Genomic DNA, 461,373 nt, shown 5'->3' with positions numbered 1-461,373 from the left:
ATATGGATGCTTTTTATGCTTCTGTAGAACAGATGGATAATCCTGAATTAAAAGGTAAACCATTAGCTGTTGGTGGCGGAGGTAAAAGAGGCGTAGTTAGTGCTGCTAGTTATGAAGCACGAAAATTTGGTGTTCGATCTGCAATGCCTGGGTTTACGGCAAAAAAATTGTGTCCGGATTTATTGTTTGTGAGACCAAGATTTGATAGGTATCAAGAAATTTCGAAACAAATTCGAAAGATCTTCTTTGAGTATACTGATTTAGTAGAGCCACTATCTTTGGATGAAGCTTATTTGGATGTAACTACAAATAAAAAGGGTAATCCCAGTGCTTCATTAATAGCCCAAGAAATAAGACAACGAATTTTTGATGAAGTTGGTCTAACAGCATCTGCTGGAATCTCAATCAATAAATTTATTGCTAAGGTAGCTAGTGATTATAACAAACCCAATGGGCAAAAAACTGTAAATCCAGAAGAAGTTTTAGAATTTTTAGAAAACTTGGACGTAAAAAAGTTTTATGGAGTAGGTAAGGTAACTCAGGCTAAGATGTATCAAATGGGAATTTATACGGGTAAAGACTTAAAGGCTAAGTCTGAGGAATTTTTGGTGGAACATTTTGGAAAATCTGGAGGACATTATTATCGTATTGTTAGGGGAATTCATTTAAGTGAAGTAAAACCTAATAGAGAAAGAAAATCACTTGCTGCGGAGAGAACTTTTAGTGAGAACATTTCTTCTGAAATATATATGCTAGAAAGGCTAGAAAATATCGCAGAAGAACTTCAAAAAAGGTTACAAAGAAGTAAGGTAGCAGGTAGAACAGTTACTTTAAAAATTAAGTATAGCGATTTTATTTTACAAACAAGAAGCAAGACATTACCCTATTATGTAAGTGATGCAGCAATATTATTAGAAACAGCTAAAGAATTGTTGTATCAAGAAAAAATGAGAGATTCTGTAAGACTATTAGGAATTTCATTATCAAACCTGAATACATCTAGCGGTCAGAAAAAGAAAGAAAAGGAACTAAAGGAGTTTGAAGTAATACAACTGAAATTCGATTTTTAAATAAAAAAGCCAGTTGAATTACTGACTTTTTAATCTTTTTTATAGTTGAACAATAAGAGTTCTTATTCGTACATATAACTAAATGTTCCTTCAGTGATATTGAAATCAATGGGTGATGAAGGGTCAGAAGTTCCATCTGCTGTGGTAAATGAGAAAGTTCCGGTTACAATCTTCGTTGAGGTATTTACCTCTGTTATCTCAATGGTACCATTTCTTGTGGATTCATCTATTTCGTTTGTAAGGTCTAAGAAGTCAATAAAATGAGAAGGAGTGGTGTCGAAAATTTCCTGCCCCGTTTCATAAGTACCAACTACGATATCACTCTTTTTTAACCAGATTTTGATTTCTCTAGCACCAACAAGGCCTCCTTGTCGACCAATTAGTAATACAAAGTCTTCTTCTGGAAAGTAGTTAAAAATTGTTGTACTCGATGGTTCATTATTTCCGAAAGGATTATTAGCTAGGAAATCTTCTCCATTAACTTTTGCTGTCATTGCATAACTAGAGTTCTCCTCCGCATCGTCATCTGAGGAACAAGATAAGGTAGCTAACATTGCAAGGATAAGTAGTGTAAATCTAATTTTCATAAAGTCTTTTTAGTAATTGGTTATGATAAATTTATGTTCAAAAATAATTTTAAACTATACGTTAGTATCATTAGCTACTATAATGTTACTGTCAATTGGTTTTTGTTTTGAAGTTTTGATTTAGTTAGATCTTGCATAATATTTCAGCAGCAAGTTTTAATGTATCGTCTGTTTTGGCAAAACAAAAACGTAATACTTTGTCATCTTGGTGGTTAAGATTAAAAACAGACACAGGAATGGAGGCAATTTTATAGTCTTTAGTTAATCTTTCAGAAAAGATAACATCTCTTTCGTTTGTAATCGAACTATAATTTAACAATTGAAAATAAGTCCCAGAAGCTGGCGTAAATGTAAATTTTGATTCTTCGATGAGAGATAAAAACAAATCTCTTTTACTTTGGTAAAAACTAGGCAATTCTAGGTAGTTTCTTGGTGTTTTAAGATATTCTGCCAAAGCATATTGCATTGGATGATTACTACAAAAGACATTGAATTGATGAACTTTTCTAAATGCTGACATAAGATCTTTTGGAGCTAAACAGTATCCCATTTTCCAGCCAGTTGTATGAAATGTTTTTCCAAATGATGCGGTTATAAAAGAACGCATTCTTAAATCTGAAAATCTTGCGGCACTCTGATGCTCTTTGTGATCAAAAATGATATGCTCATAGACTTCATCACTTAATAGAATGATATCAGTTCCTTTTAGAAGTCCTTCTAATTGGAGCATATCTTTTTTAGACAAAATGGTTCCCGACGGATTATGAGGTGTGTTTATAATAACCATCTTTGTTCTAGAAGTAATTTTAGAAGCTACTTCTTTCCAATTAATGCTAAAATTTGGAGCTGATAATTGAATTGGCACTACCACTCCTCCAAATAATTCTATGGACGGTTCGTAAGAATCATATGCAGGTTTAAAAACAATGACTTCATCTTCAGGTTTTATAAAAGCAGCAATGATCGTAAATATTGCCTGAGTTGCACCAGAGGTAACGGTTACTTCTGTTTCTGGATGGTAAGTGCTGCCGTATAAACCATTAGTCTTTTCTGCAATAATATCTCTTAAGGATAATAGACCAGGCATCGGAGCGTATTGGTTATATCCTTTTTGCATAGCTTTAGTAACCAGGTTGGTAAGTTTATGGTCTGCTTCAAAATTCGGAAAACCTTGTGATAGATTAATGGCTTTATACTCATTTGCCATTTTACTCATAATAGTAAAAATGGTAGTAGTAACATTAGGGAGTTTAGTAGGTATGTTTTTCATCTGCAAATCAAAAGGTGAAGGTATAAAAAAATGAAAAATTTAGATAGCTAACATCAAGAGTGCAATTTGCAGAGGATTAATTTCTTTTCTTACCTCTGGTTTCGAATCTAACTTTAACAATATTCTAGAGATATATCTAATCTAATTCGTAGTTCTAATTGTGTTAAAATATACTTTTTGATTAAGACTTGATTATTATTTGTTTAAAGTTACGACTATATTTCAAACGATTTCGTAATGAATACTGAACAAAATTTCGAATCTATTTTAAATTCATTATAAATACTGCATTCCTGTATCAAAATGTTGTTAAAAAGATGTTTGAGCCTTATTTTTGCTAATCAAAAATTTTAAACATTCTTTATAATGAGTGGATTGATAAAATCTTCAATAGCTAGAAAGGTTGCGATGGCACTTTCGGGACTTTTCTTAGTATTTTTCTTATTACAACATTTTACCATCAATTTTACTTCTATTTTTAGCCCAGACACATTCAATGAGTTGTCTCATTTTATGGGTACAAATCCAGTGGTTCAGTTTGCTTTGCAACCAGTATTAATTTTTGGAGTAGTTTTCCATTTTATAATGGGATTTGTTCTTGAGCTAAAAAATAGAAATGCAAGAGCAGTTAAATATGCAAAGTATAGTGGTGGAGCTAATTCTTCTTGGATGTCTAGAAATATGATCCTTTCGGGATTAGTGATTTTAGCTTTCTTAGGGTTACATTTCTATGATTTTTGGATTCCTGAAATGGTTCATAAATATGTAGAATTTGCACCAGAAGATCCTACTCGCTATTATCATGAATTGCTAGAAAAATTCGTAAGTCCGGTTAGGACTGGATTATATGTACTTTCATTCGTGTTTTTAGCATTGCATTTGTGGCATGGATTTGCTTCTTCATTCCAATCAGTTGGATTTAACAATAGGTTTTCTGTTGGAGCAACTAAGTTTGCTAAAGTATTCGCTGTTGTAATTCCGTTAGGTTTTATCATCATTTCTTTAGTACTTCATTTTAATCATAATCATTAAAAACCACTACTATGTCAATTTTAGACTCTAAAATACCAGAAGGTCCACTGGCAGATAAGTGGACAAAACATAAAAATACAATCAACCTGGTAAATCCTGCCAATAAACGTAATATCGATGTTATTGTTGTAGGTACTGGACTAGCAGGAGGAAGTGCCGCTGCAACTTTAGCGGAACTAGGATATAATGTAAAGACATTTTGTTATCAGGATTCTCCAAGACGCGCACACTCTATTGCAGCGCAAGGTGGTATCAATGCTGCAAAAAATTATCAAGGAGATGGAGATTCTAATTATCGTCTTTTTTATGATACCATAAAAGGAGGTGATTATAGATCTCGAGAAGCAAATGTATATAGATTAGCAGAAGTTTCTGCGAATATCATAGATCAGTGTGTGGCACAAGGAGTTCCTTTTGCCAGAGAATATGGAGGTTTGTTAGATAACCGATCATTTGGTGGAGTACTTGTTTCTCGAACATTTTATGCTAAAGGACAAACGGGACAGCAACTTTTATTAGGAGCTTATTCTGCGATGAACCGCCAAATAAATAGAGGAAAAATACAAGCATTTAATCGTCATGAAATGCTTGACCTTGTTAAAATAGATGGTAAAGCAAGAGGAATTATAGCAAGGAATCTTGTAACAGGAGAGATAGAACGTCATTCTGCACATGCGGTTGTATTGGCCACAGGAGGATATGGAAATGTATTCTTTTTAAGTACAAATGCAATGGGTAGTAATGTAATGGCTGCTTGGAGAGCACATAGAAGAGGTGCTTTCTTTGCAAATCCTTGTTATACTCAAATTCACCCGACTTGTATTCCAGTTTCAGGAGATCATCAATCTAAATTAACATTGATGTCAGAATCTCTTCGTAACGATGGAAGAATTTGGGTTCCAAAGAGAAAAGAAGATGCAGAAGCGATACGAGCAGGTAAATTAAAACCAACACAATTATCTGAAGATGAAAGAGACTATTATTTAGAGCGTAGATATCCTGCTTTTGGTAATTTAGTGCCTCGTGATGTTGCTTCTAGGGCTGCCAAGGAAAGATGTGATGCTGGTTTTGGAGTAAATAAAACTGGAGAAGCTGTATACCTTGATTTTGCCTCTGCAATACAAAGATATGGTAAAGAAAAAGCATTGACTTCTGGAATTCATAATCCAACTGCTCAACAAATTTTGGAATTTGGAGAAAAGGTTATCGAGAATAAGTACGGTAACTTATTCCAGATGTATGAAAAAATCGTTGATGAGAATCCTTATAAAACTCCAATGATGATTTATCCAGCTGTACATTATACAATGGGAGGTCTTTGGGTAGATTATAATCTGCAAACTACGGTTCCTGGTTGTTATGCAGCTGGAGAAGCTAATTTTTCTGATCACGGAGCAAATAGACTAGGAGCATCTGCGTTAATGCAAGGTCTTGCAGATGGTTATTTCGTATTACCGTATACAATAGGAGACTATCTTTCTCATGATATTAGAACTGGTAAAATTCCAACGAATACACCAGAATTTGATCAAGCGGAGAAAGACGTAAAGGAAAGAATTGAAAAATTAATGTCTGGATCAGGAGAGCATTCTGTAGATTATTACCACAAAAAGTTAGGTAAAATCATGTGGAACAAATGTGGAATGTCTCGTAATGAAAGTGGACTAAAAGAAGCGATTGAGGAAATATCTGCCTTAAGAGCGGATTTCTGGAAAAATGTAAAAGTACCAGGTACGGCAGATGGTTTAAATCAGGAATTAGAAAAAGCAGGTAGAGTTGCTGATTTCTTAGAACTAGGAGAATTATTTGCTAAAGATGCTTTGGATAGAAATGAATCTTGTGGAGGACATTTTAGAGAGGAATCTGTAGAACAGTCCGGTGAACAAAAAGGAGAGGCATTAAGAGATGATAAAAACTTTAAGTACGTATCTGCTTGGGAATATAAAGGAGAACCAAAAGACGCTGTACTTCATAAGGAAGATCTTGTATTTGAAAATATTGAATTAAAAACACGTTCTTATAAATAATAAAAAAGCTATGAATCTTACATTAAAAATATGGCGTCAAAAAAACGCTCAATCTAAAGGAAAGATAGTAGAATATCCAATTTCAGGTATTGAAGGAGACATGTCTTTTTTAGAAATGCTAGACGTGTTAAATGAAGAGTTAATCAATAAAGGAGAAGAGCCTGTAGTATTTGATCACGATTGTAGAGAAGGTATTTGTGGATCTTGTTCTTTGCAGATTAATGGAGAACCACACGGACCAGATCGTTTGATTACGACTTGTCAACTGCATATGAGAAAGTTTAATGATGGTGATACGATCTTTATTGAGCCATTTAGAGCTAATGCTTTTCCAGTGATAAAGGATCTTATGGTAGATAGAAGTGCTTTTGATAGAATTCAGCATGCGGGTGGATATATCTCTGTAAATACTTCAGGAAATACGATTGATGCTAATGCTATTCCGGTTAATAAAGAAAATGCAGATGATGCGTTTGCAGCAGCTACTTGTATTGGATGTGGTGCTTGTGTAGCAGCCTGTAAAAATGCTTCTGCAATGTTGTTTACTTCGGCAAAAGTTTCTCAGTATGCATTATTACCACAAGGACAGGTTGAGGCTACTGAGCGTGTCTTGGCAATGGTAAATCAAATGGATGAAGAAGGTTTTGGTAACTGTACTAATACGGGTGCTTGTGAAATCGAATGTCCGAAAGGAATATCTTTAGAGAATATTGCACGAATGAATCGTGAATATTTAAAAGCAAGTGTGAAAGGATAAATTTCAGTCATACAAACATAAAAAAATCCCAAATCAGAAGAGATTTGGGATTTTTTTGTTTTAAGGTGTATTTTTTGTGGTAACAATTTTATCATTAATGACATTAACTAATAGTAAAGGAAAAGTTCTGGATGGTACACAAATAGTTAAATGACTATTACAAGAGCTTTTTATTAGCTATTTTTAATTAGAAATATCAAAAACAAATATGATGAGAAGAACCGTTTTATTAGCCTTAATAGCTTTAGTAACCTGTAGTGTGGGAGCGCAAAATCGTATTGATAGAAGTACACTAACACCAATTGACCTATTATTTAGACCGCTAGAGTATAAAGAAAGAGATAGACCAGGAGAAATTGAAAATGTTGATCTAGAAGGAGCAATAGGATCTCCTTATGAGGATAAAGTTTTTAGACAAGGAGAACTGGTAGACTTAAGATTTGAGAAAAAAGTAGTTGGAATGTTCGTAAGGTACAATGTGTACTCTAATGAAGTTGAGCTAGTGAAACATCCAGAGAGCAAAAACATAAATGCAATGATCAAAGCGGATAAAGTTTATGCTAAAATTGGTGCTAAAGAATATCATTACAAAGAATACCAAGATGCTAATAATGATCTTAAGAAAGGATATTTAATAAAGCTGAGATGTAATGCAAAAATCAATGTGTATAAAGAGGTTATAAAAACTTTTGTTCATCCAAAAGTAGCGCAAACATCATATCATAAAAACGAACCAGCTAAATTTATGGATACTGAGAAGTACTATATGGAAATTGATGGAAAGTTGGTGCATATTAAAATGAATAAGAGGAAAATTGTAAAATCATTCCCTGGTAAGCAAAGTGAGTTAAAAGACTATATCAGTAAAGAAGGATTAAAATTTAAAGAAGAAGTGGATTTGGTTAGATTAGTTGCATACTACGACACCTTATAAAAATTATTTTTTGTTAAACGCTAGAGAACTCCAAACTTACATTGGTTTGGAGTTTTTTAATTCCTAAATAATTGCCTCATGATAAGAATATTACTTTGTTTAATAGCACTCTTTACAGTATGTGTAGGGTGCGGCAAAAAAGATGAAATCAATCAAGATTTTATTGAAGAAGTTGCTTCCTTACGATCAGATAATGAAAGAAGAGTGTTTTTGGAAGAAATACGTATTTCTAATCAAAAGTCGAGAAATAATATAATACATATCGAGTCTGTTTATGGTTATAATAGTAAAGAGAGATCAAAAGCACTAGAGGAAAAAATCATAGCCGATAAGATTCATTTACAAAAAATAGAACTGTACTTAGAAAAGTATGGACATCCATCTGCCGAAATACATGGAGAACTAGCAGCTAAGACTCCATATATCATCTTATATCATTGTAGTAACCTAGAATCTAAACAGAAAAACTTCGAATATTTATATAAAGCATATAAGAATGGGGATTTAAGAGCTAATAGTTTTGCTATGTTTTTAAGTAGTTATTACAATGATCAATTCGACGAAAATTATTACCTTCCGTAGTGACTACAATGACACATTGCTTTTCTTTTACGGTTTATATTAGTAAACTTTAGATAAACATCAAAGATTATATTATGCAAAAAGTATTAACTTTCTTGATATTAATTTTAGCTTTTGGTAGTTGTAAAGAAAGAGGTGTCTCTTCTGAAGAAGATTTTGTAAAAAAAGTGAAAAGCTTAAATACTATTGATCTTCAAAAAGAATTTCTGGAGGAAATATATAAAACCGACCAAGAAACTAGAAATGCATTGAATGATGCTAGACTCACATATGGATATGATAGTGCTGAAAAAAAAGAGGTACAACAAATAATGGTGAATAATGATCGAAATAATTTTCAAAAGATAGAATTGTACCTACAAAAATACGGACACCCAAGTATAGCCGAACATGGAGAGAAAGCGTCTAGAGCACCTTGGATTGTAATTCATCATACCGGCGATATAACATCCAAAGAAAGAAATTTCACCTATTTATACGAAGCATACAGAAAAGGAAACCTAGAATCTGGTAGTTTTTCCTTGTATCTTGAAAGATTACATCGCACAAAATTTGGTAATCGATTTACTTTGCCCAACCCATATAGAGAGGAACAATTGATTGACTCACTGATAACGAGACTTAATTTGGTAGTTAAAGAGTACTAAGTTTAGATTTCTATTTCTTCCATAATTTTTCCTCTACAACCGTTTTTAACACTTGATCTCGGTAATTTCTACTTAACGGAATAGAGGTATTCCGAATTTGAATTTCATGGCTAATTACAGTATCAATTTTTGTAATAGCTATAATATATGATTTGTGAACTCTAATAAAATGTTGCGGATTTAATTTTTCTTCAATGTCTTTTAGGTTTAGCAATGTTATATGTTTTCCTTTGGTAGTATGAATGGCTACATAATTCTGTAGGCCTTGTATATAAAGGATGTCGTTACAATATATTTTTTCGTATTTATGTTCGCATTTTACAAAGAAGTAAGAATCTTCGGTATTCTTTTTATTAGACTTTAAAATAAATTGTTCTTTAGCCTTTTGTACAGCTTGTACAAACCGATCAAATGTGATAGGTTTTAATAGGTAATCTAAAACATTTAGACGAAATCCTTCTATAGCATAACTTGGGTATGCTGTGGTGATAATTACCATGGGTAAGTTTTTAGTAATTTTCAAAAAATCTATACCACTCATTTTAGACATCTGAATGTCTAAGAATATCAAATCGATCGTCTGTTGATCCAATATTTCCGACAATTCTAACGGATTTTCGCAAGTATCAATGATTGTTAAAAAATCAACTTCTTTTGCATAATTGGAGAGTCCTTCTCTAGCTAATGGTTCATCATCAACAATAACTGTTTTTATCATAGTGTTTTTTTTATGAAACCATATTTCTGTTTTGTACCACCTGATCGTTCATAATCAACTCTTCTAAGGTAATTCTTAAGCTAATACTAAATCGTGTTTTTTGATGATCAATTTTTAAATCATATTTTTTGGGATATAGTAAATCTAACCTTCTGGTCACATTTTCCAGTCCAATTCCACCGTAAGTTGAAGTCTTTTCAAAGTTATTTCTGTTTTCAATACTATTACCAACATAAAAATGTAGGCAATTATCATTGGCTAATTGCGCTTTTATTTCAATCCAATTAAGTATGTCTTTAGAATTAGACACGTGCTTAAAAGCATTTTCTACAAAAGTGACTAGAATAAAGGGAGCGATTCGCATTGGGATTTTATTGGCTAGATGTACAGAAAGATCAATCTTTAGGTTTTTATTTCTCCTTAACTTTTCTAAGGCTACAAAATTTTCTAAATAGCTGATTTCTTGATCAAATGGAATGAGCTGTTCATTACATTCATATAGTTGATATCGAAGTAAATCCGAAAACTTGGCTAAAGCAGTAGAAGCTTCACTAGGCGCTTTATGAATTAAAAAAAATATAGAATTGATAGTGTTGAATAAAAAATGAGGGTTGAACTGATGTTTTAGAAATTTAAGTTCTGTAGTTAATTTTTCATGCTCTAATAACTGCTGCTTTTGTTGATTTACCAATGAGTTTTTAGCAAGTTTTATACATAATCCAAGTAATAATGTTCCAGAGGTGGCGGGTAAAATTTCTGAAGTAAGTGTATGAAAATAAGTCTCTCCTTTTTCTTCATTAAAAACGCAAAAGTAATCCAAAGGTTCTCCAATGATAAAGGCACTCAAAAAATAGCAGCCAAACATAATGCAACTTATGGTTCCTATCCATACTACTAGAGATATAATATATGTTGTTAATTTTCCTTTGTAAAGGTATTTAGGTAATAATACATAAAGATTAAAATATGTAGCCAAAGTATGCACTACTACATAAAATAGGAATATGATATACCTCGGTGAGAAAAACATAGCTTTATAGGCTACGGACAAGCTTAGTTCAACGACGCCCCAAGAAAAGAAGTAAAAACTCCAAAATACGAAATGGTAGATTTTATAAGTAAAAAACCAATTTGCCTTTATTTTTTCTAGAGGTAGCATGGTTTTAAGATATAAAAAAGGAATTAATTTATACGATCATTTTATCAAATACCGCTTTTTTTTGATCAAATACAACTTCTAAGGTGTAACGGGTTGTTTTTCATATTTAATCAGCAATACATTAGTCAAAATAGCTTGGTTTAGTAGTTTGTCAAAAGCTTGCTTCCACTCATCAAAACTCTTTTGACTATAAGGTAAAATAGGGTTGCTTTACTATTCAATTAACATCTTACTAAAATGAACTTAAGTAAAGCAAAGGACAAATCATCAATTGATAAAAAGGGTTGTGTAGATATATCTAAGATGAGGCTTTATCTTATGAAAGGTCTCTATACACTTACTTTTTTGACGCTAGGTTATAGTTCTTGGTCCGAAATCCTATATCCGAGTGAACAATGGGGTCCATATGATGGAGTTACTTATAGCTTTTGGGCGTCTTATGCGATGTTGATGGGAGTAGGTATAAAATATCCATTAAAAATGCTACCCTTATTGTTATTACAACTATTCTATAAATCGGTTTTCTTTTTTGGAGTATATATTCCATTATGGTCATCGGGTAGTCTTCCAGAGACTTTTAAAGGTTTTTTAAAACCATTTGCTATAGGAATCCCGATAGATCTTTTGGTGATTCCTTGGATATATGTTTACAAAGCTTATTTCAAAAATCTATTCAAATTCAATTAGGGTATCACTTCAAAATATCAATTTCATCAATCATATTATTAAAGTTTAAAGTTATGAATACAACTTATATTAATCAAACTAATACCATAAGGTCACAAAAGATGCTACATATTAGTGCTAGAGTTTGGTTCACTATTGCAGTATTAGGACAATGGATTTTTGCATTTTATGTAACTACGTTTTATGGAACGGCGGCAATCGAAGGTAATTATCAAAAATGGAACGAAGTACTACCGCATGGTTATACAGAAGGAGCTACCATTAGTAATGTTGTAGTGGGTATTCATTTGCTGTTTGCTGTGATTATTATCATAGGTGGACCACTACAATTTATTGATAAGATTAGAATGAGAGCACGGTCTTTTCATCGGTGGAATGGAAAAATATACCTTGTTACCACATTTATTGCTGGTTTTAGTGGAATTTATATGATCTTGTCCAAAGGTTCTGTTACAGGATGGATTGGTGATATAAGTGTGAGTTTTAATGGAATTCTAATGATGATTTTTGCTGTATTTGCATGGAGAACAGCTTTACAAAAAAACTTTGTATCTCATAATCGTTGGGTATTACGTTTGTTTCTGGCTGTAAATGGAGTGTGGTTTTTTAGGATAGGGTTAATGTTGTGGTTATTTATCCATGGAAAACCAGTAGGGTTTGATCCAGAAACTTTTAGAGGACCGTTTATTACTTTTTTAGGATTTGGTCAGTATCTTATTCCATTAAGAATCCTTGAAGTATATTTGAAGGTAAAGGATAGAAAAATAGCGTTGGAGCAGTGGAGTATGACCATGGTTCTATTTATTTCTATAATAGCTACAGGTATCGGTGTTTTTGCAGCCACGGTTGGTATGTGGTTGCCAAGATTATAATATATTAAGAGTTATATAAATCATGAGTGAAATTGTATTGTAATGATTCATTTACTTTGGTAGAAGCGATTATTTTTCCTTTAGAAGAAGATTCAAAATCATAATCAGGAATTGGTAAGTTCATTTGCTTACAAATAGTACTGTAGTATTCGGACTTTTTAGGATGATCTGGATAAGACGCATTAAAAATTTGATCCCATTGATCCATTTCAATTATTTTTTGGATAACGCCAATGCAATCTTCTCTATGGATGAGGTTTACTGGAGCTAATGGATTTTGAATGTTTTTTCTTTTAGATAGCATCGTTGCAGGGTGTCTTCTACTGTCAAACAAACCTGCGAAACGAAGTATAGTAGCTTTGAAGCTAGGATGATTTCTTAATAGTTTTTCGGTTTCAATAAGTTGTTTTCCAGCATTTTTTGTAGCATTAGGAATAGTGTCGGATGTGATTTCTGGAAATCCTTCTTCATCTGTATACACAGAAGTTGAACTTATAAAGAGAACTTTTTCTACTCCTGATGTTATGATATAAGGAATTATATGTTCAATTTTAGCTACAAAATTACTTTCTGGGTTTCTTCTTAAACCAGGAGGAATATTAATAATTAAGATTTCACTGTTTTCTAAAAATAATGCTTTCTGGTTTTCTGACTTAGTTTCTTTTAATTCAACAATGTAAGGGTCGATACCAGAGTTTTTTAAAATGTCTAATTTATTAACTGAGGTAGTTGATCCTTTAATAGTATATCCATTCGCAATAAGACGCTTTGCCAACGGTAATCCTAACCATCCTGTACCTAGAATACTAATCTGCTTATTCATATAATATCTTATAATTCTGCGGCTAAGTTAGTGCGGATACTACTAGAATCCACAGTTTTTTCTACATATTCTAATCTTATTGTCTTTTTAATTGTAATAGCATCGTTTAATACAAAAGGTTTAGGGATCATGTTTTCTGATCTTTTCGGTATCGAGAACAACTCACTTTCTAGCAAATCATAGGAAGATTCGTATAACACGATCTCAGGAACGGAGTCTTTATGAAATTCCATTCTAAGTTCTAACGGCTCATTATCTCTTAGATGATACGTTAGTAGCCGGTTTCCTGTGCGTTTTGTAAAGGAATTATGAATCGTGCCATCCTTGTTTATAATATCTTTTGTGGTTACTCCATTGGCATATAAACTTTGAAACTCAAATGATTCACGCATGAAGAGATCCATCCTGTTTACATCTCGTTGAGGTCGAATACAAATGTCTAAGATTCGTTTTTCTCCTGCAATACTGTCAAAAGATGTTTCTACCTTAGAAGATTGAATATCTTTTAATGGTGCCTGATTTACATAATTGAATGCACTGCTGTATTTGCTTTCGATTGTATTTTTGTTCCAATCTTTAGCTAAGTTTTTGAGGCGATCAATGTAATTTTTGGTCCAAGAGTCCAGTGTATGATCATAGGAGGTCCAATATGCTTTCTGTTGATCTTCCTGTAAAACATAAATAAGGCTATTTGGTTTTTGTCTTTCCTTTGTGAAATCAGACTTGAAATGTGCTATCCCAATACAAGTTAATGCTGCTAAAAAACTAATAGTTCCTAAAAGACTCTTTTTAGAATAAAACCCGACGACAGGTATCACTAGTGTACATAGAAAAACGGTTAAAATAGAGGAAATAAAAGCTATTTTTAAGCCTAAGGCTACAGGAAAAGAAGCTATAAAAGGTGAAATTAAGAAAATAGACGGCAAACTTAATAGTAACATCAAAAAAGGAAAAGGTCTCTTTTGGTTAATAAGTACAAACTGACAAACTAAACAAAAGAGCACAGGAATGATAAAGTAACTTGCGCCTTGAAGATAAATACTTGCTCCAGTACAAATAAGTATCCAGAAAAATAAAGGTGCAACCAGTAAACTGGGCAATGCTTCTACCTTATCAAATATGCTATAAACTTTAAAGAAGGCTGCTGTTCCTAATAATACGGTTGCGGCAATGTAATAATATCCATTGTAAGGAAAACCATGCAAAATATCGTTATATCCAGTATATATAATTAAGGCTACTTTCCAAAGTCCAAAACCTAGAACACCTGCCAATCCTGAAGATATTAAAAATGCTAAAAACCCGCTACCAACTTCACTAAAAGAGATACGCTTTTTGGATCTTCCATAAATGATAAAACCAATAAACAAAATGATAGCAACGCCTAATAAAGGGTAGATCCAATCAAAAGGATACTTGATTATTTTAAATATAGGCGTGTTGAAATATAAATAGTCTTGTTCCGAGGTAAAGTCGTTGATATTGGATTTAGAAAAGTAAGATAGTAAAGGCATGAGATAACTGCCCTGATGTTGCAGAGTGTTTAGATCAAGATTTTGCCAAGTGTCATTGGCAGTATGATAGTCGAAATGGTCATCTATAAAAGCAAAATTGTAACCAGAAGTGTTTCCGTGTTTTCTAAAAACGGTAAGATCTGTATCGTTAGGAAGTAATTTATAAATACTATATGCTAATGAATTAGTAACGGGAAATTGAGGATCTGCTTTGATAAATTCATCAATCATTTTACCATTTTTGCTATTGGTTTCTAGAAGCATATATGAGTTTCCTCCACTTCCTCTTGCTTCAAAATTTAGAACCAAACCTGCATCTTTTGCCCATGGATGTTCCGATACAAACAAATCCGCTCCATTTAATCCTAGTTCTTCTCCATCAGTGATGCAAATCACAATATCATTTATAGGTGCTTGTTTTGTATATAAAAATGCTCGAATTCCTTCTAAAATTGTTGCTACACCACTTCCAGCATCACTGGCGCCGTAAGATGAATGTTGACTGCTGTCATAGTGTGATAATAAAACCAATGATTTTCCTGGGTTCGAACCCTTGATTTTGGCAACTATATTTTGAGGCTTACTCATGGTTCCTCTATCACCAATCGAAAAGCCTTCTTGGATTTGAGGAGATAAGCCTAATTTTTTTAATTCTTCAATAATGTAGTTTTTTGCTTGATCATGTCCTGGACTTCCTACATAATGAGGGTTTTGGGAAATGTTTTTTACATGTTCTAAAGCTCTTAATGTAGAAAATTCTTGTTCTGGTGTATCTAAATCCGAAATTGTTTGGGGCATACTGCTGTAAAAGATATACCAAATCGAAAAAAGTATAGATATGAATGTTAATACTGCAAGAATTTTTTTCATCAGTTTGTTGCTTATTTAGTTAGTTGAGTCGTAAATATTTGAAATTTAAATGTTTAAGAGTGTTTTTTTAGGGTTGTAATAATTGAAATTGCTATTATTTTTATCAAAATGATTCTTATCTTCTTCATTTCAACACTATTTTTTCAAGATTATTCTTGTTTAGTGTCTTTTTTTGAGAAAAAATCAATTTTTGTTAGAAAATTCATGTTGATAAAGGTAATAAAATAACATTTTAGAATCTTTAATGTTAAAATGATATTGAATAACTAATGTAAAATGACTATATTTAAGATTCACTAAATCACTATAATTATGGGAATTATAAGTTTTCAGGGCGCGAGAACCAAAGTTAAAAGACAAGACAATACTCCGATTAAGGTATCAGATTACATGACCAGGAATTTGATCACTTTTTCTCCTAAACAATCTGTTTTAGAGGTTATGGAAACCTTGGTAAAAAATAAAATTTCGGGAGGACCAGTAGTTAATGAACGTAATGAATTGTTAGGTATTATTTCTGAGGGTGATTGTATCAAGCAATTAAATGAGAGTCGTTATTACAATATGCCTATAGATGATGCTCAAGTGGAGCGATTCATGGCTAAAAATGTTGAAACTATTGATGGGAACATTAGTATTTTTGATGCTGCAAATAAATTTTTGGAAACAAAAAGAAGACGATTTCCTATTATCGAAGATGGTAAATTAGTAGGTCAAATTAGTCAAAAAGATGTAATGAAAGCGGCTTTAAAAATGAATAGTCAACATTGGAGAGATTTATAATACTATTTGTTTTTAGGATTTAACGCTTTTACAAGATCAGTAATTATCAGTTTTTCTTGTTGGTTTCCGGAGATATATAAACTTTTGGAAGAATATCGATCAAAGTTATGTTCAGATTCTTTCCAATTACCGATACCTAATACTGTTACTTTTTCACCTATTTCGATGATTCCTTCTTTGTATCGAAGACTTTTGTTAAACCCTAAAAATCCAGTACTTTTTCTACCATGCTTATGTAAATACTTTTCTAAAAACTCGGGAGCATCTTTCCATGTTCCTGAGGTAAATTCTGCATCTTGATTTAGATACGTCGTTTTGTGAGATTTAGGGGTTTCTGCCATCACAATAGCTTTATCTCCTTCACTTTCAATAATGAAGTTTTGAAACTTTTCTTCTTTGATTATAGTGCGCCAAGAACTGCTTTTTCCATTGCTTCTTTTTTCTTCTATATGTATTTTGTAATACAGACATTTTCTTTGGCTTAATGGTGATAAAAGAGCCTCTTCAATTGGAAAAGCATCTCCCTTAATTTTTATGTATTCACCTTCTTTACATAGTTGAATTCTTTTAAAAGAGTGCTCTTTTAATTTTCGGAGCATTCTATTTTTCTTACTGTATATCTGAGATATAAGAATGACAACGATAAAGGCTATTAAAAAAATAAAAATGAAACCACCTTTTCCAATATCTAGCTGTAAAGAATTAAGAAAATACATATTAACTGTTCCTTTTTACTAATGCGTAATATTCGTTTTCTAATGGAAGATATCCTTGATCGTAAACAAAATAATATACCGTTCCTGCTTTTGTAGTGTATATACTAGTGAAAAATTGAAAATCGAAACCTTTAGAAATTAGCTTTGATTTCGTAGTTTTTGTTTTTTCTTTAGGATTTAGTTCTTCTAGTATTCTATAGTTTTTTCTAAGACGATTATTGATGTTTCTTACCAAGTTTTTACTGTCTTTATTGAGTTTGTTGTTAAAAGCATTTCTACAATAATCACTACAGAATTTTTTGTCTGCTCTACCAATAATTTTTTCACCACATTCTGGACAGTCTTTTTGCATGTTCTTTTGTTTACCTAGCAAGATACAATAATCAGATGTAATCGTTTGTACATGTTTTTGTTATATGTAGAATTTTGTATTAAAAAAGCGGTTTATAGTAACTATAAACCGCTTTTTTAATATATTGATTATCCTCTATTATCGAATAACAATCTTCTTTGTAAATACTTCTTTTGAGTTAGAAGGTGTAACTTCTGAAAGATACATTCCTGCTGTTAGTTTCGAAATGTCATATCTGTAGCTGTCAGAAGACAAAACATCATTTTGTATAAAATCTACTTTTCTTCCATTCAAATCATATATTTTGATAGACTCTATACTTCCAGGTTTATAGTTAAAAGTTACTATTTGCGAAGCTGGATTTGGGTATATACCAAATGATATGTCAGAAACATCAGTTACGCTTAATGTAGATCCAGAACAGTTAGGTATTGGATTAGATAAAATAGGTTGTAGGTAATCCATTTTCCATTGCACCACAGTCGTCCAATCGTTATCTAAAATACCACCTGTATCTCCAGAATTAGGATTTAACGCCCAAAATGTGAAATGTAATTTTTCCTCTTTGATATAATCAATGAATTTTTGGAACCAAATTTCATCTTTTCCACCTTGACCTTTAATTCCTAATTCTCCCACCAATAAAGGAGATGTTCCATTCGTATTCAGGAAATTAAATTGCTCTTCCCAAATACCTGGCATATTGTCTGGGAAATCAGGTGCAGAAAACCATTCTTGATCAAAAACGGTTGGACCATATTCATGCGGAGAATACATTAGTTTTGCTGGATTCGAAAGTCTAACCGGAAAGTCTCTTGCTCCTTGTAAATTTCCTCCCCACCAATACGATGTTACTTCTCCATCTGGTTTTCTATACGCTTCGATCCCTTCTACCATTATTAGTACGTTAGGATTTACTTCTAAGATTGCATTTCCACACTTTTCAGCTGCTAAGCGCCAATCGAATTCATCATTCGTTCCCCATCTAGCACCTTCTGGATTGTCAATTTTACCGTTAGGTTCATTATTAATATCCATTCCGATAACTGCGTCATAATCTTTGTAACGATCCGCTATGAATACCCAATCATCGATCCATTGTTGTTCAGGAACATTATCGGTATACCATAATTTTTCTACTAAATAAGCATCAGGGTTTCTAGAATGACAGTCCAGGATTACTTTCATATCATTTTCTTGGCACCATTGAATAGCTCGATCTAGTAATTGTAGAGGAGTAGTATAACTCGCTTCTTCTTCATTCATAGGCGATACACCACTATAAGGATCAGTTCCGTATGAGTTTATGGTTATCGAAGCACCATCTCTTAGCATCATATTATGCCAAGGAATTCTGAAACAATTAAAACCTAGATCTTTGGCTTGCTGCAATACACTTTTGTGATCTCTAGACCAAATACCATGGAAACTGCTAAGTTGGGTTTCGAATCCAAACCAGTTAACACCTGCTAGGATTACTTCATTTCCATTAGAGTCTAATAATTTGTTCCCACTTACGCTTAGCCAATTACCTTGACAATTTTCTTGGGAAATAGCGATTCCAGATGACAATACCATTGCCATCAAGAACATGATGTAGTTTTTTTTCATTTTAGTTAAGCTTAGTAATGATTTGTATGACTCCTAACGTTAAGGTATTACAGTTTAGTATTTAGGAAAATCTTTTTAGGTATTCTTTTGATTTTTACTTTAAATATTCGCTTTTCTTTATGTTTTGATATCCGTTTTTGCGATTAGTGTAATTTCCTATAATAAGTTATTAGGAAAATTCCCTAAAGTTATTCGTTACGAATAAGGTAAAAATTTTAATAAATAATCAAATAGTATCAGTCAGCTGCTTTTTGAATTTAACTGGTGTTAAAAGAAGATGTCTTGTGCTAATCTAAAAGTATTGGCATGGGCATCAATGATGATTTTAATGTCGGGAGAGTATCCACCTCCCATGGAACACATTACTGGAATTTCTAAATCTTTACAGGTCTGTAAAACGAATCGATCTCTTTCTTTGCAACCATCCAAAGTGCAGCCAAGTTTGCCTAATTTATCAGAAGCTAAAATGTCTACACCGCATAAATAGTAAATAAAATCAGGTTTTTGCGTTTCAATAAGTTTAGGGAGTGTTTCTTTAAGTGCTTTTAAATATTCCTTATCTCCGGTATTGTTGGCTAACGGAATATCTAGATCGGATTGGTCCTTCTTAAATGGATAATTACTAGCTCCATGCATGGAAAAGGTAAAGACCGCTGGATCCTTCTCGAAGATTTCTGCAGTTCCATTACCTTGGTGGACGTCGAGATCAACAATCAGTACTTTTTCTACTAATTTTTTACTGAGCAATTGTCTCGCACCAATTGCCTGATCATTTAATAAACAAAAAGCTTCTCCACGATCTGTATAAGCGTGATGTGTGCCACCAGCGATATTCATAGCGATACCATTTTGTAAGGCATATCCAGATGCTTTTAATGTGCCATCGGCAATAATAATTTCACGATCTACAAGCTCTTGAGATAAAGGGAAACCAATCTTTCGAACGGCTTTTCGATCTAAGGACAAAGTAGTTAACGCTTCATAATATTCTTTGGTATGTACTGCTAAAATTGGTGTAGAATCTGGAATTTCCGGCGTAAAGAAGTTCTCTTTATAACAAGTACCTTCATGCAATAATTGCTTTGGTAGTAGCTCGTACTTAATCATCGGAAATCGATGTCCTTCGGGTAATGGATGTTTATAGATTGGATGATATGCTATTTTTAGCATTTGATCGATAAGAATGATAAGTTCAATAAAGAAAAAACGAATATACTATCTTTTTTGTAATCGCTGGATTTAAGCTTAAGCATCTGGAAAAATTTTAATGTAATACCATATCTTTATCAGGACAAACTACTCAATAAATGAAAAACGATCCATATTCCGCATTGCGATATAAAGAATTTAGTATTTTTTTAGTTTTGCGTTTTTCTTTGGTCATGGCCTGGACCATGCAATTTATTGTTATAGAGTGGCAAGTGTATAGTATTACAAAAGATCCTATTTCCTTGGGTATTATAGGTCTTATGGAGGTGATTCCTGCTGTATCATTGGCTTTATTTGCCGGCCACATTGTAGATCAAAAAGAAAAAAGAAGTTTACTTCGTATCTGTATTATAGGTTTTTTGTGTATTAGTTTGGGATTGTTTTTTCTTACTCACCCTGAAATTATAGACTCTATGCAACAATCTACTGTATTATTTGGAATATATGTGTTGGTTTTCTGTGGTGGGATTGTTAGGGCTTTTTTGGGCCCAACTATTTTTTCTCTTTTGGCATTATTAGTACCTAAAAAAATATATCCAAATGCTGCAACTTGGAGTAGTTCAACCTGGCAAGTTGGAGCAGTATTGGGACCTGCACTAGCTGGTTTTATGATTAATCTAATTGGTGTAAATTGGTCTATGCTGGTTATTGTAGGTTGGGCCACTTTTGCTTTTATATGCTTGATGAGAATTCCTGTAAAACCAATAATGAACCCAAATATCGGAGAGCCAGTATTACAAAGTTTGAAAGAAGGAATTCGATTTGTTTTTAAGACGAAAGCTATATTAGGAGCACTTACATTAGATATGATTGCTGTTCTTTTTGGTGGTGCAGTAGCGTTATTACCTGTTTTTGCTCAGGATATTCTTAAGGTAGGTCCTCAGGGATTTGGAGTTTTAAGGGCAGCTCCAGCAGTAGGAGCATTTATTATTATGTTTACTACAGCGTATTTTCCAATTAATAAAAATGCAGGAAAGAAGTTGTTACTAGCTGTTTTTGGATTTGGAATCTGTATTATTGTCTTTGGACTTTCTTCTGTTTTTTGGATATCAGTGGTTGCGCTCTTTTTTAGTGGTGTAACTGATGGCATATCAATGGTGATACGTCAAACAATATTACAACTAAAAACACCAGACCATATGAGAGGAAGGGTCTCTTCGGTAAATTCAATATTTGTGGGTTCTTCTAATGAATTAGGAGCTTTTGAAAGTGGTATTACCGCTAAATATATGGGAACTGTAACTGCAGTTGTGTTTGGAGGTAGTATGACATTAATCACTGTGATTTTAACTTCTATACTCTCTCCAGCTTTTAGAAAATTGGATCTTAGAAAGGATTTGGAGCAAGACTAAGTTAAAGTACTGATATTATATTTTATCTATTAAAGCTAAATAACTCATAAGTCTTTTTATTAGGGTCAAAGAAGCCATAATGAAGTTTATTTAGGTGTAAAAAGATATTTACCGCTTTTATATCATCACTTAATCCATCTTCAAATTCGAAAAGTATATCGTAACTATTCTTTCCGATATCCCCTTTAATGTGATTAAAATTAGAATCAAACAAACAATTAATATATGTAGATTTTGTGGTGGAGTAGGTGTTATAGTCATAAAAGGTAGGATTAAAACTTAACCAAATTCCATTATCAATGGTTCCACCAAAACCTAATCCACTACCAAAACCATTGATCCCGAAACCACTATCGGTAATTATTTCTTTGGTTCCTCCTAGAACTACATTGTACTCATCATCTACTTTATATACAGAAATACCAAGATTAGAAGAGGAGATTTTTCTAAGGTATTTTGATGTCTTTTCCATTTCGCGAACTCTGTTTTCGGAAAATGAAGGGAACATACCACCACCTTCTTGAATAATAGGAGAATTTTTAAATGTAATAGAATCTGCTTTGGTTACTTTATATTCTTTGATTATTTTTTCGGTTTCCAGATCTAATACTGTGAACTTCATTTTTTGATTGGAGCTTGCAATCTGAAAAAGTTTGTTGTCAAAAATATACGAGTTGCTTTTGGAATATCCTTCCTCTGTTTTAGAGGGTTTATCATATGATTTTACCTCAGCTGAAAATTTTTCTAAATCAATAAAACATAATTGAGTCTTTTCATGATCATAATCAAAACTAAAAATTAATTGATTATCCAGTTGATACAGTTTGTTTTCTTTTGAGGTTGTTTCAATAACATTTGGATTACTGCCTTCAATTTTTTCAACATCAATTATTGATCTTGATCTGTCTCCTGCAATAGATAGTAATAAATAGTATGCTGTTATGGTATGATTTCTATTTTTTGGATTAGGATACTCCATTTCTTTTAAGGAGACTACATGTTTTGTGGGTTTGAAGTTATGATCAAAAGTATAAATATTAAGATCTGATGTTTTTCTTGTGATTGTAATTAGGTGAATCTTATTGTTATGAACAATACTCTCTACATACTTCTCTCCTTTAATTTTAAAGTCGAGAAGGGTGTTTTCTGAGATATTTGTATCGAAGTTAAAAGTTTGAACACCAAATTTAGTATTCTGACTATTGCTAAAAAAGATAGAATATCTATTACCTATAATATTATAGCCTAATATATATCGATACTTAGAAGGCATCGTTTTAGCATTAACTTTAGACACCTCTTGATAGTCTTGATCCACCAATTGTGCATAAAACTGTTTTCCTTCTTCAAATAATAGGACTAAATTTTTATTAAGCTGATTAGGAAGAGCATAGCATTCTTTATTGGATCTTTTTTTCTCAAAAACCTCTCCTAATTCTAGTACTTTTTCTTGTGCAACTGATGAAAATACAACACACCATACACCAATTAAAATAACAACTTTTCTCATCTTTTATCTTTTAATTAGTATCAATTAGTTGCAAGAAAGGGATAAATGTTACCCCTTTTTTAAACTTGTATATTCTTAGCTTTTTATTAGCTAATTACCGCTCCTGGTTTTACGCTTTCTTCATCAGGGTTTAGAAATACTAGTTTTCCATCAGGTGTCTCCGTCATAAGAATCATACCTTTACTTTCTACACCTCTTAGTTTTCTTGGTGCAAGGTTAACAAGAACGGTCACTTTTTTTCCGATGAGATCTTGGGGTTTAAAGTGTTCTGCAATCCCAGAAACGATTGTTCTTGTATTAATCCCTGTATCTACTTTGAGCACCAATAACTTCTTAGCTTTTGGCATTTTTTCAGCTTCTACAATCGTCCCAACACGTAAGTCCATTTTGGTAAAATCTTCAAAAGTAGCTGTGTCTTTTTGTGGCTCTACAATTTTATTTTCTGCTTCGTTAGCTTTTTTGGTAGCTTCTAGTTTATCCAGTTGCTTTTGGATATCGGCATCATCTATTTTAGAAAATAATAATTCTCCTTTTTCGATTTTATGACCAGCAACCAATAAAACTTCTTTATCAGCTATTTCATTCCACTGAACTTCTAAATCATTAGATGTTAGCGCGAGCATATTTTTTAGTTTTTGCGAAGTAAATGGTAAAAACGGTTCAGATAAAGTTGCCAAAGCAGATGCGATTTGTAATCCAACATACATAATTGTTTTTACACGTTCGGGATCTGTTTTGATAAGTTTCCATGGCTCTTCGTCTGCAAGATATTTATTTCCTAATCTGGAAACATTTAATAACTCCTGACTTGCTTCTCTAAATCGATATCTTTCTATAGAACTACCTATAACATTAGGATAAGCTCTAAGCGCTGTTAAGGTTTGTAAATCCACTTCCGAAAATTCATTGGGAGTTGGTACAATGCCTTCATAATATTTATTAGTAAGCACCACAATACGATTTACAAAGTTTCCGAAATTATTTACTAATTCATTATTGTTTTTATCCTGAAAATCTTTCCAAGTAAAATCATTATCCTTAGTTTCTGGAGCGTTTGCGGTAAGTACGTAGCGTAATACGTCCTGTTTTCCTGGGAAATCCTCTAAATATTCATGAAGCCAAACTGCCCAGTTTTTGGAAGTAGATAGCTTATTTCCTTCTAAATTCAGGAATTCATTAGCAGGAACATTTTCGGGTAAGATATAGCTACCTTCCGCTTTAAGCATACTAGGAAAAATAATACAATGGAATACGATATTGTCTTTACCAATAAAATGGACAAGCTTTGTGTTTTTGTCTTTCCAATAAGGTTCCCAATCTTTACCTTCTCTTTCAGCCCATTCTTTGGTAGAAGAAATGTAACCAATAGGTGCATCAAACCATACATATAGTACTTTTCCTTCTGCACCTTCTACCGGAACTGGAATACCCCAATCTAAATCACGAGTTACAGCTCTTGGTCGTAGGCCATCATCTACCCAAGATTTTATCTGACCATATACATTTGTTTTCCAGTCTTTCTTATGACCAACTAAAACCCATTCTTTTAGGAAGTCTTCATATTGATCCAATGGTAAAAACCAGTGTTTGGTTTGTTTTAATGTTGGTTTTGCTCCAGAGATGGTTGACTTTGGGTTAATAAGATCGGTAGCATTAAGAGAGCTTCCACAGTTTTCACATTGATCTCCATAGGCTTCTTCATGTCCACATTTAGGACAAGTACCAATTACAAAACGATCCGCTAAAAATTGATCAGCTTCTGGATCATATAATTGTTCTGAAGTCTCTTCGATAAATTTACCATCATCATATAATTTCTTAAAAAACTCTGAAGCTGTTTCGTGATGAATAGGAGCAGAGGTACGGGAGTAATTGTCGAAAGTAATACCAAAATCTTCGAAAGACTTTTTGATGATTGCATGATATTTATCTATAATAACTTGTGGAGAAACTCCTTCTTTTTTAGCTCGCATTGGTATGGCAGCACCGTGTTCATCGCTACCACAAATAAAGGCTACGTCGTTTCCAGTTATTCTAAGATATCTTGAGTAAATATCTGCTGGAACGTAAACTCCTGCAAGGTGACCGATATGAATAGGCCCATTTGTATATGGTAATGCGGATGTAATTGTGTATCTCTTTGATGTGCTCATAATGCTTGTAAAAATGAGGGACAAAGGTAATAAACACCTAGATAAAATAAGAAACCTTTATATAAATAATATGGTTGTTTTACGAATAGCGAATTCTTAGATATTATGTGTGTTTTTTCATTTAAACCAAGAGTATGAGAAATAAAAAATCAGCATCTAAAAGATATAGATGCTGATTTCAAGTGTTTTGATGATCGTCTTTTATAGAATAAGGACAGGTTTGCTATAGCTTTTTTTACCTTTTGTGATTCTATAAGCATAAAAACCTTCGGATAGTGTGGTTTTTGCAGCCTGTTTTACATTTATGACGTGTTCTCCTTCTAAAAGAATTTCATTTTTTAGATTTGCAATCTTTTGTCCAGAAGAACTATATAAGTCCACATTAGTATGACCAGCTTCGGCATTTGTAATATGTATATATGATTGATTATCGGTGTAGGTAACAGTATGATTAAAGTTGTCGAACGTTGGAATCTCATCACCATCGTTACCATCTGTTCCTAAACTATTACAGCTAAACCCTAAATCAAGATTGTTAAATTGTTGACCAAGTAACACTTCATTTACCAAATTACTATCCACACATAGCCATTCTTTCATCAGGGAAGCATATACTTGTCTAAAGTCATTGGTGTTATACAGGTTTCCATTCTGATTTAAATTAGATAAGTCTGGATGTTCTCCAATAAAACCGTTACCTTCTAAACCAGTTCCGAAAAGCATCATAGGTGTAGCCGTACCGTGGTCAGTTCCTCTAGATCCATTTTCTTTAACTCTTCTCCCAAATTCGGATATTGTCATAGAAAGTACTTTATCATCCCATCCGGCATCTGCAAGATCTTTATAGAAATAGTCCATGGTTTCTGATAACTGAGTAATCAACTCTTCTTGTCTGTTTAATTGATCGTTATGAGTATCGAAACCACCAAGAGTTACAAAATATACTTTAGTTCCTAAATCACCTTTAATAAGTCTCGAAACGACACTTAATTGCTGAGAAAGACGATTGTCTGGATAATTTCCAAAATCGGATGTTCTTTCATAAGCTTCATTAATAACACCAGCATAGGTAAATGTTGTATTAGCAACACCTTTTAGGTACCCAACTTTTTCACCATGTGTACAATCGGGTAAATTATTAAGATCGTACAATGAACCATTTTGTGCTATTTCAAATAGTTTTTTAGGATCAGCAACAGAAAATGCAAAATTATTTTGAGACCCATTAAAAATAAGGTTACCACTACTTCCAATTTGAATAGCTGCGGGTTTTTCTGGCGGATTAAGTAAGTAATCGGGATAAATATTTTCAAAATATCTCGCCATCCATCCAGAAGTTTCCTGATCAGTTACATCTGATGTTGCCCAAATATCTGATCCTGTAAAATGAGACAAAGCACTTTGTTCATATCCAACGCCATGAACTATTTTCATCTGGCCATTACCCCAAAGTTGTTCGAATTTATTGGCATAATTTGGCATACCATATTCATCAGTAAGATTAAAGAGTTGATTTTCTCTAATTCTAATATTAGGTCTTGCGTTAGCGTAGGTATCATATTGATTTAAAGGAATAACGGTGTTTAAACCATCGTTTCCACCTTTAAGTCTTACAATAACAAGAACTCTATCTGTTTCGGAATCATTAAGAGCGGCAGACAGAGGTGAGGGTTTAGATACTGATAAGGCAGTATTGGCAAATGCAACAGTTCCTCCACCTACAATCCCTAAGGCTTGTAAAAATGAACGACGATTCCATTTTTTATGTTCTTTAGTATTACAACTCCCTGATTGAGGTGTAAAGTTTGTATAGTGAGTATCGCACATGATGTTTTTTATTTAAGTTGGAATTCTGGAATTTTTATTAGAAACTGTAAAAGATTGTATACTTGCTTAGGAGCAGTATCCCAATCTAGATCCCAAGTGCCATCTTCAAAATAATTTTCTGGAACTTGGTCTTTAAAAATTTCTAATCCTTGAGCGTATTCTGTATCACTAATAAGTTCTTTAGATAAAAAATTATCCATGATTGATTTAGAGACAAACTCGACATCATTAGAGTTTCCTCCTAGAATACTTTTACCAATTGTTCTAAACTGCTCTTCATTATGTCTCCAAGCTCTCCAAACATACCATCCAAGTCTATCCCATCTTAGGGTTATTGTACTAGAATCAATCCAATCTTTATCACCTTGCCAGCCTGCTACATCAACAGGCTTTAGTAGTTCTTGACCTAGCTCCTGGCAACCTCCACGTATTTTATTATTAAATTCAAAATCAGCAGGTAATTCGAACCCTAGATCTTTAAAAAAGTTAATCTGAACATCTACAGGACTTTTGATATGAACTCCATATGATTTTTCGTCAAAGAAATGTTCACTTTTAAAAAGTTGTCTTAGTACAGGAGCAATTTCAAAATTGTTATCTAAAAATGTTTGTGCAAGTTGATTCACAATACTTGTGTTTACAACTGGACTTACAAAGTAACGATAGAATTTACCACATATGAATTGTGCTATTTGCTGAGGTCTTTGTTCAAAAAGAATATTAATGACATCATTATAGTCCCAATTTCCAACTTGACCGAATATCGTTTTATCTTCATCATCAAATTTATTGGCGTCGAATGTTATTGGACCCCATCGTTGTTCTCTTTTATTCCAACCAGTAAGAGCTCTGGAAGTTTCAACAATATCGTTTTGCGTGTACCCATTATCTACACCTAATGTGAAGAGTTCATAGAGTTCTCTTCCATAGTTTTCGTTTGGTTTGTTCTTTGTGTTTTCATATCCATTAAGATAGATAAGCATTGCAGAAGAAAGTCCAATATCAGAAGTGAATTCTTTAAAATTTCCTATAGAGTGCAGTTGCAATAGGTTATAATATTGAAACAAATATGCAGGACTTTGATAATTAATATCTTCTGTTACAAAGTGATTGCTCCAAAATAAGGTAAGACGATCTCTAAGGTTATTCTGGAACATATCTGCTACCATTTGATTTTTCCAGTCTCTTCTATAACTGAATGGGTTATCTGGAGTGGCATCAAAATCATCTTTTACCCAATATCCCCATACAGGTGCTGGAGTAGGGTTTAAGTTCAAAGCTTCGTCAATGAGATTGTCAATTAAAGAAGCAGGAGTTTGGTTGAGGGCATCTTCTACCATTTGTGGAGTTGCTCCAAAACCAATTCTTCTAAATAAATGATTCACTTTTTGTCTATTCCAGGGATTAGAATTGTTGGGTGAATAGACATTTAATGAAGCAACATTACATGAAGTATTTGTTGTTGTCATAAATAGATTGAGTTAGTTAAGAATTTTGTTAGTTCGATTAAAGTGAGTGATTATTTGGAGTTGTTTTAAATTAAAATTTAAAACGCTAAAAATTACGTAATAACAGTAACTTTTTTATAGCTTATCTAGTATTCGTTTAAGTTGAGCTAGTATTTGTGAGGTTCAATAAAAAAAGGCACTTTTTGGGTAACCAAAAAGTGCCTTTTTTTATTGAATTTTAATTTGAACTCTCTATTAAGAGATCAATAATGATTTACTAAATTTTCCAGATCCTGTTTCGATTCTATATACATATTGTCCAGTACTAAGTCTGGTTTCTGAGGAAGCTTTAACATCAATCACATGCTCTCCTTCTAGAAGCATTTCATTTCGTAATGTTGCTACTTTTTGACCAATAATATTGAACAATGTAATATCCACATGAGTGGTTTCGGGATTATTGATATTAATAAAGGTCTGGCCGCCATCATAAGTTACTATGTGTGAAAGTGTTTCACCATCTCCAGGAATATTTGGGCTTACTCCACCGCAAGAGAATCCTAAATCCAGAGATTCGAATTCTGCTCCCAGTAATGCATCATTTACCGTAGTAGGGTCTATACACATCCATTCTTTCATAACGGTAGAGTATATTTGTCTAAAATCATTTGTACTTTCGGCATTGAAACCTACAGTAGGGCTATCAGGAAGTGTAGGGTGTTCTCCGATAAATCCATTTCCATTAAGACCTGTACCAAAAAACATCATTGGTGCTATAGTTCCATGATCCGTTCCTAATGAACCATTTTCTACTAATCTTCTTCCAAATTCAGAAATTGTCATGGTTAATACCTTATCGTCCCATCCAGAAGCCTGAAGGTCTGCATAAAAAGCACTAATTCCTTCAGAAAAGGAGTTTAATAACTGTTGATGCCTCTGTATTTGGTTATTATGAGTATCAAAACCACCTAGAGTTACCATATACACCTTGGTGCCTAGATTTCCTTTAATCAAACGAGCAACAATTCTCATTTGTCTAGCGAAGTTATCATCTTCTAGGTATCCTCCGAAATCTGTTGATCTATTAAACGCAGCAGAAATTGCTTCGGCATATGTATATGTAACGTTTGTACTTTCTCTAATAAAATTTAAACGGTCTCCGTAAGTACATTCTGGTGAAGGATCAAGACTATACCCTTGATTTTCGATGTAAGCTTCTAATCGTCTTGGATCAGAAATTGCAAAAGAGAAGTCGTTTTCTGGTCCTCTAAAAATTAAGTTACCAATACTACCAATTTGAATAGATGGAGGACTTTCTGGAGGATTAGTAATATAACTAGGATACAATTCCTGAAAATATCTACCCATAAAACCAGATCGCTCTTCTTCCACTAAATTTGTATTTGCCCAGATATCGGTACCTCTAAAATGCGACAAAGTTTGGTCTTCATAACCTACGCCATGTGCTACCTTCATCATTCCGTCTCCCCATAAATTCTCCAATTTATTCATTGGCTTGGGCATAGCATATTCATTTTCTTCTAAGTTGATGAATTCGCTAGGAGGTATTTTTATTAAAGGTCTTGCATTGGCATAAATATCATATTGATTTACTGGTATGATGGTGTTATAACCATCATTTCCTCCTCCAAGTCTACATATAATTAGAATATTATCTGTTTCGGCCTGACTTAAAGCTACGGATAGAGGAGAAGGTCTGGAAACAGTAAGATTTGTATTTGCTAGCATCATGGATCCTCCTCCGACAAGTCCTAGAGCTTGTAAAAAAGATCTACGGTTCCATTTTTTGTGATCATCTGTATTACAAACGCCTTCTTTAACGTTCGTTTTTATATTGTTGGGGTGGTGTGTATCGCACATAGGTTAATTATTTAAGTTGGAATTCAGGCAATTCATCAATGTGACTTAGTAGCGCATAAAATTGATCAGGAACACCTGATAAATCTAATGTCCATAAAAAGGGAGCAACAGCATCAGGTTCGTAGTAATTTTCAGGATAAAATTCCTTGAATATTGCCAATGCTTCATCGAACAAAGTCTGATCTTCTAGACCTCTTGGTAAAAAGTAATCTAAAATTGCCTTAACTACAACCGTTACTTGTTCTCCTTGCAATGTGTTATTTACAAACCCATCTGCTAGTGTTCCTATCGGAAGACCATTTAGGAAATCACCAAATTGTGTCTGATTTTGGGCATAGAAAGTATTAATAATGTTTTGTACACCTTCCCATCTTCCAATTAAGTAATCTGGGCTAATCCAATCTTCATCTCCCTGCCAACCTTCTACATCAATTGGATTAAGAACTTCTTGTCCAATAGTAGTGGTTCTTCCTAGTAATGAATTTAGTGAAGCGAGTGAAGGAGGTGATTCAAAATTTAATTGATTAAAATGGGATACAAATAGATCAATTGGACTTTTTATAATAGCACCTATCGCTTCCTGATTAAAGAAGTGTTCACTCTTGAATAGCTGACGCAATACAGGAGCAATTTGGAAATTATTAGTAATAAACGTTTGAGCCATTTCTGCAACAATCGCTTCATTACAAGTAGGACTAACGAAATAAGTATATAGCTTACCACAGATAAAATTTGCAATAAGTGTTTCTCTTTGTACAAACAGATGCGCAATAACATCATCTGGACTTCCTAAGCCATAGTATCCAAAGTTTGCTGATTGGCCAAAAATCGTTTTAGTGTCATTACTAAACTGGCCAGGATTAAAAGTAATAGGTCCCCATGGGATATCATTGGTCTCTGTCCAACCAGTAATTGCTTTTGCAGTTTCCAAGATATCATTTTCATCATATCCATTATCAACTCCTAGCGTAAATAATTCATATAATTCACGAGCATAATTTTCATTAGGTCGATCTCTGGTGTTTTCATCTCCATTTAAATATACTAACATAGCTGAAGAAATTCCTATGTCGTACACGAATTGTCGGAAATCACCAAGGGCATGAAATTGAAGAAGATTATAATATTGATATTGGTATGCAGGACTTCTATAGGTTTGGTCCTCTGTTACAAAATGATTACTCCAAAAAAGAGTCAATCGATCTCTTAAACCATTTTGTAAGAAATCATAAATCATTTGTCGTTTACCTTCTTCTTGATAAAAATTTATATCATTGTCTTCATTCAGCATTTCTGCCGCTTCAAACTGATCACGATTCCAGAAACCCCATTCAGGAGCAGCTGTAGGAACAAGTGCTAAGGCTTCATCAATTAATGAATCCACTAATGCAGAAGGATCGTTTTGATTTAAAGCGTCAATTACTTGTGTTTTAGTAGCTCCAAAGGCGACCCTGCGGTACAAATGATTAATTTTACTTACATTCCAAGGGTTTTCTGCTGTAGGAATATAAGGGTCTAACGATGCTAAGTTACAAGAAGTATCAGAGATCATAGGCAATAGGTTTAATTAGTGTTAAGGGACGATTTTCACTGTAATATAATAGTTTAGAACGAAAACATTTGTTAATTAGTATGATAAAATGAAAATTTAAGAAATGTTGAAGCCAAATTTTGTAGGAAAAGGAGATAAAATAGCAATTGTTTCTACAGCTAGAAAGATCACTAAAAGAGAGATTAAAGAAGCGATTAATATTCTAAAAGAATGGGGTTTGATACCGGTTGTAGGAGCTACAATTGATGTAGAAGATAATCAATTTGCAGGAACGGATGAACAAAGGAAGAATGATTTTCAGAAGATGTTAGATGATCCGGAAATTAAGGCTATCTGGTGTGCTCGTGGAGGTTATGGAACAGTACGAATTATAGATTTACTTGATTTTACAAATTTTCGAAAACATCCTAAATGGATCATTGGATATTCGGATATTACGGTAATTCATTCACATGTTCACAATTTAGGAGTTTCTACAATACATGCTGCAATGCCAGTGGATATTTTTAAAAGTACAGAGCAGACAAAACAATCTTTGTACAATGCACTGTTTGGAACCTACTTTAGTTATAAAATACCTTCGACACCTATTAATAAACTAGGAAATTCTCATGGACAATTGGTTGGAGGAAACTTATCTATGTTATATTCAATGTGTGGATCTACTTCTTCTTTGGATTGTACCAATAAAATACTGTGCATTGAAGATTTAGATGAATACTTATATCATATCGATAGAATGCTTCAGAATCTAAAGAGGAATGGATATTTTGATAAGTTATCTGGTTTAATTGTAGGTGGGATGACTAAGATGCATGATAACAATATTCCTTTTGGGAAAAATGTAGAGGAAATTATATTGGATATTGTGTCAGCGTATGATTTTCCTGTAGTATTTAATTTTCCTATGGGTCATATAGAAGATAACAGAGCGTTGATTTTGGGAGAAGAAGTTTCTTTAGAAGTTTCAGAAGATGGGGTAATTTTAGAATATGTATAATTCATTGGAATGGCAGAACATAATAAGCTAGGAAAAGAAGGAGAAAAATTAGCAAGTGAATTTTTAGAGAGGAAAGGGTATACTATTCTCGAAAAGAATTTTAGATATCAAAAAGCAGAAATCGATATCATTGCTAAGAAAGGCAATGTAGTCATAGCGGTAGAAGTGAAAACAAGAAGTACTCCAGAGTTTGGCGATCCTCAGAATTTTGTAAAACCAAAACAAATACAATCATTGGTAAAAGCAATTGATCACTATGTTATAGAGAATGATATGGACGTAGAAATACGTTTTGATATTATTGCAATTATAAAAAATGCTTCAGGAACCCGAATTGAACATCTCGATGATGCATTTTATCATTTTTGATGAGAAATTATTAAATAAAAATAGATATTATATACGATGAACTTTCGCAAACTTGGAAATTCGAATATGGAGATCAGTGAAATCTCTTTTGGATGTATGTCTCTTCAGGAAAACTCATCAGATGAAATAAAGTTAATTCAAACGGCTTTCGATAAGGGGATCAACTATTTTGATACTGCTGATTTATATCAAAATGGGGAAAACGAGATGCTTTTGGGAAAAGCAGTAAAGAGTTTTCGTGATCAAATTATTATTGGAACTAAAGTAGGAAATCAAATTAAAGAAAATGGTCAAGGATGGGATTGGAATCCAAGTAAAAGATATATCATTAAAGCAGTTGAAGATAGTTTAAAGAGGTTACAGGTCGATTATATAGATCTATATCAATTACATGGAGGTACGATCGACGATCCTATTGATGAAACTATTGATGCTTTTGAAACATTAATCAAACAGGGAAAAATAAGGCACTATGGAATTTCATCTATTAGGCCGAATGTTATTAGGTCTTATGTGCAAAAGTCTAATATTACAAGTGTAATGATGCAGTATAGTATTTTGGATAGAAGACCCGAAGAATCTTGTTTGGAGTTGTTACAGAAAAATAATATCGGTGTTTTGGCAAGAGGCACTTTGGCCAAAGGATTATTGGCAGGGAAACCAATAAAAGAATATTTGGATCATTCAGTTTTGGAAGTGGAACAAAATCTTAAAAAATTAAAAGATGTATCCAAAGATAATCTATCCCTAAAAGAAGCTGCGATACAATTTGTACTTACAAATACTGCTATAAGTTCATCTGTGATAGGTTTTAGAACAAAAAAGCAATTACTAGATTGTTTAGAAACATTAAAATCACCTTCATTTTCTGATGTAACGTATCAAAAATTACTAAATACGATCTCAATACATCGTTATAAGAATCATAGATAAAATTAGTTAAAAAAATGGTTAAAGTAGTATGAGTGTACCCAAACGTACTACTTGATTTTAAAATTTGGTTAGTTTTGAAATAAACGAAAAATCTCTGGTATGAATTCTTTCGGAATTATTGATTTGTTACTTTTCTTAGGAATTAGTCAAGGTGTTTTTCTAGCAATTACGCTCTCATTACTGCATAATAGAAATAAATCAGCTAACAGAATTTTATCATTGCTATTGCTTATTGCTTCTATTATGTTAATAGGAAGGATATTTTATCCAAAATTTTCTGGAGTTCTCTTCTTTAGAATAGCATGTTTTGTAGACACATTGATTTTTATTTTTGGTCCATTATTGTATGTCTACATTAGGAGATTAACTTTTTTAGAATCGCCAGTATATCGAATGTCGTTGTATCATTTTATTCCAGCATTTCTTCATCTTGCTTTTTTTGGTTGGACACTATTTTATTCTCAGGAAGAAGTATTAAAAATGATACAGAATGGAGATTTTGGAATGATTTATTTTATTGTCGAAACCCTAGGCTTAGTTAGTAATCTTATGTATACTATTTTGTCTTATGGTTTATTACAAATCTATAAGAAAGAGGAAAAAGCAAATCTTTCATATTCTCAAAAAGTCCAAAAATATATTGAGATGTTTTTGATAGGTATTTCTATTTTTATGATTTTATGGGTTATAAGTTATCTGAATAGTTTCTTTATTAGAAGAAGAGAATTGGCTTTTGTAAGTTATCATTTAATTTGGGTTTCGATACCTGTTTTTATTTATATAGTTGGTTTCTTTAGTTTAAAACAGCCAGAGGTTTTTAGAGTTCCTATACAGAAGAAAAAAAGAGAAATAAAGCAGCGATTGTCGGGAAAAGAGTTAGAGCAGCTCAAGAAATCTTTGGAGGAGTTAATGGTTGCTAAAAAAATATATCTTAATAATGAACTTACGTTAAAAGATCTTGCTAAGGAATTGGGTACTACTACCAATAATGTTTCTTGGTTGTTAAATAATATTCATCAATGTAGTTTTTACGACTATATCAACCAATATAGAGTTCAGGAATTTATTTCAAAAATTCAGAATGGAGAACATTTTAAACACACGATTTTGGCCTTATCACTAGATTCTGGTTTTAATTCTAAATCTACTTTTAATAAGGCATTTAAAATGGTTAAGAATGATACTCCAAGCAATTATATTAAAAGTTTAAAAACTAGCTAAAAGCGTTTCATAGTATACACTCGGTCGATTTGAGGAGATTTTTGATTCAATTTTGAAGTAAACCTTAAAATTAAATCAAATGAAACGAACAGTTAGTTATTTTTTTAGTCTTCGAAAATTAAGATATACTCTTATTACGTTATGGACTCTTCTTGCATTTTTATTGCTTTCTTCATGTATATCAGGAGAAGTGCCAAATATTAGTACCTCCGTAGAGACAGTAGTAGAAGGTTCCTTTTACGATGGGTTGGCGATTGATCGAAAAGGGAATTTATACGGGTCTGATTTTGTTGGAAATACCGTTTATAAAATGAATCCGGATAGAGAAGTTACCGTATTTGTAGATGGATTAGTTTCTCCTAACGGTATTGGAATTAACAAAAAGAATGAAGTATACGTTTGCGATCATTTTGGAAATACTATTTATCAATATTCTGAAGATGGAGTCCAATTAGATAGTATTCCTGCAATTTCTCCAGCAGGAATCAAAAGAATACCAGGAACAAATGATATGTTATTTGTTGAATATAATACGAATACTATCAATATTTTATCAGAAGATAATATGGTAACCAAACTATATGAAGGAACACCGATAAATGGACCTGCAGGAATAGCATTCGATAAAAGAGGAGATGCATATATAGGAAATTTTAATGATAGAAAGATCTATAAATATAAAGATGGTGATCTTATTTTTATTGCTGAGTTACCTGCAACCGCTGCGAATGCAAATTTTCTTGGATTTTTAACGTATGCACGAGGTTTTCTTTTTGCTACACAACTTGGAGAACACAAAATCTATAAAATTAATCCTAATAAAGAGAACGAATTTGAGGTGTTTGCTGGAAGTATTTTAGGAAATAACGATGGTGATATTTCTGAGGCTACTTTTAATTTTCCAAACGGAATTTTGGCTAGTAGAAATCAGAAGACTTTATATGTTTCTGATGCAGGAACAAGTAATCTTCGAATTATAGAAACTAGTATTGAATATTAATCTTAAATCAAATAATTATGTTAAAGTCAATTTTAAAATTAGATGGGGTAAAACAAATGAATAAAGAACAAAAAAGAAGCGTAAAAGCAGGTTTTGGCTCACAGATTTGTGTAGAAGGTAGTGCTTGTAGTTTCGGAAGTTTTGGACCAGTACCTTTTTTATCTTGTATGCTTGGGGTTGAAGATGAGGAGCTTCAATGTGTAAATGGAGTATGGACAAGAGTGTAGTTTTTTATTCAAAAGGATCTTTCATGAAAATTTTTTTGGCATATGAAAGATGAGAAAAAGGTATTTTTAAAATATTAATGAAATAAGGGAATTTTCCTCTTTTTTATTTTGTACCTTATACCAGAATTCAAATAATCTTAAAACAAATTATTATGTTAAAATCAATTTTAGCTCAACAGGGAGTAGAACAATTAAACAAACAACAACAACAAACAGTAAATGGAGGAAGCGGTAATTTGAATGATTTTTGTCACTCAGATCAAGAGTGCTGTTATCCACTAATCTGTGCAGGATGTTTATGTAGACCTGTAGGAGGACCAGTATAGAAAAAAGGCTAATTCAAATATTTTAAAGTCCAGAATATGAAAATATTCTGGACTTTAAGTTATAAAGATGTTTTCCAAGCGGTAAAAGACCAAAGCCCATTCTCAAAGAAGTTGATAGACATTTTATCTCTTTCTTTATCGAAGCTAAACCTAACAACAATATCTTCAAATGGGAAAAAGAAAGTATCAGAAGCTGAAGGATTAACCGTTAATTTCATACCATCTGAAAATATTATTTTGATTCCTTTACCATCTTTTTCAACCATAACTTTGCCAATAAATCCATTTTGATAGGTGCCTGTATAATTATCTAAAACAGTATCATCTAAAGGTATTTCTATTGGTTTAGACGATATATGTTTTTTGTCTTTGGCCTGAATTGATTTTAGATTGCTGAAACTGTAGGAGACATTACCCCTTGATAGAAGATCATAAATGTTTGTTTTAATTATTGTATCTGGATCATGTTTTGAAAAAAACCAAATCTCTCTGGTAGTGAGATTTTGAATATTCGAATACATGGTGGCTCCATTTTTTTGAGCGGTTTCTTTGCATATTAAGGTCATAGTGGATAAACTAGCTCCAAGTACGGATAACTTCGAAGTAGCAATAGGATATCTCCAACAAGAAGTACTTTTTTCTTTGCTACAAACATCAAAATTTGTTGATACTAAATGGTTACCATTCGTAACTAATTTGATACCAGACGCACTTATGATTGCGAAATGTCCTTGTTTATCTGCTACATGCATTTGGGCACTTGTAAATCCGTTTTGAAACCAATAGGTGTCAAAGAATTCAATTACTTGTGTTACAGTGCTAAAATTTCCTAAAATGAAAGGTAATATGGCATTGTCACCCTTTGGAAATACTTTTTTAGAAGTAGGATCGAAATTTTCGACATTTGGTATAGCATTAAAGTCAAAAGTTAGACCAGCTTCATTCATTCCTCCTTGTATTTGTCCTCCTTGACCGTATTTTGGGGATAGATAAGATAATGTATAATATCCATATTTTTCATCCTTAGATTTTGTATATACATTTATAAAATTAGCAATTCCAAAAGGGCCATCCTCATTATTTGCATTCCATACATGTCCATTTCTTGCTATTGCGCTTACTATTGTACATGGTATAGCTGAAATAGGAACGCCAAATAAAATAGTAAAGAATACTATTGTTTTTAAAATTGATATTGTTTGATTTTTCATGCTCCTAAGATTTTTCGGTTATAAATATTTTAGCAATTGCGTATACGTTTTCAAATAGATCCGCAGATGTTCCATTTTTATTAGCTAGCATGGATATAGATAAATTGTACTCTGGAAATAGCATTAGTAATGAAATAGATCCATTAGCAATGCCGCCATGATGCCATATATTAATTTGTGTACCATTTTCGAATATGTCTTTGGTGTCATTTCTCCATCCAATAGCATAATTTTGTTCATTGATTTCTGAATTGTTTAGTAGTACTGGTGTAGTAAGCAATTCTCTGGTTTTTAGGTCAAAAAGACGATGATTTATAAAAGCGTTTCCTAACTTAACCAAAGCTGTAGGAGATGCTAAGTATCCTCCACCAGCCCATTTATTGCTGTTGTTTACCGGATACACTTCTTTATAGTGTTGGTCTTGTACCTCGTAAAATTTTGCTGCATTTTTTATGGTTTCAGAAGTCTCTTCTTCAATATATTTTGCTTTTAAAGGATCAAATACAGATCCTTTCATAAATTTTGGGAATGCTTTTCCAGTAGCTCCTTCTAGCATTGCACTTACTAATGTATAATTATAACTGCTGTAGCTAAACTGTTCGCCAGGATCAAATAATAACGGATCATCATCAAATAAACTTACACTTTGTTCCACACTAGAAAAAGAGTCGTTGTTATAATATTCCCAAACAGGAAAACAAAAGCAAACTCCATAGTTTCGTATTCCTGATGTATGAGATGCAAGCTGTTTTAGCGTAAGTTCTCCAAGATGATTTTTTATGTAAGGAACTAGTTGTTTTACCTTTTGATCCAAACGAAGTTTATTTTCTTGAAGAAGCACTCCAATTCCTAATGAAGTTACAGCTTTAGATGTACTTCCTATTCTGAATTTAGTATTTAGATCTACCAATGTTTTGTTTTTAATATCTTGATATCCCATTGCGTTAGACCAAATTACCTTGTTATTCTGACCAACTGCAATCGATACAGCTGGTGCGTTTAATCTATTATAGATATTTTTTAAAATACTATCAGCTTTTTGTTGCGTAATATTTTGATGTGTATGTATCGGGTTTAATTCACTTTTGCCTGGAGAATTATTCCAACCTGATGTATATGTGAAAATAGGCTCAAAAAAGAAGTAGATTAATAGTAATAATGCAATAATTGTTATAGATATGATCGCTTTTTTCATGATAGTTTCTGATTAAAATTGAGATAGGTTTCCCAGTCATTAAGTGTTGTTCTTAATGAAGAAAAAAGAATTCTTAAGAAGTGAGAATATTATTCTAGATGAGTTTCTTCTTGTTTAGCTTTTATCATTTCAGAAATTCTGTACAACAAGATAATTTCTAAGATAATAGTTGGAGTAAGCAGGAAATATCCTAGAATCCCTAATAATACTGTTGCCATACATCCATAAGCAATGATTTCGAAGATTCCTGTTGTTTTGGCTAGCATTCCTAAAGCATTTTGTAATCTAATTACAGAAATTCCAAATAGAACACCGATAATACCAATGGATACGCTATGAGCACCTACTATGTACATGGTGTCAAATTCTCCAAGATATATGGATATGATATCATAACTATAGAAAATGATTGTCATAATTGTTAAGATAAAAGCTATAATTCTTAACAGATAGTTTTTGAAAATTTTACCGGATAATATAAATCCCCGCATAAACAAAATAAATGAAGTTAGCACCGTTAATTTAAGAATACTATAGATTGCATTAGATACAATCATTGAATTATCAAAGTATCTTGCATAATCAAAAGCAAACTCAACGAAGCCTAATATAAAATAGATGATTCCACTAATCCATGAGATGGTAAGTTGTCTATTTAAGAAAGAAGCTTCTTTACTATCGTCAATATCTAGCAGAAATAGTTTTTTAAATTCTTTGGTTACCTGAGAATCTCTTGTTTGGATGTCTTCGAGATCATAATCTAAAGCGGACAATATGGTTTTAATAGTGTAACTTCTTGGTGTTACTTCTCCTGCTTCTATGCGTTGAATGGTTCGAACACTAATGTTACATTGTTCTACGAGTTCTTCTTGAGTTAACCCTTTTGATTTTCGTAATTCGGATATTTTTATTCCTAATGCTGGCTGTTTCATGATTTTTAAGTTTTTAGATTCTGTAGAAGTAGTATTCTCTGCAGTAGAATGACTAGAACTTGTTTTCATTTGATACAGCAATATTAGGTGTATGAGATAGTATCTCAAATTTTTACGCTTGACTTTGACCCGACATTAACCTGACATTTCAGTTATAGTGCGGTGTTCGAAGATTTTGCTAGGTTTATTTAATTTTGAAATATAGGAATTATTTCGAAGTATTCCTGTTTGTCTTAAGAAGATATTTGTAGCAATTACACAAAATTAAAATGGAAGATAAGTGAACTTAATACAAAAAAAGAAATATTGTTTTTAAAAGTATAGAAAATAATTAGGCACAATTTCTCATATTATTTAGGTAGCTTTTTACCTCTATAAACATTGCCTGTTTACTATACATACTGTCTATGTTATTTGAAGAATGATATCCAAAAACATAATTCGCAGAAAATTCTTCGATATCTATCAATTCTGGATGGTTTTTATAATTTTCCAATTCTTCTGCAAATCGTTGTTTTAGATTTTTATAATTGATAGCATATAATTTGTGGGTATCTAATCCATCGATTATCTGATACACTTTGTCATTAATCTTTTTTATTTGCTTCCAAGTTCCTTTCAAAAAACTAAATTCTTCTTTCTTTTTCATAATCTAAGTTGGTTTACATTGTATTATGATGTAAAATTACCTAGAAAAGGAACTTACAAAAATTTTAAACGATTAGTTAGGCATTACTATCGACGAATTGCAATTAAGTATCGTTAAGCTGAATATTCTTTAGGATCCCTTGCGTTAGATGGAACTTTACTAAGAATTTTGTTCGGTTTTTTGTTTAAATTTTAGAGGTTGCAAAACATGTAACGCACGATCAATGGTATTAATATTGTCAAACGTAAGTAACAACCTTAATCCGTTTCTCGTATTTTTTTCTTTCATCTTACACTTAGTTGGGTTTTTTTGTACAAATTGAAGTACTTGACTAAATGCAGGGCTTTGGTAGAAACTAGATTGTTGATCACTAATAAAATATCCAATCAATTTGTTTTGTTTCATAATTACTTTCTCAATTCCGATGCTTGTAGCAATCCATTTGATACGCACTGAATTCAAAAGATCAGTGGCTTGATCTGGTAATTCTCCAAAACGATCTATAAGTCGTTTTTCATAAGCTTGTAGTCCTTTTTCATCTTTGATCTCATTAAGCTCTTTATATAAGTTAAGACGTTCTGTAATATTATTAATATAACTATCAGGAAACAACAATTCGAAGTCTGTATCGATTTGGGTATCTTTTAGATAGACTTTTTCTTTAGAGGTATCTTCATATAATTCTGCGAACTCATTTTCTTTCAGCTCTTCGATCGCTTCGTTTAAGATTTTCTGATAGGTGTCAAATCCAATTTCATTAATAAAACCACTTTGCTCTCCGCCCAATAGATCTCCAGCACCTCTAATTTCTAAATCTTTCATAGCAATGTTGAATCCACTTCCTAATTCTGAGAATTGCTCTAATGCTGTAATTCTCTTTCTGGCATCGTCGGTCATTGCAGAATAAGGAGGTGTAATAAAGTAACAAAAGGCTTTCTTGTTACTTCGCCCTACACGACCACGCATTTGGTGTAAATCAGAAAGCCCGAAATTATTGGCATTATTGATAAAAATCGTATTGGCATTGGGTACATCCAACCCGCTTTCAACAATAGTAGTAGAAATCAATACATCAAATTCTCCATTCATAAAAGAAAGCATAAGACTTTCTAGTTTTTTACCATCCATTTGCCCGTGTCCAACAGCCACCTTAGCATCAGGTACTAAACGTTGTACCATTCCGGCTACTTCTTTAATATTTTCTATTCTATTATGAATAAAATATACTTGTCCTCCTCGTTGTATTTCATAACTAACAGCATCTCGTATACTCTCCTCATTAAACCGAATAACATTGGTCTCTATTGGATAACGATTTGGTGGAGGAGTGGTTATAGTAGAAAGATCTCTCGCAGCCATTAAACTAAATTGTAATGTTCTTGGAATAGGAGTTGCCGTTAAGGTTAGAGTATCTACATTTTCTTTAATGGTTTTTAACTTATCTTTTACCGATACACCAAACTTTTGTTCTTCATCGATAACTAACAATCCAAGATCTTTAAATTTTACATTTTTATTTACTAGTTGATGCGTTCCAATAATGATATCTACTTTACCGTTGGCTAAATCTTCTAGGGTTTCTCGTTTTTGTTTAGCAGTTCTAAAACGATTCACATAATCGACAACAACTGGAAAATCTTTAAGTCGTTCTCTAAAGGTTTTTGCATGCTGAAAAGCAAGGATGGTTGTGGGTACAAGTACCGCAACTTGTTTTCCATTATCTACTGCTTTAAAAGCAGCTCTTATCGCCACTTCTGTTTTACCAAAACCAACATCGCCACATATCAGACGATCCATAGGTCTTTCGCTTTCCATATCAGCTTTTACTGCTTCTGTTGCGGTGCTTTGATCTGGAGTATCCTCATAGATAAAGGAAGCTTCTAATTCATGTTGCAAATAACTATCAGGTGCATACTGAAATCCTTTTTGTAGTTTTCTTTTGGCATATAACTGAATTAAATTAAATGCTATATGTTTTACTCTGGCTTTTGTTTTTTGTTTTAGCGTTTTCCAGGCTTTAGACCCTAATTTGTAGATCTGTGGAGCTTTGCCGTCTTTACCATTAAATTTCGAAATTTTATGAAGGGAATGAATACTAAGATATAGCACATCACGCTCTCCATAAATGAGTTTGATGGCTTCTTGTTTTTTGCCTTCAACGTCTATTTTTTGTAAACCACCAAATTTTCCAATTCCATGATCAATATGGGTTACATAATCTCCAACTTCGAGATTGGTAAGTTCTTTTAGGGTAATCGCTTGCTTTTTGGCGTACCCACTTTTAAGATTGAATTTGTGATAACGCTCAAAAATTTGATGATCTGTATAACAAATAATTTTTTGATCATGGTCTATAAAACCTTGATATGCAGAAAATACTACAGTTTCATATTGTTTAACGTCTAAATCAGCATCATCAAAAATGTCATGGAAACGTTTTGCCTGTTGTTCGCTAACACAAAAGATATAGTTTTTATAACCCGCTGAATGATTTTCATTAAGGTTTTCAATTAATAAATTGAATTGCTTATTAAATGAAGGCTGAGGTTTTGTGTTATATTTTATAGCATAATCAGCTTTGGTAAAAGGTCGATTGCCAATTTCTACTAATGTAAAATCTAAAAGTTGTTTTTTAATAACTTCTGATGAGGTAAATAATTCATCCGGAGTTGCATGTTTGATATCTTCGGATAATGTTTTAAAAGCCTCTTTAGCTTTTTCATAATTTTTGTCAATTCTTGAAGATAGTAGATCAATATCTTTGACAAAGATTACTGTTTTAGATGCTATATATTTTAAGAAACTTTCACGAGTTTCTTGTATGGCTTTATTCTCTACATTGGGAATAATAGTGATTTTCTTAATTTGATCGGTAGACAATTGTGTTTCTACATCAAAAGTTCTAATACTATCTACTTCATCACCAAAAAATTCTATACGATAAGGTTCATCATTACTAAATGAAAAAACATCTACAATTCCACCACGAACCGAAAACTCTCCGGGTTCTGTTACAAAATCGACTCTTTGGAATTGATATTCGAATAACACTTCATTTACAAAATCCAATGACAATGTATCGCCAATCGAAATTTTTAGCGTGTTCTTTTCTAGTTCTTTTCTGGTTACTACTTTTTCGAATAAAGCATCTGGGTATGTAACAATTAGAGCAGGTTTTTTTCTGGAGTTAATTCTATTTAATACTTCGGCTCTAAGCAACACATTCGCATTATCAGTTTCTTCGATCTGATAAGGACGTCGATAACTTCCGGGATAAAAAAGTACATTTTTATCTCCCAACAATTGTTCTAAATCATTAAGGTAGTAGGCAGCTTCTTCTTTATCATTAAAAATGCATAAGAAAGGTTTTTCACTTTTGTGAAAAGCATCTTCTATGGTAAAGGATAATGATGACCCAACAAGACCTTGAATATGTGTTTTACTTTCGGACTGGGCAATAGCAGTTCCCAGTTTCTGCAATTGCGGAGACTGTGCAAAAGTTTGCGAGATAGCTGTTTTACTCACGTAGCAAATATTTTAAAGCAAATATAATAGCTACATAGTTGTATCCAAAAAATATAGCTGATTTATAAGGAAAACTGAGATAACAATTTTTCAAAATCCTTTTCAGAATTATACACATTACAAGATACTCGTATGGCATTTCCTCTGTAGGAAACAAAAATTTGTTCTTTTTTTAGATTAGCTTTTATTTTTTCTAAACTCAAATGCTCCGGAAGATATATGCCAAATAAGTGATGTGCTCTATAGTCGGCCTCTTCTATAAAACAATCTAGGGTTCTAAGTTTATCAATAGTTGCTTTTGAAATGTTTTTAGTATACTCCTGAATATTTTTAGGTTGCCATTGGATCAACTGTTCGATGGCTTTCGTAAGCATTGGAGTTAATATAAAATTGCTAGATTCTCCAACGGAATATCTTGCTGCTTTTTCTTTATACTGATCTTGATAATTTGTTAATCCAGAAAAATCTTCACTATTATGTCTGTTCATCCAATTGTGCTCTATAGGTGTTCCATTGCTAAAAGCATCACTGTAATATGCCATTCCAATGGAATAAGGACCTAATAACCATTTGTATCCTCCACATATTAGTGCATCCGGTTGTATGTCTTCTACAGAAAATGGCAATGCACCAATACTTTGCGTTCCATCAATGACCATCATAGCATTTACAGCGGTTGTTTTTTCTCTAATCGCTTGGAGATCAAACAAAGTGCCATCTGCCCAATGCACATGTGGTAAAGCAATTACAGCTGTGTTTTTCGAAATAGCATCTAAAATAGATTGATTCCATTTTTTGCCACGGCTGTTAAATTCTTTTGGAGGATATACAACTTTTATAAGTGTATTATTCTTTTTAGCTACTTCTTGCCAGATATAGACATTACTAGGAAACTGTTCATCTACTAAAATGATTTCATCTCCTTTTTGTAATGGAACATTATTCGCGGCATTCGCGATTCCATAAGAAACAGAAGGTATGATAGCAGTATTATTATGGTCTGGTGCATTGATTAACGATGCGAAACGTTTTTTTAAAACTTCTCTTTGGCTAAAAAAATCTTCAGGTAAAATTTCATAAGGTTGTGCTTTTCTTTGCACAGCAGAAATACCAATATCTGTTACCGATTTTAATTGTGGAGACATATACGCTCCGTTGAGATAAGTGATTTCTTCAGAAAGGTCAAAAAGATGTTGTTGGTTTTGCATATGAAATGTTATTGATGCACTAAAATAACTTCCTTTTGGGTAATAGCATATATTTTAACTTTTTCTATAGGTTCTAAGATATGAGTGCCAGTAAACTCTCCAAAAGCAGGAAGTATTAATTGATGTTTTGTTTGATAAAAACAAGGCAAACGCAAACGCTGCTTACCTAGACCACCAAGTAGCACTCCTGGATGAATATGCCCACAAAAATTATAATAACCGTCGCGTTCTTCTGGATGATGACTTAAGAGGAAATTATCTATCAGTATTTCTGAAGCTACTTTTATACCAATTTTCTCATATTTAGATGGTGAAATAATATCATGGTTACCGACAATAAGAACAAATTCTATGGTTGATCTTTGAGAAATCCAGGATTCGAAGACATCCCATTCTTTATTCAAATAACTATGAAAAAGATCTCCCAGAAAACAAATATGTTTGGGATTAAATACGTTTATAACATGGTCTAGTTGCTCAAAGTTTTTTTGGATTGCATCCTGTGGAACGGCGCTACCATGTTTTCTAAAATGAGATACTTTACCGAGATGAAGATCTGCAATCAAAAGCATATTTCTTTCTTCCCAAAATATAACTCCAGAAGGGTGTAAAATAAAAGATTGATGTTGTATTTGTATTTTTTGCAATTTCTAAAGGAATGCTAATAAACTTATTTCTTAGACAACAAAGCTACCATCTTTTTGATACGATCTTCTAATTTTTCGCTAGACATTTTTTCACGAAGTCGATCTGTGATAATTGGAAAAGAAAGAGGAGTTGCTTTTTTACAAGATTTCCAAACGATTTTTTGCTGCTCAATTCTTTCTAATGCTTCTTGTAAACGTCCTTCTTCCAACTGATGTTCGAAGGTTTCTATAAAAGCCTGTTGGTATAGAAGGTTGTCTGATTCAAAGTCTCTAAAAACATTAAATAATAACTGAGAACTGGATTGCAGATGCTTGTTTTTGAGCATTTTTTCTGGATATCCTGTAAATACCATCCCAGAGATCACAGCAATGTCTCTAAATTTTCTTCTAGCCATTTCTGTAGCATTTAAGCTTTTCTGAAGATCGCTATGCATATATTCTTTGGTAAAAAGATCATTATCGATCACTTGCTGCATATCTATTTCCTGATCTGATAATAACTCAAAACCATAATCATTAAAAGCTATGGAGAAAGAAATGGGGGATAAGAGGCTAATACGATAGGCTAATAAACTTCCTAAGGCTTCATGTACAAATCTTCCTTCAAAAGGATAAAAAATTGCATGATATCCTTCTTTAGTTTTAAAGGTTTCTATTAAAAACTCTTCAGGACCAGGAATGATACTTTCTTCCTCTTGCTTTTTAAATATGTGAGACAAGGCGATTAATTCTGGAGACTTTTTTTCTTCATTAGTAGCTTTGTATAATTCATTACGAAGCAATTCAGACATTTGAGAAGTAAGTGTTAATCTTCCTCCCATCCAACTGGGAACCTTAGAGGTTCTTTTAGAAGATTTTCGAACCAATACTTTCATTTCTTTTATCCGAACAAGTTCAAGGTTTCTACCAGCAAAAGTAAATACATCACCTGGTTTCAATTTAGAGATAAACCACTCTTCAATACTACCGATATAACCACCTTTAAGGTACTTCACAGTTAAGACTGCATCGCTTACAATAGTTCCAATCTGAAGGCGATGACGCATGGCGATTCCTCGATTATTAACTTTAAATAATCCATCTTCCAGAATTTCTACTTTTTTGTACTCATCATATTGTTGCAAGCTTTGACTACCGATGGTAATAAAATTAAGAATCCATTTCCAATCCTCTTCAGAAATTGCTTGATAGCAAAAGGTACTTTTGATTTCTGGGAAAATGGTTGCAGGATGGAAACCATCAGAAACAGCCAGTGTGGTAAGATATTGCACGAGTACATCAAAACTATTCAAATAAGGAATACGATCTTCTACTGTATGTTGTTGAACAGCTTGTTGCAAGGCAGAAGCTTCCACTAGTTCTATAGCATGAGTTGGTAAAAAATAAATCACACTGGTTTTACCAGGTTGATGACCACTACGACCAGCACGTTGTAAAAAGCGCGCTACTCCTTTGGGTCCACCTATTTGAATAATGGTTTCCACCGGAGCAAAGTCCACGCCTAAATCCAGACTAGAAGTACAAACCACGGCTTTTAGTGATTCATTTCTAATGGCTTGTTCTACCCATAAACGTGTTTCTTTATTGATACTGCCATGATGCATGGCCATTTCTCCCGCAAACTCGGGATATTTCTGTAAAATTTTCTGGAACCATATTTCGCATTGACTCCTTGTGTTGGTAAACAACAAAGTCGTTTTACTCTTTTTAATAATGGGCACTACCTCATCCAATAAGTGAATCCCTAAATGGCCTCTCCAAGGAAAGGTTTCCATTTCTTTAGGAATAATACTCTGAACTTTAATTTTCTTTTTGATATTTGCTTTTATGAGAATCGAATTCTCTAATGCTTCTGATTGATGACCTAATAATACTTCTCTCGCTTGTTCCAGGTTTCCAATAGTAGCTGAAATTCCCCAAATACGAAGATCTTTCGCAATAGTTTTAAGTCGAGATAAAGCTAATTCAATTTGCACACCACGTTTGGTCCCTAAGAGTTCATGCCATTCATCGATAACAATGGCGGTGCAGTTTTTAAAAGTTTTATCATATCCTTTGGAAGCAATTAATAGTTGAAGACTTTCTGGAGTAGTAATTAGTAAATCCGGCATGGATCTTTTTTGGGCAGCTCTTTCTTTTTGAGAAGTATCACCGGTGCGAATTCCTACGGTGAGTTGTGTGCCTAAGTCTTCTGCAAATCGTTCCGTGGCTTGCTTGATTTCTTGTGATAAAGCTCTTAATGGAGTAATCCATATGGCTTTTAAACCTTTTTTATGTTTGTTTTTATAATCAGGGTTTTGTTTGATGTAATTGAGAACAATCGGTACCCACAACGCATAAGTTTTTCCACTACCTGTCGGAGCGTTTAACAATCCGTTTTTACCCTGTAAAAATGCTTTCCAACTTTGTTTCTGAAAAGGAAAAGATTTCCATTGCTGTTGTTGAAACCAGGATTCTGCTATATGAAAGAGTTCCTTTTGTGTCATTTTGTATTTATTATTCCTTACCCTGATAGGGGAAGGTGTCCTGTCTTGACAGGGCGGAAGGGGTGAACGCTACCCTATCCGATTCAGCATTGCTGAATCACCTTTCCCTTCAAAGGGAAAAGGAACTTTTTATTCTTTTTTAAAATTATCTTTTATTTCTTGTAAAACAGACGGTAGATAATCAAACACCATTTTGTTTTCAAAACGGATTACTGAAAAACCCAATTCACTCAGATCTTTGTCCCTTTTTGTATCTTTATCTTCTGCTGCGGGATTGTTATGGACTTCGCCATCTAATTCAACAATTAATTTCTCCTCAGCACAATAGAAATCCACTATATAATTATTTATACTATGTTGTCTCCGAAATTTTTTTCCTTCAAATTTTCTTTTTTGAAGATGTTTCCATAGAAATGCCTCCGCTGAAGTTAAGTTTTTACGAAGTTGTTTTCTATTATTTCTAAGCTCTGGTTTGTTGTGTATTTTTTTCATCATAATTAAACCTATATTCTCGATCCGATTCATCGTTGCTGAATCACCTTAATCTTAAAGGGAAAATGGAGTCTTAATATATCATTTTATGAGCAATTTCAAATCTTCTAAAGAATTGGCTTCTTCAATTTTTTTGTCTTGTCTCCATCGTAAAATACGAGGAAAACGGGTAGCAACACCACTTTTATGTCTTTTAGACAGAGCAATTCCTTCGAAAGCTATTTCGAAAACTAATTCTGGAGTTACACTTCTTACGGGTCCAAAGCGCTCTAGTGTATTTGCTTTTATAAATTTATCAACTTCTCGAAATTCTGCATCGGTTAATCCAGAGTATGCTTTTGCAAATGTTACGAGTTCCGTTTTGTCATCATTCCATAATCCAAATGTGTAATCCGTAAATAAATTAGATCGTCTCCCATGACCTCTCATGGCATAGGTAAGTACGGCATCTATCGTTAAAGGATCTACTTTCCATTTCCACCAATCTCCTTTTTTACGCCCTACCAAATAAGGAGAATCTTTTCTTTTTAACATTAACCCTTCGGATCTTACTAATCTAGATCTATCACGTTCTTTTGCTAGTGCTGACCAAGAAGAAAAAGTCATTTTTTCTGATAGATGTAAAGGGATTTTATGTTCTTCGGGTGTTTGTGTACTTAAAATATCATCGTATAAAGATTCTAATAATTCTCTTCTTTTAGAAAAAGGAAGGTTTCGAATATCTTTTCCTTTCCATTCTAAGAGATCATATGCTTTTAATATCACAGGCGTTTTTTGTAGTAAATTTTTAGAAATGGTTTTTCTACCGATTCTGGTTTGCAGATCATTAAAAGTTCCAATTTCTCCGTTAGGAAATGGTAAAATTTCACCATCCAGAACGGTTCCATCAGGAATAAAATCTAATAAGTGTTGAAATTCAGGGTATTTGTCAGTAACCAATTCTTCGCCACGACTCCAAACAAAGATTTCTCTATTTCGAATAATAATTTGTGCTCTAATTCCATCCCATTTATGTTCTGCATACCATTCTGAGACATCTCCTAAATCAGAAACTTCATTTTCTACAGCATACGCTAAATAGAAGGGATAAGGTTTAGAAAGAAAGTCAGATTCCTTTTCTTCTAAGACTAAATCCTGAAAGGAAATAGTATTTGGATCCCAATTTCCCATCAGCTTATATGCTAAAATATCTTCATCAATTTGTGTAGCTTTTGATAAAGCTCTTGTCATTAATTTTTGACTAACTCCAATTCGAAAACCACCAGTAATTAGTTTGGTAAATACAAAACGTTCATAGTAATTTAAAACCTTCCAGTTTTCATGAAGGTATGTCTTTTTTTCTTGCTCGGTTTTCTTTTTAAGAGTAATCATTTCTTCAAGAAATTGGGTCAGCGTTTTTGTAGTGCTTTTTGTGGAAGATGGAATTACCAAAGCAATGGTTTCGGCAAGATCCCCTACAATGTGATAAGATTCTTCGAACAACCAAAGAGGAATATTAGCTAATTCTGAAGCCCATGTTCTTAATAAGGTAGTATTTACAGGCCTAGGAGGTCGCCGATGCGAGAGAATGGCGATCGTCCATACTTTGTCTTTTTCTGGTGCTTGCTCAAAATAGGTGGCTAGCGCATGCACTTTTATGTTTGTTTTATTGGTACTGTCTAAAGTTTTGATGAGGTTCGCAAATAGTTTCACTCGACAACCTCACTTTCTTTTTTAGTATCTATTTCGGCAAGTTCACCTTCGTACTGTGTTTTCTCTGTTCGGGCATCATACCCTAATTCTCTTAGATACTTTGAAAATATCTCAGTGTATCCGTGTGTGGTAATAATTTTGGTTGCTCCTGTTTCTTTGATAGCTGTTAGTAATCCATCCCAATCGCAGTGATCAGAAAGTACAAAACCTTTGTCTATTGCTCTACGTCGTCGTGCTCCTCTAAAGGTCATCCATCCGCTTGCAGATGCAGTAACATAAGGAACCATTTTTCTGATCCAGGTACTACCATGAGCGCTAGGTGGAGCGATAACAATATTACCGATAAAATCTTCTTTTTTGGTTTCTCTTGTTACCAAGGTTGTCTCTGGAAAGGAAACCATAGGTCGAATAACATTTGTCATATTTTCTATGGCTCCATGGGTATAAATTTTACCAATTTCTGGATTTAAATATTTTAAGAGTCGTTGTGCTTTTCCCAGAGAATATCCAAAAAGAATGGATGTTTTACCTTCGGATTTATTTTCTGCCCACCAATTATTAATATCGTTAAAAACATCTTTTTGAGAAGCCCATTTAAACGCAGGTAATCCAAAAGTACATTCTGTGATAAAAGTATGGCATTTAATAGGTTCGAAAGGAATCGAGATTCCATCATTTTCTACTTTATAGTCTCCTGTAAAGACCCAAATTTCACCTTTATGTTCCACTCTGATTTGTGAGCTGCCAATGATATGACCTGCAGGATGAAAGCTAAACGTAACATTATTGATAGAGAACGTCTCTCCATATGCTTTTCCAGTAACATTTATATCTCCTAAGCGATGTTTGATAATAGGGATATTCGTATGGTGTGTTATATATTGTTTGTGTCCCCATCTGCTGTGATCTGCATGACCATGAGTAATGATTGCTTTATCTACAGGTTTCCAAGGATCCAAGTATACTTTTGCAACAGCACAATAGATTCCCTTTTCTGTAAATTCTAAAAGTGGTCTAGATGGCATAAGGAGTTGTAACTATATTCTTATTGTTTTTTGGAAATTACGGAATACTGGTTTTACAAAAAAGTGTTTAGTGAAATATTAGGAGTTGTTGATGCTCTTTTTTGAGTCTGATTTTGTGGAATAGTAAATATATATTTCCCTTTTTTTACACTTTTTGTTTATTTCAAAAAATATCTCAATTTTTTGATTTTTAATGTTTTAAAATGGATTTATGATATGCAATTTCAGCAATGGAAGGTTTAAAGTATTGTTATTGAGCGTTTTCCAAAATTGTAGTAAAATCTCCATAAATATATGCCACTACTGTTTTAGATTATTTAACGAAAAAATGAGTTAATATAGATCACTTCTAATATATAAATTAAAAATATATTGTTTGAAGTGTTTTGTAATTGAAACAAATAACAATTGATAACTATAATTCAAGGCTTGGGGAAGTGTTGTTAGTTGATAAATAGAAATAAAATTAGAACGCGTTTTGTCCTAATATTTTTTAAGGTATCAAACTTTACATTAAGCTTGAATAATTTGTTAATCATTTTCACATTCTCTGCTAGTTACGCAAAACCTTCCAATAGATCTACAAATGTTATCCGATCCACCTTTTATGATCAAAGAATGTTGAGAGTTTAATTTTGTTATTTTGGTTTTATTTAAATCAAGCTTATTCAGTTTTTTCTTCATCATTTTTTATTTAAAAGTAAAAAAATATTTCTACCACTCTAAATTCTTTTTCATTTATTAATAATTACAAGCAAAATTTTGGCTATATATTTAAAATTTGGATGTATTAGAAATACTAAAATTTTTAATACAAAGAGTTTGTTTAAGATAGCATTTATCTTTTTTTAGTATTTCGAGTATAGTTTTTTGTATAAATCATCCAGTATAGGAGTTACAAATATGTTTGATGAATTATTAGAATTTGTTGTTCTTTCTTTTACTTGAAGTTTTGCATAAAACAACAAAAGTTTCTCTTATTTTAAGCTTTTTTGTTTATTTCTATAGTGAGGATAAAAAAATAGCGCTCACTTCATAAAACGTTTTAAATATTTGTTTTTAAGGGTTTTACATTTGTTTTATTAAGTTCAATTCCGTGAATAGGTCGTTCTATTTGTTGTTTTTTAGTTTTTAAATGACAAATATTGCCGGATCAGTAAATGATTAATCTTTAAATAAAAAAAATATGAAAAATGATGAGGAAACCTCGTTAATTAATGGAATAAAATCAGGTGATGAAAAGGTCCTAAAATCGTTTTATTTGAAGTATTTTCCTTGGGTTAAAAATTATATTTTAAGAAGAGGAGGGGGAGCAGAAGATGCTGAAGATATTTTTCAGGAAGCTTTATTGATTTTGTATCTAAAATTACGTTCTGATCAGATATTAATTCATTCTAATGTTGGTTCTTTTTTTTTAGGAATTTGTAAAAAATTATGGTTGAATTATTATAGGAAAAACAAAAAATGGGATGTCAAAAAGATACTAACAGAGGAGTTTAGTGATGAAAACGATACTGTTGATAACAGAATATTGCAAATTGATCGAGAAAATTTATTTTGGACTTATTTTAACATATTGCCAGATTTTGTAAAACAAGTATTGAAAGAAATTTTTGAAGGGAAAGGTTATCAAGAAATAGCGTTAAATTATGGGACTACAGAGAGTTATTTGAGGAAAATTAAATGCGAAACAAAAAAAAAACTAATAGATAGTATTTCTAACGATCCTTTGTTCAAGGAATTAATATGAACTAGAGTTCATTATGAAGTTATTTAGCTAGAGTTTTTCCTTTTCAAGTTTTTTAATAAAATATGACGGATGCACTCCGGTTTTTTGATAAAAGGCTTTCGAAAAAGCTCGATCATTATTATACCCTAATTCATGAGCAATCCCTTTAATACTATACAATCTAAATTTTGGATTTATTTTAAGTTGATCAATTGCATAATTTACTCTTAACTCGTTTATGTAAACATTAAATCTTTTTTGTTTTTTAGTATTTAAGACTTTTGATAAATATTTTGAATTGGTTTTTAATTTTTTTGCTAAAATATTTACTGTCAAATTTGGAGATAGAAATTCATTTTTTTCTTCGAACTGATTTAATTGTTTTAAAATATTATTCACTATTTCTTCTGGTATGTCAGATAATACATTTGAAGATAAATTATTTGATGAATTAGTTTTAGTATAATCGGTTTTTTCTTTTTCAAGCGACATCAATGCTCTGAAACGTTTTTTATATTGATAGTTTTTATAATAGACATAGCCAAAAGTAACAATAAGAACACAGGTTAATAATACCATCATTAAAAATTTATTGGAACTTTTTTTTTGTTTAGTTTCTAAAAGAGAAATTAACTTTTCTTTTTCACTTAATAGTTTGGGAGTATCATATTTGAATACTATTTTTCTGTTTAGATTTTTATAATTAATATGCAAAGTGCTATCAATCTTTAATAACTTATTTAGAAAGAATAATTGTTTATTTTTATCATTCTTAGATTTATAATAGTTAACGAGTAATTCATATGCTTCTCTCACTTCATCAGATGTGTATTGAGTTTTGTCATAAATTTGGTCAATTTCTTGTAAAGATTTTAGAAACATACTTGTGCTATCCAATTTATTGTAGGTTTTGCTCAAATGCAAAAATCCATCTAAAGTATTTTTAATGTCTCTCCAACGCTTATTTTTTTTAATATGAGATAGTGCTTTGTTAATACTATCTAAAGCTGATGTGTATTCTTTTTTTTGATAAAGAGTTATTCCTTCATGCAATACAAAACTATAATAAATGTTAAAGCTGTCTTTCAAGGCTCTTCGGATTCCTTCTTTGTTATAAATTGAAGCTGAATCAAGTTTATTAAGCTTTCTGTAGGATCTTGCTAATAGAAATACCGTATTTAACGGACCATCCCCTTTTCTGCTAATTGAGTCTTCATGATTTTTAATCTGTTTGTATATTTCATTTGATTCTTCGTATTCTCCAATATAATCTTTGAGTCTTGCTATATTATGTTTTATATCATTTAAATAAATATTATTTGTTTTTTCAGCTAATTCTAAGGCGGTCATATTATTATCCAGTACTTTATCATAATTTTTTAATTGTTCATAAGATAGTGCTCTGTTCAAATATGCCAAAATAGGGTATTTGTTGTGATTTATAGAACCACTCACAGCTATTGAACTATCTAGATAAGCTATACTTTTTAAAGGTTTTGAATAATTGAATGATACTTGAAAATATCCTTTCGCTAAGCCTAATGTATCTTTCTCTTTTTTAGCCTTGAGTAATAGCATTTCTGCATAAAATGATGCTTTAGTAGAGTTTTTTGCATTTTTTAATACAAGGCTTTCCAATTCGTCAACTGTTTTAGTTTGTAAAGAATCAGGAATCGCAATTTTTTGAGTGTATCCTATAGTAGTAATGATAAATACAAAGATCATAAGGATGATCTTCTGTTTTTTGATATGATGAGTTTGCATGGTTCAAAAATATTGAATTTAATGAGGAATCCAATACACTTCAACTAGAATCATAGTTGAACCATTGTGCTAAAGCTCCACATGTTCAGTGAACTAAATATTTTTTGATCCTTAAAAAAGGATACATATATATTTTAAAAGGAATTAAGTTTGGTTATATTTGCGGCAAAATAAACAAAATACATAATGTCAATATCTGATTTATTTGATAGTGGATTTCAAAAGCGAAATCAAGATCATTTTGCTGCTATCGTAAGAGTAGCCATGAGTGATGGAGTTATAACAGACGAAGAGAGAGCGTTCTTAGACAGATTGGCTCGTAATCTTGATATTTCTGAAAATGATTATAAAGAAATTTCTAAGAACTATGCTTCGCATCCTATCAATCCTCCGACTAGTTATGATGCAAGATTAGAAAGGTTATTTGATTTAGCGAGAATGGTATATGCAGATAACATCAAAGGAGATGATCAGGTAGTTTTATTAGAAAAATTATGTATCGGATTAGGTTTTAAATCTGATAATGCAAAGTATGTTGTGGATAAAGCCTTAACATTAGTAGATCAAGATGTGGATGGAGATACTTTTGCCGAAGAGATTAAAAATATGAACAGATAATTTTCTTTATTTACAAAGAAAATACATCCAACCAAAAATGACAAAAGCCGCTTCTATGAAGCGGCTTTTTTAGCTATTTGTTTAACTATTTTATATAGTAAATCTTCTTGCTCAAAAGGTTTGGCGATAAAATCATCCATTCCAGATCTCAGGCATTTATCTCGTTCTGCTTCGGTAGCTCTGGCAGTAAAACCAATAATTGGCACCTCCGCTATGGCTTTATCTCCATAATTTTTGCGTATCATATGAGTTGCTTTATAGCCATCTATTTTAGATAATTCTAGATCCATAAGAACTAAGTCGTAATTTCTTCGTTCCATATAGCTAATGGCCTGTTCTCCATTCATAGCAACATCTACAAAGAAACTACCGTGACTAATAAGTATTTTCATAATTAAGAATTGCGTAGACTCTTCGTCTTCCACAACTAAAATTCTGAATTTCTTTTTTGATTCGGGTAAACTATATTTTTTCTTTTTCTTTTCTGGCTTAGCTTTCGAAATTTCAAACTTAAATGGTAGTTTAATATCAAAAGTAGTCCCTTTATCCGGTTCGCTAGTTACTTTAATTTCACCATTCAGGAGGTCTACCAAATCTTTTACAATGGCTAGTCCTAATCCTGTTCCCGAAATCTGTTTGTCTCTATTAAAACGGGTAAATCTATCAAAGATATTTTCGAGGTCTTCTTCATGTATTCCTAATCCGGTATCTTCAATTTTGAAACTAACACTTAACTTATTGGTTCGTTGAAAGTTTTTAGTCACAGAAAGACTTACTTTACCTTCTTCAGTAAATTTGAAGGCGTTATTGAGCACATTATTAATAATTTGGAATACTCTGGTTCGATCTCCAATTAAATACTCCTGAATATTAGGATCAATATACGTTTCAAATGCTAATCCTCTATCTTCAGCTAATTTCGAATAGGTTTCTTGGAAACCTTCCATGAGATTTACAAACAAAAAGCGCTCTTCTACAATTTTTATTTTACCAGATTCTATTTTAGAAATATCTACCATATCCTCTATTAAAGAGTTAAGATGTAGGCTTTGTCTTTTAATAATTCTAGCTAATTCTTCTTGTTCAAAATTTAAGTTGGTCTTTTGCAATACCTCTATAAATCCCAAAATACTGGTTAAAGGAGTTCTGATTTCATGATTGATATTAGCAATAAAACTGTTTTTAAACTTCTCTTTATCAATAAGAAATTTATTTTTGAGCTCTAATTCTTTAGCTCTAAGAACAGATTCATTTTTTTGTTGCGCTATTTTATTTAGTTCATGATACTTAGACGAATAATCGAATAAGAGAATAACTACTTCTTTTGTATTGATTTTGATAGTTACATCGCATATCTTTTCTAGTTTTCCTTCTTCTAAGTGAATGCAAGGAAAATTATAGGTGGTTTCTTCTTTTTCAAATATTTCTAAGAATCCTTTTATGATCTCAAAAAAAGGATGTGCATCATAAATAGAAGTACTGACTTTCCAGCTAAAAATATTTGCATCGGTTTCCTTAATCACACCATCATGGCCTGTAATTGTGCATTGCATTTGTTGATCAAAAAACAACTTTTCTTCTTGGTAAGTCATAGGGCTATGATGTTATTTCGATAGAAAGATCAGTAAAGAAATTCTGAACATTTTTGTTTGTTTTAGCACTCGTTAAACAATCTACAGTAATGTTTAGCTCATCAAATTTCTTTTGGATTTCTTTTTCACTTACTAAATCTAACTTATTACCAATTGTTTTGATAATCACTTTTGGGTGATTTTTGGCGAGGTATTCTAAATCTTTGGTAAGATCTTTATAGGTGTCTATTCTTGTAAGGTCAAATACGTAAATAAAAGCGTTAGAGCCAAGAAGATACGATTTTCGCGTGTCTTCTATATCGGTATGACCTTCGGTATCCCAAATGATCATAGAAAGTTCTCTGCCATCTGGCATTTCAACAACTTTCTTTTTTATCTGAACTCCTAATGTTACTTTATAATCTTCAGAAAATTCGTTGTCAACAAAACGTCTAAATAATGATGTTTTCCCAACTCCAAAGTGTCCTAAAAGCACTACTTTTTTAGACAATGTCATCTTCAAAATGTTTTTTTAATTTATTTGTAAAAAGCTCATTATTTTCTAGATCCCTTCTGGAAATATGATTCTTAGCAAATTCAATAATTTGATCTTCCAATACTTCTTTAAACATGATGTTGTAGGCACCAGAAATAACAGCTGCTATATAATAAGAATAAAAATTCTGTATATGTATAGTATATAGTTCGTATTCTATAGTTTCTAAATTTTGATTACCGCCCTGAAAAGCATCCTCAACAAACCCCTTTATTGCGGTAAGCATACCAGCCACCATATCTTTATCAATTGTACCATCAGAAAGAGGACTATAATCAGCAATAAGTAATCCTGAATCTTTTTCAACGACAAACATTTGGATTAATCTGGGTTTGGCGTAATCTGAAATTGCCAAATCACCGTCACTAATACCTTGTGCTTTTGCTTTGGTTCTTTTAAACCAATTTTTAAAAGAGAAAGCTTGTTTGGTTTTTTTGTTAATATTGTCGCTTAAGAGTTTCATTTCATGAGCGATGTAGCGCTTAATCATCTTTCCAATAATTGGAAATAAAGCTTCTACAACGGCATCCTGAGAATTCTTAATTTCTTCTTTTAGCGTTTGTGTAATCGTTGGGCCTAGTGTTTTAGGAATTTCTTCAACAAATTCTTCTAATTTGTCATCAATAATAGGATCTACTTTCTCAGAAAGCTCTTGCTTCTGATAAACTATTTTACTAAGCTCTTCAACTTTTTTAGCAATGGAATCTGCATACTCCTTCTCATCTGTAAGAAGAAGTTCTTTAAGAATTTTAAATTTGTCCTGCTCTTCCATAATCTTGGATAGGCAGATTACTTATTAATTTTCTCACCCATGGCAATCAAAAGATCACCTAACGTTTTTCTGTCGACTTTTTTATCATCTAACATTGAAACTTTGTCTGCTAAATTATCTTCTAATTCAGTGATTCTAATATTGATATCAGTACTTAAATTATCAATCGCTTGATGTAGCTCTTTTCTTGTATCCTCAATAAAATCCTCTAGTTCTTTCTTTTTAGAAGAAATGTCTTTTTTTACGGCGTCAAATTCAGAGTTATAAGCCGCAATATTTTCTCCAAAAATTAAATTTTTTATTGCTTCTATCTTTGAAGAAGGATCGTTAGCAACCTGTTCCTGGACAGCTTTAGTTTCTTTAGCCATTATCGGTCAATTTATGTTTATTCTATGAGCTAAAAGTAAATTTAATATAAAAACATTAAAAAATACAGTTAAGGAGTAATAATGTTAATCATTATTTCCTTTCAACTCCATTAAAAATATAATCCATCTAATCTATAGTCAAAGGGAAGAGTGAGGGGTAGGCCTACAGACAGATATATTTATTATGCAAGAATACTAAAAAAAAAGCAGTATCCAATTTAAATACAGATCATTGTATTATTATTACTATGTAGGATCGGAAGAATATATTATTTCGCACTCTCCTTTTGCATAAAAGATTCTACTTTCTTGACCATGTTTTTGCTTCCGCAGATAAACGGTGTTCTTTCGTGTAATTCGGTAGGTTTAATTTCTAGTATTCTTCTAAAACCATCACTAGCAAATCCACCAGCTTGTTCTGCTAAAAATGCCATAGGATTACATTCATATAACAATCGTAGTTTTCCATTAGGAGATTTGGAAGTACTAGGATACATATAAATCCCACCTTTTATCATATTTCTATGAATATCGCTTACTAATGATCCAATATATCTGGATGTATAAGGACGATCATCTTTTTCTTCTTGGCAGTATTTTATGTAATCTTTAATTCCTTGAGGGAAATGAATATAGTTTCCTTCATTTACAGAATAAATTCTACCATCCTCGGGGAATGTCATATTAGGATGCGAAAGATAATAGGTTCCCAGAGCTGGGTTTAATGTAAAACCATTTACTCCATTTCCGGTTGTGTATACCAACATTGTGGAGGTTCCGTAAATAATGTATCCTGCTGCTACCTGCAAATTTCCAGGTTGTAAAAAATCTTCAATGGTTACGGGTGTTCCTGTTGGAGTAATTCTGCGATAAATAGAAAAGATAGTTCCTACTGAGACATTAACATCGATATTAGAGCTGCCATCTAAAGGATCCATTAAAACTACATAATTATTCCTATGATCGCTTTTTTGACCTTTAATGGTAATGAAATTATCATTTTCCTCAGAGGCAATACCACAAACAATTTCTCTATTGGTTAAGGTATTGATGAACGTTTCATTAGCAAGTACATCTAATTTTTGTTGATCTTCACCTTGTATATTTGTTTCTCCAACAGCTCCAGTTATGTCTACTAAACCTGCCTTGTTTACTTCGTGATTTACCATTTTTGCAGCAAGGCGAATGGAATTGATCAGTCGTGAAAGTTCACCACTTGCATATGGAAAATCTTTTTGGTTTTCTATAATAAATTCTCCTAAGGTTTGGTTTTTTCTTGTCATGTTAGGTTGTGTTGGATTTGTGCAAAAATATTATTTTTTAGACAACTAAAACGTTTTCGTAAGGCTAATTTGTCAAACTTAAGTGAGTTTTGTAAAAACTAAAATTAGTTCTATATAAGATTATAAAATTATCTAGATTCTAACACATATTTTATAGTTTTGATAAACTTTTGACCTATGGACTATATTATACGAGAAGGAGTGGCAGGAGATATGCCACAAGCACTTCAATTAATCAAAGAATTAGCCGTTTTTGAAAAAGAACCCGATGCTGTAGAAGTTACTGTAGATGATTTAGTAAAAGAAGGGTTTGGAAATAAACCATTGTTTCATTGCTTTGTCGCTGAGACATCAGTAGGTGAAATCGTAGGTTTGGCATTAGTTTATTTTAGATTTTCTACTTGGAAAGGAAGAACGGTTCATTTAGAAGATTTGATTGTGAGAGAATCTATGAGAGGTTCAGGTATTGGAATGGCTCTTTATAAAAGAGTGATGCAATATGGAACAGAAAAAGGTGTAAAACGTGTAGAATGGAATGTTTTGGATTGGAATACACCAGCAGTAAATTTTTATCTAAAAAGTGGTGCTAAGATTTTAGAAGGTTGGCAGGTAGTACAAATGGATGAACAAGGGTTACAAGCATTTGTGTCTAAGAATTAAGCTGAATTGTAGTATCGCATATCAGGAAATTAGATAAATCAATGAAAGTTTTTAAGTTTGGAGGAGCATCGGTAAAAGATGCCGAAGGAGTTCAAAATGTAATCAAGGTATTACAAAAAGTTGGGCATGCGGATACAATTATTATTATATCTGCTATGGGTAAGATGACAAATGCACTAGAAACAGTAGTTGCGAATTATCTAAACAAAAATCCTGAATTTAATAATTCTCTAGAGTTTATTAGAACATATCATCATGGGATTTTAAAAGACCTTTTTCCGAATGCACAACATCCAGTTTTTGAAAAAGTTACCTCCTTGATTTCTGATATGGAAACTATGTTGAGAAGAAATAAATCCGTACAATATGATTATGTTTATGATCAGACGGTGAGTTATGGAGAATTAATTTCTACAACTATTGTTAGTGAGTATTTGTCTGAAAAAGGATATACGAATACATTGTTGGATGCTCGTGATGTAATAAAAACGAATGATGATTACAGAGATGCTACTGTAGATTGGAAGCTAACTCAACAATGTATTAATGATAAAGTTGCTAAAACAGGGTTAACAATTACTCAGGGTTTTATTGGTTCCGATAGTAATAACTTTACGACCACTCTAGGAAGGGAAGGTAGTGATTATACTGCGGGGATTTTTGCCTATTGTACCAATGCCGCCAATGTTACTATATGGAAAGATGTTCCTGGTGTTTTAAATGGAGACCCAAGAGTTTTTCAGAACACAGAATTACTTTCACAAATTTCTTACGAAGAAGCAATTGAATTAGCTTTTTATGGAGCGTCTGTAATTCATCCTAAAACATTACAACCTCTACAAAGAAAAGAAATACCTTTATTCGTAAAATCATTTCTTAATCCGGAAAATGAAGGAACATCTGTAAGAAAAGGACAGAGTTTAGTCCCATATATGCCTTGTTTTATTGTTAAAAAAGATCAGATATTGTTATCACTTTCGTCTTTGGATTTTTCTTTCATTGTAGAAGAAAATATCAGCGAAATATTCAGTCTCTTCCATCAATACCATCTAAAAGTAGATCTTATTCAAAACTCTGCTATAAGTTTTTCTGTTTGTTTAGATGATAAATTTCATAATTTTGACGAGCTGTTAATTCACTTAAAAGCAAAATTTCGCGTAATCTATGAAAAGCATGTTTCGTTATTCACGATTAGACATTTTACAAGCAATGCAATTGAGTTTTTAGAAGAAAACAAGGATATTTTACTAAAACAGAGTACAAAAGAAACCTATCAAATGGTTGCAAAACAATAAGATACTCTATTCAATGATTTTGTTATATTTGTAGTTAGCACAAAACTTATTTAATGGCGGTAGTCACCTCAAAAGAAGTAGCCAAAGGGCTCAAATTAGATAAACTTGGTTTTATTGGCACTTTTGTTGGCTGGATGATTTTAAAAATCACAAGGTTATCAAAAATTAATCGTCAATATGACCGAATAAGTCATTTGGGGGGCGAGGATTTTGTAAACACGGTATTGGAGATGTACGGTGTTACTTTTGAAATTCCTCCAGAAGATTTAAAAAGGTTACCCAAAAGCGGTGCATTTATTACCCTTTCTAATCATCCGCTTGGTGGGTTGGACGGAGTTTTATTGCTAAAATTAATGTTAGAACACCGTTCGGATTATAAAATTATAGCGAATTTTTTACTTCATAATTTTGTTCCTTTAAAGCAGTATATCATGCCTGTAAATCCTTTTGAAGGAAGGAAAGAAGCAAAATCAAGCCTTAAAGGAATTAAAGATGCTATTAGGCATCTTAAAGAAGGAAAACCTTTGGGGATTTTTCCTGCTGGAGAAGTTTCTACTATTAAAGAAGGTAAGCAGTATGTAGATAGACCTTGGGAGCCAGGAGCTATGCGATTGGTGAAAAAGGCAAAAGTACCTGTAATTCCGATTTATTTTCATGCCAGAAATAGCCGATTGTTTTATCAATTAGCGTCAATGAACGATACCCTTAGAACTGCTAAATTACCTAGTGAACTATTCTCACAAGAGAATAAGGTAATTAAGGTTAGAATTGGGAATCCTGTTTCTGTAAAAGATCAGGAGGAGTATGCTAATATTGAAGATTTTACCACATTTTTACGTAAAAAGACGTACATGTTGGCAAATCCTTATGAGAAGAAAACATTAAGGGAATCTATTCCACAAAATCTTAAACTTCCTAAATCTCCTAAGCAAATCGCTTTAGAAGGTAGTATCAGTGCCATAGAATTGGAATTGGAGTATTGTAGAGAAAATGATAAGCGTTTACTTGCGAGCAAAAATTATGAGGTTTTCCTGGCAAAAACGGAATGTATTCCAAACGTAGTGCATGAAATAGGAAGATTACGGGAAATTACTTTTAGAGAAATAGGTGAAGGAACAAATCAGTCTATAGATTTAGATCCATTTGATGATTACTATCACCACATGTTTTTATGGGATAAAAGTGCCAAAAAATTAGCTGGTGCCTATAGAATGGGAATGGGTACAGAGATTTATTCTAAATATGGGATAGATGGATTTTACCTGCAAGATCTTTTTAGATTTGAGCCAGAACTGCATAAAATGATGAGCCAATCTATAGAAATGGGAAGGGCTTTTATTATCAAAGAATATCAGCAAAGACCAATGCCATTGTTTTTACTTTGGAAAGGAATTGTTCATTGTACCCTTAGATTTCCTGAGCACAAATATCTAATAGGCGGCGTAAGTATCAGTAATAAGTTTAGTAGCTTCTCTAAATCGTTGATGATAGAATTTATGAAATCTCATTATTATGATCCGTATGTTGCTCAGTATGTACGACCGAAGAAAGAGTTTAAGGTAAAACTAAAAGACGCTGATAAAGATTTTGTTTTTGATGAAAGTAGGAGTGATCTGAATAAGTTTGATAAAATTATTGATGAAATAGAACCTGGAAGCCTTCGTATACCAGTTCTAATAAAGAAATATATCAAGCAGAATGCTAAAGTAGTAGCATTTAATGTGGATCCTCTTTTTAATAATGCTGTAGATGGTTTAATGTATATCAGAATTGCAGATCTTCCTGATAGTACGGTTAAACCAGTGATGGAAGAATTTCAAGCGGAACTGGAGCAGAAGTACTTTAAGAATGCCGACAAATAATGTTATTGTCGGTGGTTTTGTGTATTTGATCGTAATATTCCCTTTTTTTAATAACCTATTTCTTTCAGTTCCTGAGATATTTTCCTAATTTAAAGGTTAAAATATCTAACTGTGGTAGTACAATACATTTATTTTGCAATTGCGCTGTTGGGCGTTATACTTTTTCTATTTCTGAATAAAAAGTTTTTCAAATGGTTACAGAGCAAAATAAGTAAATTAGAAAACAATATTTTCTTCGGAAGAACAAAATTCTCTCAGTTTTTTAGATTCATTACACCTAGGAGAGAAAGGCATATATTAACTTTTATTCTTAGACTACTTAAGATTACTGTTGTTTTAATCTTTTTCGTTTTCTATCTCCCTTTCTTATTTAGTTTGGTGCCGCAAACTAAAGAATATGCAGATGTAGTACTTGGATATATAAAGAAACCATTGATATTTTTATATGAAGGTTTAATTGGATTTATACCCAATCTCTTTTTTATAATTGTAATTTTTTTAGTTACTAAATATCTAATAAGATTCTTAAAATATGTTACTACAGAATTAGAGAAGGAAGCAGTTAGATTAGATGGTTTTCATGCGGATTGGGCGAGACCTACATTTAATCTATTACGTGTTTTTATTATAGCTTTTGCATTGATTATTGTTTTTCCTTATATCCCTGGTTCGGATTCTCCAGCTTTTAAGGGGTTATCTATTTTCTTTGGAATATTATTTTCTTTAGGATCTACATCAGCTATCTCTAATATTGTTGCCGGTGTTGTCATTACCTATATGAGGCCTTTCAAAGTAGGAGATAGGGTGGAGATTGGTAATACTATCGGCGATGTCACGGAAAGAAGTTTATTGGTAACCAGAATTAGAACAATTAAGAATTTAGATGTTACCATTCCTAATTCTTCCATTCTAGGAAATCATATTATCAATTTCACAAAAAATGCATCAGAAGATGTGGGTGTTATTTTACATACTTCGGTAACCATAGGATATGATGTACCAAGTGATGATGTAATTGAAGCTCTTAAAAAAGGAGCAAAGAGTACAGATAGCATATTATCGGAACCTGTACCCTTTGTGTTGATTAAAAGTTTGGATGACTTTTATGTGCATTATGAATTAAATGTTTACACAAAAAATCCAGAAAAGTCATCTAAGATTTATTCTGTATTACACGAAAATATTAAAAATGAACTGCATCAGGCAGGAATTGAGATTTTATCTCCTCACTATCACGCTGTAAGAGATGGAAATTCTCTGACGGTACCTCCTTCTAATATTCCTGAGAATTATGCCAAACCAGGTTTCAAAATTGATCGATAGGGTATTGTTGCATATTTAGGAAGTCTGTAGCACATTTTTAGCTACAAAATCTTTACAATACTCCTTAATCTGATTTCTGGTTTTTGTAAAAGCAGTATGAATTTCTTCTTCTGTCCCTTCTACTTTTGATGGATCAAAGAAGTTATAATGCAAACGTTCAGCTTTTCCAGGAAAGAATGGACATCTTTCCTTAGCGTTGTCACAAACTGTAAGTATATAATCAAATTTAATATCTAAATATTCATCTAGGTTGTTTGATGTATGATTTGATATATCGATATTATCTTCTTTCATAATAGCAATAGCTCTTGGATTAACTCCATGAGTTTCTACTCCTGCACTATACACTGTTGCGTTATCTGTTACAAAGTGTTTTAGATACCCTTCTGCCATTTGACTTCTACAAGAGTTTCCTGTACATAAAACTAAAATATTCATTTTGTGGTGTTTTGCGGTTATATAATTTTTTTACTTCTTCTTTCTAAAATGGTATTGTCATACCAAATGTGATTTAACTTAGCTACTTTTTCTCTATACCCAATGATTCTAAAACCTGCATTGGTGTGTAGTTTGATGCTAGCATAATTTTTACTAAAGATACCAGCTTGTAATGTCCAAAACCCTTCTTTTTCACTTTCGATAATCAAATTGGTCAAAAGTAACTTTCCGATACCTAAATTTCGATGTTTTGATGTTATATAAATGCTAACTTCTGCAACACCTTTATAAACTTCTCTTTTTGATGTAGGTGCTAGTGCTGCCCAACCTACCGTTTCGGTATCTAGAACAGCTTTTAGCCTACAAGAATTAATATGTGATGTATCCCATTGTTCCCATGTTGGAACAGTAGTCTCGAAAGTTGCAATTCCAGTTTCAATACCTTCTTTATAGATTGTAGCGATAGTAGGCCAATCTTGTTTGGTAAAATAAGTTATTTCGACTTCGGTACTCATTATTTCTAGCAACACCCACTTCCAGGTGCACAAGCATTTGCGGTAGCGTTTGTTTCGGGAACGCCACAAGTTTCTTTTGCTTTGCAATCTGTTGGTTGTACTGATAATCGGATGATTAATTTTCCTTCTTGAGCACTAAAACCAGTAATGTGTAAATGAGCGGTATGAAACATAGTATTACCGTATTCAATTTTTACTACCGCATCCATATCATAAGTTGATATTTTTCCCACTTTTTGGAGAATGCCCAACGCTTTATAGGTGGTTAGATAATCTGTTTTTCCTAGTTCTAATGGACTTTCCCATAACTGTATGATAGTTTCTTTCCAAGAATCCTTTCCGGCACCACAGTCTACAGAATCAATAGTAACATGCTTAACTTCGGTAACGTGATAGTTTGCACCTACTAACATTCCTGGTGCATATTCGAAAAGTAACGACTTCTCCTGATGTTCTCCCAATAGAGAGATAAATTCTGATGTATTCATAATGTATTTTTTAGTTTAACAACAATTCTGTTTGGTGGTGTTAAAAAATGAGTTCAAATTTTGTTGTAATGCATTCCAACTGTCAATATCAATACAATAACACATGCTTTTTCCTTCGATCTCTCCTTTTAATAATCCAATACTCTTTAATTCCTTCAAATGTTGGGATATGGTAGCTTGCGCTAAACCTATTTCTTCTACCAGATCATTACATATACAAGCATTTTGTTTACTGATGTATTGTAGTATGGCAATTCTTGCTGGATGTCCAAGTATTTTAAAAAGTTGGGCCAATTCATTTTGCCTTTGATCAAATATTTGCGTTTTAGTAATACCCATATTTAAATTATAATATCGCAATATTACGATAATAAAATAAAACTAAAAAGCCAAAATTGTTTTTTTTGGCTTTTTATCCTATTTCTAGAACCAAGGTTTTCTGCCTACTTGATATGTTTGATAAAATTCGTCATCTGATTTTGTAAGATAAATGATACCTTCTATAATTCCTATAAGACCTCCAGCTCCACAAGTTACTACTGATATTACTAGTTGGATTAAGCCTTCTTTTGTATATCCTAATACGAATTTGTGAATGCCTAAAGAACCAAATAAAATCCCTAAAATACCTGCTAGAACCTTTTTATTGTCTCCAGTTACTTCATTAAAAGTTTCTTTGGCTTCTTTTGCAAACTCATTTGCCGTTTCTTTGGCATCTTCTGCAAAATCACTAATAGCATCTTTGGCATCATCTGCAAATTCACCTGCTTTTTCGGATGCCTTTTTAGCAGCATCTTTTGCACTATCAAAAGCTTCTTCAGCCCCTTTTTTTAGATCGTCACCAAGGTTTTTGTTTTCTTCGCTCATAAATAACAGTTATATAATTGATTAGTGAGTAGAAAGTTACAAAAAATATTTATCTCTTTTTGGCTTATAGAAATGCCTTGTCCACGGGTTCCCAGAGTTCAATTTTATTTCCTTCAGGATCTAGAATCCAACCAAATTTTCCATAGTCATACTCCTCAATTTCTCCTACTATTTGGACTCCTTCTTCCTTTAAGACCTTAAGAAGTTCTTCTAGGTTTTCTACCCTAAAATTCATCATAAACTGTTTTTTACTTGGTGTAAAATAGCTCGTATCTTCTTTAAAAGGACTCCATTGTGTAGAACAATCATTTCCTTCTTTATCTTTCCACCAAAAAGTACAGCCGTAGTCATCAACTGGTAATCCCAGATGTTTTCCATACCATTCTTTAGTAGCTTTTGGATCCTTTGTTTTAAAGAAAAATCCTCCTAATCCAGTTACTCTTTTCATATTTATATGTTTTTAGTAATTCCCTTGAAGAAGGGAATCTTATAAAATCGTTATTACTTACTTCTTTTTTACATTAGCTTCATATAATTCTATCCATTGTTTTGGAGTCATTTTAGAAGCAAGTTCTCCAATTAGTTGCATGGGAATTGTTTCAATTTTTTTAAATCGGACGCAACTTTTGCCCATATCTAGTTTTGTTTTTACATATTTAGGGTATTCTCCAACAAACCAATCCATTAAATTTTTATCCGCATAGATACCAGAATGATATACCGCAATAAAGTTCTTTTGAGATGCAATATTCATAAATGGTAAGGGTAATTTAGGATCACAATGATATCCGTTAGGGTATAGCTCATGAGGAACTACGTACCCTATCATTCCATAACTCATTACTTCTGAGAATCCATCTGGAAGATTCTCCAAAATCACTTTTCTAAGGGTTTGCATGACTTCTTTACGTTCTTCTGGGATGGCATTGATATACTCTTCTGGTGAGTTTGCTTTATACTGCATGATCTGGTTTTGTTTTAGTTATTGGCGGTTGATTTTCTTTGCAAAATGAGACCTGAAATTAACGAAATTATAAATCCTATGATAAGAACAGTAAATGACATTAATAAAAAATTCATGACCGGACTTGAGAACAACTCCTTTTCGGCTTCAAGTTCTGCAAGCTTTATTTTAAATTCTTCTTCAGGAAGCGTTGTTTTCATTTGCTCTACCATATGCCCATAATATTCTGCAGCAAAATCTGGATTTATATATAAAATATAGATGACATCGATAATCCCAAATGCCAATGCGGCAAATAAAGATATTAGCATTCCTATTAGGAGGGCTTTTCCAAAAGAAACAATGCCATTATTCTCATGATCTCTATAATGTTTGATCCCAAAAAAAACGAAAAGTAAAGAAACGACCATGCTTGTGTAGCCAATAACTTCTTGTGCGAAATAGGAAAGATTTCTACCTAAAGTAAGTGCTAATAGAAACAATATAGATATGGTGATAGCACCATAAATTCCATAACGAATAACTGTGTTTTTCATTTGTATATGTATTTATAAGGTTGAGTTCAAAAGTAAATTAGGTGCCCAAAAAACTACTCATACTAAAGTATGAAATCTTATTTTTAGCTAAAAGTGGTGATATTGTTTGTAGTGTACTTAGTAGTACTTTAGTGCTAAGTATTATTAAAAAGAAATGATTTTTAACTCTTTAGCAATTTGTATGGCTTGGGTTCTTCGTTTGGCGCCTAATTTAACTAGAATGTTTGATACGTGTGTTTTTATCGTACTTTCTGAAACAAAAAGTTTGTTGGCAATTTCTTTATTCGATAAACCTAAAGCTATTTCGCATAAAACTTCATACTCTCGTTTACTCAGTCCAAGCTGTGTGATTTTTTTATGATCAATTTCTTTACCAGAAGTTTTGTTTTTATGAAGTACCTTTCTGTTGATCATTACTCCAATAACAAAAAAGATAATTGCTATAGCAGCTAGAATAAATTCAATAGAGGTATTGCCTGAAACAAAACTGTATTTACTTAACTTAAATAGGGTAAGCAATGCCAGTACTAAAGCTCCAAAAATAAAAACGGTTTTCTTCACAATATAAATGTAACAAAACTAAAGTTTAATTGCCTCCAGAAATTACCTTGCTAATTTTATTTTGAAAGTATGACAATTTCCTTTTGAAGATTTTCTTTTGCTTGCCTTTCAAAATTATCAAAGAAATAATCGGTCTTAAAAATACGAGGCATTTTTAGGAAATGTTTTAGCACTTCAATTCTTCCTTTGTTGTAAATAAAATCTGGATAGTATTTGTACTCTTTTCTTACCTGTTTATAATAGGTTTCATAATTATGCCAACTACTTCCTAAAATTGAAAGATCAGCATCGGTAAAGTAATTAATATCATTGATTTCAGATATTTGATGTCCCTTTGTAGCGATGATAATTTCTGTACAGAGTTCAATTCTTTGTGGATCTATTCCTAATGATTCTAGAACTTCTTTTACCTTTAAAGCACTTTGTTCTTCATTATCTTTTTTGAGAACATTATAAATATAATCATGATAGAAAATGGAAAACAAAATCATATCCCAATCAGCTATTTTGTCTTGTACAACTAGTAATTTCTGATATACATTTTCTAGGTGTGATAAGTTATGATAATAGCGATTTTTCTTATTGTGTTTTTTCAATATTTGACTCCAAAGAGCGTCTATGACTTGAGAGTCATCAGAATAAGTAGAAACAAGTGTTGTGAAAATTTCCTTTAGCAAAATTGGGCTTTGATTTTATCTACAATTGTTTGTGCTAATTTTTCTTTAGATTCAATAGTCCACCCTGCAATATGCGGACTTAAGATAACATTATCGAATTGTAATAATTTTTTTAGAGGCTCTGGCATTTCGTTTTCTGAGGTAAATAGGTTTTCGAATGAAGATTTTTCATATTCTAACACATCCAATCCTGCACCTAAAATTTTTCCAGATTCTAAAGCATTCACTAAATCTTTAGTAACTACACTTTTTCCTCTTGCTGTATTAATGAGCCAAAATGGTTTTTTAAAGTTATCGATAAACGAAGCATTGACCATTTTATCGGTTAATGGAGTCCAAGGAGTATGTAGGCTCAACACATCTGTTTTCTCAAAGAGTTCTTCTAAGTCTACTTGTGTAGCATCACTATTTTCCACATCTTCTTTAATATCATAACAAATTACTTCTACATCAAATCCTCTTAGTTTGCGAGCAAATGCTCTTCCCATATTTCCATATCCTATGATACCAACTGTTTTTAGATCCAATTCAATTCCACGATTCTCTTCTCGATTCCAAGCTCCTTTTCTTACCTGTTGGTCTGCGGTGTTTAATTTATTAAAAAGAGACAATAACATTCCTAACGCATGTTCTCCAACAGCATTTCGATTTCCTTCAGGTGCTGAAAAAAGTTGAATCCCTTTTTTCTGAGCATACTCTATATCAATACTTTCTAAACCGGCTCCGACACGTCCTATGAATTTTAGATTTGTTGCCTTATCTATGAATGTTTTGTCAATTTTAAATCTACTTCGTATAATTACGCCATCATATCGATCTATTTTTTCTTCTATTTCAGATTTTATAGCTTGATAATCTTCATCATTTTGAAATCCTAACGCTTCTAATTGTTTAATAAGTAAGGGATGATTTTCATCTATATGTAATATTTTCATGAATAACTATTGGTTGACTTTTGATTTTGTAAAAAGACACTTCGATGCTCAAAAATACTTTTAGTCATACTCCAGCATCCACTTGGTCTACAAGATAAATTAATTCGTAAGGTATTCTTAAAAGGTCAAAAAATAGTTAATAAAAGATTAAAAGTATAACGAGTATTAATTTTGTTGTATTACTATGTAGCTGAGGGAATAAAAATCGTTTTTACCCTATCTATGATTCCTTGGAGAATACTAAAAATTGCATCCGAAGAAAATCCACCTATTAATGCTAATAAACTTTTATTAAATAGATTGATATTCTTACCATCTTCTTGGTAAAAGGAAATGATTTCTGACGAAATAATTCCAGCGATTATACCTAATATAATAAGGGCTGCATAATATATGGTGTCTTCAGGAACTAGAGTTCCGTTTTTAACTGCTGTACTTGCATTTTTTAGCAGATAAAAAAGTACTCCTAATCCTGATATGGATGTTAAAAAACCGAGGTTGAGCAATAAAGAAATACCTTGATTCTCCATGATGCCTTTGTCTAGCGAATCATTATTTACTTCAGGAGAAATTCCTGTAACAATAAATGCGACTAGAAAGATTAAAGATAACAGTACTAGGTTTCTTAGAATCGGTAATTTACTAAGGAAATTTTTCCCTTTACCTTGCTCTCTAATTTTTCTTATAAATTCAATAGATTTTGGAGTAGCAGGAGCAACATTTTTGCATAATAAATTATGAGCATTAATAAGATCGTCTATTGAACTATTTTGAATTAGTGTGTTTACCTCCGTATTAATTGTAATACCATTAAAAATGGCGTACGATAACATATTGTTTATTTCATCGCTAAGAGTTTGAATAATATTTTCGGAAATTCCAGGAATTATTTTTGTTGTATTTGTCTCATTAGATGTATTAGAATTAGGTTTTTTTTCAACTGTAGTGGTCATATTGTTTTGAATTTTGAGCGTAGGTTTTAATAGGGTTAAAACTATAAAATAAGAATGAGGGAAAATATGGTATTTATACGTGTTTTTAGCGTTATGAAGATTATGCTTTTGAATAATAAGTGGTTTATGAAAACAATAATAATAGAGAGTTTATTCAATAAGTAAAGGGTACATCAGAGATCTGAGTTCCGGAGCTTATTTTGTTAAATTAGGCATGCCAAATAGTAAAACATATAAGTTGATTAAAAACTAAAGAAAACCACATTTTTGGTAAGTATAATTTTATCGATAGCACTATTAATGAACTAATAATTCCTAGCAAACCACTTAAATTTTTAGGTGGTTTACAGGTTTTTAAGATGAATTGATGAAGAAATTACTCTATTTTAACATATTATAAAAAAACACTACCTAAGTTATGTGAAACAAGTAATTTTATTTTGTAACTTGACCAAGATTTATAAAAAATAGCGGAAATTTTAGTTTTTTTTACTATACTTATAATGTACAAACCCAAAATTACTATACTATGAGAGTACTACTACTATTATCATTTGTTTTATCCTTACTTGTTTCTTGCAAGTCGCAACAGAAAAGCGAAGGCCTTACTGAAAATGAAGGCATCGAGTCGATAACTGAGGATGAACTACTTACTGGAAAAGTTCTAGGTAAGCGCAAGAAGAAAATGCAGTATGTTGCTGTAAAATTGGTCGTCGACGAGAATACTTGTATGAAAGCCTACACTGACGAAGATGGACTGTATGATTTTTTGGTGAATCCTAGTAAGTTAAACGAGAATAGTTATTTCGAATTTGTATACAAGGGATATGTAAAAAAGCAAGTTCCTTATAGCGAAATAGCAAAAAATGGAACGGTTACATTAAGTACAAAGGGAGAGGTCGTAACCACTACAGATTATAGACTTTTTTATGAAGCCGTAAGGTCTTGTAAAGAAGAGCTATAAATTCTTTATCAATACTATCTTATTGATTTTAGGATCAGCATAATATGTGTGTTTACTTATTATGTTAAGGATATTTTATGCTTAGTTTTGGCGGATTTATAAATAGCTTCCACAATTCTAATATCTTTTATGCCTTCTTCTCCAGGAACAATCATATCAGTATTGTTTATGATAGAAAGTGAGTCATCATCCATCTGTTTGGCCTGCTGGTTAGCAATATAAGTATTCAGTTGTTTTCCATCACTTGTCGTTCCCTTTACGCCAGAATACATAGAAAATGGTTGCAATTGATACCAACCGTTGGCTGCATCAACATGAAGTCTATGCATATCATGACCTAAACTTGTTTTTCCGTATGCAATTGCGCCTGATGGAAATTCTAATGTAAAATGAGTAGTTTCATCAGTCTCTGTAAATATGTTTGGTCTAGTAGTCATTTGTTCGGCTACTACAGAAATAGGTTCTTCACCAGTAGCATATCGCGCAGCGTTTAAAGAATACACTCCTAAGTCATACATTGTTCCACCACCTAATTTTGCGTCTAATCGCCAGCTTTTTTTTGGATTTCCTACGTAATAACCTATTTCGGCATGAACGGTTTTTATTTTACCGTAAGGTTTAGTCGATGCCCATTGTATAACTTTTTGAGTATTGGGTTCATGCTGCATACGATATCCAATAGCTAGTTTCACTTTATTCTTTTGACATGCATTTATAATGGATAGACATTCTTCTTCTGTTTTCGCCATTGGTTTTTCACACCAAACGTGTTTTCCAGTATTAGCAGCTTTAATTGCATATTTTGCATGTAAACCTGTGGGTAAAACGATGTAAATAACATCTATATCTGGATTGTTCGCTATGCGGTCCATCGTTTCGTAGTTGTAAACATTTTTGTCGGGTATGCCATATTTTTGTTGCCAAATAGGAATTTTAGAAGGCGTTCCAGTAACGATTCCAGTAAGTTTGCAATGCTTGGTTAATTGCAAAGCAGGTGCTAACACAGTAGTGCTATAGTTTCCAAGCGCGACAAGACATACGCCTAACTTTTTTTCAGATGAATTAGCAAGTAAATATTGAGAAGGAATAAGACTATATCCAGCAGCTAAACCAATATTACGTATAAAAGTTCTTCTATTTAAACTCATAACTCCAATAATTTAAGATTCAAGATAGATGCTTTTTATAAATCAAAAGCGTTTTCTAAATGTCAATATATTCAGATACAGTTCGTTCGGAAATGGTTTCTCCAGTATGTTTAGTGCTTGCCTTTTCGAATAGCAATAGGTGTACTTCTTCATTATCTTTTGTCGTAGGACAATGTTCAACACCTTTTGGGACCACAATAATTTCACCAGCTTCAACCTTTACAGTTTTATCTCTAAATTTCATATAAAGAGTTCCTTTTACTACCTGAAAAAGTTCATCTTCATCATCGTGTTTATGCCATACGAAATCACCACATACTTTTGCTAGGTAAATTTGATTATCATCTACGGTAGCAATACGATGTGGATGCCATTGTTTATTAAATTGCGAAAGTTTGTCTTTTATGTTTATCGCTTCCATGTTTTCGATTGATAAATTATTGATACGAAAACAAGGTACTTATTTCTTCGGTGATTCTGGTGGGTCTTAACGTTTCTTTATGTAGCAAACACCAAGAGGTTTTGGCTGTTATAATTACCTTTTTGGTTACTTTATTTACGATTTTGGTATGTCGTTCGCTTTTTGCACCACGATGATGATCAATCCAGGTGGTTATGATCAATTTTTCATTTTCAAAAGATGGATGGTGATATTCTATGTAATGATTAAGAACAACCCAAACATAGGTGTTTCTTAATTCGTTACTCGTTTTGGCTTCCCAATGTTTTTTGGCAATATCTTGTACCCATTGAAGATAGGTTACGTTATTTACGTGATTCATATCATCAATTGCCGATGCAGGAACAGTAATATTATATTCAAATATTTCAGTATTCATATAAGAAGTAATGCATTGTTCTTCTGGAATAAGATACAATACTTAGTCGAATGTTATGGCTAAAATTCGAGGATTAATTTGGCAATATAAAAGAATAAGAAAATTCCAAAAATATCATTACTAGTGGTGATAAAAGGTCCGGTAGCAATGGCGGGATCTATTCCTCTTTTGTCTAAAATAATTGGTACGAAAGTGCCTATTAGAGCAGCTACAATAATTACGCTCATTAGCGAGATAGCAATGGTAAGACTAAAGGATATTTCGTATCCCATGATCATACCAAAAAGAATAATCAATAAAGCAAGAGCAGCACCGTTGATTAAGCTTAATCCAATTTCTTTTAATAAACGGTTCCAAAGACTTCCTTTTACGTTATCGTTGGCTAAACCTTGAACGATAATAGCAGAAGACTGAACGCCTACATTACCTGCCATAGCGGCAATAAGAGGTGTGTAAAAGAATAGGTCTCGTATTTGAGGGTTGTTCATGACATCTTCAAAATCTTGCATGATAAACACACTACCTAAACCACCAAAAAGTCCTAAAACTAACCATGGTAATCTTGCTCTTGTAAGCTCCCATACATTATCATCGGCTTCCACATCCTGAGAAATACCAGCTGCCATTTGATAATCTTTTTCAGCTTCATCTTTGATAAAATCAACCATATCATCAATGGTAATTCTACCTAATAAAACGGTCTCATTATCAACAACCGGAATTGCTTCCAAATCATATTTTTGCATAATCCTAGCAACTTCTTCTCCTTCAGTTGCTACATTTACATAATCTACTTTTGGAATATATACATCTTTAATATATGCCTTGGCAGAAGCAGTAAGTAAATCCTTTAGAGATAATCGTCCTTTAAGTCTACCTTCTTTATCAACTACATAAATAGAATGTACTCGGGTAACTTTTTCTGCTTGCCTACGCATTTCACGCACGCAACCCGCTACTGTCCAAGTTTCTTTTACCTTCACTAATTCTTTAGCCATTAATCCACCAGCAGTATCTTCTTCATATAACAGCAGTTCTTTAATATCTTCTGCATGTTTTTCATCTTCTATTTCGGCAATTACTTCTTCTGCACGATGATCAGGCAATTCGGCAATAATATCAGCGGCATCATCCGTATCCATTTCTTCTAACTCTTCCGCAATTTCTTTTACAGATAAGTTTTCTAAAATACGTTCACGAAAATCTTCTTCTAACTCCATAAGAGCCTCAGAAGTTTTTTCACTATCTAGTAGTTTTATAATGTAGGTTGCCTGATAAAGGTTGAGTTCGCCTATTATTTCTGCGATATCCGCAAAATGAATTTCTTCAAGCATTTCTTGCAAATGAACATTCCCTTCTGTTTCCACAAGGTGCTTCACTTGGTCAATAAATTTATCGGAAATCTCAAATGCCATAGGATATTCGTTTATAGGAATTCTTTACAAACGCTCACAAAGATAACCAAAGAAATGAATTGCACTTTACAATGATGTTAAATGAATTAATTCACCGTTTTTTCTATGAGTAAGGTAAGCTCTATAAATTGAGTGACATCTAATTGTTCAGGTCTTTTGGTGAACAAGTCCATTTCTTTAATATTATCGGGTAGTTGAAATGTTTTTAAACTATTTCTTAAGGTTTTTCTACGTTGACCAAAAGCCGTCTTTACCACACTAAAAAATAGTTTTTCGTTACATGGAAGTGTATAGTTTTCCTTTCTGATCAAACGCAAGACTCCACTATCCACCTTTGGTGGAGGATTAAAAACAGATGGAGGCACGGTAAATAGGTACTCAGCATCATAAAATGCTTGAGTTAATACAGATAAAATACCATATGTTTTACTTCCTGGTTTTTCACAAATACGTTGGGCAACTTCTTTTTGAAACATGCCTGTAAATTCAGGAATTATTTCTCTCTTTTCTAAGGCTTTAAAGACTATTTGTGAGGATATATTATACGGAAAATTACCAGTTATCGCAAAAGGTTCGTTATCAAATAAAGTATCGAGATCAAATCGTAAAAAATCTGCTTCAATCACTGTAAAGCTACCTTTTCCAGTCCTTATTTCTGGATGTTCCAAAGGGAAATTTGTATTGAGATAAGCAATAGATTCTGTGTCCAAATCCATAGCAACCAGATTGAGATCTTTTTGAAGAATGTATTTCGTAAGTACTCCCATTCCAGGGCCAATCTCAATAACATTAGTATAGTTATTTAGCGTTAGGGTGTCACCTATTTTTCTCGCTATATTTTCATCTTTTAAAAAATGCTGGCCCAAATGTTTTTTAGCACGTACAGCAGTTTTCTCATAATTGATTTTATCATGAGAACTATGCTTTTTATTTTTTTTAAATTTTGATGACATGCTATGATGGATTGATTTTCTCTACAAGAGTCTTTTCGATTTCTAATCGATCTTTTTTTCTAAACCAGGAAATTTCAAGATCAATCTTATTACCCTGTTTGGTTAGTAAATACGGTTCTGAACCTCCTTTTGCGCTATGAAAACTAGCTATAATTTCATAAGGAATTTCCTGACGTCCAATACGTATATACTTCTCATGAAAGCTTATTGATGGATTATTAGATCTAATAATTAAAAATGCTGCTATTAAAAATGAAGTACCAAGAATACCAACAACAATTTTTTCGAATAGTGAACTTTCTATAAAAAATGAGACGATATTAATGAATAGGCTTATAATAAATACCGCAAAGCCAGCACAAACAATGAGACCGAAAATTTTGATAGCATATAGTATGGACGCATGATATGTCTTCACAAATCTATTTTTAATTGTTTTTTAGGTATGAATTAGTGTTCACTAATAATTTCTAGTTCCGTTCTGAAAGCAACAAAGTGACCAGCAAACCTATTGGATTTGGCACGCAATTGCTCGGCATTTTCTTGATAGTATTTCTCTAAAGTTTGCTTACTATCGGTAGTATACTGCACCGAATAAGTAATACCACCCATTTCTTCATCTACCAAAACTTTAGTCATTAGTGCTTTACTAAATTTTCCTGTTGCCAACATATCTGGAATATGCTCGCTTTTCATCCATTGTAACCATTCTTCGTTTTTGGATTCTTCAATATTGATAGTTACGTTATATATGTACATGCGAATATTCTTCTTTATTATTGCTACACCAAAAATTATTGGTAGCAGGCAAAGGTACGAAGAAGCTAAGACCTACTATTACTTCTTAGTTAATATTTAAAAGTGACAAGGGATTAAAAGCGAATCTAATTTATAGCATCACCACGTAGTGCACGATATTTTTTTCTCGCATCTACAAAATAGATACTATCTGCATGATTAAAGATGAGCTTTTCATACAATTCTTTTGCTTTCTCTGGTTGGTTTAGTTGGTTTACGTAGAGCTCAGCCAACCAATAATAAGCATCATCTACTAAAATGTCATCAGGATAGAATTCTATAATTTTTAGATAATTCACCTTCGCTTTTTCAAATTCCTGTTCTTTTTCGAATAATTTAGCCTGTCTCAGAAAGGCTTCATCTTCTATTTTTTCTCCTTTATGATTGACCAAAATTTCTTCATATTTGGCAATAGCTTCTAGGTTTTTATTCTGAAAAGATAATAAGTCTCCCTTTGCAAAAATCTTAAGAGCTGTTTGTGTAGAATCTTCTAATGAATTGTCACTAATAATGAGACTCAATTCCATAGCATCATTTGCGATCAACTGAGAAGTTGATGATTTTAAAACATCCAGTTGAGTTTGCGCCCATGCAAAATCCCCTTTATAATAGCTGGTTTTTGCTACTTTAAAACGTGCATCTTGAGCAAGAAAATTATTTTTTAGGGCATTTTGTACCTGAGAATAATAAATCAATGCTTGATTAAACTTTTGGTCCAATACTAAGATATCCGCAATTTTCATTTTTGCTCTAGATGATTGAAATCTGGATAGTTTTTCTTCCTTTAGTAAGCGTTTTAAAAAATCAATTGCTTGTTGCTTTTCATCCTGATTAAAAGCTAAGAAATGAGCATAGTCTATTTGTAATCCGATAGTCTCTCGAGATTTTCCATAGGTGTTAAATACTTCGGTATACTGTTTATTAATTTCTTTATAGTCTTTTTTCTCTGCCAGATCTGTTTTTGCTTTTAGAATAATCTTATGAGCAGTAAGTTTCATGTCGTTTCCAGCGGGAGCTTTAAGGATATAATCCAAAATTTGCGTTGCTGATTTAATGTCTTTATCGCCAATGGCAATTCTAGCAAGACCGATAATACCTTGCAGACCTTCATCTTTACGTTTGTAAATTGCTTTTTCTTGTACAAAAGCTTTTTTAAAATCCTTTTGCTGCACAAAAAGCCAACTGAGCATTTCGTTATAGATAATATCTGGATTTTGTTGTAGTTTTTTAATCAATAATTTTCTGAATATAACATTAGCTTCGTTAAAAGGATCTTCAGTTATATATTGACTAAAATTTCGCTGAACAATATTTTTGTAATTAGGTTGTAAAATGAGTAATGAAAGGTAACTACTAAACATCTTTTCTAGTTTTCCTTGTTCTCCATAGATTTTAGCAAGTTGTACGTTGAAATTAGAACCTGGATTAGAGGCCATACCTCTTTCATAGATCAAAGCAGCTTGATCCAAAAGGTTATATTTTTCAAAAGTCTGTGCTAGAGAATAAGCAGCATTTACATTATTACTATTAAATATTTTAATAGCTTTATCATAATACATTTTTGCTTTTTCTGGGTTTCCCTGAACTTCATAATGATGCCCAAGTTCCACTAACAATTGCGCATTACTGGGTTTTCGCTCAATCTGCTTTTTCAGAATTTCTTCTGCTTTATCAAATTGTTCTAGCTGCTGGTAAGCTTCTACAAGACCTAATAAATAAGTAGTTCTATTTGGGTTTCTAGAATGAAGCTTTTGATAAATAGAAAGTGCTTTTTCATATTGGCCTTGCTGCACATAGTTCTTTGCCAATTGTTCGGATTGACCGAAAACAGGTGTTAAGAAAGCAAAAAATATAATGATAGCAATAAAGCGCATTCTGCAAGTTTTTTTGTAAATATAGCAAAATGCGCTTTGATATAATGTTATAGATACTGTTAAACTAGTATGCTAACAATCCAATATAGTATGTGTTAATCAATGTATTCGAATCCACAATAAGGAACCAACACATCCGGAATTTTGATTCCATTAGGTGTTTGATAGTTTTCTAAAATTCCAGCAAGTACTCTCGGTAGAGCCAAAGAACTACCATTAAGCGTATGCGCTAATTGGTTTTTACCATTACTATCTTTGTATCTAAGTTTTAAACGATTCGCTTGATAAGATTCAAAATTTGATACAGAACTAATTTCTAACCAACGATCCTGAGCGGTAGAAAAAACTTCAAAATCATAAGTTAGTGCAGAAGTAAAACCAATATCACCACCGCATAATCTCAAAATTCTGTAAGGTAATTTAAGTTCGTTCAGAATTTCTTTTACATGAGCGACCATTCCATCTAATGCTTCATAAGAGTTTTCTGGTTTTTCAATACGAACAATCTCTACTTTGTCAAATTGATGTAAACGGTTTAATCCTCTTACATGAGCTCCATAAGACCCTGCTTCTCTTCTAAAACAAGGTGTGTATCCAGTACAAGTAATCGGAAGATCATTTTCATTTACCAAATTATCTCTAAATAAATTTGTTACTGGCACTTCTGCTGTAGGTATCAGGTATAGATCATCTGCAGTTACATGATACATCTGACCTTCCTTATCTGGTAATTGACCGGTTCCATATCCAGAAGCTTCATTTACCAAGTGAGGTACTTGGTACTCTTTATAACCAGCCGCAGTGTTTTTATCTAAAAAGTAACTAATTAGTGCACGTTGTAGTCGCGCTCCTTTTCCTTTATATACTGGGAATCCAGCTCCTGTAATTTTTACTCCAAGCTCGAAATCGATAATATCATATTTCTTCGCCAATTCCCAATGTGGTAATGCACCTTCTTCTAGCACAGGAATTTCTCCTTCTCTAAAGACTTCTTCATTATCTTCATCACTTTGTCCATTAGGGACAGAATCATGAGGGATATTTGGAATCGTATACAAAAGTTCTGTAAGTTCTGTTTTTACCTCTGGAAGTCGCTGTTCCAGAGAATTCATACTTTCCTTTATTTGAGAAGCTTTTTCTTTTAAAATATTAGCCTTTTGTTGTTCTCCATTTTTAAATAAAAAACCAATTTCTTTATTTAATTTATTGGAATCAGCTTTTATGGTATCTAATTTAGATTGCGTAGCACGACGCTCTTCGTCTAGACTGATGACCTTTTCTAATATCTCAGCAGCATCAAAATTTCTTTTGGCTAGAGCTTTAACGTACTCCTCTTTATTGGCTATGATTTGTTGTGCAAGTAACATGTGTTTTGTTTTGGGCGATTCCACTCGCTTTCCTCGTGGTCAGGCTATTCGCTATATCTTTTGTTTCTTCCTTCGACAAGCTCAGAATAATAAAACAAAAGGATGTCGCTACTATCCCTTTCGCATTAAAGAAGCAAATTTAAATAAAGATAGAAAACGAGCATAGTATTATGTGGGTAAAAATTAGTATGGATCGTTGAAAAATGTAATCAAGTAAACCAGACTTTATCTTTTTATAATTTTTGATGATATTCAAGGGGTAATACTTTGATTTACGTATTCTTTTAATCGATAAAAAATGTTTTTTATCGATTAAATAATTTTTTATTTTGAAGTTTTTTCTTACATTTATACAAAGAATAATCAATACACACCCCCAACATGAAACCATTATATTTTTTATTTACCGTATTTTTTATTCACACAATCTCTGCTCAGAATCTGGATGATAAGGACGTAATTATTGCAGATTTCACCAAAGGATATAATTATCTTTCTCCATCGATGATTTTTGATCTATTAGACGAAAAGTATCAAGAGAAAATGACTATGGAAGAAATTGATCGTTTTCTAGACAGTACGAATCAGACTTTAGGAATGATAGAAGACTGTCGAATGATTTCTGAAAAAGATGGAGAAAAATCATACATTATGCAAGCAGAAAAATCCTCAATGATCATGAAGTTTGAGTTTTCTGAAGACAATAAAATCACGCATTACGAAAAAGAAGTTTTAGCAGCTTCTATTCCGACTTTCTAATATTCTTTGTCTTATAAATATTTTAATAAAGAAAAAGAGATCGTAAGTAAAAGATTACGTTCTCTTTGGTAATGCTTTTACAAGTATAAATATTTAGATTTTACTTCTTTCTTTGTCTGTGTAATACTACTTTTGAAAGGAAATTAAATTATCTAATAGTAAGTTTTTAAAAACTTACTATTAGATAACTCGTTTCATCAAATCATTTATATTAGGCTTATGAAATTCAGGAATTCTTTATTAAATATTACATGTATATTGTTGTTATTTAGTTTAGTAGTGAATTCTCAAGCAGTAGAAAAAACAACTGCTGAGGAGTATTTCAAATTAGGAGACGTGTTATTGTTGCAGAATAAGTTCAAAGAGTCTATACTTAATTTTGAACAAGCATTAGTAATACATCAGAAAAATAATCAGTGGGAAAAAGTTGTAGCATGCTATAATAAAATTTCGGAAAGTCAATGGAAGAATGTTCAGCTTAATAAGGCTTTACAAACGGCAAATAAAGCGCTTGATATTAGTTCTAAAAAGTTAGGATCGGATCATCTTCAATATGCCATTGCATTAGAGAATAAAGGTACTTGCTATCGATTGAAAGGGTCTGATTTAAAAATATCATTATCATATTATGAAAAAGCGTTAAAGCTTAAATCTAAAGTTCTACCTAATGATGATTTGGAATTTTCAAATTCCTATTTTAACCTAGGAAATATCTATGGAACTAAGGGAGATTATGAGCTAGCACTTGAATATTATGATAAAACATTGGGAATAAGGAAAAATAAACTCGGTAAGAATCATATTCAAATTGCTGATGTTTATGAAGCAATAGGTCGAATATTATATGCCGTAGGTAACTATGATAAAGCTCTTGGGTATTTTGAAAACGCTTATAAAATTGCAAGCCAAACATTTGATAAAAACAACCTCTATTTTGTAAAAATATATAACAAAATAGGGATTATTCATTACTATAAAAAAGCCTACAACAAAAGTTTAAAATATTATCAAAGAGCTTTTCAAATTAGTATTCATAATTTAGGTGATAATCATCCAGATCAGGCTAGGCTACATCATAATCTCGGGACGATCTATATAGAATTAGGACAAAGAGAAAAGGCTTTGTATCATGTAGAGAAAACAATTGAAATTGGTGTAAATACTTATGGAGAAGGTTATAAGGATTTGTTTTATCCATATTCATTTGTTGCACAAATTTATGGTGGACAAAAAGGGATTTATTATGCTAAGAAAGCTTTAGATATTTGTCTTAATAATTTTGGAGAAAACCATATAAGAACTTCCGAGGTCTATAGTACAATAGGTTTATTGTATCAGGAAGCTAATGCTTTTGATATGGCTCAAAAGTATTTGAAAAAATCATTAAAAATTCACCAGAATATTTTTGAAAGTGGAAATTCAAATATTGTTTATTCTTATAATTTACTAGTCGATTTATTTCTGTCACAAAAAAAGTATGAGGAATCACTTGTTTATTCAGAAAAAGCTATAGAAGCCAATAAAAAAGCATATAGGAATAATGATAATTCACAACTAATATTTGAAGATTTTATTTCACCAGTCAGATTATTAAATTCATTAGAAAAAAAAGCATATTCATTACAGAAAATTTATCTACAAAAAAAGGAGGATACTATTCTGAATGAAAGTATAAAAACCTATAATACGGCAAAGAAACTTATAGAAGTTTTAAGAAGAGAATATGATCCTAAAGATGTAGAGGTCTTGGCAAAAAATACTAAAAGAGTATATAGTGGAGCCATTGCTGCATATTTATTAAAATATGAAAAAAGTAATGATGAAAAATGGATTCAAAAGGCTTTTTATTTTTCAGAAAGTAGTAAATATAATATCCTTAAAGGACTTTTAAATGATGAAAAGGCTAAAACTTATGCTGGATTACCTAACAAACTTTTAGAAATTGAACATAAGATTAAAGCAGAATTATCAGCACTCAAATCTAGTTTGATAAATACGAAGAATAAGGATACGATTAACTTTTTGGAATCAAAATTCTTAACTATTTCAAGAAGGCAGGACTCTTTGATTAAGGTGCTTGAAGCAAAATATCCTAAGTATTATAACCTAAAATTCAATTATACTCCTTTGGTTGTTAATGATATTCAGAATTACCTTCCTACAAAAACCACGTTGATAGAGTACTTTATAGAAGATGATATTTTGTATGCTTTTGTCATAACTAAAAATGGGATTACAATAAATCAAGCATCAATTTCTGATCTGAATAAAAAAATAAACCAATTTAGAGGGCATATTTTGTCTAAAGATATAGAAGCTTTTAAAAAAATAAGTTTTGAATTATACCAAAAATTAATAGCTCCAATAAAAGATAATATCGAAGGCAATCAGTTAATTATTATCCCTGATGAATCTTTATGGCATCTTAATTTCGATCTTTTGCTAACTAAAAATTTAGAAACAAAAGACCCGAAAAAACAACCCTATTTGATAAAAGAATTTGCGATCAGTTATGCGAATTCTGCCAGTTTGTTATTGGATCAATCAAATCAAAAGGTGATAAATACTGATGTTCGAAAAGAATGCTTGGCATTTTCATTTTCTAATCAAGATTCCTTATTAGCTGGAGATCAAATGGAGTTAAAAGTATTAAGAAATATAGATGACGATTTGCCCGGGACAAGAAATGAGATTAAAAAAATAGCAGAACTTGTTAAAGGAAGATATTTCTTTGGTTCCAAGGCAATTGAACGTAATTTTAAAAATAACCTTTCCAATTATAATGTACTACATCTTGCGTTGCATGGAGAAGTGGATCATCAAAACCCAGATAATTCCAGAATTTATTTTACCAAAACCAAAGATTCATTAGAAGATAATATTCTTTATAGTCATGAATTGTACTCACTCGAGATTCCTGCGGAGTTAACCGTGTTAAGTGCTTGTAATACTGGAATGGGGAAGGTCGCTAAAGGAGAAGGAATTTTAAGCTTAGGGACCGCTTTTCAATATGCAGGAACAAAAAGTTTATTACTAACTAGTTGGGAAGTATCAGATAAAACTACGCCCATAATAATACAAAGCTTTTATAGTAACCTTACTAAAGGAATGAATAAAGCTATAGCCTTGCAACAAGCAAAATTAGAATATCTGGAAACTACAGATGTTTTTACAAAAGACCCTTTTTATTGGGGAGGCTTTTTTTTATTAGGGGATTATAGTACTATTACATTTGAAACACCCAGTACAAATAACTGGAAGTGGTTCTTTTTGTTAGGATTTTTAGTTATAGGTATATTTTTCTTCCTGAAAAGAAAATTAATAAGATGATTCGCTTAATTGTATCTCATGATCTTTGTGATTAGGAATTACGAGATATCTTTTAGCGGCTATAAGATCATCTTGATCTAAATAAATTAATCCCATATACCACTGCGCTTCTTTGGATAGCTTTTCTGAGGGATAATTTTTCAAAGAATCTAATATCTGCAATGCTTTTTTGGAATGTCCTGTTTTATACGTAGCAAGAGCTTTTATTAAAAGAACATCTTCATAATATCTATACGAATTATCTAAATCTTTTAATTGCTCAAGCACTGACTGATAATTTTTCTTTTTATAAGATTTAAAGGCATTAATTACTAGTTTTTTTGGATTGTCTTCAACATTGTTTCTTACTAGATAATCACTAAAACCGACATTCTTATCCCAAGCATTTTTTGCTAAAACTTTGAGATTAATTTCGGATGATGAAACCGAGAAATACCAAGATGTAACTAATATTACAATTGTAGCAGCAATAGCCGCAATTAATTTCCAGGATTGTTTTTGGTTCACTGATGGATTCTCAGAAATTAATTGTTTCCATTTTTCAGAGCGTTGTTCTTGCTCTTGGTTAGGATAATGTTCTTTAATAAGACCTATACTAAGACGATATTTCGTTACCTTAATCGCAAAGTCAGGATCATTTTGAAATCTTTGATCAAACGCCTCCATTTCTTTTTCAGAAAGGTCAAGGTCAAAATACCGAGTAATTAATGCTATATCGTTATCCTCTATCTTCTTCATCTTAACGTTGTTTATGAGCTATTAGTTGATCAAATATTTCATATACCTTTTTAATAAGTCTTTTTTTGCAATTATATTTTGCTTGCACAAGAGCTTGATAATTTCCAAATCCTAATTTTTGTTGTAAATCTTTTAATTTAATTTCAGGATTTATTTCTGACTGCATTAACATTTTACATTTGTCGGATAAGGCGTCTAAAGCTTGTGATAATGCTTTGTTTTGTAACCATTCCTGTTCGAGATCTTCTATAGAGTCATTGCTATATGTATTATTAGATTGTTCTCGGTTACTCAACAAATGTAAATCGTCTTTTAATGCAAAGGAATTCCATGGATTCCTCTTATTCATTAGCCAGTTGTTTTTACACATTTGATAAATGTATCCCAAACTATTTATTGGTAAGTTTTCTTCTTGAATAACGAAACGTTCCCAAAACTTTTGCATAGCCGAAATAAAGATCTCTTCAGTTTCTTGTGGAGATTTAGTTAGTGATAAAAGTCTTGGTTGTAATCGCTTAAAAAGATCCTTGAAAAAGTAGTCAAATGGCAGTTCATTTCCTTGCCTCGCTTGTTCAACAATCTTTTCAAGTTTATTTCTTTTCATATAAGGGTAAATTTCTTTAAAACAATTAAACGGTGATCAAATCTATTGATTAAAGACAACCTTTATGGATCATTGTTTCAAAAGGATACAAAGCTAATCAAAAAATAAAAATCAAAAAATATTGATAAAAGCTGTTATGTTTTTTAGTTCCTGCATTACTACCATAGAACCCTATCTGAAAATTCATTTTGTAGGGGATTGATAAATGAATTGACATATACCTTGAGTGTCATAAAATGTTCAAGGATTTAATCATTTTAAAATAATTACTAATGAAGAAATCATTGTTAAACTTAGGAAGAGCTTTAAACAGAAACGAACAAAAACAAATCAAAGGAGGTATTTCGTTTACCGATTCTGAAGATATCTGTGCAGGTGGAGGAGATGTATATAATGGAACAGGGCTTCCTAGAGGATGTGCTTGTACAAGTTCTTCTCAATGTGGTACTGGAAGGTGCGATATGTCTGGTTTTTACGGAGGAGTTTGCGCTTAATTTTTAAATCAAAACTTTTAGAATCATGAAAAAAACATTGTTAGAGTTTGGTAAAACAATCAGTAAATCAGAACAAAAAGAGATCCATGGAGGAAGACTTGCTTTCGTTGCTTGTGGATGTTCTTCAGATTACATTTTAGAAGGTGGAGAGTTTGTTAATGGAAGAGAATGTTCTTTCGTTGCAAATGGAACTGCTTGGGGAGATCCTTTTCCAGGAGGACGTTGTTTTGGTAGTGTTGTTAATGGACAATGCTGCGTTTAAAACCATATAATTCTTAAATAAACAAATAAACTATTAAAACCATGAAAAAGTCATTATTAGAATTTGGCAAGAAATTGAGTAAATCAGAGCAATTACAAATTAATGGAAAAGGAAACATTTACTGGTGTGCTGGCGGGAACGCACATACTACAAATCAGTGGTGTCCTGTTCGATGCTTTATGGGTAATTGTCTATTATAATTAATGTAGTAAATAAGAGCTTCGATTTATGAAGCTCTTATCTTAAAAAATTATTATAAACATCACAACAAGTTAGGTCTATGGCGACCTAAAAGATGGTTTTAGATTTGAAACCACACTTTAAATGCAGTAGAATAGTAAAATTTTAAAATAGAAAATAAAAGTTATTGAGTTCTCACTTCTTTATTTTTTAAATTATTATTTCTAAGCATTCTTAAAATTACTTCAAATACATATTCGAAACTATAATCGAATAAAAAAGGTGCCACATCTTCTTTTGGTACGATTTTCAAGGAATTTACACTTTACTTCGGGGAGTTTTACGTTTATATCATAATAATTTATCTCATTGGTTTTGTAGGATATAGCCATTTTTGAGAGTGTATTGTGAAAAAAAAGACACAGCCCTGAGTGTCGAAAAAGGGTCAGGGATTAATTAACTCACTAAATTGTTTAGGAATGAAAAAATCATTGTCCACTTTAGGTAAAGTATTGACTAGAAAAGAACAACAACAAATCGCAGGAAGTCGTCTAATCGCTATAGTTACAACTTGTATCGGAACAGGTACTGGTGGAGTGGGTTCTGTTGGGCACTCAAGTGCTTGCGTAGGTCGTGAACAGGATGAGAGTTGTACCATCAACGGACATGCCGCAGCTTGCACAGGTATCGGTGGAGGTTTTTGGTTCTATTAATAAAAAGACTAAGCATCTTTAATAAAATACCGTTTTGAAAGATGGTAATTAACAGGGATTATTATGCGAAATGTTTTAATAACAAATAAACTAGTACATTATGAAAAAATCATTATTAAGCTTCGGAATGGTGCTTACTAAAAATGCTCAAAAACAAATCAATGGAGGTTTTTCGCAAGATTGTCCAACCGTAGATTTTATTTGTGACAATGTAAGTTGTTGTTACCTTTTTAGTGATACTACACCTATTCAGTGTATTCCAGAATTTTGTTTGTATTCTTAATAAGATTCATAGTCAAATCATCAAACAACAGTAATTATATACAAATCATTAATTCATCATTTTATGAAAAAATCAATTCAAGCTTTAGGTAAAATTTTAGAGAAATCAGAACAAAAAAATATTAATGGAGGGTTACTTCCTATAGCAGTGGACAGATGCAGAGCTCCATATTTTTCTTCGGATGGAACTTGCGAGCCTGGCTATTATATCACAGGGCATTGTATATGTTGTAAATTATAGTAGGAGAATACTTTAATTTATTATTGCCGCCTGCTATATGAAGGCGGCTTTTTTATGTGAAATAGATTTGGTATTTAAGTTTATCACAAGTTGTAAATATTACAATTCGGTTAAGTCATAATTACTTTTTGATTTCAAAACTTGGGTTCTAAATTTTGAAGGTGTGATTTTTTCAAAGCGTTGAAAAGTTCTGTTAAAACTGGTCTTAGAGTTAAAACCGCATTCCAGAGCAATAGCCAATAGTGTGTATTTAGAAAATGAAGGATTCATAATTTTTTTCTTTACTTCTTCTACTCTAAATTGATTTACATAATCATAAAAACTAACATTCATATGTTGGTTCAATAAGTAGGATAGCTTTTTGTCAGAGATGTTGAGTTTTTCAGATACTGATTTTAAGGATAATTCGGGTGTTAGATAACATTTTTGTTCGCGAATAATGATTTCTAGTCGTTTGAATAAAATATCCAATTCTTCTGGATCATGTGTGATTTTGGTTTGATGAGAAATAAGTCTAGATTCTTCTGTACTCTGTTCGTGTATGACATCTTCTTTTTTTAATAAGAATTCTGGTAATAATACCTTTGTTTGTGAAATACCTTTGTATGCTAAATACACAATTAAAAAGACCACGAAAACGGCAATAATTCCGATTGCAGAAGTGATATCACCGAATAGTACTTCGTAAATAGTTATAGAAATATCAATACCTATAATAACAATTGTACCATATAAAAAAATCTGTAACCAGTCTAAATCGTTGGAGTTGATATTTGAATAATAGAACTTCACAAGTTTTTTTGTTTTTGACAAAATGATAAGTGCTAGTATACAATAAATTAGTGAGTAGATATTGCTAAGTGCCCAAAGGTTTTCGAGACCAATTCTAAGATGGGTAAAGGGTTCAGAGCTATTTATGAGACTAATTAGCTTAGGAATACTAGCAAAAAGAAGATAGAGGAAAGGAATAATGAAGTGTTTGTAATTGTTTTTAAAAACATGCTTACTAGGAAAAAAGATTGTTTTTACATATAGATATAAACAGGGGCCTACGCTTGTTGGAAGAGTATCTTGAAACAAGAACATAGCATAAAAAATAATTTTACTTTCGTTAATAAAGCCTAAAAAACTTATTTGCGTAAAAAGTATCCATAAAAAGATCATAAAAAGTACTTTGAAATGAAGTTCTTTTCTACCATTTTTCCATAAAATATAAAGAAGTAAAGAGTTCGAAAGAATTCCTAAGTGTAGTGTGAAAATCATTTAAAATTTGTTCAAAATATGAATGCGATAGGTTCGTTAATAATAACATACTTAGTTAACAAGCTATGCACTATAGACAAACTGTTTTAATCTATCGGACCATCCTTATTAACTAGACCTCTTAACCAAGGCCTACTTTTAGTTTATGCAAAAACCTAATAATATGTTACCGTAAATTTCCCCTTTTGTATTTTGGGATTTTTCTAGAAGAACAATATTGAAAGTTTACCTTTATTAAAGAGGATTAAAAACCGCTATAAAGTCATTTGTAATATAGCTCATTAAAATAGCTGTGTTTTAATATTGTATATTTATCTATAATATGATCACATCCACAACAAAAAACTTTCTGGTGTCATTATTTTCTTGGATGGGTTTTCTATATAGAAATCGTAAAACCAGAAAATATACTTTGTTGCCTCTTATAGTAATAGCTATTGGCTTTTTGATCCCTCAAAAAATGGTAATTCCTGTTCATGGTGCAACCATAAAAGATTGGGATGATAATTCTTTTTGGGCGTATCCTTGGGGAAGTTCTGTAACACACAAGGGAATCGATATATTTAAAGAGAAGGGAACCGATGTAATATCTGCTACTTACGGTTTAGTGATTTACACTTATGAAGGTGGGAAAGGAGGGAAAACGGTTATGGTGTTAGGACCTAAGTGGCGTTTTCATTATTATGCGCATTTAGATCAAGTGGAGGCTTTTCCTTTTCAGCCGTTAAAATTAGGAACCAAATTAGGAACTGTTGGTAATACTGGGAATGCTATCGGGAAACCACCACATTTACATTATTCAATTACAACACCTTTTCCTTATTGGTGGTTAAGAGATCCAAACGTTATTCAAGGAAATCGTAAGATGTTTTATCTAGATCCTGATACTTGGTTGAGACCCTAAACTATATAAAAAAAGCTATGCGAGATGCATAGCTTTGACATAATATGACGATGCGAAATTTTGGGGATCAATATGTTTAAGTATTACTGTATGTTTCTTTCTAGTGGCAACTCTTGGTTACTTATTTTATGTTTCATACAAACTGTACTATTTTTTATAACTCTGGTATAAAAGTAAGAAGCATTTATATGATTTATGTGTCCAAAAAGATGAGTGTATGATTATTATAGATCAGTCTGTGTTTTCTGTCGATCAATGGATATTTACTACTATTAACTTGAAAATGATATCTAAAGAAATCGAATTAAAGCAAAGAAGAATCCATAGTGAGATTAAGAAACGGGAATTTCGATATTGATCACTGTACCTCTATCAATAGTGGAGTCTATCATTAAACTGCCTGAAAGAAGTTTTAGTCTGTTTCTAATATTTTCAAAACCAATTCCTTCTCTGGTTTTTGAAGTGTCAAACCCAACACCATTATCTTCAAAAAGGAGTTGTAGAATCGTTTGATATCTATTCAAATATATATCTACTTGATCTGCTTGGGCGTGTTTTAATGTATTGGTGAGTAATTCCTGTATGATTTTGAATAGTTCTTCTTTTAATGGACTTTCAATTTCATTAATCTTCTCTTCGGGATAAGGATTGAATGAAATTTTTTGATTACTACCGTTTTCTATGTTGTTCACATATTCTTTAATAAGGGAAGACACACCATTATCCTGAAACTTCTTGGAAGCCAAATTATGAGAAATATCGCGCACCTGATGGTAGGTTTCATCAATTTGTTTGATGATCTTAGATTGAAAACTTTCTTGATCATCTACGCCAGAAAGTTGCAGTTTTATACTGGCTAGATTTCCTCCTATACTATCATGTAATTCTCGTGCTAATCGTTTTCGTTCATTATTCTGACCTTCCATGGTAGCATTGATAAGATTTAATTCTTGGTCAATCATTAATGCGTGAACTCTTTGAGAGTTTACTTCTTCTTGTGATTTGTTCAGCGCAATTTGTGTTTTTAGTTTTTGAAAATAAACAAATAATAGAGCAATGACTGGGAGTAAAACAATTAGAAAACCTATCAAAAAGGCTTTTTTGATAGTACGTTGTCTTTCAATTTCACTTTCTTTTAATAGTTGTTCTTCCTTAAGAGCAAGTATTTCCTTTTCTTTTTCTAGAGTCTGATACTTTACCTCCATTTCTTTTACAATAGCTTTGTTCTGATCTTTAAGAATCTGGTTGGAAACAGAAAGATATTGCGTCATCAGATTGTAAGCGTTTTCATAATCGTTGTCTGCAACTTTTAAGTTTCTAAGTACATTGATTACGTCGCGTTGTAGTTCTAGTTTATTCCATTGTACCGTATTTACATAAGCAGAGGATAGTATTATTTCTGCATCTTGTGTATAACCTTGATTATAATAAACGATACCCATTTGGATAACCGCATCGATATATAAGTCATAGAATTTGCTTTCTAAGGCGATATCTTTTACTGAAGAAAAATAGGTTAGCGCATGAGAAAGATTTTTTTCGAAAAGATCTATTCGCCCTAATTTTAATTGGGTCTGTAGTCTTATTTTATTATTCTCATAAAGTTTCAGCCCTTCTAATACTTCAAGATATATCGACTTAGCTTCAGAAAACTCATTTTTAAAAAAGAATGTATCTGCTAGTAACTTGTTGGCTAAAAGCAATAGGCTCGTATCTTTTGTGTTATTGATACAATTTTCAAAAATAGGTTGTGCTTTGTCATATTCCTTTTGATATAAATACACTGTTCCTAGACCTAGTTGATGAGAATAGTGCATTCTCTCCATATTTGAAATGGGTGAGATCTCAATACCATCGAGATGGTGTTTCATAGCATCATCAAAAAGACCTTTCTGTAGCTTTCCTTTTCCGAGGATATGATAGGATTTAGAAAGATAAATATTGAATTCTTCGAATGCGCTTTTTTCTGATAAAATATGCTCTTGCAATAAGTTACCGTAATAAATAATCGAATCCGTATTTCCGGATTGGATGTGTATCGTAGCAATCGTATCCATTATTCTAGCCTTGTCTATTGGATTTTCTGAGTTTTTTAATTTCTGATAATAATGCTTTGAAACTGTATTGGGTATTTTTCCAAAAAAAGAGTACCAATCTTTCTTCTCTTGGCTATTCGCCAGAAAAGAAAGTAGTATACATACAAGTAATATTCTTTTAGTAGAAACCCCCATTACACACTAAAATATTGCTATACAATAATAAAGAATTATTCTTTATCATATTTAATTACCCAAGGATTGGTTGTAAAGTAGTTCCAATCAACACTGGTAAGGTCCACATCTGGGTCTATGAGGACTCTAGATTTTTTGCCATTTACAGATACACGACTTTTTACATATACCGCAATATCTTTCCCCTGTTTTTTGTGTTCTTTTTTAAGGAATTGAGCAAACTGCCATATGGCATCCGGTTTGGTATTTACAATTCTACGTTGTTTTTTAGTCAAATATTGATTTTTGTCTACTCGTATTCTATTAGATTTTTCGTCTTTAAATTCTATGTAGAAGTTAGTATGTCCTGATCTTCCTCTCAACATCATTCTCCAACTTAATTTATGACCTTCTTCGGTCCATAAAACATCGCCAGGAATAAACCAATGCCGAACAGGTAAGGCAAGTTGAATAAGAAACCATATCGATAGTGCGGGTATCAAAAACTTTCTATAAGAAGGTACAATAATTTCGTTATCGATATAGAATTCTTTTTTGGGCATGAAAATTTTATGTATTCTTTCTTTGGAAAAGAAGAATACACTAAATGCGAGCGATAAATACGGAAATATGCCTATTTGAAATACGAATGAATTAAAAAGGTGAAAAAATATGCTTATACAAAAAGCAGCTAACCGTGTTCTTTTCCATAATAATAATGGGATGATTAGAAGGTCGAATAGAATGCCAAAATATGTAATACTAACGTGTGTCCAGTGTTTTTGTAAGATACTTCCAACAATTGGATAGTCTGCTCTAGAGAGCATCAAATTTCTTGCAACAGTATAATCCAGCCAATCCGGATATAATTTTGCTACAGAGGCATAAGTATATACTATCCATAATTGAATGATAATAAATAAAACACACCATCTGGGCATTGATATTTTTTTGAGTGCAGGATTCTTCTTTACATCTATGGAAAAGTAATTACCTGCTGGTAATGTGCTCATAAGGATGCAAAGTAGTAATAAGAGGTAATAGTGGTTATTGTATGACGATTTCTGCATATAGTATACACCAGCCCAAAGTACGGTGTATGCAATCATGCTCCATCGATATTTGAAACCTATCATTACAAAGATTCCAAAGATTCCCATGAGCGCAAAATAGAAATACATTCCATTACCAGGTAATGGCTGTAAAAACTCAAAACCAATGAAATTAAATGTAAATTGGGGTTCTACTAATGTACGTCGTACCCATCCAGTTAAGATTGCTCCAAACGACTCTGCAGCAATTAAAAATCCAAAAAAGACTCTAAAAATTATTAATGCACTATTGTCGATTTGTGTAAATAACCAACGATTGATCATACCATAGAATTTATATATTCTCTAGAAAAATCCTCATCTTCTTGCATCGCAATTTTTAAATCTTCCAAAGAATTAAATTTCTTTTCGTCTCTTATGCGTTTTAAAAGTTCTATCTGAATTTTCTTTTCATATAAATTAAAAGAAGCATCAAAAAAGTGCGTTTCGATGGTCTGATGTTGTCCATTAACCGTTGGGTTATTACCGATATTCATCATCCCAAAGTATGTTTTATTATTAATTTGAGATTTTACTACGTATACTCCTCGTTTAGGGATTAGTTTATATTCTTCTTTTATATAAAGATTGGCTGTTGGATATTCTAGTTTTCTGCCAAGCTCTTTTCCTTTTACAATTTTACCTGTAAGCATAAAATTATACCCTAAGTACTTATTCGCTTTGGTAATATCTCCTTCTAGCAAAGCTTCTCTAATTTTGGTAGAGCTAACAGCGACATCGTCAATATCTTGTTTTGAAATTTCTTCGACAGTAAAATTATTTTGAATTCCGAAGGATGCTAAATCAGTAATATTAGAATTTCGATTACGACCAAAACGATGGTCATATCCTATAATTACATGACGAATATTTAAAGTGCCAACAAGCATTTGTTCTACATATTCTTTAGCAGTAAGTCGAGAAAATTCTGTTGTGAATGGGTGAATTACTAAGTTATCCAAACCTGTTTTTTCCAAAATTTGAATACGTTCGTCAATTGTATTGATCAATTTTATATTAGTATCCTTTTGTAATACCATTCTAGGATGGGGAAAAAATGTAAGAATAACAGATTCTAGATTATCTCGATTTGCGGCTTCAATTAACCGATCAATTATTTTTTTATGTCCAATATGAACTCCATCAAAAGTTCCGATAGTAACAACTGAAGGAGAATGATTATCATATGTTTTTGCGTCATTATAAAGTTTCATCCGCTTTTCTTATTGATTTTTAGGGGTAAGATGGAATTTATATAGATGAGCAACAACTGTGGTATGTGTTATGTGTTTGTCTGATTTCAAGAAGATTAATTTTGATACAACCATGTGGCTATTCTAGTTTTATAACTCATAATTAGATACATAATGCTAGATAGCTATAAAATTAAGCAAATGTTGCGAGATCTACTATTTATTTTCCGTTAAAGGTGTTCATTGTATTGGCTAATCCTGCACCTGCAAAAGATTTAATAAGTGCAATGGATTTATCCAATCTTTCTGGCATGGCAGCTTCTTCTTCAGAATTCCATTCTCCTAACACATGATCTACTTGTCTGCCTTTGCTAAACTCTGCTCCAACACCAAATCTATATCTACAATATTTGGAAGTATTTAGTTGTGCTTCTATATCTTTTAAACCATTATGGCCACCGGCACTTCCTTTAGCTTTTAATCGAATTGTGCCAAATGGTAGATTGATATCATCTGTTATGACTAAAAGATTTTCGATAGCTATTTTTTCTTTGGTAAGCCAATAGCGAACTGCTTTTCCGCTGAGGTTCATATATGTATTTGGCTTTAGTAATAATAAAGTACGCCCCTTATATTTATAGGTGGTTAGATCTCCTAATTTTTCAGTTTCGAAAGTAAGATTTTCCTCTTTTGCGAGAGCGTCTAAAATTTTAAAACCAATATTATGGCGTGTATTGTGATATTTAGGTCCAATATTACCAAGACCTACAACAAGAAATTTTTTCATAAGATCTTCTTGAGTTTCTTCTTCTTTTTTTGAAAAAAGGTTTCTAAAAATAGCAAACATAGCTCTTCTTTTGCGTGAGGGATAGTAGTGAGCACCCCGCAGATTATAGATTTTGCGGTACTGCAGTGAGCTTGTCGAAGTGCTCTCGATAGATAAATAATCGAGGAGTAAAACGAATAGCCCGACCGAAGTATAGCGGAGGACACGCCCTCATAAAATCATTGCAAAAATAAAAAAAGCACTCTGAAAAAATAATCAGAGCGCTTTTGATTGTTTTCTATGAAGAAAAGATTAAGCTTCAGCTGCTGCCGCTTCTTCTTCCTCCTCATCATCAGTATCTGCAACTGCGTTACGCGAAGTTTTCACTTGACAGATTACTGTGTTATCAGGATGAAGAATTGTATAATCTTCACTAGCTACATCAGTAACATATAATTTATTACCGATTTTTAATTCTGTAATATCTCCTTCGATTAGGTCTGGTAATTTTGATGCTAAACCTTTTACCTTAATACGTCTTAAGTTAAAACGTAACACACCACCAGCTCTTACACCACGAGAATTTCCAGTGGTTTTAAATGGAATTTCCATTGTAATTGGTTTGTCATCGAAAATCTCAACAAAGTCGATGTGTAAAATTCTATCAGTTACAGGATGAAATTGAATATCCTGTAGGATAGCGTTTATGTTTTTACCATTATCCAACGCTATTACCACGGTATGAACGTCTGGAGTGTACACTAAATTTTTGAAAGCAATTTCTGGCGCTGCAAAGTGTACAATAGTGTCTCCACCATAAATAACACAAGGTACCTGTCCAGCATTACGTAAGGCTTTTGTTGCTTTCTTGCCTACGCTTTCTCTTTGAGATGCATTGATTGTTAATGACTTCATTTTAAATATATTAATAGTTATTAATTTACATTATAAATTTAGAGCTGATAGACTCATTATTATGAACTCTATTCATTACATCTGCAAATAAATTTGCACAAGTAATCACTCTAATTTTGTTACTTTCTTGTTTTAAAGGAATAGAATCTGTAACGATTAATTCCTCTAGTTTAGAATTTTGTAATCTTTCATAAGCAGTACCAGATAAAATAGGGTGAGTACAAATAGCTCTCACGCTTTTTGCTCCTCGTTCCATCATTAAATCGGCAGCTTTGGTAAGTGTTCCGGCAGTATCTACCATATCATCTACCAATACAACATTTTTTCCGGTTACATCACCAATTAATTCCATGTGAGAAATCACATTGGCTTTGGCACGTTGCTTATAACAGATTACCACATCGCTTTGCAGTGCTTTAGAATATGCATATGCTCTTTTAGAACCACCCATATCTGGAGAAGCTATGGTAAGATTGTCCAGGTTTAAGGATTGTAAGTACGGTAAAAATATAGTAGAAGCGAACAAATGATCTACGGGCTTTTCGAAGAATCCTTGGATCTGATCTGCATGTAAATCCATAGTGATAATTCTTGTGGCACCAGCAGTTTCTAGCATTTTTGCAATTAACTTTGCTGCAATCGGAACTCTCGGTTTGTCCTTTCTGTCCTGACGTGCCCAACCATAATATGGCATTACTGCTGTAATATGTCTGGCAGAAGCCCTTTTTGCAGCATCTAACATTAACAGCATCTCCATTAGATGATCAGAGCTAGGATGAGTAGATCCAATAATAAAAACTCTAGATCCTCTTACCGATTCTTCAAAAGACGGTTGAAACTCACCATCACTATACGTTGATGTAATAACATTACCTAATTTCGCCCCATACGCATGTACGATCTTCTCAGCTAATTCTGTACTTTGGGTACACGCAAAAAATTGCGCTTCTGTAATTGATTTAGGCATAGGGTAAACAGTTGTTTTGTAATGAGTTAAAACTTATTTTTTTAAAACAAGGTGCAAATTTAAAAATTTATTTCTACTCTGGTGAGTATTTTATTACTTATTTAATGGATCTGATGAATTATTTTTTTAATTTTGCCGTCCAATTCGATTAAAAATGCTCAAGTGGCGGAATTGGTAGACGCGCTGGATTCAAAATCCAGATTTGAAATTTAATGCCTCGGTGGCGGAATTGGTAGACGCGCCGGATTCAAAATCCGGTACTGCAAGGTGTGTGGGTTCGATTCCCACCCGAGGTACGAAAAAGCTTAGATGAAAATCTAGGCTTTTTTTATGCTCAGGTACAACATAGGTACAACATTTGGGGTTTTTGATGTATCTCATTTGAATTGTACACTTTTGACTATTAATACTATTGAATCGTATTATTTGGGTGTCTGGTTAATAGTTTTTAGTATACCGTAATTATTTTTAATCCCACTCAGCCCATTCCCCTGCATTTCGCGAAAAGCTACATTTCGGGAAAAGAGCTTCCCTACAAAGGTCTTGGACACAATTCCCAATTTTAACTTTCCATTCCATTAACCCTTCCCGATGCTCTGGGAAGGAACACTTCATTTATGAGCCAAAATTTTGAATTAAGTCCGCTTTTCATCGGAAAGTCATCACTTCGGTGTTCTTAACAGAATTTACGGTAAGCCCTTCTTGAGTGCTTCCTCGAAAATTCTTAAAAACCGAACCGCTGTCTTACACATTTTAAGGGGTTTATAATGGATAAAGCCTTTGTTGTTTTTCGGGGCGTCGAAAAACAGGCACGACATAACCAATTCTAATTTAACCGCAGCTGCTTATTTCGCTTAACTGTCGGTACGCTCAAACGCAACTGCGTTTAAAAGAATTGCTAATGCCCTTATGGAACTTGTCAAGACTGTACAAAGTTTTAGTGAAAAATAAGGTATCTACTTCCTTGAAATTCCAAGGAATTTACTACGTCGCAAACACACCTGATTTATTCCCTAAAAGTCTTGACAAAACCCACTCTATCCATTGTGCGGTGCACAGAAGAAAAGAACAAACACCCCTTAAAATTTAATCTGTTTTAAATCAATAGGGGAAATATAAATCACTTAAATATTTTATTATGAGTACTATTAAAAATCACGTACAGTTAATTGGAAACGTTGGACAAGAACCAACCATTACGAACCTTGAAAGCGGAAAGAAAGTAGCCCGTTTTTCATTAGCCACAAATGAGTATTACAAAGACAGTAAAGGCGAAAAGCAAACAGATACGAATTGGCATACAATTGTAGCCTGGGGTAAGACTGCCGAAATTGTAGAGAAGTATGTTGCTAAAGGGAAAGAAGTTGGAATTTCGGGAAAACTAAAAACCCGAAGCTATACAACCGATGATAATGAACAACGCTATGTTACGGAAGTGGTAGCCGATGAAATCCTTTTACTTGGAAGTAAAGGCGATAAGTAAACCTAAAATTAAAGAGGGCGTAACCGTCGAAAGATGCGCCCTCTTTTCATTATCCATATTAATAATAGAAACAATGAAGCACAAAGTTAATGAAATAAAGATTAGTTATAAGGGGGAATTGAAATCCTCAATGTGGCATAAAATAGGAAATTCGCAAGATGCAGCAGAATTGCTTTTTGAAGACTGGGATAAAGATACTATTGGTATTCAAGAAACTTTTAAAGTCGTCTTATTGAATAACAGCAATAAGGTAAAAGGTGTGTATCAACTTTCGCAGGGCGGAATAACAAGCACATTAATAGACCTAAGAATATTGTTTGCAGTAATTTTAAAATCCTTGTCCGTAGCCATCATTTTGGTGCACAATCATCCAAGTGGAAAATTACAACCAAGTGATGCGGATAAACAACTCACAAACAAGATTAAAAAAGCATCCAAACTTTTTGATATCACCATTCTTGACCATTTGATATTTGCACCCGATGGCGATTACTATAGTTTTTCTGACAATGGAATTCTGTAAAATTTATAGCTATGATATATCTCAATTTTACAGACTTGAGCGAAGAAGCTCAAAACCGACTTTTGGAAAATTCTAAAGAAGATGTGAAACGAAAATTTGGCGATAGTATTCGCAAATACGTAAAAGAAAATTATGGTTGTTTTAAAACAATGATTGAAGAAGAAGCATTTCGGAATTTGTATTCCTACACATACGTATTCAATATATAGTTTTATCAATTTTTAAACCGAACACCTCTGATTTTTTAGAGGTGTTTTTGTATGCAATGTATATCCAATTCAAGAAAAAAATGTATCTTTACATTGCTGAAATTCAGCGCACAAATTAAAGTAAGGTTATCCACTTTTCGACTTTCGCCGATACCCTTACACATCGAAAAATAACATATCGGAAAATTATTTTCCCTGTAAATGGCAATCGGCTTTTTAGCCGGATTGTATGGATTTTTGTCCCGCACGCGGGACGAAAAGGAATAGCAAGAGGGTAACACGCTACGCGATGTTTCGTATTCTTTTTCGTTTTCAAATAGCTGATTATCACCAATTTGAATATATTTTAATTTCTTTACAATCAACGATTTGCGACAAACGGGCTGGAAACGCCCATTTTTAGGGATGATTTTGCGACAAATCGGCGAAATATGGACTCATTTACTGGCATTAGATTTAAAAAAGAAACTGCAAAACGTTTCCAAACTTTCTCACGTACATACTTCAAATCGCACACCGAGGCAATGTCCACGATGCTCGATTTTTTCTTCTACAACGAGATTTCCCCTAAAGAAAAATTAGGTCCAACAGGACGCACCATCGAAGCCAAACTCTTAAAAAGAATTAATGCAGTCATTGCCATAATGCGGGACGTGGAAAAGACACAAACCAAACCCACGGTGGCAATGATTCAATCGCTTTTTGAAACAGAAGAACCGACCAAAAAACCGCTAATTGTAGAAAAGAAATATGCCGAAGAAAAGAAAGAAGTGCGCTTTCGTGAAAAGCAAAATACAAGTAATCAACTCTAATTTTTTGAATTATGTATATCACAATCACAGCTCAAAAATTGGGTGCAAATTACTCACAAAGTTCAGCGGATTTTGTGGGGTATTTAGAGAAAGAAAATCAAGGTTTGGAACAACAGGATATGGAACATTTTTTCAATCAATATGGGGATGAGATTTCTGCTGAAGAAGTAGTAAAAGAGATTGATGGAAACACCGCAAAATTGAAAAAGAAAGAACCCAAGTTTTATTCCATTACGGTCAGTCCTTCAAAATATGAATTACGCAAACTTCAGAACAATAGCCAAGATTTAAAAAACTATACTCGTGAATTGATGAAGGATTATGTTGCCAGCTTCAATCGGGAAATCAATGGGCGACCTATTACGATGAATGACATTAAGTACTTCGCAAAAATTGAACATCAACGCACCTTTAAAGGAACGGATTTTCAGATAAAAGAAAACCAACCCTTTGCCACAAAAATATTGCAGCTCAAAACAGAAATCAGAAATGTTCAAGAAGCAAGAGCTGAAGGGAATATCAAAAAAATGAGAAAAGAAATTGCCAAACTGGAACGCCAAGCACCACATCAACAAAATGGAAAACGGATAGTCCAGGGAATGCAAAAAGATGGAAACCAAAGTCACATTCATATCATCGTGAGTAGAAAAGATGCTTCCAATTCAATCAGCCTTTCCCCGGGAAGTAAGCACAAAGCTTCAGAGGTTGAAATGCACGGTAAGAACGTAAAACGTGGTTTCGATAGAGATACCTTTTTTGAGAGCGCCGAAAAGACTTTCGACAAGACTTTTGGCTATAATAGAAACTTTGCCGAGACCTATAAGGCGCGAAAGGATTTTGTGAAAAATCCCAAGCTCTACTTTGCGGCTTTGATGAAATTACCTGCTAACGAAAGAGCAATGGCTTTCAAAATGATGACGAAAACGGGATTGCCAATCGTTCCAAGTATTCCTGTTACTCAGGCGCAAATTGCACTTCGGGTTTTCAAACGGTTAAGGCGTGGTGCGGAAGTGGCCATAAAATCAAGTTCCATCGGAATATAATTAGTATGCTAATAGATAATATCATAACAACACTTTCAATTATTGGTCTGGCCAGTACCGTTTTCTATGCGATGTTTCGGGTAAGCAGATATGCCTTTCTTTTGAATATCATACTGCTTTCAACTCTCGTCTTCTATATGTCCGAAGGAAATGAATTGGTATCTATATTGCTCTATTTAGTTTGTCCTTTACTATTAATCAATACAGGATTGTATGTCTTTCTGCATAAGACTGAAAGCGCACAAAATGGAAATACTAAATACCAAGTTAGTTTTGCTACGAGCAAAGGAAACTTCAAATTAGATAATATTAAACGTGGTGCGTCTATTATTGGTTCTGCGGGAAGCGGTAAGACGGAAAGTGTGGTTTATGGTTTTCTGAAACATTTCAGGAAAGAAAGCTTTTGTGGTATCATTCACGACTACAAAGACTTTGAACTAACCGAAATGGCTTATCCACTTTTAAAAGATGGCGATATTCCGTTTAAGGTCATTTCCTTCGATAAAATCATTCATAGGGTAAATCCTATTGCACCTCGCTATTTAGAGAATGAGGAAAGCGTAAACGAAGTGTCGAGGGTGCTGATTGAAAACCTATTGGAGCAAAGAGAAAGCGGAACAACCGGCACAACAAAATTCTTTAATGATGCTGCGGAAGGATTGATTGGTGGTTTGATTTGGAAACTAAAAACCGAATATCCAGAATATTGTACGTTACCCCATTTGATAGCTGTTTATCAATTTCTTGATACAAAAAGCTTAATCCAGTTTCTGGAAACCAACACTACATCGCGTGCAATGGCAGATTCTTTTATTAGTGGCAAGGATTCCGATAGACAAACGGCTGGTGTAAAAAGCACCTTGGCCAATGCATTAAAGCGCATTAGCACGCAGCGTATTTTTATGGCACTATCTGCAGATGAAGTTCCATTGAATATAAACAGTGAAGAAAATCCTGCAATTATTTCTGTAGTAAACAACCCAAAATTTGAGACATCTTATTCGCCTGTAATTGCAACAATTATTCACACCATTACCAAACAAATGAGTGTTCGTAATTCTAAGCCTTCATTCTTGCTAATGGAAGAAGCACCAACTATCCGATTATTGAATATGCATCGTATTCCTGCAACTTTACGTAGTTATGATATTGCCACCATTTATGTAATGCAAGATAAAATTCAGAATGATATGATGTATGGCGATAAAGCAAGCAAAGCAATTTTAAGCAATCTGTCCTATCAATTTTTTGGTAAAGTTAACGACCCAGACACCGCCAAATATTACGAACGCTTTTTTGAAATTATCAAAGACCCAACGAAAAGTATAAGTCGTGGACATAATCTCGATTTTGATACACGTATTACGACTGGAGAAAAAGAAATCCCTAAGATTCGTGCTGATGTTTTCTTCAGGTTAAAACAGGGCGAATTTATAACCTATGCTGATGGAAAGGATAAGAAAGTTCAGTTCAAATTGGCTAATATTCAACGAGAATTACCGAAAGTATCAAAACCATTTTCTCAGGCTGATTTAGAGGCAAATTTTGAGAGGATTTATGAGAATGCGAGGTCTATATTCAAGTAAACCTTAAAATCAATATAGCTGATGGAACTTATAATTTAAACAAATCATATCCCACACCTATGCCCAACCAAGGTTTTCCATCGTATATCCAAGCTTCTGAAACTCTTCCCACACCCTTATCAATACCTGTAAACAAGCCAATACTAATTTTATTCCAACTTTTTACATAACCAAGTCCGAAACTAATTGTGCCAAAAGTTCCTTCCCTATCACCTTGTGGTTGAGTTAATGTGATATCAGTATTAGTCGATTTTAGTTCTACTGCAGAGGAGCCAAGAAATAAACCTATTGTGTTTTTTTTGGTATTTGTTCTATTGCCTATTTTTTTCCTGTGAGTGAATTTTGTTTTCCCCCAAGTCCAACCACCGAAAAGAGCGATGTTTACAGAAGTACTAAACTCTTCACTTTCTACACTAATTTCGGTTATATTTTCAGGGTCAGAAGAATCAAGGGCATCTCTATCTGTTTGAAAACGATATTTCAATGGTATAGTTATAGCCGTAATTGTGTATTCTGTAAAGTGAAAGGTAGCAGTATGGTCATCTGGTAATTTGTAAAACAATTCTTCTCTTGATTCATTGTCTATATTCAGTTTATTTTTAGCTGTTGCGTCAGCTAAGAGTTCTTGTGTGTTTTTGTCCTTTTTCTTTTTATCCCCTTTCTTTTTTGGCGGTATAAACGGCCAGAAATTCACATATAATCTATCGTCTTTGAATAAAAGTCCACCGTCATATGTGTTTTTCTTTGTATTTGTTTTTTCATTATCGTAGATTTTGGCTCTACGGATTACTTTAGCACTTATTAAGTCTATGACAGCCTGATTATTGACGTTCTTGCTATTTATTTCAATTGAATTACCACTACAGTCCGTAAAAACAACCTTAGATAAAAGCTTGTTTCTAACTAAATCTAGCTTTTTTTGTATAATAGCTTTCTCTTCTTTTGTTAATTTTGGGAAGGGTAAACATTCTTCTTTTGATAGAAAAATAACTTTACTTTTTTCAATGTCGGATAAACTGTTATAGTCATAGTCATCTACTTTGTCTTCTAAAAAATCTATGAAATTTTTTATGCCATATCTTTTATAGTAGGTTTCTTGTCCAAAACCACTTAGAGTGACGCAACATAACATTATTAAGTATAAGTTTCTCATTTTCTTTGTTTTATCAATGCAATATATAAATATTGAGTAATTCTAAAATACCCATTGGAGGGTATTTTTATTTATCATAAAAGTTCTGGGAATTTTATAGTTGGAGTATCTATCTCAACCCCTAAATCGCTCAACTTTTGCTTTGTGCTATCTGAAATAGGCTCTAAACAAGATATACACAAAACTTTTCTTGCTCTACTAAAAGCTACATAACCTAATCTAGGATAATCACTTGTGCCTCGGTCTGAATGTTCATCCCTAGTCTTGGTATTTGTTTCCAACCAAAGATTAAGCTCTACTTCGTTTTTGGCAATAGCAAGTATTGCATCTAATTCAAGCCCCTTAAATCTATGAATGTTAGAAACCATAATCGCGTTAGCGTTAGAGTTCGAAACAATTATTTGTCTTAGATTATCTAACTTAAAAGGAATGTTGTTTTTGATAGTAAGACCAAATTCATCTTTTACGAAAGCAGCAAATGAGTTTTCATTTGTTATGACTTCCTCTCGAATGGCTCTTATTATTTGAACAGCCATTATTCTTAAATCAAAAGGTGTAAGTCCTTGCTCGTCACAAAAACTACTTTGGTTAGTTCCTAACGATGATAGCAATGTGTCTTTAATTTCAGAAACTGCAGAAATCTTTGCAGATTTATCTGGAGCAAGAACGTTCCCATTCAAAGCGGCAATCGCTTTATTTACTACATCATTTTTTTTTGAAATGATGCCTCGCTCTTTATATGAAATATTTTCTTTTTCGCATCGAGCAAAGAACTCTGGAAGCATTGTTGTAATATCTTGAGTGGCACTTATGAATTTGACAGGTGTACCAGGTATCTCATTATGACAGTGTTGTTCAAATGTGTTGCTCTCGTAAACTCGTTTGCTAAAATGATTTAAGAAAGTTACAATAGTATTTACCGAGCGTCTATTAAACTTATTCAATATTGTCTCATACTGGTTCATTTTTGAAGCTTTAAGAATCGGTATGTTTTGAAAATTCCTAATGGAAGAATCAAAGCTTTGAATGTATTGTTCGGGGTCGCCAACGCAATATATAATTGTCTTTTTTTCCTTTCTAAGAGATTCTATTATTGAAAACATTTTATTACCAGTGTCTTGAAATTCATCAACATACAAATACTGAATTCTGTTAGCTAACATTTCTTTTATTCTCTGTTTAGCAATAGCTTTTTCGGCTAAACTTAGCGTTTGGTCATAGGTGATGTACCCATCTTTGTGCAAGGAGGTAGTTAATCGACTTTTAATGTAGTTTTTAGCCTTATAATCAGGTGTTTCGCCGTTATTCTGAAACATCCTATTTAAAACATCATCTGTTCCACATTGAATAAACAATTTTTCACCATTAACATCTTGGTTATGCAAACTTGAATATGGAATTACTATAAATCTATTTAAGAAAGAATGTATGGTTCCAATAAACAAATTTGGAGGTATGGCTATCCGCTTACCAAGACGTTTTTTTATATTTTTAGTTGCAGAGTTCGTATAGGTAACAACAATCATATAGCGATGTCGTTCCAAGTATTTAAGCGCGTGGATTATTTCATCCACCATACCGTGGGTTTTTCCTGCCCCAGGACCAGCTATAACGAGTTTTGGTTTAGCTAAATTTCCCATATCTACATTAAAGGGTCTAAAAATTTAATGCTATCTTCAATGTATTTTGGGATAACAAAACCACTATGGTCTTCTGCCAACGTTAACGAAAGTTGCAACGCAAATTCACTTTTGTAATCTTCAATTAAAGCAAAATATCCTTCAATATCAATATCATCTGTACCTAAACCATTTACATAATCTTTCCCTGCATTGGGTCGTACTAATTGAACAACTTTGGACAGAATAATTTTACCGCTTCCAGATTTATTATAATTTATTAAATCTTTTTCAAATGTAGATAGTTCGGAAATTTGTACATCTATTTCGTCTATACCATCATATTTATCTTTAAGTTCTTGAGCTCTATTTTCAGATTGTGTTCCTATATCGCTATCTGTTAATACTAGGCAGTTAGTATGAAAACCGTTTACAATTATTTGAAGAAAATTTTTGAATGCAAGTCCATTAACGTTAACCACAGCACAAGCAGATTGGTCAACCGTCTCACCTGTCTGAATTTTATAGAAAATAGGAAAGAGAAGTTTTTCGGATATTCCTTCTACCAACGCCAATCGCCTCGAATAAAACAAATTGACATTCTCACTATCCAAATACTTTTTCAGGTAATTCACCTGCCTTTTTTCTTCGGCAGTTGTTCCAAAACCTTCCAATATATAATGTGCTTGTACATTATTGTTTTTATAATGAAGGACTACAGTATTTTCAAAATCTATTTTGGTAGTAATATGGTTAGAATGTGAAGTAAGTATGAGCTGTATATCCTTTCTGTAGGTTCCATCCTCTTTTTTTATCAGTCCTTCAAGATTTGAGGCTAAATGATTTTGAAGATTCGCGTGAAGGTGCGCTTCCGGTTCTTCAAGTCCTACTATTCTGAAAAAAGTAGACTGCATTCGCTCAGGGTCTTCTATAAATGATAACATCAATGAAATAAACAAAAGGTTATTTCGTCCAGTTCCGTTACGTTCTATTTTTATGGGGTTATCGTTGTAAATTAGGCTTAATTTCTTCAGCAAGTCCGAAACATTCGGAAGAGAAAATATAAGGTCTACAATATTATTGGACGTTTCAGTACTTAATGAAATTTTATCAAGTTGCTCTGAAATTCGTGTTTTTATTCCTGAAATAGCTTTATTGCCTTCAATTGCTCTTTGAAGACCTACTAGCTGTTTCTTCAAGTCTTGATAATCGGTTTCTTCATTTGCATTCAGTACCCTAAATAGTAACCCATTATTCCTACTTGCGGAAAGTTCTGTTTTAGCATCTCTGAGAGCATCCAGCAGCTCAAACTTAAGTTGGTTTAAGTGATAGGCATTTGCCACACTCTCATTTTGGTTTCCACCGTGTATACGGTAATGATATTTTGAAATAGGAAAATTAATAAGGTTCAGAATCTCTCTTTCGGGTATTTTTTTGAATTCTTCAGACCCTATTTCTTTTTCATATTCCTGAAGGAACAGTCTTTGCTGTGTTATTTCTTCAAGCGTATCAAAGGATGCTATTGGTGCGAACGTATAAGTAAGAGTAGCCTCTGTAAAATCAGAATTACTCATCCAATCTGTTATAACTGCTTCTTGTTTTAAATCCCAGTCTTTGAGCGTTGCCTTTATAATAATTTTTGGATAGGAAATATTTTTTGGCTCAATAGTAGTGTCTAAGATTTCTTTTTTGAGTTTCAAAATTGTATCGTAGTTGAAGTCCGAAACATCTAACATACGTCTTTTGAAAAAAGATACTTCTTGGCTAAATATTAAGCCTAACGAGTCTAAAAGGTTTGATTTCCCGATATTATTTTCGCCGATTATTTGAGTAACAGGCTTTAATTTTATGGTAAAATTTTTGAAATTCCTGTAATTACTTATTTCAAGTTGCGATACATACATAGTATTGTTAGAAGGTTAGTTAAACCCATAAATTTAACAAACTTAATCCTGCATAAAAAGAAGAATTGACTTTAAAATCCAAATCCTTTAAAATCTTCTTTTCTGTATTCTTTACTGTGCGAGATAGTTGGGTTTTTAAAATAGCCTAATTCCTTTTGTACCTCTTTAGCACGTGCAATAAATTCCTCACTCATTTCTGGGATGTAGTGAGAGCAAATATCATATACATCTTGCCCATTACCATTGTTTCCAAATCCAATACCAATAACGATTTCAACACTTGGATTTTCCATTCTAGCTACAATACATCGAAGCTCTAATTCTTTCTCTTTACCTTCCCAGTTTTTGGAAGTTAAAGGCATAAAAACATAACAATGTTTAGCATCTTTTAAAGGTCTGAGCATTCTAGCACTTGTCTTTCTTTGAATTGCGTTGTCCAATATTCCGCCCAATTCTATTCTATTTATGCGAGATTCTTGATTGATGACTCTAATAGCTTCCTCTAATTCATTTCTGCGCTTATCTGTTGTTTCTTCAGAGATATGATAGTCGTGTAATTGAGCAATCATATAATCCCAAATTTTACTTTGAGGTAAAAGTTTTTGCCATTCTTCATATTCTTCAGATTCCACATAGGAATCCCACAAACCACCATCAGATACCATAGAATCAACTTTTTCATCGATATCAAGACCAGTTTGAATATAGAAAGCAAGAAAATCAGATTCTTTGGGCATTGAAAAATACTTTCCTTTTAAGAACTGAACCTTATCTGTAAGATACTTTGTAAAATCTGTAATGGTGTCAAGTTCATTTAATAGAATAGAAGTCGATTCTTCATCGAAAACGTGAATATAGCCTTGTCCAAAATCACCATACGTCAAAGGGAATGTGTTGTCGTTTCCAAAAGCAATTGCAATCCTAAAAATTATCCTTTTACTTTTTGGTGGTAGGGAAATTTTGTTCGTTCTATTTTTAGTGTAAACTTCTTCTACGGTTTTAAGATAGCGTTCGGCGCCATAGATTTGTTTTGCTGAATTTTCAATGGCTTTTTTTACCCAACGCTCATACCTGATTTTTTTATCAGAATGATTGGACATCCTAATATCTTTAACGGAAATGATTAAAATAATATTACCGCATAAAACCAAAACATCGCATAGTTCTTTGCTCTTTTTACCTATAGGATTTGGAAAATTCCAGAAAGGCAGAAACGATTTTTTACAAAGATTGCTTACATATAGTTCGGATGGCGTCATATAAAAATGCAGATACTAATTTAGTATCTGCAAGATAATAGTAATTCTTATTAACTGTTTAAACTCTAAAGAGGTCCCTTTTCCCTAGGACCTTTACTAGTAACTTTCCATTGACCATCTTCCTTTATAAGTTTAAAAACACCTGATTTGCCATCAAAGCTTGTACTGTATTTTACCCAGGCAATTTCACCTTCAATAGCTTCATCTAAAATTTCTACCTCGATTTCTTTACTTGAATCTGGAAGCATATTTTGAACCGTAATCAAACTGGCATATCCTTCTGATGTTGTGTGTTTTTTTAGAGCTGATTCATCTTTTGAGAAAAAGCTTTTTGCAACAATTTCTGCGGTTTCTGTGTGGGACATATTCTTATTTCCTGAACAGGAAATGAATAAAAGTACGAGTGAACAAATGATTAATTTTTTCATAATATTATTAATTTGGGTTATTGATATGTCTATGCGATATTTTCAGTTCAATATTTCGTTCGCCATCTTTCTCGTTCAATTCCAGAATTGCCCTACGGTCATTAGATATTGAAAATTTGGGCAACACGTAGACGAATCTTGTCTTCTTACCCTCTGAAATTTTTGACGGTAGATTGTGCTTGTAAATAGGTTCTTGATATAGATTTTGTAAAGATTTCTTTTTTCCTTTTTGTCGAGTCTCGATGGAAAGGTTCAAGAAATTCAAATCGTAATCCAACGTAGAATTATTCTCAATCTGGATGACAAAGTATAGTTCTTCTTTATCAAAAACAATATTTTCAACGGTCAAGACGATGCCCTGTGTGCGCTTCTTAATCCGACCGATACGTTGGTTTCTGTTAAGAAGATAGGTGCAGAATTTTTGATAATAGTAGGTTCTGTTATCTATATTTTTTTCAGAAGTTACAACCTGAATCGAATCGGTTACGATTGGCTTTTCATTACCAATACTATTTGATAATGGGATAAAATAATTGAGCTTTGACAGCTGTTTTTTATAGCTTACAATATACGAAAAAATTGAACCACTTCTGTTGACTACCAGCAGATTACTTTCTTCCCCAGGCTTTGCCTGAAGTAACCCAAAATACTGTTCTTTTTCACGATTGTAGGTAAAAACAAAATTATCCGAACCGGTTATACCCTGGCGAATAGGTTCTGGAAAAAATAGTGCAACATTTTTAGTGTCGTTTGCGTAAATAGTATCGAGGACTGTGTCTGTTTGTGCTCTTGTAAAAGCAGAAATCATCACAATCAATATTAGGATTATTGTTCTCATAATTTTGGTTTTAGGATTAATCTATAATTGTTCAACACGGTCACTTTTACCCTTCGATTAGAACGCCGAAATACTTGAGTAAGTCCACCCACTTGTGGAACACTAGGAATATTGATATCACCAATGACATCATCCAGCACTTCTCTCGTTGCTTCCGCTCTAAAATTGTTCTCAACATAAATGCCTTCGCTTCCATCTTGCAAATCAAATGCTTTGAGCTTTGTAGGATGATGATTGATATTTTCGATTTCAATGAGCGCACGATTTGGCTTAAAACTAATAAATCCAAAAACAGGCGTATTCTTTGGCATCAACTTACCATTGATAGTTGCCGATTTAGTAAGGCGCATTCTTAATCTAGTATTTGCCGTTACGATTTGGTCGCCATCGACGATGACGTAAATACTTTCATCTGTATTGCCAATAATCGAAAATTCATTGGGTTTAGGCGAGGCGGCAAAGAACAATTGATGTTCCAGACCCAATTCTTTCACTTCAATTTTTTGTTCTCTTTTGATATCGGCAGAATCAATTTGTTGTGTATTCTTTTGAGCTACTTTCTTTTTTCCAAAGTTTTGATATTGCTTTTCAGAATATTGAATCTTACCTGCCTCGTAAATACTATCTACAATGCGTTCTTTTTCTCGTTCCGGAAGGTCTGGGTCATAAAAGCCCAAGGAATCAATCAGTTTTTCGTTATATATGCTGGGTGCATTGGTTTCACGTACTTCTTTTAAATCATTGATAGCATCAAGCTTGGAATCATATTCTTTTTGATTTTCTTCCAAGTCTGGAACTAAGGTCTGTTCTAGGTTTTCATTTTCACTTTCATCATCGCCCATTACTAAGAGGGAATAAGAAATCAGGAAAATAAAAATCACAGCCAATACAGCCGAAAAGACGATTTTATTTTTTTCTATCTTCATAGTTCAGTTTTTTTAAGGTGTTCTCGAAATAGTTTGTAATCAACAATCCGTGTGGATTGTTTGGAAAGTTTCTGTCAACAGGGATTAGGTTTCCAATAGAAACAAGTTCGTAGGTGTCTATTATAGAACCTCTATTGATTTCAAAGTTGGTAACAGTTCTAAAAATATACGTTCCGTTTTGTTCTTCGATTTGTGAATCAATGCTCAGGACTTTCTGAACGAGCGAATATTGTAGCAATCGGTTATAGACACCATCAGCTTTTTTTTGACGATATAGATTATCCACAGAACTATTGCCCAACCAAAGAGCTTTTTCCAAATTCCGTTCATAATTGCTTGCATCGATATTATAGAAATAGTTATGGAAAAGGTCTAAATGGGCAAGAGCTTCAACCTTAAAATTTTCTTTTTGGGTAACGAGCTTCAACGGAATAATACTGCCATCAGTATTAATGGCAAAGGCACTATTAAGGGCTTCTTTATTTGTCTTAAATGCCATCCATAGTGAAAACGTGCTGGATAGCATTGCAAAAATGACAACTGCCAACACGATAAACCTGTTCAATTTTAAGACTGCATAGATATTTTTATAAGGTGTTTTCATTTTCATTGGAATTAACTGGTAAACAATCTCAGGGTAAATGATGTGGCACGCTTGTATAACTTGAACTTTAGAAAAACAATAAACCCAACCGACCCAAGTTGAACGACTGGCGCAAAAAAGCCCTGGCCAACATCAGTTCCAAAGAGGTTTGTCCAGAAGTTCGTATTGATTTCTGTATAGAGGGCATTTACAAATACGTTGACCAAAAAGAAGGCTGGCACCAACATATAAACCGCAGCGTACAGCTTGAAAAATGTGTAGGCCAGCGAACGGAATTTTTCAAAAACTGCCAGACTGATTACCAGCGGAAAAAAGGCTTGCATTATACCCAATAAAAAATAGCGTTCTGCAAGGAACAGCGGGTAGATAAACAAATCCAAAATCCAGAGGATAAGACTAATGATAAATGCAAAAATTTTGAATCCGTAAAGTGGTGTTACCAAAGCTTCATACAAGAGCGTCATTGCCGCTTGAGCTACCTCGATAATACTTACATCTTCCTCAATAGGAATATCCTGCATCTGTAACGGCAAAAGTGCTGGCGCGGTACCTCGGTACTGTCCTTCAATAGCGACCAGAATGCCATCGAAAAAACCTAAAATCTGAGTTGAAAAAATGACTATGAGCACTATGGCAAAGTTCTTGGCCAAATCCCCAGGACTCAGCCCCCAAGAATACCCATCCTTATCAGCAATACCCTCATTGTATTTTTTAAGGATATTGACCAGAAAGAACAATACAGCGAGCGTTTTCATTCCAGCAATAGTGTATTGCGAGAAGCTACTATTCTGAATAGTTTGAAAAACAGTATCGATATATTCTAGTCCGATTGACATTATCTTTCTTTAATAGGTGGTTTCTCGATTGTTCACTTTGTCCTGCATTTTTCTGAAGGAAATGATATCGCGATAGCGTTTTGTTTTTGTCTTGATATTAGAAACCATTTGCTTTGATTCTAGTTCTTTTTCCTTCAAAACTTCAGCACGTTCAGCATCGGACATTTTTAGATTATCACTAGATAAAATTTCACCCATAAATTCAACCGTGTCCAAAGAGTTTTGAACTATCGCATCAAATGATTCCGCAACTCGTGTAACTTCCTCTGGTTTGATGTAAGGCGAGTTTAAAATATCCTGCAAATCGTTTTGCATTACATTGATAAGGCTTTGATTGTTAGCTGCTATTTCTTCAACTGCCCTAAGTTGTTGGACAACACTTGACACTTTTTCAATAGCTTCCTTGGCGTCTTTCAAAAATTGTACAGATTTGATGAGTTGACTTGTCTGTTTAGCCGACTCAACAAGCGATTTTACCAAGCTGATAAAATTGGTATTGTCATAAACTGGCATCCCCTGAGCGGTAGCACCGTTAGGCGATAAAAGGGCAATCATTAAGAATAGCCCGAACAAGATTGTTTTGATTTTTGTCTTCATAATATTATGTTTTAGATGTGAATTGAATTATTGCTTTTTCCATATCGTGATGCTCATTGTAGAGCTTCATTATTTCCTCATTTTCCTGGCCATCGGTTAAGTAAGCTGCATAGACTTCTTTAGGAACTTCAAGCCGAAAGATGTTGCTTTCCTTCCCAATCTTGATAAACATTTCGGTGTACTTCCGTGGTCCGGAAAGATTATTTTTGATGGACTTTAATTGGTTCAAGTCGTGGCTTGAAAGGTTGAGCCTTTTGACCAATTCGTTATAGCCTTTTTCATTGTTTAGGCTGTAGACTACTTGCGTATTTTCTAGTATGCTGGCTGATGTGGAATTGTTTGGAAGCTGATTGATGGATTGTAGAATAATACCAATCGCACCATTTTGTTTACGGATAGCTTGATAGTAGAATTCTACACTTTCCAGTACGTTATCAAACTTCAATTGTTTCGCAAACTCATCGAAAAGGATGATACCTTTTTCAGCTCTATTTTTCCAAATAGTTCTTTGGATTGCCGACTTTATAAGCTTTAACATTACGGATAGGATTTCCTTGTTATCCTTTACTTCATCCAGTTCAAAAACAATCAATCTTTTGTCCTCGATTTTATAGGTCTGGTCTTCACTTACTTCAAAAAGGAAGCTATATAGACCATCGCCGACATATTCGGACATTACGTGCAAAAAGCTAGTAATATTGAAATAGTCGGGATGGATTTTTAAGGTGTTCAGAAGGTCTTTCTGGTTCCGTTCTATAAAGTTGTAAAAACCATCCAGCGAATGATTTTCTGAAGTGTTGTTGTAATAGTGACGTAGTATCTTTTTAACCGAAACTGATTGTGCTTTGGTAACTTTTAAATCTGAAGCGAACAGTTCAAATAGGAAAACGGACAAGTCTTCCAACCGTTCAGGTGTCAAGTCATTTACATCACTTATATAAAAGGGATTGATGCCCAGATTTTTTCCATTTTCATAACGAAGCACCGTGTATTTCTCAGGATAGAGTTTGGCGAATTTGGTATACGAGCCACCCAAATCTATAATGACCAATCGAACACCACTTTCAAAATATTGACGTAGAATATTATTAGCCAAAAAGGATTTCCCTTCGCCAGTTGGTGCGAAAATGGCAAAATTGCGAGCCTTGATGCGCTTCTTACGCTCGTCCCAAACATCTTTGAGGACTGGAACGTTATGTTCTCTGTCATTAAAGATAATTCCGGTAGCATCGGAATTGTAATTAGTGTTATTAATGAACAAGCAAAGTGCGTGTTTTAAATCCGTTACGTATAAATCGTTATTTGAAAAGTTGGAAGAAAAACAGCAGTAACTATTTAATATATAATTCTTCCGTTCCTCACCTCTTGGATAATATGGGATAATATCCAGTTCCTTAAATTCAGTTTTGATTTTAGAACCGATTCGGCTTAAATTTTCTGGGTTTTTATCCCAATAGACTATGTTTAAATGACCACGAATAATACGTGCATTATCATCAGCATTAATTTGGTCCAGAATGTGCTGAATTTTGCCAAGTACTACTTTGTTTTGCGAACCGAAGTTTGAACTTTTGTTGAGTTCTTCAACTTTCTTATCTAGAAGCTTGCGCCACTTTTGTTTATCATCCAAATACAGGATTTGATTAACAATATGATTCTCATTAAGCGTAAGCCCTAAGCCATCAATAAACCCTTGATGAAACACGAAATCGTCAGAAGTGAATTTCTCATTGGTCTTGCTACTCTGTACACTTTCGCCAAAGCACAGTTCGCTATTGATAGCCAGGGCATCAAAATGGTTTTCGCCAATATTGACGCTTTTCTTTTCTAATATGATGTCCGTATCAAAACCTTCATTGAATCCATTGAAATAACCATTTGTGAGGTGCTGAATGTCTTTCGCTTTAAGCGGGACAAAGGTCATTTTTCGGCTATTGTTTATAAAGGAAACCGAATCACTAACCGAGCCAATGAAGCTCTTAACGTTGTCATCTAATTGTTGAACAATGCCTTTTGAAACTTTGCGAAAAGGGTTGACATATTTTGAATTATTTAGCGCCTTGTTCTTAGTGAGCGTAAAGAACAAAAAGCAACGATGTTCCATATAAGCACGTCCTTTGAAATGGTCGTGTGTAGCTTTTTCTAAAAACGTTGTATTCGGAAGTTCTTCTGAAGTGTAACTCTTTTTAAGGTAGACATCCTGTTTTTGTACTACTGTGCCAATGGGTAATGATTTTAAAGCCTGAAACCAAGCGCCGTGTATGTCCTCAAAGTCCTTTTCGGATAGGGAATAAATCTCTGGCAATGTTCCTTTATAGCACAGAACGACATTGCCGTTATTGGCAAATATGATATTGTCTTGAATATCTGTAATAGGGTTATATGTCGAAAGATTAATCTTGTTCATAATCGAAGCCCGAGTTTTTTTTGTTACTTATTATTCTTGGGAAGGCTTTAGCCATTTGAAATAATTGTGGGTTATGTGTTATTCTCGTGAGGGCTACATATAAGGCAGCATTAAACACGAGAACACTAATTATTATCCCGAAACTGAAAGAAAAGATGATAATGAGCAGCGAAGCTAAAATGGAAACCATCATCAGAGCAAACAGGGAAATAGGCAGCCCAAAAATGACTGCCCTTTTTCTAATGTTTTTATAGACCTCGAATTTCTTCATACAGTTTGGTAATCAAATCCCACTTAGTGGGTTATACTACGATTCCAATTAAATATGTGAAGATTCCGACTACAGCACCAGCAATCAAAACAAATACAAGTACTCTAGTAATCCCTTTTTTTAGGTCTGCGTTTTCCCCAAAGAAATGTCCTGCATTAAACAGGAAACCAACAAGAAAAATAACACCAAGTAGAATAGGAAAGATGGTTCGTATGGTGTCGCCCACATCATTAACGGAATCTTCAATTCCCCCAATTTGTGCGAAAAGTGATGTTGAGAGCAAAGATAAAAAAGTTGCTAAGTAGACTGATTTTTTCATAATAAAACTGTTTAGATTTTTTATTCATTTTCCTTTTTTGAAATTTACATATATTTGTACATAAATAATTGAAAATCAAATATTTGTGAATAAAATATTATTTGAAATCAATTGAATTTGATTGTTATTATTTGGCATCAAATTCTATGAATTTTTGAAGGAAAGTTGTTGATAACACGAAAATTGAAAATGAAAAAAGTGCTTAAAAACGTCAGTTTTGTCTTTTTGCTTCTAAAAATGTGCATCATTTTTGGACAAGAAACGAGTACTCAAAAACGAATCGTAATTGATGTTGGCCACGGTGGAAAAGATGCTGGTGCGATAGGTGTAAATGGCATCCAAGAAAAGGATGTTGTACTCAATATTGCAAATACCATTTTGAAGCTAAATGACAAGTTGGATAAGCCTTTGGATATTTACTTAACTAGGTATACCGATACACTCATTTCTTTATCGGACAGGACTAGGCTGGCCAAAGCACTGAATGCCGATTTGTTTTTGTCTTTGCATTGTAATCATTCAGATAATCCCAATGCTAGAGGTATTGAAGTATATGTGTCAGAGAAACAATCTAAGTATCTAGATGAATCTACTTGGTTGGCTTTTCAGTTTCAAGCAGCGTTTAAAAAAGAATTGGGTTTTGAGAGTCGTGGTGTGAAGTTTGAGGACTTTCAGGTGTTGAGAGAAACTGTAGATAATTTTGCAGCTGTACTTCTGGAATTGGGGTTTTTGAGTAATGGGAATGAAGCTAAATATGTATTAAAACTAAAGAATATCAGCACCATTTCTTTCGCTATTTTATTGAACATTGCTAATTTTTTTAAACTATAGATTTTGAGTAATTTTTATGAGGAAATAATTCGGATAATAAAATTGATAGTTCTTACTGTTTTTAAACAACTAGCTAAGGTTTTTCAGAAAGAGTTATAGAAATGCAGTCGTCTTTTCAAATAAATTACCTAGGATACTATGCCGAAAAAAATTTAACAATTGAAACTTTTAAGTTACATTTGTCAGGCTGTTTTTTTTCAAAATTTTAATTGTTTCAATATGAAAATATCTAGTAAAAACATTGGAGAAATGCTAAAAGAAGCAAGGGAGCAGAAAAATCTAACTCAGGAACAGTTAGCTCAAAAGGTAGGCAAAAAACGTGCTTATATTACAAGGATTGAAACGGAACAAGGAAACAAAATAAATCTTCAAACCTTAAGAGAAATAGTAGAAAAAGGCTTAGAAGGGGAATTAAATATTGATTTAGATTTATAGAATGGAACAGTTACTCAAAAATGCTTTTAAAGTTCAAATTGAAGCGAAACAAGGCTCAAATTTTGAGGAGTTTATTGACGAATTGTTCTTATTAAAATATGGTGCAGAAAATTACATTCCTATTCGCGGTACACGGGATAAAGGAAATGATGGGACAATTTTGACTGAAAACAAGATATTGGCTTGTTATGCGCCCAAAAAATATAATAAGTCCGATTTTACTTTTAAAGTTTTAGGTAGCGATAAGAAAGAAGGAGATTTTCCTAAATATGTAAATAACTGGAAGGAGCAATTTTGTAATTGGGAAATGCTTGTAAATCATGAAGTATCACCAGACCAATTAAGTCTAATTGAGGAACTTGAGGGGAATACCTTTATTAAGGGAATAAAGCAAATTCTACACATAATAGAAAACGATTTTACAAATAATCAAAGGCGAAAATTAGCTACCTTTTTGGGTATTGGTGAATATTTCAGACAAGATTATATCTTGGATATCATTCAAGATTTGTTGGATGATTCAAATAGAGATGACACTATTCAATTCGATAAATCAGATTTGACCCCACCAAAAGAAAAAATTGAGTTAAATTTTAATGAGGAAGATTGGGACGGAGTAAATTCCGAAATGATATTAGTTATGAAAGACTTCATAACGATTTCTAACATATTATCAGGGTATGAGGATAATGAAAAAGATTTAATAAAGCGCAGGATAATTGAAGATTACAATAAGCTTGGCGGCGATTTTAAAGCTAGATTAAATAGTTTGACAGAGGGATACACAAAACAGTATAGTAATCTCGATGATGACGGCTATAGATTAAATGTTAGAACAATTTTACTCTATATGTTCGAACAATGTTTAATAGGAAGGAAAACAAATAAAGAATGATTTTACCGCATCCAGAAAGTAATTTGAGGACCAATTTAATGGTTTTAGGAGCCGAAATTATAGGGATTATGAGCAAAAGCCCTTTTAATGAGAAGTATGTTTTGGTTGATGATGTTATGAATAAGTTTTTGAAAGTAGATAAAAATAGAACACCAGACCTCTTTTTATATGCCGTTACCTTTTTACATACTGTTGGAAGTATCGAAAAGAAAGAATACAAGATAAAATTGATTAAGAATGATACCAGTAAAGAGCAATTAAATTTATTTCAATAATGCTAATCAGACTATACTCAGAAACTAATTTAATAGACGTTATTCCGTTTCATAATGGAATAAATATCATTTTGGGTAAATACTCTGAGGATAAGGAAGCAAGAGGTGTAAATGGTATAGGAAAATCATCATTGGTGCGTCTAATTGATTTTACTCTTTTAAGTGGAAAGGCTGAAAAAAGATTTTCTAAAAAGAAATATGATTTTTTAAGAGAAGAGGAACATAGTTTGACATTAGAATTTGAAATTAATAATAAGAAGTATTTTTTAAAGAGATACTTCTCTGACCTTAAAACGGTTTTTTTGGGTAATCGCCCAGATAAGTTCGAAGAATACGAAAAGTCAGAAATGCCTAAAATACTCGAAAGCATATTCTTTCCAACTGAAAACAATGAAGTATTTTTTGAGGGGAAAAGATATGGTACTTTGATGGAGTTTTTTGTAAAAGATGATTTACAAAACCAGCAAAGAATAGACCCACTAAATTTTGTATCATACAATGCCAATGTTAGAGATAAGGCATTATACAATTTTTACTTACTTAATCTGCCTACCAAAAATCTAGTAAATTTTAATGATGTATCAAAAGACTATGAAGAAAAAAATAAAACGGTAAAGGGACTTACAAATAAAATAAAAGCAGATACTGGGAAAGAAGTAAGAGAGTTTCGCACAGAAATATTAAAGATAGAGAAGCAGATATCAGTAATTGAAAAAAGTCTCAAAGATTATAATTTTCTAGAAAATCATAAAAATATTGAGGAGGAACTAACTGATGTAATTGGTAGGATTAATGAAAAATCCACCTTATATCATACAGCGAATAGGAAGTTAGACAAACTAAAGTCTTCTTATTCTGATGTCTCAAATATCGACATTGATAAGATACAAAAACTTTATAATGAAACTTTATCAACATTCGGAAACTTTGTAAAAAAGAGCTTAGATGAAGTAATAGAGTTTAAGGAGCAACTTTTAGCTAATAGAAACAAGTATCTTTTAGATGAAGAAAAGAAACTAACGAAAATTATTGATACAGCACTTAACGACCTTGAAATCCTCGAAAAAAAGCGTAGTCAATTGTTTACATTACTTAAAGAAAAAGGAGCTTTAGATAGAATTGAAACTACTTATGAAAAATTGATTGAAGAAAAAACGCTATTAACAAGAAATACAGCCATAATCAAAGAAATTGACGAAATTGAGACTATAATGGCGGATACTGATATTATAATTTCCGAATTGAAACGTGATATAGTAAATGATGTCAATCAGGTTGATAAAAAGTTAAATGAATTAAGACTTTTGTTCCAGGATGTATTAGAGAATGCAATTTATCTAGATGAAGAGTTTGATAACTCATATTTTGACGTTACCATTAACCCTACATCCAAAAGAAATCAACTTCCTTTTTCAATAAATATACAAATTCCTAAGGCTGATGCTTTGGGGCAAGAACGTCTAAAAATAGTTTCTTATGATTTAATGGCTTTTCTTAATAGTAGATTGGACCAAAGAAATTTGCCTGATTTTTTAATTCATGATGGAGTTTTTCACGCTATCTCTAAAAGAACGATATTCAACGTATTGAACTATATGTATCACAAGGCAAACAAACTGCAAAATTTTCAATACATCCTGACTTTTAATGAAGATGAAATTGATTTTACCGAAGAGCTAAGTGACAGGTATGGTAAATTAGAGTTTAATATTTCTGATTATATAATTGCTGAATTTTCAGATACAGAAAAGGAAACACTATTTAAACGCTTCTTCTAATTTAATTTTGGTTGTAATTAATCCTTTAGTTTAACTTCCATATCACTTCCGCTTATCCCCAGCACCTTTATCAAAGGCAATCAAATTAAACAGTTCTCGCATTCTGCTACGAACTCGATTGCCATAGCGTTCTTCCAATTCTTCAGCATTTAAGTTGGTGGTTGCGTGAGTTTTGATTTTGTGTTTGGTATCGAGATAAAGTTCATATCTGGATAATAGTACTTCGCCCATTACGTTCAAGTCTTTTCCATAAAACCGTCCAGCCGGTTCAACGCCCAAATCGTCAAAGCAATAGAATTTAGTATTGCCGTATTCTTCAACAGTTTTAAAGCCAAGGTGGTTAAAACCAAAAGTTACATTCCGGCAAGGAATCATTTCGTAAGGACGTTGCATTGGAACTATGTGGCGTAGTAATTTCATAAGGCTGGTTTTACCACACCCAACAGGTCCGGAAAGTAAAATACCTTTGTCAATGTCAATACCGTAGGTAGCACAGTTCTCTTTATCCTTAATGAAGTATGAACAAAGTTTAAGCAGTATGTTTTTGTCTTCTTCATAGATTCTGAATTTCTTGCCAAACAATAGTTTTCCTTTTGCATTCAGGTAAATCAAAATTTTTGGAAAGTCATAGACAACGCTTTTGCCGTCAAACTTTCCCAGCGAATATTCCACGCCACCTTCGGTAATTTTAGAGGGGTTGTCCATAATCTTTGTTTTTAGTGGTTCGCAAGTTGTCCTTGATTTGGGACGCTTGTTTTTTATTTGACGCGTTTTTCTCGTCAAATAATTCTGTTCTGTCCATCCAATTCGTGGCTAGAGCCCGCCAATCACGAATTGCCTTACCATCGCTAGTTTGCCAGTTCCTAGTTTCATAGTGCTCGTAGAATTTTTTTCCTTCATCGGCATTAAAACCTTTTTCAATAAAAAAATCAATTACGGCCTGCCAGCCCTTTGGTTGTTTAGTACAGTTTTCTTGTTTGATATTGTTTGTAGTAGATACCAATGCTTGTCCACCTATGGGACGGTGTGGGTCTACAGCCTGTCCATTTATGGGATGGTACTGTCCCACAACTGGTTCACGTATGGGATAGTACTGTTCCGCAAGCTGTTCTAATGTGGGATTGTACCGTCCCACATCTGGTTCATCACTCGTCCCAATAATGGACATCTTGATTTTACTGCCCTTGTATGGATTATTAGATGGGAAATAGGATAGATAAAGCCACGCGTCCAAATCCGTAACACAACGATGGTAAGTGGATTTTGAGCCTATTTTAGCACAACGCATCAAATCTCTACGGTTTACATAAAATTCATCCGCAAAGCGACTGCTGTTCCATTCTTGGAACAGCGCCATATACAGACTGATATGGGTAGGATTTAGGCGGTCATCAAAATAGAACTTTTCAAAAGCCGCATTAAGTAGCTTTATATAGTTCATTACTTAAGAATTTGAACCGTGCTTTACTCGGTTGGCGGTCATTATATTCTGAATTTCCTCGGCATCGTAGTAGATAATACCGCCTACTTTGGTATAGGGCAAAGTGCCATTGATACGAAGATTTTGCAAAGTGCCTGGACTGACTTGTAACAAGTCCATAACCTCTGAAGATTTGAGATATCTTTTGAGTTTTCCAGTAGCTTGTTTGGATAATAGTTTTTTGATGTCATCGAGTAATTCCATCTTGAATTCCCGAAGGTCGTCTGTTGTAATAATACTTGTCGGCATAATAGAACGGTTTTAAAGAAAGAGGCTATCGCATCGCTATCAACTAATTTGATAGCCCCTGACCTGATTTGACTTTCGTTCTACAAATTTGAACAGCTTTAATGGATTTTATTCCCCAGTACGACCGTACTACGGTCAAAATTTAACATTTTGAAATTTGATTAGTTTTAGGGTGTTTTGAGGTGCTTGCACTATTAATTGAACTTTAAATTGTACCAAAATTTATGGAAAAGAGGATGGGAATATAATTACCGTAGGTCAACCGTAGTACGGTCTTATTTTAGCAGATAAAAGGATAGGTAAATGAGAATGGTTAGCGACTATTCCTCGCTTTTATCCATTTCTGAAAGAAGGGAAGCAATCAGCTGGTCAAGGAACAATGTTCGGCTGTTTTTACGATTCTTGATGTCTTGAAAGGTTTTGTAGATGTCTTTGGGTTCAAAATCAAATATCTGTTGCAACTTTCTAGAAAGTTGCATAATACTTTTATTGTCCTGCTTCCCGAGACCTTTTGCGCATAGTGCGTAGAGCAGCTCAACCCAATCTGTATTTGTGAATGGCCAAATAATTTTTTCAGTAGGTTTTATATTCACACTAAAACCATTCAATCTATTTTTAATAGAATGTTTCTTTTGGGCCATATAATTAATAAGGGAAGTATAGGCCTTGAACTTTCCTAAAAGCATATCTCTTGGCGTACAAAAATCAGGGTCTTGAAAATAGAATTTAGAAGTAGTGATATGATACTTATCGAGATGGTCTCTTGTGTAATATGTCTTATCAAAATGGGTTGCCCCAGATTTTACGTATTGGCCAAAGTCAAGGTTATAAAGAAAAAAGCGATTTAGTTTACCAATCTTCTTTTTTATAAATTTTAGTTGGGCAGCTCTATCAGCTTTAGGAAATTGAATTTCAAAAGAATGAATCTCTGAGAAGTATATAAGTTTAATTAATGGTACTTGTTTTATTTTTTTAAAGAAATCAATTTCATCATCAATACTTTTAAAATCATTAGCCAAAATATTTCTTTTAAAAACGGTAAGCAAATTTCTACTTAACTCGATGGAACGATAGGATAGTTCCAAAATCGGAAGATTTTCGAGCCTTATCCCGTCTAATTCTACGAGAAGATTTTCGCCTAGTGATTCTAAATCCATTTATAGCCATAAATACAGTTAAGCACCAACATTATTGTGGGCGGTCTTAGTTTGGATGGGTTGTTAGTGGTTGTTAGAATTCTTTAGTTGCGAATGTGTGGGACAGGTACTTGAAAGTAGAAGTTTTTACGACAAAGGGCGGCCAAAGAACAACTGAAATGTAATAACATAATTTTGAAAGAAGGGTATTTTATTCCGTAGATATGTACGGAATAAACCGTATTTTCCTACGGTAATTGTTATAGTATCAAGAACAACGCTACTTCGCCTTTTTTCGATATCGACTAATGAATTGTCTTCTATTTTTTACACCAGTTTTTTTATAGATATTAGAAGCGTGTTTAGAGACAGTACTTTCAGCAATGAATAAATCTTTGGCTATTTGTTTGTAACTAAGATTACTCAGAATAGATAAGGTAATTTCTATTTCCCTTCGTGTCAAGTTTTCGTAGATTATTTTCGTTTCTGCCGAGTTAATTGCCTGTTCCTTGCTCATTGCAAATACTTCATACATTTTGGTCTTGTTTTCCAAAAAATACAAATGTCGGTCTATTTCAATAATGGTTATAGCATAAAAAGCAGCATTCATAACAGTAAAAGTCAACCATTGAAAATCCCCGATTAAGGTTAATATAGGTAACAATGCAATACTTGTCACACTAATCATTGATAACCTATTACGACGTAGGATGTATTCATTTGGATTGTTTGGATGGGAAATTCTTTCATAAAACATACCTAAAAACACAAAGGCAAGAACAGAAATAGGTATGGTAAAAAGTAACCTTGAAGCGTCTAAGGAATAGGTAAAAAAGTATGGAATTAAAAATAGTATAATAAAACTTCCAGAAGACAAAATCGCTAAATTTCTAATAGAAGAATTGTACTTTAATACAATGATATCATATTCTTTATAGAGGTAGTAAACTATATAAACACATAGAGCTATGGCAACGCCATAAGTTATAATGTACTGAATAATGAGAGGACCAGGAAAGTTCTTAATTGGCAAAAATCCACCTGTTAGATTATAGGTAATAAATAAAATACCCAAAGATAAAAATCGTTTATAACCACTTGAATCTTTTCGAGTTGAGTAGTAAAGTGTAAACAATACAATGACCGTATCTAATAAAAGATAGAAAAAAGTAGTCCAATGTATTGATGTTCCAAACATTTATCTTTTTCATCTCTGCTCAAATTTGTTGGTTTCTAAATTTTTTGTGACATTCTTCCAATGAAATATAGTGCCATTCATAGCCACATATACATCTGGTTTTAGAAATTGTACTGAGCATATTGCATAACCTAAATTAAAAGGGGCATCCGTGCCATAAGATGAACCTAGAACGAATGAGCCAACCAAGACTATCGTTTTATTTAGGTTAAGTTTTCCGATATATTTTGCGGTATCTTCCATAGTGAAAGTACCGTGGGTAACTATTATTTTTTTCGCGCTCGTAGCTTTGATTTTATCAACCAAAAGCCTACGGTCATCGTCTGTAATAAAGCGACTATCTTTATTGAGGACATTCTCTATTGAATAGGAAAATGAAACATTTGCCGACCTAAAAAAATCCTCAATCGAGATTTTATTTTCTTGAGTCTGATTCTTTTCTGAATCATAGTCCAGCCCCTCAATTGTACCACCTGTTGTAATTATATGTATCATAAAATAGGACTTGTTGTGACCTATAAATATAATGGTTATTATTTGCAATGTACTTTCATTCAGCACATCACGATTTACAGGTATTCTAAGAATCTTGCCATTTCATTTTCTGCAACCGTACTGCATTGAGGATTGCAAGCAACGCCACACCAACATCAGCAAAAACAGCTTCCCACATTGTGGCAAGTCCACCTGCACCCAAAATGAGAACTATAAATTTTACACCGAATGCCAAGGCAATATTTTGCCAAACAATTCTTCGGGTAGAACGACCAATTTTTATTGCTCGTGCAATCTTGCTCGGTTGGTCGGTCTGTATAATGACATCTGCAGTCTCGATAGCAACATCGCTGCCCAAACCGCCCATTGCTATACCTACATCACTTACAGCTAATACTGGCGCATCGTTAATGCCATCGCCTATGAATGCTACTTTCGAATCAGGTTGTCTTTTGAGTTCTTCGACTTCATTCAGTTTATCTTCGGGTAATAGGTCACCTTTTGCCCAATCGATTTTTAATTCTTTAGCTATCTGTTGGGTTATGGAATCCTTATCACCAGAAAGCATTATTACTTTAGAAATCCCAGAATCCCTGATTTGTTTTATCGCTTGGTGGGCATCTTCCTTCAGTTCATCGGCAATGGTAACGTAGCCCGCAAATTTTCTGTCGATGGCTACCATTACGATTGATTCCACAATATCATTGGTTGCAGACGGAACTTCGATGCCATTTGATGTCATCAACGCTTTATTACCTATCAAAACAGTTTTTTCATTGACCGTTCCTTTTAGGCCTTTTCCTGCAACCTCATAGACATTTGAGGCCTCTAAATCTGCGCCCTCGGCTTTATATTCCAATATAGCCTTGGCAATGGGATGGGTGGATTGTTCTTCCATTGCCATCAAGTATTTCATAAATTCCGCTTCCGAGAAACCAGAACTATTTACAACTTCCTTAATCTTAAAAACACCCTTGGTTACGGTTCCAGTTTTGTCCATTACCACTGTATTTACTTTAGTCATTGCATCCAAGAAGGACGCACCCTTGAATAGTATGCCATTGCGGGATGCAGCCCCCAATCCACCAAAATAACCTAGAGGAATAGAAATGACCAATGCACAGGGGCACGAAATAACCAAGAAAATTAAAGCTCGGTACAGCCAATCCCGAAACACGTAGTTATCTACAAAGAAATAGGGTAGAAACGTCAGGCCGATAGCGAGGAAAACCACAATTGGTGTATATACCCGTGCAAACTTCCTTATAAATAATTCTGTCTTCGATTTACGTGCGGTAGCATTCTGTACCATATCGAGAATACGGGAAATGGAACTGTCCTTAAACTCTTTGGTGGTCTCTATTTCTATAACACCATTGAGATTGATACTTCCTGCAAACACTTTATCACCCTTTGCGATGGTATCGGGTTTGCTTTCGCCCGTCAAAGCAGCGGTATTGAATGAACCTTTTTCTGAAAGTAAAATACCGTCTAATGGCACTTTTTCACCTACGCGTACCTGAATTTTTTCACCTATTTGAACGATTTCAGGTTTAACTGAAATAAAATTGGCATCACGATACACCAAAGCTTCATTTGGGCGTACATCTAATAAAGCTTTGATACTATCCTTAGAACTTTTTACGGCTGCGGCTTGGAACAGTTCACCTACTGCATAAAACAACATTACAGCCACACCTTCTGGATACTCACCAATGGCAAACGCACCCAAAGTGGCAATGGACATCAAGAAAAATTCCGTAAAAAAATCGCCTTTTTTGATGCTTTCCCAACCTTCCTTAATAACAGGAAAACCGACAGGAATGTAAGCAACTACATACCAAATTATTCGTGCCCAACCCTTGAAGAAGGGGAACATATCAAAGTAATCGAAAGCGATACCTGCAATCAGCATTACAAAACTGAAAATGGCAGGACGATAGGCCTTCAAATTTAAGCTGTTTTGAGAATTACCGTGATTATGACCATCATCGTGTGTATGTTCGCTTGAATGCTTTTGCATTTCAATGTCTCTTAGATTGAGTTTTTTCTTTTTCATAATTTTTGCAATTTCGCTCTATTTTCAATGCAACGGAAGTGCATTTATTGCCCGCTACACTTATCACAGATACCTTTGAGTACTAAATTTGCATTCTCTGCTACGTACCCATCGGGCAAGTTAATATGTGGTATCTTTTGCTCGGTCAGGCAAACGGTCTCATCACAATTATTGCAATGAAAATGTAGGTGTAAATCCTGTTCGAGTTCACAGTTGCAGCCCGGTTCACAAAGCGCATATTTTGAAATACCCGTGCCATCATCTATTTGATGTACGATACTTTTTTCTTCAAACTTTTTGACGGTTCTGTATAGGGTAGTCCTGTCAGCTTTCTCGAAAGCGTTTTCGATATCAGTCAATGCAGCTGCGGCATCCTTTTCTACAAGATATTTATAAATTAGGATGCGCATAGCCGTTGGGCGTAATCCTTTGTTTTTCAATGTTTGTTCTATTTCGCTCATTATTTTGTGTTTTTTATCAATGTCCTTCTTCTTCGGATTCGCCCTTTTTCATTTCCGCCATCAAATAGTATGCATTGTTATAGGCATATTTCGTATTCGATTCTTGGTCGGTAAGAAAATTAACTACAATCCATTCGCCATCTTGAATACCTTTTGTGATTTCCACAGGAACAAAGTTCCAGTTTTTATCTTCATTTTCGACCACAAAAACATAAGACCTATCACCATCTTTTGCAATAGCACTTTCTGGCAATGCGGTTGTCATATCGTTGTTTGTCAGAATACGTCCTTTTATATACATTCCAGGTATTAGATTGCCTTCCTTGTTCTCAATTTCTGCGTGAACGTGCAATGCCTTGGGGTTTTGTTCAAAGGTTTTACTGATGGAATAAATTTCAGCCGTCAGTTCCTTTCCGGGAACAGATTGCACTTTGAACAAAACTTTCTGCCCTTTTTTTACTTTGTAAACATCCTTTTCAAAAACCATTAAGTCCGCGTGCACGTGGTGGGTATTCACAATTTCAAACAGGTCAGTCTGAGGTTCTACGTACTGTCCTGTTTTAACTTCTACTTTTTGAACAAACCCTTCGATGGGACTTCGTAAAGCCACACGCTGATAAATTGTACCATTTCTCACACCAGATGCGCTAACGTTCAATTGTAGCAGTTGTGCTTCAAGTCCACTCGCCATACTTCGGGAAGCCTGATATTCCGCTTCCGCCTTTTGAAAATTGGCACCGCTGCTTACGCCAGCATCGTATAAAGTTTTTTGTCTTTCAAATTCCTTTTTAAGAAATTGACTATTAGTATATGCGTTGAGATAATCCGTTTGTTTTTGAATGATGTTGGGATGTGAGAGATAGGCAACGGTTTGGCCTTTATTGACCTTATCACCCTCGATAACCTCGATAGAAACCACATTTGCACCTACAACTGAAGTAATAGTTGCTTCATTCTGTGGTGGAACTTCCAGTTGTCCGTTTGCTTCTATATATCCGCTCATATTGCGCATTCGCAAAGTATCAACTTTCATTTGTAGCACATCAAATTGTTTGTTTGTGAGCATTACTTCTTCAGCTTCGCCTTCTGAGTGCGCTTTTTCCATTTCGGAATTTCCCTCTTTGTTATTGGCTGTCTCGGATTTAGAGTCGCCACAAGCCGTTAGACCTAAGAGCATCATAAATAGTCCGATAACTGTATATTTAGATAAATTTTTCATTTGTTATTTTTTGAAATATTGTAATTCGAAAACTGATTTTAAGTAATTGTCAAGAGCATCTAATGCATCTATTTCGGTCTGTATGGCATCACGTATGATTTGCGTGAATGCTGCATAGTCTACCGCCCCTTCCTTATAGGCAAGCAGTGCACCTTTGCGTTGTTCTTCTGCAAGTGGCAATGCCTTATCTCTATAAAAATGCCAAGATACTTTCCATTTTTGATAGGCTTGTATTGCTTGCTGATATCCAGATTGCAGTTGTCGCTGAGTAAAATCGGCATTTGCTTTTGCGATTTCGCTATCTATTTTAGCGGCTTTTGCTTGGCTACGTTCTGAACCAGAAAATAGCGGAACAGAAATCCCTGCCTGATAGCTGTAAAATCCACTATTGCCATTTACCCGTTGAAGTCCACCCTGCAAATTGAAATTGGGTAATAAATCGGCACGCGCTGAATCATAGTTAGCTTCCGCTTCGGAAATACGTTTTTGAGAAAGTACTAGTTCGGGATGGTTGCCTAAATCCGTGTCCATTCCTAATATTGAAACCTCACTTTCATTCAATGTTTCAGGAACAGAATAATAGATATCCGTTAACAACCATAGATTGAGTTTTTGCAAGGCAATGGCGTAATCGCTTTCTACCTGTTGTAATTTGTTATTAATTTGCAAGGCCTGATTTGTAGCTGATGAATATTCCAATTTTGAAATGGCTTCTACATCAAAGTTCAATTGGATAGCCTTTTCAAATTGAGAATAAATAGAATCCAGTTCACGGTAGAGTTCAAATTTCTGCCTTTGCTGATATGCTTGTGACCAAGCCCTTTTTACTTCTTGTTCTACTTGAAGTTCAGAAAGGTCGAGAGCTGTTTCGGCCAAAGCGATACGCTGTTTTTGCAAACGCTTTTTTGCACCGATACCGAATAGGTTGATATTCTGTTGCCCCAAACCAACCAAAGTGTAAATACCCTGACCATCCGATATTTCTTCACCACCCGTAAAAACCTGGGTCTTACCAAAATCGTAAGCCGTACCCTTGAGAGAATTTTGTCTTTGAATTTCCAACTGTTTCGTTTTTAATAGCGGATAGTTTTCCTTTGAAATTTCAACTGCTCTTTCTAATGAAATTTCAGGCAGTGTATCGCTCTGTTGAACTTGTTGTGCTTTTACAAAAGTGGATGTAAACAGCAAGCAGACCACCGCAGTTGCGGTCACCAATTTTGGATTAAACTTTGCTTTGTGTTCCGAACGTCTTTCTACCCATTGGTAAAAAATTGGAAGGATAAAGAGCGTCAAGAGCGTGGAAGTTATCAATCCGCCAATGACTACAGTTGCCAAAGGTCGCTGTACTTCAGCCCCTGCTGAAGCTGAAATCGCCATAGGAAGAAAACCTAAAATATCAGTAAATGCTGTGAGCATTATAGGGCGTACCCTGCGTTTTGTACCTTCAATAATTCGGTCTTTAAGATTAGTTACACCTTCCTCTTTTAACTCGTTCAGTCCGCTAATCATTACCAACCCGTTCAAAACAGCAACACCAAAAAGCACAATAAAACCAACCCCTGCGGATATGCTAAAAGGCATATCCCGAAGCCATAGGGCGAACACACCACCAATGGTTGCCATTGGGATGGCTAGATAAATCATCAAGGTCTGTGGAAAGGATTTTAAGGCGAAATAAATCAATATGAATATGAGCAGTAAGGCAATGGGAACGACCGTTTTCAATCGCTCGCTCGCTCGTTCCAGATTTTCAAATGCACCACCATATCGGATAAAATACCCTGGTGGCAAATCAAGGTTTGCGTCAAGTTTGTCTTTAATCTCGTTAACTAGGGATTCTACATCGCGCCCACGTACATTTACACCTACATAGGTTCTACGGTTGGTATTGTCTCGACTTATCTGCATCGGTCCGGGAGTATACTCAATATCTGCAAGTTCCTGAAGAGGTATCTGTGTACCACTCGGCAGATTAACATACAGATTTCTAATGTCGCTGATATCAGTTCGGTTCTGCTCGTCGAGCCTTACAACCAAATCGAAACGTTTTTCACCCTCAAAAATGACCCCTGCATAACCGCCAGCGAAAGCGGATTGTACTATGGTATTGAGTTGGTCGATACTCACCCCATATTGTGCGAGCTTGTTACGATTATATTTAATGGTCATCTGTGGCAATCCTGAGGTAGCTTCAGCCCTCATATCGCCGATACCAGGGGTACCTGCAATGATTTTAGTAATTTCTTCTGCTTTTGCGGACAACACGTCGATATCTTCACCGTAAATTTTAATCGCCACATCTTCACGGATACCTTCTAACAATTCGTTAAACCTCATTTCGATAGGTTGGGTAAACTCATAATTGACACCAGGTATAATACTTACTGCTTCCTTAATCTTATCAATAAGTTCATCCTTGCTCTCGGCGGATGTCCATTCATCTTGAGGCTTTAGAATAACAAATACATCCGCAAAGTCCATAGGCATAGGGTCAGTGGGTACTTCGGCAACACCTATACGACTTACTATTTTATCCACTTCTGGAAATTCGGCCTTTACGATACGTTCTATCTTGGTGGTGGTTTCAATGGTTTCACTTAACGAGCTTCCGGGTTTAAGAATGGCGTGAAATGCAATATCACCTTCATCTAGTTGTGGAATAAACTCACCACCCATTTTAGTAAACATAAATACGGCAAAGGCAAATATTGCAACTGCAATCCCCACTATCCATTTTCCTTGGTTCAGTGTTTTTATCAAAAGCGGTTCATACTTGTCCTGTACCCATTGCACAAAACGGTCGCCCCACGATTTTTTTTCGGTTTTGGGCGGTTTCAGTAGCAAGGCAGACATCATTGGCACATACGTAAGGCAAAGAAACATAGCGCCTATCATTGCAAAAATAAACGTGAGCGCCATTGGCCGGAACATCTTACCCTCAATCCCTTCCAATGCTAGAATGGGTAAGAATACGATAAGGATAATTAACTGTCCGAAGAAGGCTGCATTCATCATTTTTTTGGATGCATTTGCGGCAATATCATCACGCTTTTCCTTGTTCAACGTCTTCTTTTTAAGGACGTAGCTTCCCATTAAAAATACACTGGCTTCAACAATGATAACCGCCCCATCTACTATGATACCAAAATCTATAGCACCTAAACTCATAAGGTTTGCCCACACATCAAAAACGTTCATAAGAATAAATGCGAACAATAGTGAAAGCGGTATAGTAGAAGCTACAATAAATCCGCCACGCCAGTTTCCCAACAAGAAAACCAATACAAAAATTACGATGAGTGCACCTTCCATTAGATTGTTGCGCACAGTTCCTGTGGTTTCACTTATGAGCTTACTTCTGTCCAGTAATGGTTGAATAATCACACCTTCGGGCAGTGATTTCTGTATTTCGTCCATCCTATCTTTAACACGAACAATAACTTCGTTTGAGTTTGCCCCTTTAAGCATCATTACCAGACCGCCTACGACTTCACCTTCACCATCCTGTGTTAATGCCCCATAGCGAACAGCAGAACCAAAACGTACATTGGCAACATCGCTTACGGTAATAGGAATCCCGTTTTCGTTTTTAATAACAATTTTTTTAATGTCATCAAGACTACGAACCAGACCTTCGCCACGAATGAAGTTAGCCTGATGGTTCTTCTCAATGTAAGCGCCCCCAGTATTTTTATTATTCGTTTCCAATGCTACGAATACATCGGCAATTGTAAGTCCAATGGCTTTTAGTTCATTCGGGTCTACAGCAACCTCATATTGTTTTATTTTTCCACCAATAGCATTGATTTCCACAACGCCAGGTACCATTGCCATTTGCCGCTGTACAATCCAATCTTGCATTGTACGTAAATCGGCCAAGGAATATTTATCCCGAAATTCAGGATTTACTTTCAAGGTGTATTGATATACTTCCCCCAAGCCTGTCGAAATAGGTCCGATAGAAGGTTGCCCAAGCCCTTCAGGAATCTGTTCGCGTACTTCTGTTAGTTTTTCGGAAACAAGTTGACGCGGTAGGTAAGTTCCCATATCATCATCAAAAACGATGGTTACTACGGAAAGCCCAAAACGAGAAATTGAGCGAATTTCCTTGACGCTAGGCAGATTGCTCATTGCTAGCTCTATTGGGTAGGTTACGAATTGCTCAATATCTTCTGTTCCCAGATTGGGCGATTGTGTGATGACCTGTACTTGATTGTTTGTAATATCTGGTACGGCATCAATAGGAACTTGGGTCATACTATATATTCCCGCACCAATTAAGACAAGCGTGAGTAGACCGATAATAAATTTATTATTGATTGAAAAATCAATGATTCTGTTAATCATATTTAAGGGTATTAATTCAGTTGAACTACAACGGTACACTTTCGCGCAAGCGAAGTGTGCACTAATTATGTTTCCAAAAAGGGAACACATTAAAGCAGGATATAACTATCCTATACATAACTGAATTATACCTGTGGAGGCTGAAAAAGAGAATGAGAAAAGTCTTTACCTAAACTATCAAAGTGAGTAAAGTTTTCTTGTGGTATCGCTGGTTGAAGTGGCTCAAAATGAGTTATACCAAAATCTAACGTATGCACGTGGCAGCAATGACAATGACAGAAAGGCGAACATAATTCACAGTCTTGGTCGTGTTCACCATCAAAATCAAATACTGAAGTAATTTGGGAATCATCTTTAACGTTCCCTACATCGCTACAAGGCACTATATTTAGTGCCAAAAAGTAAATTGATAATATGAATGTGAAATATTTCAAGTTACAAAGATAAATTTTTTTTCGTGCAACTGAGTTGCAAAAGTGAGTTACATTATTGTACAGAATCAATCACGCTTCCACACGTTAGCATTTGTTCGCCGTAATAGGGGTTACTAATTTCCTTATCCGCACTCATCCAAAATGCCCCTTTGTTGTTATTCGCCATAGGACATTTTTGAATGTATACCTGCTGTTGTAGACCTTCTATGGTCTTAATAATCGGCACAAAATTCTGATTGAGTTCAACAAAATGAATTCGTTGGTTTTCTATATCATTATTTTCAGAAATTGACGATAGCATTTGTTTGATTTTTATGAAATGAGTTTTTTCCATTTTCCCTAACTCAGATTCTGGAACCAATTGTATTTCTTGCAACATCGCTCTTGAAAAAGTGGAAACAGCTGAAACATCGCTATCCACAAAAGCGTCTTTCATTTTTAAATAAGGCTCAAGACTTTTTATGAAAACCTCTTTGACGACTTTTTGAAATTTCATTTTCATAGTTGAAGTAACATTGCTTTTATTTTCTGTGCCATTTTGTATTCCTAAATGACCTTCGTGACCCGTCATTGTTTTTCCGCCTGATTTGTTCATCATTGATTTTTTGCCTTGTAATTGAGCAGCTGCATCTACCGTGAACGTTCCATTGGTAACTATTTCATCGCCTTCTTGTAATCCAGATACCACTGTAAAAGTGTCACCAACGCGATTACCAAGTGTTATTTCTTGCATTTCAAAAACGGGTTCATTAGGATTGGTCTTTTTGTAAACCAGTGAACGCTCGCCTGTCCACATTACTGCGCTTGCAGGAATTTGAAGACTGGCTTTGGCCTTATTTGATGCGCTCTGAACTTTACCTTTTACAAACATCCCTGGCTTAAAAATTCCTTTGTTGTTTCTTAAGTTGGCTCGTACTACTACAGTTCTTGTCTGGGTATTCAAAACGGGGTCTATGAAAGAAACCGTAGCATCAAATACCGTATTGGGATAAGCATTGGTTGTAACCTTGATTTTTTGTCCTTTCTTGAATTCTGAAATTTGATGTTCATAGGCATCAAATTCTGCCCAGACGGAATTTAGATTACTCACTTTAACGATGGGTTGCCCTTGCTTAACGTAATCGCCTTCAGAGGCTATTTTTTCTGATACCGTGCCGCTAACGGTTGCGTATATAGGAAAGTTTTCTCTAACTTTTCTTGATTCCTCAATACCATTGATTTGGCTTTCCGAAAGCTTCCAAAGTTTTAGTTTGTTCCGTACCGCTTTGTATAGTGAGGGTTGTGATTCTTTGAGCGAAGCTGCGGTAATCAATTCCTGTTGAGCTGCTACCAAATTAGGGGCATAAATGGTGGCTAATAATTGCCCTTTTCTAACTTCCTGACCTTCAAAATTGACATTAAGTCGTTCAATCCTACCATCAAAATAGCTGGCTTGAATGGCGTTTTCTTCCTCATTCATTTTGATTTTCCCTGAAAGGGAAATCATATTCTCGCTATCTGCCATTGCATTGCCTACAATAGTTGTTTGAACATTTGCCAATGCCATTGCATTTTTGGTCATTTTTATTTCGTTCATTGCTAGACCATCCGCACTTGATTCTGCTGGAATTAAATCCATTCCGCATATAGGGCAATCGCCTGGTTCTGGTTGCATAATTTGTGGATGCATAGAACACGTCCACATTTGTTCAGCACTTTCGCCTGAATGGTCGTGTGTTTCGAGTGTATCAGCCTTGTTATCGTTGGTTGAATTCCCAAATATTAGCCAGCCACCAAGCAGTCCTGCAAGAACTGCAATACCTAAGTATAAAATGTTTTTATTCATAATTTTTCGATTTTAAGTAAATATCTAATCAATTTTTTTGGAACGTAATCTCAGGGCATTGACTATCACTGATACAGAACTAAAACTCATCGCTAAGGCAGCTATCATCGGCGAAAGCAGAATTCCGAAGAACGGATAAAGTAACCCCGCTGCAACGGGTATTCCCAAGGTGTTATAAATAAGCGCAAAGAATAAGTTTTGCTTTATATTCTTCATCACAACATCACTGAGATTCCTTGCTTTGACTATACCGTGCAAATCACCTTTAACCAACGTAATAGCAGCACTTTCTATAGCTACATCAGTTCCTGTTCCCATTGCGATACCCACATCGCTTTTTGCTAAAGCAGGGGCATCATTGATACCATCGCCTGCCATTGCCACCACGTTACCATTTTTCTGTAATTTTTCGACTTCCTGCAACTTATTTTCTGGTAGCATTCCTGCTTGAAAATCTGCAAGATTCAGTTCTGTAGCAACAGCTTGTGCGGTATCGTGATTATCGCCCGTAAGCATTATTACCGCAATGCCTTTTTCCTGTAGTTCTTTGATAGCCTTCGCGCTTGTTTTCTTGATTTTATCACCTATAACAACATAACCTTCCACGCTTTCATCAATTGCCAGATACGAGACTGTTTTACCTTGTTTTTGATAGTTCTGGGCTTCATTTTCCATCATTTCAGAAAGCTTAGCATTGGCATATTCCATCATTTTGGAATTACCGAGTGCAATCTTTTTTCCATTCACATTGCCTTCAACACCTTTACCAGTAACAGCGTTGAACCCATCCGCTTTTAGAAATTCGGTTTTTTGTTCCCTGCCATATTTGACCGTGGCTTCTGCCAAGGGGTGTTCACTCTGGCTGTTCAAGGAAACGATATATTGTAATACTTCGCTTTGGCTAAAGTTTTTGTCATCAAAAGAACCCGCTTTTTCCACCGTAGGTTTTCCTTCAGTTATCGTTCCAGTCTTATCGACAATAAGCGTATCTACCTTGTCCATTTTTTCAAGAGCCTCTGCATTTTTGATAAGCACCCCATTTTGCGCGCCTTTACCAACACCCACCATAACAGACATAGGCGTGGCAAGTCCCAAAGCACAAGGACAAGCGATTATTAATACGGCAATGGCATTGACCAAAGCATAAACATAGGTTGGTTCTGGTCCCCATATCGCCCAAACACCAAAGGTTATCAAAGCGATTATTACCACAACTGGAACAAAATATCCAGATACCGTATCTGCTAGTTTTTGGATGGGTGCACGGCTACGACTGGCATCGTTGACCATTTGGATAATCTGGGAAAGCAAGGTATCCGACCCTACTTTTTCAGCTTTCATTAGGAAAGATTGATTGCCATTTATCGTTCCACTACTCACTTTGTCTTCTACGGCTTTATTAACTGGAATCGGTTCGCCTGTAATCATTGATTCATCTACCGAAGTTTCACCTTCAACGATTACCCCATCTACTGGAATTTTATCCCCAGGTTTTACACGAAGTATATCCCCAAGTTCAATTTTGTCAATAGCTACTTCAATCTCTTCACCATCAACGACCTTAATGGCTTTATTGGGTGCGAGTTTTAAAAGTTCCTTTACTGCGGAATTGGTCTTACTGTGTGCACGAGCTTCTAAAACCTGTCCGAGAAGAACCAATGTTAGAATAACCGTAGCTGCTTCAAAATAAACGTGAACAGTATCAGCCGCGGTCTTAAACTGGTCTGGAAAAACATCAGGAAATATCATCCCAAATACACTAAATAACCACGCCACACCTGCACCAATACCTATTAGCGTAAACATATTGAGGTTCCAAGTCTTAATACTTATATAGGCTCTTTCAAAAAACATCCAAGTAGCATAAAATACTACTGGAATTGATAATGCGAACTGAATCCAATTCCAATATTTCTGTTCCAATATATTGTACAATGGGTTATTGGCCAATACTTCGCTCATTGCGATTAAGAAAATTGGTAACGTAAATGCAGTTGAAATCCAAAACTTCTTTAGTAGCTTTTTATAGGTCTTTTCTTCCGCAGAAAGGTCTGGTTGCATCGGCACTAAATCCATTCCGCATATAGGACAAGCGCCAGCTTCGTCTTTCACAATCTCTGGGTGCATTGGACACGTCCATTGCTCACTTGAAGTAGATAAACTTTGTTCTTCAACCAAATCCATTCCACAAACAGGGCAGTCACCTGGCTTGTCATAGGTCTTATCGCCTTCGCAATGCATCGGGCAGTAGAACGTTCCCGTTCCTTGCCCTTTTGCTGCTTTCTCTTTTTTATCTACAACCTTATGATGTTCGCCTAGAGTCTGAATACTGTACGAACCACCATCTTGCTTCAAAGCTTCCTGAAACTTCTCGATGGGAATATGGGATTCCATTTCGATGACCGCTTCAGCTTTTTCCAAATCTACGGATACGTTAGTCACACCTTCCACATTGGAAAGTGTTTTATCGACGTGAGTTTTGCAACCGTTGCAGGTCATTCCGTGGATGTGATAGGTGTGTTTCATTTGCTATCTATTTAATAGTTTCAGAAATGCGACCACATTTTAGCATCTTATTCCCATAATAGGGATTGCGAATTTCTTCATCTTTAGATAGCCAATACCCACCTTTATTGTTAAAGGCCATTGGACAGAACTGCTTATATACTTCGCCATTTGAAATAGATTTTTCTACAACGGAAGTCATCTTTTCGGTAACATCAGAAAATAAAGTACGTTGTATCTCAATATCATTTGTTTCTGAAATTTTATAGAGTATCCCTTTTAAATCTGCGTCATCTGTATTATCCATTAGCATTTTTGCCCCAGATTGGGCTTCGTTGACATCTGAGTTTACTAATGCGGTTTTCAAGTGGATATAGTGCTGAAATTGTTTGTCAACATTATCATCATTGAAGGTTAATTTGGTTGTTTTGGCAACTTCATCTTTGGAACTTGATGTGTTGTTTTGATTTTTAGGTTCATTCTTGCAAGAAATAAAACTTACCATTGCAAGTAGAAATACTGTTGTTCTGAATTGTGTCTTCATATCTGTCATTTTTTAAATAATTAATTTATTAAGTAATTGATAATTGCCGATTGCGTATAGTACATCCGCACCGATTCTATTTGATTGGTTTGAAATTTCAATTGTAATTCTTGTATGTCAAGCACGTCATTAAAATCTATAGTGCCGGTCTCATAATTTTTTAACAGAATTTCTTCTGCATCCTTTGCCTGTTTGAGATTTCTTTCCTGTATATTGAATTTAATCCGTGCTTGATTTCGTTGGGATTTTGCTTGTGCGAAAGCGGTTTCTAACGTATTTAACCGCTCATCTTTTTGCAGTTCGATTTCCTTTTGTCTCAACTGATTCTGTTTGGAAACCGAGTTGTACTTATTATTGAAAATGGGAATAGAAAGCGTAACCATTGGCATTACAATATCCTTTCCGTTATCACTAAAGTTCATTTCTGGCCGTTCTGCAACTGGCACATAGTCTAACCCAAACCCAATATTTGGCGCACTCTCTTTTTGATTCAAAAGTTCAGACTGTTCGATGGATTCGTAGAGCTTGTCGTATTTCAGTAGTTCAGGATTGAGGGTCAATCCTTCTTTACTAAAAACAGGGTCTTCCATTGGAATTGTCATTTCTGTGACGACTTCTACACCAATACTTTCCTTACGGTTCAGTAGATTATTAAATACAGTCTGTTCTGCGAGATATCCTTCTTGCAAAACTTCTTTTTGTTGTTGTAGTTCGTTTTGGCGAATCTGCAATCGCAGAACATCCACAGCAGAGGCTTTACCAACTTCTACTGATGTCAATGCCAACCGTTCGTAGGTTTTCAGTAACTGAATATTCTCGTCCAATACATCCTGCTTAGCTTTATTAGCATACAAACTGTAATACGATTGGGCGACCGAGAGTGCTAGTTTTCGTTTCGCAATGGCGATTTCCACAAAATCAGTTTCCGCCATTGAGCTGGCGTAATTTTCTCTTGCCGTTATAGTACCGAACCACGGCAACATTTGAGATACGGAAAATCGAGCACGTTGCGCACCCGTTCTGGTTTCTGGTTCACTTAAAAAATATCCTGCACTAATTGTGGTGTTGGGCAATGTATTGACCTCATTTACCTTTTCTTGGGCAATGTTATACCGCAATTCATACGCTTGGATATCTGGATTGTTCGCCTCTGCTTCTTTAATGTAGGATTGCAGTTCTTGTGCTTTCGCGAAAGCGGAAACAAGCAAAAGGCATATTATGATTATTATATTTTTCATTTGCTAGCTCGTTTTAATTGGAATTCTTTTTTCATACTGAACAGGACAGGAACTACAAAAAGCGTAATCAATGCTATGAGCATTCCACCAAAACTTGGTATGGCCATTGGTATCATAATATCACTTCCACGACCCGTTGAAGTCAAAATTGGTAGTAATGCCAATATGGTTGTTGCTGTGGTCATTAGGCAGGGGCGGATTCGTTTTTCACCAGCTTCTACTATGGAATCACGTATTCCTTTTTTATTCTCAGGGGTGTTTCGGTCAAACGTTTGTGTAAGGTAAGTTGCCATTACAACGCCATCATCGGTAGCAATACCGAATAGCGCAATGAACCCAACCCAAACAGCCACACTCAGATTGATGGTGTGCATCTGGAACAAATCCCGCAGGTTTTCACCAAAGAAGTTGAAGTTTAAGAACCAGTCTTGACCATAGAACCATATCATTAGGAAACCACCTGCAAAGGCAACGGCAATACCCGTAAATACCATTAGCGAAGTAGCAACTGAACGGAATTGGAAATAGAGAATTAAAAATATGATAGCGAGTGCCAATGGAACAACCACAGATAAAGTTTCTTCTGCTCGTAACTGATTTTCATACGTTCCTGTAAATTGATAGTTGATACCTTTTGGTACTGTCAATTCGCCACTATCGATTTTGTTCTTTATTAATGCCTGGGCATTTTCAACCACATCTACTTCAGCAAAGCCATCAAGTTTATCAAAAAGGACATAACCCACTAAAAAAGTATCTTCACTTTTTATGACCTGCGGTCCTTGCTCATAACGTATATCTACCAATTCGCCAAGTGGTACAGGGCTTCCTTTTTCGACAGGCACATAAATATTTTTTAAATCCGTTGGATTTTCACGCAGTTCCCGGGGGTAGCGTACACGCACAGCATAGCGTTCCCGACCTTCAACGGTTTGTGTCAAAGGTATTCCGCCCACCGCTACTTGCAATATTTCCTGCACGTTCATTACTGAAATACCATACCGTGCAAGTTGTTCTCGTTTAATGTCAATGAGTAAATAAGGTTTCCCAACGATACGGTCAGCGAAAACAGCTTGCTCTTTAACACCTTCCGCTTGTTTCAAAATAGCTTCGAGCTGAAGACCGAAATCTTCGATTTCACTCAAATTCTGGCCTTTGACTTTGATGCCCATCGGTGCACGCATTCCTGTCTGCAACATCACTAATCTAGTTTCAATGGGCTGTAACTTTGGTGCCGAAGTGATACCAGGTAACTTCGTTACTCGTACAATTTCATTCCAGATATCATCTGGATTTTCAATTTCAGGTCGCCAGTTTCGATAGTACTCACCATCATCATCAGGAATCAACTCATTCCTTGTAACAGTTGTTTGTAATTGGGATGTTTTGTAGTCTGCACCTTTCTTTATTTCATTATTAGGATTGATAATTAGTTTGTCATTTTTGAGAACAAAAAGACCATCATCATTGACTTTGTAACGTTGATGTTTTCCTCTTGAGTCCATCATATACTCGGACTTGTACTGAATCACATTTTCATACATCGATAGGGGTGCAGGGTCAAGGGCAGATTCCGTTCGTCCTGACTTACCAACGACCGTTTTTATTTCAGGAATAGTGGCAACTGCCATATCCAATTGTTGTAAAATTCGTTTGTTTTCTTCCACCCCTGCGTGCGGTAGAGAAGTAGGCATCAACAAGAATGAACCTTCATTGAGCGATGGCATAAATTCTTTGCCTGTATTTCTCATAATCAAAACACCAAAAATGATGATGGCCGTAGGTACGGAAAGGAATAGAAATTTATTGCGTAGAGCCCATCTTAAGATTCGTGTATAATAACGACGGAAAACCCAAAATGTACCCAGTAGACTAAAGCAAACTATACTGACAAAAATTAGGTTCATCACTATACTTCGGTCAAACCCTAACGGACGCCAATATTCAGCCAGCAAGAAAACGATAGCTACAGATGAAATAATGATGTTTACTAGATTTGCTTTCTTTTCTGTCAGCCTACCTTGTAAACTGATTATTCCAGAAGCACCAAATGCAATCAATATTAGACCAAGCCAGTATCCATAAATCAACGCAATTATCCCTGCAACAATCAGAGAAATATTAAGGATATATCTAAACGGGTTTTTCAGGCTCTTCTTTCGAAATAGAAAAGCGGCAAATGGCGGAATTAAAAATAGGGCGACTATAATGGATGCTGTAAGTGCCATTGTTTTCGTAAAGGCTAATGGACGGAACAGCTTGCCTTCAGCACCTACCATTGTAAATACTGGGATAAAACTAATAATGGTTGTAAGTACAGCTGTAAGGATAGCACCCGAAACTTCCGTGGTCGCATTGTAAACTACTGTGTTTATCGGTAATTTATTTCCTTGGGCATCTGTACTTTCTACATCTAAGTGTCTAATGATATTTTCAGAAAGAATTACCCCTACATCTACCATTGTACCAATGGCTATTGCAATTCCTGAAAGTGCAACGATGTTTGCATCTACATTAAATAATTTCATCGCGACAAAGACCATCAATACTGCAACTGGTAATAATCCTGAAATTAAAATAGAAGCTCTAAGATTAAATACCATTATGATAATGACAAGAATGGTAATCAGAATTTCCAAGGTTAAAGCTTCATTGAGTGTTCCCAAGGTTTCCTGAATGAGTTCGGTACGGTCATAGAAAGGAACTATGGTAACTTGTGATGTGCGGCCATCTGCTAGTACTTTAGAAGGTAGTCCAGCACTTAAACCATTGATTTGGTCTTTTACGTTATTAATGACTTCCATAGGGTTTGCACCGTATCGAGCCACAACCACACCGCCGACAACTTCCGCGCCTTCTTTATCAAGAATACCACGTCGTGTAGCTGGTCCTAAATGGACTTTGCCAACGTCCTTTATTCTAATAGACGTGAATTCTTTAGAGGTAACAACTGCATTTTCGATATCGGCAATCGACTTTACATAGCCTAGACCACGAACCAGATATTCGGCTTGGTTCATTTCCAACGTCTGAGCACCGATGTCTTGATTACTGTGTTTAACAGCTTTTACAATATCAGTCAGCCCAATGTTATACTGGCGCATCAATTCAGGATTTACGTCCACTTGATATTCCTGAACATAACCACCAATAGAAGCAACTTCTGAAACACCGCTTGCCGATGAAAGCGCATATTTTACGTAATAGTCTTGAATGCTACGAAGTTCCTGTAAGTCCCATCCACCTGTAACATTGCCATCTTTATCACGACCTTCTAGTGTGTACCAGAAAATCTGACCTAACCCCGTTGCATCAGGCCCTAAAGCTGGGTTTACACCATCGGGTAATAGCCCACTTGGAAGTGAGTTGAGTTTTTCAAGAATTCGACTTCGTGACCAATAGAATTCTATATCTTCTTCAAAAATGATATAGATGCTCGAAAATCCAAACATTGAGGAGCTTCTAATGGTTTTTACCCCTGGTATTCCTAATAAGGAAGTTGTAAGCGGATAGGTAATTTGGTCTTCAATATCCTGAGGCGAACGCCCTTGCCATTTGGTAAAAACGATTTGCTGATTTTCGCCAGTATCGGGTATGGCATCTACGGCCACAGGGTTGCTTGGCAGAACGCCCGTTTCCCAACCAAAGGGTGCATTAACAATACCCCAACCCACAAATAGAGCGAGCATCAGTACTGCAACGAGTTTGTTTTCGATTAAAAATTTTATGCTTTTATTGAGCATATAGAATGATAATTAGACAGTTATACAAAAGTTGGTTATGATGTGATTCTGAAAAAAGAACACAACAAAACGAGCCCAAAAACGGAAATACCGCAGGGCGAAAAGGTTACTGTCTAAAAATCAAATTAAATATGTCTCGTACAGGGTTTGTACATCCCGTTCAATAAAAGGGGGCGAGTAATCCTTGAAAGTAACGATGTTTTCGTCAAGACCTTCAAAGAGATTTATATATGTGAAGAAGAATGAAGCAACAAAAGTTTGTTGCTCAAATGTTAGCTTATCAAAAGATATTTTTAAATCTTGGTTGCCTTCTTTTACAAGTTGTTGGTCAGTACAACAATCTTTTTCAGTCATTGAAGGATTGTCACAACTCTCAGTAGGCTGTGCTTTTTCCATACCACAGCTTTCTGCTTCCGTAAAAATAGAGAAGTCAACTAAAGAATCCCCACAATAGTGCATATCAACTGTAAAGGACATTGTAGTAAGCAAAACTACAAAAGCCATCAAAACAGATAATATCTTATGGAAAACCTTTTTCATTAATGCAAAATTACAAAAATTTAACAGTTTTTATTGGGATTAACAGAACTTTAATTTTGGAAACACAGCTTTTCCAAGCTTTATATCTAAATAATTCTATCAATATTATTCACAATTAGTTGGTCCTGTTTTGAGCCTTAGCTAAGTGACAATCTTTGAAAGCAATTCCACTTTTACAAGGACAAGGGTCATCTGGAGATATAAAAGTTTCTTTTGTAACAAAATCTGGTTCCCCTTCAAAATTACCTTCCTTTCCAGTTTCGGCAATATTGAGAATTTCTTCTAACTCAGCTTCTTTTCTTTTTATTTCCGTTGCGGAAGGTTTAAGTCTTCGGGTAAGTTCCATATTGAAAACACTATCCCAAATTCGATACGTTTCTGAATCTTTATTAGGTGGTTCATTAAATACTTCACTTTCCTTATTTAAGGCTTGAAATTTTTTGAAATCTTCTTTTAATTCTGGTAATGTGACAAAGAATGTATCGTTAGGTTCTACCGCAAAAAACAAATTTCTTAGAAATTTGTCGTTGGTACTGAATACTCTTGCAAATGGTGCATAAAACAAGTATTCCAAATCCAAAAGATTTGTCAATCGCTCACCGCATAACGAATTATTAATTCCAATATAGTATAGACAGACCACTTCATAACAATAGATTGCATAACCTGCCAAACTCTGTAAGTCTGGATGCGATTCATTTTTCCATCTGGATTCAATAGAATTTCTTAAATCAGGATTTATGTCAAAATATTCCATCACAAGATTTAAAGTATCAACTGGCTCAATTTCGATGTAGAGGCGTTCTTTCAACCTTTCCTTTAAACTTAAAAACTTTTCTTCATTTGAAGGCTTGTGGTCTCTTATTTTGATGTCTTTAAGATGGCCAAATTTTTCTTTGAATGTTTTAAGCACAGTTTCATCCTTGGATTCTGTTCGCCATACATCGGCAATAATTTCATCCATAGTGTCGAACTCACCTCTTTTCCATCGCTTTATGGATAGCTCTTCTTCTGTCTCAACGAAAGTCATCCCTTTTTTCGTAGGTGTATTTATAGATTTTTGAGCGCTTAGAAATGGTCTGTTATGGGCAGTTATAAATTCACCAGTTAAAGATTTTTCAACCAGCAATTTATATTCTATATTAACATAGGCGTTATACGGAAACATTTTTTTTGCCAAATCTGTAACTTGGTCTTTGGGTGGTTTCTTACCTTCTTTTTCTTCTTTCGCAAGGTCACCCAAAATCTCTGAAACCAACAAGGGCGTAACATTGACGATATAATATTTATGAAGTTCAATAATATCTTTATAGTTAAGCCCTTGAAAAGTTGATTTGTCGAGTACTATTGGTATTGACATAGTTTTATTTTAAAAGTTGATAACACTATCTAAAGCATCATCAGCATCTTTATGAATAAAGTTGGCTTGGTAGCTTATGGTTGTTTTAAGGTCACTATGTCGGTAGAGTTTTTGAAGCATTTTAATTGGGATTTTGTCTTCGGATAGATTTCCAAAGCTGTGACGTGCTATATGCATAGTCACTTTCTTTTTAACTTTTGCTTTCCTGGCAACTTCAACAAGGTATTTGTTGAATTTTTTTGTGGCCGTTTTGGTCTTGGCATAAACATCCTTGGCATTTTTAAGGTCAGCTTTTTTCAACTCTGGGAAAACGAAATCTTCGTCACCTCGCTTTGCATCCCTATAATAGTCTAAGATTAATAATGCCTTTTCAGGAATTTTGAGAGAAAGTAATTTTGAATTTTTATTCATTCTATAATGCAATCTTTCGTCATAAATATCAGACCATCTTATTCCGAGAACATCAGCAGCCCTAATACCGGCAAAATAAAAGCTAAACAACCAAACGTTGCGAGCGTGAGTTTCACTATCAGTTAGGTTTTTTACGGTTTCGAATGCTATTATATCTTGCTTATTAAGACCTATTTTTTCAGTTTCTGGAAACTTAATTCTAATTTTATCAGAACCAAATGGGTAGAGCTTTCTATCTACTAAGCCCATTTTTATCGCTCTATTATAAATGGTTCTTATAACGACGAAGTTATTTACAATTGACCTCTCTGAGAGATTAAACTCTTTTTTCAGATAGATTTTAAATTTTCTCAAAAACTGCTCGTCAATTTCAGGAAAGGTTAATTGTTTAGATTTATTAAAGTTTATGACGTGATTTACACGGACTTTATCCGCAGAGAGTTGGGCAAGTTTATTATTTGCTTCAAGTTCAAAAAGAAAATCATTTGCAACTTCGTAAAAATTACTTGATTTAGATTCGGAGTATAGAGACTCTTTAATCTGATTTGCTGAATAGTCCTTTTTTTCAGACTGCAAATCCACAAGTGCCTTATTGACCTCTAATAATTTCGTGCCTAACAAATTATTTAATCTTACGGAATTGGCATTGGATTTTTTTACACGAGATTTATTTTGGTCCCAATCCTTTAAATCAACGTAATGCCCTATATAGTGATATGTGGATTTCCGATTTTTAGTAATTCGTATTGCCAATGGGTATAGTCCTTCCTTATTGACTTTTTTCCTAACCACAATTTTTGCATTTGATGCCATACCCTTGATATTTAGGGTATAAATATAATCATTTTTGGTACAACATAGGTACAACAAATATTGATTTTAAACCATATCAAATGAGATTATAAAATATTAAATAACTTATAAACAGTTGATTATAATATGTATTAATTGAATTTGATATCAAATTCGCTGGATTCAAAATCCAGTTCTTTCGGGAGTGTGGGTTCGATTCCCACCTTGAGTACAAAGGCCTTTAGGATTTAATTCTGAAGGCTTTTTTTATTATTAATCTTTTTGGTTTGGCTTTTAGATTAAAAATAGTTATTCCATTTTATGAATTACCATCCTTCGGTTCCAGGTTCGCCTTTAAAAGGTCCAACCACATCTGGTGTGATCCATCCTGCATAAAATTTACTGTTTTGAGCTTTTACTAAATTCCCATCGACAAAGCATTGTAGATCTTGTGGATAGAACGCGATAAGGTCTTTTAATAAGGTAAATTCAGGAAATGGTTTAGGATATGACCAGGCTATTGATTGATGAGGATTGGTGCGTAAAGCATAGTATATTGCCTTTCCTTTCCACTCACAAAAAGAAGTTTTGGCTTGCATCAGGATCAAAGTAGATATATTCACATCCGATTTTGGAATGTAATATGTAGGAGGACTTGCGGTTTCTAATACTGCCAATGCATTTTTTGAATCCACAATTATGCTATCTTCATCTTTGACTAGTACTGGTTTATTGACTTTTTCAATAATGGGTGGTCTAGGAAAATCCCAAACAGATCTTTGTCCTTTTTTAGGTTCTATTGCGAAAGGAGGCCTTTTGTCACCTCTATTTTTCCAATGATTACGCGCATTGTCTAACCAATTCATAGTTGTTTTATGAAGTTTTTAATTCTAGATTACCGAAACATTCTATGAAGTTACAAAACTTGCAGGCATTTTTATCATTCATAATTTAGATATGGAAGTTTTATAAGATTTAGCATCACAAACGTCCATAGAACTATTTGATGAGAAATGCTTTTAACAGAATAGTTGCGGCAGAGTAATTAAATCTAAAGTAGATAAATCCTACGTTAAGGTTCCATAAAGATTAAAATTACAAATATTGAGTTTTATTGAATTTAAATCTATAGGCTCTTAAAATAAATATTTATTTGATTAAAGGATGAGGTTTAGTAAATCAGGTTTTCATTGGTTTAAACAACTCAATATTTACAGTTCCGTCAATTTTCATATGAAAATTTTGATCACGCGCATGGATTATTAAATTGGTTATGAGTTTTCTGGATTCTTTTAGTTCTGCTATTCTCTTTTTTGCATGAATTACATTCGGGTCATCTTCGTTTTTTGAACTAAGGATTTGTAAGTTGTGAAATTTGATTTTATCAGCAATAAGAGATAAAAGCACATCTGCAGAGTTGATAGGAGAATAAATTCCTTCTACCAATTTTATATTGTTATACATGGAATTCATAGGTAAATAGGTTGGTGTAACTAGTTGTTTTTGGAAGATAATAGACAATGTTGTTTTGGATTCATAACAATGAAAAAGGCACTTATTCATTTTTTAATTATTCTTTTGCAATGTATAGTGCCTTTTATGAATGTATATGTTTTAATATGAAATATCTTACTACTCTCCTTGACCTAGAGAGAAACCTCTTTTTCCATCAAATTCATAGAGGTTTTCCGTTTTTATAACATCAAACTCTTGATTGTTAAGTTTGGATAAAAGTGCGATTATTTGTTCTTGGTCAATACAATTATAAGATGGAATCGCTTTTTTTATGTCAGAATCATAGGCAACAAACCTACATCTCCAATGATCCGTACAGTAGGTTTCTTCCATACCATTTGGATATACCTTCACTCCACGATTTGTAATCATCTTAAGTTTTAACTTGTAAGCTTGAATTTCAGATAACATATCACCGATTTTTTTGGGGTCAGAACCTTGCCAATCAATGAATACATCAACTCCCACGAGTTCTTTTTTGGATTTCTTACGTTTGTAGGCAAACGTCCTGATTATTCCTGATCCTTTATTAATTTTGCTTGGAGCTAATTTTTTAGGCTTTTGTCCTAGTCGTGATATTATTTCATTTGCGAACTCTCGAGTGGATACTTTCTTATAACTTGAGTCTTGTTGATAGATGTCTGCCGTATGGTATCCTGCTTCTATAGTTGATAACAAGGCATTTTTTATTTTGTCGGCAATTTTTAATTCTCCAATATGCGCTAACATAAGAATTGCTGCATTTATAAGTCCAGAGGGATTGGCAATTTGTTGTCCCGCAATATCTGGTGCCGAACCATGTATGGCTTCAAACATGGCTATATTATCTCCAATATTAGCAGAACCTGCTAGTCCAACAGACCCGGCAATTTCTGCAGCAATATCAGAAATGATATCTCCATACAGATTAGAGGTTACAATTACATCATAGTTCTCTGGATTGGCAGCAAGTTTTGCGGATCCTATATCGATTATTTGAGTTTCAGATTGTATATCAGGATAGTCTAAAGATATTTCTTTAAACACACGATGAAACAGTCCATCGGTTAATTTCATGATGTTATCCTTAACCATACAAGTAACCTTTTTTCTGTTATATGCTTTTGCATACTCAAAGGCATATCTAATAATACGTTCACATCCAGGTTTTGTTATTAACTTAAGACATTGCACAACATCTTCAGTTTGTTGGTGCTCTATTCCAGCATATAAATCTTCTTCATTTTCTCTTATGATAACAACATCCATTTGAGGGAAATGGGTTTTTACAAATGGATAAAAAGAATTTACGGGTCGTACATTTGCATATAATCCTAATGATTTCCTAAGAGTAACATTTAGACTTTTAAACCCTTTACCTTGTGGGGTAGTTATTGGAGCTTTTAGAATAAGTTTATTTCTATTAATGATTTCCCAGGACTTGTTATCTATACCTGCAGAATTTCCAGATAAATAGACTTTTTCCCCTAATTCAATAAATTCTGGTTCAATTTTAGCTCCAGCTTTATCAAGAATATCTAGTGTAGCAGCCATTATTTCTGGTCCAATACCATCTCCTTTAGCAACCGCTACTTTGATAGTTTTATTAATATCTGTTTTCGAGATCTCTTGAGTTAATATATTGTTTTTCATATAATTAATTTTTATCCAGTACAAATATCTAGATAATTATTCATAAATTTTTATTTATATATATTATGAATTAAATAAATATAATTTATAAAAAAATGTTTTCTCATTAGTTCTTGCCTGTTTGATGGGAATTAATGAACAATAGTGGTTTTCAGGGTTGATTCAACTTATTTCTATATTTAGTTTCGTTAATTGGTAAAGTTTTAACTAACTTAACGTACGATCCCAATTGATTACTATGTATCCTTCTAGAGTATTTCTTTTATTTTTTATTTCCATTTTTTATACCGGTTTACTAGCTCAATCTTCTCATAAAGATTCTGTAGCACTTAAGAAGATAAGAGATCTTCAACAAGTCTCCCAAGCCACCTATAGAAAAGGTAATTTTGAATTGTATAAAAAATACGTAGACTCATTACAACAAATAACGGAAGATTACGGTTTTTTGGAGGATGAGATTTTGGCTATTGTAGGTCAAGGAATTTATTATAGCAATTTGGATGTATATCACGAATCTCTGAAGAAGTATCTGGTTGCTTTGGATAAGGCAAAAGAGTTACCCGAAAACTCTAAAACCAAGATCATTGTTTTAGCTAATTTGGGAAATATTTATAATAACCTTTCTCAATACGATAAGGCTTCTGAAACTTTTAAAAAAGTAATACGATTAGCAAAACAGCATGATAATCCAGAACGTGTTTTGATTGCATCATATAATGCTTTGGGGATTACAGCCATGCATCAAAAGAATTATGAAGAATCCTTAGTGTATGCTAAAAAGGTAGATAGTTTTGCGACAGCATTGGCTAGAAATGACATGAAGATTATAGCACTTAATAATATCGCAGATTGTTACACAAAGCTAAAGAAATATGAGAAAGCAAAACAAAATGCTACGGAAGCTTTAGCATTAATAACTAAAGAGGAATCTATAGAAAGTAAGGCGAATTCTTATTTACATCTTGGTGTAGCACATGTAGGATTGAAAGAATCTGAAAAAGCAATCGATAACCTTTTGCAAGTGGAAAGAATTGCAACTGAGAATAGTTTTTTAAGGTTGACAATGTATTCAAATAAGTATTTGGCAAAAGCATACGAATTACAGGAAGAATTGCAAAAAAGTATCAATGCATATAAAAAGTATGAGGAAGTTAAAGATGAGTATCTAAATAGTCTTTCTGAAGGGAAACGTATTATTGCTGAAAGAGATTTGGAAGAGCAAGAAATACAATTCGCAGAGGAAAAAGAGGTTTTGGAAAGCAGGAATAAAAGGGCACTATTTTTTGGCGCCCTAATAATCCTTTTAATAGCCTTGGGTATTTGGGTGTATTTTTATAAACGAAAGGTTGTACTAAAAAAGGAATCCGAAAGTCTAGCAAAGGATAAAGAACTTTTGGAAAATGAAAATCAAAGTCTAAGAGATAAGTTGAATGAAATTAGGATTCGAGAACAAAATCAAGAACTTGAAACAAGTGCCTCTAATACTTCCAATAAATATCAAAATTCTTCATTGAGTATTGAAGATAGAAACGTGTATGCGGAAAGAATCCTGAGATATATGGAAGAAGAAAAACCCTATCTCAATGAAGATCTAAAACAATCAGATTTTGCAACAGCTCTAGAGATGAATATACCGCAGGTTTCTGAAGTTTTAAATGCTTGCTTTCAAAAGAATTTTAATAATTTTTTGAATCTATACAGAATAAATGAGGTTAAAGAATTAATGAAAAACCCAATTTACGAGGAGTATAAAATTGTAGCCATTGGCTATGAAGCAGGTTTTAAAAGCAAGACTTCTTTTAATAGAGCATTTAAGAACCTTGTAGGAGTAACACCTTCTGAATACAGGAAAAAGAGTGCTTAAAGGACTATTTACACGTTTCAAATTATAATTTGAAACCTCTTCCCAAACATTTATAGCTAGTTTTGAAATGAACATTTTTAGAGGTGATCTTTTATGAATGCACAACTATGTTAAGGAAATCTAAAAACAGTGGTTTTCAAGGTTGATAGAAAAGTACACACCAGCTAGTTTTGTTTAAATCAACTGAAGAATTTCTATGAACACGGATTTTTTCAATGTATAAACAAGGGAAAATAGATCTTATATATGATTAAAAAAATACACCAACGTATCTTATTGTATGTATGCGGCATATTTATTAGTACAATTTTATTTAGTTTTTCTAATAGGAATCCTAGTGAGTTAGACTTGACAGCATTCGTTGGAGAGTTTACTTCTATTTGGGATACTACGCAAGAAGGTACTTCTGCAGATAATGAAATCACAATTCCTACGAATCCTGGATTTACTTATAATTATATAGTGGATTGGGGAGATGGATCTACAGATACGAATATTACGGGAGATATAACCCATACCTATGCCACGGCTGGCACCTATACTGTAAAAATAAGCGGGGATTTTCCTGCAATATATTTTAATGATGGTGGAGATAGGAGAAAAATCATTGAAATCTTGGAGTGGGGAATTATCGAGTGGCAAACTATGGAGGACGCTTTTCATGGTTGTGAAAACTTAAATTTTGATGCGATTGATGCTCCTGATTTATCTAGAGTGACAAGTTTAAAAAACATGTTTAGAGACTGTATTTCGTTTAACGGAATTGTAAACAATTGGGATGTAAGTACCATCGCAGATATGTCTGGTCTTTTTGCAGGTGCTCGTATTTTTAATAGACCGTTAGATAACTGGAATACAATTTCAGTAACAGACTTGTCTGAAACTTTTTTGGGAGCAAATTCCTTTAATGAACCTTTAGACAACTGGAATACAGCTTCGGTAACTACATTGTCTAGCACATTTGCTGCTGCTGGTAGATTCAATCAAAATATTAATAATTGGGATGTAAGTCAGGTAGCTACTATGAATAGTACATTTCAAGATGCTAATGATTTTAATCAACCTTTGAATAACTGGAATGTATCTAATGTTACCACTATGGCTCGCATGTTTGATGATGCCAGAGATTTTAATCAACCTCTGAATAATTGGAATGTGAGTAATGTAACTGATATGACAAGGATGTTTTATGGTTTTATTGGTATGGATTTCAATCAGCCTCTAGATAATTGGGATGTTGGTAATGTAACCAATATGCAGGAAATGTTTAGAGAATGTGAGTTCTTTAATCAATCTATTAATAATTGGAACGTATCTAATGTGACTAATATGAGTGGGATGTTTGAAAGAGCTGACTCATTTAATCAATCGCTTGACAATTGGAATGTGAGTGCGGTGACTGATATGAGTAACATGTTTGATAGTGCGATTGCGTTTGCACAGCCAATTGACAATTGGGATGTGAGTAATGTTACCAATATGTCCGAGATGTTCAGATCCTCTAGCTATAATCAACCAATCAATGCTTGGAATGTGAGTAGCGTTACCGATATGTCTGGAATGTTTAGTGGTGTCAGGTCAGATCTTTTACATCCATTCAATCAACCACTAGATAATTGGAATGTTTCTAATGTTACAAATATGAGTGGTATGTTTCGCTTTTGCGAATTTAATCAGCCCATAAATAATTGGACTGTTTCTTTAGTTAGTAATATGAGTAATATGTTCCAAGGAGCACCTGCTTTCAACCAACCATTAGATACATGGGATGTTGGTTTGGTTTCTAATTTTCGAGAAACATTTTCTAGTGCTTCAAGCTTTAATCAAAATTTATCGGTTTGGAATATTATGACCGCTACTAATATGACAAATATGTTGTCTAATAGTGGAATTTCTCAAGAGAATTATGATAATATTTTAATAGGTTGGGCCGCTCAGGCAGTTCAAAGTAATGTAAACTTGGGTGCTACTAATCTTGAGTATTGTGATGGAAGAGATGCTAGACAAGATTTAATAGATACTCATAATTGGAATATAACTGGCGATAGTGTGAATTGTACATTTGTACTCTGTACTCAAATCACTTCTCCAGTGGATGGGGATACCAATGTACCTGCTAATTCCGATATTCGATGGGATCCAGCACCAAATGCTACAGGATATAGAGTTAGTTTACGAAGAGAAAATGGTGGAACCACCCAAATGATTTATGACAATCAAGATTTTGGTAATGTGGTAGGATTGGATTTTACCAATGAATTCACTCCAGGAGATACGGTATATGTAACTGTAGTACCTTATAATGATGATGGACCAGCAACAGGATGCCCTGAAATTAGTTTTACCGTAGTTGAAAGTTGGGTTAATAGCCCTGATGCTTTTAAATTGACTTATGACACCAGAATTCAGGAAGCAAATCAGTCTACACCAACGAACCAATTGAGAATTCAAACTACTTCTGGATTAGCATATAATTATTCAATAGATTGGGGAGATGGACAATATGATAATAATGTAACAGGAGAAATTATACATACTTATTTAGTACCTGGAATTTATACAGTAAGTATTATTGGTACTTTTCCTTCTATTAGACATGCAGAGTTTAATAGTGATTCCATAAAATTACTTTCCATTGATCAATGGGGAACTCAAGTTTGGGAAAGTATGCAAAGTGCATTTGCAGGTTGCGAAAACATGGAATACAATGCTACAGATATTCCTGATCTTTCCAATGTTACTAGTATGAGTTCCATGTTTATTGTATGTAGAAATTTTAATGGAAATATCAATAATTGGGATGTTAGTAATGTAACCAATATGTCTGCTATGTTTGGAGTAACAGATCTATATAACCAACCTTTGGACAATTGGAATGTAAGTAATGTTACTAATATGGCTTTAATGTTTTTTAGAACAGAAATTTTTAATCAAAACATTAATAATTGGAACACATCAAATCTGCTGAACACATCAAGGATGTTTGAAGGAGCTGAAGCTTTTGATCAACCTTTAAATAACTGGGATGTTAGTAACGTAACGGACATGTCCGAAATGTTTCAGGATACAAATGCATTTAATCAACCATTAGATAACTGGGATGTAAGTAATGTTACTACCATGGAAGAAATGTTTGATAGCGCCGCTGTTTTTAATCAAAACATTGATAATTGGGATGTAAGTAGTGTAACCAATATGAATGATATGTTTGATAGCGCTACTGTATTCAATCAACCTTTAAATTCTTGGAATGTAGCAAATGTGACTTCTATGGATAGGATGTTTTATAATGCTACGGCTTTTAATCAACCACTAGATAATTGGGATGTTTCTGGAGCCGTAATTATGAGCAGTATGTTTTCACGTTCGTCCTCATTTAACCAAAATATCAATGGTTGGAATGTTACAAATGTAACTACTATGCGTGCCATGTTTAGTAATGCAGATGTGTTTAATGAACCCTTAGATAATTGGGATGTTAATTCTGTAGTGGATATGTCAAGTATGTTCCAAGGAGCAGATGTTTTTAATCAACCTTTAAATACCTGGAATGTTAGTGCTGTAGCAAATATGACTTCGATGTTTGAGGATACTTTGCTGTTCAACCAACCCTTAGATAATTGGGATGTAAGTTCTGTAACCATAATGAATTCTATGTTTGAAGGAGCTTCCGTGTTTAATCAAAATATTAATTCTTGGAATGTTGGCGTAGTTACGAATATGCAATCGATGTTTCAGGATGCTATAACTTTTAATGAACCTTTAAATTCCTGGAATACAGGAGAATTGCAGAACACACAGGAAATGTTTAGTGGAGCAGTTGCCTTTAATCAAAATATTGATGCATGGAATGTTTCTTTTGTCACTACCATGGAAGAAATGTTTCGAGATGCAATAAGTTATAACCAAGGAATGGACTCATGGAATGTTGCTTCGGTTACAACAATGGAAGGGATGTTCCGTAATGCAACGGCTTTCAATGAAAATATAAGTAGTTGGAATGTTAGAGGTGTAAATACCATGGAATCTATGTTTGACGGTGCTACTTCTTTTAATCAACTTCTGAACAATTGGAGAGTAAGTGGAGTTGAAAATATGGATTATATGTTTCGAAATGCTTCCAGTTATAATCAGGAAATGAATATGTGGATTATTGGGAACGTAAGTATGCGATCGATGTTTGAGGATGCAACGATCTTTGATCAATTCTTAGGAGATTGGAATGTGAGTAATGTGAGCAATATGCAAGAAATGCTTGATAATACAGCCTTATCTAGAGAAAATTATGATAATACTTTGATTTCTTGGTCAGAGCAATCACTAACTCCAGGGATTAATCTCGGTGCAGAGACCTTACTCTATTGTGAAAGTATAGCCCAAAGACAATCCATGATCGATAATTATGGATGGATTTTTACAGATGATATTCTTGATTGTCCCATACCAGTGTGTACACAACTTATTTCTCCAGAAAATGGTGATGTAGATGTGCCTGTAAATACTAATTTGGTATGGGAATCTGTGCTATATGCAACATCTTATGATCTTACGATTACTTTACAACCAAGTGGCACAGTTATTACTGAAACTGTAACTACTACATCTTATGAATTTGCAGCTAATGCATTAGTAGGCTCCACTAGTGTGACTGTTTTGATAGAACCCAGAAATGATGAAGGAGTTGCAACAGGTTGTGTTTCCGAATCATTTAGTTTATCTACAGATGTTGCATCCGTACCAGAATGTACTTCATTAGTAGATCCTGTAAATGGAAGTGCTGATATAGTCATTGATACTAATCTTTCGTGGGATGCTATTCCAGATGCAGATGGTTATTTGATTACAGTTGGAACAACTTCTGGAGGAAACGATATTATCAATAATCAAGATGTTGGTAATATTACCACCTATGATTTACCAACGGATTTACCAGAGGATACTGAGATTTTTGTGTCGATAACCCCTTACAATGAAGAAGGAAATGCTGCAGGATGTGTGGAAGAAAGTTTTACAACAGAATTAATTCCAGTTGTGCCTTCTTGTACAACTATTTCAGACCCATTAAACGGTGCTACAAATGTCCCCATAGACACCAATTTAAGTTGGAGTAGTGTAGATGGAGCAAATGGTTATTTAGTTTCAGTTGGGACTACTCAAGGAGGTATTGAAATTGCCAATAGCATTGATGTCGGTAATACAACTACCTATGATTTTCCTTTTGACCTTATTGAAAATAGAACGTTTTATGTTACGATTATTCCGTATAATGCTGTGGGAGATGCAGTAGCTTGTACTGAAGAAAGTTTTAGAACTGGAGACTCTACATTAAATGATCCTCCGAGTTGTACAACTCTTACAGATCCTCTTAATGGAGCTATTGATGTTTTATTAACGACAAACCTTACCTGGAATAGTAGTTCGAATACAGATGGTTATAGGTTAACTGTTGGAACTACATCGGGTGGAAGCGATATCGTAAATAATTTGGATGTTGGTAATACGACAACATACGATTTACCAGCAGATTTGCCTGAAACTACAGAAATATATGTGACTATCATTCCTTACAATGGTTTTGGTGATGCTACTGGCTGTACCGAAGAAAGTTTTACTACCGAAACTTTGGCAACCATTCCAGGTTGTACCAATTTATCTTCTCCATTAAATGGAGCTACTGATGTTTCCATTGCCACAGACCTAAGTTGGAATGTTGTTGCGGATGCAACAGGTTATAGATTAATTATTGGAACTACATCGGGAGGAAGCGATATCGTAAATAATTTGGATGTTGGTAATGTAATAACATATGATGTTCCAACTGATTTGCCCGAAAACACCCAGATATTTGTAACTATCATTCCTTATAATGCTGTAGGCGACGCTACTGGCTGTACCGAAGAGAATTTTACTACCGAAACTTTGGCAACCATTCCAGTTTGTACCAATTTATCGAGTCCATTAAATGGAGCTACTGATGTTTCCATTGCCACGGATCTAAATTGGAATACGGTTACAGATGCAACAGGTTATAGATTAATTGTTGGAACTACATCAGGTGGAAGCGATATCGTAAATAATTTGGATGTTGGTAATGTAATAACATATGATGTTCCAACTGATTTGCCCGAAAACACCCAGATATTTGTAACTATCATTCCTTATAATGTTGTAGGCGACGCTACTGGCTGTACCGAAGAGAGTTTTACTACCGAAACTTTAGAAACTATTCCAGGTTGTACCAGTTTATCTTCTCCATTAAATGGAGCTACCGATGTTTCTATTGCCACAGATCTAAGTTGGAATGCTGTTGCTAATGCGACAGGTTATAGGTTAATTGTTGGAACTACATCTGGTGGAAGCGATATCGTAAATAATTTGGATGTTGGTAATGTAATAACATATGATGTTCCAACTGATTTGCCCGAAAACACTCAGATATTTGTAACCATCATTCCTTATAATGCTTTGGGAGATGCTACTGGCTGTACCGAAGAAAGTTTTACTACCGAAACTTTAGCAATTATTCCAAGTTGCACCAGTTTATCTTCTCCATTAAATGGAACTACTGATGTTTTTATTACTACAGACTTAAGTTGGAATGCTGTTCCAGATGCTACAGGTTATAGATTAGTTGTTGGAACTACATCGAATGGAAGTGATATTGTAAATAATTTGGATGTTGGTAATGTAACAACATATGATGTTCCAACTGATTTGCCCGAAAACACCCAGATATTTGTAACTATCATTCCTTATAATGCTGTGGGAGATGCTACGGGCTGTACCGAAGAGAATTTTACTACCGAAACTTTAGCAACTATTCCAGGTTGTACCAGTTTATCTTCTCCATTAAATGGAGCTACTGATGTTTCCATTGCTACAGACCTAAGTTGGAATACCGCGACTGATGCAACAGGGTATCTTATTTCTGTTGGAACTACTTCTGGAGGAGCTGATATTATAAATAATGAAGACGTTGGTAATGCAACAACATATGAATTGCCAGAAGATTTGCCAGAGGCTACAGAAATATTCGTAACCATCATTCCTTACAATACTGTAGGTGATGCTATAGGCTGTGCCGAGCAGAGTTTTATTACTGAGACACTCGTAGTAGCTATTGAAGACGATACTAAATATGGATTTTCGCCAGACGGTGATGGTATTAATGAGTTTTGGGAAATAGACGGGATAGAAAATTATCCTGAAAATGTTGTTTCTATATACAACCGTTGGGGAGATATGGTATTTGAAATTTCAGGATATAATAATACTTCAAGGGTTTTTAGAGGGACAGCAAACAGGTTAACAAATCTTGGAGGTGGCGAACTACCAGAAGGAACATATTTTTTCAACATTCGTATTGCTAACCCTAATTCACTTAAAAAACTAAAAGGCTTTTTAGTTTTAAAACGATAGACTTTATGAGAAAATATATATACCTACTAATGGCGGTAATGCTATCGTCATACTATAATAACACGAGAGCTCAACAGACACCAGTTTTCTCCGATTATTACTACAATCAAGTTTTAATAAACCCCGCTCATTCAGGTTATTATTCAGATACAGAGGTAAGTTTGAGTAATTTTGGGTACCTGAGTGGGTTTGAGGGGAATCCTAGAACTTTTTCTGGAATTGTAAGTACCAACGCCTTTGAAAATAGTGTTGGAATTAGTGGAGGTTTTATAAGTGATCAGATAGGAGTAACCACAGCCACAACGATTTTCGCTTCATATGCCTATAAAATATTCTTTGATCATAATTATAACAGAGCTCGTTGGTGGAATTATAATCCAAATGTACTTTCCTTTGGGTTAACCACTGGTGTGCTTTTTTTTAATGAAGATTTATCAAGATTAAATATTCAAGGTGATCCGAACTTCCAAAACGATGTAAATGTGACAGTACCAACTTTTGGATTTGGAATATTATATAATCATAATAAACTGTACATTGGATTTTCTGCGCAGAATCTATTTTCTAATAGTATTGCTTCCGATCAAAATGTGAATATTCAAACACCATATTATTTATATGGTGGATATAAATTATACTTAAGTCGATTTGAAGAAATAAGAATACAACCAAGTGCATTAATAAAGTTTGAAGCAGATGCACCAGCTCAATTTGATTTGAATGTTTCGGTTAATTATAAAAATAAAATTGAAATTGGAGCTGGTTATCGCAGTAGTTCATCCTTAAATGCACTTGCAGGGCTTTACTTCTTAAAAAATTGGCGTTTCGCGTATAGTTATACTGCATTTAACAGAGATACTCCATTTAATAATACAAACGGATTTATTTTAACATACCGATCTGGAGAAGGATTTTAGTAGCACGAAGAAATCATATAAGAATTCAAAAATTATAGAACTTTTTAAGAAAGATATTTTTGAATTTAGAAATACTTATTAATATTTCATGGTGGAATTCCAATGATAAAAATAGGTTGTTTTCTGGTTTTTTAGTTTTTTAAAGGTGTTTTAAAAAATTGATTTTCAGTTGTTTGTATTTATGTATCCCTAAATGTGAATTATTAAAGTCATATGAAGTAGTAATATTACCATGGCTTAATTTTAACTCTTTAAAAAATGATTCACGCAAACGATATAGTAAGTAGATCTTTATCTATCGTCTTATGTATTCTAAGTGTTATTACACTTTGCGTGAGTTGTAGTAATGATGATTCTGCTAATGACGGAATTAGAATTCCAGCTATTCTTGGTTTTTCACCAGAATCTGGTGAACCTGGGGATGAAATAACTATAGTAGGTACAGATTTGTTAAATGCAACTGAAGTTTCTTTTAATGGGATTACGTCAACTATTAGTGATAATAAATTAAGATCACTTACAACAATAGTCCCAGAAGGAGGCACAACTGGTAAGTTGTCTATTACTACCGAAGGTGGTATAGCGATTAGCGTAGAAAGTTTTGAAGTTGTTGTTCTTGGTGCTGCTCAGGTAACAGATATTACACCAAAGTCTGCTCAGGTTGGACAAGAGATTATCTTAACAGGAACAGCGATGGCTACCGTAAATAAGGTTACTGTTGGAGGAATAGACGGAACGATTATAAATACATCAGAAACAGAGGTAGTTTTTACCCTAGGTGCATCTCCGATTGGTCTTAGTGCAATCCAATTAACTAGTGAAGGAGGTGTTTCTTCTACAGATGTTAATTCAAATGAATTCTATGTTGTCGAAGTTATGACTCCATATTTTGAAACTTTTGATGAAGCAACCGTTCTTTTTAGTTCTGGTGGCGATGCAGAGATTTCAAATCTTGGTGTTAGTGATATATTGCCATCAGATGCTACGTTGGTTCCTAACCCTATAGATAATAATTTTTATTACATCGGAGGAACTAGCGATACAGGAGATTCAGGATCCTACACAGGACAAATAGGTCATTCTAGAGAATCCTCTGGATTCTTCGCAGATTTTTTTAATGAAGATAGTAGAGAATTAACACAACTATATTTTAATATTCAAATTAATTTTCAAGGTATTCCAAATGATTATAGTGGTCCATTAGCTGGTTTTAGGTTACGATTCGATGAAGGTTACGATGCGGATGGTGATGGATCTACGACAGATGAATATGTAGAATTTAGACCAAGTTTACAAAACCTGGAAGATTTAGGTTATATACCTAATGATGATGGCTGGTATACTTTATCGATAAGTTTTGATCAGTTTGTTAATTCTGGACCATCAGGAGGAACTGGAACTTGGTCGGTATATGCAGTGGAAACCTTAACAAGATTTGCAATTGCTTCAAGAAGAGAGCATGATGGCGAATACTCACTGAGTATTGATAATATCTACATTACTAAAGGAGGTCCTTTACATGTAAGATAGGTAATAATAAACGAATAAATGTGCTGTTTTTTTCAATGAAAAAGACGCTAAAAGCATACTAAAAACAAGTAAAATGAGTTATAAAACCGTCGAGAATAATGTCTTAGACGGGAAACAAAAAACATTATTTAAGTGTTCTTTAAAATTAGACAAACTTAAATAGAAGTATTTAAAATCAGAAATAAGTATATAATTGAGACTATGGGTTTATTAGATTAGTAAGCTTAGGTTATAATTATTCCAGATCTTACGAATATTTCTGAATTAAATATGATTGCAAGTAAGTTCGATATCTAAATTCTATCTACCACCCTTCCGGAGTTTAGACATATCATTTTTTAATTATTGGATCATACCAGAAGAGTATCTGGCATGGTATAATGAATACTGTTGTATAATACAGTTAAGGTATGCGTTGTTTTAGTTCTTTCAATTTCTAAAACAAAATCATGCTTGCTGATATTTTCGAGAGTAACATCAATACCTGTCGATTTCTTTTCAAGGTAATTACGATACGCTACAAAACATTTGATACTGTTTTGTGTAACTAAGTGTATCTGATCACTTATAACTATAAATAACACAAACAATGTAATTATGAGAATGCATTACACACACAAGAAACACTTTTTAGTAAAAAGATTGCTATGGCTGGCAATATTCTTATTTGTCACAGCAGGAGCATTTGCTCAAACTATTGTCCAGAAACATGGAAGGTTAAAGGTACAAGGAAATCAAATAGTTGATAAGAATAATAATCCAGTGAGTTTAGCAGGAAATAGTCTGTTTTGGAGTAACGCTACCGACACATCAGATTTTTATGATGCAGAAACTGTTGAACATTTGGTGAGCAATTGGAACAGCTCAATAGTTAGAGCAGCTATGGGAGTAAAAGAATCTTGGGATGGAGGAACTGGTTATATAGATAGCCCTAATTTTCAGAAAAATAAGGTTCGAAAAATAATTGATGCTGCAATAGCTCAGGGAGTGTATGTAATTATTGATTGGCATACTCATGAAGCAGAACAGTATACATCTGAGGCTGCAGATTTCTTTAGAGAAATGGCATCTTTATACGGTAACCAGCCTAATGTAATTTATGAAGTTTATAATGAACCTATAAATCAATCTTGGTCACAAGTAAAAAGCTATGCAGAAACCGTTATTGCGGCTATCCGATCTGAGGATCCAGATAATTTGATTATTGTTGGGTCTCCTACTTGGTCACAAGATGTGGATATCGCATCAAATAATCCTATTAACGACTCAAATACAGCATATACACTGCATTTTTATTCAGGAACACACACGCAGTTTTTAAGAAATAAAGCACAGACTGCAATGAATAATGGAGTAGCATTATTTGTAACAGAGTGGGGAGCTGTAAATGCCAATGGAGATGGAAATGCAGATGTTCAGGAGACAGAAAGATGGATGGAATTCTTTAGAGATAACAATATTAGCCATGTAAATTGGGCGGTTAGTGATAAATCTGAAGGGTCATCTATAGTGAAGCCAGGCCAAGGAATAAATGGCTTAAAAAACAATCAACTTACTGATACAGGAGTATATATTAAAAGTCTTATAGAGAATTGGACTGAAAATTCTGATGGTGGTGGAGACGGAGATAATGGAGAACCAGGAATAATCAATTGTAATACAGTAGATTGTATTAGAAATGCGATGCAAAATGCACAACCAGGAGACGAAATTATTATAGCTTCTGGTACGTATGAAGCTCCAGACAAGATTAATATTGGAGGAAGAGCAACAAGATATGCTTCAGACAGAAATGGAACGCAGTCTAATCCAATTATCATGAGAGCCCAAAATCCATCAAACCCACCAATACTAAAAGGTGAAAATGGTAAATATGATGGTTATGTTTTACATATGCTTGGAGATTATTGGGAAATAAAGAATATCATTTTTGAAGAAGGTTCTAAAGGGATTGTATTTGACAATGCCAATCACGGTCTTTTAGAAAATGTAACAGTAAGAGAATTGGGAGAAGAAGGGATTCACCTTAGAGATGGATCTAGTTTTAACCTAGTAAAAGACTGTAGAGTATACAATGTAGGAATTAAAAAGCCAGGAATCGGCGAAGGATTGTATGTGGGATCAGACAAAGGACAGCATGACCAATATGAAAGAGAATGTAACAATAATACCATTGATGGTTGTATCGTAGGACCTAATGTAACTGCAGAAGGTGTAGATGTAAAAGAAGGTACTAAAAATACGATTATCCGTAATTGTACTTTCTCTGCACAAGGTCTTTCTGGAGAAAATAGTGCGGATGCATTCATAGATCTTAAAGGAGCATATGGTTTTGTATATAATAATACCTTCAACATCGATGGATCTAATATTCTTAATGCAGGAGTGGATTTCTTAGATAGAGGAACTGGATTTAATACAGGTTATAGAAATGCCATTTTTAATAATACATTTAATTTAGGAAGTAGAGCAAACGAAATACAAACAGCTCGAAAAAAACAAGGAGATCCTTCCGAAATTCATGTATGGAATAATACGCGTAATCCAAATTCTCCTGATTTCCCAGTGAGCGATGGAACCATAAATTTTGTAACAGAATCATGTCCTAGTTGGAATATCGTGCCTTGTAATGGAGGCGGTCCTAATCAAGCACCTAACGTATCATTTGCTTCTCCTTCAAGTAATTTTTCATTAGAAGAGGGATATACTAGCTTGGAAGTGGTTGTAAACGCTTCTGATGCTGATGGTTCCGTAAGCAATGTGAAATTATATGTGGATAATAATCTAATTCGTCAGGAGAATTCAGCACCTTATGAATGGGGACAAGGAAGTAATGCAGCCGAATTAGTAGGGTTATCTGTGGGAACACATACGTTTAAAGCTGAAGCTACTGATAATGATGGAGCCAAAAGTTCTACTACAATTACGTTAACGGTAACTAGTGGTGATACTGGTGGAGATCAAGGCCCTTCAATTTCATTTGCTTCTCCATCCTCTAATCTAACTGTTGATGAAGGATATACGAGTCTTTATGTAAAGGTAAATGCAAGTGATAGTGATGGATCAATAGACAATGTAAAATTATATATTAATAATAATTTTGTGAGACAAGAAAGATTTGATCCGTATGAATGGGGACATAGCACTTCTCCAAACCCAGCAGAAACCACTAATTTACCTGCGGGGAATCATACGTTCAAAGCAGTTGCTACAGACAATGAAGGAAACACAGCAGAAACATCGTTTGTATTAACGGTGAATGGTGGAGACGGTAATGGCGATGGAGACGGTGATGGAAGTGGAGATAGTTGTGCTTTTGGAGCTCCTTTAAATAGTGCATTGCCAGCATTTGATAATATTTCCTATACCGACGTACATATACTTGGAAATGGAGGACCATCCTTAAGTAACTTCAGAAAATTTAGTATTAATTGGAATCCACAATACAATGGATTGTATCAATTTGCAATGAATACGAATAATGGTAATCCAAATTGGTACGTGGATCTTAGACCTTTTAGTAATGCTAATTTTAATGGAAATAATCCAGAGGTTACTATTAGCAATTCTGGAATAAGCGGTTTTGATGGATCTTATTGGGTAACAAAAGATGGAGCTAATTTTGTAATGGTTTCCAAGAATGGAGGTTATACAATTTACTTTAGTAATTCAAGCTCAGCACCTAATTGTGACAATAAATCACCTATTGAAGAAGACAAGATATCTGATATCAAATTGTTCCCAAATCCTGTAAGTGATAATATCTTGAATGTAAGAGGTATTTCTCAAGAAAAATCTACTTTAGAAATAGCAGATATGCAAGGTAAAATTGTACTACAAAAACATATAGAAGGAACCGATACAGGATTAGATGTCTCGAATCTAAAATCAGGAATGTATGTCCTTATTATCAAAGGACTAAAATTCAGAAAATCTATACTATTTACTAAGCAATAAATTGTCTTAGCCAAGTTAATCATCAGGAAGTTGCGAATACTACCTGATGGTTATTCTCATGATTTTAAAATAAACGTCCCATGAAATCAATATACTATTTATTAACAGGTTTATTGATACTATTATCGAATGTTGCCATAGCTCAACAAGATTTAGTATATCAATACGATTTTGATCATTTACCTTCAGGTCAATATAATAGAGACATGATACGAGATGCTCTGGATGTCTCTTTTTGTAAAGGAGCTGATGAAGGAAGAGTTTTTATAGAAGATTTCCCAAATCAAGGAAAAGTTCTAAAAGTTAAATATCCCAAAGGAAAAGTAAAAACCAATGATAGTGGAATGCACACTAAGGTGTATTGGGAGGATACAGGAGAAAACCTAGATGAATTATACATCAGTTATATGGTGTATTTTCCTAATGATTTTGAATTTAGAGCAGGTGGAAAATTACCTGGATTATCCTATCAAACCTCAGAAAGAAATATGTCACTTCGACTCATGTGGAGATATGATGGTCTTGCAGAGTTTTATGTGCATTACAATACAGAACCTAGTTGGGATGGATGGCACGCCTCTATTAACTGGAGTTTGATAGATCCCTACGAGGAACCTAATGGAAATCCACAACCAGATCAGGTAAAATTTAAAAAAGGACAATGGAATAAGATAGAATTGTATAATAAATTAAATACTCCTGGTCAAAATAACGGTATTATGAGAGCTTGGCTTAATGGTCAATTAGCCATAGATATTACCGATAATGGTGACTATCGCCAGGCTGATGAAGGAGATATTCATTTAAATTCCATCTATTTATCTACCTTTTTTGGAGGTAGTGATGAGACTTTCCAACCAACCAAAGATATATATGCATATTTTGATGAGTTTAAAGTATCAAAAAACAGAATTGACGATTCTGGCGATAATGGTGGTGATGGGGACAATGGCGGTGATACAAATCAGAACCCTTCAATTTCTTTTAATACTCCATCAAGCAATAATCTTGAGGTTGAGGAAGGATATAGTCTATATGTAGATGTAAATGCTTCGGATAATGACGGTAGCATCAATAATGTGAAATTATATGTAGATGGTAATTTTATAAGACAAGAAAATGTAGCTCCTTACGAATGGGGGCATGCGAATTCTCCAAATCCCAATGAAATAAATAATTTACCTGTAGGGACACATATAATAAAAGCAATTGCTACTGATAATGAAGGTGCAACCGCCGAAACCACTTTTACGCTTACTGTTACCAATGAAGATGGAGACGGTGATGGTGATACTGGAGGTGATGGAAATTGCTCTTTTGGTATACCTATAAGTAATAGTATTCCTAGTATTGATAAAACATCTTTTTCTAATGTATACATTTTAGGTGATAATGGGCCCACGCTAAGTAATTTTAGAAAGATGACAATCAATTGGAATGCTGCTAATAATGGGTTATATCAATTTGCTTTTAATACGAATAATGGTGTGCCTGCTTATTATGTAGATCTAAAAAATAAACTTACCCATACATTAGGACAGTCAAACCCTTCTATAACTATAGATAATTCTGGAATATCAGGATTAGATGGTTCTTACTGGATTACAACAAATGAGGAAGATTTTGTAATGGTATCTAAAAACAGAGGATTCACTTTATATTTTAGTAATACTAACCAAAGTCCTACTTGTGATAATAAGCAAAATCCAGACTTAGAAAATATATCAGAATTCTCTTATTATCCCAATCCGGTAAAGAATTCACTTCTTTTAAAAGGTCTTGATACTGATATTCAGGAAATCGTCATATATAATATTAATGGACAAAGGATTAAAGCTCTTAAAACCAGAACTAAAGAAACCTCTATGTCTATTGATGTTACCTCACTAAACAACGGTATTTATTTTATGGAACTCAAATCTTTTAAAGGCAAATCTAAAAGATACAAGCTAGTAAAAATCTAAACACAAACTGAACTTATTAACTAACAAAAATTTTATGATTATGAAAGAAAGTATAATCTATAAACCGAATAAAAATAGAAATGTTTTTGTGATGTCATTTCTAATGATATGCTTTGCATTTCTTTTTAATAACGAACAAGCTTTTGCACAATGTAATACGATTATTGATGTTGATTTTAATAATTGGAATAACAGGAGATATTCTATTTCAGATATAAAAAGTGATTTTAATAATAAAGTAAAACCTTGGACAGCATCTACATATAGAGGTGTAGAAGGTCCTGGAGCAGCAAGTAATTTGATAGAAAACACTCCTCAAGAGACAAGAATTGTCAACGGAACACTACGAGCTCAATATCTAAAGAACGATGCATCTGGTAGATCAGGTGGGTTTTTATTTGATCCTTATTTTGATGCAGTGGATGAAGCCTATCTTGAATACAAAGTGAAATTTGATGATAATTTCTTCTGGGCTACCGGTGGTAAATTACCCGGTCTTGGAGGTTCCACAAGAGGAGTAAATAGCGAAAGCAGTGGGCGTGGTGCTATTCCATCAGGATGTAAGTATAATACAGATGGATGGTCTGCACGTTTGATGTGGCGAAGAAATAGAGCACAAACAGACCAACCTTATTTTATTTTGTATAGTTATTTCGCTGATAAAACAAATGGACAACCGCGACAAGATGGAGATTGTGGAGATGCAAAAAGAATTTATTCTAACCTGAAGGATAATAAATGGTATACCATTCGCCAGTATATTAAAATGAACACTCCAGGACAGAGAAATGGTAAAGTGATCATGTGGATCGATGGTGTAGAAACATATCGTGATAACAATGCTAAAATTCGTAACTCTGGAAAAAGCAATTTGAAAATCAATGCTCTGATTATGAATACGTATCGAGGAGGAAGTAGAAACGATGAAGTTTGGCATTCACCTAGAACCGAATATACATTTTTCGACGATTTCAAAGTATGGACAGGTTGCGGTAACCCACCTGATGGAGGAGAGAACACACCACCAAACGTTTCTTTTGCAGTTCCTTCTGGTAATACAAGTGTTCAAGAAGGATATAATGATTTCCAGGTTACTGTAAATGCTTCTGATAATGATGGTTCCATTAGTAATGTAAAATTATATGTAGATGGAGATTTAATTCGTCAAGAAAGTGTAGCTCCATATACTTGGGGACAAGGAAGTAATATTAATGAACTCCTTGGATTGTCAGTAGGACAACATACATTTAGAGCAGAAGCTACTGATAATGATGGCGCAAAAACTAGTAAAACTTTTGTGCTCACTGTTAATGGTAATAGTAACAATCAAGCACCAAATGTTTCTTTTGACTCGCCATCGGGCAACATAACAGTACAGGAAGGATATAATCTTACGGTTGTAGCGAATGCTAACGATCCTGATGGAAGCATATCTAATGTAAAATTATATATCAATAATAGTTTAGTACGTCAGGAAAATGTACCTCCTTACGAATGGGGTCATAATAATTCTCCAAATCCAAATGAAGTAAATGGACTTTCGGCAGGAACGTACACCATAAAAGCAGTTGCTACAGATAACGATGGAGAAACTGGTCAGGCTACATTTACCTTAACTGTGCAAGGAGATAATGATAATGGAGGCGGAGATGGAAATGGTAATAACAACTGTTCATTTAATACACCTGCAAACAGTGGTTTATCTGCAATGGATAAAGTAACGTATTCTGATGTTCATGTTATTGGTAATGATGGACCTAAACTTGGTAATTTTAGAAAGTTTACTATCAACTGGGTACCTCAGAATAATGGATTATATCAATTTGCTATTAATACCAATAATGGATCACCAGACTGGTATGTGGATTTTAAGAGTACAATGACTTTCCAGCTTGCAAATGCAAATCCAGAAGTAACGCTTAATAATACAGGATTTGCCGGATTAGATGGATCTTACTGGGTAACCATGGATGGAGCAAACTTTGTATTGGTATCTAAAAATAAAGACGTTACTATATACTTTAGTAATTCATCTTCAGAACCTAATTGTAATAGATCTTCAGATTTAGAAAATATTGAAGAAAAAATGATGGTATATCCTAATCCAGTAGATGGAAATATCATAAATGTTGTGGGATTATCAGCAAAAACTAAAGTACTACAGATCGTAGATCTTCAAGGAAGAGTAATCCGAGAATTAGACTCCAAAAACATATCAGAAACACTGGTACTGGATGTTTCAGCGTTGCCAAAAGGGCCTTATTTGCTGATAAGCAGAGGTAAGAACTCTAAACAATCTACTTTATTTATTAAGTAAAATAATTCAAGACATACCCGCCAAACAAATCACAAATACATAGGTTGGTTCCATAAGATGACCAACCTATGTATACTAGTATGCTGTTCCCTTATGTGAAGAGTCAATACTAGAGGAAATTTTTGTTCATGTTCTTGTTATTCAGTCAAATATCTTAAAACCAAATATCTGATTCTTTGGAATCACAATCTAATTTATTAACCTCAAAATATATTACACAATCATGATTGAACGTAGTAAAATTTCAAAAAAAATTTCATCGTTTTTTTTGTACGGCTTGTTACTCTTTTTTGCCGCAGATCCTGTGATAGGACAAGTAAGTTTAGTTGATGAGATCAAAATCTCTAATCAAGCTTTATTTTTTGATGGATCAAAAGTACCAGAGGAAGAGCGTTTAACCTACCCTAATAGATCAAAATATGACTATGCTTTTGGTAGCAGGATTACTCCACATGGAGATTGCATTTATACCTACAAGGAATACGTTTTTATGACTTGGTATAAAGGTGGAGAATCTAATAGACATGTAATGCTAACCCGGTATAATATGAATACCAAAACCCAAGTAACTATTCAATTTCCACACAAGCATACGGGATTTCAAAACAGGCCTCATATTGGCGAATCTCATAACACGATAGCAGTTGGTATCGCTCCGGTTGATGGAACAGTACATTTGTTATATGATATGCACGCATATTCCAAAAATCGACCATCAAATGGTAGTCTTAGTAATGATTACTTCAGGTATAGCTATTCAAGGGATAATGTTGCAACATTACCAGATGAAGAATTTACATTAGATAAATTTTTTCCAAAACGCTTATTTCTTAAAAATGGAGACAACTATGAAGGCCTAACTTATCCTACTTTTTTTAATAATGAAGCGGGAGAACTCTTTGTTTCTATGAGAGAAGGAGGTAATAATAATGGGAAATACATGACAGCCAAGTACAATGGTAATTCTTGGAGTAGTTTTAAAGATTTTAATGTGCTAAATGCCAAAAATAGAGGAATCAACTATAATTGGGGTTTGTATGGCGATTTTAAGTTTATCAATGGTAAAATGCATATTGGTTTTCATACAAGAAAAAATATTAGCAATGATAAGTTTTCTCTTAATAATGGATTCTATTATGCTTATGCAGAAAATTCCAATAACCTTACCAATTGGAAAGATCATAAGGGTAGAAGTGTAAGCACTCCTCTTATAGATCCTGAAAAAATATTCATATCAGAACCTGGTAATACAGTGTCTGGGTCAGCAAGAAATTCTGTTAAGATATCCAGTGGCGCGGATTGGACCATTACAGAAAATGGCAGTATTCACTTTAGAACTAGAGTAATAGGTGCATCTGAAACTAAAAACGTGCATACTTATAAAAAAGCAGGGGATGATAATTTTAGAACATCTACGAATTTTCCTGGTGGGGACTTTCATTCTATCGGAAATGATGTATACCTCATAGGATTGGAATCAGGTAGACCAGTTATTTACAAAGCTAAAGGAGGAACAAACTCATGGGACAAAATTTATAATGCTTCATCAGGAAAAAGTTTTAGACATGGTGTAGTACATATCAAAGATGGAATATTGTATTACTATCTAATGGAAAGAGGATCCGGAAGTGGACAGCCAATATATCTTCAAGTAATAAACTTAGGTTTGGACGCAGTCGCTAATACTGCTCCTAATGTTCAAATTACAGGCTTAAATAATTCGTATGATGTAGGAGAAGATGTAAGCATAACTATTAATGCAAATGATTCTGACGGTAATATAGCCAAACATGAAGTTTTTGTTAACGGAAGCCTAGTAGATACCGATGGAGCCAATTACACTCCTCATCAAATTACGAATGTACAAGCGGGAAGTTATACTGTAAGAGTAGTAGTAACTGATAATGATGGAGCAACAGATGAAGATACGGATAGTTTTACAGTATCAGGATCTTCAGGTGGAGGAGATACTTGTGATACTTATGAAGAAGAAAACGGATTAGTAGTAATCGAAACGGAAAATCTATCTGCTTCTGGAAACTGGAGTGAGAGAAGTGCTATTTCAGGATTTACTGGAGGAGGATATTTAGAATGGACAGGTCCTGATCACTTTAATGATCCTGGTAATGGTGTAATTACTACAAAAATTAAAATTAATTCTCCAGGTAGATATAAGTTTCAATGGAGATCTAAAGTTGGTGAAGGGAATAGTCCTACAGAAGCTAATGACACTTGGTTGAAGTTCCCTGATGCAAGTGATTTTTATGCACAAAAAGGAAATGAAATAGTATATCCGAAAGGATCTGGTAAAACTCCAAATCCAGAAGGTTCTGGAGGAGAAGGATACTTTAAAGTATATTCTACAGGAACTACCAATTGGACTTGGACAACCAAAGTAAGTGATAATGATCCCCATGATGTGTTTGTAGAATTTGATGCTCCTGGCACTTATACCATGTTAATTTCTGGTCGTTCTAAGCATCATATTATCGATAGAGTGACATTAAATAAATCAAGTGTCAACGCTACTGATACTTCATTACAAGAAACTACCTGTGATGGTAATGATGGAGGTGGAAGTGATGGTGATGGAAGCGTTGTTATTAGTGGAGAACGTAAAAAATGGCATAAGGTCACCTTAACTTTTGATGGGCCAAATACTTCAGAAACTGCTGGTGACAATCCATTTTTAAATTATAGACTAAATGTAACGTTCACGCATCAGAGTGGTTCTCCATCCTACGTAGTCCCTGGTTATTATGCTGCTGATGGAAATGCTGCACAAACATCAGCAAATAGTGGTAACAAATGGAGAGTACATTTTGCACCAGATAAAACAGGTCAGTGGAATTACAACGTCTCTTTTAGAAAAGGAAATAATGTGGCTGTTAATGATGGAGTGACAGCAGGAACAGTTGCAGGTTTCATGAATGGAAAAACGGGATCTTTTTCAATTGCTGCTTCTGATAAAACAGGAAGAGATTTTAGAGGAAAAGGTCGTTTGCAATATGTAGGAGAGCATTACCTAAAATTTGCAGAAACAGGAGAGTATATGATAAAGCAAGGACCTGATTCTCCAGAAAATCTATTTGCGTATGATGATTTTGATAATACTCCCAATGAGGGGAATCGCCGAAAGGATTATCAACCCCATATAAACGATTGGGATAATGGAGATCCTACCTGGAAAAATGGAAAAGGAAAAGGATTAATCGGAGCTGTAAACTATATCGCTAGTGAAGGTCTAAATTCTATGTCATTTTTAACGATGAATATCAATGGAGATGATAAAAATGTGTATCCATATATAGCAAGCAATCAGAGAACTCGCATGGATGTATCAAAATTGGCTCAATGGGCAATTGTAATTGAGCATATGCAAGAAAATGGAATTTTTGCACATTTTAAGACTCAAGAAACAGAAAATGAAACCCTTCTAGATAATGGAAATACTGGTAATCAACGTAAATTATATTATCGCGAACTTATTGCAAGATTTGGATATAATTTAGCCCTTAATTGGAATTTAGGAGAAGAAAATGGTGGAGGACCACAATCTGTTGATCAATCACCAGCGCAAGAAAGGGCGATGGCAGAGTACTTTTATAAGCATGATCCATATCGCCATCATGTGGTGATACATAAACATCCGAATGACTTTCCTGATTACTTAACTGGAAATCAATCTAGACTAACAGGTTTTTCATTACAAACGAATAAATCTGATTTTGCCAATGTTTTTAGTAAAGTAAAAGAAGGAATTGACAAATCCAGAAACTCCGGCAAAAAATGGGCAATTGCTTGTGATGAACCTGGTGATGCGCAACATGCTATACGACCAGATAATAATGCTGCAAACTCACATACAGACGGACGTAAAAATGCTCTTTGGGCAACATTACTTGCAGGTGGATGGGGTAATGAGTGGTATTTTGGATATCAAAATGCACATTCTGATCTTACACTTCAGGATTTTAGAAGCCGAGATAAGTGGTGGGATTATGGACGTCATGCGATCCGATTCTTTAATATTACTGATCTTCCGTTAACGGAAATGCGTAATAATAACGGTTTATCTTCTAACAATAATGATTACTGCTACGCAAAACAAGGAGAGGCTTATGTGGTTTATTTAAAAAATGGAGGGTCTACAAATCTTAATTTAAATGCACAAAGTGGTCAGTTTACCGTAAAATGGTACAACCCCAGAAATGGTGGTAATCTAGTCAATGGTTCGGTTACTTCAGTGAGTGGTGGAGGTAATAGATCACTTGGGAATGCTCCTAATAGTACTGGTAGTGATTGGATAATACTAATTACCAAAAATGGATCTAATCCAGGAGAAAATGAACCTCCATCTGTATCCTTTGCTACTCCATCTGGTAATACTTCTGTACAAGAAGGATATAGTAGTTTTGAAGTTATCGTGAATGCTTCAGACAGTGATGGAACTATTGATAATGTAAAGTTGTATGTGGACGGAAACTTAATTCGTCAAGAATTGTTAGCTCCTTACACTTGGGGTCAAGGGAATAATACAGATGAGCTTTTAGGACTTTCTGTTGGCCAACATATAATCAAGGCAGAAGCTACGGATGATGATGGTGCTACAACCAGTAAAACATTTACACTAACAGTTACTGGAACTGGTGGTAATCAAGGGCCAAATGTTTCCTTTGCTTCTCCTTCTAATGATATTACGGTACAAGAAGGATATGACCTTGTTGTAATTGTGAACGCATCTGATCCAGATGGAAGTGTTTCTAATATAAAATTATATATTAACGATAATTTGGTTCGCCAGGAAAATATAGCTCCATATGAGTGGGGACACGATGGATCCCCTAATCCACAAGAGGTAAATGGACTTGGAATAGGAACCCATTCCTTCAAAGCTGTTGCTACTGATAATGATGGAAACACGTCGGAAACTACTTTTATATTAACAGTACAATCTGATGACAACGGAGGTGGAGATAACAATAATAGTTGTTCATTCGATACTCCTGCCAATAGTAGTCTTGCTGCTATGGATAAAGTTACATATTCCAATGTTCATGTATTAGGAGATAACGGCCCCAAGTTTAGCAATTTCAGGAAGTTTACCATCAATTGGGCACCTCAAAACAATGGATTATACCAGTTTGCAATCAATACAAATAACGGATCACCAGATTGGTATGTAGACTTTAAGAATACAATGACTTTTCAATTACAAAATGCTCAACCTGAGGTAACGCTTAATGATACTGGTTTTGATGGGTTAGACGGTGCTTATTGGGTAGCTAGAGATGGTGAAAATCTTGCATTGGTTTCTAAGTCTGGGAACTATACGATTTATTTCAGTAATTCGGCAACTGCTCCGAATTGTAATAGATCAAACCCAGAAACAGATCTTATAAAGATTAAAGTATTTCCTAATCCAGTTTTGGATTCCTATTTATCAGTTACAGGGATGATGTCTGAAGAATTGAAAACACTTCAAATAATAAGTGTAGATGGAAGAGTTGTAAAAGAAATTACTACTAAAAATGAGACAGAAACAATAGATGTTTCTGAATTGCCATCAGGTTCTTATTTCTTGTCAATCAAAGCTGTACGATTTAAAGAATCACTCCTATTTGTAAAAAAATAAGGATCTACTATTAGTACTAGGATGTTTTGTTTAACAGAATGTCCTAGTTCTAATCGATATATAAAAACAACAACAACTAATCACAATGAAAAATTTTAAAACAAGATTTAATCAAGATTTATTTTGGTTGCGAGAATATCTCGCTACTAATAAGAAGCAATTAAATGTAAATATTAGAAGACAGAAATTGTTTTCTGATCTACTTATCAATAGGTCTGGTGTATTCCTTTGGTGTATCTTATTTGCCAATATACCCTTGCTTCAATCTCAAACTACTTCTTCTGCTACTTCCAGTTCAGGCAGTGGGTATTCTGTTATAAAAAATGATGGATTTGGCATAGAAGATCCAGATTGTAAGCACAAGAGTTTTGGACCTCATATTACCCAAAGATTTGATAATGAATTAGACAAGAATGTGTTTGTTTTTCATAGTCATATCGATGACGATGATGATCGATGTAAAAATGATGATCGTGTGCGTATAGAAATAAAAGGAGGACCAGGTGCTAGTTCCAATACTTTGCGTCACCCCAGAAATTCTACGAGCTACTACAGATGGAAGTTTCGCTTAGCGAGTAATTATAAAGCTAGTAATAGATTCTGTCACTTCTTTCAATTAAAGGCTAAAGGCGGAAGTAATGATAAGCCTCCCATATTAACGTTATCAGCACAAAAAGATAAATTTGAGTTGGTGCATAATAGAAAAAATCCGAATTCTGTTTACGTTGATTTAAAACAGGAACCACTATCTAGATTTAAAGGAGAATGGATCGAAGGCTATGTAAAAATAAAACATGGAGATAACGGTACGCTCAATGTGGTACTGAAAAAAGTATCTGATGGACAAACTGTTTTTTCATATTCTAATTCGAATATAGATTTATGGAGAAGTGGAGCAGATTACAATAGACCTAAATGGGGTATTTATAGAGGAAAAACGAGTGGATTAAATGATGAGCAGGTACGATTTGCAGATTGGTGTGTTTCGGAGTCTTCTGAGAGTCAGTGTCCCTCTTCTATTGGTAATGGAGGATCCAATCAAAAACCAAACATTTCTTTTGCTTCGCCGTCAGGAAATATTAGTTTACCAGAAGGTTACGATGAACTCGAAGTTACTGTAAACGCATCTGATAATGATGGTTCTATTAGTAATGTAAAGTTATATGTGGATGGCAATTTTATTCGTCAGGAAGTTAATGCACCTTATACTTGGGGACAAGGAAATTTTACAGATGAACTTTTAGGATTACCAGTAGGACAACATATAATCAAAGCAGAAGCCATAGATAATGATGGAGCTAAATCAAGTAAGTCGATAACAGTAACAGTGACTGGTACTTCAAATAATCAAAAACCAAATGTATCCTTTGCATTGCCAACAGGAAACATAACGGTCGAGGAAGGCTACGATCTTACTGCAATTGTGAATGCATCTGATCCAGATGGAACTGTAGCTAATGTAAAGTTGTATATAAATAATGATTTTGTACGACAAGAGGTTAATGCTCCATACGAATGGGGTCATGATACTTCTCCAAACCCTCAAGAATTAAATGGGTTGGGTACAGGTTCTTATACAATTAAAGCGGTTGCTACGGATAATGATGGAGCAACCAATCAAGCAACATTTACACTAACTGTAAGAGGGATAGATTCAGGTGGCGGAGATACATGTTCATTCGAAGCACCTATGAGTAGTGCTTTAAGTGCTATGGATAAGGTGTCATATTCCAATGTTCATGTGTTAGGAGACAATGGACCTAAATTAGGGAACTTCAGAAAGTTTACGATTAATTGGGTGCCAGATAGTAATGGTTTATATCAGTTTGCTATTAACACCAATAATGGATTTCCGGATTGGTACGTAGATTTTAAAGATTCTATGAGCTTTCAATTGCAGAATTCAAGTCCTGAAGTTACTTTAAGGAATACAGGATTTGATGGGTTAGATGGTTCGTATTGGGTAACCATGGATGGTGCTAATTTTGTACTAGTTTCCAAAACTGAAGGATATACGATATATTTCAGTAACTCAGCATCCACTCCAAATTGTAATAGATCAAATCCAGCAATGGATGTTTCACAGATTAAAGCTTTTCCTAATCCTTTGTTGGATTCTTTTTTAACCGTTTCAGGAATGTCAGAAGACTTAAAAACACTTCAAATAGTGAGTGTAGAAGGTGGAATAGTTAAGAAATTTACCACAGGAAAAGAAACAGAAACTATTGATATTTCAGAACTACCAACAGGATCCTATTTCTTAGTTGTTAAATCAGTAAGATTTAAAGAATCAATATTAGTAGTGAAAAAATAAAATTAAAGTTTATCTAGGATGCTTCGAACCAACAGAAGCATCCTAGTTTTTTAAGTTTTAAAAAGTATTTTATGAAATTTTTATTCATAAAAATACAAAGGTCTAAGGTTAGTTGATCCAAAACAATGAATCATTAAAATAGGAATTATTCTTAATCTTAATAGATAAAGCATATTGTTTTTGCGCAAATTATCTATAAAAGGTATTGAAAAAATAAGGATAAAAAAACTGTTAATCAGCCGTATGTATGTTTTTTACCCCTATTCTGTACTCATGTAAACGGGTATTTTGCTAATTTTACTTTGAATGCAAAATGATTGAAGTTCCAGACCTTCAATCAATCATTCGATATCAGATTTAAACGGTTATATCCGTTTGAATACTTTTTAATTTACCTCCCTTAGTCTTTTAATATCTAAAAGAAGATGTTGCGTTTTGCATTGGACAATATAAATTCCTTTTAGAATTTCGTGTTTAAGGAAAAAGAGATAATTAATCAAAATAGATAAAAAGCCCTATAGATGAATAACTTTTGCCCAATCCATTTCTTATTATTAAGTATTATTTTTTTATGTTCTCCTGGCATAATTTCCCATTCTCTTCTTTATAGCTTTTAAAATTGATAACACGGCTTAACTGGTATTTAGCAATAAATAATTTAAGATACTATTTAAAATTTTAATCACTCACTTTAACCAACTAATTATGAAAAAAAATTCAATGTCAACAAATGTAAAATGTAAAAATAAATTGACAAGATTACTATTTCTGATCTTTTTAATTCTGATATACTCTCAAAGTTATGGACAGATTAAGCTAGAGAAGGAAGTGAAAATCACAGATCAAGCACTTCATTTTAATGGTAAAAAAGTTAGTCGGAATTCTCCGAATAATGGACCTGCTTACGACTATTTTTTTGGGTCCCGAATTTCAGCTCACGGGGATTGTATAAAAAAATTCAAAAATTTCATTTTTACAACATGGTATAAAGGGGGGAAACATAACAGAAGAGTTATGTTATCAAGATATAATACAAAAACAGGGAAGATAAAAACTATAGAATTTCCTCATAGGCACACTGGTCTTAATGGTAATTGGTGGATAGGTGAATCGCATAACACTATTGCGGTTGGTATTAGCCCTAAAGACGGTACGATTCATATGCTATACGACATGCATTCTTACAGTAATGGTGGAGCTTTTAAAAATGATTATTTTAGATATGCGTATTCAAAGAAAAATGCAGCTACAGTTTCTGATGCTAATTTTAAGCTAAATCTTTTTGTTAAAGACGGAGCAAATGATTATACCCATGTTAGTCTTAACGGATCTCCAGACCCTCAGCAATTCCAAGATCTTACTTATCCCAAATTTTTTCTGAATGATAATGGAGATTTACTAATGCATATGAGACGTGGAGGTAATGATAATGGAGCTTATGTTTTTTCAAAATATACGGCGTCAACATCAAAATGGAGTAAATTACAACAATTCAATAAACTTAACGCTAAAAAGCATGGTCAACCATATAACTGGGGTCTTTATGGAAGTATGAAGTATGTAAATGGTAAACTACGTGTTGGTTTCCAGAGAAGAAGTGGGAATAAAAATGATAAATACGAATATCAAAACGGATTTTATTACGGTTATTCTGATGATCAAACAGGAAAAAGCAAGTGGAAAGATCATAAAGGAAAATCAGTGAATATTCCTTTTGCCAATGCAGATTTATTAAAAGTATCAGAACCTGGCAATCTTGTTTCAGCGACAGGGAAAAATGAAGTTAGTATTGTTCAAGGTTTTGACTGGACGGTTACGGCTCGTGGCGATGTTCACATAATTGGGAAAGTAAAGGACAAAAAAAATAATGTAATTAAAAATGTTCATACATATAAACCTGTTGGTAAGCCGAATTTTATTACTTCGACTGATTTTTCTGGAGCAGATCAATTATATACTTACAAGAATGACATTTATATCATAGGTCTTGAAAAGGATAGAATATATGTGGAAAAAGCTACAGGTGGTAAAAATAATTTCAAGAGAGTTTATTCGCCAAAAACTGGTAAAAAATTTAGACATGGAGTACCTTATATAGTAGATGGTAAATTATATTATTATATGATGGAAAAGAAAAGCGGTGATAAACAACCACTTTATTTACAGATTATTGATTTAGATTTACAAGAAGGGGATGAGGATAATAGACCTATTGTGTCAATTACAAATCCATCGCGAAATAATCAAGAATTTACATTAGGAAAAACTATTACTTTAAAGGCAAATGCCACCGATCCCGACAGTAATCTTGATTATGTAAATTTTAAAATAAATGGTACTTTTTTTAAGCAAGATAGAAACCGGCCATTTGCCGTAAGTTGGAAACCTTCGAAACCAGGTGTATACACTATAGGAGTAAGAGCTTTTGATAAAAAAGGATTGTATAGGGAAGTTTCGAGAAAAGTAATTATAACAGGAAGAGGTGATATAAATTCAACCTGTTCCTTTAAAATGTCTATAGACAAGGGATTAGGAGCAATGGATAAGGTAACATATTCCAATGTTCATGTGTTAGGAGACAACGGACCTAAATTAGGGAACTTCAGAAAATTTACGATCAATTGGGTACCAGATAGTAATGGTTTATATCAATTTGCTATTAATACGAATAATGGATCTCCAGATTGGTACGTAGATTTTAAAGACTCTATGGGCTTTCAATTGCAGAATTCAAATCCTGAAGTTACCTTAAGGAATACAGGTTTTGATGGGTTAGACGGTGCTTATTGGGTAGCTAGAGATGGTGAAAATCTTGCATTGGTTTCTAAGTCTGGGAACTATACGATTTATTTCAGTAATTCGGCAACTGCTCCGAATTGTGATAGATTAAACCCAGAAACAAATTTTATAAAGATTAAAGCATTTCCTAATCCAGTTTTGGATTCCTATTTATCAGTTACAGGGATGATGTCTGAAGAATTAAAAACACTTCAAATAATAAGTGTAGATGGTAGAGTTGTAAAAGAAATTACTACTAAAAATGAGGCAGAAACTATAGATGTTTCTGAATTACCATCAGGTTCTTATTTCTTAGTTGTTAAATCAGTCAGATTTAAAGAATCAATATTAGTAGTGAAAAAATAAAATTAAAGTTTATCTAGGATGCTTCGAACCAACAGAAGCATCCTAGTTTTTTAAATTTTAAAAAGTATTTTATATAATCTTTATTTATAAAAATACAAAGGTCTAAGGTTAATTGATCTAAAAGAATGAATCATTGGATAGGAATGATTCTTAATCTTACAATCAATCATTCGATATCAGATTTAAACGGTTATATTCGTTTGAATACTTTTTAATTTACCTCCCTTAGTCTTTGTAATATCCAAAATAAGATGTTGCGTTTTGCATTGGACAAAATAAATTCTTTTTAGAATTTCGTTTTTAAGTAAAAAGAGATAATTAATTAAAATAGATAAAAAGCCCAATAAATGAAAACCTACACAAATTCATTAACATTACGAATAATTGTATTATTATTTACGTTTCTATCACTCATAGAGTTTGCTCAAGCACAGGTGCATCAAGCCAAGCTAAATAGTATTAATTGTAATACACTTGATTGTATTTTAGAAGCAATGATAAATGCTGTTCCTGGAGATGAGATTATTATAGCTTCTGGAACCTATGTTGCTCCTGATAAATTTAATAATCAAGGAAAGGCTTCTAGATTTGCTTCTTCTAATGATGGTACTTCATCAAACCCAATAATATTAAGAGGAGAAAATCCTGCTAATCCACCAATCCTTAAAGGTCCTGATGGAATTTATGATGGATATGCACTTCATATATTGGGCGATTATTGGCAGGTTAAAGACATTATTTTTGAAGAAGGTTCTAAGGGAATTGTCTTTGATAATGCCAATTATGGTGTTATTGAAAACGTAACAGTGAGAGAACTAGGAGAAGAAGGAATTCATTTAAGAGATGGATCTAGTTTTAACCTAGTTAAAAATTGTAAAGTCTACAATGTCGGTATTAAAAAACCAGGTATTGGAGAGGGATTGTATGTAGGATCCGATAAAAATCAACATGCAGGACCTGGTGATGAAAATGACAATAGTAAGTACGATCCGGATTGTAATAATAATACGATCGAAGGTTGTATCGTAGGGCCGAATGTAACTGCAGAAGGTGTAGATGTAAAAGAAGGAACAAAAAACACGATCATACGAGATTGTGTGTTTTCTGCAGAAGGAATCTCTGGGGAGAATAGTGCAGATGCATTTATAGACCTTAAGGGAGCTTATGGTTTTGTGTATAATAATACGTTCAATCTAGACGGATCTACGATTGTTAATGCAGGAATTGATTTTTTAGATCGCGGTACCAATTATAACACGGGATTTAGAAATGCAATATTTAATAATACATTTAACCTAGAAAGTAGAGGAGATGAAATCCCAACAGCTAGGAAAAAGCAAGGGGACCCTTCAGAAATTCATGTATGGGATAATGTTAGAAATCCAAATACTCCAGATTTTCCAATTAGCGATGGTAGTTTAAACCATATCACACAATCTTGTCCTAGCTGGAATATAGAATCATGTGATGGAACACAGAACCAAGCTCCGGTAGTTTCATTTGTGAATCCAACCACAAATTTAACCGTTTTACTAGGCTATGATGCGCTAACTGTAGAGGTCAACGCAACGGATCCAGATGGTAGTATTTCTGATGTAAAACTTTATATAGATAATGCATTAATACGACAAATAAACCAACCTCCGTACCAATGGGGAACGGGTGAGAATGCAAACGAATTAATAGGACTTTCTTTAGGAATTTATACCATAAAAGCTGAGGCTACAGATAATGAAGGGAAAATAAGTGATGTAGAATTTACAGTAACAGTTCGAGATGAGAATACAGGAGGAGACGGAGATTGTTCGTTTGGAACACCAATAGCTACTGGCTTACCAACCTTCGATAATGCCTCTTTTGATCATGCTCACGTTTTAGGGCAAGGACCTGATGTAAGTAATATTAGTCGACTAAGAATTTCCTGGAATTTGGAAGAAAATAAATTAGACAGATTTGATATGAATACTTCAGATGGAGTACCAGAATTTTATATGAATCTTAAAGATGTTGTTAGTTATGAGTTTAATACATTGCAACCAGAACTTACCATAAGTAACTCGAATCTGCCTGGATGGGATGGTTCATATTGGGTTACAAAAGATGGAGACAATTTTGTTATGGTTTCTAAAAGTAACGGATTTACCATTTATTTTAATAATGCTGCAGAAAGTCCGGAGTGCGAATCAACTTTATCGAATCCTGATTTTTCAGAAAGAGAATTACAAGTCACGATCTACCCTAATCCAGTTAATCAAAAATACTTGCATATAGTAGCCGTTTCGAAGGAGGAAAAAACTGTTGAAGTTATAGATCTTCTTGGGAAAAGAATTATATCTCAAAAGCTCGATGCTAATGATCCCAAAGTAGATGTTTCTCACTTACATCAAGGGACCTATATTCTTTTAATCAAATCAGACAACAACAAAGAATCTCTATTTTTTGTAAAGAAATAGTAGCTCATTTTAGAAGTAACCAATCTAAAATTACAGAAACATAATTTCATTGCATAGTAATCACAAAAGATCTTAAAACCAACTAAAACTTATTATGAAAACACCGAACCTAAACAAAATTTGGAAGCATAAGATCATCATTATTTTCCTTCTAATATGCACTGGAATTAGAGCTCAAGACTGTAATAATTCACAATTAGTCGTAGATCAGGATTTTAGCCAATACAATGGAGAAAACCAATTATATACTAGAAGTATGGCTAATAATGATTTTCCAAACTTAGGAGGAAGAACTTCTGGCGGAAATGTTAGAGGGCTTAGTAATGATTTTCCACAAAGAAATCGAGTAATTAATGGTGAGTTGCGTGCAGAGTTTACTAAGGATGATGCTAGCGGCAGAACTGGAGGTTTTGTATTCGATAGTAGTTTTGATGGTGTCGAAGAGGCGGTACTACAATATCGTGTAAAATTTGCAGATGACTTTGTTTGGGCTACTGGAGGAAAACTTCCTGGTTTAGGAGGAGCTTCTACTCCGAATGGGTCTCAACCTGCCGGTTGTACACAAAATCAAAACACCATTGAGAACGCATTTTCTTGTCGACTAATGTGGCGTTCCAATACGGCGCATACACAACCACCTTATCTTATTGTGTACGATTATTTGCCTAATAGGGAAACAAGATGTGGAGGAAATACACGTCTTGGAGATTTAAAACTAGAACGAAATACCTGGTACACCGTAAAGCAATATCTAAAATTGAATACACCTGGTCAGGAAAACGGTGTTTTGAAGATGTATATCGATGGAGAATTATTAGTGGATTTAGATGACGTTATGTTTCGATTATCAGGAAAAGGAAGTGTTAAAATTAATTCAGTTGTAATGCATACCTATAGAGGTGGAAATCGTTCAGATGATTGGTGGCAATCGCCTCAGGATGATTATGTATACTTTGATGATTTTAAAGTATGGACTAACTGTTCTGATGCTACAGATAATGGAGAGAACCAGCTACCAGTGATATCTTTTAATGAACCAACTTCTCAGACAGTTACTTTAGAAGAAGGGAATAATCTTATGGTAAATGTAGCAGCGAGTGATCCCGATGGAACTATTGAGAACGTAAAGTTATATATGGATAATGTAGAAATACGAGAAGAGGTAAATCCTCCTTACGAATGGGGACATCGAGATGATCTAGATGAGCAATTAAAAAACTTAGTTGCTGGCACATACCAAATGAAAGCTGTAGCTACCGATAATCGAGGAGGTACAAGTGAAATTTCTTTTGAGCTAGTGGTAGAAGAAAATGTGTTGTCAGTAGACGAGTTTGATGCATCTGATTTAAAGATTAAAATATATCCAAATCCTGCTGATAATATAATCTTTATAGAGAATGAAGGAAATACTACACAAGCTATTCAGATTAAAATAAATGATGTAAGCGGAAGAACAATTAAAACCATTACTTCTAATAGTTCTGTAATAGAAATAAATACAAGTGCATTAAGTTCTGGAATGTTTTTGATGACGGTAAAAAGTGGAAAATTGAGTACATCCAAACTTTTGGTAAAAAAATAACTTGAGATAAGAAACTTATGGTACAGATAAAATCAAAGAGCACTTCTGAATTTTTATGTCTAAAGATCATGGTCATAAACGTTGTATTTTTACTTTCAATCAATAGTTTAAAAGCGCAGGTTTTATGGTATGGAGATCCTGACAAGAGTGTTAATTCTAGCTTTAGAAGGTTTGATTCAGGAAATGCTGGTGATGATTGCAGTAATCAATCTAATAATAATTCTTCGGCATCTACAGTAAATGATTCTGAATATGGAAAGGTCTGGAGGATACAGAAACCCACTGGTCAAAAAAGAGGTGAATTTGCCAGAACTACTGGTACTGTAAATAATTATGAACCGGAAGAAGGGGATTTTGTCTATTACGGGTGGCGATGGAAAATAGAGTCTACACCAAATATTACAAGCGGTATAGCCGTTTGGCAATGGAAAACAGATGCAGGAGACCAGAACAATACACAGAATTACCCTTTAAACATGGGATATGGAAATGGTACGTTGACTTTTAGTGCTTGGGGTCCATGTTTTCCTAGTTGGAATTCCTGTAGTGGATCGATCAGCAAACGTAAAACTACACTATGGAGCAAATCTATTCCAGAAAATACGTGGGTAAGTTTTGTAGTTGGTATAAAAATGTCTAGAAATGATGACATAGGTTACGTAGAGCTATGGTATAATGGACAAAAACAAACACTTTCAAATTCTGATTTTCAAGATTATCAAGTGGATATTTCCTCCGATGGTAAGCGAGCATTTCATAAGACATTTGATGGTAAAGTGGTATATCCAAAATGGGGATCGTATAATTCAAATGCCTGTAATTTTAACACGACTACTTATTATGATGAAATGAGAATCGCTACTACTTTAGAATCAGCAATGCCATCTGGATCGGATTCTGGAGAGAATCAATTACCAGTAGTATCATTTAGTGCACCAACTTCCCCAACAATAACCGTAGAAGAAGGTCATAATCTAATAGTAAATGTAGACGCTAGTGATCCCGATGGAACTATTGAGAACGTAAAGTTATATATGGATAATGTGGAAATACGAGAAGAAGTAAATCCACCTTACGAATGGGGACATCGAGATGATCTGGACGAGCAACTGAAAAACTTAGCTGCTGGCACATACCAAATAAAAGCAGTAGCTATCGATAATCGTGGAGGTACAAGTGAAACTACTTTTGAGTTGGTGGTAGAAGAAAATGTATTATCTACTCCTGATTTTTCAATAGAAAAACCAATGACAGTGTATCCTATTCCAGTTGTTGATCTTTTAACTATAGAAATACCAAAGGCAGAAATTTCTAATGTTATCATATATGATTTACAGGGGAAAGAGTTATTTCAATCAGTTTTAGATAAAGAATCAAAAGAAAAATTTTCTCTAGATTTTTCTAAGTTTTCTAAAGGGGTTTATTTTCTAAGAGCACAACATGAAGGTAAAAATATACAGACTATTAAAGTACTTAAAAAGTAGATTGTTCACTTCGCACTGATGGGGATTAAGAAGTGTAAAATAATCAGAGGGTTTCTTTGTAAAAGGTTTATAGATTTTTAATAAAATATCGTTCACTATGAATCACTTAAAACCAATTATTATAGTGTTTTCTGTTTTATTTATTTGTACTAATAATTTCCTAATAGCACAAGTAAGTTTAGAAAAACATGAAGAACTGAATCAAAACGCTTTGAAGTTTTGGTATGCGGATCCTGATCAACCAGCAGCGCGTTTCAACAGAAATATTTCACCTAAAGGAGATTGTTTGCAATTCGTAAATGGGTATCTGTTTTTGACCTGGTATAAAGGAGGAATGCAAAACAGAAATTTAATGTTATCCAGACTTCATTTAGAATCTAATACATGGGCTACCATACAATTTCCTGATAAGGTTAGTCTGTATAGTTCTGGTGAAGGAAATTCTCACCGAGTTGCGTCATTAGGAGTTTCTCCAATTGATGGAACGATTCATCTAATGTATGATATGCATGCTAGTGAATTAAAATATAGATTCTCAGAAAAGAATATCGCTTTTGCGCCAGATTCGGACTTTACATTAGATAAGTTTTCATCCAGAAGAAATTATTTTAAACCAGGAAATGTAATATCCAGATTTACGTATCCCAATACGGAAGTAAATCAGAATGGTGAATTAATTGTAGAGTACCGTTTAGGAACATCTAGACAAGGAGATAAGTATATTATCCTGTATGATGGAAATTCTTGGTCGGATACTCAATTAGTAATGAGAGGAAACAACGAAAATCCTGAATTTAATCAATATGGAGGATTTAGATATTTTTTTGATCAATTGTATTTAGGATGTTCTGTTCGTATAAAAGGAGACGATGTCGAGTTTAATAAAGGATTTTACTATGCGGCGATTGGAAATAATGGATTGGGAGATACTTGGGAAAATCTCAATGGTCAAAACATTTCTACACCAATTGAAGGACTTACAGAGATGAATAAATTTAAAATTGCAGACCCTTTACCAAATGGAAGCAATGGCATGACTAGTGCTCCCAATTTTGTGGTTTCTAAGAATAAAGCAATTCATTTTACAAATAGAATACCTGGACAAGGAACCGTTCACTACTATACAAAACCGAATTCTGATGAAGTGATCAAAGCTTCAGGAGGTTCTCCACCTGTTAATTTTCCTGGGGATGATGGTAGAGTATATAGCATAGAGGTAAAGACTAATGGAAAAATTCAACTAAGAAGTACCAAAGAAGGTGAAAGTAATTGGCGAACTGATTATACATGGTCCGGAAATGAAGAATTTGATCAAATGGTATATGAGTATGCAAATGGGTATTTACATATTATTGCATCTGAAGAAAGAAATAGTGATCAGTTACCACTACATTATTTAAAATTGAAACTGGAATCAGTAGATATTCCCAATGAATTACCTATACTTTCTTTTGTAACACCTACGGAAAATATCGTGTTACAAGAAGGGTATGCTAGTTTTGAAGTAACGGTTGATGCATCTGATATAGATGGAAGTATAAGTAATGTTCAATTATATATTGACAATGATTTTATAAGACAGGAAGTAAATCCACCATATACTTGGGGACAAGGAAATCTCACTGATGAATTATTAGGGTTGTCAGTAGGAGAGCATACTATAAAAGCAATTGCTACTGATAATGATGGTGGAATTTCAGAAATTTCATTCATATTCATTGTAGAACAGCAAATACTTTCTATTGATGAGTTTGAAGAAGTAGAACAGAATGTCAAGATTTATCCAAACCCTGTTAAAGAAAATAAATTAAATATTATCGGTCTTTCGCAAAAGAATATAATCTTAGAAGTGTATGATGTATTTGGAAAAAAAGTATTCACTCGATCCACCTCTGAAGAAAGTACAATATTAGATCTTTCTGAATTGAGTGCTGGTTTGTATGTCCTTCATATTTCAAGTAATGTAGAGCAAATCAATAAAGTATTTGTAAAAAAATAATGCCAAAAAATGTCTGATAGTTTCGATTATGATCGATTAACACAAACAACTAAATTATTACGTTTAATAATGATAAAAAAATCTTTAAAGTATATTGAAATTTAAATATTAAATAATTGTTTGTCAGTATTTTGTGGTTTTTTAAAGAAAGATTCAATAAAGATAATAGACAATATATTTATTAGTTTAGCTTTATACTTATTAGAAAAGTTCCAGACCTTTTCTAGAATAAAAAAGAGAGTAATTATTAAAAAAAAATTCATAGAAAAAAGAACTTTCATAGAAGGCTCAAGTTTTCTTTTTTTGATATAACTCTAAATAGATAAACGAATGTAGTTCGTTTAATATTTAAATATTTTCTTCCCTTAGATCTTTAAATATTTATTCGTTTTAGCGCATCAGTATTTGTACTGAAAATCCTGTGTATAACAAGGATTAAAAAAGATATGTCATCGATTCATTTGTAATTGAAGACATTAAAAGAATGTAAAGAAGAATACTATGAAAGTATTTCTATGATCAAAAGTAAATGTACATCATTACTCAGTTTTTTCGAGTGATGAGGTATATCTATAGGATATAAGTCTAATAATGAAGCTCTCAATTAACCGAAATACTCTTATTAAAGAACCTTTTAAAATTAACCTAACACAAACTCACAATGAAAAATCGTAAACGCACAACAAGGTATAAGCACCTGTACACCTTGTTTATAATGATGTTATTATGTATGGGAATAAGTAATGGTTTTGCTAATACACCAACGAATACTAAACCTAAGAAAGTCTCTTCTTCTTATGATTGTGTTCCACCAACAACTAGCTTAGCAACTATTAGTCCTGTACAATCAGGTTTCTGGAATCAAGGATCTACGTGGCCTAATGGTGTTGCTCCAACTTCGAATGATGATGTAGTAGTGCCTCCAGGTATAGATTTAGTTATGGTAGGAACCTGTAGAGCAAGAAACATTAATGTACAAGGGAAATTAAGTGCTGTTAATTGGCAAGCTGGAGGAGCGTGGATCGATCTAGAAGCGCGAAGCATTATGGTTGCCAATGGCGGTTATATGGAAGTTGGAACTGAAGCACAACCTTATCATGCTAGTAGAAATGCTAATGGAATTAGTTGTCAGATCACACTTACGGGTACCAAAGTAGTCAATGCAGCTGCATCTTATAAAGCCATTATGGTTATGGGTGGTGGTCGTCTAGAATTACATGGAAAGAAAAGAATGAGTTGGACAAATATTGCAACTACAGCTAATCAAGGAGCGCAGCAAATTACACTTAAAGAAGCTGTAGACTGGGAAGTAGGAGATCAAATTGCATTAACTGCTACAGGATTAGCAAGCTCTCAGTCGAAAGCTTGGAACAATGTTGACGAAGCACGGATTACTGCCATTAGCGGAAATAGAAGAACACTTACATTAGCATCCCCACTGCAATTTACCCATATCGGTGGATCTAAAACCTATACAAGAGCTCGAGACGGGAAAACTTGGAATGTAAATATTCAGGCTGAAGTTGGTCTGCTGACACATTATATCAAGATTCAAGGAAAAATGGATGCTAATAATGAGCAAACTGGATTTGGAGGTCATATTATGTTGATGAAAAATTCTATCGCTCATGCAGAAAACGTTGAATTATATAAAATGGGCCAAAAAGGAGTTTTGGGAAGATACCCGTTTCATTGGCATTTAAATGAAGATAAAGCACAAGGAAGTTATTTTAGAAATAGTAGTGTACACAAATCATTTAATAGAGCTGTAACTATTCATGGTACTGATTATGTAACTGTAGATGGGATATTTGCCTATGATCAAATAGGGCACGGAATCTTTTTAGAAGATGGTGCAGAACGTTTTAACACCATTAAGAATAATGTAGTTTTTGTAACAAGAAGACCAAAACCAGGAGAACAATTAACACCTTCAGATAATGAAGCGAACGAACCCCAAAATAGAACTCCAGCTTCTTATTGGATTACGAATCCGAATAATTACTTCGAGAATAATGTAGCTGCAGGTACAGAAGGGACAGGATTTTGGTTTGCTTTTCCAGAAAGACCGATGTTTGATTCTGGAAACTTAGCCTATTATCAGGGGTTAAATCCTTCAAAAGAACCTTTAGGAAGTTTTGATGGTTTCGTAGCGCATACTTGTATGACTGGTTGGGACGTTTTTGACAGATTAAACCCTAATCATTCTTTAAAAAAGAATTTTGGATGGGATGTAAACACTAGACAATTAATTAAAGATGGTCTGATGTACGGAAATGATCAGGCATTATACAGTGGATTGGGAGTAGGAGGTACTAATGAGAATACAGTTTTTTATAATTGTGCTTTTAGTGATAATAAAACAGTTTCTATGCTTGCTGGAGATCTAACTATAGAAAATAGTTTGTTTAATGTAGATACAGATCTTGGAGTATTCAATGGAGTACGAGAATTCTTTAGGTTTTATGATGGACCTGGTAGACATATAGATTGTCATTTTGAAGGATGGAATCGATCTAATGCAGAAATGATTAAGCAAATTACAGGAGGAGGAGCCACAGAGAATTTTAACCCTACATTCCGTGGAACTACAAAAGGATTTTCAGAACCGTTCCCATTTAGATTTTTTCCTTTACCAAATACAGATAATACTCGCGCCAGGAAAGTGGGACAGTTCTTCAAAGACTATGATGGAGGATTAACCGGAAAAGCAAATACAACACTAATTAGAGATATAGCATTTCTTAGAGATGGACACGAATACAGACATCCTTCCTGGAGAAATGCTGCGAGATCTGATTATTTCTTCGCAGGATTATGGCTTGCAGGGATTAATTCCAGTGGAACACGAATATCAGTAGTCCGTTCGAAACCTGGAACAGAAAATGTTTGTTTCTATGAATCTGGAAATGCGTCTTCAGGAACGTATAAGTTTCCTACTATTGTCAATGAAGGCTTTAGATATACATATTATCTGGATAGAGCACCATCAAATAAAAGCATTCATCTCATTTGGAATAGAGGAGATGCTGGAGATTTAGGATTTGTAGTTTTTAAAGGACTAGGAAAACTCGGTAATTTTAGAGCAAGGGGGCATAATTTTAATTTACCACGTCTAAATTCTATTGCTGCGGTAGAAAGTGCAACGGATAATGCTTATTTCATAGCAGGTAACGGTGATGTATATCTTAAACTAAGAAATTTAGGAGGAGATGATAGATCTAATATTTTCTTTAACTGGGATAATAATGGAAGTTTCCAACCGGCAGCCCTACCATGTACTACGAATGATCTAGATGGAGTAACTGCAATGGATAGCGATGGTGATGGTAGACCAGATATTGTAGAAACAGATACTTGTGGAAACCCAAATAATGCATCTGATTTAAACTTTGAGTTTAGTAATACAGATGAGAGTTTTCAACGATTTAATACAGCTGCGGCAAATACAAGTAGTGATCAATTTTGGTTAATTAGAGCAGATAACTCCAATGATCCTTATATTGTTAGGAATGGTTTGAAATTCAGTGGAAATCAGGTGCCGCAGTTAAAAATTAGAACAAAATCTGAAGCTGCGGGTACTTTCCAATTATTCTGGGCAACTACCGATCAACCTAATTTTGCCGCAGATAGATCGGTAACAGTTGCTCCGCAAACAACTAACGTATTCGAAGAACTTGTATTTGATATGAGTAATCTGAATACATGGATGGGAAAAACAATTACCAAAATTCGTTTGGATTTTCCACCAGATGCTTCTGCGCCTAGACATACTTGGATAGATTATATACATGGACCCGATGCCTCCAATGCTCCATGTAATAATACTCCAGAGATAACTTTCACGAGTCCATCAAATGACCAGTTTATAGCAGGAGATGATATTGGTGTTGTAGTTGGGGTTACCAATGGAAATATTGCTAACATCAGACTTTATCTAAATGATATTTTGGTACGACAAGAAAATGCAGCTCCGTACGAATGGGGAAGTGCGAATCCAGGTGCTAATGATACTGCCTTATTAAATTTAGTAGCTGGAACCTATGAGTTAAAAGCAGTAGCGACAGCTACAAACGGTACAAGTACTACGGAAATTAAGACGATTACTGTAATTGATCTAACATGTGATATTATACCATATGTAAATATCAATAATACGGGTTGGGAATCTGTAGATATGGCTAGTGCTAATGTAGGTGATACGGTTTGGTTTGGTCCTCAATCTGAAGAATTTGGACCCACATCAAACGGTTGGTCCTGGATAGGTCCAAATAATTTTAGTCATAATGATAGAGGATTGTTATTGTCGAATGTTCAGTTAGATCAAGCAGGTACATATATCGTAACGAATATTGATGTGAATGGTTGTACGGCCTCAAAAAGTTTCACGCTTAATGTTGAGGAAGATGTAAGTGTGATTGCTATTCCTGGAAATTTCGAAGCTGAAGCTTACACTAATATATCTGGAAGTGTAAGAATAGAAAATACACCAGGTGGAGGAGAGAATCTTGGGTTCATTCTTAATGGGAACTATACTGAATATGAGATTGATGTAGCCGATTCTGGAATGTATGAAATTACTGCTTTTGCTTCTAGCGCTACAGAAGGAGGTAGTATCCAAATTTATACTAATAATACATTGAAAGGAACAATTCAAATTCCAAGTAATGCAAATTGGCATTCATATCAAGCCTACACCAGTTCTATAGCGATGTCTAGCGGGATTCAAACATTACGATTATCATATACTGGAGGAGGCAATTACTTATTTAATGTAGATAGAGTTGAAGTTACAAAACCAACTCAGATAGAAACTACTACCACATTATCAGTAATACATGATGCTTATCTAGATAATGGTATCCGTTTTAATAATAACATGGTGAGACTAGAAAATGGAAGACGTACCGGATATTTAATGTTTGATACATCTGGAATTAATGGAGAGATAGTAAGTGCCGAATTAGAATTTGAAGTATTTGGAGATGCTGGTAATGGAGGAGTTATTATTCAGGAAGGTACACATAGTAATTGGACAGAGGCAAATCTTTCCAATCAGAATAAACCAACTAAGAAATCACAGACAATAGGATCGAGAACAGGTACTTATACCATTGGCTCTACGATCACGGTGCCACTAGAACTTTCTAAGACTAATAGTAATAGAGTAAGTCTAATACTAGAAATGAATGGAGGAAATGATTTTGCTTTTGGATCTAAAGAAAATGGAACAACTGGAGCTCCAAAATTGGTAATTACGTATTTAGATAATAAAAACCCTGAAGGAACACAACAAGGCACACCTGTGTTATATCCGAATCCAGTGAGAAACATTCTAAGTATGTCTCAAGCAAATTTTACTAAAATCGTAAAAGTATATGATATGCTTGGAGCAGAAAAAATGAATGTTTCTTTGGGGGAAAACGAGAATGAACTTGATTTAGGTCGATTATCCAAAGGAATATATATGGTACGAATTATTGATCTAAATAATCGTAGAGCAGAACCCATGTTATATAAAGTTGTTAAGTCGGATTAGTAAAAGTGAATGTAGCCTTTGGACTATAATTCTATTAAAAAACCAAATCGCATATAAAGCGGTTTGGTTTTCTATACAAGGAATGTTATATCAATACGTTTAAATAGACCAATAAAATGTGAAAGTTTATAATGTAAGATCCATTAAATATCTCTTGGACTTAAACCAACCATTATTTACTAACTTATTAGAGGTAATATTATATGATAATTGTATCTCTATTATCTTTTGTCGAATAATATCTACTAAAACAAGAAAAAATAGTTTCAAGCATAGAAGAAATTCCAGACGTTTCTTCTTTAAACATGAATTTACATTGTATCACTTTATAGAATTTATTTAATACAGATCTTATTTGCAAGTCTTTCAATTGTATTAAGATCCTGATTAATTTTCTTTATCGTGAAGAAAACAGCTCAATTGTATTTGTTTTAATGTTCCTTCTCCTCTAGGATCTTTAACACTTTATTTTAAACATTAGATGTTTTCATTTTTTCAGGCTTCAATTAGTTGTCTGCAATATGATTGCATAGGATTTAATTGTCTATGACTTATTAATGTAAACAAAATATAAAATGCAAATATGGTCTCATATGCATATATGAAGATTATCAAATAAAACAATATAATTCTTTTAACCACTAAAATTAAACTAACTAATGAAAAAGCGTAAATACATACCAAAAAAACAACGTTTTTGTACGTTTGTTATAATGATGTTTTTGTTCGTGGGAATTGGCAATCTTTTTGCTCATACTCCTAGAAAGAATACCATTAAAAAGGTGACATCTTCTTATGATTGTCTACCTCCTTTAAATTTAGCTACCATACAACCAATACAATCTGGAGCATGGAATCAAGATAGTACCTGGCAAAATGGTATACGACCAACTTCAGGTGATGATGTGGTAGTACCTGAAGGAATGACACTAACACTAATTGGAAATTGTAATGCCAGAAGTATTAGAGTAAACGGAACTTTAAGAGCTTATAACCATCAAACTCAGGGAACCTGGTTTAACTTAACGACTAAGTATATCATGGTAATGGGGCAAAATGCATTAATGGAAATTGGCACAAAGGATCAACCCTATATCAGTACAGAAGGTGGTGTTATTACCTTAACTGGAACCAATAGAAATGAATTAATTCCAGGAACTTCTGTTAACTCTAAGGCTATTATGGTAATGGGTGGTGCTACTATGAATTTACATGGTAATCCAAAAAAGTCTTGGGTAAAAATAGGTACCCAAACACCTGTTGGTTCTACGTCAATTACGCTGGCAGAAGTGGTTGATTGGGAAGTAGGTGATACAGTAGTTATCACGTCTAACAGATTAAATCCTGAGGAAGCAGAAGAAAGAACTATAACTGGGGTCTCTGCTAATGGAAGAACAATTTCATTTGCACAAGGGTTACAATACCCTAGAATGGGAGAGTTACAAATGTATTCTAATGGATCCAGAAGTTGGACAATGGATACAAGAGTTGAAGTAGGGTTGTTAAGTAGAAATATTACCATACAAGGTGGTAATGATACTACAGACGCCAATCGATATGGTGCGCATGTTATGATTATGAATGGATCTGTTGGAAACGCTGATAATGTTGAATTCTTCAGAATGGGACAAGGAGGAACCTTAGCTAGATATCCTTGGCACTGGCACTTATTAGGGGAGTCTGGTACAGGACAGTATATCAGCAACTGTAGTATTCGAAAAAGTTACAACAGAGCAATTACAGTTCATGGTACTTGGGGTACTTTAGTGGATAATAATGTTGCGTATGACCATAGAGGGCATGGAATCTTTTTGGAAGATGGCTCAGAGATTAATAATGTGTTTTCAAATAATCTGGTCTTGCTATCGAGAAAACCGCTTGCTCAGGATAAATTATTAGATTCTGATTTTGATTTTTCTCAGAACCAAAATGCTTCTCCTTCTGCTTTTTGGATTACCAATCCCGACAACACCTTTATTAATAATATCGTTGCAGGTACAGAGGGTACGGCCTATTGGTTCGCTTTTCCTGATAAACCCACAGGCTTATCTGAAAGTTTACCTTCTCTTGCAAATCTAAGACCACGTCAAACCGAATTTGGTGAATTTTCTGGAAATACTGTCCATAGTACGTTTTCAGGATTTGATATTAATGATGCACTTACAAATAATCATAGCCTAAGAACTAATGTTGGGTTCAGCATCAATAATCCATTTATTGTAAGAGATTTTACGGCCTTTAGTAATAACTTAAATATATATGCTGGTATTGGTAGTGTTTTAGAAGATATCATTTTTGAAAATGCGACCTTATCTGATGCACGATTTCATACGATGGTAGCTACCAGATTAACGGTTCAAAATTCATTACTTATATCTGATACAGGTAATGGCATCTTCTCCTCAAACCAGCAAAAATCCCTAAACCTTTTGTATGATGGTGCGATCAGAATGTATGATTCCCATTTGGTAAATTGGAATAGATCTGACAGCTCTATATTTGATAATAACGGAGCAGGATCTAAATTCTCTAATCACTTATTGCGCGGTATCACCTATAATCACCAAGGAACTGCAAACGTGAACATTGCTCATCAACATAGGCCTCCTACAACAAATTCTGCTAATTGTATGCAAACTTGGAGTAATGTTATTAGAGATTTGGACGGCTCTGTAACACGTACAGGTGTACCAAGTACATTACTTAGTCAAAACGGTTTTATGTTACTTGATGGTTCCTACCAGCCTTATAACTGGAATGGACTTCATAGTACTCCAGAATCTTTTGTGACGATGAGGGTAGGTAACGATGTAAACAGCACCATTACTAGAAAGAAGGAGGGATGTGGTATCTCTAAATCTATTCAAATGAACCCTTGTGCAGTAGGTCCTAATTCGAATTTTCACTTGACAGTTGATGATGCTCAAAACAAATACGAGCAATCTATATACTACAATAGTCTTGTTGGCAATAATATGGAAATAAAAATGTATAATGATCAGTTAGCCGGTAGAGAAGTAACCGTTCGTTTTAAAGGTTTTGGAAACCTGAATGGAATAAGAATGGATGGAATAACTCAGAGTGGTAACCTTGCTGCTGTGAGAAATTCTAACACTACAGCTTATACAAGAAATAACGGTGATTTATATATAAAGTTTGTACTAAGTAACGAACTGAGATATACTCAGTACATGGTTAGATGGAATTCAGGTAATTTACCTAATTTTAATATCTATAATTCAGAACCTGATTTGATGAATGCCTACGTTACCACATCTAATCAATCAGGTTGTAATGCAAGAGCTACTTTTCATATTGCTAACAATCCAAATCGTACGAACCTAGAAATAAGTTTAGACGGAGGAAAAACTTATTCCCAAACGATTAATGATAATGTAGGTAATAGAAGTTTTAATAACGTTCCAGTTGGTACTTTGATTTATGCAAGATGGGCTGGACAATCCTGTGGTATACCTGTTGGTATGGTAAGGAATAATAAAAATGCTGATTGTGACAGCAATATTCCGGTAGAAAACAATCCACCATCTGTAAGTTTTCAAAGTCCAAGTAGTGATCAGTTTGATGAAGGAGCGGATTTAGGCGTAGTAGTTAATGCATCAGATAATGATGGTGCTATAACTAATGTTATATTATATATCAATGACGTTTTAGTACGACAAGAAAATGGAGCTCCTTATGAGTGGGGAACTGCAAATGCAGGTAATGAAGATCCTTTATTACTCAACTTGTCTGCTGGTAATTATACCTTAAGAGCAGTAGCAACTGATAATAGTGGTGCAAGCACTACCATTACGAAAACTATTTACGTTTCAGGAGAAAATCAATCCCCAGTAGTAACTTTTACAAGTCCTGTGAATACATCATTTGACGTGGGAGAAAATCTTGGTGTAGTGATTGATGCGTCTGATAGTGATGGTTCTATTGCTAATGTTAGATTATATATCAATGATGAATTTGTGCGTCAGGAAAATGTAGTTCCTTACGAATGGGGTATAGCAAATGCAGGTAACGAAGATCCTTTATTACTGAACTTGGCGGTTGGAAGCTATACGTTAAGAGCGGTAGCTACAGATAACAGTGGAACTACAGCAACTGCTATAAAGAGCATTACCATAGTGGATTCAAATACCGATCCCGATCCTGATACAGGTTGTGTGGTATCAAGTCTTAAATTCGATTTTAACGGAACTGATGAAGGTTTTATAAGACAAAATATTGCCGCGCACAATACCTCAAATGATATGTATTGGTTATTACGATCGGATTATTCTAACGATCCATACATTATCAAAAATGGGTTAAGTTTTCAAGGAAATCAAGTACCCAAATTCCGTGTTAGAGCTAAATCAGAAGCAAGTGGTATGTTTCAATTATTTTGGACTACAACAGATCAACCTAATTTTGCACAAGCACGTTCAGTTGTAGTAGCACCACAAACTACCAATGTGTATGAGGATCTGGTTTTTGACATGAGTGGTTTCAACACATGGATGGGAAAAACAATAACAGCGATACGTTTGGATTTCCCGACTGATGTAACTGCTCCTAGACATACGTTTATTGATTATATCCATGGAACATCAAATGAACCGTGTGATGATGGTGACAACCCTATTGAAGGAAATACTAAGGTTCACATACGTAAGCGTAATGCTATCAATTTCGCCCTGGACGGCGGGAATGGTGGTGCTCCTAATAATAACGTGTTTTTATATGCTGCCAATCCAAATAATGTAAACCAGCAATGGATAGAAATTGATCGTGGGAATGGCTATTATTCATACCAAAAAGTAAATACTGACTTATGTATGGATGGAGGAAATAACGGAGCATTACGTCAAAACATAATTCTATGGAACTGTCAAAATAACAATCAGAATCAGCATTGGAGAAAGGTGAAGATCTCTGGGGATATGTATCGTTTGGAAAAACGAAACTCTAGTGGATTCTCAATAGATGGAGATTTTGGAGGAGCTAATGGAAGGGCTACCTATCTATGGGCTAACAGTAATAGTAATCAAAATCAACATTGGATTTTTGAGGTGTTAGAAGAAGATAAAACTCCAATAGAAGATGAGGAGTTGAGACTTTACCCTAATCCAGTTCAGAACACCTTATTTATCTCTGGAAATACAGCTGGGAAAGTAGTTACAGTATATGACGTATTAGGAGCTGTTAAAATTAAAAAGGAGTTAACAGAAGGAGAAAATATTATTTCTATGGAACCTTTTTCTGCTGGGCTATATTTAGTTAAAATAATGGATTTTGATAATAGTTCAAATACTAAAACTTTTAAAGTTGCTAAAAAATAGGTTGTTTTTCTTAGATAAATAATGGATGATTAGAATTATTGATCTAAAAAACTCAAATGCTACAATAAAGTGGTAAAACAGATGAATAGAACGATAACGGACCTCTTTGTAATTTGCAAAGAGGTCCGTTACTTTATAAAAGTGTACAATTAGGTTTAAAGATCAAATGCTTGTGGTAGCCAAAGACTTAATTCTGGTATATAGGTGATCAATACCAGAACAAGTATCATAATCAAAAATAAGGGCATTAAAGGTCTTATTACTTTCTGAATGCTTAATTCTGCAACACTACATCCTACAAAAAGAACAGAGCCAACAGGAGGTGTACATAACCCAATACATAGATTTAATATCATGACAATGCCAAAATGAATAGGATTCATTCCTAAATCGGTTACAATAGGTAAAAATATTGGTGTAAAAATTAGTACTGCTGGAGTCATATCCATAAATACTCCAACAAACAATAAAATAAGATTGATAAGGATTAATATAACAATCGGATTATCACTAACAGAAAGCAATGCATTACTAATTTCCTGTGGAATATTTTCATAAGACATTACCCAAGACATAGCAATGGAAGTAGCAATTAATAATAATACAATTGATGAGGTTTTAGTCGTTTCTAGTAATATCAATGGAATACTTTTAAATGTAATTTCCTTGTAAACCAATGCTAAAATAAACGTATAGATCACTGCAATTGCAGATGCTTCGGTAGCTGTAAAAATCCCAGCAACAATACCTCCAATAACTACTACTAATAATAAAAGGCTGGGTAATGCATCTAAAAATCTCTTGAAAAAAGTAGAAATACTGACTAATTTTTCAGTGGGATATTTTTTGATAATCGAATAAATTCCTGCCACTAACATTAGGGCAAAGCCAATTAGTAATCCAGGGATATATCCAGCTACAAATAAAGCAGCTATAGAAACTCCACCGCTGGCAAGTGAATATATGATTAATACATTACTTGGTGGAATTAATAAACCTGTCGTAGAACTTGTGATATTCACTGCAGCACTAAAAGATTTGTCATATCCTTCTTTTTCCATCATTGGATTCATAAACCCTCCAATAGCAGAAGCTGCTGCTACCGCAGAACCAGAAATGGCACCAAAAAGCATACATGCAAATATATTTACAAAGGCTAATCCACCAGGTAAAGGTCCTACAATCGCTTTTGCAAAATTAATAAGCCTTACCGCAATACCTCCTCTGTTCATAATTTGTCCAGCTAATATAAAGAACGGGATGGCAGAGAGAGTAAAACTATCTAACGATGTTGCCATGCGCTGTGCTAATGTAGTAACCGATGGCATAAAAGGCATTGCAACAATTAAGGTAAATAATCCAGAAAGCCCAATGGCGTAGGCTACAGGAACTCGAATCGATAGTAGTACCAGAAAACTTAGTGTTAAGATTAAAACTTCAGTATAATTCATAAACTATTTTTTAAGAGCTCTTTTTTGTAGCAAAATTTCCAAAGAATAATAACAAACCAATAAACCACTAAGTGGAATAACCAGATATATAATCCCTAAAGGAATCTCTAGGGTAGCTGATTTTTGCTCAAATACAAAAGTTAACCAACACAGTCTTGCACCACCAATTACCATTACCAGAAAACCGAAGACAAATACTGCTATTTGTATAATTCCGTCGTAGAATAGTTGCTTTTTAGCAATGATGCGAGATGGAATTAAATCTATAGCTAAGTGCAGCCGTTTCCCTGTTGCATATGCAGCTCCTAACAATCCTAACCAGATCAGTGAAAAACTAGAAATTTCATCAGTGATCGTACTTGGTGATTGTAATAAAAACCGTGAAAAAACCTGCCAGATGACACTAAATAGCATTATTAAGAATAATAAAACCAATGCTTTTTCTAAAAGAGTATCTATTATCTTTTTCATTGATTTGTGTTTTTGATATTGTGTATAAGAGATACTATTTCTGGGTGATCACTAAACATAGCTTGAATACTTTTAGTGTTTTCTTGAAACGGGACTTTATCAGGTGTAATAATTTCTACACCAGATTTAGTAATAACATCTAAAGATTCTTTCTCTGAAGCGGCCCATAATTTTCGTTGTTCTATAGTGGATTCTCTGGCAGCTTCTTTTAGCCATTTTTGTTCCTGTTCCGATAATCGTTCCCAAGTATCTAAACCAATCAATAGCACATCCGGAACAGAAGTATGTTGATCTAAGCTAAAGTATTTGCATATTTCATAATGCTTAGAAGTGTAAAAACTAGGAAGGTTATTTTCTGCTCCATCTACAACGCCTTGTTGTAATGCGGTATATAATTCTCCCCACGAAATTGGAGTTGGAGACCCGCCTAAGGAATTCACCATAGCAATTGCCATATTACTTTTCTGGACTCTTATTTTAAGCCCTTCAAGATCTGTAGGAGTGTTAATGGGTTTTTCTTTGGTATAAAAACTTCGGCTACCAGCATCGTAGAATGTGAGTCCTCTTAGTCTAAATTTATCACCTTTGGTGAGCATCTCATCACCAATAGCACCATCAAAAACATCAAAAGCATGTTTTCTATCTCTAAATAGATAAGGAATGCTGAACACTTTATATTCTGTTATAAAATTTTCTAAAACAGCAGCAGAAACCTTGGTGATGTCTAAACTACCTATTTGTAATAGTTCTAGACATTCTCTTTCAGCACCAAGTTGACCACTTGGATATAACTTAACTTGTAGGTTTCCATTGGATTTTTTTTCGAGTTTTTCTCCCAAAATAACCATTGCTCTATGTACTGGATGTTTTGTGTCCAAAGTATGAGCTAGCCTGAGAACTTTGGTCTCTTTTTCCGTAGAACATGATATTAACAAAACCAAACCAGTAAAAAATAAAATTAATTTCTTCATTTCCATAGACTTTGATTTTTTATTGATTGTATATGCTGTATCACTTGTTTGATATCACCAGTAAGTTTTGAGAAGTTTTGTTTTTTGATATCATTTTTATCAAAAAGTTGAGATCCCATTCCTACACAGCTCACTCCAGAATCAAACCATAGTTTCAAATTTTCTAATGTAGGCTGCACGCCTCCTGTAGGCATTATTTTTATTTGCGGCAAAACAGATTTTACTGCTTTTATGAAATCCGAACCTAAAACGTTACCGGGAAAAGCTTTGATGAGTTTTGCTCCATATTGATGAGCTGTATAAACTTCAGTAATGGTAGCGCATCCGGGAATGGATAATAAGTCTATTTCATTGCAAAAATCCATAACTTCTGGAATCAAAGCGGGTGAGACAATGAAATCTGTTTTAGCATCTATAAATTGTTGTGCTTGAGCTTTACTAAATATGGTTCCAATACCTAAAAGTAAATCTTCATATTTAGTTGCGTATTTCTTTAATTCAGAAAATACATCAAGAGCTTTGGTATCTCTATTCGTAAATTCGAATACCCTAATGCCAGCATCATACGAAGCGTCCAATACTTTTTTAGAAATTTCAATATCAGAATGATTAAAAACAGGAATGACGCCCACTTTTTCCATTATAGAAACCATATGTTCTTTAGTATACTTCATTTATCGTAATAATTGCCCAATGTTGTTACCATTTACTAATTGTTCAACTTCCTCTATGGAAACCAAATTAGCATCACCAGTAATCCCATGTTTTAATACCGATGATGCTAAAGCAAACTCTAAAGCTTCTCTATTTTCTTTGTATATTAACCCATAAATTAGTCCAGCCATAAACGCATCCCCACCACCAATTCTATCTACAATACTTTGGATATCATAGGTTTGAGAAGTGTATAGTGTGTTGTTGTTCCATAGCACAGCTGATAATTTATTATGAGTAGCAGAAATAATTTCTCTGTGTGTATTGGATATAGTATGAATGTTAGGATATTGTTTTTGAATTTTTTTACAAGCTTCTTCATAGTTATCCGCAGAAATGTTCAAACAGTTTTTGAAATCTGTTAAACCTCCAACAATCACATTACTTTTACTTATTAGATCTGGCATAATGTCTAAAGGGGATTTTCCATATTGCCAAAGATTTCTACGATAATTGATATCACTACTGATGGTAATTCCTAGTTCTTTCGCTGTGGTAATAGCATTTAAACATATTTGTGCAGCAGAAGCAGAAATTGCAGGAGTAATTCCTGTCCAATGAAACCAATCTGCATCTTTAAGAATTTCGTTCCAGTTAAACAGTGAAGGATCTAATTGAGAAAATGAAGAATGAAATCGATCATAAATAATTTTTGAAGATCGCTGCATGACGCCATGTTCAAGGAAGTATAAACCCATTCGACCTTCAGCGAATTTGATATGATCTGTATGAATTCCAGATTTTTTTAAATAAGCACAAGCAGTTTTTCCGATAGCATTATTAGGAAATCCAGTAATATGGTAAGTAGATATATCCCATCTGGCTAAAGATACGGCAACATTAGCTTCTGTACCACCAAAATGAATATTGTACGAGTTCGATTGTTCGAATCGTTCATGAGATGCTGTAGTAAGACGCATCAGTACTTCTCCAAATGTTACTACCTGTTTGCTCATATTAATTTATTACTATAGGATTGGATAATTTATAACTGGTTTCCTCAACCATTTTTTCGAACCCTTCAGAAGTTTTAAATTGTTTGTCAGATGCTTCCCATCCAGAAAGAAAATAGAAAGTGGTTGGTTTTTGACTGGAAACCTGCAGGACAGTATAATAGGTGTTTACAATATCCATTCCTCCATCATCGACTCTCTCCTGAGCAATAAAATCATCTTTAGAAACTAATAGCGCCATACCTAATAGGTCCTTATTTTCCGATTGCTTACCAAAGGTTTCTATAACATTGTATTTGTTGTACACTTTGGTGTTCATTTCATTAGGTTTTAGATTTACAATTCCACTTACTAGTTTCATTTGATCTGTTAGACCTTTAAAAAAGACATCACTTTGGTATCCCCACTGTCCTTTCCAAATAGTAATTCTGTGAATCACATCTATATGTTGATCTCCGATCTTTGAGTTTTGATATTTCATTTCAAAAATTGACCGGAGAGGACCTTCAGTAATCACTTGGAATTTGGCGTGATCTACTCCAGTAATTCGATATAAAGAATCCTTGTATTTGATTGCTAGTGCTCCTGCACCCAATGATTGCCCAACTTTAAGTATATCCATACCCCAATCAGCTAATTCATGGTAGTTTCCTTCTCCTAATCCAACCTTGTCTAAAACAGGTTCTGAAGTTGTTTTACCAAAAATGTCGATGCCATTTCTAGGGTCAAAGTAGAACCTAAAACCTACTTTATCATTCTCCCAAGCTGGTCCTTCCATTTGATAAAAAATACTATCATTAGTTCTGGGATCTTCCTTTCTTTCTTGAGCTAGAACTTCTTTTACATTTGATTTGTTGGTTCCTATACCGAAACGAATATTTGTATTTGGTTTAAAGGAAGGAATGTCATCTGAAGAGATAGTTGTCAATGCTAATTTTCTAGTTTGATTCGGTTTAAAATCTAAAACTAAACTCATCTCATCCCAAATACCATCGTTTTCTAAATCATCGAGTTGAAATGGGACCACTTTTCCTGTAGAATCCTTCAGTACTGGAACATGGTTTGTCGGAATACTATCTAAAACTGTAACTATTCGATCTTTAGAAATAACAATATTTTCATCTTTTCGATCAATATCAGTAGTGTTCGTAAAATTAAGATACTTTGCGGGTAATTCAGGTGTGGAATTATCTTTGCAACTTATAACGATAAAGAGCAAAGAAATAATAATAAAGAGATGTTTCATCTGTCTATTTTTATGGTTTTAATTTTTAAATGGAATGTACCTTGAAGTATAACCGTTATCGATAACCTAATAATAGGTTTCATTCCATTATTGCTCGTTTGAAGGTTTACCAATTGTGGCAAGAATTCCTCCATCTACATAGAGTATATGTCCGTTGATAAAATCACTTGCTTTTGAAGCAAGAAAAATTGCTGAACCAGCAAGATCATTTGGGTCTCCCCATTTTGCAGCTGGAGTTCTGTTTACAATAAAATCATTAAATGGATGCCCGTCGATTCGAATTGGCGCAGTTTGTTCTGTTGCGAAATATCCAGGACCAATTCCATTAACTTGTATATTGTGTTTTGCCCACTCCGTTGCCATATTCTGAGTTAACATTTTTAAACCTCCTTTAGCAGCAGCATAAGCTCCTACAGTATTACGACCTAATTCGCTCATCATGGAGCAGATATTAATGATCTTTCCAGATTTTCGTTGTATCATTCCTCTGACTACATGTTTGGAGACAATAAAAGGGCTCACTAGATCTACATTCAGTACTTCTTTAAAGTCATCAACTTCCATATTTTCCAAAGGGATCCGTTTGATAATTCCAGCGTTATTAATAAGAATATGAATAGGTCCTATTTCACTTTCAATTTTTGTAATCGAGTCTTGTACTTCGTTCTCATTAGTTACATCGAACTTATAGCCTTTAGCTTTGATGCCTAAATTGGTATAAGTTGTTACCGCATTATCAATTTTTTCTTGTGATGAGTTTCCATTTACAATGATAGTTGCACCAGCAAGTCCAAGACCTTTTGCCATGGCCATCCCCAAACCGTGAGTAGCTCCGGTTATTAAGGCATTTTTACCTTTGATGTCGAATAGTGATAATGACATAGGTTATTTATTTAAGATCGGTTATTTTACAAGTATCCATATCTCCATAATCCAAATTTTCTCCTGCCATTCCCCAAATAAATGTGTAGTTGGAAGTACCAGAACCGGAATGGATAGACCAAGGAGGAGAAATAACAGCTTGTTCATTTTGCATCCAGATATGTCGAGTTTCATTGGTTTGACCCATAAAGTGACAAATAGATTGACCTTCAGGAACTTCAAAATAAAAATACACTTCCATTCTTCGATCATGAGAATGAGCGGGCATTGTATTCCAAACGCTACCTTTTTTTAACTCAGTCATCCCCATTTGTAATTGACAGGTCTCTACAATTCCTCCAACAATAAGTTGTAGTACAGTTCTATGATTGGATGTTTCCAGAGAACCTAATTCAATTTTATTGGCTTTTTCTTTAGTCACCTTTACAGTAGGGTAGGTGTGATGAGCAGGAGCAGAGTTGATATAAAATTTAGCTGGATTAGAAGCACTCTGACTTTTAAATAGTATCTCTTTATTTCCTTTTCCTACGTATAAGGCTTCTTTATATTCTAAATCATAAGAAGTGCCATCCACTACAACCGTTCCTTTTCCTCCAACATTGATGATACCTAATTCTCTTCTCTCTAAAAAATAAGACGCTTTTAAAGGATCGATAGGCTCAAGTTTTAAAGTGTCTTTCGGTACAGCAGAACCAGCAATATATCTATCATAGTGAGAATAGGTGAGATTGATTTTTCCAAGTTGCATGATGTTTTCTATCAAAAATTCATCTCTTAACTCGGTAGTATCCATTGCTTTTACAGCCTTAGGGTGAGATGCATATCTTGATTCGTAAGCAGTAGCCATAATTCTATTATTTTATTGATGTCATAAAGATTTTCTAATTCCTAATTCCAAACCTCTCAATTCTGCAAGGCCTCTTAGTCTGCCTATTCCCGAATATCCAGGGTTTGTTTTCTTATGTTGATCGTCTAACATTTTGTGACCATGATCTGGTCTCATCGGAATGTTTATATCTGATCGGCCATTTTTTGATCTCTTATTTTGCTCTTTAATGAGCGCTTTCATTACCTCAAACATATCTACATCACCCTCCAAATGATTTGCCTCGTAGAAATTGCCTTTTTCATCTCTTTTGGTACTTCTCAAGTGAATGAAATGAATTCGATCTCCTAAGTGTTCAATCATACTTGGTAGATCATTGTCTTTGCGCACTCCAAAAGAACCTGTACAAAATGTTAATCCATTGTTTGGAGAATCTACAGCCTTATATAAATCCAGAATGTCTTGCTCAGTACTCACTACTCTTGGCAAACCTAAAATGGGATACGGAGGATCGTCCGGATGAATACACATTAGTACTTCAGACTCTTCTGCAACGGGTATAATTTCTTTGAGGAAGTTGAATAAATGTGTCTTTAATTCTTTTGGTCCAATACCGTTGTAGGTGCTTAAAATATCATTAAAATCTTCTAGTGAGTATCCTTCTTCCGCTCCAGGTAATCCAGCAATGATATTATTTATCAATAGTTTTTTTTGACCCTCAGACATTTGTTTTTCAACAGCTTTGGCATTGGCTATCTGTTCGTCTGTATATTCGTTTTTAGCTCCTGGTCTTTGTAGTAAAAGGAGATCAAATACAGCAAACTCTGTTGCGTCAAATCGTAAAGCGGTGGACCCATCTTCAACGGGATATGCTAGGTTTGTTCTAGTCCAATCCAAAACAGGCATAAAATTATAGCAGATGATATGGATACCACAGGAGCTTAAATTTTTGATCGTGGTTTTATAATTATCTATATATTCTTGGTAGTTTCCGGAGTTGGTTTTAATGTTTTCATGGATAGGTACACTCTCTACAACTGACCAACGTAGTCCAGATGCCTCGATCATATTTTTTCTTAGTAGTATTTCTTCTTTGGTCCACACTTGGCCATTGGGGATATGATGCAACGCAGAAACAATCCCTGTTGCTCCTGCTTGCTTTATATCTGATAAGGTAACTGGATCGTTAGGCCCATACCATCTCCATGTCTGTTCTAACCTCATAATTTACTTTTTATACTCCGCTAAATGCGCTAAAACCTCCATCAATGGGTATTACTACCCCAGTAACAAATTTGGAACCATTACCACATAACCATTCGGTTGTGCCTATTAGATCTTCAGGTTCGCCATATCTTCCCATTGGGGTCTGTTCTATGATTGTTTTTCCTCTTTTTGTTGGATTTCCTTCTGCATCTGTCAACAAGGCTCGGTTTTGATCCGTAAGGAAAAAACCTGGAGCTAAGGCATTTACTCTAATGCCTACTTTAGCAAAATGTACTGCCAACCATTGAGTGAAATTGGAAATGGCAGCTTTGGCTCCACTATACGCTGGTATTTTGGTTAGAGGTGTAAAGGCATTCATAGAAGATATATTAAGAATACAACAGTCCTTCTTACCAACCATGTCTTTTGCAAAAATCTGTGTTGGTAGTAGTGTGCCGATAAAGTTGAGATTAAAAACAAACTGAATTCCTTCTGAATCCAGGTCAAAGAAAGTTTTAAAATCACTTTCGTTATTCTCAAGATCTTCTAAAGTTAAATGTGTATTAGAAGTAGTTCCTTTTGGATGATTTCCACCTGCACCATTAATTAGTATATCACAACTTCCTAGGTTCCGTTGTATTTCCTTTTGAGCTTTTAATAATGACTCTTTGCTAAGAACATCAGCCGAAATCCCTATAGCAGTTCCTCCTTGTTGTTTGATTTCTTTTACTACTTTTTCGGCAGCTTCTTTTCTTAAATCTAAAATGGCAAGTTTTGCGCCTTTTTTAGCTAAAGCTATGGCTAATGTTCGGCCTAAAACCCCACCGCCTCCAGTTAATACGATTACTTTATTATTCATTGTGTAAAGAGAAAAAAGTCAACTCCTTCAAAGTTGAACTTTTTATGACAATTACTCTTTGAATTTGAAAAAAGGATCATTCATAAAGTAGGATAAAAAAGTACAATAATTTGATTTTCAATTATTTAATTGTTTCTGGAAGCAAATATCGTTGATGTTAAAAAGCTATTCCTTCTGCCTTTAACCGTTTTATTTATTGATAAAAATGACAAATTTTAAGAGTCTTTTTGCGATTAATTGAACAATTAACCCCCTTAAAGCGAACTCTTGCAATATTTAGATTTGATAGTTTTGAGATTAAATAGGTTTTAAATCTTTTTAGTCATGATTGTTAAATTACCCCTACACGGATTTCTTTTAAGTTTGATATTGTGTTGCTTTAATAATTTATTGAACGCTCAAGACGTAATAACATTATTAGAAGCAGATGGTCCTGGTGACACTTATGAATTGATCGAAAATACTTTTGGCGGTACACCGTATGAAGTACCTGATTGCGATCATACTCCAAGAATAGATCATGTCTCCGAAGTATTTGATGACGATTTAGATAAAAATGTATTTAAGTTCGATATCCATACGGATACAGATACAGATAGATGTCGGATAAATATCGACCGACAAAGAAATGAGATTAAAACATATGATCCTTCTCCAGATAAATTAAAAGCAGTAAAAGGAGAGTTTGTTGTCTATAATTGGAAATTCAAATTAGATGACGATTTTCTTCCAACAAATAGATTTACTCATATTTTTCAAATAAAGGCAAAAGGTGGAAACGATGACTCTAATCCAGTTCTAACCATTTCTCCTTTTAAATCAAGTTCTTCTTCTGCAGTTCGTAAGTTGAGAGTTCGCTATAGTCAAGGAGATAATCCTCCTTCTGGACCAGAATATGTTACGGTTAAAGAGATAGATTTAGAACCTTTTTTAGGAAACTGGGTTGATGTAATTTGTGAAGTATATGTAAATGAAGATAGTACTACAATTTCTTCCGAAGAAGAACCGGGGTCTATAAAGTTAATTATCAAAGATATTGTATCTGGAACGGAACTATTAAATTATGAAGATAGTGATATCGATATGCTTAGAGAAGGGAGTTCTGTCTTTTTAAGACCTAAATGGGGCATATATAGAAGCTTAGAATCCTCGATGCCTTTAAGAGATGAAACCGTTTATTTCGCAGATTTTTCCATAACCGAAAAAGATCAGTCATTATTAAGTAATGAAGAGTTTGATCGAAATGACTTCAGTTTTTATCCAAATCCAGTTTTAGAAAAAATATTTCTTCAAAATATAAGACCAAATGTAGATGTCGAAATATATAATCTCCAAGGTAAATTGGTTATTTCTGAACAAAAAGATCGAATTGATGTTAGCCATTTGAAGACTGGAGTATATTTTCTCAAAACATCTGATTCCAAAAATTCTTCCGTTTATAGAATTATAAAGCAGTAGTGCAATGCGTATTATATCTTTAAGTAATCAATATATTATCATATGCTTATTATTTACTTCTATGATAAGTAGAACTTGGAGTCAAGACACGTATAGTATTCAAGATTTGGCAAATAATAAAGGTCCCTTTATCCCAGATTATAGTTACGCTGGATATCATTTTGGAGAAAAGGAAATTGAAATCCCAAAGAATATTACAGTATTAGATGCTATTGATTTTGGAGTTATCTCAAATGATAAAAAAGATGATTCTAGAGCATTAAAGAAAGTGTTTAAAAAAGCACATAGTGTGGAGGGTTCTGTACTTATTCAGTTACCAAAAGGAAGAATTATTATAAGTGAAATATTTTATTTTGAAAGAAGTAATATCATACTTAACGGTTATGGAACTGGAGATCTGGGAACAGAAATTTATTGTCCAAGACCGTTAATGTATTTAGAAGATCCGGAAGATTTAAAAGAACTAAGAGAATATTTAGTTTCACTTGGTAAAATTCAAAAAGAAAAAGAAAATAATATTTCTATACCCTTTTCGCAGTATGCGTGGTCAGGTGGTATGTTTTGGACTAGAGTTCCTGGTGTAAGAGTGAAATCATATTTGCAAAAGTATAATCTTCAACCTTCTATTCTTGGAACTATTAGTAGTGCTAAAAGAGCAGATTTGATTTTTAAAACAAACAAAAATCATGAATTAAAAGTTGGAGATATTGTCGAAATACAGTGGTTTAATAGGCAAGGAGAAAATGGTAAGTTGTTAAACGAACTATACGGAAATGAAGATTTAAAAATAGGTTCTCATCATTGGAACTATCCTGAGCTTCCATTAGTAAGACAACAAGTGAAAATAGAAGAAATTAAAAAGAATATTATTACTATTAAGTCTCCATTATTGTTGAACATTTTACCAGAATATGAGGTGAGAATTATAGAATGGAAGCATTTAGAAGAAGTTGGTATTCAGAATTTTAAAATCACATTTCCATTTTCTAATTATATCGCGCATCATGTAGAGCAAGGTTATAATGGTATTTATTTAACTCGAGTATTTAATAGTTGGGTGAAAAATGTTGTTATTGATAATGCTGATAGTGGAGTTTTAACAGAGGCAATTTCTAATGTTACTATCCAGGATATCGTAACAAAAGGAAAAAAGAAAGCACATTATACAGTTCAAATGGGGGGTGTTCATAATGTTTTGGTTAAGAACTTATCTGTATATAATGACAGTGTACATCCATTAAGTTTTAATACTTTTTCTACAAAAAGTGTATACAGCAATTGTAAGATTTTTAAGAATCCGATTTTGGATCAACATTCTGGAGTAAACCATCAGAATCTCTTTGATAATATAAAAGTGGATATTCATGCTATTGGTGATGATACGTATCCGCTTTTTGCCGGAGGAGGAGCTGGATATTGGAAGCCATCACATGGATCTTACAGTACATTTTGGAATATAGAAGTAAATTTTTTGAATAATACTAAACAAAAAAAATCGATTAAACTTAATGGGATGAATGATGGGCCTAATGCAAGATTGATTGGGGTTTGGGGGAATTTAAAAATGACAATAAACTATAAACCAGTTGCTTATGTGGATTTTGGAAATAAGAAAATGGAGTTGATTCCTTCGCTATATGAGTATCAATTGGATAAAAGAATGAATATGTAGTATGATTTTCGAGTTATGGAGAGTTTGTTTTGTTGTTAACTTATTAACATTTTTTTAATATTTTAGGATTGTAGACGTTATTAGTTGAAAAAATTAGGGGAATAGATGAAATACATATACTGCGCTTTATTATCATTTTTTACTATAACTGGGGCTATTGCGCAAGATGATTTTTACAACAAGTTTTTACACCTTTTTACTTCGGATGGTTTATCGCAGAGTTCGGTAATCGCAATTCATCAGGATCGTTTAGAGCAAATGTGGATTGGTACACGTGATGGTCTTAATAAATATGATGGTAATACATTTACGGTTTACAGAAATATTCCTGGAGATTCTACATCTATAAGCAATAATGATATACTATCCATTCAGGAAGATCAGGAAGGCTATATCTGGATTGGAACCTATAACGGACTTAATAGATATGATCCAAAACTAAATGTCTTTAAATCTTACTTTCATTCTAGTAAACAAGGAAGTTTATCAGACAATACCATTTGGACAATAAATCAGTTGGATAATGGCGAGTTGTGGTTTGGTTCGTCCAACGGTTTAATGCTATATAACCGCGAATCTGATTCTTTTACCACAATAAAGAACGATGCTGCCGATGCTTCAAGTCTATCTAATAATTATATTTTGAGTATTTATCAGGATAGTAAAAAGAATATTTGGATAGGAACAGCAAATGGACTTAATAAGCTTGATAAAAGAGATAAAGGTACATTTGTTTTCAAAAGGTTTTATAGCAGTAATAAAGTAAATACTCTCAGTGATTCTTACATTCAGGCCATTGTAGAAGATGAGCAAAATAGATTATGGATTGGAACTAAATATGGAGGACTTAATTATTATAATTCAAAAACTAATTCTTTTCGTCATATTAAGCGAACTAAGAAAAATACATTAATCAATAAAGACGTAAGAAGCTTATCTATTGATCATCGTGGAGTTTTATGGATTGCAACCTATGATGGGCTCTGTATAAAAGATAAAAACGACGTTATTATTGAAATCAAACATCAACAGAATAACACAAAAAGTCTTAGCCGAAATTCCATTAAAACTGTTTTTATAGATAAAAAAGGATCTACTTGGCTTGGGACATACTATGGAGGTATCAATGTATGGGATGAATCTAATTCAAATTTTATATCGCTTCAAAAGAATAATCGTGATATAGAATATGGTGTTGTAAGTAGTATTATAGAGGATAAAAATGGGAATATATATTTTGGTACAGAAGGTAAAGGGATTAGTATTTTAAATCCTAAAAGAGATATATCTTTTGATATAAAAACAATTGCCGAAAAAAAACTTCCTAGTCTAAATATAAAATCTTTATTCTTAAACCAAAACATACTTTGGATCGGAACATATAATGCCGGAATTGCATTATATGACATTACTACCAACGAATTTGTAACAGATGTTTTAAGTAAGGAGTTGCAACTAATTCTAAAAGATGTAGGAGTTTATTCTATTAAAAAGTCAGATGAATCTATGTATTTCGGAACTTTTGGGAAAGGACTAATTCAATATAATTTAGAGACCAAAGGTTTTAGATTTTTAACGCATAACAATATTGATAAGAAGTCTCTTTCTAATAATATCATTAGAGTTATGCTTGTAGATAATAATTCGAATTTGTGGGTGGGAACACAAAATGGACTCAATTATATCGATCACACTACGCTTAAAGAAGATAAAGTTGTTATAAAGCGTTTTTTCTTTAACGAAGAACAACTTTCAGGAGATGATATTTTATGTATTTATGAAGATTCTGAAGGAATTATTTATATAGGAACCAAAGCTAATGGAGTCTATAGATATGAGAATGAAGTGTTCAAAAAAGTTGAGCTTAATGTCGTAGGAACTAAGATTAGTACAGTATTTAGTATTGTGGAATATGATAAGAATTCTATATGGATAAGTTCTAACAAAGGTATTATCGCATACAACCCTCAGAAAAACAGTTCGGTTTTATATAATCAAACAGATGGTCTTACCAGCAATGAATTTAATAATAACTCTTGTCTTAAAGCTAAGAATGGAGATTTGTACTTTGGAGGACCTTCTGGGGTATCGTTTTTAAATCCTAAACGGATCAAGAAAAATACATTTATTCCTCAAGTCATTCTAACTGATTTTAGTATTCAAGGAAAAAAAATTGATACCTATGGAGAGGAAACTGTGTTAAAGAAAGATATTTCTTATGTAGATAAAGTTACATTATCTCATAATCAAGCTTCTTTTGGTATCGGATTTGCCATTCCAAACTTTATCAACCCTTCTAATAACCAATATGCTTATAGGCTAGTAGGATTAGATAATCAATGGCAGTACACTAAGAATACAGAAATTAACTATACAATTCAGAAACCTGGAAAGTATATTTTTGAAGTTAAAGGGGCTAATAATGATAATATTTGGAATGAAAATCCTACGCAACTTCAAATATCAGTAAGGCCAGCACCATGGAAAAGCCCAATGGCATTAGCAGGGTATGCCCTAATGATTGCGTTAGCATTATTTGGATTAAACCATATCAATAAGGCACGTACAAAATTAAAACACGAACTTGATTTAGAGCATTTAGAAAATTTGAGAAAAGAGGAAATGAACCGCTCCAAATTAGAGTTTTTTACCAATATCTCACACGAATTTAGAACACCTTTAGCTTTGATTATAGCACCATTACAGCAATTGATAGAAAACTATCAAGGAAGTAATAAGATGTATAAAAAGCTGTTGGTAATAGAACGAAATGCCGATCAACTATTAAAATTAATAAATCAACTGTTAGATTTCAGAAAGTTTGAAAATAAGCATTCCAAATTGCAGGTAGCAGAGGGTAATTTGGTAAAATACCTTAAGGAGATTTATCTATCCTTTAATGAATTTGCCAAAGCAGGATCATATATCTATACTTTTGAAAGCTCTTCGGAAGATATCAAAGTATATTTTGATCGTTATAAGTTAGAACGAGTTTTTTATAATTTGATTTCTAACGCTTTTAAATATACACCCGAAGGAGGAGAAATTAATTTCCGTATTTATGAAGAAAATGCACAGGTAATTGTAGAGATTAAAGATACCGGAAAAGGCATTGAAAAGGAATTCGTAGATAAAGTTTTTGATCGTTTTTATGAAGTTGCAGGTGACAAAGATTATCAAAAGCAGTTTAATCAAGCTAGTGGTATTGGATTATCAATTGCTAAAAAAGCTATTGACTTACATAAAGGTGCTATAGAAGTTATAGATACGAATTTAGAAAAGGGTACTATTTTTAGAGTTAGTTTATTAACTGGAAAAGCACATTTAGAAGAAGCTGATATTATCAAGGATTTTAAGGTGAGTGATGATATTACTCAATACGAAAATCAGATTTCCAGGGCGAAAGAAACTAATGAATTAGATATGGAAATGGTTTTTAAAGATGATGAAAAACCATTGGTCTTAATTGCAGAGGATAATGATGAATTAAGAAATTTTATTGGTGATATGCTCAAAGATTATTACCAAGTCATTAAAGCTGAGAATGGGCAAGTGGCATTTAAAAAAGCATTGCAAAAAATGCCTGATCTAATAATTAGTGATGTAATTATGCCTAAAATGGAAGGTACAGAGTTATGTGCTAAAATAAAAAATGATATTCGAACAAGTCATATTCCATTTATTTTACTGACCTCAAGATCTTCTTTAATATATAAATTCGATGGATTAGAATCTGGTGCGGATGCTTACATAAACAAACCTTTTAATGTAAAGGAGTTTTTATTAATCATTCGTAATCTACTTTCTTCTATAGAAAAGCAAAAAGAAAAATTTTCTTCTAATGAATATACATCCGCAGATGTTACCGTCACTTCGATAGATGAAGAGTTATTGAAAAAAGCAGTAAAAATTGTGGAAGATAATATTAGCAATACTTCTTTTGATATTCCTTATTTCAGTTCAGAACTAGGGGTTAGCAGAACTATGTTATTTTCTAAAGTTAAGGGTTGGACCAATTTAACACCTAATGAGTTTATACATTCTATTCGTATGAAACGAGCTTCTCAATTACTAGAACTTGGGCAGATAAATGTTTCGGAAGTTTGTTATAAAGTTGGTTTTAGAAACCCAAAATATTTTACAAAATGTTTTAAAAAACACTTCAATCAAACCCCATCAGAATACGCTTCCAAATTTTATTCTTAAAAAAGCGTCGGTTTTAGCATAACTCCCTTTATTACAGGTTCATTTTCAGTGTTTAGTACAGAAATATACCCTTTTTAGGACTTTTAGATATAGGGTTTTGACTAGGTTTGAGTATGAATAGAAAACAAAACAGATACATCATTTTGCAGCTCTTCTTTTCGTTGTGCATCATCTTTTTTTGTCTTCTCATTATATACCTCTACTAAACACACACACTAACATAAATCAATACTCATGAATGCAAAGCAGACGTATTTAAAAATACTGAAAAAATCTATCCCAATTTTTATTTTAATGTTTGGAACTGGTTTGTTTGCACAAATCGAAATAACAGGAACGGTTACATCTGATGATGGAGTTCCAATTCCTGGAGCTAATATTAGCGTACAAAACGAAGCAATTGGAACTACCACAGATTTTGATGGTCTTTATAAGATAGAAGTTCCTGATGAAAGTTCAGTATTACTATTTTCCTATGTAGGATATACGGATCAAAAAATAATTGTAGGTTCTCAACGAAAAATTGATGTTGTCTTATCTGCTTCTGTAGAATCGTTAGATCAAATTGTAGTCGTAGGATATGGATCTAGAAGGAAAAAAGATCTAACAGGAGCAGTTGTATCGGTAGAAGCAGAGGATATCACAGCGTATCCATCGGCAACTGCGCAACAGACTTTACAAGGAAGAGCAGCGGGAGTAGCTGTACAATCTGCCAACGGAGGAGAACCAGGAGCAGATATAAGAATACGAGTTCGTGGAGCTACTTCTATAAATGCTAGTAGCGACGCTATATTTGTAGTCGATGGTTTTGTTGGAGCTGCATTACCCGCTCCAGAAGATATTGCTTCCATTCAAGTTTTGAAAGATGCTTCTGCAACTGCCATCTATGGTTCTAGAGGAGCAAATGGAGTAGTGATTGTAACAACTAAAAAAGGAAAGAAAGGAAGAATGAGAATAGATTTTAATACCTCTTATTCTACTCAAACAGTTACGAATACTTTAGATCTTTTAAATGCGGAACAGTTTGGAGATTACATTCAGGAAATAAATCCCGGATATGTGAGAGGTTCCGCAGATACAGATTGGCAAGATGTTATATTCAAAACTGGTCAGATTGCAAATCATCAGATAGCATTATCTGGAGGTGCCGAAAATGTAGATTACTACCTGTCTGGAACTTTTTTTGATCAAAATGGCGCTGTATTAGGGTCTGGATTAGAACGTTTTTCATTTACTAACAACATCAATATTAATTTTTCTGATCGTTTAAAAGTAGGGATGAATGCTTTAGGAAGAAGATCGACCAGAGAAGGAGCGAGAACACAGGAATCTACTGGTGGAACTGGAAGTGCTGGTGCTATTTCTGCAGCATTTAGATTTAGCCCTGATCAAGGAATTAGAGATGCTAATGGAGATTTTACGCTTCCGAGTGTAGGAGATGATATCGATAACCCTTTTGCAACAACCACACAAATCTTTAATGAAAGTGTAAATGATCTTTTTCAAACCAATGTATATGCAGATTTAAAGCTTTTTAAAGGACTGTCTTTTAAATCTACTTTAGGATATAACGTAAGAAATAATAGAGAAGGAACTTTTTTTCCTACCACCACAGTTAGAGGAGCTGGTGTTGGTGGAGAAGGAAGTATTCAAACAATTAAGCAAACCAATATTCTTTCTGAAAATTATTTCACGTATAAAAATGACTTAAGCTTTGCTAAGTTTTCGGCTACTGTTGGATATTCTTATCAGAAAGAAAGATCAGAAAGAGTTACTACATCGGGAGCTGGGTTTTTGGATGATGGTTTTAGTTTTTGGAATTTAGATGGTGCAGCTAATTTACTGTTTATAGAGTCGAGATTATTGGAATCGGAATTGGCATCTTATTATGGGAGAATCAATTTTGATATCCTAGATAAATACTTAATTACATTTAATGCGAGACAAGACGGTTCTTCAACGTTTAGTGCTAATAATAAATGGGGATTCTTTCCTTCTGGTGCTATAGCATGGAATATGGGCGATGAGGGCTTTTTGCAAAACTCTAAGCTAATTTCTCAATGGAAATGGCGAGTGAGTTATGGTCTTACTGGTAATAGAGCTATACAACCCTTTGGAACCTTGGCAACTTATGAAGATATTATATCGATTCAAGGAGGAGAATTGGTGAATGCAGTTGCTTTGCAACGATTAGCAAATGATAATCTAAAGTGGGAAACGACAAAGCAATTTAATGTAGGAGTAAACATAGGGTTATTTAATAATAGAATTAGTTTAACAGCGGACTATTATGATATGATCACTGAAGATTTACTATTAGATAGACCTTTACCTGAGACTTCAGGACTAAGTAATCCAGTGCAACTTCAGAATGTGGGAAGTTTAGAAAATAAAGGATTTGAAATTGAATTGTCTACCAGAAACTTAGTTGGAGCTTTTACCTGGAATTCTAATATCAATTTTTCTAGAAATAGAAATAAAGTTTTGGAACTACCTGATGGTGAGGATATCCGCGATATTGGGAATTCGAGTCCAGGACACTTACTACTTCCTGATGTTCCAATATTACGGGAAGGTCAGCCAGTAGGGGTTTATTTTGGATATGTGTATGATGGAGTATACCAAAATGGAGATACATTTTTACCAGGAGCGATTTTTGAACAACAAGCAGGAGGTGAAAGATACCGGGATCTTAATGGAGATGGAGAATTAAATAGTGATGATCAAACCATAATTGGTAATCCACATCCAGATTTTACCTTTGGGATTAATAACACCTTTGCATATAAAGGTTTTGATCTAAATGTATTTTTTCAGGGAGCAGTAGGAGGAGACATGTTTAACTTTACCCTTTTAGAATTAAATACACTAACAGGTTCTAGTAATGCCACTACCGAAGCATTAAATCGGTGGAGTTTGACCAATCCAAATACAAATGTTCCGAGTGCTGCTCAGCGAACTAGAATTATATCCTCCAGATGGGTATACGATGGTTCTTACGCTCGTTTAAAAAATATCACATTAGGATATACCTTTAATGAAAGGCTTTTAGAAAAACTAAAAATGACCAAGCTACGAGTGTATGTAAGTGGTCAAAACTTGGTAACATTTACAGATTATCCGGGATTAGACCCTGAAGTTTTATATCGATCGGACAGTAATAGCAGAAGTAATATAAATCTTGGTTTAGACTACGGAAGTTACCCAAATGTTAGATCCTATACCTTAGGACTTAATGTTTCTTTTTAAAAAGATAAACAACAATATAACAAACTTAAAATCTGACAAATGAAAAGGATAATTTTTATATTAATCATGGTAGCAACTTGGAGTGGTTGCACGGATTTGGAAGAAGAACCCATTGGAATTTTGGCTCCAGAAACTTTTTTTACCACTACTGATAACTTACAAGCAGCTGTGGATGGTGCCTACGGACATATAGCCTCAGAGGAATTTTGGGGAAGAAAATTTACGCTAAGTCTCCTTCTTCGAGGTGATATGGTAACCATTGGAGATCCAACTACTTCATCCAGAAGAATCGAAGTAGACGAGTTTCGTATGAATGGTGATAACGGAATGGTTACCAGTTTTTGGCCTAGAAGTTATGCAATTATTGGCTCTACAAATTATGCGATTGAAGGAGCTGCATCAGTAGAAGGAACCGAAGAAGAGATTAATGCTATAGTAGCTCAAGCACGTTTTGTAAGAGCATTTACGTATTATCATCTTGTACGCATTTTTGGAGAAGTACCCTATATTGATTTTGCCGTACGAGAAGCTGAAGCCTTATCAAGCATAGAAAAAACTTCTGTTGAAGAAATTTATGAAGGAATTATTGAAGATTTGGAATTTTCAAAAACTTGGTTGCCCGATCAACAACCATTTCGCTCAATGCCGTCTAAAGGTACTGCAGCTTCTTATTTGGCATCGGTATATTTAACTATTGGAAACTGGCAAGGTGCCTATGATGAAGCTACTTTTGTGATCAACAATAGTGGTAGATTTGGATATGCTTTGGAAGCAGATTTTCAGGATTTATTTGATGCAACCAAAGCAGACGGACTTGTAGAGCATATATTTTCAATTGATTTTAAAGGTTTAGATGTTATTAGTGGTGCTCCAGGAATTGATTTTCTACCACCAGTAACAGGTATGAGAGGACCAGATATCGAAGGTTGGAGTGTGGCAGTGCCAACTGTTGCGGTATTTGATTCCTTTGATGATAATGATTATAGAAAAACAGTAAGTTTTGATACCGAAGCGGTTTTCGATGGAGTAACTGTTCCTTGGCAAGATTTTGGAACGGCGAATAGAGGAGTTTCTAGACCTCATATTGCAAAATATTACCGTTTTCCAGGTACAGCAGGAAATAATAATAGAGATTCAGATCATAATTATGGAGCTATGCGATATGCAGAAGTTCTTTTAATTGCCGCAGAAGCTTCTAATGAACTTTCTGGTCCTACAGGAGAAGCTGTTGATTATATCAATCAAATTAGAGCAAGAGCTAGGAATGCTGCTGGAACGATAAATACTTTCCCCGAAGATCTTACATCTGGACTTTCTAAAGACCAATTAAGAGATGCTATTTTAGAGGAAAGGAGAATAGAATTGGCATTCGAATTTAAAAGATGGTATGATATTAAAAGACTAAATTTAGGAATGGAAGTTTTTGGACCTACATCCATGGAGCCTCAAACAAATTTTGATAGTACTAGAGACTATTTGTTCCCTCTACCAGATGACGAACTAGGAAGAAACCCAAATTTATTGCCTCAAAATCCGGGATATTAATAACACTTATGAGAAAAGAAAAAGGACACATCTTTGTTCCAATAATTATCGTTTTATTATTGATTTTTAATGGTTGTAAAGACACTTCTACAGATAAAACTGAAGAAGAGATAGATGGAGGAAATACCATTGCCAAATATTCTGATAGATTTTCATATTTGTTAGAATATCCAATAGATTCTATTGCCTTTCCTAGAAGTGCTGATGCAAATGGAGTCATAAAAAGGGTACCATCAAAAGATTGGACAAGTGGTTTTTTTCCAGGAAGTCTTTGGAATATTTATAGGTTAACAGACGATACACGATATAGAGATAGAGCAAAAGAGTGGACGGCATTTATTGAAAAAGAAAAGTATAATGATAAAACCCATGATATGGGATTTAAGGTGTTTTGCAGTTTTGGAAACGGATATAAAATACTAAATGATCCTACTTATAAGGATATCATTATTGCAAGTGCCAAAACATTATCTACACGCTATAACGATAAGATAGGGGCCATTCGATCTTGGGATTTTAATAAAGAAGAATGGCAATTTCCAGTAATCATAGATAATATGATGAATTTGGAACTACTTTTCGAAGCTTCTAAGTATTCCCAAGATCAGAGATATCATGATATTGCAGAGCAACATGCCAAGACTACTCTAAAGAATCATTTTAGAACCGATAATAGTAGTTATCATGTTGTAGATTATGATACTATTACAGGTCATATAAGATCTAAAGTAACACACCAAGGTTTTGGAAAAGAATCTTCGTGGGCTAGAGGTCAAGCTTGGGGGCTTTATGGATATACCATGGCATATCGGTATACTAAGAGTACAGAGTTTTTAGAGCAAGCGAAAAAAATCGCAACATTTTTAATACATCATAATAGACTTCCGGAAGATGGAATTCCATATTGGGATTTTGATGCACCTAAAATTCCTAAGGAACCAAGAGATGCATCGGCGGCAGCAATAATTGCTTCTGCAATGATAGAATTATATGAATACACAACAGACAAAAAGTATTTAGAATTTTCCGATAAGATCATGAGTAGTCTTTCTTCTGAAAACTATGTCATACAGGATAAAACTGAAGTGCCATTTATTTTAAATCATAGTACAGGAAATTGGCCTAAGAATGATGAGATTAATGGCCCAATTAGTTACGCTGATTATTATTTTTTAGAAGCAATATTAAGAAGAAAAGCACTTAAATAATGAAGAAAAATTGTAGATATATAACTGATTTTTCTTCTTGTAAATGCATGGGTTTTTTACTGGTTCTATTTATCTATTCTTACAGTTCGGCTCAGATATATCGATCAAAAGAAAACCTGAATTCTGATTGGCAATATTTAGAAAAAAATATAGAAACTATTGACCAACTAGCTGAGCAAAAGGATTGGATATCCATTAATTTGCCACATACCTGGAATAACCATGATACGATGGATTTGGAACCAGGATATAGACGAAGTGCTAGCTGGTATAAGAAGAAAATTCAAATCAAAAATTTTAATGAAGATATAGCTTATGAGTTATATTTTGAAGGAGCGAATATAACCACTCAGTTATATGTAAATAATAACTTGGTAGGAAATCATATTGGAGGTTATATAGGGTTTTCTTTTGATATTACGGATTATCTCAAAAACGGTAAGAATGAGATTTTGGTGAAGGTAGATAATAGTTATGATCCTGAAATTATACCTTCTCAAAAAAGTGACTTTTTTATTTATGGAGGAATTACTAGAGATGTATGGTTGATTAAAAAGCATAAAACCCATATTTCGAATTTAAAAATCACAACTCCAAAGGTTTCTAAAGAAAGTGCTTCATTACAAGTAGCTATAACTATTGAAGGAACACAAAAAGAAGAAAAATATAAAGTAGAAGCTCAGCTGTTTGATCCGAACGGAAAAAAGATGCAAACTGTTTCTAAAACTATAAAGAATAAGCAATTTAATTTGGAGTTTGAAAAGACTGCGAATCCTATCTTATGGGATATCGATGCTCCAAATTTATACCAAATAGAGTTGGTATTATTAGAATCAGGAAAACAAATCGATAAGCTATCAGATCGGTTTGGTTTTCGCTGGTTCGAGTTTAAGCATAAAGGACCTTTTTACCTCAATGGTAGGAGAGTACTATTAAGAGGAACACACAGACACGAGGAACACGCTGGTTATGGAGCCGCAATGCCTAATGAATTACATCAGAAGGACATTAAAGCTATTAAAGAGATGGGAGCTAACTTTATAAGGTTAGCTCACTATCCACAGGATCCAGAAGTCTATAAAATGTGTGATGAGTTAGGACTTTTAGTGTGGGATGAACTACCATGGTGTAGAGGTGGAATTGGTAATGAAAATTGGAAAAGCAATACCAAAACAATGTTAGAAGAAATCATCAATCAAAACTATAATCATCCAAGTATTATAATATGGTCCTTAGGTAATGAAATTTACTGGTTGCCAGATTTTGAAGATGGAGACAATCAAGAAAAGATGAATACTTTTCTTAAAGAATTAAATACGCTATCACACACTTTAGATCCTTACCGAAAAACAGCCATTAGAAAGTATTATGCTGGTTCGGATATTGTGGATGTTTTTTCACCATCTATATGGTCTGGCTGGTATTCAGGTAGTTATGTTACCTATGAAAAAGCTTTAAAGAAATATATAAAAGAGTATCCGCATTTTCTTCATGCGGAATACGGTGGCTCGAGTCATTATGGTAGGCATACAGAAACTCCGATAGATGGTTTAGGAGAAATGGATAATGATGGTTGGACCGAAGCTATTACCCAAACCGCGGTCACCAACATTGCTAAGATTGGTGATTGGAGTGAGAATTATATAGTAGACCTATTTGATTGGCATTTAAAAACTTCTGAAACTACTCCATCTTTTGTTGGAAACGTACAATGGGCATTCAAGGATTTTGGAACACCATTACGACCAGAAAATGATATTCCCTATGTAAATCAAAAAGGAATTATGGATCGAGAAGGAAATCCAAAAGACGCTTATTATGTTTTTAAAAGCTATTGGGCCAAAGATCCATTTGTTTATATAGAATCGCATTCCTGGACAGAAAGACAAGGACCAAAAGACAAATCAAGAATCGTAAATGTTTATAGTAACTGTGATGCCGTAGAGTTGTTTTTTAATGGGAAATCTTGTGGGAAGAAACAAAAGGATATCTCAGTGTTTCCTGCTTCTGGACTTACTTGGGAGGTTCTTTTTAAAGAAGGAGAAAACAAACTGAAAGCTGTGGGTTATAAAAATGGAGAGAAGGTGACAGATAGTGTGGATATTAATTATAGAAATAAGAAAAATGGAGTAGCTAATGCTCTGAATCTTTCCTATGAGAAAATGAATAACGGAAATTATTTGGTAATCGCAACAGCATTAGATAAAGAAGGGTTAAGATGTTTGGACTACGAAGAAAGAGTATATTTTCAATGTCTATCGGGTGGAGAAACTAAAAAGTTTATGGGGACACCGATGGGAAGTGAATCTATAAAAATGTCAAATGGAAAAGCAGTAATAGAAGTAATACCTCATAATGGAAAAGAAAAGATTAAAATGATGGTGTTAAACCAGAGTTTTAAAGGGACTTATTTAACCATACAGTTATGATTAAATAAAGTTCTCACATTTTGTTAGTTTTTGAATTGTTTTTAGGGGAGTTATCTTTCGGGATTTCTTCCCTAATACTTTTTAAAAAGGAAAGTATGCTTTTGCATTATAAAAACAGATATCAGCAACAATTTTACCTAACCATTTTTCATCTTTGGGAAGCATTCCATTTTTTACATCATTTCCCAATAGATTACAAAGAATACGACGAAAATAATCATGCCTTGGAAAAGATAAGAAACTTCTAGAATCTGTAAGCATACCAACAAAACAACTAAGCATCCCTAAGTTGGATACCGTATTTAGATGCTTTTCTATTCCATCCTTTTGGTCTAAAAACCACCAGGCAGCACCATATTGAACCTTTCCTTTTATGGATCCATCGTTAAAATTACCAGCCATTGTCGCAAAAACCTCATTTTGCGAAGGATTTAGATTATATAGTATTGTTTTAGCCAGTTGATCAGGTTTGTCTAAAGAGTTTAAGAACTTACTTAGGTTTTTGGCTTGCAAAAAATCACCAATAGAGTCAAAACCTGTATCAGTACCAAGCTTATCAAGAAGTCTGGAGTTGTTATTTCGTATTGCTCCTAAATGGAATTGTTGTATCCATCCTCTTTTATGATAAGAAGTGCATAAAAAATAAAGGACTTGATATGTAAAATGATGTATCTCGCCATTTTCAAGAGGTTTTTTAGATTGTATCTTTTTAAAAATACTGTCGATAGAATAGTTTTCTTCTAGCTCAAAAGACAGTGTTTCTAAACCGTGATCAGCTAACCTACAACCTAATTGATGGAAATAATCGATTCTGCTTTCCAAGGCTGTTAAAAGATCATCAAATGAATTTATCTGTATTTTTGATACATCACTAAGCTGATCTAGATATTGTAAATAAGTATTTGAATCCTGAATAGTATAGGCTTTATCTGGTCTAAAAGTAGGTAACAGCTCCATAGATTTTTTCTGAGTAGCATAACTGTTATGATACTTTAAGTCATCTATTGGATCATCAGTAGTACATACAGTGATTACATTATTCATTTCCAATAATCCCTGTGTCGAATGATTCGGTTCTTGCAGCTGTTCATTGGTTAATTCATAAATTTTATCTGCTGTAGTTGGAGATAGTATTTCAGAGATAGAAAAGTATTTCATTAGCTCCATTTGTGACCAATGAAATAATGGATTTCGAATGGTATAAGGTACTGTTTCGGACCATTTTAAGAACTTGTCCTTATCAGTGGCTTTTCCTGTAATAAAGTCTTCAGAAATTCCAAGCGTTCTCATGGCACGCCATTTATAATGATCACCATGAAGCCATGCTTCGGTGATGGTATTAAAGTTTCTATTCTGACAAATATCTTTTGGGGATAAATGATTATGATAATCTATTATCGGTAGGTTTTTTGCGTAGGTATGATATAGAATTTTAGAAAAATCATTTTGTAATAGGAAATCATCATGTATAAAAGGAGACTTAGCTTTCATGCTATCTATTCTTTAATTGTGAACGCAAGATAAATAGTAGCTGGAGTCTAATGATCTACTTTAGGGTAGTGGATTGTTCAATATTCAGAAGTATATTGTCATTTTGTTCTGGATTACAGCGCATATTCATTTCTCAGCGTACCCGACTAATTATAATTATATCAAAGATTAGCCAGACAAAAGTAATGTTGTATGATTAGTATCTTTCATATATTACATCAATGCTCTCGGTTATTACTTAGTATTTACAATCAAATAGATTTTTAGATATCTTTTTACATAACAAAATAAGACTAGTTTATATTCCTGAAAAGTTACTATAGTTAAGATCTAATTTTTTATAACACTATGCTTTAATGAGTTTTAGATACTGATTTCATGAAAAAGTTTATTCAAATGATGTGGAAGGAAATTTCATCAATCAATGAAAATAATAGGAAAAAGAAAAAAAGAGATAAAAAGTACCGTAAAATTGATAGTGTAGTAAAACCCAAAAGCTCAGAAGAGCTATTAAATAAGAAAAGACTGGATCATTATATAGAATTGCAGAAAAGCTTACCTTTTTATGATCAAAAGATTGTACATAAAGGAAGCATCGTTCGCCAGCAAAATCTGATAAGAAAAGCAAAAAAGAAAATACATAAGTCTAAATTATCTAGATAAAGTTTATAGAAAAAAAAATAGTACAGTATTTTCTTTTTTGTCATCAGTTTTTTTGGATAAGAATTAGAAAGATATTTTTTAATGGGGAGTTACTTTCTATTAGTAATATTTAGCCGATTCGAAAACTACTACTTTTATTTTTAGAGAATGAAGCAACTTTTTGATATCCACTGTTTTTTTCTGAAAAAGATCTTGAAGGAATCGTGGTCATATTATTAGCCAGTACAGAATTTAGGTAATTTTGTTGAGAACGACCTTTATTTGGTTTAGCTTCACTTTTAGATAAAGTCTTTCGTAGCCTTTTTTTCAGAATAATATACGTTAACCTTTGGATAGTAAACTTGTATTTTAATCTTTCTAAACGAACGGATCCTTTTGGAATAATGAAGAATTCACCAAAATTATTTAGACCTTGTAATTTTTTATCATATTCTTTTATATGATGTTTATATATATCTATTAATTGTTTGTAATGATCAAGTTGTTTATTGTAGGATTTTATAATTTGTTCGTGCTTACTCTTTTTAGATTTTTTCAATTTTCTTCGACACTCAATTTGAAGACTACTACATTTCATTGAATACTCTTCACAAATTCTTGTATAGAGATTGTACTTTTTTAGATATTGTCTTTCGTATTTTCTTTTATATCTATTTACTATAGCATTTTTGTATTCACCACTTTCAATTTTATTTTTTAATGCATTTATTACTAGCTCTACATCGGATATTGAAACATGTGATTTCGATAACTCTTTTAGTTGATTTTCTAGTGCTGTTCCCATGATAGGTTATTTTTTAAGAAATTTTCTATGTTATTAAAAAGTAAAAGTAACGCTATCACGAAGCTATGACTAAGGTAAGGGAATGATCGATTAAGTTAATGTAATAAGCGGTGAATTCTCGACTAACATCTTTTTAAAATCGGTTTCTATTTTATTCCTAAAAACTGAAAGAGTGATTCTTTTTTTCTTTTTGCTACAGGAATCATATCTCTATTATTCATTTCTACATAAACCCCATCTTTTTTTTGAACATTGACGATATTATCCATATTAACTAAAAACGAGTTATGTATTCTGAAAAAGTTATTGTTCACTAGTTTTTTTTGATATTCTCCAATATTCGTACTAGAAACGACTGTTTTGTTTTTAGAAGCATGAAAAGTTGTATAACGGCCTTCTGATTCTAAATATAGGATGTCGCTTATTTTTAATAGTTTGATATCATTAGAGGAAGGAATAGCCAATAAATTAAGAGGTTTTGGTATAGAAATATTATTAGGTACAATATTATGGAAATCCTTTTGTGTTAGTAGGTTTTGTTTTGCTTTCTCTATAGCATCAACAATATTTTTAGAATCAATAGGTCGGGTTATAAAGTTAATAGAGGAATCTGCTATTACCTTTAGCGTTCGTTCTTGTTCCGTAGTAATTAAAAGTAATTCTTTTTCATGGATAGCATATGGAAGTCCTTCTAAAATTTCAAATGCATAATCAATACCTGTTTGAAACCCTAAAATGATAATTTCATAAAATGTATTGTTGATCACTCTTTTGGTTTCTTTTGGATTATTACTTATACATCTAATAGAAATATCGGGGCACTGTTTTTCTATAACACACTTTAATTCTTGCGCTTCCTGAGTGTTTCGTTCTATGATGATAGCTGTAATAGTTTTCATATTGTTACTATGTTTATAGGTTTAATGAAAATCTAATTCTTTAACTCCTTTAACATCCCTTCTGCGATCCACTGCTATCCTTATTTTTTCGGTTAACGTATTGCCTTCTTCTATTCCTTTTAAAATATATAATGGATCAGTACTATCTGAAGTTGTTAAAATGATATTAGATAGTCCAAATATTCTAAGAATGAGTGGTTGTTCCAGTCTAATATCTTTTACTCTATAGAGTTCTAATTGGTTTGTTGATATAGAAAGAATTCCTCGTTTTTCGATAATTCGCTGATCCGTTATCGTTACTTTATTATATTTTGTATCTAGAAACTTCCATAAGGCAAGGATTAATCCTAACCCAAATACCACAATTAAAATAACACAGCATATGTAAAACATAAAGTTCATCCACTGTGATGGAGTACCTTTCCAGATGTTATTTTCTACTTCCATAGTTAAATCTTTTACTTAGGAATACTAATCGGTTTAGATTTTAAAAGATAGTTTTCTATTAATAAACCATGAGGATTTTCATTAGTTCTAGCCACATTATGAAGCACGAAATTTGCTCTAAACTCATTCACAGATTCTACTTTTTGATCAGTTCTGGATACTCTAAGTTTACCATAGAATTTTGCTTTATAAGGAGTTACCTTATCATTTACTTTTATAGAGTCTATATCTATTTTTTGAGTTAAGTTTTCTGTCACCAATTTGGCAAGATGACCATTAGCTTGTAATGTTTTAAATAATTGCTTACCTGATCTTCCAGACAAGTATAAGGCTCTATCAATTCGTCTTTTGTAATTAAATTGGTCTATTTCCCAGAAGGATTCATGAAACATTTTTATATGATTTATGATTTCTGGTTTTCTGAATTCATCCACTTCATTTAATGAGATTCCTTGCATCATAGCGGCCTGACCATCTTTTGTTAACACAAAAGCGGTGTTTTTTATATTGTTTGTTGTAACAAAGGCCCAGACAAGACTTCCGATAGAAATTATCATACTGATAATTAAACAGTATAATAGTGCTCTTTTTGCTAAAGCGAAACTTGCCGGAATATTCTTTAATGATTTTAAGTCCATTAGTATTAATTTGTGCTATTAGTTATTTACAAACGTTGAGGGTTATCCAGATATGAATCGATATCACTTGCGATACTTTAATGGGGAAAAAAAGCAATTCAAGAATATATGATAGAATTAGATTTGCTGGGTATTTGCTGCAAATCATTTTCTAAGCAATACTGAATAACCCTTTATATAGTTTACATGGGTTAGTATATATTAGGTGTTAAGCGTATTAGTCTTGTATTTCTATGTCTGCCGCATCTGGTAAAAAGATATTGGCTATGAGAGCTACTAGCCCAAAGATGGCTAATCCCATGATGAATCGAACAAAGTTTTTCTGAGCTTGTTCGTTTCCTTGCATATATTGAATAAATATTAGAAATCCTCCTCCGATAGAAAAAATCCCAACAGCAGCATTTAAAATAGCTCTTATAGAAGTACTCCACTCTGCTATTTGCCCTTCAACGGTATCTTGTGCAAAAACCGGAGCTATATGCAGTACTATTAAAAGAATGGTACAAATCAATTTAGGGGTTTTGATTTTGGATTTTAATGATGTAACATTCAATTTATTTAGATGTTGTTGTACTAGATTTAATTTGATTGTTTTCATTTTTTTAAAATTTGATTTAGTAATTGTATATTTAGTTAAAGAGTTTATTTGGTTTTTAAAAGAGATCTTAAGGGCTGTTCAATTCGTATACATTTGATACTGGAATTGTATTTTAATAAGGTGCTTAACTGACCTTTTTGAGGATATTTTTTTTGAATTTTTACAAATACAACTGCGATTCCGATAAATACAATCGATAGTAGAAATGAAACAAATACAGTGAATAAAAAGAGTATAGAGCATACCGCAATCACTACAATTGTTGCTAGATCAAAGCCTGCTATTACAGGTTTTTTCTCTAATACTTTGGGTGTTTTATATTCCATAATAATTGGATTATTGTTTCCTGTTGGTAATAGGGTTTATACTGTTTTTAAGATAGTAAAGGCTTGTTGCAGAACTGAATACAGATCCTAATCCTTCTCCTGCTTCACTACCGGAACTAACCAAAAAGTTGGCGTATTTAGGTACCTGAAGAATAAAAACAATCATAATAATTTGAAGGACCAGTTCAAATAAAGATTGTCCAAAAGCTTGTGTAGGTGCTTTGTGAATTAATAAAAGAATCGTCTGGAATATGCGTAACAAGGGTATCCATAAAAGCACTCCAAGAAATCCTAAAAACCATTTCTTTAAGGCTTCAAAATTACCTGGGATTAAAGCTAGAGGTAAAACTAGTACTCCCAGAATAAAATAAAGAGCCTTCATAATGATCTGACGCATCATAATGTATCCTACAACAACTAAAGCAACTATTTGTATAAAAAAATGTATTATCTCAAACAGAGGGAAGAGTTGTATTAAATCAAAAATGTTATTTATTTCTGTTTCATCTACTGTATCAAAAAAATTAGTTAGAAAATTATTACAGATATCATCAAAATTATTGATAGTTTCGGTATTGGTTGCAATTAACCCAGCTTCTTCGATAATTTTAGTAATAAACTCAGATGGTTCGAATAGCAATAATTCGACTAAAGGTTTATAGAATGTTAATGCTACTAAGATTAATATGGGTTTAACCAAAATATAAGGATCCATATTACTTGAAGGATTTGTAAAATAAGTGAATACCTTGATGCTTACAAAAATAAGCATCAGTACACCTGCGAATAAAAGACAAGGTGTAAGCATATAATCGATATAGCCATCCAGGGCCGATACTGTGCCGTTTCCTTCGTACAGAAAGGCATCAATTTGACCAATGATTTCATAAATTGTTCTAATTTCCCACATGATGTATCTTTTTTAATTATCTGGCAAAAATCCTTGTCACAGTCATTCTTGCTTTTATTTCTTTATTTATCTTAAGTATGTTGTTTTTAATAGGGGATATCCTTATCAATAGTTTTAGATATGAAGTGTATACATGTCCTGTTCCTCCACTAATGAATACACCGCTGGCTATAATGCCATTCTCATTTTTTATTTTCATTAGGTAATTCTCTTCTTTTTTTAGTTCATTTTCATATCTAGATAAACCTGAGCCGAATAGAAAAGAAGTTACTTTTAGAATTCTAATATTTGCACGTATATCTCTTATCTTTTGTTCTAGAAATTGAATTTCTTTTTGTGCCGCATAAATGATCAATGAATTAGCTCCAATATTTGAAGCAGAAAATGTTCTTTTTGAATTATAGCTTTCCTCTGTTTCTTCTAACCCTTTTAAAAGAGCAGTTTGCAGGTTTCTTTGTGATAGTTCATAACCAAGCATTGCGTTAATGGTAGCTTTTTGACCAGCAACAAAAGCATCAGCAATACTCTCTGAATGTGTTTGTGCCAGCATCCAGTAGTTAGATAGTAGTAAAACGATAACAAGTTTAATAGGTTTCATTTTCTAGTGTTAGATTGATTACATTTTCTAATGCTGTAAGTATTAGTAATACACGTTCACCTTCTGGGATAGGATTTATAGGATTAAGGTAGTCGCTAAGTTTTTGACTTTCGGATTCTAGTTTACGCTTAAATCTTAGTTGAATGACACCATTCTTAAAAGTATCATTGCCGAAGGCAGGGTTCAAAGGGTATTTTTTCTTTATATACCCGTAGCTATTATATCCAGTTACACTGCTAAAAGTAGATCCGCTGATAAAGTTTTTAAGAGATACCAATTGAATCCCAAAAGCTGAATTATAACTAGTCAACTCTGTTAATTGATCGTTTATAGGATCAGTAAATATTCTTGTACTACCAGCTCTTCCTAACTCTTGAGTATTTAATGTTCCGTTAATTAAATTAATGCGGTTATAAGAGGACTGTGATAATAAGTCTGGAGACCACCCTGGAACCGTCCAACTTATTGTTATTTGTGCATTTGCCAAATTGAACATGAGTAAAAAGGTGATACAAGTTAGTATGAGTTTCATGAGTATTCTTGATCTATTAGTTTGCATTTTTTAGTTGAAAAAATTATGAAGGAGTTTACTGCGATCAATATTGTCTTCTACAATATCCATGGATCTATGTATTTCTGTTAAAGACTTCATCGTATTTTGAAATAGATTTAGCTTTTCTCCATAAATAACATTAATACTACTTTGAGTTAGCAATGCTTTTTGCGTGTTAATAAGCATTTTCTCAATGAATTTTAGCATTTTTTGATTTTCCTTTCTCTTGGAATAGTTAAAAAAAGATAGTGACTCATTTCTGCGTTTTAAATCATAATACCTATTAAAAGAAACAAAAATTTCATCTCTTATTTTATTAGAGATCACAGCAGAAGTAACGAGATAGGTTAATCGTTTTCCGTAGTCTGCATTAAATCCTGATATCCTTCTAAGTGTATTTCTCTCCGCGGTTGTTGAACCAGAATATAGTCCTGTAGATACACCAGAGCCAGTTAATGATCCTGGATCCGTAAGAAAAGGAAAGCTTTGTGCATTTAATACAACTGAGCATAGAATGAATAAAATTGTTAACCATTTTTTAGTTTTCATTGCTAGTTGTTTTTAGAAAGAAGTATGTTCATCATAAATAGGATTTCGTCTAAAACCATTTTTATTCGTTAAGCTTATTTACTTACATTACATGGTAATTTGAATAAGTTTTAAGTATTTATACAATTCTAGAAACTCTTCATAGTTAAGAACTGAGAGTCCTGCTGCAGATAGGAAAAGCGATTGTCTAGCATCTCTTCCGTTTTTAGAAAATTCTCTGAGAAGTTTACTACGCAGACGATAAATTTCTTGTCTTTTGGAGGATTTGATTTTTGAAGTACTTACATATTGTAGCGCGAGTAAAAGAGCAAGATCCATATTTGCTTCCTTCATATATTCTCTTTTTTCTTTGGTCATATACGGGAGAGGACTATTCGCTATCTCCGAAGATCCTAGATTTAGTAATGATGTTCCTAAAGAACTAGCAATAAATTCATTCCGTTTGTCGAAAAGTGGGTTTCGTCGGTATTGTAAATTAAGTTGAGTTTGATGACTTACTAAAGCTCTTGATAATTGGCTGTTAACAGCAGTTAATGTGGTATTTCTAATCCCTAGAATAGTAATCAAGCGTGATAATTTTGCTCTGGTTTGTGCATCGTTATTATTAATATGGGTATGAAGGTGAATAAATTGACCATACCCAACCTGAATACTAAAAAGTACGAGGATACATAATTGATAGATTATTTTCATGATTAGATTTTTAAGGATTATCGAACAAAAGCCGTGTATAAAAATTATCTTTTTCTACTTGTATTTTTAGAGTTTCTAGTTCTTTTAAAATAGTGTTGGTTATATGAATGTATTTTTCTGTGATCTGCTCTTGCACACCACGATTAACCTGATTTAACGTGGGTGTGGTGGCTAGTAATAAGACCTTTTGATGTGCATTTCTTAAATAGTTATACTTGTTCTGACATTTACTTTTTTTAAAAGGATTTATATAACTGTTGCACATGGTATTGTATTCGAAGTAATTGATGTAGACCAGACTTGTGATTCCAGAATTAAATCGTACTCTCGAAGGTTTTTCTAGACCTGCTGTGGCTGCCGCTGCCGTAAAACCTAGATTAGTTCTTAAAGATTGTCGCTGTAAGTTTTGAGCATTATTAGCTTCAAAGTTTCTGGAAATAAGACCGGGAATATCGAAATATGGTATCTGTGCAGAACTAAGATTGTAAGTGCATATAACCATTAGAGATATGATTAGCTTTTTCATTATTAAATTACTTTAGGTTTTAATAGTTCTTCTCTGGAAATGTTCAGCGTTGCAGATCTTCCTCCGTTCTCTTCAAAAATGTCAACAGATAGTTTTTCCTTTTCGTTGAGCATGAATTTGTCAAATAATAAGGTTACTTTTTTTTGACCTTCGCCAATGATTTCAAAATCATCTGTACAGATATTAATTGGCTGTATGACACGTTCCTGGTATAAATAGTCTTTGGTAAATCGTTTACGTAACTTGGTTCGAAACAAAAAATTGTCGATATCAAAGTCTATAGGAGATTCATTTTTTAGTTCAAGACGTAATCCGATTTTTTCTTTGATATAAAAAATTCCTGTAACACGAATTCTGATATCACCAGACTTTCCGTTCTTAATGCGTAGTTTGTTATTGCTATGGCGATCCAGTTGTTTGCATATAGATTCGAAAACAGCAGATTCTTCTTTATCCTTGTTGGCTTCTTTTTTTACTACATCTACATAGGCTTTAGTTCTTTTTACTTTATAAGTTAGATTATTAGAAAACCTATTAAATCCTAGTACTATAGAATAGTAACCGCCATCTTCAGTAATTACCGTTAGGTTGGATATTTGACTTTTTACATCTACTAATTCTTCTCCTATATGTTTTAGCCTAATCATTTGTTGTGTGGTATCTGCCACGAAATAAGGAGATCCAACATCTAGGTATTTAATTTTTTGGTCAAACAAAAGATGGGTAGTCTTTATATCTGATACTTCTAGCGTATCTTGTTCATATAATGGGACTAAATTTTTTTGACAGTATATAGTGTTGCAAGTCAGTAAGGTCAAGCCGACTATGAAAGTGATTTGTTTTTTCATTGATGTTTGTTTTTAAAGTGTCTCTACAAATTCAGTTAATGCTAGTTCCATGTTTTTTTGCTTATGATAGGTATCAAAAATGATCTTGTTTTCATCTGCATTAGAAGAATAACAGGCATATCGCTCTGGTGATACACTCACTTTATATACATTAGAAACACTTCCAACTTTTATAAAAACTTCTCGTTTATCTGTGGAAAAGAGTTTCTCTAAATCTGATTCACTAAATGAAAGATATTGGGCAAACTTATCTTTAGTAGCCATTTTCTTTTTATGTGATAAAAGAATCATCGTATCTGTATTGTTGATCATAGCTGGTCCTGCAGGTGTATCCAGAATATCCTCTACATCCTGAGTCGCAATAGCTACTTCCCCATAAAATTTACGTACAGTTTTGTATAAATATTTGATAAACTGAGCCATTTCTCCTTTAGAAATAGGTTTCCAACATTCATCAATGAAAATGGATTTTTTTGCTTCAGGAATTTTTCTGATTTTACTCATAACTACATCAATACATAGCATAGTTACTAATGGGAATAATACAGGATGGTCCTTGATATTGTCCATTTCAAAAACAATAAATCGTTCTTGTACCAGATCTATAGGAGTTTCGGAGTTGAGTATTTTATGATATTTTCCATCGTAGAAATCGCGTAAAGAGAGTTGAAAACTTATTTTATCAAAATACTTTTCCTCATTATCCATTACTTCATTTTTATCCACAAACTCATAGAATGAAGCCATGCAAGGATAAGCATCGTCTTCATGCTTAAATGTCTCATAATACGCGTCCAGATATAAACCGATTACTTGCTTTTCTTCTCTTCTAAAAGGGTCTTCACCCTTCCACAAAAAGATGATAAGTGAGGTTAAGAATATCTTTTTGTCATTATTAACTTCATCAATATGATTAAAATGAAATGGGTTGAATTCCAAAGGTACATCTGGATCGTAAGCGTAATATTGTCCTTTTACCAAATTGCACAGTTTTTTATAAGAATTACCAATATCAATCATTACAATATGATGTCCTTGCTCATAATACTGACTAGCAATATGATTGATCAAAAATGATTTACCCGTACCAGATGGACCAAAGATTAAACGATTTCTATTTACAATTAATCCTCTTTTTACAGGTTCTATCCATAGATCTAACCGAACTGGAGCTCCATTTTTACGATCAGTGAGTAGTATTCCGTCCTTATTACCCTGATAATAACTTTCAAAATTGAGGAAGACTGGTGTTTGTTCGGAGATACCAATAAACTTGTATATCTCGGGAATTGTAGCACAGGCTCCAGGAACATTAGCCATAAAAAGATCTTTTAAAGAATGCTTTATTTGATAAGGAGTAATGGATAATTCTTTAAATGCATTCTCTAGTTGATTTTTATGGTTTTCTAACTTATCCTCTTCGGTATCCCATAAAATGATATTAAAGTGCTGGTACACAAAACGCAATTCCTTTTCAATTACATTATTCACCAATTGATCAATCTGATCATAGGTAACCTCATTTTCTTTGGATAAAATGGCTAAACTTTTAAACTGATTTAGTTTTGTTTTAAGTTTTGAAAATACCTTTTCGGAATTATCAATAAAGATTACCTGATTATAAATATGATTACATTCTAGACCAAGACAAACAGGTTGTATAAATGGAATCTGAAAATCGGTTCTCTGTGTAGAGAAATCTATATTTTTTTTGGTGGTTTCTATAGATAGGGGTAATTGATTATAGGAAGTAATAGCGTACATTTCAGCTATTTTTTCGCCCACTTGTAAGCGTTTGTCAAAAAACAAATCTTTTAATGATTGCTGTCCTTCGGCAGATAATGAAATATACTTACCAAGTATGTTTATAATCGTTTCAGAATACAGAGAATTCACTTCAAAAAATTCTTCTTTTGCCAAAAATGAAATACTGGTATTTACAACTTTCAGAAAGTCGTTAACCTCATCCATATATTTTTGATACAATTTTGTATTGCTTGTTAAGCTTATTTTATTCTTAGAATCTTTGGTAATAAATAAATAGCATTCATGACTAAGGGTAGGTTTCTCATAAAAGAATTTGTTATCACTTCTGGAAAGCATTTGATCTCCTTGGGTTACTGCTTCTTTTATTTTATCAACGAAAAAATAATCTTGTTTTTGAATAATGGTATTCTCTGGAAGAGAACGGATGATTTTGTCAAATAACTGATTGATTCGGTTAATACTCTCTTTATCTAATGAATAAATTTGTGGTAGTTGTAGTTTATAACCTACGGTGATATCCCCATTTTTTGAAATGATCAAGTCATTTTCTACTGCGTAGATAGGGAAAACCTTATGTAAAGATTCATTATTCATCTTATTTAGTGTTTATATTAAACCATAAATGATATTTCTTTGGCATAAAAACTCTTCGTTTGTCAAAGGCTTCTTTACCAGCTTCTTTAGTAGCAGAGAGTATAGCAATATCTTTGGCTTCATCTAGATTTACTCCAGAATCATTATTGCCGAAAGTAGCTGCTTGGGTTCCCTTTTGATATGCATAGTTGTATACATCTTTTGCAACTTGTCCAGGCATTTTAGGCCATGTACGATTCCCGAGATGAATTCCTTCAATCCCATCGAAGTCAAAAAGACTGAAATCCAGAATATAAAGCTGATCTCTGTCCTTATAGCTATTGATATCAATTAATAAGCGATTTGTACCAAAGGATATTCTACCATATACGATCGCACCTTTTGGAATTAAAACTGCTGGATTCGTAAGACGGACTTCTTTTTTTGTTCTGATTGCTATTGTACTTCCTTGAACAAGAATTCCTTGATCCACAGTCTCAGCAGGGATAAGTCCTAAAACTTCATCCTTGTTGTAACCTGATCCAGCACCATGGAAATAATTTTGTTGTTTGAATTTAGATTGAATTTGCCCAGCGATTTTTTCACTTACATTTGTACTTATTTCTGTTATTTTTTCGGGTGTTAGTTGATTAACAGCAAGCCCTCCAATTCCAGTTTGATTTTGTTGCGAAGCCTGAGTAATTTCGCTATAGGTTTCCATTAATTTTTGAATATCTTCTATATCTGTATAATTTCCATTAGGAGAAACCTGCTCCATGGACTGTGCCATTAACTGTTCTTGTAGCTCCATGAGTTGTTGTATTTCATCATTAACAGGTTCTGGACGAAAAGAAGGGGTAGATTGATTTCCGTAATTAGGTTGTTTCCTTCTTGTATTCTTTAAAATTTCGGGTAATTTGTCCCTAGTTTCTGTTTCATCTCCTATGATAAGAGATTCATCCATTACATTTTCTTCTTGTTCTTTCTCAACATTTCCCAATCCTTTAACCACATCGCTTCTTTCTATGTTGTCAAAAGACTCTCTTTCGTACTCTTCTATTTTTGATTTAGGTTTTATTTTTTGCTCATCTACTTTTGGGGTACTAATCGATAATTGATTTTTTCTTTTTTGAGCTTGACTAGAAGGGAAGATGATTATTTTCAATAACACTGTTAAGAGTACTATGCAACCTACTCCAACAATAGCAACAATAGTTTTCTTTTTTTTGTCCATGGTTTATAAAATGTTTTGTATGAAAGCTGATAGGTTTTATACTTTGTCTTTAGTTTGATTTTTTAGGATATATTTCCATACAGATACTGGATCAATTTTTTGATTGTTGATATGTATCTCGTAGTGTAAATGAGGTCCAGTCGTTATTCCGGTATCTCCTACAAATCCAATAACTTGCCCTTGGGATACGATATCGCCCTTTTTGGCCAGATTTATCCATAAATGAGCGTACACAGTTTTTACAGATGATAAATGATGTATGGTAATACAGTTACCATATCCTTTTTTAAAGCAAGAGTTTTCTACAATCCCAGCAACAGTAGCCAATACCGCAGTTCCTTTTGGTGCAACCAAATCAATTCCAGAATGCATTTTGGTTTCTAAGTGAATTGGATGTTTCCTGTAACCAAAAGGAGAAGATACTTTTATGAAATCTTTCTTTTTTAAAGGAAAATAGATTGGAATATTTTTGACAGGTATTTTGGTTGTTTTTTTCTGGGTTTCTTGAGCCTTGCATAAAAATCCAAAAGCAAATACCATAAGTACCGTATATATGAGTTTGATATTCATGAGAGATGATTGAAGGTTTGATTTTTAATGGTTTTTAAGAATTCATGATTTCATTAATAAGATCATTTTGATTATCGTCATTATCCTGCTCTTGTAGTGTTTCGCCAAATTTTGACAATTCTTCATCAATTAGATTGTCTATTTCGGCTACAATTCGATTAAAATTACCATCAAGTAATTTTTCAATATCATTGTCTTCTCCAATGGTTTTTGGAATTGGTTTTTTAACTTGATCTTGGCGAGTATCAACTTTTATTTTTCCTCTAAATATTTTTCGGGTAATTTCTTCACCAAAATTATCTGCTACGACTCCTACAAATTCTCCTTGTGATAATTGTGAAATAGTGGAGACTGGAATTGCGTATTCTAGATTTTCATTAATGGTATATGAAGTACTGCTCGTATCTACATTCACATTCTTTAGTTTTTGTTTCTTTTTACCAAAAATCTCCTGTAGTTTAGAAGCAGTTTCACTTCTTACAGATCCACTGAAAATGTTACCGACAATGTTGAATATCGTTGCGGCTACTTCATTCCCATAATCTCTTTTTAATTGCTCTAGATCCTGCATACCGATAGTTGTAGAAATTTTATTAGACCTCGCGGTAGCGATAAGATTATCTAATCCCATAAAATACATGGTAGGTAACTCATCAATAATAACAGAACAGGGTTGACGTTTCTGAGTATTAATCTCTTTCAGTAATTGTGTAGCAATAAGACCTAAAGCAGGTGAATTGGTAGTTTGAGTGGCAGGTGAATTTGCCAGTACCAAAATCGAAGGTTTTTCGGGGTCATTTATACTAAGAGATACATTAATTTCTGGATATATATTGTTTCCCATTACCCAAAAAAGTTCTTTTGTTGCAAGCTGTGATAGGGGAATTCTGGCAGAAGCGGTTTGACCAGACAATTGTTCATAAGCTTGTTTTTCTAATGCATCAGCAAAAGGGGTCATAAAAAACTTTAGTTCTGGATAAGAACCAAGAATTCTAAATACTTTTTCGTCTGAACAAGATGCCAAAGTTATTGCATGTGGTAATGTGCAGTATTTTCCGTTTTCATAAATCTTTAGAAAATAGATGCAGGAAGCAAAATAAGAGATTGCAGATTGTGCAAAAAAGTCTTTTTTGGTTATCCATTCCTTATTTAAGTTATAAAGTACCGTTTGGGAAGCTTCTATTGCATCCGCAGCTTTACGTATGAGATCTGGACTGATAGGATTTACAAAACAAGATTTCTCAATGTCATCAAGTGAGATTACGTTAAACGTAGGTTCAATGTTAAATTGTTTTTTGTAGTATTCATAGAAGGCATAGGTCTCTTTGGCTAGTGATGGGAATTTAAAATCATAAACCAACATAGAGAACTGCTTTTTAATATGTTGTCTTATATACTCTTCTATTACCGAATAAGACTTACCAGAACCTGGTGTACCAAGAACCATCGTGGCTCTAAAAGGATTTACTACATTAATATATCCGTTATCGGTTTTAAAATTCACCGAATATTTATTATCCATTACCCCTTTTTCCTGTTTAAAAACAAGGTTTTCATCATTAAACTCGTCTTTACTTCCGAAATAATTAAAATGTCTTCGGATCATAAATAAGGCCCAGATAAATCCAACTAGAGATACAGTAGTTACAATCAGGTGTGGAATTAAAGAAATAGGAAATTCAGCACTTAGAATAAATAGGAGAGCACCTATGATTAGTGTTATGTAATATTGCATATGCTGCGCATCTCCTTCTGGCTTTTTTTTCACATGAAACCCAAAAGAAGCAAAAGAAAAAATAGAAAGAACAATGCTTCGATTAAAAAAAGAGTGTTCGAAAATAGGAGCTTCTTTATATAGCTTATAAATAAGATTATTCAGATATTTCGATGATATTCCATGTTTGGTAAAATCATCTAGATAATACGTATATATATCAACACCCAGAATACAAATACATAGCAGCATGGTAACTAATATGATCATATCTATAGAAAGTTTACTGTCCTTCATGTGTCATAGTTTTTTTCAAATTGAACTTTTATGAATCAATGTGTTATTGCTAATCATAACTGGGGCAAACCTAGATAAAATCGCATGTGCATCTGGGATTTTAGGTGAGACAAAAGCGGGACACTTTTATTAAAAAATATGCTCTTAATGTTCACTTTACACTTAGTTAATATGCCTTTTTCCCCATTTAAGACGGGATATTGGTGTTATGTATCAGTAATATCAGGTCATTACATGATAACAAGACGTAAATCGGGATATGGAATAATAATTTTCTATAAAATCAAGGAGTTTTATTTTTTGGAATTACCATAAATAATTTTTTCGACGCTTGTATGGAATGATATTTATAGTAAAACTTATTTGTAATGTTAGTAGCCATTTAAAAATGTATATAAAGATTTTTTGTTTTTGAAAGTGATAGCTTCAAATAACTTGAGTATAACAAACAAAATAGTAACAATAATTAAGGAGTTAGTCCTCGTGGCTGTGATGGGGGACGTGGTTTAAATTTTGGAGGAGGTTTTGGGCGATGCTTACTTCCAACGCGGTACATAAATTTTTCATACATGCCATTTTTAGTCGTTGTTATTGGCATGTCATCAAAATTTGGTCCCTCTTGTCCCTGTGTGGTAGAGTTGTCTGAAGGTTGAAGTTCACCTCCAAGCCTTCTTCCTTTACCCCATTTATGTGCTGGTTTTAAGTCTGTATTTTTAATTTTTTGACTAACCCTATGGTTGTTTTCTAATGTGTCTTTTTCATTAATTAGTTCTTGGCTTCTTGTGTTTTTATTAGTTCTTTTTTCAATTAACTCTTTAACTTGTTTAGATTGTCTTTTTGCTTTACTTATTGGTATATAATGATTATTTATCCGGCGCGATATTGGACCAGCTAATAATAACATGCCTCCAACACCTCCTAATGTAGCTCCGATAGCACCTCCGACTAATGCTGCACCAACTGCTGCACTTGCACCCCCAACAAAAAGAATTGCAATTAAGGAACCTATCCCCATACCCGTATTAAGACCGAACCTGCCAACATTGGAAGAGTGTTTTTTATCGCGATCTTTTATTTTTTTATCGGCGTTGTTAACGGCTACTCTATCATCCCAAGGTTTAGGATTGTTTCTAAGCTGTTTTTTTAGTAAAACTTTTAATTGTCGATCACTTAATTCGTGTTCTGCTATTAATTCGGCTTTTTGACTTTCCTTATCCTTCATTTCATTTTCATATTTGGAACGATTATCAGGATTTTGAAGTATAGCTCGTTTTTTTTTATTTATTTCTATATCCAAAGATCTTATGGATTCACTCAAATCCTCCCTATGTCTATTAGGATCTAAAGCATCTATAGCTTCTTCATCAGTGAGCGTTCTTTTTCGTAACGAACGAAAAACTTTTCCTGCTTTTGTAGTTTCCTGAGAATAAAATAAATCTTTTAACTCATCAGTTGTTAGGCTTTGCAATACACCATCAATCCTACGTAACGTAGCTATGTTCTCGGGGATATTCTCTGCTTTACCGTTTACTATTTTCGTCGTTTCAAAGTCATGTTTATAAACCTCTTTTAATATTTGCGGATCTATTCCTTTTTCTATTAAAAGGTTATCAATTCCTAAGTTTTTTGGTAGCCACATGTATATGTTTTTTTAGGTATGAGTAATTTTTTAAAGTTTTGATTCTTGTTGTTTTAAATTCTGGGATTCTTACCGGTTTTTAGACTGTTTTGCTTCAGTTTATTTTCGTTTAATGGTTTGGGTGCTTCATTCCTTTTCCCTTTTGGTAATTGCGTAAGCTGAGACAACATATCACGGGTGTAGGTTTCTCCATTTTGTTGAAATTTATTTGACGATTTGTATACATTTTCTATAGCGTTATCTGATGCAGCCGTAAGAAATTTTGATGCTTCTTTTGATAGCGGTTGCGCCAAAAGGTTTTCCTTGATTAGTTTTTGTATCTCTTCTTTACTGAAACCTTGTTGGTGCTCTTCTATAAATTCTTTAGTGGCTTTATATGCATTTTCTAGTTTTTGGGACATCGATAGCTGATCGCTAGATGCTACAACTATTTCATTTATAAAATTTGCTTGATATGTATTTAGATGATTATTTTCTACATGATCAGTAACTATATTTTGGAGTGCCAATGGTGTAAGATCCTGATGTAATTGAGTGACTACTTTATCCTGAACAGATACTATAGTGTTAAGTAGCATAGCTGTGTATTGTTCTTGATTATGTTGCAGGGCACGTTCAATTTCTTTTTGGTATCTGTTAGCAATAGATTCCAAGATCATATCACGAATCAGGTTTAATCTTATTATGGATGTTTCTCTTTCCAGGGTATTGTTATTTTTTTGATTTTCGTGCTAATTGCAAACCATAAAAAGGTTGGAGCTCTAACTTTTTATATTACGGATGCCAATTTAACTAGAGATTTACCTTCATTAGAACATGTAATCAATAGATGGTAAGTTTAGTGTAATAGATGGTGCCACAGAACGTTTTTAATTATTAATAGTGGTTAAAGATGTATTTCGCTAACCTCGTTTATTTAGATATAATCGACATCCTCTAACATCCTATGAAGTATGAATGAAAGTTATTCGGTAGTGAGAATTGAATAATGTTTGAAGAGTTTTTTGTGTTTAATTTCTTGAAGGTGTGTAGAAGGTATATACTTGACCATTTATTACTTAAAACAGCCGGTTATTACTTAATATTCACAAGTTGCTATTTCTGGTTTTTAAATTTATCTCAAAATAATAAGGGTTTAATGTTAAATAACCTTTATTAAGAGGAAACAGAATACCAACTGATAATGAATAAAAATCATGAGAACGAATAAGGATTTTATTAAAGATTATTTTCAAAAAATAGAAAATAAATTGTTCTCGATTAGATTAAAAAATCCAATAATAAAGGATGAAGATCGAATTGCCTTGTTAGAAGAACGTTTAAAAAGGTTTAAGAAGTCTTTTAAAGCGTTAAATAGATTAAATGATGTTAATAGAGCGTTTAAAAAATTAATACACTTTTATTCTGAAGTTGATAAGATAAAAAGGAATCAAAAAGGAGAGTTAAATGGTGTAGGAATGAGATTGTATAATCAACTTCAACTTCCATTAAACGATTGTAGGGAGCTTTTAGAGACGAAAAAAATACAATTAAAGGAGCAATCACAATCCTCTTTAGAAAGTTATAATCCTAAATATAAAGGAGGAACAAATGAGAGAAACGGAAAGAAATCCGATTATGATAGGTTTATAGATACGTTAATGAAAGATGGTACTCCAGAATTTATGTACCCTACAAAAGAAGGTTATGATAAGAGTATGAAAAAAAGAGAAGCGAGGAATGGTAAAATTAGGATAAGGTCGGGAAAATAAAATCAAAAGCTTTTAGCTATAGTATTGTAATATTATAATATTTTGAAAATAAAAAAGGCTTCAGTAATGAAGCCTTTTTTTAAGTTATAAAAAGTTCTAATATACGTTAGTTTACATTATGAATATGAACGTCTCTCTGCGGATAAGGTATAGAGATACCAGCAGCATCTAATGCATTTTTAGAATCTTCTAGAGCGCTAAAATATACATCCCAATAATCATCAACATTTGCAAAAGGTCTCACAACTAAATTAACCGCATTGTCTCCTAACTCGCTTACCGCTACTGTTGGTGCAGGATCTTTTAATACTTTAGGGTTATCAGTTAGCGCTTTCATTACTACATCTTTTGCTTTTTTCATATCATCTCCGTATCCGATTCCAATATTCAGATCAACTCTTAATTTACCTTGAGAGGTGTAATTGATGATATTTCCATTAGATAAAGTTCCATTTGGAACAATAGCTTCTTTATTTTCTGGGGTGGATAATTTTGTAGTAAAAATTTCTATTTCCTTAACTACACCTAATACTCCTTGTGCCTCAATTAAATCCCCAATCTTAAAAGGTTTGAAAATCATAATAAGTACACCGCCTGCAAAATTTGCTAAAGAACCTTGCAAAGCTAATCCAACTGCTAAACCTGCAGCTGCAATAATAGCAGCAAAAGAGGTAGTTTCTACACCAACTGTTCCAAGAACAGCAAGGATTAATACAATTTTTAATATCCAACCAAGTAGATTGGCAAGGAATTTTTGCAAACTTTCGTCATAATTGCGGACGGACATTAGTTTAGTAATTCCCTTTATTAATTTTTTAATAATCCAGGAACCAATGATCCAAATAAGAATTGCACCAACAACTTTTGGTCCAAAATCTACAATAAAATCTAATCCTTTATCTATCCATTCTTGAATATCCATGAGCCAATTTTTAAATTAATTATCTGTTATGTATTAAAATTAAGGATTTATAGTTTTTGTTGGGTTTATTTTTTTCTAAGAATCCCAAATATTCGATAAAGAACAAATCGCTGCTTTAAAAGGTAAATAATCCTAATTTTTTTATAAGAGTTCCTACAATACTTCTAGATTATTCTTTTTAATCGTACATTACGCAACCTCAAAAAAAAGCGAAATTTATGTCTGAGTTTATGTATTTTTTTAAAGCTGGTTTTTTCCATGTATTGGATTGGGAAGCTTACGATCATATTCTATTTTTTATAGTACTTATAGTAGCATATAATTTCAATGATTGGAAACGAGTATTCACGCTGGTTACCTTGTTTACTCTTGGTCATACGGCCTCATTATTTTTAGCCGCCTATGATATAGTTTCGGTAAACTCAAAACTAGTAGAGTTTCTAATACCAATTACCATTTTAATTACAGCATTATTTAATGTAATTACTGCGAAAAATTCGACTAAGCAAGATAGAATAGGTGTTCTTTATGCGGTTACAGTCTTTTTTGGATTAATACATGGTTTAGGTTTTTCGAGGTATTTTGATTTAATCAGTACCATGGGAGAATATAAAGTACTTTCTATATTAGAATTTGCACTGGGTATAGAAATATCACAAATAATAGTTGTGCTAATTGTTTTAGTACTTGGTTTTGTTGTTCAAACTGTTTTTAGATTTTCTAAAAGAGATTGGATCTTAGTGATTTCATCCATAGTAATCGGAATGGTAATTCCCATGATTATATCCAATAGAATATGGTAATTATTTATTAATTAGGGTTGTATTTGACACATAGTCATAATATATTCGTAGTTTATTAGATAGTAATGCAATCCAATTTTTCTATATGCCCAAATCGAAACAATTAAAGTATGATAAAGCTTACCTAAGAATTGCCAGAGAATGGGGTAAACTGTCACATTGTGAAAGAAAAAAAGTTGGTGCGGTTATTGTAAAAGATAGAATGATCATTTCTGATGGGTTCAACGGAACACCCACAGGTTTTGAGAATCCGTGCGAAGATGAAGAAGGGTATACTAAGTGGTATGTGCTTCATGCAGAGGCGAATGCTATTTTAAAAGTTGCGTCGTCAACACAATCTTGTAAAGGAGCAACTTTATATATTACTTTATCTCCTTGTAAAGAGTGTAGTAAGTTAATTCATCAGGCAGGAATTAAAAGAATTGTATATCAGAATGGATATAAAGATAATTCAGGGCTTTTGTTTTTAGAGAAAGCTGGTGTGGAAATAGAACAGATAACTGACTTGGAAGATTAATGGGTTATTCAAAAAAATATTTGCCATTATTTATTGGTTTAGCGATGGGAGTTGGAGTTTTTTTAGGTAGTAAACTCAACTTTAGTAACCCATCTGCTAAGCTGTTTTCTTACAATGCCAAGAAGGAAAAATTAAATAGGCTTATAGATTATATCGACTATGAGTATGTGGATGAAATTAATACAGATAGCATTGTAGACGTTACTGTTAATCGAATTTTAGAAAATCTTGATCCACATTCTGTATACATTCCACCAGAAGAGCTTGAAGGTATTACAGAGAGTATGCAGGGAGATTTTATCGGAATAGGTGTAAGTTATTATCCGTATAGAGATACTATTTCAGTTATTAATACCATTAAAGGTGGCCCCAGCGAAAAATCTGGAATTTTGGCGGGTGATCGCATTCTTATGGCGGATCAAGATACCTTGTATGGTGAACGATTAAGAAGAGATCGATTAGCAGATAAACTTAAAGGAGAATTAAATAGTCAGGTACAACTAAAAGTATATCGAAGGGGAAAAGGTGTTTTTGATGTTGTGGTAAAAAGAGGAAGAGTTCCCTTGCAAAGTGTCGATGCTAGTTATATGCTCCAAGAAAAGATGGGGTATATCAAAGTGAACCGATTTGCAGAAACGACCTATACTGAGTTTAAAAGAGCATTAGATTCTTTACAGGATATGGGAGCAGAGACTTTGGTAGTTGATCTTAGAGATAATGGTGGTGGATTTATTGCGCCAGCACTAAAAATGGCAGATGAGTTCTTAAAAGATGATGAGCTTATTATGTTTACTAAAAACAAAAAAGGAGCCATCGAAAATAATTATGCAACTAAGAACGGAAGTTTCGAAAAAGGAGATATCTATGTTCTGATAAATGAGAACTCTGCTTCTGCTAGCGAAATTTTTGCTGGAGCTATACAAGATAATGATAGAGGTACGATCGTAGGAAGAAGGTCTTACGGAAAAGGACTTGTACAAAGAGAAATGGCATTGGGCGATGGTAGTGCTATTAGATTAACTATTTCAAGATATTACACGCCTACAGGAAGATCCATTCAGAAACCTTATAGTAATGGGAATAAAGAGTATTTTAATGAATATTTAGAGAGGTATAAAAATGGGGAATTACAAAATGCAGACAGCATTCAGGTGGCAGATTCCTTAAAATTTAAAACTCCTGGAGGTAAAACGGTTTACGGAGGTGGTGGAATAATACCAGATATATTTGTGAGTAAGGACACAACCAGAGTTGGTGAAACATTAGATTATATGTTGCGCTCTGGTAGAATGGGAGGATATATATTTGAAGAATTAGATAAGAAAAGAGAATACTATAACCAATTAACAAAAGACCAGTTCAAAGAAGAAATCCAAATAGACGATGAGTTCGCGGAAGGATTTTTGGCCTACACAAGAAGAAATGGGGTTGATTTAAAACTTAATAATTATAGAGAACAATTAAAAAAGTATCTAAAGGCAATTATGGCACAACAGTTATTTGGTACGAATGAGTTCGAAAAAATTATTAATCAGGATGATAAAATGATTCAAAAGGTTTTATCCCTTTCACCAGAGTAATTATTTAGACGTTCTTGTATTGGGATCAATCCTATGTCCCCAAAAATTACTAAGTCGTTAAGAAAATTGATGTTTCAAAAGGTTATACTTGTTCTTTTCTTAATATTTTTGTTAATAAGCGCTATAACTTTGGTTATATTAACATTTTAGTAGTATTTTTAATACAAAAAGCGACCCCCAAAATATGTCAGAATTATCAGAATACCTTCTTGCTATTGCGCTCTGTTCTCCCGTTTTCTTTTTTATTATTGCGGTAGGATTTAGATTGCTAGATAATAGTGCGTCTTTATTTCTTGATAATGAGATTTTAGTTGATTCCTCTTATGTTTCAGGAGATTTAATTAGGGAACACATAGAAAGTACAGAAGATACGAAACTAAAAAAGGCATTAAAAACCTCTTTGATTTTTAGAAAATTACATAATTTCTTTATGATTCTTGCTGTGGTTTCGGTACCACCAGTAATTATTGCCTGCTTTCTAATTACCTTTATTGCGTAACCCTTATTTATCTTTTTCCATATTTCTGCTGAATAGTTCTAGAAACTAATAATATAAGTAATAGAACAATGACACATGCAGAAGCAATAATACTCATTAAAGCTGTTTTGCTATCTCCTAGTAACAGGTTACTGAAATCTAAAACAGTAGCATTGTAGATAATCAAGGAAACACCAATAAGTATTAACGTATAAATAAAATATTTCATCAGAATAAACCTTTTATATTAGTAGCAAATAGTTTTACTGCTATAGCTAGCAAAATTACGCCAAATATCTTTCGAATCACATTAATTCCTTGCTTTCCTAATACTTTTTCAATTTTTCCAGAAGACTTTAACACTAGATATACAAAAATAATATTAATCACTATTGCAATCACAATATTAACGGGTTGATATACTGCTCTAAGTGATAGTATTGATGTCATAGTTCCTGCACCTGCAATCAATGGAAACGCAAGAGGAACCACTGCAGCAGTTTCAGGTTCATCATCTTTATATAGTTGAATACCAAGTATCATTTCTAAGGCAAGAAAGAAAATAATAAAAGCACCAGCAACTGCAAACGAATTTACATCGATACCAATAAGATTCAGGATTTCTTTCCCTACAAAAAGAAACAAGATCATTAAAATAGCGGCGACGATAGAGGCTTTTTCACTTTGGATGTGACCAACTTTCTTTCGTAAATCTATAATGATAGGGATGCTACCAATGATATCGATTACCGCAAATAATATCATGCTTGCTGTAAGTATTTCTTTTGGGTCAAAGTTCATTTTAATTAGTTTTTTGGTTGATGCAAAGTTATATATACTCCGTATTATAAAAGTAGCATAAAAAGATTAATAATCGGTAAATTTTATATTTCATAAAAACTATCTTCGCAATATGTTTCAGTTAGGAAAAACCATAGTTTCAGAAGACATTATAGAAAAAGATTTTGTGTGTAATCTTTCTGCCTGTAAAGGAGCCTGTTGTATCGATGGAGAAGCAGGAGCACCACTAGATGAGGCAGAAACACAGAAGCTTAAAGAAATATATCCTGTAGTAAAGCCATATTTAAGGCAAGAAGGTATTGAAGCGATTGAAAAACAAGGTACTTTTATCAAAACAGAAAATGGAGAATTAGAAACACCATTAATAGATGGTGCTGATTGTGCCTATGTAATTTTTGATAAAAAAGGTACTGCTCTATGTGCTATTGAAGAAGCTTATAATCAAGGAGAAATAGACTGGAAAAAACCAATTTCTTGTCATTTATATCCAATTCGAGTACAAGATTATACAGAGTTTTCAGCAGTGAATTATCATAAGTGGGATATATGTGATGATGCCTGTTCCTTAGGGAAAGAACTACAAGTTCCTATCTATAAATTTGTAAAACAGGCGTTGATACGCAAGTTTGGAGAGGATTGGTATATGGAGTTGGAAAAAGTAGCCGAAGGGCTAAAAAAATAGAAATTTCGATAATTTTCTGGTAACAATTGTAATACTAAAGACACTTAATTACATAACGTTAAATTTTAGTATTATGAAAAAATTGAATGTATTAGCCATAATCTTTGGTATTGGTTTATTCGTTTCCTGTTCGACATCAGATGTTGAGGAAGAAATTGGCCTGGAAGATGATGTTGAATTGAAATCTGAGAAAAGTATAAAAATACCACCAAGACCTCCATTGCCTGGGCCTTGTGGTTTAGCTTTTAATTGTCCACCAAAATAAATAAAAGATTAATATTTTCATTCCTTAAGAGCTTCATCTTAAGGATTTTTTGTTTGATATGGAAAACTTTTCTTTATTTTTAGGGTTGTTAATGTTTACCTAAAAGGGAAAAGGAATACTAACATTAAAACCAAAACAATAATTTTATGAAAACAATTCAAGTATGTATCGCTATGTTTATGCTTGCTGCAGTTCCGTTTGGCTGTAGTGATGACGATGCTATAGACGATATTAAGATTCCTGATGCTGAAGAAACAGGAATATTTTTAGAACAGGATCTTCATGTTTTATATCTTTTGAGACAAGATGATCTAATTGAGGAACAGATCATATCCGTGATGACTGATCTAGAAAATGATCCAAATAATGAGGATCTGCAGGCTCAATTAGAAGAGTTAGAAAATCAACGAGAGGTTAATACAGAACAAATTGATTTCCTGAACTCTCAGATTGAAGAAGCTCTTAGTGATGTTTCTTTGAGACCAAGAGTTCCGAGATTAGGGCCTTTTCCACCACCACCACTTCCATGTGATTGTCAAGACCCTTTAAACTTTACAGCATTAATGAAAGTATTGTTAGAAGGAAATCCTGAAGGTCTATCGGTAGTAGTCTTTTCAGAAAATCAGGAAGTTTTAGCAGAATTTGGTAATATTCAAAATTTTGAGGATACTAGTTTTATAGAAACTTCTATAGGTGAGAATATTGACTTTCAAGGAGTGGTAACTGTTCAGATTTCGAAGTTTTTCCCTCCAATTCAGGATATTACAACATATTCGATAACAGGGAATATTAACCTTTAGTAAGCTTCATAAATAATAAGTAACTTAGCTCTCAATCATTTTGGGAGCTTTTTTTATGAGATTTTTTGTTTCTTTTTTGTCTTTATTTTTTTGTTTTTCAGTGTATTCTCAATCTCCAGAAGAACAATTCGATAAAGTGCAGTCGTTGTTGGTTAAAGGGCAAAGCTTTTTGTATACGCAAAGAGATAGTGCCGATTATTTTTTGTCAAAGAGTTTTGATTTAGCTGAAAAAGAAGATTTTTTAAATGATAAACTTACCATATTGTTATTTCTAATTAGGTGTAATACATATCATTATGATTTAACCTCTTTGAAAGAAAACATAGATGTATTTGAAAATATTCTAACAGAAGATAAAAGGACTGATACGCTTTATTATTCAACATTTTTTAAAAGAAGATTATTGTTGGAAAAGGGTAACTATTTCTATGATATTAAGAATTATCCAGAATCAGAAAAAAACATAAAAGCGATTATAAATGATATAGAAAGTGACTTAGGTGATAATGAAGTAACCCCAGATGATTTATATGAGTTAAACTCAGCATATTCTTTCTTGGCTTCTATATACGAAGATTTAGATAGATTAGATCTATCTATGAAATATCATAATAAGACATTGTCCATTATAGAAAAGTACTCAGATGTTGATTGGAACAGACAGAAACTAAATACAAATACTCGATTAGCAAGGGTTTATGAGAAACAAGGAAATTTTAAAAAAGGGAATGATTTGTTAAAAGAATCTCTAGCACTTTATCTTTTAGATAAGGATAACCCAAGATCTAAAAATAGCTTATTATCCACTTATCAACGTTTGTCAAATAATTACTTATTCCAAGATAGCATTGCTAAGGCAATTATTATGCTAAAGGAAAGTGAATCGTATTATGTGGAAAATGATGCTTTTCAAAGATCTGCTGAGAAATTGTATGCAGAAATTTATAGTTCAGATAAACAGTATGAGAAGGCAGAAACCTTTTACAAATCTTATTTAGATAAGACCCTTACTTACAGGCAAAATCAGAAGCATCAGGATGTAGCAGAAGCTTATACCGGTTTAGGTAGTTTGTATATGTTAAAAGAAGATCCTTCTACAGCTTTGGAATATTATCAAGAATCTTTGATGCAATTAGCACCGGATTTTACAAATAAAGATATTAAAGTTAATCCAGATCCAAAAAAAGTACTATCCAAATTAGCGTTGGTTAAAGTGCTAAAAGAAAAGTTAAAAGCACTTCAATTACTATTCAAAAAAAATAATAATACTAAAGACCTCGAAATAGCTTTTACCACCTCTAATGATATTATCAAAACGTTAGATCTGTTAAAACCAGAATTCGAAAGCAAAATTGATAAACAATTTCTAATTACAGAAATGTATCCTGCTTTTCATAGTATGGTAGAGATCGCCTTTGATTTGTATACTGCTACAAATGAATCGAAATATATAGATGCAGCATTTTATTTTTCCGAAAAAAGTAAAAGTGTTATTCTGTTAGAAGCAACTAGAAGTACTCAAGCAAGCTCTTTTGGAGGAGTACCTGAAGAAATCATTGATAAGGAGCAACAATTCAGAGCAAATATTATTCATTTAGAAAAGAAATTCTTTAATCAAAGATCGGATATTGCTGTTTTCGATTCCTTATTTCAACTAAAAAACAGGTATTATAATTTTATCTCAGATATGGAGCAAAAGTATCCAAAATATTATGATTTAAAATATAATGCTGATGTAGTAAGTTTAGAAGAAATATCAGAGAGTTTGCTCCAAAATAAAGCATTGATCAGTTATGTTGCGACGAGTACAGACTTGTATGTGATCACTTTAGAAGATCATCGCAAATACTTTTATAAGGTGCCTTTAGAGAAGAAGGATCGAGAGATGATAACAAATTTTTATTCTTTGTTATCTAATCTAAATGTTAAAGAACTACCAGATATTTATGCCGAAGGCTACGAGGTATATAAAAGAATTTTAATGAAGCCTTTGGAAAAAATTGAATCAAAAGAATTATTGATTATCCCCGACGATATTTTGAACTACCTTCCGTTTGAAGCGTTAACGACTTCGAATAATGCTGCGGATTATCTTATTAAGGAATATCAAATTTCATATACAAATTCTGCCACCTTACTTAGAGAACAACAAAATACATCAAAAAGTGAGCGGAATAATTTAGTAGCATATGCACCTAGTTTTGAAAAAGCTGGTAATAATATTTCTCAAGATAGGCCTAATTTTGGACCGTTGTTATATAATACAGACGAAGTAACACAGATTACTAGTTTTTTTAATGGAAAAGCTATTATTGGTAATGAAGCGTCTCTGGCTTCTTTTTCAGAGAATTCGGAGACTTATAGCATGCTTCATTTCGCCACTCATGCAGCTACTAACGATGAATATCCTGACTATTCCTATTTAGCATTTGCTAATGATGATAGTGGTGAAAATGGGTTGTTATATGTGAAGGATTTGTACGGATATAATATCAATGCAGATTTAGTAGCGCTAAGTGCTTGTCAAACAGGATTAGGAAAATTGGAGAAAGGAGAAGGAATGTTAAGTTTAGCAAGAGGTTTTAGTTATGCTGGCGCTAAATCATTAGTAAATACTTTATGGAAAATTAATGATCAAACTACAGCAGATCTAATGTATGATTTCTATAAAAACCTTAATAAATCATTGCCAAAAGATCAAGCGTTAAGAGAGGCAAAGCTAACGTATCTGAAAAATGCTGAGGATGATTTATTAATGCATCCGTATTATTGGTCAGGATTTATGATATCTGGTGATACCACTCCTTTGGAAAGTAGTAGTTCTTTTTTATGGTGGTTATTACTGCTTTTTATTCCTGTTATTATAGTGATTATAAAGAAAGTAAAAAGCAGTAATACCTAAGATTATTTCATTTGATCTAATAGCTTTTGCACATCCCCTTTTTTGAAGGTCCCATTGGTAGATAAGTCTTCTAATAATTGAATAGCTTTTTCTTTTTGATTTTCTTTCAGATAAGCCAGCGATAAATACCACTTACCTCTTTCTATTAATTCATCTTTTAAAGCAATGTGTTGTTCTAATAAAGGAATGGCCTCTTTAGTTTGATCAATAGCTAATAACGCATTTGCTTGATATAATAGGAAATAAGGTTTTTGGGTGGTCTCATATAACTTTCCAAATTGTTCTGCCGATACTGCGTATTCTTTATTCTCGTATGAAGAAAAAGCAGCAATTTCTTCATTATCATCTGCTGTTCCTCGTACAATAGGGGTTACCACATTTTTATAAGGCTCAAAATTAGAAGCATAAAGGTCATTAGTGTTAACACCAAAAGGATCTAATAATGAAATAACTCCTAGAGAAATTATTAATAATATAGATGCAGCTACTAATAGATTTTTGTAATTAAATAGTGGTACTACCTTGGTGTCGTTAGCGGCAATTTTAGTTTCAAAATTAGCCATTTGTTTTCTCAAATCATCTCTGTCTTCTGCACCAGCTACACTTTTCAAATTTGATAGTAGATCCAGATCTTCTTTAAATGAGATATCATTGGTAAGCAGGTCGTCGAACTGCTCTTTTTCCGCAGGAGTCAGTTCTGAATGTAGAAATTTGTCTATTAACTCTTCTCGTTCCATTTAAGCGGGGGTTTTAATTAATTCTTTAAGGGATTTTATACAACGGGATTTCTGGCTTTTTACTACATTTTTGTTTTCGTAGCCTAAGCTTTCGGTAATCTCGTCAATCGTTAGTCCCCGATAATAGAATAAGGTTAACATTTCTTGACAACGTTTTCCTAAATTTTTAAAATGTTGTCGTAATAATCGCTGTTCAGGACTCAATTCAGGTTCCTCAAAAAAGTCTTGATCTTCAGATGTTTCTTTAAATTCCACGCTACTTTCATAGGAAATGGTTTTTTTCTGTTTCTTGAGTTGATCATAGATCATATACTTTCCGATACTAAATAAATAAGTCTTAATAGAGCTTTTAATAGCATCAAGTTTTCCATTGATTGCATGTTCTCGTAAGGCAATAAAAGCTTCTTGATATATATCTATAAGTACATCTTGATCCAGATCGTACTTTTTTGCAAACTGCAAAAAAGCACTTCTATACTCGTTATAGATTTTTTCTAATGCTTGATTACGCCCTTTTTTTAGCGTTAAGAGTTCTTCCTTCATACTTGGTCACCTGACTATAGGGTAATAGGTTCATCTTATTTTCCAAAGATAAAGTTAACCTTTTTTATAAAAAGGATACAAAGAGATAAAACCAAACAATATAATTATGAAATGAGCATAAACAAAATTAATTTTTTGCTTACTACCGAAATAATTAAATTTTTTATGCGAAAGCATAGCGGTTGATCTAAGCGAAAGATTTTTATTTAACTCATTTCTAGTAAAATAAAAATTTTTAATAGATGAAAACTACAAAGCAAATAATCGGAATAGCGGTATTGTTTATTTTAATGATAACACCGCAACATGTAGAAGCTCAGTTTTGGAAGAAAGTAGCAAAAACTGCTGAAAAAGCCGCAGAAAAGACCATATTAAAAAAGACAGAGGAAAAAGTTTCTAAAAAGACTGGTAAAACAATTGATGATACTGTCGACGGAAAACCTAAAAGCAAAAAGAAGAAGAAAAGTAAGAAAACGAAAAAAAGTAATGACGCCGTAATTTCTTCTGATACAGTAAATGAAACGGAGGAATTGGGGAATGGAAAACCTGCTTTTGCCGCGTATTCCAAATTTGACTTTGTCGCTGGAGAGAATATTTTGGCTTACGAAGATTTTAGTCAGGATGAAATTGGAGATTTGCCAGCAAGGTGGAACTCTTCTAACTCTGCAGAGGTAGTTACTTTAAATAATACCGAAGGTAGATTCATTCAAATAGGAACGGGAAAAGGGTCTTATGTTCCTGAATTTATCGAAGAGTTTCCAGATAATTTTACATTGGAATATGATATTGTATTCGATTTTGATGTGGCGCAATACGCATATCAAAGAGATTTAATGGTTGTTTTTTCTGATTTAAAAAATCCCGGATATAGTTTGCAGGATGGAACACCTGGAGATAACGGTTTCTCATTTGCTATACGAGGTGGCATCAGCGGTGGTGGAGGAATTGATATCTATAAATATAACAAAGACAGAAACCTAGATCTTCGTTCTAAAAAAGGAATTGAGCTTCTTGATAAAGATAATAGAGGAAGAGGAGAAAAAATACACGTATCTATCTGGAAACAAAAACAAAGAATGCGTATTTATATTAATGAGCAAAAAGTATTCGACATACCTAGAGCTTTTGAAAAAAACACTATTGTAAAAAATCTAAAATTCTTCTCAGAAATATCAGAAGAAAATACATTCTATTATTTAGGGAATATAAGATATGCGGTTGGAAAACCTGATATGCGAAACAAACTGATAACCGAAGGAAAACTGGTGACATATGGAATTACTTTCGACACTGGAAAAGCTAGTTTGAAATCCGAATCTTACGGTACTATCAAAAAGATAGCAGGCGTGCTTAAAGAAAATCCATCAGTTAATGTGTTAATTACTGGCCACACGGATAAAGACGGTGATAATGCTTTTAATCAAAAACTATCTGAAGAAAGAGCAGTTTCAGTTAAGAAGACTTTAGTAAGTGAGTTTGGTATTGACCCTTCTAGGCTAAAAACTGAAGGAAAAGGGGAGAGTGATCCGGTTGATAACGGTGATACTCCAGAAGCAAAAGCAAAGAATAGAAGAGTTGAATTCAAAAAAATATAAAAACAATGTTTACCTCTTTGTCTTTTATGACACTAATGAAAAAACTTGATAATAATTAAAAATGAAAACAATGAACACAAAATTTAAAAGTATAGGTACAATGATTATGATAGCGCTAGCATTAGTGTTTCAATCTTGTGGTAATGATGACGATGGTTTAGTAATTGAAAATGAAAATCAACTTGAAAATCTTCAAGGACGTTTTGAGCAATATGAAGAATCTATTGGTAATATAGAAGCTCCAGAAGCAATGGAAGGATATGCGCAAGACAATGTATATGCGTCTAACGCTGTATGGACTATCGCATCGCTACAAGTACAAGCATTAACATATTCTTCAATTTTTCTAAGCATTCCAACTGATGCCGAGCAACAAAGTGTTGTTGGTAAAAACGGAAGCATGGCAGATACTTGGGTTTGGAGTGCAGGTGGTGTTACGCTTTATTATACAGTAACATCAGATGCTGCTTTTGATTATTTTACATATGATATAGAAGAAGGAGGAGTGCGAAGAACTTTTTATGAAGGTAGAATTAGTAAAGACGGTAATTTCTATGAAGTAAGATTCAACGGTGAAGACGGAAGCTTTATTCTAATGACATATAGAAAAACGGGTAGTGTGATTACCTTCACTATAGAAGATCATAATAATGATAAAATAGAAATGATTTATAATGAAACGGATAGGTCAGGATCAATTAAGGCTTTTGAAGCTGGAGTATTGGCAGAAAGTTTTGTTTGGTCAGGTGACGGAACAGGAGTGTATACGAATCATGTTACAGGAGAAACATTCTCTTGGCCATAAGATGTAAATATAAAAATCACCCTTTGGAAAAATCATACTCGTTAATTCAGGTATGATTTTTCTTTTTATTCTATTTTTTTATTAAAAATAAAATTTTTCTTGTCACTTATTAACGTGTGGTTTTGCCGTAAAATAGGGGTTTTTTTTAGTTTTGTTTTTGAAGACAAAAAACTGTGTTAGCAACTGAAAAATAAGTGTTTTTTGAGGTTACTAACAGTGTTGTTTATATCTTTTTTTGTTAATTTAATTATTTGTAAATCAGTAGCTTAGATGGTTTTTGGTAAATTTTGATTTTTATTGCTTAATTCCCTTCGTGTTGAAAACTTTGTTGAAAACGTTTGCCAAATTTTTGTGAAACATTTGGAGCATTTTTTGATCTTTGTTAGTCCGTAGCGGAAACAAAAAAATAGATAACTAGCTTAAAGAAAAAAAGATGAATGCAGTAGAGCCAATTTTACAAGAAAACAAAGACAGATTTGTTATTTTTCCTATCAAACATCATGACATTTGGGATTGGTATAAAAAATCAGAAGCTAGTTTCTGGACGGCAGAAGAAATTGACCTACATCAGGATATTACAGATTGGAGTACAAAGTTGACAAATGATGAAAGATATTTTATCAAACATATCTTAGCGTTCTTTGCTGCTTCAGATGGAATCGTAAATGAAAATTTAGCTGAAAATTTCGTAAATGAAGTTCAATACAGTGAAGCAAAGTTCTTTTATGGATTTCAAATTATGATGGAGAATATTCACTCTGAAACCTATTCTTTGTTAATTGATACTTATGTAAAAGACGAAAAAGAAAAAGATATCTTATTTAAGGCAATTGAAAATTTTCCTGCGATTAAGAAAAAAGCGGATTGGGCATTAAAATGGATCGAATCTGATTCTTTTGCAGAAAGGTTAATTGCATTTGCAGCAGTAGAAGGGATTTTCTTCTCAGGTGCTTTCTGTTCTATTTTCTGGTTAAAGAAACGTGGTCTGATGCCAGGTCTTACATTTTCTAATGAGTTGATATCAAGAGATGAAGGTGTACATTGTGATTTTGCAGTACACTTACATAACAATCACCTGATTAATAAAGTGCCAAAGGAAAGAATTCGTGAAATAATTGTTGATGCACTTAATATTGAAAGAGAATTTATCACAGAATCTCTTCCAGTAAGTTTAATAGGAATGAATGCAAATCTAATGACACAATATCTAGAGTTTGTTACGGATAGATTGTTGTTAGAGTTGAATTGTGAAAAAGAATATGGAACTGCAAATCCATTTGATTTTATGGATATGATCTCATTACAAGGAAAAACTAATTTCTTTGAAAAGAGAGTATCGGAATATCAGAAAGCTGGAGTTCTTAATAAAGATACCGAGGATAATAAGATAAGTTTTGATGCCGATTTTTAATCTCTAAAAGTCACTTCAGAATAATAATATATTCATTCTGAGCTAATTCATATAGGAAATCTATAAAAGTAATCGATTAGCTCAGTTTGATTAAGCTTTCTAAAAGCTTGCCAAAACAAAAAAAGGCGAAAGTCAATAATTGTATTTTACTTGTATAAATTCTCTGATTTGTATAATGCAGAGGTTTCTTTCTAGTATCTGATTTCGGGGGAGATCACGCAATTAATTATGACTTTCAGTAATTAAGAGGAATATAAACACAAATTAATATCGTAGTTCTTCAAAAGAAGAATTTTATAAAAACCAAAAACGTATGTATGTAGTAAAAAGAGACGGTCACAAGGAGCCAATTATGTTCGACAAAATTACCGCAAGGGTAAGAAAGCTGTGTTATGGGTTAAATTCACTAGTTGATCCAGTAAAAGTTGCCATGAGGGTTATTGAAGGATTATACGATGGAGTAACTACAAGCGAGCTGGATAACCTTGCAGCAGAAATTGCAGCTACTATGACGATCGCACACCCTGATTATGCCAAACTTGCAGCGAGGATATCAGTCTCTAATTTACATAAAAACACTAAAAAGACCTTCTCTGAAGTAGTGAAGGATTTATATGAGTATGTAAATCCTAGAACAGAGAAGAAAGCACCATTGATCTCTGATGAGGTGTATGAGGTAATCATGGCTAATAAAGAAAAGTTAGACTCTACGATTATCTACAACAGAGATTTTGGATACGATTATTTTGGTTTTAAAACATTAGAGCGTTCATATTTACTTAAGTTAAATGGTAAAATAGCAGAGCGTCCACAGCATATGTTAATGAGAGTTTCTATAGGAATTCATCTAAATGACCTAGATGCAGCTATAGAAACGTATGAATTAATGTCGAAAAAATATTTTACACACGCGACACCTACGTTATTTAATTCTGGTACTCCAAAACCTCAAATGTCTTCTTGTTTCTTATTAGCAACCAAAGAAGATAGTATTGATGGTATTTACGATACGCTAAAACAAACAGCAAAGATTTCACAATCTGCGGGAGGAATAGGATTATCTATACACAATGTTAGAGCTACAGGATCCTATATAGCAGGTACTAATGGTACGTCTAATGGTATTGTGCCGATGTTACGTGTATTTAATGATACAGCACGTTATGTAGATCAAGGAGGAGGAAAACGAAAAGGTTCTTTTGCGATTTACGTAGAACCGTGGCATGCTGATATTTTTGACTTTTTAGATCTTAAGAAGAATCATGGAAAAGAAGAAATGCGTGCTCGTGATTTGTTCTACGCAATGTGGATTCCAGATTTATTTATGAAACGTGTACAGGAAGATGCAGAATGGACATTAATGTGTCCTAACGAATGTCCTGGTTTATTCGATATGCATAGTGAAGAGTTTGAAGAAACCTATGTGCGTTATGAAGCAGAAGGAAAAGGGCGTAGAACTATTAAAGCACGTGAGTTATGGGAGAAAATCCTAGAATCACAGATTGAAACTGGTACTCCTTATATGTTGTATAAAGATGCAGCAAATAGAAAATCAAATCAGCAGAACCTTGGTACGATTCGTTCGTCCAACTTATGTACAGAGATTTTAGAGTATACAAGTCCAGATGAAGTAGCGGTATGTAATCTAGCTTCTATAGCATTACCAATGTTTGTGAAAAATGGTGAGTTTGATCATGAAGAGCTTTTCAGAATCACAAAACGTGTTACTAAAAACTTAAATAAAGTAATTGACAGGAATTACTATCCAGTTAAAGAAGCTGAAAATTCTAATATGCGTCACCGTCCGATTGGATTAGGAGTACAAGGATTAGCAGATACTTTTATCCAGTTAAGAATGCCGTTTACTAGTGATGAAGCTAAAAAGTTAAATCAAGAGATTTTTGAAACTCTATATTTTGCAGCTGTAACTGCCTCTATGGAAGAAGCTACTGTAGATGGACCTTATCAAACATATGAAGGATCTCCGATCTCTAAAGGAGAATTCCAGCATAATTTATGGGGAATTAAAGATGAAGAATTAAGTGGTCGTTGGGACTGGGCTGCACTTCGTAAAGAAGTATTAGAGCATGGAGTTCGTAACTCGTTATTAGTGGCGCCAATGCCTACAGCATCTACTTCTCAGATTTTAGGAAATAATGAAGCTTTTGAGCCATATACAAGTAATATTTATACAAGACGTGTATTGTCTGGAGAGTTTATCGTTGTAAACAAACATCTTTTAGAAGATCTTGTAAAACTTAATTTATGGAGTGATGATCTTAAAGATGCAATCATGAGAGCTAATGGATCTATTCAGAATATAGATATCATACCTCAAGATCTTAAAGAGTTATATAAAACAGTTTGGGAGTTGAGTATGAAGGATATTATCGATATGTCTCGCCACAGAGGATACTTTATAGACCAATCTCAATCGTTAAACTTATTTATGGAAGGTGCAACAATGGCTAAGCTTACTTCTATGCATTTCTACGCTTGGAAAAGTGGATTAAAAACGGGAATGTATTATCTAAGAACTAAGTCCGCGGTTGATGCGATTAAGTTTACATTAAAAACTGAAAAGAAAGAACAGCCACAAGCAGAAAAAGTAGCAGTAGCTGCTGCACAGGTTATGGAAGCGCAATCCACTCCTAAAGCAGAACCGCAAGCGGAACAAGTACAAGTTTCTGCAGAAGGAACTTCATTAACTCCCGAAGAATTGAGAGCGTTAATAGCGCAATCTAAAGAAGCTGAAGGAGATGACTGTTTAATGTGTGGGTCTTAATTAAGACCATTTATATAGGGCAAGAAAGGGAAGTTTTTAAAGCTTCCCTTTTTTATTATCCCAAAAACAAGAAAAATTGGAATGGAAAGGGTAGCAAATAAGATGTTTTCGATACTTAGACATATAAAGGGTTTTAAAAAATTGCTTGTATTTTAAGAAAGCGCTTTTTTACTATCTTTAGAACCCCTGATCTAAAAATACCTACAGTATGGAAGAGATAACGATCCAACTACCCCACTGCTCTCAGTGTAATGAAGAAATGCTTGGTAATGCCAAATTTTGTACGTATTGCGGTTTTCCCGAAAATGGAGACGATAATGAAAAAGCAAAATTTCACGCCCAAAGAGTTCTGAAAAAAAGCCAAATCAGAGAAGATCGTAAAAAAATTAGTTCTGCAAGAAATACATTGTATTGGATGGCGGGTATCTTCTTTATTTCAGGATTGGTGTTGTTTATAAGTCTGGAAGATGTTTCGGTGCTTATAGCAAGTTCTATTTTAGCTATTATTTATTTGATACTAGCTTATTGGTCTCAGAAAAAACCGTTTGCAGCAATCTTGTCCGGTTTACTATTATATCTTATGGTGATAGCGGCAAACGTAATTGTAGAGCCTTCTAGTTTGTTTAAAGGTATACTTCTAAAGGTCATTATTCTTAGTTTTTTGATAAAAGGAATGTATTCTGCATCACAAAGTATAAAAGAACAATAATATGGATATGATTTGTAGAAATTGTGGTGCTTCTTTAGAAAACGCGGTTAATTTTTGTCCTAACTGTGGAACCTCTATTAAGAAGAAAGTTTCTGGGAAAATAAAAAGAGAACATCTTAATCTTGTCATTGCATTTTACATTGCTATGTTGGTGTTTTTAATGATGAACTATTTTTTGTTTAATGAAGAAGGTTCATTACTTCAAGAGATTGCTACAGAAACCATTTTTGCTTTGATTATTATAGGTTTTACGTTTTTTGATTTTAAGAATATCATGAAATTGTATCGATTTCCTAAAATTAAACCACTCTATCTTTTGGGATATCTTGCAATACCATTTGCCTCTGCATTCATAGTGTATTATTTAATAGAGTTTATCAATACAGAAGTATTTGAAGAGTATTACAATTACTATTTTACGTATATCAATTATCCAAACCCGATGTTTTGGGCTATTCTTTTTGTGGCTGTTTTTCCACCAATTTTTGAAGAACTTGGATTTAGAGGTTTTTTATATAATCAATTGAAGAAAATCACCAATACAAGAGTGACTATTATTCTAACAGCGTTTATTTTTGCCATCGTACATTTTTCGGTAATCTCATTGTTATGGATCTTTCCATTCGGATTATTACTTGGATATTTACGACACAGATATAATACTTTATGGATAGGAATGATAATTCATTTTATACATAACTTCATAGTGTTATATTTGGACTATTATTATTTTGATAGCACATTGCTAGAATTTTGACAGTATGATGAACTGGGAACAGCTTCTTTCTTTGAAAAGACAGGGAGATACGAATAAAAGATTACGAAAAGAACAAGACGAAACACGATTAGGGTTTGAAGTAGATTATGACAGGATTATATTTTCTTCTGCTTTTAGAAGTTTACAAGATAAAACACAGGTAATTCCTTTATCCAAAACCAGTTTTGTACATACACGTTTGACCCATAGTTTGGAAGTTTCGGTTGTAGGTCGTTCGCTAGGTCGTGCTGTAGGTAAAAAGGTTTTAGAAAAACATCCACATCTGGCTACAATTCATGGATATCAATTTAACGATTTTGGAGCTATTGTAGCTGCGGCCTCCTTATCACATGATATTGGAAATCCACCCTTTGGACACTCAGGAGAAAAAGCAATAGGAGAGTATTTTGCTACCGGAAAAGGGAAGAAGTATAAAGACTATTTAACACCCAAACAATATCAGGACCTTATTGATTTTGAAGGAAATGCGAATGGTTTTAAAATTCTAACAGAGTCGAGAAAAGGAATAGAAGGTGGTTTGCGATTATCATATGCTACTTTAGGAGCTTTTATGAAATATCCAAAAGCATCTTTGCCTAAAAAACCGACTCCTCATATAGCGCATAAGAAGTTTGGGTATTTTCAGAATGAAAGTGCATTTTTCAAAGAAGTCGCCGAAGAAGTTGGTTTACTTCCGCAACGAATTGGAGATGAAACAACCTATAGTCGTCATCCGTTAACTTTTTTAGTAGAAGCAGCAGATGATATTTGTTATACTATTATTGATTTTGAAGATGGAATTAATTTGGGACTCATACAAGAAGAGTATGCGTTGGAGTATTTGATTAAACTGGTAAAAGACTCTATAAATACAGCTAAATACAATAGTCTGTCTACTACTGCAGATCGACTAAGTTATCTTAGAGCACTTGCTATAAATACATTAATTCAAGAAGCGGCAAATACCTTTATTACATACGAAGAGGATATTTTATCCGGTAATTTTGATACAGCACTTATAGATAAGAGTAAGTACCAAGCGCAAATAGATGATATTATCAAAATCAGTGTTGCTAATATATACCAAAGCACAGAAGTGGTTGAAAAGGAAATCGCTGGATATGAAATTTTGGCAACCTTATTAGATCGGTATTGTACAGCAACCAATAATTATAATAATCAAGAAGCTTCTAATTATGACAAATTAATCTTGAAAGCTGAAGGAAGTAATTTTGATTATACGCATGAAGATCTATATACCAGATTAATTAGTATAAGCAATTATGTTGCAAGCCTTACGGATGGAAATGCTTTATTAAAATTTCAGAAAATAAGAGGTTTACAGGTATAATCAAACACTATATAAAGGATAAAAGATTAGCTAAAAAGTTAAATCTTTCTAGAGTGATATACTAAAGTAGTTTTTTAAGTCATTCTTTGAAAGTTTTGACGAATAATTCCGACAGCAGTATGCATATGGTGCATTGTATCCATACGTTTGATTTTAGCATATATACAATGGAATAGAAATCTAATGTTAACATTTAAGATTTCTTTTTTCATTATTTTAGACAGCTAATTTTAGAGATAGTCATCGATTTAAATAATTTGAAAATGAAAAAATACTACGTAGGTATTCTGTTTTTTGTGATGATTCTTCATTCCGTTAGTTCGAATGGGCAGTCTTCAAATCTTCAATTGATTAAGGATTATTTAATAGCGGAAGGAATGTCTCCGAATGATGTTCTGGGGTTACAAATACAAAGAGAATCTTTTTCTAATAGCTTAAATGCTAACAATGTATATGTTATTCAGGAATATAATGGGATTCCAATTTATAACGCGATAGGTAGTTTCGTTTTAAAAAATGGTAGAATACTATCTGGCACCCAGAAATTTCACAAAAATCTTTCACAAATCGTAAATACAACACGTCCTTCGATTTTAGCCGAAGACGCTGTGCAATATGTAGCTTCTGATGCTGGGATTAATGCTCCTACTAATTTGAAAACAGTTCAGAAGAAAGAAAATAAAACAGTAGTTTTTTACGACGAGAAAGTTTCTGAAGAGGAAATACCTGTTCAGCCTATGTACGTTTGGAAAGACGAAACATTAATACTTACTTGGGATGTTAGTATTTATACCCTAGATGGGAAGCATTGGTATAGTACTAGAGTAAATGCGTTAAACGGAGAAGTAGTTGATAAAACAGATTGGATGACAGAATGTACATTTGATCATTCTCATGTTAAAGAGAAATCATCGGCCGCAATACATAAGAATTCTTTTGAAGTTCATGCAGGGGAGTATGATTTTTTTATGGATGGAACATACAATGTTTATCCTATTCCAGCTGTAGAGAGTCCTAATCATGGAGATAGAGTCTTAGTATCTAATCCAGCGGACGCAACAGCATCACCTTTTGGTTGGCATGATACTGATGGTGTAAACGGTGCAGAATTTACTACTACTAGAGGTAATAATGTAATCGCTTCTGAAGATGTAAATGCTAATAACGGAATTGGAAATTTGGCAGACGGAGGTGCTAATTTAGTATTTGACTTTCCTTTTGATCCTAATGCCCTAGTAGAAAATTTTGAAGATGCCTCAATAACAAATCTATTTTATGGTAATAATGTTGCCCATGATGTTTGGTATCATTACGGATTTGATGAAACTGCAGGTAATTTTCAGTTTAATAATTATGGAAGAGGAGGATCTGACGGTGATGAGGTTTTCGCAGATGCTCATGATGGTTCTGGTTTTAATAATGCTAATTTCGGAACGCCACCTGATGGTTTTAACCCAAGAATGCAAATGTTCTTATGGAATCCACAGGCGGATCCATCTGTTAATACTTTTGTTGTGAACGGAGGAACGTTAGGAGGATCCTATACTACTGTTGACAATTCTTTTAATCCAGGGCATGTAGATGCTCCCGAATTTCCGAGTGGACTTACAGCCAATTTAGCTCTTGCAATTGATGATGATCCTTCATCAGATTCCAGTGATGCTTGTTCTGATATTATAAATGCTGCTGCACTTAATGGAAGAATTGCTGTGGTAAGAAGAGGTTCTTGTAATTTTGATGATAAAGTAGCCAGATGTCAGGCAGCAGGTGCATTAGCTGTCTTGGTAGTGAACAATGTTGCTGGGGATCCTATAGCAATGGGAGGAGATGACGGGAGTATTACGATCCCTGCAGTAATGATTGGCAGAGATGATGGAGAGGCATTAATTGCCGAAATAAGTTCAACAACGATTAATGTTACCTTATCAGATATTGGAAGAAACTTTTTTGCAGAAGATAGTAGTTTTGATAATGGGATTGTAATTCATGAATATGGACATGGAATTTCTACTCGATTGACCGGAGGAGCTAATAATTCTGGATGTTTAACTTCTTGTGCGGAAAGAGATGTTAATGGTAATTGTATCCAATTTACTGAACAAATGGGAGAAGGATGGTCAGATTGGTTTGCCTTGATGATGACTATAGAATCTGGAGACGATGGAGACGATAGTAGAGGAATTGGAACGTATGCCGCAGGACAACCAACAACAGGTGGAGGAATTAGACCATTTCCATATAGTACTAATATGAGTATTAATCCTGTAACCTATGCTGATACTAATAATGAAGCAAATTTTTCTGCTCCTCACGGAGTAGGATCTGTATGGGCATCAATGATCTGGGATTTGGCGTGGGCTCTTATAGAAAGAGATGGTTTTGATCCAGATTTATATAATGGTACTGGAGGAAATAATTTGGCAATGCAGTTGATCATCGATGGATTAAAGTTGCAATCTTGTAATCCTGGTTTTGTTGACGGGCGTGATGCAATACTGATGGCAGACGAAGTTGCAAATTCAGGAGCGAACGCTTGTTTGATATGGGAAGTGTTTGCAAGACGTGGACTTGGTTGGAGTGCTTCACAAGGTGATCCTCTTAGTAGAACAGATCAGACAGAAGCATTTGATATTCCGCCATCGTCAGAAGTATCTTGTTTCTTAAATGTTGAAGATTTTGATGAAAATATCTTCAGAATAGCGCCTAATCCTTCTAATGGAAATTTTGTAATTAATGTTTCCAGAGGTTTTGGAGAGAGTAATGTGAGTATTCTTGATCTAAATGGTAGAGTGGTATATAATAAAGAAATTCTACTTGATAATTCTTATAATATCAATGCCGAAAATTTAAGAGCTGGGATTTATTTACTACAGATCGAAACCAGAGAAGGAAATAGATTCACTACTAAAATTGCAATCCAGTAATAGTTGTATCGCTAAAGAAGATTAAGAATAGTTTCTTTTATTTTTTCTGCAGAAATACCACAGATGTCCTGTAATTCTTCTGTGGTTCCGTGATCAATAAAATTATCTGGGATTCCCAAGGTATATATTTTATTACCCGATTTATGTTGATTTACAAAAGAGATTATAGAATTACCAAAACCACCTTGGATAACACCATCTTCTACTGTAATGAGTATTTTGTGTTTTTGTAATATTTCCTTTATAAGTTTGATATCTAATGGTTTTATAAAACAAAAATGGTAGTGACTTATTTTTGCCGAAAGTGTATCCAAAGCATCTGAGACATTATTTCCAATCGTACCGGTAGATAGTATTGCTATATCAGAATCTGTTTGTAAAAGACATTTTCCTTTACCGATTGGAAGCTCTGTCATATCTTTTTTCCAATCTAAAATTCTACCTCTACCTCTTGGGTATCTTATGGTGATTGGATTATCTAATCTCAAAGAAGCGGTGTATAGTAAATTTCGCAGTTCAATTTCATTTAGTGGTGCCGCTACAATCATATTTGGGATACAGCTTACATAAGCAATATCAAAAACACCGTGATGAGTCGCGCCATCGGCTCCCACCAATCCAGCTCGATCAATACAAAAGACTACAGATAGATTTTGCAAAGCCACATCATGTATTAGTTGATCATAAGCACGTTGAAGAAAAGTAGAATATATGGTGCAAAATGGAATCAATCCTTGTGTTGCCATTCCTGCAGCCAAGGTAACAGCATGTTGTTCTGCAATACCCACATCAAATGCTCTGTCTGGCATTTCTTTCATCATATATTTTAAAGAGCTACCAGTAGGCATGGCAGGAGTAATTCCGATAATATCTTTATTTTTTCTCGCTAGATCTAAAATAGTATGACCAAATACATCTTGAAATTTTGGAGGCTCTTGTGTATCTTTTTTAGGAACTAATTCTCCAGTAGCAGCATCAAATTTTCCAGGAGCGTGGTATTTTACCTGATTTTCTTCTGCTTGTTTTAACCCTTTGCCTTTAGTGGTAATAATATGCAATAATTTAGGGCCTTTTTTATTTTTTAAGTTTTCTAAAGTTTTAAGTAAACCAGGTAAATCATGACCATCAACAGGACCAAAATAAGAGAAGTTAAGTGCCTCAATAATATTATCTGTTTTGGGTTTGTATCCTACTTTGGCTTTGGTTAAATATTCTTTTAAAGCACCGACGCTTGGATCAATTCCTATAGAATTATCATTAAGAATTACTAACATGTTTGCATCAGTAACACCAGCATGATTAAGACCTTCAAATGCCATTCCACTAGCGATAGAAGCATCCCCAATTACTGCGATATGTTGTTTCGAGATATTTCCTTGTAATTTAGAAGCAATAGCCATCCCTAAAACAGCAGAAATAGAAGTGGAGGAATGTCCTACTCCAAAAGTATCATAATCACTTTCGCTGCGTTTAGGGAATCCACTAATACCATGTAATTGGCGATTGGTATGAAAAAGATCTTTTCTTCCTGTAAGAATCTTATGAGGATATGCCTGATGTCCTACATCCCAAACCAGTAAATCATTTGGAGTATCAAAAATATAATGCAAAGCAATAGTTAATTCTATAACCCCTAAACTCGCTCCCAAATGGCCTTCTTTGGTGGCTACGATATTAATAACAAAATCGCGTAATTCTTGTGCTAATACTGGTAATTGATCAATAGAAAGCTTTCTGAGATCCTTTGGGTATTCAATCTTGTCAAGAAGTGTATTTGGCATTCAAAATGGTTTGAAAAGCAAAATTACAACTTTATATGATCATTCTTTTGTTTTAAATAGAATAGGTAATTTATATGTAGTTCTAACTGGTTTATTTTGATATTTTCCAGGAATTAGTTTTGGTATTGTTTGGATAACCCGGAAAGCCTCTTTTTCTAATTTTGGATGCGGAGCTCTAATTTTTATGTTTTCAATGACACCTTGTTTGCTAATTTCAAAGAGTACATAAATCCGTTGTATGCCGGTTAGAAAAAGTTCTTTACTAATACGTGTGTTAAATTCTTCTTGTATGTGATCTTTAATCATACGTGTAAAGGTATCTTTGTGTCTATCTTGTTTATTGACATTTGGAAATGCTGGGAATGTTTCTAGAAGATGAGCAGGAACAGGTTGATTGAGATCGACTTTATTTTCTGTTATAACAAATCCCATTTCAACAAAATCGATATCTCCTTCTACAGTGAGTGTACTATCAATCACAGGTTTGTTAACGGTATTGGATTTTGGTCCATCTAGAGTTTGTGTTTCTTTAGTTGCTTTACAGATTTTTTCAGGTTTCGTTATGGATTGTATTGGATCATCAATAGAATCTTGTCTTTTTATGACCGTTACAGTTTCAATTTTTTGTTTTTTTCCTTCTGTATTAGTGCAATTCATTAAAGTAGTTCCCATAGCTATTAGAAGAGCTAATAGAAAGGTTTTTCTAAAAGAATATCTAGTTTGCATTACTTTTATAGGAATAGTAATATGGATAGTGTCTAACTGTGTTTTTCTAAAGTGACCACAAACTTTTTCATGTTTATGTTCATGAAGGTAATCCTGAATTTGTGTATTGGATAGTTTGGTAAAATCTACCACAGTTTTATGACAAGAGCCGCAGAATCTCCCTTTTTCTGAAGGAGTCATTACATTCCAATCCTTATGACAAGGCTTAGGAATCGTTATTTTGTAATATTTTTCCATAAATCGAAGAAGTTAGTTTTATTGATTTATCAAGTTTCTTGCCATTTTGCTTAAGTTTGTTAGATACTTTAAGCTATATATTATGTTTGATCCCTATGATGATTCTCATTTTATGAGAAAAGCACTTCAGGAAGCTGAAATGGCTTATGATAAAGGAGAAATACCTATTGGAGCGGTAGTAGTGGTAGCCGATAGGGTTATTGCTAGAGCCCATAACCTCACAGAACTTTTAAATGATGTTACAGCACACGCGGAAATGCAGGCGATTACGGCAGCAGCTAATTTTTTAGGAGGTAAATATCTTAAAGAGTGTACTTTGTATGTAACGATAGAACCGTGTCAGATGTGTGCTGGTGCTTTGTATTGGAGTCAGATTGGTAAAATCGTATATGGAGCAAGAGATGAACAAAGAGGATGTATTAATATGGGAACTAAACTTCATCCAAAAACCAAAATGGTTGGAGGTGTTTTAGCAGAAGAATGCAGTGAAATACTAAAGCGCTTTTTTGTTGAAAAACGAAATTTAAATTGATTTGAATATTACCTCGATCGCGTAACTTTAGTAATAAGGAAATCAAGGGAGGTTTACTTTATTTAATCGTTGGTCTATTATTCAATACGTACTAAAATTTAAAAGGTTTGAAAAATACAATTGCAGAGCGAATTCAGGATTTTTTAAAACAGTTCCCGCCTTTTAGTTTGCTTTCTACAGAAGAATTGTTGTTTGTTTCTAGCCAAATTAGAGTATTGTATTTAGAAAAAGGAGCTTATGTGTTTAAGCAAGATGAGCAATGTCATGACGAATTCTATATTGTTAGAGAGGGAGCAATAGGGTTGTACAGAACTACAGAAAATATTCAAAACTTCGTGGATATTTGTGATTCAGGAGATCTCTTCGGATTGCGTATTATGATTATCAAAAAGAATTATCGAATGGCTGCTTTGGCTAACGAAGAGTCCATCGTATATGCAATTCCTTCTTCCGTTTTTAAACCTTTTATTGATGAAAATAAAGAAGTAAATAATTTTTTATTAGAAACTTTTGCTACGCATGCTAGAAATTATTTTACCGAAACCGAAAAGGGAAAAAAAATAGACAATACTATTACTATCGAACCAGCTAGTGACCTTTCTACGTTACGGACTATTTCTTATCGCAAGAAGCCTCTTACATGCACTTCTGAGGCTATTGTAAAAGATATTGCTATAGAGATGAATACTAAAAAATCGGATGCGATCGTTGTTGTGGATGATAAAAAGTATCCAATAGGAATTATTACGGATAGTGATCTTAGAGCTAAAGTTGCTACCGGATTAACGTCAGCCGAATCTCGTGTTACTGAAGTAATGACAACACCCGTAAAAACGTACTCCAAAAGAATAACAGTTGCAGAAGCACAAATAGCTTTAATTAAAAACAACATAAGTCACCTTTGTATTACTAAAGATGGCACGCGCAACTCTAAAACTGTTGGTGTTTTTTCTAATCATGATTTGTTAGTATCCTTTGGGAACAATCCTTCAGTTTTAATAAAGGAAATCAAAAGGGTAAAAAAAATCCAACGGTTGCGATATATCAGAAAACAAGTAGAAAGGTTGTTAACTACCTATTTAGAGCAAGATATTCCTACAATGCATATCTTAAATCTTATTTCAGAGATAAATGACGCCTTAGTAGTTCGAACGATTGATTTGTCTTTACAAGAGATGGATTCTTCACCACCAGTATTATTTAGTTTTTTGGTATTAGGAAGTCAGGGAAGAAGAGAGCAATTATTAATTACGGATCAGGATAATGCTATTGTATTTGAAGATGTTGAGGAAATAAGGTATCCAGAAACCCAAAATTATTTTTTAGACCTAGCAAGAAGAATTACCAAAAATTTACATACAATTGGTTTTGAATATTGTCCAGCAGAGATGATGGCTAGTAACCCAAGATGGTGCATGTCGGTATCCAAATGGGGCAAACAGTTTAGAGATTGGATGACAACTCCGACTGAAGAAAGCACTTTGTTGTCGTCTATATTTTTTGATTTTCAGGCTGTATATGGTGATACTGATATGGTAAATCAATTATCGGATGTCATATTTGATGGTGTGAACAAGAGCAAAAGATTTCTCGGGTTATTAGGTGTTAGCGCATTACAAAAACCATCTCCTTTAGGCTTTTTTAAACAATTTTTAGTAGAACAAAACGGAGAACATAAAGATACTTTCGATATTAAAACAAGAGCGATGATGGTCTTAATAGATGGTGCACGAATTTTAGCGTTATATCATAATCTAAAAGGAATAAATAATACGTTACTTCGTTATGAGAAACTTGCAGCATTAGAACCAAATAATAAAGAACTTTTCGAAAGTTGTGCAAAAGCTTTTAGGGTATTATTAAAGTTTAGGGCAAGACAAGGGTTGATGCATAAAGATTCAGGGAGATATATTCAATTAAATACACTTAGCAAGAACGATAAATTGAAGCTTAAAAGGTGTTTTAGACCGATTAGAGATATACAAGAAGTATTGAGGGTTCGTTTTCAATTAAAAACATATATGTAAATGAATTTTTGGTTTTCAAATAAGCATAAAAAGAATTTCCCTGAGTTTTGGGAGGAGTATCTTAATTCTTTCGAAAACCAGACTAGTAAAAAAAAGGTAGAAGAAACCAGGTTTGTTGCTTTTGATACGGAAACTACAGGTTTTGATTATAAAAATGATAGAGTTCTATGCATTGGCGCTGTGGCAATTCAGAATATGAGTATTGATGTGTCTGATCAACTCGAATTATATCTAGAACAGGATGTTTTTAATTCTGAAACGGTGGAAATTCATGGAATTCGAAAAAATCATGAATATATAAGAGTGCATGAAAGCGATGCTATTGAGATGTTTTTGGGATTTATCCAAGATGCTGTTTTAATTGCGCATCATGCAGACTTTGATAGAAGGATGATCAATAGTGCGCTTCAAAGACAAGGTTTAGGCACATTGAAAAATAGGTTTTTGGATACAGGAGTACTATTTAGAAAGACCAAACATCAAATATACAGTAGGGAAAGAAAATATAATCATTATACACTTGATGAATTATGTGATGATTTGAAAATTTCCAAAAGTGATCGACATACGGCTGCTGGTGATGCTTTTATAACTGCATTAGCTTTTTTGAAAATTATTTCGAAACTAAAAGTGAAACCAACAGATGTTACTTCTTCCCTTTTTTAAAACAGTATTCATGTAATCGAAACCTTGTTGCAACCGTAGCTATTGTTTTTCGTCTTTTTAGTAGAATCAATCAAAATGAAAAAAGAACTTTATGTTATATTTTCTTTACTAGGTCTTACAGGTTTTGCACAGGAAAAAGATGTCTTGCGCGGAAAAATAGTAACAGATACTTTACAACCTCAATCCATAAATATTATCAATCTAACTAAGGGGTTAGGGGCGATTAATGATGATGTTGGTTATTTTCAAATAAAAGCAGAAGAAGGAGATACAATTGTTTTTTCTTCCGTTCAACATTATCAAAAAGCACATATTGTTACCAAAAAAGATTTAAAGAAAGCAAATCTAGCAATAGAACTTGTAACTAAGGTAAATGAATTAGATGAGGTTACAGTCTCTCAATATGATCTGTCTGGAGAAGCAAAAGAAGATATCAAGAAAATAGAAACATTCGAGGATAACCTTCCTATGTTTAATGCAAAAGTTCTGGATCCAACTCCTTTTGTAAAAGAAATGGGGGCAAAAACAGTTAGAAATACAACAGTGGATCATCGAAAAAATGCTACTGCTTTTAATTTTATTGCAGCGGGTAGAATGATCGCAAGTCTGTTTAAGAAAAAAGATAAAACAAATCGTGGTAATGTTAGGATTCCACAGATATCTGATTTTTATCAAGCAACTTTTATTGTAGAAGAGTTAAAAGTGCCAGCAACAGAATTGTATAATTTCTTGGATTATATAAACGAACAAGCAGAAACAAAGAAGATATTAAAAACAGGAGATGAGCTTAGAATTTTAGAGCATTTGATACAGCAGAGTAAGATCTTCAATGATGAAAATCAGCAGAGAAAGTAATAATGGAAAACCAGTTTTATTATTTTTAATGAAAAGATATACGAGTATTCTGTTGTTACTGATTTCTTTTTTAAGCTTTGGTCAACAAAATTCATGGTTAAAAGGTCAGATTATAGTTAATGCATTAGAGCTTGAAGCGATTAATATAGTAAACCTTACTAAAGAAATAGGAGCCATAAGTGGTAAGTCTGGCTACTTTGAGATTCCTGCTGATCCTGGAGATGTTGTTGTTTTCTCTTCGGTTCAGTTTAAACTAAAGAAACTACAAATAACGGAGGAACAATTAAGATCAGAACACTATATAGTTTTTCTAGAACCAGAGGTGAATACATTGGATGAAGTTCATGTATCTCAATATTCTTTAACCGGTGACATTCAGAAAGATCTAGATGATATTCCGACTTACATAAAAAATCTTCCTTTTTGGAATGCAGAACAACTTAAACAAATGGGTGTGGCCAGACCCAATGATGCACAATCGCCAGTGGAAAACACGGTGCTAAAAACCGGGAATGAAGGAGTTGGTGTTTCCATTGATCTTATAGGGTTTATTCAGGTAGTTTCGGGTATTTTTAAGAAAAAAAGTAAAGAAGATAGCTCAGAAATTCCACTAAATCAATATTACAAAGAAGAGTTTTTTATAAAAGAACTAAAGATTCCAGAAACAGAGTTTTATAATTTTATGGATTTTTTGGATCAGGAGACAGAGATACAAGCAATATTGAGTACTAGGGATGGATTAAAAATATTAGAGTATCTAATGTTTCAAAGCAAAGTATTTAGAGATAAATATAGCATACAAAAATAAAAAAAGACGCTATTTATAGCGTCTTTTGCAACCTTTCGAATATATCTTTATCCATGAATTACGCGAACCTGCGCCGCAATAATTCCTTTTCTTCCTTCTTGTTCTTGGTATTCTACTTTGTCACCTTCATTTAGAGCTTCACCATTTAATCCTGAAGCATGTACGAAAATGTCTTTTCCGGTTTCATCGTTGGTAATAAATCCGTAACCTTTAGATTCATTAAAAAATTTTACTGTTCCTTCCATTGTAATAAGATAATATTATGAATTCTAAAGGTAGCTTTTAATATAATAACAGTTGTTATTAAAATGTAAATATTTACATAATTTTAATTTTTGTCAGTTTTTTCTTCTTTAGTGAAATCCTTCATTTTCTGAAGGTTTTCTTCGGTCAACATATAATCCTTTACCTTTTTGTCTTTCCATCTATGGTATATGAATAAAGGCATTAGAATAAAAGAAGCTCCAAGGATACCAATTCCAACCCATTTGTCTCCAGTAAGATGATCTCCAGTGTTTTTATAATAATAACCTACGGATACAAGAATAACCACTGCAACGAATAATATTCTTATTATATATTTCATAATTGAATTGAGTTTTACAATGAATTTTGGACAATTTATTAACAATCAAAGGTTTTCGTAAAAAAGAGATCTAATAGTTCTACAAAAGATCCGTTTTGATACAATCAGAAGTTTTTTGAACAATATGGTTCTAAAACATGACAAATAAAACTTATACGTAAATCAAACACAAACAAAAACTAAAAATTCACACAATGAGAAAGAAGTTACTAATTGCAGTAACCTTTATACTTTGTTTATCAAAGGTAGGTTACACACAATCAGATAAGAATTTACCATTCGTTTGGGAGAATGCAACAGTATATTTTGTCCTTACAGATCGTTTTGAGAATGGAGATACATCTAATGATATTTCTTACGGGAGGCCTCAGGATGGTCCGCCACTAAGAAATTATGAAGGAGGAGATTTGCAAGGGCTTATTAATAAGATTGAGGATGGATATTTTGATGACCTTGGAGTAAATGCTATCTGGATTACTCCACCAGTAGAAAATATTTATGGATCAGTGCCAGGAGCGGGATATGGTTTTCATGGATATTGGACAAAAGACTGGACAAATATCGATGCTAATTTGGGAACAAATGAGCTTTTCGGAACTTTTGTAGATACAGCACATGAACATGGTATACGAGTATTAATGGATGTTGTTCTTAATCATGTAGGGCCAGATACTAGTACTGATCAAAATCAATCTTGGCCAGATGAGTGGGTTCGTAGAGATCCTAATTGTAATTTTCAAGGTCCTGGAGGTACAATTCCTTGTGAATTGGTGGATAATTTACCCGATATTAGAACAGATTCAAATGATAATGTTAGCCTGCCAAATTGGTTATTGGAAAAGTGGAGTCAGGAAGGAAGAAGAGATAGTGAGGAAAATGAATTGAATGACTTTTTTAACAGAACAGGTAAGTCCAGATCACCAAGAAGTTATATCATAAAATGGTTAACGGATTATGTAAGAAAATATGGTGTAGATGGATTTAGAGTAGATACTGTAAAGCATGTAGAGGAAGCTGTTTGGAAAGAACTAGAAGAAGAAGGAATTATTGCTTTAAGAGAGTGGAAGACAAATAATCCAACTAAGAAATTAGATGATTTAGATTTCTGGATGACTGGAGAGGTGTTTAACTATAATGCACCAAGCATGGGAAGAACTTTTACGGGAGATGGATTTAATGTAGATTATTATAATAATGGATTTGCCAATTTAATTAATTTCGAATTTCGATTTAATGCCGAAGAAGGTTTAGAAAGTATTTTTAGTCGTTATGATAATTTGTTGCAAAACCAATTAGGGCAAGGAAAAAGCGCCATGAACTTTTTGACTAATCACGATACAGAAGAAGTTTTTGACCGAAATCGTCAAAAAACATTCGAAGCTGGGACAAAATTATTACTTACTCCTGGACCTGCCCAAATTTATTATGGAGATGAAACAGCAAGAACACTCACACCTGGCGGAGGAGCTACAGGAGATGCTACTCTTAGATCCAATATGAATTTTAGTGATTTAAGTAATCCAAACTCTATTCCTTCCTTAACACTGCTTCATTATCAGAAAATAGGAAGATTTAGAAGAGAGCATGTTTCTGTTGGAGCAGGAAAGCATACCAAATTACAGGATACACCATATACTTTTAAAAGAGAATATGATCAAAATGGTATAGACGATAAAGCATTAGTATATACAGGTAATGATAATGATTTTGTAGGAGCATTAGATGTTTTTGGTATGTGGTTTGATGGTACGGAATTACAAGATTATTTTTCTGGTAGTTTAGCTACAGTGTCGAATGGAACAGTGACTTTTGGGACTTCCTTTGGATTGGTATTAATAGGAGAACCAACATCTCAAACTTTAAGTATAGATGAACTGGATACTCCAAATGGAAATTTTGCGAAAGCTTGGCCTAATCCTTTTACAAATTCATTACAAGTAATATTATCTACGACCAATCTTTCTGGAGATGATATACATATAGAAATGTATGATCTTACGGGTAAGAAGGTGTTAGAAAATAAAAGGATAAAAATTCAGGATAGTAGTTTTAGCATTAATGCACCTTATCTAATGAATGGGATGTATTTGATGAAGATAGAATTTAATGATAGAACCCAGGTAGTTCAATTAATAAAAAAGTAGTTTGAATTGCTAAGTTTATAAAAACCTGTTGAATTTAGTTTCAGCAGGTTTTTTTATCGTGTAAAATGAATAAGCTTTCTTCTATAAGCGGTTAGTAGTTTTGATTTTGAGATAAAACCAAAATATTTTCCATCTTTTATCACAGGAAGATTCCATGCTCCTGTATCTTGAAATTTGCGCATGGCTTTTTTAGCATCATCACTTTCATAGATTATAGAAGTTTCTACTTGTATCATTAACATTTCTACTGTTGTTTTATGATATAAAGAAACATCGAACATAATGTCCCTAATATTGTCTAAAGTTACGATGCCTAGTAAGGTGTTAGATTCGTCAATTACAGGAAATAGGTTTCGGTTTGATTTAGCTACAGCTTCACTTAGCAATTGTTTCAAGGTATAATGTGGTTGTACAGATATAAAATTGGTTTCTATACAATCATCTAATTTCATAAGTGTTAAAACAGTTTGATCCTTATCATGTGTAAGTAAGAGTCCTCGTTCTGCAAGAGATCTGGTATAGATATTATGTTCAATGCTGTTTTTGGAAATGATAAATGATATAGACGTTGTGATCATTAATGGAACAAATAATTCATAACTGGTAGTAATTTCAGCAATTAAAAATATAGATGTTAAAGGAGCATGTAATACACCTGCGATTAATCCTGCCATACCCAATAAAGTGAAATTTGCTTCAGAGACCTGAAATCCTATTCCAATGTTATTAATGATTTTAGCAACTACATTCCCCAGAGCACTTCCCATTACTAATGTTGGAATAATAATACCACCGGATCCTCCAGCTCCAAAAGTAGCTGTCATTGCAATCGCTTTAAAAATGGTAATTCCCGTGAGTAAAGCTATAATCATCCAGATATTATTGGTCATATTATCAAAAGGAGTATTTCCTATTGCGGCTAAATGATTTCCATTAAGGAGATCATTTATAAAACCCAATCCCTCACCATAGAGTGGAGGTATAAAATATAGCATCACTCCAATAGCAAATCCTCCAATAAGTAATCGATGAATTTTTTTAGGAAAACGATCAAAGAAAGATAATATCCCAAAATACATTTTTGTAAAGTATATAGATGCAATAGCGGTACCGACTCCAAGAATTACATAAAAAGGTGTATCGTAGATATCAAATTTTTCTAGTACTTGAAATCGGAACAATACTTCATCTCCAAGAAAAAAATAAGATGTAATGATAGAAGATACTGAAGCAAACAACAAAGGAAGCAAGGAGGTGAGGGTTAAATCCAGACTAAATATTTCTACAGCAAACACTAAACCTGCCAGTGGAGATTTAAAAACTGCAGATATGGCTCCTGCAGCTGCACACCCAATTAATAAAAATCTGGTTTTTGTATCTAATTTAAAAACTCGGCTTATACTAGAACTTAATGTAGATCCTGAGCCTACTGCAGGCCCCAGAAGACCTACAGATCCTCCAAATCCTACGGTTATAGGAGCTAAAAGCAACGGAAGATAACCGCTTACAGGTCTTATTTTACCATCTTTCTTAGAAAGAGAATATAATATTAGTGGAATCGCTGATTTGATATCTTTTTTAAAGATAAACTTTGTGATAACATAAACTATCAATAATCCGATTACAGGTATGATAAAATAAAAAGATGTCTGCCAGGATATAATATCACTCTCCAACACTACTTGGATCAAATGTGTAATGTTTTTAAGAAGCAGCGATATTAAACCAGCACAAAATCCTACTAGTATGCTTAAGACTAAGACAAAGTTTTTGGTAGAAATATGGCGATACCTCCAAATCAAAAACCGATGCAATAAAGTCTTTTTTTTAGTTGGCATAAGAAGATTTCTGTTGGTTAGATTAAAGGTAACAAAAAATCCCGCTTAGCGCGGGATCTTTTCTATTTTGGTTATTTTGAGTTATAAATCTAATTTGATATTGAGTTCTTTGAGTTGCTCTTGATCAATATTGGCTGGAGCATCTATCATTACATCTCTACCACTATTGTTTTTAGGGAAAGCAATAAAATCCCTGATGGTTTCTTGTCCTCCTAGTATGGCTACTAATCGATCAAATCCGAAGGCAATTCCACCATGTGGAGGAGCTCCATATTGAAACGCATCCATTAAAAATCCAAATTGTTCTTTGGCTTCTTCTGGAGTGAATCCTAAATGATCAAACATAAGAGCTTGTGTTTCTTTATCATGTATACGTATAGAACCTCCACCTATTTCATTTCCATTTAATACCAGATCATAAGCATTTGCTCTTACGTCTCCCGGTTTAGAATCTAATAGAGGAATATCTTCTGGTTTAGGTGAAGTAAACGGATGATGCATCGCATGATAACGTTCTGTTTCTTCGTCCCATTCTAAGAGAGGAAAATCGACTACCCATAATGGAGCGAACTCTTCAGGATTTCTCAATCCTAATCGTTCTGCTAATTCCATTCTAAGAGCACTTAGTTGACCTCTCACTTTATTTGCATTTCCAGATAATACACAAATAAGATCACCAGCTTTGGCGCCTGTTGTTTCTGCCCATTTTTTTAAATCGTCCTGATCATAAAATTTATCCACAGAAGATTTAAAACTTCCATCTTCATTACATTTTACATATACCATTCCTAGTGCACCTACTTGCGGACGTTTTACCCAATCGATTAGTTTGTCAATCTCTTTTCTGGTGTAGGAAGCACCTCCAGGAACTGCGATACCAACAACTAATTCGGCATCATTAAATACTTTAAATTCTTTATGTTGAGCCACTTCATTAAGCTCTCCGAATTTCATTCCAAAACGAATATCAGGTTTATCATTACCATAGGTTCGCATTGCCTCATCATAGGTCATTCTCGGGAAATCACTGATGTCCTGACCTTTGATATCTTTTATTAAATGACGTGTAAGTCCTTCAAATATATTAAGAATGTCTTCTTGTTCTACAAATGCCATTTCACAATCGATCTGCGTAAATTCTGGCTGTCTATCTGCTCTAAGATCTTCGTCTCTAAAACACTTTACAATCTGAAAGTATTTATCCATTCCACCTACCATCAACAATTGCTTAAATGTCTGCGGTGATTGTGGTAAGGCGTAAAACTGTCCCTCGTTCATACGAGAAGGGACCACAAAATCTCTAGCTCCTTCAGGAGTAGATTTAATAAGATATGGTGTTTCTACTTCCACAAAGTCCTGGTCAGAAAGATAATTGCGAACTTTCATCGCTACTTTGTGTCTAAATAGTAAGCTATTTTTAACAGGGTTACGTCTTATATCCAGATATCTGTACTTCATACGAATATCTTCTCCACCATCCGTTTCATCTTCAATTGTAAATGGAGGAGTATGAGATTCGTTCAATATATTCATTTCTTGAACCAAAATTTCGATATCACCAGTAGGTGTATTTGGATTTTTTGATTCTCGCTCTATAACCGTTCCTTTTACTTGAATAACAAATTCACGTCCTAGTTTTTTAGAACGTTGTAAAAGCTGCTTCTCAGTTCTTTCCTCATCAAAAACCAATTGGGTAATACCATATCTATCTCTAATTACTACCCATGTTAATACTCCTCTATCTTTTACTCTCTGAACCCAACCTGAAAGAGTGACTTCTTTGTTAATATCTGAGGTGCGTAATTCACCACAAGAATGACTTCTGTACATAGCTATTTGTTAAGGCTGCAAAAATAAGAAGTTTAAGATGAAAAATATCTAGTTTTTATAAAAATGAGAATGGAAGCTAAAAAATATCTGATAGTAATTTAATATACGGATTTAACATATTTTTATTATGGTTTTACTGTATAATATATTGATTGTCAATATCTTTTTAACTAACGCGCGTTAGTTTTAACATTTTTTTATAAGAATGTTTTAATAGTTTTAACCGAACTTATAAACAAATCATTATGAAAAAACATTCACTAAGTAGCAAGGGGCTTTTGCTATTCTTGTTTTTTTTTCCGGTCGTTCTGTTTGCACAGGAAACAATAACCGGGAAAGTAACTAACGAAAGTACTGGGGAAGGAGTACCTTTCATCAATATCGTAGAAGATGGAACCAATAATGGAACTGCCAGTGATATTGATGGTAATTTTTCACTTACCGTTAACAATCTTCCTGTAAAACTAAAAGTGTTTGCACTTGGATTTACTACTAAAGTTGTTTCAGTAGAAAGTACTGGATCGATTACTATTCAGGTAGCTGAAGCATTAGAAGCATTAGATGAAATCGTTGTAACGGGTCTTGGGTCTTCGGTAAAAAGAGCAAATTTGGCAAATGCTGTTGCTACAGTATCTGCAGAGGAATTAGTTGGTAATACAGGGCAGCCAACTGTTGATGGAGCTTTATATGGTAAAGTTCCAGGAGTTAATATTACTTCATCTTCTGGAGCACCAGGAGGTGGTTTTGCATTAAGACTTCGTGGTATTACTTCTATTACAGGAGATAATCAGCCACTTTTTGTAATTGACGGAGTGTATTACAATAACGATGAAATTCCAACGGGATTACGAGCTGCTTCTGGAGCGAATCGAGGTAATGAAGAAAATTCCGCAAATAGGCTATCTGATTTGGATCCTAATGATATTGATAAAATAGAAATTTTAAAAGGAGCATCTGCTGCAGCAATTTATGGTCAAAGAGCAAGTGCTGGGGTTATTATAATTACCACAAAACGTGGTACAGGTGGAAGAACTAAAATTAATTTCAGTCAGGATTTAGGAATTACTAAAATTGCTAATCCTTTAGGATTAAGACCTTGGACCGCTCAATCTGTAGAAGATACTTTTGATGCTTCTGAAAGAGCGTTGTTCGAGCAAGCTGTGGCCAATGGCGGATTGATAGATTATGAAGATGAAATCTATGGAGAAACTGGTTTTATTACAGAAACCAGAATCAGTGCTTCAGGAGGTGGAGAAAAGACTAAGTTTTATGTAGGGGGTTCCTTTAGAGATGAAGAAGGAATTATCAAAAACACTGGTTTTGATAGACTTTCGATAAGAGCCAATATTGATCATAAAATATCCAATGTTTTTGACTTTTCGTTAAACTCTAATTATGTAAAAAGTAACAATAGTAGAAGTTTTACTGGTAATGAAAATGAAGGAGGACTTAGTTATGGATATACACTCGCTTTTACCAGACCTTGGATTAATTTATTTCCTGACGCTAATGGAAACTATCCAAATAACCCTAATTATCCTGGGAATCCTCTTTTTGTAAGAGATGTTGCTAGAAATGAAGATGCTACCAATCGTTTTCTACAAGGATATAAATTAAATACAAAGTTATGGACAACCGAAAGGAATCGCCTTCGATTCTTAATTAGTGGAGGTGTTGATTATGTAGCAAACGAAACGTATGTTTATGTGCCAGAAACACATCAAGCCCAAGTAGGAGGGCAAGAGGGTTTCATTGCACAAGGAAAAAACAATATTACCCAATTTAATAATCAGGCTATTTTTATATGGGATCATACTGCTCTTGGTCAGGATTTAAATTTAACTACGCAGGTAGGAACAACTTATATTGATATTGAAAGAAATTTTGTAAATAGTCAAGGTGCTGATCTTAATCCAGGTCAAACCAATGTAGATCAGTCTGTTAACCAAACAATTAATCAGTTTTTAGCAAAGGAAAGAGATTTTGGATATTTCGGGCAAGTAGAAGGTAATTATAAAGATCAAATTATTGCTACTTTAGGATATCGTCTAGATAAATCCACCAGAAACGGTGACCCTAATAAGTTTTTTGGATTTCCAAAAGCTTCATTAGCGGTAAATATTAATAATTTTGATTTCTGGCAATTTGAGCCGATTAGTCAGTTAAAACTAAGAGCAGCTTATGGAGAAACAGGTAATCCAGGAGGTTTTGGAGCTACTTTTACTAGTTTTACTGCTTCTAATGTAGGAGGTAACGGAGGAACTTCTGTTGCGGGTCTTCGAGGAGATCCAAATATAGAACCTGAAACTTCCTCAGAATTTGAAACAGGTTTTGATATTAGCTTTTTAGATAACAAAATCTCATTAGAGGCTACTTATTATAATAGAAAAGTTGATGATCTTATTTTAACAAGACAATTACCTGCGTCCTCAGGATTTACTACTGAAACAACAAACCTTGCCGATATGGTAAATCAAGGGGTAGAACTAGCTTTACAAGCAGATGTTTTGGATAATGATGTTGTTTATTGGAATACTGGAGTTCAGTTTTATTTAAATCGTTCGGAAATTACACGATTAGATGTGCCTCCTTTTGCAGTGCAAGGAGCTGGTTTTGGAACAGGTTTAGGAACTTTCTTTTTAGAAGAAGGACAACCAGTAACGCAACTAGTGGGTAATATTGATGGAACATTAACTCAGGTTGGTAATGTAGAGCCAGATTTCCAAATGGCTTTTAACAATCAGCTTACATTATTCAAACAATTAGATATCTCTTTCTTACTACAATGGAAAGAAGGTGGAGATAACTTAAACTTAACTAGGTTTCTTACAGATTTAGGGCAGACCTCTGAAGATTTAGAAACACCAGAAGGACAAGCTCGATTAGCTTCTCCAGCAAATGCGGTACGTTTTGTGGAGCCAGCTGGTTATGTTAGATTAAGAGAAGCAGCAATATATTATAGATTCCCATCTGATATGATCACAAGCTTTTTAGGAGAGGCAGTAGAAGGTGTAAAGCTAGGAGTGTCTGGTAGGAACATTTTCACGATAACAGATTATAGTAGTTATGATCCTGAAGTATCCGTAAATGGAGGAGCAGGATTGTCGAGTGGAATTGAGGTTACTCCTTTCCCAAGTTCTAGACAATTTTATTTTCACTTAAATGTTAATTTTTAAAAGAAAGAAATCATGAAAAATATCTCAAAAATAACATTCAAAGTGGTCATCGCTGCGATTTTCACAATGATGACATTTACATCTTGTGATTTCGATGAAGTTATTGACCCAAATGGACCGAGTGTAGGTGGTGTAGAAACGGGTGCCTCGCTTGATCAGTTAAATGGTTTGGTGGTAGCTGTTGAGTCTACTTCAAGAAATGGACTAGGTATTGAAACGACTGCTTCAGGTACAATGGCAAGAGAATTGTATTTATTCGATGCCGACCCTAGAAATACAGGAGATCTTCTTGGTAAAAATGGAATAGGATTAGATAATAATTCATTTTATAGTACAGCTCAATGGAATGGTAGCTATAGATGTATTAAAAATGCCAATGTTTTAATTACAGCGGTTATGAATACCGAAGTTATTACTGATACAGAAAGACAAGGATATCTAGGGTTTGCTAAAACTTTTATAGCATATGAACTTATCCAGATTTTAAAATCGTACAATATTGCAAGAATCGATGTTGCTGATCCAGATAATTTAGGACCAGTATTAGAATTTGGACCTGCTATGACAGCTGTTAGAGCATTGTTAGATGAAGCTGAAACGAACCTTGGTAATGCAGGTAGCGAATTTAGTTTTCCGCTTAGCAGTGGTTTTGATGGGTTTACTACGCCTTCGACATTTTTACAGTTTAATAGAGCTGTAGCAGCTCTTGCAGCAGTGTATGATGGAGATGGCTCTGGCGCTTTAACAGATTTAGGAGCGTCATATTTTGATTTAACAGCGGATTTAACGTTAGGGCCAAAACATATATTTAGTTTAGGTGGTGGTGATCAAGCGAATCCAGTTTTTAGAATACCTTCTTTATCTGCTGCAGAGCCGAATAATGGAGACCAGATTATCGTACATGATAGCTGGGTGAATGATGCTGAAGCTGGTGATACTAGAGTTACTACAAAAACGGCCACAAGACCAAACCCAACGTCTCAGGATGATCTCAATGGAACAAACGAAACGAGATTATATGCTTCTAATGTAAGCTCCATTGACATTCTTAGAAATGAAGAGTTAATCCTGTTATATGCTGAAGCTAGTATTTTAGCAAATAACTTACAAGATGCAGAAGATGCTTTAAATGTAGTAAGGAATGCAGCAGGTTTAGCAGATTATAGTGGAGCTCAAACATCTGCCGATTTAACTACTGAAATGTTAAATCAAAGAAGATATTCTCTTTGGGCAGAAAATCATAGAATGTTTGACTTAAGGAGGTACAATTTATCTAATACATTACCGATTGATAGAACAGGAGATCAGATTTTTAATATGTTCCCTATTCCTTTATCGGAAAACCAATAGTGTTTTTATCTAACATAATAATAAAAACGCCGCAGATCTGCGGCGTTTTTTTATAGATTCAAAATCATCAATATGCTTTCTATTTTTCTTATATTTTATTCACTTTCTGTATGATTCTTTTACCAGAAAAATCTGTGATTTCCATTAAATAAAAACCACTTGGTAAATCGGATAAGTCATATTCTAATTGACTATTCGTAGATTTAAAAATTGCTTTTCCAGAAACATCATACAAACGAATTCCTGAAGGAGCGGTAGTAAACGATACGGTATTGATTACAGGATTAGGATAGAATACAATGGTGTTTAATACGACTTCTTCCACTGATAGTATTTCTGATTCACCAACTTCTCTTACCACACTAACTTTATTACTTTGTGATATAAACAGGTCTCCATTTCTATTAAACAAAAGATAGTTAGAATCATCCAGTCCTCCAATAATATCTGTTGTGCTACCGTCATTTTGGTTATATTTCACAATTTTTACAGTAGCAGATGGTCCGTTACCTACTTGTTCGTCGAAATAAACAAAATCATTAGAATCTACAGCGACAGAACGAATCCCAACAATTCCGGTTAATAGTGTTGTGCTCGATCCATCAGGCGAGATTTTGATTAATTTACGGTCGTTACGATCTGCAACAAAAAGATTTCCACTACGATCAAATGCGATTCCTTCTGGAGAGAATAATCCAGTAGTGTATTCGGAAACTGATCCAGCAGGTGTTATTTTAAGAATATTTCCACTAAAATTACTTACATATAAATTTCCAGCAGTGTCAAACTTTACATCCCATGGAGAGCTAATCCCATCAGAAGAACTTAGAAATTGTGATTGTTGTGCATTGGTATCAAAAGTTAAAACCTGACTTAAAAACGACTCTGCCACATAAAGGTTGTTATTCTGGTCAAAAGAAATTCCGTTGTTATTAAAACCTGTAGAAGCAAACTCTGTGGTTGTTTCTATATCCGTTGCTTTAAAAATTTTCCCGGTAGTATGTTCAGCGATAAATAAATTTTGATCTCCATCAAAGGCTAGACCTCTCGGAGAGTTTAACCCAGTTACATAATCCTCAATTACAAAAGCAGGACCTTCTACAGTTACGGTGGTACTACATGTGTTTATATTACCTGCAATATCTGTAACAGTTAAGGTAACTATTTGTTCTCCAATATCAGCACTAGTAAAATTCGTTTTATCAATGGCTATATTTTGAATGCCACAATTATCCGAGGAGTTCTCATTTATATCTTGTGCGGATATGTTTGCTAAACCAGAATCATCTAATTGAATACTAAAAGGAGCAATACAATTGGCAGTAGGAAGCATTTCATCAATTACAGTAACTGTTGCTAATGTCATATCAGAATTTCCAGAAGTATCAGTTACGGTAAGAGTAACTGTATTATCACCAATATTAGAACAATCAAAACTATTAGGAGAAACAGTAATTGAGTCTATGGTACAATCATCAGCAGATCCATTGTTGATATCAGTTGCTGTAATAGTAATAGTTCCATTATCATCAAGTTGTACAGTAATATCATTTGCTTGCGCTATCGGATCAATTGTATCCTGAACCGTAACTACTGCAGTGTTAGAATCAGAATTACCGTTTACATCTGTTACGGTTAAGGTTACTGTGTTTTCTCCTACATTAGTACAATTGAAAGTATCAGGCGATACTGTAATGGAAGAGATGCTACAATTATCAGAAGATCCATCGTTGATATCGCTAGCAACAATACTTGCCATACCACTATTATCTAAAGAGACAGAAATATTTTTAGTAACTACTGTAGGGTTTATAACATCCTGTACAGTAACTATAGCAGTCATTTCGCTAAAGTTATTACTTGTATCTGTTGCGGTCAGTGTAACAGTGTTTTCTCCGACATTCGAGCAATCAAAAGTGTTTGGAGTAACGGTTAGACTTAGATTACAATTATCTGAAGATCCATCATTAATATCGTTTCCTGTAATACTTACTGAACCATTCTCATCAAGTGCTACAGTAATATCTTTTGCTTGCGCTACTGGATTTGTATTATCTTCTACTGTTACAAGTGCTGTTGTCGAATCACTATTTCCAGCAATATCTGTTACAGTCATTGTTACTGTATTTGCTCCTAAGTCAGAACAGGTTAATACACTAGGAGACACTGTAATTGAATCAATAGCACAATCATCTGTAGAACCATTATCAATAGCAGTAGGATCTAAAACAATAAAACCGTTAGTGCCTAGTTGTACGGTAATATCCTGAGCCACAGGTGTTGGATCGGTAGTATCTTCTGTTGTGCTAATAAAGTCACGACTTGAGTATCTACTTTTATCATCAGAAGCACACACGGCTCTTACAAATATTCTGTAAGTGGTGTTAGGATTTAAATCATTTAACGTAAATGGGTTTGTATTTGCTGCATAAATAACTTCGTCTGATGTACCAATACGAGTAACTGAAACCTCCCAAGAAGTTTCAGAACCATTTGAGGTCCATCCAATGGTTCCAGAAGAACAAGTTTCATTAGTAATTGTCAATGAAGTTGGTATCTGACATGTAGCTATGGTTCTAAAATCATAAGTAATCCATTTACTAAAACCATCTGTATCACAATTAGATCTTACATATAGTGTGTAATCGGTATCTTTAATAAGTCCATTAACACTATAAGTTGTAGAAGTGATCACATCACCAGAAACTGGTTCTGGATCATTGAATAAAACAACGGTTGCCTCCCAGCTAGTTTCTGAATCACCAGCTTGCCAGGAGAAGTCTGCACTGTCCAATGTGATATCTGTACTGTTAATATTTATAGGAGAAGGACATGTTTCAAGCGTTGTAAAAAATACTTGAGGAGAGTAGTCACTATCAGAAGTAGTACAATTAGATCGAATAGCAATACTATAATTAGTGTCTTGATCTAAATTTGTTAGAGTAAACGGATTTGAATTTGCCGATATCACTTCTCTTGAAGAATTATCTCGATTGATAACCAAAATATCCCAAGAGGTTTCAGAACCTGCATTTGTCCAACTTACGTCTACCGTCGATGGAGTCAAGCTATTCGTATCAATATCTAAATTTGATGGGATTCTACAGTTTGGAAATTGATAAGTAAAAGTATACTGTGTACCTTCTCCAGGGTACTCGGACGTAGATATATTGTCATCAGAAACTGTAGAGCTAACAGAGCTTGGAGATCCTGGTGTAACACTAATAAAACTAATTTGATCTGAAAATTCTGTATTCAACCCGATACTTGTAGATTGATTTTCAGTAGAATTATTTGGCCCATATAAAAAAGTAATATTATTTGTGGTCTCTTCGAAGATTATTCTGAAGCTAACTTCAGAACTTGTATTCGAAGGAAATTGACTTGTCCAAAGTACTTTTTCCCATTCAATCGTAAATGTTCTAAAAGGAGCTGTTCCCGATAACAGTGTTTTTCTTTTAGCAATAGTATTATCATTTGCAACAGTCATTTGGTTGTCCCATAAAGGAGCAATAATTGCTGTTGTACCAGATTCATTTTGTTGTCCAAGATCAGATAGTTCATTAGGTTGAGGTTCACTAGTTCCACCCAGACTGACCTCTCCGTTATTTTTAAATATTAAGCGGTCTATTTTTTGACCAGCATATTCAAAATCAAAAGGTATGCTAAGTGAACTAAAAGTGTTACGGCTTAGTACAGTTTCATCGGCTCCAACTAATGGGGCATAGGAAGCAGTACTTTCAGAAAAGGTATAATAATTTTCGATTTGAGCTTTTGTGGTATTCCAACACAAGAGCGTTAAAAGTATTCCAAGGTAAAAATAGTTTTGTTTCATAAAGTGTTATTTGTTTTCTGTTTTCATCGTAATTAGATATACATTTTTTGAAGAAGTGTATCTATTTACTTTTTGAATTAATGCAAAAAAGTAAATAGATAACAAAATGTATCCAGATTAATATTGTTTGTTTAGAATTTGTAAGTAGGAAAATTAGTTTTTCAAGTATATTTATGATTTAGGGTTTATAATAGATTCGGGTTTTTCGAGCGCGAAATTAACATTAAATTATAAATGGTCAAAATAAGAAGAGGTTAGTTAACAGTTGTTTAAGCAAAAAAAACGCCACAGAAATGTGGCGTTTTTTAGTACAATTAAGATGCGAATTAAGTGGCTGATGGTATCGGCATTTCGCCACTTTCATCACTTTCTAATTCTTCTTTTTCTTCCTGATTAAGTATTGGTGTAGTGCTTCTTTTTTTACTGAGCCAAACTTTTACCTTGTGTACTATAAAGAATAAACATGGCACTATGATCAGTGTTAGGAAGGTTGCTATAATTAATCCATAGATTACTGCCCAGGCAAGAGGTCCCCAGAAAATCACATTATCACCACCAATATAAATTTTAGGGTCAAAATTGGCGAATAAGGAGAAGAAATCTATATTAAATCCAACTGCTAATGGAATCAGACCTAATACGGTTGTAATAGCAGTAAGAATTACTGGTCTTAGACGTGCTCTTCCTCCTTTTACGATTAGTTTCATTACCTCATCATTATCAAGATGTTCGTTTTCTGGAATATTGAGTTCTACCTTTTTACGATCAATTAATAATTGCGTATAATCCAATAATACCACACCATTATTTACTACAATTCCTGCGAGTGATATGATTCCCATCATGGTCATCATGATTACGAATGCTGCTCCAGTGATCAGAATTCCACCAAATACTCCAATAAAGCTTAAGAAGATAGCAATCATGATAATAGTAGGTTTAGAAATAGAACTAAACTGGAAAATAAGGATCAACATAATAAGTCCTAATCCCGCAAAAAAGGCTCCCATTAAAAACTCCATTTGCTTGTTTTGCTCTTCGATCTGTCCTGTATAATTGATTTTAACACTGTTCGGTTTATCTTTAAAACTCGCCATCTCAGTTTCTATTTGTGCTACAATAGCTCCAGCATCAGTGTAACCAGGTTGTAATCCTGAATATACAGTTACCACTCTTTTGGTATCACGATGTTTGATCGCACTAAATGAAGACGTATTCTTTTTAGAAGCTACCGCAGAAACTGGAATCTCTTTCAATCTTCCTGTTGCTTGATCTCTAAATGTGATATTCTGATTAAATAAAGCACTAGTATTGTAGCGATCATTTTTATCAAAACGGACATAGATATCATAGTCTTCTCCATCTTTTTTATACACTCCGGCTTTCTCACCAAAAATAGAACGACGTAATTGATTTCCAACCTGTCCGGCAGCAACTCCTAATTCACCTGCTTTTTGGCGATCAACAGCTACCTGCATAGCAGGTTTCCCTTTGTTAACATCAATCTTTAGTTCTTCGATACCAGGAATGTTCTTTTCATTGATGAAATTTCTCATACGTTCTGCTACGTTGATCAACTCATCATAGTCTTTTCCTTCGATTTCGATGTTTATGGGATATCCAGCTGGCGGACCTACGGCATCTTTTTCTACAGAAATGGCAACACCTGGATAGATTCCTTTCAATGCTTTTTGTACTTTGAATCGTAATTCTTCAGAGTCTTTTCCTTTTCTGAATTTAAACTCTCTCATAGCGGCAATGATCTTACCACGATGAGGCATTTCTGCACTACTACCACCATCTGTTTGTGGATTTCCTGCTCCTTCACCTACCTGTGATACGGCAGCTTCTACCAAGAAGTTGTGATCTTCGCCTTCGATATATTCTTCATCATTAATAATAGCGTATACACGATTTTCAATTTCCTTGGTAATTTTATTCGTTTTTTCGATATCCGTTCCTTGTGGATATTCGATATATACTATAATTTGATTGGGTGTATTATCTGGGAAGAATTCTACCTTGGTTCGCTGACTTCCAACAGAAGCACCAAATGCTCCAAATACCACAAATAATAATAGGAATGTTCCGAAGACAAATGCATAGGTTCTCCATCCTCTTAAGGCAAAAGAAAGAAAACGTTGGTAGGTATTTTCTAACCAAGTTAAAATCCTTGTTTGGAAAAAAGTAGCCATTCTTTTTAATAGATACTTATAGATCCAGAACATAATCGCGGTAAAGATCATTAAAGTTCCAAGTCCTCTTACTGGTCCACCAACAATCATGATAAATATTCCAAATCCACCAAGAATCAAACTTAAGCGAATTAGTTGTTTTACAGTCAATTCTCTTTCGCCTATATCCATAAATTTAGAAACGAGCATGGAATTGAAGAATATTGCTACGAAAAGTGAGGATCCTAATACGACAGATAAGGTTTTCGGGAAATAAATCATAAACTGCCCCATAACACCAGGCCATAGACCTAATGGTACGAACGCCGCAACAGTGGTTAATGTAGAGATTATAATCGGGAAGGCGATTTCACCAATTCCTTTTTTGGCAGCTTCAATACGAGACATACCTTCTTCTTCCATCAAACGATATACATTTTCTACTACCACAATACCATTATCTACCAGCATTCCTAGTCCCATAATCAGTGCAAAAAGGATCATGGTATTCATAGTGAACCCCATTAATGACAGAATCATAAAAGACATAAACATAGTCATTGGTATAGCAAAACCAACGAATAATGCATTTCTAAATCCTAAGAAAAACATTAAAACCCCTACAACCAGAATAATCCCGAAAATGATATTGTTTACCAAATCGTCTACCTGATTAATCGTTTTGGATGATTGATCGTTGGCAATACTGATATTTAGATCTGTTGGGAATACATTTTCCTGCGCATCAGCTACTATCACTCTTATTTGATCAGCAGCTTCTACCATGTTTTTCCCAGAGCGTTTTTTTACCTCTAGCATTACTACATTATCACCAAACTCTCTAGCATAGGTAGTTTTGTCTTCCTCTTTAAAAGTAACTTTGGCAATATCTCTAAGGTAGACAGCTCCATCCTGAGATTTTACCACAAAATTGTCTAGTTCTGAAGGTTGATCTATTTCACCAAGAATTCTGATAGTTCTTCGCTGTCCACTGGTAATCATATTTCCTGCAGACATAGTGATATTACCATTTCTAATGCTATTCAGGACATCATCAAAGCTCACCTTTGCTGCCATCATTTTATAGATATCTACAGCTACTTCTACTTCTTTTTCCTGCGCACCTCGGATATCTACTCCTTTGATCTCTTTTAGGTCTTCAATCTCATCCTCTAGGTATTCTCCAAATTGTTTTAACTTATCTACGGGATAGTCTCCAGTAATGTTAATGTTCATAATTGGAGTTTCCTCTGAGATACTTAAGTCGAAAACATTAGGTTCTACCTTGGCACCATTAAAGGTTGGCCAATCTTCATTAGATTTTTCAGAGTCTACTTCATCTTTTACCTTTTGTTTAGCTTCCGCAACCGTAAATTTCTCTTCAAATTCTACGGTGATGATTCCATAATCCTCTTGCGAGGTGGATACGATTTCTACCACACCTCCAAGGTTCTTTAGCTTATCTTCTAGCGGATCGACAATTAATCGCTCTATATCTTCCGAGGTATTTCCTGGATATGGAACGCTAATGTATATTTTAGTTTCATTAATTTCTGGGAAATTCTCTCTTGGCATCGAGAAATATGCCGATAACCCTAGAACGAAGAAAATCGCCATCATCACATAGATGGTTGTTGGGTTGTCAATGGCCCAAGACGCTAATCTAAATTCTTTATCTACTTTTTTCTTATTTACTTCCATAAGATGTTAGTTTATAATTTCTACTTTCTGACCATCCTTAACACTTCTTGCTCCTTCACTAATGATATCATCCCCATTCGCGATCCCTTCAAGAATTTCGATATAATCTCCTTGAGTTTTTCCTGTTTTTACGATAGTACGTTTTGCTTCGGCGATGTTTTTTGCATCTTTTCCAGAAGTTACATAAGCATACTGATCTCCCTCTGCATTTTCTGAGATAATACTTTGTGGAATTAAAATCGCTTTTTCGCTTGTGTAATCGTTGATCTGAACTTTGGCAGTAAGATTAGGTTTGATAATCCCATCTTTATTAGGAACTGCCACTTCTACTGTAAACGAACGGTTATTTGGATTGATGTAGTTTCCTACCTGACGAATTTTTGTATCGATCGTTTTTCCTAAAACTGGAAAATGTACTTTCGTTTCTTTTCCTTTCACAATACTAGAAATATAACTTTCTGGAACTTCTACTTCTATATACATATCGTCTAGGTTTACAATACGGATCAATTGTGATTGTCCAGGAGCAACCACACTTCCTTGCTCGGTAATTACATCATCTACAATTCCTGAGAATGGAGCCGTTACGGTAGCTTTTGCTAATTGACGTTTCATTTGATCTACACCATTCTTCGAAGACTCATAGTTTGTTTTAGCTTGAAGGTACTGAATCTCGGAACCTATTTTTTGCTCCCACAACTTTTTCTGACGTTCATAGGTTGTTTTAGCTAATTCTGCTTGCACTTCCATTTGTGCTACTTGTTGGCTAAGACCTCCATCATCAATTCTTGCAAGAACCTGACCTTTGGAAACTCTTTGTCCTTCTTTAACTAAAACTCTAACCAGTGTTCCCGCAGCTTCTGGATATAGTACAATGTTCTTTTTAGTTTCTACACTTCCTTGTAACTCTAAATAGTGGTTAAATAAAGTGTCTTTGGCAGTAATGGTTGTTACTAAAGGTAATTTTTTGATGCTGTCTAAGGATGCAATAGCTTCATCTAATTGCTTTAGTTTGTTTGCGATTTCCTGCTGTTCTGCTACGATTTCACCTCGTTTGGCTCTAATGGCAGTTAAATCTCCGTCTTCGATAACTTTTTCTATAGACGTTCCATCTTTTTGTCCACAAGAGGCAATAAGAAGGGATACTGAGAATATGATAAGTATTTTTTTCATGAGTATGTCTAGTTATTTGGTGTATTAAGTATTGTTTCTAGTTTGGCTTTATTGTTTATAATAGTAAGCATCGCTTGTAGTACTTCTTGTTGTACACTGTATAATTGTAATTGTGCTTGCCTTAATTCAAAACTTGAAGCCAATCCTTCGGTATATTTGATTTGATTTTTATTTTCTATTCTTTCTGCTAAAGAAAGATTCTGTTTTGATGTTTCATACGTTTCTAAAGAAAGTTGATAATCGCTTACTGTAGAATTGTACTGAAGCTGGATTTGTTGTTGTGCTTCAATAAAAGATGTATTTGCTTGCTCAAAAGCAATTCTCGCTCTTTGTGTTTTAGCACTTCTTCCCAAAGAACTGAAAATTGGAATGTTTAGGCTAACTCCCAAAATCGAAGATTGAAACCAGCGCTGATCATTTTCTAAAAATGTAAATGAATCACTATTTGCTTGTGTACCATAATTTACAAAAGCCGATAATGTTGGTAAAGCTCTACTTTTTTCTAATTTAAGTTCCAATCTTCGCTGTTCAGTTAACAGATATCCTAATCGGTAATCGATATTGTTTTCAATAACAAATGGTTTTAAACCAACAGAATTGTCTATGTTTTTAGTTGTTAGACTATCCAAATTATCTGACAATACTGTATTAGAATCTACATCAACTCCGATAGTAAGATTAAACATTTGCAAAGCTATTTTTGCTAGCCTTTCTGCATTGTTCAACTGATTTGTAATTTGTAATAAGGTAATCTGAAGTTGTTCTACATCTTCTTCTTCGGCTAGACCGTTTTCAAATACCTTTTTTCTTTCTTCATAATTCTTTTCTAAAGCAGCTTTGTTATTCTGTAGAATCTTTACACTTTCATTAGATACCAAGACACTTCCGTAAGCGTTGATCACACTTTCACGAACATTAAGTTGGGTTTTCTCTTGTGAATCATTGCTGTATTGTAAAAAGCTTTTGGCAGCCTCTAAGCCTACAAGGTATGACCCATCAAAAAGTAATTGCGATAAGGTAGCACTTGCAGTAAGTTGTTGTTTGGTTCCAAATACAACTGGAATAAAACCTTCCAAAGGATCTGGAGAACCGTTAGCGGTTAAATCAAAGAATTCTTCTACAGTATTAATGGTACTTTCTCTATTGTCAAAAGCGGAAGCTGGTAATAAAGAAACCGGTTGCTTTAATTGATTTTGGTAATCAATAGCTGCATTAATTTGTGGTAAACCGGTCGCGGTTGTTTCCCATTTCTGTTTAAGAGCTTTAGCTACATCACGTCTGGCATTGATGGATTGATAACTATTTTCCAAAGCAAACTCTATAGCTTCATCTAAGCTAAATGAATATTGTGAAGAAGCAGGAGTCTGCTGCGCAAAAGAAAATGTTATGAATAAGCTAAAGAAACATAAGGACCAAAGGTTGTTTCTCATAATTTATGGTTGTTTTAATAGATTGTTTAAAATTTTTAAGCCTTTTTCGGTGGCAATACCACGGATATGATATTCTAAGTAATCAGTCATTAATTTAGCAACTGGAAATTTATGGATGGGGAACATCTCTTGATCTTTGATGCCTGTCATTCCCATAAAATAAAGTCTTGAAATAATTTCTACGTCGATATTATCTCTGTAAACTCCAATTTGCTTACCTCTTTCTAAATTATCGATTACGCATTCCTGCATTGTATCAAACTGTCTAATTTTAAGGCTACTATGAATTTTTGGATAGTATTTCTGAAGTTGATATTGAGGAGATGTTTTTTCACCTTTTAGATGATGCATTACAAAAGCCTTGATAGCATATAATTCCTCAATTGGCTCTTTATTTTCTTCTAAAATAGCATCGATTCCATCGCTAACCGTACAGAATAAATGGTCGGTTGTAGCTTCTACCAACTTAGTTTTATTCTGAAAGTGCGCATAGATGGTTTTCTTAGAAATTCCCATTTCCGAAGCAAGATCATCCATTGTAACGCTCTTAAAACCTAAGTTTAAGAACATGTCATTCGCTTTTTCTATTATTTTTTCCTTCATATTGGGGTTTACTTAATTACAGTGCAAATGTACACGAGGAAACTTTAAAAACATTAAAAGTTTCCTAAGTTTCACAATTTTTTAACACTGATCTAACACGAATCGTCATTTTAGAGGGTTGAACTGTGGCCATCGTGTAGATTTTTTTTAAATAGAACGAAAAAGGCTGCCCAATTTGGACAGCCTTTTTAACAAGATCTTAGTTCTTAATTAATTATAAAGCTTTTTTCGGAATCTAGTATAAGCTCTGAAACTTCCGTTAGAAGATTGGTCACGTACTACGCGCAGTCGTCTTCCGTATCTTCTTTCAGGACTAAAAGGAGGCCAGCTTGGATCTACAATATGCACAGTCCAGTAGCTGGAATTCCATATACCATTTTCAAGCTCTACTTCTTTTCTTAGCTGCCATGTATCAATATATCTGTAGAATTTTACAGTAGTTTGTCCGCAAATGACATTTGTCCAGGTAAAAGCTTCGTTTAATTTTCTCCAGTTACCTCCAAATACCGATTGTCTGGTATTATTAGTCCAGGTTTGTGAGTCACAGAATTCTATATAATCAGGGTTTGAATTCAAAGGAACCTGACAACGTTGGCTTCTAAAGGTGTTCTCAGATTCATTATAACAACTACTGCTTTTTTCAAAGATTTCTTCATAGTTATTATCCAGGATCTCTACCTTTTTTAAAGAAGAGTCCATTGTTCTACCAGATTCTTGGAAAGCATCGTAACCAGCTGCTTTAGCTAATGCTTCAGGAATCGCTACATCTTGGTCAGTGAGTTCTATAAATAATTCGAAAGGAGAATGATTTTCCATTTCTATCATCAGTTCCTCGTTTTTTAAAAGGTCATAATCATACAGTTTAATAAGTTGAAATATTTCATACTCATTATCATTTTCATCACCAATTTCAAAGAGTTTTACATCCAATCCATTTTTCTGTATATGAGCAATTTCTCTTGATTTTGGAAGTGTATCATCATTAAGTTCTCCAATTAGATCCTGTTCCGAACTGGATTCAGATTGTGGTTTCTCACAAGAATATGAAATAATCATTGTGAGCATTAGGGCTAAAGTTTTAAAAGTGATTTTTTTCATGTGTAAATGGTTTATTTTGTTTACAACAAAGCTATTTTGAGTATAATTTTTGGATGTCCGAAAACTTTTACATTCAAAATATTAGGACATATTTAATGTGTATAGGATCTCTATTTCAAGAATTGTTTTTTTAATTTTTATTATACCTTAGCACAAAAATTCATTCAGTGCATACCATTTCCGATTACCAAAAATATTTTTTAGATTATTTATCAGAGAATACGATACAAAAAGAACCTAAGAATCTCTATGAACCTATTTCTTATATACTAACATTAGGAGGTAAAAGACTTAGGCCTGTTTTGGTATTGATGAGCTGCGAAATTTTTGGAGGTTCCTACGAAAAAGCTTTAGATGCAGCTTTGGCGATAGAGGTTTTTCATAATTTTTCTTTAGTGCATGATGATATCATGGATGATGCTCCGTTGAGAAGAGGAAAAGAAACGGTTCATGAAAAATGGGATGTAAATACGGGAATTCTTTCTGGCGATGCCATGTTGATCAATGCATATCAACTTTTCGAAAATTATGAAGGAGATATTTTTAGACAGTTAGCTCAGTTGTTTTCAAAAACAGCAATTGAAGTTTGTGAAGGACAGCAGTATGATATTGATTTCGAAACACGAGATGATGTTACTATTCCTGAGTATTTAAAAATGATTGAATATAAGACAGCAGTTTTAGTTGCGGCGGCTATGAAAATGGGAGCTATTATAGCTGAAGCTTCTGACACTTGTAGATCATCTGTTTATGATTTTGGACGATTATTAGGAATTGCATTTCAATTACAAGATGATTATTTGGATGCTTTTGGAGATCCAGAGACTTTTGGAAAACAAGTAGGGGGAGATATTATTGAGAATAAAAAAACCTTTTTGTATTTGAAAGCGATAGAAAAAGGGGATGATAGTCTAAAGAAACAATTAGAAGGGTTGTTTTCATTGCATCCAGAAAATCCTTCAGAAAAGATTCAAACAGTTAAAGGGATTTTTGAAACAACTGGTGCTAAGGAAAGTACAAGACAGGAAATTGAGAAATACACCAAAATTGCTTTTGATGTGTTAGAAGGTTTGTCAATTTCGGATGACAAAAAGAAAGTCTTGGAGACTTTTGGTAAACAGCTAATGAATAGAACTGTATAAATAGAAAGACCTGATCAGAAAATCAGGTCCACGCTTGGTTTGAGGCAAAAAAACACTGCGTAATAAGGTTAATAAAATTCTAATAGGTAAAAGTTTTATTAACTCCTTTTATTTTTAGTAATCTTGATCGAGTCAAAAGTAAAATCAGAGTTCGCCGTAAAGTTTTCTCCAGTTTTTACATTCATAAACTTCCACTGATATCCTTTTTCTGTTTCTTGCACATCAGATCTAGCTATAGAGGATATAGGAACACCAAGATAGTTTTGGATAATAGTATTGATTTTTGTGTTTATTTCTCCGCTAACATTATTTTGTGATGATGCTTGGGTAGCTATATTCTTAGAAGTAGTTACTTTTACTTCTTTAGTTTTTAGTGTTTCTTTAGAACCTGAACAGCTTACTGCTGCAAATCCTAAGAAAACTATAAGTAGTTTTGCTTTCATAATGAGTTTGTTTCTTGTACAAATGTATTGTTAAACCATATTTTTTTTACGGTTTAAGTGTGTTTTAAAAATGAAAAATTAGATAATTTGTTGGATTCATCGATGAAATGCAAACGCTAAAGAGTAAAAAAAGAAGTAATTGTTAATTGTATTAAAGTGAAGATGTTTACGAGGCTTTTATTGATAGTAATTATCCATGTTGGTTATGGTCAAGATAAATTTGATCAGGTTAATGATCGTTATGAAATTTTTTTAGAAAGAATTAATGTAAAGGATACCTTGTTAAAGAATAGAACGAAATATTATAAATGTGGGGAGGATATATCTGGTAGAATTGAATATTATTATGAGAAGGAGGAGTTAAAATTGATGATGCATATCTATAAACAAGGTTTTGGAAATAATTCGTTTTTGGAGAATTATTTTATTCAAAACGATTCATTGCAGCTTAAAACCGTAATATCAGAAGAGATTTTTTTTAATACACTTTATAAAGAGAGTAGTCAAGGAGTTTCTTCTACTAGTGTTGAAAAAGTTATAGAAATTACCGAGCAACGAATGCTTTTTAAAGATGATGATGTTCCAGCTTGTATTGAAAGAAAGCATGGAGCAATACTTTCAGAGTGGGACCAAGGATATTTCGACTCCTTAGCATTTGATAAAGGAGTTTGTATTGAAAATAAGGAAGATATCTTATATAAATACCGTTTACTTAGAAAAGCAGAAAAAAAACTAGAGAGTTATTCGAATAGAAAGCCCAAATGTATTTTTCATCTTTGGTAAAATGAGTAGCTAAAAGTCCGAAACCTGTGTGTTTTCCTTTTTATTATTCTTCTCTATTTTAACAGAACTAAATTTTAGGTCCGAAAACCCTTTGAAACTACTTCCATTTCTAACATTTAGAAATTTCCAGTAATAGCCATTATCCGTCTTAGTGATTGGAGATATGGCTATAGAAGAAATAGAAACACCGAGATGACTTTCGATAATCGTATTTATTTTCTTCTGAATTTTTGGATCGTTAACTTCTCCTGTTTTAACAGATTTATCTTTTTTTACAAAATAAGGATTGTTATCAGGATCGAAATTAGAAGTGGCTACTTTTTTGTTACTAGAACAAGACGACAGTGCTATTGCCACTAAAAGCGTTAGAGTTAAGTTTTTCATGATGTTTTTGGGGTCTTATTATTTAATTATCATAAAATTACTAAAAGAAATGCAGATTTGATCTTATAAGGCCTAATATTAGATAATAAGTAGTTTTTCTAGATAAACTACCAGATTTTTGCAGCAAATAGCGGGAATTTTTAAAAGAACACTCTCACAAAAGGAGCATAAGCACTTGCATAGATACTTTTGTTTTCGTCATATAAAACATCATATCTGAGTCCAACACTTACAAAACCAATCCTATATCCTGCACCTATAAAAAGAGCTGGATACCAATAATCATCACTGAAATCTTCTCCGTCAATTTCGAAATTTCTGCTTACACCCATTTGTTCAAACTCAGCAGATAGTTGTAAAGAAGGAAAAGGGTTGTATAATGTAATAAGACTTGCACCATAATTTGTAGCAGTAAAATTTCGAGAATCTGTATAACCGAAGTTGAGTCCAAATCCCGCACTGAACTGATTATTAAAATCATACACTGCAGAAGGTGCTAAAATACCATTAAACGTATCATCGGTAAAACCAATACCAATATTTCCACCAATTCTAACTTTGGACCAAAAATTATTATCCTGAGCATAACATTCTTGTAAGGAAAGGAAAATTGATAATACTAATACGGAAATTTTGATTTTATGAATAAGAATTAGTTTCATTGTTAAAATTGTAAAAAAATGTTACAATAAATATATATAATTCGATACTCATTATACTGTAATTGTTGTATTTTTGTGATGTTTTATAATAAAAAGACGGTTGAATACTTACATATGGATAAATATTCATTTTTGAATGCGGCTAATACCGCATTTTTTGCAGACTTATATGATCAATATCTGCAAAGCCCAGATAGCGTAGAGCCAAGCTGGAGAGCATTTTTTCAGGGATTTGATTTTGGTATGGAAAGTGCCGATGGTGCTGGAGAAACAATTTATATCGAAAAAGAATCCGGTGATACTGTTGCAGTTCCAGAAAATGTTCAAAAAGAGTTTCAGGTAATTAGATTAATCGATGGCTACAGAACAAGAGGTCATCTTTTTACCAAAACGAACCCAGTTAGAGAGCGCAGAAAATACACACCTACATTAGCATTAGAAAATTTTGGTTTAAGTCAAGCTGATCTCAATACTACCTTTAACGCAGGTGAGATAATTGGTATCGGACCGAACACTTTGAGCAATATCATTGTTCATTTAGAACAAATATATTGTGATGCAATAGGGATCGAGTATATGTATATTCGTAATCCTGAGGAACGTGCTTGGATACAAAGTCGTGTAAATTTTAATACCAACAGAACGAAGTTTACTAACGATCAGAAAAAGCATATTCTTAAGAAGCTTAATCAGGCTGTTTCGTTTGAAAGTTTCTTGCATACTAAGTACGTTGGTCAGAAACGTTTTTCACTAGAAGGAGGAGAGTCTTTAATCCCTGCGTTAGATGCCTTGGTTGAAAAAGCAGCCGATATGGGAGTTAAAGAGTTTGTGATGGGAATGGCACATAGAGGTCGTTTGAGTACACTTACCAATATTTTCGGAAAAAGCCCAAAAGATATCTTTAGTGAGTTTGATGGTAAGGATTATGAAGAAGCGATCTTTGATGGTGATGTGAAATATCACTTAGGATGGACCTCTAAGAGAGAAACGGATTCAGGGAAAGCTATTAATATGAATATAGCACCAAATCCATCCCACCTAGAAACTGTTGGTGCTGTGGTAGAAGGAATCACAAGAGCAAAACAAGATAGACATTATAAAGAAGATATATCTCAGGTATTACCAATTGTAGTGCATGGAGATGCCGCTATTGCAGGGCAAGGTTTGGTATACGAAATTGTTCAAATGGCGCAATTAGACGGATACAAGACTGGTGGTACAATCCATATTGTAGTAAATAATCAAATCGGTTTTACTACCAATTATTTAGATGCGCGTTCTTCTACATATTGTACAGATGTAGGTAAAGTTACACTTTCTCCTGTACTTCATGTAAATTCAGATGATGCCGAAGCAGTAGTTCATGCTACTAATTTTGCTTTGGATTTTAGAATGAATTTTGGACGTGATGTATTTATCGATTTATTAGGATATCGAAAATATGGTCATAATGAAGGAGATGAACCACGTTTTACACAACCTAAGTTGTATAAAGCAATTGCTAAGCATAAAAACCCAAGAGATATTTATGCAGCAAAATTAATCGCGGATGGCATTATAAACAATGACTATGTAGCGGAATTGGAAAAGGAGTATAAAGCATCACTGGAAGAAGAGTTAGAAGATTCTCGTAAGCAGGATAAAACTATTATCACGCCATTCATGCAAGATGAATGGGCAGGTTTTACGAGAGTTCAGGAAGATGAGATGATGGCAAATGTAGATACTACGTATTCTAAAGAGAGTCTTACTGAAATCGCTGAAGTAATTACCAAACTACCATCAGATAAAAAGTTCCTTCGAAAAATTGATAAAATTATAAAGGATAGAAATAAGCGCTTTTTTGAAACAGATGAGTTAGATTGGGCAATGGGAGAACTATTAGCATATGGATCTTTATTAAAAGAAGGGTATGATGTGCGTATGAGTGGGCAAGATGTAGAAAGAGGAACCTTCTCTCATCGACATGCTGTTATAAAAGTGGAAGATAGCGAAGAAGAGGTGCTATTATTAAATAACCTGAAAGGTGATCAAGGAGATTTTTATATCTATAACTCATTTTTATCAGAGTATGGAGTAGTAGGATTTGATTATGGTTATGCAATGGCAAGTCCTAAGTCTTTGACTATCTGGGAAGCTCAATTTGGAGATTTTAGTAATGGTGCTCAAATCATGATAGATCAGTACATTTCTTCTGCTGAGGATAAATGGAAGCTTCAAAATGGTTTGGTGATGTTATTACCTCATGGTTATGAGGGGCAAGGAGCAGAGCATTCTTCTGCTAGAATGGAACGTTATCTACAATTATGTGCTAAGGATAATATGTTTGTTGCAGATGTTACTACACCAGCTAATTTGTTTCATTTGCTGAGAAGACAAATGAAAGCTGATTATCGTAAGCCTTTGATTATTTTTACTCCTAAAAGTTTGTTACGTCATCCTAAGGTAGTTTCTTCTATCGATGATTTGGCAAATGGAAGTTTTCAAACGGTTATCGATGATGCAGATGCTAAAGAAAAAGACACGAAAACACTAGTATTCTGTACTGGTAAATTCTATTATGATCTTTTAGAGCAAAAGGAAAAGTTAGAAAGAAATGATGTAGCTTTAGTTCGAATAGAACAATTATTCCCACTTCCGGTGAACGAAATGGATGCTTTAATTAAGAAGTATAGTAAAGCGAAAGATGTTGTTTGGGCTCAGGAAGAACCGCGTAATATGGGAGCATTAAGTCATATTTTAATGCATTTTGATGGGGCAACTTCATTTAGATTTGCAAGTAGAAGACCGTATGGAGCTCCAGCAGCTGGAAGCGCGACAAGATCTAAAAGAAGGCATCAGGAAGTGATTGATTTTGTATTTGATAAAACAAAAGACAATCAAAGAAGAAAAAAGAAATAGTAAGGTAAAGTAAAAATCGAAAATTTTTCGCTCACGCGATATAAAGTATAAACTTAGAATTATGGCTTTAGAAATGAAAGTCCCTTCTCCGGGAGAATCCATTACAGAAGTAGAAATTGCTCAATGGCTTGTAGAAAACGGTGATTATGTAGAAAAGGATCAAGCTATTGCCGAAGTAGATAGTGATAAAGCAACATTAGAATTACCTGCAGAAGCTAGCGGTATTATCACTTTAAAGGCAGAAGAAGGTGATGCAGTAGCGGTTGGTGAGGTTGTATGTCTTATAGATACGGATGCTGCAAAACCAGAAGGAGGTGCATCTGCATCTTCTGAAGCTCCTAAAGTAGAAGAGAAAAAAGAAGAACCTGCTCCGGTAAAAGCAGAAACACCAGCTCCTCAGAAAACAACTACGTACGCTACAGGTACTGCTTCTCCGGCAGCTAAAAAAGTATTAACAGAAAAAGGTATTGATGCTTCTCAGGTAAAAGGTACTGGTAGAGATGGTCGTATTACAAAAGCAGATGCTGTTGATGCTAAACCTTCTATGGGAACTCCAGGTTTAGGAAGTAGAGGAGAGTCTAGAAAGAAATTGTCTATGTTGCGAAGAAAAGTAGCAGAGAGATTAGTTTCTGTAAAGAACGAAACTGCGATGCTTACTACTTTTAATGAAGTAGATATGCAGCCAATTTTTGATTTAAGAAAAGAATATAAAGAAACCTTTAAGGCTAAGCATGGAGTAAGTCTTGGATTTATGTCATTCTTTACGTTAGCTTGTGTAAGAGCACTAAAGATGTATCCAGCAGTAAATTCTATGATTGATGGTAAAGAAATGCTTTCTTTCGACTTTCAGGATATAAGTATTGCTGTGTCTGGACCAAAAGGATTAATGGTTCCTGTAATTAGAAATGCGGAAAATTTAAGTTTCAGAGGTGTAGAGTCAGAAGTGAAAAGATTAGCTATTCGCGCTAGAGAAGGACAAATTACTGTGGATGAAATGACAGGAGGAACCTTTACAATCACAAATGGTGGAGTATTCGGAAGTATGTTGTCAACTCCAATAATTAATCCTCCTCAGAGTGCGATTTTAGGGATGCATAATATTGTAGAAAGACCAATTGTACGAGATGGTCAAATTGTTGTTGCACCAATTATGTACGTAGCGTTATCTTATGATCACAGAATAATTGATGGTAAAGAATCTGTAGGGTTCTTAGTAGCGGTAAAAGAGGCGTTAGAAAATCCAGTAGAGTTATTAATGGATAATAATGTTAGTAAAGCATTAGAACTTTAGGATAGAATAAAATTTATAATCTTATAAAAAACCTCTGAAATAATTTCAGAGGTTTTTTATTCTAGCAAATTTGGATACCTTGATTAATCTATTTTTTGATTAATTTAGAAGTATAGCTTTGACCTTCTGCAATTATCTTAACCAGATATAAACCTGAAGTAACATTGCTAATATCTATATTGGCGATTGTTTTGTCTACTTCGCGAGATAGTATTTTCTTTCCTTGTACCGAATATAATTCTACTTTAGAAATAGTGGTAGATAAGGAAGATTGGATGTTTAAAACATTGCTTGTTGGATTAGGGAAAATCTTAAACGCATTTTCGATTTGCTCGTTTTCATCTATGGATAGTGTATTTGATTCTCTTTGATAAAAATCTAACGCGTGCATTGCATACACTAACGGAGCATTCCAATTGATAGTAATTTCATTGGTAGAATAAGAACACCAGTGATCTACATATTTAGAGGCTGGAAAGTTAGTAGGAAAACTAACACCAGAACCAGAGCAATCTCCCGTATCTGGATTATTTTCATTTTGTGGTCCACCAACAATCATTCCTGGTACTGGTGCGGAAACACCATCGGCATCAGAAATTCTGTGATGAGGTTCGAATACTTGCTTGTCTCCGAATCCTGTAACATAAGAAAATCCTGTACCATTTCTTCCAAAAATATAATCCATTGCCGTATAAGCAGCATCTAAATAGGATTCATCATTTGTAAGTTCGTATGCTCTAATTAGTAAAAATAGCTGGTTTCCAACAGCGCCATTACTACCCCATGAGTAATCATTGCCTTCCATGGTAATTTTCATTGCAGACGAATTAACACGATCTCTTAGTTCATTGGCTGTTCCTAATAAAGTATTGTTGGCCTGTGTAACATTTATAGATCCGGTTAAACTAGTTGCATGATGTGCAATAGAAATTAGTGCTAAAGGATCACTATAAGGCCAACTGGGTGTTCCTCCTCCGATAGAGCTTACATCAATATCATCCTTATAATTGGTTTCTCCAGTCGTAATAAATAATTCTACGGCTGCCCACTGAAATTCATCAGTTACATTCGTATCTCCATATTCTCCAGTCTGAATATCCGAAACTGGACCTCCGCTTCCTTGACTATAATAAACAGTAGGATTTGCTTTTGCCCAAGTGTAGGCATCTTTAGCAGCATTTTCTAATTGAGTGCTAAATCCAGGACGTACGCTTTCGTAATCGGCAAATATTCTGGATGCTACCGCTGTTACTGCTGCAAAGTTTAATGCGGCTGCTGTCGATTTCTGAACTACATATCGCTGTAAATTGTAATCCGCAGGCATAATTCTTCCAGAAAAAGATTTTGCTGTTAACTTATGATAGACTCCTCCATCAAAAGGATCTTGCATGGTTAACATCCAATCTAGGTTCCATAAGACTTCATCCAAAATATCAGGAAGATCGCCACCCTGTTCAGGTATGTTGTATTGTAAGTTTTCCCATTCTGTTTTATAGTGTTCGAAAGCAGCTAATAGGGTATAAGTGCTTATTCCACTATTTACAATATATTTATTATAATCTCCAGCGTCATACCATCCTTTTGGTGAGGATATGATGAAGTTTTCAGGTCTACCAGAAGAAACTGCTGATGAATGTATTCTTACTTGTGTGTCCGGTGTTCCTGCTGGTCTGGCATATACGCCAGCATGAGTAGCCTCTAAAGCAGTAGACGATCGATTATAATAATAGTATTTAAAGGCTTCTTCTCTTAGTTCGGCATATCCATCATCACTGACTTTAAAAGAAATCTCCTCCTGATCAACTTGAAAACGATAAGTTCCCTCAGCATCTACTCCAGAAATATCAACATTGGCAATATGTTCTCCTGAATCACTCCATAAAGAGGATGGTCCTGTAGTTCCTGATAATACAATATTATCATTACTGTCTAAAACTGTATAAGCTTGATTGCTAAAACTACTTTGCGCTGCAATACTGATAGTCTTATTTCTTCCGGTTAAATATCCAACTTGATTATAACGAACATCAAAGGTAGATGGAGGAGGAATAGCTTCTAAAGGTTCTCCAAAAGAAATCCAGTCAATAGTAATTGTTCCGTTGTACTGACCTCCATTGGTTCCAGGATTGACAAAAAATTGCACAAACCTAATTTTAGAAGAATCTACTGGACAAGGTGCTGTAGCTTGAGTACAAGAAGATCCTCCATAGCCTCCATCTTGTAAGCTAGAGGAATAATCAAGTTCATAAATTGTAGAAGTGCCATCTATTCTAACAGATTGTGGACTTAAGTTAGTTACAAAATCATCTTCATCTTGTATATCTACTCTGAAATCGGGATTAGAAGTTCCTGAAACTTTAATAAAAAGCTTATTGTTACCAGAAGCATCTATCGATATATCTGTTCCGGAATTGTGCAAAGTATACACGATAGGATCAAAATCCCCAGCGGTACCATCTCCTTGTATAACCAGATTTCCTCCAGATAAAGATGAGGAATAAGAACTAGAAGACTCTACAGAGAGTATTCCTTCATCAAAGTCATCGCTATAGACGACTTGGGCATTAACTTGAAAAACTACCAATAATAAAATTAAGGTAGCAAATAAATTTCTTTTTTTCATCGGGACAATTTTTAATTTCGAGCTACAATTTTATTTCTAAAAATAGATTATAGCCCATTTTAACGATTTGTGGCGAGCGAAAATTAAATCATAAATAAATCGATCAAAAAATGAAATCTGAAAATCAACGAAAACTTACTTAAGATTTTAAGTAAAAAGTTGATTTATGTTCTTTTTTTATTTTTTAATTAATGACGATTTATTTAACGGGCATTTTAAGCTCATTTTGAACATTATGTTTAAGAACCAAATTTAAAGAAGGAATGTGTTACTGCTTTAATAATTATATCTTAACATTTTATGTACATTATCTTTTTTGCAGAGATAACAGGTTAAAACACGCTGAGTAAGCGCGTTTTTGAAGGGTTTTCGAATAAAATAGTATGAGTTTGAAAAGTATAGATTTAAAGATATTTTATATAATTAATATCTCTTTTAAACAGATAAATTCAGGAGGTATAGCCTTTTCTTTCTATACAAAATCCTATAAAATTATTTCTGTATATGGAATAATCGTTTGATAACCTTTGTTTTCAAAATATTTCATGTCATCTTTACTTCCTGTAGCTAGTACAAAATCACCTCCCCAACCACCTAAACTTTTTACACTTCCTGCATAATCTGAGAATAAATTAGTTTTTACAGTAGGAGTCTTAATGATTTTTGAGATGATATCTTCATGTAAATCTACTAATACATTAAACTCTTCTAAAGAATCACAGCTAACTATTTTGTGAGTGATTTCTGTGATGGAAGTTGCAGCTTTATCAAAATCTTTAAGAGGTAATGATTGATAGTGTTTGATGGATTGTTTACTGTCTTGTTTTTTGTTTAAATAGATAAAAAATAAAGAATCTTTGAAAGTGGGCTTGAAATCTATTTCCTGTACAAGAGGTTTTCCTTCCTTACGAGTGTATAGTATAGGACTATTATGTTTGGCACTGGCAATATCATAACCACTGCCTCCAAAACTTTTATTGAGTAATGTGTAAGCATCTACATCAGCCCATTGAGCAATATTGTTTATAAGTGTGGAAGAAGAACCTAGTCCCCATTGTCTATTAAATTCTAATTTCGTTTCTATACTATATCCTTTAGGATCGGATAAAAATTTTGGATTTAATTCCTGAGCTACTTTTAAAATTTTGAAAAGTGTTTCAGAAATACCTAATCCTTCTTCGTCATGTATAATAGAATCTGAAGAAGTTTCTATAGAATATAAATCTTGTAAAGGTAATGGTATGATAGTTTCAAACCATTTTAAGTTATTATCGTCAATACTTTTCCAGGTGATTTGTGCGGTCTCATTTTCAGTTACCTCTAGCCATTGACCTTTTTTGGTAGGTAATGCTAATGCTGGGATACCATCAAGGACTAAATATTCTGAAGTTAAGAGTAGTTTACCGTGACTATAAAATTTGTTTTTCGACATATATGATAGATTAGTCAAAAACAAATGTACTTTTTTAAGTGCTTTTATAAAATTAGGTAAGAAATAAATTAGAAATTGATGGTATCAGAGAATTTGATTGCAATACCTAATTAAGTTGGGAGATAATTTAAATATCCATAATCTACTAATTGAGAAGATTCTTTTATGGGAATCGATGTATTGTCTTTTATCAAATATAGCTCATCGGATACATTAAGAATCTGGCGATACATGTGATCGGTAATAATGATGATTTTATATGCTTTTTCTTTTTCAATAAGTTCGATGAATTTTTCGACATATAAAGGAGTAATGTTAGAAAAAGGCTCATCCAACAGTGCAATGTCACCTGAACTCATGAGCATAAGGTAGGTTTCAATTATTCTTTTTTCACCTCCTGATAGATCATATATGTGAGGGTTTTTATATTTCCGAAAAGTTTTGAAGTCAGACACAAAATTTTCCCAAGTAAGATCGAATAGTCTAAATACCCTTTTTAGAGGTATATTTTTGGGTATGGTATCAATTTGAGATAAATATTTTACTTTTTTGGATAAGTATAAGGGTTTGCTTTGGTGTTTTCCATCAATTCGGATTAACTTATTTTGCGGTTTTAAATGCCCAAAAACAATTTTTAACAAACTACTTTTTCCACATCCATTTCTTCCTAATATTCCTGTTACTTTTCCTTTTTCTACTTTTATGTAAATACCGTTCAGAATAAACTTATCACCGTAGGATAATTCTATATTGTCAATTTCCAAAATCATGAAATAAAATATTGAAATGCATAAAATGTGATTGCAGAAATTATACAATCAAAAAGAAACCCAACCAGAAAAAGATACATGTGATGCAAGCCAAGGTTTTCATAAAATAAGAAACGATCTGTATATGAAACCTCCATGTTGGTATAAGAAACAAACTTGTGCCATACTTTTAATCCCAAAAAGTACAGTAGTTTAATGAGGATAATAAAAGAAAGATTTGTATTATTATCTCTAAATAATAGCAATAACGTAGCAAATGTAAGCACTACAAACTGCTTTCTGTAAAAATATAGTAAGAGATATAATTTGGTGGGCATAACTAAAAACCTTGAAGGTAATGCTTAAGACTGAATTATTGTTAAGAATGAGCTATTACCAAGATACTTCCTGTAGTAAGGACGAAGGTTTTGTTTAGTTATGACAGTTTTCTGAAATTATAGACCACAAAAAGAGCTTTTATGTTTTTCTTTTTAAGCTAATATCTCTGTTTAAAGTTATTTGTTTTTATCAGTATAAGCATACAAAAAAGCCAATGATACTAAGGTTCCTGATACCATTGAAGAAATAGCAGTTTGTAAAAAAGATAAACGATTAAAATAGAAGTATTCTATAGCAATATGAATGCAAAAAGTAATTGCGGATATTAAGATTAAATTTTTTAGGAAGAAACGAGTTTTCATTATTTTCTGAGCTTTTCAATTTGTTCTACTACCTTACTATGACTTACTGTATTGGTTTTGAAATATGTTATCAATGATTCCTTTTCTGAAGCTGTTGCCTCAAACTGATTTAGAATGTTCATCAAATGCATTTTCATATGACCTTGCTGAATTCCAGTTGTAATCAAGGAATTGATCGCTCCAAAGTTTTGCGCTAGTCCTGCTACCGCCGTAATTTTCATTAATTGTTTGGCATCTGGTTTTCCTAATAAGTTTAGTGCTAGTTTTACCAAAGGATGCAAAGAGGTTAGCCCTCCAACAGTTCCTAAAGCTAATGGTATTTGTATAGAAAAGTAAAATGTATCATTTTCAATTTTGGCATCGGTAAGACTTGTGTATTTACCATTTCTAGAAGCATAAGCATGTGCTCCTGCTTCAATAGCTCTAAAATCGTTTCCTGTAGCCAATACTACGGCGTCGATTCCATTCATAATACCTTTATTATGAGTTACCGCTCTATAGGGTTCTATTTTGGCAATCTCTACGGCTCTTACAAATTTTTTGGCATAGGCATCAGGAGATAATCCTTCTACAGTAGGTAAGGTTTCTACAGGACAAGAAACAGAAGCTTTTACAACACATTCTGGTACATAATTAGACAATATACTCATGATGATTTCGATATCCTTTTCATCATCTGAAAATTTATCATAAGAATCGGCGGCATTTGTTAGAAAATCGGCAAACTGCTCTAAGCAAGAGTTTATAAAATTAGCACCCATTGCATCTGCTGTTCCAAATGTACAATGAAGTTGATAATAATTTTCGATTTCATCAGTTTTGTCTCTTAGCTCAATATCAATAATTCCTCCACCTCTTTTTTCCATATTTTTGGTAATATGAGAAGCAGACGAAATAAGATCAGATTTTATAGTTTCAAAGAATGTTCTTAATGAAGAAGTATCTCCTTTAAAGGTGAAATGTACTTGCCCGACTTTAGTCGTAGATAATACTTCTGCATGAAAGCCACCTCGATTTTGCCAAAATTTAGCGGCTTTGCTGGCTGCAGCTACTACAGAACTCTCTTCAATTGCCATTGGAATGGTAAAACGCTCTCCGTTGATCAAAAAGTTTGGGGCTATGGAAAATGGTAAATAGTAGTTCGATATAGTGTTTTCAGTAAACTCGTCATGCAATTGCTGAAGCTTTTCGTCAGAATTCCAGTACGTTTTAAGTATTTCGATAGTTTTTTGATCATTATTAAAATGATGTTCTACCAACCAGTTTATTTTGTCTGATTTAGAAAGCTTAGAAAAGCCAGAAACTACAGGAGCCATATTGAATTTTTACGATCTGGCCTCAAAGATACTATTCTGTTTGGTTTCAATCGATTTTTCAGAATTCTTATGCGTTTTTTATAATTGTTCTAAGCTGAAATATATTTTCAATTCCCTTGGATTTATTGATGATATGCTAATAAATATTCGATTATCGAATGTCGTTTTATTGTATTTAACGTCAATTGTTGTATTTTTCACGGATTTTTTAGTATTCTTGACGTTAACAAATTTTACAAAAAAGTATGAAGATTACCCAGTTGTTTTTAGGATTCCTATTATGTGTCAGTTTTACAACTGTTGCCCAAAATAAAGCATTTACGCTAGAAGAAATATGGGGAGGCGCCTTTAGAACAGAAAGATTGCAATCGCTACACTCTATGAATAATGGAAAAGAGTATTCGGTGTTAGAAAGTGATACAGAAAATGGAAGTACTTCGATAGAAGTATACGATTATGCGACAGGAGAGAAGGCGAATACAATTATCAAATCTTCGAATATCGATGATCTTCAATTTTTTCAGAGCTATGAGTTCAGCAAAGACGAAAAAAGAATATTATTGGCAAGTGAATTAGAGCAAATTTATCGCCGTTCTTCGAGAGGTATTTATCATATTTTTGATGTTCCTTCAAACAGTAGTTTCAAAATAAGTGATAAAAAAATACAATCTCCTGCTTTGTCTCCTGATGGAAACAAGCTGGCATATGTGTTAGATAACAATATTTACGTATTAAATTTTGTAACAGGAGAAGAGATCCAGCTTACAGACGATGGAAAGAAAAATGAAATTATCAACGGAATTACCGATTGGGTTTACGAAGAAGAATTTGCTTTCGTAAGAGCTTTTGATTGGAGTGCAGATAGTAATAAAGTTGCCTTTATGCGATTTGACGAAAAGGAAGTTCCAGAATTTTCGATGGATGTATACGGTACTGCTTTATACCAAAAACAAGATGTTTTTAAATATCCGAAAGCTGGAGAAAAGAATGCGAAAGTTTCTTTGCATATAGCAGATTTAGGAAGTATGTCTTTGGATAAGATTAATCTCGGAGATTATAAAGATTTCTATATTCCAAGAATTAAATGGTCTGCCAATCCAGATATTTTGAGTGTGCAAGTTTTAAATAGACATCAAAATAATCTGGATTTAATTTTTGTAGATGCCAAAACAAAAACACCAAAGGTGATTTTAAATGAAAAGGACGAGGCATATATCGATATTACCGATAATCTTACATTTTTAGAAGATAATAGTTTTATCTGGACAAGCGAGAAAGATGGATATAACCATATCTATCATTATAAAGAAACTGGAGAGCTCATTAATCAAGTAACCACTGGTTCATGGGAAGTTACCGATTACTATGGTTATGACGCAGCGAATAAGACCATTTTTTATCAAAGTGTAGAGAATAAAAATATCAATAGAGATATTTATTCTATTGGATTAGACGGTAAAAATAAGAAGAGACTGAGTAAGAAGGAAGGAACAAACGATGCAGATTTTAGTGCAGACTTTAGCCAGTACATTAATTACTTTTCTAATTCAGAAACACCTTTCGAATTTACATTAAACAATGCTACTACCGGTGATGTAATTCGTGAGATTAAAAATAATCAGGGACTAAAAGATAAACTGGCTCAGTACGATGTGAGACCAAAAGAATTCTCTACGATAGAAATCAATGGAGAAACTTTAAATATGTGGACCATTAAGCCAAAGAATTTTGATCCCAAAAAGCAATATCCTGTTCTTATGTACCAATATTCTGGACCAGGATCACAATCAGTGAGCAATGTTTGGAATAGAAGTAATGATTACTGGTATATGATGTTAGCGCAACAAGGATATATGATTGTTTGTGTAGATGGAAGAGGAACTGGATTAAAAGGTGCAAAATTTAAGAAGGTTACTCAGAATGATTTAGGGAATTTAGAAGTGCAAGATCAAATAGCCGTTGCTAAGCAGCTAGGAGCATTGCCTTATGTAGATGCTTCTAGGATTGGTATCTGGGGATGGAGCTATGGCGGTTTTATGTCTAGTAACTGTTTGTTTAAAGCTCCGGATACATTTAAAATGGCTATTGCTGTCGCTCCCGTGACTAGTTGGAGATTTTATGATACCATTTATACGGAACGATATTTGATGACTCCACAGGAGAATGCAAAAGGATATGATGATAACTCTCCAATTAATTTTGTAGATGGGTTAAAAGGTAAATTTTTATTAGTACATGGTAGTGCAGATGATAATGTTCATGTACAAAATACCATGCGTTTGATCGAAGCATTAGTACAAAAAAATAAAGATTTTGAATGGGCGATATACCCAGATAAGAATCATGGTATCTATGGAGGTAATACTAGATTACATCTATACAATAAGATGACCAATTTTATTAAAACGAACTTATAATAACTAAACAACTTATAAATTTTACTAACTTAATAATACAATATGGAATTTAAATTTGGAGGTTCAGAGATAAACCAAAGAACCGTTTTAGGACATCCTTCAGGGCTTTTTGTTCTCTTCTTTACTGAGATGTGGGAGCGCTTTTCTTATTATGGAATGCGAGCTTTACTTGTTTTATTTCTGGTAGCTTCTATCGTAGATGGAGGTTGGGGATGGGAGCGAGATGAAGCTTTAGTACTCTATGGATGGTATACGGGATTGGTTTACATCACTCCAATTTTAGGTGGATTGATAGCCGATAAAATTATGGGGTATAGAAATGCTGTTGTTTTGGGAGCTTTATTGATGACCCTAGGACATGCGTCTATGGCGCTAGAAGTTACAGCAGATGCCTTCTTTTTCGCAGGATTAGGACTTTTGATTATTGGTAACGGGCTTTTTAAACCGAATATTTCTTCTATGGTTGGTCAATTGTATAAAACGCAGGGAAAAGAAAAAGATGCAGGATATACGATCTTTTATATGGGGATCAATGCGGGAGCATTTTTAGGAATATTATTATGTGGATATATTGGTGAGAAAGTCGGATGGCATTATGGTTTTGGTCTTGCAGGTATCTTTATGTTTGTGGGAATGTTGCAGTTTTATTTTGCACAAGGAATATTTGCAAACATTGGTATTTCGCCAAAGAAGAGAGAAGAGTTAGATGATGTTATTGAGGATTCAATAGAAGATGCACAAGATGCAATAGAAGATGTTATTGAAGAATCTAAAGAGTCGAAGGTGACAAGAGACCGATTAATAGTGATTGGAGTCTTCTCTTTCTTTGTCATATTTTTCTGGTGGGCTTTTGAGCAAGCTGGAGGTTCTATGACGATATTTGCTTCGGATTATACCGATAGGGTGTTGGAAGGAAATGGGGCAATGATTTTTAAAATATCTAATGCGGTGTTAACAGTAGTTCCGATGTTAATTATTACATGGGTATTAATGTTATTATTTAAACAAACTTTTGGAAAATATTCACTGTCCAACATTTTATTAGGAGTTGGATTTGCGATTATTTGGGGTATTGTAATTTGGATGTTACAAAGAGAGTTTGTTGCGGATTCTGCAGATGTGCCAGCTTCTTGGTTTGGTATCCTAAATTCATTCTTTATCATAGCATTTGCACCTTTATTTTCTAAAATTTGGCAAAGTAAATATAATCCTACCGGACCAGTGAAGTTCGCAATAGGATTGATACTTTTAGGATTAGGTTTTGGGATATTGGCTTTTGGTTCTATGGGAATACCATTAGGAGCTAAAACGGCCTCGGTGAGTATGATATTCTTAATATTGGCTTATTTATTCCATACGCTAGGAGAATTATGTATTTCTCCTGTTGGATTATCTTATGTAAGTAAGTTAGCTCCAGTTAAGTTCGTAGGATTGATGTTTGGAATTTGGTTTGTAGCTAATTTTATTGCAAATACAATGGCTGGTGTTACTGGTAGTTTTATAGATCCTATTGTAGAAGAATATGGAATGAGTGTATTTTTCCTAATGTTTACTGTAATTCCTGCAGGCGCTGGAGTTGTTATGTTAATATTAAACAAAACATTATTACGAATGATGCATGGCATTCGTTAACACTAAAATACTACTTTACCCGTTACCCAAAACGGGTAAAGTTTTTAATAAGGAATAGTTTTTGTTCCGACTAATATGTAAAAACCAAATTTAAAACATATGAAAAACCTACTTATTCTAATTGGATGTATGTTCATTTTTTCTGTCCAAGCACAGGAAATTAAATGGATGTCAATGAATGAGGCACTAGAAGCGCAGAAGCAAACTCCAAAGAAAATCTTTATGGATGTATATACCGATTGGTGTGGCCCTTGTAAGTTGTTGGATAAAAAAACTTTTCATAATAAAGATGTGGTGGATTATGTAAATGCTAATTATTATGCAGTTAAGTTTAATGGAGAGGGAACCGAAGAAATCAGATATAACGATTTTACCTATACCAATCCTAATCACAATCCAAATAGAAAAGGTAGAAATAGTCAGCATTTCTTTGCAAATGCGCTGAAGATTAGTGGATATCCTAGTATTGTGTTTTTTGATGAAAAAGGCAATTTAATAGCACCAGTTGTTGGCTATAAAACGCCAAAACAATTAGAGATTTATCTAAAAATGATTCACAATGATGACTATAAAAATCTAACAAGTGCAGATGCATGGCAAAAATATGAACAATCATTTGTGAGTACCTTTAGCAACTAAAATAAATTAAATATACATATAGGATTAACCCTTTTGTCGATAAGATAAAAGGGTTTTTTTATAATCGTTTGATTTATTGGATGATATAAAGTTTGGTTGCGATTATTAGAATTTATACAGTAACAAAACGAATAAGTTTGACACTAATTAATAATAATTTCAAATACGTAAAGAATGAAAAAAAACTTATTCAGTTTAATAGCTGTTTTTGCCTTTTTTAATCTGGGCTTTGCTCAAGAAGTAAATCTAATTGGAAGACTAAACGGTAGTATCGGATTTAATTATGATTCTGTTGACTATAATGGGGGAAGCTTGGCCTATAGTCCTGGAGGAGGAATGGGATTAGAAGTTGGTGCAGAGTATCATATGTTCAAAGGGCTGTATGGTTATGGGACGCTAGGATTTCAATATAATTTAGCTCTTCAGTTACAAAGTGGAACAGGAGGCTCTAACAAGAGTTCAGTTACTTTTAATCGTACATTTTTCACTTTTGGAGTTCATAAACTTTTTAAATTATCAGATAACACTTTACACGGTTTAGTGATTGGTGCTGGTGGAAATTATAGCCTTCCTGGTAAATTAAAGATTACCCAAAATGATGTTTCTGGAGATCCAATTGAATATAAACCAGGTCTTGGTTTTCACTTGGATGCCAGACTTCGATTAAAATTGTCTGATAAGTTTTTTTTAGAACCAGGAATTAGATACAGACAGCTAGAACTCGATGCTAAGTCTTTTGGTAACAATAGTACAGATATTTTACCTTCTTATTTAAGAGAGCTAAATACTTCTGGAATAGAAATTTCAGTTTCAGTTATAAAGAAACTATAGGCTGTTTGTATATGCCTGATAAGAGCCCTGTTACGAATAGGTAACAGGGTTTTTTGTGCATTAAAAAAGGTGTATCCTTAGAAACTTTAAGGGAAAACAATTATTGGAATTATTCCAAATTTTGTATCTTTGTATTGGAATTATTCCAAATTATAGAGATTCGTTAAACTTCATTAAAAGAATCTTAAAAACACAATTTGTGGAGTGTATTTTGCTTGTATTACAGAAATATACTTAAAATTCAAATATGCATAACATCAATACCTATTAAACAATAATAGTACTATATGAGTGGTATTAAGTATGAAATACAAAATAGAAAGCTTAGATCTTATAAGCATACGTTTGATTATAACTTTTGTAAGCAAAAGTATAATGAGTATGCTCGTATGGATTTGGATAAGTTTAAAGCATGTTTGAAGAAACCGGAGAAAATAGGAGAAATTGGACATCTATGTAGTTTCATTTTATGGGTAAAAAATAAAGAGCAGGATGAGTATCGAGATTGTCTTGGGGATTATGGACTGATTCATCTACTCTTCCATTGTTTGGAAAATAAGCATAATATAGAAGTCCATGCAGAGTATATTCATATGCTCTTCAAAGAAGATATTAAACTAGTTTGATGAATTTTGGGCTGCTTTTTCTAAAAAAGAAGGTATTGTCCTACAAATAGGTTGGTAAAATTTGTATCGAACCATTAAAAAATGTTAAAAAACACAAAAAATGGTATTTCAACGATGATATTTGCATATAATCGTTATATTTGATCAAATTTAAAATATTTAATAAACCAAATCGTTATTAGAATTATTAAAAATCATCCCCGTTTTCTTGATTTTGATATTCTTAACTTGAGCTTAACCTATTATGAAAAAACGTTTCATCATTGCCCCCTCAATGTTGTTATTAATAGCATTACTTTTTCCCCTTGTTTCTGCCAACAAAATAGAAACTCCAAAATTACCTACACCAGTGAAGCCGAAGTTAGCTTCAGTTGACTTTTTCAAAAACCCAATTTCGGATAAGCAAAAGGAGCTACTAGCTAAAGCTGTAGAGCAATATTTTAATAAGGCATTGCAGCAAAATAAAATTATCGGAGCAGGAGTAAGTATTGTAAAATGTGATTCTGTTATATATTTAGAAGGTTTCGGAAAGAAAAATGCGTCTTTAAATGACAAAGTTGATCCTGAAACAATTTTTAGAATTGGTTCTGTTTCCAAAGGTTTTGCAGGGGTTTTGTCAGGAATATATGTAGAAGAAGGTTTATTAAATTGGGATGATAAAGTACATGATTATGTGTCTAACTTTGAATTGGCAAATAAAAAATGGTCGGATAGTGTGACATTGTCTCATATCCTATCACACTCTTCTGGATTGCCATATCATAGTTTTACAAATTTGGTGGAAGATGGAATAGATTTGAGTACAATTGCTGGTCAATTTAAAAGTATTCCTACTATTGATAAACCAGGAAAGATTTATAGTTATCAGAACGCAGTATTCGCTCTAAGTGGTTCAATGATCGAAAAGGTAAGTGGCAAGTCTTATGGAGATGCTATAGCAGAAAAGATTTTTAACCCTTTACAAATGCATAGTGCATCTACGGATTACCATTCGTTACAGACAGCTACTAATGTTGCGATGCCTCATAGAAAGTATGGTAGACGTTGGAGATCTTTAAAATTGAACAAAAAATATTATAACGCGATACCTGCAGGAGGAGTTAATGCTAGTGTTGCTGATATGGCAAAGTGGATGCGTTTCTTGTTGGGTCATAATCCAGGTGTAATGAGTGCTCAAGGTTTAAAAAATGTGTTCAATCCTGTGATAAACCTTCCAGGAAAGAGTAAGTACTATCAGAAATGGAAAGGACATAAAGAGTCACAATATGCTCACGGATGGCGTATCCATGATTTTAAAGATAAGAAAACCGGAGAGTCTACTCGTATGATTCATCATGGAGGTCATGTGAATAGTTACAGAAGCGAAATCGCTTTATTTCCCCAAGAAGACTTAGGGATAACAATTCTTTTTAATAGTCCAACAAAATTAGCAAGAACAGTGATTCCAGATCTTCATAAAATTGTAAAGGAAGTAATGGAAATGCCGGTAGAAGAATTGTTAGCGGCAACCAATACCTCGGTCAATAAAAACGAAATTTAATTTAGTTATTTTAGTATATATGCTCCCTTTTTGTCAGTACGATGAAAAGGGATTTTTTGTTTTAAACAAGTGCTTTCCCAACGATTTAGATAACTCCTATAATTACTGCCATCAGCAATAATCTGCTCAGGATGTATTTGTTCTATTACCTTCTCTAAATGAATTTTTGGTGAATTGATTAATAAAATGATATCTGCTTTAAAGTTGGGTAAATCGTATATTCCATTCTCATCAATAATAAAAATAAGTTTGTCTTTATAGGTATAGATATTATGAAGTGTTTGAGGAGTTAAGAGTTTGAAGTTATTCGCCACGACGTGGCCTTTGATTAGAAAATCTATGGTTGTGTCTGTAATAGAATCTTTAGAAAATATTTTTAGTTGTTGATTTTCAGATACTCCTATGATTGTATTTCTGGGATTATGAAAAACAATAAGTTCTTCTGTATTAAGAGATATACTTTTTTCATAAGCTAATACGGATAAAAATAGTACGAGCAGAAGAGATAGGGCGAATAGTCTTTTGATATGATAGTTCTTCAAAGTTTGTATAAATACGATTGTCAAAAGATATCCTGAGACAAGCATTTTAGAGGAAAAAGAGATGTCTTTTATAATAAATGCTTTTTGCGAAGCTACCCAATAAACAATGGTATTTATGAAATCTATAAGGTTACCATAGACCATGACTATCCAATCGGTAAGTAAATGGATCTCTGCTAATAAAATCACTAAGATCCCTAAACCAAGAATAATACCCAAAATAGGGATGATAATAAGGTTTGATATGATGAATAATAGTGGGAATTGATGAAAATAGAATAATAATAAGGGTAGTAAACCTATTTGTGCTGTGATAGTAACAGTTAAAGTTTCCCATAAAATCTTATCAATGTAAAATCTAGGCTTGTATCTTTTTACAAGATGAGGTTGCATCCATATTATAGAAAAAACGGCTACATAACTTAATTGAAACCCAACTGAAAATGTTAGTAGTGGGTCTATAGTTAGTAATATAAATATTGATATTATCAACGCATTATAAATACTGGTTTTAGAACGAAAGTACGTACCAATGGTTACAAAGGAAAACATGGCTGCTGCTCTAAGTATAGATGGTGATAAACCTGCGATTATTGCAAAACTCCATAAGGCGATAATAATAAGAACTATTTTAAGTTCTCGACTTCTTTTAAAGATGTAATCTAAAGGTTTAAGTAAAAAGTTTAAGAGTATTAATAATATTCCAACATGCAACCCTGATACAGCTAGTATATGAGTAGCTCCAGCGTTTTGATAATCTTTAAAAGTGTCTATATCAATGTCCTGTTTTTGTCCTAGAATAAGTGCATTTATAATCGCTAATTGTTTTCTGGTAAAAGTATGTTTGGATAGATTTTTAAGAATATCGGTTCTAATGATATCTGCAACACGATATAGGCTAAATTTAGTTTTATCAGTAAGAATTAGATTTTTAAAGTCAATAGTAGTTTGGTAAAACACATATTCGTAGCCCATATAAGTAGCATAGTTAAATTGATTTGGGTTAGAGGGTTTTGGTATTGGTTTAAGTGGTGCATATGTAAGATATGATGTGCCGGTAATTAACTTAGTTTTTAGGCTTTTGTTTGGTAGCCTAAGTAGTACATCTCCTGTAACTTTATTGTTTTCTAATGAAGTAAGACTGATGATATATTTGTCATAAAATGAAGTCGATTTTAGCCTTTTTTTTACTAAAAACTCAAATGGGACTTGTCGTTCTGAGTTATTTAACCGATTTGTAAAGTGAAACGGGTCATTTTTTGGATGATATAACTCTACTAATGTTATACCAAAAAAGAAGAACGTGATTATAACTAAACCACTGAAGTGGATAGTACTGCGGAATATCTTGTTTGCGTACCACCAAGAAATAACTAAACCAGTTATACTTACAGTTTGAAGTATGATTACTAGTCTAAGAGATATTGAAATGTAGTATCCTAAGATAATTCCAAGAACCAGGGAAATGGTTAAAATTACAAAAGGAACATTAAGTAACTTTTTCACTACTAACAGATTAATGTATAGGTATTATGAGCCTATAATTAATCGTGTGTTGAAAAGAGTAGTTGTTACCTGTTATTACCTATTTTGTTCATCAAATAGGTGTCAATTTCTAAAAATTATAGTGTAAGCTACTTTCTTATTCGATTTCTTCGTCTTGTAGTTCCTGAGAGTTCAGTCTTTTTGTCTTTAATCGTTACTTTTCCTGTATCTATTTTAACGGTATAGTCTGGGTGAGGTCCGTGCGGATCCACATCCAGTAAGATGTGAAGGCTAGAATTAGCCGTTGGGCCAAAATTATACGTTTCCTGATAACCTTCGTGAGTTAAGGCGTCTATTCTTTTACCATCGTGACGAATTATCATTTCATATTCTCCTCCGATCCCACTTTCTTTGTCTAAACGCAAAAATTTTCTGCTATACGGTTTCATACCAACCAAACTTCCGAAATATCTAGATTTAGGTGTATGAAACCAATTTTTAAACCTAGGGGCTTCTTCCCAAATATAACCCTTGTTATCTCTAAATTTATTACCCATGTAGTGTGTTAGAGAAGTAATCTCTTTTTTTACATTAAAAAGATTCCTATTTAGATGGTAATAGATAAATTGATCTTCATCATATTCCTGTCCATTTACTTTGGCATCAATAACTTTTTTTACTTCTAGAGGATCTAATGAGTATTCCATTGGTTTAATGAGTTTTAGTATACTAATTTATGATAAATTAGGGGAATTTAGAAAGAAGGAAATAAAAAATAAATAAAATAAAGTGAAAAAGCTATAGGATCCTTCTAACTCCAGCAAAACAATTATTCCAATAACGTTCGTCTAAACTCGATATTGTAACTCCTTTAGAGGTTGAAGCATGAATAAATTGTATCTGTTTTCCTGTTTTTACCACCAATCCTACATGATTAATGCTACTTTTATTTTTATTGGTCTTAAAAAACAATAGATCTCCAATTGCTACATTTTTCAAGGATACTTTAACGCCTTGTGTGGCCATGGCTCTGGAAGTTCTAGGGAGTACAACTTCTTCTTTCTTAAACGAAGTATATACCAATCCAGAACAGTCCATACCCCTTTTGGTAGTACCACCATATTTATATCTTGTACCTTCAAAAGTCTTTGCATAGTCAATTATGCTTTTTATTTTTTTACTATTAGCATTAGCTCGAGTACTTTTTTTAGAAGTCTTCGTCGATTTTCTTGAAACTGTACTTTTCTTTTTAGCACCACCACAAGAAGAGAGTGTAATACTTAGTACAACAAGCAGATACAATAGCTTTTTCATTTTGGGATATCTTGTTTATTTTGTTTTTTCTACAATTAAATTAGCCGTTTTGTCACTGGCTCCTTTTCCTCCTAATTTCTTTTCTAAATCGTAATACTCTAAAAACATCACAGCTCTTTTGTAGTCATCTAATATAATTGTAAGTTCTTCTTTTAGTTTTTTTGTATTAAAATCTCCTTGTATTAATTCGGTAACCACAGGCTTATCCATAATAAGGTTTACCAAAGAAATATAATCAAGGTTGATAATTCTCTTGGCTATATGGTAGGAAATTGCATTTCCTTTATAGCATACTACTTGCGGAACCTTAAATAAAGCAGTCTCTAAGGTTGCTGTTCCCGAAGTTACTAAAGCCGCAGTACTTAAACTTAGAATGTCATAGGTCCTGTTCATAATTAGATGAACTCCTTCTTTTTTTATAAAAGGTTCATAGAATTCTTCATCTTGACTTGGAGCTCCTGCAATGACGAATTGATATTCAGAAAAATCATCGACAACACTGAGCATTACCTCAAGCATTTTGCGAATTTCTTGTTTTCTACTTCCGGGTAATATAGCTATTATTGGTCGGTCATCTAGTTGATATTCTTTCTTAAAATCATCTGGCATTACCTGTTTGTGATCGGCTATGGCATCGATAAGGGGATGTCCTACAAAATTTACATCATAGTCATATTTTTTGTAAAAATCTTTTACAAAAGGTAATATTACGTACATATAATCTACGCTTGCCTTTATAGTTTTTACTCTTCCTGCTCTAGATGCCCATACTTGAGGACTTATGTAATAATGAGTAGTATATCCTTTCGGTTTTGCCCATTCTGCAATTCGTAGATTAAAGCCAGAATTGTCAATTAAAATGAGTGCGTCTGGATTGTATGCTTCGATATCTTTTTTACACTGTTTTATGAATCCTAAAATTTTAAATAGATTCAAAATAACTTCTAAAAAGCCCATAAAGGCTCTTTCTTTATAATGAAGTACCATAGTACCTCCAACTGATTGCATTAAATCTCCTCCCCAAAACCTGATTTCGGCGTTGGGATCCTCTTTAAGAATAGATTTCATTAGGTTGGCTCCATGTAAGTCGCCAGATGCTTCTCCTGCAATAAGATAATATTTCATCTTTTAAGATACGTTCAAAGTGTGTTAACCAAATTTGCTGATAGCAATTCCTACTGCGGCTACTAAGGTAGCTAATAGAACACCTCGGGCTCTGTAAGGTTTGTTCTGTTTTAAAAATAAAAAGAAAACTATGAGATTAAGAATCGCTCCTAAAGCGATTAAACTTCCCAAAAAGTTATTTTGTTGAGCTGCTTTTAATGTTTCAGTAATACTTAATTCCGAAAACAATAAAATATATAAAGCAATCCCAACAGTGTTCGCAATAATTCCGGTAATAAAACCGATTATAATTTCTTTTTTAATCATGTAATGACCAGTTGTTTAATTCTTGAATATAATGATGAGCAGTAAGATCGAATTGTGTAGGTACAATAGATACATAACCGTTCTGTAATGCCCATTCGTCTGTATCTTCGCCTTTATCTTCATTGATAAATTTCCCAGAAAGCCAGTAGTAATCTTTGCCCATTGGATTAGTTCTTTTGTCAAACTCTTCAACCCAGTGTGCATTTGCTTGTCTGCAAATTTTTATTCCTTTAATTTCTTCTTTGCTTAATTTCGGGATGTTTACATTAAGTACTACGCCTTTGGGAAGACCATTTTGAAGTACATTTTCAACAATTGTTTTCACGTATTTTCGTGCAGGTTCAAAATCAGCATCCATGCTATAATCTAATAACGAAAATCCGATGGCGGGTATTCCTTCTATTCCTGCTTCTACAGCAGCACTCATAGTACCAGAGTAAATTACATTAATAGCCGAGTTAGAACCATGATTAATTCCACTTACACAAAGATCTGGCTTTCGTTTTAAAATCTGTCTAGTTGCCATTTTCACACAATCCACAGGAGTACCTGAACAGCTATATTCTTTTTGAGGAGCATTTTTATCCACGGTAATAGGATCGCAATATAGAGTATTGTTTATCGTAATAGCATGTCCCATGGCACTTTGAGGGCTATCTGGAGCAACGACATATACATCTCCGATTTCGTTCATTATGTTAATTAACATTCTAATTCCTGGGGCTGTAATCCCGTCATCATTCGTAACTAGAATTAACGGTTTTCCTTGTGACATGCGGTTGTTTTTTTCTCTGGTAAAAATACATTTTTTTTGTTCTAAATATATAATTCTAAATCAGGAGTATATATAATTAGTTCTTTTAAGAAAAATTTAGTAATATTACCTCTTATTGGCACGATTTTTAATGTAATTTGCCAAGAACACCCCTAAATTAAAAATGAGCGTATGAAAAAGAGTTTTTTGGTATTGATGCTTACCGTAATCGTTTCGGCTGCCTCTTGCAGTTTTACAACAAAAGTAGACAACAATGACCCTGACAAAGATCGAATACTAATTGATCTTATAAGTTATGTATTAAGTAAAGGTCATTATGACGCAAAGGATATTAATGACGATTTCTCCAGAAATGTTTTTGTTGATTACATAGACGCTTTAGATCCATTAAAGCGATATTTTTATCAAAGAGATATTGAAGAATTTAAAGAGTTTGAAACTTTAATTGATGATCAGATTAGAGATAAAGAAATTGAATTCTTTAATATGACATATCAAAGACTACAAACTAGAATGGAAGAAGCAAGAACCTTATACAAGGATATCTTGGATCATCCTTTTAATTTTGAAATCGAGGAGTCTATTAATACAGATTATGAAAAGTTATCATACGCTAAAGATAGAGAGGAGATGAAAAATCGTTGGAGATTGCAATTAAAATTTAATGCATTGTCCAGTTATTATGATAAGGTCGATGAACAAATAGATTCTATTACCAAAAATAAAGATTATAAGAGAAAATCTGCCGTTGTTTTAGAAGAAGAATCACGAGAGATTACGAAGACTTCGCTAAAAGAATATTTTGAGTTTGCTGATGATTTAGAGCGTAAGGATTGGTTTTCTATCTACATAAATTCTATAGTTGAAGAATTTGATCCTCATACATTTTATTTCGCTCCACAGGATAAAGATAGATTTGATATCGCAATGTCCGGTAAATTAGAGGGTATTGGTGCTAGATTGCAAAAGAAAAATGATAACGTGAAGATTATCGAGATTATTTCTGGAGGACCAGCTTGGAGAGGAAATAAAGTAGAAGTTGGTGATTTTATCATGAAAGTAAAGCAAGAAGATGAGGTAGAGCCAGTAAGTATTGTAGGGATGCGACTTGATGATGCAGTAAGTTTAATCAAGGGGCCAAAAGGGACTAAAGTAATGCTTACTGTTAAGAAGGTTGACGGAACAATAGAAAACGTTGAGATTGTTAGAGACGTTGTTGAATTAGAAGAAACATACGCTAAGTCTTCTGTAGTAAAGAAAAATGGAAAGAATTTTGGAATTATAAATTTACCAAAATTCTATTTTAATATGCAAGATTATAATCAACGTAATGCTGCGAAGGATGTAAAGCAGGAAATTATACGTTTGAAACAACAAGACATGGAAGGCCTGGTGATAGACCTTAGAGATAATGGTGGAGGATCGCTACAAACTGTTGTAGATATAGCGGGTCTTTTCATTGATAAAGGACCTATTGTACAGGTAAGAACAAAAGGAGAAACGCCTGAAGTATTAAGTGATAAAGATCGTAATATCTTATGGGATGGGCCTTTAGTAATTTTAGTAAATGAATTATCAGCTTCTGCTTCCGAAATCTTAGCAGCTGCTATGCAAGATTATAAAAGAGCAATCATTATAGGAAGTAAACAGACATACGGAAAAGGTACGGTACAAAATGTAATGGATCTTAATAGATGGATGAGAAGTAATGATTTTGGGGATTTAGGAGCTCTTAAATTAACAACCCAGAAATTTTATCGAGTAAACGGAGGATCTACACAATTAGAAGGAGTAAAGAGCGATGTAGTTGTTCCAGATCGTTATAGTTATATCGATATTGGTGAGAAAGATCAAGAAAATCCACTTCCTTGGGATAAAATTCCAGCTGCCGATTATAATCTATGGGATGGTTATATTGATTTTGACCAAACTATAAATAAAAGTAAGGCTCGTATGGCTACCAATGAGCAACTTAAATTGATAGATGAAAATGCTAAATGGGTAAGAGAAAAAAGAGATGTAAATGAGTATTCTCTTAATTATAATAAATACAAAGCGAATATAGAGCTTAATGAAAAACAAGCTAAACGTTTTGATCGCTTAAATGATTATAAAACAAATTTAACTTTTGAATCCCTGCCTTATGAAAAGGAATTAATGAAAAAGGATTCAATTTTAGAAGAAAAAAGAAATAGATGGCATAAGAGTCTTAGCAAAGATGTGTATGTAGAAGAAGCATTAAGTGTTTTGGAGGATATGAAAATTAATAATATTAGAAGATCTAAAAACCCACTTACGCTAAAGAACTAACATGCTTTAATGCAAGAGACAAAATCAAATTCATTAACACAACTAGCGCTCCAAAGATTTAGTAAAAATTTTTGGGGCGTTTTGAGTTTTTGGTTTATCGTAGTATGTGCATTAGTTGCAATTCTAGCGTACATGCTTGCTCCTGACAGTTCTAAAAATGCGAATCAGATGCATTTGTCTATTCATTCGAAAGGTCCAGGTTTTTCGGTTAAGATGATCACTATTCCTTCGCAAGTAGTATCAGACCAATCTTTCCTGAGTAAGATTTTCTTTGGAACAAAAAATATGGATACTGAGATTCCCATAGAATCCTATAGTTTTAATAATAAGGTAATAGATGTAATTCCCTATACAGAGGGGGAACTTATAGGGGTTTCTAAGAATATAGCATTATCTAGTTTTCCAAAGGAATTAAATATTGAGGAAATAGAAAATCAATTTATAGAAGATAGAACTTTTATATTGGGAACTGATAAGTATGGAAGGGATATGTTAAGTAGAATGCTTATAGGGATTCGTATATCGTTTTCTATTGGTTTTGTAGCTGTGCTTATTTCTTTGTTTCTGGGGATTACTCTTGGGGCTTTAGCGGGTTATTTTGGTGGTAAGGTAGATGTATTTATTATGTGGCTGATTAATGTTACTTGGTCTATTCCCACGTTGTTATTAGTTATCGCGATTACCTTAGCTTTGGGTAAAGGATTCTGGCAGGTTTTTATAGCTGTAGGATTGACCATGTGGGTTGAGGTGGCTAGAGTAGTAAGAGGTCAGGTTTTAAGTATTAAACAGATGCAATATGTTACAGCTGCCAAAGCGTTAGGATATACACATGGTAGAATCATTATAAAGCATATACTTCCTAATAGTTTAGCTCCGGTAATTGTCATTTCTGCAGCTAATTTTGCAGGGGCTATCTTAATAGAAAGTGGATTGAGCTTTCTGGGAATTGGAGCACAACCTCCAATGGCAAGTTGGGGAGCAATGATAAAAGATCATTACTCTTATATTATATTAGGAAAAGCGTATTTAGCAATTATTCCAGGTCTTGGTATTATGAGTCTAGTTATGGCTTTTATGCTTATGGGTAATGCACTGCGAGATGCGTTAGATGTAAAAGGATAGCTAATAATAAAATTAGAGTCTTAAAAAAATGAAAAGGGTTAACTGCTGTGTTAACCCTTTTTTTGTAAACTACAATTAATAATAAAAATTGTTTTTTAGAAGCAAGGAGGTCCTTGTACCCATGTGGTGCCGTTATGATAACAACAACTAAGAGCAGGGTTACATCTTCTTCTAGTGTTACTTGGTTTAGTAAAAACTAAAATTCCCCCATGTACATCTTTCTGTTGGGATTTGGATAATGTTTTTGCTCCTTTCAATTCTTTAATCTGTTTCATAATTTTTTAAAGGTTTAAGAGTTTATAAATATTCCCCGAAAGTTTTAAGACATTCGGGGATATGTCTGAGTGAGTGTGTGAAGAAAAAGAGTATTTACATACGTCTTTTACAAAAAATGTTCTTTTCTATGTATCTAGAAAAGATAAAATAACATTATAATTAGCCCCAATTATAACATTATTATGCTTCTATAGGTTGGTTTTCTACATCATAATCTTGTTCCTGTTGGTTCTCTATCATCATGCTTGTAAAATGAAAGAATTCATCGTAGCTATACTTTTTAGGATAGATAGAAGTGTTCATTAATGATGCAGGAGTGTAAAACAAATTATTTTTCTCTGCCCAATTAGATTGATTTTGTAAGGTTTCTATATGTATTTTATTATTTTTTGGCGCTCCATATTCTTTTATCCATTTGCTGAAGGTTCTGTCGTTAAACCACTCTGTGTATGCTTTTATAAAACTATCAGAACCATCATTTTGATATATTTCCATAAGACGTAAACTAACTTGGGTAGCCTGATTGTTAAGGTCGTTTAAAGCGACTTTTAATCTAATTACCACCTGCAATTGATCGCTCATAGTTCGTAAAACTCTAGTGTATGCTTCAAAAGCACCTTTGCAATAACCACACATGGGATTGGTAACACTGATAATTTTAAACGTTGCGTTTGGATTACCAAGAATGATTTCATTTGCGATTGTGCTATTGTCCTCGATTTTTTCTGATATACTTAACAAATGATCAAAAATTTGACGATCTCTTTTAAAGTGATTTAGTTTTACATTTTCATTTTTATAGTCCTTATTTTGAACCATATTTTCTTTCACATACATGTAAGCTAATACGGTTAGTGCTGAAATCATTATAAAACCAGCAATGGAAGTTATAGAAAAAGTAAAAGGAAGACTAACAAGCGAAATTGCAGTTAGTCCTATAGAAATTACGCTAATAGCTATACATATAGCACACCATTTTTTTATCACAAAAGCTTGTGAGTATAGTGAGTAAACGATAAAAGGAATTCCAGCTATAGTTGGTATTAATAGAGTGCTATTAAAACCATAGAATAGTTGATAAATAGTAAGTATTCCAAAAAAAGTAATACTAGCATCCGCTAAAGAAAAATTCTTTAATAACTTACCAGTGTTATTGTTAATAACATCTCCACAATTAGAGTTTCCTACCGAAGTACAAAATTGGTGCATAGTGTTGGATTGAATGCCTAAGCTTTCTCTAACAGCAAAAAGACCAAAAACAGCTCCAGTTATGGATAAAAGCAGGAAAAATATTTGATAAACATTAAATGGTTGGTAGAACAAAGATATACCAGCTCCTATTAAAAGTGCTCCAAAAAGTACGTTCTGAATCAAAGATTCCTTAGAAAAAAGAGATCTATTTCCGGTGCTATGCTCAACAGCGATTACCTTTGGAACCCAAATTTCTTTAAATTCTTCATAAGAAAACTTCTTTTTGTCAAGGTCAGTATGCTTTAGTTGAATAGCTCCATTTTTGTTAATGACAGCAACAATTTCTTCTGCATGATCTTTTTTTACCAAAGAAATAAAGCTTTCCGGAAGTTGATCTAAAGCATCTACTGGAACTTCTACCGCAATATTATCAATATCGAAATAATCTAAAGTATCAGTTATTGATTGGAAACTAGGGTAATTCGGATGAATTTGTAGCTGAAGTTCAAGATCTTGTTTGTCGTAATTGCCAATTCTGTTTTGAATAAGAACCGTTTCTACTATTTTCTCAATGCTATTTTTCATGAATACTTAAGATGTTTTGTTTTGTGTGCTTTATCTAGTTAAATATACTATAAGTTGGGTGCCCCATGTTCCATTATATAGTTTTTTATAAAAGTATTAAGATTTAAAAACTCTTAATTCTCATAAAAAAGCTTTGTAAAATAGAAATTTTAAGGCATTATATTGATGAGGATATGACATAAAATAACAACGTAATAACCATATTTTTTATGATTTAGATGTTTTTAAATATTTAATTATTTGATTTTCAGTATTTTGATTGTAGGTGCATTTGGAGAAAAACATGTTTTTAAAGATGTTAAAGTTTCAAAACACTGAAAGAGAATCTGGGAATAGGGTTCTAATAATGTTTCATCATGTTTGATGGTTTTGATACTTTTGTGCTCTAGGAATAAACTACAAAACTGATTGATTTGAAAAGGAAATTTGTGTATCCAATTTTAGTAATAATTGTGACCATTTGCTTTTATTATATTGAAAAACATATTGATGCTAATGAGTATGGTGCTACCGAAAAGGCAGTTGGAGATGATGATCTTAGTTTTTTTTATCTCCCTACCTCTACAACAGGAGCTATTATAACTCATCAAAATTATTCTTTATCTTATTCAGAAACACATGAGCAACCAGAATGGGTGGCATATGAGCTAAAAAAGGAGCATTTATCCAATAATGATTACAAAAGACCATTTTTTGAAATGGATGCTAAAGTAAGATCTTCATCTGCTGATTGGCGTAATTATAAAAAATCTGGATTTGATAAGGGACATTTGTGTCCTGCTGGAGATCGCAGATTTACTTACAAAGCGTTTAAGGAAACATTTCTGACTTCTAATATTACTCCTCAAAATCATGATTTCAATGCTGGAATATGGAATAAACTAGAACAAAAAGTACGGTATTGGGCAAAAAAATACGATGATGTATATGTAGTAACAGGAGGTGTTTTATCCAAAGATCTTAAAACAATTGGATACGAAGCTGTGACGGTGCCCGACTATTTTTATAAAATTATTTTGGATAAAGATGATAAAAATGTCAAGATGATAGCTTTTTTAATTCCTCATAAAGATACCGATAGATCACTTCAAAGTTTTGTTGTGAGTACCGATGAGATTGAAGCATTAACTGGAATTGATTTTTTTTCAAAATTACCTGATGATCTAGAAGAAAAGCTAGAGCAATCATCTGGGATTGGTAAATGGAAGTTTTAAATAGTATAATAGAAAGTCTTTTTCAGAACTTTTATGATTCAATAATAAACATCACCACTCATTAACCCTGTTTGCATCAAGTTTGATGAAAATAAAAAGTAATAGTGTAAAGCCCCACAAACCAGAACCTCCATAACTAAAAAATGGCAAAGGGATTCCTACAGTAGGGAGCAATCCAGTTACCATTCCCACATTTATAACAAAATGTATAAATAGAATACCTACAACGCTATATCCGTAAACCCTACTGAACTGTGTCTTCTGTTTTTCAGCAAGGTATAAAAGTCTTATCAAGAGGCCTACGAATAGAATAACAACAGCTGTAGCTCCTAGAAATCCCCATTCTTCTCCAACGGTACTAAATATATAATCGGTATGCTGTTCTGGAACAAAACCACCTTTGGTTTGGGTTCCTTCTTTCCATCCTTTTCCAATCCAACCACCACTTCCTATTGCAATTTGACTTTGATTTGTGTTATAACCAATACCTCTAGAATCTACTTCTTTTCCTAAAACTATGTTGAAACGATCTCTATGTCGCTGTTCAAAAACATTGTTGAAAATATAGTTAACAGAAAAGCAGAATCCTGTGATCACTATAATCGCTAGAAGGTATCTAGAGTACTTTGGTTTTTGTTTTCTGTTTTTGATTAACAGAAGTGCCATTACTAAAGCAATTCCCAGTACAACCCACAACGGTGAAAATAACAGAGTTAGTATAAACAATGCAGCTGCTGAGGCTCCAATAATTAAATATGTAGCCGCTAAACCTTCGCGATATAGAGGAAAGAAAAAAGCTGCATATACTAGTGCACTTCCTGGATCAGGTTGAGGAATGATAAATAATGCTGGTAATGCAATAATTAGGAATGCTCTTAATTGGTGATTTATAAGGTTTATATTGGTTTGCATATCGCTTAAAAACTTAGCAATAGCTAAGGCGGTAGCTGCTTTTGCGAATTCTGAAGGTTGCAACCCTACTGGTCCGAATGAATACCAAGAAGTAGCTCCATTTACATTCTTACCAAATAAAAATAGTCCTAGGAGCGATACCAAGGATATTACATATATTAAACCAGCGAAACGTTCATAAAATTTCGTTTCAATAGCTTGGGTAATAACAATAATGACAATGCTAAGTGCAATCCAGTATAGCTGTTTGATGTAGGGCTTCGAAAGATCGGTTATGGAAAACTGTTCATCTCCATAGGAAGCTGAGTATATATTAAGCCATCCAAAACCCACTAATAATAGAAATAATAAGACCGTTAACCAATCTATAGTACCGACAGTTGATCTACTCATTATTGGTTAATTTTGAAAGGTTCACCACTATACGGTTTGGCATATTCTTCTTCAAGGCTGTGAGTTAAAACCCAATCTTCTAAATCCGTTCGGGAAATGGTTCCTTTAATATATTTTTCTATCATTAAACTTGCTATCTTACCAGCATATCGTGATCCCCAGTATCCATTTTCTATAAATACAGTAAGTGCTATTTTAGGGTTATCTTTTGGGGCAAAAGCTACAAATACGGAGTGATCTGTAAGTTGCATACGTTCTCCATTAACCACAGTGTAGTTTTCTGCAGTACCAGTTTTACCACAAATTTCTATATCGTTTACCTGAAGTGCTTTAGCAGTACCCTGAACATAAACCTGATGCATTCCTTCTATAACAGGTTCAAAGTGTTCTTTGTCAATGGTGGTGTATTTTGGTTTGGTAAAGTTTTCTATATCTATTGGTTGCCCATCGATAGCTTTGATAATATGTGGTGTGTAAAAATATCCTCTGTTAGCAATTGCGGCGGTCATATTAGCAAGTTGTATTGGTGTTGCTAGGATTTCTCCCTGTCCAATCGCGTTAGATATCGTAGCAGTGGAATACCATTTGTATTTTGGATAATTATATCTTCTATTATAGTAATCTGAATTGGGTACAAGCCCTTTACTACCACTTGATAAGTCATTACCAAGGTAGTTACCTAGTCCAAAACTTTCTACATGCTTTTCCCAATTGTCAATACCTTCTTGTGGAGTGTCGAACTTATTAATACTTCTAAGGTATACATTGGCAAAATAAGCGTTGCATGACTGCGCAATTCCTGGTATCATACTTAATGGACTCGCATGTGCATGACATCCAAGTTTAGCTTTTTTTCCATATCTAAAGCCATGACTACAAAAGAAGCTTTCTCTTGGATCTACAACGCCTTCTTGCAAAGCAATTAATGCTGTAATAGCTTTAAATGGAGATCCTGGAGGATATTCTCCTTTCACACCTCGATCAAACAATGGTCTCGAAATAGAATCATAATGTAATCTTGTATAGTTGGGAGATCTTTTTCGACCTACCAATAATTCTGGCTTATAATTTGGTGCTGTAATTAATGTTAAGATTTCTCCAGTTGAAGGATCTAGAGCTACAATTCCACCACGTTTATTTACCATTAATTTTTGACCATACGCTTGAAGTTCTTCATCGATGGTAATGGTTAGATCTTTTCCATTAACGGGAAGTGTATCATATTTACCGTTTTTATATGGACCAATGTCTCTATTAAAACGATCTTTTTGAATTCTCTTGATTCCTTTTATTCCTCTTAATTCGTTCTCGTATTGTTTTTCTACGCCTTGCATTCCAATAAGATCACCAGAAAGATAATAAGGGTCTTTTTTAATTAGTCCATCGTTTACCTCGGCTATATATCCCAAAACATTGGCTGCATTTTCGGTGTGATAGTCTCTAAGAGAACGCTTCTGAATATAGAAACCATCGAACTTCCTCATTTTTTCCTGTAAGTACGCATATTCATCTTTTGTTAGCTGTGGAATAACAACCGAAGGAACTCTGGGTGAATATACTCTTGCTTTTTTTAATTGTTTGTTGAGCTTTTCTTTAGTAATTTTCAGTATGGAACAAAACTCTAAAGTATCAAAAGGTTTTAGTTCTCTTGGAATTACCATTACATCATAAGATGGCTGATTGGTAACCAAAAGTTTACCATTTCTGTCGTAAATAGCACCTCTTTGAGGGTAGTCATAGAGAACTTTTATCGCATTATCTTCTGATAAAGCAGCAAATGAAGTATTATAAATTTGTAAATAAAATAACCTTCCGATAAAAACAACACCGGTGGTAATGATTATTAAATAAAGTAATAGTTTTCTCATGAATCTTTTCTTCTAAACAATACCAAAACAAGCATAATCACAATGATTGAGAATAAACTAGAAAATAACGTTTTTTTTGCAATTAATAGTATATGAGAAAAGTTAAATATTTCTAACGTAAAAAGTATAATATGATGTATAAAAATCATTAGGGTAACATAGGCTAAACGCTGTCCAAAATTCACCTTGCTTAACTTCACAGTTTGGAATTCATAACTTAGTCCAAAAACAGATCTAAGAATAACAGGTCTTAAATATGCTATCGATATGCAAGCGGTAGCGTGTACACCTCCAGAATCTCCAAATAAATCAATAGTTATTCCTAGAATGAAACTTAACACAAGAAACAAACTTTTATTAATATTAATTGGTGAAAGTAATATGAAAATAATGTAAATGTAAGGGTTGAGGTACCCCCAAAAGTTAATGTTATTAAGAATGAAAACCTGAACAAACACCAAGCTTATAAATCTACCTATGTATAATGGAATGTTATTATTCATTAGTTTTAGGGTTTTCTAACAATCTAACTTCGGCGGTATCATTACTTTTAATAGCGTAAACAAAACCAATGTCTGTCATGTCGTTAAATAGCAGGACATCGATTAGAAAATAACTTTGGTTTTTGTCCAATTCATAATTGAGAATCGTTCCAATGCCAATTCCACGTGGAAATATGGTTGAACGACCATTGGTAATAATAGTGTCTCCTTTTTTTAGTACCGCTTGTCTTGGTACAGTTTCTAATTGCACAATATTTGGATCTTTACCATTCCATACTAATGACCCATATTGATTAGATTTTTTTAGGCCAGCGTTAATTCTAGAATTACTATTTAGTATAGAAATAACTCTACTGTAATTCGTAGAAGTGTTTTCTACGATTCCGATAATTCCTTTGTCGGTAATGACTCCCATATCTGGTTCAATTCCGTCTTTTTCTCCTTTATTAATAAGGATGTAATTATCAATTTTACTGTAGTCATTTTTATAAACATTTCCTTTTATAAAATGATATGGTTTATCAAAGGATGTAGTGTCGTTGTACTTAGTCTCAATGGTATCTGTAGCAAAAATACTTAATTGATTGCGTAATCGTTCGTTTTCCTCTAATAGTCGTTCATTTTCGCTTTTAAGGCCAAAATAATTACTTATAGAGTATCTCCATCCATAAACTCCACCAGATAGAAAATTCGTGGAACTTATGAACTTGCTTTTGTGATAACTATGTGATTGAATAGTAAGAACCAGAGATATAAATAATAACAGCAGGAATAATAAGAAGTTCTTATTCCGTATTAAAAAATTAATAATTTGCTGCATATGTTATCGAGATACTAAAATTTTATCTATAGTAAAAACAATCTCTCATACTACCTTATAAAAGCAAGTATGAATGATCAAAGCAGAATAACGTAAAAATTACTTTTTAGGTATATTCTAATTTGTTTTTTCTAAAAAATATTATTTAATCAATACACTTTTGTATCGATTGATATTTTTTAGGGTAATACCTGTTCCTCTTACTACTGCTCTCAAAGGATCTTCAGCAATATAAACAGGCAAATCGGTTTTTTGAGATAATCTTTTGTCTAAGCCTCTTAGCATGGAACCTCCACCAGCAAGATAAATTCCTGTGTTGTAAATATCCGCAGCAAGCTCTGGAGGAGTTTGTGATAATGTTTCCATTACAGCATCTTCAATTCTAAGAATTGATTTGTCCAATGCTTTTGCTATTTCACGAAATGAAATTTGAACTTGTTTTGGTTTTCCGGTGAGAAGATCACGTCCTTGAACGTTCATTTCCTCTGGAGGTAACTCCAAATCTTCTGTAGCTGCTCCAATTTGTATTTTTATCTTTTCCGCAGTGCGTTCTCCGACATATAAGTTATGTTGAGTTCGCATATAGTAGATGATATCGTTGGTAAACACATCACCCGCAATTTTTACTGATTTGTCACAAACAATTCCACCTAATGCAATAACTGCGATTTCAGTAGTACCACCACCTATATCTACAATCATATTTCCTTTAGGTTGCATGATATCCACACCAATACCAATGGCAGCTGCCATTGGTTCATGGATTAGATAGACTTCTTTACCATTTACACGTTCAGCACTTTCTTTTACTGCTCGCATTTCTACTTCGGTAATACCTGATGGAATACAGATAACCATTCTAAGAGCAGGAGTGAAGATTTTTTTCTTTAAAGCAGGAATATCTTTAATAAACATGCTTATCATCTTTTCACTAGCATCAAAATCTGCTATCACTCCGTCTTTTAGAGGTCTTATCGTTTTTATGTTTTCATGTGTTTTTCCTTGCATCATCGCAGCTTCTTTTCCAGCGGCAATTATTTTTCCAGACATAATATCTCTGGCAACAATGGATGGACTATCTACCACCACTTTGTCGTTGTGAATAACTAAGGTATTTGCGGTACCTAAATCTATAGCAATTTCTTCAGTAAAGAAGTCGAAAAATCCCATATAAAACAGTAAAAAGGGTTAGAATTGAGTAAATGTACTAAAATTAATGCTTAAAATGACGTGTTCCGGTCATTACCATAGCAATTCCGTTTTCATCACAGTAATCAATACTTAATTGGTCTTTTATAGAACCTCCTGGTTGTATAACTGCCTTGATTCCTGCTTTGTCTGCAAGCTCTACACAGTCAGGAAATGGGAAGAAGGCATCACTAGCCATTACAGCGCCATTAAGATCAAAATTAAATGAATTTGCTTTTTCTACAGATTGTTTCAATGCATCTACACGAGAAGTTTGTCCTGTTCCACTAGCTAAAAGTTGCTTGCCTTTAGTGAAAACAATTGTATTAGACTTTGTGTGTTTACATATTTTTGAAGCAAATAAGAGATCTTCAATTTGCTCATTGGTAGGAGCTACTTTTGTAACCGTATTTAAATCTTCTTGAGCATCTGTTTTTAAATCCTTGTCTTGTACCAAAGCTCCATTTAAACAAGAGCGTACCTGAGTTTTTGGAAGCTCTATGTCTTTTTGAATTAAAATAATTCTATTTTTCTTTCCTTTTAATATTTCAATAGCTTCATCAGTATAAGAAGGAGCGATTACCACTTCACAAAACAGTTTGTGAATTTCTTCGGCGGTTGGAACATCTATTTCAGAATTACTTATTAATATACCTCCGAAAGCTGAAACCGGATCACCAGCTAATGCATCTACATACGCTTGGTGTATCGTAGAGCGTTGTGCTAAACCACAAGCATTATTATGTTTAAGGATTGCAAATGTAGGGTCTTCTCCTTTAAATTCATTCATTAGGTTAACCGCTGCGTCTACATCTAATAGGTTATTGTATGATAACTCTTTACCGTGTAGTTTATCAAACATTGCATCGAAATCTCCGAAGAAAAATCCTTTTTGATGAGGGTTTTCTCCATAACGAAGTGTTTTACCTTTAGTTTCGCTAATTTTTAAAGATGCGATCTCATGATCACTATTAAAATAATTAAAAATAGCACTATCGTAATGTGAAGAAACATTAAACGCTTTTGCTGCAAATCGTTTGCGATCTTCTAAAGAGATACTTCCATTACCTTCGGAAATAATTTCCAAAAATTCTGCATAATCTTCAACAGAAGCTACACAGGTTACATCAGCAAAATTTTTAGCAGCAGCTCTAATCAAAGAAATACCACCAATATCAATTTTTTCAATAATATCTTGTTGTGATGCTCCAGAAGCAACTGTCTTTTCAAAAGGGTATAAATCAACTATTACGATATCGATCTGCGGAATTTCATACTGCTCAAGTTCGGCGACATCGCTATCGTTGTTCTGACGATTTAGTATTCCACCAAAAACTTTAGGATGTAATGTTTTAACTCTTCCACCAAGAATCGAAGGGTAAGAAGTTACATCCTCCACAGGAATTACATCCACTCCTTGTTCTTTTATAAATTTTTCAGTTCCACCAGTGGAATAAATACTAATTCCAAGTTCATCTAATTTCTTAACGATTGGTGCTAATCCTTCTTTACTAAATACAGAAATTAAAGCAGATTTAGCCGTTTTTGTTGTGCTCATAACAATGTTTAGTTGATAAAACGCAAAAGTAGCAATTTAGTTGCCAATTAGACAACCCATTGTTAGTAATTGTTTTAGATATTTTGTAACAAAATTATTAAGAAAACGTCCTATCTTTATATTGTTCAAAAATTAGCACATGCTTATCTATCTACGAGTACTTAAGGAAAGTTTTAATTTTGCTATTAATGCATTAAAAAACAATAAGTTAAGAACGTTTCTTTCTTTACTGGGAGTTACCATTGGGATATTCTCTATTATTGGAGTATTAGCTGCAGTAGATTCTTTAGAAAAAGAAATAAAAGGCAGTATCAGCTCTTTGGATAATAGTACAATTTATCTTACCAGAGTTTCTTTTGGTCCTACGGATGTTCCGGATTGGAAAAGAGAACAATTTCCGGATGTTACATTTGAAGAGTATCAGCTTATAAAAAGAAGTATGCCTGATTTGAAAGCAGTAAGTTTTTTACTAAATGTTGGGCAAGAAACCTTAAAATATAATGATAAAAGTATTAGTAATGTAAGTATGGCTCCAGTTACTAATGATTATTACGATATAGAGGAACTACAAGTGGTAAAAGGAAGGTTTTTTAATGAACAAGAATCTGTTGGTGGAGCACCAGTGGTAGTGATTGGTGATGAGATTGCAAAAAGTTTATTTGGAGATGGTGATCCTATTGGAAAGAAAATCCGTGTATATGGTAGAAAGTTTACAGTAATAGGTGTTCTTAAAAAAGAAGGTAGTGGTCTTTTTGGAGACTCTAAAGATACAGCAGCAATACTTCCTGTTAATTTAGTAAGAAGAATCTATGGAGATAATAATAAGTTTACATTTCCTATGATTATTATGAAACCAGAATCTGGAATTGATATTCCCGAATTTGTGTCTACTTTAAAACAAAAAATGCGTTCGTATCGAGGTTTAAAACCAGACGATATAGATGATTTTTTTGTAAATCAATTGCAGGGATTTACTGATTTTATTGATAATATTACAGGTACTATGTCTAAAATTGGAGGTTTCATAGGAATGTTTTCTCTTTTAGTGGGTGGTTTCGGAATTGCAAATATCATGTTTGTAAGTGTGAAAGAAAGAACTAATCTAATCGGTATTCAGAAAGCATTAGGAGCGAAGAAAAAGTTTATATTACTTCAGTTTTTATTTGAAGCTGTTATTCTGGCAATTTTTGGTGGATTAATAGGATTGGTATTGGTATGGTTAATTTCAAAAGGAGCCTCTCAGTTTACAGGGGATTTTGAGTTTATTCTTTCATCTTCCAATATGTTTTGGGGTATGTTCTGGTCAACATTGATTGGGTTAATAGCAGGAATTTTTCCAGCATGGATGGCTGCAAGATTAGATCCTGTAGAAGCTATTAGAACCGGAATGTAGTATTTGAATCATTGTTACATGAATCGAAATAATAGGTAGATATTCATACCTAAAGCAATTAATATAAGTATTAGTACGGCGATTGGAATTACTTTCATCATCTTCTTATCTTTCTTTGTATTTGGGGTTATTACATTTGTCGTCATGGAGACAAAGATATAATGAATTGATGGCGACGGAAATAGGTGAAAATACTTGATTATGAAAATAAAAGGTCGAGAATAATCTCGACCTTTATATTTAATGAGGTTTTATTAGAAAACTATTCTTTAATTATTCGCTTAGTAGTAGAACCAGTTTCGGAATATATAGTTATTAAATATAAACCAGAAGGTATGGATGTGATATCTATAGTGTTTATAATATCATTTTTATTTAGTTGTTGAGAAACAATTATTTTACCTCTAACATCAAAAATTTCTACATTTTTTAAGGCTACATTAGTTACTCTTGGTATATAAATAACGTTTTTAGAGGGTACAGGATAAATGTTTAATTCCATTTCAAGTATCTCGTCATCAGTGTTTAATAGATTGTCAAATATAATAGTAAATTGAGAAGCTATTATGTTTCCATTACCTGCTCCATCCGTAGCAACATCTGCAGCTATATCAACTGTAACTGTCCCATTTGCAATAGGAGTAATATCAAAAGTGTAGGTGTCTCCAGATCCAGTAAAATTAGTGGCATTTCCATTTCCTGTAGTTACATCGTTAATATCAAATCCTGTAACCGATTCACTAAAAGTAACTGTAATAGGAATAGGGTTGGCTCCTGTAGGTCCAGGACTTTCAGTTGATGTAATGCTAACTGTTGGTGCAGGATCAATAATAGTTACGCTTATATCAGATGAGTTTGGGCAAGTTCCTACAGTGGCATAGGTTACCGTATATGTGTTTGGTGTGGAAGCGGATACATCAATTTCTCCTGTAGAACTGTTTAGACTTAACCCTGTTGTAGAGGCAAAGCTACCTCCAGTTACACCGGTAATTGTTGGAGTAGGGTCAGCATCAGTAGTTAAATAAGAAGAAGCAGTGTAGCTAAAGGTTGCATCATCCAATGCATTGATAGTTACGGAAGTATTCGATGAGTTTGGACAAGTTCCTGCGGTGGTATAAGTTACCGTATATGTATTAGGTGTAGAAGCCGAAACATCGATTTGTCCAGTAGTGGTATTGATACTTAAACCAGCTGTGGAAGAGAATGTTCCACCCGTAAGTCCGGTAATTGTTGGAGTAGGATCCGCATCATCTACACAATAAGTGCTTGTACTATAATTAAAAGACGGATCATCCAACGCATTGATAGTTACAGAAGCATTCGATGAGTTCGGACAAGTTCCTGCGGTGGTATAAGTTACCGAGTATGTATTAGGAGTAGATGCTGATACATCGATTTGTCCGGTAGTGGTATTGATACTCAATCCAGCGGTAGAAGAGAATGTTCCACCCGTAAGTCCAGTAATTGTTGGAGTAGGATCAGCATTATCTACACAGTAAGCACTTGCATTATAATTAAAAGACGGATCATCCAGTGCATTGATAGTTACCGATGCATTAGATGAGTTTGGGCAAGTTCCTGCGGTGGTATAAGTTACCGTATATGTATTTGGAGTTGAAGCTGAAACATCGATTTGTCCAGTAGAGGTATTGATACTTAAACCAGCTGTGGAAGAGAATGTTCCACCCGTAAGTCCAGTAATTGTTGGAGTAGGATCAGCATCATCCACACAGTAAGCACTTGCACTATAATTAAAAGACGGATCATCCAGAGCATTGATAGTTACCGACACATTCGATGAGTTCGGACAAGTTCCTGCGGTGGTATAAGTTACTGTATATGTATTCGGAGTTGAAGCTGAAACATCGATTTGTCCAGTAGAGGTATTGATACTTAAACCAGCGGTAGAGGAGAATGTTCCACCCGTAAGTCCAGTTATTGTTGGAGTAGGATCCGTATCATCTACACAATAAGCGCTTGAACTATAATTAAAAGATGGATCATCCAACGTATTGATAGTTACAGAAGCATTCGATGAGTTCGGACAAGTTCCTGCGGTGGTATAAGTTACCGTATATGTATTAGGTGTAGAAGCAGACACATCAATCTGTCCAGTAGCAGTATTGATACTTAAACCCACTGTGGAAGAGAATGTTCCACCTGTAAGTCCAGTAATGGTTGGAGTAGGATCCGCATCATCTACACAGTAAGCACTTACACTATAATTAAAAGACGGATCATCCAGTGCATTAATAGTTACGGATGCATTTGATGAGTTCGGACAAGTTCCTGCGGTGGTATAAGTTACCGTATATGTATTCGGAGTAGAAGCCGAAACATCGATTTGTCCAGTGGTAGTATTGATACTTAAACCAGCTGTAGAAGAGAATGTTCCACCTGTAAGTCCAGTAATTGTTGGAGTAGGGTCCGCATCATCCACGCAATAAGCGCTTGAGCTATAATTAAAAAACGGATCATCCAGCGCATTAATAGTTACGGATGCATTCGATGAGTTAGGACAAGTTCCTGCGGTGGTATAAGTTACCGTATATGTGTTAGGAGTTGAAGCAGACACATCGATTTGTCCAGTGGTAGTATTGATACTTAAACCCGCTGTAGAAGAGAATGTTCCACCCGTAAGTCCAGTAATTGTTGGAGTAGGATCCGCATCATCCACACAATAAGCGCTTGAACTATAATTAAAAGACGGATTATCCAGCGCATTGATAGTTACTGATGCATTAGACGAATTCGGACAAGTTCCAGCGGTGGTATAAGTTACCGTGTATGTATCAGGTGTAGAAGCTGAAACATCGATTTGTCCGGTAGTGGTATTGATGCTTAAACCAGCTGTGGAAGAGAATGTTCCACCCGTAAGTCCGGTAATTGTTGGAGTAGGATCCGCATCATCTACGCAATAAGTACTTGAGCTATAATTAAAGGATGCATCGTCAAGATTATTCACTGTAACGGAAACAGAGCCACAAGATCCTGGTGTTACACAACCACCTTCTCCTCTAATAAAGTAAGTTGTGGATGGTCCTGTAGGAGTCACTACAATAGAAGAGGAAGTCGTTGTACCTACTTGTGTTCCTCCACAAGAACCAGTATAAACAACCCATTGAGTAGCATCGTTTAAACTTCCGGTGATATTTAATGTTGTCGTATTGCCATTACAAACCGCTGTTGGCGAAGCAACTATTGTGGGTACGTCGGGATCGGTGCAGGCAGCAATACAATTTACAGATGGTGCTGAATATCCAGAAGGTGTAATGTCATACGCAATGTTATTATCAGATATCCAATTAGATCTGTTATTTATGGAAGCCCGAATAGTATTAGAATCACCCGATAGTGTTCCATTATATTTTGCGTTGTCAGTTTCTGTGCCAATAGCAGGAAATAGGGATATACAATCAACAGCATTGGTTAATCCGGCAGGTAATGCGGATCTTGCTGTTCCTAGCGGGACTGCTGATGGATCATTCCAAAGAGTTGTAGGATCAAGGGTAGTTGGAGATCCATTTCCATCATCACCATTGATTCCCGATATAAAAGTAGGGATGCCAGCAGGTTCTGGACCACTTGCACTATAATATGCTAAAACTTGATCACCACCAGTTAAACTCCAACCAGCACCTGATGATAAAGTGGCTGATCCGCCTCCAGTAACAGTAATTGTGTTAGCACTAGATTCGTTAAAACTAATAATGGTTCCGCAGCTAATACCACCTGTAGGTGATGTCCAGGTTAGGTGTCCCTCAGTAGTTCCTGCCCAGGTGTCTAAACTGGTATCCCAGCCTTCTTCGGTAAAATATATAATTTCTCCAGCTGGAATATCCGTTAAGGCTATTATTGTGAAATTATCATTTGTTCCTGTACCAGCATCTGTATTATATCCAATAAAAGCGATATCTCCTGCACCTAATGTTTGCGAATAGAAAATAGAACTAAATAAAAGTAATATAATACTTAGAAGTGTAGTTTTTTTCATATGTTAAGATTTGTAGTTTCACATTAATGACATAGGTAGGTGTTAAACCATCCCGTATTATTTTTTTTACTTGAACCAGTAAATGTTTTCTTGTTTAATTTTGCATAAATTGATCTTTGAGGGTGTTGTTGGTTTGTTGATTCATTATTCCAGATATAATGATCATAGCTTGTTCTGTTATAACTGTTGTTGAAGTCTATTAATCCTCTAGGCCCTTCCAGTTTAAGATGTTTAATTATTGTACTACATTCTTGTTTAGATTTGTTAAAAGTGGATCTAATTACTAATCCATTTTCATAACCAAGCAAAGCAAAAAAATCAGGACTTTTATTGAATTCCTGCCAGTATTCTTGTGTAAATAACTTGTTGGATTCTGTGTTTAATTCGGGATACCAGCTAGAAATGGTTTTGGTTGTATTAAAAACTTCAGGATATTCTTTTAGTAATGCCTCTTCTGCTGAAAAAGGGAGCATATACATTGGATGTTTTAAGTGTAATTGATTCTGTTCTAAATAAAAAGCGTGTTCTCTGGCAAATATGTTATTGTGAAATGCTATTATAGCATCAGGTTTTATTTCTGAAAAAAATCTATGCATCAGTTCACTTTCATTTTTTCTCGGATGCAGAGGCGTGATGTAATGACCTGAAAATGAAATGTTCTCTTGGGAAATAATACTATCTAAAGCTTCAATAAAACCATAACCAGCTTCGTAATAACAAGTAGAAGTGGCCATTTTAGTCTTGTTATTTTGTAGAAGATACTCTGCTAATAACTGAAGAGAATCATATAACCCTAAAGAATTTTGAAAAACCCCATCAGGTAATTCTAGTGGATGCTTTGAGCCAAAATTTGCAGCAATTAATGTCTCCTGATTATTACCAGCAAAGTCGGTAAGTTCTTTAAAACCATAATGACCTAAAATACCAGTTGTTAAAATTACATTTTCTTGAAAACATAATTTCTGAAAAGAATTAATCAGTTGTTTAGGGTCTGATCCAGAACCAATACTTTCTATAATAAGGTTGTATTGTGTTTCTTTTAAGGCTAAATGCATACCATTTAGAAATGATTTACCCATACTAGGATATGCATTCGATTGAGGAAGTAATACACCTACTTTATTTTTTGATAACATTATTCCGATCTTGCTAATAGTTAGAGGAATTTAAATCCCTCTAACTACTCATTTTATTTTTTTAACTTCTTGATGGAAATATACCTTGCATTGCTATGCATACATACACCCCTAAAAAAGGGTTTCTTATGTTAAAACCTTGATTACCTCCTGTAATATTGGTCGTTCCAGAGATGGATACTCCTGCTAATTTATCTCCAGCGGTAGGGCTCTCTCTAAATATTTCAGGCATATTGCCGGCGGTTCCAAGACCGTTATTGCCAGCATCTGTTTCATTCGTAGCGTCAGTATTATCGGTAGTAAGTACCTCTACATTAGCTACACCATTGGTTAATGTGTGCGAATGGCTTGGCATATGAAGTTGATTTAAAGTTACAGTTTCTGAACCTCCTCGTTCTCCCCAGGAAATTGAAGATAAACCAGGACCATTTCCTACATGTACAATACTTCTTCCTCTTAGATCTGGTAAAGCAAAAGTGGTTCTACCATCTCCTCCAAAAGTAGTTCCGAGTAATGAAAAAAGTGCTGAGTTTTGGGCTATGGGTAATAACTGTCCATCGCATAACGCCCAACCACGAGGTGCAAAATTGAATCCGAAAGGTTGAATCTGTCCGATAAATGGGTCCATAATAAGTATTGTTTTTTAAAAATTAATAATTTGATATTAGTTATTTAATTGTTTGAAATCAGAGTCTTTTTTTAAAGGTTTTAGTCTATCATAATAATATTTTGAGCTGAATAAGTTTTTCAGCCAGAAACCTATATACAGTAAGACATGTAGGAAAGCTTCCGATTAGTATCGTTTTCATGATCTTTTGTTTTTATAAGCTGCCATATTCCAATGAATTCTGGGGATTTTAATCATTGAAGTGTATTCCAAAATCACCAAGAATCAAATCTAAATAGGAGATCAAAGAGAGTCAATACGTAGAAATACCTGATTTGTATAAATAGTGTTGTAGATTTCTAAAATCTAAGTATATAATTTTGGTAAAATGTTTTAACCCGCTTTATGCAATGGAACTTCGTAATGAAGCTTTGAGATACAATAAATACTGGCTTTTTTTTGATTTCAGCATAGCATCGCAATGGTTATATTAAAAAAAGTAGTGAAGCGGTAGTATTTGCAGTAGCTCAAAGATGGAATAGATTTTCTATTGTATAAAACGGGTTTAATAAAGATAGTATCAATAGAATGATTCTATGTCTGGATTTGCTGCAGAATAGTTGAAGGAAGATAGCAATCTTCTATTTTAAATAGAGGCACTTTTTTTCGTAGTCGATTACAGCCTTTCCCCTTTTTAGCACATCCGCTCCAATAATTCCATCCACGGGTGTCGCATCATGCGTCGTTAGTGCCGTGTTAACATGGGTTAAGTCAAAAAGAATTAGTGAAACGTTTTTTCTAGACCATTTACCTAATTGCAAAGTGTTTTTTTTGGAGAGTTGGGTGTGCATGTCTGTAGCACCAGCACCAGCAGCCTTAACATCACTTTCTTGTGTAAAAAGTTTAAACTTTTCTACCGCATCAAAACCAACACAAGAATTAGAGGCTCCCGTATCGACAATAAAATTTCCTTCTACGCCATTTAAAAATGCTTTTATTTCGAAATGATTGGTTTTGGTATACTCAAGTTTAATGCGGTGATACTCTTTATCAAGTAAAAATTGGCGAAGTGTGGTCATTTTAATTTTCGTCTGATCAGCAGTAAAAGTAATACAATTATAAAGAATAGAATGCTAATAATTATCCAATAACTTTTTGTTACAGGATGTTCATAAGAACCATAGTATACAAAGGAAGCCCAATAATATGGGGATTTTTGTGCATTGGTAATTTTTTTAGAAGTCAAATACTCAAGCTTTGAAGTGTGTAAACTATGTGTGTTGGAGTTCTGGTCTTTTAAGTTTTTATAGAAATAACGCATTAGTTGCGAGGTGGTTTTGTCATTAACCTTCCATAAAGAGAACAGTGTGTTTGGTATTCCTGCATATTGAAATCCTCTAGCAATACTTAATGGTCCTTCGCCTTTTGCTATAGCACCTACGCCTGTTTCGCAAGCGCTTAATACAACCAAATCAGCATCTAGTTGTAAGCCATATAATTGGTTTACTAGTATGTTTTGATCTGTAAATTGGATGGATGCTGGACTTGCAAAACTTCCTGATGCTGCATGAGTTGATAGGTGTAAAATTGTATGATCTTTTAATTGATCTATAAAATTAGCATAAGTAGCGTCTTCGTTTTTCAAAAAAGTACCATCGAAATGTTCTTCAATATGTTTTTTTTCATCTACAGAAAAAGGTAGTTCTAAGTTGGTGTTTTGGAAAACAGGAAATACACCTAAAACATTTTTCTTGAGATGGTTGCTATTTGTAGCTCTAAGATATTTATTGATAGAATTTTCATAAGTAATCATAGAGGACTTTACTAAGAAAGGCATGTTTTCAAAATTGAAAGCATCAGTTTCTTCTGTTAATAATGCTTCAAAAGGAACGAAATTTAGAAGTCCGTCTGGTATGATTAGTAACTTTTCAGAATTTGGGATTTTTAAACTTTTATATAAATTAAAACTAGCTTTGGAAAAACCATTTATATCATTAGTGATATTTGAAGCGTCGTCGAAATATTGAACGTAATCTCGGATGCTATTTTTTAAGAGTGTATTGTTTTCAATTTTAAGAATATTTAGCGTTTTTTCATTACCTGTAAATTGATAAATGTTATTTTTTCCGAAAAAATAAGAAACTAACAATAGCTTATCTTCTTTTAGCTTTTGATGAAGTTGAGGAACTGAAATAGTTTGTTGATCGGAAATTAAATTAGGATATTTTTCTTGTAGTGTTTTTGAAAGTTCTTTCAATTGTATGGAGATATTTGAATGCTGCTCACTCCATTTTTGGATTAGAGAAATATCCGCCTGATCTTTTCTTAGTTTTTCTTTTAGGATGTTGGTTTCGTATACCGCTAATTGAATATGAAGTTGTTCGTTCTTTTTGATCAAAGAATCACTTTTATATTGAAATAAAAGTCTTTTGGATACTAAAGCTTCGTTTACAAAAGGAGCCTTAGAATTTTCTGAAGCATTGAACGCTTTTTGTAGATATTCAATTTCATTGGTTTTTTGATATAAGGTGTATAACAGCTCAATATAGTTTTCAGTTCGATTTCTATTCTGACCATGTTGAATAATCTTCGTGCTTTGCAGTGGATATGCAATATTTAATTTAGAGTTTACTATAAAAGCTGCTTCTAACGATTTTATTGCTGAAATGGGATCATTTAATTGCTGGTAGATGTATGCTTGAGTATCTAATGCTTTTAATAAAATTTGGTCAGCAACAAGTGTTTGTTTTTTAGGGATAGCGACTTCGGAGTAATACGTAGGTAGTAAAAGAGAATGAATTTCTTTTAAGGATGCTAATGCTTCTTTGTATTCTTTTTTTGAAATGAGGATGTCTGTATAGGCTAATTGCCACTTTGCAATTTCTCTGGCAGATACATTGGATTGGTCTAATAAGAGTCTTTTTGCAGTTGATAAATGTTGCTTTGCAGCCGTTGCATTATTGTTTTCTAGTGCAATAAAAGCTAGGATTTTATATGCGTTTACTTCTTTTGGGTCAATAGAAAGTACTCTTTTAGCAAGTTTTTCAGCTTTTCTGATGGCTCCTTTATCTAAATAATTTGTAGCTAAATTCGTGAGAATATTTGGATTATTGGGCTGTATCTTTTCTCCTTTGTGTAGAATCTCAAGCGCCTTGTCATATTCACTTTGATTGTGGTAGGTAATGGATAAGTTGGTAATGGCCGATATCATTTTTGAGATGTTTCTATTTTGTTCGGCAATGAATAAATAATTGGTAATGGTGCTTTCTGCTTTTTTTAGATCGCCAATTTTTAGATATAAATTTCCTAGCGGTTGCAAACAGTTTTCGATAATATCATAATCTTTTAAGTTATTTGTGCTGTAGGTTTTCCAAGCTTTTTCATAATGTGTTATTCCTGAAGAGATATTACCATATCTATTGTAGTAATATCCTAAATTACTGTGTATAATCACCCAGGCAAGAAGATCTTCTTTAGAAGATAGTTCTGACTCTTTGGAGGAAATGATGTTTCTAAGTTGTTCTAAGCTTTGGTTCGAAGGTTTTTCTAGGAAATTATCTAATTGGTTGTATAAAAACTCTGAAGTTTTTGTAATATCCTGCGCATAATTGACTGATCTCCCAAAAATGAGTAGCAGTATGAAAACAGTCTTTTTAAAACTTCCAAATCCCATATAATTGAATTTGAGAATTTGGTTCGTTAAGGTTGTATACATATCTAACACCTATGCTTGGACCAATTCTCACGGTTCCAAGGTTCATTCCTATAAAAACACCTGTTTGTAAATTGGTAAAGCTATCATCAATTTCAGTAGTATTAAAAGAATCTAAATCGGGATTAGGAATTATTTGATTACCGTTTTCGAAGACGGTAAAACCTTGACCAGTGGTTTCCTGATCATTTGTGCTTGTTAAGTCTAATTTTAATTGAACACCAGTCCCCATAGCAAAGAAATTCGAGAAATTATATCTATAGGATGCGGGCACTGCATACACAGAAATATTAGTAAATTGATTAACCTCAGAAAAACGGATTAGGTTTACATTACCTGTAGGATCGGTAGTTCTTGTTTCAAAATTTCTTGTTTCATCATAAGAGGAAGCGGAGAACATTAATTCTGCCTGATAGTATCCTCTATAAGATTTAAAAGGAGATAAAGTTGCTCCAACAAAATATTCACTTTGATTATCTAATTCTGGCACTGTAATATATCCTGCTTTTGCTCCAATAGAAATTCCAGGCATAAAACGAGTGGTCGCATAATTCGTAATAATGGGTTCATTCTTGTCAAAATAAATGGCAGTTCTACTTTTTGTCTTTTTTTTATGAAAGTTTTTGCCAAATTTCATAGAATATTTCACAAAACCTTTGGTGGAGTCGATTTCAGAAACATTCTTTTGCTCACTTCCTGGAAGGTAGATTCTGTTAAACTTAAATATAATTTTGTCCTTTTGAAAAATGGTATCCAAGCAACTGTAGTTTACCTCTCGTTCCTTTGGGCAAATTGGACATTCTGGATACATATTGTCAATTTGTAATGTGGATTTATCAAACATTTCGGGTGTGTCTACTTCTAATCTTATGGTATTCGCAGGTCCTTCACCATTATTCTGAAAGCGCACTTTAAATTTTAGTCTTTTAAACCGTACCAGGCGATAATTCATTAACCAGCCATTAGATGACATTTTGTTAGGGTCGTGAGAAGTAACAATTTCCATTTCGGTGTCCTTTACCGTATGATCGTCAAAATTACTATCAGGAACATAAACACTTCTTAGCGTTACAATCGCACTTGTGTCCTTTATCATTTCTGGAGTGGTTTTTAACGTTCTGAAAATATTGCGTTCTTCTCCAGGTTTCATGTTATCAAACTCAATAATCTGATAATTTCTGTATAGCGCTTTTGATTCTTCTAACGTAAGTGGAAGATTTTTTCGTTTTGTAGTATCCTGTACAAAAAGAGTTTTCTGATAGGATGAGTAATTACTATTAGATGCTAATAAAGTGTGGTCGTTATTTGATTCAAGGTTCATAGAAATGGCGTCTAACGGAATGATACGTTCACCATGATGTAATCTTGTATCTTCAATAATAAAGTTATCATTTTTGAACTGTCTGTCATTGTAAAACAGGTACATTTTTCCACTCGATATATAATTATTGTTGTTTTTATAACTCGTGATGAATACCATTTTCTGATCAGGAATAGGTTCTCTGTTTCTTTTTAAAATAAGATCTTCATCTTCTAAAAAAGATGTAGTGTTGTTGTTTATGGAAGCTTCGTCGGTTTGATCTGAGTCATCAGTAATAGTTACTGATTTAGGTCTACTAGTTGGAGGTTTTCCGTTGTCGTAATTATTAGTGGCCCATAGCTTTACTTCGTAAGAACCTTTTTTTGTAAAAGAATTGGTTGGCTTTTCTTTAAAACTATAATTGCCATCACCAAATTCCCAATAGTAAGAATAGAAGGCTTTTGGTGCACCAGCTATTTGATTAAGTGGCGGCATTGTTGCATTATATCTAACCTGATTACCTTCAATTTCATATGATATTGGAGCGATTCTAGGAATCGTATCATATAATGCGATTTGTCCTGGACAGAAATAGGGTAATAGTATCAGAAGTAATAAAGCCGAAAATCTGTTCATGTTCTTTTGTTAGTGTTAATAAAGATAAACAAAAAGTTATATGCGATATATGACGGTAATTAGTCAATAAAAATTCCGGAAGGTAAACCTCCGGAATTTTTTCTGAAATTTGCTGTAACCCCCATTACCTAATTCGCATATTCCAGTGTGAGATTTGTTTACGGGAGATCGTTTATAAGAGCTACTAATCCCGCTTCGGTAGTAGTGCTTGTTGTTTCAATTGTTTCTAAGTGATCTTCTTCGATGGTTGTTCCTTGAATCGCATATACGTATTCATCGTTCTGAACGGATACAAAGATGATGTGTACTTCTAATCCTATTGGGATTAATCCATAATGTTCAGAAAACAGTTCTGTTTCTGGATCGTAGATGTCTAGTAATGCTAATGCAGTTGGTTCTCCATCATAGGATACGTACACATTGCAGTTAGTATTGTCAAAACCTTCAGGAACATCTACTTGCAGCATGGTTTTAGGTCTTGGATCATTATACCAACGGTCGATGTTTGTCCATCCAAAATTGCTTATAAAACCTCCATAACCACTTACACCTTGTCCATTAGGTCCTTCTCTTTGCATGGGCTCCAAACCTCCTTGTTCATCTTCTTCCCATACAATATCACATTGCATTTCATCTCCATCACAATCATTATCCTGCCCATTAAATAATCGCATATCATCATTAAATTCATCAGCTGGAGCAAAAAGTATAAAATCGTTAGCAAGTTGCAGTTGTTCTCCGTTTTGAGTGGCGTTTACATAAAATTCTCCACCAGAAACCAATGTTTCTATATCACCATTAGGGCGTTTTCCGTTGGTAGGCATTTTAGTAAGTAGCATTTTTGCTTTATCGTAGATTTCAATCAATTCAATAGTAACGGTTCCGGTAACGGGACTTCCGCTATCATCTACGATACTATTTGGAGGAAAATAAAGGATCGTACCTTCCAATCCATAGATTTCTCCAGTTCCACCACCATTTAGTGTAAATGTTTGTAACGCTTCTTCTCGATTTTCTGTAATCTCTGTTTCTAATTCTAGTCCTCCTAAAGTAGGACTAGCTAAGATAATGTCATTATCATCATTTTTGCTGCAGCTTGCTAATAGCAGTATTATGAAACCTAAAAATAAAATTTGTATCGTCTTTAGGTTTGCATGCTTACTATTATTAGACAATGCAATTGTTCTACTATTGTTTTTCATTTTTTTCTAATTTTAATGGTGCTTTTTTAATTATTGCACTTGTTGTTTACATCTTCATATCAATACCTGTTGTTTTTTGTTACCCTTTTTTTAAAAACTTTTTTAAATTAGATGCATAGACCAATCTTTTTTATGGGAAATAACAAGGTTCACGCAGATCAAAAATATATCGAAGCTCTTTTGAAGAATGATACGCTAGTATTGAAAGAGATCTACGAAAAATTTGCTCCTAAAGTAGTTGGGTATATTAAAAAGAATAGTGGGGATGAATCTAAGGCTCAAGATATTATTCAAGAAACATTGATGACAATTTATGCTCAGGCCAAAGAAAAGAAATTGGTGCTCACTTGCCCTTTCGACGCCTATTTTTTTTTGTTGTGTAAAAGAAAATGGTTGAATGAATTAAAAAAGAATAACAAACAAAAGGTAACAATTAATGAAGAGATCGTATCTAAAGGTGACGAGAGTGAGCAATACGCAAATGAAACCATGATTTTTGAAGCTAGGAATGAACTTTTTTCAGAGGTTTTTGAACAACTAGGAAAGGCTTGTAAAGAATTATTGAAGGCTACATTTACCATAAAGTCAATGGAAGATGTTGCTTCAAAGTTGGGAAAATCTTATGGATATGTTCGTAAAAAGAAGTCTTTGTGTATTGGTCAGTTGACCAAAATGGTTCAGAGCTCTCCAAAGTATAATCAAATAAAAAACTTGCTATGACCCCAGAAGAAAAATACGAGCTTTTTGAACGAAAAATTAGTAATGAAATCTCTAGAGAGGAGGACCAATTGTTATCTCAGATAATTGAAGATGATCAGGCTATCGCCCAAGAATTTAAAACCTATCAAGAATGGAATTCATATTTATCATCTAACCTTGGTTTAGATACAGAGAAAGCACAACTTGCGAATAATCTAAAGAATATATCTGATACCTTCTTTACTAAAGAAACTCAAAAAACAAAGTCTAAGGTGATAAAGATGCCTTCTTGGGGATATGCGGTAGCTGCCAGTGTATTAGTTCTTCTTGGAGTTTATACCTTTACCAAGAGTACTATACCTATATATAATGATTTTGTTTCGATACCTGAGTTGTCAATAAGTGAGAGAGCTGATACCAATGAAATAGGTAAAAAAGCTGAAGAGGCTTTTAATTCCAATAATTATAAAGAAGCTGAGGTGTTTCTTAATCAATTATTAGAAGAAGATAAGTCGAACTCTGAATATCTTTTTTACTACGGAATATCTTTGGTAGAATTGGATGAGTTTGAAAAAGCATCAGAAGTTTTTACAACATTACAAAACGGAACATCAATTTATAAGTATAGAGCTATCTGGTTTGAGGCTCTGAATCAATTAAAACAAAAAAATACAGATAAGTGTAAAGTGCTATTGGAATTAATTCCCAAAGAAGCAGAAGATTATCAAACAGCTCAAGAATTACTTGAGGAATTGTAAAATAATTCAGAATTGTTCACTTTAAATTGTTAATTAGTTGCTAATAATGCAATAAAAATTAAGTTTTTGTGTAATTATTAATGCGCTATCACCACTAAATGATAGAATGTTTTAATAATTGTGAGTTATGAATGGATATAGATCAGTACCAGCTGTTGAGAAAGAAGATATTAAATTTTTGCGTTTTCCTAATCAAGAAGTGCTTCGTGATAAAAAAGATAAATATTGTCGATCAATAAATGTAGAAAGAGCTATGCGCTTAGGAAACTTAGAACATGAAAAAGTAAAAATAATTTTTGCGGATGATCAAGGAGCGAAAAAAGTAGAAACTACTATATGGGGAGTAACAGAAAAGGCTGTTATTCTAAAACAATCTACAATTATACCCTTAAGGAGAATTATAAGTATAAACTAATTACTTATTTCTTTTAAAAAGCTAAAAATGTGCGTGCAAAATTTAATTACTTTTGCCGCATGATACTTACCGATACACATACGCATATTTATAGTGAGTCTTTTGATGAAGATCAAGAGGAGATGATGCAAAGAGCAATGGCGGCTGGAGTAAAAAGATTCTTTGTTCCAGCGATTGACTCTGAGTATACAAAATCTATGTATGCGATAGAAGAGAAGTACCCAGAAAATGTATTTCTAATGATGGGTTTACATCCTACACATGTAAAAGAGAACTATAAAGAAGAATTACTACATGTAGAGGGGGAACTAAGTAAACGATTAGATCACGATAATGATCTAAATTTTTACGCCGTAGGAGAAATTGGGATAGATTTATATTGGGATAAAACTTTTCTTGTACAACAACAGGAAGCATTTAGATATCAAATACAGTTAGCTAAAAAATATAAATTGCCTATTGTGATTCATTGTAGGGAGGCTTTTGATGAAGTTTTTGAAGTATTAGAATCAGAAAAAGGGCCAGATTTGTTTGGAATTTTTCATTGTTTTACGGGTACAATCGAACAAGCACATAAAGCTATTGATTGTAATATGAAACTCGGTATTGGAGGTGTGGTTACTTTCAAAAATGGAAAAATTGATAAGTTCTTACATGAATTTTCATTAGATCATATAGTTTTAGAAACAGATGCTCCTTATTTGGCGCCTACGCCTTACAGAGGAAAAAGGAATGAAAGTTCTTACTTGATTCAGGTGGTAGATAAATTATCTGAAATCTATAATATATCTGCAGAAGAGATAGCTGCAATTACTACACAAAATTCAAAAGATATATTTGGAATCTAGAATATGTTTTTAATTTAAATTTTGTTCATTTGTTAGGTCTTATAAATAAAGGTAAGCAATGAAGAACTCTCCTAATATATTATTGATTTATACGGGTGGAACCATTGGTATGGTGAAGAATTTTGAAACGGGTGCATTGGTAGCTTTTAACTTCGATGAACTCCTGTTAAGGATTCCCGAATTAAGACAATTGTCTTGTAATATAGAAACAGTTAGTTTTAAAGAACCGATCGATTCTTCAGATATGGATGTAGACCGATGGAGAGAATTAGGGGATATAATCAATGAACATTATAATTCTTATGATGGTTTTGTAGTGTTGCATGGGAGTGATACAATGTCGTATACAGCTTCTGCTATCAGTTTTATGTTTGAAAATTTAGGGAAACCTATCATATTTACAGGATCCCAATTGCCAATTGGAGATTTAAGAACAGATGCTAAGGAAAATTTAATTACAGCAGTTCAGATTGCTGCTTTACAGAATAAAGGTAAGCCAGTTGTTACAGAAGTAGGATTGTATTTTGAATATAAGTTACTACGAGCAAATAGAACTACCAAAATAAATGCTGAACATTTTGAAGCTTTTCAATCACTGAATTATCCCGCTTTAGTGGAGTCAGGTGTACATTTAAAGGTGCATACTTCTTTTTTGCGAGAAGTAAATCGTAGAAAGAAAATGGTTTATCATACTCATTTTGATAATAATATAGTGGTGATAAAGATGTTTCCAGGTATTAATGAAGCTATTCTGAAGGGTATATTTGCTTCAGAAACTATAAAAGGAATTATTCTGGAAACTTATGGATCTGGTAATACTACTACAAAACCATGGTTTTTGAAGCTTATTTCTGATCTAATTAAAAAGGGAATTCCGGTTGTAAATGTAACTCAGTGTGCTGGCGGAAGTGTAGAAATGGGTAAATACGATACGAGCGTAGCTTTGAAAAAAGCAGGTGTTATCTCAGGAAAAGACATAACTACAGAAGCAGCTTTGGCAAAACTGATGTATTTATTGGGAGAAAAATTACCGCTTAAAGTGCTCAAAACCATTTATGAAACCTCTCTGCGCGGCGAAATGTCAGAAAATTAACGCCTCAAATTTTAGTAGTTAACATTTTTTTTGTTATTTGCTCAACCATTTTGGGCAAACATTTATAGAGAGGTGGCCGAGTGGTCGAAGGCGCACGCCTGGAAAGTGTGTATACGTCAAAAGCGTATCGAGGGTTCGAATCCCTTCCTCTCTGCATTATTATTAAAATTATAATGGATATTATAATATTTTTTTATCTTTAACCCTTTAACTAATTAAAATTAAGAATCAGCGCAATGAAAAGACTATTTTCTATTCTGGCAATCGCAACAGTAATGGCTTTCGGAAATATACAAGCAGCTACTGCTCCAGCCCAGTTAACGACAAACGTGCAATTATTAATTGCTCCAATAACAACAACTATTCAAGCAGAAGAAGCTGCTGCTGAAGAACCAGAATCCTTTCACCAAAATCTTAAAAAACGTTTTATAGAAGGAGGTCCTAGTTTCATGGGAATCGTTCTTTTATGTTTGATTTTAGGTCTTGCGATCGCAATTGAGAGAATTATCTTTTTAAATTTATCTACTACTAATAGTAAGAAACTACAACAAAATGTAGAAGACGCTTTAAATAGTGGTGGAGTAGAAGCAGCTAAAGAAGTTTGTAGAAATACAAAAGGACCAGTTGCATCTATCTATTATCAAGGTCTTGACAGAGCTGATGAGAGCATAGACGCTGCAGAAAAGGCAGTTGTTGCTTACGGTGGTGTTCAAATGGGACAATTAGAAAAGAATGTTTCTTGGGTATCATTATTTATCGCTCTTGCTCCAATGCTTGGGTTCATGGGTACGGTAATCGGTATGATTGACGCATTCGATAAGATTGAAGCAGCAGGAGACATGCAGCCATCATTAGTAGCAGGAGGTATTAAAGTAGCACTTCTTACTACAGTATTTGGACTTATTGTTGCAATTATCCTACAGGTATTCTATAACTACATTATCGCTAAGATCGATAGTATTGTAAATGATATGGAAGATGCATCGATTACTTTAATCGATATGTTGGTAGCTTACAAAAACAAGAAGTAATAAGAGTTTTAAAAGACTTTCATAGTCAAAAGAATTAAAACATTTATTATTTAAAAATAGAGTTGTTGTATTTAAACGACTCGTTATAAAACATAAGTCACATGAAAATTTCAAAAATATTATCATATGTTGTACTAGCGGTAGGTGCAATAGGTGCGGTATTGTTATTTCTAATGAATGGTAACTTTACAACACTTATGGATAACTATGGTATCACGGAAGCTAAAGATTTAGTGAAAGACACTTCGTCATCTGCTTTTGCAGAAGCTACTTCTTTAGTTAGTCCTATGTACAACCTTACACTAGTAATTTTTGTAATCATTATTATCGCTACATTGATTGCAGTTTTTTCAGCTTTAGCAAAGAATCCAGCTGGTCTAAAGAAAGCAGGAATTGGTATTGTTGCTTTCTTAGTAGTAATTGGTATTGGATACGCAATGGCAAAAGGTGTAGAAACGCCTATGAAAGATGGAGAAGTTCTTTCTGCTAGCGGTTCTAAATGGGTAGGAACGGGTATTTACGCTTTCTACTTTCTAGCAGCAATTGCTGTTGGTTTAATGATTTTATCAGGAGTTAAAAAATTAATAGGTAAATAATATGGCAAGAAGATCAGCACCAGAAGTGAATGCGGGATCTATGGCGGATATTGCGTTTTTACTTCTTATATTCTTTCTGGTTACTACAACCATTGATACAGATAGAGGTATTAGTCGTAAGTTACCACCGCCATTAGATGAGACCGTAGAACCTCCAATTCTTAAGCAAAAAAATATTTTTGTGGTAGAATTAAATAAAAATAATGATCTTTTAGTAGAGGAGGCGCCAATGCAGTTGAGTGAATTGCGTGCTGCAGCTGTTGCTTTTCTAGATAATGGAGGAGGAACTGGTGATGAAGCTTGTAGCTATTGCAAAGGAGAAAGAAGTCCAAGCTCTTCAGATAATCCTGAAAAAGCGGTGATTTCACTTCGTAATAACAGAGAAACAAGTTATGCAGCGTATATTGCTGTTCAGAACGAGTTGGTAGCAGCATATACTGAATTGCGTAATAGAGAATCTGAACGTCTATATGGTAAATCTTTCCAGCAAATGGAAGAAGAACTTAAGGATGTGAATTATTCTGGTAGTAAGGATAGACTTAAGGATCAGATTAAGCAAATTCAGTTAATGTATCCAGAAAAACTTTCTGAGGCAGAACCAAAGAAATAATAGTATAAACGTAAAAACGAAATTATGTCTAAATTTAAAAAGAAAAAAGGTGGTGAACTACCTGCTATTTCTACAGCATCGTTACCAGATATCGTATTTATGTTATTATTCTTTTTTATGGTTGCTACGGTAATGAGAGAGAATAATCTAAAAATCGAGAATAGACTTCCTCAAGCAGACCAGACTGAAAAATTAGATAAGAAAAACCTAGTAATGTATATTTACGCTGGTAAACCTAGTTCTAGATACGCTGCAAGTGCAGGTACTCAGGCTAGAATCCAGTTAAACGACAAATTTGCTGAGGTTAGTGATATCAAACCTTTTATTTTAGCTGAGAGAGCTGCTAAAAGGGAAGAAGAGGTGCCATTCCTTATTACTGCTTTAAAAGTAGACGGTGATACGAATATGGGTCTTGTAGGTGATATTAAAAAAGAACTTAGAGAAGTTCAAGCGCTAAAAATAAATTATACTACAAGAGAAGGTGCCGCAACTGGAAACTTTCAATAAAGGTTAAAGACTTTATATTAAAAAATCCCGCTTTTTAGCGGGATTTTTTGTTTACATAGGTTTCTTATATAGAAACTGTTTTCATCCAACAAACTCTATCCTTAGATTTTCATGCTAATGATACTGAGAAGTCAATATTTAAAATTTCTACATAGACTTGCCACTATGGCATAACAATTGTTGCAAATAAATAAGACTGTGATCTACTAATTACATCAATATCTAACCTTCCAAGCCACGTGATATTGAAATAATGGAGTTATCGGTTTTATTGTTGGTGGATACTATTTCAGTATCACCATAAGATTTTATATATACTTAGTGTATAGATCAAGTTTATCCATTTTGTTTTCAGATATACATATCACTTCGAGTTCGCAGTAATTGATTTAGTAGGTAATTATTAACTAAATATGAATTATTATGGCTAGAAGATTAGCACCAGAAGTGAACGCAGGTTCTATGGCAGATATTGCCTTTTTATTATTGATCTTTTTTTTAGTGAGTACCACTATCCAAACAGATTATGGAATTAGCAGGAAGCTACCACCACCTCCAGAAGAATCAACAACTGGTAGTGTCATGGTAAAGGAGAAAAACCTTTTTAGGGTAGAGTTAAATCAACTCAATGAGTTGTTTGTTGAAAAAAAGCGATTAGAACTAAAGGATTTAAGAGCAGCGGCAATTGCTTTTTTGGATAATGGAGGCGGAGAATCAGATCAATATTGTTCCTATTGTAAAGGAGCTCATGACCCTAAGTCCTCTGATAATCCTAATAAAGCGATTATTTCTCTTATTAATAGTAGAGAAACTAATTACGAAGCCTATATCGCAGTACAAAATGAATTGGTTGCTGCTTATACCGAATTAAGAAATAGAGAAGCAACAAGATTGTATGGAATGACTTTTACCTTAATGAAAGATCATTTAAAAGACCCTAACTATTCTGGGGATAAAGATAGACTTAAAAAACAAATTGAAGAGGTTAGAGGTATGTATCCAGAGAAGCTTTCAGAAGCGGAACCAGTAACAGCAGAATTATAAATAATTAAAAACATCCATATGTCTATATTTAAGAAAAAAGAAAAAGAGGGTATGTCAGCTATATCTACAGCATCACTACCCGATATCGTGTTTATGCTATTGTTCTTCTTTATGGTGGCAACAGTAATGAGAAAAGATACATTAATAGTTAAGAATGAATTGCCATTTGCGGATCAAATAGAGAAATTAGATCGTAAAAATATGGTCATACATATCTATGCCGGAAAACCAAGTTCTCGGTATAAAAATGTAGGATCTGAAGCTAAAATTCAGCTAAACGATAAGTTTGCAAACATTAAAGATATTCAACCTTTTGTATTGGAAGAGATAAAGTCCAAACCAAAGGAATTGCAGCCCTATTTAACAACTGCTTTAAAAGTGGATAAAGATACTAAAATGGGGTTAGTTGGAGATATTAAGAAAGAACTGAGAAATATTCGTATGCTTAAGATTAATTATACTACCAGAAGTGGAGAAGCTACAAATAATTTGAAATAAAAACCTATTAAATATTTATAAGAATTCCATGAGTATTCGTGGAATTCTTATTCTTTTTCTAAAACGTTATCTTTTCTAAAGAAATAGAATTATTTTAGTGAATTGTATGGGAGGGATATTGAAAAATTCAAAAACTATAAAATTATTACTGACTTTAATAGGTGTTATGTTTGCTGTAATGTCTTGTTTTAGTCAAAGTGAAACTCAGGTAGATAATGCAAAAAAAACAGCCTTAGATTCGCTCTACAGAGAAGATCAATTTTATGCGGGTTTTACGTTTAATTTACTTTGGAACACACCTTCGGATATAAGTCAATCTGGATTTTCTGGAGGATTACATCTTGGGTATACTAGAGATATGCCTATTAATAAAAGGCGAAATGTCGCTATAGGTCTAGGTTTGGGATATTCAATTAATACTTATGGACAGAATCTTTTCATAGGAGAGGATATAGAGACAGGGAAAAGTATTTTTAGTAACCTTGATGGAGTAGATTTTGACAAGAATAAATTTATCACACATTTGGTAGAGGCGCCTTTGGAATTTAGGTGGCGCACATCGGTTCCTAATACACATAAGTTTTGGAGAATTTATACAGGACTTCGAATTGGTTATTTGTACTACTTCGATGCTAAGTTTGAACAACCTGGTAACCAAGTAAGACAGACTAAAATTGATGAGTTAGATCGCTGGCGCGTAGGAGCTACCTTTACATTTGGTTGGAATACCTTTAATTTTCATTTTTATTATAGTCTTAATCCTTTGTTCAACGGAGATGCTAGAATAGGAAATGAAAGAGTTGGTTTAAATGCTGCTAAAATAGGCCTGATGTTCTACATATTATAACCAGAAATTCAATAAAGTAAGTTGGGGTATTACTCCAATCAGAAATCCTAATGTCAATTCTAAATTTGTATGCGCTTTTTCGTGTAATCTGGAAGTAGCTACAAGACCATTGGCAAATATCATTGCTGCAATCAATAATATAAGATTGATCTCAAAATGGATGCTTAAAGCAATGGTAAACATCGTAACTGCTCCTGAGCCAAGCATATGTAAACTTGCTTTAATATCAAAAAAGACAATAAATATGGCGCTTAGTGAGGATAATAAGACTCCAAGAAAGAAAAAATATAGTTCTGGATAATTATATACATCTATAATCATTTTAATTACTAGAAGTAAAATTAATGATTGCAGAAGAAGAGGGATTTTTCTTTGTTTTGCATCTTCTAAATGGATAGAAGAAACAATACCCATTGTTTTTAGAAAAAAGTAAAGGACAATAGGAATCAAGATAGTAACGACTACTAATCCAAAAATTTTGGCTTGTACTATGTTTTCAGGAATAAACCTTGGAGCAGTAACGAAATAAATTACCGCGCCAGCAATTGGCATCAGTAACGGGTGAAAAATGTATGAAATGCTTTTTAGTAAAAAATTCATTAAATCTTCTTTCGCAGCCTGGCTACAGGAATATCTAATTGTTCCCTATATTTAGCTACCGTTCTTCTAGCTATAGGATATCCCTTTTCTTTAAGGATTTTAGCTAGCTTTTCATCTGTAAGAGGTTTTTTCTTATCCTCTTCTCCTATGGTTATTTCCAGTATCTTTTTAATTTCTCTTGTGGATACTTCTTCACCTTGATCATTGGTCATAGATTCAGAAAAGAATTCTTTGATCAATTTAGTTCCGTAAGGAGTGTCTACATATTTGCTGTTAGCAACTCTAGATACGGTACTTACGTCCATATCAATCTCATCAGCAATATCCTTTAGGATCATTGGTTTTAGACTACGCTCGTCTCCACTTAAAAAATAACTTTCCTGATAGTGCATTATTGCACTCATCGTTAAAAAAAGTGTTTGTTGTCTTTGTTTAACAGCTTCTATAAACCATTTGGCAGCATCTAATTTTTGTTTTATAAATAATACTGCATCTTTTTGAGATTTAGATTTTTGTTTACTGGCTTTATAGCCCTGAAGCATATTATTGTACTCTCTAGAAACGTGCAATTCTGGAGCGTTTCGACCATTTAGGGTAAGTTCCAATTCTCCATCAACAATTCTTATGGTAAAGTCAGGAACTACGTGTTCTATTAGCTTGTTGTTTCCTGCATAAGCTCCGCCTGGTTTTGGGTTTAATCCTTCGATCTCTTCAATTGCTTCTTTCAACAGATCTTCTGTGATATCAAATTTAGCAAGTAGTTTTTCATAATGTTTCTTGCTAAAGTGATCAAAAGACTTTTCTAAAATCTGTGTGGCTAATTTTATAGGAAGCGTAGTTTCTTTTCTGTTTAATTGGATTAATAAACATTCTTGAAGATTTCTAGCTCCAACACCTGCTGGATCCAGTTGGTGAACTGTTTTTAGGATGCTTTCAATTTTTTCTTCTGTGGTATATACATTTTGTGTAAATGCAAGATCATCCAGTATGTCTGTTAGAGATCTTCGTATATAACCACTTTCATCAATACTACCCACAAGAAATTCTGCAATCTCTCTTTCTTCTGGTTTGAATCGATACGTATTCAGTTGATTTACAAGATGTTGATGAAAAGAAGTTCCCGAAGCATACGGAACATTTTTTTCTTCATCATCAGAGCTGTAATTATTAGAACTTAAGCGATAACTAGGTATTTCATCATCACTAAGATATTCATCTACATTGATTTCGGTTTCTATTTTTTCAGTGCCATAATCATCATCTACACTGCCCTCATTACTATAAGCATCTTCATACTCATCCATTTTTTCTTTACCACTATCTAGTGCAGGATTCTCTTCCATTTCTTGCTTTAGACGTTGTTCAAAAGCTTGTGTAGGAAGTTGTATTAACTTCATTAATTGAATCTGCTGTGGAGAAAGTTTTTGAGAGAGTTTAAAATTTAGTTGTTGCTTAAGCATAAAAATATCAATGTTCTTATACTCACAAAAATAAACAAAATACAGCGTATTTTTGTAGGTATTCGATGGTTAGTTTAGTGAAACTTTTTTTAAAATTTGTTGAAAACAATGAATTAAAAAAATATAGTTGAACCAATCCCATATGTAGTATGGGGTCTCATTCAAATAGTTTTAAAAGCATAAATTTTTAAAACTATTTTATGCAACTAATCAATAAACGCGCCAAAATAGATTTATTACACATTGATAGACGCTTTTTTTAGTTAAAAAAAAGCCAAATAAATACTGATCAAGGAATGAAAATTTTATTCTTAATCGCATAAATTACCAACCCTGTTCGGTTTTTAAGATGTAGTTTTTCGAATATAGAATCCCGATATCCTTCAATGGTTTTAGGACTCAAGCACATATCGCTCGCAATTTCTTTATACGTTTTTTCGGTGCATGCATGTTTAATAAATTCCATCTCACGATCCTTAAGTACTACTTTGTTTTCTTTCTTAGGATTTAAGGAACCTAATAGTAAATTGGTCACATCTTTGGTATGGTAAAACCCGGTTTCCTGTACTTCTATTAATGCATTTTCTAAGATGCTTTTCTCTGTGTCTTTTAGTAAATACCCTTTGGCACCTGCTCTCAGCATTTTAAGAATGGTTTTTTCATCTTCTTCTACAGAAAGTGCTAATACATTTACTTGTGGATATTCTTCTTTAAGAGCAATAGTAGTTTCGATACCATTCATAATGGGCATATTAATATCCATTAATACAATATCTGGAATGTTTTTAGGATCTTTAAATCGCGTAAGTAATTCTCTTCCGTTTTTACACAGGTATAATATTTTAAACTTAGAAAACCCATTCACCAATCCTGCCAGTGCCTGCGATAATAGGATATGATCTTCTACAATAACTACTGAGTATTTCATTTTTTTTTGATGTTTTGTGTGTATAGCACTTATTATGCGCTTATTTATTTTGATTCTTACGTTAGTCTGAGACTGTCGAAGACTCTCTTATTTTTGTACACTTCGACATCTGTCCGTCTTTGGAGGTAGAACAGTGTAACAAACTAATATAAATCCTCTTCCTCTTCTTGTTCCAGTTTTTTATAATGATAGGTTAGTGTAATGGCTGTTCCCTTTCCTTTGGCGGCATCTAAGCTAACTTCTGCATTGATCAATTTAGCTCTGTTTTGCATATTACATAAACCAATACCTACTTGCTTTTTATTTCTAACATCATTCATGTCAAATCCAACTCCATCATCCTTTGCATGAATCACCAACTTCTCATTGCTATATTTTACGTTTACACTTAATGTAGAAGCCTTAGAATGTTTAATGGTATTACTAAAAAACTCCTGCAATATCCTAAAAATAATCACTTCTGCTTTGTCATCTAAGGTGCGTACTTCTGTATTACTACTTAAGGTTGCTTCTATAAATTGCAAACGATTAAAACGTTCCACTTCTAGTGCAATAGCTTCTGTAAGACTTAAACTCTTAATCGCATCAGGATTTATCAGTTTTGATAAAGCTCTTAGCTCGGTTAAGCTCTTAGTAATGGTATCGGTAACCTCTGGTAGCTTTTCTGGATCTTCTTTGGCAACATCTACCTGTATTTTGGCAAGCGTTAACAACTGACCAATATTATCATGCAATTCCCAGCTAATATTGCGCAAGGTTTCTTCACGTATTTCTATCTGCGTTTCGGCAATAGCTCTTTCAAATTTCTTTTCGGCTTCTTTTTGTTTCAATAACAAGCTATTCTTTCTTCTTTGGAACACCCAAAAAAGTGTAAGAATTAGCAGAACTAAAACAATTAGAACTATAGTAGCTATTAATATTGCTGTTTCTTGTCGCTCCATATAAATCCAATAATAAAACAGAAGTTCATAATAACTGTTAATGTAAACATTACTAAAAAGTGTACAGTAGCATCGGTCAACTCTAAATAGTAATTTCTTAAAATTCTAAAAGGGAGATTACCTACAAAATAAATTAAGAGCCCAAAACTGATCCAAATAAGCAGGTTCTTTTTTGCATGTAGAACCTGCTCAGAATTTAAGATTTCAAAAAAGTATAATAAAATTGTTATTACTAAAAATAAAGCCGAAATTATATATGGTAGCCTTTGGTGTTCTATCAAGTAATTTTCAAAAAAACCATTAATTAAAAAAGCCAATATGTATACTGTAATAAAAAATGAGGCCGCTTTTTTATTCCTTTTATTCTTAAAGTTATATCTATATAACAGCAATAAGTAAGTGAAATTGATGACATTGTAAACATTATGAATAATCGCATTTTTAAGATCTAAAGATCTTATGTAATAACCTAATAATTCATTGATTACAACATACCATAATAGATAAATAAAGTATTTTAAGAAAATCGTGTTTTTGTATTTGTAGTAATAGATTGTAGCAAAAATAGCGGCAAGTATTTCCACTCCAATACCGATTTTCATTAATACATTTAAAAATTCATTACTTAAACTCATTTTTATTTTACTGTTGTTTTCCCATTGGAGGTGATCCTGTTAATTCATTTGCGATTAAACTATTTTCTTCATCTTCTTGCATTGTACTGAAGCTGAAAAATCCTGCTTTTTGGATATTTCCATTCTTATCGATTCTACTGTCTAGGCCTATTTTATCTCTTAATAACTCGACTTTAAAGTTGTTGTCTAATGTGTATCCCAAATGTTCTATATTACCAGCAGCATCTTTTACTTCTTGTGTTGGTGCTATAAAGAAGGTCTGTCTTTTTGCGTATCTTTTATCTTCTTTGTCTCTTAAATAGTTATCTGGATATAAGGCAAAATAAAATCTAAATCCAGATGGCTTTACTTTTGCTCTACGTGATTGTACTCTTACATAGCGGATATACTTCTGTAATTCATCAATATCATAAAACAAGGATCTAGTGGCTTTAAATTCATTTCCTTCTCCATCTTGCCCTACTACTTCGTTGATTAATTCTTCTCGCTGATCATATAAGTGGAAGATCTCTTTGGCAAAACCAGATTGGATGATATTTTCAGGTTTTCGTTTGTCATCGATATTGCCCAATTGAGATTTTAATGCTGTAATTTCTTTCTCATAGGCTTCGATCTTCTTTTTATAAGTTTCTAATTCAGCGCAATTTGTGGCTTCATTAGATTTATTGCATGATCCTAATAAAAGGCAAGCACATGCAATCATTAGATACTGTTTGATAAGGTTAGTTTGTAGTTTCATTTTTTGATAGGTTTAATAAGTATTTGTGTGATTCTGGCAACAGCCAAAATGTTAGTTAGTTAAAAAACTTAAGTTTTTGTTAAGTTTTCAGTTTTAAAAATACCATTTTAAATAGTTTTAAAAAATTCGGAATACCTAATAATAGATGTTTTGTCACTGAAATTGTTGAATTACAAGCGTTTTGGAAAATTAGAGATGAGATTAGGTTATAGGCAAAAGGGGTAAACACCCCTTTTAAAAAAAGTGGAATAACGGTTGATTTATTGTATCCTCTCCCAACCTCTCCTTCAAAAGGAGAGGAGCTAATAAAGTCCCTTTTTGAAAGCCTGTCCGTCTATTAAGGAGGAAGAGATTTAGGGCAATGTTTCTAAGTACGGTAATCTACCAAGCATCTGTATTAGATTTCTATCCATTATCATCTTATTGTAAGAAAAACTGTAGGAACTTGTAGTACGAGTTTATTAAATCATTAACGATTGTCTAGCTATAAGAGGTGTTTTGTTTTCGTAATCGATAATATTTGGGGATTTTTCTACTAAATTTTTGCGAAAACAAGCACGAAAGTTTTTCGATAGAATTGTCAATCTTCTAGTAAATAACGGGGAAAATAGAGCGACTTGATAATGTCAAAAAAATGGATTTAAAAAAATGTTAATTTTTGATTTTAGCGAAAACGTTTTTCGTTAAATAAATTGTTAAAAATTAACTTTCAAATTGCCAAGCGGCCTTTTCTTTTCTTACTTCATAGTAGCTAGAACAGCTAAGAACTAAACTTTTCGAAAAGTAACTTTTGCTAACTCACAATGTTAAACAAAAACTAATAACCGCAATCATGAGAAAAATTTATCTAGTACTTAGTGTAATCTTTGGTTTGTATTCCTGTGCATCAGATATAGAAACCTTAGACTCAGAAATGACAATCGAACTATCTTCAAAAAACAGTTCGGAAAATGTGAAACTCATAAGCGCATGGACCGCAAATAGGAGTAGTCCTGTTCAGATCAACTACCAACGTAAATTTAAGGTAAAGGTTAAAAATTTAGCCTACCAGAAAGAAGTAGCTATACACCATGAAACCAATAATGGTGGTTGGGTCGATATTCCATTAACGTATGATCAAAGCATTGGTAGTAACGAAGAGATTTGGGTAGGAGAGGTAACACCTGATAACGAAATCTATAGTACAGACTTTGTGGTAAAATATACTGTAGATGGTGAAACGTATTGGGATAATAATAGTGGCAAGAACTATAGCATGTTGGTCAATGTAGGAGGCTTTTTATCGCCAGATGTAGATGTAGAGGTAAATGATAGCTTTACTAGATGGGCAGGAACTTCGTTTGCTATCAATGTAAACGCGAGACGAAATTATGGTGATAATGCCACAGTAGAAGTAGTATATACTACAGATGACTGGGCAACAAAAAATACTGTACAGATGTCTTATCAACGATATTTTAGAGTAGGATATGCACATTATATCATGAGTCCTAATCAGCATGATGTGGATATTTATGATACCCTAATCAGAGTCCCAGATGAAGTAGATTCCATTGAGTTTGCAGTAGTGTATAAGGTCAATGGCGAAGAATACTGGGATAATAACTACGGAAATAACTATACCCTAAGTAAAATCACGTATTAACCAATAATAACCAACAAATCATTTAAAATGAAAAAGTACCTTTATCTATTAATCAGTCTTGTAGTACTCTCTTGTAGTCAAGATGATTTTATAGAAAACTCAGAAGCTTCAATAAATTCATTAGAAGTTTCAGCAAAAAATTCAGATCCTGTACAATTAGTAAAAGCTTGGACGGTTTACAGTTCTTACAGAGGATTTCAGTCGTATACAAGAAACTTTACTGTGGAAGTTGAAAATCTAGCGTATGCAAAGAATGTTAGCATTTACCACCAGAGAGTTGATGGTAGCTGGGATGAGATTCCTTTAGCTTATGATCAAAGTATTGAAGATGGACAAAAAGAATTATGGACTGCAACCTATACACATGGTGGATTTGCAATTGATAGAATATACGCAGATGAGTTTGTAGTTCGATATGAAGTAAATGGAACAGTATATTGGGACAATAATAATGGTGCTAATTATGCTATGTCTAGAATGGAAGGCTGGTTCTTCGCAGATCCAGAACTTAATGTCAATGTAGATACTAATTATACTAGCTTATCATATTTTCCAAATGGTAATACGAACTCCTTCAATATTACAGTAGATGTTCGGAACTTAGCTCCAGATAAGGAAGTGGGAGTAGTGTATACATCAGATAATTGGCAAACGCAAGAGTATTTACCCCTAACGTATCGCCAGTTTTGGTCTAATGGTCCTTTGTTTACAGTGCAAAGTCCGAATAATTTTGGTATAGAAAGATGGCAAGGATATGCTGCATTAGATCCTTCAATTAATGAAGTTGAGTACGCTGTTGTGTATAGAGTAAACGGAAACGAATACTGGGATAATAACTATGGTAATAATTATAAAGTAGCCATAAATGATTACAATTAAATAAGCATATTTATTGTAAGTGTGGAAGTCCACCTGGCATGTGTGTTAGCTGGGTGGGCTTTGTTTTTATAGTACAAGCTCCATTTTGATGTTGCTTCGTAAATATGGTGAATCTTTCTCAAGTTCAATTTCCATAAAACCATATTTTTTATAGATGTAGATGGCATTTTCAAGTTTCGTATTGGAGTAAAGTATAAGTTTGGTCCAGTGCTGTTTTTTGGCAAAGTCAATGCAAAAAGTCAAAAGTTGCTGTCCTATTTTTTGTCCTTGAAATTCTGGAGACACTGCCATTTTTCCTAACTCATAGATACCTTTTTGATTTTTAATTAATGAAAAGGTTCCCGCAATTTCAGAGCCAACTTTAGCAAAGAATATATGGCCTCCAGTATTGATAATGGTTTCTTCACATTTTTCTAAAAGTTCTACATCGTGAGGTTCTACAACAAAGTATTTTTCTAACCAAGCGACATTAAGATCAGCGAAATCTTTGGCATACTTTGGGTCAAATGGGATAATTGTAACTTCTTTCATAGCGTTTATGGTTGTTGTCTAATGTTTTCTAATATACGTTTGCTAAGAGATTTCTCTTTAAACTGATTCTCCATATAGGTTAAGTGGCGCGTTAAACTAGTCGATGAACCTTCAGTAACCCATTTGACTTGCTTGTCTATAGTTTGCCAAACAGGAACTAGTTGATCATGTGTTTTTTTTCCTTTAGAGGATAATTGATATAGTTTTTTACGTTTATCCTTGGTATCCGTTTTATATCGTATCAAACCTTTTTTTGATAGTTTTTGTAAGCCTTGAGTAATCGCAGGCTGCGTATAATGTAGTTGCTCCTGAATTTCTGAAGTGGTTACTATGTTTTGATCAGCAATAATCTTGAATATAGGAAATAGGTACGGATCGAATTGTATTTGAAGCGTATTATAAACAATTTGAGTTTCTTTCATCAAATAGTCACTAAGACGTTTAAATCTTGACCCCAATCCTAATTCTCCAAACTCTTGTAAAGAATCTCTCATTAATTAATAAGTAATTATATAAGTACTTATGTAAAAATATAAAATTTAGAAATTCTATACAAGAAGAATGTTGATTCTATATCATGTATTCTAAATCAGGAATGTGCTGAAATATGAATTATCCATGGTAGGTTTTTTTTTAGTAGATTTTTATAGGAATTTCATTTTCGAATTCTTTCTAGATGATAACGAATACTACTCTAATTACTACTAATACTATTCGTCATAGATTTTCGGTAATTTTCGTTTAATAGTTTCGTTATCAGTAGATTATGGTTTTCAGGGATATTTCTGTTTTTAATCTTTGATTTTCAATAATAAACCCGGATATAACAATCAACAAAATTAACCACACAATGATTATTTCAACTCGACTAAAACTATTTGCACTATTTGCATTCTTTTCTTTTGCAATGAGTGCCCAAAATCCTCAAGGCGAATTAAAAAGATGGCATAAAGTTACTCTTTCATTTACAGGGCCAAACACCTCTGAGACGGCAAATCCGAATCCATTCTCAGATTATCGTCTGGATGTTACATTTACGAATGGTTCTTATTCTTACACAGTTCCTGGCTATTATGCCGGATGTGAAGATCCAGCAGAATCTAGTTGTGATTCTGGAGCGATCTGGAAAGTTCATTTTGCACCTGGAAAAACAGGTACATGGAACTGGACAGCTTCTTTTAAAACTGGAGATGATATTGCAATTACAACTGGAGGAGCTTCAGCTGGATTTATGGATGGAGATACTGGTTCTTTTAATATCACAGAATCTGATAAAACAGGACGTGATCATAGAGCCATGGATAAAGGGAGATTGCAATACGTAGGAGAACATTATCTAAGACATTCTGGTACAGATCCTGAAAACCCTAACGGTAACTGGTTTGTTAAGGCAGGTGCAGATGCTCCAGAGAATACCTTGGCTTACGAAGATTTTGATAATACACCAAACCGAGGAAACCGACGAAAAAATTGGAATCCCCACCAACAAGATTATGTCGCATCTGATGCTTCAGCATATACTTGGGATGGAGGAAAAGGGTCTGAACTATTAGGAGTGGTTAATTATCTTTCTACCAAAGGGTTGAATGCGTTTTCTTTTTTAACGCTTAGCCTACATGGAGACGATGAAAATGTATTCCCCCATTTACTGAAGGTCACCGAAAGTGTGTATAATGGGTATAATGATAGTCAACAATGGAATCAGGGTGTACATAAAGATCGTTTTGATGTTTCAAAAATGGCTCAATGGGAAAAGATCTTTGAATATGCTGATAAAAAAGGGGTGTTTATGCATTTTAAAACTATGGAGACGGAGAATGATAATATGATGGATAATAATACCAATGGTAGAGAAAGAAAATTGTATTACAGAGAACTGATTGCAAGATTCGGACATCACTTGGCACTAAACTGGAATATTACAGAAGAGACAACAATTCCAGATAATGTGGTGAAAAGTATTGCATCTTATATTAAAGATGTAGATCCTTATGATCATCATATTGTGTTGCATACATATCCAAATCAGCAGGACCAAAGATATGATCCTTTATTAGGTGCTAATTCTGAACTTACCGGAGCGTCTATTCAAACAGGAAAAAACAATGTGCATAATGATGTAAGAAGGTGGCTTGAGAAATCTAGAAATGCTGGAAAGAAATGGGTAGTTGCTAATGATGAACAAGGAAGCGCAAATATAGGAGTAGATCAGGATGGTACTGAAGATAAATTGGTTCGTGATCAAGTACTTTGGGGAACATTTATGGCTGGTGGTACTGGAGTAGAGTATTACTATGGTTACCAAACAGGAGAAACCGATTTAACAGCTCAGGATCATAGGTCCAGAGATGTAAAATATACACACGCTAGTTATGCATTGCACTTTTTTGAAACGTATTTGGATTCTTATTTAGTGGATATGGTTTCTTCTGATGGTCTTACCTCCGCTGACGATTATGTACTAGCAAAACCAAATGAGGTATATGTGGTGTATCTTCCAGATGGTGGATCAACCAATATCAGTTTACCTTCAGGAACTTGGCAGGTACAATGGTTTAATCCAAGGTCAGGAGGCGCATTGTCTTCTCCACAAGGAGTTACCAATTCTTTATCTGCCCCAGATACTAATGATTGGGTAGCTTTGATAAAAGGTGAATCAGACGGAGAGCCAACATGTGATGATTTAGAAAGTATAGCAACACAAGATGCCTATTTACAAGGAACTACTAGGTTTAACACGGATGAACTTAGAGTAGAGCAAGGAAATAGAGTTTCTTATTTGCAGTTTGATGTACCATCAACAGAAGATGCAGTGAGTGCTATTAAACTGAGATTAACAGTAAACGATGATCCTGGTCAGGGTACTATAGATGTTTATAAAGGAAACGCTAACAATTGGACAGAAGGAAACTTATCCGATGCTAATAAGCCATCAGAAGGTGATAAAATAGGCTCTATTAATGGTGCATTTTCTGCTGGGCAATCATATGAATGGACCTTATCTGATGTTTCACAAGGAGAAACAATTTCATTAATACTAAAACATACAGGTTCTAATGATGTTTCGTTTCATTCTAAAGAAGGAGCTGTGGCTCCAAAAATCATTGTATCCTTAACGGATTGTAACGATGGTGGTGATGGAGATGGTGGAGGAGACGGAGATGGTTCTTCATGTGTGCCTACAGAAGAGAATGGTGTGGTAGCAATAGAAGCAGAAGACTTCGTAAGCCAAACAAAGACAGAAAAAAGACAATGGTATTTCCAAGATGGAACAGTTTCTACACCAACTCCAGATCCAGATCCTAGTCATCATGCTTCTGCCAGTGGTGGTGGATACTTAGAAATTTTACCTGATACCAGAGTAACTCATGATGATCCATTGGTTAATGGAGAAAGCTTTTCTAATACACCTGGAGTAGTAGGGGTTTTAGACTATAATGTAAAGTTCAATTCTCCAGGAAAATATTTTGTTTGGGTACGTTTGTATTCTACAGGTTCTGAAGATAATGGGTTACATGTAGGGATCAATGGTACTTGGCCAGCTTCTGGACAACGTATGCAATGGTGTGCTGGTAAAAATCAATGGACTTGGGAAAGTAAACAACGAACAAATGCAAATCACTGTGGTGAAGAGCAACTTATTTATATAGATGTTCCTAGTGCGGGAGTACATACAATCTCATTGTCTATGAGAGAAGATGGAACAGAAATCGATAAGTTTGTTCTTTCTAAAGCATATACAAAACCGACGGGTACTGGTCCTGATGTAGTATTGTCAGATTGTCAATTGTCTGTTGATGAATTTGATAAGGCCCAATTTAAGGTATATCCAAATCCTGCTAATAATCTAGTAAATGTAGCAGGATTAACTAAAGGCAAAGTATCTGTATATGATATGACGGGTAGAAAAGTGATTTCTGCTATAGAAATTTCTGAATCTGATAATAATTCTTCGATAGATATTTCTAGTATTCCTTCTGGAGTATATTTTATGGTTGTTAGAGATGGAAAAAATCAAAATACTTTAAAGTTTATCAAACAATAGTGTAACTAACTATCTAACTATTTGTAAAAAGGATTGGGTATCATTATCCAATCCTTTTTTATGTTAGATTTTACTTTTCCAATCCCTTTTTTAATACTTCCTGAATTTCGGAGAGGTGATCGCTAAATTGCATCATCTGTGCAAGCACTTGTGCCATTTCGTTTTTATCGCCAAACCCTTTTAATTTGTTATTTTTTACAAAGGTTTCTTGGATAGTTTCCCAGCGATTTTTTTCCTCCTTTGAAATGTTGTTTGTTAGTTCTTTGTATTTCAGAAGATTGGCTTCCGCAGCACTTGTTAAAAATTGTTAATCATTATTGTAATTATTTTTTAGACTTTATTTCTTATATCGTTTTGACCTAATTTTAAAAGCATTTGATCAAGTGAATTGAGATGCTGTCGGTTATAGTTTTAGGGGAGAATTACGTTATTTTTTTTATTTTTATTGCTGTTCAGTTAATCAAATAGTTAATATTTCATATATGATTGAAAAGGTAAAAGAAGCCATTGCCAAAGATTCTTTGGTATTATTTGTTGGAGCAGGTATGTCCATACCTCTTGGAGTTCCAAATTGGAATAATCTTGTCAAAACTATTTTAAAAAAGTTAGAAGAAAAATATAAACAAAATTCACCGCTAAATTTTCGATATTATATAGAAACCATGGATTCCGGTTCTACTGATTTATTTGATATTTTAACTAGGTTAGAAGAAGAGCATTATAAATCAGAAACTGAAAAAATTTTGTACGAAATTATAGGTAAAGTTTCCTTAGAAGAAAAGAATTTAGAAAGGCATAAAAACCTTTGGAGTATTAGTGATAAGATTATAACTACTAATTATGATAAGGCTCTTGAGAATGTAATACCTAAAGGAGTGCACACATTTACACAAGAAAATGTGTTTCAGCAAAAACAAAGTTTAAGTGGAACTCCCTTTTTATATAAAATCCATGGAGATATTTCTGATCCAACGAAATGTGTTTTGTTTAGAAGTGACTATGAAAAGCTTTATATTGAAGAAAATTCAAATACTCAAAGTTTAAGAAACTTTTTATTGAACAAAACAATTCTTTTTGTGGGTTTTAGTCTGGAAGATCCATTTATTAATAAACAAATTGATTTTTTGAACGAAATATTCAAAGGGCATTCAACTACACATTATATAGTTTCAAATCAAACAAAGGATTTTAGAGAGAAAAATATACAGGTTATTAACGTTGAAAATTGGAATGAAAGTTTTGATAAATTTTTAGGCGAACTAGTCGAATATAAAAATGAATTAACAAATACAATCTATCAAGATAATGATAGTAATTTAGAAGAGATAAATATAGATGAAATTGAAGATGTTATTATTCTGGAAAGTATTTATCAGGAAAAGATTAAAGAAGTCGATAATATTAAGGGTAAAAATAAAGAGTTGTTTAGAGAGTTATCAGCCTTGAAAAATAAAATACTTAGATTGACTGAAGAAAAACTAAATTTTGATTTTCAAAGAAAAATACCAAACCATAAAGAACAGGAATTGGAGTATGTTTTTGATACTATTTTTAGGGAAGAAAAACTTTCAAATGATATTAAAATAAAAATTGATTATATAAAAGATCAAAACTCGGAATATAAATGGTATCATAGGAGTGTTGTTGTAAGTGCGTTATCTTGTAGTTTAATTAATCACAAAGATGTTGATTATTCGAAGATGGATTTATTGATAGATTTTACGAATGACTCAGAAAATAAAGTTTGGCAAAAGGCAATAACGCATTTGTTTTTGGTTTTAAATTATTTAGGAAACCGATGGATGCGGTTTAATCCATTAGTTGTAAAAATTCAAAGACTTAAAAAAAACTTAGTAATTCAAGAAGCTTTAAAAGAGATTGTTTACATAATGCAGTTAAGACTTTTTGAAATATCTCCATTAAGTTCACAGATTTTTGAAAATGATTATTTTAAAAACAACACCTTTAATTATTTTCTGCCATTTTATGAGGGGAATTCATCGATAAATAAAATTTACGAGAAACAAGATATAGAAGATGTGGAAGATTTTGTTGATTTTCTTTATAGTTCTCCATTACCAAGTGCAGTCAAGTATTTGTTTTGTAATAGTTCAAGTGCATCATCGGAGAAAAGAATTATAAATAAGGAAGAAAAGTTTTTTATTTCGCTAATGTATAGGGTCCATAAAAAGCATGGAACTTATATAAATAATATTAATGAATTACTTTCTTTTTATAAGAACTCTCCAAAAGGGGTAATAGCGAAAGGTTTAGAACAAAATTTTAATATAATAAATATAGAAGGGAAAGGGCTCAAAAAACATTTACTAAATAGTATAGAACGTTATAGGGCTATAGCTAGGCATTTTATGTTAGAAGAAAACTGGGGACAAGCGATAGTAAATTATGAACAATTACTTAAAATTAAATCGGATGATTTGAATGCCTTGTCAAATATTGCAGATTGCTATATGAATACAAAAAAGAGAATTGATAAGTCTCTTGAAATAAGAAAGAAAATTGAAAGCTTAAGTCCAAATGAAAGTGAAAATTTTGAGAGAATAGGGGCGATATATTTCTACAAAAAAAAATATATGAAAGCTATTGAGTATTATGATAGAGCTATAGCAATTAATTCTAAAAGGGCTTTGTATTATAACGAAAGAGGTATCACTAAAGACGCTTTAAAGAAATATGTTGAAGCTATAAAAGATTATGATAAAGCAATAGAGATAAATTCCCAAAACTCTTCTTACTATTTCAATAGAGGTTTAGCTAAGGATGAATTAAAAAAGTATAGCGAAGCTATAGAGGACTATAATAAAGCAATAAAACTTGACCCGAAAAACTCTTCTTATTATTTTAATAGAAGTACTTCGATAGGTTTATTAAGAAATTATCAAAAAGCTTTAGAAGATTGTAATAAGGCCATAAACTTGGATCCTAAAAAATCTCATTTTTATAATTACAGAGGGATTATTTGGACTTCTTTAAAATGCTATGAAGAAGCACTGACTGATCACAATAAAGCTATTAGTATGGACCCAGGTTGTGGAGCTTATTACGCTTCAAAATCAAATACTTTAAGGAGAATGAACCTTTTGTCTGATGCTATGAAAACAGTTGATATTGCGATTGAAAAAGACACAGATCCTGGACCAAGTTATGGTAATAAGGCGGCTATTTATTCAGCTTTAGGAGAGAGAATTAAATTTTATGAATTTTTAGAGTTAGCTTTTAAGAAAAAAGCAAAAGCAGAATGGTTAGATGATGATATAAAAAAAGAATATAAGGATGACGAACGCTTTCAAGAACTTTTGATGAAATATAATCAAACCTTGTAATAGCATCAAATGAAAGGATTGGAATGGTATTATTTTTTCTTAAATTTTAAATAAATATGGAACTCAACCAAAGCTGTGGTGATAGAAAAATATGTAGTGCATATGCTATTACGTTCTATTGACAAAATTTTTGATTTTCATTTTTAACTCCTTTTAGTGAGTTATTTCTCTAACCCTTTTTTTAATACTTCCTGAATTCCAGATAGGTGATCGCTAAATTGCATCATCTGTGCAAGCACTTGTGCCATTTCGTTTTTATCGCCAAACCCTTTTAATTTATTGTTTTTTACAAAGGTTTCTTTGATAACTTCCCAGCGGTTTTTTTCCTCCTTTGAAATGTTGTTTGTTAGCTCTTTGTACTTCAGAAGATTGGCTTCTGCAGCACTTGTTAAAGTTTGAGATTCATTTTCATAATGTGATAACAAAAGTGTCTGCAATTCCTTTTCATTCATAATAGGAACTACTTTTGCCACTAATTTACTCATATCACGATACGAACCTTGTAGTTTAAATGACGGTTCTGTGCGGTACGAATCTTCCATTGCAGCAGACTGTATATACGTCGCATTTACTTGCATGACCGTATCACGAATCGTAACTACTTTTTCTAATATAGATAAGTAATCTTGTACTTCTTGTTTTGTATGATTTCCTTTAAGCTCAATACCTTCTTGGGTTCCTGATGCTACCATTTCGATTAATCCATAGATATCTTCGAAATATTTACTGCTTAGTTGATGCAATATAGGATTAGAAGTAAGTGCGTTTTCAATCAAACTCAATTTGAATAAATCAGCTGTATCACCAATAATATCTCCCAAGTTATAGATGTCAGCTCTGTTGGCTAACATATCTGGAATCTGAAATTTTTCACCACTTTCTGTATATGGATTTCCGGCCATGATTACGCAGAATTTCTTACTGCGTAAATCATAGGTTTTAGGATTTCCTTTGTACACTCCTTCAATTTTACGAGTACCATCAGCCAGAGAAATAAATTTCTGTAAAAACTCTGGATTACAGTGTTGAATATCATCTAGATATAGCATCACATTATTACCCATTTCGAATGCAAGGTTTAGTTTTTTCAATTCTTCACGAGCGGCGGCATTATTGGCTGCCATAGGATCCACAGAAGTTACTTCATGACCAATTGCAGGCCCATTTATTTTCATAAATACCAATCCCAAACGATTTGCCATATATTCCATCAGGGTAGTTTTACCGTATCCTGGTGGAGAAATGAGTAATAACATTCCCATTCTATCCGTACGTTTGTTATCTCCAACACTTCCTAATTGCTTGGCTAAGTTGTCTCCAAATAAAGGAAGATATACTTGATCAATTAGTTTGTTTCTAACGAAAGAGGATAAAACTCTTGGTTTAAACTCAGAAAGTTTCAAGTCTTCTTTTAGCATTTCTGTTACCTGATGCTTTGCATCTCTATATGCTTCATAGGCAGGAACATCAATCTGTACAAAGTTGGTTACATCGGCAATAAACTTATGATAATTAAATTCAAAATTTCCTTCTTGTATTGTTGAATGACTTCCTTGTAAACCATCAATAATTTGTGATGGACTTACATGAATAATTTCTGCTATGGATTCTTTTTTGTACAACAGACAACAAACAATCTCATGTGCATAATCAATTTGTTTTGGATGATGTGTTTTTAAATAGGCGGTTACCCATTGCAATGCTAAACGGATGAGATCTTTTTGATATTTATCTCCCGTTGCTTCCAATGATTTTTTGAATCTATCAAGTACCTTTTTCTTTTTTAATTCGGTTAAAAAGGACTCGTGTAGCTCGTTTGCCGTTTGACTAATACAAAAAACATTATCGCTTTGTAATTCCTCAAAAAGATAATTACTAATGACCTCTGCATGATCTGAGGTAAAAAGTTGATGTTCTTCTGAGAATGAAATCACTTCTTTTGCTAAATCAGTAAGTACGGTTTTGTACTCAGTACTATCCGAGAATATAGCTAATACTTCACCTGAAGCTTTAATAGTATTGTTCCAATACTCTTTTTTGTCATCATCCAAACTATTCCAAAAATATTGTGAATACGACCTTGATTTGGAATCGTATCTTAATAAGCCGAGATCATGATCTTTCTGAACTAAAACTTTTAGAATTTTTGCAGCGTCTACATCATGTACGCCTTTTACATAACCTTCTGCATAGTTCTTGCTACTTTCTGATTTTATAATTTCTAGTAGATCTTTTTCAGATATACTAGAAAGGTCTTCTTTTGAGTTTTTGAAAATCTTGTAAGCTAGATAAGCAGCACGATACATATCTTGATTTTCGGAAATAAGTTCTTGATCCCAGTATTTTTTAGAAACTAATAAGGTCTCATTTTCAATCTCCTGATAAAAATCGGTCCCTGTAAGATGATATTGTAAGGTCTTATCTTTGTAAACAATGGTAAGGTCTAGTGGTTGCTTGTTGACACCAAACTTGTGTTTTCCTAATTTGATGATATTTTCACCATCTTCATATAGGTCTTGTTTGTCTTTTAGTTTACGAGTAGCATCTTCCTTGGCAACTTTTAATGCCGTTTCAATGGTTTCCGCTTTACCAGCATCATTTAATTCCATTAAATTGGAGATGATATCACGCAGTTTATTGATCATCAAATCCGAAGCAAAATATCCATTAATATCTGCAACAGTATCAAAACTTAATGCCTTTTTAGTAACTCCTTTGAGTATTCTGTTTGCAGCATTTTCTAAGGCAACTGCCTTTTTGTTTCTTGCCTCGATCAGACTATTTTTTCTAGCTTCAAAAGCATTGTATACTTCTTCTCGCTTTTCTATAATCTGAGTGATGAATTCTTCAAAATCTGCAAATCGACCTTCTAAATCTTCTAGTTGAACAGATACTTTGTTTAACAACTCATCTGTTTTTTCTGGAGTGTTTGCGATATCCAGATAATTGATAATACTCTGATCTACTAGTTTTAATTGGGCTGCAAACTCTGCATTGGCTTCTTTGCTGCCAAGCGATTTTATCGTGTTCTTTATTCCAGCCTTTAATTGATTAATAGTAGCAAAAATCAAAGAAATATTATCGATAATCTTAGTAGAATGAGATGTGTCTTCAATCTGAAGGTTGGAAACAATATCAATAAGCATTTCCAAGTCCGTTGCAATCTGATTTACTTCGTCTTCTAACTTTTTAGCATCGATTACTTTTTTGATGTTATCCAGCGATTGCTTTTTTTCTTCTACTCTCTCGTGATAGGGTAGTAGTGCCTTGTCATCTAGTAAGAATTGCACACAGCGCTGAGAAATTTTATCCGTTTGCTCTGCAATTTCTGTTTCAAGCTCAGTGATAAAGGTTTTATCTACATAACGAATGTCTTGTAAACCAATTACTTCACCGCGCAGGGTTCTTAGTTGTGATAAAACTTGCACAAAATCATCTATAGATCGGAAGGAGCTACTTTTTATCTTCCCAAAGATTTCTTCTGCTTTTGCTTTGGTTTCTTTGGTTACATTGGCAGCAGTTCTTCTTAGTTGGACAACTTTTTCAAATTCATCGATAGCTGCATTTGCTGCATTACTTATTTCTCCTAACGGAATATCTAAACGGAAGGTATCATCTTCTCTAATCCAATAATAGCTGTCTACAATTTCTCCCGAAGATTTAGCCAGATCATCATACAAACCATCATAACTATCTTCTTTATTCAGAAGTGTAATGAGTGCATGGCATTCTGCCATTGCTTTTACGATATCTTTATTTCCTATTTTGTAAATTAAAGTGTCTGTATGCTGAGAAGGAATTTCGTTTCCAGTTAAGAAAGGAGTTTGCCAAATTTGAATAACATGATGTTTCGTTTGCTCATCTTCAGTTTTGAAATAGCACAACTCTCCATCTTCTAAAATGGTAAACCCATTACAAACGATAGGAGTTTTTACCTCTTGCTCTATTACATTATATGACATCAAAGTATAAAGTCCTTTTTCGCTTTCATAGAAAACATATAGAAAATCTTCACCATTAGGAGAGCTTATTTTTTCTTGAAATTGAACATCAGAAACTTCATTGGTGAACAGTTTTACTTCTCCAGATTGTAGATAATAACCATTAGGATAGATGATTCCTTGATCATCAGGCAAAAGCACACAAGCGTCTTTTATACACTCGATTTTTTTTACTTCTTGTACTTTATGATTGTATACAAAGTATCTAGGAGTTTCCTGAAATGGTTTTATTTCTAAGGCGATGAGGTTGCCTAAATCTGCATAACGATATTGACCATCATCTAAGGTTTGATCTACTTGCGCTACCGCTTCATTGTAGATTCCTTTTCCATCATCTGTGTTGTCTTCGATTTTAATGGTGAGATCTCCACCAACGGTTTCTACAAATACTTTATCTAAAATAGAGATATGCGGATGGGTTCCGTATCTATGCATATCTCGAGTTACTTCTGTCCACTCGAAATCATACTGATTCGGAAATTTAAATTCGTGCTCACTTCGGTTATCAACATAGGTAAGTGTTCCTTCATTGATTAACCATTTAAAGGTTTTAATATCGGATACGCTTTCGCTTAACTGAAAAACCATATGAAGATAGTTGCCTACAATAGCAAACTTCGAAAAAATGGTGTTTCTATAATACTTATATAAATTCGTGAAATCATTAATAAAAATATCGTCCTCGATGAGGTCTAATTTTTTATTTACAAAGTGATCATCGGTGTAAGTATAAATACTAAAAACATCTTCTAACTTGATCTCTGTTCTTAAACCAAAATGTACATTGTAACCAAAGAGACAATATTTACCAATGGTTACGATGTCTCTGGCGATACAATTATTTTCGGTATTGATGCGATTATTGGCAATTAGTTTAGTTTCTACACTACCAAAAACTTCTTTTCTTGCATCATTTAGTTGGGTAAGACGATTCTGGAGTTCACCTTTTTGTTTTTGCAAACGATTTTGGATGATCTCATAGGTTCCACCGTCTAATTGTATGTTATTTGTGTTGGTTTCTTCCATAGTTTTTAAAATCGAAAATACTTTCGTTTTATAAAGTCTTCGACAGGCTCAGTCTGACAATCAATTTTAGTTATTACTTCCGATGTCACGTTGAGCTTGTCGAAGCGCTCGCTAGATAAAATTACTATTCTATTTGATTTCCAAATTCAGTATAGTTTTTCGAAAATTCAATTAATTTATCCCAATCTTTTTCTATCAATGCTATTTTTTTCCTTCGACTCCATCCTTTTAACTGTTTTTCTATTTTAATAGCTTGATTAGGGTCAATAAAAGTTTCAAACCATTTTAATTCTACAGGTTTACGATTAAAAGTGTAACAATCCTGGTTTAGACCTTTGTTATGTTCGTATGTCCTTCTTTCTAAATTATTTGTTATTCCTACATAAAAGGAATTATCTTTACACTTAATTATATACACATAGTATTGTTTCATTAGTACATTTCCATAAAGGTTTCAATGACACTTCGACAAGCTCAGTGTGACATCCTAGTTTGATAATCATATTGCATTAGAATAAACTATTAATTACTGTTCAAAATCTATTCTTTAATCTTCTCAATCCTTGAATTCGTTGGTTTTTCTGAATCATAGACAATTTTTAAAGAATCTCCAACTTTTCCTGGTTTTTCAAAATACAAATCATGCTCTTGTCGTACTATTTCTTGGATCTTTTGATAACTCTTTCCATTTACCTCGTATTCATATGTTACATGAAAGTTGTCAATGTCCAAACCAATATCACTATCTAATTTGTTGGTAGTGATTTTAGTTATCACCGCGGATGTTTGGACTCCATTTTTTGCTAAACCTTCTTTTTTGTAATAGGTATTAAATGCTAATACGCCAATGCATATAAATAATACTGCGATTAGTCCTAAAAATTTTCTACTCATGATTTCGTTTTTTTATTATCTAAACGATCCAAAACTTACACCTGGATCGTAATACTATTGATAAAGAACAAACCAGAAAAGCAAAATAAAAACAGCGACACTTAGTATAATTGTTAGTATGTGTTTTCTACGAGTTTGTTTTCGTTGTTTTTTTAGTTTATCCCTAATCTCTTGCAATAGCTCTTCAGAAACGGGTACGGTTTCAATGCCTTTACTTTCACTGTCAGTTTCTGTCCATCCATCATAGGCTTTTCGTTCTTTTCTTCTACTATTTTTAAGAAGATTACTTAAATTATGACCATATCCTCCCATCACTACGCTATGTATATCAGAATAGATGTTATCAGAACTATTATCATCCCAAAGACAACAACTTGTTTTCTATAAAGTACTTGCCTTTGCCTTTTTAGCTTATCTCGTATCTTTTGTAAAGTTTCTTCCGAAATGGGTTCTACTTTGATACCTCTACTTTGGGTATCCGTATTTCCATTTATATGGCTAAAAGCATCTCTTTTATTTCTTCGATCATTAAACTTAATCGAAGCAATCATTGCAGCTATACTCATAATTAAACCAGTATTAAAAGTTAAACAAATCCCATCTAGTCAATCACTCGCTACCCCAAAGAGAGTTCAAGACTTTCAGGGATTGACTTTTATGGGTCTAAAAATGTATATGTGTTAGTATGCATATATTTCATGAAAAGAAAAGGGTAGGTGATACCCTTTTCTTTTTGTTTTCTCTGCACAGAGAGAAGTTTATATTATTTCAATTTCTTGTCTGAAATTCCTAATCCTTTAGCTAGATTAAACAGGTTACTAAACAAGGTGTTTTCTTCTTCGTTAGTAGATTTCTGTTTTAAATCCATTAGGATATTGGCAATCGTTAGATTTTTGATGTCTTCAGAAGAGATTCCGTATTTGGTAGCAAAATCTCTTACTTTTTCCAAAAGGTTTCCTTTTACATCATCACTTCCTAGAATAGCATCTTTTACTTCTTGTACCGTACTAGAATGTTGTACCAATCTATCGTATCCTTTGGCTTTGGTAATTTGACCAATAATTTGCTCGAAGAACATAGTTTCACCACCTACAATATCAATATTAGCAGCTTTTAATGCAGCTCCGATAACATCTGCTTGTGCAAAGGCAATCTCTTTCTGAATATTGATCTGTGCAAGATCCACTTGTAATTCCTTATCTAATTTCAACTTGAATTCTTCGTGTTCTTTACCAACACCATCCAGCTTCTTCATTGCTTCCGCTTTCTCTTCGATTCCCGCAGCTTCTGCTAATGCAATTTCTTTATCACCTATAGCTTGTGCAAGTGCTTTTTCTTTAATCACTTCAGCTTCTGCGATTCCTTCTTCTTTAACAGCTTCTGCTTTTGCAAGAATACCTGCAGCTTCTGCTTTTGCTTTTTTCTCGATGATATTCGCTTCCACTAATCCCTGACGCTCGTTAGCATCTGCTTTGGCATGCATTACTTGTGCTTCAGACATTCCAATAGTAGCTTCTTCTTTAGCTTGTGCTTCTGCCAATGTTTTACGAGCTTCCGCTTCTTTTTCACTAGCTTCTTTTTGCGCTTGTGCTTCGATATTGATTTCTTCAGCTTTTTGCTTAGCAGCTTCTTTTTGCGCTTCCGCAGCTTTGATTGTAGAGATCAACGCTTCTTCTGCATTTGCTTCAGCAATGGTAATTTTTACTTGCTTCTCACGATTTGCAGTTTTGAATGCTTCGATATCTTTCATGTTTTCTTGCTCTTCGACCACGCCTTTTTCTAGCATCACGCGATCACGAATCACATCCTGAATGTTCTTTTTCTCTACTTCAACTACTTTTTCTTTTTCTATTTGTGCTAAGGTTACAATTCGCTCACGCTCTGTTGCTTCTAGCATTCTATCTTTTTCTACTCTTTCTGTTTCAACAGCATTAGTACGTTGCTTGTTTTTCTCAGCAACAATAATTTGACGTTGCATATTTTCTTCGGCAACTTTTACTTTCTCTTCGGTAGCAATACGTGCTGTTTCAGATTTAAGTCTTTCTTCTTCTCCTACTTTTAATATTTCAGCTTCTTCACGCGCTTTGATATTAGCAATTTCTCTTCTTTGCTGTTCTTCTTTTTCTGCCAATTGCTTATCAAGTTCTAGGATAGCTTCTCGTGCCTCTACATCTTGCTTGCGAATAACTTTTTCCTCATCCCGCTTGATCAGATTGGATTTTACATTCTGTGCAGCAGTTAACTCAGTGATTTTCTTAATACCTTCAGCATCCAGAATATTATCTGGTTTCATAACGCTTAGTGAAGTTTGTTCTAAGTCATCGATTGCGCAATCATCTAACACGTATCCATTTAGATCTGTACCAATGATATTTACAATTTCATCTCTGAATTCTCTACGCGCTTCATATAACTCTACAAATTCAAACTTTTTTCCTACGGTTTTTAAGGCTTCAGAGAACTTAGCATCGAATAAATTACGAAGAACATCGATTTCTGAGGCTCTGGCACATCCGATAGTTTGTGCTACATTGATAATATCTGCTTTTGATTTATTTACACGTACAAAAAACGCTACTTTAATGTCTGCTCGAATGTTATCTTTACAGATTAATCCATTGGTTCCTGTTCTTTCAATTTCTAGCTTCTTTACAGCGATATCCATAATCTCCATTTTATGAAGTACTGGAACTACTAATCCTGCATTAAAATAAACTTTGGTTCCGCCAGCTCCTGTTCGCACTAGGACTTTACCTTGGATTATTTTTTTGTACATGGATATAATCCATACAATTAATCCAAAAGCTACAATTACGATAGCTATTAAGACTATTATTGATGATTTCTCTAACATATTAATTTGAATTTGTCGGTTATTTATGATTGAAATTTTTCTATTAAATAATATTTCTTGTCTTTTGATTCGTTGACAATTAAAGCTTCTTCTCCAGATGAAATAGATGCTCCTTTAAAACCTTTAGCTTGAACTCTTATAGGATCACCTTTTACCACGACTTCTATTTGTCCTAGCTTATCTCCGGATACTGGGGATTTTACAATACATCTTCTTCCTAAAAAGTCAATTTCTTCTTCTCCTTTATGATCTATCATTCGATAAAGTTTAGCAATAGGCTTGGTTAACAATTTTGTAATAAACAAGCTCACTATTAGATTGGGAACTAGCATCAGAAAACCAATCCAATTAGATTGCCATCCAAATGAATAGGTGATATTTATAGATATGAACCAAATTGAAAAAAAGAGAATTGTAAGCATAAACATTAAGGGCAACTCATCAAAGTTGAAATACCTTAAAAATTGTATGCCTGCACTTTCGGTCTGAACTTCAGAATTGATATTTTTTGGTGGTAAGTCCACATCGGGATTGTAATTATCCAGATCGGCGTCCATATCTACATCAAGATCTATGTCTGTCGAAGCATCAAACTCAACATCAAAGAAGTCCAAATCCAATCCTGTAAGTATGGTTAAAATCCAGTACAACAAAAGAGCTAAACACATAATGGAGAAAAATGCGTTTACCGGTGAAAATGCTATCTCTACTAATTCTTTCAATGTTTCAGTTGTTTAGTAAGTTAATTGTTATCTCATTAATTATCCCTCTTTTCAAAATCTTCGGTTTGATAGATTTTTATTCTTCATATTGCTAGATAAATCAGAGCAACGAAGATACTTGTCCAAAAAATACCTATAAATAATGCTCCCATCTTCTTATTATTTAAGTTTTACTGCGGTTCCATACGCAAGGATTTCTGAAGCTCCTTGCATAACCATAGAAGTAGTCAATCTTACATTAATAACCGCATCTGCTCCTAATCGTTGCGCATCCTGATGCATTCTTTGTAAAGCTTGTTCTCTGGACTGTGCCTGTAGTTTGGTGTATTCTTCTATTTCTCCTCCTACAATATTTTTTAGCCCTGCAAAAACATCTCTACCAATATTTCTGGCTCTCACTGTACTTCCTCTTGCAATTCCTAAAATTTCAATAACTTCCTTATTAGGTATCTTTTCTGTCGTAGATGTTACCATGATTTATTAGTTTTTTTGTTATTATTTTTTGAGTAGACCAAAAGCATCTGATAATCAATTACTTGATTGGATTCGATAAGATCTTATAATAGTCTATTGTTTCTTTGTTTTTTGTAGGAAACATAGAAAATGTCATTAACCTGTCTTTGACCTTCAAAAAGAATAGTCAATACTTTATTTTTAAGTTACCAGTTAAGGTTGCAAGTTAGTGCCTTAAAGCTTTAAAATGTTACCCCTTTTCTGGGGTTTTTTGAATTACGAGTCTTTCATTCCAAGCTGTTCTTTTAGCTTAGCTAAATCGTCTTCTGCATTCGTTCGCGTTACATCAACAGCTTTGTCTAATTCTTCGTCTATAGATTTAGAAGCGTTTGCAATATCACCATAAGCTTCTGCTAAAGCTTCTTCCTGATTTACTTTGTCCTTCATTCTTTCCAACATAGAAACAGTACTAGAACTATCTATTTCTGCCATTTGCTTATTCACATTTTTGGTAGCAGCAGAAACTTTTACTCTTGCTTTTAAAGTTTTTAGCTCGTTTTCCCACTTGCTAATGTTTTGTTTGATTTCGTCAACATTTTTTTCTAACTGAGATACGGATTTATCAAACTTTTCTGTTTCACCCTTACCACGAGTAACATGCTGTAGTGATTCTTCCTTTTTAATTAAAGCTTCTTTAGCTAATCTATCAGCCTCTGCAGTATCTAGATCTCCGCTTTGTGCTTTTTTTAGAATTAGCATGGCTTTTTGTTGGTAATCTTCTGCTTTAGCAGCAAATTCTTCTGTATCATTTTTAGATCGAATTGCTAAAGCTTTTACCTGTGCTAAAGCTTCCAGGCTTTTTTCTAGATCAACTTTCATATCTCTAATTCCCTGCTCTGTCATCTTAATAGGATCTTCCATTTTATCGATCGCAGAATGCGCTTCAGCTTCACCTATTTTAAATAGTCTTTTGAAAAAGTTCATAATTTAATATTTTGAAAAATTTATAATTTGTTCTGAGTATTCACTTAATAATAATCCTAGTGAGTTTAATGTCCCTTCTAATTCATTAAGATCTAAGTTTTCTATTTGTAATGTATCTCTGAAGATTACCTTTTCACCAGTTTCATCTAGGACAAATGCTCCATGAACAATATCTCTGTTCTTTTGAAGCAAACTACGATACACTAGTTCATTCTTATTTTTTATATTAAAAATGTGCTGTTCAATGATCAAAATAGGTGGTGCAACACCTAGAATCAAGTTTTTAATCCCTTCGTTTTCTTTACTAATCATTATAATTCCATCACCGATATTTTCATGAATGATGTTGAAATTAAGGGTTAGTAAATATTCTTTCACCAGTTGGAAGTGATCTTGCATATGATGGTTGTTTTGATTGACAATTAGTAATTTATTCGCTGTTTATGACTTAGTATCAATATTACAAAAAGTAAGATAACTTTTCTACTATATCGACGGCTAAATTGACAATGTATTGTACTACGGATATCATGGGTATGTTGTTGTTTTATGATTAATGAATTTAGTTATGATGCTAAAATTTTTAGTATGTCCTATGATTTTGCCCAAAATCATTATACTTTTAAAAAGTATTTCTACTAAAATTAGCATTTATTAAATATATTAGCTAATATTGTTAGTGTAAAAGTACAATAATTTTTTATAATTGCAAATAAAATTAGCAAAAATGTCATTTTTTGGAAAAAATATTAAAAAAATTAGAAGTGTAAAGAGTTTGAGTCAACAAGCTTTTGCGGAGCTATTTGACTTAAAAAGAGGGACTTTGGGGGCGTATGAGGAAGGTAGGAGTGAGCCTAAAATAGATACGATAATAAAAATAGCTAATTATTTTAGCATATCTGTTGATAAGTTGCTAACTGATGAACTGACGGTAAATGAACTTTTAAAGTTTAAAGGAGATCTCACTACCTATGCAGAGGATATAAAGAGAGAACAATTTGCTGTGATACCTTGTATAACAGAAAGTACAGCTGGAGAATATATCTCCTTATATACTAAAGACAACTTTATAAAAGAGTTACCTACAATTCAATTACCAGTAAATCCTGCTAAAAAGTTTAGAGGCTATACGGTACTGAATTTAGAAATGACAAATCATGATCAAGGTTTTTATCCAAAGGATATCGTTATAGGAGAAGAAGTGCCTTCTAATGTCATTAAGAAATTGAATAATGGGACCTTGGTAGTAGCGTTAACAGATGCTAAATTAATCTTTAGAAGATTGTATATAACAAACAACAATGTTGTTTTGAGAGCGGATCATAAAAATATAGAAGACGAAGAATATCCAATTTCTGAAATTAAGGAAATGTGGCGGGTACGTTATGTGTTTTGTAAACGTATTCCTGAGTTTGCGGATGGAATGGAAGATAAATTACAAATGATAGAACAAGAGCTATTAAGAATGAAAGAAAAATTGAGATAAAACTTATCATCAAAAGCAGCGTAATTTTAAAAAGAGGTGCAACGGCTCCTCTTTTTTGTAGTAAGCGTATCATTAAAAGATGCGTATTTATCTGTTTTCCATTGTAAATTATAAAATTCTCCTAATTAGGGCGTTGCTCAATATTTTTTTGATATCTTCCATTGGTGAATAAAGACATTAGCGTAAATTCCAATATAAATATTGCAACTCCATTTTGATGAATACAATTTTTGATGCGATCCGTTCTCAGAATTTAGAAGCTGTAGATAGCTTTCTAAAAAAGGATCCAAGTTTAGTACATACAAAAGATCAAAGAGGATCTACACCTCTTTTACTTTCTACTTATTATGGTTTTTTGGATATAGCCAAATTGATTATAAGTCGAGGAGCGGATATTAATCAACAGGATGCTTCTGGAAATACCGCTTTGATGGGAGTTTGTTTTAAAGGGCATTATGAAATTGCAGAACTATTAATTTCTAATGGTGCAGATGTGGATATTAAAAGTTATAATGATGCCACGGCATTAATTTTTGCAGCTACTTTTGGTCAAAAAGAAATAATTAGATTATTGATTTCTAAAGGTGCAGATGTTTCCATCAAAGATAATACCGGTCGAACAGCTGAAATGCATGCTCAAAGTCATGGAATTGATTTTGCTGAATTATTGAATGAAACAGAGTGAGTTTAGATTCTCATATAACAGATATAAAATCGGTTAATATACGTTCTACAAATATTAAAAGACGGTTATTAATGTCTCCTACTGCTGTAGGCACTCTTACGAAATATCTTCAAGATCATATTGGAACTGAAATATTGATTATTAATACCAACGTAGGTATGGAAATCTATTACTACGCTAAGAATGATCATAGTCATTTTATAAAAGAAACTGCATTATTGCATACTATGAAGCTTGTAGATGCTTCGAAATTAAGATTTAAGAACTCTCTTAGTTCTGAAGAAGTTCGGAAAAATTTCACAGAGACTATAATTACTTTTGCACAATATCCGCAACTATTCTTGGCGTATGCAAAGAAATTTATTCATCTAAGAAATAATAATTCTCAAAGCAGATACATCATGCCTGCTTTGAATAGTTTTTTTGAAGATGCAATGGCGTTTTTGGCTGAGACGGGTAAAGTGCCACACTATGATAGAATTCAAAGAGCAAAAAATAAATCCCAGAAGTTAGATGGAAATCAAAAAATAATTTGCGATCTAATCTCTGAGATTTTACTTAAGAAACATAGAAAAAACTAAATATCTATGTGTTAGAATTCTGCGTTTAAAGGAGTTCTAGGGTAAGGTATTACATCTCTAATATTACCCATTCCTGTTACGAATAATACTAGTCGTTCGAAACCTAATCCAAAACCACTATGTGTACAAGTTCCAAAACGACGAGTATCTAAATACCACCATAATTCTTCTTCAGGGATATTTAGAGCAGCCATTTTTTCTTTTAATACATCTAAGCGCTCTTCTCTCTGAGAACCTCCTACGATTTCACCAATTCCAGGGAATAAAATATCCATTGCTCTTACCGTTTTTCCATCCTCATTAAGTCTCATGTAAAAAGATTTAATGTCTGCTGGATAGTCAAATAAGATAACAGGACATTTAAAATGTTTTTCTACTAAGAAACGCTCATGTTCACTTTGTAAATCCGCTCCCCAATCATCGATAGGAAATTTAAATTTTTTCTTTTTATTAGGTTTAGAATTTTTAAGAATCTCAATTGCTTCTGTATAACTTACTCTTTTAAAGTTGTTCTCTAAGACAAACTTCAGCTTATCTCTAAGTAGCATCTCCGCTCTTTCGGCTTGAGGTTTTTGTTTGTCCTCCTGCACTAATCTGTTTTCTAAAAATTCTAGATCATCCTGGCAATTATCTAACACATATTGAATTACATATTTGATAAAATCTTCAGCCAAATCCATATTTCCATCTAGGTCACAAAAAGCAACTTCTGGTTCTACCATCCAAAACTCGGCAAGGTGACGAGAAGTATTAGAGTTTTCTGCTCTAAAAGTAGGTCCAAAGGTATATACCTGACCTAATCCCATTGCATAGGTTTCAGCTTCTAATTGTCCGGAAACGGTTAAGTTAGTTTCTCCTCCAAAAAAATCTTGTTTGTAATCTACATTTCCATTTTCGTCTTTTGGAATACTGTTGAAGTCTAAGTTAGTTACTTTGAATGCTTCTCCGGCTCCTTCAGCATCACTTTTAGTTATTACTGGCGTGTGTACGTAGTAAAAGTCATTTTTTTGAAAGTATTCATGAATGGCAAAAGATAATTTAGATCTCATACGCATAATTGCTCCAAACGTATTAGTTCGAACACGTAAGTGAGCTTGTTCTCTTAACTTTTCCAAAGTATGACGCTTTGGAGACAAAATGGTAAGTTTCAATTCTTCTGGATCTGCTTCCCCTTCAATAACAATATTCGAAACTTTTATTTCTACGCGTTGTCCTTTACCTTCACTTTCAGTAAGTGTTCCTTCTATAGAAAGTGCTGCACCAACATTAATTTTGGAAGTAATTTCACTATCGATCGTATTATCTTCAATTACACACTGAATGTTCTTAATAGTTGACCCATCGTTAATCGCAATAAATCGATCATTTCTAAAAGAACGAACCCATCCTTTTACAGATACAGGTTGCAATAGTTTGTCACTTGCTAGTACTTCTATTACTTTCGTATGTTTCATCTTTGTTTTTATTCTTTTTAATTGTTAGTTATAAATAACCATAATACATTTTAAGTTTATTCAAAATGAATGTCATACATAAGGTTATTTATATCTATTTAGTTCATTTGTATGATAACAGGCTGATCGATTTCTGAATTTCTATTCTTCAATCAATATGGCACCTATTTTTGTTTATACGTTATACCAAATAAATAGTATAAATTTTAAGTTAGCAAAGATAATTTTTTAATCTAATTAGGGCATTAGAATCTTACTCAAAAAATAAACGAATTATGTTCTTAAATGTTTTAATTCTTTTTTTAAGGGCAAATTGATGCTTTTTTCTTGTAGAACAGGATTTAGCGGTTTTTTCTAGAAGAATTTGATGTAAAAACCGTAAAAATAGAGGTTTTTGGGGAAAAAATCGCTTTTTTTGAAGTTTTTTTAATAATTGTATATAAAAATTCTTACACGATTATTTTTTGTAAATAATTGATAATGTGAATTTTGATTTTTACCAAATCTTTTAAGGACTACAAAAAAAAAGTTAAATATATATTTTTTTTATCGAAAGGGGGAAATTCCCCCCTAAAATGTGTTTCAAAATACAAAAAGGGAGCGTATCTTGCATATGCAATTATGACGATTGTGTTTACGTTAAGTTTAGTTCGATAGGTTTTGGGGTAATCTATCTTACACGGAGTCTCACTAGTTTACTAGTGAGGCTTCTTTTTTTAGTAGAATTATTTTGATAAAATTAATGCTTAATTTATCGATTCTTTTTCTTCTTCTGGAAGTTCCTCATCGCTAGCAATGATCTTTAAAGAAGGTTCTTTTAAAGTCTTTTTATTAGCAATGCTGCGTTCTAAAGAAAGTAATAGAGATGGTAATAACAATAGATTGGCTAGCATCGCAAATAACAAGGTTGCAGATACAAGACCTCCTAAAGCTTTGGTTCCTCCAAAACTAGAAATCATGAATACAGAAAAACCAAAAAATAAGACGGTAGATGTATAAAACATACTAACTCCCGTTTCTCTTAAAGCGGCAAATACTGATTTTCTAATTCTCCAGTGGTTTGATTTAAGTTCTTGTCTATATTTTGCTAAAAAGTGGATGGTATCATCTACAGAAATACCAAAGGCAATACTAAATACTAAAATAGTAGAAGGTTTTATAGGTACTCCTAAAAATCCCATAAGTCCTGCTGTCATTAAAAGCGGTAATAAATTAGGAATTAATGAAATAATGATCATTTTAAAAGATCTAAACATCCATGCCATAAAAAGAGCTATCAATATAATAGCTAACCCTAAAGAAAATATAAGATTCCAGACTAGATACGTGGTTCCTTTTTGAAAGATCAGAGCCTTACCAGTAAATGAAATTTCATAACGATCTTTTGGAAACAGTTTCTCTAATTTTGGAGCAAGATTAGCTTCTATTCTTTCCATTTCTTCAGTGCCAACATCTTTCATAAATGTTGTGATTCTGGCGTACTGTCCAGTAGAGTCTACATAACTGTTCATTGCTCCCGCTTCAGACTCAAAACTTTTGGCATAGGGCAAAATAAAATTACGCTCCTGACTTGTAGGTAGTTGATAGTACTTAGGATTTCCATTGTAGTAGGTCTGTTTAGCATACTTTACTAAGTTTACAATAGAAATGGGTTTTGATAATTCTGGAGTTTCTTCCAATAATTCTTCTAACTGTTCCATTCTGCGCAGTGTAGGTAGTTTAAGAACTCCTTGCTTACGTTTGGTGTCGATTAAGATTTCTAAAGGCATGATGCCATCAAACTCGTCCTCGAAGAACTGAATATCTTGGAAAAAACCAGCAGATTTGGGCATGTCCTCTAACAAACTTCCCGAAACTTTAATTGTATAGATTCCAATGATACTGGCAATAAGAATAATTAATGAAGTAGTGTATATGGTGATTCGTCTATTTTTTACTGCATGCTCCATCCAGTTTACTAATCGCTCAACCCATCTCTTTCCTAGGTGTTTTAGGTGTCTTTCTTTTGGCTGAGGCATATAGCTATAAATAATAGTAATTACCAGTAAGCATAGGATAAAGAGTGCTACGATATTAATCGCAGCTACAATACCAAATTCTTTCAACAACTTACTCTCTGTTAAAGCGAAAGTAGCAAAACCTGCCGCTGTAGTTACATTGGTCATTAATGTGGCGTTACCCACTTTGGTAATAACCCTTTGTAGTGATTTAGCTTTATTACCGTGTTTTTTTATTTCCTGTTGGTATTTGTTTATTAAGAAAATACAATTTGGTATTCCAATAACAATCACCAAAGGAGGTATAATTGCGGTTAGTACTGTAATTTCGTATTCTAGTAATCCAAGTAATCCAAAAGCCCACATTACTCCAATAATCACGGCTGTCATTGATATAAATGTGGCTCTGAAAGACCTAAAAAAGAAGAAGAAAATCAAGGATGTAACTAATAATGCAGCCAAAATAAAAATCTGAATCTCATCCATAATGTTTTGAGAATTCATAGTTCGGATATATGGCATTCCGGATACTTTTACATCCATTCCGTATTTTTCTTCAAAAGCTTCTATTCTAGGATTTAGAACATCTTCAATGAATTTTTTTCGAACAATTGTATTTACAATTTCTTTGTTTAGATAGATCGCACTTTGAATTGTCTTGGATTTGTTGCTGTAGATGAGTCCTTCGTAAAATGGTAACTTATTAAATAGTTCATGCTCATACTCAGAAACCTGTTTTTCCGTATAGATGCTATCTTTTATAAAAGGTATAAGTTCAAATCTAGGAGGGTTATTCTCTTTTTTAAGCGTTTTTAAGTCGCTGACAGAAATTACAAGATCAATTTCGCTATACTTTTTAAACGAATCATTGAAGTCATTCCAGGCTTTTAGTTTGGTTGGTGTAAATAACGTACTATCGTTTATAGCCATTACAATAAGGTTACCTTCGTCTCCAAACTTATCAAGAAATTCCTGATATTTTAAGTTAACTTCATGATCATCCGGAAGTAGATTTGCTTCTGTAAAGGAGAAACGCATATTTTTCCATTGGAAACCAAGAAAAACGGTGATACCAATAATCACGATAAATATTGCTGCTCTATTGCGGAGTATAATCCCAGCTAATGTATTCCAAAACCCGAAAGTTAGTAACTTTGCCATTCTCAATTTTCCTTGTGCAAATGTAAGGATTTGAGAACTTAATCTTTAAGAATTTTGAAAAGAAAAACGAATAAATAAAAGGGGATTATAGCTTTAGGTAAAATGTAAATTTAAAAGCAATATTGTCTTCAAATTTGGGTAGGTGATATGCACCATATCTATACGCAAAACTAAGCCCAAAACCAGCAAAAAGTTTATTGATTTCGAAACCAGATTCTTGATAACCTCTCTGCAATGAATTAAAATCAACTCCCTGATGATTGTCTCTATTACTTACATCTCCAATAGCATATCTTGTTATAAGAACCATTTCGGGCTTAAACCAACTGGCTAACTTAAATGGTCTTAATCGATGTCTTATTTGTAATGTAGCTAAACGATCACTGAAAAATTCACTAAAAAACATGGTTTCAAAACTTCTTCTGCCCGCTACTGAGAACCTTTGAAAAACAGTTTCTTTGGTAGGCGCGTTGGGATACGCATGATATAGATGTGTTAATGGAACATCACCACTTGCTATGTCAGCTTCTAGTAATAAGCTAGTGCTTGATTGATTAAGGCGGTTAATAATATATTCGGCTTTAATCCCAATCTTACTGTAATTGAAGTTGCTATCAAATATTCCTTTATAACCTTGAGTATACTGTGCAGTTATTTTAGGATATCCATCTTGTATTTCTTTAAAACCATTGGGGGTTTTTAGAAACTTGCTAAAAGGACTCCATCTCAGTGCAATTGTAGATTCTGCAGTTTTATATTGAGAAAAAGTTTCGCCGTTGTTTATGAATGTATAGCCCCCAGTTTGATCAATATTACTCACCGAAAACTGTGCTTCAGATAATAATTTAGGTAAAATTCTATGTTGTAAGCTAGAACTCCAAGTTCGGTGTTTGTAATAGAAGTCTATATTTACTAAACGTGGTTCGAAAAGGGAGTATACTCTTCTGTCGGTTAAATAGAAAAAGCTTCCTACTTCTCTTAAATCGTCTGTGTAATTTACATTTAGCCAGGATCCTGAATCTTTGTTTAATAAAACTCCTCCTCCAATACCAAATTTAAATTTGGCATCCCTAAAACCATAAACTAAGTATCCTTCTGCACGAAAACGTTTTGAAAACTTCTCATTGGTTAAACCTCCTAATCCCAAACGCAACCCTTCGAAATTGTTGTATTTAATAGGGTAGGTAAGATCAAAATCGAAAAAACCAACAGGGTAATATCCTATATTAAAACTCTGAATAACATCGATTCTTCGTTCAATATTTTGTGCTTGTACAATACTGTCTACGACTGTAAAGGATTTTAGATCTTTTTCGGTTATAGCGCTGGTACGGTATTCGTTCCAGTATTCTTCACTTCTATTAGTTGCATCCGGATCAATTTCAATAGCCGATTGCTGTATTTTTATCTTGGTATCTGGTTTTGTGTTATAATCAAAAAAGTCTGTTTTGGATATTAAAAAATCATTATTTCCAGTAAAACTTTTCTTATCATTTCCTAGTCTTCCTACTGATATTTGCCCTCCGAATAAAGTGACCTTCTGTTTTCCTATTCCTGGTCGAATTGTTACTTCTTGGTCTAGGGGCAACCATAATTTCTCTTCTGAATTATATTCGAAATTATGATTTACTAATACGTTCAGTTCTCCTCGCAATTCCGCAACTGCTTTTTGAATTGCTAAGGTTTCCATATCCAAATATAAAACGCCTTCCAGACTTGCTATTCTCTTTGATCTTCTGGGTTGGAATAAAATCACATACGCAGGTCTTTTTCCTTGGGTAGTGTCTAAAACCTTGTAATAATAGTTTTTTAGTGCTCTATTGGATAGAGGGCCGGCATATCGATTATTGAAAATAACATAGTTTTCTTTGTATAAAGAGTTAGATTGTATTTTAATTCCTAATACATTATAAACAGGTTTATTGAAACCGGTCATTCGTGACGCTAAAACGGTTTCTTTTTCATCTCGCCCTTTATTGAATTGATGAAGGCTAATTTTTTCTGATAGGAAGGAGTGGGCGTCATTAAAAATTCTTTCCATATCAGCACCAGTAGTATCTGGAGTCTCAAATCTAGCTTGATTATCTTCTGTAATCTTAAACTTGTTGTAAGTTTTGTAGCTATAGTTGGATAAAGCTTTATTGGGGTTATTCTTGTCCTTGTTGGAAATTGCTTGCTTAATGATATTTGAAGCAATGCTTCCTGGAATATCTAATGTTACAGTTTCGAGATCTTCCAGTTTTGGAGACAGTTGTATTTCTACTTTTACAACATCTTCAGATTTAATGGAGAACTTTTTGGTATGATATCCTACATAGCTTATTGTAAGATTTACTGGGTAGCTATCACATCGTATTACAAACTCTCCTGTAGAAGATGTTAATGCGTACGCATTGTGATCTGTTTTAACAGTGGCAAAGGGTAAGGGATTGTTGGTGCTTTGATCAATTACTTTTCCGGTAATGCTAATTTGTGATAGAACAACAAAATGAATAAAAAATAATAAACAGAAAAGTTTGTTTTGCATTATCCGCGAATCATAATAATTGAATTAAAAATGTACAAAAGTGTTCTTTTGATCAAAAAAAACACTTTTGTATAGAATTGTAAAGAAATTATACTGTCATAATTTCTTTTTCTTTGACAGCTAACATTTCATCAATTTTCTTAATGAAATTATCCGTTAACTGTTGGATATCTGTTTCGGCATTTTTTGCCATATCTTCAGATAGTCCATCTTTTTCTAGTTTTTTGATTTCGTTATTGGCATTTTTTCTATCATTTCTAACACCAACTTTAGAATCTTCTGCTTCAGCTTTGGCCTGTTTTACAAGATCTCTACGGCGCTCTTCTGTTAACGGAGGAACGCTTATAATTACACTTTCTCCATTATTCATAGGATTGAACCCAAGGTTGGCTACCATAATCGCTTTTTCAATTTCTTGAATAAGGGATTTTTCAAATGGTTGTATGGTAATAGTTCTTGCGTCGGGTGTATTTACGTTTCCTACTTGATTTAAAGGTGTAGGACTCCCGTAATATTCTACCATAACACCACTCAGCATAGCTGGAGATGCTTTTCCTGCTCGTATTACAGTTAATTGTTTTTCTAAATGAGCGATAGCGCCCTGCATAGATTCTTTGGTTGAATCAAGAATAAAATCTACTTCTTCGTTCATTTGTGTATAATTCTTTTCTTTATTAATGTATGAATCAAAAAATGAGCCATTTTATGATTACTAAAGATTTACTTTGGTTCCAATAGATTCTCCGGAAACTACTTTAAGTAAATTTCCAGCTTTGTTCATATCGAAAACTATAATAGGTAATTCGTTTTCTTGGCTTAGAGTAAAGGCTGTTGTATCCATAACTTTAAGACCTTTGCTTAAAACATCATCAAATGTAATAAAATCAAATTTAGTGGCATCTGCATTTTTTTCTGGATCATCTGTGTAGATTCCATCTACTCTTGTTCCTTTTAGAATAACATCAGCGTTGATTTCAATAGCTCTTAATACCGCTGCAGAATCTGTAGTGAAATATGGATTTCCAGTTCCGCCACCAAAAATTACAACTCTTCCTTTTTCGAGATGTCTAAGAGCTCGCCTTTTTATAAAAGGTTCAGCAACTTCATTGACTTTTATGGCAGATTGTAATCTCGTAGGAATATCAGCGTCTTCCAATGCGCTCTGAAGGGCCAAACCGTTGATTACTGTAGCAAGCATCCCCATGTGATCAGCTTGGACTCTATCCATACCTTTGCTGGCTCCAGCAACACCTCTAAAAATATTACCACCACCTATTACTATAGCAACTTCAACACCTTTTTCTGTTATTTGTTTGATCTCATGAGCATATTCTGCTAATCTTTTTGGGTCAATACCGTATTGGCGTTCTCCCATAAGAGCTTCACCGGATAGTTTTAGTAATATTCTTTTGTATTTCATCATTTGTTTATAGTGTGCTGCAAATATAATGATATTCTTAATTAAGAAAATACTTTGATAGCTAAAGGTAATTCCTAATAAAACCAGAAAAAATGTTAAAAATAATGGTTTGATTTAAAAAAGGGTTCTTTTCCCCTAACACCTCTATTGATTGGTGTTTGATAATGTTTTAGGTTTGCCAAAGGGAAAACAAAATAGGGGGAGATGAGAGGCGTTTTTGAAATAATGATAAAACATTTTTAGAGTTTACAAATTCACTTCGGTGTGATTTGTAATCTAGACTAATTGGGGAGTTAGTCTTTTATGGGGTAGCATTTTGGAGGGGTCCAAAATGTTTAAAGGAGATGTTTTAGAAGTTATTAGAAAATGCTTCGAAAAATGACGAAAAAAACCGCTTCATTTGAAGCGGTTTTTGATTTTATAAACTAAAGTAACATTTCCGTTACTTTGCTGATTTTTATAAAGAAATTCTCTCGAATCCTACTACAGAAACATCACCCAATGATCCAACGTATTCTCCAACAGTTTTCTTTTCATCTTTGATGAAATTCTGGTCAAGAAGACATTGTTCTTGATCTAAGGTTGTATTATCAGAAATAAATCTCTCTAATTTACCTGGAAGAATTCTGTCCCAGATTTGTTCTGGTTTACCTTCAGCTTTTAATTCAGCTTTTAATCTTTCTTCAGCTTCAGCAATTACAGCATCAGTTAACTGAGATCTTGAGATAAACTGAGGAACATTTTTTAAGGTTTTTCCTAATCTTACAAGTTCTTCGTTTTCTTTTTCAATGGCTGCAATTCTAGCTTGCGTCTCAGAAGCTACATATTCTGGGTCAAAATCTTTATAAGATAAAGTTGTTGCTCCCATAGAGGCAACTTGCATAGAAATGTCTTTTGCTAGTGCTTCAGCTTCATCTATACTTGTAGATAAGCCTGTAAGAGCACCGATTTTATTACCATGGATGTATGATCCAACGAAAGGAGCTTCTAATACTTTGAAATCTCCAATTTCTATTTTCTCACCGATAACTCCAGTTTGCTCAATAAGCTTCTCCTGAACAGTCATTCCGTTAAAATCTGCAGCTAACAATTCATCTTTAGTTGAGCTGTTTAATGCTAACTCAGCTAATTCTTTTGCTAAAGAAACGAAAGATTCATTTTTTCCTACGAAATCAGTTTCGCAGTTAAGAGAAACGATTACACCTTTATTTTTAGCATTATTAACTTTTGCGATAACTGCTCCTTCAGAAGATTCTCTGTCAGCTCTTTTATCTGCTATTTTTTGTCCTTTTTCTCTAAGGATTTTTATTGCTTTGTCAAAATCTCCATCAGCTTCAACAAGTGCTTTCTTGCAATCCATCATTCCGGCACCTGTAGCTTTACGTAATTTACTTACTTCTGCGGCTGTTATTTTTGCCATAACGTTTTAGTATTTAATGTGTTTGTGTAAAAAACAAGTCGTTTAGTTGTAATTACTACGAAAGTAAAGAACTAAACGACTCATTAATTTTATATTAAAGTTAAGTTTTACAAGATTAACTTTAATATTTATAATTTTTAATGATTAAAAGCAATCAATGAATGTTTATTCTTCTTCTTGCTTAGCAGCTTCAGCAACCACAGGTGCTTCCTCAGCTTTTGGTGCAGCTTCTGCTGCCGGAGCTGGCGCTTTTTCAGCTGGTGCAGCTGCTTTTGGTGCTTCTTTAGAAGCTTTTCTTTCGTTTAATCCTTCGATAATCGCATCACTTACATAAGTCATAACCTTATCAATTGATTTAGAAGCATCATCATTTGCAGGGATTACATACTGAACCTGACGAGGATCAGAATTTGTATCTACCATTGCAAAAATAGGAATGTTTAATTTTTGTGCTTCTTTTACTGCGATGTGCTCACGAGTGATGTCTACTACGAACAATGCTCCAGGTAGACGAGTCATATCAGAAATGGAACCTAAATTCTTTTCTAATTTAGCTCTTAAACGATCTACTTGTAAACGCTCTTTTTTAGATAATGTGTTAAAAGTACCATCTTTCTTCATTCTATCGATAGCAGCCATCTTCTTAACTGCTTTACGAATAGTAACAAAGTTAGTTAGCATTCCACCAGGCCATCTTTCAGTGATGTAAGGTTGATTAGCTTTAGATGCTTTTTCAGCAACGATTTCTTTTGCTTGTTTTTTGGTAGCTACAAAAAGAATTTTTCTACCAGAAGCTGCGATTTTCTTTAAAGCTTCACTAGCTTCGTCAATCTTAGCAGCAGTTTTGTATAGGTTGATGATGTGGATTCCGTTGCGCTCCATATAAATATATGGTGCCATGTTTGGATCCCATCTTCTTGTCAGGTGACCGAAATGTACACCTGCATCAAGTAAGTCTTTTACTTCGATATTGTTTGCCATTTTTGTAATAGTTTACGTTCTGTTGAATTAGCAATATTCAAGTGGCTATCGTTCTGCTGATAAGGCCTTGAATATTTAGATGCTAAACTAACTCCCATTTGTGGGATAACAACAAATACATTTTTAATAAATTAACGTTTAGAGAACTGGAATTTCTTACGAGCTTTCTTCTGACCGAATTTCTTACGCTCTACCATTCTTGGATCTCTTGTCAATAAACCTTCTGGTTTAAGAATAGCTCTGTTTTCCTGATCTAGCTCACATACTGCTCTTGATATAGCAAGTCTAACAGCTTCAGCTTGTCCAGTAATACCACCACCGTATACATTTACATTTACATCGTACTTGTCCTCATTACCAGTTAAGGCAAAAGGTTGGTTCACTTTGTATTGTAATGTAGCAGTAGGAAAATAAACGTTAAGATCTTTTTTGTTGATCGTAACTTTTCCTGAACCTTCTTTTAGGTAAATTCGAGCTACAGCCGTTTTTCTACGACCAATTTTGTGAATAACTTCCATTACTTAAATTCTTTTAAGTTAATAGTTTTAGGTTGCTGAGCTTCCTGATTGTGTTCTGCTCCAGCATATACCTTTAAATTACGGAATAAAGCTGCTCCTAATTTGTTTTTAGGTAACATTCCTTTTACCGCTTTTTCGATTAAACGCTCTGGGTTTTTGTCAAATAATTCCTGAGCAGTAAGACTTCTTTGCCCTCCAGGATATCCTGTGTGACGGATATAAGATTTATCAGTCCACTTTTTTCCTGTTAAGTTGATTTTTTCAGCGTTTGTAATGATAACATTATCACCGCAATCAACATGTGGGGTAAAGCTAGGTTTGTGCTTTCCTCTTAATAGTATTGCAACTACTGAAGATAGGCGTCCTAAAGTCTGTCCTTCAGCATCGATATGTATCCATTCCTTTGAAACGGTTGCCTTGTTGGCAGATGCTGTTTTGTAACTTAATGTGTCCACACTAACTAATTTTACTAATTAAACATTCCTTTCCTATATAAAATAGGGGTGCAAATGTACGATTATATATTTAGATAGCAAACAGGTAGTTGATATTATTTTGAAAGGATGATTGCTTGGTTTTCAGATAGATCAATTATTCTATTGTTTTTTCAAAGTTTTATTTCTCTGTAAGAAAGAAATCGATGTTAATATTTTATTAAATAATAAAATAAACTGTGACAAAAAATAATTATTTAAGTCCTTGTGTAAACATCAATCAACAAAACCAATCAACATGAAGTGCACTATCCAAGTGTTAGTATTACTTCTTTTTGCTTTATCAGCGAATGCTCAAGATTCTACGAAAGTAAAAAAAAGAATATATACTACTAAACCTCTTCAGGGTTCTGAGGCACCAACCATAAATGGATTAATCGATGAGTCAAGTTGGGATCTAGTAGAATGGTCAGGAGATTTTATTGAAAATGAACCTGATGAAAACACTCCTCCTAGTCAGCAAACAAAGTTTAAAATATTATATGACCAAAAATACCTTTATATAGCATATAGGTGTTATGATACAGAGCCAGATAAAATAGAAAAAAGGCTGTCTAGAAGAGACGGTTTTGCGGGAGATTGGGTAGAGATTAATTTAGATAGTTATCACGATAAAAGAACTGGTTTTTCATTTACTATTACTGCAGCAGGAGTAAAGGGAGATGAATTTATCTCTGATAATGGGAATAATTGGGATGGTAGTTGGAATCCGATTTGGTATACCGCTACGAATATTGACGAGGAAGGATGGACCGCTGAAGTAAAAATTCCATTAAGTCAATTAAAGTTCGGAAAAAGCAAAGAACAAATATGGGGGCTTCAGGTAAATCGCAGGTTTTTTAGAAAAGAAGAAAGATCTGTTTGGCAAAGAATACCACAAGATGCACCTGGATGGGTAAGTGAATTCGGAGAGTTGCATGGTCTAATAGATATAGAACCGCAAAAGCAGTTAGAGATACAACCTTTTGCAGTGACTCAGTATGATACCTTTCCAGCTGAAGATGGAAATCCGTTTAGAGATGGAGATGATTTTAAATTAAATGGTGGTTTGGATGCTAAAATTGGTATTACCAACGACCTAACTATGGATTTAACAGTAAATCCTGATTTTGGTCAAGTTGAAGCCGATCCTGCTGCGATAGCCTTAGATGGGTTCCAGATATTTTTTAGAGAACAACGGCCATTTTTTGTAGAGAATAAGAATATTTTCGATTATCAATTTGCAAATGGTTTTGATAATGTCTTTTACTCTAGGAGGATAGGTAGAAGCCCTCAAGGTTCTATTGGGTCTAGTCCTGTAAACACAGAATTCGTAGATAGACCTAATAATACTACAATTTTAGGAGCAGCAAAATTTAGTGGAAAAACGAAAGACGGATGGTCGATAGGTATATTAGAAAGTGTAACACAACGTGAAATTGCTAAAATAGAGGATGCTGATGGTAATAGGAGAGAAACAATTGTAGAGCCACTTACTAATTATTTTGTGGGTCGAGCTCAGAAAGATTTTAATGATCGGAATACCTATATCGGCGGAATTTTTACCGCTACAAATCGTAATCTTGGTGATATTTTAAATATTGATTATGATAATCCGGATACAGATGAAACTTCTGAATTAACTGGATTGCGAGAAAATAACCTGAACTTTTTAAGAAAGGCTGCGTACTCTGGAGGGTTAGATTTTAGACATAATTGGAAAGATAGAAAGTATTTTATAGAAGGAAATTTTGTGACGAGCCATGTAGAAGGATCTAAAGAGGCTATTGAAGCAACACAAAACGAACTCACACATCTTTTTCAACGAGTAGATGCGGATCATGTAGAGGTAGATCCAAATAGAACATCTTTAACAGGAACAGGAGGGAAATTAATTGGAGGAAAATCTGGCGGTGGAAATTGGCGATACACCGCCGGAGTTTTCTGGAGATCTCCGGAGTTAGAGTTAAATGACATTGGTTTTTTAAGACAGGCCGACGATATTAGGCAATTTGCCAATGTGCGCTATTTATTTCTAAAACCTACAAAATTTTATAGAAGAGCTAATGTAAGTTTTGAACAAACTTCAGCTTTTGATTTTGAAGGAAATTTTAATAGGATTCAGTATGAATTTAATGGATTTATTAATTATAAAAATAATTGGTGGACAGAAGTAGGGGCAGCTCATAAACCAAGAATTTTTACTAATACTATATTAAGAGGAGGTCCGAGATGGCGTTTTTCTGAAGAGAATTTTGCGTTTTTGTTCTTTGGTTCGGATAGTAGAAAGAAATTTAATTTTACCATGGGGTACGTTAACTCTGGAGCGAGACAAAATAACTTTACTTTTCATCGATATGTTTTAAGAATGCGATATCAACCTTTTAATGCTTTAAGCGTTTCTCTGAATCCAGAATTTGAAAGGAACCCTAATAAGACGCAGTATGTAACTGAGGTTGACTTTAATGGAACACCGAGATATATTACCGCTAGAATTGATCAGCAAACATTAAGTGCTAGTATACGTCTTAATTATAATATAAATCCGAACCTCACAATTCAGTATTACGGACAGCCTTTTATTTCCAGAGGGACTTATACAGATTTTAACTATGTAAATAATCCGATTGCTTCTGATTTGAACGAACGAGTAACACTGTATAATAATAATCAAATTTCGTTAGCAGATGGAACGTATTCGGTTGATGAAGATGGAGGAGGGGTTGATTATTCATTTGGAGATCCTGATTTTGCTTTTGTTCAGTTCAGATCTAATTTGGTACTACGTTGGGAGTATATTCCAGGATCTGAAATTTTTCTGGTTTGGTCACAAGGGATTACAGGTTCAGGGAATCCGGGAGATCATTTGTTTAGAAGTTTAGATAATCAAATTTTTGGACAGCAACCAGAGAATACTTTTTTGATCAAAGCTACTTACCGGTTTGTTTTATAAAAATTTAAAAAAGGTTTCAAGAAAGTTTTTATATCGAAGTTTTTTACCTGTATTATTGCAATAATTAAGATTGTTGCTTTATGAAATGTTTTTTTAAAATTGCGATTGCTCTTTTTGCTATTGGTTGTACGGCCCAAAAAGAACAAAAAGAAGAGTTTCAGATTGAGTCAAAGCCGGTAGAAAAGACGGATTCTTTGTCCTTTTTTCTAGAACATTACGAAAAGTTTTTTGCGACAAATTTTAATATTTCCGAATGTCCTGGTGCAGCGGTTGTAATCGTAAAGGATTCAACAGTTATATATCAAAAAGGTTTTGGGGTTAAAGAGATTCATACTACTGACTCTGTTGATGTTAATACGGTTTTTAGAATCGCAAGTTTATCTAAAGGAGTAACATCTGTTTTAGCGGGTAATTTAGCAGATCGAAACGAACTGCAGTGGAAGCAAAACGTAAAGCAAACCGTTAAAAATTTTAGCTTAAAAGATAAAGCTCAGGCAGAAAGACTTACCGTTAATCATCTACTTTCCCATACTACTGGGTTGTACAAATACACTAATTCTAAATTGATTCATAAAGGGATGTCTTTGCAGAGTATTATATCTAATTTTAGATATAATGGTGTCGTGGCTAAGGAAGGAACGACATACGATTATCAAAATGCAGTTTTTTCTGTAGTCGAAAAGGTAATGGAAAGTAATACTCAAAAGTCATTTGATACATTACTGGAAGAACGATTGTTTGGACCTGCTGGGATGACTAATGCTTCTAGTAGTTACTTGGGGATTAAAAATAATGGTAATGTAGCTTTGCCTCATAAATGGAATCATTATTCTAAGAAATATTCTCTAACAAATCTTCATAAAAACTATTACAATGTAGCTGCGGCAGGTGGTATTAATGCATCTATATCGGATATGGGAGCGTATCTAAAAGTATTGTTGGGGTATCGCCCGGATATTATTTCTAAAGAAAGCTTATCTGAAATTTTTAATCCTATGATTTGTACGAGTGATAATGACACCTATGTGAATTTATGGGATGGAGTTACGGATTCATATTATGCTAAAGGTTGGCGAATTTTGGATTATCGAAATAGGAGAATTGTATACCATGGTGGAAATGTAAACCAATACAAAACGCAGTTAATGATTGATCCGGAAAATGGAATTGGTGTTTGTGTTCTATTTAATGGTCCAAATCCGTTTAATGGGCCTGTGATACCTACATTTTTGAATTACTATGATTTTTTTACTGCAACAATGGGTAATTAGGGTTTATTGAGTGGTGTTTAAAATAAATATGAGCTTCTTTTGTTATAAGAATGAGCAATGAATCTTTATTAATAATTAAAACTCAAAAACAATGAAAACCAATTTTTTTCTTTTTGCAATTTGCAGCGCACTAATTTTTACTTCTTGTAGTAATGATGATGATGGAGATGTTTCGGATATGGTTTCTTTAGTAGGTACTTGGGAGCTTACTTCCGCGACTGGTGGATTACCGGTTGATTTAGATATGGATGGAAATGCATCCACAAACCTTTTGGAAGAACTTTCTTGTTTCGAAGATGTAATTACGGTTAATGAAGATGACACCTATAATCAGGATGTTACAGAAATAACCGTTAATGTAGAGCCAGGTATACCACCAGTAGTGACAGCAAGTTGTACAGGGAATACCCTTATGGAAACTGGTTCGTGGAGTTTGGATGGGGATCAATTAACTTTTACTCCTACAGGAATGGATCCAACAACGGTAACAATTACGTTAACACAAACAACACTTTCTTTTACAGATACTTTGGATGATTTAGGAGAAATCGACTTAATCTTTACTAGACAGTAATACGTTGCGTATACATAAAATAAAAAGAGCTTCTCGATAAGGAAGCTCTTTTTATTTTATTTGTATTCTTAAGTTACTTTTCTCGTTGGTCAGCTAGTAGGTCTTTAGATTCTTTTTCTGCAAGAGCTTCCTGGTGTTCCTTTTCTGCTAATAGTTTTTTCTGATAACGTCCTTGTACGATGTCTACAATAACCAATACTACAATTACAAAATAAAAGGTAGCTTTACTCATTTGGGTAACCTCATTGTTAAAAATGTATAAATGCGCAAGGTGACCTCCTTCAGATAGCAGCATAATTCCTACTATGAATAATATAAACAACCCAAGTACCTCATACATTCTATTTTTTTGAAGGAAATTAGATACTTTATCAGCCAAGACAATCATTAGAACGCCACCTAATATGATAGCAATTGACATTAAAACTAGTTGAGGAACATAATCCATATCGCTGGTTAAGGCCATTGCGCTAAGTATAGAATCAAATGAAAAAACCAAATTCATGATAACAATCCATAAAATGACTTTATTAATAGAGCCTTTTTTGTCTTCCTTATCGGTTTCTTCATGTTCTTTTAATAACATCATATGCCAAATCTCCTTTATGGCGGTATATATAATGAATACACCTCCCGCAAGTACAATAAGGCTATGAACGTTAAGATTGAATTCAAGAATACCATTATCATGGAGACTTAAAAAAGGTTCCTGAAAATATTGAATAAGCGACATCAAAACAAAAAGTAAAACTATTCTTAATATAATGGCTAGGCCAACTCCCATTTTTCTAACAAAACTTTGTTTTTCTGGTGGTGCTTTTTTGGATTCTAAAGAAATGTATAATAGGTTATCAAATCCTAAGACTGCTTGTAGTAATACTAGCATTAAAAGGGTTACAAGGCTTTCTACGGTAAAAAGTTGTTCCATGAAAATGTTTTGATTGGTTTGTTGTTTTAATCTATTGGTATAAAATTATTAAAAGTAGTTACAATATTAATGCGCTTCGAGCCAATTAGTCCCTAAACCTAAATCTACATCTAATGGAACGGCTAGTTTATAAGCATTCTCCATTTCAGATTGAATCAGAGATTTGATTTCTTCTAATTCGGATTTAAATACATCAAAAACCAATTCATCATGTACCTGAAGTAGCATTTTGGTTTTATAATTACTTTCTTTTAGCTTTTTATGAATATTAATCATTGCTATTTTAATAATATCAGCAGCACTTCCCTGTATAGGTGCATTAACTGCATTTCGTTCTGCTGCTCCTCTCACTACTGCATTAGCCGAGTTAATATCTTTTAGGTAACGACGTCTTCCTAATACCGTTTGTACATATCCGTTTTCTCTAGCAAAATCTACTTGTTCACTCATGTAATTGCGCAGTTTCGGATATGTCTTATAATAGGTGTCTATGAGTTCTTTTGCTTCGCTTCTGGAAAGGTTGGTTTGGTTGCTTAGACCAAAAGCTGAAACTCCATAAATAATACCAAAGTTTACTGTTTTTGCATTACTACGTTGTTCTCTAGTAACCTCAGAAATTGGAACATTAAAAACCTTAGCGGCAGTAGAAGCATGAATATCTTCTCCATTTTTAAACGCACTGATCATAGTCTCTTCTTCACTCAAAGCAGCTATAATTCTTAATTCTATTTGCGAATAATCCGCAGCTAACAAGGTGTAATCTTCACTACGTGGAACAAATGCTTTTCTTACTTGTCTTCCACGTTCGGTTCTTATCGGAATATTCTGAAGATTAGGATTGTTGGAGCTTAAACGCCCAGTAGCAGCGACGGTCTGCATATAGTCTGTATGAACTCTACCAGTATTTTCATTTACCTGATTCGGTAGTGCATCTACATAAGTGCTTTTTAGTTTAGATAAGCCTCTGTAATCTAATATGTTTTGGATAATTTTATGATCTTTTGCTAAATAAGAAAGTACATCTTCTGCAGTAGAATATTGACCCGTCTTCGTTTTTTTCGGTTTGTCTACTAGCTTCATTTTTTCAAACAGAACAATTCCCAGTTGTTTGGGAGAAGCAATATTAAATTCTTCACCAGCTTCGGTATAGATGTTTGATTCTAAGGTTTTAATATCTTTGTCTAGCTCTTCAGATAACGATTGTAAAAACTCTTTGTCTAAATTAATACCTTCAATTTCCATATCTGCAAGTACTCGTAATAAAGGTACTTCGATATCTTCGAAAAGTGATAATATGTTTGCTGCGTTAAGTTCTGGAGTGAAATGCTCTTTTAGTTGATATGTAATGTCTGCATCTTCAACAGCGTACTCTGTTTGTTTCTCCTGTGGAACTTGTCTAAAAGATAATTGATTCTTTCCTTTTTTTCCAATTAACTCTGTGATCGACACTGGAGTATAGTTTAAGTATGTTTCGGAAAGAACATCCATATTATGTCTCATATCTGGATTGATTAGATAATGAGCTAACATAGTGTCAAAGAGTTTACCTTTTACTTCTAAGTTGTATTTAGCTAAAACTTTGATGTCGTATTTTAAGTTTTGACCAATTTTTACAATATCTTCAGCTTCGAAGAAAGGTCTGAGAAGCTCGATTAATTCTTGTGCTTCATTTTTATCTTCAGGAAACGGAATATAAAACCCTTTTCCAGCTTCCCAAGAAAAAGCAATACCAACTAATTCAGCAGTTAGAGGGTCTAAACCGGTAGTTTCTGTATCAAAACAAACATTATTTTGTTTCAATAAATTTTGTAGAAATAATTTCATCGCCATGCCAGGTGCAACACTCTGGTAAAAATGCTCGGTATTAGATATGTTTTTTCTCGATGATAAAGAATCTGTAGAAGACGATTCTTCATTGCCTCCAAATAATGAAAACTGACCAGCTCCTGCAGTACCAGTAGATTTCTTAGTCGCTGTTGCGGTAGTGTTCTCTTCTGATGGAAAAAAGATTTTGGTGAATTGATCTGTTAATCTTCTAAATTCTAACTCTCCAAATATTTCTTTTACCTTTTTCTCATCAGGCGTAGAAATCTCATAATCTTTTGCATCAAACGTAACATCACAATCTAAAATTATGGTGGCCAATTTTTTTGACAGAAGCCCTAATTCTTTATTAGCTTCTACCTTTTCTTTCATTTTCCCTTTTAACTGATCGATGTTTTCAAACAATCCTTCCATCGATCCATAGGCTGCAATAAACTTTTTTGCAGTTTTGTCTCCAACACCTGGTAAGCCAGGTATGTTATCTACGGCATCACCCATCATACCTAGATAATCAATAACTTGTTCTGGTCGTTCTACTTCAAATTTTTTCTGGACTTCAGGAATTCCCCATATTTCGATACCATTTCCCATGCGAGCAGGGCGATACATAAATATATTTTCGGAAACAAGTTGTGCATAATCTTTGTCAGGCGTAACCATATAGGTTTTGTATCCTTCTTTTTCAGCCTGTTTTGCTATAGTTCCTATAAGATCATCTGCTTCTACTCCTGCTTTTTCTATAATAGGAATATGCATCGCTTTTAAAATTTCCTGGATAATTGGGACTGCAATTTTTATGGCTTCTGGAGTTTCGTCTCTATTGGCTTTATATTCAGGAAATATTTCCAATCGGTCTTTACTCCCTGCTTTATCAAACGCAACCGCCAGGTGATCTGGTTTTTCTCTTTTAATAACATCAAAAAGGGAGTTTACAAAACCCATAATCGCAGAGGTATCTTGCCCTTTAGAATTAATTCTTGGGTTTTTGATTAAGGCGTAATATCCACGAAAAATTAGTGCATAGGCATCCAGTAGGAAAAGACGTTTTTGTGACATGTTTTGAATTCTATTTTTAAAAATGCAAGATAAAAATAAGATTAATGAAAATGGGTTTAAATCATATTAAATAAGAAATGCCGCCAATAAATGACGGCATTTCGCCCCAAAATAAAATTGATAACAATGTTATCAATTGCTATAAATACGATAGTAATTTTCTATAAATAAAGTAGATTTTTTTTGTACATCCCCATGTTCTTCCTGTGAAACGAAGGTACGAATAAAAATTATACATATGAAAGAAAAATGTAAGATTTCTAACGTTAAGAATTAGGCATCATTGGTGAACCCGTTATTCTATTATGATTTGGTTCTAAACAGTTAATTTTTACTTAAATATAACTGAGTTTGTTAAAAGGTAAGATAGTTTTGTTTTTTGTAATTTATTTTGTGTATATGCGTTGGATAATACCCCTTATTTTTTTTGGTTTAATAGAATTATACGCTTATCAGGTGATTCGCACACTTTCTAAAAGCCAATGGATTCAAATTGTATACCTGTTGTTGTCATTATTGGTTATTGGGTATGTTATTTATGTCTTTGCCAATTATGATAGAAGCGTTGGGCCTAATAAATATTCTCTTAGGGCAAGTGGATTATTGTTGGTAACATTAGTGCCAAAGCTGATTTTGGTATTGTTTATGTTTGGAGAGGATATTATTAGATTGTGTATAGCAGGTTATATCTATCTCACCAATACGTTTTTTGACGGTAATGCTACTCAATACTTGCCAAGTAGAAGAAAATTTGTTAGTCAAATTGCGCTTGGAGTGGCTGCTATTCCTTTTGCTGGTTTAGTGCATGGAATTTTTAGAGGTAAATATAACTTTAAAGTTATAAATCATGTACTTCATTTTGAAGATTTGCCAACAGCCTTTGATGGCTTTCGTTTAACCCAAATTTCTGATATACATTCTGGAAGTTTTGATGAGGTTGAGAAAATAGAATATGCTGTAGATTTAATAAATGAACAACAAACTGATTTATTGGTTTTTACTGGGGATATTGTAAATACAATGGCGAGTGAAATGGATGATTGGATTGATACTTTCAAGAAGTTGAAGACTCCTGAGTATGGTAAGTATTCGGTTTTAGGAAATCATGATTATGGAGAATACGTTACTTGGGATTCTGAAGAAGATAAAAAGGCAAATTTTGAGGCTATTAAACGAATACATTCTAAGATCGATTTTAATCTATTGTTAAATGATAATGCTTTTGTAGAAAAGGATGGAGAGCGTATCGCTATTGTCGGTGTAGAAAACTGGGGTCATAATTTTAAGAAAGCTGGTGATCTAACGAAAGCATCAGATGGAGTGGCGAAAGAGGACTTCAAAATATTATTAAGTCATGATCCTTCTCATTGGGAATATGAGGTTAAAAAACATGAGGATCATTATCATCTTACGTTAAGTGGGCATACTCATGGATTTCAATTTGGTATCGAAATTCCTGGTTTTTTAAGATGGAGTCCAGTACAATATGTGTATAAGCAATGGGCTGGTATGTATAATGAAATGGGACGATATCTTAATGTAAATAGAGGTTTTGGTTTTCATGCTTTTCCTGGTAGAGTAGGAATTTGGCCAGAAATTACGGTGATAGAATTGAGAAAAGGAGCAAAATCCTCTTAATTCATAGAAAATGTTATATTTACAATTAGATATCTACTTTATGCGTTAATAGTAAAAAGTGAGATCATAAAATTTATAAAGCATGTCAAAGTTTGGTGATTTAATAGGTATTGAGGTTCCGGTTTTATTGGACTTTTATACAGAATGGAATGAACCATCGGTTTCCATGCACCCTGTTTTAAAAGACGTAGCTGCTGCTCTTGGTGATAAAGCTAAAGTAATCAAAATAGATGTTGACAAAAACGAAGAATTAGCAACAGCACTTAGAATAAAAGGTCTTCCTACGTTAATGATTTATAAAGCGGGTGAGATGGTTTGGAGGCAGAGTGGAGAGCAGGATGCGAATACACTCATTGGATTGATCAAGGAATATGTGTAAAAGAGGATCTTTCTCTCTTTTTATATTTTATCAAATACAAATCCTTGTTCGGTAAAATATTGCAATATTTTTGGTAAAGTTGCAATAAGGTTTTTCGAAGCTTTTACACTGTCGTGAAAAATTATAATGCTTCCATTTCTAGTGTTTTTAATTACGGTTTTTGTACATTCTTCAGGCGTTATGCTATGCATCCAGTCTTTTGCTAAAACATCCCATAGTATAATTTCATAACCCAATCTTTTTAATTCTGATAATTTTGACTTATTTAATTGTCCGTAGGGTGGTCTAAATAACTTATTTTTTAGGGAGATGTGTTTAGAAATCTCACTCTCGCAACGTAATGTGTCATCAATATAATTAGAGAAACTGGTTTTTCTTGCTTTTACATGATGCATAGTATGATTTCCAATGCTGTGATCATCTTGAATTATTTTGTTAAAGATTTCAGGATGTTTTCTGATATTATCACCAATGCAAAAAAATGTAGCTTTTGCTTTAAATATATTTAATTGCTCTAGCACAAATTCCGTTATTTCAGGAATTGGACCGTCATCGAAAGTTAGGTATATTTTCTTTTCATTTTTGGCATAAAAATCCCAAACGTAATTAGGAAATAGTAGTTTGATACTATTAGGTGTTTTGCTAGGTATAATATCCAAAATTTGTCTAAAAAAAGAGCCTTTAAAAAAGGCTCCATGTTGTTATGAATTAGGTGTTTCTTCTAGGGTATCTAATACTTTTTGACTATCCTGAAGTTCCTTCTGCATTTCTCTTTCTTCCGTTTCTAACAGATCTTGATTGTCATATTCCTCATCTTCTGAATACAGTTTAGTAAATAGGCGTAAATACCTGTTGAATTCCTCAGCTTTTTCTTCAATCATTTCTCTATCCTGATTAATCAGTAAAAGATCAACCACACTACGATATCGTTCTACATTACTTACGATTTCGCTTGCATATTGGTATTGGTTTTCTAAGGTAAGACTTCCAAAATAAGTTAGTTGCTCTTGGTACTTTTTGGCAATTTTGTTCCATAGTTCACGGGCTTTTTCTTTTTCTCCTACTTCATAATAACCACTTACATACGGCTCTAATAATGTATAATATTCGTAAAACTCAATAGGCATCTTTTCCATTCCTAAATCAAGAATTTCTTTTGCCTTATCATTTTTTCCTTCGTTGATTAAAGCTTCAACCAAACGAGCTAGGTTACTTCTATAGGTAATTGCATTCTTTCTGGTTTCCGGATCATGATAAATATCTGGATTCTCACTGTTACCCCAATCCCAACTGGTTACGTTTTTATACATAACATCGGTATCTATTCTGCCTAAATCGTAAGGATTTCTCTTATCTACAGGAGTTCTGATAGGAACTAATTTATAGGTCACACCATCTAATTGTAGGTAATCTTTCATCCATAAATAATCATCATCTCCAAAACTACCACCAGTAAAATAAATAGGTCTTTCCCAATTGTTATTAGCGATAATATCTAGCATCAATAGGCGATTCTTAAATAATAAATCTCCTTTAAGATGAATGTCTATATAAGGAACTATCAAATCAGCATCCTTTTGTGATACAATTCCGTTTCTAAGAACGGCTTCTTTATCCACTGGTATTCTAATGTGCTTTGTAGGGAAGGTGTTTACTTGTTTTCCATTTTGCAAATCTCCTTTGGTTCTTGGGTCGTCGGTTTCTATCCAGCGCATCCAGTTTTTAATAAGCATGGTGTCATTCGTAACTGGTTTGTAATAAATAGCATCATTATTACCGAAACGATAAAAATCGTGAGTCAACTGTGAAGGAATTGGTTTGCCATCATAGGCAGCTCTTTTCATCTGATCTATGTACCAATCTGTAGCAAATAAACTTGTGTTTACAGTTCTTACATCTGTTCGATATTCTTCTATGTCTTGTGCATACCATAGCGCAAAAGTATCGTTATCACCTATAGTAAATAGAATGGCATCTTTTTGGCAAGATTGTAAGTACATTTTGGCCATTGCTTGAGCAGTATATCTATTAGATCGATCATGGTCATCCCAATTCTGCGCAGCAAGTAATACAGGTACGGCTAGTAAACATACAGTTGTCACAATTGGAGCTAGTAATTTTGGTTTTAGCGCATTTTTCAGAATATCGAACAAAGCGTAAACTCCAAAACCTATCCAAATGGCAAAGACATAAAAAGAACCTACTAAGGCATAGTCTCGTTCTCTTGGCTCAAAAGGTCTTTCGTTAAGATATACCTTTAGGGCTAAACCAGTAAAAAGGAAAAATACAAGTAAGATCCAGAAATTTTTCTTGTCCTTTTGCGCTTGAAAGATAAAGCCTATCAATCCTAACAATAATGGTAAGAAGTAGTAGGTGTTTCTGGCTTTGTTTTTAAGGGCATCAGTTGGTAAATTGTCTTGTGAACCTAAATGTAATTCGTCAATAAAATTGATGCCACTTAACCAATTACCTTCAAGATTGCCATATTTACCTTGATTATCATCTTGTCTTCCAACAAAATTCCACATAAAATATCTCCAATACATATATCCAACCTGGTATTCTAGCATATACATAATGTTAGAAGCAAAAGAAGGTTTTTCGACATTTAGATAGTCTCCAAAAGAACGTAAAAATTTGTTGTAATCATCATTATCAAGTTTACCAACTGCATATTCTCTTCTGAATTGAGTAACGGCTTCGAGTAATTCTGATTCATCCTGGTACTCAGGTTTTATAGTAAAACTTATTGGACCTGTAAAATCCATGTAGTTTGCGATGTGTTCCGTACTCCACATTCTTGGTAAAAACGCCTTATGATCATCATCAATATTTTGTCTGGCATTCTTCCAGTCATTAACGATATCATATTTACCTGTTTTTAAATTCTTTTCATATTTAGGTTTATCATCCTCATAAGGGTTATCCTCGTCGAGTCCAGCGTAGATCTCTGTAAACTGAGGACCATAGAATAGATGAGTTTCTGGATACTGCTCAAGATTATAATACGCTAATAACTCTCTCGCATTATTTGGGTTGTTTTCGTTGATAACAGTTCCTGCATTTGCTCTAATAGGTAACATAATCCAACAAGAGAAACCTATGAAAATGAACAAAACACATAGAACAGATGTGTTCACCAGAGGGAATTTCTTTTTGTTGGTATATTTTAGGATAAAGTAAAATGCAGTAGCAATAATGAGACCTAAAAATATAGTTCCCGAATTGAAAGGCATTCCAAAACTGTTCACAAAAGTTACCTCGAACCATCCAAATAGTTTTAACGTTGATGGTAGAAGTAGTTTAAAAATGAAAAGTAATATGGCTACAACAAAAACATTTGCAATCACAAAGTTCTTTATGGTAACCTTGTAGTTTTTGAAATAATAAAGCAATCCAATCGCCGGTATGGAAAGTAATCCCATAAAGTGCACACCGAATGATAATCCAGTGATAAATGCAATGAGAATTAACCATCGGTTTCCTCTAGGTTTGTGCATGTCTCTTTCCCATAGTAATCCTAGATAAAACATAACGGATAAGATGCATGTGGCCATAGCATAAACTTCTGCTTCCACTGCATTAAACCAAAAGCTATCGGTAAAGGTAAATGCTAAAGATCCAACTAGTCCACTTCCTAATGTAGCAAATGCTTTTGCATCAGTGAAATTCTCATCGGTAATAATTAGTTTTTTTACTAAAATAGTTATGGACCAAAACATAAATAGAATCGCAAATGCACTTGCAAATGCAGAAGTCATATTTACTACAAATGCTATTTGTGTAGGGTCTGATGCGAATATAGAAGCAAAAGCGCCAATCATCTGAAATAAAGGAGCTCCTGGTGGGTGTCCAACTTGTAATTTAGATGAAGTGGCAATATATTCACCTGCATCCCAAAAACTAGCTGTTGGTTCTACGGTTAAATAATAAACAAGTAGGGATATGGCAAAAACTACCCATCCTAAAATTTTATTCCACTTTTGAAAGTTGAATGCATTCATAAGATAACTGTTATATAACGTGTGGCGAATTTAGTAATAAAAATACTTCTCTATTAGTTTTTTTAGCAAACGCTTAACAGAAGTTTATATTTTGATGATACTCAAGGTAAATTCAATTTATTTTCCGTTAAAAATTGTGGTAAGTGCAATTTTTTTAAAAAAATGTTTGTAGAGCCGAAAGAATGTTTTAAATTTGCACCCGCAATGACGCATTGGTCTATGGTGTAACTGGCAACACGTCTGGTTTTGGTCCAGAAGAGTCTAGGTTCGAGCCCTAGTAGACCAACTTAAAAAGGAACTGATTTTTATCGGTTCCTTTTTTGTTTTATAGCACATAATAAATGTAGTTTGGTGAATATTTTGTTTTAAGATCTAATGATAAGAAGATAAAGAGAACTTATAGAATAATAAAATCCGAATTCTGACAGGTATTCTTCAGAATTCGGATTTTTTTTAGATTTAGAACTCAGATAAATAAAGGTTTAAAAAGTTTCTTCGCAAGTGTATATCTGAGGGCAATAAACATATTTTCTGCAGTATGCAGGACCTGTTACAGATCCGCTACAAGAACATCCGCAAAGAGATGGATCTTCTGAAGCGGCTCCTTTAATCGCTTTTTGTCCTTTCTTAGAAAGAACTTGTACACCTTCGATTGATAAAATTGAATTTTGCATAATAAATATTGTTTTTGTTAGATCCAAAACTATTATTTTAAGGAAGGTTTTATTTCACGGTTTTCAGGGGTGAGAGCGTTAAATTTATGTGAATTTCAAATTTTAAAAGTTAATACAGGTCTTTTGGCATGATTCACAACATCTTCTCCGAGACTTCCATTGATAAAATGAGATAGTCCTTTTCTTCCATGGGTGCTAATTCCAATTAATCCGGCATTAACTGATTTTGCAAAATTTAAGATTCCTTTTTCCACGTTGATATCGTTATAAATATTTAGACTGTAGTTGTCTATAGGAAGATCAGAGATCATCAGGTTCATTTTTTCTTCCGTTTCACTAGTGGTTTTAAAACTGTTTGCGGTATTAATCCAAACTAAATGAAGTTTAGCTTCTAATTGTTTAGCAAATTGATCCGCAGCAACCAAAGAAGGTTTGTCTTCATCGTCAAAATTTGTAGCGTATACAAAGTCTTTAACTTCAAAAATGTTACAGTCTTCTTTGATAACTAACACAGGTTTTTCAGATGTTCTAACTACTTTTTCAGCATTGGATCCAATGAATAACTCTTCGAAGCCTGAAGAGCCGTGAGACCCCATTACGATCATGTCAACATCATTCTTGTTGCAAGAATCCATGATGCCGTTTAATACATCTTCGAAGCTTACGGTTTCAATAACATCTAAGCCTTCTAAATAACTGCTTTCCAGGACTTCTTCGAATTTTTTATGAGTTTGCTTCATGAAAAAGACAGCTTCTGGTGCAGGAGCTGAGCTTCCAGAAGACATTAGGTCTACAAGATGTACTGGCATTTCGAGAATATGTAATAGGTATATTTTTGCATTGTTTTTTTTTGCTAATTGCGCTGCTACCTTCAGTGCACTTTCTGCTTGTGAAGAAAAATCAGTGGGTACGAGAATGTTTTTTATCATTGTTAGTTAGGTGTTAATGTAAGTAGATATTGTTAAATGTGTTATGTTTTAGCTCTTTCCGTAATGAAAACATTTAACTGTGGTTTATGCTTTTGTAATTATATCATTTGGATAACGATTTCGGTAAAAGCTTAACAGTCAATTAAATTTACGAATAAATTCATTGTTGTGTGGGTTTTGAATCTAAGATATTATTATTATCTTTGCACCGTTGAAATTAAAAAACCAGGATGAGGGGACGAAAAGTCCCCTCTTTTTATCTACTTATGTCATTAAAAGATAAAGTTCAAAACTTATTAGAAGAAGCGCTTAGTGAAAGACCTTCTCTTTTTTTAATAAATCAAAAAATACATCCAGATAATAGTATCGAAATTATTATAGATGGTGATGATGGAGTGAAGGTGGAAGATTGTATCGCAATAAGCAGAGCTATAGAACATAATTTGGATAGAGAAGAAGAGGACTTTTCATTGCAAGTAATGTCTGCTGGAGTTTCTGAAGGTTTGGTAAATCAACGCCAATACAAAAAGAATATTGGAAGAAAACTGAAAGTAAAAACGGAAGATAATACTGTAGAAGGAGAGTTAACCTCGGTAACAGAAGATCATATAACATTGGTTTGGAAAACTAGAGAGCCAAAACCAGTAGGAAAAGGAAAAATAACGGTAACCAAAGAAGTTTCTTTTGCGTATTCAGAGATAAAGGAAGCTAAAGTTATGATAACATTTTAATTATAAATTGATATGGAAAATATCGCATTAATAGAATCATTTTCAGAATTTAAGGATGATAAGTTAATCGATCGTGTTACGCTAATGGCGATCTTGGAAGATGTGTTTAGAAATGCACTAAAAAAGAAATTTGGTAGTGATGATAATTTCGATATCATTATAAATCCCGATAAAGGGGATTTAGAGATTTGGAGAAATCGTGTGGTAGTTGCAGATGGAGAGGTAGAAGATGGAAACCAGGAGATTTCACTTTCGGAAGCACAAAAGATTGAGCCAGATTTTGAAATCGGTGAAGATGTATCTCAGGAAGTTAAGTTAATTGACTTAGGAAGAAGGTCTATTTTGGCATTACGTCAAAATCTGATTTCGAAGATTCATGAACACGATAATACTAATATCTACAAGCAGTTTAAAGAATTAGAAGGAGAGATATATACAGCAGAAGTTCATCATATCCGACACAGAGCTATTATTTTGTTAGATGATGAAGGAAATGAAATAATTTTACCTAAAGACAGACAAATACCTTCTGACTTTTTTAGAAAAGGAGAGAATGTAAGAGGAGTAATTGAATCTGTAGAATTAAAAGGTAACAAACCTGCAATTATAATGTCTAGAACTTCTCCTTTATTCCTTGAGAAGTTGTTTGAGTCAGAAATACCAGAGGTGTTTGATGGTCTTATAACGGTGAAGAAAGTTGTTAGGATTCCTGGTGAAAAAGCAAAAGTGGCTGTGGATTCTTATGATGATAGAATTGATCCGGTTGGAGCTTGTGTAGGTATGAAAGGTTCTCGTATCCATGGAATTGTTAGGGAATTGGGTAATGAAAACATTGATGTAATAAACTACACAAATAATTTACAGCTCTTTATTACAAGAGCATTAAGTCCAGCAAGAGTAACTTCCATTAAATTGGATGAAGAAGGTTCTAGAGCTGAGGTTATGTTAAAGCCAGAAGAGGTTTCTAAAGCAATTGGACGTGGTGGTCATAATATTAGGCTTGCTGGTCAATTAACTGGTTTTGAGATAGATGTGTTTAGGGAAGGTGTGGAAGAAGATGTAGAGTTGTCTGAATTCTCGGATGAAATTGATTCTTGGATTATAGAAGAGTTTGCTAAAATAGGATTAGATACAGCTAAGAGTATTTTAGAACAAGATATTAAAGATTTAGTAAAGCGAACAGACCTCGAAGAAGAGACTGTTGGTGAAGTTATTAGAATATTAAAATCAGAATTTGAAGATTAATAACTTCAATTAATTTATATTTGAGCATAAAATAAAGGGCATTTATGGCTGAAGCAAAAACAATGAGATTAAATAAGGTATTACGCGAATTCAATATCTCGCTTGATCGGGCTGTTGACTTTTTGAGTTCAAAAGGTCATGAGATAGACTCGCGTCCTACCACTAAGATTTCTTCGGAGATCTATCAGCTTTTGTTTGATGAGTTTCAAACAGACAAAAGTAAAAAGGTAGCTTCAAAAGAGGTTGGTGAGGAAAAAAGGAAAGAGAAGGAGGCACTTCGAGTACAGATCGAAACAGAGCAAGAAGAGCGACGTAAGCGTGCTGAGGCTCGCGAAGTTGTGAAAGCTAAAGCCCAATTAAGTGGACCTAAGCAAGTAGGTAAGATTGAATTGGATAAGAAGGAGAAAACTGCTGAACAGCCCGAAGAAAAAGCAGTAGTTGAGCCTCCAAAAGAAGAGAAGGTAGTAGAAAAACCTAAACAGCCTGAGGTTGTGTCAAATCGACCTGAGAAAAAAGGTATAAAGATTGCCAAGGTAGCTTCAATAGATTTAGAGCAAAAGAAAGCATCTAAACCTGTAAAGCAACAAAATCAGAAGAAAGAGACACCTGCAGCAAAGGATGCTGAAGTTCCAGTAGAACCAGTTAAGGTAGAAACACAGTATAAAAAATTAGATGGTCCTAATTTTACAGGGCAGAAGATTGATTTAACCAAGTTTCAAAAACCAGCAAAAAAGAAAGAAGATAAATCTGATAAATCTTCAGATGGAGATGCGAAAAAGCGCCGTAGAAGAATTAGTAAAGATGGCGGTGCAAAATCTGGAGGTCCTGGAAATAGACAAGGAGGAAACCGAGGATCAGGTAATAGACAAGGTAATCGCGGTCCAGGTAATAGAAATAATAAAGGAAAGCGTCCTGCTATAGTAAAAGAAGAGCCAAGCGAAGAAGAAGTACAAAAGCAGGTAAGAGAGACTCTTGAAAAACTTCAAGGGAAATCTAAAAAATCTAAAGCGGCAAAATATCGTAGAGATAAGAGAGATCAACACCGTCAGAAAGCAGAGGATGATGTAGCACAACAAGAACAGGAAAGTAAAGTTCTTAAGGTTACTGAATTTGTAACGGTTTCTGAGGTTGCTACAATGATGGATGTTCCTACGACGCAAGTAATATCTGCATGTATGTCGCTGGGTATTATGGTGACTATGAATCAGCGTCTGGATGCGGAAACTCTTTCTATAGTAGCAGATGAATTTGGATATGAAGTAGATTTTGTTACTTCTGACGTAGAAGACGCAATCGAAGAAATCATAGACGCTCCAGAGGATCTTGTTTTAAGAGCTCCTATAGTAACAGTTATGGGTCATGTAGATCATGGTAAAACATCATTACTGGATTATATTCGTGAAGAAAATGTAATCGCAGGTGAAAGTGGAGGGATTACACAGCACATTGGTGCTTATGGAGTTCAGTTAGAAAATGGGCAGAAAATTGCTTTCTTAGATACTCCTGGTCACGAAGCCTTTACAGCGATGCGTGCTCGTGGTGCTCAGGTTACGGATTTGGCAATTATAGTAATTGCTGCTGATGATGATGTGATGCCACAAACAAAAGAGGCGATCAGTCATGCTCAGGCTGCTGGTGTACCAATTGTATTTGCAATCAATAAAGTGGATAGACCAGAGGCGAATCCTGACAAGATTAAAGAGCGATTAGCTTCCATGAATTTATTAGTAGAAGACTGGGGTGGAAAAATACAATCCCATGATATTTCTGCTAAAACTGGTCAAGGAGTTAAAGAACTTTTAGAGAAAGTTTTATTAGAAGCGGAAATATTAGAACTGAAGGCGAATCCAGATAGATTGGCATCAGGAACCGTTGTTGAAGCATTCTTGGATAAAGGTAGAGGGTATGTTTCTACAATTCTTGTTCAAACTGGAACACTGCGTGTGGGAGATTATGTATTAGCAGGTAAGAACAGTGGTAAGGTAAAAGCGATGCAGGATGAACGAGGTAAGAATGTGAAAGAAGCTGGACCTTCTACACCTGTTTCTATATTAGGATTAGATGGTGCACCTCAGGCGGGTGATAAATTTAGTGTTCTTGAAGACGAAAGAGAAGCTAAAGATATTGCAGCTAAAAGAGCGCAATTACATAGAGAACAGTCTGTTCGTACACAACGACATATTACATTAGATGAAATAGGACGTCGTATTGCTTTAGGTGATTTTAAAGAATTGAATATTATCCTTAAAGGAGATGTGGATGGTTCTGTAGAAGCACTGACAGACTCTTTCCAGAAATTGTCTACTGAAGAAATTCATGTAAATATTATTCATAAAGCGGTTGGTGCAATTACAGAAAGTGATGTGTTGTTAGCTTCTGCTTCTGATGCGATTATTATTGGATTTAATGTACGACCAGCAGGAAATGCTCGTCAGGTTGCAGATAAGGAAGAAATTGATATCAGAACATATTCTATTATTTATGATGCTATCAATGATCTTAAGGATGCGATGGAGGGAATGCTTTCTCCAGTAATGAAGGAAGAGATAACGGGTACTGCAGAAATAAGAGAAACATTTAAGATTTCTAAAGTTGGTACTATTGCAGGTTGTATGGTACAGACTGGAAAAATTATTCGAAATGCAGGAATACGATTAATACGTGAAGGTGTTGTTGTGTATACTGGTGAATTAGCTTCGTTGAAACGATTTAAAGATGATGTAAAAGAAGTTTCTAAAGGTTATGATTGTGGGTTGCAAATCAAAAATTATAACGATATTAAAATTGGAGATATCATCGAATCATTCCAAGAAGTTGCGGTGAAGAAAAAGTTATAGAACTTAAGAACCATATAAGTAAAAAGCCCGATCATTTTGATCGGGCTTTTTATTTGTTAAATCGTTATTGTGATTAATCTCTTCCTAATTTGAAAGGGAAAGCTGTTGGGAATTCTTTTTTAATTTCTTTTAGGGCTCTGTCCATTTCTAATTTACTTCTGTAATTACCTATCCATACTTTGTGGTTAGGGGTTTCGTAAACTATCTCTGAACTCCATTGAGGAAAAGCAGTTTCTGCTTTCTTTTGAACTTCATTTGCTTCTTTAAGATCGCCAGTAAATAATTGCACTCGGTAATTTTCGCTTAAAACACCTTCTTTATCCATTTTTGTTTTGATATTCAGAAGTTGTTGTATTCTTGGGTCTTGATTTATGGTTACGGTTGGTTCTGCAGGAGGAGCTATTTCTACTGTGGTAAAAACAGTAGGATTGTCAGAATTTGCAGAATCCTGCGCATTCAAAAAGTTCATCCCAACAAAACAAAATCCTAATACGAAAATGCTGTTTTTTTTGTTTAAAATTCTCATTACAAATAGATTTGACGCAAAGGTAAAGTTTAATAACTCAAAATCCTTTAAAAATATTATTTAGAATTATTATAAATTAGCACTTAACAGTTCGCTAACATTTCTAAAATCGACTTATTGTAGTACTTTTGCTGTCGAATTAAATGGACGTGGTTTTTGCATCGTTTTTTTAAGAATAATGAAAAAACCATACCAAAATTTAGACGATAATTCTACTTTATAATATGAAACAGGTGAAATACCGAAATTCAGCCTCAAAACTCCTACTTCTAGGAACTGTTTTTTTATTCTCTTTAATGAATCCAGTTTTTGCTCAGGAAGAAGCAGCAACAACTGAAGCGGCTACTGCTGAATCTGCCACTGGTGGAGATGTAGCAAAAGGAGAAGCGTTGTTTAAATCGCTTTGTGCTGCTTGTCACAAAAGATATAAGAAAATGACAGGTCCAGCACTTTTTGGAGTTGCTGATAAGTATGAGAGAGAATGGATTTATTCTTGGGTAAAAAATAGTGCAGCGATGATCGCATCTGGAGATGCAAGAGCGGTTGCTATTTATGAGGAGTACAAAAGAACTCCGATGAATGCATTTCCACAATTGACCAATACCGATATAGATAATATCTTGGCTTATGTGATGGTTCCTAAAGGCCCTTCAGGTCCTACAGGTGTAACTGGTACTACGCCGACGGTTGTTGATAACTCAGGAGCTTCTACTACTCTTATTTTAGGAGCGTTGGTATTAGTCTTCTTAATGTTGGTAGTCGTATTATTCTTAGTAAATAAAACATTAAGAAGTTTCGCGGAAGCTAATGGTGTTGAGTTTGCTGAAGAAGAAGCAAGAACTCCAATTTGGAAAGCTTTTGTGCAGAATCAATTCTTAGTATTAGTGTCAGCGATATTTGTGTTGCTTGCAAGTGGTTACTTTGTATATGGCTACCTAATGCAGGTAGGTGTTGATCAAGGGTATATGCCAATTCAACCAATACACTATTCTCATAAGATTCATGCTGGTGATAACAAGATTGAGTGTAAGTACTGTCACTCTTCTGCTAGAGTTTCTAAACATTCAGGAATTCCTTCTTTAAATGTTTGTATGAACTGTCATAAATCTATAGCTGAAGTTGCGGAAAGCACTGCTACCGATGAATATTCTAAAGAGTTTTATGACGGTGAGATTAAAAAGCTTTATAAAGCTGTTGGTTGGGATGAAGCTGAACAAGCGTATACAGGAAAGACTGAGCCAGTGAAATGGGTTCGTATTCATAATCTACCTGATTTTGCATACTTTAATCATTCTCAGCACGTAAGTGTTGCAGGTATCGAATGTCAGACGTGTCATGGTCCTGTAGAAGAAATGGAAATTATGTATCAGCATGCTCCATTAACAATGGGATGGTGTATCAACTGTCATAGAGAGACCAATGTGAAGGTAGAAGGTAATGAGTACTATGAGAAGATACATGCAGAGTTGTCTAAGAAGTACGGAGTGGATAAACTAACTGCTGCTCAGATGGGTGGTTTAGAATGTGGAAAGTGCCACTATTAATAAATGATTTATTCGTTTAAACGAAAAAATAAGTAAGAAGCTAATATCAATTATATGTCATCAAACAAGAAATACTGGAAAAGTGTTGAAGAGCTAAGTGAAAATAGCTCTATTGTTGAGACGCTACAACAAAATGAGTTCGTACAGGAAATTCCTACGGATGAGTTTTTAGGAGATAAATCATCTCTGGAGAATTCTTCGACTACTCGTCGTGATTTTCTTAAATATGTAGGTTTTAGTACAGCAGCTGCATCATTAGCAGCGTGTGAAGGCCCAGTGATTAAGTCAATACCATACGTAGTGCAACCAGATAGAATTGTTCCTGGTGTTGCTAACTATTATGCAACTACTATTGCGGATGGTTTTGATTTTGCTAGTGTTTTGATTAAAACTAGAGAAGGTCGTCCAATTAAAGTTGAAAATAATAATCTTGCTACTTCTAATGGAGAAGCAAATGCTAGAGTGCATGCTTCTGTATTGTCATTATATGACAGCTCTAGATTGCAAGGTCCAAAGAAAGGTGCAGAGGATATTAGCTGGAGTGAACTTGATAAAGAAGTTGGAGCTAAATTAAATGGTCTTGGAGGTAAGAAGATTGTTTTGTTAACGCAAACTTTTGCAAGTCCTTCTACTTCTAAGCTAATTGCAGAATTTAAAGCGAAATATGCTAACGTTTCTCAGGTCGTTTACGATTCGGTTTCTTACAGTGAAGCATTGGATGCTTATGAAATGATGTATGGAGAAAGAGCATTAGCAGATTATGATTTCTCAAAAGTAAATACTGTAGTTAGTATTGCAGCTGATTTTCTTGGTGATTGGCAAGGTGGAGGATATGATGGAGGGTATGCGCAAGGTCGTGTTCCGAAAAATGGTAAGATGTCAAAGCATATTCAGTTTGAGGCAAATATGTCTCTTTCTGGAGCAAATGCAGATAATAGAATTCAAGCAACGCCTACACAGCAAAAGCATGTGCTTGCGGCATTATACAAATATGTAACTGGAGCTGGTTCTAAAGGAGCGTTGGATGCTACATTGGATGCAGAAGTAGTGAAAGCTGCTAAACATATTCAGAAAGCTGGCAGTAATGCTGTTGTTGTTTCTGGAATCCAGGATGTGGATGCTCAATTATTAGTATTAGCGATAAACAAGCATATTAATAGTAAGGCTTTTAACGAAAATACACCTCGAAAAATCCGTCAAGGTAATTCGAAAGCAGTAGCGCAGTTGGTAAAAGATATGAACGCAGGACGTGTTGGAGCGTTACTAATTGCTGGAGTTAATCCAGCATATTCATTACCGAATGCACAGGAATTTAAAGAAGGTCTTAAGAAAGTGGATCTTTCTGTGGCTTTCAGTATGCATAATGATGAAACTGCTTCAGCGTGTAGTTATATAGCTACAACACCGCATTATTTAGAGTCATGGGGTGATGTGGAGTTAAAGAAAGGAAGTTATAGTTTAATGCAACCAACTATCCGTCCTTTGTTTGATACAAGACAATTTCAGGAAACTTTATTAAAGTGGACTGGAAATTCTGCTTCTTATAATGATTATATTAAAAATGCGTGGACAGGAGTTCTAGGTGGAACTTCATGGAGTCAAGCATTGCATGATGGAGTGCTGGTAAAACCAATATTGCCAAAAGAATCTTTAGAAGAAGCTATAAATACTCCAGAAGGAGAAGTTACAGAAGAAAAGCCAGCAGGTCCAAATGTAGGGGCTGCAGCCAGAAGATTAGCGACAGCCAAATCGAATGGATTAGAGCTTACTTTATATACAAAAACAGCTTTAGGTGATGGTCAACAGGCAAATAACCCTTGGTTACAAGAAATGCCTGATCCAATTACCAGAGCTTCTTGGGATAACTACCTAACGATATCGAGAGCAGATGCGGAGGAAATGTCTGATTTAGGTATTTTTAATGAAAATGTTGCAAATGGCGCTTTAAACGGTAGTTACGTTACGGTAGAAGTTAATGGATCAAAGGTTACCGCGCCAGTAATAATCCAACCAGGTCAAGCCAAAGGTTCTGTTGGTTTGGCATTAGGATATGGAAAGACTGCTGGACTTAAAGAAGAAATGCAGGTAGGAGTTAATGCTTTTGCTTTGTATCAAAATCAGAATACAGTACAGCCAGTAACTTTAGCGAAAGCTGAGGGTACTCATGAGTTTGCTTGTGTGCAGTTGCACAACACCCTAATGGGACGTGGTGATATTATAAAAGAAACTACGTTAGAGATCTTTAATACAAAAGATAAGCATGTTTGGAATGCTGTTCCTGAAGTAAGTAAAAATCATATCGAATACGAGGTTACTTCTCCAGAAGTAGATCTTTGGGATGAATTTGATCGTTCTGTAGGACATCATTTTAATCTTTCTATAGATTTAAATGCTTGTACAGGATGTGGTGCTTGTGTGATTGCTTGTCATGCAGAAAACAATGTTCCTGTTGTTGGAAAATCAGAAATGCGTAGATCACGTGATATGCACTGGTTACGCATAGATCGTTATTATTCTTCTCAAGAAAGTTTTGAAGGTGATAATGCTAAAAAAGATGCAATCTCTGGATTAGGAAGTTCGTTATCAGAATTTGGTGAAATGGAAGTTCCTTCTGATAATCCTGAAGTAGCATTCCAACCAGTAATGTGTCAGCATTGTAATCATGCTCCTTGTGAAACAGTTTGTCCAGTTGCGGCGACTTCTCATGGTAGACAAGGACAAAACCATATGGCTTATAACCGTTGTGTAGGTACCAGATATTGTGCAAACAACTGTCCTTACAAGGTAAGAAGATTTAACTGGTTCTTATATAATGAAAACGATGAGTTTGATTATCATATGAACAATGATCTGGGACGTATGGTAATAAATCCAGACGTTACTGTTCGATCAAGAGGTGTTATGGAAAAATGCTCTATGTGTATCCAAATGACACAAAAAACTATTCTAGATGCAAAGAGAGATGGTAGAGTGATTAAAGATGGAGAATTCCAGACGGCTTGTTCGGCTGCTTGTTCTTCGGGAGCAATGACTTTTGGTGATATCAACGATAAGGATAGTAAAGTAGCCAAATTAAAAGAGGATAATAGAATGTATCACTTACTTGAGCATGTAGGTACAAAACCAAACGTGATGTATCAGACAAAAGTAAGAAATACAACAGAAGCCTAATTAACTAAATAAAGAATCAATTCAATTATAAAGGATTATGTCTCATTACGAAGCACCTATAAGAAAACCTTTAGTAACTGGTGATAAAACCTACCACGATGTAACAGTGGATGTTGCTGCGCCAGTTGAAGGTAAAGCAAACAAATCTTGGTGGATTGTGTTTTCAATTGCCCTTGTTGCTTTCCTTTGGGGAATAGGTTGTATAATTTATACAATTTCCACAGGTATCGGAACCTGGGGATTAAATAAAACAGTTGGATGGGCCTGGGATATCACTAACTTTGTTTGGTGGGTAGGTATCGGTCACGCAGGAACACTGATTTCAGCTGTACTATTATTATTCCGTCAGAAATGGAGAATGGCGATTAACCGATCTGCTGAGGCGATGACTATTTTCTCGGTTATTCAGGCAGGGTTATTCCCAATTATTCACATGGGACGTCCATGGTTAGCATATTGGGTATTGCCGATTCCAAATCAGTTTGGATCCTTATGGGTAAACTTTAACTCGCCACTACTTTGGGATGTATTTGCGATATCAACATATCTTTCGGTTTCATTAGTTTTCTGGTGGACTGGATTATTACCTGATTTTGCGATGATCCGAGATAGAGCGATTACTCCTTTTAACAAGAAAATATACGGTATCCTATCCTTCGGATGGAGTGGTAGAGCTAAGGATTGGCAACGTTTTGAGGAAGTGTCTTTGGTACTTGCAGGTCTAGCAACACCATTAGTACTTTCTGTACATACCATTGTATCTTTTGACTTTGCAACATCAGTAATACCTGGATGGCATACTACAATCTTCCCTCCTTATTTCGTTGCGGGAGCTATATTCTCAGGATTTGCAATGGTAAATACACTTTTGATCATTATGAGAAAAGTGTCTAATTTAGAAAACTATATCACCATTCAACATATAGAATTAATGAACATCGTAATTATGATTACTGGTTCTATAGTTGGGGTGGCCTATATAACAGAGTTATTTGTTGCATGGTATTCTGGAGTTGAGTATGAACAATATGCATTCTTAAACAGAGCAACAGGACCTTACTGGTGGGCATATTGGGCGATGATGACATGTAATGTGTTCTCACCACAGTTTATGTGGTTCCCTAAACTAAGAAGAAGTATTATGTTCTCTTTCATAATTTCTATAGTGGTAAATATAGGAATGTGGTTTGAGCGTTTCGTAATTATTGTTACTTCTCTTCATAGGGACTACTTACCATCATCTTGGACAATGTTCTCTCCTACATTTGTAGATATAGGAATATTTATCGGTACGATTGGATTCTTCTTTGTGTTGTTCTTGTTATATGCTCGTACATTCCCTGTAATTGCGCAAGCAGAGGTGAAAACAATATTAAAATCTTCTGGAGAGAAGTACAAAAAACTTAGAGAGGCTGGGATTGATCATAGAGATGAACTTCCTAAGGTAGAAGCTAAAATCACTGCAGAAGAAGTTGAAGAGAAAGTAGAGCAAGTAAAAGAAGCTAGTCAGGAAGATATAGATAGTTTGCTTGGTAATCTGGGAACTTTTGACGCTAGTACTCAAACTGCTGATGACCTAAAGAAGGTGAATGGTATCGGTCCAGTAATGGAAAAGAAACTGAATGAAATAGGGATATTTACTTTTGATCAAGTAAGTAAAATGACCGAAAAAGAATACAATTTATTAGATAGTATTACAGGTTCTTTCCCAGGAAGAGCGCAACGCGATGATTGGGCTGGACAAGCTGAAAAATTAAAAAACAATTAGAAGTATGGCATCTAAAGTTATACATGCATTATATACAGATGATGATGTCCTAATGGACGCTGTAAAGCAGGTTCGTTCCGAGCATTATCATATAGAAGAGGTTTATACTCCTTTTCCAGTTCACGGCTTAGATAAAGCTATGGGATTAGCTCCGACAAGATTAGCAATTACATCGTTTATGTATGGATGTGTTGGTCTTACAGTTGCAATCACAATGATGAACTATATCATGATCGAAGATTGGCCTCAAAACATTGGTGGGAAACCAAGTTTTAGTTACATCGAAAACATGCCAGCTTTCGTTCCAATTATGTTTGAGCTTACTGTGTTTTTTGCGGCACACTTAATGGTAATTACTTTTTATATGAGAAGTAAATTGTGGCCTTTTAAGGAAGCTGAAAATCCTGATGTAAGAACTACAGACGATCATTTCTTAATGGAAATAGATGCTAGTCATCACGATGTAGATAAGATGACTAACTTTTTAAGCAACACAGGTGCTGTAGAAATTAAAGTAATAGATAAGCAAGAAGATAACCATTAGTTATAATGAAGAATAGTTTAAATATAATAGTAGTCGCAATAATGATGATTAGTATTGTTTCTTGTAAAAAGGATTCAAAGCCTAATTATCAGTATATGCCTAATATGTATGCGCCTATAGGTTATGAAACCTATGGTCAGTATGAGGTTTTTCCAGGAGGTCAAGAGGCTATGTTACCAGTAGAAGGATCTATTCCTAGAGGTTGGATGCCTTATGATTTTAAAAATGCTCCTGAAGGTTATCAGATGGCTAAAGATTCATTAAAGAATCCTATACGATACACTAAAGAGAATGAAGAGGAAGGAAAGTCTTTGTATGATATTTATTGTGCAATATGTCATGGAGCTAAAGGTGATGGAAAAGGAACTTTGGTAAAAAGAGAAAAGATTTTAGGTGTACCTAGTTATGATGATGCTGGAAGAGCAATTACTGAAGGAAGTATTTATCATGTAATGTATTATGGTATTAATTCTATGGGATCGTATGCTTCTCAAACAAGTGAGCACGAGCGTTGGCAAATTGTTCAGTATGTGCAGAAGTTAAAAGCAGATTTAGAAGGTAAACCAGTTCGCATAGATACTGATGTGGTAGCTCCAAAGATTGTAGAAACTGCAGAACAGTCAACAGAAGAACAGCAAGATAACGCACATTAATTTGGTGCAATTTTTAAAAGTTAAGAATAACGATATTATATAAATATGTATACGCTATCAAGTAAATTAAGATTATTTTCTATCATTTTGATGGTTGTTGGATTAGTGGGATTAACAACTGGGTTTTTAAGCACACCAAAAACTATCGAAGACGTTAAAGAAATGATGGCAGGACACGATGCACACGGTGGTGGTCATGGTGATACGCACGCAACAGCTGATGCTCACTCTTCTAATGGGCATGGAAATGAAGATGCACATGGTGGAGATGCTCACTATGAGCATACATTACATCAATTACAAAATAAGCCATGGGCGGCATTATATGTGGCAGCGTTCTTCTTTTTCATGATAGCTTTAGGTGTTTTAGCTTTTTACGCTATTCAGTTTGCAGCGCAAGCGGGATGGTCACCAGTTCTATTTAGAGTAATGGAAGCTATTACCGCCTATCTTGTTCCAGGTGGTATTATATTATTTGTGATCTTGGCATTATCAGGATTTCATATGAATCATATTTTCCACTGGATGGATGCTGATTTATTAGATCCTTCAAATGAAAAGTATGACGCTTTAATTGACGGTAAAAAAGGATGGTTGAATGTTCCTTTCTTCTTAATTAGAGCAGCAATTTTCTTAGGAGGATGGTTTTTATATCGCCATTTTGCTGTGAAGTATTCTAGAAAGCAAGACGAAGATAGTACTGGTAACAAATGGTACAAGAAAAGTTTTAAAATATCAGCAGGTTTCCTTGTGTTCTTTATTTACACAGAATCAATGGCTTCATGGGATTGGATAATGAGTTTTGATCCACACTGGTTTAGTACATTATTTGGATGGTATGTTTTTGCTGGACTATTCGTTTCAGGAATTACTACAATCGCTTTGATCACTATTTATTTGAAATCAAAAGGTTATTTAGAGTTTGTAAATAATAGTCATATTCATGATTTGGCTAAGTTCATGTTTGGAGTTAGTATATTTTGGACTTACCTATGGTTCTCTCAGTTCATGTTAATATGGTATTCAAATATTCCAGAAGAGGTTACTTATTTCATTACACGTATAGAGGATTATAAATTACCTTTCTTTGGTATGTTGGTAATGAATTTTATATTCCCATTATTAGTCTTAATGAATAGTGATTACAAACGTATTAATTGGTTTGTAGTTATGGCTGGAATTATAATTTTATGCGGACATTATATAGACGTATTTAATATGGTGATGCCAGCATCAGTAGGAGAGTCTTGGTTTATTGGGATCTCAGAGATCAGTGCTGTGTTATTGTTTTTAGGTTTGTTCCTATTCGTAGTATTTAAAGCACTTACTAAAGCACCATTATTAGCTAAGGGTAACCCTTATATTGAAGAAAGTAAACACTTTCATTATTAAAAATTAGATTGTAAAAAAGAAGATAGATAAAAATGACTGTATTCTTAACCATAGTAGTTATAGCACTAATTGGAATCTCCTTATGGCAGATGTCTAAAATATTAAAGTTATCGCAAGTAAAAGGTGCTGATAATTCTCAAGTAGCAAATGATAAGGATAATAACCTTCAGGGTAAATTAATGCTTGCTTTTGTTATATTTATATACGTCCTAACAATCTTTTGTTTTGTACAATATAACAGTTTTTTCTTGCCAGAGTCAGCATCAGAGCACGGTATAGAGTATGATAGATTGATGTTGATTTCAATGGTGTTGATAATGTTTGTTCAGATTATCACACAAGGACTTTTACATTTTTTCTCATACAAGTATAGAGGAAACAAAAATAACAAAGCATTATTTTTTGCAGACAATGATAAATTAGAGTTTATCTGGACAATTATTCCAGTAATTGTATTAGCAGGTTTAATTATATACGGATTGTTTACTTGGACTGATATTATGAATATTGATGAAGAAGAAGGTGATCCATTAATTATTGAGTTATATGCTTACCAGTTTGATTGGAGAGCAAGATATTCGGGTGAAGATAATGTACTTGGTAAGGCTAATGTTCGTTTTATCGAAGGAGTAAATACGTTAGGGTTAGATGCTTCGGATTCTTACGGGATGGATGATAAAATTGTAAATGAGTTACACCTTCCGGTGAATAGAAAGGTAATATTTAAAATGCGTTCTCAGGATGTTTTACATTCTGCTTATATGCCTTTCTTTAGAGCTCAGATGAATGTTGTTCCAGGAATGATTACTGAGTTTTCGTATACTCCAATAATGACGTCTGAAGAGATGCGTAATAGTGAGTTTATGGTTGAAAAAGTTGCAACAATTAACAAAATCAGAAGAGAGAAAAGCAAGAAATTAGTTGCAGCAGGTGATGAGGCTTTGGAGAATTATGAATTTGATTATTACTTGTTATGTAATAAGATCTGTGGAGCTTCTCATTACAATATGCAAATGAAAATTGTTGTTGAGTCCGAAGAGGATTACAATACTTGGCTAAAAGAGCAGAAGACGTTTAAAGAACAGATATCCGCTCAGGCAAGTAATTAAGAAGAAAGAAAAAGAGAAATTATAAATTTTTATTAAAAGTATAATCGTATGTCAGCAATAGCACACGTAGATGGTCATGCAGAAGATCACGATCACGGACATCACCATAAAGAGACCTTTATAACTAAATATATTTTTAGTCAAGATCACAAGATGATCTCAAAGCAGTATTTGATTACTGGGTTGATAATGGGTATCATAGGGATCGCAATGTCTTTATTGTTTAGAATGCAATTGGCTTGGCCTGATCACAAGTTTACTGTTTTTGAAGTTTTACTTGGTAAGTTTGGAGAAGATGGAGTAATGGATCCAAGTATGTATTTGGCTTTGGTAACAATCCACGGTACGATCATGGTATTCTTTGTCCTTACTGCGGGTTTAAGTGGTACGTTTAGTAACCTTTTAATTCCATTGCAGATCGGTGCAAGAGATATGGCATCGGGATTCTTAAATATGGTGTCTTATTGGTTGTTCTTCCTTAGTAGTGTTATTATGGTATTGTCTCTTTTTGCTGAGGCAGGTCCTGCTTCTGCAGGTTGGACAATCTATCCGCCTTTAAGTGCACTTCCGCAAGCGATTGGTGGTTCTGGTACAGGTATGACGTTATGGTTAGTATCGATGGCTATATTCATCGCTTCTTCATTGTTGGGATCATTGAATTATGTTGTAACAGTTATAAACTTACGTACTAAAGGAATGTCAATGACACGTATGCCTCTTACCATTTGGGCATTCTTTGTAACTGCAATTATTGGTATTGTGTCATTCCCAGTGTTATTATCAGCTGCTTTATTACTAATTATGGATAGAGGTTTCGGAACTTCATTCTATTTAAGTGATATTTATATAGCAGGAGAGGTATTGCACAATCAAGGTGGTTCTCCGGTTTTATTTGAACATTTATTTTGGTTCTTAGGGCATCCTGAAGTATACATCGTATTATTACCTGCTTTAGGTATTACTTCCGAGATTATTGCGACTAATGCTCGTAAGCCTATATTTGGTTACAGAGCGATGGTTGCTTCTATATTGGCAATTGCATTTTTATCAACAATTGTTTGGGGTCACCATATGTTTATTTCGGGAATGAATCCATTTTTGGGATCCGTATTTACATTCACAACCTTATTAATTGCAATTCCATCTGCGGTAAAAGCTTTTAACTATATTACCACGCTGTGGAAAGGTAATTTGCAGTTTAATCCGGCTATGTTGTTCTCGATAGGATTAGTATCTACGTTTATTACTGGAGGTCTAACTGGAATTATTTTAGGAGATAGTACTTTGGATATCAACGTACATGATACATATTTCGTAGTGGCACACTTCCACTTAGTAATGGGTATCTCTGCTTTATATGGGTTATTTGCTGGGGTATATCATTGGTTCCCTAAAATGTATGGTAAAATGATGAATAAGAATCTTGGATATGTACATTTCTGGGTAACAGCAATTGGAGCATATGGAGTATTCTTCCCAATGCACTTTATCGGTATGGCAGGTTTACCACGTCGTTATTATACAAATAGTGCATTCCCATATTTTGATGATTTAGCAGATACAAATGTTCTAATTACTGTTTTTGCTTTAATTACAGCAGCGGCACAGTTAGTATTCTTATATAATTTTATACATTCTATTTTCTATGGAAAGAAAGCAACTCAGAATCCATGGAAATCAAATACGATGGAATGGACTACGCCAGTAGAGCACATACACGGTAACTGGCCTGGAGCTATTCCTCACGTATATAGATGGCCTTATGATTACAGTAAGACGAGAGAAGATGGGGAGTATGTAATACCAGGACAAGATTGGGTATCGCAGATTACGCCAATGCAAGATGATGAAGAGGAGTTACATCATTAATGGATATATAACTTCAATAATATATAGAGCCTTTTCAGTTTTATGAAAAGGCTCTTTCTTTTTCTATTATATTTGTTGAAGTTGTATGGAAATCAAATAATGATTTAGAATGTAGCTAAAATGTATCGTACGAATGAATGAAAACCTTAATCCATCAAACGAAAATTATTCTAATGAAGATTTAGATATAGAAAGAGCGTTACGTCCATTGGCCTTTGAAGACTTTTCTGGTCAGGATCAGGTTTTAGAGAATCTTAAAATTTTCGTTCAGGCAGCCAATCTTAGGAATGAAGCTTTGGATCATACCTTATTTCATGGTCCTCCAGGTTTGGGTAAAACTACCTTGGCGCATATTTTGGCAAATGAGCTCGGAGTAGGTATTAAGGTTACGTCAGGTCCAGTATTGGATAAACCAGGAGATTTAGCAGGTTTATTAACTAATTTAGATGATCGTGATGTCTTATTTATAGATGAAATTCATCGTTTAAGTCCTATTGTCGAGGAATATCTATACTCGGCGATGGAAGATTATAAGATTGATATTATGATCGAAAGTGGTCCTAATGCTCGTACAGTGCAAATTAACCTGAACCCATTTACTTTAGTTGGCGCCACGACAAGATCGGGTCTACTAACGGCTCCCATGCGTGCACGTTTTGGAATCCAGTCGAGATTGCAATATTATACTACAGAGTTATTAGCTACTATAGTAGAAAGAAGTGCTCATATACTTAATGTTCCTATTTCCTTGGAAGCCGCGATAGAAATAGCTGGACGGAGTAGAGGAACACCAAGAATTGCCAATGCACTGCTTCGTAGGGTGCGTGATTTTGCACAAATTAAAGGGAATGGTAAAATAGATATAGAAATTTCAAAATTTGCCTTAAAAGCGCTTAATGTAGACGCTCACGGTTTGGATGAAATGGACAATAAAATTCTTACCACACTTATAGATAAGTTTAAAGGAGGTCCTGTTGGAATTACAACCTTGGCTACGGCAGTAAGTGAAAGTGCAGAAACCATAGAAGAAGTATACGAACCTTTTTTGATTCAGCAAGGTTTTATTATGAGAACTCCAAGAGGTAGAGAAGTTACCGCAGCAGCCTATAAACATTTAGGTAGGATAAAAGGAGGTGTTCAAGGTGGTTTATTTTGATTCAATGACATAAATAGTATTCATGAAAATAAGTTTAAAACTGGTAACAGTCGCTGTTATATTTACTTTTGCTTCCTGCGCTAAAAAGGAGAAAGGAAAAATTCCTGTGTATGAGAGTAGAGATTATAATATCTACATGGGAGGAAAACTTGCAGGCTATCAGAAAAGCTCAAGAGACAGTGATGGTGCTTACAGATATATTTATGAATTCAATGATAGAGGTAGAGGTCCACATACCGAAGAAAAAGTTTTGGTAAATGAAAACCATACAATTGTATATCATGAAATAAATGGGCATAATTATTTGAAGGATACAGTTAGTGAGGTTTTTAAGGTTGAAAATGGTCTAGCAAGTTGGAAAAGCAGCTCAGAACAAGGCGAGATCAAATTTGATAATAATTCATTCTTTTCGGCAATAAACAGTTCTTTTGGAACTACAGATATTTTGATCAAGAAATTACTCTCGGCAGAAGATAATGAAGTAGATTTATTACCAGGAGGAAATATTAAAATTACTGCTATTGACCATCATACTATAAATGACTCTATTCAACTAAGATTGGTCGAGTTAACAGGTCAATCTTTTACTCCTTCTTATTCTTGGATCGATGAACAAGATCGATTTTTTGGGTATACCTCTTCATGGATCACTTGTATTCAAAAAGGATATGATAGTATAGTTAAGCAGTTACTTCCAATACAAAAACAGAAAGAAGAACAATATTTAAAGAAAATTAGTTCTACATTAACTCGTAACTCCAGCAAGAAAATATTGCTCAATAATGTGACTTTATTTGATTCGGAAAATGGGAATTTAATTCCTAATATGTTTGTTGTTTTAAATGACAATGTAATTGAAACCGTTAGCAAAACTTCACCTTCTGACACTAAAGCGTATGAGGTGATTGATGGGACGGATAAAACATTACTTCCAGGCTTATTCGATATGCATACTCATATTGATGAGACCGATGGAATTTTACATCTTGCTGCGGGTGTTACTTCAGTGAGGGATTTAGGGAACTCTTTCGATCTTCCTAAGCTAAAGGAAAATTTTGATACGAATAAGCTTATTGGTCCAAGAATTTTGGTGATGAGTGGGTTTATAGACAAAGCAGGACCATATGCAGGGCCAACAGGGAGTATTATTAATAATCTTGAAGAAGGTTTTAAGGCTATCGAAGATTATCATAGTAAAGGATACAAACAAATTAAACTGTACAGCTCTATAGAGCCAGAATGGGTGAAGCCACTTGCAGATAAATCTCATGAATTAGGGATGAGAGTTAGTGGTCATATACCTTCGTTCATGATTGCAGAACAAGCGGTACAAGATGGTTATAACGAGATTCAACATGCTAATATGTTAGCTCTTAATTTTCTTTCTGATACTATCGATACCAGAACCCCTCTTAGATTTTCAATGGTTGCTGAACATAATTATAAGTTAGATTTTGACTCTCAAGAATTCAAAAACTTTATTCAATTGTTGAAAGACAAAAATATAGTTATTGACCCTACCGTCTCTATTTTTGAAGGAATGTTTGTTTCCAAAGCAGGAGATCCAAACCCTTCTTTCAAGAAAATATTAAACAGATTGCCGCTAAATATACAGAGGGGTTATTATTCTGGAGGACTACCAATTCCAGAAGGAAGGGAGGAAGAATATAAAGCTTCTTATGATAAGTTATTAGCACTAGTTAAACAATTATATGATAACGAGGTGTCTATAGTGGCAGGAACAGATGCATTAGCTGGATTTGGACTACATACCGAAATGGAGAACTATGTAAAAGCAGGTATACCATCTTCTGAAGTTTTGAAAATAACAACAGCTATCTCAGCTAAAGTATGTGGTTTTGATGAGAAGTTGGGTGCAGTAAAAGAAGGTTACTTAGCAGATTTAATTCTTGTTGATGGAAATCCTGTAGAAAATATCAGTGATATTAGAAAAGTGGAGCTTACTATTAAAGATGGAAAATTGTATTACCCTAAGAAGTTATACAACGTTATAGGCGTAAAGCATTTTGAATAAATTAATCCTTCCATGAAGAGCATAACTACATCAATTCCTAAAGTTTCTTTTTTTAAGGTACTTAGAAATGCAAAACAGATTTTAAGTAATCCGTTACCATTTCATCGTAGGAACTTTAAAAAATTCGGAAATGTTTTTCAGGTAAGTTTAGGATTTGGAAACTCCGTTATATTTACTAGAGATGCTGGTTTTGCTAAGCATATGTTACAAAATCAACATCGCAAATATTATAAATCGCCGCTTCAGACAAAAGATTTAGGAAAGTATATAGGTATTGGTCTCTTAACTTCTAATGGAGAACATTGGTTAAAACAGAGAAGACTCATACAGCCTGCTTTTTACAAGAAAAAGATTGATATCATTGCTAAGACAATTAGGCAAACCATTGATGAAGAGCTTGCCAGAATTGTTCCAGATAAAGCAATGGATGTATACCCTTTAATGAATGATTTGGCATTTAAAGTAGTTGCAAAGTCGTTATTTAGTTATACAGATACGGGTAACACTATGGCTAGATTGCAACATATTACTGAAGCTGCTCAGCAATCTTTAATAAGAGAAATAAGACAGCCTTATAAACGATGGTGGTTTCATTTAAGTGGTCAAATTAGAAGTACGCTGAGCTTAACGCAAGAAGCAAGAGATATACTTCATAAGATTATCGAAGATAGGCGAAAATCTAAAGAAACCTATGATGATTTATTGGATATGCTACTAAACTCTACATATGAAGATGGTAGCTATATGGATAATGAAAGGTTGATAGATGAGATATTAATATTATTTGTAGCGGGACATGAAACTACCTCCAATGCCTTATCTTTTTGTCTAAGTTTGTTGGCGCTGCATCCACAAATTCAGAAAAACGTACACAACGAAATTAGTGTTTCAGAAGGGGAAGAGTTATCGTTAATGGAACAATTCGAAAAGAGTAAATACACAGCTCAGTGTATTGAAGAATCTATGCGATTATATCCTCCAGCATATTTTTCAGATCGTGTGAGTATTGAAGATGATCAGTATGAAAATATCAATCTTCCTAAGGGAACTACCGTATTAATTTCATTTTTCGAAATACATAGGCATAAAGATTTTTGGGAAGATCCTCTCGCTTTTAATCCAGATCGATTTCATTCAGATAATAAAAAGAAATATTCAGATTGGTACTTTCCGTTTGGAGCAGGACCAAGGATGTGTGTAGGAAGCAATTTTGCAATGTATGAAATGATATATGCAGTTAGTGAATTAGTGAGGAAATATAAAATAACGACCACTATCTCTGAAATAGAAATTAAACCACTGATTACATTGAAGCCGGTAAATGCGATTTTAAAATTTGAAGAAAGATAAATTTCTTGAAAAGTAGAGCCCAACATACCCGTTTGATTAAGGATGAGGCCAAACGTCTTGGGTTTTTATCATGTGGTATTAGTAAAGCTGAATTTTTAGAAGAAGAAGCTCCTCGATTAGAAAAATGGCTCAATCAAAATATGCACGGACAAATGTCCTATATGGAAAATCATTTTGATAAACGATTAGATCCTACATTGCTAGTTCCAGATTCTAAAAGTGTAATATCACTACTACTTAATTATTTTCCGTCAGATTATCAAAAAGATGAGAATGCACCTAAAATCTCCAAGTATGCATATGGGCAGGATTACCATCATGTGATTAAAAAGAAATTAAAGGAACTTCAAGAGTATATTTCCGAAGAAATTGGAGAAGTTCATGGAAGAGCATTTGTGGATTCAGCTCCCGTTCTCGATAAGGCTTGGGCAGCAAAAAGCGGTTTAGGTTGGATTGGTAAGAATAGTAATCTTTTAACTCAAAAAGTAGGTTCATTTTATTTTATCGCAGAGCTAATCATTGATCTCGAATTAGATTACGATACTCCTGTTACTGATCATTGTGGCACGTGTACAGCTTGTATCGACGCATGTCCCACGCAAGCTATTGTTGACCCATATGTGGTAGATGGTAGCAAGTGTATTTCTTATTTTACAATTGAGCTAAAAGAAGAGATCCCTACAGAGTACAAAGGGCAATTCGATAATTGGATGTTTGGTTGTGATGTATGTCAGGATGTATGTCCATGGAATCGCTTTTCTAAACCTCATAATGAACCTCTTTTTAATCCTAAACCAGAATTACTGGAAATGACCAAAAAAGATTGGGAAGAGATCACGCAAGAGGTGTTTTCAAAAGTTTTTCAGAAGTCTGCTGTAAAAAGAACTAAATTTTCCGGTCTTAATAGGAATATTCAATTTTTGAAGGACTAGTTCGTTTTTTGCTGAAAAATTCATAATACAAACGGTTGTATATATCATATTAACTGTTTTTAGTGCTAAAAAATCAATATTTTTAACAGAAACTTGTATCTTCATCAGGGTTTGTCTAAAAATCATGAGATTTCCATATTCTAAGTGTTTGAAAATTGGAAGCTCTTTAGACTAGAAGTTAGGAAAGGCATTAAACATTTCACACATGAATGAATTATCTTATATTGATATTACAGTAATTGTAGTATATCTTATCGGAATTATTATTTATGGAATTTCAAAATCAAAACGAGGAAGTTCCGAGGACTATTTTTTAGGAGGTAGAACAATGACTTGGCCTATTGTTGGAATTGCATTGTTCTCTGCAAATATTTCCAGTTCTACATTAGTAGGTTTAGCATCAGATGCATATCAAACAAATATTAACGTGTACAATTACGAATGGTACGCGGTAGTAGTGTTGATCTTTTTTGCAATTTTCTTTTTACCATTTTATCTCCGATCGGGAGTATATACTATGCCAGAGTTTTTGGAACGGCGGTATGATAAAAGATCCAGATATTATTTTTCATTTATTACGGTTGTAGGTAATATTTTGGTGGATACCGCAGCTGGATTGTATGTAGGTAAGATAGTATTAACCTTGTTGTTTCCATCAATGGATTCTACGTTAATTCTTGTCATATTAGCAGTTGCTGCTGCTGCCTATACAATTCCAGGAGGATTAAACTCGGTAATACAGACTGAGGTTATACAAGCAGTCCTCTTGATCATCGGTTCTTGTTTGCTTACCTATTTTGCTTTTGATCAATTGGGAGGCGGTTGGTCCGGAATGATGGCTAAATTAGATAGTATGTTGTCTGCAGGAGAGGTAGATTTTGGAAATCGGTTGGCAGAAGGTAAATATATACCTTCAAATTCTGGTGAAGTTTTTAGTTTAGTACGACCAGATAACGACGAGTTCATGCCTTGGTGGGGATTACTCACCGGTGTGCCACTACTAGGATTCTATTTTTGGGCAAATAACCAGTTTATGGTACAACGAGTTTTAGGGGCGAAAGATCTAAATCATGGACGTTGGGGAGCTCTGTTTGCAGGATTACTAAAATTACCTGTGATTTTTATCATGGTAGTTCCAGGAGTATTAGCGTTGCTATTATTTAGTACGTTGGATATTACCAGTTTGAATTACGCTTTGACAGATGGCTCCATCTGTGATAATCTTGCTGATTGTCCGAATCTTACGTATCCTGTTCTGTTATTTCAGTTATTACCTGTTGGGGTGTTAGGGTTGGTCGTGGCAGGTTTGATGGCAGCAATGATGTCTTCGGTATCAGCAACATTTAATTCTGCTTCTACGTTAGTGACAATGGATTTTGTAAAACAAATAAAACCAGATCTTACGAGTCAACAATTAGTACGAGTAGGACAAATCACAACAATCATTCTTGTGGTTTTGGCGATTTCCTGGGTGCCATTTATAGAAAGTGTTAGTGATTCTTTATGGACTTATTTGCAATTGGTTATTGCGTATACATGTCCACCAGCAGTATCAACTTTTGTATTAGGTCTCTTTTGGAAACGAGCCAATGGAAATGGTTCTATAGTAAGCTTACTTACTGGTTTCTTATTAGCAGTATTAATGATTTTATCTCAAACTTTTGATTGGGTTCCCGAAGTAAATGAATTACACTTTTTAGCAAAAGCTACTTGGTTATTTATTATATGCATATTTTTACATGTAGTAGTAAGTTTAATTACTAAACCGCAATCGGAGGCTCAAATAGAAGAATATACATATAAACGTGAAATGTTTATTGAGGAATCTAAAGAACTTGTTGGATTACCTTGGTACAAAAATTATAGAATATTGTCTGTAATTCTTCTGGTAATTACTGCCGTAGTAGTTGGTTTTTTCTGGTAACATAAATAATTGGTATGCTAAAGTTTAGATTAAAACATTTGATAATCGTAGTGGTTTCATTAGTGTTGGTTAACTGCAAGGATAAAGAGAAGGTCGAATATCTAGGTCATGATATATTATTGGATCAACTTATTTTTCAGGAGGATACGGATGGAGATAAAAAGATTACAGTAGATGATAAGGGGCCTAAAAAGTTTGAATTTATAAATGCTAATGGAGAGACTAATGTCGTAGAAGGAACTTATCATTTGTCTAATTTGCTTCAGGAACTGGCAATTGCAGAAAAGAATGATACGATATCCTTGGATAAAGTTACAGAATCCCCAAGTGATCGAATTTCAAGATTAATCAAAACACGATATTGGGATAATCTAACCAGATCGGTTGATAAAAAAGGACTGGCAGTAGTATTAGAAGATACAAAGTCTGAAACCGATACGTTCCGATTATATGTTCCATTTAATGATAAGGAGGCTATCGCGTATTTTGAGTCTATAAAAACAGAAATTCCTAAGTTAAAAGTAATCACCTTACCAGAAAAAATAACACCAGCGTATGTAAAAACCTTAAATAATGCGTCAGGTATTCTTAATCTAGATCATTATACTGATGAAAAAGGGAATTATAATGCAAAACCTTTTGTAGTTCCTGGTGGAAGATTTAATGAGATGTATGGATGGGATAGTTATTTCGAATCTATTGGTCTGCTGATTGATGGTCGTTCTGATTTGGCAATGTCGATGGCAGATAATTTTGGATACCAGATAGAACATTATGGTAAGATTTTAAATGCAAATAGAAGTTATTATCTAACACGAACACAACCACCATTTTTCAGTTCTTTAGTAAAAGAAATTTATCAGCAAAACCCTTCAGTGTCTAGAGAATGGTTGTCAGATAATCTAAAAATGATTATCAAAGAATATGAGACTATATGGATGGCGAAAGGAATACGTCTAACCGATACGGGTTTGAGTCGTTTTTATGGAGAAGGAATTGGAATCCCTCCAGAAACCGAGGAAGGTCATTTTGATTTCATATTAAATAAATTTGCTAAGAAGCATAGTTTAACATTAGAAGAATTTACAGCTAAGTATGATTCCGGAGAGATTGTAGACAAGGAATTAGACCTGTATTTTACACATGATCGCTCTATGAGAGAGAGTGGTCATGATACATCTAACCGACTGGATGATGTTTGTATTCATTTAAATACTGTGGGTATTAATAGTTTATTGTATAAGTATGAGCAAGATATTGCCTATTTAATCAAAGAAGTCTATGATGATAAGTTTATAGTAAATGATAAGGACTATACATCCTCATATTGGTTGTCTAAAGCTGAAGAAAGAAAAAAGTTGATGAATGATTTGCTTTGGGATGCTGAGAAAGAAGCATATTACGACTACAATTTTATTACTAAAACCAAACAAAAAATTGAATCTGCCACAAATTATTATCCGCTATGGGCTGGATTATCTTCTAAGGAGCAAGCAGAATCTTTAGTTAAGAATTTATTTCAAGAGCTAGTGCAGAAAGGCGGAGTAGCTGCAACTACAGATATTGCAAACAAAGAGGATCCAAATGCTCCACAACGCCAATGGGACTATCCTAATGGTTGGGCTCCACATCAGATGATGATATGGAGAGGATTAATGAATTACGGTTATGAAAAAGAAGCTCAGGAATTGGTATATCGTTGGTTATGGATGATTACTAAAAATGCGGTTAATTATAACGGAACCATCCCAGAAAAGTATGATGTTGTCCAATGCACACACAAGGTATATGCAGAGTATGGCAATGTAGGTACTGAATTCGATTATATCACTCCAAGTGGATTTGGATGGATGAATGCCTCATATCAATTAGGATTAAGCATTTTAAATGAAAAATTAAAGTCGCAGTTAGATGATTTGGTAGATCCTAATGAAATTTTTAATAAAAGGTAGTTGTAATTAATAATTTCGTAATTTATTTCATAAAAAAACATCAACTTCTCTTAAGTATTTATTTTTTTAAAGATAACTTGGATTTGCCTTTTGCATCTCGTTCAGACTTGTACCTTTGTATAGCACACAATTTTTATTGATTTAGTATGAGTATCGAAAGTAAACGAAGAGAAGCATTAATTTATCACGCAAAACCTTCTCCTGGTAAAATCAAGGTTGTACCTACCAAAAAATATGCTACACAAAGAGATTTATCTTTAGCATATTCTCCTGGAGTAGCAGAACCTTGTTTAGAAATCGAAAAAGATACAGCAAACGTATATAAATATACTGCTAAAGGAAACTTGGTGGCCGTCATCTCTAACGGAACCGCTGTTTTAGGTCTTGGTGATATCGGACCAGAAGCATCAAAACCAGTGATGGAAGGAAAGGGACTGTTATTCAAAATCTTTGCAGATATTGATGTGTTTGATATCGAGGTGGATACGAAAGATGTAGACGCATTTATCGAAACCGTAAAAAATATTGCACCTACCTTTGGAGGAATTAATTTAGAAGATATTAAAGCCCCTGAAGCTTTTGAAATTGAAAGACGTCTTAAAGAGGAATTGGATATCCCAGTAATGCATGACGATCAGCATGGAACTGCTATTATTTCTGCTGCAGCTCTCTTAAATGCTCTGGAAATTGCAGAGAAAGATATTGATAAAGTAAAAATAGTAGTTAGTGGAGCAGGAGCTGCCGCAGTGTCTTGTACAAGATTATACAAAGCTTTTGGAGCCAAAGCTGAGAATATTGTAATGACCGATAGTAAAGGAGTTATAAGAAGTGATCGGGATAATCTGACTAAAGAAAAAGCTGAATTTGCAACCAATCGAGATCTAAATACATTGGCAGATGCTATGGAGGATGCTGATGTTTTTATAGGACTTTCAATGGCTAATTTAGTTGATCCTGAAATGTTGTTGTCTATGGCAGAAAATCCTATTGTTTTTGCTATGGCTAATCCGGATCCTGAAATACAGTATGATTTAGCAATTGATACTCGTAAAGATATCATCATGGCAACCGGAAGAAGTGACCATCCTAATCAGGTAAATAATGTTCTAGGGTTTCCATTTATATTTAGAGGAGCATTAGATGTAAGAGCAACTGGGATTAATGAAGAAATGAAAATGGCTGCTGTAAAAGCACTTGCCGAATTAGCTAAAGAACCAGTTCCTGAGCAAGTGAATATAGCATACGGAGAAACAAGACTTAATTTTGGTAGAGATTATATCATTCCGAAGCCTTTTGATCCTCGTCTAATCGCTAAAGTACCACCAGCAGTCGCCAAAGCAGCAATAGATAGCGGTATCGCGACAGCACCAATTGAGGATTGGGATAAATATGAAAGCGAACTTTTAGAGCGAATGGGGAATGATAATAAATTAGTGAGATTATTGATGGATCGCGCTAAATTAAGCCCTAAACGAGTTGTTTTTGCCGAAGGAGATCATTTAGATGTTCTTAAAGCTGCTCAAACAGTGAAAGAAGAAGGAATTGCTTTTCCAATTTTACTAGGAAGAAAGGATATCATCATCGAACTTATGAAAGAGATTGATTTTGATGCCGCAGGAGTAACAATTATCGATCCAAAAGCAGACGAAGAAATTGATCGCAAAAATAGATACGCACAAAAGTACTGGCAAGAGAATAGTAGAAAAGGAATTACCTTATACGGAGCACAGAGATTAATGCGAGAGCGTAATTATTTTGCTGCTATGATGGTAAATGAAGGAGATGCTGATGCACTCTTATCTGGATATTCCCGAAGTTATCCAACAGTATTAAAACCAATGTTAGAGCTTATTGGTTTAGCTAAAGGAGCTACGAGAGTTGCTACCATGAATGTTATGATGACTAATAAAGGACCTTTGTTTATCAGCGATACTTCTATTAATATAGATCCAACATCAAAAGAATTGGCAAAGATTGCTCAAATGACAGCTAGAACTGTAGAAATGTTTGGAGTAGATCCAGTGATTGCAATGATCTCTTATGCGAATTTTGGGTCTTCAAAGCATCCAAATGCGTCTAAGGTGAAAGATGCTGTTTCTTATTTACATAGATATTATCCAAACTTAATTGTTGATGGAGAATTGCAGATGGACTTTGCTTTGAATCGAGATATGCGTAAGGATAAATTCCCATTTTCTAAACTCAACGGTCGTAAGGTGAATACATTGGTTTTTCCAAGTTTGGATTCTGCAAATAGTACCTATAAAATGCTTAAGGAATTAAATAATTTTGAATCCATAGGTCCTATTATGATGGGAATGAAAAAACCAGTTCATATTTTGCAATTAGGGGCTAGCGTAGAAGAGATAATTAATGTTGCTGCTGTGGCGGTTATTGATGCTCAGGAAAAAGAAAAAAGAGAAAAAGAGATGTTTTCACTAGTTACTAGTGAGGCATAATTCGAAATATTTATAATATTTTACTAGTATAATAAGCTTCAAAAAGTTATCTTTTTGAAGCTTATTTTTTTAGCAGATTTTGTAGGATAATTTTCTTACTTTTGGATGCTTAACACTCATCTATAGAATGATTACACAAATCAAAGGGCGTCTCATAGAAAAAAATCCAACGGATGTAGTAATAGATTGTAATGGAGTAGGGTATCAATTACATGTTTCTTTACATACATTTTCTCTCATACCAGATCAAGAGGTTTTACAGTTGTACACACATCTTCAGGTAAAAGAAGATTCACATACCTTATTTGGTTTTGCAGAAAAATCCGAACGTGAGATTTTTAGACTTCTAATTTCTGTATCAGGAATTGGTGCTAGTACTGCTAGAACAATGCTGTCTTCTTTACATCCAGACCAGATTAAAGAAGCAATTGCTTCTAATGATGTGGCAACGATACAATCTATAAAAGGAATTGGAGCAAAAACGGCTCAGCGTGTTATCATAGATTTAAAAGATAAAATTCTTAAAGTTTATAATATTGATGAACTTTCTGTATCCCAAAACAATACTAATAAGGATGAAGCGTTATCTGCTTTAGAAACCCTTGGATTTAATAGAAAACAAGCAGAAAAGGTTGTGGATAAAATCGTAAAAGCGAATCCGACAGAAACTGTAGAAAATATTATCAAGCAAGCACTAAAAAATTTATAAAAACATTGAGTTCATTACATTCCTTATATTTTAAATTTTTAAAAAGACTAGTTTGTTTAATTGTACTTTGTAGTGGTGTGCTATATGGTCAGGAAAACGAGACCGTACGAGATTCTACCAGTACTACTTTTACTTTAGGGGAAATTTCCTTACCAGATCCAAACAGTATTGTTGCTAAATATGAATATGATCCAGTTACAAATCGATATATTTATCGAGAAATGTTAGGATCTTTTAATGTTAGGTATCCACTGTTTCTGACTCCTGAAGAATTTGAAGCGTTAGTGGAGGAAGAGCAGAGAAGAGATTATTTTAAAGAAAAAATTAGTGCTTTTAGTGGTAAAACTGATGGTAGTGAAGAAAAAAGAAAAAACTTGTTGCCAATCTTCTATGTGAATTCTAGTTTTTTTGAAACTATTTTCGGAGGTAACGAGATTGAAATAATTCCTCAAGGGTCGGTAGAAATGGATTTAGGTATTTTGTATACAAAACAGGATAATCCAGCATTTTCTCCTCGAAACAGAAGTAATTTCACCTTTGATTTTGACCAGAGGATCAGCCTAAGTTTGTTAGGAAAAGTTGGGAAAAGGTTACAAATTACAGCTAACTACGATACGGAGTCTACTTTCGATTTTCAAAATCAAATCAAATTAGAATATACGCCTACAGAGGATGATATTATACGAAGTATTGAGATTGGTAATGTAACGATGCCTATTAATAACTCTTTGATACAAGGTTCACAAAGTCTTTTTGGAGCGAAGCTAGGATTGCAATTTGGTCGTACCAGTGTTACTGCTGTATATTCCGAACAAAGGTCTGAAACAAGATCAGTAAATGTACAAGGAGGAGGAACCGTTGAAGACTTTGAGATTGATGCAGTAAATTATGATGACAATAGGCACTACTTCTTATCACACTACTTTAGAGATACATATGATGAAGCTTTGACCAATTATCCGTTCATAAATAATAATATTCAAATCACAAGAATCGAGGTTTGGTTAACAAATAGAGCTACAAGTGCGCAAACTTTAACAGATGCTAGAAATATTGTAGCTTTACAAGATCTAGGGGAATCTCCAGTAGCAGGTAATTTTACAATTCCAACATCACTTTTTAATCAACCTGCAGGATCTTTTCCTGACAATAGGAATAATGATTTAGATCCAAGTGCTATTGGTCCTGCTGGTCCTATTACAGATGCAGTGAGACAAATTGCTACTGTACAGCAAGGATTTACTGGAGCAATATCAGGTTTTAATGAAGGTTTTGATTACGCGATTCTCGAGAATGCAAGACAATTAAATCCTAATGAGTATACGTTAAATACACAATTAGGATACATTTCTTTAAATCAAAAATTAAATAATGATGAGGTGCTTGCAGTTGCATATCAGTATACTGTAGGAGGAGAGGTGTTTCAGGTTGGTGAATTTGCTAATGATGGTGTAAATGCTACTGTTGGTGATAATACAGGTACTGGTGTAGAGGTTGGATCTAGTAATAGTTTAGTAGTGAAAATGCTAAAAAGTCCAATTATTAATGTGGAGCTTCCTATTTGGGATCTGATGATGAAAAACATCTATAATACAGGTGCTTTTAGACTAAACTCAGAAGATTTTAGATTAAATATTGTCTATACGAATCCTTCTCCAGTGAATTATATTACACAAGCAGAAGGTAGTACTACACCACTGCCAGATGATGTAGAGCAAACAAGACTTCTTACCGTATTTAATATGGATCGATTAAATCCAAATAACGATCCAGTACAAGGAGCAGATGGTGCAGGAGATGGTTTTTTCGATTATGTTCCTGGGCTTACTATTGATCCAGAAAATGGAAGGATTATTTTTACAACAGTAGAGCCTTTTGGACAACATTTATTTAATAAATTAGATAATGATGCCATAACAAATCCAAACGATTATACAAATCCTCTAAATTATAACGGTAATCAAAGTCGTTATGTTTTTAGGGAACTCTATACACAAACAAAGGTTATTGCAGAACAACAAGCAGCAGAAAATCAATTTTTTCAATTAAGAGGTCGTTATAAATCTTCTGGGCAAGATGGTATTCCGTTAGGGGCGTTTAATGTTCCACAAGGATCAGTAACTGTGACTGCTGGTGGGCGTACATTGCAAGAAGGAGTTGATTATACAGTGAATTATTCATTAGGTAGAGTGAATATTTTAGATGAAGCTTTGTTAGCGTCTAATACACCAATTCAGGTTTCTACTGAAAATAATGCTGTTTTTGGACAGCAAACTAAGCGTTTCACAGGGTTGAATATAGAGCATAAGTTTAGTGACGATTTTATTATTGGAGGAACCTATTTAAATCTAAATGAAAGGCCAATAACTCAAAAATCGAGTTATGATTTTGAGCCTATAAATAATACACTTTTAGGGTTTAATTTAAACTATTCAACAGAAGTTCCATTTCTTACTAGAATGGTAAACAAGTTACCTAATATAGATACTGATGTACCATCAAATGTTTCTGTAAGAGCTGAAGGTGCTTATTTAATTGCTGGAGCGCCAAGAGGTGCGGATTTTGGTGGAGAAGTAACCACATATATTGATGATTTTGAAGGAGCGCAAACGCAAATTGATGTAAGTTCACCATTATCTTGGGAATTATCCAGTGTGCCTATTGGTTTTGGATCCACAAATGATGATGAGACATCCGTACAGGCAGGAATAGAATCAGGGTATAGAAGAGCGGATTTATCATGGTATACCGTAGATCCAATATTCTATAGCAATGGTAGACCAAGTGGTGTAACAGATGAAGATATTAATTTTAATGAATCAAGAAGAGTATTTCTTGATGAAATTTTCCCAGAGACAGATATACCACCAGGTCAGACTTTATCATTGTTTCCACTGGATTTACATTACAGACCAAATGAACGTGGTCCTTATAATTTTAACCCAGAATATGCTGGAGGCGCAACTCCTTCCCAACCAGAAGATAACTTCGCTGGTATTACAAGGCAATTAACGTCCACTAATTTTGAACAAGCTAATGTAGAGTTTATAGAATTCTGGTTAATGGATCCGTTTTTTGATCCAGGAGATGGGCAAGAGCCTTTAACGAATGCGACTAGCGGAACCATTATTTTTCATTTAGGGAATATTAGTGAGGATGTCCTTAAGGATGGAAGAAAACAGTATGAAAATGGACTTCCTGCAGATGGTACTGATGAAGGTACTGTTACTACAACTTATGGAGATGCAAGAGTTCCGGTAAATCAATCGTTAATTTATGCCTTTGATTCTGAAGGGCAAGCCAGGATCAATCAGGATGCTGGATATGATGGTTTAAATGATGAACAAGAAGTTGCCGCATTTTCTGCAGATTTTGGTACCGAAGATCCTGCAAATGATAATTACCGTTACTTTTTACAAGGTGAAGGTAGTATTGTAGAACGCTACCGTGATTATAATGGTACTCAGGGAAATTCACCGACAAGTGTAGCAGATGATGATAGAGGTAATACTACGTTTCCTACGGCAGAGGATGTGAATCGTGATAACACCATGAATACAATAGATAGTTATTATGAATACGAAATACCTATTTTTCCGGGTATGGGCTTTGGAAATGATGGTGGTACAGGATATATATCGGATTCTCCAGGACCACAGGATGCAATTATATTAAATGGGGTGACTAGAAGTACTCGTTGGCTTCGATTCAAGATACCTATTTATGAACCAACAGGAAGGCAGAATATTGGGGAAAATGATTTTAGGTCTATTCGTTTTATGAGAATGATCGTTACTGGTTTTGATCAACCCGTAGTATTACGATTTGCTACATTGGATTTGGTAAGAGGAGATTACAGAAGATACGTACAAGAAGGTAATACTACTAATGATCCTACAAGTGGATTAAATATAAACGGAAATGAAGTAATCGTAACATCTGTAAGTGAAGAAGAGACACCAAATTACGTAACACCACCAGGAGTTGTAAGAGAAGAGTTGATTAATAACAATACGGCTATTAGAGAAGATGAAAGGTCACTAGCATTAACAGTGAATGATCTTCAACCCGATGATGGTAGAGGGGTGTATAAGAACCTTAATGTAGACATGCGGCAATATGAAAATCTGGAGATGTTTTTGCATGCAGAAAATCTTCCCGGACAGTCCACATTGTCAGATGGTGAGCTTGTTGCGTTTGTAAGAATGGGGAATGACTTTACGAATAATTTTTATCAGATTGAATTACCGTTAGCCGTTTCACCGAACAATAATTCAAATGCTGATGCGGTTTGGCCAGATGCAAATAGATTGAACCTGCCATTGTCTTTTCTTCAGGAGATAAAAGCAAACGTTATTGGAAATTCTGGATTGAATAGTACAGATCTTAATTTCTTTGATGGTCCTAATAATCTTAGAGTAGGGATTAAAGGGAATCCTAATTTTGGAGATGTAAAAATTATGATGGTTGGAGTGAAGAATGCAAGCGGATCAAATGAATCAGGTACCGTTTGGTTTAATGAAATGAGATTAAGTGATCTTAAAAACCAAGGTGGTTGGGCTGCTGTAGGTAGTATGGATGCTAATATTGCAGATTTTGCGACCATTAGTGCTTCTGGTAGAGTTAGTACTATTGGTTTTGGAGGAATTGAGCAAGGTCCGAATGAAAGAAGTATTGAAGATGTTAAACAATATGATTTAACAACAAATGTAAACTTAGGACAACTACTGCCTAAAAAATGGGGTATTCAGGTGCCGTTTAATTACAGTAGAGGAGAAGAGTTGATCACTCCGCAATATGATCCGGAGTTTCAGGATATTGAGTTGCAAGATCGATTAGATCGAGAGACAAATGCGGAAGAAAAAGAAAGGATAGAAAAGCAATCTACGGATTATACCAAAAGACAAAGTTTTAATGTTATCGGATTGCGAAAAGACAGAACGGGCGATGCTAAGCCAATGCCATATGATGTAGAGAACTTCGCTTTTTCGGGAACATACAATCAAACAGATCATCGAGATTTTGAAATAGAAAAGTCTTTAGAGCAGAATGTTCGTTTAGGAGGAACCTATGACTTTAGTTTTCAGCCTAAGGAAATTGAGCCTTTTAAGAAAATTAAATTCTTAGGAAAGAGTAAATACTTTGACTTATTGAAGGATTTTAATTTCAACTTGCTTCCTACTAGTATATCGGTGAATTCTAACATTACAAGACAGTTCAATGAGCAAGTTTTTAGAGATATCACATTAGGACCAAATGATCTTAGATTGCCAGCACTTACGCAACGTAATTTTCTATTTGATTGGCAGTTTGGTATCAACTATAATCTAACTAAATCCCTTAATTTTAGTTTTAATACTGCTAATAATCGAATTGTAAAGAACTTTATTGATGATGAAGGTGTTGTGGATGAATCTATAGGTGTTTGGAGTGGGCTTTTTGATGTTGGAGATCCTAACTTTCATAGTCAACAACTACAGGTAAATTATGAGATTCCTTTTAATAAGGTTCCATTATTTAAATTTATGAGAGCGACCTATTCTTATTCGGCAGATTTCCAATGGACAAAAGGTAGTGAGGCATTAAAGAATTTAGATGGTATTCCAGACTTAGGAAACACTGTTCAAAACGCCAATGTACATACAGTAAATGGTTCTTTGGATATGAGCACTTTATATAAATATATTGGATTAACAAAGAAGAAACCTGGAAGAAGAAAAGCTTCTAAAAAGAAAAATGCTAAAGCTGGAGAAGGGAAAGAAGATGATAAATCTGAAGTGGCCAATGCTAAGAAGAAAACTAAAAAGAGATCCAGTAAGCTAACTGTTGGAGATAAGATTTTAAATACTGCAATAGGTTTAGTGACTGCTGTAAAAAAAGTGAATATCAATTATCAGCAAGATAATGGTATATTTTTACCTGGATATGTTAGAGAGCCTGGATTTGTTGGTACACTAAAACCAACGGTAGGTTTTACTTTTGGTAGTCAGGCAGAGATTAGAGATATTGCCGCTAGGAATGGTTGGTTGACATTATATCAGGATTTTAATCAGCAGTATAGAGAAGTAGAAGGAAGACAATTAAATGTGCAGGCTTCTGTAGGATTATTAAAAGATCTCAAAATAGATATTAGTGCTAACCGAAACTATTCTGAAACGTATACAGAAAACTTTAGAGTAAATAGAGAAGGTGCTGATGCAGATCTTAACGAGTTTGGTGTTAATATAGATCAACCGTATTATTCTTTATCACCAAATACGTTTGGTAATTATACAATCTCTACCTTGTTGATTAAAACTGCTTTTAAGAAAAGTGATGAGTTTGCATCTGAGACTTTTGATAAATTCCGAGAAAATAGGCTTGTCATAGCAAGACGTCTTGCATTAGAACGTGGGATTGATCCTGGTACAGGTGATAATTTTCCAGTGGGTCTAGGTCCTACAAATCAAGCTGTACTTTTACCTGCTTTTCTAGCTGCATACACTGGAGCTGATCCTCAAAATGTGCAAAAAGGTGCGTTTAGAGATGTTCCTTTGCCAAATTGGGATATTAAGTATACAGGTTTAATGAATTTGAAATGGTTTAAAAAACGTTTTAAAAGGTTCTCAATGGCACATGGTTATCGTGCTAATTATACCATTAATCAATTCCAAACAAACTTAGAGTTTAATCCTAATAATCCGGACGAATTGGATGAGGGAGATAATTTTAAAAATCCAGAATTGTATGCAAATGTAAATCTTACAGAGCAGTTCAGTCCTTTGATTAGATTAGATATGGAAATGAAGAATTCCATTAAAATTTTGGCAGAATGGAAAAAAGACCGTGCGTTGTCTTTAAGTTTCGATAATAATCTACTCACAGAAATTCAAGGAAACGAATATATTATAGGATTAGGCTATAGAATACAGGATTTAACATTTGTTACACGAATTGCGGGTAAGAAAACAACTCTTAAGAGTGATCTAAATTTTAGAGCAGATCTTTCTTTGCGCCAAAATGAAACAATTATAAGATATTTAGATATTGATAATACACAGGTTACTGCAGGGCAAGATATATACGGTATTAAATTTACAACGGATTATGCTTTAAGTAAGAATTTAACAGCCTTGTTGTTTTATGATCATACATTTTCTCAGTATTCTATTTCTACCGCTTTTCCGCAAACAACTATTCGAGGAGGGTTTACGTTACGTTATAATTTTGGAAACTAATTTGAATTATTAATGGATATATCAAAGTTTTTTGATATCAACAGGAGCAGAATTAATTTTTGATAAATTTTACCGCTCTTTTTCTAAAGTTTGATAAAATAAATTTATTTTCGTCTTCAAAATAATAAGAACTTATAAATACTCTTTCGAATGAATATTCCTTCAGAATTAAAATATACAAAAGATCACGAGTGGATTAAAATAGATGGCGATATAGCTACAGTAGGGATTACTGATTTTGCGCAAAGCGAATTGGGTGATATCGTTTATGTAGAAGTTGAAACAGTTGGTGAAGAACTAGAACAAGAAGAGGTTTTTGGGACAGTTGAAGCTGTAAAGACGGTTTCGGATTTATTCTTACCACTAACTGGAGAGATTACAGAATTTAATGAAACATTAGAAGGAGATCCTGAACTTGTAAATAGTGATCCTTATGGAGAAGGATGGATGGTGAAAATCAAGATTACAGATGATTCTCAAATAGAAGGACTTTTATCTGCAGATGATTATAAAGCACTTATTGGGGCATAAATTCCTTTTTTCGCTAGCGATACTCTATACAGGTATCATTACTTGGCTTTCATTAGCCAAAGTATTTATTCCGATTAATGTACGAGTTGAGGGAAGCGATAAGATTGGACATTTGTTAGCATATTTTGTTTTTGCAATTGTTTGGTTTTTGTTTTTCTTTTTTTCAAAAAGACAGTCTAGAAAATTTACAACAAGTTTTATTTGGGCAGCTTTGTTTGGATTTGCGTATGGAATACTTATGGAAATATTGCAAGCGACACTAACTAGCTATCGAAGTCCAGATTGGAAGGACGTAATAGCAAATACCAGCGGTATTGTTTTGGCAGTATTTTTGCTTATAATACTTAAGAATAAGATAGTTACCTATAAAACTAATTTATAAAATTGAATAAAGTAGAATGGCTTTTGTGTTTTAGCGACATATTTAAGAGGTCATTGTAAAAGTTAAAAATTGTATTTTTTGTTTTACATTTCCATGTTTACTTGGAAAATACAAAAGAAATTAGCTATTTTAGCATTCATATAATAACATTGTAGTATGGAACCAAAGAAAAATCCGAAAGCCGATTTAACCAAAAAAAGTTCGTTGTTTTTGCAATTGGGGTTAATTTTAGTGCTTTTAATTACATGGCAAGCGATTGAGTATAAAACTTATGATCGAAGTAATATCGATATTGGTCAGGTAAATCTTGATGAGTTAGAAGAGGAAGAAGTTCCAATTACTCAAAATTTAAATACTCCACCACCTCCACCACCTCCACCTCCAGCACCAGAAATTATTGATGTTGTTGAGGATGAAGAAGAAGTTGAAGAAACAATTATCGAGTCTACCGAAACAAACCAAGAAGAAGAGATTGTAGAAGTAGAAGAAGTAGAAGACGTAGAGGAAGAGGAAGAGATAGCAGATGTACCATTTGCAGTTATTGAAAATGTACCAGTTTTTCCAGGATGTGAGAAAGAAGCTGGAAACGCTGCTAAAAAGAAATGTATGAGTGATAAGGTTAAGAAGTTTGTTAACCGTAAATTTAATACAGAATTGGGAAGCGAACTTGGTCTTTCTGGAGTAAACAGAATTTATGTTCGATTTAAGATTGATAGAACAGGAAAGATTGTTGGTGTACAGGCGAGAGGGCCACACCCAAGATTAGAAAAAGAAGCTCAAAGAGTAGTAAAGATGTTACCTAAAATGACGCCAGGAAAGCAAAGAGGAAAAGCTGTAGGTGTACTATATTCTTTACCTATCGTGTTCCAGGTACAAGATTAATTACAATTTTTTAAAAATATACTAGAAATCCCGCTGTATTGTTCAGCGGGATTTTTTTTGGTATGCTTGTTGTGCGTAGTTAGACGTAACGTTAAAACTAAGTAATATGAGTAACAAGCATGAAGCTAATGTTCGAAAAGGATCATTAGTAAACTTTCAGATTGGACTTATTGCAAGTCTACTATTCACCTATGTGATGTTCGAAGTGTATACT

363 protein-coding genes and 3 tRNA genes (2 of these 366 running past the window's edge) are annotated in these 461,373 nt (G+C 33.7%); 158 read left to right on the top strand and 208 right to left on the bottom strand.

Annotated elements, in window-relative coordinates; genetic code table 11:
- Positions 1 to 1,070, top strand: the 3' portion of a protein-coding gene (dinB, locus tag Q1A73_RS09045; RefSeq protein WP_299604675.1) for a DNA polymerase IV. It extends 37 nt beyond the left edge of the window; 1,070 of the gene's 1,107 nt are visible here — the last part of the coding sequence; its start codon lies off the left edge, out of view; its stop codon occupies positions 1,068 to 1,070.
- A gap of 62 nt (positions 1,071 to 1,132) precedes the next feature.
- On the opposite strand, the gene Q1A73_RS09040 is transcribed toward dinB, so the two are convergent.
- Both Q1A73_RS09040 and Q1A73_RS09035 read right to left on the bottom strand, forming a co-directional pair.
- Entirely contained in the window at positions 1,133 to 1,657 is a 525-nt protein-coding gene (locus Q1A73_RS09040) for a DUF6252 family protein (protein WP_299604407.1), read from the bottom strand.
- Positions 1,658 to 1,781: 124 nt separating this feature from the next.
- Positions 1,782 to 2,927: a methionine aminotransferase gene (locus tag Q1A73_RS09035; protein ID WP_299604405.1), complete on the bottom strand. Its 1,146-nt coding sequence runs from the start codon at positions 2,925 to 2,927 to the stop codon at positions 1,782 to 1,784.
- 366 nt (positions 2,928 to 3,293) lie between these two features.
- Here Q1A73_RS09035 and Q1A73_RS09030 point away from each other — a divergent pair, with 366 nt between their 5' ends.
- From Q1A73_RS09030 to Q1A73_RS09005, 6 genes are all read left to right on the top strand, one after another.
- A complete protein-coding gene (locus Q1A73_RS09030; RefSeq protein WP_299604403.1) occupies positions 3,294 to 3,959 on the top strand; it encodes a succinate dehydrogenase cytochrome b subunit in 666 nt (221 codons plus the stop codon).
- Positions 3,960 to 3,970: 11 nt separating this feature from the next.
- A complete protein-coding gene (locus Q1A73_RS09025; protein WP_299604400.1) occupies positions 3,971 to 5,986 on the top strand; it encodes a fumarate reductase/succinate dehydrogenase flavoprotein subunit in 2,016 nt (671 codons plus the stop codon).
- A 10-nt stretch (positions 5,987 to 5,996) separates the two neighbouring features.
- The gene (locus tag Q1A73_RS09020) at positions 5,997 to 6,743 is read left to right on the top strand and encodes a succinate dehydrogenase/fumarate reductase iron-sulfur subunit (RefSeq protein ID WP_299604397.1); all 747 of its coding nucleotides are present in this window, start codon (positions 5,997 to 5,999) and stop codon (positions 6,741 to 6,743) included.
- A 211-nt stretch (positions 6,744 to 6,954) separates the two neighbouring features.
- The gene (locus tag Q1A73_RS09015; protein ID WP_299604395.1) at positions 6,955 to 7,677 is read left to right on the top strand and encodes a hypothetical protein; all 723 of its coding nucleotides are present in this window, start codon (positions 6,955 to 6,957) and stop codon (positions 7,675 to 7,677) included.
- Between the two features lie 78 nt (positions 7,678 to 7,755).
- Entirely contained in the window at positions 7,756 to 8,259 is a 504-nt protein-coding gene (locus Q1A73_RS09010) for a hypothetical protein (protein WP_299604393.1), read from the top strand.
- Between the two features lie 74 nt (positions 8,260 to 8,333).
- Entirely contained in the window at positions 8,334 to 8,906 is a 573-nt protein-coding gene (locus tag Q1A73_RS09005; protein WP_299604391.1) for a hypothetical protein, read from the top strand.
- 10 nt (positions 8,907 to 8,916) lie between these two features.
- Here the strand turns inward: Q1A73_RS09005 and Q1A73_RS09000 are convergent, their stop codons facing one another.
- Entirely contained in the window at positions 8,917 to 9,624 is a 708-nt protein-coding gene (locus Q1A73_RS09000; protein ID WP_299604389.1) for a LytTR family DNA-binding domain-containing protein, read from the bottom strand.
- A 10-nt stretch (positions 9,625 to 9,634) separates the two neighbouring features.
- Positions 9,635 to 10,783: a sensor histidine kinase gene (locus tag Q1A73_RS08995; protein WP_299604387.1), complete on the bottom strand. Its 1,149-nt coding sequence runs from the start codon at positions 10,781 to 10,783 to the stop codon at positions 9,635 to 9,637.
- Between the two features lie 237 nt (positions 10,784 to 11,020).
- Here Q1A73_RS08995 and Q1A73_RS08990 point away from each other — a divergent pair, with 237 nt between their 5' ends.
- Both Q1A73_RS08990 and Q1A73_RS08985 read left to right on the top strand, forming a co-directional pair.
- A complete protein-coding gene (locus Q1A73_RS08990; RefSeq protein WP_299604384.1) occupies positions 11,021 to 11,470 on the top strand; it encodes a hypothetical protein in 450 nt (149 codons plus the stop codon).
- A gap of 53 nt (positions 11,471 to 11,523) precedes the next feature.
- Positions 11,524 to 12,342, top strand: a complete 819-nt coding sequence (locus Q1A73_RS08985) for a DUF2306 domain-containing protein (RefSeq protein ID WP_299604381.1) — start codon at positions 11,524 to 11,526, stop codon at positions 12,340 to 12,342.
- Positions 12,343 to 12,346: 4 nt separating this feature from the next.
- Here the strand turns inward: Q1A73_RS08985 and Q1A73_RS08980 are convergent, their stop codons facing one another.
- Together Q1A73_RS08980 and Q1A73_RS08975 are read right to left on the bottom strand one after the other, a co-directional pair.
- On the bottom strand, positions 12,347 to 13,165 hold the full coding sequence (locus tag Q1A73_RS08980; protein WP_299604378.1) for an NAD(P)H-binding protein: 819 nt from the start codon (positions 13,163 to 13,165) through the stop codon (positions 12,347 to 12,349).
- 8 nt (positions 13,166 to 13,173) lie between these two features.
- Entirely contained in the window at positions 13,174 to 15,549 is a 2,376-nt protein-coding gene (locus tag Q1A73_RS08975; RefSeq protein ID WP_299604376.1) for a M28 family peptidase, read from the bottom strand.
- A 312-nt stretch (positions 15,550 to 15,861) separates the two neighbouring features.
- Here Q1A73_RS08975 and Q1A73_RS08970 point away from each other — a divergent pair, with 312 nt between their 5' ends.
- The gene (locus Q1A73_RS08970; RefSeq protein WP_299604373.1) at positions 15,862 to 16,332 is read left to right on the top strand and encodes a CBS domain-containing protein; all 471 of its coding nucleotides are present in this window, start codon (positions 15,862 to 15,864) and stop codon (positions 16,330 to 16,332) included.
- A gap of 2 nt (positions 16,333 to 16,334) precedes the next feature.
- Here Q1A73_RS08970 and Q1A73_RS08965 read toward each other — a convergent pair whose 3' ends face one another.
- From Q1A73_RS08965 to Q1A73_RS08950, 4 genes are all read right to left on the bottom strand, one after another.
- Positions 16,335 to 16,931 carry a hypothetical protein gene (locus Q1A73_RS08965; RefSeq protein ID WP_299604370.1) on the bottom strand — a complete coding sequence of 199 codons (597 nt, stop codon included), beginning with the start codon at positions 16,929 to 16,931 and terminating at the stop codon, positions 16,335 to 16,337.
- Positions 16,932 to 17,049: 118 nt separating this feature from the next.
- On the bottom strand, positions 17,050 to 17,400 hold the full coding sequence (locus Q1A73_RS08960) for a hypothetical protein (protein ID WP_299604367.1): 351 nt from the start codon (positions 17,398 to 17,400) through the stop codon (positions 17,050 to 17,052).
- Positions 17,401 to 17,538: 138 nt separating this feature from the next.
- Positions 17,539 to 19,011: a cellulase family glycosylhydrolase gene (locus Q1A73_RS08955; RefSeq protein ID WP_299604364.1), complete on the bottom strand. Its 1,473-nt coding sequence runs from the start codon at positions 19,009 to 19,011 to the stop codon at positions 17,539 to 17,541.
- Between the two features lie 267 nt (positions 19,012 to 19,278).
- Positions 19,279 to 20,181, bottom strand: a complete 903-nt coding sequence (locus Q1A73_RS08950) for a histone deacetylase (RefSeq protein ID WP_299604361.1) — start codon at positions 20,179 to 20,181, stop codon at positions 19,279 to 19,281.
- A 137-nt stretch (positions 20,182 to 20,318) separates the two neighbouring features.
- Here Q1A73_RS08950 and Q1A73_RS08945 point away from each other — a divergent pair, with 137 nt between their 5' ends.
- Positions 20,319 to 21,572 carry an MFS transporter gene (locus Q1A73_RS08945; protein ID WP_299604358.1) on the top strand — a complete coding sequence of 418 codons (1,254 nt, stop codon included), beginning with the start codon at positions 20,319 to 20,321 and terminating at the stop codon, positions 21,570 to 21,572.
- A gap of 22 nt (positions 21,573 to 21,594) precedes the next feature.
- On the opposite strand, the gene Q1A73_RS08940 is transcribed toward Q1A73_RS08945, so the two are convergent.
- From Q1A73_RS08940 to Q1A73_RS08915, 6 genes are all read right to left on the bottom strand, one after another.
- Positions 21,595 to 23,082 (bottom strand): hypothetical protein, encoded by a 1,488-nt coding sequence (locus tag Q1A73_RS08940; RefSeq protein ID WP_299604356.1) that lies wholly within the window; start codon positions 23,080 to 23,082, stop codon positions 21,595 to 21,597.
- Between the two features lie 86 nt (positions 23,083 to 23,168).
- Entirely contained in the window at positions 23,169 to 25,235 is a 2,067-nt protein-coding gene (metG, locus tag Q1A73_RS08935; protein ID WP_299604354.1) for a methionine--tRNA ligase, read from the bottom strand.
- 201 nt (positions 25,236 to 25,436) lie between these two features.
- Positions 25,437 to 27,062: a DUF1501 domain-containing protein gene (locus Q1A73_RS08930; RefSeq protein WP_299604351.1), complete on the bottom strand. Its 1,626-nt coding sequence runs from the start codon at positions 27,060 to 27,062 to the stop codon at positions 25,437 to 25,439.
- Positions 27,063 to 27,070: 8 nt separating this feature from the next.
- A complete protein-coding gene (locus Q1A73_RS08925) occupies positions 27,071 to 28,531 on the bottom strand; it encodes a DUF1800 domain-containing protein (RefSeq protein WP_299604349.1) in 1,461 nt (486 codons plus the stop codon).
- Between the two features lie 234 nt (positions 28,532 to 28,765).
- Complete coding sequence (locus Q1A73_RS08920) at positions 28,766 to 30,391, bottom strand: DUF1501 domain-containing protein (RefSeq protein WP_299604347.1); 1,626 nt, start codon at positions 30,389 to 30,391, stop codon at positions 28,766 to 28,768.
- A 7-nt stretch (positions 30,392 to 30,398) separates the two neighbouring features.
- Positions 30,399 to 31,943, bottom strand: coding sequence for a DUF1800 domain-containing protein (locus Q1A73_RS08915; RefSeq protein WP_299604345.1), 1,545 nt, complete (start codon positions 31,941 to 31,943; stop codon positions 30,399 to 30,401).
- Positions 31,944 to 32,046: 103 nt separating this feature from the next.
- Between Q1A73_RS08915 and Q1A73_RS08910 the strand changes: the two genes are divergently transcribed.
- From Q1A73_RS08910 to Q1A73_RS08880, 7 genes are all read left to right on the top strand, one after another.
- A complete protein-coding gene (locus Q1A73_RS08910; protein WP_299604343.1) occupies positions 32,047 to 32,943 on the top strand; it encodes an LD-carboxypeptidase in 897 nt (298 codons plus the stop codon).
- A 9-nt stretch (positions 32,944 to 32,952) separates the two neighbouring features.
- The gene (locus tag Q1A73_RS08905) at positions 32,953 to 33,312 is read left to right on the top strand and encodes a YraN family protein (protein ID WP_299604341.1); all 360 of its coding nucleotides are present in this window, start codon (positions 32,953 to 32,955) and stop codon (positions 33,310 to 33,312) included.
- Between the two features lie 36 nt (positions 33,313 to 33,348).
- Positions 33,349 to 34,245, top strand: a complete 897-nt coding sequence (locus Q1A73_RS08900; protein ID WP_299604339.1) for an aldo/keto reductase — start codon at positions 33,349 to 33,351, stop codon at positions 34,243 to 34,245.
- A 99-nt stretch (positions 34,246 to 34,344) separates the two neighbouring features.
- Positions 34,345 to 35,466, top strand: coding sequence for a helix-turn-helix domain-containing protein (locus tag Q1A73_RS08895; protein ID WP_299604337.1), 1,122 nt, complete (start codon positions 34,345 to 34,347; stop codon positions 35,464 to 35,466).
- Positions 35,467 to 35,545: 79 nt separating this feature from the next.
- A complete protein-coding gene (locus Q1A73_RS08890; RefSeq protein ID WP_299604335.1) occupies positions 35,546 to 36,466 on the top strand; it encodes a hypothetical protein in 921 nt (306 codons plus the stop codon).
- A 17-nt stretch (positions 36,467 to 36,483) separates the two neighbouring features.
- Positions 36,484 to 36,693, top strand: coding sequence for a hypothetical protein (locus Q1A73_RS08885; protein WP_299604333.1), 210 nt, complete (start codon positions 36,484 to 36,486; stop codon positions 36,691 to 36,693).
- 152 nt (positions 36,694 to 36,845) lie between these two features.
- Positions 36,846 to 37,019, top strand: coding sequence for a hypothetical protein (locus tag Q1A73_RS08880; protein WP_299604331.1), 174 nt, complete (start codon positions 36,846 to 36,848; stop codon positions 37,017 to 37,019).
- 59 nt (positions 37,020 to 37,078) lie between these two features.
- On the opposite strand, the gene Q1A73_RS08875 is transcribed toward Q1A73_RS08880, so the two are convergent.
- The 12 genes from Q1A73_RS08875 to Q1A73_RS24580 all read right to left on the bottom strand — a co-directional run bounded on the left by Q1A73_RS08875 (position 37,079) and on the right by Q1A73_RS24580 (position 52,765).
- Complete coding sequence (locus Q1A73_RS08875; RefSeq protein WP_299604329.1) at positions 37,079 to 38,230, bottom strand: hypothetical protein; 1,152 nt, start codon at positions 38,228 to 38,230, stop codon at positions 37,079 to 37,081.
- A 4-nt stretch (positions 38,231 to 38,234) separates the two neighbouring features.
- Complete coding sequence (locus Q1A73_RS08870; protein WP_299604327.1) at positions 38,235 to 39,425, bottom strand: serine hydrolase domain-containing protein; 1,191 nt, start codon at positions 39,423 to 39,425, stop codon at positions 38,235 to 38,237.
- A gap of 89 nt (positions 39,426 to 39,514) precedes the next feature.
- Entirely contained in the window at positions 39,515 to 40,426 is a 912-nt protein-coding gene (locus tag Q1A73_RS08865; protein ID WP_299604325.1) for a helix-turn-helix transcriptional regulator, read from the bottom strand.
- Between the two features lie 262 nt (positions 40,427 to 40,688).
- On the bottom strand, positions 40,689 to 41,006 hold the full coding sequence (locus tag Q1A73_RS08860) for a hypothetical protein (RefSeq protein ID WP_299604323.1): 318 nt from the start codon (positions 41,004 to 41,006) through the stop codon (positions 40,689 to 40,691).
- Between the two features lie 159 nt (positions 41,007 to 41,165).
- Complete coding sequence (gene mfd, locus Q1A73_RS08855) at positions 41,166 to 44,531, bottom strand: transcription-repair coupling factor (RefSeq protein ID WP_299604321.1); 3,366 nt, start codon at positions 44,529 to 44,531, stop codon at positions 41,166 to 41,168.
- Positions 44,532 to 44,593: 62 nt separating this feature from the next.
- Positions 44,594 to 45,739 carry an aminotransferase class V-fold PLP-dependent enzyme gene (locus Q1A73_RS08850; RefSeq protein WP_299604319.1) on the bottom strand — a complete coding sequence of 382 codons (1,146 nt, stop codon included), beginning with the start codon at positions 45,737 to 45,739 and terminating at the stop codon, positions 44,594 to 44,596.
- A gap of 8 nt (positions 45,740 to 45,747) precedes the next feature.
- Complete coding sequence (gene pdeM / locus Q1A73_RS08845) at positions 45,748 to 46,386, bottom strand: ligase-associated DNA damage response endonuclease PdeM (protein ID WP_299604317.1); 639 nt, start codon at positions 46,384 to 46,386, stop codon at positions 45,748 to 45,750.
- Between the two features lie 23 nt (positions 46,387 to 46,409).
- On the bottom strand, positions 46,410 to 48,872 hold the full coding sequence (locus Q1A73_RS08840; RefSeq protein WP_299604315.1) for a ligase-associated DNA damage response DEXH box helicase: 2,463 nt from the start codon (positions 48,870 to 48,872) through the stop codon (positions 46,410 to 46,412).
- A gap of 129 nt (positions 48,873 to 49,001) precedes the next feature.
- Positions 49,002 to 49,367, bottom strand: coding sequence for an endonuclease domain-containing protein (locus Q1A73_RS08835; protein WP_299604313.1), 366 nt, complete (start codon positions 49,365 to 49,367; stop codon positions 49,002 to 49,004).
- A 78-nt stretch (positions 49,368 to 49,445) separates the two neighbouring features.
- Entirely contained in the window at positions 49,446 to 51,056 is a 1,611-nt protein-coding gene (locus Q1A73_RS08830) for an ATP-dependent DNA ligase (RefSeq protein ID WP_299604311.1), read from the bottom strand.
- Positions 51,053 to 52,081 carry a ligase-associated DNA damage response exonuclease gene (locus Q1A73_RS08825; RefSeq protein WP_299604309.1) on the bottom strand — a complete coding sequence of 343 codons (1,029 nt, stop codon included), beginning with the start codon at positions 52,079 to 52,081 and terminating at the stop codon, positions 51,053 to 51,055. The genes Q1A73_RS08830 and Q1A73_RS08825 overlap by 4 nt, the downstream gene beginning before the upstream one ends.
- Positions 52,082 to 52,612: 531 nt before the next feature.
- A complete protein-coding gene (locus tag Q1A73_RS24580) occupies positions 52,613 to 52,765 on the bottom strand; it encodes a class I lanthipeptide (RefSeq protein WP_366141442.1) in 153 nt (50 codons plus the stop codon).
- A gap of 502 nt (positions 52,766 to 53,267) precedes the next feature.
- Between Q1A73_RS24580 and Q1A73_RS08820 the strand changes: the two genes are divergently transcribed.
- A complete protein-coding gene (locus Q1A73_RS08820; protein WP_299604308.1) occupies positions 53,268 to 53,831 on the top strand; it encodes a sigma-70 family RNA polymerase sigma factor in 564 nt (187 codons plus the stop codon).
- 27 nt (positions 53,832 to 53,858) lie between these two features.
- On the opposite strand, the gene Q1A73_RS08815 is transcribed toward Q1A73_RS08820, so the two are convergent.
- The gene (locus tag Q1A73_RS08815) at positions 53,859 to 55,574 is read right to left on the bottom strand and encodes an AraC family transcriptional regulator (protein ID WP_299604306.1); all 1,716 of its coding nucleotides are present in this window, start codon (positions 55,572 to 55,574) and stop codon (positions 53,859 to 53,861) included.
- Between the two features lie 186 nt (positions 55,575 to 55,760).
- Here Q1A73_RS08815 and Q1A73_RS08810 point away from each other — a divergent pair, with 186 nt between their 5' ends.
- On the top strand, positions 55,761 to 56,192 hold the full coding sequence (locus Q1A73_RS08810; RefSeq protein ID WP_299604304.1) for a TerB family tellurite resistance protein: 432 nt from the start codon (positions 55,761 to 55,763) through the stop codon (positions 56,190 to 56,192).
- Positions 56,193 to 56,245: 53 nt separating this feature from the next.
- On the opposite strand, the gene Q1A73_RS08805 is transcribed toward Q1A73_RS08810, so the two are convergent.
- The 5 genes from Q1A73_RS08805 to fbp all read right to left on the bottom strand — a co-directional run bounded on the left by Q1A73_RS08805 (position 56,246) and on the right by fbp (position 60,742).
- Positions 56,246 to 57,784, bottom strand: coding sequence for an ATP-binding protein (locus Q1A73_RS08805; RefSeq protein ID WP_299604302.1), 1,539 nt, complete (start codon positions 57,782 to 57,784; stop codon positions 56,246 to 56,248).
- 4 nt (positions 57,785 to 57,788) lie between these two features.
- Positions 57,789 to 58,280 carry a Rab family GTPase gene (locus Q1A73_RS08800; RefSeq protein ID WP_299604300.1) on the bottom strand — a complete coding sequence of 164 codons (492 nt, stop codon included), beginning with the start codon at positions 58,278 to 58,280 and terminating at the stop codon, positions 57,789 to 57,791.
- Complete coding sequence (locus tag Q1A73_RS08795) at positions 58,267 to 59,091, bottom strand: cell envelope biogenesis protein OmpA (RefSeq protein WP_299604298.1); 825 nt, start codon at positions 59,089 to 59,091, stop codon at positions 58,267 to 58,269. The genes Q1A73_RS08800 and Q1A73_RS08795 overlap by 14 nt, the downstream gene beginning before the upstream one ends.
- Before the next feature lie 17 nt (positions 59,092 to 59,108).
- Positions 59,109 to 59,459 (bottom strand): fructose 1,6-bisphosphatase, encoded by a 351-nt coding sequence (locus Q1A73_RS08790; protein WP_299604297.1) that lies wholly within the window; start codon positions 59,457 to 59,459, stop codon positions 59,109 to 59,111.
- A gap of 269 nt (positions 59,460 to 59,728) precedes the next feature.
- The gene (gene fbp, locus Q1A73_RS08785; protein WP_299604295.1) at positions 59,729 to 60,742 is read right to left on the bottom strand and encodes a class 1 fructose-bisphosphatase; all 1,014 of its coding nucleotides are present in this window, start codon (positions 60,740 to 60,742) and stop codon (positions 59,729 to 59,731) included.
- Between the two features lie 177 nt (positions 60,743 to 60,919).
- On the opposite strand from fbp, the gene Q1A73_RS08780 reads away from it, so the two are divergent.
- From Q1A73_RS08780 to Q1A73_RS08765, 4 genes are all read left to right on the top strand, one after another.
- A complete protein-coding gene (locus Q1A73_RS08780; protein WP_299604293.1) occupies positions 60,920 to 61,402 on the top strand; it encodes a GNAT family N-acetyltransferase in 483 nt (160 codons plus the stop codon).
- Between the two features lie 41 nt (positions 61,403 to 61,443).
- Positions 61,444 to 62,697: an aspartate kinase gene (locus Q1A73_RS08775; RefSeq protein WP_299604291.1), complete on the top strand. Its 1,254-nt coding sequence runs from the start codon at positions 61,444 to 61,446 to the stop codon at positions 62,695 to 62,697.
- A gap of 53 nt (positions 62,698 to 62,750) precedes the next feature.
- Positions 62,751 to 64,559 carry a lysophospholipid acyltransferase family protein gene (locus Q1A73_RS08770; RefSeq protein WP_299604289.1) on the top strand — a complete coding sequence of 603 codons (1,809 nt, stop codon included), beginning with the start codon at positions 62,751 to 62,753 and terminating at the stop codon, positions 64,557 to 64,559.
- Between the two features lie 111 nt (positions 64,560 to 64,670).
- Complete coding sequence (locus Q1A73_RS08765) at positions 64,671 to 65,882, top strand: mechanosensitive ion channel family protein (RefSeq protein ID WP_299604287.1); 1,212 nt, start codon at positions 64,671 to 64,673, stop codon at positions 65,880 to 65,882.
- Between the two features lie 15 nt (positions 65,883 to 65,897).
- Here the strand turns inward: Q1A73_RS08765 and Q1A73_RS08760 are convergent, their stop codons facing one another.
- The 12 genes from Q1A73_RS08760 to Q1A73_RS08705 all read right to left on the bottom strand — a co-directional run bounded on the left by Q1A73_RS08760 (position 65,898) and on the right by Q1A73_RS08705 (position 72,816).
- Positions 65,898 to 66,320, bottom strand: a complete 423-nt coding sequence (locus tag Q1A73_RS08760; protein ID WP_299604284.1) for an arsenate reductase ArsC — start codon at positions 66,318 to 66,320, stop codon at positions 65,898 to 65,900.
- A gap of 17 nt (positions 66,321 to 66,337) precedes the next feature.
- Entirely contained in the window at positions 66,338 to 66,835 is a 498-nt protein-coding gene (locus Q1A73_RS08755; protein WP_299604282.1) for a GNAT family N-acetyltransferase, read from the bottom strand.
- A 5-nt stretch (positions 66,836 to 66,840) separates the two neighbouring features.
- Positions 66,841 to 67,323 (bottom strand): DUF6428 family protein, encoded by a 483-nt coding sequence (locus tag Q1A73_RS08750; RefSeq protein WP_299604279.1) that lies wholly within the window; start codon positions 67,321 to 67,323, stop codon positions 66,841 to 66,843.
- Positions 67,324 to 67,338: 15 nt separating this feature from the next.
- On the bottom strand, positions 67,339 to 67,662 hold the full coding sequence (locus tag Q1A73_RS08745; RefSeq protein ID WP_299604276.1) for a metalloregulator ArsR/SmtB family transcription factor: 324 nt from the start codon (positions 67,660 to 67,662) through the stop codon (positions 67,339 to 67,341).
- Positions 67,663 to 67,746: 84 nt separating this feature from the next.
- The gene (locus tag Q1A73_RS08740) at positions 67,747 to 68,190 is read right to left on the bottom strand and encodes an NINE protein (protein WP_299604273.1); all 444 of its coding nucleotides are present in this window, start codon (positions 68,188 to 68,190) and stop codon (positions 67,747 to 67,749) included.
- A 64-nt stretch (positions 68,191 to 68,254) separates the two neighbouring features.
- A complete protein-coding gene (locus tag Q1A73_RS08735) occupies positions 68,255 to 68,638 on the bottom strand; it encodes a VOC family protein (RefSeq protein ID WP_299604271.1) in 384 nt (127 codons plus the stop codon).
- Positions 68,639 to 68,695: 57 nt separating this feature from the next.
- On the bottom strand, positions 68,696 to 69,154 hold the full coding sequence (locus Q1A73_RS08730) for a DUF1801 domain-containing protein (RefSeq protein ID WP_299604268.1): 459 nt from the start codon (positions 69,152 to 69,154) through the stop codon (positions 68,696 to 68,698).
- A gap of 14 nt (positions 69,155 to 69,168) precedes the next feature.
- Complete coding sequence (locus Q1A73_RS08725) at positions 69,169 to 69,690, bottom strand: DUF4199 domain-containing protein (RefSeq protein WP_299604265.1); 522 nt, start codon at positions 69,688 to 69,690, stop codon at positions 69,169 to 69,171.
- A gap of 144 nt (positions 69,691 to 69,834) precedes the next feature.
- Positions 69,835 to 70,251: a response regulator transcription factor gene (locus Q1A73_RS08720; RefSeq protein ID WP_299604262.1), complete on the bottom strand. Its 417-nt coding sequence runs from the start codon at positions 70,249 to 70,251 to the stop codon at positions 69,835 to 69,837.
- A 56-nt stretch (positions 70,252 to 70,307) separates the two neighbouring features.
- A complete protein-coding gene (locus tag Q1A73_RS08715; protein ID WP_299604260.1) occupies positions 70,308 to 70,928 on the bottom strand; it encodes a hypothetical protein in 621 nt (206 codons plus the stop codon).
- Positions 70,922 to 71,863, bottom strand: coding sequence for a 2-hydroxyacid dehydrogenase (locus Q1A73_RS08710; protein ID WP_299604258.1), 942 nt, complete (start codon positions 71,861 to 71,863; stop codon positions 70,922 to 70,924). The genes Q1A73_RS08715 and Q1A73_RS08710 overlap by 7 nt, the downstream gene beginning before the upstream one ends.
- A gap of 182 nt (positions 71,864 to 72,045) precedes the next feature.
- Positions 72,046 to 72,816 (bottom strand): hypothetical protein, encoded by a 771-nt coding sequence (locus tag Q1A73_RS08705; RefSeq protein WP_299604256.1) that lies wholly within the window; start codon positions 72,814 to 72,816, stop codon positions 72,046 to 72,048.
- A 529-nt stretch (positions 72,817 to 73,345) separates the two neighbouring features.
- Between Q1A73_RS08705 and Q1A73_RS08700 the strand changes: the two genes are divergently transcribed.
- Entirely contained in the window at positions 73,346 to 73,780 is a 435-nt protein-coding gene (locus Q1A73_RS08700) for a hypothetical protein (RefSeq protein ID WP_299604254.1), read from the top strand.
- Between the two features lie 59 nt (positions 73,781 to 73,839).
- Here the strand turns inward: Q1A73_RS08700 and Q1A73_RS08695 are convergent, their stop codons facing one another.
- The 9 genes from Q1A73_RS08695 to serS form a co-directional block, all read right to left on the bottom strand.
- Positions 73,840 to 74,928 (bottom strand): Gfo/Idh/MocA family oxidoreductase, encoded by a 1,089-nt coding sequence (locus Q1A73_RS08695; RefSeq protein WP_299604252.1) that lies wholly within the window; start codon positions 74,926 to 74,928, stop codon positions 73,840 to 73,842.
- 55 nt (positions 74,929 to 74,983) lie between these two features.
- Positions 74,984 to 75,349, bottom strand: coding sequence for a cupin domain-containing protein (locus Q1A73_RS08690; protein ID WP_299604250.1), 366 nt, complete (start codon positions 75,347 to 75,349; stop codon positions 74,984 to 74,986).
- Positions 75,350 to 75,365: 16 nt separating this feature from the next.
- On the bottom strand, positions 75,366 to 75,767 hold the full coding sequence (locus Q1A73_RS08685; protein WP_299604248.1) for an acyl-ACP thioesterase domain-containing protein: 402 nt from the start codon (positions 75,765 to 75,767) through the stop codon (positions 75,366 to 75,368).
- Between the two features lie 59 nt (positions 75,768 to 75,826).
- The gene (mgtE, locus tag Q1A73_RS08680) at positions 75,827 to 77,182 is read right to left on the bottom strand and encodes a magnesium transporter (RefSeq protein WP_299604246.1); all 1,356 of its coding nucleotides are present in this window, start codon (positions 77,180 to 77,182) and stop codon (positions 75,827 to 75,829) included.
- 86 nt (positions 77,183 to 77,268) lie between these two features.
- A complete protein-coding gene (gene rsmA / locus Q1A73_RS08675) occupies positions 77,269 to 78,135 on the bottom strand; it encodes a 16S rRNA (adenine(1518)-N(6)/adenine(1519)-N(6))-dimethyltransferase RsmA (protein ID WP_299604244.1) in 867 nt (288 codons plus the stop codon).
- Between the two features lies 1 nt (position 78,136).
- A complete protein-coding gene (locus tag Q1A73_RS08670; protein ID WP_299604242.1) occupies positions 78,137 to 78,553 on the bottom strand; it encodes a hypothetical protein in 417 nt (138 codons plus the stop codon).
- Positions 78,554 to 78,585: 32 nt separating this feature from the next.
- Entirely contained in the window at positions 78,586 to 78,894 is a 309-nt protein-coding gene (locus Q1A73_RS08665; protein ID WP_299604239.1) for a DUF4286 family protein, read from the bottom strand.
- Positions 78,895 to 79,019: 125 nt separating this feature from the next.
- Entirely contained in the window at positions 79,020 to 80,807 is a 1,788-nt protein-coding gene (locus Q1A73_RS08660; protein ID WP_299604237.1) for a tetratricopeptide repeat protein, read from the bottom strand.
- Positions 80,808 to 80,902: 95 nt separating this feature from the next.
- On the bottom strand, positions 80,903 to 82,174 hold the full coding sequence (serS, locus tag Q1A73_RS08655) for a serine--tRNA ligase (protein WP_299604235.1): 1,272 nt from the start codon (positions 82,172 to 82,174) through the stop codon (positions 80,903 to 80,905).
- A 381-nt stretch (positions 82,175 to 82,555) separates the two neighbouring features.
- On the opposite strand from serS, the gene Q1A73_RS08650 reads away from it, so the two are divergent.
- Both Q1A73_RS08650 and Q1A73_RS08645 read left to right on the top strand, forming a co-directional pair.
- Entirely contained in the window at positions 82,556 to 82,933 is a 378-nt protein-coding gene (locus Q1A73_RS08650) for a hypothetical protein (protein WP_299604232.1), read from the top strand.
- Between the two features lie 279 nt (positions 82,934 to 83,212).
- Entirely contained in the window at positions 83,213 to 86,263 is a 3,051-nt protein-coding gene (locus Q1A73_RS08645; protein ID WP_299604229.1) for a CHAT domain-containing protein, read from the top strand.
- Here the strand turns inward: Q1A73_RS08645 and Q1A73_RS08640 are convergent.
- Complete coding sequence (locus Q1A73_RS08640; protein WP_299604226.1) at positions 86,252 to 87,001, bottom strand: hypothetical protein; 750 nt, start codon at positions 86,999 to 87,001, stop codon at positions 86,252 to 86,254. The two genes, Q1A73_RS08645 and Q1A73_RS08640, sit on opposite strands and share 12 nt — an antisense overlap.
- A 1-nt stretch (position 87,002) precedes the next feature.
- Positions 87,003 to 87,605 carry a hypothetical protein gene (locus tag Q1A73_RS08635; protein WP_299604223.1) on the bottom strand — a complete coding sequence of 201 codons (603 nt, stop codon included), beginning with the start codon at positions 87,603 to 87,605 and terminating at the stop codon, positions 87,003 to 87,005.
- Between the two features lie 272 nt (positions 87,606 to 87,877).
- Here Q1A73_RS08635 and Q1A73_RS08630 point away from each other — a divergent pair, with 272 nt between their 5' ends.
- The 5 genes from Q1A73_RS08630 to Q1A73_RS08610 all read left to right on the top strand — a co-directional run bounded on the left by Q1A73_RS08630 (position 87,878) and on the right by Q1A73_RS08610 (position 89,537).
- Positions 87,878 to 88,099 carry a hypothetical protein gene (locus Q1A73_RS08630; protein ID WP_299604220.1) on the top strand — a complete coding sequence of 74 codons (222 nt, stop codon included), beginning with the start codon at positions 87,878 to 87,880 and terminating at the stop codon, positions 88,097 to 88,099.
- A 25-nt stretch (positions 88,100 to 88,124) separates the two neighbouring features.
- The gene (locus Q1A73_RS08625) at positions 88,125 to 88,361 is read left to right on the top strand and encodes a hypothetical protein (protein ID WP_299604217.1); all 237 of its coding nucleotides are present in this window, start codon (positions 88,125 to 88,127) and stop codon (positions 88,359 to 88,361) included.
- Between the two features lie 41 nt (positions 88,362 to 88,402).
- Positions 88,403 to 88,561: a hypothetical protein gene (locus tag Q1A73_RS08620; protein ID WP_299604214.1), complete on the top strand. Its 159-nt coding sequence runs from the start codon at positions 88,403 to 88,405 to the stop codon at positions 88,559 to 88,561.
- A 459-nt stretch (positions 88,562 to 89,020) separates the two neighbouring features.
- Positions 89,021 to 89,254: a hypothetical protein gene (locus Q1A73_RS08615; RefSeq protein ID WP_299604211.1), complete on the top strand. Its 234-nt coding sequence runs from the start codon at positions 89,021 to 89,023 to the stop codon at positions 89,252 to 89,254.
- Positions 89,255 to 89,354: 100 nt separating this feature from the next.
- The gene (locus Q1A73_RS08610; protein WP_299604209.1) at positions 89,355 to 89,537 is read left to right on the top strand and encodes a hypothetical protein; all 183 of its coding nucleotides are present in this window, start codon (positions 89,355 to 89,357) and stop codon (positions 89,535 to 89,537) included.
- A 339-nt stretch (positions 89,538 to 89,876) separates the two neighbouring features.
- Here Q1A73_RS08610 and Q1A73_RS08605 read toward each other — a convergent pair whose 3' ends face one another.
- Positions 89,877 to 90,569 carry a helix-turn-helix domain-containing protein gene (locus Q1A73_RS08605; RefSeq protein ID WP_299604206.1) on the bottom strand — a complete coding sequence of 231 codons (693 nt, stop codon included), beginning with the start codon at positions 90,567 to 90,569 and terminating at the stop codon, positions 89,877 to 89,879.
- 823 nt (positions 90,570 to 91,392) lie between these two features.
- On the opposite strand from Q1A73_RS08605, the gene Q1A73_RS08600 reads away from it, so the two are divergent.
- Positions 91,393 to 91,944: a M23 family metallopeptidase gene (locus Q1A73_RS08600; protein WP_299604204.1), complete on the top strand. Its 552-nt coding sequence runs from the start codon at positions 91,393 to 91,395 to the stop codon at positions 91,942 to 91,944.
- A 332-nt stretch (positions 91,945 to 92,276) separates the two neighbouring features.
- Here Q1A73_RS08600 and Q1A73_RS08595 read toward each other — a convergent pair whose 3' ends face one another.
- The 6 genes from Q1A73_RS08595 to Q1A73_RS08570 form a co-directional block, all read right to left on the bottom strand.
- Complete coding sequence (locus tag Q1A73_RS08595; RefSeq protein WP_299604202.1) at positions 92,277 to 94,175, bottom strand: histidine kinase; 1,899 nt, start codon at positions 94,173 to 94,175, stop codon at positions 92,277 to 92,279.
- Between the two features lie 35 nt (positions 94,176 to 94,210).
- Positions 94,211 to 95,530: an HTTM domain-containing protein gene (locus Q1A73_RS08590; protein ID WP_299604200.1), complete on the bottom strand. Its 1,320-nt coding sequence runs from the start codon at positions 95,528 to 95,530 to the stop codon at positions 94,211 to 94,213.
- Positions 95,527 to 96,459: a bifunctional riboflavin kinase/FAD synthetase gene (locus Q1A73_RS08585; RefSeq protein WP_299604198.1), complete on the bottom strand. Its 933-nt coding sequence runs from the start codon at positions 96,457 to 96,459 to the stop codon at positions 95,527 to 95,529. The genes Q1A73_RS08590 and Q1A73_RS08585 overlap by 4 nt, the downstream gene beginning before the upstream one ends.
- A gap of 199 nt (positions 96,460 to 96,658) precedes the next feature.
- Positions 96,659 to 97,285: an aminoacyl-tRNA hydrolase gene (gene pth / locus Q1A73_RS08580; protein ID WP_299604195.1), complete on the bottom strand. Its 627-nt coding sequence runs from the start codon at positions 97,283 to 97,285 to the stop codon at positions 96,659 to 96,661.
- 231 nt (positions 97,286 to 97,516) lie between these two features.
- Complete coding sequence (locus tag Q1A73_RS08575; protein ID WP_299604193.1) at positions 97,517 to 98,119, bottom strand: 50S ribosomal protein L25/general stress protein Ctc; 603 nt, start codon at positions 98,117 to 98,119, stop codon at positions 97,517 to 97,519.
- Between the two features lie 25 nt (positions 98,120 to 98,144).
- A complete protein-coding gene (locus Q1A73_RS08570; RefSeq protein ID WP_299604191.1) occupies positions 98,145 to 99,086 on the bottom strand; it encodes a ribose-phosphate pyrophosphokinase in 942 nt (313 codons plus the stop codon).
- A gap of 214 nt (positions 99,087 to 99,300) precedes the next feature.
- Here Q1A73_RS08570 and Q1A73_RS08565 point away from each other — a divergent pair.
- The 7 genes from Q1A73_RS08565 to Q1A73_RS08535 all read left to right on the top strand — a co-directional run bounded on the left by Q1A73_RS08565 (position 99,301) and on the right by Q1A73_RS08535 (position 104,742).
- Positions 99,301 to 99,382 (top strand) — tRNA-Leu (locus Q1A73_RS08565).
- An 842-nt stretch (positions 99,383 to 100,224) separates the two neighbouring features.
- Positions 100,225 to 100,569 carry a single-stranded DNA-binding protein gene (ssb, locus tag Q1A73_RS08560; protein WP_099543840.1) on the top strand — a complete coding sequence of 115 codons (345 nt, stop codon included), beginning with the start codon at positions 100,225 to 100,227 and terminating at the stop codon, positions 100,567 to 100,569.
- 73 nt (positions 100,570 to 100,642) lie between these two features.
- Positions 100,643 to 101,092: a JAB domain-containing protein gene (locus Q1A73_RS08555; protein ID WP_062054439.1), complete on the top strand. Its 450-nt coding sequence runs from the start codon at positions 100,643 to 100,645 to the stop codon at positions 101,090 to 101,092.
- An 11-nt stretch (positions 101,093 to 101,103) separates the two neighbouring features.
- A complete protein-coding gene (locus tag Q1A73_RS08550) occupies positions 101,104 to 101,301 on the top strand; it encodes a hypothetical protein (RefSeq protein ID WP_298922840.1) in 198 nt (65 codons plus the stop codon).
- A 431-nt stretch (positions 101,302 to 101,732) separates the two neighbouring features.
- Positions 101,733 to 102,113, top strand: coding sequence for a BfmA/BtgA family mobilization protein (locus Q1A73_RS08545; RefSeq protein ID WP_062054296.1), 381 nt, complete (start codon positions 101,733 to 101,735; stop codon positions 102,111 to 102,113).
- Between the two features lie 11 nt (positions 102,114 to 102,124).
- Positions 102,125 to 103,156: a MobB family relaxase gene (mobB, locus tag Q1A73_RS08540; RefSeq protein WP_299604186.1), complete on the top strand. Its 1,032-nt coding sequence runs from the start codon at positions 102,125 to 102,127 to the stop codon at positions 103,154 to 103,156.
- 5 nt (positions 103,157 to 103,161) lie between these two features.
- The gene (locus Q1A73_RS08535; protein WP_298922838.1) at positions 103,162 to 104,742 is read left to right on the top strand and encodes a type IV secretion system DNA-binding domain-containing protein; all 1,581 of its coding nucleotides are present in this window, start codon (positions 103,162 to 103,164) and stop codon (positions 104,740 to 104,742) included.
- Positions 104,743 to 104,770: 28 nt separating this feature from the next.
- Here Q1A73_RS08535 and Q1A73_RS08530 read toward each other — a convergent pair whose 3' ends face one another.
- The 13 genes from Q1A73_RS08530 to Q1A73_RS08470 all read right to left on the bottom strand — a co-directional run bounded on the left by Q1A73_RS08530 (position 104,771) and on the right by Q1A73_RS08470 (position 117,903).
- Complete coding sequence (locus Q1A73_RS08530; RefSeq protein WP_299604183.1) at positions 104,771 to 105,895, bottom strand: hypothetical protein; 1,125 nt, start codon at positions 105,893 to 105,895, stop codon at positions 104,771 to 104,773.
- Positions 105,896 to 105,969: 74 nt separating this feature from the next.
- Positions 105,970 to 107,535 (bottom strand): UvrD-helicase domain-containing protein, encoded by a 1,566-nt coding sequence (locus Q1A73_RS08525; RefSeq protein WP_298922836.1) that lies wholly within the window; start codon positions 107,533 to 107,535, stop codon positions 105,970 to 105,972.
- A gap of 2 nt (positions 107,536 to 107,537) precedes the next feature.
- Complete coding sequence (locus Q1A73_RS08520; RefSeq protein WP_298922835.1) at positions 107,538 to 109,418, bottom strand: AAA family ATPase; 1,881 nt, start codon at positions 109,416 to 109,418, stop codon at positions 107,538 to 107,540.
- A 71-nt stretch (positions 109,419 to 109,489) separates the two neighbouring features.
- Entirely contained in the window at positions 109,490 to 110,518 is a 1,029-nt protein-coding gene (locus Q1A73_RS08515) for a hypothetical protein (RefSeq protein WP_299604179.1), read from the bottom strand.
- A gap of 224 nt (positions 110,519 to 110,742) precedes the next feature.
- Positions 110,743 to 111,105 carry a hypothetical protein gene (locus tag Q1A73_RS08510; RefSeq protein WP_298922833.1) on the bottom strand — a complete coding sequence of 121 codons (363 nt, stop codon included), beginning with the start codon at positions 111,103 to 111,105 and terminating at the stop codon, positions 110,743 to 110,745.
- Between the two features lie 7 nt (positions 111,106 to 111,112).
- Positions 111,113 to 111,943 carry a DUF4138 domain-containing protein gene (locus Q1A73_RS08505; protein WP_298922832.1) on the bottom strand — a complete coding sequence of 277 codons (831 nt, stop codon included), beginning with the start codon at positions 111,941 to 111,943 and terminating at the stop codon, positions 111,113 to 111,115.
- On the bottom strand, positions 111,940 to 112,869 hold the full coding sequence (traM, locus tag Q1A73_RS08500) for a conjugative transposon protein TraM (RefSeq protein WP_299604176.1): 930 nt from the start codon (positions 112,867 to 112,869) through the stop codon (positions 111,940 to 111,942). The genes Q1A73_RS08505 and traM (Q1A73_RS08500) overlap by 4 nt, the downstream gene beginning before the upstream one ends.
- Entirely contained in the window at positions 112,850 to 113,473 is a 624-nt protein-coding gene (locus Q1A73_RS08495; protein ID WP_298922830.1) for a conjugal transfer protein TraK, read from the bottom strand. Before Q1A73_RS08495 ends, traM (Q1A73_RS08500) begins: the two co-directional genes overlap by 20 nt.
- Before the next feature lie 11 nt (positions 113,474 to 113,484).
- Positions 113,485 to 114,309, bottom strand: a complete 825-nt coding sequence (locus Q1A73_RS08490; protein WP_298922829.1) for a hypothetical protein — start codon at positions 114,307 to 114,309, stop codon at positions 113,485 to 113,487.
- Between the two features lie 9 nt (positions 114,310 to 114,318).
- Positions 114,319 to 114,906 carry a conjugal transfer protein gene (locus Q1A73_RS08485; protein ID WP_299604173.1) on the bottom strand — a complete coding sequence of 196 codons (588 nt, stop codon included), beginning with the start codon at positions 114,904 to 114,906 and terminating at the stop codon, positions 114,319 to 114,321.
- Between the two features lie 4 nt (positions 114,907 to 114,910).
- Positions 114,911 to 117,313 carry a TraG family conjugative transposon ATPase gene (locus tag Q1A73_RS08480; RefSeq protein ID WP_299604171.1) on the bottom strand — a complete coding sequence of 801 codons (2,403 nt, stop codon included), beginning with the start codon at positions 117,311 to 117,313 and terminating at the stop codon, positions 114,911 to 114,913.
- On the bottom strand, positions 117,300 to 117,584 hold the full coding sequence (locus Q1A73_RS08475) for a hypothetical protein (RefSeq protein WP_299604168.1): 285 nt from the start codon (positions 117,582 to 117,584) through the stop codon (positions 117,300 to 117,302). The genes Q1A73_RS08480 and Q1A73_RS08475 overlap by 14 nt, the downstream gene beginning before the upstream one ends.
- A gap of 31 nt (positions 117,585 to 117,615) precedes the next feature.
- The gene (locus Q1A73_RS08470) at positions 117,616 to 117,903 is read right to left on the bottom strand and encodes a hypothetical protein (RefSeq protein WP_157363547.1); all 288 of its coding nucleotides are present in this window, start codon (positions 117,901 to 117,903) and stop codon (positions 117,616 to 117,618) included.
- Positions 117,904 to 118,092: 189 nt separating this feature from the next.
- Between Q1A73_RS08470 and Q1A73_RS08465 the strand changes: the two genes are divergently transcribed.
- The 5 genes from Q1A73_RS08465 (at position 118,093) to Q1A73_RS08445 (ending at position 122,117) form a co-directional block, all read left to right on the top strand.
- The gene (locus tag Q1A73_RS08465) at positions 118,093 to 118,734 is read left to right on the top strand and encodes an N-acetylmuramoyl-L-alanine amidase (protein WP_299604159.1); all 642 of its coding nucleotides are present in this window, start codon (positions 118,093 to 118,095) and stop codon (positions 118,732 to 118,734) included.
- A 219-nt stretch (positions 118,735 to 118,953) separates the two neighbouring features.
- Positions 118,954 to 119,169, top strand: coding sequence for a helix-turn-helix transcriptional regulator (locus Q1A73_RS08460; RefSeq protein WP_157363545.1), 216 nt, complete (start codon positions 118,954 to 118,956; stop codon positions 119,167 to 119,169).
- A 1-nt stretch (position 119,170) separates the two neighbouring features.
- A complete protein-coding gene (locus Q1A73_RS08455) occupies positions 119,171 to 120,064 on the top strand; it encodes a hypothetical protein (protein WP_299604157.1) in 894 nt (297 codons plus the stop codon).
- Positions 120,061 to 120,339: a hypothetical protein gene (locus Q1A73_RS08450; protein WP_157363543.1), complete on the top strand. Its 279-nt coding sequence runs from the start codon at positions 120,061 to 120,063 to the stop codon at positions 120,337 to 120,339. Before Q1A73_RS08455 ends, Q1A73_RS08450 begins: the two co-directional genes overlap by 4 nt.
- Positions 120,339 to 122,117, top strand: coding sequence for a DUF2326 domain-containing protein (locus tag Q1A73_RS08445; RefSeq protein WP_299604151.1), 1,779 nt, complete (start codon positions 120,339 to 120,341; stop codon positions 122,115 to 122,117). The genes Q1A73_RS08450 and Q1A73_RS08445 overlap by 1 nt, the downstream gene beginning before the upstream one ends.
- Positions 122,118 to 122,159: 42 nt before the next feature.
- Here the strand turns inward: Q1A73_RS08445 and Q1A73_RS08440 are convergent, their stop codons facing one another.
- The 22 genes from Q1A73_RS08440 to Q1A73_RS08335 form a co-directional block, all read right to left on the bottom strand.
- Entirely contained in the window at positions 122,160 to 122,822 is a 663-nt protein-coding gene (locus Q1A73_RS08440; RefSeq protein WP_299604148.1) for an ATPase, read from the bottom strand.
- Positions 122,806 to 123,558: a hypothetical protein gene (locus tag Q1A73_RS08435; protein ID WP_299604146.1), complete on the bottom strand. Its 753-nt coding sequence runs from the start codon at positions 123,556 to 123,558 to the stop codon at positions 122,806 to 122,808. The genes Q1A73_RS08440 and Q1A73_RS08435 overlap by 17 nt, the downstream gene beginning before the upstream one ends.
- Before the next feature lie 3 nt (positions 123,559 to 123,561).
- Positions 123,562 to 123,846, bottom strand: a complete 285-nt coding sequence (locus tag Q1A73_RS08430; protein WP_299604144.1) for a helix-turn-helix domain-containing protein — start codon at positions 123,844 to 123,846, stop codon at positions 123,562 to 123,564.
- A gap of 320 nt (positions 123,847 to 124,166) precedes the next feature.
- Entirely contained in the window at positions 124,167 to 125,003 is an 837-nt protein-coding gene (locus Q1A73_RS08425) for an RteC domain-containing protein (protein WP_213829568.1), read from the bottom strand.
- A 259-nt stretch (positions 125,004 to 125,262) separates the two neighbouring features.
- Positions 125,263 to 126,180 (bottom strand): LuxR C-terminal-related transcriptional regulator, encoded by a 918-nt coding sequence (locus Q1A73_RS08420; protein ID WP_213829567.1) that lies wholly within the window; start codon positions 126,178 to 126,180, stop codon positions 125,263 to 125,265.
- A gap of 9 nt (positions 126,181 to 126,189) precedes the next feature.
- Complete coding sequence (locus Q1A73_RS08415) at positions 126,190 to 126,675, bottom strand: asparaginase domain-containing protein (RefSeq protein ID WP_213829566.1); 486 nt, start codon at positions 126,673 to 126,675, stop codon at positions 126,190 to 126,192.
- An 85-nt stretch (positions 126,676 to 126,760) separates the two neighbouring features.
- Complete coding sequence (locus tag Q1A73_RS08410) at positions 126,761 to 128,734, bottom strand: heavy metal translocating P-type ATPase (RefSeq protein WP_281987781.1); 1,974 nt, start codon at positions 128,732 to 128,734, stop codon at positions 126,761 to 126,763.
- Between the two features lie 44 nt (positions 128,735 to 128,778).
- Positions 128,779 to 129,195, bottom strand: coding sequence for a transcriptional repressor (locus tag Q1A73_RS08405; RefSeq protein WP_281987779.1), 417 nt, complete (start codon positions 129,193 to 129,195; stop codon positions 128,779 to 128,781).
- A gap of 16 nt (positions 129,196 to 129,211) precedes the next feature.
- Entirely contained in the window at positions 129,212 to 130,414 is a 1,203-nt protein-coding gene (locus Q1A73_RS08400) for an efflux RND transporter periplasmic adaptor subunit (protein WP_299604137.1), read from the bottom strand.
- A gap of 3 nt (positions 130,415 to 130,417) precedes the next feature.
- Positions 130,418 to 134,761, bottom strand: coding sequence for a CusA/CzcA family heavy metal efflux RND transporter (locus tag Q1A73_RS08395; protein ID WP_281987776.1), 4,344 nt, complete (start codon positions 134,759 to 134,761; stop codon positions 130,418 to 130,420).
- 125 nt (positions 134,762 to 134,886) lie between these two features.
- Entirely contained in the window at positions 134,887 to 135,195 is a 309-nt protein-coding gene (locus Q1A73_RS08390) for a DUF6660 family protein (RefSeq protein WP_313790040.1), read from the bottom strand.
- A 52-nt stretch (positions 135,196 to 135,247) separates the two neighbouring features.
- Positions 135,248 to 137,020, bottom strand: a complete 1,773-nt coding sequence (locus Q1A73_RS08385) for an efflux RND transporter periplasmic adaptor subunit (protein WP_299604133.1) — start codon at positions 137,018 to 137,020, stop codon at positions 135,248 to 135,250.
- Between the two features lie 24 nt (positions 137,021 to 137,044).
- A complete protein-coding gene (locus Q1A73_RS08380) occupies positions 137,045 to 139,546 on the bottom strand; it encodes a heavy metal translocating P-type ATPase (RefSeq protein ID WP_281987772.1) in 2,502 nt (833 codons plus the stop codon).
- A 7-nt stretch (positions 139,547 to 139,553) separates the two neighbouring features.
- Positions 139,554 to 140,069: a DUF3347 domain-containing protein gene (locus Q1A73_RS08375; RefSeq protein ID WP_281987770.1), complete on the bottom strand. Its 516-nt coding sequence runs from the start codon at positions 140,067 to 140,069 to the stop codon at positions 139,554 to 139,556.
- A 20-nt stretch (positions 140,070 to 140,089) separates the two neighbouring features.
- Positions 140,090 to 141,307, bottom strand: coding sequence for a TolC family protein (locus tag Q1A73_RS08370; RefSeq protein ID WP_281987768.1), 1,218 nt, complete (start codon positions 141,305 to 141,307; stop codon positions 140,090 to 140,092).
- Positions 141,304 to 145,050: an efflux RND transporter permease subunit gene (locus tag Q1A73_RS08365; RefSeq protein WP_299604128.1), complete on the bottom strand. Its 3,747-nt coding sequence runs from the start codon at positions 145,048 to 145,050 to the stop codon at positions 141,304 to 141,306. The genes Q1A73_RS08370 and Q1A73_RS08365 overlap by 4 nt, the downstream gene beginning before the upstream one ends.
- A 120-nt stretch (positions 145,051 to 145,170) precedes the next feature.
- Positions 145,171 to 145,590: a hypothetical protein gene (locus tag Q1A73_RS08360; protein WP_281987765.1), complete on the bottom strand. Its 420-nt coding sequence runs from the start codon at positions 145,588 to 145,590 to the stop codon at positions 145,171 to 145,173.
- A gap of 115 nt (positions 145,591 to 145,705) precedes the next feature.
- The gene (locus tag Q1A73_RS08355; protein ID WP_298922816.1) at positions 145,706 to 146,950 is read right to left on the bottom strand and encodes an SEC-C metal-binding domain-containing protein; all 1,245 of its coding nucleotides are present in this window, start codon (positions 146,948 to 146,950) and stop codon (positions 145,706 to 145,708) included.
- A gap of 9 nt (positions 146,951 to 146,959) precedes the next feature.
- Positions 146,960 to 148,174 (bottom strand): site-specific integrase, encoded by a 1,215-nt coding sequence (locus Q1A73_RS08350; protein ID WP_298922814.1) that lies wholly within the window; start codon positions 148,172 to 148,174, stop codon positions 146,960 to 146,962.
- Positions 148,175 to 148,479: 305 nt separating this feature from the next.
- Positions 148,480 to 149,019 (bottom strand): DUF427 domain-containing protein, encoded by a 540-nt coding sequence (locus tag Q1A73_RS08345; RefSeq protein ID WP_299604123.1) that lies wholly within the window; start codon positions 149,017 to 149,019, stop codon positions 148,480 to 148,482.
- 313 nt (positions 149,020 to 149,332) lie between these two features.
- A complete protein-coding gene (locus Q1A73_RS08340) occupies positions 149,333 to 149,626 on the bottom strand; it encodes a hypothetical protein (protein WP_299604120.1) in 294 nt (97 codons plus the stop codon).
- Positions 149,627 to 149,785: 159 nt separating this feature from the next.
- On the bottom strand, positions 149,786 to 151,300 hold the full coding sequence (locus Q1A73_RS08335) for an NADP-dependent isocitrate dehydrogenase (protein ID WP_299604117.1): 1,515 nt from the start codon (positions 151,298 to 151,300) through the stop codon (positions 149,786 to 149,788).
- Between the two features lie 238 nt (positions 151,301 to 151,538).
- Between Q1A73_RS08335 and Q1A73_RS08330 the strand changes: the two genes are divergently transcribed.
- The 4 genes from Q1A73_RS08330 to Q1A73_RS08315 all read left to right on the top strand — a co-directional run bounded on the left by Q1A73_RS08330 (position 151,539) and on the right by Q1A73_RS08315 (position 163,030).
- On the top strand, positions 151,539 to 153,164 hold the full coding sequence (locus tag Q1A73_RS08330) for an AraC family transcriptional regulator (protein WP_299604114.1): 1,626 nt from the start codon (positions 151,539 to 151,541) through the stop codon (positions 153,162 to 153,164).
- A 246-nt stretch (positions 153,165 to 153,410) separates the two neighbouring features.
- A complete protein-coding gene (locus Q1A73_RS08325; RefSeq protein ID WP_299604112.1) occupies positions 153,411 to 160,583 on the top strand; it encodes a BspA family leucine-rich repeat surface protein in 7,173 nt (2,390 codons plus the stop codon).
- Positions 160,584 to 160,588: 5 nt separating this feature from the next.
- Positions 160,589 to 161,500: a PorP/SprF family type IX secretion system membrane protein gene (locus tag Q1A73_RS08320; protein WP_299604110.1), complete on the top strand. Its 912-nt coding sequence runs from the start codon at positions 160,589 to 160,591 to the stop codon at positions 161,498 to 161,500.
- A 258-nt stretch (positions 161,501 to 161,758) separates the two neighbouring features.
- Positions 161,759 to 163,030, top strand: coding sequence for an IPT/TIG domain-containing protein (locus Q1A73_RS08315; protein ID WP_299604108.1), 1,272 nt, complete (start codon positions 161,759 to 161,761; stop codon positions 163,028 to 163,030).
- Between the two features lie 350 nt (positions 163,031 to 163,380).
- Here the strand turns inward: Q1A73_RS08315 and Q1A73_RS08310 are convergent, their stop codons facing one another.
- The gene (locus tag Q1A73_RS08310) at positions 163,381 to 163,614 is read right to left on the bottom strand and encodes a hypothetical protein (RefSeq protein ID WP_299604105.1); all 234 of its coding nucleotides are present in this window, start codon (positions 163,612 to 163,614) and stop codon (positions 163,381 to 163,383) included.
- A gap of 13 nt (positions 163,615 to 163,627) precedes the next feature.
- Here Q1A73_RS08310 and Q1A73_RS08305 point away from each other — a divergent pair, with 13 nt between their 5' ends.
- From Q1A73_RS08305 to Q1A73_RS08250, 12 genes are all read left to right on the top strand, one after another.
- On the top strand, positions 163,628 to 166,987 hold the full coding sequence (locus Q1A73_RS08305; protein ID WP_299604102.1) for a cellulase family glycosylhydrolase: 3,360 nt from the start codon (positions 163,628 to 163,630) through the stop codon (positions 166,985 to 166,987).
- 80 nt (positions 166,988 to 167,067) lie between these two features.
- Entirely contained in the window at positions 167,068 to 168,951 is a 1,884-nt protein-coding gene (locus tag Q1A73_RS08300) for a polysaccharide lyase (protein ID WP_299604099.1), read from the top strand.
- A 40-nt stretch (positions 168,952 to 168,991) separates the two neighbouring features.
- Positions 168,992 to 171,268 (top strand): polysaccharide lyase, encoded by a 2,277-nt coding sequence (locus Q1A73_RS08295; RefSeq protein ID WP_299604096.1) that lies wholly within the window; start codon positions 168,992 to 168,994, stop codon positions 171,266 to 171,268.
- A 223-nt stretch (positions 171,269 to 171,491) separates the two neighbouring features.
- A complete protein-coding gene (locus Q1A73_RS08290) occupies positions 171,492 to 176,903 on the top strand; it encodes an Ig-like domain-containing protein (protein ID WP_299604093.1) in 5,412 nt (1,803 codons plus the stop codon).
- Positions 176,904 to 176,988: 85 nt separating this feature from the next.
- Complete coding sequence (locus Q1A73_RS08285) at positions 176,989 to 179,217, top strand: Ig-like domain-containing protein (RefSeq protein WP_299604090.1); 2,229 nt, start codon at positions 176,989 to 176,991, stop codon at positions 179,215 to 179,217.
- A 705-nt stretch (positions 179,218 to 179,922) separates the two neighbouring features.
- The gene (locus tag Q1A73_RS08280) at positions 179,923 to 182,361 is read left to right on the top strand and encodes a BNR-4 repeat-containing protein (RefSeq protein ID WP_299604087.1); all 2,439 of its coding nucleotides are present in this window, start codon (positions 179,923 to 179,925) and stop codon (positions 182,359 to 182,361) included.
- 347 nt (positions 182,362 to 182,708) lie between these two features.
- Positions 182,709 to 184,814 (top strand): T9SS type A sorting domain-containing protein, encoded by a 2,106-nt coding sequence (locus Q1A73_RS08275; protein WP_299604083.1) that lies wholly within the window; start codon positions 182,709 to 182,711, stop codon positions 184,812 to 184,814.
- Between the two features lie 94 nt (positions 184,815 to 184,908).
- Positions 184,909 to 186,396 (top strand): polysaccharide lyase, encoded by a 1,488-nt coding sequence (locus Q1A73_RS08270; protein ID WP_299604080.1) that lies wholly within the window; start codon positions 184,909 to 184,911, stop codon positions 186,394 to 186,396.
- 68 nt (positions 186,397 to 186,464) lie between these two features.
- Positions 186,465 to 187,880, top strand: a complete 1,416-nt coding sequence (locus Q1A73_RS08265) for a T9SS type A sorting domain-containing protein (RefSeq protein ID WP_299604076.1) — start codon at positions 186,465 to 186,467, stop codon at positions 187,878 to 187,880.
- Positions 187,881 to 187,977: 97 nt separating this feature from the next.
- Positions 187,978 to 189,879, top strand: coding sequence for a BNR-4 repeat-containing protein (locus tag Q1A73_RS08260; RefSeq protein WP_299604074.1), 1,902 nt, complete (start codon positions 187,978 to 187,980; stop codon positions 189,877 to 189,879).
- 715 nt (positions 189,880 to 190,594) lie between these two features.
- Positions 190,595 to 195,418: a carbohydrate-binding protein gene (locus Q1A73_RS08255; RefSeq protein WP_299604071.1), complete on the top strand. Its 4,824-nt coding sequence runs from the start codon at positions 190,595 to 190,597 to the stop codon at positions 195,416 to 195,418.
- A 659-nt stretch (positions 195,419 to 196,077) separates the two neighbouring features.
- The gene (locus Q1A73_RS08250) at positions 196,078 to 200,751 is read left to right on the top strand and encodes an Ig-like domain-containing protein (RefSeq protein ID WP_299604068.1); all 4,674 of its coding nucleotides are present in this window, start codon (positions 196,078 to 196,080) and stop codon (positions 200,749 to 200,751) included.
- Positions 200,752 to 200,906: 155 nt separating this feature from the next.
- Here the strand turns inward: Q1A73_RS08250 and Q1A73_RS08245 are convergent, their stop codons facing one another.
- The 10 genes from Q1A73_RS08245 to Q1A73_RS08200 form a co-directional block, all read right to left on the bottom strand.
- On the bottom strand, positions 200,907 to 202,202 hold the full coding sequence (locus Q1A73_RS08245) for a TRAP transporter large permease (RefSeq protein ID WP_299604066.1): 1,296 nt from the start codon (positions 202,200 to 202,202) through the stop codon (positions 200,907 to 200,909).
- Between the two features lie 3 nt (positions 202,203 to 202,205).
- The gene (locus Q1A73_RS08240; RefSeq protein WP_299604064.1) at positions 202,206 to 202,673 is read right to left on the bottom strand and encodes a TRAP transporter small permease; all 468 of its coding nucleotides are present in this window, start codon (positions 202,671 to 202,673) and stop codon (positions 202,206 to 202,208) included.
- Positions 202,670 to 203,644, bottom strand: a complete 975-nt coding sequence (locus Q1A73_RS08235; RefSeq protein ID WP_366141437.1) for a TRAP transporter substrate-binding protein — start codon at positions 203,642 to 203,644, stop codon at positions 202,670 to 202,672. The genes Q1A73_RS08240 and Q1A73_RS08235 overlap by 4 nt, the downstream gene beginning before the upstream one ends.
- Complete coding sequence (locus Q1A73_RS08230) at positions 203,641 to 204,318, bottom strand: bifunctional 4-hydroxy-2-oxoglutarate aldolase/2-dehydro-3-deoxy-phosphogluconate aldolase (RefSeq protein ID WP_299604060.1); 678 nt, start codon at positions 204,316 to 204,318, stop codon at positions 203,641 to 203,643. The genes Q1A73_RS08235 and Q1A73_RS08230 overlap by 4 nt, the downstream gene beginning before the upstream one ends.
- Positions 204,319 to 205,314: a sugar kinase gene (locus Q1A73_RS08225; protein WP_299604059.1), complete on the bottom strand. Its 996-nt coding sequence runs from the start codon at positions 205,312 to 205,314 to the stop codon at positions 204,319 to 204,321. It abuts the gene before it with no gap.
- 1 nt (position 205,315) lies between these two features.
- Complete coding sequence (locus Q1A73_RS08220; protein WP_299604057.1) at positions 205,316 to 206,557, bottom strand: DUF4861 domain-containing protein; 1,242 nt, start codon at positions 206,555 to 206,557, stop codon at positions 205,316 to 205,318.
- A gap of 87 nt (positions 206,558 to 206,644) precedes the next feature.
- Complete coding sequence (locus Q1A73_RS08215) at positions 206,645 to 207,439, bottom strand: gluconate 5-dehydrogenase (RefSeq protein WP_299604055.1); 795 nt, start codon at positions 207,437 to 207,439, stop codon at positions 206,645 to 206,647.
- 7 nt (positions 207,440 to 207,446) lie between these two features.
- A complete protein-coding gene (gene kduI / locus Q1A73_RS08210; RefSeq protein ID WP_299604052.1) occupies positions 207,447 to 208,286 on the bottom strand; it encodes a 5-dehydro-4-deoxy-D-glucuronate isomerase in 840 nt (279 codons plus the stop codon).
- Between the two features lie 21 nt (positions 208,287 to 208,307).
- Positions 208,308 to 209,489: a mannonate dehydratase gene (gene uxuA, locus Q1A73_RS08205; RefSeq protein WP_299604049.1), complete on the bottom strand. Its 1,182-nt coding sequence runs from the start codon at positions 209,487 to 209,489 to the stop codon at positions 208,308 to 208,310.
- 10 nt (positions 209,490 to 209,499) lie between these two features.
- Positions 209,500 to 210,330, bottom strand: coding sequence for an SDR family oxidoreductase (locus Q1A73_RS08200; RefSeq protein ID WP_299604046.1), 831 nt, complete (start codon positions 210,328 to 210,330; stop codon positions 209,500 to 209,502).
- Positions 210,331 to 210,654: 324 nt separating this feature from the next.
- Here Q1A73_RS08200 and Q1A73_RS08195 point away from each other — a divergent pair, with 324 nt between their 5' ends.
- The 7 genes from Q1A73_RS08195 to Q1A73_RS08165 all read left to right on the top strand — a co-directional run bounded on the left by Q1A73_RS08195 (position 210,655) and on the right by Q1A73_RS08165 (position 226,097).
- Positions 210,655 to 211,788, top strand: coding sequence for a T9SS type A sorting domain-containing protein (locus Q1A73_RS08195; protein WP_299604043.1), 1,134 nt, complete (start codon positions 210,655 to 210,657; stop codon positions 211,786 to 211,788).
- Positions 211,789 to 211,792: 4 nt separating this feature from the next.
- Positions 211,793 to 213,460, top strand: coding sequence for a hypothetical protein (locus tag Q1A73_RS08190; protein ID WP_299604040.1), 1,668 nt, complete (start codon positions 211,793 to 211,795; stop codon positions 213,458 to 213,460).
- A 105-nt stretch (positions 213,461 to 213,565) separates the two neighbouring features.
- Positions 213,566 to 217,666, top strand: coding sequence for a two-component regulator propeller domain-containing protein (locus Q1A73_RS08185; RefSeq protein WP_299604037.1), 4,101 nt, complete (start codon positions 213,566 to 213,568; stop codon positions 217,664 to 217,666).
- A 234-nt stretch (positions 217,667 to 217,900) separates the two neighbouring features.
- Positions 217,901 to 220,915: a TonB-dependent receptor gene (locus Q1A73_RS08180; RefSeq protein WP_299604034.1), complete on the top strand. Its 3,015-nt coding sequence runs from the start codon at positions 217,901 to 217,903 to the stop codon at positions 220,913 to 220,915.
- A 39-nt stretch (positions 220,916 to 220,954) separates the two neighbouring features.
- Entirely contained in the window at positions 220,955 to 222,460 is a 1,506-nt protein-coding gene (locus Q1A73_RS08175) for a RagB/SusD family nutrient uptake outer membrane protein (RefSeq protein ID WP_299604032.1), read from the top strand.
- Between the two features lie 8 nt (positions 222,461 to 222,468).
- Positions 222,469 to 223,668, top strand: coding sequence for a glycoside hydrolase family 88 protein (locus Q1A73_RS08170; protein WP_299604029.1), 1,200 nt, complete (start codon positions 222,469 to 222,471; stop codon positions 223,666 to 223,668).
- Positions 223,668 to 226,097, top strand: coding sequence for a glycoside hydrolase family 2 TIM barrel-domain containing protein (locus Q1A73_RS08165; RefSeq protein ID WP_299604026.1), 2,430 nt, complete (start codon positions 223,668 to 223,670; stop codon positions 226,095 to 226,097). The genes Q1A73_RS08170 and Q1A73_RS08165 overlap by 1 nt, the downstream gene beginning before the upstream one ends.
- Positions 226,098 to 226,178: 81 nt before the next feature.
- Here Q1A73_RS08165 and uxaC read toward each other — a convergent pair whose 3' ends face one another.
- Positions 226,179 to 227,588 carry a glucuronate isomerase gene (gene uxaC, locus Q1A73_RS08160; protein ID WP_299604023.1) on the bottom strand — a complete coding sequence of 470 codons (1,410 nt, stop codon included), beginning with the start codon at positions 227,586 to 227,588 and terminating at the stop codon, positions 226,179 to 226,181.
- A 378-nt stretch (positions 227,589 to 227,966) separates the two neighbouring features.
- Here uxaC and Q1A73_RS08155 point away from each other — a divergent pair, with 378 nt between their 5' ends.
- Positions 227,967 to 228,251: a hypothetical protein gene (locus tag Q1A73_RS08155; protein WP_299604020.1), complete on the top strand. Its 285-nt coding sequence runs from the start codon at positions 227,967 to 227,969 to the stop codon at positions 228,249 to 228,251.
- 109 nt (positions 228,252 to 228,360) lie between these two features.
- Here Q1A73_RS08155 and Q1A73_RS08150 read toward each other — a convergent pair whose 3' ends face one another.
- The 19 genes from Q1A73_RS08150 to Q1A73_RS08060 form a co-directional block, all read right to left on the bottom strand.
- Positions 228,361 to 229,035, bottom strand: coding sequence for a hypothetical protein (locus Q1A73_RS08150; RefSeq protein ID WP_299604017.1), 675 nt, complete (start codon positions 229,033 to 229,035; stop codon positions 228,361 to 228,363).
- Between the two features lie 146 nt (positions 229,036 to 229,181).
- The gene (locus Q1A73_RS08145) at positions 229,182 to 229,934 is read right to left on the bottom strand and encodes a LytTR family DNA-binding domain-containing protein (protein ID WP_299604014.1); all 753 of its coding nucleotides are present in this window, start codon (positions 229,932 to 229,934) and stop codon (positions 229,182 to 229,184) included.
- A 21-nt stretch (positions 229,935 to 229,955) separates the two neighbouring features.
- Complete coding sequence (locus tag Q1A73_RS08140; RefSeq protein ID WP_299604012.1) at positions 229,956 to 230,381, bottom strand: PH domain-containing protein; 426 nt, start codon at positions 230,379 to 230,381, stop codon at positions 229,956 to 229,958.
- 11 nt (positions 230,382 to 230,392) lie between these two features.
- Positions 230,393 to 231,019 carry a hypothetical protein gene (locus tag Q1A73_RS08135; protein ID WP_299604010.1) on the bottom strand — a complete coding sequence of 209 codons (627 nt, stop codon included), beginning with the start codon at positions 231,017 to 231,019 and terminating at the stop codon, positions 230,393 to 230,395.
- Positions 231,020 to 231,236: 217 nt separating this feature from the next.
- On the bottom strand, positions 231,237 to 231,617 hold the full coding sequence (locus Q1A73_RS08130) for a hypothetical protein (RefSeq protein WP_299604008.1): 381 nt from the start codon (positions 231,615 to 231,617) through the stop codon (positions 231,237 to 231,239).
- A 44-nt stretch (positions 231,618 to 231,661) separates the two neighbouring features.
- Positions 231,662 to 231,943 (bottom strand): hypothetical protein, encoded by a 282-nt coding sequence (locus tag Q1A73_RS08125; protein ID WP_299604006.1) that lies wholly within the window; start codon positions 231,941 to 231,943, stop codon positions 231,662 to 231,664.
- Positions 231,944 to 231,953: 10 nt separating this feature from the next.
- Positions 231,954 to 232,853 carry a hypothetical protein gene (locus Q1A73_RS08120; RefSeq protein WP_299604003.1) on the bottom strand — a complete coding sequence of 300 codons (900 nt, stop codon included), beginning with the start codon at positions 232,851 to 232,853 and terminating at the stop codon, positions 231,954 to 231,956.
- A gap of 16 nt (positions 232,854 to 232,869) precedes the next feature.
- Positions 232,870 to 233,451: a hypothetical protein gene (locus Q1A73_RS08115; protein WP_299604001.1), complete on the bottom strand. Its 582-nt coding sequence runs from the start codon at positions 233,449 to 233,451 to the stop codon at positions 232,870 to 232,872.
- Entirely contained in the window at positions 233,438 to 233,983 is a 546-nt protein-coding gene (locus Q1A73_RS08110; RefSeq protein WP_299603964.1) for a hypothetical protein, read from the bottom strand. Before Q1A73_RS08110 ends, Q1A73_RS08115 begins: the two co-directional genes overlap by 14 nt.
- A 30-nt stretch (positions 233,984 to 234,013) precedes the next feature.
- Positions 234,014 to 234,553 carry a hypothetical protein gene (locus Q1A73_RS08105; protein ID WP_299603963.1) on the bottom strand — a complete coding sequence of 180 codons (540 nt, stop codon included), beginning with the start codon at positions 234,551 to 234,553 and terminating at the stop codon, positions 234,014 to 234,016.
- An 87-nt stretch (positions 234,554 to 234,640) separates the two neighbouring features.
- Positions 234,641 to 235,246, bottom strand: a complete 606-nt coding sequence (locus Q1A73_RS08100; protein WP_299603960.1) for a hypothetical protein — start codon at positions 235,244 to 235,246, stop codon at positions 234,641 to 234,643.
- Between the two features lie 10 nt (positions 235,247 to 235,256).
- Positions 235,257 to 235,772 carry a hypothetical protein gene (locus Q1A73_RS08095; protein WP_299603957.1) on the bottom strand — a complete coding sequence of 172 codons (516 nt, stop codon included), beginning with the start codon at positions 235,770 to 235,772 and terminating at the stop codon, positions 235,257 to 235,259.
- Between the two features lie 2 nt (positions 235,773 to 235,774).
- Positions 235,775 to 236,620: a DUF4138 domain-containing protein gene (locus Q1A73_RS08090; protein ID WP_299603954.1), complete on the bottom strand. Its 846-nt coding sequence runs from the start codon at positions 236,618 to 236,620 to the stop codon at positions 235,775 to 235,777.
- 12 nt (positions 236,621 to 236,632) lie between these two features.
- A complete protein-coding gene (locus Q1A73_RS08085) occupies positions 236,633 to 238,981 on the bottom strand; it encodes a TraG family conjugative transposon ATPase (RefSeq protein WP_299603951.1) in 2,349 nt (782 codons plus the stop codon).
- A gap of 1 nt (position 238,982) precedes the next feature.
- Positions 238,983 to 240,194 (bottom strand): conjugative transposon protein TraM, encoded by a 1,212-nt coding sequence (traM, locus tag Q1A73_RS08080; protein WP_299603948.1) that lies wholly within the window; start codon positions 240,192 to 240,194, stop codon positions 238,983 to 238,985.
- 36 nt (positions 240,195 to 240,230) lie between these two features.
- Complete coding sequence (locus tag Q1A73_RS08075) at positions 240,231 to 240,764, bottom strand: M23 family metallopeptidase (RefSeq protein WP_299603945.1); 534 nt, start codon at positions 240,762 to 240,764, stop codon at positions 240,231 to 240,233.
- Between the two features lie 34 nt (positions 240,765 to 240,798).
- Positions 240,799 to 242,775 carry a TraM recognition domain-containing protein gene (locus tag Q1A73_RS08070; protein WP_299603941.1) on the bottom strand — a complete coding sequence of 659 codons (1,977 nt, stop codon included), beginning with the start codon at positions 242,773 to 242,775 and terminating at the stop codon, positions 240,799 to 240,801.
- A 466-nt stretch (positions 242,776 to 243,241) separates the two neighbouring features.
- Positions 243,242 to 244,414, bottom strand: coding sequence for a hypothetical protein (locus Q1A73_RS08065; protein WP_299603939.1), 1,173 nt, complete (start codon positions 244,412 to 244,414; stop codon positions 243,242 to 243,244).
- Positions 244,415 to 244,467: 53 nt separating this feature from the next.
- Positions 244,468 to 245,073: a hypothetical protein gene (locus Q1A73_RS08060; protein WP_299603937.1), complete on the bottom strand. Its 606-nt coding sequence runs from the start codon at positions 245,071 to 245,073 to the stop codon at positions 244,468 to 244,470.
- 537 nt (positions 245,074 to 245,610) lie between these two features.
- On the opposite strand from Q1A73_RS08060, the gene Q1A73_RS08055 reads away from it, so the two are divergent.
- Entirely contained in the window at positions 245,611 to 246,165 is a 555-nt protein-coding gene (locus Q1A73_RS08055; protein WP_299603934.1) for a hypothetical protein, read from the top strand.
- Between the two features lie 106 nt (positions 246,166 to 246,271).
- On the opposite strand, the gene Q1A73_RS08050 is transcribed toward Q1A73_RS08055, so the two are convergent.
- Positions 246,272 to 247,087: a mechanosensitive ion channel domain-containing protein gene (locus Q1A73_RS08050; protein WP_299603929.1), complete on the bottom strand. Its 816-nt coding sequence runs from the start codon at positions 247,085 to 247,087 to the stop codon at positions 246,272 to 246,274.
- Between the two features lie 218 nt (positions 247,088 to 247,305).
- Here Q1A73_RS08050 and Q1A73_RS08045 point away from each other — a divergent pair, with 218 nt between their 5' ends.
- From Q1A73_RS08045 to Q1A73_RS08030, 4 genes are all read left to right on the top strand, one after another.
- Entirely contained in the window at positions 247,306 to 247,890 is a 585-nt protein-coding gene (locus Q1A73_RS08045; protein WP_299603925.1) for a HupE/UreJ family protein, read from the top strand.
- Between the two features lie 85 nt (positions 247,891 to 247,975).
- Complete coding sequence (locus Q1A73_RS08040) at positions 247,976 to 248,407, top strand: dCMP deaminase family protein (protein ID WP_299603922.1); 432 nt, start codon at positions 247,976 to 247,978, stop codon at positions 248,405 to 248,407.
- Positions 248,407 to 249,987 carry a S41 family peptidase gene (locus Q1A73_RS08035; protein WP_299603919.1) on the top strand — a complete coding sequence of 527 codons (1,581 nt, stop codon included), beginning with the start codon at positions 248,407 to 248,409 and terminating at the stop codon, positions 249,985 to 249,987. The genes Q1A73_RS08040 and Q1A73_RS08035 overlap by 1 nt, the downstream gene beginning before the upstream one ends.
- Before the next feature lie 184 nt (positions 249,988 to 250,171).
- Positions 250,172 to 250,486 (top strand): hypothetical protein, encoded by a 315-nt coding sequence (locus Q1A73_RS08030; RefSeq protein ID WP_299603916.1) that lies wholly within the window; start codon positions 250,172 to 250,174, stop codon positions 250,484 to 250,486.
- Positions 250,487 to 250,493: 7 nt separating this feature from the next.
- On the opposite strand, the gene Q1A73_RS08025 is transcribed toward Q1A73_RS08030, so the two are convergent.
- Together Q1A73_RS08025 and Q1A73_RS08020 are read right to left on the bottom strand one after the other, a co-directional pair.
- Positions 250,494 to 250,694, bottom strand: coding sequence for a hypothetical protein (locus Q1A73_RS08025; protein WP_299603913.1), 201 nt, complete (start codon positions 250,692 to 250,694; stop codon positions 250,494 to 250,496).
- A complete protein-coding gene (locus Q1A73_RS08020; protein WP_299603910.1) occupies positions 250,694 to 251,266 on the bottom strand; it encodes a MarC family protein in 573 nt (190 codons plus the stop codon). Before Q1A73_RS08020 ends, Q1A73_RS08025 begins: the two co-directional genes overlap by 1 nt.
- A 112-nt stretch (positions 251,267 to 251,378) precedes the next feature.
- Here Q1A73_RS08020 and Q1A73_RS08015 point away from each other — a divergent pair, with 112 nt between their 5' ends.
- The 4 genes from Q1A73_RS08015 to Q1A73_RS08000 all read left to right on the top strand — a co-directional run bounded on the left by Q1A73_RS08015 (position 251,379) and on the right by Q1A73_RS08000 (position 255,915).
- On the top strand, positions 251,379 to 251,948 hold the full coding sequence (locus Q1A73_RS08015) for a DUF3109 family protein (RefSeq protein ID WP_299603907.1): 570 nt from the start codon (positions 251,379 to 251,381) through the stop codon (positions 251,946 to 251,948).
- 73 nt (positions 251,949 to 252,021) lie between these two features.
- Positions 252,022 to 252,213 (top strand): hypothetical protein, encoded by a 192-nt coding sequence (locus Q1A73_RS08010; protein WP_299603904.1) that lies wholly within the window; start codon positions 252,022 to 252,024, stop codon positions 252,211 to 252,213.
- A gap of 146 nt (positions 252,214 to 252,359) precedes the next feature.
- On the top strand, positions 252,360 to 253,013 hold the full coding sequence (locus tag Q1A73_RS08005; protein WP_299603901.1) for a hypothetical protein: 654 nt from the start codon (positions 252,360 to 252,362) through the stop codon (positions 253,011 to 253,013).
- A 100-nt stretch (positions 253,014 to 253,113) separates the two neighbouring features.
- Positions 253,114 to 255,915 (top strand): CHAT domain-containing tetratricopeptide repeat protein, encoded by a 2,802-nt coding sequence (locus tag Q1A73_RS08000; protein ID WP_299603898.1) that lies wholly within the window; start codon positions 253,114 to 253,116, stop codon positions 255,913 to 255,915.
- Positions 255,916 to 255,917: 2 nt separating this feature from the next.
- On the opposite strand, the gene Q1A73_RS07995 is transcribed toward Q1A73_RS08000, so the two are convergent.
- Both Q1A73_RS07995 and Q1A73_RS07990 read right to left on the bottom strand, forming a co-directional pair.
- The gene (locus Q1A73_RS07995) at positions 255,918 to 256,652 is read right to left on the bottom strand and encodes a hypothetical protein (protein ID WP_299603896.1); all 735 of its coding nucleotides are present in this window, start codon (positions 256,650 to 256,652) and stop codon (positions 255,918 to 255,920) included.
- Positions 256,653 to 257,195, bottom strand: coding sequence for a sigma-70 family RNA polymerase sigma factor (locus Q1A73_RS07990; RefSeq protein WP_299603894.1), 543 nt, complete (start codon positions 257,193 to 257,195; stop codon positions 256,653 to 256,655).
- Positions 257,196 to 257,437: 242 nt separating this feature from the next.
- On the opposite strand from Q1A73_RS07990, the gene Q1A73_RS07985 reads away from it, so the two are divergent.
- The 8 genes from Q1A73_RS07985 (at position 257,438) to Q1A73_RS07950 (ending at position 269,532) form a co-directional block, all read left to right on the top strand.
- The gene (locus tag Q1A73_RS07985) at positions 257,438 to 258,790 is read left to right on the top strand and encodes an OmpA family protein (RefSeq protein ID WP_299603893.1); all 1,353 of its coding nucleotides are present in this window, start codon (positions 257,438 to 257,440) and stop codon (positions 258,788 to 258,790) included.
- A gap of 70 nt (positions 258,791 to 258,860) precedes the next feature.
- The gene (locus Q1A73_RS07980; RefSeq protein WP_299603890.1) at positions 258,861 to 259,595 is read left to right on the top strand and encodes a hypothetical protein; all 735 of its coding nucleotides are present in this window, start codon (positions 258,861 to 258,863) and stop codon (positions 259,593 to 259,595) included.
- 433 nt (positions 259,596 to 260,028) lie between these two features.
- Positions 260,029 to 261,006 carry a ribonucleotide-diphosphate reductase subunit beta gene (locus Q1A73_RS07975; protein WP_299603887.1) on the top strand — a complete coding sequence of 326 codons (978 nt, stop codon included), beginning with the start codon at positions 260,029 to 260,031 and terminating at the stop codon, positions 261,004 to 261,006.
- A 313-nt stretch (positions 261,007 to 261,319) separates the two neighbouring features.
- Positions 261,320 to 263,791 carry a ribonucleoside-diphosphate reductase subunit alpha gene (locus Q1A73_RS07970; RefSeq protein WP_299603884.1) on the top strand — a complete coding sequence of 824 codons (2,472 nt, stop codon included), beginning with the start codon at positions 261,320 to 261,322 and terminating at the stop codon, positions 263,789 to 263,791.
- A gap of 208 nt (positions 263,792 to 263,999) precedes the next feature.
- A complete protein-coding gene (locus tag Q1A73_RS07965) occupies positions 264,000 to 264,500 on the top strand; it encodes a zinc ribbon domain-containing protein (RefSeq protein WP_299603881.1) in 501 nt (166 codons plus the stop codon).
- A gap of 1 nt (position 264,501) precedes the next feature.
- Positions 264,502 to 265,257 (top strand): CPBP family intramembrane glutamic endopeptidase, encoded by a 756-nt coding sequence (locus Q1A73_RS07960; protein ID WP_299603878.1) that lies wholly within the window; start codon positions 264,502 to 264,504, stop codon positions 265,255 to 265,257.
- 7 nt (positions 265,258 to 265,264) lie between these two features.
- Complete coding sequence (dgt, locus tag Q1A73_RS07955) at positions 265,265 to 266,608, top strand: dGTP triphosphohydrolase (protein ID WP_299604673.1); 1,344 nt, start codon at positions 265,265 to 265,267, stop codon at positions 266,606 to 266,608.
- A 263-nt stretch (positions 266,609 to 266,871) separates the two neighbouring features.
- Positions 266,872 to 269,532 (top strand): T9SS-dependent M36 family metallopeptidase, encoded by a 2,661-nt coding sequence (locus tag Q1A73_RS07950; protein ID WP_299603876.1) that lies wholly within the window; start codon positions 266,872 to 266,874, stop codon positions 269,530 to 269,532.
- Positions 269,533 to 269,543: 11 nt separating this feature from the next.
- Here Q1A73_RS07950 and Q1A73_RS07945 read toward each other — a convergent pair whose 3' ends face one another.
- Together Q1A73_RS07945 and Q1A73_RS07940 are read right to left on the bottom strand one after the other, a co-directional pair.
- Complete coding sequence (locus Q1A73_RS07945; RefSeq protein WP_299603872.1) at positions 269,544 to 271,313, bottom strand: 1-deoxy-D-xylulose-5-phosphate synthase; 1,770 nt, start codon at positions 271,311 to 271,313, stop codon at positions 269,544 to 269,546.
- 39 nt (positions 271,314 to 271,352) lie between these two features.
- Positions 271,353 to 272,276 carry an energy transducer TonB gene (locus Q1A73_RS07940; RefSeq protein WP_299603869.1) on the bottom strand — a complete coding sequence of 308 codons (924 nt, stop codon included), beginning with the start codon at positions 272,274 to 272,276 and terminating at the stop codon, positions 271,353 to 271,355.
- Positions 272,277 to 272,358: 82 nt separating this feature from the next.
- Here Q1A73_RS07940 and Q1A73_RS07935 point away from each other — a divergent pair, with 82 nt between their 5' ends.
- From Q1A73_RS07935 to Q1A73_RS07915, 5 genes are all read left to right on the top strand, one after another.
- On the top strand, positions 272,359 to 272,808 hold the full coding sequence (locus Q1A73_RS07935; protein WP_299603867.1) for a nucleoside deaminase: 450 nt from the start codon (positions 272,359 to 272,361) through the stop codon (positions 272,806 to 272,808).
- Between the two features lie 107 nt (positions 272,809 to 272,915).
- On the top strand, positions 272,916 to 274,835 hold the full coding sequence (locus Q1A73_RS07930; protein WP_299603864.1) for a DUF294 nucleotidyltransferase-like domain-containing protein: 1,920 nt from the start codon (positions 272,916 to 272,918) through the stop codon (positions 274,833 to 274,835).
- Complete coding sequence (locus Q1A73_RS07925) at positions 274,836 to 275,501, top strand: exonuclease domain-containing protein (protein ID WP_299603861.1); 666 nt, start codon at positions 274,836 to 274,838, stop codon at positions 275,499 to 275,501. It begins immediately after the preceding gene.
- A gap of 75 nt (positions 275,502 to 275,576) precedes the next feature.
- Entirely contained in the window at positions 275,577 to 276,356 is a 780-nt protein-coding gene (locus Q1A73_RS07920) for a hypothetical protein (protein ID WP_299603859.1), read from the top strand.
- Positions 276,334 to 277,164, top strand: a complete 831-nt coding sequence (locus Q1A73_RS07915; RefSeq protein ID WP_299603856.1) for a hypothetical protein — start codon at positions 276,334 to 276,336, stop codon at positions 277,162 to 277,164. The genes Q1A73_RS07920 and Q1A73_RS07915 overlap by 23 nt, the downstream gene beginning before the upstream one ends.
- A 47-nt stretch (positions 277,165 to 277,211) precedes the next feature.
- Here the strand turns inward: Q1A73_RS07915 and Q1A73_RS07910 are convergent, their stop codons facing one another.
- Both Q1A73_RS07910 and Q1A73_RS07905 read right to left on the bottom strand, forming a co-directional pair.
- On the bottom strand, positions 277,212 to 277,409 hold the full coding sequence (locus Q1A73_RS07910) for a cold-shock protein (protein ID WP_299603854.1): 198 nt from the start codon (positions 277,407 to 277,409) through the stop codon (positions 277,212 to 277,214).
- Positions 277,410 to 277,492: 83 nt separating this feature from the next.
- Positions 277,493 to 277,750 carry a hypothetical protein gene (locus Q1A73_RS07905; RefSeq protein WP_299603852.1) on the bottom strand — a complete coding sequence of 86 codons (258 nt, stop codon included), beginning with the start codon at positions 277,748 to 277,750 and terminating at the stop codon, positions 277,493 to 277,495.
- A 194-nt stretch (positions 277,751 to 277,944) separates the two neighbouring features.
- On the opposite strand from Q1A73_RS07905, the gene Q1A73_RS07900 reads away from it, so the two are divergent.
- Positions 277,945 to 279,894, top strand: coding sequence for an alpha-amylase family glycosyl hydrolase (locus Q1A73_RS07900; RefSeq protein WP_299603849.1), 1,950 nt, complete (start codon positions 277,945 to 277,947; stop codon positions 279,892 to 279,894).
- A gap of 53 nt (positions 279,895 to 279,947) precedes the next feature.
- Here Q1A73_RS07900 and Q1A73_RS07895 read toward each other — a convergent pair whose 3' ends face one another.
- Positions 279,948 to 281,732, bottom strand: coding sequence for a chloride channel protein (locus Q1A73_RS07895; protein WP_299603846.1), 1,785 nt, complete (start codon positions 281,730 to 281,732; stop codon positions 279,948 to 279,950).
- 81 nt (positions 281,733 to 281,813) lie between these two features.
- A complete protein-coding gene (gene aspS, locus Q1A73_RS07890) occupies positions 281,814 to 283,562 on the bottom strand; it encodes an aspartate--tRNA ligase (protein ID WP_299603843.1) in 1,749 nt (582 codons plus the stop codon).
- Between the two features lie 245 nt (positions 283,563 to 283,807).
- Here aspS and Q1A73_RS07885 point away from each other — a divergent pair, with 245 nt between their 5' ends.
- Together Q1A73_RS07885 and Q1A73_RS07880 are read left to right on the top strand one after the other, a co-directional pair.
- Positions 283,808 to 286,738, top strand: a complete 2,931-nt coding sequence (locus Q1A73_RS07885; protein ID WP_299603840.1) for a SusC/RagA family TonB-linked outer membrane protein — start codon at positions 283,808 to 283,810, stop codon at positions 286,736 to 286,738.
- Between the two features lie 12 nt (positions 286,739 to 286,750).
- Positions 286,751 to 288,088, top strand: coding sequence for a RagB/SusD family nutrient uptake outer membrane protein (locus Q1A73_RS07880; protein WP_299603837.1), 1,338 nt, complete (start codon positions 286,751 to 286,753; stop codon positions 288,086 to 288,088).
- A gap of 88 nt (positions 288,089 to 288,176) precedes the next feature.
- Here the strand turns inward: Q1A73_RS07880 and Q1A73_RS07875 are convergent, their stop codons facing one another.
- From Q1A73_RS07875 to Q1A73_RS07850, 6 genes are all read right to left on the bottom strand, one after another.
- Complete coding sequence (locus Q1A73_RS07875; RefSeq protein ID WP_299603834.1) at positions 288,177 to 291,923, bottom strand: fibronectin type III domain-containing protein; 3,747 nt, start codon at positions 291,921 to 291,923, stop codon at positions 288,177 to 288,179.
- Positions 291,924 to 292,249: 326 nt separating this feature from the next.
- A complete protein-coding gene (locus tag Q1A73_RS07870; protein ID WP_299603831.1) occupies positions 292,250 to 295,798 on the bottom strand; it encodes an efflux RND transporter permease subunit in 3,549 nt (1,182 codons plus the stop codon).
- A gap of 6 nt (positions 295,799 to 295,804) precedes the next feature.
- Complete coding sequence (locus Q1A73_RS07865) at positions 295,805 to 296,971, bottom strand: efflux RND transporter periplasmic adaptor subunit (protein ID WP_299603828.1); 1,167 nt, start codon at positions 296,969 to 296,971, stop codon at positions 295,805 to 295,807.
- An 8-nt stretch (positions 296,972 to 296,979) separates the two neighbouring features.
- Positions 296,980 to 298,401 carry a TolC family protein gene (locus Q1A73_RS07860; protein WP_299603825.1) on the bottom strand — a complete coding sequence of 474 codons (1,422 nt, stop codon included), beginning with the start codon at positions 298,399 to 298,401 and terminating at the stop codon, positions 296,980 to 296,982.
- 3 nt (positions 298,402 to 298,404) lie between these two features.
- Positions 298,405 to 299,004: a TetR/AcrR family transcriptional regulator gene (locus Q1A73_RS07855; protein ID WP_299603822.1), complete on the bottom strand. Its 600-nt coding sequence runs from the start codon at positions 299,002 to 299,004 to the stop codon at positions 298,405 to 298,407.
- 210 nt (positions 299,005 to 299,214) lie between these two features.
- On the bottom strand, positions 299,215 to 300,102 hold the full coding sequence (locus tag Q1A73_RS07850) for a hypothetical protein (RefSeq protein WP_299603818.1): 888 nt from the start codon (positions 300,100 to 300,102) through the stop codon (positions 299,215 to 299,217).
- Between the two features lie 167 nt (positions 300,103 to 300,269).
- Here Q1A73_RS07850 and Q1A73_RS07845 point away from each other — a divergent pair, with 167 nt between their 5' ends.
- Positions 300,270 to 301,244, top strand: coding sequence for a polyprenyl synthetase family protein (locus Q1A73_RS07845; protein ID WP_299603816.1), 975 nt, complete (start codon positions 300,270 to 300,272; stop codon positions 301,242 to 301,244).
- A gap of 98 nt (positions 301,245 to 301,342) precedes the next feature.
- Here the strand turns inward: Q1A73_RS07845 and Q1A73_RS07840 are convergent, their stop codons facing one another.
- Positions 301,343 to 301,687 (bottom strand): hypothetical protein, encoded by a 345-nt coding sequence (locus Q1A73_RS07840; protein WP_299603813.1) that lies wholly within the window; start codon positions 301,685 to 301,687, stop codon positions 301,343 to 301,345.
- A gap of 156 nt (positions 301,688 to 301,843) precedes the next feature.
- Between Q1A73_RS07840 and Q1A73_RS07835 the strand changes: the two genes are divergently transcribed.
- Positions 301,844 to 302,470 carry a hypothetical protein gene (locus Q1A73_RS07835; protein WP_299603810.1) on the top strand — a complete coding sequence of 209 codons (627 nt, stop codon included), beginning with the start codon at positions 301,844 to 301,846 and terminating at the stop codon, positions 302,468 to 302,470.
- Between the two features lie 9 nt (positions 302,471 to 302,479).
- On the opposite strand, the gene Q1A73_RS07830 is transcribed toward Q1A73_RS07835, so the two are convergent.
- Both Q1A73_RS07830 and Q1A73_RS07825 read right to left on the bottom strand, forming a co-directional pair.
- Entirely contained in the window at positions 302,480 to 302,854 is a 375-nt protein-coding gene (locus Q1A73_RS07830; protein ID WP_299603808.1) for a hypothetical protein, read from the bottom strand.
- Positions 302,855 to 302,994: 140 nt separating this feature from the next.
- The gene (locus Q1A73_RS07825) at positions 302,995 to 303,516 is read right to left on the bottom strand and encodes a hypothetical protein (RefSeq protein ID WP_299603806.1); all 522 of its coding nucleotides are present in this window, start codon (positions 303,514 to 303,516) and stop codon (positions 302,995 to 302,997) included.
- A gap of 114 nt (positions 303,517 to 303,630) precedes the next feature.
- Between Q1A73_RS07825 and Q1A73_RS07820 the strand changes: the two genes are divergently transcribed.
- A complete protein-coding gene (locus Q1A73_RS07820; protein WP_299603804.1) occupies positions 303,631 to 306,417 on the top strand; it encodes a 2-oxoglutarate dehydrogenase E1 component in 2,787 nt (928 codons plus the stop codon).
- A 61-nt stretch (positions 306,418 to 306,478) separates the two neighbouring features.
- A complete protein-coding gene (gene odhB, locus Q1A73_RS07815) occupies positions 306,479 to 307,708 on the top strand; it encodes a 2-oxoglutarate dehydrogenase complex dihydrolipoyllysine-residue succinyltransferase (RefSeq protein WP_299603802.1) in 1,230 nt (409 codons plus the stop codon).
- 88 nt (positions 307,709 to 307,796) lie between these two features.
- Here the strand turns inward: odhB and Q1A73_RS07810 are convergent, their stop codons facing one another.
- From Q1A73_RS07810 to Q1A73_RS07795, 4 genes are all read right to left on the bottom strand, one after another.
- Entirely contained in the window at positions 307,797 to 310,331 is a 2,535-nt protein-coding gene (locus tag Q1A73_RS07810) for a glycoside hydrolase family 9 protein (protein ID WP_299603800.1), read from the bottom strand.
- A 484-nt stretch (positions 310,332 to 310,815) separates the two neighbouring features.
- Positions 310,816 to 311,763, bottom strand: a complete 948-nt coding sequence (locus Q1A73_RS07805; protein ID WP_299603797.1) for a GYDIA family GHMP kinase — start codon at positions 311,761 to 311,763, stop codon at positions 310,816 to 310,818.
- Positions 311,764 to 311,873: 110 nt separating this feature from the next.
- Entirely contained in the window at positions 311,874 to 312,533 is a 660-nt protein-coding gene (locus Q1A73_RS07800; RefSeq protein ID WP_299603794.1) for an ABC transporter ATP-binding protein, read from the bottom strand.
- 679 nt (positions 312,534 to 313,212) lie between these two features.
- Entirely contained in the window at positions 313,213 to 314,529 is a 1,317-nt protein-coding gene (locus Q1A73_RS07795) for a hydroxymethylglutaryl-CoA reductase, degradative (protein WP_299603792.1), read from the bottom strand.
- A 245-nt stretch (positions 314,530 to 314,774) separates the two neighbouring features.
- On the opposite strand from Q1A73_RS07795, the gene Q1A73_RS07790 reads away from it, so the two are divergent.
- The 6 genes from Q1A73_RS07790 (at position 314,775) to Q1A73_RS07765 (ending at position 322,214) form a co-directional block, all read left to right on the top strand.
- Entirely contained in the window at positions 314,775 to 316,946 is a 2,172-nt protein-coding gene (locus Q1A73_RS07790) for a S9 family peptidase (protein ID WP_299603790.1), read from the top strand.
- A 42-nt stretch (positions 316,947 to 316,988) separates the two neighbouring features.
- Positions 316,989 to 318,578, top strand: a complete 1,590-nt coding sequence (locus Q1A73_RS07785) for a peptide MFS transporter (RefSeq protein ID WP_299603787.1) — start codon at positions 316,989 to 316,991, stop codon at positions 318,576 to 318,578.
- A gap of 99 nt (positions 318,579 to 318,677) precedes the next feature.
- On the top strand, positions 318,678 to 319,217 hold the full coding sequence (locus Q1A73_RS07780; protein WP_299603784.1) for a thioredoxin family protein: 540 nt from the start codon (positions 318,678 to 318,680) through the stop codon (positions 319,215 to 319,217).
- A gap of 174 nt (positions 319,218 to 319,391) precedes the next feature.
- Complete coding sequence (locus Q1A73_RS07775) at positions 319,392 to 320,048, top strand: hypothetical protein (RefSeq protein WP_299603781.1); 657 nt, start codon at positions 319,392 to 319,394, stop codon at positions 320,046 to 320,048.
- A gap of 287 nt (positions 320,049 to 320,335) precedes the next feature.
- Positions 320,336 to 320,674, top strand: coding sequence for a hypothetical protein (locus Q1A73_RS07770; protein WP_299603778.1), 339 nt, complete (start codon positions 320,336 to 320,338; stop codon positions 320,672 to 320,674).
- Positions 320,675 to 320,918: 244 nt separating this feature from the next.
- The gene (locus Q1A73_RS07765) at positions 320,919 to 322,214 is read left to right on the top strand and encodes a serine hydrolase domain-containing protein (RefSeq protein ID WP_299603776.1); all 1,296 of its coding nucleotides are present in this window, start codon (positions 320,919 to 320,921) and stop codon (positions 322,212 to 322,214) included.
- 5 nt (positions 322,215 to 322,219) lie between these two features.
- On the opposite strand, the gene Q1A73_RS07760 is transcribed toward Q1A73_RS07765, so the two are convergent.
- The 6 genes from Q1A73_RS07760 to surE form a co-directional block, all read right to left on the bottom strand.
- Positions 322,220 to 324,262: a ComEC/Rec2 family competence protein gene (locus Q1A73_RS07760; RefSeq protein ID WP_299603773.1), complete on the bottom strand. Its 2,043-nt coding sequence runs from the start codon at positions 324,260 to 324,262 to the stop codon at positions 322,220 to 322,222.
- A 128-nt stretch (positions 324,263 to 324,390) separates the two neighbouring features.
- A complete protein-coding gene (locus tag Q1A73_RS07755; RefSeq protein WP_299603770.1) occupies positions 324,391 to 324,948 on the bottom strand; it encodes a hypothetical protein in 558 nt (185 codons plus the stop codon).
- Between the two features lie 91 nt (positions 324,949 to 325,039).
- Complete coding sequence (locus Q1A73_RS07750) at positions 325,040 to 325,555, bottom strand: C40 family peptidase (RefSeq protein ID WP_299603767.1); 516 nt, start codon at positions 325,553 to 325,555, stop codon at positions 325,040 to 325,042.
- Between the two features lie 15 nt (positions 325,556 to 325,570).
- A complete protein-coding gene (gene lpxB, locus Q1A73_RS07745; protein ID WP_299603764.1) occupies positions 325,571 to 326,680 on the bottom strand; it encodes a lipid-A-disaccharide synthase in 1,110 nt (369 codons plus the stop codon).
- A 24-nt stretch (positions 326,681 to 326,704) separates the two neighbouring features.
- Entirely contained in the window at positions 326,705 to 326,986 is a 282-nt protein-coding gene (locus Q1A73_RS07740) for a hypothetical protein (protein ID WP_299603761.1), read from the bottom strand.
- Positions 326,979 to 327,761, bottom strand: a complete 783-nt coding sequence (gene surE / locus Q1A73_RS07735; protein WP_299603758.1) for a 5'/3'-nucleotidase SurE — start codon at positions 327,759 to 327,761, stop codon at positions 326,979 to 326,981. Before surE ends, Q1A73_RS07740 begins: the two co-directional genes overlap by 8 nt.
- A gap of 171 nt (positions 327,762 to 327,932) precedes the next feature.
- On the opposite strand from surE, the gene Q1A73_RS07730 reads away from it, so the two are divergent.
- Together Q1A73_RS07730 and Q1A73_RS07725 are read left to right on the top strand one after the other, a co-directional pair.
- Positions 327,933 to 330,071: a carboxy terminal-processing peptidase gene (locus tag Q1A73_RS07730; protein WP_299603755.1), complete on the top strand. Its 2,139-nt coding sequence runs from the start codon at positions 327,933 to 327,935 to the stop codon at positions 330,069 to 330,071.
- 9 nt (positions 330,072 to 330,080) lie between these two features.
- A complete protein-coding gene (locus Q1A73_RS07725) occupies positions 330,081 to 331,193 on the top strand; it encodes an ABC transporter permease (protein WP_299603752.1) in 1,113 nt (370 codons plus the stop codon).
- A gap of 95 nt (positions 331,194 to 331,288) precedes the next feature.
- Here Q1A73_RS07725 and Q1A73_RS07720 read toward each other — a convergent pair whose 3' ends face one another.
- Entirely contained in the window at positions 331,289 to 331,468 is a 180-nt protein-coding gene (locus tag Q1A73_RS07720; protein ID WP_299603749.1) for a hypothetical protein, read from the bottom strand.
- A 181-nt stretch (positions 331,469 to 331,649) separates the two neighbouring features.
- Positions 331,650 to 333,245 (bottom strand): vitamin K epoxide reductase family protein, encoded by a 1,596-nt coding sequence (locus Q1A73_RS07715; RefSeq protein ID WP_299603746.1) that lies wholly within the window; start codon positions 333,243 to 333,245, stop codon positions 331,650 to 331,652.
- Between the two features lie 413 nt (positions 333,246 to 333,658).
- Here Q1A73_RS07715 and Q1A73_RS07710 point away from each other — a divergent pair, with 413 nt between their 5' ends.
- Positions 333,659 to 334,459 carry a DNA/RNA non-specific endonuclease gene (locus Q1A73_RS07710; protein WP_299603743.1) on the top strand — a complete coding sequence of 267 codons (801 nt, stop codon included), beginning with the start codon at positions 333,659 to 333,661 and terminating at the stop codon, positions 334,457 to 334,459.
- Between the two features lie 51 nt (positions 334,460 to 334,510).
- Here Q1A73_RS07710 and rodA read toward each other — a convergent pair whose 3' ends face one another.
- The 6 genes from rodA to purH form a co-directional block, all read right to left on the bottom strand.
- Complete coding sequence (rodA, locus tag Q1A73_RS07705; protein ID WP_299603740.1) at positions 334,511 to 335,764, bottom strand: rod shape-determining protein RodA; 1,254 nt, start codon at positions 335,762 to 335,764, stop codon at positions 334,511 to 334,513.
- Positions 335,764 to 337,632 (bottom strand): penicillin-binding protein 2, encoded by a 1,869-nt coding sequence (gene mrdA / locus Q1A73_RS07700; RefSeq protein WP_299603737.1) that lies wholly within the window; start codon positions 337,630 to 337,632, stop codon positions 335,764 to 335,766. Before mrdA ends, rodA begins: the two co-directional genes overlap by 1 nt.
- Positions 337,629 to 337,973: a hypothetical protein gene (locus tag Q1A73_RS07695; RefSeq protein WP_366141434.1), complete on the bottom strand. Its 345-nt coding sequence runs from the start codon at positions 337,971 to 337,973 to the stop codon at positions 337,629 to 337,631. The genes mrdA and Q1A73_RS07695 overlap by 4 nt, the downstream gene beginning before the upstream one ends.
- A 154-nt stretch (positions 337,974 to 338,127) precedes the next feature.
- Positions 338,128 to 338,955, bottom strand: a complete 828-nt coding sequence (gene mreC, locus Q1A73_RS07690) for a rod shape-determining protein MreC (RefSeq protein WP_299603733.1) — start codon at positions 338,953 to 338,955, stop codon at positions 338,128 to 338,130.
- A 141-nt stretch (positions 338,956 to 339,096) separates the two neighbouring features.
- Entirely contained in the window at positions 339,097 to 340,125 is a 1,029-nt protein-coding gene (locus Q1A73_RS07685; protein ID WP_027393894.1) for a rod shape-determining protein, read from the bottom strand.
- Positions 340,126 to 340,168: 43 nt separating this feature from the next.
- Entirely contained in the window at positions 340,169 to 341,701 is a 1,533-nt protein-coding gene (gene purH / locus Q1A73_RS07680; protein WP_299603728.1) for a bifunctional phosphoribosylaminoimidazolecarboxamide formyltransferase/IMP cyclohydrolase, read from the bottom strand.
- Positions 341,702 to 341,840: 139 nt separating this feature from the next.
- On the opposite strand from purH, the gene Q1A73_RS07675 reads away from it, so the two are divergent.
- Entirely contained in the window at positions 341,841 to 343,094 is a 1,254-nt protein-coding gene (locus Q1A73_RS07675; protein WP_299603727.1) for an ABC transporter permease, read from the top strand.
- Positions 343,095 to 343,356: 262 nt separating this feature from the next.
- Here Q1A73_RS07675 and Q1A73_RS07670 read toward each other — a convergent pair whose 3' ends face one another.
- The 7 genes from Q1A73_RS07670 to Q1A73_RS07640 all read right to left on the bottom strand — a co-directional run bounded on the left by Q1A73_RS07670 (position 343,357) and on the right by Q1A73_RS07640 (position 355,681).
- Positions 343,357 to 347,088: a T9SS type A sorting domain-containing protein gene (locus tag Q1A73_RS07670; RefSeq protein ID WP_299603725.1), complete on the bottom strand. Its 3,732-nt coding sequence runs from the start codon at positions 347,086 to 347,088 to the stop codon at positions 343,357 to 343,359.
- A gap of 23 nt (positions 347,089 to 347,111) precedes the next feature.
- A complete protein-coding gene (locus Q1A73_RS07665; protein ID WP_299603723.1) occupies positions 347,112 to 348,224 on the bottom strand; it encodes an ABC transporter substrate-binding protein in 1,113 nt (370 codons plus the stop codon).
- Between the two features lie 61 nt (positions 348,225 to 348,285).
- Positions 348,286 to 348,852, bottom strand: a complete 567-nt coding sequence (locus Q1A73_RS07660) for a tail fiber protein (protein WP_299603720.1) — start codon at positions 348,850 to 348,852, stop codon at positions 348,286 to 348,288.
- 620 nt (positions 348,853 to 349,472) lie between these two features.
- Positions 349,473 to 349,910, bottom strand: a complete 438-nt coding sequence (locus tag Q1A73_RS07655) for a retropepsin-like aspartic protease (RefSeq protein ID WP_299603717.1) — start codon at positions 349,908 to 349,910, stop codon at positions 349,473 to 349,475.
- The gene (locus Q1A73_RS07650) at positions 349,907 to 352,504 is read right to left on the bottom strand and encodes a CHAT domain-containing protein (protein ID WP_299603715.1); all 2,598 of its coding nucleotides are present in this window, start codon (positions 352,502 to 352,504) and stop codon (positions 349,907 to 349,909) included. The genes Q1A73_RS07655 and Q1A73_RS07650 overlap by 4 nt, the downstream gene beginning before the upstream one ends.
- A complete protein-coding gene (locus tag Q1A73_RS07645; protein WP_299603712.1) occupies positions 352,485 to 354,479 on the bottom strand; it encodes a PKD domain-containing protein in 1,995 nt (664 codons plus the stop codon). The genes Q1A73_RS07650 and Q1A73_RS07645 overlap by 20 nt, the downstream gene beginning before the upstream one ends.
- Positions 354,480 to 354,637: 158 nt before the next feature.
- The gene (locus Q1A73_RS07640) at positions 354,638 to 355,681 is read right to left on the bottom strand and encodes a hypothetical protein (RefSeq protein ID WP_299603709.1); all 1,044 of its coding nucleotides are present in this window, start codon (positions 355,679 to 355,681) and stop codon (positions 354,638 to 354,640) included.
- Positions 355,682 to 355,813: 132 nt separating this feature from the next.
- Between Q1A73_RS07640 and Q1A73_RS07635 the strand changes: the two genes are divergently transcribed.
- The 13 genes from Q1A73_RS07635 to Q1A73_RS07575 all read left to right on the top strand — a co-directional run bounded on the left by Q1A73_RS07635 (position 355,814) and on the right by Q1A73_RS07575 (position 364,627).
- Positions 355,814 to 356,401: a sigma-70 family RNA polymerase sigma factor gene (locus Q1A73_RS07635; RefSeq protein ID WP_299603706.1), complete on the top strand. Its 588-nt coding sequence runs from the start codon at positions 355,814 to 355,816 to the stop codon at positions 356,399 to 356,401.
- Positions 356,398 to 357,138, top strand: a complete 741-nt coding sequence (locus Q1A73_RS07630) for a hypothetical protein (RefSeq protein ID WP_299603703.1) — start codon at positions 356,398 to 356,400, stop codon at positions 357,136 to 357,138. Before Q1A73_RS07635 ends, Q1A73_RS07630 begins: the two co-directional genes overlap by 4 nt.
- A gap of 127 nt (positions 357,139 to 357,265) precedes the next feature.
- On the top strand, positions 357,266 to 357,553 hold the full coding sequence (locus Q1A73_RS07625; RefSeq protein ID WP_299603700.1) for a hypothetical protein: 288 nt from the start codon (positions 357,266 to 357,268) through the stop codon (positions 357,551 to 357,553).
- Positions 357,554 to 357,612: 59 nt separating this feature from the next.
- Positions 357,613 to 358,401: a TatD family hydrolase gene (locus Q1A73_RS07620; protein ID WP_299604671.1), complete on the top strand. Its 789-nt coding sequence runs from the start codon at positions 357,613 to 357,615 to the stop codon at positions 358,399 to 358,401.
- A gap of 58 nt (positions 358,402 to 358,459) precedes the next feature.
- The gene (locus Q1A73_RS07615) at positions 358,460 to 359,494 is read left to right on the top strand and encodes an asparaginase (RefSeq protein WP_299603698.1); all 1,035 of its coding nucleotides are present in this window, start codon (positions 358,460 to 358,462) and stop codon (positions 359,492 to 359,494) included.
- A gap of 66 nt (positions 359,495 to 359,560) precedes the next feature.
- Positions 359,561 to 359,648 (top strand) — tRNA-Ser (locus Q1A73_RS07610).
- Positions 359,649 to 359,730: 82 nt separating this feature from the next.
- Complete coding sequence (locus tag Q1A73_RS07605) at positions 359,731 to 360,525, top strand: MotA/TolQ/ExbB proton channel family protein (RefSeq protein WP_299603695.1); 795 nt, start codon at positions 359,731 to 359,733, stop codon at positions 360,523 to 360,525.
- Positions 360,526 to 360,626: 101 nt separating this feature from the next.
- The gene (locus tag Q1A73_RS07600; RefSeq protein ID WP_299603692.1) at positions 360,627 to 361,121 is read left to right on the top strand and encodes a phosphoethanolamine transferase domain-containing protein; all 495 of its coding nucleotides are present in this window, start codon (positions 360,627 to 360,629) and stop codon (positions 361,119 to 361,121) included.
- Between the two features lies 1 nt (position 361,122).
- Positions 361,123 to 361,731 carry a biopolymer transporter ExbD gene (locus Q1A73_RS07595; RefSeq protein ID WP_299603690.1) on the top strand — a complete coding sequence of 203 codons (609 nt, stop codon included), beginning with the start codon at positions 361,123 to 361,125 and terminating at the stop codon, positions 361,729 to 361,731.
- 24 nt (positions 361,732 to 361,755) lie between these two features.
- Entirely contained in the window at positions 361,756 to 362,238 is a 483-nt protein-coding gene (locus Q1A73_RS07590; RefSeq protein ID WP_299603687.1) for a biopolymer transporter ExbD, read from the top strand.
- A gap of 423 nt (positions 362,239 to 362,661) precedes the next feature.
- Complete coding sequence (locus Q1A73_RS07585; protein ID WP_299603683.1) at positions 362,662 to 363,282, top strand: biopolymer transporter ExbD; 621 nt, start codon at positions 362,662 to 362,664, stop codon at positions 363,280 to 363,282.
- Positions 363,283 to 363,300: 18 nt separating this feature from the next.
- Positions 363,301 to 363,780, top strand: a complete 480-nt coding sequence (locus Q1A73_RS07580) for a biopolymer transporter ExbD (RefSeq protein ID WP_299603680.1) — start codon at positions 363,301 to 363,303, stop codon at positions 363,778 to 363,780.
- Positions 363,781 to 363,898: 118 nt separating this feature from the next.
- Positions 363,899 to 364,627 (top strand): porin family protein, encoded by a 729-nt coding sequence (locus tag Q1A73_RS07575; RefSeq protein ID WP_299603677.1) that lies wholly within the window; start codon positions 363,899 to 363,901, stop codon positions 364,625 to 364,627.
- Here the strand turns inward: Q1A73_RS07575 and Q1A73_RS07570 are convergent.
- The 5 genes from Q1A73_RS07570 to Q1A73_RS07550 all read right to left on the bottom strand — a co-directional run bounded on the left by Q1A73_RS07570 (position 364,622) and on the right by Q1A73_RS07550 (position 369,930).
- Positions 364,622 to 365,227, bottom strand: a complete 606-nt coding sequence (locus tag Q1A73_RS07570; protein WP_299603675.1) for a hypothetical protein — start codon at positions 365,225 to 365,227, stop codon at positions 364,622 to 364,624. The two genes, Q1A73_RS07575 and Q1A73_RS07570, sit on opposite strands and share 6 nt — an antisense overlap.
- A complete protein-coding gene (gene rpoN, locus Q1A73_RS07565; RefSeq protein ID WP_299603673.1) occupies positions 365,227 to 366,687 on the bottom strand; it encodes an RNA polymerase factor sigma-54 in 1,461 nt (486 codons plus the stop codon). Before rpoN ends, Q1A73_RS07570 begins: the two co-directional genes overlap by 1 nt.
- A 289-nt stretch (positions 366,688 to 366,976) precedes the next feature.
- Positions 366,977 to 367,615: a response regulator transcription factor gene (locus Q1A73_RS07560; RefSeq protein ID WP_299603672.1), complete on the bottom strand. Its 639-nt coding sequence runs from the start codon at positions 367,613 to 367,615 to the stop codon at positions 366,977 to 366,979.
- A gap of 143 nt (positions 367,616 to 367,758) precedes the next feature.
- Complete coding sequence (locus Q1A73_RS07555) at positions 367,759 to 368,556, bottom strand: ATP-binding protein (RefSeq protein ID WP_299603670.1); 798 nt, start codon at positions 368,554 to 368,556, stop codon at positions 367,759 to 367,761.
- Between the two features lie 642 nt (positions 368,557 to 369,198).
- Positions 369,199 to 369,930: a hypothetical protein gene (locus tag Q1A73_RS07550; RefSeq protein WP_299603669.1), complete on the bottom strand. Its 732-nt coding sequence runs from the start codon at positions 369,928 to 369,930 to the stop codon at positions 369,199 to 369,201.
- 832 nt (positions 369,931 to 370,762) lie between these two features.
- On the opposite strand from Q1A73_RS07550, the gene Q1A73_RS07545 reads away from it, so the two are divergent.
- Positions 370,763 to 371,575 (top strand): carbohydrate-binding protein, encoded by an 813-nt coding sequence (locus Q1A73_RS07545; RefSeq protein WP_299603667.1) that lies wholly within the window; start codon positions 370,763 to 370,765, stop codon positions 371,573 to 371,575.
- Between the two features lie 27 nt (positions 371,576 to 371,602).
- Positions 371,603 to 372,454 carry a carbohydrate-binding protein gene (locus tag Q1A73_RS07540; protein WP_299603665.1) on the top strand — a complete coding sequence of 284 codons (852 nt, stop codon included), beginning with the start codon at positions 371,603 to 371,605 and terminating at the stop codon, positions 372,452 to 372,454.
- A 66-nt stretch (positions 372,455 to 372,520) separates the two neighbouring features.
- Here Q1A73_RS07540 and Q1A73_RS07535 read toward each other — a convergent pair whose 3' ends face one another.
- Both Q1A73_RS07535 and Q1A73_RS07530 read right to left on the bottom strand, forming a co-directional pair.
- Positions 372,521 to 372,985: a GNAT family N-acetyltransferase gene (locus Q1A73_RS07535; RefSeq protein WP_299603663.1), complete on the bottom strand. Its 465-nt coding sequence runs from the start codon at positions 372,983 to 372,985 to the stop codon at positions 372,521 to 372,523.
- Between the two features lie 5 nt (positions 372,986 to 372,990).
- Positions 372,991 to 373,479, bottom strand: coding sequence for a MarR family transcriptional regulator (locus Q1A73_RS07530; RefSeq protein ID WP_299603660.1), 489 nt, complete (start codon positions 373,477 to 373,479; stop codon positions 372,991 to 372,993).
- A gap of 356 nt (positions 373,480 to 373,835) precedes the next feature.
- Between Q1A73_RS07530 and Q1A73_RS07525 the strand changes: the two genes are divergently transcribed.
- Both Q1A73_RS07525 and Q1A73_RS07520 read left to right on the top strand, forming a co-directional pair.
- On the top strand, positions 373,836 to 377,030 hold the full coding sequence (locus Q1A73_RS07525; protein ID WP_299603658.1) for a DUF5060 domain-containing protein: 3,195 nt from the start codon (positions 373,836 to 373,838) through the stop codon (positions 377,028 to 377,030).
- A gap of 482 nt (positions 377,031 to 377,512) precedes the next feature.
- Positions 377,513 to 380,374 (top strand): SIR2 family protein, encoded by a 2,862-nt coding sequence (locus Q1A73_RS07520; RefSeq protein WP_299603655.1) that lies wholly within the window; start codon positions 377,513 to 377,515, stop codon positions 380,372 to 380,374.
- A gap of 161 nt (positions 380,375 to 380,535) precedes the next feature.
- Here the strand turns inward: Q1A73_RS07520 and Q1A73_RS07515 are convergent, their stop codons facing one another.
- The 10 genes from Q1A73_RS07515 to Q1A73_RS07470 form a co-directional block, all read right to left on the bottom strand.
- Entirely contained in the window at positions 380,536 to 385,401 is a 4,866-nt protein-coding gene (locus tag Q1A73_RS07515) for a DNA repair ATPase (RefSeq protein WP_299603652.1), read from the bottom strand.
- A gap of 124 nt (positions 385,402 to 385,525) precedes the next feature.
- The gene (locus tag Q1A73_RS07510) at positions 385,526 to 385,834 is read right to left on the bottom strand and encodes a GIY-YIG nuclease family protein (RefSeq protein WP_299603648.1); all 309 of its coding nucleotides are present in this window, start codon (positions 385,832 to 385,834) and stop codon (positions 385,526 to 385,528) included.
- Between the two features lie 107 nt (positions 385,835 to 385,941).
- On the bottom strand, positions 385,942 to 386,295 hold the full coding sequence (locus tag Q1A73_RS07505; protein ID WP_299603646.1) for a DUF3592 domain-containing protein: 354 nt from the start codon (positions 386,293 to 386,295) through the stop codon (positions 385,942 to 385,944).
- 54 nt (positions 386,296 to 386,349) lie between these two features.
- Positions 386,350 to 386,610, bottom strand: a complete 261-nt coding sequence (locus Q1A73_RS07500) for a hypothetical protein (protein WP_299603643.1) — start codon at positions 386,608 to 386,610, stop codon at positions 386,350 to 386,352.
- Positions 386,610 to 386,861, bottom strand: coding sequence for a hypothetical protein (locus tag Q1A73_RS07495; RefSeq protein WP_299603640.1), 252 nt, complete (start codon positions 386,859 to 386,861; stop codon positions 386,610 to 386,612). Before Q1A73_RS07495 ends, Q1A73_RS07500 begins: the two co-directional genes overlap by 1 nt.
- A 197-nt stretch (positions 386,862 to 387,058) precedes the next feature.
- The gene (locus tag Q1A73_RS07490; RefSeq protein WP_299603637.1) at positions 387,059 to 389,149 is read right to left on the bottom strand and encodes a flotillin family protein; all 2,091 of its coding nucleotides are present in this window, start codon (positions 389,147 to 389,149) and stop codon (positions 387,059 to 387,061) included.
- A 23-nt stretch (positions 389,150 to 389,172) separates the two neighbouring features.
- Complete coding sequence (locus Q1A73_RS07485) at positions 389,173 to 389,871, bottom strand: OB-fold-containig protein (protein ID WP_299603636.1); 699 nt, start codon at positions 389,869 to 389,871, stop codon at positions 389,173 to 389,175.
- 159 nt (positions 389,872 to 390,030) lie between these two features.
- A complete protein-coding gene (locus tag Q1A73_RS07480; RefSeq protein WP_299603633.1) occupies positions 390,031 to 390,345 on the bottom strand; it encodes a YbjQ family protein in 315 nt (104 codons plus the stop codon).
- A gap of 255 nt (positions 390,346 to 390,600) precedes the next feature.
- Positions 390,601 to 391,308: a PspA/IM30 family protein gene (locus tag Q1A73_RS07475; RefSeq protein ID WP_299603630.1), complete on the bottom strand. Its 708-nt coding sequence runs from the start codon at positions 391,306 to 391,308 to the stop codon at positions 390,601 to 390,603.
- A gap of 3 nt (positions 391,309 to 391,311) precedes the next feature.
- Positions 391,312 to 391,707 (bottom strand): molecular chaperone Tir, encoded by a 396-nt coding sequence (locus tag Q1A73_RS07470; protein WP_299603628.1) that lies wholly within the window; start codon positions 391,705 to 391,707, stop codon positions 391,312 to 391,314.
- A gap of 328 nt (positions 391,708 to 392,035) precedes the next feature.
- On the opposite strand from Q1A73_RS07470, the gene Q1A73_RS07465 reads away from it, so the two are divergent.
- From Q1A73_RS07465 to Q1A73_RS07455, 3 genes are all read left to right on the top strand, one after another.
- Positions 392,036 to 392,794 (top strand): helix-turn-helix domain-containing protein, encoded by a 759-nt coding sequence (locus Q1A73_RS07465; RefSeq protein ID WP_299603626.1) that lies wholly within the window; start codon positions 392,036 to 392,038, stop codon positions 392,792 to 392,794.
- Between the two features lie 217 nt (positions 392,795 to 393,011).
- Entirely contained in the window at positions 393,012 to 393,479 is a 468-nt protein-coding gene (locus Q1A73_RS07460) for an ankyrin repeat domain-containing protein (protein ID WP_299603624.1), read from the top strand.
- A complete protein-coding gene (locus Q1A73_RS07455; protein ID WP_299603623.1) occupies positions 393,476 to 394,060 on the top strand; it encodes a hypothetical protein in 585 nt (194 codons plus the stop codon). Before Q1A73_RS07460 ends, Q1A73_RS07455 begins: the two co-directional genes overlap by 4 nt.
- 11 nt (positions 394,061 to 394,071) lie before the next feature.
- Here Q1A73_RS07455 and asnS read toward each other — a convergent pair whose 3' ends face one another.
- The 9 genes from asnS to rplM form a co-directional block, all read right to left on the bottom strand.
- The gene (gene asnS / locus Q1A73_RS07450; RefSeq protein WP_299603622.1) at positions 394,072 to 395,514 is read right to left on the bottom strand and encodes an asparagine--tRNA ligase; all 1,443 of its coding nucleotides are present in this window, start codon (positions 395,512 to 395,514) and stop codon (positions 394,072 to 394,074) included.
- 746 nt (positions 395,515 to 396,260) lie between these two features.
- Positions 396,261 to 398,672 (bottom strand): efflux RND transporter permease subunit, encoded by a 2,412-nt coding sequence (locus Q1A73_RS07445; protein ID WP_299603621.1) that lies wholly within the window; start codon positions 398,670 to 398,672, stop codon positions 396,261 to 396,263.
- Positions 398,673 to 398,757: 85 nt separating this feature from the next.
- Complete coding sequence (locus Q1A73_RS07440) at positions 398,758 to 401,199, bottom strand: DUF5686 family protein (RefSeq protein ID WP_299603619.1); 2,442 nt, start codon at positions 401,197 to 401,199, stop codon at positions 398,758 to 398,760.
- Positions 401,200 to 401,287: 88 nt separating this feature from the next.
- Positions 401,288 to 401,851 (bottom strand): ribosome recycling factor, encoded by a 564-nt coding sequence (gene frr / locus Q1A73_RS07435; RefSeq protein WP_219007079.1) that lies wholly within the window; start codon positions 401,849 to 401,851, stop codon positions 401,288 to 401,290.
- Positions 401,852 to 401,911: 60 nt separating this feature from the next.
- Positions 401,912 to 402,619 (bottom strand): UMP kinase, encoded by a 708-nt coding sequence (gene pyrH / locus Q1A73_RS07430; protein WP_299604669.1) that lies wholly within the window; start codon positions 402,617 to 402,619, stop codon positions 401,912 to 401,914.
- A 457-nt stretch (positions 402,620 to 403,076) separates the two neighbouring features.
- A complete protein-coding gene (gene tsf / locus Q1A73_RS07425; protein ID WP_299603613.1) occupies positions 403,077 to 404,039 on the bottom strand; it encodes a translation elongation factor Ts in 963 nt (320 codons plus the stop codon).
- 165 nt (positions 404,040 to 404,204) lie between these two features.
- Positions 404,205 to 405,020, bottom strand: coding sequence for a 30S ribosomal protein S2 (gene rpsB / locus Q1A73_RS07420; RefSeq protein ID WP_299603610.1), 816 nt, complete (start codon positions 405,018 to 405,020; stop codon positions 404,205 to 404,207).
- Between the two features lie 131 nt (positions 405,021 to 405,151).
- Complete coding sequence (rpsI, locus tag Q1A73_RS07415) at positions 405,152 to 405,538, bottom strand: 30S ribosomal protein S9 (RefSeq protein WP_299603607.1); 387 nt, start codon at positions 405,536 to 405,538, stop codon at positions 405,152 to 405,154.
- On the bottom strand, positions 405,538 to 405,993 hold the full coding sequence (gene rplM / locus Q1A73_RS07410) for a 50S ribosomal protein L13 (RefSeq protein WP_299603604.1): 456 nt from the start codon (positions 405,991 to 405,993) through the stop codon (positions 405,538 to 405,540). The genes rpsI and rplM overlap by 1 nt, the downstream gene beginning before the upstream one ends.
- Before the next feature lie 277 nt (positions 405,994 to 406,270).
- Here rplM and Q1A73_RS07405 point away from each other — a divergent pair, with 277 nt between their 5' ends.
- The 3 genes from Q1A73_RS07405 to Q1A73_RS07395 all read left to right on the top strand — a co-directional run bounded on the left by Q1A73_RS07405 (position 406,271) and on the right by Q1A73_RS07395 (position 410,809).
- Entirely contained in the window at positions 406,271 to 408,964 is a 2,694-nt protein-coding gene (locus Q1A73_RS07405) for a DUF5916 domain-containing protein (protein WP_299603601.1), read from the top strand.
- An 80-nt stretch (positions 408,965 to 409,044) separates the two neighbouring features.
- Positions 409,045 to 410,235: a serine hydrolase domain-containing protein gene (locus Q1A73_RS07400; protein ID WP_299603598.1), complete on the top strand. Its 1,191-nt coding sequence runs from the start codon at positions 409,045 to 409,047 to the stop codon at positions 410,233 to 410,235.
- 91 nt (positions 410,236 to 410,326) lie between these two features.
- Positions 410,327 to 410,809, top strand: a complete 483-nt coding sequence (locus Q1A73_RS07395; protein ID WP_299603595.1) for a lipocalin family protein — start codon at positions 410,327 to 410,329, stop codon at positions 410,807 to 410,809.
- 73 nt (positions 410,810 to 410,882) lie between these two features.
- On the opposite strand, the gene Q1A73_RS07390 is transcribed toward Q1A73_RS07395, so the two are convergent.
- Entirely contained in the window at positions 410,883 to 411,737 is an 855-nt protein-coding gene (locus tag Q1A73_RS07390) for a TerC family protein (RefSeq protein WP_299603592.1), read from the bottom strand.
- Positions 411,738 to 411,803: 66 nt separating this feature from the next.
- Positions 411,804 to 414,617: a DNA polymerase I gene (polA, locus tag Q1A73_RS07385; RefSeq protein WP_299603588.1), complete on the bottom strand. Its 2,814-nt coding sequence runs from the start codon at positions 414,615 to 414,617 to the stop codon at positions 411,804 to 411,806.
- Positions 414,618 to 415,016: 399 nt separating this feature from the next.
- Between polA and Q1A73_RS07380 the strand changes: the two genes are divergently transcribed.
- Positions 415,017 to 416,255: a metallophosphoesterase gene (locus Q1A73_RS07380; RefSeq protein WP_299603586.1), complete on the top strand. Its 1,239-nt coding sequence runs from the start codon at positions 415,017 to 415,019 to the stop codon at positions 416,253 to 416,255.
- 82 nt (positions 416,256 to 416,337) lie between these two features.
- The gene (locus Q1A73_RS07375) at positions 416,338 to 416,634 is read left to right on the top strand and encodes a thioredoxin family protein (RefSeq protein ID WP_299603584.1); all 297 of its coding nucleotides are present in this window, start codon (positions 416,338 to 416,340) and stop codon (positions 416,632 to 416,634) included.
- A 20-nt stretch (positions 416,635 to 416,654) separates the two neighbouring features.
- On the opposite strand, the gene Q1A73_RS07370 is transcribed toward Q1A73_RS07375, so the two are convergent.
- Positions 416,655 to 417,293: a polysaccharide deacetylase family protein gene (locus Q1A73_RS07370; RefSeq protein WP_299603582.1), complete on the bottom strand. Its 639-nt coding sequence runs from the start codon at positions 417,291 to 417,293 to the stop codon at positions 416,655 to 416,657.
- A 42-nt stretch (positions 417,294 to 417,335) separates the two neighbouring features.
- Positions 417,336 to 420,638: a DUF2723 domain-containing protein gene (locus Q1A73_RS07365; protein ID WP_299603580.1), complete on the bottom strand. Its 3,303-nt coding sequence runs from the start codon at positions 420,636 to 420,638 to the stop codon at positions 417,336 to 417,338.
- A 213-nt stretch (positions 420,639 to 420,851) separates the two neighbouring features.
- On the opposite strand from Q1A73_RS07365, the gene Q1A73_RS07360 reads away from it, so the two are divergent.
- Positions 420,852 to 420,924 (top strand) — tRNA-Gln (locus tag Q1A73_RS07360).
- 196 nt (positions 420,925 to 421,120) lie between these two features.
- Here Q1A73_RS07360 and Q1A73_RS07355 read toward each other — a convergent pair.
- The gene (locus Q1A73_RS07355) at positions 421,121 to 421,312 is read right to left on the bottom strand and encodes a hypothetical protein (RefSeq protein WP_299603578.1); all 192 of its coding nucleotides are present in this window, start codon (positions 421,310 to 421,312) and stop codon (positions 421,121 to 421,123) included.
- 95 nt (positions 421,313 to 421,407) lie between these two features.
- Positions 421,408 to 422,241, bottom strand: coding sequence for a universal stress protein (locus Q1A73_RS07350; protein WP_366141432.1), 834 nt, complete (start codon positions 422,239 to 422,241; stop codon positions 421,408 to 421,410).
- A gap of 230 nt (positions 422,242 to 422,471) precedes the next feature.
- On the opposite strand from Q1A73_RS07350, the gene rimP reads away from it, so the two are divergent.
- From rimP to infB, 3 genes are read left to right on the top strand one after another with little or no spacing between them, the layout of a single operon-like run.
- Positions 422,472 to 422,972: a ribosome assembly cofactor RimP gene (gene rimP / locus Q1A73_RS07345; protein ID WP_299603575.1), complete on the top strand. Its 501-nt coding sequence runs from the start codon at positions 422,472 to 422,474 to the stop codon at positions 422,970 to 422,972.
- Positions 422,973 to 422,984: 12 nt separating this feature from the next.
- Positions 422,985 to 424,217 (top strand): transcription termination factor NusA, encoded by a 1,233-nt coding sequence (nusA, locus tag Q1A73_RS07340; RefSeq protein ID WP_219007061.1) that lies wholly within the window; start codon positions 422,985 to 422,987, stop codon positions 424,215 to 424,217.
- A 44-nt stretch (positions 424,218 to 424,261) separates the two neighbouring features.
- Positions 424,262 to 427,054, top strand: a complete 2,793-nt coding sequence (gene infB / locus Q1A73_RS07335) for a translation initiation factor IF-2 (RefSeq protein WP_299603572.1) — start codon at positions 424,262 to 424,264, stop codon at positions 427,052 to 427,054.
- 73 nt (positions 427,055 to 427,127) lie between these two features.
- Here the strand turns inward: infB and Q1A73_RS07330 are convergent, their stop codons facing one another.
- Positions 427,128 to 427,580 carry an SPOR domain-containing protein gene (locus Q1A73_RS07330; protein WP_299603570.1) on the bottom strand — a complete coding sequence of 151 codons (453 nt, stop codon included), beginning with the start codon at positions 427,578 to 427,580 and terminating at the stop codon, positions 427,128 to 427,130.
- 224 nt (positions 427,581 to 427,804) lie between these two features.
- Here Q1A73_RS07330 and Q1A73_RS07325 point away from each other — a divergent pair, with 224 nt between their 5' ends.
- The 21 genes from Q1A73_RS07325 to Q1A73_RS07225 form a co-directional block, all read left to right on the top strand.
- Complete coding sequence (locus Q1A73_RS07325; RefSeq protein WP_299603566.1) at positions 427,805 to 429,124, top strand: c-type cytochrome; 1,320 nt, start codon at positions 427,805 to 427,807, stop codon at positions 429,122 to 429,124.
- 54 nt (positions 429,125 to 429,178) lie between these two features.
- Entirely contained in the window at positions 429,179 to 432,295 is a 3,117-nt protein-coding gene (locus Q1A73_RS07320; RefSeq protein ID WP_299603564.1) for a TAT-variant-translocated molybdopterin oxidoreductase, read from the top strand.
- Positions 432,296 to 432,329: 34 nt separating this feature from the next.
- Positions 432,330 to 434,063: an NrfD/PsrC family molybdoenzyme membrane anchor subunit gene (nrfD, locus tag Q1A73_RS07315; protein ID WP_299604665.1), complete on the top strand. Its 1,734-nt coding sequence runs from the start codon at positions 432,330 to 432,332 to the stop codon at positions 434,061 to 434,063.
- A 4-nt stretch (positions 434,064 to 434,067) separates the two neighbouring features.
- Positions 434,068 to 434,607: a DUF3341 domain-containing protein gene (locus Q1A73_RS07310; RefSeq protein ID WP_299603561.1), complete on the top strand. Its 540-nt coding sequence runs from the start codon at positions 434,068 to 434,070 to the stop codon at positions 434,605 to 434,607.
- A 5-nt stretch (positions 434,608 to 434,612) separates the two neighbouring features.
- Entirely contained in the window at positions 434,613 to 435,260 is a 648-nt protein-coding gene (locus Q1A73_RS07305) for a cytochrome c (protein ID WP_299603558.1), read from the top strand.
- Positions 435,261 to 435,305: 45 nt separating this feature from the next.
- Complete coding sequence (locus Q1A73_RS07300) at positions 435,306 to 436,652, top strand: quinol:cytochrome C oxidoreductase (protein WP_299603555.1); 1,347 nt, start codon at positions 435,306 to 435,308, stop codon at positions 436,650 to 436,652.
- Between the two features lie 32 nt (positions 436,653 to 436,684).
- Complete coding sequence (locus Q1A73_RS07295) at positions 436,685 to 437,761, top strand: cytochrome c oxidase subunit II (RefSeq protein ID WP_299603552.1); 1,077 nt, start codon at positions 436,685 to 436,687, stop codon at positions 437,759 to 437,761.
- 48 nt (positions 437,762 to 437,809) lie between these two features.
- Positions 437,810 to 439,630, top strand: a complete 1,821-nt coding sequence (locus Q1A73_RS07290; RefSeq protein WP_299603549.1) for a cbb3-type cytochrome c oxidase subunit I — start codon at positions 437,810 to 437,812, stop codon at positions 439,628 to 439,630.
- Positions 439,631 to 439,763: 133 nt separating this feature from the next.
- Positions 439,764 to 440,786, top strand: coding sequence for a Holliday junction branch migration DNA helicase RuvB (ruvB, locus tag Q1A73_RS07285; protein ID WP_299603546.1), 1,023 nt, complete (start codon positions 439,764 to 439,766; stop codon positions 440,784 to 440,786).
- A gap of 22 nt (positions 440,787 to 440,808) precedes the next feature.
- A complete protein-coding gene (locus tag Q1A73_RS07280; RefSeq protein WP_299603543.1) occupies positions 440,809 to 442,821 on the top strand; it encodes an amidohydrolase family protein in 2,013 nt (670 codons plus the stop codon).
- Positions 442,822 to 442,833: 12 nt separating this feature from the next.
- Entirely contained in the window at positions 442,834 to 444,171 is a 1,338-nt protein-coding gene (locus Q1A73_RS07275; RefSeq protein WP_299603539.1) for a cytochrome P450, read from the top strand.
- A gap of 5 nt (positions 444,172 to 444,176) precedes the next feature.
- Positions 444,177 to 445,103, top strand: coding sequence for a tRNA epoxyqueuosine(34) reductase QueG (queG, locus tag Q1A73_RS07270; RefSeq protein WP_299603537.1), 927 nt, complete (start codon positions 444,177 to 444,179; stop codon positions 445,101 to 445,103).
- 205 nt (positions 445,104 to 445,308) lie between these two features.
- Positions 445,309 to 447,027, top strand: coding sequence for a sodium:solute symporter (locus Q1A73_RS07265; RefSeq protein ID WP_299603534.1), 1,719 nt, complete (start codon positions 445,309 to 445,311; stop codon positions 447,025 to 447,027).
- Between the two features lie 14 nt (positions 447,028 to 447,041).
- Positions 447,042 to 448,979, top strand: coding sequence for a trehalase family glycosidase (locus tag Q1A73_RS07260; RefSeq protein WP_299603531.1), 1,938 nt, complete (start codon positions 447,042 to 447,044; stop codon positions 448,977 to 448,979).
- A 146-nt stretch (positions 448,980 to 449,125) separates the two neighbouring features.
- Positions 449,126 to 451,438 carry an NADP-dependent malic enzyme gene (locus Q1A73_RS07255; protein WP_299603528.1) on the top strand — a complete coding sequence of 771 codons (2,313 nt, stop codon included), beginning with the start codon at positions 449,126 to 449,128 and terminating at the stop codon, positions 451,436 to 451,438.
- A gap of 127 nt (positions 451,439 to 451,565) precedes the next feature.
- On the top strand, positions 451,566 to 452,147 hold the full coding sequence (gene ruvA, locus Q1A73_RS07250) for a Holliday junction branch migration protein RuvA (RefSeq protein ID WP_299603525.1): 582 nt from the start codon (positions 451,566 to 451,568) through the stop codon (positions 452,145 to 452,147).
- A gap of 5 nt (positions 452,148 to 452,152) precedes the next feature.
- Positions 452,153 to 459,364, top strand: coding sequence for a cell surface protein SprA (gene sprA / locus Q1A73_RS07245; protein WP_366141431.1), 7,212 nt, complete (start codon positions 452,153 to 452,155; stop codon positions 459,362 to 459,364).
- A gap of 150 nt (positions 459,365 to 459,514) precedes the next feature.
- A complete protein-coding gene (gene gcvH, locus Q1A73_RS07240) occupies positions 459,515 to 459,895 on the top strand; it encodes a glycine cleavage system protein GcvH (RefSeq protein WP_299603523.1) in 381 nt (126 codons plus the stop codon).
- Positions 459,885 to 460,277, top strand: coding sequence for a VanZ family protein (locus Q1A73_RS07235; protein WP_299603521.1), 393 nt, complete (start codon positions 459,885 to 459,887; stop codon positions 460,275 to 460,277). The genes gcvH and Q1A73_RS07235 overlap by 11 nt, the downstream gene beginning before the upstream one ends.
- A 156-nt stretch (positions 460,278 to 460,433) precedes the next feature.
- On the top strand, positions 460,434 to 461,159 hold the full coding sequence (locus Q1A73_RS07230) for an energy transducer TonB (RefSeq protein ID WP_299603518.1): 726 nt from the start codon (positions 460,434 to 460,436) through the stop codon (positions 461,157 to 461,159).
- A 106-nt stretch (positions 461,160 to 461,265) separates the two neighbouring features.
- Positions 461,266 to 461,373: the 5' end (the start) of an energy transducer TonB gene (locus tag Q1A73_RS07225; RefSeq protein WP_299603516.1), read on the top strand. It continues 639 nt past the right edge of the window; 108 of the gene's 747 nt are visible here — the first part of the coding sequence; its start codon is at positions 461,266 to 461,268; the stop codon falls past the right edge of the window.

The sequence above is a fragment of the uncultured Aquimarina sp. genome (assembly GCF_947492115.1).
Classification (GTDB): Bacteria; Bacteroidota; Bacteroidia; order Flavobacteriales; family Flavobacteriaceae; genus Aquimarina.
This window is presented reverse-complemented; position numbering and strand designations above follow the sequence as displayed.

What these genes read in the sequence shown, in the direction of transcription:
- Q1A73_RS09040 (WP_299604407.1), bottom strand. Translation starts at nt 1,657, where the DNA reads ATGAAAATTAGATTTACACTACTTATCCTTGCAATGTTAGCTACCTTA.
- Q1A73_RS09035 (WP_299604405.1), bottom strand. Translation starts at nt 2,927, where the DNA reads ATGAAAAACATACCTACTAAACTCCCTAATGTTACTACTACCATTTTT.
- Q1A73_RS09030 (WP_299604403.1), top strand. Translation starts at nt 3,294, where the DNA reads ATGAGTGGATTGATAAAATCTTCAATAGCTAGAAAGGTTGCGATGGCA.
- Q1A73_RS09025 (WP_299604400.1), top strand. Translation starts at nt 3,971, where the DNA reads ATGTCAATTTTAGACTCTAAAATACCAGAAGGTCCACTGGCAGATAAG.
- Q1A73_RS09020 (WP_299604397.1), top strand. Translation starts at nt 5,997, where the DNA reads ATGAATCTTACATTAAAAATATGGCGTCAAAAAAACGCTCAATCTAAA.
- Q1A73_RS09015 (WP_299604395.1), top strand. Translation starts at nt 6,955, where the DNA reads ATGAGAAGAACCGTTTTATTAGCCTTAATAGCTTTAGTAACCTGTAGT.
- Q1A73_RS09010 (WP_299604393.1), top strand. Translation starts at nt 7,756, where the DNA reads ATGATAAGAATATTACTTTGTTTAATAGCACTCTTTACAGTATGTGTA.
- Q1A73_RS09005 (WP_299604391.1), top strand. Translation starts at nt 8,334, where the DNA reads ATGCAAAAAGTATTAACTTTCTTGATATTAATTTTAGCTTTTGGTAGT.
- Q1A73_RS09000 (WP_299604389.1), bottom strand. Translation starts at nt 9,624, where the DNA reads ATGATAAAAACAGTTATTGTTGATGATGAACCATTAGCTAGAGAAGGA.
- Q1A73_RS08995 (WP_299604387.1), bottom strand. Translation starts at nt 10,783, where the DNA reads ATGCTACCTCTAGAAAAAATAAAGGCAAATTGGTTTTTTACTTATAAA.
- Q1A73_RS08990 (WP_299604384.1), top strand. Translation starts at nt 11,021, where the DNA reads ATGAACTTAAGTAAAGCAAAGGACAAATCATCAATTGATAAAAAGGGT.
- Q1A73_RS08985 (WP_299604381.1), top strand. Translation starts at nt 11,524, where the DNA reads ATGAATACAACTTATATTAATCAAACTAATACCATAAGGTCACAAAAG.
- Q1A73_RS08980 (WP_299604378.1), bottom strand. Translation starts at nt 13,165, where the DNA reads ATGAATAAGCAGATTAGTATTCTAGGTACAGGATGGTTAGGATTACCG.
- Q1A73_RS08975 (WP_299604376.1), bottom strand. Translation starts at nt 15,549, where the DNA reads ATGAAAAAAATTCTTGCAGTATTAACATTCATATCTATACTTTTTTCG.
- Q1A73_RS08970 (WP_299604373.1), top strand. Translation starts at nt 15,862, where the DNA reads ATGGGAATTATAAGTTTTCAGGGCGCGAGAACCAAAGTTAAAAGACAA.
- Q1A73_RS08965 (WP_299604370.1), bottom strand. Translation starts at nt 16,931, where the DNA reads ATGCTCCGAAAATTAAAAGAGCACTCTTTTAAAAGAATTCAACTATGT.
- Q1A73_RS08960 (WP_299604367.1), bottom strand. Translation starts at nt 17,400, where the DNA reads ATGCAAAAAGACTGTCCAGAATGTGGTGAAAAAATTATTGGTAGAGCA.
- Q1A73_RS08955 (WP_299604364.1), bottom strand. Translation starts at nt 19,011, where the DNA reads ATGAAAAAAAACTACATCATGTTCTTGATGGCAATGGTATTGTCATCT.
- Q1A73_RS08950 (WP_299604361.1), bottom strand. Translation starts at nt 20,181, where the DNA reads ATGCTAAAAATAGCATATCATCCAATCTATAAACATCCATTACCCGAA.
- Q1A73_RS08945 (WP_299604358.1), top strand. Translation starts at nt 20,319, where the DNA reads ATGAAAAACGATCCATATTCCGCATTGCGATATAAAGAATTTAGTATT.
- Q1A73_RS08940 (WP_299604356.1), bottom strand. Translation starts at nt 23,082, where the DNA reads ATGAGAAAAGTTGTTATTTTAATTGGTGTATGGTGTGTTGTATTTTCA.
- metG (WP_299604354.1), bottom strand. Translation starts at nt 25,235, where the DNA reads ATGAGCACATCAAAGAGATACACAATTACATCCGCATTACCATATACA.
- Q1A73_RS08930 (WP_299604351.1), bottom strand. Translation starts at nt 27,062, where the DNA reads ATGTGCGATACTCACTATACAAACTTTACACCTCAATCAGGGAGTTGT.
- Q1A73_RS08925 (WP_299604349.1), bottom strand. Translation starts at nt 28,531, where the DNA reads ATGACAACAACAAATACTTCATGTAATGTTGCTTCATTAAATGTCTAT.
- Q1A73_RS08920 (WP_299604347.1), bottom strand. Translation starts at nt 30,391, where the DNA reads ATGTGCGATACACACCACCCCAACAATATAAAAACGAACGTTAAAGAA.
- Q1A73_RS08915 (WP_299604345.1), bottom strand. Translation starts at nt 31,943, where the DNA reads ATGATCTCTGATACTTCTTGTAACTTAGCATCGTTAGACCCTTATATT.
- Q1A73_RS08910 (WP_299604343.1), top strand. Translation starts at nt 32,047, where the DNA reads ATGTTGAAGCCAAATTTTGTAGGAAAAGGAGATAAAATAGCAATTGTT.
- Q1A73_RS08905 (WP_299604341.1), top strand. Translation starts at nt 32,953, where the DNA reads ATGGCAGAACATAATAAGCTAGGAAAAGAAGGAGAAAAATTAGCAAGT.
- Q1A73_RS08900 (WP_299604339.1), top strand. Translation starts at nt 33,349, where the DNA reads ATGAACTTTCGCAAACTTGGAAATTCGAATATGGAGATCAGTGAAATC.
- Q1A73_RS08895 (WP_299604337.1), top strand. Translation starts at nt 34,345, where the DNA reads ATGAATTCTTTCGGAATTATTGATTTGTTACTTTTCTTAGGAATTAGT.
- Q1A73_RS08890 (WP_299604335.1), top strand. Translation starts at nt 35,546, where the DNA reads ATGAAACGAACAGTTAGTTATTTTTTTAGTCTTCGAAAATTAAGATAT.
- Q1A73_RS08885 (WP_299604333.1), top strand. Translation starts at nt 36,484, where the DNA reads ATGTTAAAGTCAATTTTAAAATTAGATGGGGTAAAACAAATGAATAAA.
- Q1A73_RS08880 (WP_299604331.1), top strand. Translation starts at nt 36,846, where the DNA reads ATGTTAAAATCAATTTTAGCTCAACAGGGAGTAGAACAATTAAACAAA.
- Q1A73_RS08875 (WP_299604329.1), bottom strand. Translation starts at nt 38,230, where the DNA reads ATGAAAAATCAAACAATATCAATTTTAAAAACAATAGTATTCTTTACT.
- Q1A73_RS08870 (WP_299604327.1), bottom strand. Translation starts at nt 39,425, where the DNA reads ATGAAAAAAGCGATCATATCTATAACAATTATTGCATTATTACTATTA.
- Q1A73_RS08865 (WP_299604325.1), bottom strand. Translation starts at nt 40,426, where the DNA reads ATGAAAACAAGTTCTAGTCATTCTACTGCAGAGAATACTACTTCTACA.
- Q1A73_RS08860 (WP_299604323.1), bottom strand. Translation starts at nt 41,006, where the DNA reads ATGAAAAAGAAAGAAGAATTTAGTTTTTTGAAAGGAACTTGGAAGCAA.
- Q1A73_RS08850 (WP_299604319.1), bottom strand. Translation starts at nt 45,739, where the DNA reads ATGCAAAACCAACAACATCTTTTTGACCTTTCTGAAGAAATCACTTAT.
- Q1A73_RS08840 (WP_299604315.1), bottom strand. Translation starts at nt 48,872, where the DNA reads ATGACACAAAAGGAACTCTTTCATATAGCAGAATCCTGGTTTCAACAA.
- Q1A73_RS08835 (WP_299604313.1), bottom strand. Translation starts at nt 49,367, where the DNA reads ATGATGAAAAAAATACACAACAAACCAGAGCTTAGAAATAATAGAAAA.
- Q1A73_RS08825 (WP_299604309.1), bottom strand. Translation starts at nt 52,081, where the DNA reads ATGCCATCTAGACCACTTTTAGAATTTACAGAAAAGGGAATCTATTGT.
- Q1A73_RS24580 (WP_366141442.1), bottom strand. Translation starts at nt 52,765, where the DNA reads ATGAAGAAAAAACTGAATAAGCTTGATTTAAATAAAACCAAAATAACA.
- Q1A73_RS08820 (WP_299604308.1), top strand. Translation starts at nt 53,268, where the DNA reads ATGAAAAATGATGAGGAAACCTCGTTAATTAATGGAATAAAATCAGGT.
- Q1A73_RS08815 (WP_299604306.1), bottom strand. Translation starts at nt 55,574, where the DNA reads ATGCAAACTCATCATATCAAAAAACAGAAGATCATCCTTATGATCTTT.
- Q1A73_RS08810 (WP_299604304.1), top strand. Translation starts at nt 55,761, where the DNA reads ATGTCAATATCTGATTTATTTGATAGTGGATTTCAAAAGCGAAATCAA.
- Q1A73_RS08805 (WP_299604302.1), bottom strand. Translation starts at nt 57,784, where the DNA reads ATGACTTACCAAGAAGAAAAGTTGTTTTTTGATCAACAAATGCAATGC.
- Q1A73_RS08800 (WP_299604300.1), bottom strand. Translation starts at nt 58,280, where the DNA reads ATGACATTGTCTAAAAAAGTAGTGCTTTTAGGACACTTTGGAGTTGGG.
- Q1A73_RS08795 (WP_299604298.1), bottom strand. Translation starts at nt 59,091, where the DNA reads ATGGAAGAGCAGGACAAATTTAAAATTCTTAAAGAACTTCTTCTTACA.
- Q1A73_RS08790 (WP_299604297.1), bottom strand. Translation starts at nt 59,459, where the DNA reads ATGGCTAAAGAAACTAAAGCTGTCCAGGAACAGGTTGCTAACGATCCT.
- fbp (WP_299604295.1), bottom strand. Translation starts at nt 60,742, where the DNA reads ATGACAAGAAAAAACCAAACCTTAGGAGAATTTATTATAGAAAACCAA.
- Q1A73_RS08780 (WP_299604293.1), top strand. Translation starts at nt 60,920, where the DNA reads ATGGACTATATTATACGAGAAGGAGTGGCAGGAGATATGCCACAAGCA.
- Q1A73_RS08775 (WP_299604291.1), top strand. Translation starts at nt 61,444, where the DNA reads ATGAAAGTTTTTAAGTTTGGAGGAGCATCGGTAAAAGATGCCGAAGGA.
- Q1A73_RS08770 (WP_299604289.1), top strand. Translation starts at nt 62,751, where the DNA reads ATGGCGGTAGTCACCTCAAAAGAAGTAGCCAAAGGGCTCAAATTAGAT.
- Q1A73_RS08760 (WP_299604284.1), bottom strand. Translation starts at nt 66,320, where the DNA reads ATGAATATTTTAGTTTTATGTACAGGAAACTCTTGTAGAAGTCAAATG.
- Q1A73_RS08755 (WP_299604282.1), bottom strand. Translation starts at nt 66,835, where the DNA reads ATGAGTACCGAAGTCGAAATAACTTATTTTACCAAACAAGATTGGCCT.
- Q1A73_RS08750 (WP_299604279.1), bottom strand. Translation starts at nt 67,323, where the DNA reads ATGAATACATCAGAATTTATCTCTCTATTGGGAGAACATCAGGAGAAG.
- Q1A73_RS08745 (WP_299604276.1), bottom strand. Translation starts at nt 67,662, where the DNA reads ATGGGTATTACTAAAACGCAAATATTTGATCAAAGGCAAAATGAATTG.
- Q1A73_RS08740 (WP_299604273.1), bottom strand. Translation starts at nt 68,190, where the DNA reads ATGAGCGAAGAAAACAAAAACCTTGGTGACGATCTAAAAAAAGGGGCT.
- Q1A73_RS08735 (WP_299604271.1), bottom strand. Translation starts at nt 68,638, where the DNA reads ATGAAAAGAGTAACTGGATTAGGAGGATTTTTCTTTAAAACAAAGGAT.
- Q1A73_RS08730 (WP_299604268.1), bottom strand. Translation starts at nt 69,154, where the DNA reads ATGCAGTATAAAGCAAACTCACCAGAAGAGTATATCAATGCCATCCCA.
- Q1A73_RS08725 (WP_299604265.1), bottom strand. Translation starts at nt 69,690, where the DNA reads ATGAAAAACACAGTTATTCGTTATGGAATTTATGGTGCTATCACCATA.
- Q1A73_RS08710 (WP_299604258.1), bottom strand. Translation starts at nt 71,863, where the DNA reads ATGAAAATATTACATATAGATGAAAATCATCCCTTACTTATTAAACAA.
- Q1A73_RS08705 (WP_299604256.1), bottom strand. Translation starts at nt 72,816, where the DNA reads ATGACCACTACAGTTGAAAAAAAACCTAATTCTAATACATCTAATGAG.
- Q1A73_RS08700 (WP_299604254.1), top strand. Translation starts at nt 73,346, where the DNA reads ATGAGAGTACTACTACTATTATCATTTGTTTTATCCTTACTTGTTTCT.
- Q1A73_RS08695 (WP_299604252.1), bottom strand. Translation starts at nt 74,928, where the DNA reads ATGAGTTTAAATAGAAGAACTTTTATACGTAATATTGGTTTAGCTGCT.
- Q1A73_RS08690 (WP_299604250.1), bottom strand. Translation starts at nt 75,349, where the DNA reads ATGGAAGCGATAAACATAAAAGACAAACTTTCGCAATTTAATAAACAA.
- Q1A73_RS08685 (WP_299604248.1), bottom strand. Translation starts at nt 75,767, where the DNA reads ATGAATACTGAAATATTTGAATATAATATTACTGTTCCTGCATCGGCA.
- mgtE (WP_299604246.1), bottom strand. Translation starts at nt 77,182, where the DNA reads ATGGCATTTGAGATTTCCGATAAATTTATTGACCAAGTGAAGCACCTT.
- rsmA (WP_299604244.1), bottom strand. Translation starts at nt 78,135, where the DNA reads ATGTCATCAAAATTTAAAAAAAATAAAAAGCATAGTTCTCATGATAAA.
- Q1A73_RS08665 (WP_299604239.1), bottom strand. Translation starts at nt 78,894, where the DNA reads ATGTACATATATAACGTAACTATCAATATTGAAGAATCCAAAAACGAA.
- Q1A73_RS08660 (WP_299604237.1), bottom strand. Translation starts at nt 80,807, where the DNA reads ATGCGCTTTATTGCTATCATTATATTTTTTGCTTTCTTAACACCTGTT.
- serS (WP_299604235.1), bottom strand. Translation starts at nt 82,174, where the DNA reads ATGTTACTTGCACAACAAATCATAGCCAATAAAGAGGAGTACGTTAAA.
- Q1A73_RS08650 (WP_299604232.1), top strand. Translation starts at nt 82,556, where the DNA reads ATGAAACCATTATATTTTTTATTTACCGTATTTTTTATTCACACAATC.
- Q1A73_RS08640 (WP_299604226.1), bottom strand. Translation starts at nt 87,001, where the DNA reads ATGAAGAAGATAGAGGATAACGATATAGCATTAATTACTCGGTATTTT.
- Q1A73_RS08635 (WP_299604223.1), bottom strand. Translation starts at nt 87,605, where the DNA reads ATGAAAAGAAATAAACTTGAAAAGATTGTTGAACAAGCGAGGCAAGGA.
- Q1A73_RS08630 (WP_299604220.1), top strand. Translation starts at nt 87,878, where the DNA reads ATGAAGAAATCATTGTTAAACTTAGGAAGAGCTTTAAACAGAAACGAA.
- Q1A73_RS08625 (WP_299604217.1), top strand. Translation starts at nt 88,125, where the DNA reads ATGAAAAAAACATTGTTAGAGTTTGGTAAAACAATCAGTAAATCAGAA.
- Q1A73_RS08620 (WP_299604214.1), top strand. Translation starts at nt 88,403, where the DNA reads ATGAAAAAGTCATTATTAGAATTTGGCAAGAAATTGAGTAAATCAGAG.
- Q1A73_RS08615 (WP_299604211.1), top strand. Translation starts at nt 89,021, where the DNA reads ATGAAAAAATCATTGTCCACTTTAGGTAAAGTATTGACTAGAAAAGAA.
- Q1A73_RS08610 (WP_299604209.1), top strand. Translation starts at nt 89,355, where the DNA reads ATGAAAAAATCATTATTAAGCTTCGGAATGGTGCTTACTAAAAATGCT.
- Q1A73_RS08595 (WP_299604202.1), bottom strand. Translation starts at nt 94,175, where the DNA reads ATGGGGGTTTCTACTAAAAGAATATTACTTGTATGTATACTACTTTCT.
- Q1A73_RS08590 (WP_299604200.1), bottom strand. Translation starts at nt 95,530, where the DNA reads ATGATCAATCGTTGGTTATTTACACAAATCGACAATAGTGCATTAATA.
- Q1A73_RS08585 (WP_299604198.1), bottom strand. Translation starts at nt 96,459, where the DNA reads ATGAAACTTTATAATGACGCAAAAACATATGATAATCATTCTCCTTCA.
- pth (WP_299604195.1), bottom strand. Translation starts at nt 97,285, where the DNA reads ATGTTTGCTATTTTTAGAAACCTTTTTTCAAAAAAAGAAGAAGAAACT.
- Q1A73_RS08575 (WP_299604193.1), bottom strand. Translation starts at nt 98,119, where the DNA reads ATGAAGTCATTAACAATCAATGCATCTCAAAGAGAAAGCGTAGGCAAG.
- Q1A73_RS08570 (WP_299604191.1), bottom strand. Translation starts at nt 99,086, where the DNA reads ATGCCTAAATCAATTACAGAAGCGCAATTTTTTGCGTGTACCCAAAGT.
- ssb (WP_099543840.1), top strand. Translation starts at nt 100,225, where the DNA reads ATGAGTACTATTAAAAATCACGTACAGTTAATTGGAAACGTTGGACAA.
- Q1A73_RS08555 (WP_062054439.1), top strand. Translation starts at nt 100,643, where the DNA reads ATGAAGCACAAAGTTAATGAAATAAAGATTAGTTATAAGGGGGAATTG.
- Q1A73_RS08550 (WP_298922840.1), top strand. Translation starts at nt 101,104, where the DNA reads ATGATATATCTCAATTTTACAGACTTGAGCGAAGAAGCTCAAAACCGA.
- Q1A73_RS08545 (WP_062054296.1), top strand. Translation starts at nt 101,733, where the DNA reads ATGGACTCATTTACTGGCATTAGATTTAAAAAAGAAACTGCAAAACGT.
- mobB (WP_299604186.1), top strand. Translation starts at nt 102,125, where the DNA reads ATGTATATCACAATCACAGCTCAAAAATTGGGTGCAAATTACTCACAA.
- Q1A73_RS08535 (WP_298922838.1), top strand. Translation starts at nt 103,162, where the DNA reads ATGCTAATAGATAATATCATAACAACACTTTCAATTATTGGTCTGGCC.
- Q1A73_RS08530 (WP_299604183.1), bottom strand. Translation starts at nt 105,895, where the DNA reads ATGAGAAACTTATACTTAATAATGTTATGTTGCGTCACTCTAAGTGGT.
- Q1A73_RS08525 (WP_298922836.1), bottom strand. Translation starts at nt 107,535, where the DNA reads ATGGGAAATTTAGCTAAACCAAAACTCGTTATAGCTGGTCCTGGGGCA.
- Q1A73_RS08520 (WP_298922835.1), bottom strand. Translation starts at nt 109,418, where the DNA reads ATGTATGTATCGCAACTTGAAATAAGTAATTACAGGAATTTCAAAAAT.
- Q1A73_RS08515 (WP_299604179.1), bottom strand. Translation starts at nt 110,518, where the DNA reads ATGTCCAATCATTCTGATAAAAAAATCAGGTATGAGCGTTGGGTAAAA.
- Q1A73_RS08510 (WP_298922833.1), bottom strand. Translation starts at nt 111,105, where the DNA reads ATGAAAAAATTAATCATTTGTTCACTCGTACTTTTATTCATTTCCTGT.
- Q1A73_RS08505 (WP_298922832.1), bottom strand. Translation starts at nt 111,943, where the DNA reads ATGAGAACAATAATCCTAATATTGATTGTGATGATTTCTGCTTTTACA.
- traM (WP_299604176.1), bottom strand. Translation starts at nt 112,869, where the DNA reads ATGAAGATAGAAAAAAATAAAATCGTCTTTTCGGCTGTATTGGCTGTG.
- Q1A73_RS08495 (WP_298922830.1), bottom strand. Translation starts at nt 113,473, where the DNA reads ATGAAAACACCTTATAAAAATATCTATGCAGTCTTAAAATTGAACAGG.
- Q1A73_RS08490 (WP_298922829.1), bottom strand. Translation starts at nt 114,309, where the DNA reads ATGTCAATCGGACTAGAATATATCGATACTGTTTTTCAAACTATTCAG.
- Q1A73_RS08485 (WP_299604173.1), bottom strand. Translation starts at nt 114,906, where the DNA reads ATGAAGACAAAAATCAAAACAATCTTGTTCGGGCTATTCTTAATGATT.
- Q1A73_RS08480 (WP_299604171.1), bottom strand. Translation starts at nt 117,313, where the DNA reads ATGAACAAGATTAATCTTTCGACATATAACCCTATTACAGATATTCAA.
- Q1A73_RS08475 (WP_299604168.1), bottom strand. Translation starts at nt 117,584, where the DNA reads ATGAAGAAATTCGAGGTCTATAAAAACATTAGAAAAAGGGCAGTCATT.
- Q1A73_RS08470 (WP_157363547.1), bottom strand. Translation starts at nt 117,903, where the DNA reads ATGAAAAAATCAGTCTACTTAGCAACTTTTTTATCTTTGCTCTCAACA.
- Q1A73_RS08465 (WP_299604159.1), top strand. Translation starts at nt 118,093, where the DNA reads ATGAAAAAAGTGCTTAAAAACGTCAGTTTTGTCTTTTTGCTTCTAAAA.
- Q1A73_RS08460 (WP_157363545.1), top strand. Translation starts at nt 118,954, where the DNA reads ATGAAAATATCTAGTAAAAACATTGGAGAAATGCTAAAAGAAGCAAGG.
- Q1A73_RS08455 (WP_299604157.1), top strand. Translation starts at nt 119,171, where the DNA reads ATGGAACAGTTACTCAAAAATGCTTTTAAAGTTCAAATTGAAGCGAAA.
- Q1A73_RS08450 (WP_157363543.1), top strand. Translation starts at nt 120,061, where the DNA reads ATGATTTTACCGCATCCAGAAAGTAATTTGAGGACCAATTTAATGGTT.
- Q1A73_RS08445 (WP_299604151.1), top strand. Translation starts at nt 120,339, where the DNA reads ATGCTAATCAGACTATACTCAGAAACTAATTTAATAGACGTTATTCCG.
- Q1A73_RS08440 (WP_299604148.1), bottom strand. Translation starts at nt 122,822, where the DNA reads ATGGACAACCCCTCTAAAATTACCGAAGGTGGCGTGGAATATTCGCTG.
- Q1A73_RS08435 (WP_299604146.1), bottom strand. Translation starts at nt 123,558, where the DNA reads ATGAACTATATAAAGCTACTTAATGCGGCTTTTGAAAAGTTCTATTTT.
- Q1A73_RS08430 (WP_299604144.1), bottom strand. Translation starts at nt 123,846, where the DNA reads ATGCCGACAAGTATTATTACAACAGACGACCTTCGGGAATTCAAGATG.
- Q1A73_RS08425 (WP_213829568.1), bottom strand. Translation starts at nt 125,003, where the DNA reads ATGGATTTAGAATCACTAGGCGAAAATCTTCTCGTAGAATTAGACGGG.
- Q1A73_RS08420 (WP_213829567.1), bottom strand. Translation starts at nt 126,180, where the DNA reads ATGTTTGGAACATCAATACATTGGACTACTTTTTTCTATCTTTTATTA.
- Q1A73_RS08415 (WP_213829566.1), bottom strand. Translation starts at nt 126,675, where the DNA reads ATGATACATATAATTACAACAGGTGGTACAATTGAGGGGCTGGACTAT.
- Q1A73_RS08410 (WP_281987781.1), bottom strand. Translation starts at nt 128,734, where the DNA reads ATGAAAAAGAAAAAACTCAATCTAAGAGACATTGAAATGCAAAAGCAT.
- Q1A73_RS08405 (WP_281987779.1), bottom strand. Translation starts at nt 129,195, where the DNA reads ATGAGCGAAATAGAACAAACATTGAAAAACAAAGGATTACGCCCAACG.
- Q1A73_RS08400 (WP_299604137.1), bottom strand. Translation starts at nt 130,414, where the DNA reads ATGAAAAATTTATCTAAATATACAGTTATCGGACTATTTATGATGCTC.
- Q1A73_RS08395 (WP_281987776.1), bottom strand. Translation starts at nt 134,761, where the DNA reads ATGATTAACAGAATCATTGATTTTTCAATCAATAATAAATTTATTATC.
- Q1A73_RS08385 (WP_299604133.1), bottom strand. Translation starts at nt 137,020, where the DNA reads ATGAATAAAAACATTTTATACTTAGGTATTGCAGTTCTTGCAGGACTG.
- Q1A73_RS08380 (WP_281987772.1), bottom strand. Translation starts at nt 139,546, where the DNA reads ATGAAACACACCTATCACATCCACGGAATGACCTGCAACGGTTGCAAA.
- Q1A73_RS08375 (WP_281987770.1), bottom strand. Translation starts at nt 140,069, where the DNA reads ATGAAGACACAATTCAGAACAACAGTATTTCTACTTGCAATGGTAAGT.
- Q1A73_RS08370 (WP_281987768.1), bottom strand. Translation starts at nt 141,307, where the DNA reads ATGAAAAATATAATAATCATAATATGCCTTTTGCTTGTTTCCGCTTTC.
- Q1A73_RS08365 (WP_299604128.1), bottom strand. Translation starts at nt 145,050, where the DNA reads ATGCTCAATAAAAGCATAAAATTTTTAATCGAAAACAAACTCGTTGCA.
- Q1A73_RS08360 (WP_281987765.1), bottom strand. Translation starts at nt 145,590, where the DNA reads ATGAAAAAGGTTTTCCATAAGATATTATCTGTTTTGATGGCTTTTGTA.
- Q1A73_RS08355 (WP_298922816.1), bottom strand. Translation starts at nt 146,950, where the DNA reads ATGTCAATACCAATAGTACTCGACAAATCAACTTTTCAAGGGCTTAAC.
- Q1A73_RS08350 (WP_298922814.1), bottom strand. Translation starts at nt 148,174, where the DNA reads ATGGCATCAAATGCAAAAATTGTGGTTAGGAAAAAAGTCAATAAGGAA.
- Q1A73_RS08345 (WP_299604123.1), bottom strand. Translation starts at nt 149,019, where the DNA reads ATGAATTGGTTAGACAATGCGCGTAATCATTGGAAAAATAGAGGTGAC.
- Q1A73_RS08340 (WP_299604120.1), bottom strand. Translation starts at nt 149,626, where the DNA reads ATGAATTCCATGTATAACAATATAAAATTGGTAGAAGGAATTTATTCT.
- Q1A73_RS08335 (WP_299604117.1), bottom strand. Translation starts at nt 151,300, where the DNA reads ATGAAAAACAATATATTAACTCAAGAGATCTCGAAAACAGATATTAAT.
- Q1A73_RS08330 (WP_299604114.1), top strand. Translation starts at nt 151,539, where the DNA reads ATGTATCCTTCTAGAGTATTTCTTTTATTTTTTATTTCCATTTTTTAT.
- Q1A73_RS08325 (WP_299604112.1), top strand. Translation starts at nt 153,411, where the DNA reads ATGATTAAAAAAATACACCAACGTATCTTATTGTATGTATGCGGCATA.
- Q1A73_RS08320 (WP_299604110.1), top strand. Translation starts at nt 160,589, where the DNA reads ATGAGAAAATATATATACCTACTAATGGCGGTAATGCTATCGTCATAC.
- Q1A73_RS08315 (WP_299604108.1), top strand. Translation starts at nt 161,759, where the DNA reads ATGATTCACGCAAACGATATAGTAAGTAGATCTTTATCTATCGTCTTA.
- Q1A73_RS08305 (WP_299604102.1), top strand. Translation starts at nt 163,628, where the DNA reads ATGAGAATGCATTACACACACAAGAAACACTTTTTAGTAAAAAGATTG.
- Q1A73_RS08300 (WP_299604099.1), top strand. Translation starts at nt 167,068, where the DNA reads ATGAAATCAATATACTATTTATTAACAGGTTTATTGATACTATTATCG.
- Q1A73_RS08295 (WP_299604096.1), top strand. Translation starts at nt 168,992, where the DNA reads ATGAAAGAAAGTATAATCTATAAACCGAATAAAAATAGAAATGTTTTT.
- Q1A73_RS08290 (WP_299604093.1), top strand. Translation starts at nt 171,492, where the DNA reads ATGATTGAACGTAGTAAAATTTCAAAAAAAATTTCATCGTTTTTTTTG.
- Q1A73_RS08285 (WP_299604090.1), top strand. Translation starts at nt 176,989, where the DNA reads ATGAAAAATTTTAAAACAAGATTTAATCAAGATTTATTTTGGTTGCGA.
- Q1A73_RS08280 (WP_299604087.1), top strand. Translation starts at nt 179,923, where the DNA reads ATGAAAAAAAATTCAATGTCAACAAATGTAAAATGTAAAAATAAATTG.
- Q1A73_RS08275 (WP_299604083.1), top strand. Translation starts at nt 182,709, where the DNA reads ATGAAAACCTACACAAATTCATTAACATTACGAATAATTGTATTATTA.
- Q1A73_RS08270 (WP_299604080.1), top strand. Translation starts at nt 184,909, where the DNA reads ATGAAAACACCGAACCTAAACAAAATTTGGAAGCATAAGATCATCATT.
- Q1A73_RS08265 (WP_299604076.1), top strand. Translation starts at nt 186,465, where the DNA reads ATGGTCATAAACGTTGTATTTTTACTTTCAATCAATAGTTTAAAAGCG.
- Q1A73_RS08260 (WP_299604074.1), top strand. Translation starts at nt 187,978, where the DNA reads ATGAATCACTTAAAACCAATTATTATAGTGTTTTCTGTTTTATTTATT.
- Q1A73_RS08255 (WP_299604071.1), top strand. Translation starts at nt 190,595, where the DNA reads ATGATGTTATTATGTATGGGAATAAGTAATGGTTTTGCTAATACACCA.
- Q1A73_RS08250 (WP_299604068.1), top strand. Translation starts at nt 196,078, where the DNA reads ATGAAAAAGCGTAAATACATACCAAAAAAACAACGTTTTTGTACGTTT.
- Q1A73_RS08245 (WP_299604066.1), bottom strand. Translation starts at nt 202,202, where the DNA reads ATGAATTATACTGAAGTTTTAATCTTAACACTAAGTTTTCTGGTACTA.
- Q1A73_RS08240 (WP_299604064.1), bottom strand. Translation starts at nt 202,673, where the DNA reads ATGAAAAAGATAATAGATACTCTTTTAGAAAAAGCATTGGTTTTATTA.
- Q1A73_RS08235 (WP_366141437.1), bottom strand. Translation starts at nt 203,644, where the DNA reads ATGAAGAAATTAATTTTATTTTTTACTGGTTTGGTTTTGTTAATATCA.
- Q1A73_RS08230 (WP_299604060.1), bottom strand. Translation starts at nt 204,318, where the DNA reads ATGAAGTATACTAAAGAACATATGGTTTCTATAATGGAAAAAGTGGGC.
- Q1A73_RS08225 (WP_299604059.1), bottom strand. Translation starts at nt 205,314, where the DNA reads ATGAGCAAACAGGTAGTAACATTTGGAGAAGTACTGATGCGTCTTACT.
- Q1A73_RS08220 (WP_299604057.1), bottom strand. Translation starts at nt 206,557, where the DNA reads ATGAAACATCTCTTTATTATTATTTCTTTGCTCTTTATCGTTATAAGT.
- Q1A73_RS08215 (WP_299604055.1), bottom strand. Translation starts at nt 207,439, where the DNA reads ATGTCATTATCACTATTCGACATCAAAGGTAAAAATGCCTTAATAACC.
- kduI (WP_299604052.1), bottom strand. Translation starts at nt 208,286, where the DNA reads ATGGCTACTGCTTACGAATCAAGATATGCATCTCACCCTAAGGCTGTA.
- uxuA (WP_299604049.1), bottom strand. Translation starts at nt 209,489, where the DNA reads ATGAGGTTAGAACAGACATGGAGATGGTATGGGCCTAACGATCCAGTT.
- Q1A73_RS08200 (WP_299604046.1), bottom strand. Translation starts at nt 210,330, where the DNA reads ATGAATAATAAAGTAATCGTATTAACTGGAGGCGGTGGGGTTTTAGGC.
- Q1A73_RS08195 (WP_299604043.1), top strand. Translation starts at nt 210,655, where the DNA reads ATGATTGTTAAATTACCCCTACACGGATTTCTTTTAAGTTTGATATTG.
- Q1A73_RS08190 (WP_299604040.1), top strand. Translation starts at nt 211,793, where the DNA reads ATGCGTATTATATCTTTAAGTAATCAATATATTATCATATGCTTATTA.
- Q1A73_RS08185 (WP_299604037.1), top strand. Translation starts at nt 213,566, where the DNA reads ATGAAATACATATACTGCGCTTTATTATCATTTTTTACTATAACTGGG.
- Q1A73_RS08180 (WP_299604034.1), top strand. Translation starts at nt 217,901, where the DNA reads ATGAATGCAAAGCAGACGTATTTAAAAATACTGAAAAAATCTATCCCA.
- Q1A73_RS08175 (WP_299604032.1), top strand. Translation starts at nt 220,955, where the DNA reads ATGAAAAGGATAATTTTTATATTAATCATGGTAGCAACTTGGAGTGGT.
- Q1A73_RS08170 (WP_299604029.1), top strand. Translation starts at nt 222,469, where the DNA reads ATGAGAAAAGAAAAAGGACACATCTTTGTTCCAATAATTATCGTTTTA.
- Q1A73_RS08165 (WP_299604026.1), top strand. Translation starts at nt 223,668, where the DNA reads ATGAAGAAAAATTGTAGATATATAACTGATTTTTCTTCTTGTAAATGC.
- uxaC (WP_299604023.1), bottom strand. Translation starts at nt 227,588, where the DNA reads ATGAAAGCTAAGTCTCCTTTTATACATGATGATTTCCTATTACAAAAT.
- Q1A73_RS08155 (WP_299604020.1), top strand. Translation starts at nt 227,967, where the DNA reads ATGAAAAAGTTTATTCAAATGATGTGGAAGGAAATTTCATCAATCAAT.
- Q1A73_RS08150 (WP_299604017.1), bottom strand. Translation starts at nt 229,035, where the DNA reads ATGGGAACAGCACTAGAAAATCAACTAAAAGAGTTATCGAAATCACAT.
- Q1A73_RS08145 (WP_299604014.1), bottom strand. Translation starts at nt 229,934, where the DNA reads ATGAAAACTATTACAGCTATCATCATAGAACGAAACACTCAGGAAGCG.
- Q1A73_RS08140 (WP_299604012.1), bottom strand. Translation starts at nt 230,381, where the DNA reads ATGGAAGTAGAAAATAACATCTGGAAAGGTACTCCATCACAGTGGATG.
- Q1A73_RS08135 (WP_299604010.1), bottom strand. Translation starts at nt 231,019, where the DNA reads ATGGACTTAAAATCATTAAAGAATATTCCGGCAAGTTTCGCTTTAGCA.
- Q1A73_RS08130 (WP_299604008.1), bottom strand. Translation starts at nt 231,617, where the DNA reads ATGAAAACAATCAAATTAAATCTAGTACAACAACATCTAAATAAATTG.
- Q1A73_RS08125 (WP_299604006.1), bottom strand. Translation starts at nt 231,943, where the DNA reads ATGGAATATAAAACACCCAAAGTATTAGAGAAAAAACCTGTAATAGCA.
- Q1A73_RS08120 (WP_299604003.1), bottom strand. Translation starts at nt 232,853, where the DNA reads ATGTGGGAAATTAGAACAATTTATGAAATCATTGGTCAAATTGATGCC.
- Q1A73_RS08115 (WP_299604001.1), bottom strand. Translation starts at nt 233,451, where the DNA reads ATGAAACCTATTAAACTTGTTATCGTTTTACTACTATCTAACTACTGG.
- Q1A73_RS08110 (WP_299603964.1), bottom strand. Translation starts at nt 233,983, where the DNA reads ATGAAACTCATACTAACTTGTATCACCTTTTTACTCATGTTCAATTTG.
- Q1A73_RS08105 (WP_299603963.1), bottom strand. Translation starts at nt 234,553, where the DNA reads ATGAAAACTAAAAAATGGTTAACAATTTTATTCATTCTATGCTCAGTT.
- Q1A73_RS08100 (WP_299603960.1), bottom strand. Translation starts at nt 235,246, where the DNA reads ATGAAAATAATCTATCAATTATGTATCCTCGTACTTTTTAGTATTCAG.
- Q1A73_RS08095 (WP_299603957.1), bottom strand. Translation starts at nt 235,772, where the DNA reads ATGAAAAAGCTAATCATATCTCTAATGGTTATATGCACTTACAATCTT.
- Q1A73_RS08090 (WP_299603954.1), bottom strand. Translation starts at nt 236,620, where the DNA reads ATGAAAAAACAAATCACTTTCATAGTCGGCTTGACCTTACTGACTTGC.
- Q1A73_RS08085 (WP_299603951.1), bottom strand. Translation starts at nt 238,981, where the DNA reads ATGAATAATGAATCTTTACATAAGGTTTTCCCTATCTACGCAGTAGAA.
- traM (WP_299603948.1), bottom strand. Translation starts at nt 240,194, where the DNA reads ATGGACAAAAAAAAGAAAACTATTGTTGCTATTGTTGGAGTAGGTTGC.
- Q1A73_RS08075 (WP_299603945.1), bottom strand. Translation starts at nt 240,764, where the DNA reads ATGAATATCAAACTCATATATACGGTACTTATGGTATTTGCTTTTGGA.
- Q1A73_RS08070 (WP_299603941.1), bottom strand. Translation starts at nt 242,775, where the DNA reads ATGAAGGACAGTAAACTTTCTATAGATATGATCATATTAGTTACCATG.
- Q1A73_RS08065 (WP_299603939.1), bottom strand. Translation starts at nt 244,414, where the DNA reads ATGTGGCTACCAAAAAACTTAGGAATTGATAACCTTTTAATAGAAAAA.
- Q1A73_RS08060 (WP_299603937.1), bottom strand. Translation starts at nt 245,073, where the DNA reads ATGATCTTGGAATCTATTGCTAACAGATACCAAAAAGAAATTGAACGT.
- Q1A73_RS08055 (WP_299603934.1), top strand. Translation starts at nt 245,611, where the DNA reads ATGAGAACGAATAAGGATTTTATTAAAGATTATTTTCAAAAAATAGAA.
- Q1A73_RS08050 (WP_299603929.1), bottom strand. Translation starts at nt 247,087, where the DNA reads ATGGATATTCAAGAATGGATAGATAAAGGATTAGATTTTATTGTAGAT.
- Q1A73_RS08045 (WP_299603925.1), top strand. Translation starts at nt 247,306, where the DNA reads ATGTCTGAGTTTATGTATTTTTTTAAAGCTGGTTTTTTCCATGTATTG.
- Q1A73_RS08040 (WP_299603922.1), top strand. Translation starts at nt 247,976, where the DNA reads ATGCCCAAATCGAAACAATTAAAGTATGATAAAGCTTACCTAAGAATT.
- Q1A73_RS08035 (WP_299603919.1), top strand. Translation starts at nt 248,407, where the DNA reads ATGGGTTATTCAAAAAAATATTTGCCATTATTTATTGGTTTAGCGATG.
- Q1A73_RS08030 (WP_299603916.1), top strand. Translation starts at nt 250,172, where the DNA reads ATGTCAGAATTATCAGAATACCTTCTTGCTATTGCGCTCTGTTCTCCC.
- Q1A73_RS08025 (WP_299603913.1), bottom strand. Translation starts at nt 250,694, where the DNA reads ATGAAATATTTTATTTATACGTTAATACTTATTGGTGTTTCCTTGATT.
- Q1A73_RS08020 (WP_299603910.1), bottom strand. Translation starts at nt 251,266, where the DNA reads ATGAACTTTGACCCAAAAGAAATACTTACAGCAAGCATGATATTATTT.
- Q1A73_RS08015 (WP_299603907.1), top strand. Translation starts at nt 251,379, where the DNA reads ATGTTTCAGTTAGGAAAAACCATAGTTTCAGAAGACATTATAGAAAAA.
- Q1A73_RS08010 (WP_299603904.1), top strand. Translation starts at nt 252,022, where the DNA reads ATGAAAAAATTGAATGTATTAGCCATAATCTTTGGTATTGGTTTATTC.
- Q1A73_RS08005 (WP_299603901.1), top strand. Translation starts at nt 252,360, where the DNA reads ATGAAAACAATTCAAGTATGTATCGCTATGTTTATGCTTGCTGCAGTT.
- Q1A73_RS07995 (WP_299603896.1), bottom strand. Translation starts at nt 256,652, where the DNA reads ATGGAACGAGAAGAGTTAATAGACAAATTTCTACATTCAGAACTGACT.
- Q1A73_RS07990 (WP_299603894.1), bottom strand. Translation starts at nt 257,195, where the DNA reads ATGAAGGAAGAACTCTTAACGCTAAAAAAAGGGCGTAATCAAGCATTA.
- Q1A73_RS07985 (WP_299603893.1), top strand. Translation starts at nt 257,438, where the DNA reads ATGAAAACTACAAAGCAAATAATCGGAATAGCGGTATTGTTTATTTTA.
- Q1A73_RS07980 (WP_299603890.1), top strand. Translation starts at nt 258,861, where the DNA reads ATGAACACAAAATTTAAAAGTATAGGTACAATGATTATGATAGCGCTA.
- Q1A73_RS07975 (WP_299603887.1), top strand. Translation starts at nt 260,029, where the DNA reads ATGAATGCAGTAGAGCCAATTTTACAAGAAAACAAAGACAGATTTGTT.
- Q1A73_RS07970 (WP_299603884.1), top strand. Translation starts at nt 261,320, where the DNA reads ATGTATGTAGTAAAAAGAGACGGTCACAAGGAGCCAATTATGTTCGAC.
- Q1A73_RS07965 (WP_299603881.1), top strand. Translation starts at nt 264,000, where the DNA reads ATGGAAGAGATAACGATCCAACTACCCCACTGCTCTCAGTGTAATGAA.
- Q1A73_RS07960 (WP_299603878.1), top strand. Translation starts at nt 264,502, where the DNA reads ATGGATATGATTTGTAGAAATTGTGGTGCTTCTTTAGAAAACGCGGTT.
- dgt (WP_299604673.1), top strand. Translation starts at nt 265,265, where the DNA reads ATGAACTGGGAACAGCTTCTTTCTTTGAAAAGACAGGGAGATACGAAT.
- Q1A73_RS07950 (WP_299603876.1), top strand. Translation starts at nt 266,872, where the DNA reads ATGAAAAAATACTACGTAGGTATTCTGTTTTTTGTGATGATTCTTCAT.
- Q1A73_RS07945 (WP_299603872.1), bottom strand. Translation starts at nt 271,313, where the DNA reads ATGCCAAATACACTTCTTGACAAGATTGAATACCCAAAGGATCTCAGA.
- Q1A73_RS07940 (WP_299603869.1), bottom strand. Translation starts at nt 272,276, where the DNA reads ATGGAAAAATATTACAAAATAACGATTCCTAAGCCTTGTCATAAGGAT.
- Q1A73_RS07935 (WP_299603867.1), top strand. Translation starts at nt 272,359, where the DNA reads ATGTTTGATCCCTATGATGATTCTCATTTTATGAGAAAAGCACTTCAG.
- Q1A73_RS07925 (WP_299603861.1), top strand. Translation starts at nt 274,836, where the DNA reads ATGAATTTTTGGTTTTCAAATAAGCATAAAAAGAATTTCCCTGAGTTT.
- Q1A73_RS07920 (WP_299603859.1), top strand. Translation starts at nt 275,577, where the DNA reads ATGAAAAAAGAACTTTATGTTATATTTTCTTTACTAGGTCTTACAGGT.
- Q1A73_RS07915 (WP_299603856.1), top strand. Translation starts at nt 276,334, where the DNA reads ATGAAAATCAGCAGAGAAAGTAATAATGGAAAACCAGTTTTATTATTT.
- Q1A73_RS07910 (WP_299603854.1), bottom strand. Translation starts at nt 277,409, where the DNA reads ATGGAAGGAACAGTAAAATTTTTTAATGAATCTAAAGGTTACGGATTT.
- Q1A73_RS07905 (WP_299603852.1), bottom strand. Translation starts at nt 277,750, where the DNA reads ATGAAATATATAATAAGAATATTATTCGTTGCAGTGGTTATTCTTGTA.
- Q1A73_RS07900 (WP_299603849.1), top strand. Translation starts at nt 277,945, where the DNA reads ATGAGAAAGAAGTTACTAATTGCAGTAACCTTTATACTTTGTTTATCA.
- Q1A73_RS07895 (WP_299603846.1), bottom strand. Translation starts at nt 281,732, where the DNA reads ATGCCAACTAAAAAAAAGACTTTATTGCATCGGTTTTTGATTTGGAGG.
- aspS (WP_299603843.1), bottom strand. Translation starts at nt 283,562, where the DNA reads ATGTACAGAAGTCATTCTTGTGGTGAATTACGCACCTCAGATATTAAC.
- Q1A73_RS07885 (WP_299603840.1), top strand. Translation starts at nt 283,808, where the DNA reads ATGAAAAAACATTCACTAAGTAGCAAGGGGCTTTTGCTATTCTTGTTT.
- Q1A73_RS07880 (WP_299603837.1), top strand. Translation starts at nt 286,751, where the DNA reads ATGAAAAATATCTCAAAAATAACATTCAAAGTGGTCATCGCTGCGATT.
- Q1A73_RS07875 (WP_299603834.1), bottom strand. Translation starts at nt 291,923, where the DNA reads ATGAAACAAAACTATTTTTACCTTGGAATACTTTTAACGCTCTTGTGT.
- Q1A73_RS07870 (WP_299603831.1), bottom strand. Translation starts at nt 295,798, where the DNA reads ATGGAAGTAAATAAGAAAAAAGTAGATAAAGAATTTAGATTAGCGTCT.
- Q1A73_RS07865 (WP_299603828.1), bottom strand. Translation starts at nt 296,971, where the DNA reads ATGAAAAAAATACTTATCATATTCTCAGTATCCCTTCTTATTGCCTCT.
- Q1A73_RS07860 (WP_299603825.1), bottom strand. Translation starts at nt 298,401, where the DNA reads ATGAGAAACAACCTTTGGTCCTTATGTTTCTTTAGCTTATTCATAACA.
- Q1A73_RS07855 (WP_299603822.1), bottom strand. Translation starts at nt 299,004, where the DNA reads ATGAAGGAAAAAATAATAGAAAAAGCGAATGACATGTTCTTAAACTTA.
- Q1A73_RS07850 (WP_299603818.1), bottom strand. Translation starts at nt 300,102, where the DNA reads ATGAAAAAAATCACTTTTAAAACTTTAGCCCTAATGCTCACAATGATT.
- Q1A73_RS07840 (WP_299603813.1), bottom strand. Translation starts at nt 301,687, where the DNA reads ATGAAAGCAAAACTACTTATAGTTTTCTTAGGATTTGCAGCAGTAAGC.
- Q1A73_RS07830 (WP_299603808.1), bottom strand. Translation starts at nt 302,854, where the DNA reads ATGAAAAACTTAACTCTAACGCTTTTAGTGGCAATAGCACTGTCGTCT.
- Q1A73_RS07825 (WP_299603806.1), bottom strand. Translation starts at nt 303,516, where the DNA reads ATGAAACTAATTCTTATTCATAAAATCAAAATTTCCGTATTAGTATTA.
- Q1A73_RS07820 (WP_299603804.1), top strand. Translation starts at nt 303,631, where the DNA reads ATGGATAAATATTCATTTTTGAATGCGGCTAATACCGCATTTTTTGCA.
- odhB (WP_299603802.1), top strand. Translation starts at nt 306,479, where the DNA reads ATGGCTTTAGAAATGAAAGTCCCTTCTCCGGGAGAATCCATTACAGAA.
- Q1A73_RS07810 (WP_299603800.1), bottom strand. Translation starts at nt 310,331, where the DNA reads ATGAAAAAAAGAAATTTATTTGCTACCTTAATTTTATTATTGGTAGTT.
- Q1A73_RS07805 (WP_299603797.1), bottom strand. Translation starts at nt 311,763, where the DNA reads ATGTCGAAAAACAAATTTTATAGTCACGGTAAACTACTCTTAACTTCA.
- Q1A73_RS07800 (WP_299603794.1), bottom strand. Translation starts at nt 312,533, where the DNA reads ATGATTTTGGAAATTGACAATATAGAATTATCCTACGGTGATAAGTTT.
- Q1A73_RS07795 (WP_299603792.1), bottom strand. Translation starts at nt 314,529, where the DNA reads ATGGCTCCTGTAGTTTCTGGCTTTTCTAAGCTTTCTAAATCAGACAAA.
- Q1A73_RS07790 (WP_299603790.1), top strand. Translation starts at nt 314,775, where the DNA reads ATGAAGATTACCCAGTTGTTTTTAGGATTCCTATTATGTGTCAGTTTT.
- Q1A73_RS07785 (WP_299603787.1), top strand. Translation starts at nt 316,989, where the DNA reads ATGGAATTTAAATTTGGAGGTTCAGAGATAAACCAAAGAACCGTTTTA.
- Q1A73_RS07780 (WP_299603784.1), top strand. Translation starts at nt 318,678, where the DNA reads ATGAAAAACCTACTTATTCTAATTGGATGTATGTTCATTTTTTCTGTC.
- Q1A73_RS07775 (WP_299603781.1), top strand. Translation starts at nt 319,392, where the DNA reads ATGAAAAAAAACTTATTCAGTTTAATAGCTGTTTTTGCCTTTTTTAAT.
- Q1A73_RS07770 (WP_299603778.1), top strand. Translation starts at nt 320,336, where the DNA reads ATGAGTGGTATTAAGTATGAAATACAAAATAGAAAGCTTAGATCTTAT.
- Q1A73_RS07765 (WP_299603776.1), top strand. Translation starts at nt 320,919, where the DNA reads ATGAAAAAACGTTTCATCATTGCCCCCTCAATGTTGTTATTAATAGCA.
- Q1A73_RS07755 (WP_299603770.1), bottom strand. Translation starts at nt 324,948, where the DNA reads ATGGAATACTCATTAGATCCTCTAGAAGTAAAAAAAGTTATTGATGCC.
- Q1A73_RS07750 (WP_299603767.1), bottom strand. Translation starts at nt 325,555, where the DNA reads ATGAAAAAGCTATTGTATCTGCTTGTTGTACTAAGTATTACACTCTCT.
- lpxB (WP_299603764.1), bottom strand. Translation starts at nt 326,680, where the DNA reads ATGAAATATTATCTTATTGCAGGAGAAGCATCTGGCGACTTACATGGA.
- Q1A73_RS07740 (WP_299603761.1), bottom strand. Translation starts at nt 326,986, where the DNA reads ATGATTAAAAAAGAAATTATAATCGGTTTTATTACCGGAATTATTGCG.
- surE (WP_299603758.1), bottom strand. Translation starts at nt 327,761, where the DNA reads ATGTCACAAGGAAAACCGTTAATTCTAGTTACGAATGATGACGGGATT.
- Q1A73_RS07730 (WP_299603755.1), top strand. Translation starts at nt 327,933, where the DNA reads ATGAAAAAGAGTTTTTTGGTATTGATGCTTACCGTAATCGTTTCGGCT.
- Q1A73_RS07725 (WP_299603752.1), top strand. Translation starts at nt 330,081, where the DNA reads ATGCAAGAGACAAAATCAAATTCATTAACACAACTAGCGCTCCAAAGA.
- Q1A73_RS07720 (WP_299603749.1), bottom strand. Translation starts at nt 331,468, where the DNA reads ATGAAACAGATTAAAGAATTGAAAGGAGCAAAAACATTATCCAAATCC.
- Q1A73_RS07715 (WP_299603746.1), bottom strand. Translation starts at nt 333,245, where the DNA reads ATGAAAAATAGCATTGAGAAAATAGTAGAAACGGTTCTTATTCAAAAC.
- rodA (WP_299603740.1), bottom strand. Translation starts at nt 335,764, where the DNA reads ATGAGTAGATCAACTGTCGGTACTATAGATTGGTTAACGGTCTTATTA.
- mrdA (WP_299603737.1), bottom strand. Translation starts at nt 337,632, where the DNA reads ATGAGAAAACTATTACTTTATTTAATAATCATTACCACCGGTGTTGTT.
- mreC (WP_299603733.1), bottom strand. Translation starts at nt 338,955, where the DNA reads ATGCAGCAAATTATTAATTTTTTAATACGGAATAAGAACTTCTTATTA.
- Q1A73_RS07685 (WP_027393894.1), bottom strand. Translation starts at nt 340,125, where the DNA reads ATGGGATTTTTCGACTTCTTTACTGAAGAAATTGCTATAGATTTAGGT.
- purH (WP_299603728.1), bottom strand. Translation starts at nt 341,701, where the DNA reads ATGAGCACAACAAAAACGGCTAAATCTGCTTTAATTTCTGTATTTAGT.
- Q1A73_RS07675 (WP_299603727.1), top strand. Translation starts at nt 341,841, where the DNA reads ATGCTTATCTATCTACGAGTACTTAAGGAAAGTTTTAATTTTGCTATT.
- Q1A73_RS07670 (WP_299603725.1), bottom strand. Translation starts at nt 347,088, where the DNA reads ATGAAAAAAACTACACTTCTAAGTATTATATTACTTTTATTTAGTTCT.
- Q1A73_RS07665 (WP_299603723.1), bottom strand. Translation starts at nt 348,224, where the DNA reads ATGTTATCAAAAAATAAAGTAGGTGTATTACTTCCTCAATCGAATGCA.
- Q1A73_RS07660 (WP_299603720.1), bottom strand. Translation starts at nt 348,852, where the DNA reads ATGGACCCATTTATCGGACAGATTCAACCTTTCGGATTCAATTTTGCA.
- Q1A73_RS07655 (WP_299603717.1), bottom strand. Translation starts at nt 349,910, where the DNA reads ATGACCACACTTCGCCAATTTTTACTTGATAAAGAGTATCACCGCATT.
- Q1A73_RS07650 (WP_299603715.1), bottom strand. Translation starts at nt 352,504, where the DNA reads ATGGGATTTGGAAGTTTTAAAAAGACTGTTTTCATACTGCTACTCATT.
- Q1A73_RS07645 (WP_299603712.1), bottom strand. Translation starts at nt 354,479, where the DNA reads ATGAACAGATTTTCGGCTTTATTACTTCTGATACTATTACCCTATTTC.
- Q1A73_RS07640 (WP_299603709.1), bottom strand. Translation starts at nt 355,681, where the DNA reads ATGAAAAACAATAGTAGAACAATTGCATTGTCTAATAATAGTAAGCAT.
- Q1A73_RS07635 (WP_299603706.1), top strand. Translation starts at nt 355,814, where the DNA reads ATGGGAAATAACAAGGTTCACGCAGATCAAAAATATATCGAAGCTCTT.
- Q1A73_RS07630 (WP_299603703.1), top strand. Translation starts at nt 356,398, where the DNA reads ATGACCCCAGAAGAAAAATACGAGCTTTTTGAACGAAAAATTAGTAAT.
- Q1A73_RS07625 (WP_299603700.1), top strand. Translation starts at nt 357,266, where the DNA reads ATGAATGGATATAGATCAGTACCAGCTGTTGAGAAAGAAGATATTAAA.
- Q1A73_RS07620 (WP_299604671.1), top strand. Translation starts at nt 357,613, where the DNA reads ATGATACTTACCGATACACATACGCATATTTATAGTGAGTCTTTTGAT.
- Q1A73_RS07615 (WP_299603698.1), top strand. Translation starts at nt 358,460, where the DNA reads ATGAAGAACTCTCCTAATATATTATTGATTTATACGGGTGGAACCATT.
- Q1A73_RS07605 (WP_299603695.1), top strand. Translation starts at nt 359,731, where the DNA reads ATGAAAAGACTATTTTCTATTCTGGCAATCGCAACAGTAATGGCTTTC.
- Q1A73_RS07600 (WP_299603692.1), top strand. Translation starts at nt 360,627, where the DNA reads ATGAAAATTTCAAAAATATTATCATATGTTGTACTAGCGGTAGGTGCA.
- Q1A73_RS07595 (WP_299603690.1), top strand. Translation starts at nt 361,123, where the DNA reads ATGGCAAGAAGATCAGCACCAGAAGTGAATGCGGGATCTATGGCGGAT.
- Q1A73_RS07590 (WP_299603687.1), top strand. Translation starts at nt 361,756, where the DNA reads ATGTCTAAATTTAAAAAGAAAAAAGGTGGTGAACTACCTGCTATTTCT.
- Q1A73_RS07585 (WP_299603683.1), top strand. Translation starts at nt 362,662, where the DNA reads ATGGCTAGAAGATTAGCACCAGAAGTGAACGCAGGTTCTATGGCAGAT.
- Q1A73_RS07580 (WP_299603680.1), top strand. Translation starts at nt 363,301, where the DNA reads ATGTCTATATTTAAGAAAAAAGAAAAAGAGGGTATGTCAGCTATATCT.
- Q1A73_RS07570 (WP_299603675.1), bottom strand. Translation starts at nt 365,227, where the DNA reads ATGAATTTTTTACTAAAAAGCATTTCATACATTTTTCACCCGTTACTG.
- rpoN (WP_299603673.1), bottom strand. Translation starts at nt 366,687, where the DNA reads ATGCTTAAGCAACAACTAAATTTTAAACTCTCTCAAAAACTTTCTCCA.
- Q1A73_RS07560 (WP_299603672.1), bottom strand. Translation starts at nt 367,615, where the DNA reads ATGAAATACTCAGTAGTTATTGTAGAAGATCATATCCTATTATCGCAG.
- Q1A73_RS07555 (WP_299603670.1), bottom strand. Translation starts at nt 368,556, where the DNA reads ATGGAGCGACAAGAAACAGCAATATTAATAGCTACTATAGTTCTAATT.
- Q1A73_RS07550 (WP_299603669.1), bottom strand. Translation starts at nt 369,930, where the DNA reads ATGAAACTACAAACTAACCTTATCAAACAGTATCTAATGATTGCATGT.
- Q1A73_RS07545 (WP_299603667.1), top strand. Translation starts at nt 370,763, where the DNA reads ATGAGAAAAATTTATCTAGTACTTAGTGTAATCTTTGGTTTGTATTCC.
- Q1A73_RS07540 (WP_299603665.1), top strand. Translation starts at nt 371,603, where the DNA reads ATGAAAAAGTACCTTTATCTATTAATCAGTCTTGTAGTACTCTCTTGT.
- Q1A73_RS07535 (WP_299603663.1), bottom strand. Translation starts at nt 372,985, where the DNA reads ATGAAAGAAGTTACAATTATCCCATTTGACCCAAAGTATGCCAAAGAT.
- Q1A73_RS07530 (WP_299603660.1), bottom strand. Translation starts at nt 373,479, where the DNA reads ATGAGAGATTCTTTACAAGAGTTTGGAGAATTAGGATTGGGGTCAAGA.
- Q1A73_RS07525 (WP_299603658.1), top strand. Translation starts at nt 373,836, where the DNA reads ATGATTATTTCAACTCGACTAAAACTATTTGCACTATTTGCATTCTTT.
- Q1A73_RS07520 (WP_299603655.1), top strand. Translation starts at nt 377,513, where the DNA reads ATGATTGAAAAGGTAAAAGAAGCCATTGCCAAAGATTCTTTGGTATTA.
- Q1A73_RS07515 (WP_299603652.1), bottom strand. Translation starts at nt 385,401, where the DNA reads ATGGAAGAAACCAACACAAATAACATACAATTAGACGGTGGAACCTAT.
- Q1A73_RS07510 (WP_299603648.1), bottom strand. Translation starts at nt 385,834, where the DNA reads ATGAAACAATACTATGTGTATATAATTAAGTGTAAAGATAATTCCTTT.
- Q1A73_RS07505 (WP_299603646.1), bottom strand. Translation starts at nt 386,295, where the DNA reads ATGAGTAGAAAATTTTTAGGACTAATCGCAGTATTATTTATATGCATT.
- Q1A73_RS07495 (WP_299603640.1), bottom strand. Translation starts at nt 386,861, where the DNA reads ATGAGTATAGCTGCAATGATTGCTTCGATTAAGTTTAATGATCGAAGA.
- Q1A73_RS07490 (WP_299603637.1), bottom strand. Translation starts at nt 389,149, where the DNA reads ATGTTAGAGAAATCATCAATAATAGTCTTAATAGCTATCGTAATTGTA.
- Q1A73_RS07480 (WP_299603633.1), bottom strand. Translation starts at nt 390,345, where the DNA reads ATGGTAACATCTACGACAGAAAAGATACCTAATAAGGAAGTTATTGAA.
- Q1A73_RS07475 (WP_299603630.1), bottom strand. Translation starts at nt 391,308, where the DNA reads ATGAACTTTTTCAAAAGACTATTTAAAATAGGTGAAGCTGAAGCGCAT.
- Q1A73_RS07470 (WP_299603628.1), bottom strand. Translation starts at nt 391,707, where the DNA reads ATGCAAGATCACTTCCAACTGGTGAAAGAATATTTACTAACCCTTAAT.
- Q1A73_RS07465 (WP_299603626.1), top strand. Translation starts at nt 392,036, where the DNA reads ATGTCATTTTTTGGAAAAAATATTAAAAAAATTAGAAGTGTAAAGAGT.
- Q1A73_RS07460 (WP_299603624.1), top strand. Translation starts at nt 393,012, where the DNA reads ATGAATACAATTTTTGATGCGATCCGTTCTCAGAATTTAGAAGCTGTA.
- asnS (WP_299603622.1), bottom strand. Translation starts at nt 395,514, where the DNA reads ATGAAACATACGAAAGTAATAGAAGTACTAGCAAGTGACAAACTATTG.
- Q1A73_RS07445 (WP_299603621.1), bottom strand. Translation starts at nt 398,672, where the DNA reads ATGGCAAAGTTACTAACTTTCGGGTTTTGGAATACATTAGCTGGGATT.
- Q1A73_RS07440 (WP_299603619.1), bottom strand. Translation starts at nt 401,199, where the DNA reads ATGCAAAACAAACTTTTCTGTTTATTATTTTTTATTCATTTTGTTGTT.
- frr (WP_219007079.1), bottom strand. Translation starts at nt 401,851, where the DNA reads ATGAACGAAGAAGTAGATTTTATTCTTGATTCAACCAAAGAATCTATG.
- pyrH (WP_299604669.1), bottom strand. Translation starts at nt 402,619, where the DNA reads ATGAAATACAAAAGAATATTACTAAAACTATCCGGTGAAGCTCTTATG.
- tsf (WP_299603613.1), bottom strand. Translation starts at nt 404,039, where the DNA reads ATGGCAAAAATAACAGCCGCAGAAGTAAGTAAATTACGTAAAGCTACA.
- rpsB (WP_299603610.1), bottom strand. Translation starts at nt 405,020, where the DNA reads ATGGCAAACAATATCGAAGTAAAAGACTTACTTGATGCAGGTGTACAT.
- rpsI (WP_299603607.1), bottom strand. Translation starts at nt 405,538, where the DNA reads ATGGAAGTTATTCACAAAATTGGTCGTAGAAAAACGGCTGTAGCTCGA.
- Q1A73_RS07405 (WP_299603601.1), top strand. Translation starts at nt 406,271, where the DNA reads ATGAAGTGCACTATCCAAGTGTTAGTATTACTTCTTTTTGCTTTATCA.
- Q1A73_RS07400 (WP_299603598.1), top strand. Translation starts at nt 409,045, where the DNA reads ATGAAATGTTTTTTTAAAATTGCGATTGCTCTTTTTGCTATTGGTTGT.
- Q1A73_RS07395 (WP_299603595.1), top strand. Translation starts at nt 410,327, where the DNA reads ATGAAAACCAATTTTTTTCTTTTTGCAATTTGCAGCGCACTAATTTTT.
- Q1A73_RS07390 (WP_299603592.1), bottom strand. Translation starts at nt 411,737, where the DNA reads ATGGAACAACTTTTTACCGTAGAAAGCCTTGTAACCCTTTTAATGCTA.
- polA (WP_299603588.1), bottom strand. Translation starts at nt 414,617, where the DNA reads ATGTCACAAAAACGTCTTTTCCTACTGGATGCCTATGCACTAATTTTT.
- Q1A73_RS07380 (WP_299603586.1), top strand. Translation starts at nt 415,017, where the DNA reads ATGCGTTGGATAATACCCCTTATTTTTTTTGGTTTAATAGAATTATAC.
- Q1A73_RS07375 (WP_299603584.1), top strand. Translation starts at nt 416,338, where the DNA reads ATGTCAAAGTTTGGTGATTTAATAGGTATTGAGGTTCCGGTTTTATTG.
- Q1A73_RS07365 (WP_299603580.1), bottom strand. Translation starts at nt 420,638, where the DNA reads ATGAATGCATTCAACTTTCAAAAGTGGAATAAAATTTTAGGATGGGTA.
- Q1A73_RS07355 (WP_299603578.1), bottom strand. Translation starts at nt 421,312, where the DNA reads ATGCAAAATTCAATTTTATCAATCGAAGGTGTACAAGTTCTTTCTAAG.
- Q1A73_RS07350 (WP_366141432.1), bottom strand. Translation starts at nt 422,241, where the DNA reads ATGATAAAAAACATTCTCGTACCCACTGATTTTTCTTCACAAGCAGAA.
- rimP (WP_299603575.1), top strand. Translation starts at nt 422,472, where the DNA reads ATGAGGGGACGAAAAGTCCCCTCTTTTTATCTACTTATGTCATTAAAA.
- nusA (WP_219007061.1), top strand. Translation starts at nt 422,985, where the DNA reads ATGGAAAATATCGCATTAATAGAATCATTTTCAGAATTTAAGGATGAT.
- infB (WP_299603572.1), top strand. Translation starts at nt 424,262, where the DNA reads ATGGCTGAAGCAAAAACAATGAGATTAAATAAGGTATTACGCGAATTC.
- Q1A73_RS07330 (WP_299603570.1), bottom strand. Translation starts at nt 427,580, where the DNA reads ATGAGAATTTTAAACAAAAAAAACAGCATTTTCGTATTAGGATTTTGT.
- Q1A73_RS07325 (WP_299603566.1), top strand. Translation starts at nt 427,805, where the DNA reads ATGAAACAGGTGAAATACCGAAATTCAGCCTCAAAACTCCTACTTCTA.
- Q1A73_RS07320 (WP_299603564.1), top strand. Translation starts at nt 429,179, where the DNA reads ATGTCATCAAACAAGAAATACTGGAAAAGTGTTGAAGAGCTAAGTGAA.
- Q1A73_RS07310 (WP_299603561.1), top strand. Translation starts at nt 434,068, where the DNA reads ATGGCATCTAAAGTTATACATGCATTATATACAGATGATGATGTCCTA.
- Q1A73_RS07305 (WP_299603558.1), top strand. Translation starts at nt 434,613, where the DNA reads ATGAAGAATAGTTTAAATATAATAGTAGTCGCAATAATGATGATTAGT.
- Q1A73_RS07300 (WP_299603555.1), top strand. Translation starts at nt 435,306, where the DNA reads ATGTATACGCTATCAAGTAAATTAAGATTATTTTCTATCATTTTGATG.
- Q1A73_RS07295 (WP_299603552.1), top strand. Translation starts at nt 436,685, where the DNA reads ATGACTGTATTCTTAACCATAGTAGTTATAGCACTAATTGGAATCTCC.
- Q1A73_RS07290 (WP_299603549.1), top strand. Translation starts at nt 437,810, where the DNA reads ATGTCAGCAATAGCACACGTAGATGGTCATGCAGAAGATCACGATCAC.
- ruvB (WP_299603546.1), top strand. Translation starts at nt 439,764, where the DNA reads ATGAATGAAAACCTTAATCCATCAAACGAAAATTATTCTAATGAAGAT.
- Q1A73_RS07280 (WP_299603543.1), top strand. Translation starts at nt 440,809, where the DNA reads ATGAAAATAAGTTTAAAACTGGTAACAGTCGCTGTTATATTTACTTTT.
- Q1A73_RS07275 (WP_299603539.1), top strand. Translation starts at nt 442,834, where the DNA reads ATGAAGAGCATAACTACATCAATTCCTAAAGTTTCTTTTTTTAAGGTA.
- Q1A73_RS07265 (WP_299603534.1), top strand. Translation starts at nt 445,309, where the DNA reads ATGAATGAATTATCTTATATTGATATTACAGTAATTGTAGTATATCTT.
- Q1A73_RS07260 (WP_299603531.1), top strand. Translation starts at nt 447,042, where the DNA reads ATGCTAAAGTTTAGATTAAAACATTTGATAATCGTAGTGGTTTCATTA.
- Q1A73_RS07255 (WP_299603528.1), top strand. Translation starts at nt 449,126, where the DNA reads ATGAGTATCGAAAGTAAACGAAGAGAAGCATTAATTTATCACGCAAAA.
- ruvA (WP_299603525.1), top strand. Translation starts at nt 451,566, where the DNA reads ATGATTACACAAATCAAAGGGCGTCTCATAGAAAAAAATCCAACGGAT.
- gcvH (WP_299603523.1), top strand. Translation starts at nt 459,515, where the DNA reads ATGAATATTCCTTCAGAATTAAAATATACAAAAGATCACGAGTGGATT.
- Q1A73_RS07230 (WP_299603518.1), top strand. Translation starts at nt 460,434, where the DNA reads ATGGAACCAAAGAAAAATCCGAAAGCCGATTTAACCAAAAAAAGTTCG.